Origin of the sequence: Frigoribacterium sp. CFBP 8766 (assembly GCF_014841435.1) — a bacterium.
Taxonomy (GTDB): domain Bacteria; phylum Actinomycetota; class Actinomycetes; order Actinomycetales; family Microbacteriaceae; genus Frigoribacterium.
In genome coordinates, this window is sequence record NZ_JACYTX010000002.1 from 825987 (window position 1) to 1218901 (window position 392915).

General features: G+C 72.8%; 359 protein-coding genes, 9 tRNA genes, 1 other RNA gene, 7 pseudogenes and 1 riboswitch (1 of these 377 only partly in view). Of the genes and pseudogenes, 132 read left to right on the top strand and 244 right to left on the bottom strand.

The window, feature by feature from the left end:
• Positions 1-237: the end of an AI-2E family transporter gene (locus tag IFT90_RS09600; protein WP_192041975.1), read on the top strand. 822 nt of this gene lie to the left of the window's left edge; the window shows 237 of its 1059 coding nt (coding positions 823-1059); the start codon falls outside the window, past its left edge; it ends in the stop codon at positions 235-237.
• Between the two features lie 40 nt (positions 238-277).
• On the opposite strand, the gene IFT90_RS09605 is transcribed toward IFT90_RS09600, so the two are convergent.
• The 11 genes and pseudogenes from IFT90_RS09605 to IFT90_RS09655 all read right to left on the bottom strand — a co-directional run bounded on the left by IFT90_RS09605 (position 278) and on the right by IFT90_RS09655 (position 10823).
• A complete protein-coding gene (locus IFT90_RS09605) occupies positions 278-1042 on the bottom strand; it encodes an alpha/beta hydrolase (RefSeq protein WP_192041976.1) in 765 nt (254 codons plus the stop codon).
• Positions 1039-1356 (bottom strand): hypothetical protein, encoded by a 318-nt coding sequence (locus IFT90_RS09610; RefSeq protein ID WP_192041977.1) that lies wholly within the window; start codon positions 1354-1356, stop codon positions 1039-1041. Before IFT90_RS09610 ends, IFT90_RS09605 begins: the two co-directional genes overlap by 4 nt.
• A gap of 36 nt (positions 1357-1392) precedes the next feature.
• A complete protein-coding gene (locus IFT90_RS16920; RefSeq protein WP_244644842.1) occupies positions 1393-2193 on the bottom strand; it encodes a lytic transglycosylase domain-containing protein in 801 nt (266 codons plus the stop codon).
• A 95-nt stretch (positions 2194-2288) separates the two neighbouring features.
• On the bottom strand, positions 2289-2852 hold the full coding sequence (locus IFT90_RS09620; RefSeq protein ID WP_371812210.1) for a DivIVA domain-containing protein: 564 nt from the start codon (positions 2850-2852) through the stop codon (positions 2289-2291).
• Positions 2853-2895: 43 nt separating this feature from the next.
• Positions 2896-3894, bottom strand: a complete 999-nt coding sequence (locus IFT90_RS09625) for a phosphatidate cytidylyltransferase (protein ID WP_192041978.1) — start codon at positions 3892-3894, stop codon at positions 2896-2898.
• A complete protein-coding gene (gene frr, locus IFT90_RS09630) occupies positions 3895-4413 on the bottom strand; it encodes a ribosome recycling factor (RefSeq protein ID WP_197980542.1) in 519 nt (172 codons plus the stop codon).
• Between the two features lie 72 nt (positions 4414-4485).
• Positions 4486-5205, bottom strand: coding sequence for a UMP kinase (gene pyrH, locus IFT90_RS09635; protein WP_192042350.1), 720 nt, complete (start codon positions 5203-5205; stop codon positions 4486-4488).
• Between the two features lie 124 nt (positions 5206-5329).
• Positions 5330-6138 (bottom strand): annotated as a pseudogene (gene tsf, locus IFT90_RS09640) (translation elongation factor Ts); the annotation flags it as partial.
• Between the two features lie 45 nt (positions 6139-6183).
• Entirely contained in the window at positions 6184-7149 is a 966-nt protein-coding gene (gene rpsB / locus IFT90_RS09645; RefSeq protein WP_192041979.1) for a 30S ribosomal protein S2, read from the bottom strand.
• Positions 7150-7510: 361 nt separating this feature from the next.
• Positions 7511-9232, bottom strand: coding sequence for a BCCT family transporter (locus tag IFT90_RS09650; protein ID WP_192041980.1), 1722 nt, complete (start codon positions 9230-9232; stop codon positions 7511-7513).
• 70 nt (positions 9233-9302) lie between these two features.
• Complete coding sequence (locus IFT90_RS09655) at positions 9303-10823, bottom strand: sugar porter family MFS transporter (protein ID WP_192041981.1); 1521 nt, start codon at positions 10821-10823, stop codon at positions 9303-9305.
• Positions 10824-10901: 78 nt separating this feature from the next.
• Between IFT90_RS09655 and IFT90_RS09660 the strand changes: the two genes are divergently transcribed.
• On the top strand, positions 10902-11498 hold the full coding sequence (locus tag IFT90_RS09660) for a M23 family metallopeptidase (protein WP_192041982.1): 597 nt from the start codon (positions 10902-10904) through the stop codon (positions 11496-11498).
• Between the two features lie 109 nt (positions 11499-11607).
• Here IFT90_RS09660 and IFT90_RS09665 read toward each other — a convergent pair whose 3' ends face one another.
• From IFT90_RS09665 to rpsP, 13 genes are all read right to left on the bottom strand, one after another.
• Positions 11608-12549, bottom strand: a complete 942-nt coding sequence (locus IFT90_RS09665; RefSeq protein ID WP_371812212.1) for a tyrosine recombinase XerC — start codon at positions 12547-12549, stop codon at positions 11608-11610.
• A gap of 83 nt (positions 12550-12632) precedes the next feature.
• Positions 12633-13883, bottom strand: coding sequence for a DNA-processing protein DprA (gene dprA / locus IFT90_RS09670; protein ID WP_371740911.1), 1251 nt, complete (start codon positions 13881-13883; stop codon positions 12633-12635).
• Complete coding sequence (locus tag IFT90_RS09675; RefSeq protein WP_192041984.1) at positions 13880-15409, bottom strand: YifB family Mg chelatase-like AAA ATPase; 1530 nt, start codon at positions 15407-15409, stop codon at positions 13880-13882. The genes dprA and IFT90_RS09675 overlap by 4 nt, the downstream gene beginning before the upstream one ends.
• Positions 15406-15768 carry a YraN family protein gene (locus IFT90_RS09680; RefSeq protein ID WP_192041985.1) on the bottom strand — a complete coding sequence of 121 codons (363 nt, stop codon included), beginning with the start codon at positions 15766-15768 and terminating at the stop codon, positions 15406-15408. Before IFT90_RS09680 ends, IFT90_RS09675 begins: the two co-directional genes overlap by 4 nt.
• A 105-nt stretch (positions 15769-15873) precedes the next feature.
• Positions 15874-16197 (bottom strand): DUF2469 domain-containing protein, encoded by a 324-nt coding sequence (locus tag IFT90_RS09685; RefSeq protein ID WP_123546435.1) that lies wholly within the window; start codon positions 16195-16197, stop codon positions 15874-15876.
• Positions 16198-16266: 69 nt separating this feature from the next.
• Positions 16267-16902, bottom strand: a complete 636-nt coding sequence (locus tag IFT90_RS09690; protein ID WP_192041986.1) for a ribonuclease HII — start codon at positions 16900-16902, stop codon at positions 16267-16269.
• Positions 16902-17654 (bottom strand): signal peptidase I, encoded by a 753-nt coding sequence (lepB, locus tag IFT90_RS09695; RefSeq protein WP_371740912.1) that lies wholly within the window; start codon positions 17652-17654, stop codon positions 16902-16904. Before lepB ends, IFT90_RS09690 begins: the two co-directional genes overlap by 1 nt.
• 65 nt (positions 17655-17719) lie before the next feature.
• Positions 17720-18067 carry a 50S ribosomal protein L19 gene (rplS, locus tag IFT90_RS09700; protein ID WP_043596315.1) on the bottom strand — a complete coding sequence of 116 codons (348 nt, stop codon included), beginning with the start codon at positions 18065-18067 and terminating at the stop codon, positions 17720-17722.
• A 190-nt stretch (positions 18068-18257) separates the two neighbouring features.
• On the bottom strand, positions 18258-18827 hold the full coding sequence (locus tag IFT90_RS09705; protein WP_192041987.1) for a hypothetical protein: 570 nt from the start codon (positions 18825-18827) through the stop codon (positions 18258-18260).
• Positions 18828-18901: 74 nt separating this feature from the next.
• Positions 18902-19594 (bottom strand): tRNA (guanosine(37)-N1)-methyltransferase TrmD, encoded by a 693-nt coding sequence (trmD, locus tag IFT90_RS09710; protein WP_192041988.1) that lies wholly within the window; start codon positions 19592-19594, stop codon positions 18902-18904.
• A gap of 10 nt (positions 19595-19604) precedes the next feature.
• Positions 19605-20279, bottom strand: a complete 675-nt coding sequence (rimM, locus tag IFT90_RS09715; RefSeq protein WP_371812213.1) for a ribosome maturation factor RimM — start codon at positions 20277-20279, stop codon at positions 19605-19607.
• Between the two features lie 3 nt (positions 20280-20282).
• Positions 20283-20519, bottom strand: a complete 237-nt coding sequence (locus IFT90_RS09720) for an RNA-binding protein (RefSeq protein ID WP_123546439.1) — start codon at positions 20517-20519, stop codon at positions 20283-20285.
• 3 nt (positions 20520-20522) lie between these two features.
• Complete coding sequence (rpsP, locus tag IFT90_RS09725) at positions 20523-20945, bottom strand: 30S ribosomal protein S16 (protein ID WP_192041989.1); 423 nt, start codon at positions 20943-20945, stop codon at positions 20523-20525.
• 252 nt (positions 20946-21197) lie between these two features.
• Between rpsP and IFT90_RS09730 the strand changes: the two genes are divergently transcribed.
• The gene (locus tag IFT90_RS09730) at positions 21198-22343 is read left to right on the top strand and encodes a glutamate--cysteine ligase (RefSeq protein WP_192041990.1); all 1146 of its coding nucleotides are present in this window, start codon (positions 21198-21200) and stop codon (positions 22341-22343) included.
• 70 nt (positions 22344-22413) lie between these two features.
• Here the strand turns inward: IFT90_RS09730 and ffh are convergent, their stop codons facing one another.
• Positions 22414-23970: a signal recognition particle protein gene (gene ffh, locus IFT90_RS09735; RefSeq protein ID WP_192041991.1), complete on the bottom strand. Its 1557-nt coding sequence runs from the start codon at positions 23968-23970 to the stop codon at positions 22414-22416.
• A gap of 43 nt (positions 23971-24013) precedes the next feature.
• On the bottom strand, positions 24014-24883 hold the full coding sequence (gene ftsY / locus IFT90_RS09740) for a signal recognition particle-docking protein FtsY (protein WP_123546443.1): 870 nt from the start codon (positions 24881-24883) through the stop codon (positions 24014-24016).
• 250 nt (positions 24884-25133) lie between these two features.
• On the opposite strand from ftsY, the gene IFT90_RS09745 reads away from it, so the two are divergent.
• Both IFT90_RS09745 and IFT90_RS09750 read left to right on the top strand, forming a co-directional pair.
• Positions 25134-26147 (top strand): TerC family protein, encoded by a 1014-nt coding sequence (locus tag IFT90_RS09745; protein WP_192041992.1) that lies wholly within the window; start codon positions 25134-25136, stop codon positions 26145-26147.
• A gap of 140 nt (positions 26148-26287) precedes the next feature.
• Complete coding sequence (locus IFT90_RS09750) at positions 26288-26854, top strand: histidine phosphatase family protein (protein ID WP_123546445.1); 567 nt, start codon at positions 26288-26290, stop codon at positions 26852-26854.
• Between the two features lie 33 nt (positions 26855-26887).
• Here IFT90_RS09750 and IFT90_RS09755 read toward each other — a convergent pair whose 3' ends face one another.
• From IFT90_RS09755 to IFT90_RS09805, 11 genes are all read right to left on the bottom strand, one after another.
• The gene (locus IFT90_RS09755) at positions 26888-30622 is read right to left on the bottom strand and encodes an AAA family ATPase (RefSeq protein WP_192041993.1); all 3735 of its coding nucleotides are present in this window, start codon (positions 30620-30622) and stop codon (positions 26888-26890) included.
• Between the two features lie 151 nt (positions 30623-30773).
• Positions 30774-31790: an Fpg/Nei family DNA glycosylase gene (locus IFT90_RS09760; RefSeq protein WP_192041994.1), complete on the bottom strand. Its 1017-nt coding sequence runs from the start codon at positions 31788-31790 to the stop codon at positions 30774-30776.
• Positions 31791-31793: 3 nt separating this feature from the next.
• Positions 31794-32525 (bottom strand): ribonuclease III, encoded by a 732-nt coding sequence (rnc, locus tag IFT90_RS09765; RefSeq protein ID WP_192041995.1) that lies wholly within the window; start codon positions 32523-32525, stop codon positions 31794-31796.
• Between the two features lie 26 nt (positions 32526-32551).
• Positions 32552-32755: a 50S ribosomal protein L32 gene (gene rpmF, locus IFT90_RS09770; protein ID WP_043593937.1), complete on the bottom strand. Its 204-nt coding sequence runs from the start codon at positions 32753-32755 to the stop codon at positions 32552-32554.
• 69 nt (positions 32756-32824) lie between these two features.
• Positions 32825-33415 (bottom strand): DUF177 domain-containing protein, encoded by a 591-nt coding sequence (locus IFT90_RS09775; protein WP_371812214.1) that lies wholly within the window; start codon positions 33413-33415, stop codon positions 32825-32827.
• An 11-nt stretch (positions 33416-33426) separates the two neighbouring features.
• Positions 33427-35766, bottom strand: a complete 2340-nt coding sequence (locus tag IFT90_RS09780) for a DUF3488 and transglutaminase-like domain-containing protein (RefSeq protein WP_192041996.1) — start codon at positions 35764-35766, stop codon at positions 33427-33429.
• The gene (locus IFT90_RS16925; RefSeq protein WP_207106318.1) at positions 35759-36979 is read right to left on the bottom strand and encodes a DUF58 domain-containing protein; all 1221 of its coding nucleotides are present in this window, start codon (positions 36977-36979) and stop codon (positions 35759-35761) included. The genes IFT90_RS09780 and IFT90_RS16925 overlap by 8 nt, the downstream gene beginning before the upstream one ends.
• A gap of 47 nt (positions 36980-37026) precedes the next feature.
• Complete coding sequence (locus IFT90_RS09790) at positions 37027-37992, bottom strand: MoxR family ATPase (RefSeq protein WP_123547275.1); 966 nt, start codon at positions 37990-37992, stop codon at positions 37027-37029.
• A gap of 222 nt (positions 37993-38214) precedes the next feature.
• On the bottom strand, positions 38215-38697 hold the full coding sequence (gene coaD / locus IFT90_RS09795; RefSeq protein ID WP_192041998.1) for a pantetheine-phosphate adenylyltransferase: 483 nt from the start codon (positions 38695-38697) through the stop codon (positions 38215-38217).
• A gap of 34 nt (positions 38698-38731) precedes the next feature.
• Positions 38732-40903, bottom strand: a complete 2172-nt coding sequence (locus IFT90_RS09800) for an ATP-dependent DNA helicase RecG (RefSeq protein WP_192042356.1) — start codon at positions 40901-40903, stop codon at positions 38732-38734.
• A 139-nt stretch (positions 40904-41042) separates the two neighbouring features.
• Positions 41043-42749: an acyl-CoA dehydrogenase family protein gene (locus IFT90_RS09805; RefSeq protein ID WP_192041999.1), complete on the bottom strand. Its 1707-nt coding sequence runs from the start codon at positions 42747-42749 to the stop codon at positions 41043-41045.
• Positions 42750-42879: 130 nt separating this feature from the next.
• Here IFT90_RS09805 and rsmD point away from each other — a divergent pair, with 130 nt between their 5' ends.
• Positions 42880-43449 carry a 16S rRNA (guanine(966)-N(2))-methyltransferase RsmD gene (gene rsmD / locus IFT90_RS09810; protein ID WP_192042000.1) on the top strand — a complete coding sequence of 190 codons (570 nt, stop codon included), beginning with the start codon at positions 42880-42882 and terminating at the stop codon, positions 43447-43449.
• 31 nt (positions 43450-43480) lie between these two features.
• Here rsmD and thiL read toward each other — a convergent pair whose 3' ends face one another.
• Positions 43481-44602 (bottom strand): thiamine-phosphate kinase, encoded by a 1122-nt coding sequence (gene thiL, locus IFT90_RS09815; protein WP_192042001.1) that lies wholly within the window; start codon positions 44600-44602, stop codon positions 43481-43483.
• A gap of 24 nt (positions 44603-44626) precedes the next feature.
• Here thiL and IFT90_RS09820 point away from each other — a divergent pair, with 24 nt between their 5' ends.
• The gene (locus IFT90_RS09820) at positions 44627-45184 is read left to right on the top strand and encodes a DUF3515 domain-containing protein (RefSeq protein ID WP_192042002.1); all 558 of its coding nucleotides are present in this window, start codon (positions 44627-44629) and stop codon (positions 45182-45184) included.
• 60 nt (positions 45185-45244) lie between these two features.
• Here the strand turns inward: IFT90_RS09820 and IFT90_RS09825 are convergent, their stop codons facing one another.
• From IFT90_RS09825 to leuC, 6 genes are all read right to left on the bottom strand, one after another.
• Positions 45245-46393: a D-alanine--D-alanine ligase family protein gene (locus tag IFT90_RS09825; protein WP_371812215.1), complete on the bottom strand. Its 1149-nt coding sequence runs from the start codon at positions 46391-46393 to the stop codon at positions 45245-45247.
• Positions 46394-46486: 93 nt separating this feature from the next.
• Positions 46487-47500 (bottom strand): NAD(P)H-dependent glycerol-3-phosphate dehydrogenase, encoded by a 1014-nt coding sequence (locus IFT90_RS09830; protein WP_192042358.1) that lies wholly within the window; start codon positions 47498-47500, stop codon positions 46487-46489.
• Between the two features lie 127 nt (positions 47501-47627).
• Positions 47628-48452, bottom strand: coding sequence for a lysophospholipid acyltransferase family protein (locus IFT90_RS09835; protein WP_371812216.1), 825 nt, complete (start codon positions 48450-48452; stop codon positions 47628-47630).
• A gap of 7 nt (positions 48453-48459) precedes the next feature.
• Positions 48460-49827, bottom strand: a complete 1368-nt coding sequence (murA, locus tag IFT90_RS09840) for a UDP-N-acetylglucosamine 1-carboxyvinyltransferase (protein WP_123546459.1) — start codon at positions 49825-49827, stop codon at positions 48460-48462.
• A complete protein-coding gene (gene leuD / locus IFT90_RS09845) occupies positions 49828-50424 on the bottom strand; it encodes a 3-isopropylmalate dehydratase small subunit (RefSeq protein WP_123546460.1) in 597 nt (198 codons plus the stop codon).
• Entirely contained in the window at positions 50424-51932 is a 1509-nt protein-coding gene (gene leuC / locus IFT90_RS09850) for a 3-isopropylmalate dehydratase large subunit (protein ID WP_192042360.1), read from the bottom strand. Before leuC ends, leuD begins: the two co-directional genes overlap by 1 nt.
• 246 nt (positions 51933-52178) lie before the next feature.
• On the opposite strand from leuC, the gene IFT90_RS09855 reads away from it, so the two are divergent.
• The 7 genes from IFT90_RS09855 (at position 52179) to IFT90_RS09885 (ending at position 61024) form a co-directional block, all read left to right on the top strand.
• Positions 52179-53771, top strand: a complete 1593-nt coding sequence (locus IFT90_RS09855) for a PQQ-binding-like beta-propeller repeat protein (RefSeq protein WP_192042003.1) — start codon at positions 52179-52181, stop codon at positions 53769-53771.
• Between the two features lie 44 nt (positions 53772-53815).
• Positions 53816-55393 (top strand): PQQ-binding-like beta-propeller repeat protein, encoded by a 1578-nt coding sequence (locus IFT90_RS09860; RefSeq protein WP_192042004.1) that lies wholly within the window; start codon positions 53816-53818, stop codon positions 55391-55393.
• Positions 55394-55443: 50 nt separating this feature from the next.
• A complete protein-coding gene (locus tag IFT90_RS09865; RefSeq protein WP_192042005.1) occupies positions 55444-56124 on the top strand; it encodes an alpha-ketoglutarate-dependent dioxygenase AlkB in 681 nt (226 codons plus the stop codon).
• 84 nt (positions 56125-56208) lie between these two features.
• Positions 56209-57282 carry a LacI family DNA-binding transcriptional regulator gene (locus tag IFT90_RS09870; protein ID WP_192042006.1) on the top strand — a complete coding sequence of 358 codons (1074 nt, stop codon included), beginning with the start codon at positions 56209-56211 and terminating at the stop codon, positions 57280-57282.
• A 134-nt stretch (positions 57283-57416) separates the two neighbouring features.
• Positions 57417-58778 (top strand): ABC transporter substrate-binding protein, encoded by a 1362-nt coding sequence (locus IFT90_RS09875; RefSeq protein WP_192042007.1) that lies wholly within the window; start codon positions 57417-57419, stop codon positions 58776-58778.
• 126 nt (positions 58779-58904) lie between these two features.
• Positions 58905-60044, top strand: a complete 1140-nt coding sequence (locus tag IFT90_RS09880) for a carbohydrate ABC transporter permease (protein WP_192042008.1) — start codon at positions 58905-58907, stop codon at positions 60042-60044.
• Entirely contained in the window at positions 60041-61024 is a 984-nt protein-coding gene (locus IFT90_RS09885; protein ID WP_133737753.1) for a carbohydrate ABC transporter permease, read from the top strand. The genes IFT90_RS09880 and IFT90_RS09885 overlap by 4 nt, the downstream gene beginning before the upstream one ends.
• 167 nt (positions 61025-61191) lie before the next feature.
• Here IFT90_RS09885 and IFT90_RS09890 read toward each other — a convergent pair.
• Positions 61192-61267, bottom strand: a tRNA-Glu gene (locus IFT90_RS09890).
• Between the two features lie 155 nt (positions 61268-61422).
• Between IFT90_RS09890 and IFT90_RS09895 the strand changes: the two genes are divergently transcribed.
• Positions 61423-62058, top strand: a complete 636-nt coding sequence (locus IFT90_RS09895) for an MBL fold metallo-hydrolase (protein WP_192042009.1) — start codon at positions 61423-61425, stop codon at positions 62056-62058.
• Between the two features lie 124 nt (positions 62059-62182).
• Here IFT90_RS09895 and IFT90_RS09900 read toward each other — a convergent pair whose 3' ends face one another.
• From IFT90_RS09900 to IFT90_RS09985, 18 genes are all read right to left on the bottom strand, one after another.
• The gene (locus IFT90_RS09900; protein ID WP_192042010.1) at positions 62183-62494 is read right to left on the bottom strand and encodes a hypothetical protein; all 312 of its coding nucleotides are present in this window, start codon (positions 62492-62494) and stop codon (positions 62183-62185) included.
• 184 nt (positions 62495-62678) lie between these two features.
• The gene (gene serA, locus IFT90_RS09905) at positions 62679-64268 is read right to left on the bottom strand and encodes a phosphoglycerate dehydrogenase (RefSeq protein WP_192042011.1); all 1590 of its coding nucleotides are present in this window, start codon (positions 64266-64268) and stop codon (positions 62679-62681) included.
• A gap of 165 nt (positions 64269-64433) precedes the next feature.
• Complete coding sequence (locus IFT90_RS09910; protein ID WP_192042012.1) at positions 64434-64832, bottom strand: hypothetical protein; 399 nt, start codon at positions 64830-64832, stop codon at positions 64434-64436.
• On the bottom strand, positions 64829-65302 hold the full coding sequence (locus IFT90_RS09915; protein WP_192042013.1) for a hypothetical protein: 474 nt from the start codon (positions 65300-65302) through the stop codon (positions 64829-64831). Before IFT90_RS09915 ends, IFT90_RS09910 begins: the two co-directional genes overlap by 4 nt.
• Complete coding sequence (locus IFT90_RS09920) at positions 65299-66438, bottom strand: mannitol-1-phosphate 5-dehydrogenase (protein WP_192042014.1); 1140 nt, start codon at positions 66436-66438, stop codon at positions 65299-65301. Before IFT90_RS09920 ends, IFT90_RS09915 begins: the two co-directional genes overlap by 4 nt.
• A 104-nt stretch (positions 66439-66542) precedes the next feature.
• Complete coding sequence (gene ilvC / locus IFT90_RS09925; protein WP_192042015.1) at positions 66543-67568, bottom strand: ketol-acid reductoisomerase; 1026 nt, start codon at positions 67566-67568, stop codon at positions 66543-66545.
• 68 nt (positions 67569-67636) lie between these two features.
• Complete coding sequence (gene ilvN / locus IFT90_RS09930) at positions 67637-68146, bottom strand: acetolactate synthase small subunit (RefSeq protein WP_123546473.1); 510 nt, start codon at positions 68144-68146, stop codon at positions 67637-67639.
• Positions 68143-70047 carry an acetolactate synthase large subunit gene (locus tag IFT90_RS09935; RefSeq protein ID WP_192042016.1) on the bottom strand — a complete coding sequence of 635 codons (1905 nt, stop codon included), beginning with the start codon at positions 70045-70047 and terminating at the stop codon, positions 68143-68145. Before IFT90_RS09935 ends, ilvN begins: the two co-directional genes overlap by 4 nt.
• Positions 70048-70193: 146 nt before the next feature.
• Entirely contained in the window at positions 70194-71957 is a 1764-nt protein-coding gene (ilvD, locus tag IFT90_RS09940) for a dihydroxy-acid dehydratase (RefSeq protein ID WP_192042017.1), read from the bottom strand.
• A gap of 31 nt (positions 71958-71988) precedes the next feature.
• Complete coding sequence (mnhG, locus tag IFT90_RS09945) at positions 71989-72558, bottom strand: monovalent cation/H(+) antiporter subunit G (RefSeq protein ID WP_192042018.1); 570 nt, start codon at positions 72556-72558, stop codon at positions 71989-71991.
• Positions 72555-72818 carry a monovalent cation/H+ antiporter complex subunit F gene (locus tag IFT90_RS16930; protein ID WP_123546477.1) on the bottom strand — a complete coding sequence of 88 codons (264 nt, stop codon included), beginning with the start codon at positions 72816-72818 and terminating at the stop codon, positions 72555-72557. The genes mnhG and IFT90_RS16930 overlap by 4 nt, the downstream gene beginning before the upstream one ends.
• Positions 72815-73450, bottom strand: coding sequence for a Na+/H+ antiporter subunit E (locus tag IFT90_RS09955; RefSeq protein WP_192042019.1), 636 nt, complete (start codon positions 73448-73450; stop codon positions 72815-72817). Before IFT90_RS09955 ends, IFT90_RS16930 begins: the two co-directional genes overlap by 4 nt.
• Positions 73447-75042 (bottom strand): Na+/H+ antiporter subunit D, encoded by a 1596-nt coding sequence (locus tag IFT90_RS09960; protein WP_371740917.1) that lies wholly within the window; start codon positions 75040-75042, stop codon positions 73447-73449. The genes IFT90_RS09955 and IFT90_RS09960 overlap by 4 nt, the downstream gene beginning before the upstream one ends.
• Positions 75039-75647 carry a Na(+)/H(+) antiporter subunit C gene (locus IFT90_RS09965; RefSeq protein ID WP_192042020.1) on the bottom strand — a complete coding sequence of 203 codons (609 nt, stop codon included), beginning with the start codon at positions 75645-75647 and terminating at the stop codon, positions 75039-75041. The genes IFT90_RS09960 and IFT90_RS09965 overlap by 4 nt, the downstream gene beginning before the upstream one ends.
• Positions 75644-78640 (bottom strand): Na+/H+ antiporter subunit A, encoded by a 2997-nt coding sequence (locus IFT90_RS09970; RefSeq protein ID WP_192042362.1) that lies wholly within the window; start codon positions 78638-78640, stop codon positions 75644-75646. Before IFT90_RS09970 ends, IFT90_RS09965 begins: the two co-directional genes overlap by 4 nt.
• A gap of 142 nt (positions 78641-78782) precedes the next feature.
• Positions 78783-79580 (bottom strand): trehalose-phosphatase, encoded by a 798-nt coding sequence (gene otsB / locus IFT90_RS09975; RefSeq protein WP_192042021.1) that lies wholly within the window; start codon positions 79578-79580, stop codon positions 78783-78785.
• Positions 79577-81073, bottom strand: coding sequence for a trehalose-6-phosphate synthase (locus IFT90_RS09980; protein WP_192042022.1), 1497 nt, complete (start codon positions 81071-81073; stop codon positions 79577-79579). The genes otsB and IFT90_RS09980 overlap by 4 nt, the downstream gene beginning before the upstream one ends.
• Before the next feature lie 117 nt (positions 81074-81190).
• Positions 81191-81961 carry a fructosamine kinase family protein gene (locus tag IFT90_RS09985; RefSeq protein WP_192042023.1) on the bottom strand — a complete coding sequence of 257 codons (771 nt, stop codon included), beginning with the start codon at positions 81959-81961 and terminating at the stop codon, positions 81191-81193.
• A 17-nt stretch (positions 81962-81978) separates the two neighbouring features.
• Here IFT90_RS09985 and IFT90_RS09990 point away from each other — a divergent pair, with 17 nt between their 5' ends.
• Together IFT90_RS09990 and IFT90_RS16935 are read left to right on the top strand one after the other, a co-directional pair.
• A complete protein-coding gene (locus IFT90_RS09990) occupies positions 81979-82977 on the top strand; it encodes a magnesium transporter CorA family protein (RefSeq protein ID WP_192042024.1) in 999 nt (332 codons plus the stop codon).
• 98 nt (positions 82978-83075) lie between these two features.
• A pseudogene (locus IFT90_RS16935) lies at positions 83076-83795 on the top strand (sugar phosphate isomerase/epimerase family protein); the annotation flags it as partial.
• 134 nt (positions 83796-83929) lie between these two features.
• On the opposite strand, the gene IFT90_RS10000 reads toward IFT90_RS16935, so the two are convergent.
• Complete coding sequence (locus tag IFT90_RS10000) at positions 83930-85087, bottom strand: SLC13 family permease (RefSeq protein ID WP_192042025.1); 1158 nt, start codon at positions 85085-85087, stop codon at positions 83930-83932.
• A gap of 148 nt (positions 85088-85235) precedes the next feature.
• On the opposite strand from IFT90_RS10000, the gene IFT90_RS10005 reads away from it, so the two are divergent.
• Positions 85236-85415, top strand: a complete 180-nt coding sequence (locus tag IFT90_RS10005; RefSeq protein ID WP_123546487.1) for a hypothetical protein — start codon at positions 85236-85238, stop codon at positions 85413-85415.
• 95 nt (positions 85416-85510) lie between these two features.
• Here IFT90_RS10005 and IFT90_RS10010 read toward each other — a convergent pair whose 3' ends face one another.
• The gene (locus IFT90_RS10010; RefSeq protein WP_192042026.1) at positions 85511-86782 is read right to left on the bottom strand and encodes a mechanosensitive ion channel family protein; all 1272 of its coding nucleotides are present in this window, start codon (positions 86780-86782) and stop codon (positions 85511-85513) included.
• A gap of 61 nt (positions 86783-86843) precedes the next feature.
• On the opposite strand from IFT90_RS10010, the gene IFT90_RS10015 reads away from it, so the two are divergent.
• The gene (locus IFT90_RS10015) at positions 86844-87677 is read left to right on the top strand and encodes an alpha/beta hydrolase (protein WP_371812217.1); all 834 of its coding nucleotides are present in this window, start codon (positions 86844-86846) and stop codon (positions 87675-87677) included.
• A gap of 52 nt (positions 87678-87729) precedes the next feature.
• On the opposite strand, the gene IFT90_RS10020 is transcribed toward IFT90_RS10015, so the two are convergent.
• The 4 genes from IFT90_RS10020 to IFT90_RS10035 all read right to left on the bottom strand — a co-directional run bounded on the left by IFT90_RS10020 (position 87730) and on the right by IFT90_RS10035 (position 91389).
• Positions 87730-87966: a hypothetical protein gene (locus IFT90_RS10020; protein ID WP_192042028.1), complete on the bottom strand. Its 237-nt coding sequence runs from the start codon at positions 87964-87966 to the stop codon at positions 87730-87732.
• 194 nt (positions 87967-88160) lie between these two features.
• Positions 88161-89066, bottom strand: a complete 906-nt coding sequence (locus IFT90_RS10025; RefSeq protein WP_192042029.1) for a glycine betaine ABC transporter substrate-binding protein — start codon at positions 89064-89066, stop codon at positions 88161-88163.
• A 68-nt stretch (positions 89067-89134) separates the two neighbouring features.
• Positions 89135-90088: a proline/glycine betaine ABC transporter permease gene (locus tag IFT90_RS10030; RefSeq protein WP_192042030.1), complete on the bottom strand. Its 954-nt coding sequence runs from the start codon at positions 90086-90088 to the stop codon at positions 89135-89137.
• On the bottom strand, positions 90085-91389 hold the full coding sequence (locus tag IFT90_RS10035) for a betaine/proline/choline family ABC transporter ATP-binding protein (RefSeq protein WP_192042031.1): 1305 nt from the start codon (positions 91387-91389) through the stop codon (positions 90085-90087). The genes IFT90_RS10030 and IFT90_RS10035 overlap by 4 nt, the downstream gene beginning before the upstream one ends.
• Positions 91390-91888: 499 nt before the next feature.
• On the opposite strand from IFT90_RS10035, the gene IFT90_RS10040 reads away from it, so the two are divergent.
• On the top strand, positions 91889-93436 hold the full coding sequence (locus IFT90_RS10040) for an amino acid permease (protein WP_192042032.1): 1548 nt from the start codon (positions 91889-91891) through the stop codon (positions 93434-93436).
• A gap of 24 nt (positions 93437-93460) precedes the next feature.
• On the opposite strand, the gene IFT90_RS10045 is transcribed toward IFT90_RS10040, so the two are convergent.
• From IFT90_RS10045 to IFT90_RS10060, 4 genes are all read right to left on the bottom strand, one after another.
• Positions 93461-94231 (bottom strand): SCO1664 family protein, encoded by a 771-nt coding sequence (locus IFT90_RS10045; protein ID WP_192042033.1) that lies wholly within the window; start codon positions 94229-94231, stop codon positions 93461-93463.
• Entirely contained in the window at positions 94228-94791 is a 564-nt protein-coding gene (locus tag IFT90_RS10050; protein WP_192042034.1) for a DUF3090 domain-containing protein, read from the bottom strand. Before IFT90_RS10050 ends, IFT90_RS10045 begins: the two co-directional genes overlap by 4 nt.
• A gap of 44 nt (positions 94792-94835) precedes the next feature.
• Positions 94836-95528: an MSMEG_4193 family putative phosphomutase gene (locus IFT90_RS10055; protein ID WP_192042035.1), complete on the bottom strand. Its 693-nt coding sequence runs from the start codon at positions 95526-95528 to the stop codon at positions 94836-94838.
• A gap of 331 nt (positions 95529-95859) precedes the next feature.
• Positions 95860-95935: transfer RNA gene (locus IFT90_RS10060), tRNA-Lys, on the bottom strand.
• Positions 95936-96032: 97 nt separating this feature from the next.
• Between IFT90_RS10060 and bcp the strand changes: the two genes are divergently transcribed.
• Entirely contained in the window at positions 96033-96503 is a 471-nt protein-coding gene (gene bcp / locus IFT90_RS10065) for a thioredoxin-dependent thiol peroxidase (protein ID WP_192042036.1), read from the top strand.
• A gap of 39 nt (positions 96504-96542) precedes the next feature.
• Here bcp and IFT90_RS10070 read toward each other — a convergent pair whose 3' ends face one another.
• Complete coding sequence (locus tag IFT90_RS10070) at positions 96543-97001, bottom strand: hypothetical protein (protein WP_371812218.1); 459 nt, start codon at positions 96999-97001, stop codon at positions 96543-96545.
• A 182-nt stretch (positions 97002-97183) separates the two neighbouring features.
• Between IFT90_RS10070 and IFT90_RS10075 the strand changes: the two genes are divergently transcribed.
• Positions 97184-97432 carry a WhiB family transcriptional regulator gene (locus IFT90_RS10075; protein WP_055796236.1) on the top strand — a complete coding sequence of 83 codons (249 nt, stop codon included), beginning with the start codon at positions 97184-97186 and terminating at the stop codon, positions 97430-97432.
• Between the two features lie 100 nt (positions 97433-97532).
• Here the strand turns inward: IFT90_RS10075 and IFT90_RS10080 are convergent, their stop codons facing one another.
• A complete protein-coding gene (locus tag IFT90_RS10080; RefSeq protein ID WP_123546497.1) occupies positions 97533-99026 on the bottom strand; it encodes a sensor histidine kinase in 1494 nt (497 codons plus the stop codon).
• Positions 99027-99180: 154 nt separating this feature from the next.
• Here IFT90_RS10080 and IFT90_RS10085 point away from each other — a divergent pair, with 154 nt between their 5' ends.
• The gene (locus IFT90_RS10085) at positions 99181-99684 is read left to right on the top strand and encodes an Rv3235 family protein (RefSeq protein WP_192042037.1); all 504 of its coding nucleotides are present in this window, start codon (positions 99181-99183) and stop codon (positions 99682-99684) included.
• A gap of 110 nt (positions 99685-99794) precedes the next feature.
• Here the strand turns inward: IFT90_RS10085 and secA are convergent, their stop codons facing one another.
• From secA to mtrA, 6 genes are all read right to left on the bottom strand, one after another.
• The gene (secA, locus tag IFT90_RS10090; protein ID WP_192042038.1) at positions 99795-102629 is read right to left on the bottom strand and encodes a preprotein translocase subunit SecA; all 2835 of its coding nucleotides are present in this window, start codon (positions 102627-102629) and stop codon (positions 99795-99797) included.
• A gap of 170 nt (positions 102630-102799) precedes the next feature.
• The gene (gene hpf / locus IFT90_RS10095; RefSeq protein ID WP_123546500.1) at positions 102800-103501 is read right to left on the bottom strand and encodes a ribosome hibernation-promoting factor, HPF/YfiA family; all 702 of its coding nucleotides are present in this window, start codon (positions 103499-103501) and stop codon (positions 102800-102802) included.
• A 152-nt stretch (positions 103502-103653) separates the two neighbouring features.
• Complete coding sequence (locus IFT90_RS17545) at positions 103654-104322, bottom strand: phosphoribosyltransferase family protein (protein WP_192042039.1); 669 nt, start codon at positions 104320-104322, stop codon at positions 103654-103656.
• Positions 104323-104431: 109 nt separating this feature from the next.
• The gene (locus tag IFT90_RS10105) at positions 104432-106114 is read right to left on the bottom strand and encodes an LpqB family beta-propeller domain-containing protein (RefSeq protein ID WP_192042040.1); all 1683 of its coding nucleotides are present in this window, start codon (positions 106112-106114) and stop codon (positions 104432-104434) included.
• Entirely contained in the window at positions 106101-107873 is a 1773-nt protein-coding gene (gene mtrB, locus IFT90_RS10110) for an MtrAB system histidine kinase MtrB (protein ID WP_192042041.1), read from the bottom strand. Before mtrB ends, IFT90_RS10105 begins: the two co-directional genes overlap by 14 nt.
• A gap of 9 nt (positions 107874-107882) precedes the next feature.
• Positions 107883-108563 carry an MtrAB system response regulator MtrA gene (mtrA, locus tag IFT90_RS10115; RefSeq protein ID WP_123546504.1) on the bottom strand — a complete coding sequence of 227 codons (681 nt, stop codon included), beginning with the start codon at positions 108561-108563 and terminating at the stop codon, positions 107883-107885.
• Positions 108564-108735: 172 nt separating this feature from the next.
• On the opposite strand from mtrA, the gene IFT90_RS10120 reads away from it, so the two are divergent.
• From IFT90_RS10120 to IFT90_RS10140, 5 genes are all read left to right on the top strand, one after another.
• Complete coding sequence (locus tag IFT90_RS10120) at positions 108736-110064, top strand: hypothetical protein (RefSeq protein ID WP_192042042.1); 1329 nt, start codon at positions 108736-108738, stop codon at positions 110062-110064.
• Positions 110061-110705 (top strand): DUF4129 domain-containing protein, encoded by a 645-nt coding sequence (locus IFT90_RS10125; protein WP_192042043.1) that lies wholly within the window; start codon positions 110061-110063, stop codon positions 110703-110705. Before IFT90_RS10120 ends, IFT90_RS10125 begins: the two co-directional genes overlap by 4 nt.
• Positions 110702-111889 carry a DUF4350 domain-containing protein gene (locus IFT90_RS10130; RefSeq protein ID WP_192042044.1) on the top strand — a complete coding sequence of 396 codons (1188 nt, stop codon included), beginning with the start codon at positions 110702-110704 and terminating at the stop codon, positions 111887-111889. Before IFT90_RS10125 ends, IFT90_RS10130 begins: the two co-directional genes overlap by 4 nt.
• 118 nt (positions 111890-112007) lie before the next feature.
• Entirely contained in the window at positions 112008-112961 is a 954-nt protein-coding gene (locus tag IFT90_RS10135; protein ID WP_123546508.1) for a MoxR family ATPase, read from the top strand.
• Between the two features lie 2 nt (positions 112962-112963).
• Positions 112964-114256 carry a DUF58 domain-containing protein gene (locus tag IFT90_RS10140; RefSeq protein ID WP_192042045.1) on the top strand — a complete coding sequence of 431 codons (1293 nt, stop codon included), beginning with the start codon at positions 112964-112966 and terminating at the stop codon, positions 114254-114256.
• 247 nt (positions 114257-114503) lie between these two features.
• Here IFT90_RS10140 and IFT90_RS10145 read toward each other — a convergent pair whose 3' ends face one another.
• Positions 114504-115499, bottom strand: a complete 996-nt coding sequence (locus tag IFT90_RS10145) for a stage II sporulation protein M (RefSeq protein WP_192042046.1) — start codon at positions 115497-115499, stop codon at positions 114504-114506.
• Between the two features lie 18 nt (positions 115500-115517).
• Here IFT90_RS10145 and IFT90_RS10150 point away from each other — a divergent pair, with 18 nt between their 5' ends.
• Positions 115518-116453 (top strand): RDD family protein, encoded by a 936-nt coding sequence (locus IFT90_RS10150; RefSeq protein ID WP_192042047.1) that lies wholly within the window; start codon positions 115518-115520, stop codon positions 116451-116453.
• Between the two features lie 113 nt (positions 116454-116566).
• Here the strand turns inward: IFT90_RS10150 and ahcY are convergent, their stop codons facing one another.
• The 4 genes from ahcY to IFT90_RS10170 all read right to left on the bottom strand — a co-directional run bounded on the left by ahcY (position 116567) and on the right by IFT90_RS10170 (position 120051).
• Positions 116567-118042 (bottom strand): adenosylhomocysteinase, encoded by a 1476-nt coding sequence (gene ahcY / locus IFT90_RS10155; protein WP_123546512.1) that lies wholly within the window; start codon positions 118040-118042, stop codon positions 116567-116569.
• Between the two features lie 71 nt (positions 118043-118113).
• Complete coding sequence (locus tag IFT90_RS10160) at positions 118114-118365, bottom strand: metal-sensitive transcriptional regulator (RefSeq protein ID WP_233569053.1); 252 nt, start codon at positions 118363-118365, stop codon at positions 118114-118116.
• Between the two features lie 59 nt (positions 118366-118424).
• Complete coding sequence (locus IFT90_RS10165) at positions 118425-119849, bottom strand: phosphomannomutase/phosphoglucomutase (RefSeq protein ID WP_192042049.1); 1425 nt, start codon at positions 119847-119849, stop codon at positions 118425-118427.
• The gene (locus tag IFT90_RS10170; RefSeq protein ID WP_133737779.1) at positions 119839-120051 is read right to left on the bottom strand and encodes a DUF3499 family protein; all 213 of its coding nucleotides are present in this window, start codon (positions 120049-120051) and stop codon (positions 119839-119841) included. The genes IFT90_RS10165 and IFT90_RS10170 overlap by 11 nt, the downstream gene beginning before the upstream one ends.
• 35 nt (positions 120052-120086) lie before the next feature.
• Here IFT90_RS10170 and IFT90_RS10175 point away from each other — a divergent pair, with 35 nt between their 5' ends.
• The gene (locus IFT90_RS10175; protein WP_123546515.1) at positions 120087-120536 is read left to right on the top strand and encodes a hypothetical protein; all 450 of its coding nucleotides are present in this window, start codon (positions 120087-120089) and stop codon (positions 120534-120536) included.
• 1 nt (position 120537) lies between these two features.
• Here the strand turns inward: IFT90_RS10175 and IFT90_RS10180 are convergent, their stop codons facing one another.
• The 5 genes from IFT90_RS10180 to manA form a co-directional block, all read right to left on the bottom strand.
• Positions 120538-121947, bottom strand: a complete 1410-nt coding sequence (locus IFT90_RS10180; protein WP_192042050.1) for a DUF5719 family protein — start codon at positions 121945-121947, stop codon at positions 120538-120540.
• Complete coding sequence (locus tag IFT90_RS10185; protein WP_192042051.1) at positions 121940-124792, bottom strand: glycosyltransferase; 2853 nt, start codon at positions 124790-124792, stop codon at positions 121940-121942. The genes IFT90_RS10180 and IFT90_RS10185 overlap by 8 nt, the downstream gene beginning before the upstream one ends.
• Positions 124793-124977: 185 nt before the next feature.
• The gene (locus tag IFT90_RS10190) at positions 124978-125328 is read right to left on the bottom strand and encodes a WhiB family transcriptional regulator (RefSeq protein WP_133737781.1); all 351 of its coding nucleotides are present in this window, start codon (positions 125326-125328) and stop codon (positions 124978-124980) included.
• A 188-nt stretch (positions 125329-125516) separates the two neighbouring features.
• The gene (galE, locus tag IFT90_RS10195) at positions 125517-126476 is read right to left on the bottom strand and encodes a UDP-glucose 4-epimerase GalE (RefSeq protein ID WP_192042052.1); all 960 of its coding nucleotides are present in this window, start codon (positions 126474-126476) and stop codon (positions 125517-125519) included.
• Positions 126477-126541: 65 nt separating this feature from the next.
• Positions 126542-127708 carry a mannose-6-phosphate isomerase, class I gene (manA, locus tag IFT90_RS10200; RefSeq protein WP_192042053.1) on the bottom strand — a complete coding sequence of 389 codons (1167 nt, stop codon included), beginning with the start codon at positions 127706-127708 and terminating at the stop codon, positions 126542-126544.
• A 235-nt stretch (positions 127709-127943) separates the two neighbouring features.
• On the opposite strand from manA, the gene IFT90_RS10205 reads away from it, so the two are divergent.
• From IFT90_RS10205 to IFT90_RS10215, 3 genes are read left to right on the top strand one after another with little or no spacing between them, the layout of a single operon-like run.
• The gene (locus IFT90_RS10205; RefSeq protein WP_192042054.1) at positions 127944-129140 is read left to right on the top strand and encodes an acyl-CoA dehydrogenase family protein; all 1197 of its coding nucleotides are present in this window, start codon (positions 127944-127946) and stop codon (positions 129138-129140) included.
• Between the two features lie 43 nt (positions 129141-129183).
• Positions 129184-130509, top strand: coding sequence for an O-antigen ligase (locus IFT90_RS10210; RefSeq protein WP_192042055.1), 1326 nt, complete (start codon positions 129184-129186; stop codon positions 130507-130509).
• The gene (locus IFT90_RS10215) at positions 130506-131834 is read left to right on the top strand and encodes an O-antigen ligase family protein (RefSeq protein WP_192042056.1); all 1329 of its coding nucleotides are present in this window, start codon (positions 130506-130508) and stop codon (positions 131832-131834) included. The genes IFT90_RS10210 and IFT90_RS10215 overlap by 4 nt, the downstream gene beginning before the upstream one ends.
• A gap of 15 nt (positions 131835-131849) precedes the next feature.
• Here the strand turns inward: IFT90_RS10215 and IFT90_RS10220 are convergent, their stop codons facing one another.
• Together IFT90_RS10220 and IFT90_RS10225 are read right to left on the bottom strand one after the other, a co-directional pair.
• Positions 131850-132635 carry a polyprenol monophosphomannose synthase gene (locus tag IFT90_RS10220; protein WP_192042057.1) on the bottom strand — a complete coding sequence of 262 codons (786 nt, stop codon included), beginning with the start codon at positions 132633-132635 and terminating at the stop codon, positions 131850-131852.
• A 29-nt stretch (positions 132636-132664) separates the two neighbouring features.
• On the bottom strand, positions 132665-134374 hold the full coding sequence (locus IFT90_RS10225; protein ID WP_192042058.1) for a DUF2142 domain-containing protein: 1710 nt from the start codon (positions 134372-134374) through the stop codon (positions 132665-132667).
• A 210-nt stretch (positions 134375-134584) separates the two neighbouring features.
• On the opposite strand from IFT90_RS10225, the gene IFT90_RS10230 reads away from it, so the two are divergent.
• A complete protein-coding gene (locus IFT90_RS10230) occupies positions 134585-135322 on the top strand; it encodes a glycosyltransferase family 2 protein (RefSeq protein WP_123547283.1) in 738 nt (245 codons plus the stop codon).
• Positions 135319-135714 (top strand): DUF2304 domain-containing protein, encoded by a 396-nt coding sequence (locus IFT90_RS10235; protein WP_123546526.1) that lies wholly within the window; start codon positions 135319-135321, stop codon positions 135712-135714. The genes IFT90_RS10230 and IFT90_RS10235 overlap by 4 nt, the downstream gene beginning before the upstream one ends.
• Before the next feature lie 37 nt (positions 135715-135751).
• Here IFT90_RS10235 and IFT90_RS10240 read toward each other — a convergent pair whose 3' ends face one another.
• From IFT90_RS10240 to IFT90_RS10255, 4 genes are all read right to left on the bottom strand, one after another.
• A complete protein-coding gene (locus IFT90_RS10240; protein WP_192042059.1) occupies positions 135752-136231 on the bottom strand; it encodes a GtrA family protein in 480 nt (159 codons plus the stop codon).
• A complete protein-coding gene (locus IFT90_RS10245; protein ID WP_192042060.1) occupies positions 136228-137916 on the bottom strand; it encodes a DUF2142 domain-containing protein in 1689 nt (562 codons plus the stop codon). The genes IFT90_RS10240 and IFT90_RS10245 overlap by 4 nt, the downstream gene beginning before the upstream one ends.
• Positions 137917-138126: 210 nt before the next feature.
• Positions 138127-140196 carry a hypothetical protein gene (locus tag IFT90_RS10250; protein WP_192042061.1) on the bottom strand — a complete coding sequence of 690 codons (2070 nt, stop codon included), beginning with the start codon at positions 140194-140196 and terminating at the stop codon, positions 138127-138129.
• A gap of 139 nt (positions 140197-140335) precedes the next feature.
• Positions 140336-141373, bottom strand: coding sequence for a glycosyltransferase family 2 protein (locus IFT90_RS10255; protein WP_192042062.1), 1038 nt, complete (start codon positions 141371-141373; stop codon positions 140336-140338).
• A gap of 98 nt (positions 141374-141471) precedes the next feature.
• Between IFT90_RS10255 and IFT90_RS10260 the strand changes: the two genes are divergently transcribed.
• The 6 genes from IFT90_RS10260 to IFT90_RS10285 all read left to right on the top strand — a co-directional run bounded on the left by IFT90_RS10260 (position 141472) and on the right by IFT90_RS10285 (position 149482).
• The gene (locus IFT90_RS10260) at positions 141472-144030 is read left to right on the top strand and encodes a glycosyltransferase (protein ID WP_192042063.1); all 2559 of its coding nucleotides are present in this window, start codon (positions 141472-141474) and stop codon (positions 144028-144030) included.
• Positions 144031-144103: 73 nt separating this feature from the next.
• Entirely contained in the window at positions 144104-145009 is a 906-nt protein-coding gene (locus IFT90_RS10265) for an ABC transporter permease (RefSeq protein ID WP_123547284.1), read from the top strand.
• 26 nt (positions 145010-145035) lie between these two features.
• The gene (locus IFT90_RS10270) at positions 145036-146274 is read left to right on the top strand and encodes an ABC transporter ATP-binding protein (protein ID WP_192042064.1); all 1239 of its coding nucleotides are present in this window, start codon (positions 145036-145038) and stop codon (positions 146272-146274) included.
• An 8-nt stretch (positions 146275-146282) separates the two neighbouring features.
• Positions 146283-147398 (top strand): glycosyltransferase family 1 protein, encoded by a 1116-nt coding sequence (locus IFT90_RS10275; protein ID WP_213016756.1) that lies wholly within the window; start codon positions 146283-146285, stop codon positions 147396-147398.
• Complete coding sequence (locus tag IFT90_RS10280) at positions 147395-148270, top strand: glycosyltransferase (protein ID WP_192042066.1); 876 nt, start codon at positions 147395-147397, stop codon at positions 148268-148270. Before IFT90_RS10275 ends, IFT90_RS10280 begins: the two co-directional genes overlap by 4 nt.
• A 63-nt stretch (positions 148271-148333) precedes the next feature.
• The gene (locus tag IFT90_RS10285; protein ID WP_192042067.1) at positions 148334-149482 is read left to right on the top strand and encodes a glycosyltransferase family 2 protein; all 1149 of its coding nucleotides are present in this window, start codon (positions 148334-148336) and stop codon (positions 149480-149482) included.
• A 41-nt stretch (positions 149483-149523) separates the two neighbouring features.
• On the opposite strand, the gene IFT90_RS10290 is transcribed toward IFT90_RS10285, so the two are convergent.
• Genes IFT90_RS10290 through IFT90_RS10310 form a run of 5 tightly spaced genes read right to left on the bottom strand, consistent with a single transcriptional unit; the run spans position 149524 to position 154138 of the window.
• Entirely contained in the window at positions 149524-151461 is a 1938-nt protein-coding gene (locus IFT90_RS10290; protein ID WP_192042068.1) for a glycosyltransferase, read from the bottom strand.
• 6 nt (positions 151462-151467) lie between these two features.
• Positions 151468-152331: a glucose-1-phosphate thymidylyltransferase RfbA gene (rfbA, locus tag IFT90_RS10295; RefSeq protein WP_123546537.1), complete on the bottom strand. Its 864-nt coding sequence runs from the start codon at positions 152329-152331 to the stop codon at positions 151468-151470.
• A 2-nt stretch (positions 152332-152333) separates the two neighbouring features.
• Positions 152334-152945, bottom strand: a complete 612-nt coding sequence (locus IFT90_RS10300; RefSeq protein ID WP_123546538.1) for a dTDP-4-dehydrorhamnose 3,5-epimerase family protein — start codon at positions 152943-152945, stop codon at positions 152334-152336.
• Positions 152946-152985: 40 nt separating this feature from the next.
• Positions 152986-153216, bottom strand: coding sequence for a hypothetical protein (locus IFT90_RS10305; RefSeq protein WP_123546539.1), 231 nt, complete (start codon positions 153214-153216; stop codon positions 152986-152988).
• Positions 153217-153253: 37 nt separating this feature from the next.
• Complete coding sequence (locus IFT90_RS10310; RefSeq protein ID WP_192042069.1) at positions 153254-154138, bottom strand: D-alanyl-D-alanine carboxypeptidase family protein; 885 nt, start codon at positions 154136-154138, stop codon at positions 153254-153256.
• 136 nt (positions 154139-154274) lie between these two features.
• Between IFT90_RS10310 and rfbB the strand changes: the two genes are divergently transcribed.
• From rfbB to IFT90_RS10330, 4 genes are all read left to right on the top strand, one after another.
• The gene (gene rfbB, locus IFT90_RS10315) at positions 154275-155261 is read left to right on the top strand and encodes a dTDP-glucose 4,6-dehydratase (protein ID WP_192042070.1); all 987 of its coding nucleotides are present in this window, start codon (positions 154275-154277) and stop codon (positions 155259-155261) included.
• On the top strand, positions 155258-156142 hold the full coding sequence (rfbD, locus tag IFT90_RS10320) for a dTDP-4-dehydrorhamnose reductase (protein WP_192042071.1): 885 nt from the start codon (positions 155258-155260) through the stop codon (positions 156140-156142). Before rfbB ends, rfbD begins: the two co-directional genes overlap by 4 nt.
• Positions 156139-157278: a glycosyltransferase family 1 protein gene (locus IFT90_RS10325; RefSeq protein ID WP_192042072.1), complete on the top strand. Its 1140-nt coding sequence runs from the start codon at positions 156139-156141 to the stop codon at positions 157276-157278. Before rfbD ends, IFT90_RS10325 begins: the two co-directional genes overlap by 4 nt.
• A 124-nt stretch (positions 157279-157402) precedes the next feature.
• Positions 157403-159874, top strand: coding sequence for a hypothetical protein (locus IFT90_RS10330; RefSeq protein ID WP_192042073.1), 2472 nt, complete (start codon positions 157403-157405; stop codon positions 159872-159874).
• 104 nt (positions 159875-159978) lie between these two features.
• Here the strand turns inward: IFT90_RS10330 and IFT90_RS10335 are convergent, their stop codons facing one another.
• The 7 genes from IFT90_RS10335 to IFT90_RS10365 all read right to left on the bottom strand — a co-directional run bounded on the left by IFT90_RS10335 (position 159979) and on the right by IFT90_RS10365 (position 166267).
• Positions 159979-161331 (bottom strand): LCP family protein, encoded by a 1353-nt coding sequence (locus IFT90_RS10335; protein WP_371740920.1) that lies wholly within the window; start codon positions 161329-161331, stop codon positions 159979-159981.
• Positions 161328-161795: a 5-(carboxyamino)imidazole ribonucleotide mutase gene (gene purE / locus IFT90_RS10340; protein ID WP_123547286.1), complete on the bottom strand. Its 468-nt coding sequence runs from the start codon at positions 161793-161795 to the stop codon at positions 161328-161330. The genes IFT90_RS10335 and purE overlap by 4 nt, the downstream gene beginning before the upstream one ends.
• An 86-nt stretch (positions 161796-161881) precedes the next feature.
• Positions 161882-163018: a 5-(carboxyamino)imidazole ribonucleotide synthase gene (locus tag IFT90_RS10345; protein WP_192042074.1), complete on the bottom strand. Its 1137-nt coding sequence runs from the start codon at positions 163016-163018 to the stop codon at positions 161882-161884.
• Positions 163019-163043: 25 nt separating this feature from the next.
• Positions 163044-163505 (bottom strand): hypothetical protein, encoded by a 462-nt coding sequence (locus tag IFT90_RS10350; protein WP_192042075.1) that lies wholly within the window; start codon positions 163503-163505, stop codon positions 163044-163046.
• 107 nt (positions 163506-163612) lie between these two features.
• Positions 163613-164920 carry a UDP-glucose/GDP-mannose dehydrogenase family protein gene (locus tag IFT90_RS10355; RefSeq protein WP_192042076.1) on the bottom strand — a complete coding sequence of 436 codons (1308 nt, stop codon included), beginning with the start codon at positions 164918-164920 and terminating at the stop codon, positions 163613-163615.
• The gene (locus IFT90_RS10360; protein WP_371740921.1) at positions 164917-165468 is read right to left on the bottom strand and encodes a PH domain-containing protein; all 552 of its coding nucleotides are present in this window, start codon (positions 165466-165468) and stop codon (positions 164917-164919) included. Before IFT90_RS10360 ends, IFT90_RS10355 begins: the two co-directional genes overlap by 4 nt.
• 4 nt (positions 165469-165472) lie before the next feature.
• Complete coding sequence (locus tag IFT90_RS10365; RefSeq protein ID WP_192042078.1) at positions 165473-166267, bottom strand: biotin--[acetyl-CoA-carboxylase] ligase; 795 nt, start codon at positions 166265-166267, stop codon at positions 165473-165475.
• A gap of 100 nt (positions 166268-166367) precedes the next feature.
• Here IFT90_RS10365 and IFT90_RS10370 point away from each other — a divergent pair, with 100 nt between their 5' ends.
• Positions 166368-167984: an acyl-CoA carboxylase subunit beta gene (locus IFT90_RS10370; RefSeq protein ID WP_192042079.1), complete on the top strand. Its 1617-nt coding sequence runs from the start codon at positions 166368-166370 to the stop codon at positions 167982-167984.
• Positions 167981-168247, top strand: coding sequence for an acyl-CoA carboxylase subunit epsilon (locus IFT90_RS10375; protein WP_192042080.1), 267 nt, complete (start codon positions 167981-167983; stop codon positions 168245-168247). The genes IFT90_RS10370 and IFT90_RS10375 overlap by 4 nt, the downstream gene beginning before the upstream one ends.
• 417 nt (positions 168248-168664) lie before the next feature.
• Here the strand turns inward: IFT90_RS10375 and IFT90_RS10380 are convergent, their stop codons facing one another.
• The 4 genes from IFT90_RS10380 to IFT90_RS10395 all read right to left on the bottom strand — a co-directional run bounded on the left by IFT90_RS10380 (position 168665) and on the right by IFT90_RS10395 (position 173039).
• On the bottom strand, positions 168665-169783 hold the full coding sequence (locus tag IFT90_RS10380; RefSeq protein WP_371740922.1) for a hypothetical protein: 1119 nt from the start codon (positions 169781-169783) through the stop codon (positions 168665-168667).
• Complete coding sequence (locus tag IFT90_RS10385; protein ID WP_192042081.1) at positions 169780-171033, bottom strand: sensor histidine kinase; 1254 nt, start codon at positions 171031-171033, stop codon at positions 169780-169782. Before IFT90_RS10385 ends, IFT90_RS10380 begins: the two co-directional genes overlap by 4 nt.
• The gene (locus IFT90_RS10390) at positions 171023-171721 is read right to left on the bottom strand and encodes a response regulator transcription factor (RefSeq protein WP_223269329.1); all 699 of its coding nucleotides are present in this window, start codon (positions 171719-171721) and stop codon (positions 171023-171025) included. Before IFT90_RS10390 ends, IFT90_RS10385 begins: the two co-directional genes overlap by 11 nt.
• A gap of 76 nt (positions 171722-171797) precedes the next feature.
• Complete coding sequence (locus tag IFT90_RS10395; RefSeq protein ID WP_192042082.1) at positions 171798-173039, bottom strand: class I SAM-dependent RNA methyltransferase; 1242 nt, start codon at positions 173037-173039, stop codon at positions 171798-171800.
• Positions 173040-173065: 26 nt separating this feature from the next.
• Here IFT90_RS10395 and IFT90_RS10400 point away from each other — a divergent pair, with 26 nt between their 5' ends.
• Together IFT90_RS10400 and IFT90_RS10405 are read left to right on the top strand one after the other, a co-directional pair.
• Positions 173066-173755, top strand: coding sequence for a nucleoside triphosphate pyrophosphatase (locus IFT90_RS10400; protein ID WP_192042083.1), 690 nt, complete (start codon positions 173066-173068; stop codon positions 173753-173755).
• Positions 173756-173834: 79 nt separating this feature from the next.
• Complete coding sequence (locus IFT90_RS10405) at positions 173835-175592, top strand: biotin carboxylase N-terminal domain-containing protein (protein ID WP_123546555.1); 1758 nt, start codon at positions 173835-173837, stop codon at positions 175590-175592.
• A 59-nt stretch (positions 175593-175651) separates the two neighbouring features.
• Here IFT90_RS10405 and IFT90_RS16705 read toward each other — a convergent pair whose 3' ends face one another.
• A complete protein-coding gene (locus IFT90_RS16705; protein ID WP_207106319.1) occupies positions 175652-176149 on the bottom strand; it encodes a DUF559 domain-containing protein in 498 nt (165 codons plus the stop codon).
• A gap of 714 nt (positions 176150-176863) precedes the next feature.
• On the opposite strand from IFT90_RS16705, the gene IFT90_RS10415 reads away from it, so the two are divergent.
• On the top strand, positions 176864-177694 hold the full coding sequence (locus IFT90_RS10415) for a purine-nucleoside phosphorylase (protein WP_123546556.1): 831 nt from the start codon (positions 176864-176866) through the stop codon (positions 177692-177694).
• Positions 177691-179379 (top strand): phospho-sugar mutase, encoded by a 1689-nt coding sequence (locus tag IFT90_RS10420; RefSeq protein WP_192042085.1) that lies wholly within the window; start codon positions 177691-177693, stop codon positions 179377-179379. The genes IFT90_RS10415 and IFT90_RS10420 overlap by 4 nt, the downstream gene beginning before the upstream one ends.
• Positions 179380-179481: 102 nt before the next feature.
• On the opposite strand, the gene IFT90_RS10425 is transcribed toward IFT90_RS10420, so the two are convergent.
• The 10 genes from IFT90_RS10425 to IFT90_RS10470 all read right to left on the bottom strand — a co-directional run bounded on the left by IFT90_RS10425 (position 179482) and on the right by IFT90_RS10470 (position 189672).
• Positions 179482-179754, bottom strand: coding sequence for a PTS sugar transporter subunit IIB (locus tag IFT90_RS10425; protein WP_123546558.1), 273 nt, complete (start codon positions 179752-179754; stop codon positions 179482-179484).
• Positions 179751-180197, bottom strand: coding sequence for a PTS sugar transporter subunit IIA (locus IFT90_RS10430; RefSeq protein ID WP_192042086.1), 447 nt, complete (start codon positions 180195-180197; stop codon positions 179751-179753). The genes IFT90_RS10425 and IFT90_RS10430 overlap by 4 nt, the downstream gene beginning before the upstream one ends.
• A gap of 2 nt (positions 180198-180199) precedes the next feature.
• The gene (locus IFT90_RS10435; protein ID WP_192042087.1) at positions 180200-181324 is read right to left on the bottom strand and encodes an adenosine deaminase; all 1125 of its coding nucleotides are present in this window, start codon (positions 181322-181324) and stop codon (positions 180200-180202) included.
• Between the two features lie 54 nt (positions 181325-181378).
• Positions 181379-182683, bottom strand: coding sequence for a thymidine phosphorylase (locus IFT90_RS10440; RefSeq protein ID WP_192042088.1), 1305 nt, complete (start codon positions 182681-182683; stop codon positions 181379-181381).
• 14 nt (positions 182684-182697) lie between these two features.
• On the bottom strand, positions 182698-183117 hold the full coding sequence (locus IFT90_RS10445; RefSeq protein ID WP_371740923.1) for a cytidine deaminase: 420 nt from the start codon (positions 183115-183117) through the stop codon (positions 182698-182700).
• Positions 183114-184403 carry an ABC transporter permease gene (locus tag IFT90_RS10450; protein ID WP_192042089.1) on the bottom strand — a complete coding sequence of 430 codons (1290 nt, stop codon included), beginning with the start codon at positions 184401-184403 and terminating at the stop codon, positions 183114-183116. The genes IFT90_RS10445 and IFT90_RS10450 overlap by 4 nt, the downstream gene beginning before the upstream one ends.
• The gene (locus IFT90_RS16945) at positions 184400-185677 is read right to left on the bottom strand and encodes an ABC transporter permease (RefSeq protein WP_192042090.1); all 1278 of its coding nucleotides are present in this window, start codon (positions 185675-185677) and stop codon (positions 184400-184402) included. The genes IFT90_RS10450 and IFT90_RS16945 overlap by 4 nt, the downstream gene beginning before the upstream one ends.
• Positions 185674-187194 (bottom strand): ABC transporter ATP-binding protein, encoded by a 1521-nt coding sequence (locus IFT90_RS10460; RefSeq protein ID WP_192042091.1) that lies wholly within the window; start codon positions 187192-187194, stop codon positions 185674-185676. The genes IFT90_RS16945 and IFT90_RS10460 overlap by 4 nt, the downstream gene beginning before the upstream one ends.
• A 118-nt stretch (positions 187195-187312) precedes the next feature.
• Positions 187313-188398: a BMP family protein gene (locus tag IFT90_RS10465; RefSeq protein WP_192042092.1), complete on the bottom strand. Its 1086-nt coding sequence runs from the start codon at positions 188396-188398 to the stop codon at positions 187313-187315.
• A gap of 155 nt (positions 188399-188553) precedes the next feature.
• Positions 188554-189672 carry a mannose-1-phosphate guanylyltransferase gene (locus IFT90_RS10470; RefSeq protein WP_123547289.1) on the bottom strand — a complete coding sequence of 373 codons (1119 nt, stop codon included), beginning with the start codon at positions 189670-189672 and terminating at the stop codon, positions 188554-188556.
• A 137-nt stretch (positions 189673-189809) separates the two neighbouring features.
• Between IFT90_RS10470 and IFT90_RS10475 the strand changes: the two genes are divergently transcribed.
• The 5 genes from IFT90_RS10475 (at position 189810) to IFT90_RS10495 (ending at position 194697) form a co-directional block, all read left to right on the top strand.
• Positions 189810-190985 (top strand): glycosyltransferase family 1 protein, encoded by a 1176-nt coding sequence (locus tag IFT90_RS10475; RefSeq protein WP_192042093.1) that lies wholly within the window; start codon positions 189810-189812, stop codon positions 190983-190985.
• Between the two features lie 142 nt (positions 190986-191127).
• Positions 191128-191586 carry a succinate dehydrogenase, cytochrome b556 subunit gene (gene sdhC, locus IFT90_RS10480; RefSeq protein WP_123546568.1) on the top strand — a complete coding sequence of 153 codons (459 nt, stop codon included), beginning with the start codon at positions 191128-191130 and terminating at the stop codon, positions 191584-191586.
• A gap of 4 nt (positions 191587-191590) precedes the next feature.
• Positions 191591-192037 carry a succinate dehydrogenase, hydrophobic membrane anchor protein gene (gene sdhD / locus IFT90_RS10485; RefSeq protein ID WP_123546569.1) on the top strand — a complete coding sequence of 149 codons (447 nt, stop codon included), beginning with the start codon at positions 191591-191593 and terminating at the stop codon, positions 192035-192037.
• A 72-nt stretch (positions 192038-192109) separates the two neighbouring features.
• On the top strand, positions 192110-193927 hold the full coding sequence (sdhA, locus tag IFT90_RS10490) for a succinate dehydrogenase flavoprotein subunit (RefSeq protein WP_123546570.1): 1818 nt from the start codon (positions 192110-192112) through the stop codon (positions 193925-193927).
• Positions 193928-193929: 2 nt separating this feature from the next.
• Entirely contained in the window at positions 193930-194697 is a 768-nt protein-coding gene (locus IFT90_RS10495; RefSeq protein ID WP_123546571.1) for a succinate dehydrogenase iron-sulfur subunit, read from the top strand.
• 109 nt (positions 194698-194806) lie between these two features.
• Here the strand turns inward: IFT90_RS10495 and IFT90_RS10500 are convergent, their stop codons facing one another.
• Together IFT90_RS10500 and IFT90_RS10505 are read right to left on the bottom strand one after the other, a co-directional pair.
• Positions 194807-195154: a hypothetical protein gene (locus tag IFT90_RS10500; protein ID WP_123546572.1), complete on the bottom strand. Its 348-nt coding sequence runs from the start codon at positions 195152-195154 to the stop codon at positions 194807-194809.
• The gene (locus IFT90_RS10505; RefSeq protein ID WP_192042094.1) at positions 195144-196325 is read right to left on the bottom strand and encodes a DUF6177 family protein; all 1182 of its coding nucleotides are present in this window, start codon (positions 196323-196325) and stop codon (positions 195144-195146) included. Before IFT90_RS10505 ends, IFT90_RS10500 begins: the two co-directional genes overlap by 11 nt.
• A gap of 164 nt (positions 196326-196489) precedes the next feature.
• Here IFT90_RS10505 and IFT90_RS10510 point away from each other — a divergent pair, with 164 nt between their 5' ends.
• Entirely contained in the window at positions 196490-197410 is a 921-nt protein-coding gene (locus IFT90_RS10510; protein ID WP_192042095.1) for a hypothetical protein, read from the top strand.
• 35 nt (positions 197411-197445) lie between these two features.
• Entirely contained in the window at positions 197446-198171 is a 726-nt protein-coding gene (locus IFT90_RS10515; protein ID WP_192042096.1) for a hypothetical protein, read from the top strand.
• 29 nt (positions 198172-198200) lie between these two features.
• Here the strand turns inward: IFT90_RS10515 and IFT90_RS10520 are convergent, their stop codons facing one another.
• A complete protein-coding gene (locus IFT90_RS10520) occupies positions 198201-199169 on the bottom strand; it encodes a hypothetical protein (protein ID WP_192042097.1) in 969 nt (322 codons plus the stop codon).
• A gap of 26 nt (positions 199170-199195) precedes the next feature.
• Entirely contained in the window at positions 199196-200848 is a 1653-nt protein-coding gene (ptsP, locus tag IFT90_RS10525) for a phosphoenolpyruvate--protein phosphotransferase (RefSeq protein ID WP_192042098.1), read from the bottom strand.
• 122 nt (positions 200849-200970) lie between these two features.
• Here ptsP and IFT90_RS10530 point away from each other — a divergent pair, with 122 nt between their 5' ends.
• From IFT90_RS10530 to IFT90_RS10570, 9 genes and pseudogenes are all read left to right on the top strand, one after another.
• Entirely contained in the window at positions 200971-202158 is a 1188-nt protein-coding gene (locus IFT90_RS10530; protein ID WP_192042099.1) for a YihY/virulence factor BrkB family protein, read from the top strand.
• 10 nt (positions 202159-202168) lie between these two features.
• Complete coding sequence (locus IFT90_RS10535) at positions 202169-203014, top strand: exodeoxyribonuclease III (protein ID WP_192042100.1); 846 nt, start codon at positions 202169-202171, stop codon at positions 203012-203014.
• Between the two features lie 53 nt (positions 203015-203067).
• Positions 203068-204096, top strand: coding sequence for a tryptophan--tRNA ligase (trpS, locus tag IFT90_RS10540; protein ID WP_192042101.1), 1029 nt, complete (start codon positions 203068-203070; stop codon positions 204094-204096).
• 2 nt (positions 204097-204098) lie between these two features.
• Positions 204099-204809, top strand: a complete 711-nt coding sequence (locus IFT90_RS10545) for a GNAT family N-acetyltransferase (RefSeq protein ID WP_192042102.1) — start codon at positions 204099-204101, stop codon at positions 204807-204809.
• Positions 204810-204871: 62 nt separating this feature from the next.
• Positions 204872-205873 carry a bifunctional diaminohydroxyphosphoribosylaminopyrimidine deaminase/5-amino-6-(5-phosphoribosylamino)uracil reductase RibD gene (gene ribD, locus IFT90_RS10550; RefSeq protein WP_192042366.1) on the top strand — a complete coding sequence of 334 codons (1002 nt, stop codon included), beginning with the start codon at positions 204872-204874 and terminating at the stop codon, positions 205871-205873.
• A 23-nt stretch (positions 205874-205896) separates the two neighbouring features.
• Positions 205897-206523 (top strand): annotated as a pseudogene (gene ribA / locus IFT90_RS10555) (GTP cyclohydrolase II); the annotation flags it as partial.
• Between the two features lie 246 nt (positions 206524-206769).
• Positions 206770-208116: an MFS transporter gene (locus tag IFT90_RS10560; protein WP_192042104.1), complete on the top strand. Its 1347-nt coding sequence runs from the start codon at positions 206770-206772 to the stop codon at positions 208114-208116.
• Between the two features lie 124 nt (positions 208117-208240).
• The gene (locus IFT90_RS10565; protein ID WP_192042105.1) at positions 208241-210154 is read left to right on the top strand and encodes an ABC transporter ATP-binding protein; all 1914 of its coding nucleotides are present in this window, start codon (positions 208241-208243) and stop codon (positions 210152-210154) included.
• A gap of 111 nt (positions 210155-210265) precedes the next feature.
• Complete coding sequence (locus IFT90_RS10570; protein ID WP_192042106.1) at positions 210266-211315, top strand: enoyl-CoA hydratase/isomerase family protein; 1050 nt, start codon at positions 210266-210268, stop codon at positions 211313-211315.
• 17 nt (positions 211316-211332) lie between these two features.
• Here IFT90_RS10570 and IFT90_RS10575 read toward each other — a convergent pair whose 3' ends face one another.
• The 15 genes from IFT90_RS10575 to IFT90_RS10645 form a co-directional block, all read right to left on the bottom strand.
• Positions 211333-212409 carry a Gfo/Idh/MocA family oxidoreductase gene (locus IFT90_RS10575; RefSeq protein WP_192042107.1) on the bottom strand — a complete coding sequence of 359 codons (1077 nt, stop codon included), beginning with the start codon at positions 212407-212409 and terminating at the stop codon, positions 211333-211335.
• The gene (locus IFT90_RS10580; RefSeq protein WP_192042108.1) at positions 212406-213881 is read right to left on the bottom strand and encodes an aldehyde dehydrogenase family protein; all 1476 of its coding nucleotides are present in this window, start codon (positions 213879-213881) and stop codon (positions 212406-212408) included. The genes IFT90_RS10575 and IFT90_RS10580 overlap by 4 nt, the downstream gene beginning before the upstream one ends.
• Positions 213878-214450 carry an isochorismatase family protein gene (locus IFT90_RS10585; RefSeq protein WP_192042109.1) on the bottom strand — a complete coding sequence of 191 codons (573 nt, stop codon included), beginning with the start codon at positions 214448-214450 and terminating at the stop codon, positions 213878-213880. The genes IFT90_RS10580 and IFT90_RS10585 overlap by 4 nt, the downstream gene beginning before the upstream one ends.
• A 74-nt stretch (positions 214451-214524) precedes the next feature.
• Positions 214525-216114: a D-alanyl-D-alanine carboxypeptidase/D-alanyl-D-alanine-endopeptidase gene (gene dacB, locus IFT90_RS10590; protein ID WP_192042110.1), complete on the bottom strand. Its 1590-nt coding sequence runs from the start codon at positions 216112-216114 to the stop codon at positions 214525-214527.
• 104 nt (positions 216115-216218) lie between these two features.
• Positions 216219-217199 carry a Gfo/Idh/MocA family protein gene (locus IFT90_RS10595; RefSeq protein WP_192042111.1) on the bottom strand — a complete coding sequence of 327 codons (981 nt, stop codon included), beginning with the start codon at positions 217197-217199 and terminating at the stop codon, positions 216219-216221.
• A gap of 107 nt (positions 217200-217306) precedes the next feature.
• A tRNA-Thr gene (locus tag IFT90_RS10600) sits at positions 217307-217379 on the bottom strand.
• Between the two features lie 60 nt (positions 217380-217439).
• Positions 217440-218099 carry a TetR/AcrR family transcriptional regulator gene (locus IFT90_RS10605; RefSeq protein ID WP_192042112.1) on the bottom strand — a complete coding sequence of 220 codons (660 nt, stop codon included), beginning with the start codon at positions 218097-218099 and terminating at the stop codon, positions 217440-217442.
• Positions 218100-218113: 14 nt separating this feature from the next.
• Positions 218114-219259 (bottom strand): DNA polymerase III subunit delta', encoded by a 1146-nt coding sequence (locus IFT90_RS10610; protein ID WP_192042113.1) that lies wholly within the window; start codon positions 219257-219259, stop codon positions 218114-218116.
• Between the two features lie 10 nt (positions 219260-219269).
• A complete protein-coding gene (tmk, locus tag IFT90_RS10615; protein WP_192042114.1) occupies positions 219270-219896 on the bottom strand; it encodes a dTMP kinase in 627 nt (208 codons plus the stop codon).
• Positions 219896-222859, bottom strand: a complete 2964-nt coding sequence (gene topA, locus IFT90_RS10620) for a type I DNA topoisomerase (protein WP_192042115.1) — start codon at positions 222857-222859, stop codon at positions 219896-219898. The genes tmk and topA overlap by 1 nt, the downstream gene beginning before the upstream one ends.
• Before the next feature lie 152 nt (positions 222860-223011).
• Positions 223012-223443 (bottom strand): Rv3654c family TadE-like protein, encoded by a 432-nt coding sequence (locus IFT90_RS10625; protein ID WP_192042116.1) that lies wholly within the window; start codon positions 223441-223443, stop codon positions 223012-223014.
• Positions 223440-223781, bottom strand: coding sequence for a TadE family type IV pilus minor pilin (locus IFT90_RS10630; protein ID WP_192042117.1), 342 nt, complete (start codon positions 223779-223781; stop codon positions 223440-223442). Before IFT90_RS10630 ends, IFT90_RS10625 begins: the two co-directional genes overlap by 4 nt.
• A gap of 6 nt (positions 223782-223787) precedes the next feature.
• Complete coding sequence (locus tag IFT90_RS10635; protein WP_192042118.1) at positions 223788-224054, bottom strand: DUF4244 domain-containing protein; 267 nt, start codon at positions 224052-224054, stop codon at positions 223788-223790.
• A gap of 107 nt (positions 224055-224161) precedes the next feature.
• Positions 224162-225124: a type II secretion system F family protein gene (locus IFT90_RS10640; RefSeq protein ID WP_192042119.1), complete on the bottom strand. Its 963-nt coding sequence runs from the start codon at positions 225122-225124 to the stop codon at positions 224162-224164.
• On the bottom strand, positions 225121-226236 hold the full coding sequence (locus IFT90_RS10645; RefSeq protein ID WP_192042120.1) for a TadA family conjugal transfer-associated ATPase: 1116 nt from the start codon (positions 226234-226236) through the stop codon (positions 225121-225123). Before IFT90_RS10645 ends, IFT90_RS10640 begins: the two co-directional genes overlap by 4 nt.
• A 388-nt stretch (positions 226237-226624) precedes the next feature.
• On the opposite strand from IFT90_RS10645, the gene acs reads away from it, so the two are divergent.
• Complete coding sequence (gene acs, locus IFT90_RS10650; protein WP_192042121.1) at positions 226625-228610, top strand: acetate--CoA ligase; 1986 nt, start codon at positions 226625-226627, stop codon at positions 228608-228610.
• A 65-nt stretch (positions 228611-228675) separates the two neighbouring features.
• Here the strand turns inward: acs and IFT90_RS10655 are convergent, their stop codons facing one another.
• Positions 228676-229155: an Atu1372/SO_1960 family protein gene (locus tag IFT90_RS10655; RefSeq protein ID WP_192042122.1), complete on the bottom strand. Its 480-nt coding sequence runs from the start codon at positions 229153-229155 to the stop codon at positions 228676-228678.
• Positions 229155-229313, bottom strand: a complete 159-nt coding sequence (locus IFT90_RS10660; protein WP_166644750.1) for a hypothetical protein — start codon at positions 229311-229313, stop codon at positions 229155-229157. The genes IFT90_RS10655 and IFT90_RS10660 overlap by 1 nt, the downstream gene beginning before the upstream one ends.
• Positions 229314-229363: 50 nt before the next feature.
• On the opposite strand from IFT90_RS10660, the gene IFT90_RS10665 reads away from it, so the two are divergent.
• The 3 genes from IFT90_RS10665 to IFT90_RS10675 all read left to right on the top strand — a co-directional run bounded on the left by IFT90_RS10665 (position 229364) and on the right by IFT90_RS10675 (position 233030).
• On the top strand, positions 229364-231916 hold the full coding sequence (locus IFT90_RS10665) for a transglycosylase domain-containing protein (RefSeq protein WP_192042123.1): 2553 nt from the start codon (positions 229364-229366) through the stop codon (positions 231914-231916).
• Entirely contained in the window at positions 231913-232863 is a 951-nt protein-coding gene (locus IFT90_RS10670; protein WP_192042124.1) for a metallophosphoesterase, read from the top strand. Before IFT90_RS10665 ends, IFT90_RS10670 begins: the two co-directional genes overlap by 4 nt.
• Before the next feature lie 93 nt (positions 232864-232956).
• Positions 232957-233030, top strand: a tRNA-Pro gene (locus IFT90_RS10675).
• A 183-nt stretch (positions 233031-233213) separates the two neighbouring features.
• On the opposite strand, the gene IFT90_RS10680 is transcribed toward IFT90_RS10675, so the two are convergent.
• The 9 genes from IFT90_RS10680 to IFT90_RS10720 form a co-directional block, all read right to left on the bottom strand.
• Positions 233214-233819 (bottom strand): thymidine kinase, encoded by a 606-nt coding sequence (locus IFT90_RS10680; protein WP_123546649.1) that lies wholly within the window; start codon positions 233817-233819, stop codon positions 233214-233216.
• A complete protein-coding gene (locus IFT90_RS10685; protein ID WP_123546650.1) occupies positions 233819-234568 on the bottom strand; it encodes a response regulator in 750 nt (249 codons plus the stop codon). The genes IFT90_RS10680 and IFT90_RS10685 overlap by 1 nt, the downstream gene beginning before the upstream one ends.
• Positions 234555-235703 (bottom strand): hypothetical protein, encoded by a 1149-nt coding sequence (locus IFT90_RS10690; RefSeq protein WP_192042125.1) that lies wholly within the window; start codon positions 235701-235703, stop codon positions 234555-234557. The genes IFT90_RS10685 and IFT90_RS10690 overlap by 14 nt, the downstream gene beginning before the upstream one ends.
• Entirely contained in the window at positions 235700-237004 is a 1305-nt protein-coding gene (locus IFT90_RS10695) for a sensor histidine kinase (protein WP_192042126.1), read from the bottom strand. Before IFT90_RS10695 ends, IFT90_RS10690 begins: the two co-directional genes overlap by 4 nt.
• A gap of 161 nt (positions 237005-237165) precedes the next feature.
• Positions 237166-238278, bottom strand: a complete 1113-nt coding sequence (locus IFT90_RS10700) for an Rv2578c family radical SAM protein (protein ID WP_192042127.1) — start codon at positions 238276-238278, stop codon at positions 237166-237168.
• A gap of 100 nt (positions 238279-238378) precedes the next feature.
• The gene (locus IFT90_RS10705) at positions 238379-239869 is read right to left on the bottom strand and encodes a malate:quinone oxidoreductase (RefSeq protein WP_192042128.1); all 1491 of its coding nucleotides are present in this window, start codon (positions 239867-239869) and stop codon (positions 238379-238381) included.
• Between the two features lie 89 nt (positions 239870-239958).
• Complete coding sequence (locus tag IFT90_RS10710; RefSeq protein ID WP_192042129.1) at positions 239959-240639, bottom strand: SGNH/GDSL hydrolase family protein; 681 nt, start codon at positions 240637-240639, stop codon at positions 239959-239961.
• A gap of 44 nt (positions 240640-240683) precedes the next feature.
• Positions 240684-241739, bottom strand: coding sequence for an aspartate-semialdehyde dehydrogenase (locus IFT90_RS10715; RefSeq protein WP_123546656.1), 1056 nt, complete (start codon positions 241737-241739; stop codon positions 240684-240686).
• Positions 241740-241803: 64 nt separating this feature from the next.
• On the bottom strand, positions 241804-243069 hold the full coding sequence (locus IFT90_RS10720; RefSeq protein ID WP_123546657.1) for an aspartate kinase: 1266 nt from the start codon (positions 243067-243069) through the stop codon (positions 241804-241806).
• Positions 243070-243254: 185 nt separating this feature from the next.
• Between IFT90_RS10720 and IFT90_RS10725 the strand changes: the two genes are divergently transcribed.
• Entirely contained in the window at positions 243255-244064 is an 810-nt protein-coding gene (locus tag IFT90_RS10725; RefSeq protein ID WP_192042130.1) for a DUF1206 domain-containing protein, read from the top strand.
• 61 nt (positions 244065-244125) lie between these two features.
• Here the strand turns inward: IFT90_RS10725 and recR are convergent, their stop codons facing one another.
• The 3 genes and pseudogenes from recR to IFT90_RS10735 all read right to left on the bottom strand — a co-directional run.
• The gene (recR, locus tag IFT90_RS10730; protein WP_133737854.1) at positions 244126-244725 is read right to left on the bottom strand and encodes a recombination mediator RecR; all 600 of its coding nucleotides are present in this window, start codon (positions 244723-244725) and stop codon (positions 244126-244128) included.
• A gap of 3 nt (positions 244726-244728) precedes the next feature.
• Positions 244729-245334, bottom strand: a pseudogene (locus IFT90_RS16950) (hypothetical protein); the annotation flags it as partial.
• Position 245335: 1 nt separating this feature from the next.
• Positions 245336-247149 (bottom strand): annotated as a pseudogene (locus IFT90_RS10735) (DNA polymerase III subunit gamma and tau); the annotation flags it as partial.
• A gap of 226 nt (positions 247150-247375) precedes the next feature.
• Between IFT90_RS10735 and IFT90_RS10740 the strand changes: the two are divergent.
• Complete coding sequence (locus IFT90_RS10740; protein ID WP_192042132.1) at positions 247376-247996, top strand: TasA family protein; 621 nt, start codon at positions 247376-247378, stop codon at positions 247994-247996.
• A 173-nt stretch (positions 247997-248169) separates the two neighbouring features.
• Complete coding sequence (locus IFT90_RS10745; protein ID WP_192042133.1) at positions 248170-249285, top strand: signal peptidase I; 1116 nt, start codon at positions 248170-248172, stop codon at positions 249283-249285.
• Between the two features lie 149 nt (positions 249286-249434).
• On the opposite strand, the gene ffs is transcribed toward IFT90_RS10745, so the two are convergent.
• Positions 249435-249531, bottom strand: an RNA gene (gene ffs / locus IFT90_RS10750) — signal recognition particle sRNA small type.
• A 54-nt stretch (positions 249532-249585) separates the two neighbouring features.
• Here ffs and IFT90_RS10755 point away from each other — a divergent pair.
• The gene (locus IFT90_RS10755) at positions 249586-250266 is read left to right on the top strand and encodes an SDR family oxidoreductase (protein ID WP_192042134.1); all 681 of its coding nucleotides are present in this window, start codon (positions 249586-249588) and stop codon (positions 250264-250266) included.
• A gap of 22 nt (positions 250267-250288) precedes the next feature.
• On the opposite strand, the gene IFT90_RS10760 is transcribed toward IFT90_RS10755, so the two are convergent.
• The 4 genes from IFT90_RS10760 to IFT90_RS10775 form a co-directional block, all read right to left on the bottom strand.
• Positions 250289-251482, bottom strand: coding sequence for an acetate/propionate family kinase (locus IFT90_RS10760; RefSeq protein WP_192042135.1), 1194 nt, complete (start codon positions 251480-251482; stop codon positions 250289-250291).
• Positions 251479-253626, bottom strand: a complete 2148-nt coding sequence (gene pta, locus IFT90_RS10765) for a phosphate acetyltransferase (RefSeq protein ID WP_192042136.1) — start codon at positions 253624-253626, stop codon at positions 251479-251481. The genes IFT90_RS10760 and pta overlap by 4 nt, the downstream gene beginning before the upstream one ends.
• A gap of 43 nt (positions 253627-253669) precedes the next feature.
• The gene (locus tag IFT90_RS10770) at positions 253670-255109 is read right to left on the bottom strand and encodes an amino acid permease (RefSeq protein ID WP_192042137.1); all 1440 of its coding nucleotides are present in this window, start codon (positions 255107-255109) and stop codon (positions 253670-253672) included.
• Between the two features lie 134 nt (positions 255110-255243).
• Positions 255244-255462: a hypothetical protein gene (locus IFT90_RS10775; RefSeq protein ID WP_192042138.1), complete on the bottom strand. Its 219-nt coding sequence runs from the start codon at positions 255460-255462 to the stop codon at positions 255244-255246.
• 113 nt (positions 255463-255575) lie between these two features.
• Between IFT90_RS10775 and IFT90_RS10780 the strand changes: the two genes are divergently transcribed.
• The gene (locus tag IFT90_RS10780; protein ID WP_192042139.1) at positions 255576-256082 is read left to right on the top strand and encodes a GNAT family N-acetyltransferase; all 507 of its coding nucleotides are present in this window, start codon (positions 255576-255578) and stop codon (positions 256080-256082) included.
• A gap of 81 nt (positions 256083-256163) precedes the next feature.
• On the opposite strand, the gene IFT90_RS10785 is transcribed toward IFT90_RS10780, so the two are convergent.
• Positions 256164-256248, bottom strand: a tRNA-Ser gene (locus IFT90_RS10785).
• A 146-nt stretch (positions 256249-256394) separates the two neighbouring features.
• Here IFT90_RS10785 and IFT90_RS10790 point away from each other — a divergent pair.
• A complete protein-coding gene (locus IFT90_RS10790; protein ID WP_192042140.1) occupies positions 256395-256766 on the top strand; it encodes an RNA-binding S4 domain-containing protein in 372 nt (123 codons plus the stop codon).
• A 181-nt stretch (positions 256767-256947) separates the two neighbouring features.
• Positions 256948-257571, top strand: coding sequence for a hypothetical protein (locus IFT90_RS10795; RefSeq protein ID WP_192042141.1), 624 nt, complete (start codon positions 256948-256950; stop codon positions 257569-257571).
• A 68-nt stretch (positions 257572-257639) separates the two neighbouring features.
• On the opposite strand, the gene IFT90_RS10800 is transcribed toward IFT90_RS10795, so the two are convergent.
• The 3 genes from IFT90_RS10800 to IFT90_RS10810 all read right to left on the bottom strand — a co-directional run bounded on the left by IFT90_RS10800 (position 257640) and on the right by IFT90_RS10810 (position 261682).
• A complete protein-coding gene (locus IFT90_RS10800; RefSeq protein WP_192042142.1) occupies positions 257640-259616 on the bottom strand; it encodes a helicase HerA-like domain-containing protein in 1977 nt (658 codons plus the stop codon).
• Positions 259617-259625: 9 nt separating this feature from the next.
• Entirely contained in the window at positions 259626-260345 is a 720-nt protein-coding gene (locus tag IFT90_RS10805; protein WP_192042143.1) for a phosphatase PAP2 family protein, read from the bottom strand.
• 107 nt (positions 260346-260452) lie between these two features.
• The gene (locus tag IFT90_RS10810; protein WP_370544782.1) at positions 260453-261682 is read right to left on the bottom strand and encodes a multidrug effflux MFS transporter; all 1230 of its coding nucleotides are present in this window, start codon (positions 261680-261682) and stop codon (positions 260453-260455) included.
• Positions 261683-261982: 300 nt separating this feature from the next.
• Between IFT90_RS10810 and IFT90_RS10815 the strand changes: the two genes are divergently transcribed.
• On the top strand, positions 261983-262552 hold the full coding sequence (locus IFT90_RS10815) for a TetR/AcrR family transcriptional regulator (RefSeq protein ID WP_123546674.1): 570 nt from the start codon (positions 261983-261985) through the stop codon (positions 262550-262552).
• A gap of 19 nt (positions 262553-262571) precedes the next feature.
• Here the strand turns inward: IFT90_RS10815 and IFT90_RS10820 are convergent, their stop codons facing one another.
• From IFT90_RS10820 to IFT90_RS10855, 8 genes are all read right to left on the bottom strand, one after another.
• Entirely contained in the window at positions 262572-263144 is a 573-nt protein-coding gene (locus IFT90_RS10820; RefSeq protein WP_371740925.1) for an MOSC domain-containing protein, read from the bottom strand.
• Positions 263145-263236: 92 nt separating this feature from the next.
• The gene (locus IFT90_RS10825) at positions 263237-264334 is read right to left on the bottom strand and encodes a sugar-binding protein (protein ID WP_192042145.1); all 1098 of its coding nucleotides are present in this window, start codon (positions 264332-264334) and stop codon (positions 263237-263239) included.
• 101 nt (positions 264335-264435) lie between these two features.
• Positions 264436-265809, bottom strand: coding sequence for a multiple monosaccharide ABC transporter permease (gene mmsB, locus IFT90_RS10830; RefSeq protein ID WP_371740963.1), 1374 nt, complete (start codon positions 265807-265809; stop codon positions 264436-264438).
• Positions 265810-265814: 5 nt separating this feature from the next.
• On the bottom strand, positions 265815-267335 hold the full coding sequence (mmsA, locus tag IFT90_RS10835) for a multiple monosaccharide ABC transporter ATP-binding protein (RefSeq protein WP_192042368.1): 1521 nt from the start codon (positions 267333-267335) through the stop codon (positions 265815-265817).
• 330 nt (positions 267336-267665) lie between these two features.
• Positions 267666-268685: a LacI family DNA-binding transcriptional regulator gene (locus IFT90_RS10840; protein ID WP_123547297.1), complete on the bottom strand. Its 1020-nt coding sequence runs from the start codon at positions 268683-268685 to the stop codon at positions 267666-267668.
• Between the two features lie 103 nt (positions 268686-268788).
• Positions 268789-270171: an MFS transporter gene (locus IFT90_RS10845; RefSeq protein ID WP_192042147.1), complete on the bottom strand. Its 1383-nt coding sequence runs from the start codon at positions 270169-270171 to the stop codon at positions 268789-268791.
• A gap of 72 nt (positions 270172-270243) precedes the next feature.
• Positions 270244-271407: a cystathionine gamma-synthase gene (locus IFT90_RS10850; protein ID WP_192042148.1), complete on the bottom strand. Its 1164-nt coding sequence runs from the start codon at positions 271405-271407 to the stop codon at positions 270244-270246.
• A gap of 70 nt (positions 271408-271477) precedes the next feature.
• Positions 271478-272842 carry a cystathionine beta-synthase gene (locus tag IFT90_RS10855; RefSeq protein WP_192042149.1) on the bottom strand — a complete coding sequence of 455 codons (1365 nt, stop codon included), beginning with the start codon at positions 272840-272842 and terminating at the stop codon, positions 271478-271480.
• Positions 272843-273161: 319 nt separating this feature from the next.
• On the opposite strand from IFT90_RS10855, the gene IFT90_RS17305 reads away from it, so the two are divergent.
• Both IFT90_RS17305 and IFT90_RS10865 read left to right on the top strand, forming a co-directional pair.
• Entirely contained in the window at positions 273162-273851 is a 690-nt protein-coding gene (locus IFT90_RS17305; protein ID WP_197980398.1) for a DUF3105 domain-containing protein, read from the top strand.
• The gene (locus IFT90_RS10865; RefSeq protein WP_371812259.1) at positions 273848-274603 is read left to right on the top strand and encodes a DUF305 domain-containing protein; all 756 of its coding nucleotides are present in this window, start codon (positions 273848-273850) and stop codon (positions 274601-274603) included. Before IFT90_RS17305 ends, IFT90_RS10865 begins: the two co-directional genes overlap by 4 nt.
• On the opposite strand, the gene IFT90_RS10870 is transcribed toward IFT90_RS10865, so the two are convergent.
• From IFT90_RS10870 to IFT90_RS10880, 3 genes are all read right to left on the bottom strand, one after another.
• Positions 274600-276036 carry a mechanosensitive ion channel domain-containing protein gene (locus IFT90_RS10870; protein ID WP_192042150.1) on the bottom strand — a complete coding sequence of 479 codons (1437 nt, stop codon included), beginning with the start codon at positions 276034-276036 and terminating at the stop codon, positions 274600-274602. The two genes, IFT90_RS10865 and IFT90_RS10870, sit on opposite strands and share 4 nt — an antisense overlap.
• Positions 276036-278216 (bottom strand): adenylate/guanylate cyclase domain-containing protein, encoded by a 2181-nt coding sequence (locus IFT90_RS17550; RefSeq protein ID WP_192042151.1) that lies wholly within the window; start codon positions 278214-278216, stop codon positions 276036-276038. The genes IFT90_RS10870 and IFT90_RS17550 overlap by 1 nt, the downstream gene beginning before the upstream one ends.
• Positions 278217-278389: 173 nt before the next feature.
• Positions 278390-280348 carry an ABC transporter ATP-binding protein gene (locus tag IFT90_RS10880; protein ID WP_371812261.1) on the bottom strand — a complete coding sequence of 653 codons (1959 nt, stop codon included), beginning with the start codon at positions 280346-280348 and terminating at the stop codon, positions 278390-278392.
• Between the two features lie 173 nt (positions 280349-280521).
• Here IFT90_RS10880 and IFT90_RS17555 point away from each other — a divergent pair, with 173 nt between their 5' ends.
• Together IFT90_RS17555 and IFT90_RS10890 are read left to right on the top strand one after the other, a co-directional pair.
• A complete protein-coding gene (locus tag IFT90_RS17555) occupies positions 280522-282120 on the top strand; it encodes a LuxR C-terminal-related transcriptional regulator (RefSeq protein ID WP_192042152.1) in 1599 nt (532 codons plus the stop codon).
• Positions 282121-282142: 22 nt separating this feature from the next.
• The gene (locus tag IFT90_RS10890; RefSeq protein WP_371812264.1) at positions 282143-283600 is read left to right on the top strand and encodes an APC family permease; all 1458 of its coding nucleotides are present in this window, start codon (positions 282143-282145) and stop codon (positions 283598-283600) included.
• A 223-nt stretch (positions 283601-283823) separates the two neighbouring features.
• On the opposite strand, the gene rplL is transcribed toward IFT90_RS10890, so the two are convergent.
• The 4 genes from rplL to IFT90_RS10910 all read right to left on the bottom strand — a co-directional run bounded on the left by rplL (position 283824) and on the right by IFT90_RS10910 (position 287381).
• A complete protein-coding gene (gene rplL, locus IFT90_RS10895) occupies positions 283824-284207 on the bottom strand; it encodes a 50S ribosomal protein L7/L12 (protein ID WP_123546684.1) in 384 nt (127 codons plus the stop codon).
• A 51-nt stretch (positions 284208-284258) separates the two neighbouring features.
• A complete protein-coding gene (rplJ, locus tag IFT90_RS10900) occupies positions 284259-284774 on the bottom strand; it encodes a 50S ribosomal protein L10 (RefSeq protein WP_123546685.1) in 516 nt (171 codons plus the stop codon).
• 301 nt (positions 284775-285075) lie between these two features.
• Positions 285076-286587 (bottom strand): HAMP domain-containing sensor histidine kinase, encoded by a 1512-nt coding sequence (locus tag IFT90_RS16970; RefSeq protein WP_192042153.1) that lies wholly within the window; start codon positions 286585-286587, stop codon positions 285076-285078.
• Positions 286588-286634: 47 nt separating this feature from the next.
• On the bottom strand, positions 286635-287381 hold the full coding sequence (locus tag IFT90_RS10910; protein WP_123546686.1) for a response regulator transcription factor: 747 nt from the start codon (positions 287379-287381) through the stop codon (positions 286635-286637).
• Positions 287382-287552: 171 nt separating this feature from the next.
• On the opposite strand from IFT90_RS10910, the gene IFT90_RS10915 reads away from it, so the two are divergent.
• Together IFT90_RS10915 and IFT90_RS10920 are read left to right on the top strand one after the other, a co-directional pair.
• Entirely contained in the window at positions 287553-289103 is a 1551-nt protein-coding gene (locus tag IFT90_RS10915) for an ABC transporter permease (RefSeq protein ID WP_192042154.1), read from the top strand.
• A gap of 104 nt (positions 289104-289207) precedes the next feature.
• A complete protein-coding gene (locus IFT90_RS10920) occupies positions 289208-289888 on the top strand; it encodes an ABC transporter ATP-binding protein (RefSeq protein WP_192042372.1) in 681 nt (226 codons plus the stop codon).
• 72 nt (positions 289889-289960) lie between these two features.
• Here the strand turns inward: IFT90_RS10920 and IFT90_RS10925 are convergent, their stop codons facing one another.
• The 8 genes from IFT90_RS10925 to IFT90_RS10960 all read right to left on the bottom strand — a co-directional run bounded on the left by IFT90_RS10925 (position 289961) and on the right by IFT90_RS10960 (position 298546).
• Positions 289961-290926 carry a PD40 domain-containing protein gene (locus IFT90_RS10925; RefSeq protein WP_192042155.1) on the bottom strand — a complete coding sequence of 322 codons (966 nt, stop codon included), beginning with the start codon at positions 290924-290926 and terminating at the stop codon, positions 289961-289963.
• Positions 290927-290955: 29 nt separating this feature from the next.
• Positions 290956-291969: a sugar phosphate isomerase/epimerase gene (locus tag IFT90_RS10930; protein WP_192042156.1), complete on the bottom strand. Its 1014-nt coding sequence runs from the start codon at positions 291967-291969 to the stop codon at positions 290956-290958.
• Between the two features lie 68 nt (positions 291970-292037).
• The gene (locus tag IFT90_RS10935) at positions 292038-293186 is read right to left on the bottom strand and encodes a Gfo/Idh/MocA family protein (protein WP_371812266.1); all 1149 of its coding nucleotides are present in this window, start codon (positions 293184-293186) and stop codon (positions 292038-292040) included.
• A gap of 33 nt (positions 293187-293219) precedes the next feature.
• Complete coding sequence (locus IFT90_RS10940; protein ID WP_146899186.1) at positions 293220-294059, bottom strand: carbohydrate ABC transporter permease; 840 nt, start codon at positions 294057-294059, stop codon at positions 293220-293222.
• Complete coding sequence (locus tag IFT90_RS10945; protein WP_192042157.1) at positions 294052-295050, bottom strand: carbohydrate ABC transporter permease; 999 nt, start codon at positions 295048-295050, stop codon at positions 294052-294054. The genes IFT90_RS10940 and IFT90_RS10945 overlap by 8 nt, the downstream gene beginning before the upstream one ends.
• 89 nt (positions 295051-295139) lie before the next feature.
• Positions 295140-296468: a sugar ABC transporter substrate-binding protein gene (locus IFT90_RS10950; protein WP_192042158.1), complete on the bottom strand. Its 1329-nt coding sequence runs from the start codon at positions 296466-296468 to the stop codon at positions 295140-295142.
• A 195-nt stretch (positions 296469-296663) separates the two neighbouring features.
• A complete protein-coding gene (locus tag IFT90_RS10955; RefSeq protein WP_192042159.1) occupies positions 296664-297812 on the bottom strand; it encodes a Gfo/Idh/MocA family protein in 1149 nt (382 codons plus the stop codon).
• Positions 297809-298546, bottom strand: a complete 738-nt coding sequence (locus tag IFT90_RS10960; protein ID WP_192042160.1) for a TIM barrel protein — start codon at positions 298544-298546, stop codon at positions 297809-297811. Before IFT90_RS10960 ends, IFT90_RS10955 begins: the two co-directional genes overlap by 4 nt.
• Before the next feature lie 175 nt (positions 298547-298721).
• Here IFT90_RS10960 and IFT90_RS10965 point away from each other — a divergent pair, with 175 nt between their 5' ends.
• Complete coding sequence (locus IFT90_RS10965; RefSeq protein WP_192042161.1) at positions 298722-299912, top strand: ROK family transcriptional regulator; 1191 nt, start codon at positions 298722-298724, stop codon at positions 299910-299912.
• Positions 299913-300024: 112 nt separating this feature from the next.
• Positions 300025-300738, top strand: coding sequence for a YqaJ viral recombinase family protein (locus tag IFT90_RS10970; RefSeq protein ID WP_223269320.1), 714 nt, complete (start codon positions 300025-300027; stop codon positions 300736-300738).
• Here the strand turns inward: IFT90_RS10970 and IFT90_RS10975 are convergent.
• Positions 300720-301430: a Pr6Pr family membrane protein gene (locus tag IFT90_RS10975; protein WP_192042162.1), complete on the bottom strand. Its 711-nt coding sequence runs from the start codon at positions 301428-301430 to the stop codon at positions 300720-300722. The genes IFT90_RS10970 and IFT90_RS10975 overlap by 19 nt on opposite strands.
• Positions 301431-301552: 122 nt before the next feature.
• On the opposite strand from IFT90_RS10975, the gene IFT90_RS10980 reads away from it, so the two are divergent.
• On the top strand, positions 301553-302518 hold the full coding sequence (locus IFT90_RS10980) for an NADP-dependent oxidoreductase (protein ID WP_244638388.1): 966 nt from the start codon (positions 301553-301555) through the stop codon (positions 302516-302518).
• Positions 302519-302552: 34 nt separating this feature from the next.
• Here the strand turns inward: IFT90_RS10980 and IFT90_RS10985 are convergent, their stop codons facing one another.
• The 6 genes from IFT90_RS10985 to IFT90_RS11010 all read right to left on the bottom strand — a co-directional run bounded on the left by IFT90_RS10985 (position 302553) and on the right by IFT90_RS11010 (position 306386).
• Positions 302553-303113, bottom strand: a complete 561-nt coding sequence (locus IFT90_RS10985) for an N-acetyltransferase family protein (RefSeq protein WP_371740930.1) — start codon at positions 303111-303113, stop codon at positions 302553-302555.
• Between the two features lie 243 nt (positions 303114-303356).
• Positions 303357-304046 carry a 50S ribosomal protein L1 gene (gene rplA, locus IFT90_RS10990; protein WP_123546697.1) on the bottom strand — a complete coding sequence of 230 codons (690 nt, stop codon included), beginning with the start codon at positions 304044-304046 and terminating at the stop codon, positions 303357-303359.
• A gap of 99 nt (positions 304047-304145) precedes the next feature.
• Entirely contained in the window at positions 304146-304577 is a 432-nt protein-coding gene (gene rplK, locus IFT90_RS10995; RefSeq protein WP_123546698.1) for a 50S ribosomal protein L11, read from the bottom strand.
• A gap of 114 nt (positions 304578-304691) precedes the next feature.
• Entirely contained in the window at positions 304692-305801 is a 1110-nt protein-coding gene (gene nusG / locus IFT90_RS11000) for a transcription termination/antitermination protein NusG (protein WP_192042163.1), read from the bottom strand.
• A gap of 130 nt (positions 305802-305931) precedes the next feature.
• Positions 305932-306213: a preprotein translocase subunit SecE gene (gene secE / locus IFT90_RS11005; RefSeq protein WP_123546700.1), complete on the bottom strand. Its 282-nt coding sequence runs from the start codon at positions 306211-306213 to the stop codon at positions 305932-305934.
• 100 nt (positions 306214-306313) lie between these two features.
• Positions 306314-306386 (bottom strand) — tRNA-Trp (locus IFT90_RS11010).
• A gap of 183 nt (positions 306387-306569) precedes the next feature.
• On the opposite strand from IFT90_RS11010, the gene IFT90_RS11015 reads away from it, so the two are divergent.
• From IFT90_RS11015 to IFT90_RS11035, 5 genes are all read left to right on the top strand, one after another.
• The gene (locus tag IFT90_RS11015) at positions 306570-307772 is read left to right on the top strand and encodes a pyridoxal phosphate-dependent aminotransferase (RefSeq protein ID WP_192042164.1); all 1203 of its coding nucleotides are present in this window, start codon (positions 306570-306572) and stop codon (positions 307770-307772) included.
• A gap of 151 nt (positions 307773-307923) precedes the next feature.
• A complete protein-coding gene (locus IFT90_RS11020; protein WP_192042165.1) occupies positions 307924-308775 on the top strand; it encodes an ABC transporter ATP-binding protein in 852 nt (283 codons plus the stop codon).
• Between the two features lie 89 nt (positions 308776-308864).
• Positions 308865-309668, top strand: a complete 804-nt coding sequence (locus tag IFT90_RS11025; protein WP_371740964.1) for an ABC transporter permease — start codon at positions 308865-308867, stop codon at positions 309666-309668.
• A gap of 32 nt (positions 309669-309700) precedes the next feature.
• Complete coding sequence (locus tag IFT90_RS11030) at positions 309701-310993, top strand: sensor histidine kinase (RefSeq protein ID WP_192042167.1); 1293 nt, start codon at positions 309701-309703, stop codon at positions 310991-310993.
• A gap of 35 nt (positions 310994-311028) precedes the next feature.
• Positions 311029-311715, top strand: coding sequence for a response regulator transcription factor (locus IFT90_RS11035; protein ID WP_244638531.1), 687 nt, complete (start codon positions 311029-311031; stop codon positions 311713-311715).
• 7 nt (positions 311716-311722) lie between these two features.
• Here the strand turns inward: IFT90_RS11035 and IFT90_RS11040 are convergent, their stop codons facing one another.
• From IFT90_RS11040 to IFT90_RS11050, 3 genes are read right to left on the bottom strand one after another with little or no spacing between them, the layout of a single operon-like run.
• Entirely contained in the window at positions 311723-312814 is a 1092-nt protein-coding gene (locus tag IFT90_RS11040; protein WP_371740931.1) for a UDP-N-acetylmuramate dehydrogenase, read from the bottom strand.
• Positions 312811-313242 carry a MaoC/PaaZ C-terminal domain-containing protein gene (locus tag IFT90_RS11045; RefSeq protein ID WP_192042169.1) on the bottom strand — a complete coding sequence of 144 codons (432 nt, stop codon included), beginning with the start codon at positions 313240-313242 and terminating at the stop codon, positions 312811-312813. Before IFT90_RS11045 ends, IFT90_RS11040 begins: the two co-directional genes overlap by 4 nt.
• The gene (locus IFT90_RS11050) at positions 313239-313688 is read right to left on the bottom strand and encodes a MaoC family dehydratase N-terminal domain-containing protein (RefSeq protein WP_133737874.1); all 450 of its coding nucleotides are present in this window, start codon (positions 313686-313688) and stop codon (positions 313239-313241) included. The genes IFT90_RS11045 and IFT90_RS11050 overlap by 4 nt, the downstream gene beginning before the upstream one ends.
• Before the next feature lie 52 nt (positions 313689-313740).
• Here IFT90_RS11050 and IFT90_RS11055 point away from each other — a divergent pair, with 52 nt between their 5' ends.
• Together IFT90_RS11055 and IFT90_RS11060 are read left to right on the top strand one after the other, a co-directional pair.
• Complete coding sequence (locus IFT90_RS11055) at positions 313741-314055, top strand: DUF3072 domain-containing protein (protein WP_192042170.1); 315 nt, start codon at positions 313741-313743, stop codon at positions 314053-314055.
• A gap of 204 nt (positions 314056-314259) precedes the next feature.
• Positions 314260-315213, top strand: coding sequence for a UbiA family prenyltransferase (locus IFT90_RS11060; protein ID WP_192042171.1), 954 nt, complete (start codon positions 314260-314262; stop codon positions 315211-315213).
• Positions 315214-315258: 45 nt separating this feature from the next.
• Here the strand turns inward: IFT90_RS11060 and IFT90_RS11065 are convergent, their stop codons facing one another.
• From IFT90_RS11065 to IFT90_RS11085, 5 genes are all read right to left on the bottom strand, one after another.
• Positions 315259-316443 (bottom strand): NAD(P)/FAD-dependent oxidoreductase, encoded by a 1185-nt coding sequence (locus tag IFT90_RS11065; protein WP_192042172.1) that lies wholly within the window; start codon positions 316441-316443, stop codon positions 315259-315261.
• On the bottom strand, positions 316440-317264 hold the full coding sequence (locus tag IFT90_RS11070) for a class I SAM-dependent methyltransferase (protein ID WP_371812271.1): 825 nt from the start codon (positions 317262-317264) through the stop codon (positions 316440-316442). The genes IFT90_RS11065 and IFT90_RS11070 overlap by 4 nt, the downstream gene beginning before the upstream one ends.
• Positions 317265-317266: 2 nt before the next feature.
• Entirely contained in the window at positions 317267-318457 is a 1191-nt protein-coding gene (locus IFT90_RS11075) for a type III polyketide synthase (RefSeq protein ID WP_192042173.1), read from the bottom strand.
• Positions 318458-318571: 114 nt separating this feature from the next.
• A tRNA-Met gene (locus tag IFT90_RS11080) sits at positions 318572-318645 on the bottom strand.
• A gap of 36 nt (positions 318646-318681) precedes the next feature.
• Positions 318682-318753: transfer RNA gene (locus IFT90_RS11085), tRNA-Thr, on the bottom strand.
• Between the two features lie 121 nt (positions 318754-318874).
• Here IFT90_RS11085 and IFT90_RS11090 point away from each other — a divergent pair.
• A complete protein-coding gene (locus IFT90_RS11090; protein WP_192042174.1) occupies positions 318875-319441 on the top strand; it encodes a 2'-5' RNA ligase family protein in 567 nt (188 codons plus the stop codon).
• Between the two features lie 44 nt (positions 319442-319485).
• Here IFT90_RS11090 and IFT90_RS11095 read toward each other — a convergent pair whose 3' ends face one another.
• Complete coding sequence (locus IFT90_RS11095; protein WP_371812292.1) at positions 319486-320466, bottom strand: aldo/keto reductase; 981 nt, start codon at positions 320464-320466, stop codon at positions 319486-319488.
• A 63-nt stretch (positions 320467-320529) separates the two neighbouring features.
• Here IFT90_RS11095 and IFT90_RS11100 point away from each other — a divergent pair, with 63 nt between their 5' ends.
• Complete coding sequence (locus IFT90_RS11100; protein WP_192042175.1) at positions 320530-322287, top strand: glycoside hydrolase family 13 protein; 1758 nt, start codon at positions 320530-320532, stop codon at positions 322285-322287.
• A gap of 161 nt (positions 322288-322448) precedes the next feature.
• Here IFT90_RS11100 and IFT90_RS17560 read toward each other — a convergent pair whose 3' ends face one another.
• The 3 genes from IFT90_RS17560 to IFT90_RS11115 form a co-directional block, all read right to left on the bottom strand.
• A complete protein-coding gene (locus IFT90_RS17560) occupies positions 322449-323660 on the bottom strand; it encodes a M23 family metallopeptidase (protein ID WP_192042176.1) in 1212 nt (403 codons plus the stop codon).
• A 216-nt stretch (positions 323661-323876) separates the two neighbouring features.
• The gene (locus IFT90_RS11110) at positions 323877-324701 is read right to left on the bottom strand and encodes an inositol monophosphatase family protein (protein WP_192042177.1); all 825 of its coding nucleotides are present in this window, start codon (positions 324699-324701) and stop codon (positions 323877-323879) included.
• A 104-nt stretch (positions 324702-324805) separates the two neighbouring features.
• A tRNA-Tyr gene (locus IFT90_RS11115) sits at positions 324806-324887 on the bottom strand.
• Positions 324888-325208: 321 nt separating this feature from the next.
• Here IFT90_RS11115 and IFT90_RS17565 point away from each other — a divergent pair.
• Together IFT90_RS17565 and IFT90_RS16980 are read left to right on the top strand one after the other, a co-directional pair.
• A pseudogene (locus IFT90_RS17565) lies at positions 325209-325355 on the top strand (type IV toxin-antitoxin system AbiEi family antitoxin domain-containing protein); the annotation flags it as partial.
• A 142-nt stretch (positions 325356-325497) separates the two neighbouring features.
• Complete coding sequence (locus IFT90_RS16980; protein ID WP_192042178.1) at positions 325498-326127, top strand: hypothetical protein; 630 nt, start codon at positions 325498-325500, stop codon at positions 326125-326127.
• 76 nt (positions 326128-326203) lie between these two features.
• On the opposite strand, the gene IFT90_RS11130 is transcribed toward IFT90_RS16980, so the two are convergent.
• The 4 genes from IFT90_RS11130 to IFT90_RS11145 all read right to left on the bottom strand — a co-directional run bounded on the left by IFT90_RS11130 (position 326204) and on the right by IFT90_RS11145 (position 330246).
• Positions 326204-326692 carry a YajQ family cyclic di-GMP-binding protein gene (locus tag IFT90_RS11130; RefSeq protein ID WP_123546714.1) on the bottom strand — a complete coding sequence of 163 codons (489 nt, stop codon included), beginning with the start codon at positions 326690-326692 and terminating at the stop codon, positions 326204-326206.
• A 145-nt stretch (positions 326693-326837) separates the two neighbouring features.
• Positions 326838-328253, bottom strand: coding sequence for an FAD-dependent oxidoreductase (locus IFT90_RS11135; protein ID WP_192042179.1), 1416 nt, complete (start codon positions 328251-328253; stop codon positions 326838-326840).
• A 124-nt stretch (positions 328254-328377) separates the two neighbouring features.
• Complete coding sequence (locus IFT90_RS11140) at positions 328378-329469, bottom strand: polyprenyl synthetase family protein (protein ID WP_192042180.1); 1092 nt, start codon at positions 329467-329469, stop codon at positions 328378-328380.
• Positions 329470-329514: 45 nt separating this feature from the next.
• A complete protein-coding gene (locus tag IFT90_RS11145) occupies positions 329515-330246 on the bottom strand; it encodes a demethylmenaquinone methyltransferase (RefSeq protein ID WP_199732328.1) in 732 nt (243 codons plus the stop codon).
• Between the two features lie 52 nt (positions 330247-330298).
• Here IFT90_RS11145 and IFT90_RS11150 point away from each other — a divergent pair, with 52 nt between their 5' ends.
• The gene (locus IFT90_RS11150; RefSeq protein WP_192042181.1) at positions 330299-331531 is read left to right on the top strand and encodes an isochorismate synthase; all 1233 of its coding nucleotides are present in this window, start codon (positions 330299-330301) and stop codon (positions 331529-331531) included.
• Complete coding sequence (locus tag IFT90_RS11155; protein WP_371740934.1) at positions 331528-332964, top strand: MFS transporter; 1437 nt, start codon at positions 331528-331530, stop codon at positions 332962-332964. The genes IFT90_RS11150 and IFT90_RS11155 overlap by 4 nt, the downstream gene beginning before the upstream one ends.
• On the opposite strand, the gene IFT90_RS11160 is transcribed toward IFT90_RS11155, so the two are convergent.
• From IFT90_RS11160 to IFT90_RS11170, 3 genes are all read right to left on the bottom strand, one after another.
• The gene (locus tag IFT90_RS11160) at positions 332961-333812 is read right to left on the bottom strand and encodes a PPK2 family polyphosphate kinase (protein ID WP_192042182.1); all 852 of its coding nucleotides are present in this window, start codon (positions 333810-333812) and stop codon (positions 332961-332963) included. The genes IFT90_RS11155 and IFT90_RS11160 overlap by 4 nt on opposite strands.
• Before the next feature lie 47 nt (positions 333813-333859).
• Complete coding sequence (gene menD / locus IFT90_RS11165) at positions 333860-335644, bottom strand: 2-succinyl-5-enolpyruvyl-6-hydroxy-3-cyclohexene-1-carboxylic-acid synthase (RefSeq protein ID WP_192042380.1); 1785 nt, start codon at positions 335642-335644, stop codon at positions 333860-333862.
• Positions 335645-335720: 76 nt separating this feature from the next.
• A complete protein-coding gene (locus IFT90_RS11170) occupies positions 335721-336095 on the bottom strand; it encodes a PLD nuclease N-terminal domain-containing protein (protein ID WP_192042183.1) in 375 nt (124 codons plus the stop codon).
• Positions 336096-336194: 99 nt separating this feature from the next.
• Here IFT90_RS11170 and IFT90_RS11175 point away from each other — a divergent pair, with 99 nt between their 5' ends.
• Positions 336195-336530 (top strand): DUF4229 domain-containing protein, encoded by a 336-nt coding sequence (locus IFT90_RS11175; protein WP_192042184.1) that lies wholly within the window; start codon positions 336195-336197, stop codon positions 336528-336530.
• 119 nt (positions 336531-336649) lie between these two features.
• Here the strand turns inward: IFT90_RS11175 and IFT90_RS11180 are convergent, their stop codons facing one another.
• Genes IFT90_RS11180 through IFT90_RS11195 form a run of 4 tightly spaced genes read right to left on the bottom strand, consistent with a single transcriptional unit; the run spans position 336650 to position 340261 of the window.
• Complete coding sequence (locus IFT90_RS11180; protein ID WP_371812274.1) at positions 336650-337597, bottom strand: 1,4-dihydroxy-2-naphthoate polyprenyltransferase; 948 nt, start codon at positions 337595-337597, stop codon at positions 336650-336652.
• Positions 337598-337607: 10 nt separating this feature from the next.
• On the bottom strand, positions 337608-338795 hold the full coding sequence (locus IFT90_RS11185; RefSeq protein WP_192042185.1) for an AMP-binding protein: 1188 nt from the start codon (positions 338793-338795) through the stop codon (positions 337608-337610).
• 52 nt (positions 338796-338847) lie between these two features.
• A complete protein-coding gene (locus tag IFT90_RS11190) occupies positions 338848-339756 on the bottom strand; it encodes a 1,4-dihydroxy-2-naphthoyl-CoA synthase (RefSeq protein WP_192042186.1) in 909 nt (302 codons plus the stop codon).
• Positions 339757-339793: 37 nt separating this feature from the next.
• Complete coding sequence (locus tag IFT90_RS11195) at positions 339794-340261, bottom strand: hypothetical protein (RefSeq protein ID WP_192042187.1); 468 nt, start codon at positions 340259-340261, stop codon at positions 339794-339796.
• Between the two features lie 39 nt (positions 340262-340300).
• Between IFT90_RS11195 and IFT90_RS11200 the strand changes: the two genes are divergently transcribed.
• Positions 340301-341317, top strand: coding sequence for an o-succinylbenzoate synthase (locus IFT90_RS11200; RefSeq protein ID WP_371812277.1), 1017 nt, complete (start codon positions 340301-340303; stop codon positions 341315-341317).
• Positions 341318-341363: 46 nt separating this feature from the next.
• Here IFT90_RS11200 and ccsB read toward each other — a convergent pair whose 3' ends face one another.
• From ccsB to IFT90_RS11225, 5 genes are read right to left on the bottom strand one after another with little or no spacing between them, the layout of a single operon-like run.
• Positions 341364-342443 (bottom strand): c-type cytochrome biogenesis protein CcsB, encoded by a 1080-nt coding sequence (gene ccsB / locus IFT90_RS11205; RefSeq protein ID WP_371812279.1) that lies wholly within the window; start codon positions 342441-342443, stop codon positions 341364-341366.
• Positions 342440-344323 (bottom strand): cytochrome c biogenesis protein ResB, encoded by a 1884-nt coding sequence (locus IFT90_RS11210; protein ID WP_192042188.1) that lies wholly within the window; start codon positions 344321-344323, stop codon positions 342440-342442. Before IFT90_RS11210 ends, ccsB begins: the two co-directional genes overlap by 4 nt.
• Positions 344307-345098, bottom strand: a complete 792-nt coding sequence (locus IFT90_RS11215) for a cytochrome c biogenesis protein CcdA (RefSeq protein ID WP_192042189.1) — start codon at positions 345096-345098, stop codon at positions 344307-344309. The genes IFT90_RS11210 and IFT90_RS11215 overlap by 17 nt, the downstream gene beginning before the upstream one ends.
• 2 nt (positions 345099-345100) lie before the next feature.
• Positions 345101-345709: a TlpA disulfide reductase family protein gene (locus IFT90_RS11220; protein WP_192042190.1), complete on the bottom strand. Its 609-nt coding sequence runs from the start codon at positions 345707-345709 to the stop codon at positions 345101-345103.
• Positions 345709-346356, bottom strand: a complete 648-nt coding sequence (locus tag IFT90_RS11225) for a histidine phosphatase family protein (RefSeq protein WP_133737894.1) — start codon at positions 346354-346356, stop codon at positions 345709-345711. Before IFT90_RS11225 ends, IFT90_RS11220 begins: the two co-directional genes overlap by 1 nt.
• Before the next feature lie 82 nt (positions 346357-346438).
• On the opposite strand from IFT90_RS11225, the gene aspS reads away from it, so the two are divergent.
• Positions 346439-347773, top strand: coding sequence for an aspartate--tRNA(Asn) ligase (gene aspS / locus IFT90_RS11230; RefSeq protein WP_192042191.1), 1335 nt, complete (start codon positions 346439-346441; stop codon positions 347771-347773).
• An 81-nt stretch (positions 347774-347854) separates the two neighbouring features.
• On the opposite strand, the gene IFT90_RS11235 is transcribed toward aspS, so the two are convergent.
• The 5 genes from IFT90_RS11235 to IFT90_RS11255 all read right to left on the bottom strand — a co-directional run bounded on the left by IFT90_RS11235 (position 347855) and on the right by IFT90_RS11255 (position 349613).
• Positions 347855-348157, bottom strand: coding sequence for a Dabb family protein (locus IFT90_RS11235; RefSeq protein WP_192042192.1), 303 nt, complete (start codon positions 348155-348157; stop codon positions 347855-347857).
• The gene (locus IFT90_RS11240; protein ID WP_371812282.1) at positions 348154-348420 is read right to left on the bottom strand and encodes a glutaredoxin family protein; all 267 of its coding nucleotides are present in this window, start codon (positions 348418-348420) and stop codon (positions 348154-348156) included. The genes IFT90_RS11235 and IFT90_RS11240 overlap by 4 nt, the downstream gene beginning before the upstream one ends.
• 90 nt (positions 348421-348510) lie before the next feature.
• On the bottom strand, positions 348511-348609 hold the full coding sequence (locus IFT90_RS11245) for a 30S ribosomal protein bS22 (protein WP_003792170.1): 99 nt from the start codon (positions 348607-348609) through the stop codon (positions 348511-348513).
• Positions 348610-348715: 106 nt separating this feature from the next.
• Positions 348716-348910 (bottom strand): excisionase family DNA-binding protein, encoded by a 195-nt coding sequence (locus IFT90_RS11250; protein WP_192042194.1) that lies wholly within the window; start codon positions 348908-348910, stop codon positions 348716-348718.
• Between the two features lie 184 nt (positions 348911-349094).
• Positions 349095-349613: a helix-turn-helix transcriptional regulator gene (locus tag IFT90_RS11255; protein WP_192042195.1), complete on the bottom strand. Its 519-nt coding sequence runs from the start codon at positions 349611-349613 to the stop codon at positions 349095-349097.
• Between the two features lie 34 nt (positions 349614-349647).
• Here IFT90_RS11255 and IFT90_RS11260 point away from each other — a divergent pair, with 34 nt between their 5' ends.
• Together IFT90_RS11260 and IFT90_RS11265 are read left to right on the top strand one after the other, a co-directional pair.
• Positions 349648-351105 (top strand): TrkH family potassium uptake protein, encoded by a 1458-nt coding sequence (locus IFT90_RS11260; RefSeq protein ID WP_192042196.1) that lies wholly within the window; start codon positions 349648-349650, stop codon positions 351103-351105.
• Positions 351098-351769, top strand: coding sequence for a TrkA family potassium uptake protein (locus tag IFT90_RS11265; protein ID WP_123546732.1), 672 nt, complete (start codon positions 351098-351100; stop codon positions 351767-351769). The genes IFT90_RS11260 and IFT90_RS11265 overlap by 8 nt, the downstream gene beginning before the upstream one ends.
• Before the next feature lie 31 nt (positions 351770-351800).
• On the opposite strand, the gene proC is transcribed toward IFT90_RS11265, so the two are convergent.
• Positions 351801-352652 (bottom strand): pyrroline-5-carboxylate reductase, encoded by an 852-nt coding sequence (gene proC, locus IFT90_RS11270; protein ID WP_192042197.1) that lies wholly within the window; start codon positions 352650-352652, stop codon positions 351801-351803.
• 42 nt (positions 352653-352694) lie between these two features.
• Between proC and IFT90_RS11275 the strand changes: the two genes are divergently transcribed.
• A complete protein-coding gene (locus IFT90_RS11275) occupies positions 352695-353657 on the top strand; it encodes a cation diffusion facilitator family transporter (RefSeq protein ID WP_192042198.1) in 963 nt (320 codons plus the stop codon).
• A gap of 47 nt (positions 353658-353704) precedes the next feature.
• Here the strand turns inward: IFT90_RS11275 and IFT90_RS11280 are convergent, their stop codons facing one another.
• Positions 353705-354169 (bottom strand): nucleoside deaminase, encoded by a 465-nt coding sequence (locus tag IFT90_RS11280; RefSeq protein WP_255416175.1) that lies wholly within the window; start codon positions 354167-354169, stop codon positions 353705-353707.
• Between the two features lie 56 nt (positions 354170-354225).
• Here IFT90_RS11280 and upp point away from each other — a divergent pair, with 56 nt between their 5' ends.
• The 8 genes from upp (at position 354226) to IFT90_RS11320 (ending at position 361968) form a co-directional block, all read left to right on the top strand.
• Complete coding sequence (upp, locus tag IFT90_RS11285) at positions 354226-354858, top strand: uracil phosphoribosyltransferase (protein ID WP_192042199.1); 633 nt, start codon at positions 354226-354228, stop codon at positions 354856-354858.
• 492 nt (positions 354859-355350) lie between these two features.
• Positions 355351-356121, top strand: coding sequence for a winged helix-turn-helix domain-containing protein (locus IFT90_RS11290; protein WP_192042200.1), 771 nt, complete (start codon positions 355351-355353; stop codon positions 356119-356121).
• 328 nt (positions 356122-356449) lie between these two features.
• Positions 356450-356950, top strand: a complete 501-nt coding sequence (locus IFT90_RS11295) for a MarR family winged helix-turn-helix transcriptional regulator (protein ID WP_192042201.1) — start codon at positions 356450-356452, stop codon at positions 356948-356950.
• Positions 356947-358341, top strand: coding sequence for an FAD-binding domain-containing protein (locus IFT90_RS11300; RefSeq protein ID WP_192042202.1), 1395 nt, complete (start codon positions 356947-356949; stop codon positions 358339-358341). The genes IFT90_RS11295 and IFT90_RS11300 overlap by 4 nt, the downstream gene beginning before the upstream one ends.
• Before the next feature lie 60 nt (positions 358342-358401).
• Complete coding sequence (locus IFT90_RS11305; RefSeq protein WP_192042203.1) at positions 358402-359871, top strand: serine hydrolase; 1470 nt, start codon at positions 358402-358404, stop codon at positions 359869-359871.
• A 56-nt stretch (positions 359872-359927) separates the two neighbouring features.
• Positions 359928-360419, top strand: a complete 492-nt coding sequence (locus IFT90_RS11310; protein ID WP_192042204.1) for a GNAT family N-acetyltransferase — start codon at positions 359928-359930, stop codon at positions 360417-360419.
• A 96-nt stretch (positions 360420-360515) separates the two neighbouring features.
• Complete coding sequence (locus IFT90_RS11315) at positions 360516-361073, top strand: TetR family transcriptional regulator (RefSeq protein WP_123546741.1); 558 nt, start codon at positions 360516-360518, stop codon at positions 361071-361073.
• Between the two features lie 91 nt (positions 361074-361164).
• Entirely contained in the window at positions 361165-361968 is an 804-nt protein-coding gene (locus IFT90_RS11320; RefSeq protein WP_192042205.1) for a dienelactone hydrolase family protein, read from the top strand.
• Between the two features lie 372 nt (positions 361969-362340).
• Here the strand turns inward: IFT90_RS11320 and ribH are convergent, their stop codons facing one another.
• The 6 genes and pseudogenes from ribH to IFT90_RS11350 all read right to left on the bottom strand — a co-directional run bounded on the left by ribH (position 362341) and on the right by IFT90_RS11350 (position 367529).
• Complete coding sequence (gene ribH / locus IFT90_RS11325) at positions 362341-362835, bottom strand: 6,7-dimethyl-8-ribityllumazine synthase (RefSeq protein ID WP_192042206.1); 495 nt, start codon at positions 362833-362835, stop codon at positions 362341-362343.
• A 165-nt stretch (positions 362836-363000) separates the two neighbouring features.
• A pseudogene (ribB, locus tag IFT90_RS11330) lies at positions 363001-363657 on the bottom strand (3,4-dihydroxy-2-butanone-4-phosphate synthase); the annotation flags it as partial.
• An 86-nt stretch (positions 363658-363743) separates the two neighbouring features.
• Entirely contained in the window at positions 363744-364364 is a 621-nt protein-coding gene (locus IFT90_RS11335) for a riboflavin synthase (RefSeq protein WP_192042207.1), read from the bottom strand.
• A gap of 194 nt (positions 364365-364558) precedes the next feature.
• Positions 364559-364695, bottom strand: a riboswitch (FMN riboswitch).
• A 50-nt stretch (positions 364696-364745) separates the two neighbouring features.
• Complete coding sequence (locus tag IFT90_RS11340; RefSeq protein WP_192042208.1) at positions 364746-365441, bottom strand: pentapeptide repeat-containing protein; 696 nt, start codon at positions 365439-365441, stop codon at positions 364746-364748.
• A 79-nt stretch (positions 365442-365520) separates the two neighbouring features.
• Positions 365521-366945 (bottom strand): L-serine ammonia-lyase, encoded by a 1425-nt coding sequence (locus IFT90_RS11345; protein WP_192042209.1) that lies wholly within the window; start codon positions 366943-366945, stop codon positions 365521-365523.
• Complete coding sequence (locus IFT90_RS11350) at positions 366942-367529, bottom strand: MarR family winged helix-turn-helix transcriptional regulator (RefSeq protein ID WP_192042210.1); 588 nt, start codon at positions 367527-367529, stop codon at positions 366942-366944. The genes IFT90_RS11345 and IFT90_RS11350 overlap by 4 nt, the downstream gene beginning before the upstream one ends.
• Positions 367530-367647: 118 nt before the next feature.
• On the opposite strand from IFT90_RS11350, the gene IFT90_RS11355 reads away from it, so the two are divergent.
• A complete protein-coding gene (locus tag IFT90_RS11355; protein ID WP_371812285.1) occupies positions 367648-369789 on the top strand; it encodes an MMPL family transporter in 2142 nt (713 codons plus the stop codon).
• A gap of 142 nt (positions 369790-369931) precedes the next feature.
• Here the strand turns inward: IFT90_RS11355 and IFT90_RS17570 are convergent, their stop codons facing one another.
• Genes IFT90_RS17570 through IFT90_RS11370 form a run of 3 tightly spaced genes read right to left on the bottom strand, consistent with a single transcriptional unit; the run spans position 369932 to position 373193 of the window.
• Positions 369932-370582 carry a thermonuclease family protein gene (locus tag IFT90_RS17570; RefSeq protein ID WP_192042212.1) on the bottom strand — a complete coding sequence of 217 codons (651 nt, stop codon included), beginning with the start codon at positions 370580-370582 and terminating at the stop codon, positions 369932-369934.
• Positions 370579-372003, bottom strand: coding sequence for an MFS transporter (locus IFT90_RS11365; protein WP_192042213.1), 1425 nt, complete (start codon positions 372001-372003; stop codon positions 370579-370581). The genes IFT90_RS17570 and IFT90_RS11365 overlap by 4 nt, the downstream gene beginning before the upstream one ends.
• 35 nt (positions 372004-372038) lie before the next feature.
• Positions 372039-373193 (bottom strand): winged helix DNA-binding domain-containing protein, encoded by a 1155-nt coding sequence (locus IFT90_RS11370; protein WP_192042214.1) that lies wholly within the window; start codon positions 373191-373193, stop codon positions 372039-372041.
• Positions 373194-373300: 107 nt separating this feature from the next.
• Between IFT90_RS11370 and IFT90_RS11375 the strand changes: the two genes are divergently transcribed.
• From IFT90_RS11375 to IFT90_RS11435, 13 genes are all read left to right on the top strand, one after another.
• Positions 373301-373438 (top strand): hypothetical protein, encoded by a 138-nt coding sequence (locus IFT90_RS11375; RefSeq protein ID WP_166644753.1) that lies wholly within the window; start codon positions 373301-373303, stop codon positions 373436-373438.
• A gap of 145 nt (positions 373439-373583) precedes the next feature.
• Positions 373584-375713 carry a carboxypeptidase-like regulatory domain-containing protein gene (locus IFT90_RS11380; RefSeq protein WP_192042215.1) on the top strand — a complete coding sequence of 710 codons (2130 nt, stop codon included), beginning with the start codon at positions 373584-373586 and terminating at the stop codon, positions 375711-375713.
• A 243-nt stretch (positions 375714-375956) separates the two neighbouring features.
• Positions 375957-376319: a hypothetical protein gene (locus IFT90_RS11385; RefSeq protein ID WP_192042216.1), complete on the top strand. Its 363-nt coding sequence runs from the start codon at positions 375957-375959 to the stop codon at positions 376317-376319.
• A gap of 211 nt (positions 376320-376530) precedes the next feature.
• Positions 376531-377739: an alcohol dehydrogenase catalytic domain-containing protein gene (locus tag IFT90_RS11390; protein WP_192042217.1), complete on the top strand. Its 1209-nt coding sequence runs from the start codon at positions 376531-376533 to the stop codon at positions 377737-377739.
• Positions 377740-377849: 110 nt separating this feature from the next.
• The gene (locus IFT90_RS11395; protein WP_192042218.1) at positions 377850-378836 is read left to right on the top strand and encodes an aldo/keto reductase; all 987 of its coding nucleotides are present in this window, start codon (positions 377850-377852) and stop codon (positions 378834-378836) included.
• Positions 378837-378955: 119 nt separating this feature from the next.
• The gene (locus tag IFT90_RS11400; protein WP_192042219.1) at positions 378956-379234 is read left to right on the top strand and encodes an acylphosphatase; all 279 of its coding nucleotides are present in this window, start codon (positions 378956-378958) and stop codon (positions 379232-379234) included.
• 255 nt (positions 379235-379489) lie between these two features.
• Positions 379490-380014, top strand: coding sequence for a methylated-DNA--[protein]-cysteine S-methyltransferase (locus IFT90_RS11405; protein ID WP_192042220.1), 525 nt, complete (start codon positions 379490-379492; stop codon positions 380012-380014).
• A 1-nt stretch (position 380015) separates the two neighbouring features.
• A complete protein-coding gene (locus IFT90_RS11410; protein ID WP_192042221.1) occupies positions 380016-380624 on the top strand; it encodes an RNA polymerase sigma factor in 609 nt (202 codons plus the stop codon).
• The gene (locus tag IFT90_RS11415; RefSeq protein ID WP_371812286.1) at positions 380621-381283 is read left to right on the top strand and encodes a methylated-DNA--[protein]-cysteine S-methyltransferase; all 663 of its coding nucleotides are present in this window, start codon (positions 380621-380623) and stop codon (positions 381281-381283) included. Before IFT90_RS11410 ends, IFT90_RS11415 begins: the two co-directional genes overlap by 4 nt.
• Complete coding sequence (locus IFT90_RS11420) at positions 381280-381879, top strand: DNA-3-methyladenine glycosylase I (RefSeq protein WP_371812287.1); 600 nt, start codon at positions 381280-381282, stop codon at positions 381877-381879. Before IFT90_RS11415 ends, IFT90_RS11420 begins: the two co-directional genes overlap by 4 nt.
• Positions 381876-382790: a DNA-3-methyladenine glycosylase 2 gene (locus IFT90_RS11425; RefSeq protein WP_371812288.1), complete on the top strand. Its 915-nt coding sequence runs from the start codon at positions 381876-381878 to the stop codon at positions 382788-382790. Before IFT90_RS11420 ends, IFT90_RS11425 begins: the two co-directional genes overlap by 4 nt.
• A 58-nt stretch (positions 382791-382848) precedes the next feature.
• Complete coding sequence (locus IFT90_RS11430) at positions 382849-383226, top strand: hypothetical protein (protein ID WP_192042222.1); 378 nt, start codon at positions 382849-382851, stop codon at positions 383224-383226.
• Positions 383227-383266: 40 nt separating this feature from the next.
• Positions 383267-384547 (top strand): M18 family aminopeptidase, encoded by a 1281-nt coding sequence (locus IFT90_RS11435; protein WP_192042223.1) that lies wholly within the window; start codon positions 383267-383269, stop codon positions 384545-384547.
• 160 nt (positions 384548-384707) lie between these two features.
• On the opposite strand, the gene IFT90_RS11440 is transcribed toward IFT90_RS11435, so the two are convergent.
• Positions 384708-385373, bottom strand: a complete 666-nt coding sequence (locus IFT90_RS11440; protein WP_192042224.1) for an alpha/beta hydrolase — start codon at positions 385371-385373, stop codon at positions 384708-384710.
• A 48-nt stretch (positions 385374-385421) separates the two neighbouring features.
• Between IFT90_RS11440 and IFT90_RS11445 the strand changes: the two genes are divergently transcribed.
• The gene (locus IFT90_RS11445) at positions 385422-386030 is read left to right on the top strand and encodes a DUF1990 family protein (RefSeq protein ID WP_192042225.1); all 609 of its coding nucleotides are present in this window, start codon (positions 385422-385424) and stop codon (positions 386028-386030) included.
• Between the two features lie 94 nt (positions 386031-386124).
• Entirely contained in the window at positions 386125-387258 is a 1134-nt protein-coding gene (locus IFT90_RS11450; protein WP_192042226.1) for an alpha/beta fold hydrolase, read from the top strand.
• A 26-nt stretch (positions 387259-387284) separates the two neighbouring features.
• Here IFT90_RS11450 and IFT90_RS11455 read toward each other — a convergent pair whose 3' ends face one another.
• From IFT90_RS11455 to IFT90_RS11465, 3 genes are all read right to left on the bottom strand, one after another.
• A complete protein-coding gene (locus IFT90_RS11455) occupies positions 387285-388565 on the bottom strand; it encodes an Nramp family divalent metal transporter (protein ID WP_192042227.1) in 1281 nt (426 codons plus the stop codon).
• 316 nt (positions 388566-388881) lie between these two features.
• Entirely contained in the window at positions 388882-389598 is a 717-nt protein-coding gene (locus tag IFT90_RS11460) for a hypothetical protein (protein WP_192042228.1), read from the bottom strand.
• Positions 389599-389790: 192 nt separating this feature from the next.
• Positions 389791-391470: a hypothetical protein gene (locus IFT90_RS11465; protein WP_192042229.1), complete on the bottom strand. Its 1680-nt coding sequence runs from the start codon at positions 391468-391470 to the stop codon at positions 389791-389793.
• Positions 391471-391740: 270 nt separating this feature from the next.
• Between IFT90_RS11465 and IFT90_RS11470 the strand changes: the two genes are divergently transcribed.
• Entirely contained in the window at positions 391741-392664 is a 924-nt protein-coding gene (locus tag IFT90_RS11470) for a CoA ester lyase (protein WP_192042230.1), read from the top strand.
• The last annotated feature ends 251 nt before the right edge of the window (positions 392665-392915 follow it).

The following is a 392915-nucleotide window of genomic DNA, read 5'->3' on the forward strand; positions in this document are numbered from 1 at the left end:
GCGACCTGGGTCACCGCCGCCATCTGGTACCTCGTCTACATGCAGGTCGAGGCCTACGTCCTCAGCCCTCGCATCATGCGCCGTGCGGTCAAGGTCCCGGGGGTCGTCGTCGTCATCGCCGCGCTCACCGGCGGCACCCTGCTGGGCGTGCTCGGGGCGCTGATCGCCATCCCGGTCGCCGCCTCGATACTCCTGATCATCCGGCAGGTCGTGGTGCCCCGGCAGGACGCGCGCTGAGGGCAGGACCCGCCGCGGACGAGCCGTCGGCGGGGCTCCCCTAGGAGGCGCCCTGCTCGCCCTCCGAGGGAGGCCACGTGGTCGGCAGCGGGAGCGCACCGGGCGCCACGCGCCGCACGATCTCGTCGAGCACCCTCGACGTCTGCTTCTCGCCCACCCAGAGGTGCTTGCCGCCCTCGACCGCGACGACCTCGGCGCGGGGCACGGCGGCGAACCGTGCCCGCGCCTCCTCGGGCTGCAGGTAGTCGTCGTGCTCGGGGACGACGGCGACGATCGGCACCTCGGAGTCGTTCCAGGCGGCGAGCTCGGCGTCCGTCGTGCGGTGCAGGGGCGGGGAGAGCAGGAGGAGCCCCGCGACGTCGACCCCGCGGCCGTGCTTGAGCGCGACCTCGGTGCCGAACGACCAGCCGAGCAGCCACGGCGTGGGCAGGCCGGCGCCCTGGACGAGGGCGACGGCCGCCCTCAGGTCGGCAGCCTCGGCCTCGCCCTCTCCGAACGCCCCCTCGGAACGCCCCCGGGGCGACGAGACGCCGCGGAAGTTGAAGCGGAGGACGGCGACGTCGGCCAGCGCCGGCAGCCGGGCCGCGGCCTTCCTGATCACGTGCGAGTCCATGAATCCGCCGGCGGTGGGCAGGGGGTGCAGCGTGACGAGGGCGGCGACCGGGTCGCGGTCGAGCGGCAGCGCGAGCTCGCCCACCAGGGTGAGCCCGTCCGCTGTGCGGAGCTCGACGTCGGAGCGGCGGGCCGGGAGCTCGACGCCGCCGCGGACGTCCACGGGAGAGGCCGAGGCAGAGGGCAGGGTCATGAGATCCTCCAGCAGTGGGTGTGCCAGTGTCGGCGCGAGGCGAGGTCGTCCTGCTCGCCGAACAGCCCGTCGGCACGCCAGACGACGAGGTGGGGCGTGCCCGGGGAGACCGTCAGGGCACAGCCAGGGCAGGTGTACTCCTTGACCGCCGAGGAGGCGGACACCGACTGCACGACGAACTCACGCCCGCGTCGCGTCTCGGTCCGTGGACCGCCGAAGAGGGAGCGCGCGAGATCACGCTCGTCGCGGACTTCTTCTGCACGGTTCCGCTCCGCTCGGTCGCGCGGACGACGCGGGCGGTTGCTGCGGGGCATGACGTCCAGCGTAGCCGGACGGCCAGCGGCCTGGGCTCAGTACCAGCCGACGGACTGCGAGTGGCCCCACGCACCGCACGGCGTCGCGTAGCGACCCTGGATGTAGCCGAGGCCCCAGGTGATCTGCGTGGCAGGGTTCGTCTGCCAGTCAGCACCGGCCGAGGCCATCTTGCTGCCCGGCAGGGCCTGCGGGATGCCGTGCGCCCCGCTGGACTTGTTGTGGGCGTTGATGTTCCAGCCCGATTCCTTCTGCCACAACGAGACCAGGCAGTCGTACTCGCCGGTGCCCCAGCCGCGAGCGGCCACCATCTCGGCGGCGATGGCCTTGGCTGTGCCCGGGTCAGGAACGCCCGCCACGGGCGCGGCACCCGACGACGACGACTTCTTCGCGCTGCCCAACCACGAGGCGGAGGCAACGGGCTCGTCCGTGGAGGCCTCCTCGACGACCGGCGCGGGGGGCGGCGGCGGAGGCGGCGGGAGGGTGACGCCGTACTGGTCGCGGTCAGCAGCCAGGACGACGCCGGCACCCACGACGAACGACTGGCCCGGTGCCACCAACGCGGCGGCGCCTCCTACGCTCGTCGTCGCCGCCTCGGCACCTGACAGCGGGTTCACGAGAGACGCGGACAGGAAGGCGAAGGTCGCGGCGAAGCCGACCAGCGGCAACGCGTAGCGGCGTCCGACCGAGGCACGAGGCGCAGGGGCCGGCGGTGACGCAGGAGGCGCGACGAGCGAGGCGGGGACGCGTCGCCTCTCGATCGTGCGGGGTCGACTGACGACCAGCCGCTGCTCCGAGAGAGAGTGGCCCGTGGTCGCGTTCGCTGAGTGCCTGCCCATGAGTCCGTCCAGGGTAACGGATCCGTCACGGATCGGCCAGGGCCCTCCCGGGCGCGTCGTGGACGGGCAGGTCGCCGAGCCGCGCGGGACCTCCGTCAGCGGACGGCGAGCATGACGTCGACCACGGCGTCGAGGAGCACGTCCACCTGGGCCTCACGGTACCCCCCGCGCCGGGCGCGGAAGACCGCTCCCCGGACGTCGTCGATGCTGAGGGCCTTGCCGTCGCTGAAGTAGCCCTGCAGTCGCCGTGCCAGACGGTCCACGTCCTTCGGGTGGTAGCCGACGGTCAGCACGCTCACACGGTCGAACCGGTGGCCCACCGGGCGGTCGAGCCTTGCCACGATCTCCTCGGCCGCGCTGCGCGCCTCGCCGTACCAGCCCTCGTCGCCCGCGGCGGTCACCGCCCGGTCACGCTCGCGGCTCGCGAAGGCGTCCTCCAGGCGCTCGAGCGCCTGGTCGACGTGCGCCGGGGAGTAGCCGCCCTTCCGCATCGCGAACGCGGTCCGGCGGATGCGAGCCGAGTCGACCGGCGACGCCGCCTCGGCACCGCCCGTGTAGGCGGCTCGAGCCTCGGCGAGGAACGCCTCGACCTCGGACACGTCGTAGCCGCGCTGGCCCTTGGGCACCGTGGGGAAAGTTGAGCTCACGCCGTCCATCATGCCGCATCGTCCTCGCGGGCCCACGGTGGGACCCTCCGCCGGGTCAGGCGACCAGCAGGTAGAGCGCGTAGGCAGCCGCCGCGGACGGCAACGTGCTGTCGAGGCGGTCGAGGAACCCGCCGTGGCCGGGCAGCCAGGTGCTGATGTCCTTGATGCCGAGGTCGCGCTTGATCAGCGACTCGGAGAGGTCGCCGATCGTCGCCGTGACGATGATCACCCCGCCGAGCACGAAGCCGAACCACCAGGGCTCGTCGAGCATCAGCCACGAGGTGAGCACGGCCGCGATCAGGCTCGCGGCGACGGACCCGGCGAAGCCCTCCCAGGTCTTCTTGGGGCTGATGCGGGGCGCCATCGGGTGCTTGCCGAAGTTGAGACCGGTCGCGTACGCGCCGGTGTCGACGGCGATCACGATGATGAGGGTCGCCAGGGTCCAGTTCGCCCCGTTCGGCTCGGCCGCGAGGACGAGCATGAAGCTGCCGAGGAACGAGCAGTAGATCTGCACGAACGCGCCGGCGCCGATGTCACGCCAGACGACGGAGGCGGGCTTGCGGTGCGAGGGACGCACCAGCTCGGCCACGCGCCAGAGCGACACGACGAGGACCCCGCCGACGAGGCCGAGCCACTGGCCCTGCACCCCGAAGACGAAGGAGAGCGGGACCATGGCCAGGCCCACCAGCACGCTCGGCAGGCGCGGCACGTCGCGCCCGGCGAAGCGGAGCGCACTCGTCAGCTCGAAGCACAGCGACCCGATCAGGGCGCCGGCGACGATCATGAAGAACGCCGGCTCGAAGATCAGGCTCAGCAGGACGGCCGCGCCGAGCCCGACGCCGACAGCGATGGCCGCAGGGAGGTTGCGACCCGTGCGGGCCGTCAGCTTCTCGTTGCGGGCACCGAGCTGGGCACGGCGACTGCGGATCTGGTTCTCGAGGTCGTGCCGTGCGGCCTGCGCCCTGGCGTCGAAGTCGGCGCGACGGCTGCCGAGGGTGGTCTTGGGTGTCGGCACCGACTCGTCGGGACGTGCGCCGTCGGGAGCGTCGCTCATCTAGACCTCGAGCAGCTCGGCTTCCTTCTTCTTCAGGGCGTCGTCGATCTGGTCGATGTAGCCCTTCGTGACCGCCTCGAGCTCCTTCTCGCCGCGCGCGACCTCGTCGTCGCCGACCTCGGTCTTGAGCGCGTCGAGCGACTCCTTCGACTTGCGTCGGACGTTGCGGATCTGGACCTTGGCGTCCTCGCCCTTGCCGCGGACGATCTTGACGAATTCCTTGCGACGGTCCTGCGTCAGCTCGGGGATCGTCACGCGGACGAGCGTGCCGTCGTTGGTCGGGCTGGCACCGAGGTTCGGGAAGGTCGCGATGGCCCTCTCGATCTCCTTCAGGGCCGACTTGTCGTACGGCGTCACGATCATGGTGCGCGCCTCGGGCACCTGCAGCGACGCGAGCTGCGCCAGCGGCGTCGGCGTCCCGTAGTAGTCGACCGGGATCTTCTGGAACAGGCTGGGGTTGATCCGCCCGGTCCGCACCTGCCCGAAGTCCGTCTTGGCCGACTCGAGGGCCCGGTCCATCTTCTCGCGTGTCTCGGTCAGTACGTCAGTGATCGTCACGATGCTCCCTTGGTTCGTCGTCGAGCTTAGTCGTCAGTTGCTGACGAGGGTCCCGATGCGCTCGCCCCGGATGGCGCGGGCGATGTTGCCGTCGCCCTCCATCCCGAAGACGTGCATCGGCATGCCGTTGTCCATGCAGAGGCTGAACGCGGTCGAGTCGACCACCTTCAGGCCCTGGACCAGCGCCTCCTGGTAGGTGAGGCGGTCGAGCTTGACCGCGGACGGGTCGTGGCGGGGGTCCGCCGAGTAGACGCCGTCGACGCCGTTCTTCGCGACCAGCACCTCGGCGGCCCCGATCTCGAGCGCGCGCTGCGCCGAGACGGTGTCGGTCGAGAAGTAGGGCAGGCCCGCGCCCGCGCCGAAGATGACGACGCGGCCCTTCTCGAGGTGGCGCTCCGCGCGGCGCGGGATGTACGGCTCGGCGACCTGGGTCATCTCGATGGCGCTCTGCACGCGCGTGGCGGCGCCGGCCTGCTCGAGGAAGTCCTGCAGGGCGAGGGCGTTCATGACGGTGCCCAGCATGCCCATGTAGTCGGCCCGTGCCCGGTCCATGCCGCGCTGGCTCAGCTCGGCGCCGCGGAAGAAGTTGCCGCCGCCGACGACGATGGCGATCTCGACGTCCTTCGCGGCCTCGGCGATCTCGCGGGCGATGGCTCCGACGACGTCGGGGTTGACGCCGAGCTGCCCGCCCCCGAAGGCCTCGCCCGAGAGCTTGAGGAGGACGCGTCGTCGTGTGGTGGTGTCTGTCGTCATGTGGGGTCTCCCTCGTGTCGTGGCCGTAGCCAGGGTAGCGAGTCGCGGCGCAGGTGCCCGATCGTCTGGTGCCCGGCGCGCACCTCCTCGGCCTCGACGGGCCGGGACGGCGGCGGGCGCACGNCGGGCGAAGCCCTGGATCTCGATGCCGGCCTGCTCGACGACCTTCGCGACCGACAGCTTGCTGTCCTTCGCGTAGGCCTGGTCGAGCAGGGCGATCTCCTTGAAGAAGCCGGTCAGGCGACCCTCGATGATCTTCGGCAGGGCGGCCTCGGGCTTGCCCTCGTTCTTCGCGGTCTCCTCGACGATGGCGCGCTCCTTGGCGACGTCCTCGGCGGGGACCTCGTCGCGCGACAGGTACGTCGGCGCGGCGAAGGCCACGTGCTGGGCGACCGAGCGAGCGGTCTCGGCGTCGGAGCCGGTGTAGCCCACGACCACGCCGACCTGCGGGGGCAGGTCCTTCGAGGTCTTGTGCAGGTAGATCGCGAACTCGGTGCCCTCGACACGGGCGACCGTGCGGAGCTCGACCTTCTCGCCCATGAGCGCGGCCTCGTCGTTGACGAAGGCCTCGACGGTCTGGCCGCCGATCGCGGCGGCGTTGCCCTCGGCGGCGTCCTTCGCGCCGGAGGCCGCGACGGCCTCGAGCACGGAGTCGGCCAGCGCGATGAACTTCTCGTTCTTCGCGACGAAGTCGGTCTCGCTGGCGAGCTCGATCAGGGTGGCGTAGCCGCCCGACGCCTTGGCGGCGACGAGGCCCGCGGTGGTCTGACGGCCCTCGCGCTTGGCGACGCCCTTCAGTCCCTTGACGCGCAGGATCTCGACGGCCTTCTCGATGTCGCCATCGGCCTCGACGAGCGCGTTCTTGCTGTCCATCATGCCCGCGCCGAGGCGGTCACGGAGGGTCTTCACGTCAGCGGCGGAGAAATTCGCCATTGTCTGACTTCCTTTCGTGGAGTCGGAAGGGGGAGGTGGGGGGTTCTACTTCGCGTCCGCAGCGGCGTCGGCGTCGGCCGGCTCCGCAGCGGTCTCGTCGCGGGGCTCGGCGACGGGCTCGACGACCGGCTCGCCCAGGGGCTTCTCGGCGACCTGAGCGTCGGCGTCGTTCTCCTCGACGGGAACTTCCTCGACGGGCGTCTCGGCGGCGGGCGCGGACTCGGCGGGAGCCGACTCGGCGGCCTTCGCCTCGCCCTGGGCGAGCAGCTCGGCCTCCCACTCGGCGAGGGGCTCGACGGGAGCGTCAGCGTCTTCCGGCTTCTGGTGACGCTGCACCAGGCCCTCGGCGGCGGCGTCGGCGACGATGCGGGTCAGCAGGCCGACGGAGCGGATGGCGTCGTCGTTGCCGGGGATCGGGAAGGTGATCTCGTCGGGGTCGCAGTTCGTGTCGAGGATGCCGATGACCGGGATGCCCAGCTTCTTGGCCTCGTCGATCGCGAGGTGCTCCTTCTTGGTGTCGACGACCCAGAGGGCGGACGGCGTCTTGGTGAGGTTGCGGATGCCGCCGAGCGTCTTGTGCAGCTTGTCGAGCTCGCGCTTCTTGATCAGGAGCTCTTTCTTGGTGAAGCCCTGCGTCGTGTCGTCGAAGTCGATGTCCTCGAGCTCCTTCATGCGGGCGAGGCGCTTCGAGACCGTCTGGAAGTTGGTCAGGAGACCACCGAGCCAGCGCTGGTTCACGAAGGGCTGGCCGACGCGGTTCGCCTGCTCGGCGATGGAGCCCTGGGCCTGCTTCTTGGTGCCGACGAAGAGGACGGTGCCGCCGTGGGCGACCGTCTCCTTGACGAAGTCGTACGCCTGGTCGATGTAGCCGAGCGACTGCTGCAGGTCGATGATGTGGATGCCGGAGCGCTCGGCGAGGATGAATCGCTTCACCTTCGGGTTCCAGCGGCGGGTCTGGTGTCCGAAGTGGACGCCGCTGTCGAGCAGCTGGCGGATGGTGACGACGGCCATGGTCGTTCTCCTATTTCGTGCGGCACGCGCGGACGCGAGCCTGTTGTCGGTTGTCTGGGCGGCCGGACGGCCGCCGCTGCCTGGTGCCCGGGCACGCATCCGCCGCCCGTGCCGGAGCACGATCGGACCGAGTGGATGCGGAGGCCGGTGTCACACCACGGGCGGCCGAGCTGCGGGGCAACTGAGCTGCGAGGGCGAGGTGCGTCGAGACGCACGGGCACGCGAAGTCAGCCTGCTGAGCAGGCTGCACGCTCATGGTAGCACCGACTAGGGGCGCCCCGACGATGCGGGACGCCCCTGCGGGTCGTGTTCCGGGACGCCCCTGCGGGTGCCCGACGGCGGGGACGCGAGCCCCGGCGGCTCAGCGGGCTCGGCGCCTCGGGAAGCCGAGCGGACGACGCCTCGGGTGGGCCGCCTCCTCGAGTCCGAAGTGGTCGCCGATGCTGTCGCGGAACTGTCGGCGCTGGGCCCGCAGGAACTTGCGGTGCTCGTCGTCGAAGGCCCGGAAGGTCGCGACGCAGATGCCGATCATGACGACGCTGAAGGGCAGCGCCGTGATGATCGCCGCGGTCTTCAGGGCGTCGAGGCCACCGGTCAGCAGCAGGGCGATGGCGACGAGCGCGGTGACGACGGCCCAGAAGATGCGGACCCAGGTCTTGGGCTCGGTGTCGCCGCCGGTCGAGATCATCCCGAGCACGAGCGAGCCCGAGTCGGACGACGTGATGAAGAACAGGCCGATCAGCAGGATGGCGCCGAAGACCGCGATCGAGCCGCCCGGGAGGCCCTGCAGCATCTCGAACAGGGCGCCCTCGGTGTCGACCGAGCCGTCGGCCGAGACCAGGCCTCCCCCGCCGAACACCTCGCGGTAGAGCGCCGCGCCGCCCATGACGCTGAACCAGAGGAACGTGAGGATCGTGGGGACGACGAGGACGCCGGTGACGAACTCGCGGACGGTGCGCCCCTTCGAGATCCGGGCGATGAAGATGCCGACGAAGGGCGCCCACGACATCCACCAGCCCCAGTAGAAGGTCGTCCAGCTGCCCTGCCAGGCCTCGCCCTCGGCGCCGGAGAACGCGCTCACGGTGAAGGTCAGCCCGACGACGTTCTGCAGGTAGGCGCCGAGCGACTGAACGAAGTCGCGCAGGAGGAAGAGGGTGGGTCCGCTGACGAGCACGAAGACGAGCAGGAGCGCGGCGAGCACGATGTTGATGTTCGAGAGCCACTTCATGCCCTTGGTGACGCCGCTGACGAGCGAGAAGATCGTGACGCCCGTGATGGCGGCGATCAGGACCACCTGGACGACGATGGTCGGCTCGGCGATGCCGGCGGCGGAGAGGCCCGCCGAGATCTGCAGGACGCCGAGGCCGAGCGACGTGGCGACGCCGAAGAGGGTGCCGACGACCGAGACCACGTCGATCAGGTTTCCCCAGCCGCCCTTGACGCGGTCGCCGAGCAGGGGCTCGAGTGCCCAGCGGATCGAGACCGGGCGGCCCCGACGGTGGATCGCGTAGGCCATGCCGAGGCCGACGACGATGTAGATCGACCACGCGTGCACGCCCCAGTGCAGGTACGTCTGGCTGAGGGCCTGACCGGCGAGCTCGTTGTCGTTGCCCGTGACGCCCGGCCGGGGGCTGGCGTAGTGGCTGAGCGGCTCGGCGACGCCGTAGAAGACCAGGCCGATGCCCATCCCCGCGGCGAAGAGCATCGACAGCCAGGAGCCGCGCGAGAACTCGGGCTCGTCGTCGTCCTTGCCGAGCTTGATGTCGCCGTAGCGGCTGAGCCCCATCCAGAGCGCGAAGACCACGAAGACCGCGGCCAGCAGCACGTAGTACCACCCGAAGGCGCCGACGATGCCGGACTGGACGGCACCGAACAGCCCCTCGGCGATCTGGGGGAACAGCATGGCGAACACCACGAACGCGAGGATGATCGCGGCCGCGGGCCAGAAGACCCACGGGGCGAACGCACGCTTCCTCGAGGCGCCGGAGGGCGCCTCCCGGTCCCGGGACGCGACCGCGGTCGCGCCCTCCGTCGAGGGTCCGTCGGCAGGCTCGACCGGGGTCGAGTCGTCGGCGTGGCTCATGAGAACGTCCTTCCACAGCGAGAACGCCCCGCCCGGAGCCGGACAGGGCGTTCGTCGATGATGCCAGAGATCAGGCGCGGGCGCCCCTGGCGGGCTTGCCGGAGCCCGACTCGACCGCGGACACGCCCATCTCCTCGAGGCTGCGGCCCTTCGTCTCGGGGATCTTCGCGAGCACGAAGAAGAACGAGATGAGGGCGAAGGCCGCGAAGATGCCGTACGACAGCGTGAGGCTGACGGCGGCGAGCGACGGGAACGACACCGTGACGATGAAGTTGGCGATCCAGTTGGCCATGCTGCCGACGCCGAGCGCCGTCGCACGGATGCTGTTCGGGAACATCTCGCCGAGCAGGACCCACATGAGCGGGCCCCAGGTGGCGCCGAACGACACGACGAAGAGGTTGGCCGCGACGAGCGCGACCGGGCCCCAGGCACCGGGCAGCTGCGGGTCGCCGCTGGAGTCGACGACCGACTGGCTGAACGAGATCGCCGTGACGGCGAGGCTGACGAACATCCCGATCGAGCCGGCCAGCAGCAGCGGGCGGCGGCCGACCTTGTCGACGAGGCCGATCGCCACGAACGTGACGACGACGTTCACGACGGCCGTGATGGTCGAGATCGTGAAGGAGTCGCTCTCCTGGAAGCCGACGGCCTGCCAGAGGGTCGTCGAGTAGTAGAAGATCACGTTGATGCCGACGAACTGCTGCAGCACGGCGAGGATGATGCCGACCCAGACGATCGGCTGCAGGCCGAACCTCGTGCCGCGGATGCTCGACTTCTTGTCGAGGGCGGCCTCGGTGGCGATGGAGTCCGTGATCTCCTTCAGGCTCGTGTCCACGGTCTCGGCGGGCACGATGCTCTTCAGCACGTCCTTCGCCTCGTCCTCCCGCCCCTCGCCGGCCAGGTAGCGCGGCGACTCGGGCAGTCGCCAGGCGAGGAAGCCGTAGACGACGGAGGGGACGATGCCGACGAGGAACATCCAGCGCCACGCGGCGAGGCCGAAGAGCGACGGCTCGGAGGCGCCTCCCGCGGTGACCGCGAAGAGCTGGTCCGAGAGCAGGGCGACGAAGATGCCGAGGGTGATGGCGAGTTGCTGGAACGACGCGAGCCGACCCCGGATCGCCTTCGGCGAGACCTCGGAGATGTACGCCGGAGCGATCACGGAGGCGATGCCGATGCCGAGGCCGCCGATGACGCGCCACAGGACGAGGTCCCAGACCGCGAAGGCGAACGCGGCGCCGATCGAGCTGATGAGGAACAGGGCCGCGCCGATGAGCATGACCTTGATGCGGCCCATCTTGTCGGCGAGACGGCCGGCGACGTACGCGCCGATCGCACAGCCGATCAGGGCCGAGGCCACAGCGAAGCCCGAGGCGAACTCGGTGAGCCCGAACTCGTCGGTGATGCTCTGGACCGCTCCGTTGATGACTGACGAGTCGAAGCCGAAGAGGAAGCCGCCGACGGCCGCGGCGACCGCGAGAGCCGTCACCCGTCTGTTCAGGCTCTTCGTCGTCTCTGGTGATCGCGCCGCGTTCGACACTGGGTCTCCGTTCCACTGCTCGGGGAGCGGGCTCGTGTCCTCGCTCCCCCACATCCGTCGTGCACAGGTGTTCGTGCACGCGTGAACAGTACGCCCGGTGCGGGATCGGTGCACGCTCGGCAGAGTCCCACGATGGACACCGCCTGTCGCCGCGGTCGCACCCGGCCGCGCCGCCCCCTCCCCCGCCTCCGCCGCCTCCTCGGCCTGCTGGTCGCGCTGCCGGCGCTGCTGCTCGTGCCCGTCCCGGGCACCGACGTCACGGCGAGCGCCACGTCGGCCGGGGCGGCGCCCGACGCCTGGTCGTCGCCCGCCGTGCCGTGGTCGTGGCCGGCGGCCGCGCCGCACCCTGTCGTCCGGGCCTTCACGGCGCCCGAGCACCGCTGGTCGCCCGGGCACCGGGGCATCGACGTCGGCACGCCGACCGGCTCGGCCGTGACGGCGCCGGACGACGGCGTCGTGCACTTCGCGGGCGTGGTGGTCGATCGTCCCGTGCTGTCGCTGCGCCACGCCGACGGCGTGCTCAGCAGCCTGGAGCCCGTGGTCAGCGAGCTGGCCGCGGGCGAGACCGTCGTGCGCGGGCAGGTCGTCGGGACGGTCCAGGCGGGGCACTGCCCGGACGTCGAGTGCGTCCACCTCGGAGCGCGGATCGACGGTGAGTACGTGTCGCCGCTCCTGATGCTCGGGCTCGGACGGCCGTCGGTGCTGCTGCCGACACGTCGACCCGGGTGACCGCGCCGACCGTGCGGGCGGTCGGCCGTGCGGGCGAGCGGCCGTGCGGGCGATCGGCCGTGTGGACGGGGGCGGGTCGACGGGGCGGGGTGGACGACGAGTCGGCGGGTCAGGCCCGCGGGTGGGCCGTCCGGTAGCTCTCGCGGAGCCGCTCGGTCGACACGTGGGTGTAGATCTGCGTGGTCCCGAGACTGGCGTGTCCGAGCAGCTCCTGCACGGCGCGGAGGTCGGCACCGCCGTCGAGCAGGTGGGTCGCCGCGGTGTGCCGCAGCGCGTGCGGGCCTGCCGGGCCGCCGCCCGGCAGGTCGGCGAGCAGCCCCGCGACGAGCCGGTGCACGGCGCGGGTGCCGAGCCGCGCTCCGCTCGCCCCGAGGAACGCCGCTCGGCGCGCGTCGTCGCCTCCGGCCGGGTCGGCGGGGGCCGCCGCAGCGAGCGTCGGCCTCCCGAGCGTGAGCCAGCGGTCGATCGCCTCGGCCGCGGGCACCCCGAAGGGCACGACCCGTTGCTTGGCTCCCTTGCCCGTCACGAGCACGGTGCGACGCTCGAGGTCGAGGTCGCCGACGTCGGTGCCCACCAGCTCGGACACGCGCAGGCCTGACCCGTAGAGCAGTTCGACGACGGCGAGGTCGCGTCGGGCCCCGGGGTCGGCCGTGTCGGCGCGGACGGCCAGCGACCGCAGCACGCCGTCGATCTGAGGCGACGTGAGGACGCGCGGCAGGTGGCTCTCGGGCTTCGGGGCGCGGAGCCGCACGCCCACGTCGGCGGCGGTGCGGTCCGTCTCGTCCAGCCAGCGCGTGAACGCCCGTGCGCTCGAGGCCCGTCGTGCGAGGGTCGTCCGGGCGAGCCCCGACTCGGTCGAGCGCCACAGCCAGTCGCGCAGCAGCTCGAGGTCGAGGTCGGCGGTGACCGGCGGCCGGCCTGCCTGCTCGGCGGCGTGGGCGTCGAGGGCGTCGAGGTCGGACGCGTAGGCGCGGACCGTGTGTTCGCTCAGGCCCCGCCCGTCACGGAGGTGCGCGAGGAACCGCTCGACGTCGCCGAGGAGGCGCGTCACGGCCTGACCCGCCCGTCGCAGGAGGCCCCGGTCGACCCGTGCGCCCCGAGCCCGCTGTCCGTCGTCGCTCGCACGGGGCCAGGCTACCCACGTCGCGGGGCGGGACGACGGCGCCACCCGGCAGGCCGTCGCTCCACCAGCTCGTCGGCCTCCATCTCGGCCAGGAGGGTCCGTACCGTCGCGACCGAGAGGCCGGAGGCGGCGGCGACCTCGTCCGTGCTGCGCTCGACCCGCGTGCTCAGGGCGTCCTGCACGCGGCCGACGTCGACGGGCTGCTCGGCCTGCCAGGCCTGCTCGACGAGGTCGTCCTCGCCGCCCACGAGCTCGACGACGTCGGACAGCCCCGTGACGCACGTCGCGAGGCCGGAGCGGAGCAGCGCGTGGCAGCCGGCCGAGAGCGGCGACGTGACCGGCCCCGGCACGGCCCCGACGGGACGCCCCAGCGCGGTCGCGTGGCCGGCCGTGTTGAGCGATCCCGAGCGCTGACCGGCCTCGACGACGACGACCGCGGCGCTGAGGGCGGCGATCAGCCTGTTGCGGCTGAGGAACCGGAACCGGTGGGGCATGGTGCCGCACGGCGACTCGGAGACCATGAGGCCGTCGCGCAGGACGGCACGGAGCAGGTCGTCGTGCCCGGTCGGGTAGAAGCGGTCCACCCCGCCCGCCATCACGGCGACCGTGCCGGCACCCGACGCGACGGCGGCTCGGTGCGCCATGCCGTCCACGCCGTACGCGCCGCCCGAGACCACGACGAGCCCGCGGTCGGAGAGCCCGCTCGACAGGTCGGCGGCGACCTGCTCGCCGTAGGACGTCGCCGCCCTCGCCCCGACGAGGGCCACGCCGGTCCGCGTCTCGGGCAGCTGCCCGCCGCCTCGCAGCCAGAGGGCTGCGGGCGCGTGGTCGCCGAGGTCGTCGAGGGCCGACGGCCACGAGGCGTCGCCCGGCACCACGACGCGGACGCCCAGGGCCGTCGCGGACCGGAACCAGCCACGGACCGTCGCGGCCTCGACCCGTGGTGCCCACCGGCTCAGCGCCCGGTGCAGCTCGAGGCGGTCGACGTCGGGGACCCCGGCCGCGACCATCCGTGCCCCGAGGACCCCGGGGTCGAGCTCCGAGCGCCGCGCTGCGAGCGACTCCAGCACCAGCCGGAGCGACACGGCCGGGCCCAGGGCCCGACGGCAGGCACCCGCCGCGGCGTCGCCGTCGGACGCGACGCCGCTCCAGGCCGCCAGCCCGAACGCGTCGACGGGGTCGCACCGGGACGGCTCGTCGGCCCGCACCCCGGCGGCGAGGTCGACGAGGTCGGCCGTGCTGGCCGAGAGCAGCGCGTTCACAGCGACCGCCGGAGGCCGAGCGCCCGGGCGACGTGCCCGTGGCCCGGCACGTCGGCGGCGTCGAGGTCGGCGAGCGTCCACGCGACCTTCAGCACGCGGTCGTAGCCCCGCATGGTCAGGGCGCCCGACTCGAGGGCGCGGTCGATGGGACGGGTCGCGGAGAGCGGGAGCCGGCGGCCCGGGGACCGCAGCCAGGTGCCCGAGACCTCGGCGGTGAGCCGCCACGGGGTGTCGGCGAGCCGGGCGGCAGACCGACGCCGCGCCTCCTCGACCCGTGCCCGCGCCGCCGCCGTCGTGACGACCTCGGCCGTCTCGGCGAGGCGGAACTGCGCCGAGCTGATGCGGGCGACCTGCAGCTGGATGTCGATCCTGTCGACGAGCGGACCCGAGAGCTTCGCGTGGTAGCGCCGCCGCTGGATCGGCGTGCAGACGCAGTCGCCGTCCCGGGTGCCGTGCTGTCCGCACGGGCACGGGTTCGCGGCGGCCACCAGCTGGAACCGGGCCGGGAACCGAGCGACGGCACGCGACCGGTGGATCACCACCTGCCCGGACTCGAGGGGCTGGCGGAGGCAGTCGAGGACGGACTGCGAGAACTCGGGGGCCTCGTCGAGGAAGAGCACGCCGCGGCTCGCCCGGGTCACGGCGCCCGGGCGGATCACGCTGCTGCCGCCGCCGACCATGGCCGCGGCGCTCGACGTGTGGTGGGGATCCTCGAAGGGCGGGCGTCGCTCGAGCTCGCCGTCGACCGGCCTGCCGGACAACGAGCGGACGGAGCTGACCTCGAGCGCCTCGTCGACGTCGAGGTCGGGCAGAAGGCCCGGCAGACGTGCAGCGAGCATGCTCTTGCCTGCCCCCGGCGGGCCCACCATGAGCAGATGGTGACCGCCGGCCGCGGCGACGACCAACGCCTCCACGGCGTCGGAGTTGCCGATGACGTCGCCGAGGTCGATGTCCTGCCGCCGAGGGTCGTCGACCCGTGGCCTGCGGATCGCGTCGACCAGCTCGGGGACGAGGTCGGCACCGTGCCGGATGGCCGCCTCGCGCAGGCTCGCGACCCCGACCACGGTGATGCCCGGCACCAACGACGCCTCGTCGACCGCGTCCGCGGGCACGACGACGGTGCGGATGCCCGCCCGGCGAGCAGCGAGGACGGCGGGGAGCACGCCGTCGACCGGCCGGACACGACCGTCGAGCCCGAGCTCGCCGAGGTGGACCGCCTCCTCCACCGACTGCGCCGACACGAGACCCGACGCCGCGAGTGCCGCCATCGCGATGGCCAGGTCGAACGACGAGCCGTGCTTCGGCAGCGACGCCGGCGACAGGTTGACCGTCAGCTTGCGCGCCGGGAGGGCGCACCCGGCGTTGGTGGCCGCCGCCCGCACACGGTCACGAGCCTCGCCGAGGGAGGCGTCGGGGAGCCCGATGATGACGAAGGCCGGCAGGCCGGGGCCGATGTCCGCCTCGACCTCGACGAGCGCACCCTCGAGCCCGAGCAGGGACACGGCCCTCGTGCGGCCGACGCTCACGCGCCGGCTCCCCGCACGTGCGAGATCTCGTCGTCGCCCGGGGCGCGGCCGAGGACGACGCCGACGACGTCGATGCGCACCCGCCTGCCCGCGCCGGGGTGCGCCTCGAGCCACGCGCCTGCAAGCCGTCGCAGCCGGGCCAGCTTCACCGCGGTGACCGCCTCGAGGGGGTGGCCCCAGCCGATGCCGCGCCGCGTCTTCACCTCCACGACCACGACCTCGTCGCCGTCGAGCGCGACGACGTCGATCTCGCCCTCGCGGCACCGCCAGTTCAGCTCGACCACGGTCAGCCCGTGGTCCTCGAGCCACCGGGCCGCGAGCACCTCGCCGTGCCGACCCGTCTCGTCCTTCTTCGCCATCTCGACCTCCTGCACGGACTGTGCCGCGGGTGGGGTCGAGGTCGCTGGTCGGGGACAGGGCCCTGGGGGCGGGTGCCCGGCACCGATCAGCTGGGGAGGGACGAGCTACTCGTCGAGTGCGAGCTCCTTGGGCAGCTCGAGGTCGCGCGCCGTCAGCTCCTCGACGTTCACGTCCTTGAACGTGAGCACGCGGACCGACTTCACGAAGCGGTCGGAGCGGTAGACGTCCCACACCCAGACGTCGGTCATCGTCAGCTCGAAGTAGAAGTCGTGCTCGGTGTCGCGGCGCACGAGATCGACCTCGTTGGCCAGGTAGAAGCGCCGCTCCGTCTCGACGACGTAGCGGAACTGCGACACCACGTCCCGGTACTCGCGGTACAACGCGAGCTCGACCTCACGGTCGTAGTCTTCGAACTCGTCCTCGTCCATCGAGAAGTCATCCTACGCGGCTGCGGGCGGGCAGCACGCCGTGGACTCGTCACCGCAGCCGGTCGAGTCTCAGTGCAGCCAGGTGAGGCGGTGCAGGGGCGACGGCCCGAGCTCGCCGAGGGCCGCGTAGTGAGCCCCCGAGCCGTAGCCCTTGTTGCCTGCCCAGCCGTAGCCGGGGTGCACCTCGTCGGCCTCGATCATCATGCGGTCGCGGTGGACCTTGGCGATGACGGAGGCGGCGGCGACGGAGGCGCAGTCACGGTCGGCCTTGACCCGGGTCGTGATGCGGGGCACCGTCGTCAGCGCCGGTGACAGGTAGTCGTGGTTCCCGTCGAGGACGACGACCGAGCTCATGATGCCCACCCCCGCCTCGTGGAGGGCGGTCAGGGCACGCCGACCGGCGAGGCCGAGGGCGGCCACGATGCCGATCCGGTCGACCTCGTGCGCCTCGGCCAGCCCTACCGCGTGCGCCTGCACCCAGCTGGTGGCGACGGGGTAGAGCGCCTCGCGACGCTTCTCGCTGAGCAGCTTGCTGTCGCGCAGGCCGAGCGGCATCTCGCCGCACTCGGCGTGGACGGCGCTGAGGCCGACCGCGACGGGGCCCGCGATGGCGCCGCGGCCGACCTCGTCGCAGCCGATCACCCAGGTGGCACCACGGGCGTGCAGCTCGCGCTCGACGTCGAGGGTGGGATCGGCGACGGCCATCACTCGCCGTCGCGCTCGGTGCCGCGGAAGACGTCGGGGTAGTCGCCGAGCCACGTCCACCGCGTCGACGGCCAGCTGATCACGAAGGCCCGACCCACGACGTCGGACATCGGCACGAAGCCCTGGCTCGGCGTCTCGCGGTTGTACCGGGAGTCTTTCGAGTTGTAGCGGTTGTCGCCCATCACCCAGAGGGACCCCTCGGGCACCGTGACGGAGAAGTCGTCGCCGGACACCCGCGTCTCGCCCAGGGGCAACGTGACGTAGGGCTCCTTGATCGGCACTCCGTTGACCGACATCTGCCCGTAGTCGTTGCAGCACTCGACGGTGTCGCCCGGCAGCCCGATGACCCGCTTGATCAGGTGGTCGTTGCTGTCCTGTGCGCCGAGGCCCACCTGGGTGAGGAACCACGAGAGACCGTCGGAGACGGGACCGCCCGACGCGGGCGCGACGGGGGCCGTGCCCTCGAGCCAGCCGCCGGGATCAGTGAAGACGACGACGTCGCCGCGCTTCACGTCGACGAGGTCGGGGACGAGCTCGTTGACGATGATGCGGTCGTTGATCTGCAGCGTGTCCTCCATCGACCCGCTGGGGATGTAGAACGACCGGATCAGGAACGTCTTGATCAGGAACGAGATGAGGAGAGCGGCGAGGAAGATGACCACCACGTCGCGCAGGAACGTGCCGACGCCGCGCTTGCGGTCGTCGTCACGACGGGGGCGGCGCAGACGGCGCCGCAGGGATGCATTCGTCAATTTAACCGCCCGAGCTCCCCGCCATCATACAGGGCGGGGAGCTCGGTGAAGATCGTGCGACGGGGTCAGTTGTCGCGCTTCTCCTTGATCTTGGCCTTCTTGCCGCGGAGCTCGCGGAGGTAGTACAGCTTGGCGCGACGGACCGCGCCGCGGCTGACGACCTCGATGTGGTCGATGACCGGCGAGTGGACCGGGAAGGTGCGCTCGACGCCGACCTGGAAGCTGACCTTACGGACCGTGAAGGTCTCGCGGATGCCCTCGTTCTGCTTGCCGATGACGACGCCCTGGAAGACCTGGACGCGCGAGCGCGTGCCCTCGATGATGTTCACGTGCACCTTGACGGTGTCGCCGGCACGGAAGTCGGGGACGTCCGAGCGGAGGTTGGCGGAGTCAACCGCGTCGAGGATGTGCATAGTCGTTCGCTCTCTGCAGCCGCCACAGGTCGACTGCCGTTCGTGGTGGGTTGCCCACCATCTGGTGATGAAGAAGACGTGCTCTGGAGAGGCAGACTCCCCTGAGGCAGAGTCGTGCCCAGGCACAAGCGTCAATCATGCCACAGCCGCGCACCCCGTCGCCACCGCCGCGAGCGGCGCGGCGTGGGCGCTACTCCCGCGGCGTGATGCGGATGACCCGGGCAGGGTCGCCGGTGGCGAGCCCCGCAGCACGGGCGTCGACCCTGGCTGCCGTGGCGACCCGGTCGAGGTCGGCCAGCGAGGCCGCGACCCGGCGCCGCGCCTCCGCCAGGAACTGCCACACGGCGGCCGCGAGGAGGCCGAGGCCCCCGGCCACGGTCACGACGGCCGACAGCCCGAAGAGCGCGCTCGACAGGTCCAGGTCGCCGCCGGGCACGACACGGGTGAACGCCGACGACGCCGAGGAGGCGGCGGACCCGTCGACGAGGAAGAAGCCGAGGGCGAGCTGAGCCGCCCACGTGAGGGCCAGCAGACCGGCGTCGACCCAGGACACGGCTCGGTCGTCACGGACGCTGCGGCGAGCCGTGACGACGCCCGCGGCGACCGCCTGGCCGACGAAGAGCAGCGGCACCAGCACGAGCTGCCCGAGGACCTGCAGCCCCAGCGGGACGCCGAAGAAGGCCCGTCCGAACAGCACCCACAAGGGCAACACGAAGACGGCAGGCCGGAGGAGGCGGTACAGGACTCGACGGATCGCCATGCGACGAGGCTACGGGCGCCCGGCGGAGAACTGGCTGCGAAGCCGGACGAGTCCCGGCCGACGAGGCGCGGTGCTCAGCCGAGCAGGTCGGGGCGTACCCGTCCGGTCCGCTCGACCTGCTGCTCGTGACGCCACGAGGCGATCGCGCCGTGGTTGCCGCCCATGAGGACCGGCGGCACGTCGAGCCCGCGCCACGAGGCGGGCTTCGTGTAGCTGGGGTACTCGAGCAGGCCGCCCTCGTGGCTCTCCTCCGTGAGGCTCTCCGGGTTGCCGACGACCCCGGGGACCAGACGGCCGACCGCCTCGATCATCGCGGTCACGGCCACTTCTCCCCCGTTGAGGACGTAGTCGCCGAGGCTGATCTCGCGCACCGTCACGCGGGTCGCCGCGTGCTCGACCACCCTCTGGTCGATGCCCTCGTAGCGCCCGCAGGTGAAGACGAGGTGCGGCACGGCGGCGAGCTCGCGCGCCAGCGCCTGGGTGAACGGCGTGCCCGCCGGCGACGGGACGATGACCGTCGTCGTCGCCGGGTCGGCGTCGTCGCCGAGCACGTGGTCGAGCGCCTCGCCCCACGGCTCGGGCTTCATCACCATGCCGGCCCCGCCGCCGTACGGGGTGTCGTCGACGGTGCGGTGCCGGTCGTGGGTGAAGTCGCGCAGGTCGTGCACGGCGACGTCGAGGAGGCCCTGCTGACGGGCCTTGCCGAGGAGCGAGATGTCGAGCACGGAGAAGAACTCCGGGAAGATCGACACGATGTCGATGCGCACCGCGCCGCCGTCAGTTCTCGTCGGCGGGACGTGCTGCGTCGTCGGCCTCGCTCGACGCAGGCTCCACACCGGCATCGGCATCGACATCGGCATCGGCATCTGCATCTGCATCTGCATCGGCCGAGTCAGCGTCGGCCGTGTCGTCCGCGAGCTCCTCGAAGAGCCCGGGAGGCGGCGTCACGGTGACGACGCCCGCCTCGATGTCGACCGAGGGCACGAGAGCGCTGACGAAGGGCACGAGGACCTCGCCCTGCTCCGTCTCGACGGCCAGCAGGTCTTGTGCGGGCAGGTGGTCGACGCGCGCCACGGTCCCGACGACGACTCCGTCGCGCTCGACCCGGAGGCCGACGAGCTGGTGGTGGTACCAGGCGTCGTCTTCGTCGGGGAGCTCGTCGAGGTCTTGGTCGACCCAGAGGATCGCCTTGACGAGGGACTCGGCCGCGGTGCGGTCGTCGACCCCCTCGAAGAAGCCGACGGGGTGGCCGTTGTACCACCGGAGCTCGCCGAGGGTCAGGGTCTTGCCGCTCCACTCGCTGGTCTCGGGGACCTGCAGCGTGAACGAGGCACCCGGGGTGAAACGCTGCTCAGGAGTGTCGGTGAACAGCTCGAGCTTGAGCGCGCCCTTCAGGCCGTGGGCCTTGGTGAGCCGCCCCACGCGGAGCTGGGTCTTGTCGGTGGGCGCCACGGCTCAGGAATCGCTGTCGACGACGTCGACCCGCACGCGCTTGCCGTCGGCGATCGCCGTCACGAGGGTGCGGAGGGCCTTGGCGGTGCGGCCGGAACGGCCGATCACACGCCCGAGGTCGTCGGGGTGGACGTGCACCTCGAGCACGTCGCCGCGGGGCGACGACGACTCGACGACCTGCACCTCGTCCGGGTGATCGACGATCCCCCGGACGAGGTGTTCGAGTGCAGGTGCGAGCACTGACTACGCCTCGGTGGTCTCGGCGTCGTCAGCAGCCTCGGCCGGGGCCTCGGCGGGCTCGGCCTTGGCCGGCTTCTCCGACTTGGGGACGAGCACGGGCTTCTTCTTCTCGTCGGCGACGAAGGACTCCTTCGGAGCCTTGGTCTTGACGGTGCTGACGGCGTCGGCGTCGCCCTTGAAGCGGCCCCAGTCGCCCGTGAGCTTGAGGATGGCGGCGACCTGCTCGGAGGGCTGGGCGCCCACGCCGAGCCAGTACTGCGCACGCTCGGAGTCGACCTCGATGAACGAGGGCTCCTCGGTGGGGTGGTACTTGCCGATCTCCTCGATGACACGACCGTCGCGCTTGGTGCGCGAGTCGGCGATGACGATGCGGTAGTACGGAGCACGGATCTTGCCCATGCGCTTGAGACGGATCTTGACAGCCACAATTCTCCTGTGTGATGTGATGTGGGCGAGTTGCTAGCCGTGAGCGTGGGGGCACACTCGGCTCGAAAGCTCTATGAGGTCTGGCGGCCACCTGATTAGAGGGTCGGACGACCGAAGACTCGACCCACCATTGTTGCAGACCCGACGGCCGATCTGCCAATCCCTCGAGATCGTGTCGGCGGACCCCGACCGCGTGCGGCTGCCAGGATGGTGCAGCCGAGGACCCGCACCCCCGGCGAGAGAGCAGGCAGCATGCGCATCGACTTCACGAGCTCCGAGCCGTCGACCCTCGGCGTCGAGTGGGAGCTGGCCCTCGTCGACCAGGGCAGCGGCGAGCTCGCGCCGCACGCCCCGGCCGTCCTCGCCGACCTCGCGCACCTCAACGACGACGGTCCCGAGCGCCTCACCGGCGAGCTGCTCACGAACACCGTCGAGGTCGTGACGGGCGTGCACCGCCGAGTCTCCGACGCCGTCGACGACCTCCGATCGACCATCGACCACGTCCAGGCGAGCGCAGACCTGCTGGGCGCCGACCTGATGTGCGCGGGCACGCACCCGTTCAGCCGGTACGCCGACCAGGACGTCACCCCCGACAAGGAGCGGTACGCGACGCTCATCGACCGGACCCGGTGGTGGGGCCGCCAGATGATGATCTGGGGCGTGCACGTGCACGTCGGCATCGACTCCCGCGACAAGGTGCTGCCGATCCTCAACGGCCTGCTCACCTGGCTGCCCCACTTCCAGGCGCTCACGGCGTCGAGCCCGTTCTGGGTGGGCGAGGAGACGGGCTACGCCTCGAACCGCGCCCTCATGTTCCAGCAGCTGCCGACCGCCGGCCTCCCCCCGCAGTTCGGCGCATGGGCGAACTACGAGGAGATGGTGGCCGACATGACCCACACCGGCGTCATCGACGACCACAGCGAGCTGCGCTGGGACATCCGTCCGTCGCCGAAGTGGGGCACCCTCGAGACCCGCGTCTTCGACGGCATCTCGACCTTCGAGGAGGTCGGCGCCATGGCCGCGCTGGTGCAGTGCCTCGTCGACGACATGTCCACGAAGCTCGACGAGGGGCACGAACCCGCCCAGATGCAGCCGTGGTTCGTCCGCGAGAACAAGTGGCGCGCTGCCCGCTACGGCATGGACGCCATCGTCATCCTCGACGCGGCGGGCGACGAGCGCCTCGTGACGGACGACCTGCGTGACCTGCTGGTCGACCTCGAGCCGGTCGCCGAGCGCCTCGGCTGCCTCGAGCAGCTCCGTGGGGTGGACACGATCGTGGAGCGCGGCGCGAGCTACCAGCGCCAGCTCACCGTCTCCGCACAGCACGGGGGCGACCTGCGACCGGTCGTCGCGTCGCTCGTGCGCGAGCTCCGCGAGGGCATCGCGCCCGCCTCGTGAACGGGAGGAGGCGCGGGTCGGCCGACCCGCGCCTCCTGCGCTCTCGGGGGCGTACGCCCCGCACCTGCCGCTAGCCGCGACCGATCATCTTCTGCAGCGAGGCCAGCTCTTCTTCGGTGGGCGCCTTGCTGCCGCCGCCGAGGCCGAAGCCCGAGCCGCCGGGGGCCGAGCCGCCCGCCGACCCGCCGGAGGCGAGGGCCGCGTTCTGAGCGGCGCGCTTGGCCGGGTTGCCGGCCTTGGAGCCCTTCTTCTTCGGTGGCTGCTTCTTGCCGCCGTACGACGCACCGGGGATCGGGCCCATGCCGGGGACCTGCGGCACGCCGCCCTTCGCCACGGTCTTCATCATCTTCGAGGCCTGCTCGAAGCGCTGCACGAGCTGGTTCACGTCGGTGACGGTCATGCCGGAGCCCCGCGCGATGCGCAGCCTGCGGGAGCCGTTCAGGAGCTTCGGCAGCGCCCTCTCCTGAGGGGTCATCGACTGGATGATGGCCTCGGTGCGCACGATCTCGCGCTCGTCGAAGTTCTCGAGCTGCTCGCGCATGCCCTTCGCCCCGGGGAGCATGCCGAGCATGCCCTTGATCGACCCCATCTTGCGCAGCTGCTGCATCTGCTTCAGGAAGTCGTCGAGGGTGAAGTTGTCGGTCGCGATCTTCTCCGCGACGGCCCGGGCCTCTTCTTCGTCGAAGGCGCCCTGCGCCTGCTCGATCAGCGAGAGGATGTCGCCGAGGTCGAGGATGCGGCTCGCCATGCGGTCCGGGTGGAACGGCTCGAACGCGTCGAGCGTCTCGCCCGTCGAGGCGAACATGATCGGTCGACCCGTGACCGAGGCGACGCTCAGCGCCGCACCGCCCCGCGCGTCGCCGTCGAGCTTCGAGAGCACGACGCCCGTGAAGTCGACGCCCGCCTGGAATGCCTTGGCCGTCGCGACCGCGTCCTGTCCGATCATGGCGTCGATGACGAAGAGCACCTCGTCGGGATCGATCGCCTTGCGGATGTTCGCGGCCTGCTTCATCAGCTCGGCGTCGACGCCGAGACGGCCGGCGGTGTCGACGATGACCGTGTCGTAGACCTTGTCGCGGGCGAACTTGATGGCCTGCTTGGCGACCTTGACCGGGTCGCCGACGCCGTTGCCCGGCTCGGGGGCGAACACGGCGGCCCCCGCCTGCTCGCCCACGACCTGGAGCTGCTGCACGGCGTTGGGGCGCTGCAGGTCACAGGCGACGAGGAGCGGCGTGTGGCCGTCCTTCGCGAGCCACTTGGCGAGCTTGCCGGCGAGGGTCGTCTTGCCCGCGCCCTGGAGGCCGGCGAGCATGATGACGGTCGGCGGGTTCTTCGCGAACTCGAGGCGGCGCTGCTGGCCGCCGAGGATCTCGATGAGCTCCTCGTTGACGATCTGGACGACCTGCTGGGCCGGGTTGAGGGCCTTGTTCACCTCGTCGCCCAGGGCGCGGTCGCGGATCTTGGTGGTGAACGCCTTGACGACCTCGAACGCGACGTCGGCGTCGAGCAGGGCGCGCCGGATCTCCCGGACGGTGCCGTCGACGTCGGCGGGCGTGAGCTTGCCCTTGTTGCGGAGGTTCTTGAACGTGTCCGCGAGGCGGTCAGAGAGGGTTCCGAATGTGGCCATGGTGGCCTCAGCTTAACGGACCGCGAGACCGGTGCCCTGCGGACTAGCCGATCAGGTTCTGGACGAAGACGTGCGGCGTGAAGCCCGTGAGGTCGGCGATGCCCTCGCCCTGGCCGACGAGCTTGATCGGGATGCCGGTCTGCTCCTGCACGGCGAGGACGAACCCGCCGCGGGCCGAGCCGTCGAGCTTCGTGAGGACGAGCCCCGTGACGCCGGCGTGCTCGATGAAGGCCTGAGCCTGGGCCAGGCCGTTCTGGCCGGTCGTCGCGTCGAGCACGAGCAGCACCTCGGCGATCTCGGTCTGCTTCTCGACGACGCGCTTGATCTTGCCGAGCTCGTCCATCAGGCCGGACTTGGTCTGCAGGCGGCCGGCGGTGTCGATCAGGACGATCTCGATGCCCTCGCGCATCGCGTACTCGACCGTCTGGAAGGCCACGGAGGCCGGGTCCTGGCCCGGCTGCTGCGGCCGGACGATCTGCGCGCCCGCGCGCTCGGCCCAGGTCGCCACCTGCTCGACCGCGGCGGCCCGGAAGGTGTCGGCCGCGCCCACGACCACGGACCGGTCGAAGTTGCGCAGGAACTTGGCGAACTTGCCGATCGTGGTCGTCTTTCCGACGCCGTTGACCCCGACCATGAGCACGACGGCGGGACGCGCGCTGAGCTTGAGCGTCGAGTCGAGCACCGACAGCCGCTCCTCCAGGGTCTCGCGCAGCATGCGCTTGAGGTCGGCCGGGTCGGTCGTCGCGTAGCGCTGCACCTTCTCGCGGAGGTCGTCGACGACCTGCTCGGTGACGTCGGGACCGAAGTCGGCGCCGATCAGCGCCTCCTCGAGCTCGTCCCAGGTGGTGTCGTCGATCGTCTTCTTCGCGAACATGCCGCGGAGGGCACCGGAGAGGGACCAGGGGGAAGCCATGGGCCACAGCCTAACGAGCCGCGCGGGCCGCACCGGCCTCGCGGACTCGTTCTCGGGCCGACGACCACCCGGACCGTTGCAGTGGATGTAAGCTCAGCGGGTTGAAGGGGAGTACTCCCTCGCGGTGCCATCGTCAATACGGAAGAGACCGATCTCGACCCGGTGCGCCGGTCCTCGACCGACCAGCAGCGCTGGACGGTCGCCTGGGCGGAAGAGACCTTCAGTACCCGTCGCGTACTGGAGGTACACCATGGACGTCCACTTCCTCACCTGGGCGATCACCATCGCCGGCATCCTCGGGCTGTTGATCTTCGACTTCTACAGCCACGTCAGGACCCCGCACGAGCCCACCATCCGCGAGTCGGCCTTCTGGTCGATCGTCTACATCGGCATCGCGATCCTGTTCGGCGTCGGGGTCGGCGTCTTCTCGAACTGGACCTACGGCGGCGAGTACTTCGCCGGCTGGATCACCGAGAAGGCCCTCTCGGTCGACAACCTCTTCGTCTTCCTGATCATCATGACGAGCTTCGCCGTGCCGCGGATCTACCAGCAGAAGGTGCTGCTCGTCGGCATCGCGATCGCCCTGATCTCGCGCGGCCTCTTCATCGCCGCGGGCGTCGCGATCATCGACAACTTCTCGTGGGTCTTCTACCTCTTCGGCGCCCTGCTCTTCTGGCTCGCCTACAGCCAGGTCCGCGGCGGCCACGACGAGGGCGACCAGGCGGACAGCAAGCTCATCCGCACGCTGCGCCGCATCGTCCCCACGTCGGACGACTACGACGAGGACCGCCTCACGACCAAGGTGAACGGCAAGCGCCTCTTCACGCCGCTGTTCCTGGTGATGCTCGCCATCGGCCTGACCGACGTGCTCTTCGCGCTCGACTCGATCCCCGCGATCTTCGGCCTGACGCAGGAGGCGTACATCGTCTTCACCGCCAACGCCTTCTCGCTGCTCGGCCTCCGCCAGCTGTACTTCCTGATCTCGGGCCTGCTCGAGCGCCTCGTCTACCTGGCCCAGGGCCTCGCGGTCATCCTCGCCTTCATCGGCGTGAAGCTCGTGTTCCACGCCCTGCACGTCAACGAGGTGCCGTTCATCAACGGCGGCCAGCCGATCGAGTGGATCCCCGAGATCCCGATCTGGTTCTCGCTCGGCTTCATCCTGTTGACCATCGCCGTCGCGACGGTCCTCAGCCTCCGCAAGACGAAGCGGGACGGGATCCCGGACAAGCTGCCGGCCACGACCGCCGAGGCCGAGGAGCGCTAGGGCGCAGGAGGCGGTGCGTGCGTCCCCCGGGACGCGCGCACCGCCTCCTCGGCTGCGCTGCAGCACAGCAGCACCGCACGACCGCACGACGGCGACACCGCACCACCACGACCGCGACACCAGGACGGAACCACAGGCACATGCGACTCGAGCTCATCCGACACGGACAGACCGACTGGAACAGCCAGGACAAGCTGCAGGGGTCGTCGGACGTCCCGCTGAACGACACCGGCCGCGGGCAGGCCCTCGAGGCCGCGCGCGTGCTGGCCGGCGCCGAGTGGTCGGCGATCGTGTCGTCGCCGCTGATGCGCGCGCGCGAGACGGCTCAGATCATCGCGAGCGAGCTCGGCATCGAGCTCGGCGACGCCTACGACGAGCTGATCGAGCGCGACTACGCGTCGCGCGAGGGCTGGGTGCCCGACTCCCCCATCCCGGACGAGCCGAACGAGTCGTTCCCCGACATCGAGCCGCGTGAGTCGGTCGCCGCGCGCGGCCTCGGCGCCCTCGAGATGATCCGCGACACCCGCCTGCCCCTCGACGGCCCCGACGCGCACATCGTCGTCGTCTGCCACGGCACGATCATCCGCTTCACCCTGGCGGCGATCATGGGCGCCGAGGTACCGCACATCGAGAACGCCGCCGCCAACACGGTCGAGTGGGACGGGTCGGCCTGGAAGGTCGTCTCGATCAACGACCGCACCGTCTAGGCCGCAGAGCCCGTCGAGGCTGGTGCACGCCGTCTAGGCCACGGAGCCCGTCGGGGCCGCTGCCCGCTCCCCCGGCGCGCGGTCGGTGACGACCCGCTGGCCGACCACGGCGCTGACGCCGTCCTGGCGCATCGAGACGCCGTAGAGCGCGTCGGCGATCTCCATCGTGCGCTTCTGGTGCGTGATGACGATGAGCTGGCTGGTCTCGCGGAGGTCCTCGAAGATCGCGAGGAGGCGGCCGAGGTTCGCGTCGTCGAGCGCCGCCTCCACCTCGTCCATGATGTAGAACGGGCTCGGCCGGGCCTTGAAGATGGCGATCAGCAGCGCGACCGCGGCCAGCGAGCGCTCCCCGCCCGACAGCAGCGACAGGCGCTCGATCTTCTTGCCGGCCGGTCGCACCGTGACCTCGATGCCGGTCGTGAGGAGGTCGTCGGGGTCGGTGAGCAGCAGAGAGCCGCTGCCGCCGGGGAACAGCACCGGGAAAACCCGGTCGAACGCGGCCTGGGTGTCCGCGAACGCGCTCGCGAAGACGGTCTGCATCTTCTCGTCGATCTCGTCGATGATCGCGAGCAGGTCGCGCCGCGTCCGCGTGAGGTCGGCGAGCTGCTCGGTGAGGAACGCGTGGCGCTGCTCAAGCGCCGAGAACTCCTCGAGCGCGAGCGGGTTGACCCGGCCGAGCTGGGCGAGCTTGCGGCTGGCGGCCTCGAGCCGGGCGGTCTGCTCGGCGCGGTCGTACGGCGTGCCCGCCGCCGTGCCCTGTGCCGTGCCCTGGTCGACCGCCCCGGAGTCGTCCCGCGTGCTGATGTCGTCGGGCACGAGCACGTCCGGGCCGTACTCGGCGACGAGGACCTCGTCGTCGAGCCCGAGCTCGGACGCCGCGCGCTCGAGCAGCTGCCCGAGGTGCAGCTTCTTCTCGTAGATCTCCATCTCGAGGCCGTGCACGTCCTCGGTCACGCCGTGCAGCCGCTCCCGCAGGGCGCGCTCGTCGCGCCGGAGCGCCGCGAGCTCGTCGTTCTGCTGCGTGCGCGCCGCCTCCCGCACGGCGAGCTCGTGCCGGGCCTCGGCCAGGGACCGGCCGACGGCGTCGAGCACCGCGGGCAGCCCCGCCAGGACAGCCGAGGTGCGCCGCATCTCGAGCTGCCGGACGACGGTGCGCCGGGCGTGCTCGTCGGCGGCGGCCCGCTGCTCGTCGAGCTGACGCTGCAGGTCGACGGCGCGGGCTGCCTCGGCACGGACCCGCTCGCGCACGGTCTCGAGCTGCACCCGGCGCTCGATCTCGGCCGCCCTCGCCTGCTCGACCTCGGCGAGGACCCCGTCCCGGGCCGAGGCGTCGAGGATCGGACGTGGACGCGAGGCGTGCTCGTCGTGCTCGGTCCGTGCCGAGTCGACCGCGGCCTGGGCCGTGACGGCTCCCTGCTCCGCGGCCGCGAGGGACTCGGCGAGGCGTGCCTCCTCGGCCTCGGCCGCGTCGACCTGGGCCCGCAGGCGTGCCAGCCGCTGCTCGACGGCCGCGGCCGCCGCCTGCTGCTCGCGGGCCGACCGGGCCGCTTCCGCCGCCGCCCGAGCCTCCTCCGCGGCCTGCTCGCGGGCCAGGCGGGCGGCCTCCGCAGCCTGCTCTCGGGACGAGGCCAGCGCCTCCTCGGCGGTCGTGTGCAGGGCGGAGAGCCGGCTCGCCTCGGCCTCGACCTCGCCGAGGCGCTCGGCGGCGGCGTCGCGCTCGGCGACCAGCTCGAGGCGCGAGCGCTCGGCGCCCGAGCCGCCGCGGAGGACGAAGTCGGTGAGCACCTCGCCCGAGCGCGTGATGACGGTGACCGGCAGCGGGTGCGCCGACAGCGCGGCCCAGGCGGCCCGGGCCGTCGTCAGGTCATCGGCGACGACGGTGCTCGCGAGCAGGCCCAGGACGCCCGGAGGCGCGTCGACGACGGAGGAGGCGGCCACGGCTCCCGCGGGCAGGTCGACGGCGAGCGCGGGCAGGACCCGCTCGGGCGCCGCCACGACGACCTCGACGCGCCCCAGCTCGGCGTCGGTCGCGTGCGCGACGGCGGCGAAGGCCGCGTCGAGGTCGTCGACGAGGACGGAGTCGACCACGCTGCCGAGCGCCGCGGCGACGGCGGCCTCGTAGCCGGGCCGCACCTGCACGTGCTCGGCGACGGCGCCGCGCACCCCCGGGCGGCCGGCGGCGACGAGGGCCGTCGTGCCGTCCGCGCGCTCGAGCGCCATCGTCAGCGCGGAGCGTCGGGCGGCCAGCGCGTCACGCTCGCGCTCGGCCGCGTGCAGGCGGCCGCGCACGTCATCGGCCTCGGCCTGCAGCGCGGCGGAGGCGCGCTCGGCCTCGGCGCGGACGGCCTCGTGGTCGACCGGGTCGCCACCTGCCCCGTCGGCCCCGTCGCCGGCCCCGACGGCCGTGTCGTCTGCGTCGCTCGTGTCGTCGTCCGTGTCGTCGGGACCCGTCGACGCGCCCGCCAGTTCCTGCTCGAGCTCGGCGAGCTCGGCCCTGCCCGCGTCCCGGCGCGCGACCGCCGCCTCCCGCGCCGCGCCCTGGCGGAGGACCTCGCCGCGGACGGCCGCCAGCCGCGACTGCGCGACCTCGAGGGCGCCGCGGAGCTGGCCGAGGACGAGGTCGTGGCGGGAGATCAGCGCGCTCTGGGCGGCGATCTCGTCGTCGAGCGCCTCGAGCACGGTCCGGGCGGCGACCGTGGCGGCCCGCGCCTCGGCGAGGGCCTGCTCCCCCTCGGCCACGCCTCCCTGGAGCCTCTCGGCCTCGTCACGCGCGTCGGCGACCATGCCGGCGCTCACGGTGCTGGGCAGCTCGGGCTGGTCGGACTGCTCGGCGAGCAGCCGGAGGCGCTGCCGCGCGAGGCTCGACGTGCCGCGGAGCCGCTCCTCGACCGACTCGAGGCCGAAGGCGACCCGGCGCGCCTCGTCGACGGCGTCGCCGACCATCTGCTGCTCGAGCCGCTGCTCACGCGCCTTCGCCTGGTCGAGCTGCTCCTGCAGCACGTTCCGCTCGCTGCGGCGCTCGGCCTCGCTGCTCGACTGCCGGGTGACCACGGCACGCAGCGCCACGACCTCGTCGGCGAGGAGGCGCGCCTTCGCGTCGCGGACGACCGCGGCGATCGTCTGGGCCTCGCGCGCGACCTCGGCCTGGCGGCCCAGGGGCTTGAGCTGGCGACGGATCTCGCCGGCGAGGTCGCTCAGCCGGGTCAGGTTCGCCTGCATCGCCTCGAGCTTGCGGAGCGTCTTCTCCTTGCGGCGCCGGTGCTTGAGGATGCCCGCCGCCTCCTCCACGAAGCCGCGCCGCTCCTCCGGCGTGGCCCGCAGCACGGCGTCGAGCTGCCCCTGGCCGACGATCACGTGCATCTCGCGGCCGAGGCCGGAGTCGCTCAGCAGTTCTTGCACGTCGAGCAGCCGGCAGCCCTCGCCGTTGATCGCGTACTCGCTGCCCCCGTTGCGGAACAGGGTGCGGCTGATCGTGACCTCGGCGTAGTCGATCGGCAGAGCACCGTCGGCGTTGTCGATGGTCAGCACGACCTGTGCCCGGCCGAGCGGGCCCCGGGTCGACGTGCCGGCGAAGATGACGTCGGCCATGGTGCCGCCGCGGAGCGACTTGACGCCCTGCTCGCCCATCACCCAGGCGAGCGCGTCGACGACGTTGCTCTTGCCCGAGCCGTTGGGGCCGACGACGCAGGTGACGCCGGGCTCGAACGCGAACGTCGTGGGCGAGGCGAACGACTTGAAGCCCTTGAGGGTGAGGCTCTTCAGGTGCACGCGCCCCTCCTCCCCTGCTCCAGGTGACGTGTCGACACGGTCTGCGGCGTCCCTCCGAGGATAGGCGAGAGCGGGCCCCGGCCCCGGGAGGCGCGGGCAGGGCGGCGCAGGCCGGCGCGGCTGCGGCGCGACGTGCGCGAGCGCGCGAGGGTCAGGGCGTGCGGACCCGCTGGCAGCGCGGACAGAGGTGGCTCGACCGGTTCATGAACGCCTCGCGCACGATCGCGGTGCCGCAGCGCGGGCACGGCCGACCCTGCTGCCCGTAGGCGGCGAGGCTGTGGCTGAAGTAGCCGGACTGCCCGTTCACGTTCACGTACTGGGCGTCGAAGCTCGTGCCGCCCTCGCCGAGCGCCTTGAGCAGCACGGCCCGGACCTCGGACAGCAGGAGGCGCGCCCTGGCCCGCGAGAGCGCCTCCGTCGGCTGCTCGGGGTGCACGCGTGCCGCCCAGAGGCTCTCGTCGGCGTAGATGTTGCCGACGCCGCTGAGCAGGCCCTGGTCGAGCAGCGCGCGCTTCACCCCCGTGCGGCGGGCCAGGAGGCGCGTGACGACGGCGGACTCGTCGAAGGCCGGGTCGAGGGGGTCGCGGGCGATGTGCGCGACCTGCTGCGGGACCCGCAATGCCCACGCGGGAGCGGCGGGGACCGCGGACGAGGCCGCACGGGCCGCGGCGGCGGCGGCGCGTGCCGCGTCGTCGGCTGCCGCCTCCGGCGACCCGAGCAGGTGCGCCCCCGCGTAGCCGGCCGCACGGCCGTCGGGCGTGGTGACGGTCTCGTCGAGGGCCATCGACCCGAAGATCCGCTGGTCGACGAACGCGAGCCGCACGGGACCGAGGCTCGGGCTGTCGACGTCGAGCCGGATGCGCATCAACCGGTCGGCCGGGTGGTCGGAGCTGCGGAGCAGCACCTGGCCGCTCATGCCGAGGTGGGCGACGAGGGCGAGGGGGTGGTCGTGCCGCTCGGCCGGCTCGAACGGGAACCAGAGGAACTTGCCGCGGCGCACGGCCGAGTCGAGGGTGCCGCCGACGAGGCGGTCGACGAAGTCGACGGACGGGCCCCGGTGCCGCTTGAGCGAGCGCTCGTCGAGCACGGTGACGCCCGTGACGACGGAGCCGGCCACGACGGGCGCGAGGCCCGCACGGACGACCTCGACCTCGGGGAGCTCGGGCACGGGCTAGCGGTCGGTGCTCGAGAGCCGCGTCCAGGCCTCGAGCGCCGCGGCCATCTCGGCCTGCTTCTTGCTGCTGCCGGTGCCGTGGGCGACGTCGTCCGGCGAGTCGCCGAGCCGCACGGCGGCGTGGAACCGCTTGTCGTGGTCGGGCCCGCTGTCGGTGACGTGGTACGACGGCATCCCGCGGCCGCGGGCGGCGCTGAGTTCTTGCAGGCTCGTCTTCGGGTCCATCGCGGCGCCGAAGCGCGCGGGGTCGACGAGGAGCGGTGCCACCAGGCGCAGCACGAAGGCGGTCGCGGCTTCTCCGCCGGCGTCGAGGTAGGTCGCGCCGATGATCGCCTCGACCGTGTCGGCGAGGATGGACGGCTTGTCGCGCCCGCCGGTCAGCTCTTCGCCGCGGCCGAGGCGCAGGTGCGCGCCGAGCCCGATGTTGCGGGCGACCTCGGCGAGGGCGACCGTGCTCACGAGGCTCGCGCGGCGCTTGGCCAGCTCGCCCTCGTCGAGGTCGGGGTTCTCGGTGAAGAGCATGACCGTGACGGCCTGCCCGAGGATCGAGTCGCCGAGGAACTCGAGCCGCTCGTTGTTGGCGATGCCGCCGTGCTCGTAGGCGTACGACCGGTGGGTGAGGGCGAGCTCGATCAGATCGGGGCGCACCTCGATGCCCAGCTGCACCAACAGATCAGCCCGGTCGGCACGGAGGCTCGACGCGGGCTGATCGGGGTGTGACGGTGTCACGGGTGACGTGGTCACGGGAGACGGGTTCAGACGTCGGCGACCTTGCGGCCCTTGTACTCCATGTACAGGGCGGTGCCGGCGCTGTCCTCGACGACCTTGGCACGGTGCGGGAGGCTGTAGGTGACCTTGCCGTTCTCGATGGTCTTCACCAGCTGGACGGGAGTGGCCTTCCACTGCGACCGACGTGCGTGGGTGTTCGAGCGTGACTGCTTCCTCTTGGGAACGGCCATGAGGTTCTCTTCTCTGTTGCGGCCCCCGCGGGGGCCTGGGTCTGACGTGGGTGGGTGACGCGGGTGGTCTCAGGCAGACGTGTCGGGCTTCGACTCGTTGTCGGTGACTGCCCTGCCAACTGGTTCTTGGAGGACCGGTGCCTGTTCAGCCTGGAACCCTGCGAGGGCCGACCACCGGGGATCGACGCCTTCACGGGGGTGGTAGTCCGGGATGTCCTCGACTCGTTCGCCCGTCACCGGGTCGAGTCCAGGGCAGTCCGGACGACAGACCGGCTGGAAGGGCAGTGACAGGACCACTGCGTCTCTGACGACAGGTTCAAGATCGACGTGGTCTTCGTGAACCTGGTAGTCAAAAGCTTCGTCGACATCGTACGCGAAAAGCTCGGCGATATCGACTTCGACAGGCTCGGCGATGGGCTTGAGGCAGCGGCTGCACTCGCCGGTCGCGGTGCCGGCGACGGTCGCGGACACGAGGATGCCGTCGTGCAGGCCCTCGAGCCGCACGTCGAGGTCGAGCACGGCGCCCGCCTGCACGGCGACCTGGCCCTCGCCGAGGCGCTCGGGCACGACGACCTCGATCGAGTGCTCGCGCATCTCGCCCGCTCGGTGCAGGAGGTCGTAGACCGACAGCGTCCAGGGGGTCTTGGTGTAGTGAGGCACGAGGGAAGACTCTACGCGCCCACGCCCGATCTCGCCTCCGACGGCCTCACCAGCGAGCGCGGGGCCAGCGTCGCCGCCACGCGGCGGCCGGGGGGCGAGGAGGCGCGGAGGGCCCGCAGCACCCGTCGAGCGTCGTCCGCGACAGCGGCCCCCGCGGGGTCGCCGCCGAACCGCTCCGCCTCGAGCGCCGCCGCCAACGAGGCCAGGGCGCGCCGCGCCTCCTCGTCGGGACGGGTCGCCGAGCGGAGGACGACGTCGAGCGCGGCCGCAGCCGTGGCGGGCGTCGCGCCGGCCGGCGGCGCCACGCCGAGGTCGAGGGCGGTGTCGAGCACCTCCCGCCACGCGCCGAGCGCCCGGTCGGGCGGACTCGCCGTGAGCCGGCGCCGACGGCGGGCGAGGCGCATGCCGGAGGGCACGACGAGCAGGGCGGCGAGGACGGCGAGGCCCAGGGCGCCGCCGGCCACGGCGACGGGGCTCGAGGCGCCCGACTGAGCGGACGCGCCCTGCGTCTCCTCCGCGCCGGGCGTCGGGCCGGCCGCGCTCGGCACGGCGGAGGGCTCGTCGGCCGAGGGCTCGGGGGTCGCCTCGTCGGGCGCGCTGGGCGCGGCCGTCGGCTCGACGCCCGTCTCCTGCAGGTACGACTGCGGCGTGCCGAGCCCGACGGTCGGCTCGAAGGGCACCCAGCCCAGGCCCTCGAAGTACAGCTCGGGCCAGGTGTGCAGGTCGTCGCTGCTGACGGCCCGGGCGGTCTCGTCGCCGAAGCCCGTGGGTGTGCCGGGGAGGAACCCGACCGCCATCCGCGACGGGATGCCCAGCGTGCGCGCCATGACGGCCATGGCGGAGGCGAAGTGCACGCAGTACCCGCTCTTCACCTCGAGGAACCGCTCGACGGCGTCGAGGCCGTTGCCGTCGTAGCCCTCGTCGACCGGGGTGTCCTCCGAGTAGGTGAAGTCCCCGTCGCGGAAGTAGTCCTGCAGCGCGACGGCGGCGTCGAAGGGGTTCGCGGAGTCGGCGGTGACCTCGGCCGCGAGGTCGGTGACGCTCTGCGGCACGCCGTCGACCGTCAGGTAGGCGGACATGTCCGAGGACTGGTCGCCGAGGGCCGCGACGACCTGCTCGGGGCTGGGGTCGACCGGCCTGCTCTCGACCGTGTAGTCGAGGCCCTGGGTGCTCTCGCTAGTGCTGCGCACGGTCACGCCCGACTGGTCGACGAACGACCAGCCGTCGTCGAGCCCCGAGATGGTCTGCGGGGGCACGGGCACCGGCAGGTACGGGCTGCGGAGGGCACCGATCTGCACCTCCGTGCTGACGACGCGGCGCGAGGTCCCCTCGGCGATGCCCGGGGCGTCGGGGATCGCGTCGAGGCCGTCGTCCGGATCGATCTCGGCGTCGGCGGGGCTCCACGTGCGGCCGCTGAAGTCGACGAGGTCGACCAGCTTCAGGTAGGTGCCGTCCGCGTCGGACGACCGGTAGGTCAGGACCGTCAACGGTGCTCCGCGCCGGAGGTCGTCGCCGAGGTCGACCACGGGGTTGACGCCGGTCGCGAGGCCCGTGCCGGTGCCGACCCCGGTCAGCGGGGAGACGCCGCCGAAGGGGACCACGGCCGTGAGCAGGGCCGCGACGCCGACCGCCGCGACTCCCCCGACGGCGGTCGCCCGGGTGGGGCGCCGCCCCGTCGAGACGGCCAGCAGAGCGATCCAGCAGAGGACCGCGAGGACGACCCAGGGCCACCGGACGGCCGTGCCGGGGACGAACGAGGGGACGGCCAGGACGACGGCGGGGAACGCCCCGGTGAGGCCGGGCAGGCGGCCGACGGTCGCGACGAGGTCGCTGACCACGGCCACGCCTAGCACGGCGGCGACCAGGACGGCGAGCAGGCCGTCCTGCACCTCGACGGGCGCGGTGCCCTCGACGATCGTCGTCGTCGCCTGGTCGCCCAGGTCGCGGAGGCGCTGAAGGGTCGCGGCCGTGGGGACGACGCCGAGGACGGCGGTGCCGCCCGAGACCAGGGCCGACGTGACGAGCAGCCCCGAGACGAGGCCGGCGACCCAGCCGAGCACCGGGCCGGCACCCAACGCCCTGGCCCCGAGGGAGGCTCCCAGCACGACCGCGGCGACCCCGGCGCCCGCGAACCACCAGCCTGCCCCCTGGAACAGCGAGGACAGGCTCGCCAGCGACGCCGCGAGGGTGAGCCAGACGAGCAGGCTGGTGGGCCAGCCCGTGGGCGGGGAGGCCGGGCGTCCGTGGGCCGACGAGACCCGGTCGGGCGGGCGCGGACTCGACGTCCGGGGTGACGGGGAGGCGGCACCGCCGCGGGTCGGGGTGCGTCCGTCCTTCGTGATGTCAGCCATCGAGCAGCCCCGCCCCTCGGACGACGTCCGCGACGGCGTCGCCCGCGCCTGCCTCGACGACCCGCCACCGCGAGCTCCGCAGCGCGGCCGCGACCTCGTCGGGGCCGAGCGGCGCGTCGCGGGCGTCGTCCGTGGCCGACCGCCCCGTGTGGGTGAAGCCGAGGGTCGGGGAGACCACGACGGCGACGGCGGACGCGCCGACCGCGCGCGACCGCAGCAGGACGTCGAGGTCGCGGCGCCGGAGGCTGGACACGACGGCGACGACCGGCTCCCGAGCCGCGGCGGGCGGTGCGGGCGGCCCGGCCGGGTCGTCGAGGACGACGTCGGCGAGCGCGTCGAGGAAGGCGGTCGTGGTCTCGGGGTCGTGCCGGGCGACGAGGTCGCCGTCCGGTGTCGTCAGGAGGGCGACGGAGCCCGCGTGGCCCCACTCGACCGCGAGCGTGGCGACGACCGACAGCGCCCACTCGAACGAGTCGCTGTGCCGGCCCGCACCCCCCGGACCCGTCGTCGCGTCGTCCCACGACCCGAGCGAGGTCGGCAGGACGAGGCGCACGTGCGGCAGGCCGTGTTGTTCCTCCTGGCGGACCATGAGGTCGTCGTGCCGTGCGGAGGCCTTCCAGTGCACGCGGCGCATCGGGTCGCCGCGACGGTACTCGCGGGTGACGGGGTCGTCCTCGGCGCCCGTGAGGCTCTGCCCGCGCTGACGGCGGGCCCCGTCGCCGAGGGCCCGCGACTCGCGCGCGAGCCCGAGGTCGAGCACCTCGGGCACGACGACGAGCTCGTGCGTGCCGGCGACGGTCGTCCGGCGCCGTGCGACGCCGAACGACTCGACGAGGTCCACGGTCAGCGGGCCCACCCGGTGTCGGCCGCGGACGAGGTCGACGTGGCGGAACACGGCGGTGGAGGCGCGACCCGGCTCGAGCGCGACGGTCGCGGACTCGGCGGACGGGCCGCCCCTCCACGGCAGGCCCTCGCGAAGCACCACGACCTGGCTCCTCCCCCGGGGCGTGAGGGAGAGCGTCTCGACGACACCCCACCCGGCGACGCCGCGGCCGGGGCTGAAGCGGCGGGTCACGTCGAGGTCGGGCCGGCGGACGACGAGGGAGACGAGCACCACGACGACCAGGAGCACGAGCACGAGCCCCGCGAAGACGAGGGGCGTCGAGTCGAGCAGCACGCCGGACGCCACGACGACGACGCCGGCGGCGATCACGCCTGCTCCCCGCGCCGTGGGGCGCGGCGCCTGCCCGAGCGCCACGGTCAGCGCGCGTCGGCGGGGTCGCCGAGCGGCACGTCGGTCGCCTCGACCACGTCGGCGACGAGGTCGTACGCCGCCGTGACCGCACCTGCCCCGGCGCGGCCCGCGAGGATGATCCGGTGCCCGAGGACGGGCCCGCTGAGGGCGTCGACGTCGTCGGGGACCACGAACGAGCGGCCGTTCAGCGCCGCCCACGACTTCGCGGCGCGCATCAGCTGGAGCGTGGCGCGGGGGCTCGCCCCGAGCCGGACGTCGGGGTGCACCCGGGTCGCCTGCACGATGCGGACCGCGTACCGCTCGACCGCCTCGGCGGCGTAGACGCCGCGGACGGCGGCGATCATGCGGGTCAGGTCGTCGAGCGAGACGAGGGGCTGCAGCACGTCGAGGGGGCTCGTCCGCTCACGCTGGCGGAGCATGCGCAACTCGCTCTCGGCGTCGGGGTAGCCGAGCGAGATCCGGGCCATGAACCGGTCGCGCTGCGCCTCGGGCAGCGCGTAGGTGCCCTCCATCTCGACCGGGTTCTGCGTCGCCACGACGAGGAACGGCTGCGGCAGGGGGTGCGTGATGCCGTCGACGGTGACCTGCCGCTCCTCCAGGCTCTCGAGCAGGGCGGACTGGGTCTTGGGCGACGCCCGGTTGATCTCGTCGCCGATGACGACGTTCGCGAAGACGGGGCCGGGGACGAACTGGAAGCCGCCCCGCTCCCGGTCGTAGACCGAGACGCCCGTGATGTCGCTCGGCAGCAGGTCGGGCGTGAACTGGATGCGCGTCACGGTCGCGTCGACCGCCTTCGCGAGCGCCCGGGCGAGCTGCGTCTTGCCGACGCCGGGGACGTCCTCGATCAGGAGGTGCCCCTCGGCCAGCAGGACGGTGAGGGCCGTGCTGATGGCCCCGTCCTTGCCGTCGATCACCGTGGCCACGGCCTCGAGGATGCCGCGCGCCTTCTGCTGGACCTCGTCGAGCGACATCGGCGGGCCCGCGACCGCGGCCTCGGGCCTACGCCGGTCGCGTCGAGCGTCGCTGCCGGGGGTGCTGGTCGTGGTCGTCGTCATCGTCGTCGTCTCTCGGGTGCCGGGCGTGATCTGGATCGGTCCGTGGTGCGTCGTGTCGTGTTCGGAGCGCGGTGCGGCGGAGGTGGGTCGGTGGGGAAGGAAGGCCAGCGGGCCGGGTGGGTCGGCCGGCCGGGTGGGTCAGGCCGTCGCGAGGTAGTCGGCGACGGCCGTCGGGACGTAGGGCCGCACGTCGCCGCCGAGCGACGCGACCTGGCGCACCAGCGAGCTCGAGACGTGGGCGTGGGCCGGGTCGGGCAGCAGGAAGACCGTCTCGACGCCGGCCAGGCTGCGGTTCATGATGGCCATCGGCGTCTCGTAGGCCACGTCGACCTGGGAGCGGATGCCCTTGACGAGGACGGACGCGCCGACCTCGGTGCAGTAGTCGACCAGCAGCCCGACGCTCCAGCTGTGCACCGACACGGTGCTCGGCAGGCCCGCGTCACGGAGGGACCGCTGGAGCAGAGACACCCGCTTCGGCAGGGGCAGGAGGGCCGTCTTGTCGGGGTTGTGCACGACCAGGACGTGCACCTCGTCGAAGATGCCCGCAGCCCTGGCGATGACGTCGACGTGTCCGAGGGTGACCGGGTCGAACGACCCCGGGACGACGGCGATCCTGCTCATGCCGTCACCCTAGCCGGTGGCTCCCGGGAGACCGTCAGCCCGCCGCCATGAAGTCGCGGCTCGAGTCGTCGAGCCGGCGCGCGATGGCCGCGGCGAGCGCGAGGTGCTCCCCCAGCGACGGGTCGGCCTCGAGCAGCTCGGCAGCGTGCTCGCGGGCGGTGCCGATCAGGTCTCCGTCGGTCGTCACCCGCAGCAGGCGCAGCGACGACCGGCCGCCCGACTGGAGGCTGCTGAGGACGTCGCCCTCGCGCCGCAGCTCGAGGTCGACCTGGGCGAGCTCGAACCCGTCGAGCGTCGCGGCGACGGCGTCGACGCGCTCGCGTGCCGTGGAGTCGACGGGCGCGTGCGTCACCAGGAGGAAGAGGCCGGGGTGACCGCCCCGGCCGACCCGGCCGCGCAGCTGGTGCAGCTGCGAGATGCCGAACCGGTCGGCGTCGAGCACCACCATCGTCGAGGCGTTGGGGACGTCGACGCCGACCTCGATCACGGTGGTCGCCACCAGCAGGTCGATCTCGCCGCGGGCGAAGCGCTGCATGACGTCGTCCTTCTCGTCGGCCGACATGCGGCCGTGCAGCGGCTCGACCCGGGCGCCCGCGAGCACCGGCAGCGAGCGGGCGAGGGCCGTGACGGCCTCGACGCTGGCGCGCTCGGGGGCAGGAGGCGCGCCTCCTGCGGTCCCGTCGGTCGCGGCGGAGCCTGCGCTGCCTGCCTCCGGCCCCCCGGCCTCGGCCCCGGCGGCCGGCTCGCCCTGCTCGACCGTCGCGGCGTCGATGGCCGGGCAGACGACGAAGACCTGACGCCCCTTCGCGATCTCTTCTGCAGAGCGCTGCCAGATGCGGTCGGCCCAGCCGGGCCGGTCGGCGAGGGGCACGACGAACGACTCGATCGGCTGTCGGCCGGCCGGCAGCTCGGTGATCGTCGACACGTCGAGGTCGCCGAAGACGGTCATCGCGACAGTGCGCGGGATCGGCGTCGCGGTGAGCACGAGCACGTGCGGCGGGGCGGCGCCCTTGCGGCGGAGGGCCTCACGCTGCTCGACGCCGAAGCGGTGCTGCTCGTCGACGACGACGAGGCCGAGGTCCCAGAACTCGACGGCGTCGCTGATCAGCGCGTGGGTGCCGACGACGATCCGGGACTGCCCGCTCACCACCGCGAGGGTGGCCTTGCGGCGCTCGGCGGTGCTCATCTGCCCCGTCACCAGCACGGGGCGCAGCTCCGCGGCGAGGTCGGGGCCGAGCGACCGCACGATCGAGCGGAGGTGCTGCCCCGCGAGCACCTCGGTCGGGGCGAGCAGCGCCGACTGGCCGCCGCTCTCGGCGACCGCCAGCATCGCGCGCAGGGCCACGAGGGTCTTGCCGGAGCCGACCTCGCCCTGCACCAGGCGGTTCATCGGGACGTCGGCCGCGAGGTCGCGATCGATCTCGGAGCCGACGAGCACCTGGTCGGAGGTGCGCTCGAACGGCAGCGCTGCGTCGAGGCGCTCGAGCAGTCCGCCCGGCCGTGCCGAGCGCGCCGTCGCCTTCGTCGTGCGGAGCAGGGCCCGCTGCTGGAGGAGCGCGCTCTGCAGCACGAACGCCTCCTGGAACCGCAGGGCGTCGCGGCCCCTCAGGTGGTCCCTGTCCTTCTCGGGCCGGTGCACCAGCTCGAGCGCCTCGCGGAGCGGCACGAGCTCGAGCTCGGCCCGGACCGACGCGGGCACCGGGTCGTCGAGCGGAGGCAGCGTGTCGAGCACCACCTCGACCGACTTCTGCACCTGCCAGGACGCCACGGAGGCGCTGGCCGGGTAGATCGGGATCGGCTGCCGGGCGAAGGCCTGCGCCTCGGCGTCGCCGATGCCTGCGACCGCCTCGTGCGACGCGTCGAACAGCTCGTAGTCGGGGTGCGCCAGCTGGCGCAGGCCGCGGTAGTCGCCCACCTTGCCCGCGAAGATGCCTCGCGCCCCGGGCACGAGGTCACGCGAGCGCCAGGCCTGGTTGAAGAAGGTCAGGGTGAGGATGCCCTCGCCGTCGCCGATGCGCACCTCGAGGATCGACCCCCGCCGGGCCCGCATGGTGCGCTCGCGCACGTCGAGCACCTCGGCGACGATCGTCACGGACTCGCCGAGCGGCAGCGAGTCGAGCGCCGTCAGCTCGCCGCGACGGGCGTAGCGCCGCGGGTAGTGCGACAGCAAGTCGCCGACCGTGCGCAGCCCGAACGCCTTCTGCATCGCCTGGGCCGTGCGGCCGCCGAGGGCGCTCGAGAGCGCCGCGTCGAGCGGCGACGGGTCGGGCAGGGGCGCGGGCACGTCTCCACGCTACTGCGCGCCCCCGACAGGGCCGGGTCGTCCGCGGAGCCGACCCCGCGCCTCAGAGCCGGAACGAGTACCCGCCGGAGGCGCGGGTCGACGCCGCGAGCGGGGTCACGTGCCGGTCGTCGTTCACCTCGAGGGCCCGCAGCTGCCGCGCGACCTGCCGTGCGGACTGCTTGCAGAACCCGATCGCCAGGTGACGCTCGGCGTCGGAGTCGGCCCGCGCCTCCTCGAGGGCGACCGAGGCCCGCGACAGCACGGCCGTCTGCGCGTAGATGCCGGACGCCGCCTCGGCGAGGCGCTTCTGCACGAGCTGGGCCTCCTGCACCCGCTTGCCGTGCTTGCGGAGGGCGCCCTCGGCCCGCTCGCGCAGCTGGGAGACCTGCTCCCCCACCTGGGCCGCGGCGCGCGCGAGCTGGGGGTGCACGCCCACCGGCCGCTCGGGCCGGATCCGACGCTGCACCCGACCTGCCACGTACGGCGCCAGCACGCCCATCGCCCGGCCGGGGTCGCCGATGCTGAGGGACGCCACGTCGGGCAGCTCCTCGCTGAGGGCCTTGAGTCCGTTGAGGGCGACGAAGGCGCGGAGGACGTCGTTCGCGCCCTCGAAGATCGGGAAGATGCGGAAGTCGCGCAGGGCCTTCGACAGCGGGTGCCCCTCCATGTACGCCTCGCCGCCGTGCAGCTGCACCGCGCGGTTGAGGGCGTACCAGCCGGTGTCGCTGGCGGTCACCTTGGTCATGGCCGACTCGAGCGCGAAGTCGGTGTCGCCGCGGTCGACGAGACCGGTGGTCAGGTACGACATCGACTCGACGCCGTAGATCTGCTGCGTCATCCACGCGAGCTTGTCGCCGACCATCTCGAAGTCGGCGAGCGGCCTGCCGAACTGGTGACGCGCCTCCGTGTGCTCGAGGCTCAGCTCGAGGAACCGCTTCATGCCGCCCGCGATGGCCGTGCCCATCGACATGCGGCCGTTGTTCAGCGTGTTCACCGCGATGCGGAAGCCGTCGCCCGGCTCGCCGAGCAGGTTCTCGGCGGGCACCCGCACGTCCTTGAAGTGCACGCGCTGGAGGTGGTTGGCCTTCAGGCCGTGGGTCTCGAAGCGGGGGCCGGTGCTGAGCCCCTCCATGCCCTTCTCGACGATCAGGGCCACGTGCCCGAGGTCGCTCTGGGCGAAGACCGTGAGGACGTCCTTGTCGCCGTTGCCGATCCAGCGCTTCGCGCCGTTCAGCAGCCAGCTCCCGTCGGCCTGCCGCTCGGCCCGGGTCTCGAGGGCGTAGGCGTCGCTGCCCACGTTCGGCTCGGTGAGGACGAAGGCCGCGAGCTTCCGTCCGCTCGCCAGGTCGGGCAGCCAGCGGGCCTTCTGGTCGTCCGTGCCGAAGAGGTGCAGCGGCTTCGTGCCGATCGACTGGTGCACGCCCATCACGGTGGCGAGGGTGCCGTCGACCCGGCCGAACTCCTCGTAGACGCGGCAGTAGGCGCTCTGGCTCAGCCCCAGCCCGCCGTACTCCTCGGAGACGAACAGGCCCATCAGCCCTCGCTCGCCGAGGGCCCGCACCGTGTCGTCGCCGATCCAGCCCTCGCGCTCGGCCCGCAGCGGGTCGTAGTCGGCCAGCACCTCCCGGGCCGACGCCGAGACCGTCTCGACCCTGGCGGCCTCGGCCCCGGACATGTGCGGGTACGGGAACGCCAGCTCGGACGCGATCCGCCCCGCGAAGAGCGACTTGGTGAACGAGGGCCTGACAGTACGATCGACGCTGCTCATGGGGCGATCGTGCCCGCAGGGGTGCCGGCCGACAACTCGCTTGTGCGGGTCCCACGACCGGTCGCGCGCCTCCTCGGGGCCGCGTTGTCGACTTGCTCGAACGGCTGCGGCGATGCACCAGGATGGGGTCGTGTCCCGCATCATCTCCGGCTTCGCCGACAACTTGACCCTGGCCGTGCCGAAGACGGGCACCCGGCCCACGAGCGACCGGGTGCGCGAGGCGCTGTTCTCGTCGCTCGACGCGCGCGACGAGATCGCCGGACGCCGGGTGCTCGACCTCTACGCCGGCACCGGCGGGCTCGGGCTCGAGGCCGCGTCGCGGGGGGCCGCCTCGGTCGTGCTCGTCGAGAAGGCGCCGGCCGCGGCGAAGGCGCTGCGGAAGAACGTCGACGCCGTCGTGAGCCGGGCACCCGCCGGGAAGGCACCCCGGGTCGACGTCGTCGCCCAGCCGGTCCGGTCGTACCTCGGCGGCGGCGCCGGACTCGTCGACCTGGTCTTCTTCGACCCGCCCTACGAGCTGTCGGCGGCCGAGCTCGCCGCAGACCTCGCGGCGTTGCTCCCGTCGCTGGCCGAGGAGGCGCTGGTCGTCGTCGAGCGCGCCTCCCGCGACGGGGAGCCCGGCTGGCCCGACGGGCTCACGCTCGACGCCCGCAAGTCGTACGGCGACACGACGGTCTGGTTCGCGACGCGCGACGCCTGACGTCCGACGCCCGAGCAGCGACCGGGGCAGGTCAGCCCTGCTGGCCGCTCCAGAGGCGGTAGGGGTCCCAGCCGCCGGGCTCGCCGAGGTCGCGGCCGTCGACGGCGACGCGAGGGGCGCCTCCCCCGACCTCGCGGACCGTGCCGAGCCGGCGGAAGCCGCCGGGGAGGTCCGCGTCAGCCGGGAACGTCGCGAGCAGGGAGTGGTCCTCTCCCCCGGCGAGGGCGGCGTGGGGGTCGGCTCCGAGGGCCGCGGACTCGAGGTCGAGCACGACGCCGGAGGCGCGGGCCAGCCGGGACGCGTCGAGCGCGAGGCCGTCGGACAGGTCGAGCATGGCCCTGGCCCCGGCGAGAGCCGCGGCAGGCCCGTCGGCGATCGGCGGCGTGGGCGCCAGCTGCCAGCCGACGTCGGCGTCGCGGTCGCGCACCTCACGGGCGAGGGCGGCGTCGGGGACGCCGTCGTGGTCGACCCCGAGGCGGAAGAGCAGGTCGAGTCCCCGGGCGGCCCGGCCGAGCGGACCGGACACGGCGACGACGTCGCCGACGCGGGCACCGTCGCGGCGGACCGGGTCGTGACCGTCGAGGTCGCCGAACGCCGTGACCGCCACGGTGAAGACCGCGGAGACGGACAGGTCGCCGCCGACGACGCCGCAGCCGGGCGCCATGGCCGCGCACGCGTCGCGGAGCCCGTCGGCGAGCCCCTCCAGGTCGACCACGGGAGTGTCGCCCGGGACGGCCAGCGCGACCACGAGGGCGGTGGGCCGAGCGCCCATGGCCGCCACGTCGGAGAGGTTCGAGGCCGCGGCCTTCCAGCCGAGGTCGTGGGGGGTCGACCAGGCGCGCCGGAAGTCGGGACCGTGCACCATGAGGTCGGTCGTGACGACGAAGCGGCCGTCGGGCGCGGCGACGACGGCGGCGTCGTCGCCCGGGCCGAGCTGCGTGTCGAGACCGCGGGGCAGGCGGGGCAGGATGCGCGCGAGGGTGGCCAGCTCGCCGACTGCCTCGACGGTGTCGGCGGTGTCGGCAGCAGCAGCGGTGTCGGCAGCGGCGGCGGTGTCGGCAGCGCCGGCGGTGTCGGCGGTGTCGGCAGCAGCAGCGGTGTCGGCAGCGGCGGCGGTGTCGGCAGCGTCGAGAGACCTGGAGGATCGTTCCATGGGGTCGACGGTAGCCTGGCCGGGATGTCCGCTCCGTCCCGCCGCCTCCTGCGCCCCTCCCTCGTCGTCGCGCTGGGCGTCGTCGCCGCGTCGATCCTCTCGGGGTGCACGGCCGCCGTGCCGATGCAGTCCGCCGACGGCGCGAACGACCCCGACTGCGCCCAGGTCGTCGTGCACCTGCCCGACACGGTCGGGCCGGACTCCGACCCTCAGCAGCGGCGAGAGACCGACGCGCAGGGGACGGGTGCCTGGGGCACGCCCTCGACGGTGCTGCTGCGCTGCGGAGTCGAGTCCCCCGCGATCTCCGACCTGCCCTGCAACGACGTCCAGGGCGTCGACTGGCTGTCGGACGACGGCCCCGAGGACGGGGACACCTTCACGTTCACGACCTACGGCCGCACCCCCGCCGTGCAGGTCGTGGTCAGTGCCGAGGTCGGCAGCACGGCGCTCTTCGACCTCGCCGACGCCGTCGGCTACCTGCCGGAGGACGGTCGCGGCTGCGTCGGCGTGGACGACCTGCCGAGCGTCGGCGACCCCGCCGACACCTCGACCGACGCGCCGTCGGAGTCACCCGCGCCCTGAGCCGCGCGCGGATCGACCGCCGCACCCCCGCCGACGACGCCCCCGACCGGGGCCGCCCGCTCAGCGGTCGGTCGCGAGCCCCAGCTCGACGAGCTCGGTGATGAGCTCGGGGTAGCTCAGGCCGCTCGCGAGCCAGCAGGCCGGGAACATCGAGATCGGCGTGAAGCCGGGCATCGTGTTGACCTCGTTGACGACCCAGCCCCCGTCGGTGAGGAAGAAGTCGACCCGGGCGAGCCCGGTGCCGTCGATCGACTCGAAGGCGAGGGCGGCGAGCCGCTGCATCTCGGCCAGCTCGTCGTCCGCCAGGGGCGCCGGGCACAGCAGGTCCGCGCCCGCTCCGCCCAGGTACTTCGACTCGAAGTCGTAGAAGGTCTCGTCGCTGAGCACGATCTCGCCCGCGACCGAGGTGCGCGGGGCCCCGCCGTCGCGTCCGCCGAGCACCGCGCACTCGATCTCACGGCCGACGACGCCCGCCTCGACGAGCACCTTGTGGTCCTCGGCGAGGCCGACCTGCATGGCGGCGGCCAGCTGGTCCGGGCGGTCGACACGCGAGACGCCGACGCTCGAGCCGGCGCGCGCGGGCTTGACGAAGAGCGGGAAGCCGAGCGAGGCGACCTCGGCGGCCACCGCCTCCGGGGCGCTCGTCCACTCGGCCCGACGCACCGTGCGCCACGGCGCGACGGCGATCCCGGCCTGCTGCAGCACGGTCTTGGTGAAGTGCTTGTCCATGCCGACGGCGGACGCGAGCAGGCCCGCGCCGACGTAGGGCAGCCCGACCAGCTCGAGCAGGCCCTGAACGGTGCCGTCCTCGCCGAACCGGCCGTGCAGGATGGGGAACACGACGTCGACGTCGCCGAGCAGGCGGACCCCGCCGTCGGGCTCGACGACGCTCAGCCCGCGGCTCGCGGAGGTCTCGGGCCAGCGCACGCGGGTGCCGTTGTCGCGCACCTCCGGGAGCGACTCGGCGTCGAGGGCGAAGAGGGCCGCGTCGTCGGGCTGCAGCGTGAACGCGCCCTCCCGGGTGATGCCGACGGGCACCACCTCGAAGCGGTCGCGGTCGATCGCGGCGAGCACGCCCCCGGCGGTGGCGCAGCTGATCGAGTGCTCGCTCGAGCGACCGCCGAACAGGACGACGACGGTCTGCTTCTCGACGCTCATCGGGATTCCGGTCGCAGGGGCCGCGGTCGTGGCGGGGGTGGTGGTGGTCATCGAGGGGCCCTTCAGGTGGTTCGGCGCCGCCGGCCCGCGTGAGCAGGCAGGAGGCGCGGGTCGCGTCCGTGACGGACGCCGCGCCTCCTGCCGCTACTCGCCCTGGGGCTCGTCGGTCTCGGTCAGGTGCGGCGCGATGTTCCGCGGGTCGAGCGTACCGGCGAGCACCTCGGCGACCTGCTGCACGATGGGCATGTCGACCCCTCGCGAGCGGGCCAGCTCGAGGATCGGCGCGACGGAGCTCAGCCCCTCGGCCGTCTGGTTCATCTGCCGGACGACGTCGCCGAAGGCGTAGCCCTGGCCGAGGAGGCGGCCGGCCGTGTTGTTCCGCGAGAGCGGCGACTCGCACGTCGCGATGAGGTCGCCGAGGCCCGCGAGCCCCGCGAGCGTCTCGGCCTTCGCCCCGAACGAGACCGCGAACGAGGTCATCTCGGCCAGGCCGCGGGTGATGATCGACGCCTTCGTGTTCTCGCCGTAGCCGACCCCGTCGACGATGCCGATGGCCACCGCGATGAGGTTCTTGAGGACCCCGCCGAACTCGGTGCCGATCACGTCGGTGTTCACGAACGAACGGAAGTACGGGTTGGTCGCGGTGGCGGCGACGAGCGTCGCGGTCTCGAGGCTCTGCGACGAGACCACGGCGGCGGTCGGCTGGCGCTTCGCGATCTCGAGGGCGAGGTTCGGGCCCGAGGCGACGGCGATCAGGTCGGGGTCGATGCCGAGTTCCTGCTCGATGACCTGGCTCATGCGCAGGCCGGTCGCCTTCTCGACGCCCTTCATGAGGCTGACCACCGGGACGCCGCGCGGGACGAGCTCACGCACCGCGGCGAGGTTCTCGCGGAGGGTCTGGCTGGGCACCGAGAGGTACACCTGCTCGGCGCCACGGAGCGCCGCGGCCACGTCGGGCGTCGCCACGAGGGTGCGGGGCAGGTTGATGCCCGGCAGGTAGTCGCTGTTGCGCTTGCTCTCGGTGATCTCGCGCGCGACCTCGGGACGCCGGGCCCAGAGGGTGACGTCCGCCCCGCCCTCGGCGAGGACCTTCGCGAACGTGGTGCCCCAGCTGCCGGAGCCCAGAACGGCCACCGTGCGGGGCACGGCGCTGCGCATCACGACCGAGATCGCCTCCGTGGTGACGGCCCCCTCGCCGAGGGCCCCGATGGCGTCCTCCCTCGTCCCGGCGCCTCGACCGGCGTCGCCGGCCACGTCGCGGCTGCCGTCGTCACGGCTGCTCTCGTCACGGCTGCTCAAAGCGTCCGGTCTCCTTCTGGTGCTTCGTGTGCGGGTCCCACTGCTCGGCGGGCGCCTCCTCGTCGCGGAGGCCGGCCAGCAGCTCGGTGATGCGCTGCATGACGAGGGCCGTGGCCTCGGTGTAGGCGGCCTGGTCGAGGTGGCGGCCTCGCCACGGCGACAGGTCGACGGGGTCGCCGATCGCGGCGACGATGCGCCTCCGCGGGAACAGGCTGATCTTCGCCGAGTAGCGGCCCATCACGTGCTGGCTGCCCCAGTGCGCCATCGGGATGAGCGGCACCCCCGCCTGGAGGGCGAGCCGGACGGCACCGCTCTTGCCCTTCATCGGCCACAGGTCGGGGTCGCGCGTGAGCGTGCCCTCGGGGTAGATGATCACTCCCCCGCCGCTGGTCGCGAGGGCGCGCCCCGCCTGCAGCGGGTCGCTGTCGTGCGTGCGGCCGCCGCGTTCCACGGGCACGTGCCCCATGGCGCGCATCAGCGAGCCGAAGACGGGCACGCGGAAGAGCGACGCCTTGGCGAGGAACCTCGGCACGCGTCCGAGGGTCCACATGAGCCGCGCGACGACGACGGGGTCGATGTTCGTGTAGTGGTTCGGCGCGAGCACGAAGGCACCCTCGGGCGGGAGCTTCTCGGCGCCGCGCACCTCGATGCGGGCGAGCCGGTCGAAGAGCGGCGCGCCGACGGCGGCGACGCCCCGGAACACGGCGCTCTTCTCCTTGCCGCGACCGAAGCGGCCGACCCGGCGAGGCGTCTGGACCAGGGGCGCGTCGACCCCGCCGGCCGGCGGGGTCGGCGAGGAGGCGTCGCTCACGTCGCGATCAGCCCTGGAAGTCGAAGTCGGCGCCCAGCTTGCGCAGCTTCGCGATGAAGTGCTCGTAGCCGCGGCTGATGATGCCGACGTTGCTGATCTTCGACTCGCCCTCGGCCGTCAGCGCGGCGATGAGGTGGCTGAAGCCGCCGCGCAGGTCGGGGACGCGGATGTCGGCGCCGTGCAGGGCGGTCGGGCCGTTGATGACAGCCGCCTGCTCGAACTCGCGACGGGCGACGCGGCGGTCGTGGCCGGGCAGGCCCTCCTTGTGGACGGTGATGTCGGCGCCCATGTCGTTCAGCGCCTCGGTGAACTGGAAGCGGTTCTCGTAGACCGTCTCGTGCACGATCGAGGTGCCCTGCGCCTGGGTGAGCGCCACGATGAGCGGCTGCTGCCAGTCGGTCATGAAGCCGGGGTGCACGTCGGTCTCGACGACGACGGGCTTGAGCTCGCCGCCGGGGTGGAAGAAGCGGATGCCGTCCTCGTGGACGTCGAAGTCGCCGCCGACCTTGCGGAAGACGTTGAGGAACGTCATCAGGTCCTTCTGGTCGGCGCCCTCGACGAAGATGTCGCCCTTGGTCGCCAGCGCGGCGCTCGCCCAGCTGGCGGCCTCGTTGCGGTCGTTGATGGCCCGGTGCGTGTAGCCACGGAGCGTCTTCACGCCCTCGATGAAGATGACGCGGTTCGGCTCGACGGAGACGATGGCGCCCATCTTCTGCAGGATGGCGATGAGGTCCATGATCTCGGGCTCGATCGCCGCGTTGCGGAGCTCGGTGACGCCGTCGGCGAGCACGGCCGTGAGGAGGACCTGCTCGGTCGCGCCGACGCTCGGGTAGGGAAGCTCGATGTTCGCGCCCTTGAGCCCGTCGGGCGCGGTCAGGTGGATGCCGTTGTACGACTTGTCGACGACCGCACCGAAGGCGCGGAGCGCGTCGAGGTGGAAGTCGATGGGACGGTCGCCGATGCGGCAGCCGCCGAGGTCGGGGATGAACGCCTCGCCCAGCCGGTGCAGCAGCGGGCCGCAGAAGAGGATCGGGATGCGGCTCGAGCCGGCGTGTGCGTCGATCTCGGCGAAGTGCGCCGACTCGACGTTGGCCGGGTCGAGGATCATCTCGCCGCGGGCCGGGTCGGTGATGCGGACGCCGTGCACCGACAGCAGGCCGCGGACGACGTTGACGTCGCTGATGTCCGGCACGTCGCGCAGGATGCTCGGGGTGTCGCCGAGCAACGCGGCGACCATCGCCTTCGTGGCGAGGTTCTTCGCCCCGCGCACCTCGATGCGACCGATCAGCGGCTTGCCGCCGCGGATGACGATCTCATCGGACTTCAGGCCGACACGGGCCCCTGCAGCTGCTGCGTCTTGGACGAGAGAGTTCACTTACTTCACCGGCAATGTCTTCGGGCGCCAGGCGGCGCGGCGGGTTTCGAATTCTGTGATCGCGGCTTCGTCGCGGAGGGTCAGTCCGATGTCGTCGAGACCCTCGAGGAGGCGCCACTTAGTGTAGGCATCGACCTCGAACGAGACCGTGAGGTCACCGACCGTGGCGGTCTGCGCGGCGAGGTCGACCGTGATCTCGATGCCGGGGCTCGCCTCGACGACCGCCCAGATCCGCTCGATGTCGTCCTCGGCCACGACGGCGCTCAGCAGGCCCTGCTTGCCCGAGTTGCCCCGGAAGATGTCGCCGAAGCGCGAGCTCAGCACGACGTCGAAGCCGAAGTCGCGGAGCGCCCAGACGGCGTGCTCCCGGCTCGAGCCGGTGCCGAAGTCGGGGCCGGCCACGAGCACTCGCGCGCCCTGGTACTCCGGGCGGTTGAGCACGAAGTCCGGGTCCTGGCGCGCCGAGAAGAAGAGCGCGTCCTCGAAGCCGGTCTTGGTGACCCGCTTGAGGAACTCGGCCGGGATGATCTGGTCGGTGTCGACGTTCGAGCGCTTCAGGGGCGCGGCCACGCCGGTGACGACGGTGAACTTCTGCACTAGGACGCGCCTCCTGCGGTCTGGCCGGTCAGCTCGGCGGCGACCTGGTCGTGGATCGGGGTCGCCGAGGCCGCGCCGGCCGCGCCGACGGCGCCCGCCTCGTCGGCCGACAGGTCCCACGGGGACGAGAGCGTGCCGCGGACGGCGGTCGCGGCGGCGACCAGCGGCGACACGAGGTGCGTGCGTCCGCCCTTGCCCTGGCGGCCCTCGAAGTTGCGGTTCGAGGTCGACGCGCAGCGCTCGCCCGGGGCGAGCTGGTCGGGGTTCATGCCGAGGCACATCGAGCAGCCGGCGAAGCGCCACTCGGCGCCGAAGTCGGTGAAGACCTTGTCGAGGCCCTCGGCCTCGGCCTCGAGCCGCACGCGGGCCGAGCCCGGCACGACCATCACGCGGACGCCCTCGGCCTTGGTCTTGCCCTGCACGATCGACGCGAACGCCCGCAGGTCCTCGATGCGGCTGTTCGTGCACGAGCCCATGAACACGGCGTCGACGGGGATCTGCTTCATCGGCGTGCCGGCCTCGAGGGCCATGTACTCGAGGGCGCGCTCGGCGGCGGCGCGCTCGTTGGGGTCGACGACGGTCGAGGGGTCGGGCACGGAGTCGCTCAGCGAGACGCCCTGGCCCGGGTTCGTGCCCCAGGTGACGAACGGCTCGAGCGAGTCGGCGTCGAGGAACACCTCGGCGTCGAACACGGCGTCGTCGTCGGTCGGGAGGGTCTTCCAGTAGGCGACCGCCTCGTCCCAGTCGGCTCCGGTCGGGGCGTGGTCGCGGCCCTCGAGGTAGTCGAACGTGGTCTGGTCGGGGGCGACCATGCCTGCCCGGGCGCCGGCCTCGATCGACATGTTGCAGATCGTCATGCGCCCCTCCATCGAGAGGGCGCGGATCGCGCTGCCGCGGTACTCGAGCACGTAGCCCTGGCCGCCGCCGGTGCCGATCTGGGCGATCACGGCCAGGATGATGTCCTTCGCCGTCACGCCGGGCCGCAGCGTGCCCTCGACGGTGACCGCCATGGTCTTGAACGGCTTGAGCGGCAGGGTCTGCGTCGCCATGACGTGCTCGACCTCGCTCGTGCCGATGCCGAAGGCCATCGCGCCGAACGCGCCGTGCGTCGAGGTGTGCGAGTCGCCGCAGACGACGGTGATGCCCGGCATGGTGAGGCCGAGCTGCGGCCCCACGACGTGGACGATGCCCTGCTCGGCGTCGCCGAGCGGGTGCAGCCGGACGCCGAACTCGGCCGTGTTGCGGCGGAGCGTCTCGATCTGCGTCCGGCTGGTGAGGTCGGCGATCGGCTTGTCGATCGCGAGGGTCGGGGTGTTGTGGTCCTCGGTGGCGATCGTCAGGTCGGTGCGCCGCATCGGCCGCCCTGCCTGCCGGAGCCCGTCGAAGGCCTGCGGGCTCGTGACCTCGTGGAGGAGGTGGAGGTCGATGTAGAGAAGGTCGGGGGCGCCGTCCTCGCCCTTGACGACGACGTGGTCGTCCCACACTTTCTCGGCAAGCGTCCTGCCCACGGGCACGCCCCTCTCCTCGGGTGTCTCGGTCGGAATGATCGTCGAAGTCTACGCCAGCGCCTCCTGGCCCCTGCCCGACGCGCTGCCGGGTGCAACGCGGCCTCGGGCGCCCGGCATTCCCCCGGCGAGCGCCGCGGCCGAGGTCTCCGAACACGAGGTGGGCGCGCGGCACCTCGCGGGTCCTGACTGGTACCAGGTCCTCCGTCGTGCGGCGGCGGGCCCGCCCGACGAGGAGGTCGACCGAGCATGGTGCGAGACGACGCTCCCTGGCTGCCGGCCCGTCCCGGCGCGGGCCGCCGTGCCGACGCGCCGGAGGCCGGCGCGGCGCAGCCCGCCTCCCTGCCGTCCAGCTCGCGCCTCTCCCCTGCCGTGCCGCACGAGGAGGCGCCCCGACGTCGGCGCCGGACGACCGCCTCCTCGTCGTCCCGCCTGCGCTCCGCCTACCTCGCCCTCGCCCTCGCGACCACGGCCGTGCTCGTCGTCGGGGTCGCGGTCGTCCCCCGCTACGGCAGCGGTCCGGCGTCCGGCACGCCCGTCGCGGACGAGCTGCGACGCCTGCCGACGGATGCTGCGTGGACCCTCGACCTCGCCGGCCTCCTCGCGCCCGACGTGCCCCCGAGCTGCGTGCACGTCTGGCCTTCCGCCGCCGTCGACGGCCTCGTCGCCGTGGGCACCTCGGTCGACCTCGAGACCGACGACGCCGCGTCCTCGACCGGCTGTCGCCGCGCCGCCGTGTCGGGGAACACGAGCCGCGTGGCGCTCGTCGAGGCCGGGACGGGCCGCGTCCGCTGGGTGCACGACCTCGCGGCGGACGTCCCCGACGCGGACGCCCTGGCCATCCCGGCGACGCAGGTCGTCCCGGCCGCCGGCCGCGTGCTGGTCCAGGTCCAGACCTCGGGCGGCGCCGCGCAGGTCGCGCTCGACCTCGACGGAGGCGACTCGCAGGAGGTGGCGCGCGGGCGCCGCGACCTGCCCGCCGTGAGCGTCGCCGCCGTCGGACGCCTGCAGCTGCGGGCCGTCGGCGGCACCGACGACGCGTCGAGGCGCTTCTCCCTCGTCGACGCGGGCGACCTCACCGAGCCCGTCTGGCAGGGCCGGGCCGACGTGGGCACCACTCCCCTGCTGCTGGAGTCGGGCGTCGTCGTCGAGGCGGACGGCCGCAGCTCGTTCGTCGACGGCCGGACCGGCGCGGCGCGTCCGCTCGAACGGGGCAGGGGCCGGGGCACCACCCTCGAGACGGCCGCCGTCGGCCCGGCCGGCGACGGCTCCCTCTACGTGGTCGAGCGAGCGGGACGGTCCCGTCCGACCGTGTCGGCCGTCGACCCGCTCGGCGACCGGCGGTGGACGACCCCCGTCGAGGCAGGCGCCCTCGACGTGACGGACCGGTGCGTCCTCGCCCTGTCGCCCGACGCCTCCTCCGTCACCTGCCTCGACCGGGGAGACGGGCGGGTGCTCTGGAGCCGCGACCTGGGCGGCCCTGCCCGGGTCGTGCCCGTGCCGGGGCAGTCGCGGGACGACGTCTGGGTCGTGGCGCAGCGCGACGACGGCCCCGAGCTGGCCGCCCTCGACGTGTCTGACGGCTCGCGCCGTGTCGCCCTGCCGCTCGGCCCGTCCGACGAGGTGGTCGCCGCGTCGCGCACCGTCGTCTACGTCGAGACCGACGACTCGGGAACCAGCCCCGACGCGGTCAGCGCGTACGACGCGTCGAGCGGACGCCGGCTCTGGACGTCGACGTCGACCGGCCGCGTCGCGTTCTGGGGCGGCGCCCTCGTCGTCGTGGACGACTCCGCCTCCGCCTCCCGTCTCGTCGACCGCACCCGCGTCGGGAGCACCTCGTGACGGCGCCGGGCGCCCCGTGGCAGCCCTCGCGGCCGAGGGCCGCGGTGGTCTGGGAGAAGCCGACGACTCGGGAACGGACGACGGCCGCCGAGGAGGCGGACGGGCACCAGGTCCCACCGCCCGCGGGCAGCACGACCGGCAGCCCGTCGGGCCGTCCGGCCGCGCCGGGCCCGCGCTGGTGGCGTCGTCTCGCACCCGGCCGTCGCCTCGCTCTCGGCTACCTCGCCCTCGTCCTCGCCGCCGTGGCGGTCACCGCCGCGCTCGTCCCCGGCCAGCCGGTGTACGGCGGGCTGTCGCCCTGGCAGGGCACGTCGACCGTCGACCTGAGGGAGGCGCCGACCGCCTCCGGCTGGACCGTCGACCTCGCCGGGGCGCTCGCCCCCGGCGCGCCGGCCCTCTGCCTGCGGTTCCCCTCGGTGCCCGTCGGCGACGACGGCCTCGTGCTCGTCCGCGCTGCACCGGCCTGGACCTACGGCTTCGCGAACGACGCGGGTTGTGGCAGCGACACCCGGCAGGTCGGGTCGCGGGTCGGGCTGCTCGACACGACGGACGGCCGCATGGCCTGGGTGCACGACGCCCGGGACGACTTCGCCGACCTGGGCGACCTCGACGGGGCCGAGGTGCTCTCCGCCTCGGCGATCGGCCCGGCGGGCGACCCCGACCGCCTCCTGCTGCGCACCTCGGGCGGCGCCCTCTCGAAGCTCGTGGCGCTGGATCCCGCGACGGGTCGGGTCGTCGACGGCTCCGCGCCGTGGACGACGACGGACAGCGACCAGTTCCAGTCGGAGGGGCGTGTCGTCCTCACGGGACGCCAGCCGTCCGCGGGGGGCGCCTACCGGTACGAGGTCCGGGACGCGGACGACCTCGGGCACGTGACGTGGCGGGGTGCCGGCACGACGACGGGCGTCGTCCTCGCGCTGCCGGACCGGGCGCTGGTGTCGACCCCGGACGGCACGGTGGCCGTCGACCCGCGGACGGGCCGCGAGCACGACTGGGGCACACGGCTGGACGCCCTGGTCGGCCCGCTCGTGCACGACGACCTGATCGTGTCGTCCACCGGTCGATCGGGGGGCTTCACGGCCGTCGACCTCGACGGGCGGACCCGGTGGACGACCTCGCCCGACGTGCAGGGGGCACCGAGCGCGGCTCGCACGTGCCTCGTCGTCACCGACGTCGCGGACGACCGCGTCAGCTGCGTCGACTGGGACACGGGCGAGACCCGCTGGAGCCACGACCGCCGGGGAGCGGTGAGCGTGGACGGCCTCGCCGGCCAGACCGACGACGACCTCTTCGCGGCGGCGACCGCCGGGGACGACGGGTCGCTCGCGCTCCGCGTGCTCGACGGGGCGGACGGGGCCACGACCTCGGTCGTCGAGCTGCCGGGAGGCGCGGTGCCGGCGGCGACCGGACGCACCGTCGGCTACGCGTTCGCCTACGGCAGCTCGGGCGGCCGCTCGACGGTCGTCGCCTTCGACCGGTCGTCGGGCGAGCGGCTCTGGGTCTACCAGGGCAGACTGCAGGTGTCGTTCTGGGGCGGAGTGCTGGTCGACGTCGACGTCGACGGCGTGGCGCACGAGCTCACCGGACCGGCGGCGACCGAGGTCGTCGCGCCCCGGTGGTGACCACGAGCGTGCTCGAACGCGTGTTCGAACGGTCGGCTAGGCTGAGGGGCATGAGCACGACCTTCACCTCTTCCCTGCTGGACGGCCTCGACGACGACGCCGACACGGGCGCGGGCCCCGTCACGAGGCAGGGCACCGGCCTCCGCGACCTCGACGGGGCCGTGCAGCACCTGCCCCTCGACGACGGCGCGTGGCTCGACCTCGTGCCCGGCTGGGCGACGGGCAGCGACGCGATGTTCGAGCGCCTCGTGGCCGAGGTCCCCTGGCAGGCCGACACGCGGACGATGTACGACCGGGTGGTCGAGGTGCCGCGGCTGGTGTCGTCCTACGGCGAGCGCGACGTGCTGCCCGACCCCGTGCTCGGCACCGCGCGAGACGAGCTGAACCGGTGGTACTCCACCCGGCGCGGGGCGCCCGACGAGCAGCTGTTCCGCCGCGCCGGGCTCTGCTTCTACCGCACGGGCGACGACAGCATCGCCTGGCACGGCGACCGAGTCGGCCGCACGATCGACCGCGACACGATGGTGGGCATCCTGTCCCTCGGCGCCCCGCGCACCCTCGCGATCCGGTCACGCCGCACGGGCAGGGTGCAGCGCTTCCCCCTCGGCCACGGCGACCTGCTCGTGATGGGCGGCAGCAGCCAGCGCACGCACGAGCACGCGATCGCGAAGACCCGCAAGGCGGTCGGGCCGCGCATCTCGGTGCAGTTCCGTCCGGTGTGGCCCGCGTAGCAGCTCCCTCCCACCCGACGCTCGTCGCTCATCGGGGTCGGCGCTCGTATGCTGTGCGCACGACCGACGACGAGGTGGACGAGCATGGCACCAGCGACCCGTGACGACGTGGCGCGCCTGGCCGGCGTCTCGTCGAGCACCGTCTCGTACGCCCTCAGCGGCCGTCGGACGATCTCGGACGCCACCCGCCGTCGAGTCGAGGCGGCCATGGCCGAGCTCAACTACACGCCGAACGCCTTCGCCCGCGGCCTGGCGGGCTCGCGGGGCGGCATCCTGGCCCTGCACTACCCGTACGGCAGGCGCGGCGTGACGTCGTCCGAGTTCGAGTACGTCGCGGCGGCCACGGACCGGGCGCGGGAACGCGGCTACCACCTCCTGCTCTGGTCGACCCCGATCGACGACGTCGAGGGCCTGGAGAGCCTCGTGAGCGAGGGCCTGGTCGACGGCGTCGTCCTGATGGAGCTGACGCCGGAGGACGACCGCGTGCCGGTCCTGACGGAGGCGCGGGTCCCCTTCACGAACATCGGCCGCCCCGACGACGTGGCCGGCCTCTGGTTCGTGGACGCCGACTACGACGCGCTGGGGCGCCTGGCCGTGCAGCACCTCGTCGACCTCGGCCACGAGCGGGCGTTCTTCCTCAGCCAGTCGGTCGGCTCGCACGAGCGCGGCTCGGGCCCGCTCACGAGAGCCTCGAGGGCCCTCGGCGACGCGGCGCGCGCGGCGGGCCTCTCCCTCGAGGTGCACCACGCCCCCGTCTCGGTCACGGGCGGCCGCACGGCCTTCGACGCGTTCGTCGCCTCGCCGGCACGTCCCACCGCGGTGGTCGCGTTCAACGAGACGGCGTTGGCCGGCTTCGTGCAGGCGGCCGCGTTCGCCGGCTGCTCGATCCCCCGAGACGTCTCGGTGGTGGCCCTCAGCATCGGCGACCTCGCCGCGGACATGACCTCGCCGCCGCTCACGACCGTCTCGCCGCCCGGGGTCGAGCTCGCTGCGGCCGCCGTCGACCACCTCGTCGACCGGCTGGAGGGATGCCGGCTCGACGCGCCGCACCTCCTCGTGGCCCCGCAGCTCGTCGTCCGGGGCAGTTCCGCGCCCCCGCCCCTCGACTCCCGCGGCGCCGTCCGTCCTGCCGCTCGTGCCGGTGCGACGCGCCGCTAGCACGGGTTGTTGCGCGCCTCCTGCGCGTGTGTGACACTCATCGTCGACGCGCGTCGACGACGACGCGCGCGGCAGTGTCCCGGCTCGGCAGCACGAGCGGGACACGTGCATCGCAACTCGACGAGGAGATCACCATGCGAGCATCCCTGCACCGCAGGTTCACCGGGCCCCTGGCCATCCTGGCGGCATCCAGCTTCCTGCTGGTCGGCTGCTCCGGAAGCGCCGACCCCAACGACCCCAACGCGGGCGGCGACGCCGGCGGATCGGTCGGCACGGCCGACGGCGTCGTCAACGTCTACGGCACCATCAACGGCGACGAGGCGACCCTGCTCGAGGAGTCGTGGGCCGACTGGGAGAAGCAGAACGACATCGACATCAAGTACACGGGCGACAAGGAGTTCGAGAAGCAGATCGGCATCAAGGTCCAGGGCGGCGACACCCCCGACCTCGCGATCTTCCCGCAGCCCGGTCTCCTCGCCGACACCGTGACGTCGTCGGGCAAGGTGCAGGAGCTCCCGGCCGACGCGCTCGCCAACGTCAAGGAAGGCTGGTCCGAGGACTGGCAGAAGTACGGCCAGGTCGACGGCACGCAGTACGGCGCTCCGCTGATGGCCAGCGTCAAGGGCTACGTCTGGTACTCCCCCGCGAAGTTCGCGGAGTGGGGCGTCGAGATCCCCAAGACCTACGACGAGCTCGTCGAGGTCTCGAAGACCATCCAGGAGAAGACCGGCACCGCTCCCTGGTGCGCGGGCTTCAACTCGGGCGAGGCCTCGGGCTGGCCCGGCACCGACTGGGTCGAGGACCTCGTGCTCCGCGAGGCCGGCCCCGACGCCTACGACTCGTGGGTCTCCGGCGACACGAAGTTCACTGACCCCGAGATCAAGGACGCGTTCGACTCCGTCGGCACGATCCTGCAGGACCCGGCCATGGTCAACGCCGGCTACGGCGACGTGAAGTCGATCAACTCGACCGCTTTCGGCGACGTCGCGACCAACGTGGCGAACGGCAGCTGCGCGCTGACGCACCAGGCCTCGTTCTTCGAGGGCTTCCTCACCGCGGCGAACAACGCCGAGGGCACCCCCGCCACGGTCGCCGAGGACGGCGACGTCTGGGCCTTCCTCACCCCGCCGATGAAGGAGGACGACCCGGCAGCCGTCACCGGCGGCGGTGAGTTCGTCGCCGCGTTCTCGAACGACGACGACACCGCCAAGGTGCAGGCGTACCTCGCCAGCGCCGACTGGGCCAACAGCCGCGTCTCGCTCGGAGGCGTCATCTCGGCCAACAAGGGACTCGACCCCGAGAACGCCGGCAGCGACCTGCTGAAGGGCGCCGTCGAGATCCTGCAGGGCACGGACACGACGTTCCGCTTCGACGGCTCCGACCTGATGCCGAAGTCGGTCGGCTCCGACAGCTTCTGGAAGGGCATGGTCGACTGGATCGACGGCACGGACACCGACTCGGTGCTCGAGGAGATCCAGGCCGGCTACACCAGCTAGCCAGCAACCCCACCGTGAGGGGCCGTCGCCGTGCGGCGGCGGCCCCTCACGCGTCCCCGACGCGCGCAGCCGCCTCCTCTCGCCTGTGCCCGAGCGCCCCCGTACCCGAACGTGAAAGGGACAGCGATGTCCAGTTTCTTCCAGTGGTTGGCGGGCATCCCGCCCCTGGCCCAGATCCCCCTGATCCTGCTCGCCTTCGCCGCGCTGGTCGGCGTGGTGCTCGTCTTCGTCGAGTTCGCGCCCCGCCGCGGCCGGCAGTACACGATCCTCCGCCTCGCCGTCTGCGTCGTCGTCCCCGTGGTGGTGCTGCTCGCCTTCGGCCTCTACCAGTCGGTCATCTGGGTCGCGGCGATCGCGGCCGTCCTCGGCGGCGGGCTGTTCCTGCTCGACTACCGCTCGAAGCGCGGGGCCGGCTACTCGCTGCAGCTCATCGCCTTCATGACGCCGGCCGTGTTCTTCCTGCTGATCGGCCTGATCTACCCGACCATCACTACGGCGGGCCAGGCCTTCATGAAGAACGACGGCTCGGGCTTCGCGGGCCTCGACAACTTCGTCTGGGTCTTCACGAGCCCCGACGGCCTCACCGCCTTCGGCAACACGCTGATCTGGGTGCTGCTCGCGCCGATCACCGCGACCGCCATCGGCCTCGCCTACGCGGTCTTCATCGACAAGAGCCGCGGCGAGAAGTTCCTCAAGCTGCTCGTCTTCATGCCGATGGCCATCTCGTTCGTGGGCGCGTCGATCATCTTCAAGTTCTTCTACGACATCCGCCAGGGCGACCAGATCGGCCTGCTGAACGGCATCCTCGTCGGCTTCGGCGGCCAGCCCGTCGACTGGCTCGGGCTCGAGCCGTGGAACACCCTGCTGCTCGTGATCGTGCTGATCTGGACCCAGGCCGGCTTCGCGATGACGGTGCTGTCCGCCGCCATCAAGGGCGTGCCCGCCGAGCAGCTCGAGGCGGCCTCGCTCGACGGGACCAACGGGTTCCAGGCGTTCCGCCACATCACCGTGCCCGGCATCCGCACGACCATCATCGTCGTGCTCACGACCATCTCGATCGCGTCACTGAAGGTCTACGACATCGTCTCGGCGATGACCGGCGGCCGGAACGACACGACCATCCTCGCCTTCGAGATGGTGCGCCAGTTCCAGCTCGGCAGCCGCACCGGCTACAGCTCGGCGCTGGCCGTGATCCTGTTCGTGCTCGTCCTGCCGATCGTCGTCTACAACGCCCGCCAGATCCAGAAGCAGAGGGAGATCCGATGACCGCCACCCCCACCCCCGTCGGGGTCGCCGTCGGCTCGGGCACCGAGCGGCAGCTCAAGCGCGGCCTCGCCGCCGTCGAGAGCTCGAGCGGCAAGCTCAAGAAGGGCACGACGAGCCGCGGCGCCACGATCGCCGCGCTCATCATCGCGGCGATCTGGACGCTGCCGACGGCCGGTCTCTTCATCTCGTCGTTCCGCCCGGCGAACGACATCAAGACCACCGGCTGGTGGACCGTCTTCGCCAACCCCGGGTTCACGCTCGACAACTACGTCAACGCGTTCAACTCGGGCGACAGCCTCACCCTCGGCAAGGCCTTCTTCAACTCCCTGGTCATCACGCTGCCCGCGGCGCTCATCCCGATCACGATCGCCAGCCTCGCGGCCTACGCGTTCGCCTGGATCGACTTCAAGGGCCGCAACACGATGTTCGTGCTCGTCTTCGCCCTGCAGATCGTGCCGATCCAGATGGCCCTCGTGCCGCTGCTCCGGCTCTTCTCGGACGGTCTCCGGGTCGGGGGCCTGTACATCCTCCCCGGGCTCGGGGTGAACGGGCTCGACGGCTCGTTCGCCAAGGTGTGGATCGCGCACACCATCTTCGCGCTCCCCCTGGCGATCTTCATGCTGCACAACTTCATCTCCGAGATCCCGGCGGAGGTGATCGAGGCGGCCCGCATGGACGGCGCCGGACACGGCCAGGTCTTCTTCCGCATCGTGCTGCCGCTGTCGATGCCGGCCATCGCCTCCTTCGGCATCTTCCAGTTCTTGTGGGTGTGGAACGACCTGCTCGTGGCGACGGTGTTCACCTCGGGGCAGGGGCTGCCCATCACCAAGGCGCTGCAGGACCTGTCCGGCTCGTACGGCCAGTCGTGGGAGCTGCTCACAGCCGGGGCGTTCATCTCGATCATCGTGCCGCTGATCGTGTTCTTCGCCCTGCAGCGGTTCTTCGTCCGCGGCCTGCTGGCCGGCGCCACGAAGGGCTAGACCGCCCAGGCGGTGCTCGACCTGCCTCACGGCGGGACGGCCCCGGCGACGTCACCCCGACGTCGCCGGGGCCGTTCCCGTCGGGGCTGGGCTGGGGCGGGCCCAGAGGGGCCGATCCTTTCCAGGAACGACGAAACCGCCCGGCTGAGAGCCGGGCGGTTTCGTGGTGGTGACCCCAACGGGATTCGAACCCGTGTTACCGCCGTGAGAGGGCGACGTACTAGGCCGCTATACGATGGGGCCGTATTTGCAACTCGTCGAGTATGCCACAGCTGTCGAGCCGGTCACAAATCGAGGCCGCCCCGCGTGTCGCGGGCGGTCCACGGACGCGCGGGAGGCGGGGCACCCGTCCTCGACGAGGGGTCGCCGCGGCCTGCGGCGGGCGTACAGTCGCCCTCATGCGCCTCACGAAACTCGAACACGCCTGCCTCGTCGTCGAGAAGGACGGGCGCAAGCTCGTCATCGACCCCGGCTCGTTCACCGCTCCCCTGGTCGACCTGCACGACGTCGACGCCGTCGTGGTGACCCACGAGCACGCCGACCACTGGACGCCCGACCAGCTCGCCCACCTGCGGGAGACGAACCCGGACGCGGTCCTGTACGGACCGCAGGGCGTCGCGGACGCGGCCGACGGGTTCGAGGTCCACGTCGTCACCGACGGCGACACGGTCGAGGCCGGGCCCTTCACCCTGTCGTTCCACGGGACGCGGCACGCGGTGATCCACGAGAGCATCCCCGTGATCGACAACGTCGGCGTCCTGGTCGACGGCTCGCTGTTCTACCCGGGCGACCAGTTCACCGTGCCGGACGTGCCCGTCGAGACCCTGGCGACGCCGGTCGGCGCCCCGTGGCTCAAGGTGTCCGAGGTCATCGACTACGTGGCGGCCGTGAAGCCGAAGCTGGCCTTCCCGACGCACGAGCAGACCCTCTCCGGCCCCGGCCTGGCGATGCACTTCGACCGGATGAAGGCGAGCGCGCAGTCGGTCGGCGGCGACGCCGTGCAGCTCGCCGTCCACGAGTCGATCGAGCTCTAGGCGCGAGCCGCTGCCCCCGGCACGCACAGCCGCTCCCCCGCACACACCACGACGCCCCGGCGCAGGTCAGAGGACCGGCGCCGGGGCGTCGTGCTGTGCCGAGGTGTCGCGACGCGGGACGCGGTCAGATCGCGGCCACCTGGCGGCGTCGTGACACGCTGAACCAGAGCGGGAGCGGCACCGCGAGAGCCAGGATCGACACGCCGGCGCCGACCCACGATCCCGTGACGGTGACGCCAGGCGATCCCGGTTCCGCCCGCGCCCCGTCGAAGGTCGCCATCAGGGGGATGTCGATGGTGATGCCCTGCGAGAACGCTGTCGCTGCCGTGACCATCGTGACGACAGCCACGATCAGAGCAGCCATGGCCACCGAGCAGATCGAGACGAACGACGCGGCGATGCCCGGGAGCTTCATCTGGTCTCCGATGCGGATCATGATCCCCTCTTTCCTGGTGCACAGGATGTCACATCCGAAGACGCGGGTAAAACTGATGCTGATGTGCCGAACGGGAACTACTCCGGGTGGGGACGCCCCGCTCCCCTGCACGAGCACAGCACGACGCCCCGGCGCCGGTCGCGAGACCGGCGCCGGGGCGTCGTGGTGTGGTGCAGGCTGTCGGCTACAGCGTGACGTCGATCTCGCGGAGCAGCTCGGCGTCGATCGCCGTGCGCACCTTCTCGAGCAGGTCGTCGGGCGCGGGGCTGTCGATCGTGAGCACGCTGAGGGCCTGGCCCCCGGCGCTGCGGCGGGCGATCTGCATGCCGGCGATGTTGATGCCGGCGTCGCCGAACTCCTTGCCGTAGACGGCGACGATGCCCGGGCGGTCGCCGTAGACCATGACGAGGTGGTGGGCCGCGATCGGGACCTCGACGTCGTAGCCGTTGATCTCGACGATCTTCTCGACCTGCTTCGTGCCCGTCAGGGTGCCCGAGACCGAGATCTGGCCGCCGTCGGCGAGCGAGCCGCGGACGGTGAGGACGTTGCGGTACTCCTCGCTCGTGGGGTCGGTGAGCAGCCGCACGGTGATGCCGCGCTGCTCCGCGAGCAGCGGCGCGTTCACGTAGCTGACCGACTCGCTGACGATGTTCGTGAAGATGCCCTTGAGCGCCGCGAGCTTGAGGACGCTGACGTCGTGGTCGACGAGGTCGCCGCGGACCTCGACGTCGACGCTCGTGAGGGGCGAGTCGGCGAGTGCCGCGAAGACCTGGCCGATCTTCTCGAGCAGCGGGATGCCGGGACGCACGTAGGGGTCGATGACCCCGCCGGCGACGTTCACGGCGTCGGGCACCAGCTCGCCCCCGAGGGCCAGGCGCACCGAACGCGCGACCGAGACGCCCGCCTTCTCCTGAGCCTCGTCGGTCGAGGCGCCGAGGTGCGGGGTGACGACGACGTTCTCGAGGCCGAGGAGCTTCTGGTCGACCGGGGGCTCGGACACGAACACGTCGAGGCCCGCACCGGCGATCTCGCCCGTGGTGAGCGCCGTGTAGAGGTCGTCCTCGTCGATCAGGCCGCCACGGGCGACGTTGACGACGAACGCCGTCGGCTTCATCGCCTTCATCTGGTCGAGGCCGATCATGCCGGTCGTCTCCGCCGTCTTGGGCATGTGGATGGTGACGAAGTCGGCGGTGGCGAGCAGCTCGTCGAGGGAGAGCAGCGTGACGCCGAGCTGCTGGGCTCGGGCCGGGGTGACGTAGGGGTCGTAGGCGACCACGTTCACGCCGAAGGCCTGCAGGCGGGCCGTGATCAGCGCGCCGATGCGCCCGAGCCCGACGATGCCCACCGTCTTCTCGAACAGCTCGACGCCCGTGTACTTCGAGCGCTTCCACTGACCCTGTGCGAGGGCGGAGTGCGCCGCCGGGATGTGCCGCGCGAGGCTGAGGATGTGCCCGATGGTGAGCTCGGCCGCGGAGATGATGTTCGAGGTCGGCGCGTTGACCACCATGACGCCGGCCGTCGTGGCCGCCTTGATGTCGACGTTGTCGAGCCCGACGCCCGCGCGGGCGATCACCTTGAGGCCGGGAGCCGCCGCGATGGCCTCGGCGTCGAGCTGCGTCGCCGACCGGACGAGGACGGCATCGGCCCCCGCGAGGGCGGAGAGCAGGGCGGCCCGGTCGGTGCCGTCCACCGACCGGACGTCGAAGTCGGGGCCGAGGGCCTCGACGGTGGCGGGTGAGAGTTCTTCTGCGATCAGCACGACGGGCTTGGCCACGGAGACGATGTCCTAACGAGAGGGGTCTGGGGTGAACGCCGCGACGCGCCGTGGGCGCGGCTGCTGTGCACTCTATCGACTCGGGCGGCGCATGACGCGCACATGACGCCCCGCCCGCGTCCGCCACCCGGGCCTGCGGCCGGGCGTGCCGCCGAGCAGCTCGGATCAGATGCTGAGCACGTACGCCGTGATCGTGAGCGACACCGAGCCGACGAGCGCGAGCGCCGCGACGAAGGCGAGCACGACCTGCCAGAGCGGCCGTCGGCGCGCCACGACGAGCGCACCGACCCACGCGACGACCGGCAGCAGCACGTTGGCGACGAGCGCGACCCAGGGCGGGGAGGCGGCGAGGCCGTCGACCCCGACCTCGTCGAAGAACTCGTTGTTCTGGTAGCGGACGTCCTGCGGAACGAGCACGAGGTTGGTGATCGCCTCGTACAGGTCGTAGGCGAAGAACAAGGCGGCCAGGGCGGCGACCACGACGACGCCGACGCGCGGGCCACGACGGCGTGAGGCGGCGGGGCCGACCGGCTGCGTGACCGGGCCGGTCTCGCGGGCGGTCACGCGCCTCCTCCGATCACCAGGGGCCACGGCGCCAGGGCGACCGCCCCGACGGCGAACACGAGGAGGCGGCGCGACGACCGCGACTGCGGCACGAGCAGGATCGTTGTCACGAACCACACCGCGGGCGCGACGATCGCCAGCGCGACGCCGAGCAGCCACAGCGCCGTCTGCACGCGGTCGACGGCGGTGCCGCCGAACGAGAGCAGGAACTGGTCCCTCGAGACGAGCCAGCCGACGCAGGACAACAGCGCGACGCCGCCGAAGACCCCGTGGCCCACCAGGGAGGCGCTGCTCATCCCCCCGGGGAGCTCGTCGTCGGCCTCGGGGCCGGCCTGCGAGACGGGCGCGGGGCCCTCGACGTGGCTGGCGTCGCGCTCGTCGCCCCAGCTGAGGGCGTCGTCCTGGTCGTCGATCTCGTCGTGCTCGTCGATCTCGTCTGGTTCGGGGCGCGCCGGGGACGGGTCGGTCATGCCGCCGTCTTCGACGAGACCGCCTCCAGCAGCGCCGGGAACAGCGGGTGGCCCTGCTCGACGCCGGTCAACGTGACCGTCAGCTCCTCGTCGGGGAGGCCCGACGTGAGCAGCGCCTGCAGCTCGACGCTCTCGGAGTCGTCCGGCACGTCGAAGTCGAGCGCCGCACGGACCGCACGGACCAGCGCGTCGTGGCCGAGCCCGCGCTCGGCGAGCTGCGTGGCCGGGCCGACGAACCGCTCGTGGCGGCTGAGCTTGCGCAGCGGGCCACGGCCGACCCGCTCGGTCGTGTCGGGCAGGTGCGGGTTCGAGATGCGCACCAGGTTCTTCTCGACGTAGGCCTGCTGCTCGTCGAGGTCGAGGTCGTGCTTGGCGACGAGCAGCTCGGTGGTCTCGCGCAGCGCGCCGCGGACCTCGGCCAGCACTGCCTCGTCGGCCAGCGCCTCGCGGATGCTCTCGAGGCCGCGCGAGAAGCCGTGGTAGGCGGCGGCCGCGTGGGCGGTGTTGACCGTGAACAGCTTTCGCTCGATGAACGGCTCGAGGTCGTCGACCCAGGTGACGCCCGCGATGTCGGGCCGGTCGGCGCCGAAGGGCGTGCTCTCGACGACCCACTCGAAGAACGACTCGATGGTCACGTCGAGCGAGCCGGCGGCCTGCTCGGGGACGATGCGGTCGATCGCGCAGTTGGCGAAGACGGCGTTCTCGGCCGGGTCGGCCTGGCGCACGGCCTCGGCCAGGGAGTCGGTGGCGTTGATCGCGTTCTCGCACGCGATCACGGCGAGGGGCGCCAGGGAGGCGTCACGGGCGACGAGCCCGCGGGCGATCACGGGGGCGACGAACGGGAGGATGCGGGCACCCACGGCCGTCGTGACGACGTCGGCGGTCGCGATCTCGGCGACCAGCGCCTCCTCGTCGGTGCGGCTGTTGATCGCCCGGTAGCCGTCGACCACGGTGGTGCGGCTCTGCTCGCCGACCTCGTGCACCTCGAACGACGGCTGCTGCTGCAGCAGACCGATCAGCTCGTCGTTGACGTCCGCGAACACGACCTCGTAGCCGCTCGCGTGCAGGAACTGCGCCACGAAGCCCCGACCGATGTTCCCCGCACCGAAGTGCACTGCCTTCTTGCTCGCTGCCATGCCCTAGATCATGCCACGACAGCCCGTGAGCCCCGGACGGCCGAAGGGCCCCGCTCCGGGTGGAGAGGGGCCCTGCGGGTGGTGCTCAGGTGGAGAGGGGGTGGCTAGCGCGCAGCGCTGCCGTCGACGTAGTCGGTGTCGGTCTGCTTCCAGGCGAAGAGGGCCCGGAGCTCCTGGCCCGTGGCCTCGATGGGGTGCTCCTCGCCCTTCCTGCGCAGCTCGGCGAACTCGGGCGCGCCGGCGTCCTGGTCGTCGATGAACCGCTTCGCGAAGGCGCCCGACTGGATGTCGGCCAGGACGGCCTTCATGTTCTCCTTCACGTCGGGCGTGATGACGCGGGGGCCCGAGACGTAGTCGCCGTACTCGGCGGTGTCGGAGACGCTCCAGCGCTGCTTGGCGAGGCCGCCCTCCCAGATGAGGTCGACGATCAGCTTGAGCTCGTGCAGCACCTCGAAGTAGGCGATCTGCGGCTGGTAGCCGGCCTCGGTGAGGGTCTCGAAGCCGTACTGGATCAGCTGCGAGGTGCCGCCGCAGAGCACGGCCTGCTCGCCGAAGAGGTCGGTCTCGGTCTCTTCGGTGAAGGTCGTCTTGATGCCGCCGGCACGGAGGCCGCCGATGCCCTTCGAGTACGACCAGGCGAGGTCCCAGGCCGAGCCCGAGGCGTCGTTCTCGACCGCCACGATGACGGGGACGCCACGGCCGGCCTCGAACTCGCGGCGGACGGTGTGGCCGGGGCCCTTGGGGGCGACGAGCAGCACGTCCACGTTGTCGGGGGCCTCGATGTAGCCGAAGCGGATGTTGAAGCCGTGGCCGAAGACGAGCGCCTTGCCCTCGGTGAGGTTCGGGGCGATGTCGTCCGCGTAGACGTGGCGCTGCACCTGGTCGGGCGCGAGGACGACGATCACGTCGCCCCAGGCCGAGGCCTCGGCGGGGGTGTGGACCGTGAAGCCGGCCTCCTCGGCCTTGGCGCGGCTCTTCGAGCCCTCCTTCAGGCCGATGACGACCTCGACGCCCGAGTCGCGCAGGTTGAGCGCGTGCGCGTGGCCCTGCGAGCCGTAGCCGATGACGGCGACCTTCTTGCCCTGGATGATCGACAGGTCTGCGTCGGTGTCGTACACGATCTCAGTCACGGTGGTGGTTCTCCTTGTGTGGGGCGGTGGGGTGGAGCAGGGAGGCGGCGGGGACGAGCCCGCGCCGGTCACTGGGCCTTGGGGACCCGGTCGGTGATCGCCTTCGAGCCGCGGCCGATGGCCAGCAGGCCGGACTGCGAGATCTCGCGGATGCCGTAGGGCTCGAGCACGCGCAGCAGCGCCGTGGTCTTGCCGGTGTCGCCGGTGACCTCGATCACGAGCGAGTCGGTCGAGACGTCGACCACGGACGCGCGGAAGAGCGTGACGGCCTCGAGCACCTGCGACCGGGTGGTGGCGTCGACCCGCACCTTGATCAGCATGTGCTCGCGCTGCACCGACTGCGAGTAGTCGAGCTCGACGATCTTGATGACGTTGATCAGCTTGTTGAGCTGCTTCGTCACCTGCTCCAGCGGCAGCTCCTCGACGTCGACGACGACGGTGATGCGGCTGAGGCCCTCGACCTCGCTCTTGCCGACCGCGAGGCTCTCGATGTTGAAGCCGCGGCGGGCGAAGAGCCCCGCGACGCGGGTCAGCAGACCGGGCTTGTCCTCGACGAGGAGGCTCAGGACGTGGCTCATGCGTGCTCTCCTGTCATGTCGCCGTCACGGGTCGTGTCGGAGGCGCTGGTGCCGGGGGCCTCGTCGTCCCACTCGGGGGCGAGGGCCCGGGCGTGCTGGATCTCGGAGTTGGAGACGCCCTGGGGCACCATCGGCCAGACCATGGCGTCGCGGCTGACGACGAAGTCGATCACGACCGGGCGGTCGTTCGTCTCGAGCGCGAGCTGGATGGCGGCGTCGATCTCGTCCTCCCGCGTGACGCGGATGCCGAGGGCTCCGTACGCGTCGGCGAGCTTGACGAAGTCGGGCACCATCCGGGTCTCGTGACCCGTGTTCAGGTCGGTGAACGAGTGGCGCCCCTCGTAGAACAGGGTCTGCCACTGGCGGACCATGCCGAGCGACGAGTTGTTGATGATCGCGACCTTGATCGGGATGTCGTTGATGACGCAGGTGGCGAGCTCCTGGTTCGTCATCTGGAAGCACCCGTCGCCGTCGATGGCCCACACGACACGGTCCGGCTGGGCGACCTTGGCGCCCATCGCGGCCGGCACCGAGTAGCCCATCGTGCCTGCGCCTCCCGAGTTCAACCAGGCGTGGGGACGCTCGTACTCGATGAACTGCGCGGCCCACATCTGGTGCTGGCCCACGCCGGAGGCGTAGATCGCCTCGGGACCGGACAGCTGCCCGATCCGCTGGATCACGGCCTGCGGCGAGAGGAGGCCGTCGTCGGGCTGGGTGTAGCCGAGCGGGAACTGCTCGCGCAGCCCCTCGAGCTTCTGCCACCAGGCGGAGGTGTCGGCGCGGTCGGCGGCGGGGATCTCGGCGAACGCCGCGGCGAGGTCGGGGATGACGACCTTCGCGTCGCCCACGATGGGCACGTCCGCGAGGCGGATCTTGGAGATCTCGGCCGGGTCGATGTCGACGTGGACCACCTTGGCGCCGGGGGCGAAGAGGTCGGCCTTGCCGGTGACGCGGTCGTCGAAGCGGGCGCCGAGCGCGATGATGAGGTCGCTCTCCTGCAGGCCGAGCACGGCCGGCACGGTGCCGTGCATGCCCGGCATGCCCAGGTGCTGGGCGTGGGTGTCGGGGAACGAGCCGCGAGCCATCAGCGTCGTCACCACGGGGGCGCCGGTCAGCTCGACCAGCGTCTTGAGCTCGGCTGACGCCCCGGCGCGGATCACCCCGCCGCCGACGTAGAACACGGGCCGCTCCGCCGCGGCGATCATCTGGGCCGCCGCGGCGATCTGCTTGCCGTGCGCCTTCGTGACCGGCCGGTAGCCGGGCAGGTCGACGACGGGCGGCCAGACGAAGGGCGCCGAGTTCTGCTGGGCGTCCTTGGTGATGTCGACGAGCACGGGGCCCGGCCGGCCGGTGCTCGCGATCTGGTACGCGGCGGCGAGCGTCGCGGGGATGTCCTCGGGCTTCGTCACGAGGAACGAGTGCTTGGTGATCGGCATCGTGATGCCGACGATGTCGGCCTCCTGGAACGCGTCCGTGCCCATCAGGGTCGAGAAGACCTGTCCCGTGATCGCGAGCAGCGGCATGCTGTCCATGTAGGCGTCCGCGATGGCGGTGACGAGGTTGGTGGCCCCCGGACCGGAGGTGGCGATCGCCACGCCGACCCGTCCCGAGGCCGCGGCGTAGCCCTCGGCCGCGTGGCCGGCGCCCTGCTCGTGGCGCACGAGGATGTGGCGGATGGCGGTCGACGCCATGAGCTCGTCGTAGAAGGGGATGATCGCGCCGCCGGGGAGGCCGAAGACGTCGGTGACCCCGAGGTGCTCGAGCGACTTGAGGATCGCGCCGGAGCCCGTGAGGACGACCGGCTGCGTGGTCGTCGCGGTGCTCGTGGGGCCGGCAGCGGGGGCCGGCCGGGCGCCGGGGCGCACGGGGGCGCCGGGCTGAGGTGTCGTGTCGTTGGGCATCAGTGCCGATTCCCTCTTCGTGGTGGTGGTGGAGCGGTGACGACGGTGCCGGTCGACGGCGGTGCGCTGTGCGGAGCGGCGAGCCGGACGCCCCGTCCGGATGCCGGCTCGGGCGGCGGTGCCGCGCCGAGCCGGTCGGGACGAGGTCAGTACGTGACTGCGCCCTCGGCCGCGGAGCGGACCTGGCGTGCGTACTTGGCGAGGACACCGCGGGTGTAGCGCGGAGGGAGGGGAGCCCAGCCTTCTCGGCGGGCCTCGAGCTCAGCGGCGTCGACGAGTAGGTCGATCGAGCGAGCGGCGATGTCGACACGGATGAGGTCGCCATCACGCACGAAGGCGATGGGACCGGAGTCCACCGCTTCGGGTGCTATGTGGCCGATGCAGAGGCCGGTTGTGCCGCCCGAGAATCGTCCGTCCGTCAAGAGTAGTACATCCTTGCCGAGCCCAGCGCCCTTGATGGCCGCGGTGATGGCGAGCATCTCGCGCATCCCCGGGCCGCCTTTCGGGCCCTCGTAGCGGATGACGACGACGTCGCCGGCCTCGATCCGCCCGGCGGTCAGGGCGTCCATCGCGCCGCGCTCGCGCTCGAAGACCTTGGCCGGGCCCTCGAAGACGGAGGCGTCGAAGCCCGCGGTCTTGACGACGGCGCCCTCGGGGGCGAACGACCCGCTGAGCACGGTGAGCCCGCCGGTCGCGTGGATCGGGTTCTCGAGGGTGCGCAGCACCTCGCCGTCGAGCGGCTTCGGCTTGATCGCCTCGAGGTTCTCCCGCACGGTCTTGCCGGTGACGGTGAGGCAGTCGCCGTGCAGCAGGCCCGCGTCGAGCAGCGCCTTCATGACGACGGGCACGCCGCCCATGCGGTCGACGTCGTTCATCACGTACTTGCCGAAGGGCTTGAGGTCGCCGATGTGCGGGATGGTGTCGCCGATGCGGTTGAAGTCGTCGATGGTGAGGTCGACCTCGGCCTCGTAGGCGATCGCCAGCAGGTGCAGCACGACGTTGGTCGACCCGCCGAACGCCATGGCGACGGCGATGGCGTTCTCGAACGCCTCCTTCGTCAGGATGTCGCGGGTGGTGATGCCGAGGCGCAGCAGGTTCACCACGGCCTCGCCCGAGCGGTGGGCGAAGTAGTCGCGACGACGGTCGGCCGAGGGCGGCGACGCCGAGCCGGGCAGGCTCATGCCCAGCGCCTCGGCGACGCTCGCCATCGTGTTGGCGGTGTACATGCCGCCGCAGGCGCCCTCGCCGGGCACGATGGCGCACTCGATGGCCTTGAGGTCGTCGTCGCTGATGGTGCCGGCCTTGTGCGCGCCGACGGCCTCGAACGAGTCGATGATCGTGACGTTCTTCTCGGTGCCGTCGCTGAGCTTGACCCAGCCGGGGGCGACGCTGCCCGCGTAGAGGAACACGCTGGCGAGGTCGAGGCGCGCGGCGGCCATGAGCATGCCGGGAAGCGACTTGTCGCAGCCGGCGAGCAGCACCGAGCCGTCGAGGCGCTCGGCGTTCATGACGACCTCGACGCTGTCGGCGATGACCTCGCGAGAGACGAGCGAGAAGTGCATGCCCTCGTGGCCCATCGAGATGCCGTCGGAGACGGAGACGGTGCCGAACTGCAGCGGGTAGCCGCCGCCGCCGTGCACTCCCTCTTTCGCGCCCTGGGCGAGCCGGTCGAGGGACAGGTTGCAGGGGGTGATCTCGTTCCAGCTGCTGGCGATGCCGATCTGCGGCTTCTCCCAGTCCTCGTCGCCCATGCCGACGGCGCGGAGCATGCCGCGCGAGGTGGTGGCCTCGACCCCGTCGGTGACGACGCGGCTGCGGGGCTTGATGTCGATGGGTGCTGCGTCGATGGGCGCTGCGTCGATGGGGCCTCGGGCTTCTGCGTCCGACGGCTGGCTGTCATTCACGGGCATGGGTCGAGTTTAGGGCCAGCCGGCGCCACCCTCAGCCGAGGCCGGGATCGGGGGCGTGGTGGTGCCCGCCCTCGACGTGCAGCGGGGCGTCGTGCTCGCGCTCCCTGGCCTCGTCGTCGTGGGCGTCGTCGTCGCCCTCGGAGTCGTCGAGCCCGTCCGCCCGGTCGAGCTCGACCGCCAACGCGTCGGCCGACCCCACCGGCAGGGTCGACGGGTCGACGTCGGAGAGCGACTGGCCGTCGGCCACGAGCTCTTCTCCCGCGCGGGCGACCGCCTCGTCGAGCTCGTCGACGACGAGCATGTCGCGGCGGAGGTCGCCGTTGCGGTAGCCGGCCCGGCCGATCATGTGCGCCGAGATCGGCGCCGTGAGCATCTGGAAGACCAGGACGACCACCAGGGAGGCGATGGTCCCGAGGTTGTGCTGGTCGAGGGCGATCGCCGACAGCATCAGGATCAGCCCGAAGATCTGCGGCTTCGTGGCGGCGTGCATGCGGGTGAGGGCGTCGGGGAACCTGAGGAGCCCGACGCCGGCGGCGGCGGAGAGCGTCGCACCGGCGACCAGCAGGACGGCGCTCGAGATCGTGTAGAACTGGTCGCTCATGACGGGTCCTGCCTCGACACGTAGCGTGCCACCGTGATCGAGCCGAAGACGGCCGTCAGGGCGAGCACGATGATGACGGGCAGGGTGCGGGTGTGGTTCCCGAGCACCATGTCCGCGGCGAGCACGCAGATGAGGGTCGTGAGCAGCATGTCGCTCGCGATCATGCGGTCGAGGATGGACGGCCCCCGCACGATGCGGAGCACCGACGCGAGCGCGGCGAACGCGAAGAGCACGCCGACGACCCAGGAGACGATCGTCACGAGGCGACCCCCTTGTTCTTCTCGTTCACGGGCAGCTCGGCGCCGGACCGGTCGGTCGGGGCGTCCTCGGTGGCGGGCGTGCCGTCGGCGATGCGGCGGAGGTCGTCGGCGCTGCCGAGGGCGCGGGCGATGCGCTTCTCGAAGCCGAGGACCCTGTGCCGCACCTCCTCGACGCCGTCCGCGTCCTCGACCGCGAGGGCGTGCATGTACAGGATCGACCGCTCGCGGTCGGCCTCGACGACGAGCGAACCGGGCACCAGCGAGACGGCCTCGGCGACGAGGGTCATGATGAAGTCCGACCGGGTGTGCAGCTGGACGGCGACGATCGCGTTGCTCGTCACGCCTCGGGGCCGGACGGCCTTCCAGGCCACTTCGACCGACGCGACGACGAGGTCGAAGAGGAAGCGGCCGAGGAAGACGAACGCCCAGCCGAGGTTGAACCGCCCGCTCAGCTCGACCGGCGGCAGGAAGAAGACCCGCGTCACCAGCAGCGCCACGAGCACGCCCGTGACGAACGAGAGCACGGTCAACTGGTTCCAGAGGAACATCCAGAGGACGACGAGGCCGACGAGGAGGGGCAGCTGACGGAGCAGGCTGCGTCCGACCTCGTGGGCCGAGGGCCGGGCGGTCACGGTGCGCTCCCCTCGTTCTCGGCGGTGTCGCCCTCACCCGAGGGGAACACGAGCTGCACGTACGAGTTCGAGCCGTAGACCTTGCCCGCCGCGCGCTCGGCGACCCCGTAGAGCGGGCCGGCGAACACGGTCAGCACGAGCGAGACGCCGACCATGCCGACGGTCGCGCCGATCATCGTGCGCGGGTTGGCGCGCTTCGCCTGGACGGCGGTGCGGCCGGGCGCCTCCTCGAGACGCTCGGTGAGGGGCGACTCGTGGTCCTCGACGTCGCTGCCGGGGCGCCAGAAGGCCAGGTTCCAGGCCCGCATCAGGGCGTAGAGCGTGAGCAGCGACGTGACCGCGCCGGCACCGATCAGCACGTAGACGAGCGGGTCGTCGAGGCGCGCGCCGGCGTCGAAGAGCGCCACCTTGCCGATGAACCCGGAGAACGGGGGGATGCCGCCGAGGTTGAGGGCCGGGATGAAGAAGAGCACCGCCACCACAGGCGCCGCCTTGAGCAGCCCGCCGAGGCGCAGCACCGAGGCCGTCCCACCCCGCCGCTCGATCAGCCCCGCCGCCAGGAACAGCGTGGTCTGCACGGTGATGTGGTGCACCACGTAGTAGATCGTCGCGGCGAGCCCCTCGACGGTGCCGAGGGCGATGCCGAAGATCATGTAGCCGATGTGGCTGACCAGGGTGAACGACAGGAGGCGCTTGATGTCCGCCTGCGCCACCGCCCCCAAGATCCCGATCACCATCGTCAGCAACGAGATGATCAGCAGGTAGACGTTGACGTTGCTCTCGACGAAGAGCACCGTCTCGGTCCGGATGATGGCGTACACGCCGACCTTCGTCAGCAGGCCCGCGAACACCGCCGTGACCGGGGCCGGCGCGGTCGGGTACGAGTCGGGCAGCCAGAACGACAGCGGGAAGATCGCCGCCTTGATGCCGAAGGCCGTCAGCAGCATCACGTGGATGATCGTCTGGACGTCCGGCGGGATGGTGTCCATCTTCTGCGCGATGTCGGCGATGTTGACCGTTCCGAGGGCGCCGTAGATCATCGCGATCGAGGCGAGGAACAGCACGCTCGACAGCAGGCTCACCACGATGTAGGTAACGCCCGCCCGGATGCGCTGCTCGGTGCCGCCGAGGGTGATGAGCACGTAGCTCGCGATGAGCAGCATCTCGAAGCCGACGTAGAGGTTGAAGAGGTCGCCCGCCGCGAACGCGTCGAAGACGCCGGCGGCGAGGATGAGGTACGTGGGGTTGTAGATCGAGACGGGGGCGTCGCCGTCGCCGTCCGCCGAGCCCTGCCCGACGGAGAACACGAAGACCGCCAGCAGCACGACCGACGAGATGGTGAGCATCAGCGCCGCGAGGCGGTCGACCACGAGGAGGATGCCGAAGGGCGCCTCCCACCCGCCGACCTGCACCGCGATCGCGCCGTCGCGGTCGACGACGACGAGGAGGACGGCGCTGATGGCCACGACGACCGCCAGCGCGGCGATCGTGAGCACGGCCTGGAGCCGGGGCCGCCGGGTCGCGACGAGCGCGGCGCCCGCACCGATCAGGGGCACGAGCACGACGAGCGGGACGAGGAAGTCGAGGTTCACGATCGGCCTCCTCTCGGGTCGTCACGGTAGGTGCCGCGGTCGCGGGCTCGTTCGGGGTGGGCCGGGTCGTGATCGGGAGCGTGCTCCGGGTCGGCCACCGGGATGGTCTCGCTCGGGGCGTGGTCCCAGGGGTCGTCGTCGTCGTCGAAGGACGACTTCGGCACGGCGGCCTCGGCGTCCGGGCCGAACTCCGTGTCGCCGTCGCTCTCGTCGTCGCCGTCGCCCTGCGTCTCGTCCTCGGCGGGCACCCCGCGGATGCCGATCTCCAGGTCTTCGAGGTCGTCGGCCACGTCGTCCTCCTGCGCGAGCCGCCAGGAGCGGTAGATGAGGGCCAGCAGGAAGGCCGAGACGCCGAAGGTGATGACGATGGCCGTGAGGATGAGCGCCTGCGGCAGCGGGTCGGCGAAGCTCGACTCGGGCACCTGCCCGTCGGCGATCGGCGCCTCGCCGCTGCGGCCGGACATCGTGAGGATGAGGATGTTCGTCGCGTTGCCCACGAGCAGGAAGCCGAGCAGCACACGGGTCATGCTGCGCTCGAGCATGAGGTAGATGCCGCACGCGTAGAGCGCCGCCATCACGACGATCAGGATCAGCGACGCGCTCATGCGGGGCCCTCCGCCTTGGTGGTGGCCGTGACCGAGGCGTCGCCGCGGTCGTCCTCTTCCTCTTGCCGGTCGACCTCGGCCCCCAGGCTGCGGAGCACGTCGAGCACGAGGCCCACCACGACGAGGTAGACGCCGATGTCGAAGAACGTCGACGTGACGAACTCGACGTGGCCGAGCAGCGGCACCTCGCCCTCGAACCAGGTCGAGGTCAGGGCGTCGACGCCGAAGAAGAGGGGCACGACGGCGGTGGCGACGACGATCAGCAGACCGCTGCCCAGAACCTTGCCGGCGTCGAGGGGCGCCGCGGCGCCGAGCTCGAAGCGCCCGCCCGCGAGGTAGCGCGCCACGAAGGCCATGCCCGCGACCAGGCCGCCGGCGAAGCCGCCGCCCGGCAGGTTGTGACCGGCGAAGAGCAGGTAGATCGAGACGACGACGATGGCGTGGAAGAGCAGCCGGACGACGACCTCGAGCAGGATCGACCGGTTCTGCGGCGCCAGCTTCCGGCCGGCGAGCAGCCAGGCACGCCGGTCGCCCTCGACCTCGGAGCCGACCGCCGTGCTCGACGAGGCGTCGGCCCGGTCGGCCTGGCTGCCGCCGGCCTCGGAGCCGGGGACGACGGGCGCGGGCTCGAGGGCCGGGCGCACCCGGGCGAGGAAGCGCTGGGCCCGGGTGCGGCGCGCGGGTCGCGGCAGCATGTCGGTGCGCGAGGTGAGGAACACGAGGCTCGCCACGCCGGTCGCGGCCGCGATCAGCACGCTGATCTCGCCCATCGTGTCCCAGCCGCGGATGTCGACGAGGGTGACGTTGACGACGTTCTTGCCGTGGCCGCCGACGACGGCGAGCTCGGGGAACGCGCTCGAGATCGTGCCGCCGCTGCGGGCGCCCAGGGCGACGACGGCGATGGTCGCCATGACGCAGCCGACCGCGACGCCGATGACGGCGCGGAGCGCCCGGTGCGACCGGCCGTTGCGGTCGCCGAGGCGGGCCGGCAGGCGCCGGAGCACGAGCACGAAGGCGATGAGGGTGATCGTCTCGATCAGGGCCTGGGTGAGCGCGAGGTCCGGGGCGCCGTGCAGGGCGAACAGCGCGGCCATGCCGTAGCCGGTCACGCCGACGAGCACGACGGCCTGGAAGCGCTTGTTCGACCGCGCCGCGGCCACGGCGCCGACGATCATGAGTCCGCCGACGGCCAGCTGGGCCGGGTAGTCCCAGATGACGGCCGCGTCGGGCCAGCTGCGGTTCGACGACAGGGTGACGATGCTCGACACGACGAACACGACGAGGATCGTGCCGAGGTAGAACGGCAGCGAGCCGCGCTGGGTCGCCGCCGTCGTGCGCGACGCCGTCTTGTCGATGCCGGTCATGATCCGGACGTAGCCGTCGGAGGCGCGGGGCAGGAACGAGACCGCTTTCTGCACCGAGGAGACCCGCTCGCGCTGCCAGAACATCACGGCGCCGAGCACGAGCGAGAGGACGGTGAGAGCGAGGGCCGGCTCGAAGCCGTGCCAGAGGGCGAGGTGGTACGGGCCGTGCTCGCCCTCGACGTGCGGCAGCGTGTCCGCGTAGCGCGCCATGACGCGGTCGACCGGGGCCGCGACGAAGCCGAGCGCGAGGCTGAGCGCGGCGAGCACGGCCGGCGCGGCGAGGAAGTCGATGTGCTCGCGGACGAAGTCGACCGGGGCGACGTCGCGCTTGCGGGCGAACGCCCCCCAGAGGAACCGCAGGCTGTAGGCCGTGGTGAGGACGGAGCCCACGACGACCCCGACGAGCGCGATCACGCCCCAGGCGCTGCCGTGCTCGGCGTCGGCGAGCAGGGCGGAGAGCACCGCCTCCTTCGCGACGAAGCCGAACGTCGGGGGCACGCCCGCCATCGACGCGAGCGCGATGACGGTGATGACGGTGAGGACGGGAGCCTGCCGGCCCAGGCCGCTCAGCTTGCGGAGGTCGCGCGTGCCGGTGCGGTGGTCGACGATGCCGACGACGAGGAACAGCGTCGCCTTGAACAGGGCGTGCGCGACGAGCAGCGCGAGCGCCGCGAGCCCCGCGTCCCGGGTGCCGTAGCCCGCGATGATCGTGAGGAAGCCGAGCTGGCTGACCGTGCCGTAGGCGAGGACGAGCTTGAGGTCGTGCTGACGGAGGGCACGGTAGCCGCCGAGCAGCATCGTCACGACGCCGGCGGTGACGACGACCTCCTGCCAGCCGGGCGAGTCGTGGTAGCCCGGCGCGAAGCGGGCGACGAGGTAGATGCCCGCCTTGACCATGGCCGCGGCGTGCAGGTACGCGCTCACCGGGGTGGGGGCGGCCATGGCCGCGGGCAGCCAGAAGTGGAACGGCACGAGGGCCGACTTCGACAGCGCGCCGATGAGCACCAGGATCACCGCGACGGTGACCGCCGTGCCGCTCGGCGGCGACGCGACGAGGGCCTCGATGGAGGAGGTGCCCCCCTGCACGCTGAGGATCACGAGCCCGACCAGCATGGCCAGCCCGCCCGCCGTGGTGACGATGAGCGCCTGGAGCGCGGCCCCGCGGCTCGCCTGCTTGTTCGTGTAGTGACCGATCAGCAGGTACGAGAAGACGCTCGTGGCCTCCCAGAAGACGAAGAGCACGAAGACGTCGTCGCTGGTGACGAGCCCGTACATCGCCCCGGCGAAGGCGACGAGCACGGCGGCGAAGCGCGCGAGGCTCTTCTCCCCCGGCTTGAAGTAGCGGGAGCAGTACACGAGGACGAGCCCGCCGACGCCGGTGACGACCAGGGCCAGCACCCACGACAGCACGTCGAGGCGGAGCGTCAGCGTGATGCCGAGCTGCGGGATCCACGGCACCGACTCGACGACCTGCCCCTGGGACAGGACCTGTGGCCCCTGCAGGGCGGTCATCACCATGGCGGCGAACGGCACGGCCGAGGCCCACAGGAAGAGCGACGGCCCGAGCCGGCGACCCAGTGCGGCGACGACGATCGAGGCGGCCGCGAAGGCCGCGAGAGCAGCGATCATCATGGTGCACCTCCGTCGGCTGGCGAGTTCGTCGGTCGTTCGGGCTGATCGGCGACGAGGAGTCGGGCGGAGAGGTCAGCTTACCTTGCGGTCACCTGGGAGGACCGCCCGAGGGCGACGCCGCCGGCGGACACATGCGCGGTCACGCATGTCCCAGGTGCTCACGCAGGTCGGCGAGCTCGCCCAGCAGCCGTCCGATCGCCGCCGGGTCGGCGACGCGGTGGCTCGCGGCGGTCTCGCCCGGCCCCACCCGGATGCCGAGGTCGCCCTCGCCGAGCGACCGCAGGGCGTCCTCGTCGGTGACGTCGTCGCCGGCGAAGAGGACGGCGGTGGCGCCCACCGCCTCGCGCAGCCGCGCGACCCCGTCGTCCTTGCCGGTCGGGCGGACGGCGTACTCGCGCACGTTCTTGCCCTCGCGGCCGTGCACGCCGGGCTCGTCGGCGAGGCGCTGCCGGACGGCCTCGCGCACCTCCGTCGTCGTGGCCTCGTCGGCGAGACGCGTGTGCAGGGCGAGGCCAGCCGGCTTCTCCTCGACGAAGACGCCCTCGCGACCGTCGGCCGCCGTGTGCAGCGCCTCGGAGATGACCGCGCGACGGGCGAGCTCGTCGTCGGTCAAGGAGGTCACCTCTCCCCCGATCCGCACCTCGATCCCGTGCGACCCGACGAGCAGCACCTGCTCGGGCATCTCGCTGATGCGGTCGAGCGACGCGAGGTCGCGGCCGGAGACGAGGGCGACGGAGGTGCCCTCCATCTCGAGGAGGCGACGGATCGCCTCCTTCGACTCGGGCAGCGGGCGGGCCGCCATCGGCTGGTCGACCTCGGGCGCGAGGGTGCCGTCGAAGTCGAGGGCGACGAGGAGGCGCGGGGTCGTCGCGAGACGGCCGAGCGCGTCCGAGAGGGCTCGCGACTCGTCGTCCGTGGTCAGGGGGGTCGTGGTCACGAGGCGTCCTCCTCGGCGGGTGCCGTGATCTGCTGGCCGGGGCGCACGTTCTCGAGCGCCTGCAGGAACGACGCGGACCAGCTGGCCACGTCGTGCTCGAGCACCCGCCGACGGAGGGCGCGCATCCGCGTCGTCCGGTCGCGACGCGGCATCTCGATCGCCCGCATGATGGTGTTCTTCAGGCCGCCGATGTCGTGCGGGTTGATCAGCAGCGCGGACTTGAGCTCGTCGGCGGCGCCGGCGAACTCGCTGAGCACGAGCACGCCGTCGTTGTCGCGGCGGACCGCCACGTACTCCTTCGCGACGAGGTTCATCCCGTCGCGGAGGGCGGTGACGAGCATGATGTCGGCGGCGAGGTAGAGCGCCACCATCTCCTCACGCGGGTAGCCGTGGTGGTGGTAGCTGATGGCCGTGTGGCTCATCGTCGCGTAGTCGCCGTTGATGCGGCCGACGGTCAGCTCGATCTCGTCGCGGAGGGTCTTGTACGTCTCGACCCGCTCGCGGCTGGGGCTCGCGACCTGCACCAGCGTCGCGTCCTCGACGCTCAGGCGGCCGTCGGCGAGCAGCTCGCCGAACGCCTTCATCCGGTGGCGGATGCCCTTCGTGTAGTCGAGCCGGTCGACGCCGAGCATGACCGTCTTCGGGTTGCCGAGGCCGGCGCGGATCTCGGCCGCCCTGGCCTGGATGTCGGGTCGCGCGGCGAGCTCCTCGTAGCTGGCGGCGTCGATCGAGATCGGGAAGTGCTTGGCCAGCACCCGGCGCACCTTCGTGCCGCGGCGGGTCACGTGCGAGGACCCCGTCGTCGCGTCGTCGTCGACCGGCACCTCGACGTAGGGGCGGGTCGTCCCGTAGCCGAGCAGGTGGCGCACCGCGCGGGAGAAGTTCGAGGCGTCGTCGCCGCGCTGGAACCCGATGACGTCGGCGCCGAGCAGCCCCTCGAGGATCTGGCGGCGCCAGGGCAGCTGCGAGAAGATGCCGAGCGGCGGGAACGGGATGTGGTTGAAGAAGCCGATCGTCACGTCGGGACGCGCCTCGCGGAGCATCTTCGGGACGAGCTGCAGCTGGTAGTCCTGCACCCAGATCGTGCCGCCCTCCTCGGTGATCTCGGCGGCGCGGTCGGCGAACCGCTGGTTCACCTGCACGTACGCCTCCCACCAGAGCCGGTGGTAGGTGGGGGCGGCGATGACGTCGTGGTAGAGCGGCCAGAGCGTGTCGTTGCTGAAGCCCTCGTAGTAGCGCTGCACCTCCTCGGCGCTCAGGGGCACGGGCACGATGTGGATGCCCTCGTCGACGAACGGCTCGAACTCGAGCTCGGGCTGGCCGGCCCAGCCGACCCAGGCCCCGTCGTTCGCCTTCATGACGGGCTCGAGGGCGGTCACGAGGCCCCCCGGCGAGTGCTGCCAGGACGCGGAGCCGTCCTCGGCGATGACGCGGTCGACGGGGAGGCGGTTGGAGACGACGACGAAGCCGTAGCGCTCAGCGGTGTCAGACATGGGGGTGATCAGCTCCGTTCGACCCCCGGGAGACGGGGGACGGCCAGATTATCAGCGCGCCCGTCCGGGCCCCCGGCGAGGCCTGTCCCCCGGGCGTCCCTCCCCCGCACACCCGGCTCAGACGAGCCGGAGCACCTGTCCCGCCGCCTCGGCGAGCGCCCGGCCGTAGCTGCGACCGTGGCCAGCCGCGTGCACCGCGAGCGGGTGCAGCTGGTGGAGCGGCACGCGGTCGCGCCAGCCGTCCCGGAGGGGCGAGGCGTCCTGGTAGCCGGCCAGCGCCTCCTCGAGGAAGGGGAGGCCGAACAGCTGCAGCATCGCCAGGTCGGTCTCGGGATGGCCGCCGTGCGCGGCCGGGTCGATCAGGACCACGCCGCCCGCGTCGACCAGGACGTTGCCGCTCCAGAGGTCGCCGTGCAGACGCGCCGGCTCGGCGTCGTCGTCGAGGGCGCCCGACGCGACGGCCCCGCAGGCACGCTCGACGAGGTCGAGCTCGTCGCGCGTCAGCGACCCTGCCTCGACGGCCGTCCGGGCGAAGGGCAGCACGCGCTGGGCGGCGTAGAAGGCGCCCCAGCTGTCGCGGGGCGTGCACTCCTGCTGCCGTCGACCGATGAAGACGGGGCCGTGCCAGCCCGCAGGAGGCGCCCCGAAGGCGTCCGCGCCGGCCGCGTGGGTGGCGGCGAGCGCCGCGCCGAACCGCCGTGCCGCCTCCGGCGTCGGGCGGGTCTCGTGCACGGCCTCGAGCGCGATGCGGCCTGCCGAGACCGACTCGACGGCCACGATCCTCGCGCCCCCGCGGGGCGTGGCCTCGGCGAGCCAGGCGAGGCCGGCCGCCTCCGCCTCGAAGAAGTCGTCGGGGGCGTCGGCGCGCTGCTTCACGTGCGGGGTCACGTGGATAGCATGCCCCCATGACCGAGGCCCCGACCGCGACCCGCACCCCGACGCAGACCCGCGCGTACCGGGGCGGGCGGCTCGTGGCGCAGGGGTTCCCCCTCGCCGACGTCAGCGACCACCTCGAGACCGAGGGCTGCACGGTGTGGGTCGACCTCACCGACCCGACCGAGGCGGACTTCGACGACCTCGAGGACGAGCTGGGGCTGCACGAGCTCGCCGTCGAGGACGCCCTGCAGGACGGCCAGCGGCCGAAGGTCGACCGCTACGAGAACCACCTCTTCACCGCGCTGTACGACGTCTCGTTCGACGCGGCGTCGGGCGAGCTGACGACGAGCGAGGTCAAGGCGTTCCTGACCGCGAAGGCGCTCGTGACCATCCACCACGCCGACTTCGACGCCTCCCGGCTCGAGAAGGCGTTCGACCAGAGCCCCGACCTCGCGGCGCACGGGGTCTCGTTCCTGCTCTGGGGCGTCCTCGACGTCGTCGTCGACCGCCACTTCGAGGCCGTCGACGCGCTGGACGACGAGATCGAGGGCATCGCCGACGACCTCTTCGACCCTGCGCCCCGCGCCCTCGACGTGCAGAAGCGCTCGTTCGCGCTGCGCAAGAGCCTCGTGCGGCTGCGGCGCGTCGCCTCGCCCATGCGCGAGGTGCTCAACACCCTGCTGCGCCGCGACCTGCACGACCTCGACCCGGTGATGCAGCCCTACTACCAGGACGTCTACGACCACGTCATCCGGGTCGCCGAGCAGAACGACTCGCTCCGCGACCTCGTCTCGACCATCCTCGACACGAACCTCAACCTGCAGTCGAACCGGATGAACGGGATCATGAAGAAGGTGACGAGCTGGGCCGCGATCATCGCGGTGCCCACCGCCATCACCGGCTTCTACGGCCAGAACGTGCCGTACCCCGGCTTCAGCACGTTCGGTGGCTTCGTCACCTCGTGCGTGCTCATCGTCGGCGTGGGCGGCGTGCTCTGGTGGCAGTTCCGCAAGCGCGACTGGCTGTAGGAGGCGGCCGCCGGGCCCCGGGGGCGTTCCCCGGCCGTTCGCCCGACGTTCACCCCTGCTCGGCTCCCCCGCCGCGGGCCCGGTCGTAGCCTGGCCGCGTGATCACGGTCGGAACGAGCACGTCCTGCGTCTCCCCGCTCCCCGTCGACGAGGCCTTCCGCCTCGCGAGCACCACCGGCTTCGACGGGGTGGAGGTGATGGTGACCGCCGACCGGGCGAGCCGGGACGCCCGGCTGCTCCGCGCCTCCTCGGCTCGCTGGGGGCTGCCCGTGTTGTCGGTGCACGCACCGGTGCTGCCGCTCGCGCACTTCGCCCTCGGCCGCGACCAGGGCGAGAAGCTGCGACGCTCGGCCGAGCTGGCCGCCGAGCTCGGCGCGGCCACCGTGGTCGTCCACCCGCCGTTCCGCTGGCAACGACGGCACGCCGCGCGGTTCCTCGACCTGGTCCGGGAGCTGGCTGCCGCGACGGGCGTCGAGCTGGCGGTCGAGAACATGTTCCCGTGGCGGCTGGGGCCCGTCGTCGCCGACGTCTACTCCCCCGGGCACGACCCCTCGGCCCTCGACGTCGACGCGGCCGTGCTCGACTTCTCGCACGCCGCCGTCGCCGGGCGGGACGCGCTCGACCTCGCGCTGGCCCTCGGCCCGCGCCTCCGTCACGTGCACCTCTGCGACGGGGTCGTCTCGACGCGGCCGGGCGGCCTCGTCGACCAGCACCTGGTGCCGAGCACGGGCGACCAGCCGGTCGCCGAGGTGCTCGGGCACCTGGCACGGTCGGGCTGGTCAGGGGCGGTGGTCGCCGAGGTGCACGCCCGCGGCCGGGCGACGGACGAGGCGGTGCTCACGGACATGCTGCGGCGCACGCTGAGGCACGCGCGAGCAGCACTGGCCGCCGGCGCCGCGTCCGCGGACACTGCGTCAGCGGGCACCGCGTCCGCGGGCGGAGCCTCGGCGGCCTACGCCCCGACCAGCACCGTGGCGACGACGGCGAGCGGCACGGCGACGACCGCGACCCCGAGCCCGCCGAGCACGACGCCGCGCCACCTCACCTCGACGCCCATCGAGGTCAGCCGCCCGTGCCAGAGCAGCGTCGCGAGCGAGGCCCAGGGCGCCACGAGGCAGCCGACGTTGACGCCGACGAGCACGGCGACGAGCCGCAGCGGCGAGCCGGCGACGGGCTCGAGGGCGAGGTAGGCAGGCAGGTTGTTCGCGACGTTGGCGGCGGCCGCGCTGCCGGCGGCGAGACGTAGCAGGTCGGGCAGCCCGTCGCCCGAGCCGACGAGCACGGCGAGCGCGTCGGCGAGCCCGAGCGAGTGAGCCGCCTCGACGACGACGAAGAGGCCGCTGGCGAAGACGATCGTGCCCCAGGGGACGAGGCCGAGCCGCAGCGTCGACGGGCGACGCACGGCGGTGACGACGACGAGGACGAGCGCGGCCGCCGCCGCCGGGATCCACACCTCGATCCCGCTGACGAGCGCCGGCACGAGCAGCGCCACGGCGACGGCGGCCACGACGAAGAGCACGCGGTCGCCCGCCTCCTCCCGCCCGGGAGCCTCGAACCGCCCGCTCAGCTCGCGGCGGTAGCGGATGCCGACGGCGGCGACCGGCACGACGGCGGCGACCACGGCCGCCGGCGCCACGAGCGCGGCGAAGGAGGCGGGCGACGGCGACCCGAGGGCGTCGAGGGCCAGCAGGTTGGTCAGGTTCGACACCGGCAGCAGCATCGAGCCGCAGTTCGCGAGCCACACCGTCGTGAGGGCGAACGGCATCGGCGGCAGCCCGACGCGTCGAGCGACGAGCACGACCACGGGGGTGAGCAGCACGGCCGTCGTGTCGAGCGAGAGGAAGATCGTGCAGCCGAGCGCGAGGACGACGACGAACGCCCACAGCACCACGACGCGGCTGCGCGCCGCCCGGGCGGCGAATCCGGCGAGCCAGGAGAAGAGCCCCGCCTCGGCCGCGAGCTCCGACACGATCGTCAGGGCGACGACGAAGCCGAGCACCGGCGCCACGCGCTCGACGAGCGTGCCCAGCTCCTCGAGGGTGAGGACCCCGGCGAGCAGGGCGACGAGCCCGACGACGAGCAACGCTGCTCCGAGCACGGCAGTGCGCACCAGGTCTCCTCCGGCTGACGAGCCCGGACCGGGCGAGCCGGGCAGCTCACCCTACGGCCCCGCGACCTGCAGGGACTGCACGGATCCGCGCCGGTGCGCGGAGCGGCCTGACGAGTACGGTGGAGCCACCGATCACCAGGAGAGAACCGTGCGCAAATTCCTTTTCAACGGAGCGATCATCAGCTCGCTCTTCTCGGGCGTCAGCCTGCTCAAGAGCCTCAGCTCCGGCCCCCGCGACTGGCGGCTGCTGCTCACCGCCGTGGCCTGGGCGGCCACGACGGCCATCGCGGTCGGCAACGTCGTCGAGGCCGCGAACGAGAACGACTGACCGCTCGGCCCTCGGCCGGCTGACGAGCCGGCACAGGCACGGAGGAGGCGCGTCCCCGGTCGGGGGCGCGCCTCCTTCGTGCCTGCGGACCGGGCTCAGCGGTCGGGGCGACCGGTCGGGCGGCCGTCGAACGAGCGGTCGACGCGCGGGTCGCGCTCGTCCTCAGCGCCCATCGTCGCGGCGTAGGGCCGCGGCTCGGGGTCGGCGTCGCGCTGGATCGGGATCGCCTGGGTGAAGAGCTGGGTGCGCTCCGAGCCCGCGTTGTCGCCCGAGAAGAGCCCGCCTGCGTCCGAGGTGGACCGTGCGGGACGACGGGTCGCCGGCTCGGGCTCGGCCTCGACCGTCTGCACGCGGGTGCGCGGCACGGCCTGGGGCGAGACGCGGTGCAGCCACGAGACGAGGTCCTCGCGCACGAGGCAGCGCAGGTCGAAGAGGGTGCCGGCGTCCTTGGCGGTGACGAGCACCCGGACGCGCACCCAGCCGCCGGTCGCGTCGGTCACCTGGAGCACCTTCGTCCGGCGGTCCCAGAGGTCGGTGCGCTCGAGGATGCGGTCGAGCTCGTCGCGCATCGCCCCGGGGTCGACGCGCCAGTCGAGGTCGAGCTCGACGGCGCCGAGCAGCTCGCTGTTGCGGCGGGTCCAGTTCTCGAACGGCGTGGTGGTGAAGTAGGTCGACGGCAGCACGAGGCGGCGGTCGTCCCAGATGTGCACGACCACGTACGAGAGCGTGATCTCCTCGATCAGGCCCCACTGGCCCTCGACCACCACGACGTCGTCGATGCGGATCGCGTCGCTGAAGGCGAGCTGGATCCCCGCGAACACGTTCGCGAGGGTCGACTGCGCGGCGAGGCCCGCGACGACCGAGACCAGCCCGGCGCTCGCGAGGACGCTCGCGCCGACCGCCTCGACCCCGGGGAAGCCCAGCAGGATCGCACCGGCCGCGATGACGACCACGACGACCATGGTCAGGCGACGGAGGATCAGCACCTGGGTGCGCACCCGTCGCGCGATCCGGTTGTCGGCGGTGTCGATCCGGTAGCGCGCGAGCCCCAGGTCCTCGAAGAACAGAGCCAGCGCGCCGACGAACCAGGCCACGACGACGATCACGGCGACGCGGAAGAGCTGCGCCACGACGTCGTCCCCGGCGTACGGGGAGCCGAGCAGGGCAGGCAGGGAGGTGCGGAGGGCGATCGTGAGGAGGACGACGAGCAGCGTCCAGCGGAACGGACGGCGCATGCGCTCGACGAGCGCCTTCGCCCACTCCTTCTTCTTCGCGACGAGCCCCACGACGAGGCCGACCGCGGCCGAGACGACGAAGGTGAGCACGACGGCAGCGGCCACCGAGATGAGCAGTTGGATCCAGGGCATCCGTCCACCCTGTCGCACCGGGAGGACGCCCGGCCGACCTCGGTGCCGTCAGACTGGGACCGTGAGTCGATCCACAGGTTCCCGTCACGACGACGCCACGTCCTCGTCACCTCCCGGACGCCGACGCCGCGGCTCGCCGCGCAGCCGGACGCGTCGCGTGCTGAAGGCCGTGGCTCTCGTGCTGTTCGCCGTGGTCGTCCTGGTGGCGACCGGCTTCTTCGTCTGGGCCAAGACGCCGATGTCGGCCACCGCCTCCCCGCTGGCCGCCGTCGCGGACGACCCCCGGGTCGACGTCGTCGACCAGCCCGACGTCGTCGTCATGCGCCCGGCCCGGACGACGGCGCTCGACCAGGGCCTCGTCTTCGTCGCCGGCGCCCGCGTCGACCCGCAGGCCTACGAGCAGGTGCTCGCCGGGCTCGTCGCCACCGGCGTCACGGTGGTCGTCGAGCGCCCGGTGCTCGGCTTCGGCGTCCTCGATCCTCGTCCGCTCAGCCACTTCACCGACCTCGCGCCCGAGATCACGAACTGGGCGGTGGGCGGGCACTCCCTCGGCGGGGTGCGCGCCTGCCAGTACGCCGCCGACGACCCGGCCGTCGACGGCCTCGTCCTCTTCGGCTCGTACTGCGCGACGACCGACCTCTCGGGCCGCGACGATCTGCCGGTGCTCAGCCTCGGCGGCGGCGAGGACGGCCTGAGCACGCCCGACGACATCGAGCGGTACCGCGACATGCTCCCGGCCGACGCGACCGTCGTCGAGGTCCCGGGCCTCGCCCATGCCCAGTTCGGCAGCTACGGCGAGCAGCCGGGCGACGGAGAGCCGTCGATCAGCGACGAGGAGGCGCGGAGCCGGATCGACCGCGAGCTCACGTCGTTCTTCGCGGGCGTGGGCGGCTGACGGACCCGTCACCGACCTCGGGCCTGCCGACGACGATGCCCCCGACGGAGGGTCAGACGGAGCGCTTGCGGAGGCGCAGCGCCTCGAGGGCCATGCCGAGCGTCGTGTAGCGGCCGACTTCCTCGGCCCAGGCCGGGTTCGGCCCCTTGAGGGCCACGTGCACGCCGCCCTCGTCGCGGACGTGGCCGAGGACACGGTCGGGAGTCGACACCTGGACGAGCCCGCCGGAGACGATCCGGGTACTGAGCTGCGCGCTGCGGCGGAGGGGCTCGACGGCGATCGTGGTCACGGGGTGGTGCCTTTCGTGGGGGACGTGCGAGATCGACGGTACCCGCGCCTCCCCTGTTCTCCCCTGGGGCTCTGCCGTGCGTCCCCGGTGGTCCGCCTGTGCGGACGCCCGGCACAGGGGTACGACGACGCCCCGCCCGGCAGGGCCGGACGGGGACGATCGTGCCCGCAGATCGCGGGACGAGGAGGTGCGGGTCAGCTGGTGAGGCCGTCCACGTAGTCCTGGTTCTCGGTGATCCACTGGTCGACGACCTCGGTGTAGTCGCTGCCGTCGACGCCGCTGTTGAACATGGCGTTCTCCAGCGACGAGAGGGTCTCGGTCTCCATCTCGAAGCCCTCGAGCCACTCGGTCAGCTGCGGGAAGTTCGCCGTGAAGCTCTTGCCGCCGAACGAGTGGATGCCCTCGGCGTCGCCGAGCGTGCCCTTCGGGTCGGCGAGGTCCTTGATCGGGAACGCGTCGTAGGCCCAGTGCGGGCTCCACAGGGTCACGGCGATGTTCTCGCCGGCCTCGGTGGCGCTCTTCAGCTCGGTGAGCATGGCCGCCGTGGACGACGTCTGCAGCTCGAGGGCGTCGATGCCGTAGTCGGGGATGGTCGCGTCCTGCACGGCCGTCGTCAGGCCGGCGCCGGGCTCGATGCCGACGATGGAGCCGCCGAAGAGGTCCGCGTTCGCGTTCAGCTCCTCGATCGAGTCGATCGGGGCGTCGGCGTTGACCGCGACCGCGAGCTTCGCGTCCTCGTTCCACGCGCCGAGGTCGGTGAGGTCGTCGCCGTACTGCTCGACGTAGTCCGCGTGGGTGGTCGGCAGCCAGGTGTCGAGCACGACGTCGTAGTCGTCGGTGGTGAGGCCCGAGTAGACGGGGGCGACGTCGGCCATCTGGAGGTTGACGGTGTAGCCCTCGTCCTCGAGCACCGACTTCCAGAGCCAGGAGGCGGCGATGCCCTCGTCCCAGCCGTTGAAGACGGCCAGCTCGACGACGCTCTTGTCACCGTTGTCGAGGGTCTCGGCCGAGGACGAGCTCCCGGGGGGCGAGCAGGCGGCGAGGCCGAGGACGGCGGTCGTGCCGAGGGCGACGGAGGCGGCGATGGTGCGCTTCTTCATGGGTGTCCTTCCGGGGACGATCGGTGTGTTCGAGGTGCTGGTGCTGGTGCTGGTGCTGGGACGCGGCATCACGCGCCGGCCCCCACGGGGACGGGCTGCTCGCTGTCGGCGGTGCGCGCCTCCTGGGTGCTCGGCGACGGGGCGGGAGCGTCGTCCCGGCCTGCACCGCTGCGGAGGGGGCGTCGCCGTGCCCGACGGTCCGCGCCGAGGGCGGCCGTCATCCGGTCGAGGATGATCGCGAGCACGACGACCGAGATGCCGGCCTCCGCCCCGAGCGCGATGTCGATCCGGTTGAGGCTCGCGACGATGTCGCCGCCGAGCCCGCCCGCACCGACCATGCCGGCGATGACGACCATCGAGAGCGAGAGCATGATGACCTGGTTGACGCCGGCCATGATGCTCGGCTTCGCGAGGGGCAGCTGGATCTGGCGGAGGATGCGCCACGGCGACGAGCCGAAGGCGTGGCCGGCCTCGACGACCTCCTCGTCGACCCCGCGGATGCCGAGCTCGGTGAGCCGGACGCCGGGAGCCATCGCGAACACGACGGTCGCGACGATGCCGGGGACGACGCCGATCCGGAACAGCAGCAGGGCGGGGATCAGGTAGACGAACGCCGGCGTCGTCTGCATGAAGTCGAGGACGGGCCGGATGATCTGCGACGCCAGGTTCGACTTGGCCGCGAGCACGCCGAGCGGGATGCTGAGGGCGATCGCGACGGCTCCCGCGACGAGGACCAGCGCGAGCGTCGACATGGCGTTCTCCCACTGGCCGAGCGTGCCGATGAAGAGGAGGCCTGCCGCGGTGCCGAGGCCGAACTTCCAGCCCTTGGCGAGGAACGCGAGGGCCGCGACCACGACGACGACCGCCCAGAACGGAGGTGCGCTCAGGGCGTACTCGACCCACTCGTAGAAGAACGTGACGATGGCGCGGATGACGGAGAAGAAGCCGCCGAGGTAGGTGGTGACCCACTCGACGACGACGGCGACGGCGTCGCCGAAGGGGATGCGCAGGTACTCGTTCATCGGAGGGCTCCCTCGGTGGTCGCGGTCGGGACGCCGGCAGGTGCGGCGAGGGTCTCGTCGAGCTCGCTCTCGGAGTAGCGGGTCACGGGCTCGAGCACCGGGATCGGGGACGTCGAGGTGTCGACCCCGCCGAGCGCGGCGAGCAGCGTGACGCGCGGGATGACGCCGATCAGGCGGTCGCGGTCGTCGACCACGGCGATGGGCAGGGGGCTCTCGACGGCCAGCTCGAAGAGGTCGACGAGGGCGGCGTCGGGGCCGACCTTCGCGAACTCGGCGTTGACGATCGAGGCGAGGTCGGTGTCGGCGGCCTTGACCTGGCGCATCACGTGGCCGTCGCGCACCCAGCCGAGCAGCTTGCGGTCGCGGCCGAGCACGAACAGCGCCGCGGTCTGCAGGTCACGCAGCGTGCGGAGCGCGCCCCGCGGGCCGGCCGTCAGCTGGACCACGGCGCGGGCCGGCTCCATCACGCTCGACGCGGTGAGCACCCGCGCACGGTCGACGTCCTGCACGAACTGGGCGACGTAGTCGTTCGCCGGGTCGGTGAGGATGTCCTCCGGCGTGCCGATCTGCACGATGCGGCCGTCGCGCATGACGGCGATCCGGTCGCCGAGGAACATCGCCTCGTTGAGGTCGTGGGTGATGAAGACGATCGTCTTGCCGAGGGTCGCCTGCAGCTCGAGGAGCTGCTCCTGCATCTCGCGGCGGATGAGCGGGTCCAGGGCGCTGAACGCCTCGTCCATCAACAGGATGTCGGTCTCGGCGGCGAGCGCCCTGGCCAGGCCGACGCGCTGCTGCATGCCGCCCGACAGCTCGGAGGGCAGCTTGTCCTCCCAGCCGCCGAGGCCGACGACCTCGGTCATCTCCCTCGCCTTGGCGAGACGGTCGGCCTTGGGGACGCCCTGGACCTCGAGGCCGTAGGCGACGTTGTCGAGCACGGTGCGGTGCGGCAGCAGCGCGAAGTGCTGGAACACCATCGACACGTTCTGACGCCGCACCTCGCGGAGGCGCGCGGCGGGCACGTCGGAGATGGCGGACCCCGACACCTCGACCGAGCCGGAGGTGGGCTCGAGCAGGCCGTTCAGCATCCGGATGAGCGTCGACTTGCCGGAGCCGGACAGGCCCATCACGACGAAGATCTCGCCGGGCTGCACGTCGAAGGAGGCGTCGATGACGGCAGCCGTGCCGAGGGACGCGGCCTCGGCTCGGGTGGCGCCCGCCTCCAGGCGGGTCACGGCGTCCTTGGGGCGGCGGCCGAACACCTTGTACAGGTTCCGGGCTCGCACTGCGGGGGTGGTGGTCACGGGCTCTCCATGCGCACGCCGAGAGGGGCGTCCGGCCGCTCGGGCCGGAGCCGTCGGCGGCGTCCAGGTCGGGCGGACGGGTCGACGGCACGTGCGGGACGGACCGGCTCAAGCGGCGCGTGACCGGCGTCGTGCCTGGTCTGCCTCGCGAACCCGTACCCCGCTGGGCCGGTCACGGGACCGGCGCCGGCGCCACCAGACCGTACGTCGCCTCGGCCCGGTGGTCGTGGGGGCCGACGGCAGCGCGTCCTGATGATGACGGACCCGGGTGACCGGGTCGACACGACGGTAGCGTGGACGACACGTGACGACCAAGTCGCCGACCCCCGCGCGGGGGACCGTGCGCGTCCCCCGCGACGGCGTGTCGCCCGTGCCTGCGGGGATCTCGATCGAGACCCCATCGTTACAGAGCCTGCACGCACCGGGCCGCGCCTCCTGGCCCCGCGCGCTGCGGCCAGGGAAGGTGCACATCGTGCACCGAGGGGTCTACGGTCGTCCCATGACGAGTCCCTCGAACGAGGGAGGCCCCGCCGCCTCCCCCGACCACGTCCCCCAGGATTTCTCGCACGAGCAGGAGGGATTCCACCAGGGCCTCAAGCCGCGCCAGCTCCAGATGATCGCCATCGGCGGCGCGATCGGCACGGGGCTGTTCCTCGGCGCCGGCGGCCGTCTCGCCTCGGCGGGGCCCGCGCTCGCGATCGTCTTCGCGATCTGCGGCGTCTTCGCCTTCTTCATCCTGCGCGCCCTCGGCGAGCTCGTGCTGCACCGCCCCTCCTCGGGCTCGTTCGTCTCGTACGCCCGTGAGTTCTTCGGCGAGAAGGCCGCCTACGCCGCCGGCTGGATGTACTTCCTCAACTGGGCGATGACCGCCATCGTCGACGTGACCGCCGTGGCGCTCTACCTGCACTACTGGAGCGCCTTCACCTCTGCTCCGGACTGGCTGCTCGCCCTCGTGGCCCTCGCCGTCGTGCTGTCCGTCAACCTGCTGGCGGTCAAGGTCTTCGGCGAGATGGAGTTCTGGTTCGCGATCATCAAGGTCGCCGCCCTCGTGGTGTTCCTCGTCGTCGGGGTCGTCTGGCTCGCCGCGTCGTTCCCCGTGACGAGCGGCGGCGAGTCGATCGACACGGGCTGGTCGGTGATCGCGGCGAGCGGGATCCTGCCGAACGGCATCCTGCCCGCGGTCATCGTCGTCCAGGGCGTCGTGTTCGCCTACGCGGCGATCGAGCTCGTCGGCACGGCGTCCGGCGAGACGCAGCACCCCGAGAAGGTCGTGCCCCGCGCGATCAACACCGTCATCATCCGCATCGCGGTCTTCTACGTCGGCAGCCTCGTGCTGCTGTCGCTGCTGCTTCCCTACACGTCGTACGAGGCGGGGCAGAGCCCGTTCGTCACGTTCTTCGGCAGCATCGGCAGCCCCGAGGTGGGCGAGGTGGCCGGCTCGATCATGAACTTCGTGGTGGTCACCGCCGCTCTCTCGAGCCTCAACGCGGGCCTGTACTCGACCGGGCGCGTGCTGCACTCGATGGGCATGAACGGCTCGGCGCCCAAGTTCACGACCAAGATGTCGAAGGGCGGCGTGCCCTTCGGCGGCATCCTGCTCACCGCGAGCATCACCCTGCTCGGCGTCGTGCTCAACGCGGTCGTCGGCGCGAACACGACGTTCGAGATCGTCCTCAACATCGCCTCGCTCGGCATCCTCACCGCGTGGGGCACGATCATCCTCTGCCAGATGAGGCTGCGGCAGTGGGCCAAGGAGGGCAAGGCCGAGGAGCCGTCGTTCCGCCTCCCCGGCGCCCCCGTGACGAGCTATCTCACGCTGGCGTTCCTGCTCGCGGTCATCGTGCTGATGGCGATCGACTGGCCGATCGGCTCGTTCACCGTCATGTCGCTCGTCGTGATCATCCCCCTGCTGGTGCTCGGCTGGCACCTCCAGCGCGACCGCATCCTCGCGGCAGCACGGCTGCGTGAGGGCATGACGGGCCCCTACCCGGTCACCGGTCGCGACGCGTCGTCGCAGCTGCCCCGTGACGACCGCGGACAGGACTAGTCCGCGGCGCTCAGGTAGCCGGGGTCAGAACAGCGGCCACGGGACGGCGGGCGCCTGGCCCTCGGGCTCGGGGAAGGCGCCCGTCGACCGCAGACGGCTGCACCGGGCGCGGAGAGCCGCGAGCTCGGCCTCGGTGACCAGCCCGCCGAGGACGGCGCCCAGTTCACCGTCGAGCTGCTGCTCGACCCGGGCGACGCCGTCGAGCTCGTCGCCGGTCAGGGGCTCGCCTGCCCAGCCCCAGAGGACGGTGCGGAGCTTGTGCTCGGCGTGCAGGGTCAGACCGTGGTCGACTCCGTGTCGTCGGCCGTCCGGCATCGCCAGGACGTGGGCGCCTTTGCGGTCTGCGTTGTTCACGACGACGTCGAAGACGGCCATCCGGCGGAGGGCGGCCGAGTCCTCGTGGACGAGCGCCACCGGCTCGTCGTCCTCGTCGAGGCCCTCGAGCACCGTGCGCCAGCCGTCCTCGGGCACGTCGACCGAGGGCAGCAGGTCGACGGCGTCCTGCTCGGGGTCGACGTCGCACCAGAGCTGCACCATGCCGGGGCCGAGGGGGCCGTCACGGAGCCAGGTGCGCGGCACGACGTCCCAGCCGAGGGCCTCGGACACGTGCCAGGAGGCGACCTCGCGGGAGGCGAGGTCGCCGTCCGGGAAGTCCCACAGGGGGCGTTCGCCCGCGATCGGCTTGTAGACGACGACCACGCCCTCGATCTCGCCGACGAACGTCGCGTTGGAGGCGGTGGTCACCCGGCCCGTGAGCGTCAGCTCCCCCGTCACCAGGTCGGGCCCGGTCGTCACCAGGAGTCGCCGGGGACGGCGCAGACGTGGCCCTCGGGGTCCATGGGCGCGCCGCAGAGGGGGCAGAGCGGGCGGCCGGCGCCCACGACCTCGAGGGTGCGGGCGGCGAAGGCCCTGGCGGTGCCGACGGGGAGCCTCAGGGTCATCATCTCGACGGGCTCGACGGCGTCGTCCGCATCGAGGTCGACGTCGAGGTCGTCGCCGGGATCGGCGAGGGGGTAGGCCTCGACGACGACCTGGGCGGTGGACGGGTCCCAGCCGAGGCTCAGGGCGCCGACACGGAACTCGGCCTCGACCGGCTGGTCCAGGGGCGCGTGGTCGACGAGCTCCTCGGGCGTCGTCTCGGGCACGCTGGCGGGGTTCCCCTCGACGCGGCGCACCTCGTCGAGGATCTCGTCGATCTTGTGCGCGAGGACGGCGGACTGCTCCTTCTCGAGGGCGACGCTGACGACGCGTCGGCCGTCGCGGGCCTGGAGGTAGAAGGTGCGGGCTCCGGGCAGCCCGACGGTGCCGACGACGACGCGGTCGGGCCAGTCGAACCCGTGGACGATGGTGGGCATGGGGCCATCCTACGAGCGGTGCGGACGGGTGTCCGGGCCGGCTCTCAGACGGTGCCCGCGCCTCCCCCGACCGCGGCGTCGGCGCTCGGCGCCGAGCCCCGCAGCCAGCTGAGGTCGCCTCCGTCGGTGTTGGTGGCGAGGACGTCGGTGCGGTGCGCGCCGTACCGCAGGATCGACACGGAGGCTGGTCCGACCGAGATGCGCTGGAACAGGTCGAGGTGCACGCCGAGCGCGTCGGCGAGGACGGACTTGACGACGTCGCCGTGGCTGACCGCGAGCCAGACGGCTCCCGGCCCGTGCTCCTGCTCGACCGCGGCGTCGTGGGCGCGGATCGCGCTGACGGCGCGGTGCTGCATGCCCGACATCGTCTCGCCGCCCGGGAAGGTCACGGCCGAGGGCTGACGCTGGACCGTCTGCCAGAGGTCCTCGCCCGCGAGCTCCGAGAGGGGCCGGCCCTGCCAGTCCCCGTAGTCGCACTCGGTGATCGCGTCGTCGACCAGCACGTCGAAGGCGGCGTCGGCGGACTGCTGCGCCACGATGGCCTCGGTCGTCTCCCGGCACCGCTCGAGCGGTGAGGTCACGACCCGGGCGAAGGGCACCACGGCCAGCCGTGCTCCGGTCGCCGCCGCTTGCTGCCGTCCGACGTCGTCGAGCAGCACCCCGGGAGTCCGCCCCGCGAGCACCCCCGTCGCGTTCGCCGTCGTCCGCCCGTGCCGCACCACCACAACAGTCGCCATCCGGCCACCCTAGGCCCGCCCCGCCCCTCCCCCACCCCACCTCCGCCGAAGGGGCAAGCGAAGCGCCGCCCCCACCCCACCGTCGCCGAAGGGGCCAGCGAAGCGCCGCCCGACCCATCTCTCGCCGAAGGGGGCCAGCGAAGCGCCGCCCGACCCGCCTGTCGCCGAAGGGGGCCAGCGAAGCGCCGCCCCGAGCCCCGACACACCAGCACCTGGCGGCACGAGTCTCGGCACCGCCCGGCCCGAGCCGCACGTCGCCGGAGGCGACGAAAGGCGTCGAACAAAATCCCCCGCGAAGAAGCGAAGCTTCGAACACGGGGGACCGATTTTGTGGTGCACCCCCTCGGACTTGAACCGAGAACCCACTGATTAAGAGTCAGTTGCTCTGCCAATTGAGCTAGAGGTGCGTGCTGCGCGGCGTGGCGCAACGAGGAATGACTCTAGCATGAGAATCGACCCCCTGAGAACCACCGGTGCCCCTGCGCGCCGCGAGATCGGAGCACCATGTCCACGAAGCTCGAGAAGGGCGCCGCGGCGCCCCCGTTCACCCTCGACGACGAGTCGGGCGCGCCCGTCTCGCTGTCGGACTTCGCGGGCCGCAAGGTGATCGTGTACTTCTACCCGGCGGCGTCGACGCCGGGCTGCACGACGCAGGCGTGCGACTTCCGCGACAACATCAACTCGTTGGCGGGCTCGGGCTACCAGGTGCTGGGCGTGTCGAAGGACGCCCCGGAGGCGCTCCGCCGGTTCAAGGACGAGCAGGGCCTGAACTTCCCCCTGCTGTCCGACCCGGAGCTGACGGTGCACCAGGAGTACGGGGCCTGGGGCGAGAAGAACAACTACGGCCGCGTCGTCACCGGCACGATCCGGTCGACCTTCGTGCTCGACGAGCAGGGCGTGGTGCAGCTCCCGTTGTACAACGTGAAGGCGACGGGCCACGTGGCGTCGCTGCGGAAGAAGCTCGGCCTCGACTGAGCCCTCCCGACGACGCCCCGCTCCGCCCTGCCGCGCCGTTCAGTAGGTGCGAGGCGGGGCGTCGTCGCGTGCAGAGGTCACGGCGACGACGCTGGGGACGAGCAGCAGCACCACGACGAGCACGGCGGGCACGATGAGCCAGAGCCCCACGGAGGGGTTGGCGAAGGTGCCCTGCAGGCTGCCGACGCCGACGGCGATCTGCAGCACCTGCCACACGATCGCGGCTCCCCTGATCCAGCCTCGGCCCCGGAGCGCGCCGACGACGATGGCGCCGAGCCAGACCGTGGCGAGGAGGGTGAGCAGCAGGATCGCCGCGGCGGCCGCGTAGGAGTCCGGCTGCACCGTGAGGATCTCGATCAGCAGGTACGCCGTCGCCACGGCGAGCAGCGCGGCCTCGGCCGCGAGCAGCAGGACGAGCAGCCAGAAGAGGGCGGGTCGCGACGGTGTCGCAGAACGACCTGTCCTCTCGGGAGGGGTGTCTCCGGACTGCTCGGTCACGCTCGATCCCTCCTGAGAATCCTTGATCTGGCGGTTCCAGTATGCGACCATATTCGAGGTCGAAGTGACGCGTACGTCGTGGTGCGCGCCTCCCAATGAATCGAAGTCTCTCGGCTTTCTTCCCCCCACCGGAACCCGGCGCTTCGACGTGCCCGGTCCAGCACCCAAAGGAGTACCCATCGATGGATTGGCGTGACAAAGCCGCCTGCCTGACCGCTGACCCGGAGCTGTTCTTCCCGGTCGGGAACACGGGCCCCGCTGTGGACCAGATCGACAAGGCCAAGACCGTCTGCGGTCGCTGCACGGTCACCGAGACCTGCCTGCAGTACGCCCTGGAGACCAGTCAGGACTCCGGCGTCTGGGGCGGGCTCAGCGAGGACGAGCGCCGAGCGCTGAAGCGCCGCGCCGCCCGCGCCCGTCGCGCCAGCTAGACGACGGCAGGACGACCACGAGGCCGGCTCCCCCACGGGGGGCCGGCCTCGTCGCGTCCAGCCCGCAGAGCCGTGACGCCTGGCGCGTCAGGCCCGGCCGTCAGGACCGGGTCAGCCACCGGAACGGGATCTCGATGGTGACCTCGGTGCCGTTCCCGACGAGCGTGTGCCAGTCGATGGTTCCGCCGAGCTCGCCCTGGATGAGCGTCCTGACGATCTGCGTGCCCAGACCGGAGCCGACCTTGCCCTCGGGCAGGCCGACGCCGTCGTCGCGCACCTTCACCGTCAGCTGCTCGTCGTCCCGTTCGGCCGAGATCTCGACGACTCCGTCGCGGCCGTCGAGGCCGTGCTCGACGGCGTTGGTCACGAGCTCGGTGAGCGCCAGCGCCAACGGGGTCGCGTACTCGCTCGGGAGGGCGCCGAAGCTGCCGGTCCTGGTGGGGCGCACGGTGGTGGCGTGGCTCGACGCCACCTCGGTGATCAACATGAGGACCCGGTCGAAGACCGTGTCGAAGTCGACGTTCTGGCTGAGCCCCTCGGACAGCGTGTCGTGGACGACGGCGATCGACGCCACGCGGCGCATGGCCTGGGTCAGGGCCTCGCGGGCCACGTCCGTGTGCGTCCGTCGGGCCTGGATCCGCAGCAGCGACGCGACGGTCTGCAGGTTGTTCTTGACGCGGTGGTGGATCTCGCGGATCGTCGCGTCCTTCGTGATGAGCTCGCGCTCCTGGTGACGGAGCTCGGTGACGTCGCGGCAGAGCACGACGGCGCCCACGCGCTCGCCCTTGTCGCGCAGCGGGATGGCTCGCAACGAGACCGTCACGCCTCGCGCCTCGATGTCCGTGCGCCACGGCGCCCGCCCCGTGACGACGAGCGGGAGCGACTCGTCGATGACGAGCTTGCCCTGCAGCAGCCCGGTCGTCACCTCGGCGAGCGACTCGCCCTCGAGCTCGCCGGCGAAGCCCATCCGGTTGAACGCCGACAGGCCGTTCGGGCTCGCGAAGGTGACCATGCCGTCGACGTCGAGGCGCAGCAGGCCGTCGGAGGCGCGGGGCGCGCCTCGGCGAGGGCCGGTCGGTGCGCCGAGATCGGGGAAGTCCCCCGCGGCGATCATCGCGAACAGGTCGTTGCTGCACTGGTTGAACGTGAGCTCCTGACGGCTCGGCGTGCGCGCCTCGCTCAGGTTCGTGTGTCGCGTGATCACCGCGATGGGCGCCTCCGTCACGTCGGGCCGGCTCGCGCCGAGCCTGCGGAGGACGGGCACGGCCCGGACGCGGGTGGGTGTCTCCTCGTACCAGTCGGGCGCCGCCGAGTCGACGATGCGCGTCGTCTCGAAGGCCTGCTGGATCTGGGAGCGCCACTCGGGGCGCACCTCCTGGCCGACGAAGTCGCGGTAGAAGAGCGTGGCCGAGCTCGAGGGCCGCGCGTGGGCGACGGCCACGTAGCTGTCGGTGTCCGTGGGGACCCACAGCACCATGTCGGCGAAGGCGAGGTCGGCGAGGAGCTGCCAGTCGCCGACCAGGAGGTGCAGCCACTCGACGTCGGCCTCGCTGGAGCGGCCCTGGGCGAGAACGAGATCACTGAGCGTCGACACCCGTCCAGTCTAAGTCGACCTCCGTCGACCGTCGGCCGTGGGCCGCGCACCCGTCGCGCACCCACGACTTGTCCACAGCGACGGCAGGTCGGGACAGACCCGTCTGCACATGTCATATGTTGAACGCCACACCACCGACGAAAGTCCGAGCCCCATGACTCTCCCTCTCGCCCTCCTGTCGTCCGAGCCCGACGAGCCACGTGGGCTGGACGAGCCCGAACGACGGACGGACGGGCCTCACCGTCCTGCCGAGCTGTTCCTCGTCGAGCCGCTCCCCCCGGAGCCGCTCCCCCCTGAGCAGACAGCTCCGCGTGAGCCGGAGCTCGACCCGGGCCTCGCCGCCGAGGGCCTCGCGCGGTCGGTGCTCGAGGTGCTCGCCGGCGCTCGTGACCTCCAGCAGCTGACCCGGTGGGTCACGGCCGAGGTCCACGCCGTGCTGCGCGCTCGGGTCCAGCTGTCGACCCGGGCGCGCTCCGTGCTCGCCGACCGACCCGTCCGGCCCGTCCTCCGGATCGGCACGGTGAAGGTCGCCCGTCCCGTGCCGGGCGTCGCCGAGACGGTCGTGGTCGTGCACGGTCGGGGTCGCGCGCGGGCCGTCGCGATCCGGCTCGAGATCGTCGGCGGGCGCTGGCAGGCGAGCGCGCTGCACATCCTCTGACGAGCAGAGCCTCCGACCGGCACCACGACACCCCGCCGACGGCGACGGGGCCGCCCACCGGAGGTGAGCGGCCCCGTCAGGGTCGTGCGGGCAGCGTCCTCCCGGCGGCGTCAGCCGTTCTTCTTGCCGGCTGCGCGACGCTCCGCGCGGTTGACCGGCGAGCCAGCCGCCCCGCCGCCCTGCGTCTGGCCGAAGGCCCCGCGGGCAGCCGACTTGGACGTGGTGGTCGCCTGCGCAGCCGCGACCTCGGGATCGTCGCCGCGCTCGGCGTCGTCCTGGGCTTTCTGCGCCTTGGCCGTCGCGGCCTGCTCGAGGCGCCCGCGCTGGTCGCGGACCTCGACCTCGCCCGCGATGTTCGGGGCGGAGTACTCGAGCTTCGGCTGCTGCTTCTCGCCGTCGAGGCCCTTGGCGGCGATGACGGGGGTCTCCGCGGCGCCGACCTGGGACTGGACCTCGACCTCGAGGTTGAACAGGAACCCGACCGACTCCTCGCGGATCTGGCCCATCATGCTCTGGAAGAGCGCGTAGCCCTCGCGCTGGTACTCGACCAGCGGGTCGCGCTGGGCCATGGCCCGCAGGCCGATGCCGTCCTTGAGGTAGTCCATCTCGTACAGGTGGTCGCGCCAGCGCCGGTCGATGACCGACAGCACGACGCGGCGCTCGAGCTCGCGCATCGCGGGCTCGCCCAGGGTCTCCTCGCGGGCACCGTAGGCGACCTTGGCGTCGGAGAGGATCTCCTGGCCGAGGAAGTCGCGCGTCGCCTTGCCCTTGGATCCTGCCTCGGTGATGACCTCGTCGATGGTGATCGAGATGGGCCACAGGGTCCGCAGCTCGGTCCAGAGGGCGTCGAGGTCCCAGTCGTCGGGGCTGCCCTCCCCCGTGTGCTGGTCGATGACCTCGTTGACGACGTCCTCGAGGAACCGCTGCGAGCGGTCCTGCAGGTCGTCGCCCTCCAGGATGTGTCGACGGTCGCCGTAGATGGCCTCGCGCTGACGGTTCAGGACGTCGTCGTACTTGAGGACGTTCTTGCGGATCTCGGCGTTGCGCGACTCGACCTGCGACTGGGCCGAGCGGATGGCACGACCGACGATCTTGTTCTCGATCGCGAGGTCGTCCGGCACGTTGCCGCGGCCCATCAGCGACTCGGCGGCGCCCGAGTTGAACAGGCGCATCAGGTCGTCCGTGAGGGACAGGTAGAACCGGCTCTCGCCCGGGTCGCCCTGTCGGCCGCTGCGTCCGCGCAGCTGGTTGTCGATGCGACGCGACTCGTGGCGCTCCGTGCCGAGCACGTAGAGACCACCGGCCTCGATCACCTTCTCGGCCTCGGTGGCGACCTCGGCCTTCTTGGCCGCGAAGACGTCGTCCCAGGCGGCCTCGTACTCGTCCGGCGTGTCGGAAGGGCTGAGGCCCTTCGTGTTCATCTCCGCGACGGCGAGGAACTCGGCGTTGCCGCCCAGCATGATGTCGGTGCCTCGACCGGCCATGTTCGTCGCGACCGTGACCGAGCCGAAGCGACCGGCCTGGGCGACGATCGCCGCCTCCCTGGCGTGGTTCTTGGCGTTCAGCACCTCGTGCTTGACGCCGCGCTTCGCGAGGAGGCGGGACAGGTACTCGCTCTTCTCGACGCTCGTGGTGCCGACCAGCACGGGCTGGCCCTTCTCGTGGCGCTCGACGATGTCCTCGGCGACCTGCTCGAACTTGGCGGTCTCGTTCTTGTAGACGAGGTCGGTCTGGTCGATGCGCTGCATCGACTTGTTCGTGGGGATGGGGACGACGCCGAGCTTGTAGGTGCTCATGAACTCGGCGGCCTCGGTCTCGGCCGTTCCCGTCATGCCCGACAGCTTCTTGTAGAGGCGGAAGTAGTTCTGCAGGGTGACGGTCGCGAGCGTCTGGTTCTCCGCCTTGACCTCCACCCCTTCCTTGGCCTCGATGGCCTGGTGGATGCCCTCGTTGTAGCGGCGGCCGCTGAGGATGCGGCCGGTGTGCTCGTCGACGATGAGCACCTCGCCGTTGATCACGACGTAGTCCTTGTCGCGCTTGAAGAGGGCGCTCGCCTTGATGGAGTTGTTGAGGAACGAGATGAGGGGGGTGTTGGCCGACTCGTAGAGGTTGTCGATGCCGAGGTAGTCCTCGACCTTCTCGATGCCGGGCTCGAGCACGCCGACGGTGCGCTTCTTCTCGTCGACCTCGTAGTCGGTGCCGGCGACGAGGCGCTTCGAGATCGTCGCGAACTCGGCGAACCAGCGGTTGGCCTCGCCCGAGGCGGGACCCGAGATGATGAGGGGCGTCCTCGCCTCGTCGATGAGGATCGAGTCGACCTCGTCGACCACGGCGAAGAAGTGGCCGCGCTGGACCATGTCCTGTGACTGCCACGCCATGTTGTCGCGCAGGTAGTCGAAGCCGAACTCGTTGTTCGTGCCGTAGGTGATGTCGGCCGCGTACTGCTCGCGGCGCTCGGCCGGCGTCTGTCCGGCGAGGATGCAGCCGGTCGTCATGCCGAGGGCACGGAAGACACGGCCCATCAGCTCGGACTGGTAGCTCGCGAGGAAGTCGTTGACGGTGATGACGTGGACGCCGCGCGAGGCGATCGCGTTGAGGTAGGCGGCGGTCGTGGCGACCAGCGTCTTGCCCTCACCGGTCTTCATCTCGGCGATGTTGCCGAGGTGGAGCGCCGCGCCGCCCATCAGCTGGACGTCGAAGTGGCGCATGCCGAGGGTCCGCTTCGCGGCCTCCCGGACGGCGGCGAAGGCCTCGGGCAGGAGGTCGTCGAGCGACTCGCCGCCCGCGTAGCGCTCGCGCAGCTCGACGGTCTCGTTCTTGAGCTCGTCGTCCGTGAGCGTCGTGAAGTCGTCCTCGAGCTCGTTGACGGCCGAGGCGTACGCCTTGAGCCTGCGGAGTGTGCGCCCTTCACCGACGCGGAGGACCTTCTCTAGGACGTTGGCCAACGGATGCTCCCTGGTTCTGGACGTGTCCGTCCCCTCGCGGGACGGTCACGGAATGGTGACAAGACTAGCGGCCACCGCCCTGGGAGGAGGAGGGAGGACCGGCGTGGTCCTCCCGTCCTCCCCCGAGGCGTGGCCGCCTGGGTCGACGCCGCGGTGGGGCGTCGGCCGCGTCAGCCGGCGAAGCCCGCCTTCAGGGCCGTCGCCGCCTCCTGCAGCTCAGGAGCGCTCTGGTCGAGGCCGATGACGCCGTAGTCCCACCCCTTGCGGCGGTAGACGACGCTCGGGCGATCGGTCTCGGAGTCGATGAAGAGGTAGAAGTCGTGGCCCACGAGCTCCATGTAGTACAGGGCGTCGTCGACGGTCATCGGCGTCGACGCGAAGACCTTCTTGCGGATGACGACGGGCGTGTAGACCTCGTCCTCCTCCTCGGCCACCTCGCCCTGCACGGTTGGGACGCTGCCCGTGCGGACCGCGTCGAGGGTCTCGGCGGCGGCCGGGACCACCCCGAGGGTGCTGAAGTCGGCGCTCGAGGCCTCCTGCAGCGACGTGGGCCTGTGCTGGCCCCGGTGCACCTTCTTGCGGTCCTTCGCCCGGCGTATCCGCTCGAGCAGCCGCGCGACCGCGAGGTCGAAGGCGACGTACTTGTCGCCTCCCGTCGACTCGGCCCGCACGAGGGGGCCCGGGCCGATGAGGGTGAGCTCGACGCGGTCGTCGCCGGCCTGGCCGCTCGCCTTCTCGTTGTGGCGCGAGACCTTGATCTCGAGCGCCAGCGCCTTGGTGGCGAGCTGCGCCACCTTGTCGGCCTTGTCAGTGGCGTAGTCGCGGAAACGATCGGTGATGCCGACGTTTCGACCCGTGACGGAAATTTCCATGACGACCTCCTATGGCTATCGACGTGCCGCCTGTCAGCCAGGCGGATGTCCTTTCACGCCTTTGCCCCACCGTAGCCAGGTCGACGCCTCCCTGTCACCTCCCGTCCACCCGCGCGTCGCCCTGCGGCGGCCGTGAGCCCGGCCTGGAGGCGTCACGACGCGGCGGGCGCGGCGAGCGGCGTCGACGCCAGGCAGACCGCGGCGACCACCTCGGCGCCCGCGTCCTCGAGGGCCCTCCGCGCCTCCTGCACGGTGCTCCCCGTCGTGAGGACGTCGTCGAGGACGACCACCCGGCGCCCCGTCAGGTCGACCCGGCAGCGCAGGCTGCCCCGACGGGCCCGGGCACGCTGTTCGCGGTCGAGGCGCTTCTGGGACGACGAACGGCCGGGCCGGACGACGAGGACGCCCGAGGACGCGGAGACCCCCGCGGCCCGCGCGAGGGTCGTCACCGGGTCCCATCCCCGGCGCCGTCGCCCCGACGGGGACGGCGGCACGGCGACCAGCGCCGTCGGCGGGGCCCCCGGGGGCAGGGTGACGTCCACCGCGGCGCGCAGGGCCGGGCCGAGCTCGGCCGCGAGCCTCAGCCGGCCGCGTTGCTTGTACGCCAGGACGGCTTCGCGGACCTCGAACTCGTACCGGAGCGCCGTGACGACGCGGAGGCCGGCGTGCACCGCCTCGACGGGCAGGGGACGCAGGAGGCGTCGGCAGCTGCCGCAGACCTCGAGGTCGGGGGCGCCGCAGCCGGCGCAGCTGACGGGCGACACGGCGGCCAGGGCGCCCCGGAGGGCCGCAGCGAGGGCAGGACGGAGGACGAGCGGCACCTGTCCAGCCTGGCGGCGTCGCCAGGCCGTCCCGTGCCGGACGGGCCACGGTCGTGGACGGCGTCACGCCGACCCCGCCCGGGGAGGGACGACGCCCCCGGCCGACCGCTCAGCGCTGGGTCGCGAGCAGGTCCGCCACGACGCCCGTGTCCTGCCAGCTGCTCCCCCGGGGCTCGAGCACCGAGCCCTCCGCCGTCAGCACGCGCAGGCTGGACGACCCGTTCCCGCCGACGATGGTCGTAGCGCTCCCCGAGGGCTGCCCCGACCCCGCCGACGCCCCGCCCACCTCGGCGAGCGAGACGAGCGAGCCCTCTCCCGTGTCGGTCAGGGAGGCGACCGTCAGCTGGTCGGCCCACGTCGCGTCGACGGGGCGGCCCGTCGGCGCCGCCAGCTCGACCGGGGGGCCGAGCGCCGTCGGCACGCCGCGGGAGTCACGCAGCAGGGCGACGACGAGGAGGCGGGACTCGCCCTGGTCGTCGAGCAGCACGAGGGCCCTGGCGCCGTCCCGCGACACCCGGAACGCCACGACGGCCGACCCGGCGGGCAGCGTGGACGTGACGGCGTGGGGCACCCCGTCCGCGCCGGTGGCCGTGACGGCCCGGGCGTCGTCGACCGGCACCGACCAGACCCAGCCGGCGTCGTCGAGGGTCGGCGGGGCGAGCCCTGCGCGTCCGTCGACGAGCAGGCTCGAGCCGTCCGCCCCCACGCGCAGGGCGCCGCGGTCCGTCCCGACGACGACGACGGACAGGTCCGCCGACGCCTCGGCCGAGGTCGGCGCCAGGGCGCCGACGACGGGGCCGAGCCCGGGCAGGGGGCTGACCGACGACCGGGAGGCGAACCCGAGCACCCCGTCGGCGACCACCAGGGGCCGGGCGTCGACCGTAGGGTCGCGCAGGGGCGCCGACCCGCCCAGGTCGGGCACGTCGAGGACGGTCGACTCGACGCTGAGGTCGACCGCCGTGATGGTCGAGAGCGTCGAGAAGCTCGCCAGCAGCTGGGCCTGCATGCGCGCGCGGGCGGTGTCCGAGGCCGAGAGGGCGTCGCTCGTGAGGTCGACCTTGGCGGTGCCGTCGTCGACGGTGATCGCGGTGAGCGAGAGCTGAGTGCCCTCGGGGAACGCGGAGACCACCGCGCCCTGCAGCCAGGTCGACGGCCCGTCGAGGAGCGCTGAGGCGATGCGCGTGCTCGTCGACGACCGGGCGAGGAACCACCGCTGGTCGGGCACGAGGTACCGGAACGAGGGGTCGTAGAAGTAGACCGCGTGCGCCCGGAAGATCGACTGGAACGTGGCGGGGTTCAGCACCGTGCCGTCCGGGGCGTCGCTGATCCGCCACTGGCCGTCCTCCTGCACGAACGAGTAGCCGAGGCTGGTGGGCACGGAGGTGGTGGCGGGGACGTAGTGGCCGCCGCCGTCGAGGGTGGCCGTCGCCGTGAACGCGTACTCGAGCTCGTCCTCCCCGACGCGCGTCGTGGCGCCGCCGCCCGGCCGGACGGTGACGCTCGCGCGCGCGTCCCAGGCGTCGGCGAAGCCGGCCGAGAGGTACTCGCGCGCGACCGCGTAGTTGTCCTGCGGGCCCGTGCCCGCCGAGATGAAGTCCCGGAGGATGCGCTCCTGCGAGCTGTCGGCCACCGGGCCCTTCGGCGTGTACACGACGTCGCTCGGCACGTCGGCGGTGATGGGGTCGCCCTCCTGCACCGGGCCGCTGTCGGGGATGGAGGCGCAGCCCGCGAGCACCGTCGCCACGAGGACGACGCCGGCCGCGAGGGCGCGCAGGCGGTCACGGCCTCGCACGGCGCACCTCCTCGTGGCCGTCCGGGGCCGGTCGGGTCGCCGTCGCCTCGGGGAGCGCGCCCGCCCAGGGCTCCGAGTCGTGGCCGGCCAGGTCGTCCGCGTCGCGCGGCACCACGGCCAGGGGCGAGGAGGTGGTGGCCGCGCCCGCCACGCGCGGCAGCGTCACGACGAACCGGCTGCCCTCGCCCAGCCTCGACCACACCTCGAGGCGCCCGCCGTGCAGGACGGCGTCCTCCAGGCTGATGGCGAGCCCGAGGCCGGTGCCGCCGATCGTCCGGCGACGAGACGGGTCGGCCCGCCAGAACCGGTCGAACACCCGCTCGACGTCGCCCTGGCGCATCCCGACCCCGTGGTCGCGCACGGCGACGGCGACGGACTCGGCGTCGCTGTCGACCTCGACCTCGATCGGCCGGCCCTCGCCGTGCTCGATCGCGTTGCCGAGCAGGTTGCGCAGGATGCGGCGCAGCCGTCGCGGATCGACCTCGGCCTCGAGGTACCCGCCCCGCGCGTCGATGCTGACCACGCTGCCGGCCTCGGCGGCGAGCGGCTCGAACTCGGCCACGCCGTCCTCGACGAGCGTGGCGACGGTGGTGCTCTCGACGTCGAGCTCGACCGCGCCCGCGTCGAAGCGCGAGATCTCGAGCAGGTCGGCCAACAGCAGCTCGAAGCGGTCGACCTGCGCGTGCAGCAGCTCGGCCGTGCGCGCCGTGGACGGGGTGAACGAGCCGCGCTGGTCGTAGAGCACGTCGCCGGCGAGGCGGATCGTCGTGAGCGGGGTGCGCAGCTCGTGCGACACGTCGCTGACGAACCGCTGCTGCACCCGCGACAGCTCGGCCAGCTGCGAGATCTGCCGCTGCATCCCGTCGGCCATCCCGTTGAACGAGCGCCCCAGGGTGGCGACGACGTCCTGGCCCTTCTCGGGGATGCGCTGGTCGAGGTCGCCTGCCGCGATGGCCTGGCTCGTCTCGGCCGCGACGCGGACGGGGCGGACGACCGTCCGGGCGACGACGTACGTGATGACGCCGATGAGGACGACGAGCGCGAGCGAGCCGAGCGCGAGGGTGCGCTGCATCAGCGCCAGCGTCGTCGCGGCGTCGCTGAGGTCGTAGACGAGGTAGAGCTCGTACTGGCCGGCCGTCGGGACCTGGAGGGTGCTGCCGACGACGATGCCGGGCACGGATCCTCCGTCGGCCCGGGGCAGGGCCACGGGCTGCATCGAGAGTGCGCCGGTGTCGGAGGCCACGCGCTCACGGAGCTCCGGCGTCAGCTCGGCCCCGGGGAAGTCGGGGCTCGCGATGTCCTGCACGGTCTGCGCGGTCGACTGCCCCGGCGTCCTCAGGATCGCGATGCTCGTGCCGCCCGGGCTCGACGTCGAGCCGAGGATGGTGCTCTGGGCCTCGTTCTGCAGGGAGTCGAGCTCGACCTGGTCAGCGTCCTCCGTGGCCGTCGCCGAGTCGAAGATCGACTGGGCGAGGATCGTCGCACGCTGGGACTCGGACTGGACCTGGTCCCGGCGCTGGTCGTACAGGTTCGCGCTGATGCTGACCGAGATGGACGTGGCGATGATCGACGCGCCGACCCCGGCGAGCACGACGGTGAGGGCGACCGTGCGGAACTCGAGCGACCGGCGCCACGCCGTGACCAGGTGGGGGCCGACGTCCCGCCAGGCGCCCCGGCGTCGCCACCAGGCACCGGGGCCGAGCGCACCGACGACGGCGCCGCGCCAGCCCGCGCCCGTGCCCGCGCCCTGCCCGGCCACGACGGGCTGCTAGGCCCCGCCGCCGGCGCGGTAGCCGACGCCGCGGACGGTCGTGACGATGCGCGGCGCGTCCGGGTCGTGCTCGACCTTCGCCCGCAGCCGCTGCACGTGGACGTTGACCAGTCGCGTGTCGGCCTTGTAGTGGTAGCCCCAGACCTGCTCCAGGAGCATCTCGCGGGTGAAGACCTGCTGCGGCTTGGACGCGAGGGCCAGCAACAGCTCGAACTCGAGGGGAGTCAGGGCGATGACGGCGTCGCCGCGACGCACCTCGTGCGCCGCCACGTCCAGTCGCAGGTCGCCGACCGTGAGCACGTCGTTGGTGGGCTCGGTCGGGGGACGCAGGCGCGTCCTGATCCGCGCCACGAGTTCCTTCGGGTTGAAGGGCTTGACGACGTAGTCGTCGGCCCCGCTCTCGAGCCCGCGGACCACGTCGACCGTGTCGCCCTTGGCCGTCAGCATGATGATCGGCACGCCGCTCTCGGCGCGGATCGCCCGGCACACCTCGAGGCCGTCCTTGCCCGGCAGCATCAGGTCGAGCAGCACCAGGTCGGGCGAGGCGTCGCGGAACGCCGCGAGCGCCCCGTCGCCGTCGGCGCAGAAGTGCGGCTCGAACTCGTCGGCCCGGAGCACGATGCCGATCATCTCGGCGAGCGCGGGGTCGTCGTCCACCACCAGGATGCGTGGGGTCATGGTCTCCGTCTTCGGCTGGGCCGCTCGGGTCGCGGCACGTCGACCCAGATTAGTGCAGGAGGCGCGGATCGGCGGCGAAGGAGGCGCAGGTCGGCTGGCACGCCCGCCGCGGCTGTGGAAACATGGGCCCACGAGCGAGGACGACCTCGAGCGCGGACCACCGGGGGAAGCCATGACCGATCCGAACGACTGGGCGGCCCCCGGGGCGCAGGACGCACCGCGCTGGGGCGAGCGGGTCGCGTCCGCGCCTCCCGCTCCTCCGTCGGCTCCGGCCGCCGGCCCGGGACAGCAGTCGCCCGCCTACGGACAGCAGCCGCCCGCCTCCGGACAGCAGCCGCCCGCGTACGGACAGCAGGCCGCGCCGCAGCCGCAGGGTGGTCCCGGTGCCTGGACACCGCCTCCTCGCCCGGGTCTGCTGCCGCTCCGTCCGTTCACGTTCGGCGAGATCCTCTCCGCGTCGTTCCAGGTGTTCCGGCGCAACCCGCGCACCACCTTCGGCACCGCCCTGCTCGCGCAGGTCGTGCTGCTGGTCGTGACCGTGGGCGCCGCCGGGGGCAGCGCCTTCTTCGCGTTCTCCCGCGTCGAGTCGGCCCTGCCCGAGGACCGCGACGCGGTGGCGGCGGGGGCCGTCGCCACGGTCGTGCTCGCGACGCTCGTCCCCGTGCTGCTCACGGTGGTCGTCAGCGCCCTGCTGCAGGGGCTCTTCGTGCTCGAGACCTCTCGTCAGCTGCTCGGCGAGCGCCTCCGGCTGGGCGGCCTCTGGACCCTGGCCCGCGGGCGGATCGGCGCGCTGACGGGCTGGTCGGCCCTGCTCACGCTCGCCTACCTCGTCGCCGCCGGCCTCGTGGTCGGCGTCGTGGCGATCGGCGTCGTCGTCGGCACGGGTCCGAGCATCGGCGTCGGCATCGGGGTGGGCGTGCTCCTCGGCCTCGGCCTGCTGGTGCTCGGCGTCTGGCTCACCATCAAGCTGAGCCTCGTGCCGAGCGCCCTCATGCTCGAGCGCATGCCCCTGCGTGCGGCCGTCGCCCGGTCGTGGTCGCTCGTCCGCAGCTCGTTCTGGCGCACCTTCGGCGTCGTCGCGCTCGTCTTCGTGATGATCCAGATCGCGACGCAGGTCGTCACGGCGCCGTTCTCGCTGCTGTTCGGCGTGTTCGGCAGCCTCATCTCGCCCACCGGCGACGTGGACGGCAGCGCGATCGCGGTCGCGGCCGTCGCGTACGTCCTCACCATCGCCGTCAGCGCCGTCGTGACGGCCATCGGCTCCGTCGTCCAGGCCGCCTCCGTCGGCCTCGTCTACGTCGACCGCCGGATGCGGACCGAGGGGCTCGACCTCGAACTGGTGCGCCACGTCGAGGCCCGCGGCCGCGGCCAGGTCGACCTGCCCGACCCGTGGCGCTCCCCTGCGCAGCAGCAGCCCGGGCAGCAGTTCCCCGGGCACCACCCGCAGCAGCAGGGCCAGCAGCACGGCCCCGACGGCCAGGGCGGGGCACCTCTGCAGTGACGCCGACGACGACCGTGCTGGCCGCCGCCCCTCTCGACCCCGACCCCGACGAGGCGCGCCGGCTGCTGCTGCGCGAGCTCACGGGTCGCGACTACGTCGCGGCCCAGCCCACCTGGCTCGACCGTGCCGCCGACGCCTTCTGGAACTGGCTGAACGGCATCCGCTTCGGCGGGGTCGAGGGCGCGCCCGCCGTGGCCCTCGTGGTGCTCCTCGTCGTCGTGGTCGTCGTCCTCGTGGTGGTGCTCGCGGTCTACGGGGTCCCCCGGCTGAACCGGCGCTCGACGCGTGGACCCGAGCTCTTCGGCGAGGGCGACGACCGGGACGCCGACCGCCTCCGCCGGGCCGCGGCCGAGGCGGCGGCCGCAGGCGACCTCGTGCTCGCCGTCACCGAGTCGTTCCGTGCGCTGGCGCGCGGCCTCGTCGAGCGCGACGTCCTCTCGACGACGCCCGGCACGACCGCCCGCGCGGTCGGCGCCCGGGCGGGGCAGGTGTTCCCCGGCCTCGCCGACCGCCTGGCCTCGGCCGCCGACAGCTTCGACGGCGTGCGCTACCTCGACCGGCCCGGCTCCGAGGCCGCCTGGCGCGAGATCAGCGCGCTCGACCTCGAGCTCGAGCGACTCGCCCCCGTGGCCGCCTCGTGACGGCGACGACGCCGACGGTGCGTGCCTCCGCGCGTCGGGCGCGGCCCTGGGTCGTGCTGGCCGTCCTCGCGCTGATCGGCGCCGTCGCGGCGGTGCTCCTCAGCGGCTCGGGCGCGACGGGCGGCCGGGCGCTCGGACCCGAGAACCCCGCGCCGGCCGGGGCGAAGGCGCTCGTCGAGGTCCTCCGCGACGAGGGCGTGTCCGTCCGCGTCGTGTCGTCGCTCGACCAGGCACGAGGGGCCGCCGCGCGTCCGGACACCACCGTGGTCGTCGACGACGCGGGCTCGTACCTCGTCGCCGACCAGTGGAGCGAGCTCGGCGACGCCGCGAGCTCGCTCGTCCTCCTCGCCCCGGGTGCCACGGCGCTGGACGCGGTCGCCCCCGGCGTCTCCGCGGTCGCCGAGGTCGCCGACGGGGTCCGTGACCTGGGCTGCGACGTGCCCGAGCTGTCGCAGGTCGAGCGGGTCCACGCCGCCGGCCTCGCGTACTCCGCCGCGGGCGTCGACCCCGGTGCGGGCATCGACGTGACGACCTGCGTCCGCGATCCCGACACGGACGGCTCCGGGCTCGTCGTGCTCGACGACGGCGACCGCCGGGTCACGGTCGTCGGCACGACGACCGCCCTCACGAACGGCACGATCGCCACGGCGGGCGCGGACGACGCCGCGTACGCCCTCGCCCTGCTCGGGCAGTCCGACCAGCTCGTCTGGTACCTCCCCGGCGTCGACGACGTGCCCGAGGGGGCCGGCACCCTCGCGACGCTCACGCCGAGCTGGGTCACGCCCGTGCTGCTCCTGCTCACCGCGACCGCGATCGCCGCGATGGTCTGGCGGGGTCGACGGCTCGGGCCCCTCGTGGTCGAGCGCATGCCCGTCGTCGTCCGCGCGTCCGAGACGACGGAGGGGCGGGCGAGGCTGTACGAGCGCTCCGGCCAGCGACGGCACGCCCTCGACCAGCTGCGCATCGGGTCGCTCGGCCGCCTCGCCCGCCTGACGGGCCTCTCGTCCACGTCGTCGGTGGACGAGGTCATCGACCGGGTCGCCGGCCTGGTCGGGGCCGATCCCCGTGGGCTCCGGCACGTGCTCGTCGACGCCGACCCTGCCGACGACGCCGAGCTCGTGCGCCTCAGCGACAGCCTGCTCGACCTCGAGCGGGCGACGACACGGGCGGGGGCGCCCTCGTGACCGGCGCCGCGCCTCCTCGTCCGCCGGCCGGCCCCTGGCCGGACTGCCCCGGGCCGACCTCGCTCCTGACCGCCTCCACCGCCCCTCGCCCTGCGACCACCACCGGGAGAACCGCCGCATGACCACCGAACTCCAGCAGACCTTCGCCCGCGTGCGCACCGAGGTCGGCAAGGCCGTCGTCGCCCAGGACGGCGCCGTGACCGGGCTGATCGTCACCCTGCTCGCCCAGGGCCACGCCCTGCTCGAGGGCGTCCCCGGCGTCGCCAAGACGCTGCTCGTCCGCGCCCTCAGCCACGCCACCTCGCTCGAGACGAACCGCGTGCAGTTCACCCCCGACCTGATGCCCGGCGACATCACCGGCTCGCTCGTCTACGACGCGAAGGCCGGCGAGTTCGAGTTCCGCCCCGGTCCCGTCTTCACCAACATCCTGCTGGCCGACGAGATCAACCGGACTCCCCCCAAGACGCAGTCGGCGCTGCTCGAGGCCATGGAGGAGCGGCAGGTGTCGGTCGACGGCGTCTCGCGTCCGCTCCCCCAGCCGTTCCTCGTCGCCGCGACGATGAACCCGGTCGAGTACGAGGGCACCTACACGCTGCCCGAGGCGCAGCTCGACCGGTTCCTCATGAAGCTGACCCTCGACCTGCCGCCCCGCGATGCCGAGGTCGAGGTGCTCACGCGCCACGCCGCCGGCTTCTCGCCGCGCGACCTGCGCGCCGCGGGCGTGACGCCCGTGCTCGGGCCGGCCGAGCTCGCGCAGGCGCAGGCCGAGGTCGGCCTGGTCGGCGCCTCGCCCGACGTGCTCGCGTACGTCGTCGACCTGGCCCGTGCCACCCGCGAGAGCGCGTCCGTCAAGATCGGCGTCAGCCCCCGCGGCTCCACCGCCCTGCTGTCGGCGAGCAAGGCCTGGGCCTGGCTGACCGGCTTCGACCGCATCACGCCCGACCACGTCCAGGCGATGGCCCTGCCCGTGCTGCGCCACCGCCTGCAGCTGCGACCGGAGGCCGAGCTCGAGGGCGTCGACGCCGACGCCGTGCTGCGCTCGGTGCTGCAGCAGGTGCGGGTCCCGATCTGATCATGGCCGTCACCGGATGGTTCGTCGCGCTCGTCGCGCTCGGCGTCGTGCCGATCGTGGCGACGGGGAGCGCCTGGGCGCTCGTGGGCTGGCTCGTGCTCGTGCTCGCCCTCGGGGCGCTGGACGTCGCGCTGGCCGCCTCGCCGCGCCTCCTGCGGATCCGTCGTGAGCTGCCCGGCCCCGTCCGCCTCGGCGAGACGACCTCGGCCGAGCTCGTCGTGGTCAACGAGGGCCGCCGCACGCTGCGCGGCGTCGTCCGGGACGCCTGGCAGCCCTCGGCCGGCGCCTCCGTCACGCGTCGTGCCCTCGTCGTCCGGCCCGGCCGTGCCTGGCGCGCCACCACCACGCTCACCCCGTTCCGCCGGGGCGAACGCCGAGCCGAGGAGGTGACCGTCCGGTCGATCGGACCGCTCCGCCTCGCGGGTCGCCAGGCCGGGCACGCCGTCCCCGGCGTCGTCCGCGTGCTCCCCCGCTTCTCGTCCCGCCGCCACCTGCCCTCCCGTCTCGCCCGCCTCCGCGAGCTCGACGGGCGCACCAGCGTCATGATCCGCGGCCAGGGCACCGAGTTCGACAGCCTGCGCGAGTACGTCCGCGGCGACGACGTCCGCTCGATCGACTGGCGGGCGACGGCGCGCCGCAGCGACCTGGTCGTCCGCACGTGGCGCCCCGAGCGCGACCGACGCGTCGTGATCGTCGTCGACAGCGGCCGCACCTCGGCTGCGCGCATCGACGACGAGCCGCGGCTCGACACCGCGTTCGAGTCCGCCCTGCTGCTCGGCGCGCTCGCGTCCCGCGCCGGCGACCACGTCGACCTCGTCGTCGTCGACCGCCGCGTTCGGGGACGCGTGCAGGGCGCGACCGGAGCCGCCCTGCTGTCGACCATGGTCGAGACGATGGCCCCGATCGAGCCCGAGCTCGTCGAGACCGACTGGTCGACCGTGCCTGCCCTCGTGCGCTCCGTGACCACCCAGCGCTCGCTCGTCGTGCTCGTCACGCCCGTCGACTCCCCCGGCTCGGCCCGCAGCCTGCTCGCCGCCGTGCCGCAGCTGAGCCGACGGCACCTGGTCGTCGTGGCGTCGGTCACCGACCCCGACCTCGCCGTGGCCGCAGTGACCCGGACGAACCGCGACGAGGTCTACCGCGCCGCGTCCGCCGAGCGGGCCCGGCTCGACATCGCGCGCGTCGCCGCCGCACTCGGCCAGGTGGGGGCCGACGTCGTGTCGGGCTCGCCCGCCGACCTGCCGCCGGCGCTCGCCGACCGGTACCTCGCCTACAAGGCCGCCGGCCGCCTCTGACCTCGGCCGGGGGCCTCAGCCGGCACAGCGGCCTCCGCTCGCCGTCAGCCGGCACAGCGGCCCCCGCTCGCCCTCAGCCGGCACAGCGGCCCCCGCTCGCCCTCAGCCGGCACAGCGGCCCCCGCTCGCCCTCAGCCGGCACAGCGGCCTCCGCTCGCCGTCAGCCGGCACAGCGGCCTCCGCTCGCCGTCAGCCGGCACAGCGGCCTCTGCTCGCCGTCAGCCGGCACAGCGGCCTCTGCTCGCCGTCAGCCGGCGACGAGCTCCGTCGCCCCGGCCTCGAACTCGTCGAGGTCGCCGGTCTGGCCGGCGCGGTGCGCGCGCCCGCCGAGCACCCACTGGTACGCGAGGAACCCGGCCAGCGCGACCGTGCCGATGCCGATCTTGATCGGCCACGGCCAGTCCTGGCGCGTGACGAACCCCTCGATCACGCCCGACACGAGCAGGGCCAGCATGAGCCCCACGGCGACGGTGACGAGCGCGCGGCCGTCCTGGGCGAGCGCCTGCCCCCGGGTGCGGGCGCCGGGGGCGACCCACGACCAGAAGATCATCAGCCCCGCACCGCCGGCGACGAAGATGCTGTAGAGCTCGAGCTGGCCGTGCGGGAGGATGTACAGGAAGAAGTACTCGAGGCGCCCCTGCTCGGCCATCAGGCCCGCCGAGATGCCCACGTTCATGGCGTTGCTCAGCACGACGTAGGGCACCCAGACCCCGGTGATGCCGAACGCCACGCACTGGGCGGCGATGAACGCGTTGTTGGTCCAGACCTGGCCCGTGAACGACGAGGGCGCGCTCTCCGAGTAGTAGTCCACGAAGTCCTCGGTCGCGAACTGGCGACGGAACTCCTCCGAGCCGAACGACGCGAGCACCGCGGGAGACCCGGCCGCCCAGACCGCGAACGACGTCGCCACGACGACCGTGACGAGCAGCACCGCGATCGACAGCCAGCGCACCCGCCAGAGGGCGGCAGGCAGCTGGGCCACGAAGAAGGTCGGCACCTGCGAGGCGAGGTTCCGCCCCGCCCCGGTGAACCGGAGCCGCGCGCGCGACAGGGTCAGCGACAGCCTGTCGGCGACGACGGACGGGCCCGCTGCCGTCTGCAGCGCCGACAGCTCGGCGGCTCCCGACTGGTACAGCCGGATCAGCTCGTCGGCCTCCGGGCCGGTGAGGCGCCGACGGCGCGCCAGGGCCTCGAGTTCGGTCCACTCGTGACCGTGGGCGGCGGCGTAGGCGTCGAGATCCATTCTGCTTAGATACTAGGCATGTCCGACCCGACGACGCACCAGCCGCCGACGCCCCGGCCGAGGCCGCGACGCACGCGCGCGGGGCGTGCCCCGCGGTCGGCGCCGACCCTGCGTGCCGACCAGGTCGACTTCTTCGACGGTGCCGACGACCAGCTCGTCACGGGCGAGGCGGTCGGTCTCGACCGCCGCCCCACCGGCTTCGTCCTCCGCGTCGCCGGTGCGCTGATCGACTACCTCACGTACGTCGCCGTGCTCGTGGGCCTCGTGCTGCTGGTCGTCTCGCTCAACGACCGCGGCGCCGTGGACGACGCGACGGCGCAGGCCCTCATGGTCGCGTCGATCGTCGTCTGCCTGATCGGCCTGCCGACCGTGGTCGAGACGGCGTCGCACGGACGGTCGCTCGGCAAGCTGGCGACCGGCGCGCGGATCGTCCGGACCGACGGAGGCGCCATCGGCCTCCGGCACGCCCTCACCAGGTCGCTGGTCGGGATGCTCGAGATCGTGATGACGACGGGGGGACTGGCCGTGGTGGTCGCCCTCCTCAACCGGTCGTCGCGCCGCCTCGGCGACCTGATGGCCGGCACCTACAGCCGCAACGAGCGGGCGCCCCGCATGGGGCGGGTCGTGGTCCAGGTGCCGCCGCACCTCGTCGGCTGGGCCGGCGTGGCCGACGTGGCGCGCCTCCCCGATCCCCTGGCCCGTCGTGTGTCGTCGTTCCTGCAGCAGGCCCCGGCCCTCCGTCCCGACAGCCGTCGACGCATCGCCGAGTCCCTTGCCGACGAGCTCTCGCTGTTCGTCTCGCCCCTGCCCGCGACGGACCCGGAGTCGCTGCTGGCGGCCGTGTCCGCCCTCCGTCGAGAGCGGGAGGGCGTCGCCCTGGGGCGCGAGGCAGCCCTGCTCGACCGGCTCGAGCCGGCCCTCACGGGGACGGTGCGGGGTTTCCCGCGGCGTTGAACAGCCCACGTCGCCCGCGGCCCTGACCCGGCTCCGATCCGCCGCTCCGGCCCGCACGCGAGAACGCCCCCGCCCCGTCTCGACGACGGCTCGGGGGCGTTCGTGCACCTGCCTCAGTAGCGGTAGTGGTCGACCTTGTAGGGCCCGTCGACGCTGACGCCGATGTACTTCGCCTGCGCGTCGGTGAGGGTGGTCAGCTCGACGCCGAGCGCGTCGAGGTGCAGCCGTGCCACCTTCTCGTCGAGGTGCTTGGGCAGCACGTAGACCTCGGTCTCGTAGTTCTCGCGGTGAGCCCAGAGCTCGATCTGCGCGAGGACCTGGTTCGTGAAGGAGTTGCTCATCACGAACGAGGGGTGGCCGGTGGCGTTGCCGAGGTTCATCAGACGGCCCTCGCTGAGCACGAGCACGCTGCGCCCCGTGGGGAGGCGCCACTCGTGCACCTGGGGCTTGATCTCGACGCGCTCGGCGCCGGCGAGCGACTCGAGCCCGGCCATGTCGATCTCGTTGTCGAAGTGGCCGACGTTCGCCACGATCGCGAGGTGCTTGAGCGCGAGGAGGTGGTCGACGGTCACGACGTCGAGGTTGCCCGTGCCCGTGACGAGGATGTCGACGGTCTCGACGACGGACTCCAGACGGGCGACCTGGTAGCCGTCCATCGCGGCCTGGAGGGCGTTGATCGGGTCCACCTCGCTGACGATGACGCGGGCACCCTGGCCGCGCAGCGCCTCCGCGGCGCCCTTGCCCACGTCGCCGTAGCCGGCGACGAAGGCGACCTTGCCGCCGATGAGCACGTCGGTCGCCCGCATCAGCCCGTCGGGCAGCGAGTGGCGGATGCCGTACTTGTTGTCGAACTTCGACTTCGTGACGGAGTCGTTCACGTTGATGGCGGGGAAGAGCAGCTCGCCGGCACGCGCGAGCTCGTACAGGCGGTGCACGCCCGTCGTGGTCTCTTCCGTGACGCCCTGCAGCTCGGCGCCGATGGTCGTCCAGCGGTCGGTCGACTCGGCCAGCGAGCCGCGCAGCACCTCGAGGATCACCCGCCACTCGTGGCTGTCGCCGGGGGCGTCGTCGGGCACGGCACCGGCGAGCTCGTACTCGCGGCCCTTGTGCACGAGCATCGTGGCGTCGCCGCCGTCGTCGAGGATCATGTTCGGGCCGGCGAACGAGGCGCCTGCCTCGGCGGCCTCGGCCGACCAGTCGAAGATCTGGGAGGTGCACCACCAGTACTCGTCGAGCGTCTCGCCCTTCCAGGCGAAGACGGGCACGCCCGCCGGCTGCTCGGGGGTGCCGGTCGGGCCGACGACGATCGCGGCCGCCGCCTCGTCCTGAGTGGAGAAGATGTTGCAGCTGGCCCAGCGGACCTGCGCGCCGAGGGCGGTGAGGGTCTCGATCAGCACGGCGGTCTGCACGGTCATGTGCAGCGAGCCGGCGATGCGGGCACCGGCGAGCGGCTGCGTCGGTCCGAACTCTTCGCGGAGGGCCATGAGGCCGGGCATCTCGTTCTCGGCGAGCCGGAGCTGGTGTCGACCGGCCTCGGCGAGGGACAGGTCGGCGACCTTGTAGGGCAGCGTGGTCGTGTCAGTGGGCATGGGACCATTCTCGCCCACCCTGCCCCGTGTGTCGCCCAGGAACGGGACGACGCGTCGGGACGTCCCCCGGCTCAGGAACGCACGAGACGGGCGATCGCGGCCGACGCCTCCGCGATCTTCGCGTCGGCCACCGCCCCGCCCTCTCGAGCCGCCTCGGCGACGCAGTGCGCGAGGTGGTCCTCGAGCAGCTGGAGGGCCACCGTCTCGAGCGCCTTCGTGGCCGCGCTCACCTGCGTGAGGACGTCGATGCAGTAGACGTCGTCCTCGACCATCCGCTGGATGCCGCGGACCTGGCCCTCGGCTCGGCGGAGGCGCGTGACGATCTGCTGCTTGGAGCCGCTGTAGCCGGGAGATCCCGGCGACGTGGTGCTCGGGTCGGTCGTCACGATGCCCGGATCAGCGCCAGGACCTCGTCGCGCACCGCCTCCATGCCCGAGCGCGTCGCCGCCTCGGCGTTCAGGCGGAGCAGAGGCTCGGTGTTCGAGGGGCGGACGTTGAACCACCAGAAGCCGCCGTCCGCCGACGACCCCGACACGGTGAGGCCGTCGAGCTCGTCGAAGTCGCCCCGGCCGGTGAACGCCTCGACGACGCGGGTGTAGGCGGCGGGCACGTCGGTGACGGTCGAGTTGATCTCGCCGCTGGCCGAGTACGGCGTGTAGCGGTCGGTCAGGGTCGACAACGGCTCGTCCTGGCGACCCAGCTCGGCCAGCACGTGCATGGCGGCGAGCATGCCGTTGTCGGCGCCCCAGAAGTCGCGGAAGTAGTAGTGCGCGGAGTGCTCGCCGCCGAAGATCGCGCCGGTCGTGCGCATCTCGTCCTTGATGAGCGAGTGCCCGACCCGGGTGCGGACGGGCACCGCACCGGAGGCGACGATCGCCTCGGGCACCGCGCGCGAGGTGATCAGGTTGTGGATGACCGAGATGGAGGCGTCCGGCTCGGCCGCCCGGACCCGGGCGATCTCGCGCACCGCGACGATCGCCGCGACGGCGGACGGGGTGACCGCGTCGCCCTTCTCGTCGACGACGAAGCAGCGGTCGGCGTCGCCGTCGAAGGCGAGGCCCAGGTCTGCGCCGTGGGCGACGACGGCGGCCTGGAGGTCGACGAGGTTGGCCGGCTCGAGCGGGTTCGCCTCGTGGTTCGGGAACGTGCCGTCGAGCTCGAAGTACAGCGGGACGATCTCGAGGGGCAGGGCCGGGAGCCCGGCGGCGGCGCCGAGGACCGCGGGGACGGTCAGGCCGCCCATCCCGTTGCCGGCGTCGACGACCACCTTCAGGGGCCGGACGCCGGCCAGGTCGACGAGCCCGCGCAGGTGGGCCGCGTAGCCCGGCAGCGCGTCGTGCTCGCGGAGCGACCCGGTCGCCTCGACGGGCGAGATGCCGTCGGCGAGGTAGACGGCGGCCCGGTCGCGGATCGAGGACAGGCCCGTGTCGAGGCTGATCCCCTGGGCGCCTGCCCGGCTCATCTTGATGCCGTTGTAGGTCGCGGGGTTGTGGCTCGCGGTGAACATCGCCGCCGGCGCGTCGAGCGAGCCCGAGGCGAAGTAGGACTCGTCGGTCGAGCAGAGCCCGAGGGCGACGACGTCCGCGCCGCGGGCCAGGGCGCCGCGGGCGAAGGCCGCCGCGAACGAGGGCGAGGAGTCGCGCATGTCGTGGCCGACCACGAGCTCGCTCCCCGCCGCGCCCACCTCGTCCGCGAAGGCGGCCCCGAACGCCTCGACGACGTCGTCGGTGAGCTGGCTCCCTACCAGCCCGCGCACGTCGTAGGTCTTGACGAAGGCGGAGAGGTCGACGGTGTCTTCAGTGGTCATGGCCCAAAACTACCCGGCGCAGCACCTGCCAGCCCTGGGGGACGGACAGGGACGACGCGTGTCGGGCGCACAGGTCGTACCCGTGCGGCTCCACCCGGTCGCTCAGGGGGCCGACGACGACCATGGAGTCCGCGTACACGTAGGTGAGGGTCGACACCGCCTCGTCGTGGCAGGTGACCTTGCTGCAGGGTCGTGGCTCCATGGACCGCCACGATACCGCCGGACTACGATGGCGAGATGCCGAGGCCACGTCGAGTCCGCGTCACCGACCGCTCGCGTCGTCGGGACCGACACGGCCGTGGCCTCCGTTCCTCCGCCGCGGGCCCGCACCTGCCGTTCCTGCGCACGAGGGTCGAGCTCTTCGACGACCTCGTCGCCGAGACGGCGGACCACCTCCGTGAGCTGTGGCCCGACGACCTCGCCGACGTGACCTTCGAGGTCGCCGGCCTGCCTGCTGCCCCCGACCCGTCGCGCGTCGAGCGCTGGCGCGTCGACCGGGCCGCCCGCAGCGTGGTCGTCTACCGGCTGCCCATCGAGCGCCTGTCGCACGTGCCCGAGTCGCACCGGCAGGTGGACGACGAGTGGCAGCACCGCGTCCTCGTCGAGGGCTGGGTGCTGCAGGCCGTGGGCGACCTCCTCGGCAAGGACCCGTGGGACCTCTCCCCCGACCGCTGGCGCGACCGCTGACCTACGGGTAGACGACCACCGGGGTGGACGCCGGGAAGGCCGAGGTGACGGGCCACGACGCGACGGCTCCGGCCGCCGACCAGCTCACCGCGGCCCGCAGCCCGTCGGCGTCGCGCAGGGTCAGGACGTCGCCGCCGGACACCGCCACGCCGACGGTGCTGCCCGCCGGGACCGTCACCTGCTGCTCCGCGTCGCCGATCTCGACGACCGCCGTGGCCGCCTCCGTGCCGGGGTTCGCGATCGACAGCGTCGGGCCCTCGCCCTGTGGCACCTGCACGAGCGTGTCGCCGCGCAGCGCCGGGGCCGCGGCGGCCCAGGCGAGGTCGACCGCGCCCTCGGGCGAGATCGTGGAGGTGCGGGCACCGGCCACGACGGGCACCTGCGACACCAGGGTGGCGGTCCAGGTGCCGTCCGCGAGGCCGTCGACCGGCACGTCGGTGACGCGCCCGGCCTCGACCCGCGTCTGGAACGTCGCGCCCGTGCCGTCGGCCGTGGAGAGCGTGATCGAGACCTGCGCCGCCTCGTCGCCGGGGACGTAGACCCGGACGACGCTCTGCAGGTCGGCCGAGGAGGGCTCGGTGAGCGCGCCCTCGAGCGCCGCGGAGTCGCGGACGACGATCCCGGGGACGACCACCTGGCGGGCGGGCGAGGCCGCACCGCTGACGATGTCGACGCCGCCGGGGTCGAGGGTGCGCACGACGCTCTGCTGCATCGAGGCGACGATGCGGCCGCCCCGGCTCTGGACGTGGACGACGGGCGAGACGAGGCCCGTCGCGAAGCCGGAGAGCGGGACGACCTTCTGGCTGCGGGGGGCGACGACGATGCCGTCGATCCCGGGGCCCTGCACGCGGCCGTTCTCCGCGGCGATGCCGAGGTCGACGGTCGCGTTGACGTCCGTGGGGTTGACGAGCACGACGAGCGACACGCGGCCGGTCTCGGTCGAGCCCCCGACGAGCCAGGTCGAGCTCGTCGGCTCGGTGCACGGGGCGGCTGCGAAGCCCACGAGCTCGCCCTCCGAGACGGACTGGCTCTGGGCGGCCGCGACGAGCGGGACGTCGTCGCCCTCCACGGGCGTCGTCCACAGCACCGGGTCGGAGTCGCTCCCGTCCGCCCCGGCGAGGGCGGTGCTGTCGTCGTCGCCCGAGCTGGAGGCGGACACGACCTGCGCCCGACCGACCGAGCTGGCGGTCGTGGCCTGCTGGCCCTCGTCGTCCGAGAGCTGGAGCAGCCCTCCCGCGCAGACGCGCTGCTGGTCGACCGCCACCGGGGCGACGAGCTGCCCGGCGGGCACGGTCTGCAGCGTCGGCAGGGGCAGGACGCCCGCGGCGCCGACGACGACGGCCGCGACGGCGAGGCCGGCCGCGCCGAGTCCGACGCGTCGGGTGCGCGCGATGATCGGTCGCTCAGTCATCTCTCTCCTCGTCGAAGGTGGTGGCAGGCTGCTCCGACTCGGGCACGCCGGCCCGGGAGCGTCGGCGGCGCGGCGTCGTCGGCACGGCCAGCAGCAGCGCGGAGCCGAACACGAGGGCCCAGCTGATCAGGACGACGGGGCGGAGCGGCCCGGCGTCGTCGCGGTCCGGAACGGCGCCCGAGGCGTCGACCCAGCGCCAGAGCAGGCCGTTCGTGGTCTCGCCGACCGGCTGGAACGCCGCGGTCCCGTCGAGCGCCTCGCTCGCCCGGCGCTCGAGGGCCTGCGCCTCGTCGTCGCCGTCCGCGGCCTCGCCGAGGAGGACGAAGCCGACCCCGAGCTGGTCGAGGTCGTCGGCCGGGTCGAAGCCGCTGATGCTCACGAGGTTGCCCGCGAGGACCGTGAGGTCCTCGTTGGTCGACGTCAGTCGCTGCGCCGTCGCGTCGAGGGTCGACTGGTCGTCGAGGGTCGCGCCCTGGCCGTGCTCGAGCGACACGGCGAGCGAGCCGTCCGGCTGCGGGGTGAGCACCAGGGTGCCCACCTCGGGCGACGCCTCGGCCTCGGCCGTGACGTACGCCGACAGGATGCGGCCCGAGCTGGGGCGCACGTCGCCGGTGCCGAGGTAGGCGGCGACGACGAGCGGGAACACGGACGCCACGGTCACCGCGGCGACGACGACGCCCGCCGTGGGCGCCACGCGCGGCAGCCGGTCGAGGGTGACCGCGGCGGCGCCGACGAGGCCCAGCAGGTACAGGCTCAGGCCGCTCCCCGCCCAGACCGAGGTCGTCTCGCTGCCGACGCCCGAGATCGAGACGTGGGTCGCGGCGACCGCCGTGACGAACCCGAGCAGGGCGAGCGACAGGGCAGGCACGGCACGCCGCGCCTGGCCGACGAAGGGCGCGGCGACGGCGAGGAGGGCCAGCGGGACGAAGGCCGCCGCGACGACGACGGCCGCCGTCGAGCCGCTCACGCCGAGCCCGGCGAGCAGGGTCGTCCAGCCGTTCAGGCCGGTCTCGGGCGAGGCGACGAGCAGCTGCCACGGCGACGCCGGATCGATCCGTGCGGGCACGCCCGGGTCGGCGACGAGCCCCCACCAGGTGCCTCGCGAGATCTGCGCGACGGCGAGCGGCACGAAGAGCACCACGGCGGGCAGCGGGACGGCGAGCATCCGGTGGATGCCCCGGGGCCGGGTGGCGAGCGAGCCGAGCCAGATGACGACGAGGGCGGGCCACAACGACGGGGCGGACGCCGCGACGACCGCGAAGAGCAGGGAGGCGGTCGCCCCGGCGGCCCAGGACCGGGCCGACCCGATGAGCGCCCAGATCAGGAACGGCAGCGCGACGTGCGCCACGACCGCGCCGATGTGGCCCGACTGCAGGCCGGACAGCAGCGGGGACGAGAGCGCGTAGACCGCGGCGACGACGGCGGGCGTCCACGCCCGGCTCGTGACCCGACGGGCGGCGAACCACGCGCCGAGGGCCGAGGCCGGCAGCGCGACGAGCCAGAGCACGAGCACGGCGGTGGAGGGCGACCAGAACGTGATCGAGCCGAGCACGGCGAGCACCGCGGTGAACGGGTCGCTCGGCCCGACGAACCCGGTGCCGATCTCGTGGCGCCCCCACCCGACGTTGTCCCAGAGCTCGGCGACCGAGGTGCTGAGCGGCAGCAGGCCCCCGCCGGTCAGGGCCGGCTGCGGCAGGAACTCGAGGAACGCCACGACGCCCACGACGGCGGCGACCAGCACGACCCAGAGGCCGCCCGACCCGATGAAGCTCGCCCGGGGGTCCGACGCGTCCTCGCCGTGCGCCACGAGGGCGTCACGGTCGCTCACGCGCCTCTCGCGGATCAGGTTGAAGGAGGCGCGCAGCGGCTCCACGGACGACCAGCTGGTCGTCCGGGTGCGCGCGAGCGCCCTCCGCGCGGGCAGCACCCGAGAACCGCCGAACGCGGCCGTCAGGGCGGTGGCGAACTCCCCCGGGACCGCCCCGGGGTTCTTGGTGAGCAGGTGCCAGACGGACCGGACGAAGGCGAGGGGCACGAGCGAGAGCCAGTGCAGCGGCAGCGCGGCCGGGGGCGAGTAGACCAGCCGGCGGTGCAGCTGGGCGGCGCGGTGGAGGCGGGCGGCGCGGGCGTGCCCCCCGGGGGCCTGCCCGAAGTCCTCCGGCTGCCCGGCGCTGGACACCCGCGCGTCGGGCACGAGCACGACGCGGTGCCCCGCGAGGCGGGCGCGGACGGAGAGGTCGAGGGCGGCGTCGACGTGCGGGAGGCCGGGGTCGAAGCCGCCGAGGGCCGTCCACACGCTGCGGCGGACGAGCATGCCTGCGGCCGCCACGCCCAGGACGTCCTCGTGGTGGTCGTGCTGCCCCTGATCGAGCTGGCTCTCGACGAGGGGCATGGACGCGCCGTAGCGGGTCATCGTCTCGCCGAACTCGGCGATGACGGTCGGGTCGTCGAGCCGCATCAGCTTCGGCCCGGCGACCGCGACCGAGGGCGACACCTCGACCTGGGACAGGAGGCGGTCCAGCGCCTCGGGTCCGGGCACGTTGTCGTGCCCCAGGAACCACAGCCACTCGTCCGGGTCGACGGCGCCGTCGCGGGGAGAGTCGCCCGGCCCCGAGACGCGCACGCCCTGCGCGAGCGCCTGGACGAAGGTCGTGGCGGCGGGCACGCTGGTCAGCTGTGCCGCCCCGCTGAGCGAGAGGCGCCCGGCCTCGCTGTCCTTGCCGCCCGCGTCGACCACGACCAGGGACTCCGGCGGGCGGGTCTGCCGCGACAGCGCGTCGAGGGTTCGGTCGAGGTAGGTCGCTCCACCAGGGGCGACGAGGATCGCTGTGACTCTCGGCTGCATGACCTGAGCAGCCTAGGTCGGGTGCCCCGAGCCTCCGCCGCGCCGCGCCGGTCCCTCCCTACCTGTGAGGAGCCGATGACGACGTCCGTCGGACCGCGGTGGGCGCTGGCCGCCCGGGCCCTGGACCGACGACGGCGCCCGCCCCCCGAGGGGGACGGGCGCCGTGGATGCGTCGGGGCTCCGGGTCAGGCCCGCTTGCGGAGCTTGCGGCGCTCACGCTCGGACAGGCCGCCCCAGATGCCGAAGCGCTCGTCGTTCTGCAGGGCGTACTCGAGGCACTGGGCGCGCACGTCGCACGAGGCGCAGATCTTCTTCGCGTCGCGGGTCGAGCCGCCCTTCTCGGGGAAGAACGCCTCGGGGTCGGTCTGGGCGCAGAGCGAGTCCACCTGCCAGGACAGCTGGGCCTCGTCCTCGTCGCCGGACCGACGGACGCCGGGGACCCCCAGCAGCACCGGGTCGACGTGCCAGTCGTCGGGCACACCCGCTCGGACCGGTGCGACGAGGTCTCGGTCGTCACGGCTCTCGTCGATCGCCATGGCACATCTCCCCTCGTGTCGCTCGCTCCCTGGACGGCTGCGATGTGCCAATTACACCGGTGTAGTTCGGCCACGTCAAGTCGGACCCCATAAACCCTGCACCCCTCATCGAGGGTCAAGCGGGCCCCGGCGTGTCGGGCCGGGACCCGGCGAGCGCCGACACGGCTGCCGAGGAGGCGGTCGTCCGGTCAGGGACGCGGTGCCGCGTCCCAGGCGCTGGTCACCATCTCGAGCAGCGTGTGGCGCATCTCCCAGTCGAGGTCGCGGGCCGCCAGCGCTCCGTCGGCGACGATGCGGTCGGGGTCGCCGGGGCGACGCGGGCCGACCTCCGGGGTGAAGTCGACGCCGGTGCCCTCGCGCATGGCGTCCATGATCTCGGCGACCGACACCCCTCCTCCGGAGCCCAGGTTGTAGGCGGCCTCGACGGGCTCGCCCGCGTCGAGACGACGCGCCGCGGCGACGTGCGAGACGGCGAGGTCGGCTACGTGCACGTAGTCGCGGACGCAGGTGCCGTCGGGCGTGTCGTAGTCGTCGCCGTTGATCCGAGGCGCGCGCCCCGCGGCGAGCGCGTCGAAGACGAGCGGGAACAGGTTGTGCGGGCTGGCGTCCCACAGCTCCGGCGAGCCCGAGCCGACGACGTTGAAGTAGCGGAGGCTCGTGTGCCGGAGGCCGACGGCCGTCGCCTGGTCGCGGAGCAGCCACTCGCCGATGAGCTTGCTCTCGCCGTAGGGCGAGGCGGGGGCCTTGGGGGTGTCCTCCGTGACGACGTCCGTCGGCGGGGTGCCGTAGACGGCGGCGCTGGACGAGAAGACGACCCGGTGGACCCCGGCGTCGGCCATGGCGCCGAGGAGCACCTGCGTGCCGGTCACGTTCTGCTCGTAGGTGTGCAGCGGGCGCTGCACCGAGACGCCGGCGTACTTGTAGCCCGCCACGTGGACGACCCCGGTGACGCCGTGCTGCTCGATCGCGGCGGCGACGGCGGCGCGGTCGAGGATGCTCGCCCGGACGAACGGCACGTCGCTCGGCACGAACGCCTCGAGGCCGGACGAGAGGTCGTCGAGGACGACGGCGTCCATGCCCGCCCCCGTGAGCTCGCGGACGACGTGGGACCCGATGTACCCGGCACCGCCGGTGACCAACCATGACATGGCGTCAGCCTAGCGAGGCGAGGAGGCGCCCCCGGTCCGCAGCACAGCCGCCCCTGCGGCGCGGGTCAGGCGGGAGTCGCCACCCACAGCAGGCCGCCGCCGCTGACCGCGAGGCGGACCTCGTCGGGGGTCACGAAGGCGGACTCGCCCCGGGCGAGGTGGATGGTGCCGTCCTGTCCCTTGACGTCGACCTGGCCGTCGGTGACGAGCAGGATGCTCGGCCCGCCGATCTCGACGACCGCGCCCGCGCCTCCTGCCGCGACCCGCAGCAGCGCGAAGCCGGTGCCCTCGGGGGCGAAGCGCTCGACCCCGCGGGCCACCTCGACGGGGCGGAGCCACGGGACGGGCAACGGGGAGAACTCGAGCACCCGAAGCAGCTCGGGCACGTCGACGTGCTTGGGGGTGAGGCCGCCGCGCAGCACGTTGTCCGACGGCGCCATCAGCTCGATGCCGAGCCCGCCGAGGTAGGCGTGGACGTTGCCCGCCGGCAGGAACAGCGCCTCGCCGGCCCGGAGCGAGACCCGGTTGAGCAGCAGCGACACGACGACGCCGGGATCGCCCGGGTAGAGGCGGTCGAGCTCGACGACGGTCGCGGTGCTCGGGCTCGGGTCGGCGACCGCCCTCGCCAGCTCGGCCACCGCCCCGACGACCCGTCGCGACTCGTCCGAGCCGTCGAAGAGCCAGGCCAGCGTCGACTCGAGCGACGCCGCGACGCTGCCGCGGAGCGCCGAGAGACGACCGGTGCCCGCGTCGATCACGTCGATGTCGGCGAGGGTCTCGGCCGGGTCGCGGAAGCCGCAGAGCGCGTCGAAGCGCTCGCTGAGGGCGACGATGATCTCGGGCTTCGGGAACCGGTCCTTGTAGTTGCGGTGCGGTGCGTCCAGGGGGACGCCCGCCGCCTCCTCGCGGGCGAAGCCCTCCTCGGCCTGCTCGGGCGTCGGGTGCGCCTGGATCGACAGCGGCTGGTCGGCGGCGAGCACCTTGAGCAGGAACGGCAGCTCGGTGCGGTCCCGGCCGAGCGCCCGGGCCGGCTCGGCAGCGAACCAGTCGGCCAGGGTGTCCGCGCCGTCCACGACGGCCGGGTTCACCACGATGCTCGGCGAGCCCGGGTGCGCCCCCAGCCACAGCTCCGCCTCCGGCCTGCCGGACGGGCGGCGCCCGAGCAGCTCGGAGATCGCGGTGCGGGAGCCCCATGCGTAGTCGCGCGGGGTGTTCGTGATGGCGAGGAACATGGTTCTCCGAGCGTGTCGTGGGTCGTGCCCGTCGGGCGGCGTGCGCGGCGACCGTGCGGCCGCGCTTGGGTCCCCTCTACAAAGGGCCGAGCACGCCGGCCGGGAGGCCTTGGCCAAAACTACCAAGCTCTTTGCCGCTGCCGAGCTGCCTGCCTAGGCTCGCCGCGTCTCACCCGGGACGGCGGCGCGCGGGCGTCGTCGTCGCCACCACGACACGGAGCAACGGAGCCACCTGATGTCCACATCGACCCTCACCTCGTTCACCTCGCTCGCCAGCGACTTCTACGGGTACGAAGACCTGCTCACCGACCGCGAGAAGTCGGTGCTGGCCGACCTGCGGCGCTACCTCGAGACGGAGGTGAAGCCGATCGTCAACGACCACTGGGCCCGGGCGGAGTTCCCGACGAGGATCGTCAAGGGGCTCGCCGACCTCGGCATCTTCGCCCTCCCCTGGGAGGAGACCCGTCCGTTCGAGAACTCGGCCGTGTTCCGCGGCTGGGTCGCGCTCGAGCTGGCCAGGGTCGACGCGTCGGTCGCGACCTTCGTCGGCGTCCAGAACGGCCTGGCGATGGGGTCGATCAGCGTCGGGGGCTCGCCCGAGCAGCGGGCCGAGTGGCTGCCGAGGATGGCGAGCGGCGAGCTCGTGGGGGCCTTCGGCCTCACCGAGCCGCTCTCGGGCTCCGACTCGGCGCAGGGGCTCCGCACGGTCGCGACCCGGGACGGCGACGGCTGGGTGCTGAACGGCTCGAAGCGCTGGATCGGCAACGCGACCTTCAGCGACCTCACGATCATCTGGGCCAAGAGCGCCGAGGACGGTCAGGTCAAGGGCTTCATCGTGCCGACCTCGACCCCCGGCTACACGGCGACCAAGATCGAGGACAAGCAGAGCCTCCGCATCGTGCAGAACGCCGACATCGTGCTCGACGGGGTCCGTGTGCCCGAGAGCCTGCGCCTCCAGCAGGCGAACTCCTTCCGCGACACCGCCTCGGTGCTGCGGCTCACGCGGGCCGAGGTCGCCTGGGCCGCGGTCGGCAACTCGATCGGCGCCTACGAGGCGGCCCTCGCCTACGCCGGCGAGCGCGTCCAGTTCGGCAAGCCGATCGCGGCGCACCAGCTCGTGCAGGACCTGCTGGTCAAGTGCATCGGCAACATCACCGCCTCCCTCGGGATGGTCGTCCGCGTGTCGCAGATGCTCGACGACGGCAAGCAGCGCGACGAGCACGCCTCGCTCGCCAAGGCCTACACGACCGCCAGGATGCGCGAGACGGTGGCACACGCCCGGGAGGTGCTGGGCGGCAACGGGATCGTGCTCGACTACGACGTCGCGCGCCACTTCGCCGACGCCGAGGCCCTCTACAGCTACGAGGGCACCCGCGAGATGAACACGCTCATCGTCGGCCGGAGCATCACCGGCCAGGCCGCGTTCGTCTGAGCACCGGCCCGGCACGGGGGCGCCGTCGTCTAGCCTGGTCCGCATGACGACGACGCTCCCCGCTCGCCGTGCCGCGCCGGCGCCTCCCGAGCGTGCCCGCACGCTCTTCGCCACGCTCGTCTTCCTCGTCCTCCTGGGCGGCGACGTGCTGCGCAACGCGACCAGCTTCTGGGGCTGGGGCGTGGTCTGCGGCGTCATGGTGATCGCCGCGGCGGTCGTCGTCGTGCGGCACCCGCCGCGGGTGCGGACGCTGCCGCGCCTCCTCGTGCTCTGGCTGGCCTTCGCCGTCGTCTCGCTGGCGTGGTCGCAGTACCCGGCCGCCTCGGCCATCGGCATCGTCGCGACGCTGGCGACGACCCTCGGGGCCGTCGCCGTCACCTCGACGCTGCCCTGGCCGTCGATCGTGGTCGCCCTCGGCCGGGCGCTGCGGCTGCACGTCGGGGCCTCGCTGCTGTTCGAGCTCGTCGTCGGCGTGTTCGTGCGCCGGCCCGTGTGCCCGGTCTACCTCGACTGCTCGGGCGGCGTCCCCGACGCGTTCTTCTGGTCGCGGGCCGAGCTGTTCACGGGCGGCCGCATCCAGGGGCTGCAGGGCAACAGCAACATCCTCGCCGTGTTCGCCCTCCTCGCCCTGGTGGTGACGGCCGTGCAGCTCTCCGCCGGCCAGGTGACGAAGAACGCCGGCCGGGTCGGCATCGCCGCGGCCGTCGTCGCGCTCCTGCTCACGCGGTCGGCCACCACGGTCGTCTGCGCCGTCGCGGTCGCCCTGGTGCTGCTCCTCGTGACGAGGCTGCGGGCGACGCCCGCCGAGAGGCGCGGGCGGGTCTACGGCGCCGCCGCGGTCCTGGCCGTGCTCGCGGCGGGGCTCCTCGTGCTGGCGCGCCAGCCCCTGCTCGCCCTCGCGGGCAGGAGCGGCGACCTCACCGGCCGCACGGACATCTGGTCCGCCGTGCTCGACCTCGGCGTGCAGCACCCCGTCGTCGGCTGGGGCTGGGTCAGCTACTGGATCCCCATCTCGGAGCCGTTCATCGACCTCGCCGAGCGCAACGGCGTCGTGTACCTGCAAGCGCACGACGCGTACCTCGACGTCTGGTTCCAGCTCGGCTGGGTCGGCCTCGTGCTCTTCCTGCTCGTCGTCGTCGGCGTGCTGCTGCGGGCGTGGTCGTGGGCGACGGACCGCCGCGTCCTCGGCGTGGGACGCGAGGCGGCGTGGTCCGCGCTCGACCTGCTGCCGGTGCTGCTCCTCACCCTCCTCCTCGTGCACGGCCTCACGGAGTCGCGGCTGATCGTCGAGTGGGGCTGGGCGATCTTCGTGGTCGTCGTCGTGGTCACGCGACGGGACGCCTACGGCTGGACGGACCGCGACCGGTGATCGACGGGCTCGGCCCGCGACGTCGCGACCCCCTGCGGCGGTACCTCTCGGCCTGGGTCGGCTTCTCCGCCGGCGGCCACTTCTCCCAGGCGCTCTCGGTGGCGATCGTGCTCTTCGCGTTCTCGACGCAGGCCATCCGCTCGGTGATGGGCTGGCCGGGCGCGGTCGCCGTGCTCGCGACGCTGCTCGTGCTCGCGGCGCTGTCGCTGTTCGGCGGCCGGCACCACGTCGAGTGGCACGGCATCCTGCCGGTGTCGCTCATCGCGCTGTTCAGCTTCATGGCGATCAGCGTGCTCTGGAGCGAGTACACCTGGGTCACGGTGGGAGGCGTCGCCTACGCCGCGGGGTTCGGGGCGCTCGGCCTCTACCTGGCGCTGGGACGGGACCTGGTCCAGGTCGTGCGAGCCGTCGGCGACGCGCTGCGCATCGTCCTCGTCGCCTCCATGTCGCTCGAGGTGTTCGCCGGGTTGTTGATCGACCAGCCGATCCGGTTCCTCGGGATCCGCGGCGACCTGGCGCTCGGCGGGCCGATCCAGGGCCTCGCGGGCACGCGCAACTACCTCGGCTTCCTGGCGGCGCTCGCCCTCGTCACCTTCGTGGTCGAGTTCCTGACCCGGTCGGTCCCCCGCTCGCACGCCGCCGCGTCCGCCGTGCTCGCCGCCGTGACCCTGCTGTTCGCGCGCTCGCCCGTGGCTGCGCTGGCGGTCGTGGTCCTCGTCGTGGCCGGCCTCGCCCTCCGCGCCCTGCGCAAGGCTCCCGAGCACCGGCGTCCCCTGCTGCAGAGCGTGCTGGTCGTCGTGGTCGTCGTCGGCGGCGCCATCTCCTGGGCCCTCCGCGACTCGCTGCTCGCGAGCGTCGACGGCGCCTCCGACCTGAGCGCTCGGTCGTTGCTCTGGGCGCGCGTCCGGAGCCTCGCCAGCGTGCACGACATCACCGGGTGGGGCTTCGTGGGCCAGTGGCCGGCCGAGATCTTCCCCTTCTCGACGGTCCTGGCGCCGGACGGCCGCCCCTACGCGACGGCCCTCAACGCGTTCTTCGACATCTGGCTGCAGCTCGGCCTCGTGGGCGTGCTGCTGCTCGTCGTCTCGGGAGCCCTCGCGCTCGTGCGGAGCTGGGCGACCGCCTCCGGCCACCCGATCGTCGCGTACGTCTGGCCCGCCCTCGTGCTGGTGCTGATCGGGGTCACCGCCGTCGCCGAGAGCTTCGTGCTCTTCGAGGGGACGCTCATGCTGTTCGTCGCGATCGCGACGATCGCCGCCCGCAAGCGGTCGTGGCGCTCCCGCCTGCCGCAGCTGACAGCTCCCCCGGTCGGGTCGGACCGCTAGTCGGCCCGGCCGCCCTCAGCGCTCGACGACCCAGTCGGGGCCCGGTCGGCGACCCAGAACGGCTGCGAGGCGCCGCCGGAGGCCCCAGACGGTGACCCGCGCCATGGCCTCGACGACGATCGCCTGGCTCATCTTCGACTCGCCCAGCTCGCGTTCGCGGAACTCGATCGGCACCTCGACGACGCGACCGCCGCCGTCGAGCGTGCGGAGCGTCATGTCGACCTGGAAGCAGTAGCCCTTGGAGTCGATCCCCGCGAGGTCCATGGCTGCGAGGGCGTCTCGGGTGTAGACGCGGAAGCCCGCCGTCACGTCCTTGAGACGGAGGCCGAGGGCGAGCCGCGCGTACAGGTTGCCCCCGCGGCTCAGCAGCTGGCGGGAGACGGGCCAGTTCACGACGGAGCCGCCCGGGACCCACCGGCTGCCGATCGCCAGGCTCGGGGTCCACGGGGCGTCGCCCGTGACCCTCGAGATCATCTCGGGCAGCGCCTCCGGCGGGTGCGAGCCGTCGGCGTCCATCTCGATGACGAAGTCGTAGCCGCGCTCCAGGCCCCAGCGGAACCCCTTGACGTACGCCGAGCCGAGGCCGAGCTTGCCTGTCCGGTGCGCGACGTGGATCCGCGCGTCGGCGGCGGCCATCTGCTCGGCCAGCTCGCCCGTGCCGTCGGGGCTGCCGTCGTCGACGACGAGGACGTCGATCTCAGGGACGGCCGCGAAGAGGCGCCCGAGGATGATCGGGAGGTTCTCGACCTCGTCGTAGGTGGGGAGGACGACGAGGGCGCCTGCGCCGGTGTGGGTGTTCATGGGTGCCTTCCTGTGGACCGTCGTCAAGACTAGGGCCGGTCCGCTGCGACGGGGCCGGAGGCGGCTGCGGCACCGGCGGGCACGGGTGCCTCCGCGACCGTGACCGTGCTCCTGCTCTTGCTCCTGCTCGGACCGTCGGCGTCCGTGGTGTCGGACACGGAGCCGTCGCCCCGAGGGCTGTCGGCCCCCGCGGCGAGGACCAGCCACCGCGCGGCGACGGTCGCCACGGCGACGCACGCGAGGAGGAGCACGGCCCAGCCGACCGTGCCGAGCAGAGGCGGGTGCCACGCCGGCTCGGAGAAGACACGGGGCCAGGGAGCCGAGAGCCCGGCGCTGTAGCGACGGAGCGACGTCAGCAAGCACGCCAGCTGCGCGACCCCGGTCACGACGAGGACGCAGGTCGCGAAGCGGCGGACGTCCTCCGCGCGCCTGCGGACCGGCAGGGCGTCGCCCACGGCCCACGCGGCGACGACCACGAGCACGACGACGGCGGGCATCGTGTAGCGCCCCTGCCAGATGTAGCCCGACTCGGCGACGCTCGACGCCTGGACGGCGGCAGGCAGGACGAGGACGGCGAGCGCCGCCGTCCCGACAGCGACGCGTCGTCGGACCGAGTCGCGGAGGAACAGCGCGGCCGCGACGACGAGCCCGAGCAGCACCGAGTACAGGAACACCACGTACCCGGGGGCAGGCGTGTCCAGCCACCCGAAGTTGCCGATCGCCTGCGCCGAGTAGTCGGTCGTCGTCTCGAGCACGTGCACGAAGCCGTCCGCGGGCGTCGTCCCGGCGCCGCCGTACACTCCCACGGCGTCCAGGGAGCCCGACCGCAGCGTCCAGAGGACGGCCGGGACCGTCGAGGCCGTGACGACGAGGACGCTCAGCAGGACGGGAGGGCGCACGACCCGCGAGACGAAGCGCGGGACCCCGACCCCGATCGCCACGACGAGGACCGCGACGCCGAGCCAGAGCGGGGAGAGCCCCCGGGTGTGGACGAGCAGCCCGCCGGACGCCGCGAGCGAGGCCGCGAGCCACCACGACGCCCGTCGACCGGGAGCCGTGCTGGTCACGACCAAGAGGGAGGAGGCGAAGGAGGCGGTGGTCGCGATCTCGAGCGCGTTGGGGTTCACGGACCCCATCAGGAAGTAGGTCATCGGGGTGGAGACGGCGAACACGGCCAGGACGGGGAGCACAGGGCGGGGAAGGCGCGCGAGGGCGGTCACCGCGGCGGCGAGGAAGAACGCGCAGGCGGCCGCGCTCGCGAGCCTCATGAGGAACATCTGCCCCTTGCCCAGCTCGAGCAGCGAAGGCCACCCCACGAGCACGTAGTAGACCGGGTTGTAGAGCCCCGCCGTCGTCGTCGCCGCGACGAGCTTCGTGTCCGACCCGAACGGGAGGAGGCAGTCGGCGGTGACCTCCGAGGCGTGCGACATGCAGATGGTGTTGGCGCTGCCCGCCACCGTCTCCGGGACCTGGACGATCTTGTCCTGGGGGCGTGCGCCCGGAGCGCCGATGAGCTGCCCCCGGACCGTCGACGCCGCCTTGATGATGTGGGACGGCTCGTCCGGACTGGCGCCGATCGGCGTGCTCAGGGCCCAGAGCGCCGCCGTGCCGAAGAAGACGAGGAACGCGACGACGAACAGGGCCACCGGACCGGCCCGGCCGACACGACCGAGGACCTCGGCGTCCGTCCGGGTGCGGGCTCGTCGTCCGGGTCGTCTCGGCTCGGCTGGGGCGTGCACTCGTTCTCCTCGTCGCGGGTGGCCGTGTGGCCCGGGCCTGGGCCTCGGCTCGGGCGAGCGGCGAGGGGCGAGCGCGGCACGCGCGACCAGGACCCGCAGATCATACCTACCTGCACCCTCCCTCCCCGGCCCGCCGCGCTGCGGCTCCCGCTCCCCGGACTCGCGCGCCGCCGTCCGCTCGCCGCGGACCTGCCCGGCTACGATTGAGCAATGCCCACCGCCCTCGAGCAGACCCTCATCGTCATGCCCGCCTACAACGAAGAAGAGGCCGTCGGCGACGTCGTCCGTGAGGTGCTCGCCGCCCTCCCGGGCGTGGCGTGCCTGGTCGTCAGCGACGGGTCCAAGGACCGCACGGTCGAGATGGCCGACCGTGCGGGAGCACGCGTCCTCGAGCTGCCCTTCAACCTCGGCGTCGGCGGCGCGATGCGAGCCGGGTTCCGGTACGCCCTGCGACACGGTTTCCACAACGTCGTGCAGATCGACTCGGACGGGCAGCACAACCCGACCAGCGTGCCCCGCCTGCTCGACGAGCTGGCGGAGCACGACGTCGTCATCGGCGCGCGCTTCGCCGGGGAGGGCGACTACGAGGTGCGGGGGCCGCGGAGGTGGGCCATGCAGTTCCTCAGCGTCAGCCTCAGCCGCATCGCCCGGACGCCGTTGACGGACACCACGTCGGGCTACCGGGGCGCGGGGCCCCGAGCCGTCGAGCTCTTCGCTGAGAACTACCCGGCCGAGTACCTCGGCGACACGGTGGAGTCCCTGGTCATCGCGGCCCGACACGGGCTGTCGATCAAGCAGGTGCCCGTGTCGATGCGGCCACGAGCGGGCGGCGTGGCGTCGCACAACCCGGCGAAGGCAGCCCTGTACCTCGCGAGGGCCGGGCTCGCCCTCGTCGTGGCCCTGATCCGCCCGATCAACGCGACCGCCCGAGAGGTGGCCGCCGCGTGAACGTCACGAGCTACGTCTTCAGCATCGCGGCCAGCCTGCTCGCCGTCGGCGTCGTCGTCGAGAGGCTGCGTCGTCGACGGCTCCGGGAACGGCACGCCGTCTGGTGGCTGGTCGCCGGTGTCGGCGCGCTCGTCATCAGCGTCTTCCCACAGCTGACCGCGTGGGCGGCCGACCTGGTCGGCGTCGAACAGCCGGCGAACCTCGCCTTCTTCGCCAGCATCGTGATCATCTTCCTGGTCTGCGTCCAGTTCAGCGCGGAGCTCACCGACCTCGAGGACAAGGTGCGGAGCCTCGCCGAGGAATCGGCCATGAACGACCTGCGGCTGCACGACCTCGAGAAGGCCCAGGACGCCGGGTCCCGGACTCACGACGGTCGCCCCGACCTCCCCTGACAGGCGTCGAGGTCGACGCCTGTCGGTCGGGGACGTGTCAACGGGCGGGTGGCGCGTCCTCGTCCTCGTCCACCGTGGTCGACTCGTCGGCCCCACGCGAGCGGGAGCGGTCCGCGAAGACCCAGAACTTGTACGCCGCGTAGTTCCACGTCGTCGTCATCGCCGTCGACACGAACTTGCCCACGACGTATCCCGGGCCCAGCCGGTCGAAGAGCTCGATGACGGCGATCGTGGCCAGGGAGTTCACGAGGACGAGGACCCCGTACTTCCAGAGCGAGTGCCAGGAGGAGCGGCTCGACCGGAAGGTCAGGAACCGCTGGAGGGCGTAGCTGACCAGCAGCCCGGCCCAGAAGGCGACCGCCCCGGCCACCCCGAGGGGCCACCCGAGGACGTCCCGGCCGACGATCAGCAGGCCGAGGTCGACGACGAACGCGAGGCCGCCGACGACGAGGTACACGAACGGCCCGTACAGCCGCCCGCTCCGGAAGTCCGCGAACCGGGCCGCGAGGCCCGTCACGGACGGGTCCCGACGGGGTCCTGTCCGGACGGACTGTCCGGTGTGGTCCGTCGACGGCCCCCGGCCTCCCCCACGGGCTCATGGCGCTCACCCTGCTCGTTCACCAGCTCGGGAGCCTCGACGTCGCCCGCGTCGCCGGACCCGTCCCCACCCGACGACAGGACGGCCTGGCGCCGACTCAGCGCGAGGACGACGAGGAACGCGACGCCGAGCACGAGGCAGCCCGCCGCGATGAGCCCCGTCCACACGGAGGTGGACAGCACCGGGGGGCGCCACGCCGGCGTCTCGAGGAGGGCGACCCAGGAGGCGGAGAGACCGACCGCGTTCCTGCGCAGGAAGGTCATCAACGCGACGAAGGCCGCCGCGGAGTGCACGACGACGACGAGCAGGACGACGCGTCGACGCAGGGTCGAGGAGAGACGGTCGAACGACGGGGCGAGCGCCACCGCGGCCACCAGGACGAGGAGGACGTAGACCGGCAGGTTGTAACGGCCCTGCCAGACGTAGCCGGACCGCGTCACGGACGCCGCCTGCACCAGCGCGGGGATGAGGACGTAGCTCGCGAGCGAGAGCAGCACGGCAGCCTTGACCCGGCCGGAGGTCGGGACCAGCACGGCGGCGAGCACGAGACCCCCCACCCCGACGAAGTAGGCGAAGACCACGTACGACGGCACCGGGGTGTCGAGCCAGCCGAACTTGCCGATGAGCTCCTGCCCGAAGTCGAACGTCCTCTCGAGCATGCGGACCAGTCCGCCCTGGAAGCTCGTGCCCGCACCCGGGTAGAGGCCCACCGCGCCCAGGGACCCGGACTTGAGGGTCCAGATGACGGCGAGGACGGACGAGACGGCCACGGCGAGGACCGCGGCGAGGACCTGAGGTCGTCGGACGTGCTCCCAGAAGGCACGCCAGCCGACGAGCACGGCGGCGACGACGACGATCACGGCCAGCCAGAGCGGGGAGAGCCCTCGTGCGTGCACGAGCAGTCCGCCGGAGAGGGCGAGCAGGAGGCCCTGTCCCCAGCCCACCGGGCGTCCGCTGAGGAGGCCCGAGACGAGCGTCGCGGCGAAGGCGGCCGCGGTCGCCGCCTCGAAGGCGTTCGGGTTGACGACGCCGCTCAGGAAGTACGTCGTCGGCGTCAACGCCCCGAAGGCCGCGAGCACCGGGAGCACCGGACGCGGCAGCCGTGACAGCGAGGCGACGGCCGCGGCGAAGAACACGGAGCACACGAGGGCGCTGACCAGGCGCATCGCGTAGAGCGAGGCCTTGCTGCCGTCCAGGACGAGGGTCGGCCATCCCACGAGCACGTAGTAGACGGGGTTGTAGAGACCCGCGCTGGTGGGCTCCTCGACGATGGCGTCCGCATCGCTCGGGAACCCGGGAGCACAGTCCGCGGTGACCTCGGGCTGGAACCTGGCGCAGTCGGCCTCCGCCGAGTAGGCGACGCCGGCGGGCACGTCGACGTCGCGGATCTGCGGCAGCCCGTCCGTCACGTCGCCCAGGAGCTCCCCGCGGACGACCGACGCGGCCTTGATCAGGTGCGCCGGCTCGTCGGGGCTCGCGCTCAGCGGGGTGGTGACCGCCCAGAGGGCGCTCACGCAGCCGAACCCGACCAGGGCGGCCAGGAAGACGGCGAGCCAGCGGCGGGTGGAGCCCGCCACGGCGAGGCGGTTGGTCGTGGGTCTCATGGGTGGTCCTCTTCGGGGTCGTGCTCGTCCCGGGCGCGGTCCGTGGCCTGCACGCAGGCGATCGACGACGGGCACCCCGGGAGAGGACGAGAAGAGCTCCGCGTCCCCGTAGAGCCTAGGCGAGGGGCGCAGGCAGGGAGCGGAGGCCGCCGTGGCGCGCCCTCGCGGATCGGAGCCGAGGCTGCCCGCCGCGAGGGCGCCACGCTGCGATCAGGGGACGGTGACGGTCCGGCAGGTGAGCTGCGGGTTGACGCCGCCCCGGGTGTCGATGGCGTAGACGCAGACGTCCTGGACTCCGGAGGGGGCCGCGATGACGGCCTCGAAGCCGTGGGCTGCCCCGGCACCGGGGAAGATCCGGGCGATGTCCGAGCGCGACGTGTTCGCGGTCAGGGCCGTGCCGCGAGCGCCGACGTAGACGTGGACGGCCATCGAGGTGGCGGGCTCGTCGGGGTCGAGCGCCCAGCCCGAGACCGCGACGCCGGACGAGGTCGCTCGCACGACGTCGACCGCGCCGACCGGCGGCCTGTTCTCCACGACCACGGTCTTGCACCCGAGCACGGTGGTGGCCCCGGCTCCGACGTTGATGGCATAGGCGCACACCTCGTGCCGTCCCGGGGTCGCGGCCACCTGGGAGGACCACCCGTGGGCGGCACCGTAGCCCGGGTGGATGCGTCCGATGTCGCTGCGGGGCACGTCGGCCTTGACCGCGCGGCCCACACCGTCCACGTAGACGTGGACGTCCACGGCGTCGCGCGTGTCAGGGTCGAGGGCCCATCCCGAGGCGGCGATGCGCCCGTCGCTCGCCTGCGCGGCGTCGAAGGCGCCGACGGGCGAGCCCGCCATCACCGTGACGGTCCGGCACTCGAACAACCGGTTCTGACCCGCACCGGTGTTGATGCCGTAGATGCAGACCTGGTGGTCGCCGGGCCCGGCCACGAACGAGGCCGAGTAGCCGTGAGCCGCTCCCTGACCGGGGTAGGCGCGTGCCACGTCGGCACGGGACCGGTCGGCGACGAGCGCGCGGCCGACCCCGTCGACGTACACGTGCACCGGGATGCTCGCGGTCGTGTTCCAGTCGAAGGCCCAGCCGCTGACCTCGAGGCCGCCGGGCGCCGCCCTGACCGCCTCGACGGTCCCGACCGGAGACGGGTCACGGACGTCGACCGTCCGACAGCCGAGCTGAGGCGTGTTGCCCACGCCGTTGCCGATGGCGTAGACGCAGACCTGCTGGGGTCCCGGCGAGGCCGGGAGCGTGACCGAGAACCCGTGACGGCTCCCCGACCCGGGGAACGTGGCCGCGACGTCAGGGCGGTCGAAGGCCGCAGTCACGGGGGTGCCGACGGCTCCGACGTACACGTGCACCGGGATGGAGGCGCTCGTCGTCCGGTCGAGGGCCCACCCGGACACGCTCACCGTGCCCACGCCGGCGGTGACCGCCTCGACGTTGCCGGTGGCGGTGACGACCGTGCCCGTGGGCGAGCCGAACCACGAGTTGAAGTACACCCAGAAGTTCCGGTTGCCGTAGGCGGAGCAGGCGTCGCCGGTGCCGCTCAGGTTCGCCAGCGCCGCCGCGTTGGGCGTGTACGGCGTGTAGTAGTAGAGGTTCGCGGTCGCCTGGTTCCGGACGAACACCGTCTTGGAGCCGCAGGCGGCCGACGGGTTGTACTGGATGGTCCGGTTGGCGCCCGGAGCGTACTGCTGGAAGTAGTTGCTCGTGCCCGCCGGGTTCGCGTAGCGCTTGAACTGCCACGCGGCACGGTAGATCTGGTTGTACACGCCGGCGTAGGTGGGGTCGCAGCCGCCGTTCGCCGAGTCGGGGCAGGCGTAGCCCATCGCCCTCTCGACGCGCGCGTCCGAGGGACCCCGGGCACCGGAGCCGGAGATGAGGCCCTGCTCCTTCTGCAGCGTGACGAGGAGGACCTGGGGGTTGATGCCGCACGCAGCGCCGACCTTGGCGATGATGCGCGCGACGGACTCGGAGCCGGCGCCCTGGTACGTGCCGCACATGGCGTCCGCACCCCGCGTGGCCGTGTCCGTCCGCTTGACGTTCATGCAGTTCGTGTTCGTGCAGGAACCGATCTGGGCGTCGAGGAACTGCTGGATCTGCCCCTCGTTCATGGCGCCGCCGTTGAAGAAGACCTGGTCGGACACGATGTAGCCGGGATCGAAGTCCGCCCCTGACAGAGCCTGCGCGGGTTCTGGAGCAGCGGCCAGGCCGACCCCGACGAGGACGGAAGCGGCCAGGGCCGCCGATGTGACGAGTGCGGTGAGTCTTCTCACGAGGCGCCTCCCTGTGGCGTCGACGGGTCTGGCCGCACGGTCGTGCGTCGCCGATGGCGCCGGAGGTGACCCGGAGCGTCGGCAGACCCTCGAGGAGCCTAGGCGACGACGCTCCCGGGGTGCATCCCCTTCTCGGGGGTCACCGGGCGAGGCAGCACCGCTCGACCCGGAGGCGGTCGGCCCGCGTCGCTCCGTCCCGTCGACGGTGGGCGAGGGCCGTCGAGACGAGCCGAGGCAGCTGGCCCGCCAGGCGGGCCCACTGCCCCCGCGTCAGGTGCGAGGGGCCGAGCGGCGCCAGGTCCAGGGCGGCCCGGGCGGCCGCCCGGACCAGCACACGGACGACCATGCTCGCTGACCCGTTGCGCAGCACCACGGCGACGCGGTTCCGCATGCTCTGGTACTTGATGAGCGCGCTGCCGCTGCTCGAGCTCCCCGCGTGCCGGTGGACGGCGACGGCGAGCGGCTCGGCGACGACGTCCCATCCCGCGAGCCTGAGCCGCCAGGACACGTCGAGGTCCTCGTAGTACATGAAGAGCGAGGCGTCGAAGCCGCCCACCTGGTCGAGGGCGTCCCGCCGCACGAAGCAGGCGCCGCCGGAGAAGCCGAAGAGCGGTTCCGGCCAGCCCGGATCGGACGCGACGGGCTCGAGCCAGCCCCTGTCGAAGCCGTTGCCCCACACGTCGACCGCGACGCCCTCTCCGTTGAGGAGGCGGACCGCTCCCCGGGTGTCGCTCCGGGCCCAGCGACGGCCGTCCCTCGCCGTCAGGACGTCGGCCTCGGCACCCGCACCCGCACCCGCCGGGACGAACGCCCCCTCGAGCTCGACGCGTGCGGCCACCGCCGCCGTGCCCCGCCCCGCCTCCGTCAGCGTCCGCAGGCCTCGCGCGAGGAAGTCGGGCCCGGCCACGGCGTCGTTGTTGAGCAGGACGACGACGTCGCCCGTCGACGCCTCGACGCCGGCCTGGACCCCGCCGGCGAATCCCGTGTTCGTGGCCAGGGGCACGACGACCACCGCGGGGAACTCCCGGCGGTACGCGGCGACCTCCGCATCGTCGGCCTCGTTGACGACCAGGACGAGGTCGACGGACTCGGTGTCGCTCTGCTCCGCCAGGGAGGAGAGGCACCGGCGCGTCAGCTCCGGGCGCCTCCAGTCGATGATGACAACGCTCGCTCGCACGCGACCATCCTGTCAGCCCCGGGTGCCGGGATCGACATGGTTATAGTTGGGGCTGCCCTCGGGCACCCCGACCGGCCGATCACTTGGGAGCACACGTCTTGACCGTCACCACCACCGGCACCGTCTCAGTCGTCATCATCAACTACCGAGGCACCGACGACACGCTCGAGTGCGTCGCTCAGCTCAACGAGGTCGACTGGCCCGCGAAGCAGCTCGAGATCGTCGTGGTCGAGAACGGCTCGGGCGACGACAGCGAGGCTCGCCTCCGGGCCGCCCTGGGCGACCAGGCGAACGTCAAGCTGGTCGTGTCGGACGAGAACCTCGGCTTCACCGGCGGCAGCAACCTCGGTGCCCGGACCGCGACCGGCGACTTCGTCGCGTTCCTCAACAACGACGCGAAGCCCCACCGCGACTGGATCCGGGAGGGCATCGCCGCGTTCTCCGCCAGCCCCCGCATCGGCGCGGTGGCGAGCAAGGTGCTCGACTGGGACGGCAAGGCGATCGACTTCGTCGAGTCGGGCCTGTCGTGGTTCGGCATGGGCTACAAGAACCACACCAACGAGCAGGACGACGGACGCTTCGACGAGCAGCGCGACCTGCTGTTCGGCACGGGGTCCGCCCTGTTCGTGCGACGCGCGCTCTTCCTCGACATCGGCGGCTTCGACGAGGACATGTTCATGTTCTACGACGACGTCGACCTCGGGTGGCGCCTGAACCTCTACGGGTACCGCGTGCGCTTCGCTCCCGACTCGATCGTGTACCACAAGCACCACGGCTCGATGAAGAGCTTCGGTGAGCACCGCGAGATGTACCTCCTCGAGCGCAACGCGCTCCACATGCTCTACAAGAACCTCTCCGAGGACAGCCTCGGCACCCTCCTCCCGGCCGCGTTCGCCCTGCTCGCCCGGCGTGCCGTCGCGAAGGGGAAGCTCGACTCGGAGTCCTACGACCTCCGTCGCTTCACCGGCGCCGCCGACGAGCACGACGAGACGACGCCCGTGCACAAGGACACCGTCGCGGGACTGTTCGCCCTCGACCAGTTCGTCGCTGACCTCCCCAAGCTGAAGAAGCGCCGGGACGAGATCCAGTCCCGCCGGGTCAAGACCGACAAGGAGGTGTTCCGCCTCTTCGGCAACATCTTCCACCCCCTCTTCGGCGACGACTACTTCCTCGAGGGCTTCACGAAGATCCAGGACGCGTTCGGGGTCAACCGCCCGATGATGCGCAAGCGGGTCCTCGTCATCACCGGCGACGCGCTCGGCGAGAAGATGGCCGGGCCGGGCATGCGCGCCTGGAAGATCTCGGAGGCGCTGGCCGAGCACAACGACGTCCGGCTCGTGACCTGGAACGTCGCGAACCGTGCGTCCGAGACCTTCGAGGTCGAGCGGGTCCGACTGCAGGACGAACGAGCCATGAAGGTCCACGAGGAGTGGGCCGACGTCATCTTCTTCCAGGGCTTCGCCCTCCGGCACTTCCTCACCCTGCAGAAGTCCAACAAGGTGATGGTCGTCGACCTGTACGACCCCATGCACCTCGAGCAGCTCGAACAGGGCCGGGAGATGGGCGACGCCGCGTGGCGCAACCAGGTCCTGGTCACGACCGAGGTCGTTAACGAGCAGCTCCAGCGGGGCGACTACTTCCTCTGCGCCTCGGAGCGGCAGCGCCTGTTCTGGATGGGTCAGCTCGCCGCGGTCGGACGCATCAACCCGGACACCTACGCCGCCGACGAGAACCTGCGCGACCTCATCTCCATCGCTCCCTTCGGCATGGACAGCACGCCGCCGCAGCACACCCGCAAGGCGATCCGCGGTGTGGTCCCCGGCATCGGCGACGACGACAAGGTCGTCATCTGGGGCGGCGGCATCTACAACTGGTTCGACACCCCGACCCTGGTGAGGGCCATCGGCGTGCTCGCCGAGCGGCGCCCCAACGTGCGCCTGTTCTTCCTGGGCGTGGCCCACCCGAACCCGGACGTGCCCGAGATGGCCATCGTCTCGAAGACCCGTGAGATCTCCGAGCAGCTCGGCCTCACCGGCAAGAACGTCTTCTTCAACGAGAACTGGGTCGCGCTGGACGACCGGCAGAACTACCTGCTCGAGGCCGACGCGGGCGTGAGCACGCACTTCGACCACGTCGAGACCACGTTCTCGTTCCGCACCCGGATCCTCGACTACATGTGGGCGAACCTTCCCATCGTCACGACCCGGGGCGACAGCTTCGGCGACCTCGTGGCTGCTGAGGGGCTGGGGGTGGCCGTGACCGAGCGCGACGTCGACGGCCTCGCCGATGCCCTCGAGTCCATGCTCTTCGACGAGGTGGCCATCGCCGCAGCCAAGGAGAACGTCGCCCGGGTCGCCGCCGACTTCACCTGGGAGAAGGCCCTCGCTCCGCTCATCCAGTTCTGCCACGACCCGCACGTCGCCCCGGACCGGGCCCACGTCGCCGCCGATGCAGGCCGTCACTCCGGCGGCGTCGTCGTGCCCTCGATCGAGAAGTCCCCGGAGCAGCGGTTCCACGAGATCGCCAACAGCCGTCACGGTGTCCGGCGGGACGTCCTCCTGGCCCGTCACTACCTCACCTCCGGGGGTGTCGGAGAGCTCCGCGGCAAGGTCGTCACCCGCCTGAACACCATCCGGGACAGCAAGAACGGCCGATGACCGTTCGCTCCTCGCCGATCCCCGAAGATCAGCGAGGTATAGTTCCCTGTTCTCCGACAAGCGAGGTATGACCATGAGCAGCACCGTCAGCGAGAGGTTCGCGCGACTCCGCGACGAGCCGATGATCCCGGCCGGACGCCCCGCCGGCGGGACCTGGGGCTCGGTCCGAGAGGTGTTCCAGCAGCGACAGCTGCTCGACCTCCTGATCCGACGCGACCTCAAGTCGCGCTACAAGGACAGTGCACTCGGCTTCGCGTGGACCCTCATCAGGCCCCTCGTCCAGCTCGGCATCTACTGGCTCATCCTCGGCCAGATCCTGGGATCGGCGCGAGCCATCCCCGAGTTCGCGATCTACATCTTCGCCGGGCTCACCCTCTACGGGCTCTTCAGCGAGATCGTCTCCGGCGCCACGGGCTCCGTGGTAGCCAACGCCGGTCTCCTGAAGAAGGTCTACGTCCCCCGCGAGATCTACCCTCTGTCGGCCGTCGGCGGGGCGTTGTTCAACTTCGGGATCCAGCTGGTCATCCTGCTGATCGCGACGCTGGCTTTCCGGTCGTTCCCCACGTTCGAGAACCTCATGTTCTTCCTCCCCGCGACGCTGGTCATCCTCGTCTGGGGAACGGCCCTGGGCATCCTCCTCTCGGCCCTCAACGTGTACCTGCGTGACATGGCCTACCTCGTCGAGGTGCTGATGATGCTCCTCATGTGGGCCTCCCCCATCGTCTACTCGTGGCAGATGGTGTTCTCGCGTGCCACGGACGGCCCCTGGGAGTGGGTCCTCCCGATCTACACCAACAACCCCATCACCCTGGGGATCCTCGGCTTCCACCGCGCCTTCTGGACTGCTGGCGGGCCCGAGCAGTACCCCGACCACCTCATGCTGCGCATGGGCATCGCGATCCTCGTCGGCCTCGTCGCCCTGTTCTTCTGCCAGCGAGTGTTCGCTCGCCTGCAGGGCAACTTCGCGCAGGAGATCTAAGTCGTGCACCGAGAAAGGCCCCAGTCATGAGCACCGACAACATCCTCGCGGTCGACGACGTCGACTTCGCCGACGCCCCCACCGTCGTCAGCGTCAAGAACGTGTCCAAGCGCTTCGTCATCCGCCGCGACAACTCCCTCAAGGAGCGCATCGTGACGCTCGGCCGAGCTGGTCGGCGCCACAGCGAGGACTTCTGGGCGCTGAAGGACGTCACCCTCGACATCCCGGCCGGCACCACCATCGGGCTGCTCGGACCCAACGGATCGGGCAAGTCGACCCTGCTCAAGGTGATCGGCGGGATCCTCGAGCCCACGACGGGCGAGGTGAGCCGACGCGGTCGTCTCGCGGCGCTGATCGAGCTCGGCGCGGGTTTCCACCCCGACCTGACGGGGCGGGAGAACGTCTACCTCAACGCGGCGATCCTGGGCATCACGCAGGAGGAAGCCGAGGCGAAGTTCGACGACATCCTGCTGTTCAGCGGCATCGGCGACTTCATCGACACCCAGGTGAAGTTCTACTCGTCCGGCATGTACGTGCGCCTCGCCTTCGCGGTGGCCATCCACACGGATCCCGACGTCCTGCTCGTCGACGAGGTCCTCGCCGTGGGAGACGAGCAGTTCCAGAAGAAGTGCCTCGACAAGATCCGCGAGTTCCAGCAGCAGGGTCGGACGATCGTGCTCGTCAGCCACTCCCTGGGCCAGGTGCAGGAACTCTGCGACAGCGCCGTGGTCCTCCACCACGGCGAGGTCAAGTTCCAGGGGTCGGCTCGCCACGCGGTCAAGAACTTCCGCGAGATCCTCGAGGGGCGCCGCGTCGCCGAGGCCGAGGCCGCGAACCCCGACGAGGACGCCACCCCCGGCTCCGTCGACAAGGTGGAGATCGCCTCCCCCGGGCGTGCCCCCGGCGAGGAGCTCCGACCGGGTGACGACCTCGTCATCCGCATGACGGTCTCGCACACGACACCGCTCGAGGAGTGGAACTCCGGCTTCAAGATCGAGAACCAGCACGGACACCTCGTCTACGGCACCGACAGCCGCAAGATCGGGCTCGTGCACAGCCCCCTCCACGGCACGACGACGGTGGAGTACCGCCTCGACGACCTCCAGTTCGGCGGCGGTCCCTACTTCATCCACTGCTTCCTCGCCAAGAAGACCGGTGAGCACATCGCGATCCTGCGCGAGGCAGCACGCTTCGTCATGGCGGACGACGACCGCCACGGCGGCATGACGCGCGTCGCCACCGCGGGTCGCGAACTCCGCGCCTGATCTTGTCCGTGCCCGTCCTCGTCGACGCGACGTCCATCCCCGAGAACCGAGGAGGCGTGGCGCGGTACATCACCGGCCTGCTCCAGGGGCTGGACCAGTCGGGCTCGCCCGTCACCGTGGTGGTGAAGTCCGCCGACCGGGAATGGCTGCGGACGACGGCTCCCAGCCACCGCTACCTCGACGCGCCGTCGACCACGGTCTCTCGCCCTGGGCGCCTCGTGTGGGAGCAGCTCGGACTCCCCCTCCTGGCCCGGCGGCTCGGGGTGGCTCTCGTCCACAGCCCGCACTACACGTTCCCGCTCCTGTGGGCGCGCCGGAGCGTGGTCACCCTGCACGACGCGACCTTCTTCAGCGATCCGGCAGCGCACGGTCGTGTCAAGCGCTCCTTCTTCCGCACCTGGACCCGCCTGGCACGGCTCCTCGCCTTCCGCACCGTCGCCCCCAGCGCCGCCACGGCGGACGAGATCGAGCGCTTCGTGCGCCGCGGCCACCGGACCGCCGTGGCCCACCTGGGCGTGGACCGCGGCGTGTTCCACGTGCCTTCCGAGGGAGACGTCGAACGCTTCCGGAGCGCCCACGGCATCCCCGAGGGCGAGCGGTGGATCGCCTTCCTCGGGACGGTGGAGCCTCGCAAGTCCGTGCCTGCGCTCGTCGAGGCCCATGCGCGGCTGTCATCAGCCCGTGGGGACGTCGCGCCTCTCCTCGTCACCGGCGGTCTCGGCTGGGACGACAAGGCGACGGCACTGCTCCGTGCCGCCGGCGACGTGCCCGGCTCGAGCCTCCGCCATCTCGGCTACCTCCCCCTCGAGGAGCTCGCCGCGTTCCTCGGCGGGTCCGACGTCGTGGTCTACCCGAGCACCGGAGAGGGCTTCGGACTCCCCGTCCTCGAGGCGATGGCGTGCGGGGGAACCGTGCTGACCACCAGGCGCCTGGCTCTCCCCGAGGTCGCCGGCGACGCCGCGGCCTACGCCGAGCCGGATGCCGACTCGCTCGAGCGCGCGCTGGGCGACCTCCTCGACGACCCGCGTGAGCGGAGCCGTCTGGCGTCCGCCGGCACCCGCCGCGCTGCGGAGTTCACCTGGCGTGCCTGCGCGGACGCGCACCGGGCGGTGTGGGCCTCGTGACCCGGGACGAGGACGCCGTCACGGCGGACACCGCGATCGTCACCGTCAGCTACAACTCGGGGCGCTACCTCGAGGACTTCCTCGCGTCGACGGCCGCCGCGACACGGACGGACGTCCCCCTGCGGGTCGTCGTCGCGGACAACGACTCCGACGACGTCGTGCGTCTCGCGGCGACGACGCGGAGCCACGGCGCCGAGTTCCTCGAGCTCGGGCGCAACCTCGGCTACGGAGGCGCGGTGAACGAGGCCGTCCGACAGCTGGGGCCCGAGATCCGCTGGGTGCTCGTCTCCAATCCCGACGTCGTCATGGAGCCGGGCAGCCTCGACGTCCTGCTGTCCGTCGCGGGGTCGGACGACTCGATCGGAGCCGTCGGCCCCGCGATCGTCGAGCCCGACGGCTCGGTCTACCCGTCCGCGCGCCGAGTCCCCTCCCTGCGCACCGGCCTCGGGCACGCCCTCTTCGCCAACGTCTGGCCGGGCAACCCGTGGACCCGCGGGTACCACCGAGACGGCGAGCACGACGTCCGACGTGTCACGGGATGGCTCTCCGGCGCGTGCCTCCTGGTCCGACGCTCTGCCTTCGACTCGCTGGGCGGGTTCGACGACCGTTTCTTCATGTACTTCGAGGACGTCGACCTCGGCCATCGCCTGGGACGCGCGGGCTGGACGAGCGTCTACGAGCCGGAGGCACGCGTCATGCACGTCGGTGCGCACTCGACGCAGAACTCTTCACGGGAGATGCGGCTGGTGCACCACCGGAGCGCCTACCGCTTCCTCGCCGGCAAGTACGACAGGTGGTACCTCTGGCCGCTCCGAGCGGTCCTCCGGGTCGCCCTGGCCGTCCGGGCACGAGCGAGGTCACCTCGACCGTGAGGTGACCGCCCGACGCGGCCGCCTCCCCTGCCTCCCACCCCCGACCCGAAAGCACCCCTCCCGATGACCCTGGCCCTCACCCTGATGATCCGCGACGAGGTCGACATCCTGCCGGAGTGGCTGGCCTACCACGTCGCCCAAGGCGTCGACGTCCTCGTCGTGACCGACAACGGGTCCACGGACGGGACCCGTGAGCTCCTCGAGGAGTTCGCGCGCACCTCCTCGGTCACCGTCGACCTCCGTCACGACCCGGTCCACCGGAAGCAGCAGAGCGCGACGGTGACGGCCATGGCCCGGGACGCCCACGCCGTCCACGGTGCGGACTGGGTCGTCAACGCCGACGCCGACGAGTTCCTCATCCCGCGGGACCGCGACCTCACGCTGGCCGACGTCTTCAGCCGCCTCGACCCCGCCGTGCGCGCGTTCGTCGTCCCCGTGGTCAACATGGTCGGCCCGCTGGCGGAGTCGGGCGGCGGTCTGGACCGCCTCGTGTGGCGCGACCAGCGCGACGCCGCCGAGCTGCACGCCATCGGGCTCATCTCCCACCCCAGCGGCAACGCGATCCACGTGGGCGACCCCGACGTCTCGGTCGTGCAGGGCAACCACCTCGTGACGATCGCCCAGGGCGCCGTGCCCCCGGAGGAGCTCGGCCTCGAGGTCCTCCACTACCCGTGGCGCTCCTGGGAGCAGTACGCCCACCGCGTGGAGATCGCGGGGGTCGCGTACGAGTCGAACCCCGACGTGTCGCCGAGCCCGAACCACCACGGGATGCGCGACTTCCGCCGTCTCCGGGCGGGGACGCTCAAGGCCTACTGGTCGCTGCGCAGCACGGCTCCCGGGCAGACGGAGACGGACTCGTTCGCCCGGGACGACAGCCTCCCCCGGTTCCTCGCCTCCATCGGGCGCGACCTGTCGACGACGGACCGGCTCCTCACGCCCACAGAGGTCGACGCCCTGCAGGGAGCGGGACGCGGACTCGTCGAGCGGGACGACGCCGTCGATCGTCTGGAGGCCGTCGAGGCGGCCCAGACCGAGAACGTCCGTCTCCTGGAGGCGACGGTCGGACGGATGTCGGATCGCATCGCCGCCCTCGAGGGCCTCGCCAACGACCGCGAGCGTCAGGTGGCCGAGCTGAGCGCCCGGAAGGTCGTCCGCTGGGCCGACGCCCTGGGCGACCGTGCCCGCGCCGTGAAGGGCACCCTCCGCCCCTAGGACGGAGCGCAGGCCCGTCGGCGGAGGCCGGGGCGACGTCGTCAGGCGGTCCGGAACCGGACGAGCACCCGGTCGAGCAGCAGCCGAGCGCGCGCGTCGAATGAGTGGTGCTCGGCGACCGACCGGGCGCGCTCCGCGCGGGCTTCCTCGGGCTCCCGTTCGATGTCCAGGACGATCCGCCGCAGGTCGTCCGGGGTCTCGTACGTCCGGACGAGTCCGCCGAGCGAGTCCGACAGCCCGGGCACGGAGTCGGACACCACAGGGGCCCCGGTGGCGAGCGCGTCGAAGATGCGGTTCGAGACGAACCCCTCACGCGCCATGTCGGCCCAGTGGTCGTTGAGCACGACGCGTGCGCTTCGGTACGCGGCGGGGAGCCGCTCGTTCGGCAGGGACTCGCCGCGGACGACGCCCGGCGGGACGAGGCCGCTCCAGCCGTCGCCCCACACGGACACGTCGAGACCGGCCGCGACGGCGTCCCGGACGACGGGCCGGAAGACCCCGCGCGTGCGTCCCACGAAGAGGACGTCGGACACCAGCTCCGCGTCCACCGGGCCCGGCGCGAAGCGTCCCGGGTCGGTCGCCTGGAGCAGCGGCTCGACGACATGGCCGGTCTCGTCCGAGACACGGCCGGCCCAGGTCTCGCTGGCGGCGAAGCGGAGGTCGAACGAACCCAGCTCGCCCGGGCTGACGAGGTCGGGATGGCTGATGACCCAGAGGACGTTGAGCGCGGACGGGCTGAGCGGCGTCCGGTCGAGGCCGCGCAGCACCAGCGAGACGTCGTCGAGGTCGTCGCTCCCGGGCCTGGCGTGCGAGAGACGGCGGTCGACGACGACGTCCTGGCCCAGGCCGGTCAGCGCTCGCGCGAGGTCGCGGGCGAAGTGGGTGTCGCCCCAGTCGTCGCCCCGTTCTCCCGGCCACGCGGCCGTCTTGAGCGACCAGCGCAGACGGGGCGTCGGCTCGAGCACGAGAGCGGCTGTGCCGACGGAGCGGCGCAGGAGGGGGCGCGACACCCGGATGCCCGTGCGCTCCCCCGGGGGGACCGGCGAGACCGGCACGTCCGCGGCGACCTCGAATCCCAGACGGGCCAGGGCTCGAGGTCCGTCGACGTCCGAGAGCGCCCGCCAGGCGACCAGGAGGTCCTGCGCACCGGCGTCGAGGCTGCGGACCGGCGGCCTGGTCTCGAGGGAGCGCCCGCAGGGCACGGAGACCACGCGAGCACGCGGACCCGCCCGACGCGCGACCTCGCGGGAGAGCCCGGCGACGGCGAGTCGCATGTCGGTCGTCGGCGGAGGCGCCGTCAGGCCAGAGGAGCGGACGGCGAGCACCGGAGCGTCCGCGGCGAAGACGTCGACCAGGCCGAGCCGCTCGGAGTCCTCGGCGGGGTGCCCCTCCAGGAGCGACGCCGGCGCGACCAGGGGCGAGAGCCTGAGGGCACCTGCGGTCGCCACCGTGCCGTCGACCCGACGCAGGACGCCCTGCACGACCACGGGCCCCTCGTCGCCGTCGCCGAGCTCGTCGACGAGACGCCGGAGGTGCAGGGCCGACACGACGACCGTGGAGTCGAGCAGGACGGCACGGGTGCCCTGCAGGTGCGGGATCGCCCAGCCCACGGCGGTCGACCATCCACGAGCCACCCGCCCCTCGAGGAGCGGCAGGGTGGGAGGGACGACCGGCGGCGCGTGGACCTTGCCGACTGCCTCCTCCGCCTCGTAGACGACCACGATGAGGTGCCAGCCCGTCTCCTGCGCGACCTCGCCCAGCCGTGCGATCACGTCGGGCCGGTCCGAGACGTCGTCGACGTCCAGCGTCACCACGAGGTCGACGACGTCGGCGACGAGCCCGGGAGGAGCCGTGACCGGAACGGTGCGGTCGAGCGGGAGCGCGACGAAGCGCTCGACCTCAGCCGGGGACGCCCCGCCCTCGGAGGCTCGCGACGCACCGAGGAGAGCGACGAGGCCGCTCCTCAGGCGACGCAGCACGACCGCCTACGCGCTGAGCAGCCGACGGAGGTACACCCCGTAGCCGCTCTTGGCGAGGGGAGCGGCGAGCTCGGCGAGAGCCGCGTCGTCGATCCAGCCGTTGCGCCAGGCGATCTCCTCGATGCAGCCGATCTTGTGGCCCTGACGGTCCTCGATGACGCGGACGTACTCGGACGCCTGCATCATCGACTCGAAGGTGCCGGTGTCGAGCCAGGCCGTGCCGCGGTCGAGGACCTGCACCTGCAGCTCGCCCGCCTCCAGGTAGCGCTCGTTGACGGTCGAGATCTCGAGCTCGCCACGGGGACTCGGCTCGATCGTCTTGGCGATCTCGACGACCTTGTTGTCGTAGAAGTACAGGCCGGGCACGGCGTAGTTGCTCTTGGGCGCCGCCGGCTTCTCCTCGATCGACACGGCTCGGAAGTCGTCGTCGAACTCGACCACGCCGTAGGCCTTCGGGTCCGCCACGTGGTACGCGAAGATGGTCGCGCCGTCGACCTCGGCGTTCTTCTTCAGGTTCGACCCGAGGCCGACCCCGTGGAAGATGTTGTCGCCGAGCACGAGGGCGACGCTGTCGTCCCCGATGAACTCCTCGCCGATCACGAAGGCCTGGGCCAGGCCGTCGGGCGAGGGCTGCACGGCGTACTCGATGCGCATCCCGAGGTGGGATCCGTCGCCGAGGAGGGCACGGAACTGGTCGTTGTACTCGGGCGTCGTGATGACGAGGACCTCGTTGATGCCCGCCATCATGAGCGTCGACAAGGGGTAGTAGACCATCGGCTTGTCGTAGATCGGCATGAGCTGCTTGGAGATGCCCTTGGTGATCGGCCAGAGGCGCGTGCCGGAGCCCCCGGCGAGGATGATGCCCTTCACGGTCAGCTCTCCTTCGTGTCGAGGGTGGCGTAGAACGCTCGCATGTCGTCCCAGGTGGGGAGGAGGCCGGCGGCGGCCGCCTCGGAGAGGCCGGGCGCGTCCGTGTCCTTCGGCGAGAGCAGCGCCTCGCCTGCCTCGGGCGGGAAGACGAGTCCGATCTCCGGGTCGAGGGGGTCGATGCCGTGCTCTCGCTCGGCGTTGAACGTGTCCGTCACGAGGTAGCTCACCGTCGCGTCGTCGCTGAGCGCCACGAAGGCGTGCCCGAGGCCCTCCGCGAGGTAGATGGCCCGACGGTCGACGTCGTCGAGGAGGACGGAGTCCCACTGTCCGAAGGTCGGCGAGCCGACGCGGATGTCGATGACGTAGTCGAGCACGGCGCCGTGCGTCGCGGTCACGTACTTCGCCTGGCCACGAGGGACGTCGGCGAAGTGGATGCCGCGGACGACTCCCCTCTTGGAGACCGACGTGTTCGCCTGCCTCAGGTCGATGGGGTGGCCCACCGCCTCGGCGAGCCGGTCGAAGCGGTACCACTCGAGGAACACGCCGCGGTCGTCGCCGAACTGCTTCGGCGTGACCTCGTAGCTGTCAGGGATCTTCAGTTCGCGGATCTGCACCTCTCGACCCTATCGGGAAGGCGGCAGGACCCGCATGTCGTCAGCGACCGGACCAGTCGGCCAGGCCCACGGCCGCGGACTCGGGGATCGAGAGCGAGCTCAGCACGTTGAGGAACGCCGTCCGGTTGAGGTCGCGGTAGGGCACCCCGAGGGACTGCATGGCGCTGACCATGCCCGAGGTCGTGAGGTGCTTGAGCGTGCGGACGCCCACGAGGCAGGTGAACCCCGGGCCGGTGCCCGACAGCGCTTCCGAGCATCTGATGATCAGCATTGTGGGTCCTTCGTTCGGGTCGTGGAGCGGGAGGAGGTCATCGTCGCCAGTAGTCGGCGCCGCCCGTCACCGCGGAACGCGGCACGGACAGGGCGTCGAGGGCGTTGAGGAACGTCGACGAGCTGACTTCGTAGTAGGGGACCCCGACGACGCGGGAGGCGTTGACCATGTCGAGCGACGTCAGGTGGCGGAGGTAGCGCACGCCGGCTACGGCGATGTACCCGGCGCCCACCGCCGGCAGCGTCTGCGAGCACCGCATGACGACGACGCCGAGTCCACGCTGCTCGGCCACGGCGCCGTCCCAGGGCCGGACGTAGTCGAAGTGCCAGGGCTCGGGTCGGGAGAAGCCGTTGCCCGTCGGGCTCCACCCGAAGGAAGGGCCGTTCGCGTCGAGCCACCGCTTCGCCGGCGTCCCCGCCGTCTGCACGCCCGAGCCGAAGTCGCAGGAGATGCCCCAGCCGTGGTTGGACGTGCCCGGGAAGGCCGCCAGGTTGCCGGTCCCCGCCTGGTAGCGATCCCAGTACTCCTGCTGCCGCGCGTAGTCGCGGTAGCCCTCGGTGATGTCGAGGGGACGGCCGATCGCGGACGAGAAGGCCAAGGACATGGAGAAGTAGTCCCGCGCGGCGTCCGACCGGAGGTACCCGGAGCCCTGCACGGACGAGAGGACCGCGGTGAGGGCGGAGGCGGGGATCCGCCCGTTCTGGTGCCCGCCCCACGCGCTCTGCTGCGCCTCGGCGAGCGCCTGTTCGATCGTGTACACGTCGCCGGCGGTCTCGCCGAGGGTCACTGCCGCCGACGCGGACCCTGCAGGCGCCAGGACACCGGCCGAGAGGCCTGCGGCCCCGACCAGCGCCAGGACGCTCCGACGATCCACGCCACGCTCGGGAGAGGGCACAGAGGTCACCTCGAGGCTGTCGTTCATCGGCCCAACGGTCGCACGCGTCGCCGCGGGGGTCTAGTCCCCCGGCCGGGGGACACGCACGAGGTCCCGGGGGACAACCCGGACCTCCGCTAAGCTCGACCGACATCTCCAGCGACCGACCACACAAGGAACCACCGTGAAAATCCTCGTCACCGGCGGAGCCGGCTTCATCGGCTCCAACTTCGTCCGCCGCACCCTCGAAGACGCCTACCCGGGCCTGGAGGGGGCCGAGGTCGTGGTGCTGGACGCCCTGACCTACTCCGGCAACCTCGAGAACCTCATCTCGGTGGCCGAGTCGCCGCGCTTCCGCTTCGTCCAGGGAGACATCCGCGACGGCGCCCTGCTCGACACGCTCTTCCCCGAGGTCGACGCCGTCGTCCACTTCGCGGCCGAGTCGCACGTCGACCGCTCCGTCCGAGACGCGTCCATCTTCGTCGAGACGAACGTGCTCGGCACGCAGCAGCTGCTCGACGCCGCGCTGCGCAACGACCTGAAGCGGTTCGTGCACGTCTCGACCGACGAGGTCTACGGCTCCATCGCCGAGGGGTCCTGGGCCGAGGACCGCCCGCTCGAGCCCAACTCCCCCTACTCCGCGTCGAAGGCCGGCAGCGACCTGCTCGCCCGCAGCTACCACCGCACGCACGGGATGAACATCTCGATCACGCGCTGCAGCAACAACTACGGCCCGTACCACTTCCCGGAGAAGGTCATCCCCCTCTTCGTCACGAACCTGATCGACGACGTCCACGTGCCCCTCTACGGCGAGGGGAACAACATCCGCGACTGGCTGCACGTCGACGACCACACCCGGGGCATCGCCATGGTCCTCGTCGGCGGCCGTGCGGGCGAGATCTACAACATCGGCGGCGGCACCGAGCTCACCAACAAAGAACTCACCGAGATGCTCCTCGAGGCCACCGGCAAGGACTGGTCGTACGTCGACCGCGTGCAGGACCGCCTCGGCCACGACCTCCGCTACTCCGTCGACATCTCCAAGATCCGTGCCGAGCTCGGCTACGAGCCGCAGGTCCCGTTCGCACAGGGCCTGGCGGACGTCGTGCAGTGGTACCGCGACAACCGCCAGTGGTGGGAGCCCCTCAAGGAGCGCGCGGCCCTCGCATGAGCCCCGCCTCCCCTGCCAAGTACCTCGTCACCGGCGCGCGCGGCATGCTCGGGTCGGACCTCGTCGAGGCCCTCTTCGGCCGTGACGTGACCCTGCTCGGCCGTGCGGACCTCGACGTGACCGACCGCGACGCCGTGTTCGCGGCCGTCCAGGGCCACGACGTGGTGATCAACGCCGCCGCCTACACGGCAGTCGACGCCGCCGAGACCGACGAGGAGGCGGCCCTGGCGGTCAACGGGACCGCCGTCGGCCTGCTCGCCGAGGCCGCCGCCTCCGTCGGGGCGACCTTCGTCACGGTCTCGACCGACTACGTGTTCGCGGGCGACGCCACGGAGCCCTACGCCGAGGACGAGCCCCGCGATCCGCTGAACGCCTACGGCCGCACCAAGGCCGTCGGCGAGGAGGCGGCCCTCGCGGCCCACCCGGAGGGCACGTACGTCGTGCGGACGGCCTGGCTCTACGGCCGCCACGGGGCGAACTTCCCGAAGACCATGCTCGGCTTCGCGGCGACCCGGGACACCCTCTCGGTGGTCTCGGACCAGGTCGGGCAGCCCACCTGGACGATGGACCTCGCCCGCCAGATCGTCGCCCTCGTCGACTCCGACGCCCCCGCCGGGATCTACCACGGCACGAACTCGGGCTCGACGAGCTGGCAGGGGTTCGCACAGGAGACCTTCCGGCTCGCCGGACTCGACCCGGAGCGCGTCCTGCCGACGGACAGCTCGGCCTTCGTCCGGCCGGCAGCTCGACCCGCGTTCAGCGTGCTCGGCCACGACGCGTGGGCAGCGGCCGGGCTCAGCCCGATGCGCCCGTGGCAGGAGGCGCTGGCCGAGGCCTCCGCCCAGGGCGTGCTCTCCGACGTCGCCACCACCGGACGATGACGACCCTCCGGGTCGTCATGGACCAGATCCTGGCGCCGGTCCCCGGTGGCATCGGCCGCTACACGAGCGAGCTGTCGCGGGCGCTGGTCGTCACCGCCCCTCGGGGCTGCGACGTCCAGGGGGTCGTCGCGGCGCACCCCCAGGCCGAGTACGACCGCCTGACCGACCTCGTCCCCGGCCTGAGCGGCCTGGCGAAGTCCCCGCTGGGACGTCGTGAGCTCTCGCTGGCGTGGCAGGCCGGCGTCGCCGGGCTCCCCGGCCGGGGAATGGTCCACGCCACGAGCCTGCTGGCTCCGCTGGGGCGGCACGACCGCGGCCTCGCCCCCGGCAACCAGACGGTCGTGACCATCCACGACACGGTCCCGTGGACCCACCCGGAGACCCTCACCCCCCGCGGGGTGCGCTGGCACAAGGCCATGACGAAGCGGGCGTTCCGGCACGCCGACGCCGTGGTGGTGCCCACGCACGCCGTCGCGAGCGAGCTGCTCGACCTCTTCCCCTTCGGCGATCGCGTACGCGTCGTGGGCGGGGCCGTCAGCGACGACCTCCGCGTGCCGGCCGACGCCGACGCCGTGGCGGACGGGCTCGACCTCCCCGACTCCTACGTGCTCAGCGTGGGGACGATCGAGCCCCGGAAGGGCCTGGCACCCCTCATCCGCGCCATGGCTCATCCCGACGCCCCCGACGTGCCCCTGCTCGTGGTGGGCCCTGAGGGCTGGGGCGACGTCCGCGTCGCGGACGTGGTCGCCGAGGCAGGCCTCTCGCCCGACCGTGTCCGCACCCTCGGCTTCGTCTCGGACGCCCAGCTCGCCGTCCTCCTGCAGCGTGCCTCCGCCTTCGTCTTCCCGAGCCTCGCCGAGGGCTTCGGCCTCCCCGTGGTCGAGGCGATGAGCCTCGGCACCCCCACCATCGTGTCCGACGCGCCCGCGCTCGTCGAGGTCGCGGCCGACGGCGCGGTCGTCGTCCCGCGGGAGGACCCCGACGGCTACGCCGAGCGGCTCGCCCAGGCCATGTTCCAGGTCGTCACCGACCTCGAGCTGGCGTCCCGCCTGGGCATCGCCGGCCTCGACCGGGCCCGCGCGTTCAGCTGGCGCGACTCGGCCGACAAGGTGTGGCAGCTGCACGCCGACCTCTGACCCGACCGGTCACGGCTCGCCCCGCACGGGGGGTGCGTCGAGCGCGCCCGGGTCTGGCCCCTGTCGGCCTCCCGAGTTAGGGTCGGTCGCAGGCGGGCTCGATCACCCCGCCGAGGGGGAAACCATGCACCAGGCTCCTGCGTTCCGCACACGCCGCTCCCGTCTCGTCCGGGCGGTCCCGGTCGGCGTCGTGGCCAGCCTCGTCGTCGCGTTCTTCGTGCCTGCTGCCTCCCCCGCAGCGGATGCGGCCCGTGCCGCCGTGCCCGTCGAGGTCGAGTCTCCCGACTTCGCCTCCGAGGCGTACGCCGACCCGTGGGACTTCTCGAACGCCGAGGACCAGAACACCGACGAGGCACGGACGCAGGGGATCTCGATCTCCGGCGGACGTCTCCAGCTCGACCTCAAGCCGGGCGACTTCTACCACCCGGTGATCAGCACCGCCGGTTCGCTCCCCTACGGGCGGGACGCCGCCAGCATCAAGGTCGACACCAGGCGCTACACCAAGCTCTCCTTCAAGATGGACCAGCCGACCCGGGGCACGGGTGCCTTCTACTGGTTCACCTGCCGGGAGCAGCTCAACAGCTGCGCCACAGGAGTGAGCTTCCCCCTCGTCCCCGGCGACCAGACCTACGACGTGGCCCTCGAGGGCGTGCCCCTCATGAGCGCGAAGATCCCGTGGCGCGGGTCGAACATCTTCGGCCTGCGCATGCTCCCCCTCGTGTCTCCCTCGTCCCAGGCGACGACGCACGTGAGCGTGGACTGGATGCGCCTCTACGCGCCCGGCGCCGCGCACGCGTCCCTGCCCCCGGGCGACTACTCCGGCTACCGCATCGAGGCCCTCCCCCGTCCCGTCGTCGAGAGCCCGGGGCCGGACGACGGCCTCGACCTGGCGACGGCCCAGCGGGGTCGCCCGTGGGACCTCACGAACGAGGCGAACGCCGGGGGGATCGGCTCCCGCAACGTCCTCGTCCGGGGCTACGGTCCGCAGGGCCTGACCGCGACGAACACAGGACCCGGACGCAACGACCCCGAGGTCCTCTTCCCGGTCGCGCCGTTCGACGCGAACCGGTTCCACAACTTGTCGTTCGAGCTCACCTACGACGGCGGCTACTCGCTCGAGGACAGGGACGGCGGCGGCAAGATGGCCCGGCTCATCTGGCTCGTCAACGGCACGGACACCTGGCAGGAGAGCGACGACCTCCTGACCTACTCGGGCCCGAACGCCCGGAAGATCGCCGTGGACCTCACCGCCGGCTCGCCCCTCGACGCCGACTCCGGAGCTCCCCGTCTCGGCTGGGCCGGGCAGACCGTCCGGTTCCTGCGCTTCGACCCGAACGAGGACCGGGGCGCCAACACGTGGCACCTGAAGAACCTGCACCTGCGCGCCGACCCGACCGCCGTCGAGTCGACCACCGTGACGTTCCGCGACACCGCCTGGATGCCCGGCACGACCGCCGACGTCAAGATCGGTCGTGGGGCCCCCGGGACGCCCTACGAGACCATCGCGTCCGGGGTGTCCGTCTCTCAGGGGCTCAACTCGGTGCCCTTCGACCTCGCAGGTCGCGACGCAGGTGCCTACCGGGTCGAGGTCGTCCTGCACCACCCCGCCGGGGGCAGCGCCCTGGCGTTCTCGCGCTCGGCCGTCACGATGACCACGGACAGCGCACGCAGCCCCCGTGGCGCCCTGGACGTGGCCGCCCGCGCTCCGGGCGGAGCGGTCGTCGACGGCTGGGTCACCGACCCCGACACGTCAGCGCCGACGGAGGTGCGCTTCTACGACAACCGTTCCGGTCGCTACCTCGGCAACACGCCCGGAGACCGCTCTCGACCCGACGTGCAGCGGAACGTCCCGGGAGCACCGGCGGCGACCGGGTTCCGGACGACGCTGGCGCTCGGCGCCGGCCAGTACGACGTGTGCGCCTACGGCATCAACACGGGACGGGGCGTCAACGCCCTCCTGGGGTGCCGGTCCGTGACCGTCGACGGCACGCCGGTCGGGGCGTTCGACACGGCCGACCGCGTCCCCGGGGGCGTCCGGGCGACCGGGTGGGCCCTCGACCCCGACACCGCGTCGTCGATCCCGGTGCACGTCTACGCCGGCGCCACGGGGCGCGCCACGACGGCCTCCGTCGACCGCAGCGACATCGCCCGGACACGCCCCGAGTACGGCGGGCAGCACGGCTTCAGCGTGGACGTCCCGGCGACGGGTTCCGGTCCTGTCTCGGTCTGCGCCTACGCGCTCGACGACGCGGGGAAGGTCAACCCGCAGCTCGGCTGCCGCTCCGTCGACGTCAGCGGACGACCGATCGGCGCGTTCGACGCAGCTGTCCGCTCCGGCGACCGCGTCACCGCCAGCGGCTGGGCGATCGACCCGGACGTCGCGGCGCCCGTCGAGGTCCATCTCTACGTCGGCCAGCGCGGCACGGCCGTGTCGGCCAGCGTCCCGCGATCGGACATCGCGCGGCTCCGTCCTGCGTACGGAGGGGCGCACGGCTTCAGCTCGTCCGTCGTCGCTCCCCCGGGCTCGACGGTGTGCGCCTACGCCATCGACAGCGCCGGCGGAGAGAACGCTCTGCTCGGCTGCAAGGCCGTCTGAGGCCCGTCGACCGTCCCGGGGCACCACGACCGGGACGGTCGTCCGTGACTCGAGCGGGCCGGCAGGCCCGCCGGTGCCAGCTGCAGGAGGCCGGGCCGTCGCGACTAGCCCGCCGGGGCCGCCGGGGCCGTCGCCGTCGCCACGTCGGCGCGGATGACGTCGTAGTCGGGGTAGACGTTCGAGTAGGTCGGCGGGACGATCTCGAGGTCGCTGATCTGCTGTTCCTTGGCCTTCAGGGCCAGCTGGCCGAATGCACCGAGAGCGGCCTGGGGGATGTCCGTGTCGACGGTCTGCACCCCCGCCGACGCGACCGACTGGAACTTGGACAGCACGGTGGCCGGCTGGAACTGCGACAGCAGCGCCTGCTGCACCTCGCGCTGTCGCGCCATCCGGTGGTAGTCGTCCGAGCCGTGGCGGGCACGCGCGTACCAGAGGGCGTGGTAGCCGTCGAGGACCTGCTCCCCCGGCTCGATCCACCCGTCGACGTTGATCGGGTTGCCGGCGGCGTCGACGCCGCCGTTGATGGGCAGGCGCCCCTCGGTGTTGTTCACCGAGATCCCGCCGAGGGCGTCGATCAGGTCGACGAAGCCCTGCATGTCGATCAGCACGTAGTACTGGAGCGTCAGGCCCGTGACGCCCTGGACGGCGTCGCGCATGGCCTCGATGCCGGGGTTGCTGCCCTTCGACTCGGCGTCGGGGTAGAGCTCCGGGTGCTCCTCGCCGTAGGTGTAGAGGTAGCTGATCAGGCAGTCGTCCCCGCAGCTGTAGCCGTCGGGGAACTCGCCCCAGAGCGGCGACCCCTCGGAGAACGGAGCGTTGTAGAGGTTCCGGGGGATGCCCACGATCGTCGTCGCCCCCGTCTCGGCGTCGATGCTCGCCACGGAGATGCTGTCGGGCCGGAGCCCGGTGCGGTCGGCTCCGGCGTCGCCGCCGAGCAGCAGGATGTTGTACCGCCCGTTCACGGGATCGGCCGCGGCGGCCTGCGAGGTGAAGAGCGAGTTCAGGAGGCCGTGCTGGACGCTCGTCAGGTAGGCGCCCCAGGCGACCGGCCCCACCGTCGCGACGAGCAGCAGCGCCATCACGCCGGCGATGAACCCGCGCGCCGTGGGCGCCGTCCGGATGATCCTCACGAGCCTGAGCGTGTCGAGCGTCAGGACGACCCAGAGCACCGCGTAGTACACGAGGAACACCTGGACGACGGTCAGGGCGACGACGTTCGTCGCGACCTCGAGGAGAGGGGTGCTCCAGAACAGGGCGAGGGCCACGGTGACGAGGACCACAGCCCACGACACGAGGGTGGACGCCAGGCCCCAGCGACCGAGCCTCCGGCTGCCCGCGAGCACCTGGGCCGAGCCGGGGATCAGGACGTTGAGGAGCACCAGCGTCCACGCCCTCCGCGTCATGAACGAGGACGACGAGACGTCGGGGTGCCGGACCGGCAGGGAGGCGGCGCTCACAGCGATCGCTGCAGGGCGGCGTTCTTCTCCTCGACGAGCTCGCCCAGGCTCGTCGCGTAGTCGGCGAGCCGCGCCGACAGGTCGGGATCGCCGGAGCCGAGGATGCGGGCGGCGAGCAGGCCGGCGTTGGCGGCACCGCCGATCGACACGGTGGCCACCGGGATGCCCGCCGGCATCTGGACGATCGAGAGGAGGGAGTCGAGGCCGTCGAGCTTCGCGAGGGCCACCGGCACGCCGATGACCGGGAGGGTCGTGACCGACGCGAGCATCCCCGGGAGGTGGGCCGCGCCTCCTGCGCCCGCGATCACCACGCGGATGCCGCGACCGGCGGCCTGCTGGCCGAAGCGGATCATCTTCTCCGGCGTCCGGTGGGCGGAGACGACCTCGACCTCGTGGGCGATGCCGAACTCGGTGAGGATCGCGGCGGCGCTCTGCATCGTCGGCCAGTCGCTGTCCGAGCCCATGACGATGGCCACCGTGGGCGCTCGCTCGGGCGTCGGGGCGGTCTCGGGCTCGGTCGTCTGGTCAGGCACGAAGGAGAGGATAGCCGTCAGTCCTCGAAGAAACGGACAGCGGCGCGCGCCCTCCCCCGGGCGTCCTCGAGGTCCGGCCCGGTCGTCGTGACGTGCCCGACCTTGCGACCGGGGCGAGGGTCCTTGCCGTAGTCGTGCACCTTCGCACCCGGCTGGTCGGCCATCAGGGCCGGGAGCCGGTCGGCCATCGTGCCCCGGGCGGGGCCGCCGAGCACGTTGACCATGACGCTCCAGGCACGGTGCGGGCTCGTGTCGCCGAGGGGCAGGTCGAGCACGGCCCGGAGGTGCTGCTCGAACTGGCTCGTGACGGCGCCGTCGATGCTCCAGTGCCCGGTGTTGTGGGGCCGCATAGCGAGCTCGTTGATCAGGAGGCGGCCGTCGGTCGTCTCGAAGAGCTCCACCGCCAGCACGCCCGTGACGCCGACGTGCTCGGCGACGACGGTCGCGATCCGCCGGGCCTCGTCGGACAGGGCGTCGTCGGCGTCGGGGGCCGGCGCCGTGACCTCGGCACACACTCCGTCCCGCTGCACCGTCTCGACGAGGGGCCACGCGGCGATCTCGCCGGAGGGCCGACGAGCGACCAGCTGCGCGAGCTCCCGCCGGAACTCGACGAGCTCCTCCACGAGCAGGGCGTCGGAGGCGCCGGTCGCGCCGAGCGCCGCGAACCAGTCGTCCGCCCCGTCCGCCGAGCGCACGACCCGGACGCCCTTGCCGTCGTAGCCGCCGCGCGGCGTCTTCACCACCGCGCGCCCGCCGTGCTCGGCGAGGAAGGCGGCCAGGTCGTCGCGACCACGGACGGTCGCCCACGCGGGGACCGGCAGCCCGAGCGCCGTGAGGCGCTCGCGCATGACGATCTTGTCCTGGGCCACGAAGAGCGCCTCGGGGCTCGGGTGGACCTCGACGCCGGCGTCGACCAGAGCCCGCAGCACGTCCTGGGGGACGTGCTCGTGGTCGAAGGTCACGGCGTGGACGTCCTTCGCGAACCGCAGCACCGTCTCCGCGTCGTGGTAGTCGCCGACCTGCGTCGCGGCGAGTCGGGCGGAACTGCCCTCGGCCTCGGCCAGCACCGAGATCTCGATGCCGAGGTGGACGGCGGGCGGGACCATCATGCGGGCGAGCTGGCCGCCTCCGATGACTCCGATGCGGTAGGTCATGTCGTCTCCTGGTGGTGGCGTCGGGTCAGCTGACGATCTCGCCGGTCACCTGCGGCGACGACCGGTCGCCGGTCAGCAGGCAGCGGAACGTGACGTTGGCCACGCCCACGTCGCCGCCCGTGAAGATGCCGGTGATGTCGATCGAGACCCCGCCGTCGGCCGCCACGAGCGTCTGCGTCGAGCGGTCCGCCCACGTGTAGCCGGCCTCGAGCTCGGCACCGGCGGCCTCGACGCAGGCGTCGTAGGCGGTCTGGTCGGTCCACGCGTCCGCACCGGCCGTGGGCACGGGGGCCGCGCTCGACGGCTCGTCGGCCGGCTCCGTCTCGCCGGGGGACAGCGAGGACGACGGCGACGGGCTGCCCGTGACGCTCGCGGAGCTGGTCGGCGTCGGGCTCGCGGTCGGCCCGCCCGACCCCGTGCAGCCGCTCAGGACGAGGACGAGACCCGCCGCCACGGCGAGGACGGCGGTCTGCTTCGTGGATGCCATGGGGACGATGCTATCGGCGTCCGCCACCCGGTCGTGGCCCCCGCCACGCCGCCCCCGGGCGTCCGGACGGGACCGGTCCGGGCCCAGGGCCGGGGTCGGGGACCGGCTCAGGGGCGACCGAGCCCGCGCGCCTCGAACCCCTCGGCGCGCCACGCCGCGAGGTCGAGGACGTTGCGAGCGTCGACGATGCGCCGAGCGGCCACGAGGCCGCCCACGTGGGACGGGTCGAGCTGGCGGAACTCGGCCCACTCCGTGAGCACGAGGACGACGTCGGCACCGCGGAGGGCAGCGTCCGCGCCCGCCGCGTACTCGAGCTCGGGCGCCAGGCGCGCGGCCGTCCCGGCGGCCTCGGGGTCGTACACGCGGACGGACGCTCCCCTGGCGTGCAGCGCTCTCGCGACGTCGAGCGCGGGCGAGTCGCGCACGTCGTCGCTGTCGGGCTTGAACGCGACGCCGAGCACCGCGACGCGAGCGCCGCTGACGTTCCCGACGAGCTCTGCCGCGAGGTCGACGACCTTCGCGCGCCTCCGCAGGTTGACCGCGTCGACGTCCGCGAGGAACGCCAGCGACTCGAGGCCGAGCTCGTCGGCCCGTGCCTGGAACGCCCGGATGTCCTTCGGCAGGCAGCCCCCGCCGAAGCCCAGGCCGGCGTTCAGGAACTTGCGGCCGATGCGGGCGTCGTGGCCGATCGCGTCGGCGAGCTGCGTGACGTCCGCACCCGTCGCCTCCGCGATCTCGGCCATGGCGTTGATGAACGAGATCTTGGTCGCGAGGAACGCGTTCGCCGACACCTTGACGAGCTCCGCGGTCGCGTAGTCCATGACGAGGCGCGGCGTGCCCGTCGCGAGCGCCGTCGCGTAGACCTCGTCGAGCAGCGCCGTGGCGCGCTCTCCTCCGGCGCCGGCCGGGACACCGTAGACGAAACGGTCGGGCGAGACCGTGTCCTTCACGGCGAAGCCCTCCCTGAGGAACTCCGGGTTCCAGGCGAGGTCGGCGCCGGACGAGGAGGCGCGCACCCGCTCCGCGAGACGAGCCGCGGTGCCGACCGGGACCGTCGACTTCCCCACGACGAGGTCGCCCTCCGCGAGGTGCGGCAGCAGTGCCGTCACCGCCGCGTCCACGTAGGTCATGTCCGCCGCGTGGCTCCCTGCGGTCTGGGGCGTGCCCACGGCGACGAAGTGCACCTGGGCACCCGCCGCCTCCGACATGTCGGTGGTGAAGCGGAGCCGTCCGCTGGCGGTGGCGCGCGCCAGCACCTCAGGCAGGCCGGGCTCGAAGAACGGTGCTCGCCCTGCGGAGAGCTCGGCCACCTTGCGCGCGTCGACGTCGACGCCGACGACGTCGTGGCCGAGTTCGGCCATGCACGCGGCATGGACCGCTCCGAGGTAACCACAGCCGATGACGGAGATCTTCACTGGAATATCGTATCCTGTTCTCCCGCACGCGGCCACGCGCCCGGGGTCGACTGGTCGAGTCGGCGGCGCTGCGCGACGAGGGTCGCGTCCGCCTCCATCAGGTCGTGCAGGGTCGCCTGCACCAGGTCGGCCCCCGGCACGTCCCAGAGCACGACCGGGCGGTCGAGCCCCGTGTTCACGAGCACGTCCCCGCTGCGGAAGAGGCTCTGCACGGCGTTCTTGCGCACGGTGAGGTCGTAGCCGCGGCTGTGCAGGAGCTCCTGACGCGACCGGACGAAGAACCCCCGCCGCAGGACGATGCGCCTCGTCGTGATGACGTAGCGGCGACCGAGCCAGACGAGGACGGGGACGAGCCACAGCAGCACCGCCAGGAGCACGGCAGCCGCCCGCACGATCCAGTTCTGCCACTCGAGCTCGAACCAGCTGCCGAAGTAGCCGCCTGCCGCGCACACCGCGACGAGGGCCACCGACGGCCAGAACAGCACCCGGGAGTGCGGGTGCAGGCGCGCGACGACCTCTTCTCGGGGCTGCTGCTCGGCCGTGCTCACGGGGTCATTCATACCGCAGGTGGGTGACGTCGCCGGAGGACACGGCGACGGCGCCCCCGGTCGGCGGCTCGACGACCAGACGACCCTCGTGGTCGATCGACGACGCCGTGCCGGTCAGGACCTCGCCCGAGGGCAGCTCGACGCGCACCCGGCGGCCGAGCGTCGTGCAGTCGGCGAGCACGCGGGCACGCAGCCCGCTCGCCTCGGCGTCGCCCCCCGCGGACGCGAGCGCGTCGACGAGCGCGACGACGTCGGCGAGCCACGCCGACAGGACCTGGTCGGCCAGCGCCTCCGTCGCCCCCTCGGCGCCGTGCAGCGACAGCGAGGTGGACACCGTCGTCGGCAGCTCGTCCCGGGTCAGCGAGAGGTTGACGCCTGCGCCGACCACCACGGCCGACGCGTCGTCGCGCGCCTGGGCGAGGATCCCGCACACCTTGAGGCCGTCCACCTGGACGTCGTTCGGCCACTTCAGGCCGACCTCGCCCGTCCGGACGACGTCCGCGAGGGAGGCGCGCATCGCGACGCCCGCGGCGAGGGGCACCCAGCCCAGGGACTCGACGGGCAGCCCGCGGCGCTCGACGAGGACGCTCACGGCGAGCGTGCGACCCGGAGGCGCGGTCCAGGTGCGGCCGAGACGCCCGCGCCCGGCCGTCTGGGACGTCGTGGCGAGGACCGCCAGGTGCGGGGCCGACGCGTCGGCCAGCAGGTCCGCGTTCGTCGACCCGGTCTCGGCCACGTGCACGAGTCGCGGGCTGTGGGCCGAGCTCAGGGGGAAGGAGGCGCTCGTGGGGTCGGTCACGCCGCCAGCCTAGGCGTTGACGACTTCCACCATCCGAGGCAGGTCGCACGCGAGGGAACCTCCAACGGCGGCCGCGGACGCCCTCGGTAGAGTGACCGGTGTGACTTCCGACTCCGCGCCCCGCGACGACGCCTCGCAGCCCGATCTCCGCACGACGGCGGGCAAGCTCGCCGACCTCAAGGCCCGCTACCACGAGGCCGTGACGGCCAGCGGCGAGGCCGCGATCGCGAAGCAGCACGCCAAGGGCAAGATGACCGCCCGCGAGCGCATCGACGGCCTCCTCGACCCGGGCTCGTTCGTCGAGCTCGACGAGTTCGTGCGCCACCGCACCCACGCCTTCGGCATGGAGTCGAAGCGCCCCTACGGCGACGCGGTCGTCACGGGGACGGGCACGGTGCACGGCCGCCAGGTCGCCGTCTACTCGCAGGACTTCACCATCTTCGGCGGCTCGCTCGGCGAGGTCGCCGGCGAGAAGATCATCAAGGTCATGGAGCTCGCCCTCAAGACGGGCGTGCCGATCATCGGCATCCTCGACTCCGGCGGGGCCCGGATCCAGGAGGGGGTGGTCGCGCTCGGCAAGTACGGCGAGATCTTCCGGCTGAACACCCGCGCCTCCGGGGTCATCCCGCAGATCTCGCTCATCATGGGCCCGGCGGCGGGAGGCGCGGTGTACTCCCCGGCGCTCACCGACTTCGTCATCATGGTCGACAAGACCAGCCACATGTTCGTGACGGGCCCGGACGTCATCAAGACCGTCACCGGCGAGGACGTCGGCTTCGAGGAGCTCGGCGGCGCCCTCACGCACAACAAGGTCAGCGGCGTCTCGCACTACCTCGCGAGCGACGAGGACGACGCGCTCGACTACGCGCGGTCGCTGCTCTCGTACCTCCCCGACAACAACCTGTCGGAGCCGCACGTCTTCGACACGGCCGTCGAGCTCGAGACGACGGACGACGACCGCCAGCTGAACACGCTGATCCCGGACAGCCCCAACCAGCCCTACGACGTGATGACCGTCATCGAGCACGTCGTCGACGACGGGGAGTTCCTCGAGGTGCAGCCGCTCTTCGCGCCGAACATCGTCATCGGGTTCGGCCGGGTCGAGGGCCGCTCCGTGGGCGTCATCGCCAACCAGCCGTCCGCCATGGCCGGCACCCTGAACATCGAGGCGGGCGAGAAGGCGAGTCGGTTCGTCCGCTTCTGCGACGCGTTCGGCATCCCCATCCTGACCCTGGTCGACGTGCCGGGGTACCTGCCGGGCACCGACCAGGAGTGGACGGGCGTCATCCGTCGCGGCGCGAAGCTGCTCTACGCCTACGCCGAGGCGACCGTGCCGCTCGTGACCGTCATCACCCGCAAGGCCTACGGCGGCGCCTACATCGTGATGGGGTCCAAGCAGCTGGGCGCCGACATCAACCTGGCCTGGCCGACCGCCGAGATCGCCGTCATGGGCGGCCAGGGCGCCGTCAACATCCTGTACCGCAACGAGATCAAGGCCGCGGAGGCCGCGGGCGAGGACGTCGCCGCGGTCCGGGCGAGGCTCGCCAGCGAGTACACCTACAACGTCGCCAGCCCCTTCCTGGCCGCCGAGCGCGGCGAGCTCGACGGGGTGATCGAGCCGGCGGCGACCCGCGTCGCCGTCGTCAAGGCGCTCCGGGCCCTCCGCACGAAGCGTGCCGACCTGCCGCCCAAGAAGCACGGGAACATCCCCCTGTGAGCGGCCGCCACGCCGCCGACGACACGACCGCCGCGCAGGAGGCCGAGGGGCCGCTCCTGCGCGTCGTCGGAGGCTCGCCGTCACCGGAGGAGCTCGCCGCCGTCACGGCCGTCCTGACGGCCCTCGAGGCGGAGGCGGCCGAGGCGGCGAGGGCGGCCCCTCGGGACGTCTCCACGTCGCCCTCCGGCTGGTCCTCCCGGGCGGCTCGTCTCCGCCGCCCCGTCGACCGCGGCCCCGGTCGCTGGCGCAGCTTCTCGGCCTGAGCCCGGCCGCACCCGCGCGCGTACCCCGACCTCGTACCCCGCCATCGGGACCGGCGCGCCCCGATGCCCACGGATACGGCACCCGAACGGGGGTAGACGGGTCGCTCACCCCCGAGTTGTCCCCCTAAATGACGACTTTGCGCTCGTGGCGGGGGGCGACATACTCGTTCTTGCTAGGTGCCTCTCCTTGAGTCGCACCACCGATCGGGAGCTGACTAGGGTAAGCGAGTTCTCGGTCGGGGGCGGATCAGGGCGACATTCGGGTTGTCGCTCTGGACCGGGATATCTCCCATGAGGGCCAGACGGGTGTCTGGCCCTCTTTCCCGTCGTCGGGGCCGTTCCCCGTTCAGGCCCGGTCCCCCCGCCACCGGCCTCCGTCGTCGCGGCGACCCACGTCCCCGCGGCCGGCCCACGGCCCTAGCGGACGACGCGGCTGTCCTCGTCGCGGTCCTCGAGTTCGTCGAGGTCGTCGACCGGTCCCTGGTCGCCCGAGACCCCGGCCCGGCGCGGTATCTGAAGCCAGAGGAGGACCTCGTCGTCGTCGTCGTCCTCGTCGGCCTCGGCGGCGACCCCCCGCCCGAGGGCGCTCGAGCTGAGGTCCGGCGATCCGAGGCCGACGACGCTGACGGCGTGGTCGCCGCCCGCGACCGTCCGGATGATCAGCTTGTCCGCGCGCGAGCCGTGCAGCGCCGCGGCGAGGGCCTCGTGGATGCGCCGCAGCTCGTCGTCGGGGACGTCGTCGATGCCGCCCTCGTCGAGCAGGCTGACCTCGGCCCCCCGGCGTCGCGCCGCCATGACCTCGCGACGGACCTCGTCGTCGAGGAGGCGCCTCCCGCGGATCTCGTCCCGGATGGCGCCCTCGAGGTGGAGGCTCTCCTGTCGCTGCTCGGGCGACAGGTCGCCCGACTGCGACACGATGGCCTGCAGCATGGGCCGGGCGGTGCGGCCCGTCTGCAGGAGGCGGTACTGACGCTCGTTGACGTGCGCCTCCTGGGCTGCCTGCCAGTCCGCGGCCTCGTGCTCGGCCAGGATGAACTCCCGCGTCTCGCGACCGGCCCGGGTCAGCGTGGACGAGATGGCGTGCGAGAAGGCGACCCAGCTGACGCTGCCGACGATGCCGAGGTCGGCGATCTGGGACACCCCGGCCCACGCGACCCCCTGCACGGCCATGAAGCCCACGCCGAGCCACGCGAAGCCCTGGCGACGACGCGTGGAGACGATCACCATGAGCGTGCCCACGGCGGCGACGTACCAGGTCGCGTAGCCGTTCTCGGCCTCGGGGTCGAGGACGCTCGTCACGACGAGCGGCACCACGATGCTCACGGCGAGGGCGAAGGCCGCCGCCCACACGGGCAGCACCGGCTGGCGGCTGGGCCAGAGCACGACGGCCGTGACGACCGCGTACGCGAGCATGCAGGCGACGACGGGGACGGGATCGGCGACCTGGCCGAGCGAGACCGCCCCGAGCACCAGGTGGTACCCGGAGAAGACCGCCGCCAGCGAGACGATGAGCCAGCGGGGGACGGTGATCCTCACGACGCGTCTCCCCTCGCCGGGCCGACGACGAGGCCCGCGGGCCACATCACGCGGACGATCGTGCCCGCTCCCGGCCGGGAGTCGATGCAGGCCCGGCCACCCGCGTTGGCGACGCGTTCGATGATCGACACGCGGACCCCGAGGCGCTCCACGGGCACGGCACCCGGGTCGAAGCCCGCCCCGTCGTCGCCGACCTCGACGAGCACGCCGGCGTCGCCGGTGCGCTCGAGGGCGACCCATCGCCGGACCGGGCCGGGACCCGCGTGCTGGGAGCTGTTGACGAGCGCCTGGGCCGCGGCGCTGACGATGGCCTCCACGGCGGTGGTCGGCAGCACCCGGTCGTCCGTCTCGTCGACGCGCAGCTCGACGGCGACGCCGGTCGCGTCCACCGCGTCCGACAGGCGCCGGCGGAGGACGCCGAGGGTCGTCGTCGACTCGTCGAAGGGCGTCGTCGCGGCGGCCGAGGTGAGGTGGGCCATCGCGTTGCGGGCCATGGTCGTGGCGAGGACCTGCTCCGCCGGCGTGTAGGCCCGTGCGGCCTGGATGAAGGTGGTCAGCACGCTGTCGTGCACGATGGCGTCGACCTGCACGCGCTCGAGCTCGGTCGCGTGCTCGCGGATCGCCCCCGAGTACCGGGCGACCGCCGTGGCCTGGGCGGCGTCGACGGCCGCGCTCGCCTGGCGCAGGATGAGCACGAGCACGAGCACGGCCCCGCCGAGCAGGATCGCGTAGGTCGAGTCGAGGGCGGCGCGCGTCAGCGACTCGCCGCCTCCCGACGGGGTCAGCCGGATGGCGCCGTAGACGAGCGGGACCACGACCGAGTAGCCGATCGCGATCCAGGCGGAGAAGGCGTAGGCCGCCGCCGCGGTGGCGACGGTGCAGAGGTACCAGAGCCACGGCACGCCGGAGAGGACCTGGTCCGGGTCGACGACGGCCAGGGGCCACGTGACGATCGCCACGAGGTAGGACACCGCGAGGATCGCGCAGGTCGTCTCGACCCCGCGCACGACGACGCTCGCGACGCCGACGGCCACGACGGCGCCGAGCATCCCCAGCCCGATGAGCCAGGCCCACGCCACCTGCATGACCTCGATCTGGGCCATCGTCGTCGGCAGCGCCTGCAGCCCGAAGATGAGCCCGGCCAGGGCGATGACCCGGCCGAGCACCTTGTCGAACAGGGCACGGCTGATCGGGTTCCGCGCCGAGCGCGTCGTCGGCGGCGTCAGCGCCGGGAGGGACTCAGCGGCCATCGCCGTCCGCGTCGAGTCCCGGCAGGATGCCGTCCTCGACGGCGCGGCGGAGCAGGTCGACCTTCGTGGGCGCCGGACGCCCCACCTCGACGTACTTCACGCGGATGCGGTCGAGGTACTCCCGAGCGGTCGAGTAGCCGATGCCGAGCTGCTGGGCGGCGAGCTTGAGGGGCAGGCCCGAGGCGTAGAGGTGCAGGATCTCGCGCTCACGCCGGCCGAGCTGGGCCTTGGCGAAGTCGCGGTCGGCGTCGATCGCGCTGGCCCACTCGAGGTTGTTGAGCACGTCCCCCCGGGCGACGGTCGCGACGGCGGCCATGACGGTCTTCGTGGCGGAGGACTTGGGGATGACGCCGGCGGCGCCCGCCGCGAGCGCCTCGCGGACGCTCGCGACCCGGTCGGCGATGCTGTGCACGAGCACGGCGGAGCCGGTCGCCTGGACCCGCTTCACGTTCTCGGTGACCGTCGAGCCGTCGCCGAGCGAGAGGTCGAGGACGACGACGTCGACCTCGCGGCCCGCCAGCGACTCCACCAGTTCCTGCACGCCGGCCGCGGTCAGCACGACGTCGAAGCCCTCGGCCTGGCATGCCGCCTGGATGCCGAGACGCACCGACTCGTGGTCGTCCACGATGGCGACGCGGACGGGGGCGGGGGTCGTCGACGCCGGAGCGTCCGTCGAGGTGTCGGTCACGATGGTCCTTCGTTCGCGTGCGACCCGGTCCCTGAATCCCGGGTCGTCAACGTCGTCATCGTAACGTGACGGGGAGTCACCGACGGAGCAGCCGGACCACCGTCTCGACGTGGTGCGTGCTGGGGAACAGGTCGAAGGCCCTGATCGCGTCGACGTCGTACCCGTGGTCGCGGAACAGCGCGAGGTCACGGGCGAGGGCGACCGGGTCGCAGGCGACGTAGACGACCTGCGCCGGGGTGAGTTGCGCGATGCCGTCGACCACGGGTCGACCGGCCCCCGAGCGCGGCGGGTCGAGGACGACGGTGGCTGAGCGGAAGCGGTCGCGCTCGGCCGAGGTCGCCTGGGCGGCGGCCTGGCGCACCCACCGGTCGACCCGGCCGGTGACGGCCGAGGCGCCGAGCCAGTCGGCCAGGTTCTCGGACGCGTGCTCGGTCGCGCGCTCGTCGCTCTCGACGCTGGTGATGCGCACGCGACTGCCGAACGCGTCGCCCACGGCGGCCGCGAGGAGCCCCACGCCGCCGTAGAGGTCGAGGTTGGCCGCGCCGGGCTCGAAGCGCTCGGCGTCGACCATCTGCTGGACGGCGGCGGTCAGCGTCGCGGCGGCGTGGCGGTGCACCTGCCAGAAGCCGCCGTCGTCGAGCTGGAACGTGCGGTCGCCGACCACCTCGGTGACCGTGCTGGGCGCCTGGCCGCCGATGATCAGGCGGGCTCCTCCCGTGCTCGGCGCCAGCACGTCGACGTGCTCCTCGCCGGGGAACGCGTCGGCGAGCGGAGCGGCCTCGGCGACCTCGGGGGTCGCGAGGGGCAGGTCGGCGACCCGCACGACGCGGTGCGACCGGGCGGCGTACTGCCCGGGGCGCCCCTCGGCGTCGAGGTGCAGGCGCACCCGGGTGCGCCAGCCGGTCCCTCCGCGCTCGTCGTCGCCGGGCAGGGCCTCGACACTGACGGTCGCCTGCTCGTCGGGCAGCCCGCCCGTCCTCGTGAGGGCGTCGCGGACCACCTGCGACTTGAGCTCGCGCTGGTGGCCCAGCTCGATGTGCCCGAACTCGGCGCCGCCCGCGCGGTCCTCGGGAGCGCGGTCGACGGACGCCGCCGACCAGACGTGCTCCCGTCGGTGCGGGCTGGCCTCGACGACCGAGACGGTCTCGGCCCGCCAGAACGACTTCTTGCGGTCGTCGGTCACGCGCGCGAGCACCTTCTCGCCCGGCAGCGTGTCCGACACGAACACGACCCGCCCGTCGAGGCGCGCCACCGAGATGCCCCCGTGTGCGATCCCGGTCACGTCCAGTTCGACCTCGCGGCCCAGCATGTCTCCCATGCTCCGAGTCTGCCAGGCTGGCGGACATGACCGTTCCCCTCTACCTGGCCAGCACCTCCCCCGCACGCCTCGCGCTGCTGCGGGCCGCGGGCGTCGAGCCGGTGCTGATCAGCCCGGGCGTCGACGAGGAGGCGGCGGTCGCCCGGGCCGAGGAGGCGGCGGGCCGAGCCCTCACCGCCTCCGAGACCGTCTCGCTCCTGGCCAGGGCGAAGGCGGAGGCCGTCCTCGACGTGACCGTCGACGGGCGACCGCTCGACGGCCTCGTCCTCGGCGGCGACAGCGCGTTCGAGTTCGACGGCGAGGTGCACGGCAAGCCGCACGAGCCGGCCCTCGCCCTCGATCGCTGGCGACGCATGGCCGAGGTCGGCCGGGGCACCCTCTGGTCGGGGCACTGGCTGATCGACCACCGCGGCGGCTCGCCCCGCGCCGACGCCTCGTTCCCGTCGGGCGGAACGGGCGCCGTCGCCAGCGCCGACCTTGTCTTCGCCGACGACCTCGAGCCGGCCGAGCTCGCCGCCTACGTCGAGACCGGCGAGCCGCTCGAGGTCGCGGGCGCCTTCACCATCGACGGCCGCGCCTCCGCGTTCATCACCCACATCGAGGGCACGCCGAGCGCCGTCGTCGGCCTGTCGGTGCCGGTGCTGCGCTCGCTGGTGCGCGGCTTCGGGGTGTCGTGGCACGAGCTGTGGACGACGCCGACCTCCGGCGCTTTGTAGCAATCCTCACGCGCCTCCTGCGTGTTTTCGTGCACGTCAGCCAAAGGAGGCTGCGGGCGGCGCAATAGGGTGGGGAACTATGCCGTCCATCAGCAAGGTCCTCATCGCCAACCGTGGAGAGATCGCGGTCCGGGTCGTCCGCGCAGCGCGCGACAGCGGGATCGGCAGCGTCGCCGTCTACGCCGACCAGGACAGGGACGCGCAGCACGCCCGCCTCGCCGACGAGGCCTACGCGCTGGGCGGCACCACGAGCGCCGAGACCTACCTCGTCATCGACAAGATCCTCTCGGTCGCCCGCCGCTCGGGGGCCGACGCCGTGCACCCCGGCTACGGGTTCCTCGCCGAGAACGCCGACTTCGCCCGCGCCGTGACCGCTGCGGGGCTCGTCTGGATCGGCCCCTCCCCCGAGGCGATCGAGCAGCTCGGCGACAAGGTCAGCGCCCGGCACATCGCCGAGCGGGTCGGCGCACCGCTCGCACCCGGCACCCTCAACCCCGTCTCGGGCGCCGACGAGGTGCTCGACTTCGTCGACCAGCACGGCCTGCCCGTCGCCATCAAGGCGGCCTTCGGCGGCGGCGGACGCGGCCTCAAGGTCGCCCGCACCCGCGACGAGGTGCCCGAGATGTTCGACTCGGCCGTCCGCGAGGCCGTCGCCGCCTTCGGCCGCGGCGAGTGCTTCGTCGAGAAGTACCTCGACCAGCCCCGCCACGTCGAGACCCAGTGCCTCGCCGATGCGCACGGCAACGTCGTCGTCGTGTCGACGCGCGACTGCTCGCTGCAGCGCCGTCACCAGAAGCTCGTCGAGGAGGCGCCCGCCCCGTTCCTGACGGAGGCGCAGACCACCGCGCTCTACGAGTCGTCCAAGGCGATCCTCCGCGAGGTCGGCTACGTCGGCGCGGGCACCTGCGAGTTCCTGATCGGCAAGGACGGGACGGTGTCGTTCCTCGAGGTCAACACCCGCCTCCAGGTCGAGCACCCCGTCTCGGAGGAGGTCACCGGCATCGACCTCGTCCGCGAGCAGTTCCGCCTGGCCGAGGGCGGCGTGCTCGAGTACGGCGACCCCGAGCCCCGCGGCCACTCGTTCGAGTTCCGCATCAACGGCGAGGACGCGGGCCGCGGCTTCATGCCCGCCCCCGGCCCCGTGCACGTCTTCAAGGCGCCGGGCGGCCCCGGCGTCCGCGTCGACAGCGGCGTCCAGGCCGGCGACGAGATCAGCGGCTCGTTCGACTCGCTGCTCGCCAAGCTGATCGTCACCGGCTCCTCCCGCGAGGACGCGCTCGAGCGCTCCCGCCGCGCCCTCGACGAGTTCGAGGTGGCGGGCCTGCCGACCGTGCTGCCGTTCCACCGCGCGATCGTGCGCGACCCTGCCTTCGCGCCCGCCGGCGACGAGCCGTTCTCGATCTACACCCGCTGGATCGAGACCGACTTCGTCAACGACATCCCCGCGTGGAGCGGCGAGGCCGAGGCTCCTCGCCCCGACGACCAGCGCACCACCGTCGTGGTCGAGGTCGGCGGCAAGCGCGTCGAGGTCTCGTTGCCCGCCGGTCTCGGTGCGCGCACCGCGCCTCCTGCGGCTGCCCCCCGCCGCCGCGGCTCCGGTCGCGGCGCCGTGGTCACCGCCACGGGTGCCGAGGTGAAGTCGCCCATGCAGGCGACCGTCGTCAAGCTCGCGGTCGAGGAGGGCCAGCAGGTCGTCAAGGGCGACCTCGTGCTCGTGCTCGAGGCCATGAAGATGGAGCAGCCGGTCGCAGCCCACCGCGACGGGGTCGTGTCGGGCATCTCGGCCGCCGTGGGCGAGACGGTCTCGTCGGGCCACGTCCTCCTCAGCATCGACTAGCCCGCGCCCCTTCCCCCTCCTCATTCAGGAAGATCTGTCCTGATCCTCGCAAGAAGGGGTCAGATCGTCCTGAACCGTGCACGGCTCAGGGATTTCGGCTCGTCCTTTCCGGCATCATGCGCGTCGCGAACGCGGACGATCGTGTCGATGACCTCCCCGAGGTCACGTTCGATCTGGTCGGCGCTGAACCGCAGGGTCGTGTAGCCGGCCGATGCGGCTTCCGCGTCCTTCCTCCGGTCCCGGTCGAACGCGTCCCGCCGCGAGTGGAAAGCGAAACCGTCCAGTTCCACCAGCGCGCGGAGCGCCTGCCCGCGACGACCTCGCAGGCGCATGTCGCTCGGGCCGACCGACGTCACCACGACCTGTTGCTCGACCTCGACACCCCTCGCGGCGAGGGCCTGTCGCACGATCGACTCGACTCCCGAGTCCGACCCCGGACGGCACCTCCGGAGCACGGCCCGCGCCCGTGGACCGTGGCCCTCCAGACCTGCCGTGAGCTCGTCGAGACCGACGAGCGAGGCCTGCAGGGCCGTGTCGACGCAGGCGACCGCCGTCATCTCGTCGCACCACGCGACCATCTGGCGGAGGCAGACGACGACCGGCGACAGCCAGCACGGCTCGCTCAGGTCGAGGGGCTCGGTGTCGGTCCAGTGGACCACCACCGAGTCGTCGGCGGACCTTGGCGCTGCTCCTCCCCCCGGTGTGGCCCGGCGCGCGTCCCTGAGGCGCGACGCGTTGCGGGGAACGGAGACGTGCAGACGACGGTCGTACCCCGCCCAGAGCCCGTGCACGGAAGCGGCGGACGGACCCGCTAGGCGCCCGCCGAGACGGACGGCGGCGACTGCGTCCGTGGCTGCGTCGAGTCTCGCGTAGTGACCGTGACGGGCCCGGCGAACCTCGCCCCGCTGCACCGCCGTCGTCAGGTCCCCTCCGCTGTGCCCGCTCGCGAGGAGCTGGCGGCGGGTCGCGATGCCGCCGAACGCGGCCAGTGTCTGCGAGAGGTCCATCGCGGCATCGTCACCGGTGTCCGGGTCCCGGCCCGCACCTCCTCGACTTCCTTGTGGAAGCCCGTGAGACGCCCGGTGCCGGTGCAGGGACGACCACGACGCCCCTTGGACGCGCAGTATTCAGGACCTGACGGTCCGGGCTTCCTGAACAGTGCACGAGTCAGGAACACGGTTCCCCCCACCGCACGGATCAGGCAGGAAGTTCCTGAATGAGGAGGGGGAGGCGAAGAGGCGAGCCGGGGCGCGGGACCTAGAGTGGACGGCATGTCCGAGACACCCACGCACCCCCTCGACGGTGCCGCCGACCCCTTCGAGGTCGCCCGCACCGCCGCCGCCCAGATCGCCGAGGCGACCGGCGTAGCCCACCACGACGTCGCCCTCACCCTGGGCAGCGGCTGGGCGAAGGCCGCCGACCTGATCGGCGAGACCACCGCCGAGATCCCGGCGACCGAGATCACGGGCTTCAGCGCCTCGGCGGTCGTCGGCCACACGGGCTCGATCCGCAGCATCGCGCTGCCGAGCGGGAAGAACGCCCTCGTCATCGGTGCCCGCACGCACTACTACGAGGGCCACGGCGTCCGCCGCGTCGTGCACAGCGTCCGCACCGCCGCCGCCACGGGCGCCCGCACGATGATCCTCACGAACGGCGCCGGCGGCATCAAGGAGACGTGGACGCCCGGCAGCCCCGTCCTGATCAGCGACCACATCAACCTCACGGCGGACAGCCCCCTCGAGGGCGCCACCTTCATCGACCTCACCGACCTCTACTCGGCGCGTCTGCGCGAGCTCGCCAAGGGCATCGACCCGACCCTCGACGAGGGCGTCTACACGCAGTTCCGCGGGCCGCACTACGAGACGCCCGCCGAGGTCCAGATGGCCAAGGCCATGGGCGGCCACATCGTGGGCATGTCGACCGCTCTCGAGGCCATCGCCGCCCGCGAGGCCGGCATGGAGGTGCTCGGCATGTCGCTCATCACGAACCTCGCCGCCGGCATCCAGAAGACGCCGCTGAGCCACCAGGAGGTGCTGCAGGCAGGCAAGGACGCCGAGGCCGCCATCAGCCAGCTGCTGGCTCGCATCGTGGCGGCCCTGTGACCGACCACGCGGCACGGGTCGACGAGACGGCGCTGGTCGCCGCCGCCCGCTCGTGGCGTGACCAGGACCCGGACGCCGAGACGCGCGACGAGCTCGACGCCGTCCTCGCGGCGGTCGAGTCCGGCGACGCCGCCGCCCTGGCCGACCTGCACGACCGCTTCGACTCGCGCCTCGCCTTCGGCACCGCCGGGCTCCGCGGTGCCCTCGGAGCCGGCTCGGCACGGATGAACCGCGTGCTCGTCGCCCAGGCCGCGGCCGGGTTCGCGGCGTTCCTCACGGGGCGCGAGAGCGCTCCCTCGATCGTGATCGGCTACGACGGGCGCAAGAACAGCGCCGTCTTCGCCCGGGACACGGCCGAGATCATGGCCGCGGCCGGCGTCCGCACGACGATCCTCCCCCGCGCCCTGCCCACGCCCGTGCTGGCCTTCGCCGTCCGCCACCTCGACGTCAGCGCCGGGGTCATGGTGACCGCGAGCCACAACCCCGCACGGGACAACGGCTACAAGGTGTACCTCGGCGGGGTCGACGCGGGGTCGCAGATCGTCGCGCCGGTCGACGCCGAGATCGCGGCCCACATCGACGACGCGGCCACCCGCCCCGTCAGCGAGCTGCCCCGGTCGGACGACTGGTCCGAGGCCGGCGACGACCTCGTCGGCGAGTACGTCCGCCGCACGGCCGCGCTCGCCGGCACCGCCGCCTCCGGCACGCAGCCCCGCGTCGTCTACACGGCGATGCACGGCGTCGGGTGGGAGGTCGCCCGTCGGGTCTTCGCCCAGGCCGGCTTCGTCGAGCCGATCCCCGTCGCCGAGCAGTCCGCGCCGGACCCCGACTTCCCGACCGTGGCGTTCCCCAACCCCGAGGAGCCGGGCGCGCTCGACCTCGCCTTCGCCACCGCCGACCGCGTCTCGGCCGACCTGGTGATCGCCAACGACCCCGACGCCGACCGGCTCGCCGTCGCCGTGCCGACGGTCAACGGCTGGCGCCGCCTCTCGGGCAACGAGGTCGGCGCGCTGCTCGGCTGGCGCGCCGCAGAGCGCGCCCGGCGGGACGACGTCGACGGCACCCTCGCCGCGAGCATCGTCTCGTCGCCGGCCCTCCGCGAGGTCGCCCGCCGCTACGACCTGGACTACGTCGACACCCTCACCGGCTTCAAGTGGGTCTCCCGCGTGGGCGGGCTGCTGTACGGCTACGAGGAGGCCCTCGGCTACCTCGTCGACCCCGAGAAGGTCCGCGACAAGGACGGCATCTCCGCGGCCGTCGACTTCCTCGCGCTGGCGACCGAGCTCACCGCCGCCGGCTCGACCGTCGCCGAGCACCTCGTCGCCTTCGACGAGCGCTTCGGGGCGTACGCGTCGTCGCAGATCTCGCTTCGGGTGGACGACCTCGCCGAGATCGGCCGGCTGACGAGCCGCCTGCGGGAGGCGCCTCCCGCGACCGTGGGCTCGCATCGCGTCGACCGTGTCGACGACTTCCGCGACGGCTTCGGCGGGTTCCCCGCCGGCGACGTGCTGCGGTACTGGTTCACCGACGGATCGCGGGTCATCGTGCGCCCCAGCGGCACCGAGCCCAAGCTCAAGGTCTACATCGACGCCTCCAGCACCGAGGGCGACGCTCGCGACCGCCGCGTCGCCGCCGAGGCGGCCGTCGCCGACCTCGACGCGGGGATGCGCGAGCTGCTGAGCTGACCGAGACCGCGGGCCGGCAGGCCCGCGGACCACAGGAGGGGCCAGGTCGCACGTCGTGCGTCCTGGCCCCTCCTCGTGGTGTGCCCAGGTGGGCGCCCCTGCTCAGCCGAGCGAGCGCTGCAGCTTCTCGGTGAGCTCGGCCTGGTCGAAGTGGTTCTGGATGACGATGACGTCCGCGAAGGTCGCCCCGATCGCCTCGACGAACTCCTGCGACGTGAGGATCACCTGGGCGTCGTCCGCGACCGTGCCGATGGAGGCGACGTCGGCGGCGACCACGTCGGCCTCGATGTCGAGCCGCGCCAGGACGCGCTCGGCGTTGACCTTGAGGATCCCGCTGCTGCCGATGCCGGCGCCGCAGATGGTCACGATCTTCATGCGGTCATCCCCATCAGCCGACGGACCTCGTCGGCGCTCGTGGCGGCCGCCAGCGCCGGGATCACCGTGGAGTCGTTGAAGACGTTCGCCAGGTCGGCGATGGACTCGAGGTGGCCGCCCACGGACTCCACCGCGAGGCCGAGGACGACGTTCACGGGGTCGTTGTGCGGGTGGCCGAAGGGCACCGGCTCGGCGAGGGTCACCACCGCGAGGCCGTCCTGCAGGACGCTCTCGTCGGGGCGGGCGTGCGCCAGCACGAGACCGGGCGCGATGACGACGTACGGGCCGTGCTCCTCGATCATGCGGACCATCTCGTCGCCGTAGCCGTCGCGCGTCGAGCCCGAGGCGACGAGCGCGTCGCCGGCCCGCAGGACGGCGGCACGCCAGTCGGGGGCGTCGGCGGCGATGACGACCGCCGAGTCCGGCAGGGACGGGAGCGCCACGGTCAGACCTCCCCGAAGCCTGCCGTGATGCGGTCGGCCAGCGCCTCGCGGTCCTCGAGGGGCAGGAAGCTCGACGCCGCGGCGTTGAGCTGGAACGTCTCGAGGTCGGACACGCCGTAGTCGAACGCCTGGGCGAGCAGCGCCAGCTCTTTCGTGAGGCTGGTGTCGCTCATCAAGCGGTTGTCGGTGTTGACCGTGACGCAGTAGCCGAGCTGGTAGAGCAGGTCGAACGGGTGGTCGTCGAGGTCGCGGCCCCACGCGGCGATCGCGCCGGTCTGGAGGTTCGACTGCGGCGAGAGCTCGAGGGCGATCTCGCGGTCGCGGACCCACGCGGCGATCGGGCCGAGCTCGACCGTCGTCTGGTCGCCCGCGGACGCGACGACCCGGATGTCCTCGGCGAGGCGGACGCCGTGCCCGAGGCGGAGGGCCCGGCCGTCGAGGAGCGCGCTGCGGATGCTCTCGAGGCCGTCGGCCTCGCCAGCGTGCACGGTGACCGGCATGAACTCACGGGCCAGCAGGTCGAAGGCCGGCCGCTGGTTCGACGCGGGGAACCCCGCCTCGGCCCCGGCGATGTCGAACCCGATCACGCCTGCCTCGCGGTGCTTGATCGCCAGCTGCGCGATCTCGAGGCCGCGGTCGGCGTGCCGCATCGCGGTGACCAGCTGGCCGACGGAGATGACGTGGCCCTCGCCGTCGAGCTGGTCGATCGCCTGCTCGATGCCGCGCTGGACCGCCTCGACGGTCTGGTCGAGGCTCAGTCCGCCCTGCAGGTGCTGCTCGGGAGCCCAGCGGACCTCGCCGTGGACGACGCCGTCGGCGGCCAGGTCGAGCACGAACTCGCGGGCCACCCGCTCGAGGCCGGCCTCGGTCTGCATGACCGCGGTCGTGACGTCGAACGTCTTCAGGTAGTCGGGCAGGTTGCCGGAGTCGGCGCTGTCGACGAACCAGCGCCCCAGCTCGTCAGCCCCGCCCGTGACGGGCAGCTCGTAGCCGATCTCGTCGGCCAGCTCGACGATGGTCTGGGGCCGCAGCCCGCCGTCGAGGTGGTCGTGCAACGACACCTTCGGCAGGGGGGCGATGCGGGGTCCGCCGTCAGGCAGGCGGTAGTCCTTGTCCGGTGCGCTCATGGGACAAGGCTACCGCCGCCGACCGTCACGCCGCTGGGGGTCGCCGCCTGGGGGTCAGGACACGCGGCCGGCGACCAGGGGACCGCGCTCGACGCGTTCGTCGCCGATGGTCCAGGCGCCCTCGACGGCCTCGAGCGCACGCTCGAAGCGGGCAGGCTCGTCGGCGTGCAGGGTGAAGAGCGGCTGCCCCTCGACGACGGCGTCGCCGAGCTTGGCGTGCAGCTCGATGCCGGCGGCGGCCTGCACCGGGTCCTGCTTGCGCGCCCGGCCGGCGCCGAGGCGCCAGGCACCGATGCCGAAGGGCAGCGCCTGCTGGTCGGTGACGAAGCCGGTGCGCGCCGCGGTGACGACGTGCGTCTCGCGGGCGGTGGGCAGGGCCGCGTCGGGGTCGCCGCCCTGGGCCCTGATCATGGTCTTCCAGGCGTCCATCGCCCGGCCGTCGTCGAGGGCGGCCTCGACGTCGGCGTCGGGCTGACCCGCCAGCGTGAGCATCTCGCGGGCGAGCGCGACCGTGAGCTCCCGGATGTCGGACGGACCGCCTCCGGCGAGGGTCTCGACCGACTCGCGCACCTCGAGCGCGTTGCCGATCGTGAGGCCGAGGGGGACGTTCATGTCGGTGAGCAGGGCGGTCGTCGCGACGCCCGCGTCCTTGCCGAGGTCGACCATGGTCTGCGCCAGCAGGCGCGACTGCTCGATGTCCTGGATGAAGGCGCCCGAGCCGAACTTGACGTCGAGCACGAGCGCGGCCGTGCCCTCCGCGATCTTCTTGCTCATGATCGACGACGCGATCAGCGGGATCGCCTCCACCGTCCCGGTGATGTCGCGGAGCGCGTAGAGCTTGCCGTCGGCGGGGGCGAGGCCCGAGCCGGCGGCGCAGACGACCGCGCCCGAGTCGGCCATGATCTCGCGCATGCGCTCGTTCGAGATCGACGCCTGCCAGCCGGGGATCGACTCGAGCTTGTCGAGCGTGCCGCCCGTGTGCCCGAGGCCGCGGCCCGAGAGCTGGGGGACGGCGACCCCGAAGGAGGCGACCAAGGGCGCGAGGGGAAGGGTGATCTTGTCGCCCACTCCCCCGGTCGAGTGCTTGTCGACCGTCGTCTTGCCGAGGCCCGTGAAGTCCATGGTCTCGCCGCTGCGGATCATCGCCAGCGTCATGTCGCGGATCTCGCGGCGCTCCATGCCGTTGAGGAAGATCGCCATCGTGAGCGCGGCCATCTGCTCGTCGGCGACGTACCCGCGCGTGTACGCGTCGATCAGCCAGTCGATCTGGGGGGTCTCGAGGGCGTCGCCGCGACGCTTCACCCGGATGAGGTCGACGGTGTCGAAGGGCTCGACGGCTGCTGTGGTGGTGGTGGTCATGGTGGTGCTCCTAGCTACGACTGCGAGTCGCGGTACTGCTCGAGTTGACGGGGCCCGAACGCGTCCGGGATCACCTCGTCGATGGTCTTGAGGCCGGAGACGGTGTCGAGCACCATCGTCTCGTGCGAGTGCTCGTAGAGCAGCTGGCGGCAGCGGCCGCAGGGCATCAGGACGCCGCCGTTGCCGTCGACGCAGGCGAACGCGACGAGCTGGCCGCCGCCTCCCATGACGAGGTCGGTGACGAGCGAGCACTCGGCGCAGAGGGTGATGCCGTACGACGCGTTCTCGATGTTGCAGCCGGTGACGAGACGGCCGTCGGCGGTGAGCGCGGCGGCCCCCACCGGGAACCCCGAGTACGGCACGTACGCCTTGGTCATCGCGTCCCGGGCGGCCTGACGGAGCGCCTCCCAGTCCGTCGTCTCGGCGGCGCTCACGACTTGACGTAGGGCTTGCCGGACGCGGCCGGGCCCCGGGACTGGCCGACGAGGCCGGCGACGGCGAAGATCGTGACGACGTAGGGCAGCATGAGCATGAACTCGCTCGGGACGGGCGACCCGATGGCGCCGAGCACGTTCTGCAGGTTCGAGGCGAAGCCGAACAGCAGCGCGGCGAGCGTCGCCCTGATCGGGTCCCACCGGCCGAAGATGACCGCCGCGAGGGCGATGAAGCCGGCGCCGGCCGTCATCTCCTTCTGGAAGTTGCCGAGCGAGCCGAGCGTGAAGTAGGCCCCGCCGAGACCGGCGATGGCGCCCGCGAGCGAGACGTTCCAGAAGCGGGTCGCGTTGACCTTGATGCCCACGGTGTCCGCAGCCTGCGGGTGCTCGCCGACCGCACGGAGGCGGAGGCCCCAGCGGGTGCGGAACAACCCGTAGAACACCACGGCGATCGCGATGTACATCAGGTACACGATGATCGTCTGCCGGAAGAACACCGGCCCGACGATCGGGATCTGGCTGAGCCCCGGGATCGGCAGCTGCGGGAACCGGACGCCCTGGTTGAGGGCGTCCGACTTCGTGAGGACCTGCGAGTACAGGAAGCTCGTCAGGCCCGTGACGAGCACGTTGAGCACGACGCCCACGATCACCTGGTCGACGATGTAGCGGATGCTGAAGACGGCCAGGACCATCGAGACGAGCACGCCGGCCACCATGGCGGAGGCGAGGCCCACGTACGCGGACCCGGTCGCCGACGCGACGACGGCCGAGACGAAGGCGCCGGCGAGCAGCTGCCCCTCGATGGCGACGTTGACGACGCCGACCCGCTCGCTGATGACGCCGCCGAGGGCGCCGAAGATCAGCGGCGTGCTGAGCGCGAGGGCCCCGAGGAGGAGGCCGGGGACGGGGATCGTGGCGTCGGCACTCGTCCAGGTCAGGAAGGCGACGAGGAAGAGCACGCCGAAGACGGCGACGAGCCAGATGGGCACGCGCTGCGCACGCCGTGCGAGCAGGAACGCCAGCACGGTCACGACCGCGAGCACGACCGTGAGCGCGACGCCCGTGGCCGCCGAGGGCAGCACGGCGTCGGGCAGCGCGAAGAAGTCGGTCGCGGTGGCGAGGCGGAACGTGCTCGACCCCTCCCGCGGGTTCACGACGAACAGGACGACCGCGACGACGGTGAAGACCGCGAAGGCGATCGGCGCCTTGTAGCTGCGCGTGGCGGTGCGGCTGAGGCCGGGGGTCGGCGCGGCGGGGACCGCCGTGTCGGGGGTGAGGGTGCTCACTTGGTGACCACCGCCTCCTTCTTCGAGCCGCGGGGAGCCCGGGGGGCTCCCGGCGCGGGCAGACGGAAGATGCTGCGGACGAGCGGCGGGGCCGCCACGAACAGCACGATCAGGGACTGGACGACGAGGACGATGTCGATGGGGACGCCGTTCGCCGCCTGCATGGAGTAGCCGCCGGCCTTGAGGGCGCCGAAGAGGATCCCCGCGCCGAAGACGCCCCAGGGGCGTGACCTGCCGAGGAGCGCGACGGTGATGGCGTCGAAGCCGATGCCCGCGTCGATGCCCGACGTGAAGCCGGTGGTGAGCGTGCCGAGCACCTGGGTCGACCCGGCCACGCCGGCGAGGGCGCCGGAGATGAGCATCGCGTAGAGGTAGATGTTCTTGACGTTCATGCCGGCGGTGCGCGCCGCGTGGGGGTTCTCGCCGACCGCTCGGAAGCGGAAGCCCAGCGTCGACCGGTTGATGAGCCACCAGACGACCGCGGTGATCACGATGACCAGCAGGAAGCCCCAGTTGAGGTTGTACCGCGCGCCGAACAGGTCGGGGAGGATCGCGCTCGGGAGAGTCGCCGGCGACTTGGGGTTCGGGCTGCCCGGCGCCTGGAGCAGGCCGGGGGTGCGCAGCGCGTACGCGATCAGGTAGAAGGCGACGTAGTTGAGCATGATCGTGAGGATCACCTCGTGCGCGCCGGTGCGGGCCTTGAGGAGACCGACGATGCCGCCCCAGACGGCGCCGCCCGCGATCCCCGCGAGCAGGGCGAGCGGGAGGTGCACGGCGAGGGGCAGGTCGAACGAGAAGCCGACCCAGCCGGCCGCGCCCGCCGCGATCAGCATCTGGCCGCGCGCACCGATGTTGAAGAGGCCGACGCGGAACGCGAGCGCCACGCCGAGACCGGCCGCGATCAGCGGCACCGCGTAGTTGAGCGTCTCGGTCAGGGGCCTGATGCCCGCCGCGAAGCCGTCGACCCGGAAGTTGTAGACGGCTCCCTGGAACAGGGACGAGTAGGAGCCGCCGACCGACGCCCAGAAGGCCTGGAAGAAGTCGGAGGGGCGGGAGAAGAAGTAGCCGGTCGTCGACTGGACGTCGGGATCGGTGAAGCCGATCAGGAGGCCCGAGACGACGAGGGCCAGCACGACGGCGAGCACGGAGATCGCCGCGTTGCCGGTGGTGATCTCGCGCAGCAGGCGCGAGCCGCGCGAGTCGCCTGCCTCCAGGCCGCCGCCCGTCGGTGCGCCCTGGGGCGCCGGGGTGGTCGTGGTGGTCGCGTCGCTCACGCCGCGGTCTCCTTCGCCTGGGGGGCCTCGCCGGCCATCATGAGCCCGAGCACGTCGCGCGGGGTGTCGGCCGGGACGATGCCGATGATCGTGCCGCGGTACATGACCGCGATGCGGTCGGCCAGCGCGACGACCTCGTCGAGCTCGGTGGAGACGACGATGACGGGCACTCCCGAGTCGCGGGTCGCGACGATGCGCTTGTGGACGAACTCGATCGACCCCACGTCGATGCCGCGCGTCGGCTGAGCCGCGACGAAGAGCCGCAGGTCACGGCTCAGCTCGCGGGCGAGGACGACCTTCTGCTGGTTGCCGCCGGAGAGGCGGCCGGCCGGCGTGGAGATGCCCTGGGTGCGGATGTCGAACTCGCGGACCTTCTCGACGGCGAACGCGGCGAGCTCGGCGAGCCGCAGCGACCCGCGCCGCACGAAGGGGCCGGACTGCGACCGGTCGAGCATGAGGTTCTCGGCGACCGTGAACTCGCCGACGAGGCCGTCCTCGTTGCGGTCCTCCGGGACGAACCCGACGCCCGCGTCGAGCACGCGACGGACGCTGTGGCCGGTGATGTCGTGGCCGTCGAGGGAGACGCGACCCTGGACCCGGGGCTGCAGCCCGAGGATCGCCTCCGTCAGCTCGGTCTGGCCGTTGCCCTGGACGCCCGCGATCGCGAGCACCTCGCCGCGACGCACCTCGAACGAGACGTCGTCGACGACGACCTGGCCGATCGGGTCGACCACCCGGAGCGACTCGACGACGAGGGCGGCCTCGCCGGGATCGGCGGGGCCCTTCTGGACCGTGAGCTCGACGGCACGGCCGACCATGAGGGAGGCGAGCTCGGCGTTGCTGGCGGTGGGCTCGGCCTCGCCGACGACCTTGCCCAGGCGGATGACCGTGATCCGGGACGCGACCTCGCGCACCTCGCGCAGCTTGTGGGTGATGAACACGATGCCGGTGCCCGCGTCGCGGAGCTGGCGCATGATGCCCATCAGCTCGTCCGTCTCCTGCGGGGTCAGCACGGCGGTGGGCTCGTCGAAGACGAGCACCTTCGCGTCGCGCGACAGCGCCTTGACGATCTCGACGCGCTGCTGGACGCCGACCGGGAGCTCCTCGACGACGGCGTCGGGGTCGATGTCGAAGCCGAAGCGACGGGAGATGTCCCGCACCTTGGCGCGCGCGGCCGCCAGGTCGAGGCGACCGCCGCCCTTGGTCTCCTCGTGGCCGAGCATGACGTTCTCGGCGACGGTGAAGACGGGCACGAGCATGAAGTGCTGGTGCACCATGCCGATGCCGGCAGCCATGGCGTCGCCGGGTCCTGCGAACTGCTGGACGACGTCGTCCAGCAGGATCGCGCCCTCGTCGGCCTGGTACAGGCCGTAGAGGACGTTCATCAGGGTCGACTTGCCGGCACCGTTCTCGCCCAGGAGAGCGTGGATCTCTCCTGGCTCGACGGTGAGGCTGATGTGGTCGTTGGCGGTCAGTGCGCCGAATCGCTTGGTGATGCCCTTGAGCTCGAGCTTCATCTCGTCAATCTACCTCGGTGTAGGCGTGGGAAGGGCCCGGGACGAACGGTGGAGACCGTCCTGCCCGGGCCCTCAATCAGGCCATGCTAATCGATGCCTGACGTGCTGCGGACTGGTGTCAGTTCGTCAGCGACGAGGGCGACTCGACGGTGATGGAGCCGTCGATGATGCCCGCCTTGATGGTGTCCAGCTCGTCCGAGAGGCCGGCGTCGACCTTGTCCTCGTAGTCGTGGAACGGCGCGATGCCGACGCCGTCGTTCTCGAGCGTGCCGACGTAGGGCTCGTTCGTGAAGTCGCCGGACGCGGCCTGCGTCACGACGTCGTCCGTCGCCTGCTTGATGCCCTTGAGCACCGAGGTGAGGAACAGGTCGCTGTTGGCGCTGTCCGTCTCGTAGGTGTCGGAGTCGGCACCGACCAGCACGATCTCGGAGCCGGAGTCGCGGATCGCCTCGGCGGCGCTCTGGTAGATCGGTCCGCCGACCGGCAGGATCACGTCGGCGCCCTGGTCGATCAGGGTCTGCGCGCTCTGCTTCGCGGTGGTGCCGGCCTCGAAGCCGCCGGTGAAGGTGCCGGTCTGCGACGCGACGTCCCAGCCCACGACCTTGACGTCGGCGCTCTTCTGCTCGTTGAAGTACTCGACGCCGTCCGCGAAGCCGTCCATGAAGATGGTGACGGTCGGGAACTGCATGCCGCCGAAGGTGCCGACCGTGCCGGTCTTCGAGTAGCTCGCCGCCGCGTAGCCGGCCAGGAACGCCGCCTCCGAGGTGTTGAAGGTGATCGGGCGGATGTTGTCGGCGTCCTGTGCGGAGTCGTCGATGGTCGCGTAGTCGATCTCCGGGTTGGCCGCGGCGGCGGTCCCCGTGGCGTCGGACAGCGCGAAGCCGACCGTCACGATGAGGTTGCAGCCCTGGTCGGCGAGGTTCGAAAGGTTGGCGTCGTAGACCGTCTCGTCGGCGGACTCGACCGTCTTGGGCGTCGCACCGAGGGCGTCGGCCGCCTCGTTGAGGCCCTCGAAGCCGAGCTGGTTGAACGACTTGTCATCGAAGCCGCCGGCGTCGGAGACCATGCAGGGCACGAAGTCGCTGGACGCGGACCCACCCGAGGCGCCGTCGCTCTCGGGGGCCGAGGCACAGCCGGCCAGGATGGCGACGGTGCTCGCCAGGGCGAGGCCGCTGAAAGCGGCCCTACGCGCAGTTGTAGTCAAGATGTCCTCCAAGGTGCTGCCCGACACGAGACGTCGGGCACGTCTGGCTGTGATGTTACCTACTGTGTCGAGCGACGACGGACGAGGCCGTGTAGTGATGCGGAGGCGTTACACAAGCGCGACCGGGACGTAACGGCGCCGAAACACCGCGCGGCTCAGAGGACGTCGCTGCGACCGCTGAGCTTGAGGGCGTCGACGACGCTCTTGACCCGCTGCGCGTTGGCCGTCGTCGTGACGAGCAGCGCGTCCGGGGTGTCGACCACGATGATGTCGTTCACGCCGATCAGCGAGATGAGCCGGCCGCTGTGCCCCACGACGATGCCGCTCGAGGCGTCGGACAGGACGCGGGCGTTCTCGCCGAGGATGGCGAGGTCGCTCTTGCGGCCGCCCGAGTGCAGCTTGGCGATCGACGCGAAGTCGCCGACGTCGTCCCAGTCGAAGTCGCCGGGCACGACGGCGAGGCGCCCGGCGGCCGCGGCGGGCTCGGCCACCGTGTAGTCGATCGCGATCTTCTCGAGGCCCGGCCAGACGGCGTCGACGACGGCGCCGCGCCTCGACGTGTCCCACGCCTCGGCGAGCTCCTCGAGGCCCGCGAGCAGCTCGGGCCGCGTCTCGCCGAGCTGCTCGAGGAGGCGGTCGGCACGCGAGATGAACATGCCCCCGTTCCAGAGGTGGTCGCCCCCGGCGACGTAGCCCTCGGCGGTGGGGAGGTCGGGCTTCTCGACGAAGGACTCGACCCTGCGGGCGCTCGGGGCGCCCTCGACGTCGAGGCCCTCCCCCACGTGGATGTAGCCGAAGCCGATCGCGGGCTCGGTCGGGGTGATGCCGATGGTGGCGATCCAGCCCGCGTCGGCGAGCGCGATGGCCTCGCGCACGGCACGTCCGAAGCCCCGGACGTCGGCGATCACGTGGTCGGCCGCGAACGAGCCGATGATCACGTCCGGCTCGCGCCGACGCAGGATGGCCGCGGCGAGGCCGATGGCGGCCGTCGAGTCCTTCGGCTCGCTCTCGAGGACGACGTTGTGGTCCGCGAGGGCAGGGAGCTGCGCCTCGACGGCGGCTCGGTGGGCGCGACCGGTCACGACCATGATCCGCTGCTCGCCGGCGAGTGGCGCGAGGCGGTCCCAGGTCCCGCGGAGCAGGGTCGACCCGCTGCCGGTCAGGTCGTGCAGGAACTTCGGCGCGTCCGCACGGCTGAGCGGCCACAGGCGGGAGCCGATGCCCCCGGCGGGGATGATGCTGTAGAAGCGGTCGGCGGCGTCCTGGGGGGTCATGTCGGCCACCTTAGCGATGCCGCGCTGCGAGCCACGGGGCACCCGTTCACCACCCCGACACCCGCCCGTCACGGCGCCGGCTCCGACCGGCCACGACCGGGCGGCAGCCTGGCAGCACGCCGAGTCGAGGAGTGCCCATGCGGGTCGCCATCGTGACCGAGAGTTTCCTGCCCACCGTGAACGGCGTGACCACCAGCGTGCTGCGGGTGCTCGACCACCTGGAGCGGCGTGGCCACGAGGCTCTCGTCGTCGCCCCGGCGGGCCGCGGGCACGACTCCTACGCGGGCGCCCGCGTCCATCGCGTCCCGTCGGTCGCGTACCGCCAGTTCCCCGTCGGGCTGCCCGGGCCCCAGGTCGCCGGGGCGATCGCGGCGTTCGCCCCGGACGTCGTGCACGTCGCCTCGCCGTTCCTGCTCGGCGCCCAGGCGATCTCGGCGGCGGCCAGGCTCGGCCTGCCGAGCGTCGCGGTCTTCCAGACGGACGTCGCCCGCTACGCGGCGGCGAGCGGGCTCGGCACGGTCACCGAGGCCGTGGCGTGGCGGCTCGTGCGCCGCATCCACGACCAGGCGACCGTCACGCTCGTGCCGTCCACCGCCTCCCTGCGGGATCTCGAGCGGGCCGGGGTGCAGCGCCTGGCGACGTGGGGCCGCGGCGTCGACGCCCGCCGGTACCACCCGAACCGCCGTGGGGGCGCGGGCGCGTCGCTGCTCCGTTCCCGGGCCGGCGCGGGCCCGGACGACGTGCTCGTCGGCTACGTGGGCAGGCTCGCGGCCGAGAAGCAGGTCGAGCGCCTCGCGGCCCTGCGCCGCCAGGACGGCGTCCGCCTCGTCGTCGTCGGGGGCGGGCCCTCGCTTCCCACCCTCCGCCGTCGGCTGCGACACCTCGACCCGCTCTTCACGGGCCCGCTGCACGGCGACGAGCTCGCCGACGCCTACGCCGCCCTCGACGTCTTCGTCCACACCGGCACGACGGAGACGTTCGGACAGACGGTGCAGGAGGCGCACGCCGCGGGCGTCCCGGTGGTCGCGCCCGCGGCCGGCGGCCCCCTCGACCTCGTGCGCCACGGCGTCGACGGGTACCTGTTCGATCCCCGCCACGACCACTCGCTCAGGCGGTCGGTCGGCAGCCTCGTGGCGGACGGGGCGCTCAGGGCCCGGTTCGGCGAGGCCGGCCGACGAGCCGTCGTGGGCCGCACGTGGGAGAGCGTGGGCGACGACCTGCTGGACCACTACGAGGCCGCACGTGACGGCGTCCGGCGTGCCGCAGTGGCCCACGGGGCCACGGGGGCCGGCCTTCTCTCGACATCGAAGTAGATCGATCGTTCTTAGGCCCGCCTAAGCGGCGGGATCACGTGCCCCGCTCGTATGCTGGGACAGTTCTATGAACGCACACGGCGGACGCGGCTGTCCTCCCCCGGATCGCAGCCGACCGCCTCGTCCGCGAGGAGGGCCGCTCATGGCTGAGCAGTCGACGGGAACACTGGCGTCACCGGCAGGCAGGTCGGGCGGCTCGTCGTCGCGCGTGCCCGAGCCTCGCAAGGGCGGCCGCTTCGCCGGCACGCTGTACCGAGGCCGTGAGGGCATGTGGTCGTGGGTGCTGCACCGCATCACCGGCGTGAGCATCTACTTCTTCCTCCTCGTGCACATCCTCGACACGGCCCTCGTGCGGATCAGCCCGGAGGCGTACGACGCGGTCATCGGCACGTACAAGAACCCGATCATGGGGCTCGGCGAGACCGGCCTCGTGGCCGCCATCCTGTTCCACGCCCTCAACGGCCTGCGCATCATCCTCATCGACTTCTGGGCCCCGGCCACCAAGCACCAGCGACTCCTCTTCTGGATCGTGATCGGCGTCGCCGTGGTGCTGTTCGCCGGCTTCGCCCCCCGCCACCTGATGAACGTCTTCTCGGAGTAACGCGATGACCACTGAGACCGTCGAGGCCCCGCGCAGCGCGCGCACCGCCCGCCGCAGCACCAACTGGGAGAAGTGGGGCTGGATCTACATGCGCGTCAGCGGCGCCGTGCTGGTCGTGCTGATCTTCGGCCATCTCTTCGTCAACCTGCTCGCAGGCGAGGGCGGGGTCAAGGCGATCGACTGGGGCTTCGTCGCAGGCAAGTGGGCGAACCCCTTCTGGCAGGTCTACGACACGCTGCTCCTCTGGCTCGCGCTGATCCACGGCTCCAACGGCATGCGCACGATCGTCAACGACTACGTCGGCCGCCCCGCCGTGCGCCGCGTGCTGCTGGGGACGCTCGTCGTCTCGGCGGCCGTCCTGCTCCTCCTCGGCACCCTCGTGGTCTGGACGTTCGACCCGTGCCCGGCCAACGCGCCGGCCGACATGCTCCCGTCCATCTGCTCGGCCTGACCTCCTCGGCGTGACGACCACCGCCTCCTCGACCTGTCCCGCCGCCGGCACCACCGTCCCCCGGAAAGAACTGTGACCACTCCCTCCGCTCCCGCCTCGTCCGACCAGGACTCCGTCGTCGACGGCATCCACTACCACCAGCACGACGTCGTCATCGTCGGCGCCGGGGGCGCGGGGATGCGTGCCGCGATCGAGGCCGGGCCGAACGCCCGCACGGCCGTCATCTCGAAGCTCTACCCCACCCGCTCGCACACCGGCGCGGCCCAGGGCGGCATGGCCGCCGCGCTGGCCAACGTCGAGGACGACAACTGGGAGTGGCACACCTTCGACACGGTCAAGGGCGGCGACTACCTCGTCGACCAGGACGCCGCCGAGATCCTGGCGAAGGAAGCGATCGACGCCGTCCTGGACCTCGAGAACATGGGGCTGCCCTTCAACCGCACCCCCGAGGGCAAGATCGACCAGCGCCGCTTCGGCGGCCACACGGCCGAGCACGGCAAGGCCCCGGTCCGTCGGGCCTGCTACGCCGCCGACCGCACCGGGCACATGATCCTCCAGACGCTGTACCAGAACTGCGTCAAGCTCGGCATCGACTTCTACAACGAGTTCTACGTGCTCGACCTGATCATGGGCGAGGTCGACGGCGTGGCCCGTCCGGCCGGCGTCGTGGCGCTCGAGCTCGCGACCGGCGAGCTGCACGTGTTCCAGGGCAAGTCCGTGGTCTTCGCCACGGGGGGATTCGGCAAGATCTACAAGACGACGTCGAACGCGCACACCCTCACGGGCGACGGGGTCGGCATCATCTGGCGCAAGGGCCTGCCCCTCGAGGACATGGAGTTCTTCCAGTTCCACCCGACCGGCCTCGCGGGGCTCGGCATCCTCCTCTCGGAGGCCGCGCGAGGCGAGGGAGCGATCCTCCGGAACAGCGAGGGCGAGCGCTTCATGGAGCGGTACGCCCCCACCATCAAGGACCTGGCGCCCCGCGACATCGTGGCCCGCTGCATGGCGACCGAGATCCGCGAGGGGCGCGGCGGCGGACCCCACAAGGAGTACGTCTACCTCGACATCACGCACCTCGACCCTGCCGTCATCGACGCCAAGCTGCCCGACATCACCGAGTTCGCCCGCACCTACCTCGGCGTCGAGCCGTACACGGAGCCGGTGCCGGTGCTGCCGACCGCCCACTACGCCATGGGCGGCATCCCCACGAACGTCCACGCCGAGGTGCTGAGCGACAACACCACGGTGGTGCCCGGGCTCTACGCCGCCGGCGAGTGCGCCTGCGTGAGCGTGCACGGCTCGAACCGCCTCGGCACCAACTCGCTGCTCGACATCAACGTCTTCGGCAAGCGCGCCGGCAACAACGCCGTCGAGTTCGCCAGGACCGCCGAGTTCGTGCCGCTGCCCGAGGACCCCGCCGGCTTCGTGCGCGGGCTCGTCGCCGACGTCCGCAACGCCACCGGCACGGAGCGCATCGCGACGCTCCGCAAGGAGCTGCAGGACAGCATGGACCGCAACGCCCAGGTGTTCCGCACCGAGGAGACCCTCGACGAGGTGACCCACGTGATCGCCGACCTGCGCGACCGGTTCAAGAACATCTCGGTGCAGGACAAGGGCAAGCGCTTCAACACGGACCTGCTCGAGGCCATCGAGCTCGGGTTCCTGCTCGACCTGGCCGAGGTCGTCGTCTACTCGGCGCGCTCGCGCCAGGAGAGCCGTGGCGGCCACTTCCGCGAGGACTACCCGACGCGCGACGACGAGAACTGGCTGGTCCACACGATGGCCTACCTGACGGGCGACCCGCACTCGTCGCTCGCCGGCGACCACATCCGACTCGACACGAAGCCCGTCGTGATCACGAACTACCAGCCGATGGAACGGAAGTACTGAGCATGAGCTCCGCAGTCCTCGAGAACGCCCCCACCGCCTCCGACGCCGTCCCCACCTTCACGGCGACGCTGATCATCCGCCGGTTCGACCCCGAGGTCGACGACGAGCCGCGCTGGCAGGACTTCGACGTCCAGGTGCTGCCCACCGACCGTGTGCTCGACGCCCTGCACCAGATCAAGTGGGAACAGGACGGCTCGCTGACGTTCCGCCGCTCGTGCGCCCACGGAGTCTGCGGCTCGGACGCGATGCGCATCAACGGCCGAAACCGGCTCGCCTGCAAGACCCTGATCAAGGACCTCGACCTCTCGCAGCCGATCTACGTCGAGGCCATCAAGGGGCTGCCCCTCGAGAAGGACCTCGTCGTCGACATGGAGCCGTTCTTCCAGTCGTACCGTGAGATCCAGCCGTTCCTGATGGCCTCCTCGAAGCCCGAGAAGGAGCGCATCCAGAGCGCCACGCAGCGCGAGCGCTTCGACGACACGACCAAGTGCATCCTGTGCGCCGCGTGCACGTCGAGCTGCCCCGTGTTCTGGACCGACGGCCAGTACTTCGGCCCGGCCGCCATCGTGAACGCCCACCGCTTCATCTTCGACTCGCGCGACGAGGGCGCCCAGGTCCGCCTCGACATCCTCAACGACAAGGAAGGCGTGTGGCGCTGCCGCACGACCTTCAACTGCACCGAGGCCTGCCCCCGCGGCATCCAGGTGACCAAGGCAATCGCAGAGGTCAAGAACGCGGTGCTGCGCGGCAGCGTCGCCCCCGTGAGCTGACTCGGCGAGCTGACCCGGCGAGACGCAGGAGGGCCCGGCACCACCTCGGTGGAGCCGGGCCCTCCGCCGTCCCGTCGGCCGTCAGTCGTCGGCCGTCAGTCGTCAGTCGTCAGTCGTCCTCGACGATGCAGGTCGCCTCGAGGCCGAGCGCGAGGCGGAGGGCCACCGAGACTCCCCGCTCGCCCTCGGGGCCGTGGGGCGCGACGGCGTCGACCCAGTGCACGGGGAGGCGGACGGCCGGCGGATCCGGCAGGAGCCGCTCGATCTCGCCCGCGACCGTGACCTCGTCGGAGCTGAACACGGTGAGCACGGCGTCGCCCCCGCCCCCGAAGACCTGGAGGGCTGCTCCGCCGTCGATCTCTCGGACGCCGAGGGAGTCGTCGACCGCCCTGGCGGCGGTCGCGAGGTCGAGGGCGTCGACGACGTGCGGACTCAGGATCGTGATGTCACGGGGCACCGGGAGGCGCCTCCTCGTCGGTGTCGGGATCGGATGCGTCGGTGTCGGCGTCGGGACGCCGGTGCTCGTGCAGGAGGTCGTGCTCGTCGAGGTCGTCCTCCCAGGCCTCGAGCAGCGGAGGAGAGACCATCTCGGCCAGGCGTTCCGGCCCGACGGCGTCGAGGGTGTCGTGCAGGGCGTCCCAGCCGGAGGTGGCCGCGTCGCCGAGGGGCACGACGTAGGCCGGGAGGCGCGGGCGGCCCACGACCGTCACCGGCCTGGGCACGGGGATCGTCGAGACCGTCAGGCCCAGCCGCTGGACCGACGGCGCGCCGATCAGCAGCACGACGGGGTTGGGCGGCGGGTACGTGACCGCCCGGACGCTGCGGTCGGGCTCGCCCTCCCGGGCGACCACGAGGGCGAAGGTCGGGACGGAGGTGCGGGCGATCTCGGACAGCGCCTCCGTGAGGCGGCCGACCGCCGCGTCGACGGGGTCGGTCTCGCCCCCGCCTGCGGGAGTGACGGCGGGCACCGTGATCGTGAGGGCGGTCGTCTCCTCGATGCCGTTCTCGGTCACGCGGGCCGTGAGGGTGCCGGACAGGCCGGGGCCCTCGACGACCACGCGGACCAGCTCGGGCGCGGCGTGCCGTGCGCTCTGCGTCAGCACCCAGCGGTCCCAGGGCCGCCGCAGCGGCTCGGTCTCGCCCCACCTGTCGGGCCCCGCACCGGCCACGGCCTCGGAGAGCACCTCGACGGCCCCGCCCAGGGTCGTGTCGTGGTCGGGGCGGTGCAGCACCGTGAGGTCGACGGAGAGCTGAGCGATGGTGTCGACCGCCTCCTGGACGACGATCGGCTCGGGGGCGACCTCCTGCTGGCTCAGGTCGTCCGGGGCGCTCGGCGGCCAGCCCGCGGAGTCGAGGTCGGCGTACGGGGAGCCCGTCAGCCCGTCGCGGAGGACGCCGTGCTCGTCACGCACGGCCCAGGCGGCGCCCGCGTGCACGAGAGCGGCCCGCGTGCCCACGGTCAGTCGGGAGGACTCCCCCGTCACGAGCACGATCCGGCGACGACCCCGGCGGCGGGCCAGGAGGTCGGCGAGCGGCGCGCTCAGCCGCACGACGCGGGACCGGCTGTCGACCCGGACGACGCGCGCGCTCACGGCGTCGATCAACGGGTGTCGGATAGAGGTGCCCACGTCGACAAGTCTGCTCCCGCCCCCTGGACGGTGACCGGTCCGCGACCTCGCTCGCCCGGAAGAGGGCAGGAGGCGGGCCGTGCGCATAGTCTGTCGGTGCCGTCCGCGACGCCCGCGACGTCAGCACCGCTCCCGATCCCCGATCACGACCGAGAGGCTCCGACATGGACGTCGCCCGACAGCAGGAACTGCAGAACCAGATCGCCGCCCGCGTCGCCGAGTCGCTGGTGGACGTCGACTGGGCGGAGGCGACGCTGTTCCTCCTCCAGGTCGGCGAGGTCAGCCGGACCTGGCTCGACGCCCTCGACGCGGCCGGCAGCTCGAAGCAGGACCTCCCGACGCCCGACGTCGAGGCACTGGGCACGCAGCTCCGCGAGGCCATGGCCGACCCGGAGCGCGGCACCTGGTTCTCGCTGGTGCTGACCCTGTCGTCCGACGGCTCGTTCACCGCGCGCTTCAACGGAGAACGCCGCGTGTTCGACGACGCCGCGTCGCCGTTCGAGGCCACCGGCGACGAGGTCGTCCCGACCGACGCGGACTACGCCGCCGACCTCGCACGCTTCCCTCGCGCGGAGAAGTACCGGCCCGAGTGGCTGCCGGGCGACGCCGCGACTGCGAGCTCCGCTGCGGAGGGGGCGACGACGGCGCCGTCATCCACCCCGCCCGCCGCGCCCCTGCCCGCCTCGCTCTCCTCGCTCGACGGCCGCTGGGGCTGGCCCGGGGTGCTCGCGAGCGTCGCCCAGCAGACCGCGGCCTCCCCCGTGGCGTCGTCGCCGGACGCCGCGCCGACCGACGACCCCGACGCGCCCGAGCTCTCGCTCGGCCAGCTCGCGCTGCGCGTGCGGGACGCCGTCGTGCTCGACGTCATCGCTCCGCACCGGGTCGCGACGCTCCTCCGGCTGCACGCCGAGGCGGTCACCGCCGGCGTGCTCCCCGCGGTGGACGCGGTCGAGTCCGTCGACCCCGAGCTGGGACTCGAGGAGGCGCGCGTCGCCTCCCCCGAGGTCGTTCCGGCCGTCGAGGCGGCCGTCGCGAGCGTCGTCGACGCCATCGTCGCGGAGCACCTGCGGGCCGTCGTCGCCTGACCTGCCCGAGCTCGGAGCGTCCTAGGATCGGGCACATGGGGACGACGGGCTCGAGGGAGGCAGCCGAGCGGCAGCGGGCCGTGTCCCGCCTCCTGCGCCGCCGTCTGGTGCTGCCGCCCGACCTGGACCGCCCGACGACCCGCCGGCTGGCGTCCCTCGACGAGGCCGTGGCGGCGGCCCTCTCCACGGGTGACCACGACCGGCTCCTCGACGACCAGGCGGTCAGCGGGTGGCCTGCCGCCCTCACCGCCGTGGTCGGCGACGTGCTCCGGCGCCTCCCGTCCGCAGCCGTCGCGGGGACGCCGGATCCGGTGCGCGGGATCGTCGAGCAGGCCCTGAGCGCTCGTCTCGGCTTCGGGCCGGGTTCAGGGCCCGACTCGCCCGTCCTGCTCGCCCACGCCCGCGTCGCCGAGGCGCGGCGGGCGCTCGAGGCACGAGGATGGACGCGCGTCGTGCCGGCGGCCCGAGACGATGCCTTGGCCCAGCTGGTGTCGGACACGCTCGGGGCTCGTGCCGTCGTGACGCGACACCTGCGACGCGTCCACCTCGAGGTGCTGCCCCGGTACGGCGCGACCGCCACGCCCGGCTCCTCGCTCGCCGTGCTCTCGAGCACGGGAACACTCGTCGTCGTCGAGCTCGGACGGCCCCGCCCGGCCCACGACGACCTCGCCGCCTTCCGACCGTTCCTCGTCGCCGTCGCGGACCTCGCGACGGTGCAGGACAGGAACGACGCGGACGCCCGGATGCACGAACAGCGCTGAGGGCGCGCGACGCCGAGGCGTGCCCTCGACTAGGCCCCGCTCGGCCTCCGAGGCGCGTCGGCGTCGAGCACCCGCTCGACGAGTCTGGCGTCGAGGGCCGCCTGCGCCAGCGTGTCGACGACGTCGCCCAGGTCCTGGAGCACGAGGTCCAGCGGCGACCCCGGAGCGAGGTGGGCGTGGACGTCGGACCGGGGGTCGACCGACGCGCCGAGGGCCAGGTCGCGTCCCGTCGCCCGCGCCCACGGCTCCCAGAGGCCGACGACGCCCGCCGCGTCGAGGGACGTGACCTGATCAGCCCAGACGGCCTCCCAGACGCCATCGACGACGTCGTCGGTCTCCGGGACGCGCTCGCCCGCCGACGTCGCCGCCAGCTGTCGCGAGACGTGGGGTGGCAGGACGCGGTCGAGGTGCCCGACGACGCTCTCCCACACGTCCGCCCACCCCGGCATCGCGACGAGGTCGGCCACGGACGACGGCGGAGCCAGCGGCGTCGTGGGACGCTCGGGCTCGCCGTCCGTCGGCGTCTCGTCGCCCGCCGGCGGCCGGACCGGATACCACGCGGGCAGCGCCTCGGGGCGTCGTGGGTGCCGGGCGAGGTCGGCGAGGAGGGACTCGTCCGAGGGAGCGCTGCCAGGACCGCCCGAGAGCGGATCCCGGGAGTTCGTCCACGAGGGACGCTGGTCGTAGTTGAACTCGAAGGAGTACCGGCCCTCGGTCGTGACCGTCACGAAGGCGCTGAGCCACGCGCCCGCGCCCGGACGTTCCGTCTCGCGCCGGAGGAGGGCCAGCGGCCCGTCGACCTCGTCCGGCACCGGCACCGGCACGCCCGACTTGGTCTCCTCGACGTCCCAGACGGCCAGGTGCGAGCCGATGCTCCCGCCGACCTCGGACCAGAAGAGACGTGCCCGCACCCACTCGACACGAGACGACCGCGAGACCGCCCGGAAGACGACGAGTGCCGCCTCCTTCTGCTTCTCCTCGACGACGCCGACGTCCACGGCCCTCCCCTCGGCCTGCAGGCGGGTCAGCCGGCGGCGACGGCCTCGGCGGCCTGTCGGGCGCCGGAGGCGGTGGTCGCCGCGATCGCCGCGGTCGCCAGGGCGCGCGCCTGCTCGAGCGTGTGGTTGCCCAGCTCGAGGCGGACGTCGGCGAGCGCCGCGGGCGTCATCGACAGCGTGGTCGCGCCGAGGCCGACGAGCACGACGGCCAGCAACGGGTCGGCCGCGGCCTCGCCGCAGATGCCGACGGGCTTGCCCGCGGCCGCACCGGCGTCGCCGAGGGCCTTCACGAGGCGCAGGACGGCAGGGTGCCAGGGGTCCTGGTAGCTGGCGACCGAGCCGAGCATGCGGTCGGCGGCGAGGGTGTACTGCGTCAGGTCGTTGGTGCCGACGCTGACGAAGTCGGCCGAGGAGAAGATCTGGTCGGCCAGCACGGCGAGCGAGGGCACCTCGGCCATCACGCCGACGGTCCTCAGCCCGAGCTCACGCCCGAGGGTCACGAAGTACTCCGTCTCCTCCGCGTCGCTGACCATGGGCGCCATGACCCAGAGGTCGGCCGTGGTGGCGGCCTGCGCCGCGGCGAGGGCGCTCAGCTGGTCGCGGAGGATCTGCTCCTTGACGCGGAGCGCACGGAGGCCGCGGAGGCCGAGTGCGGGGTTCTCCTCGTGGGCGTCGTTGAGGAAGCTGAGGGGCTTGTCGGCGCCGGCGTCGAGGGCGCGCACGACGACCTTGCGGCCGGGGAACGCCTCGAGCAGCGCCGTGTAGCTCGCGGTCTGGCTCTCGACGGTCGGGGCGGAGCTGGTGCCGAGGAACAGGAACTCGGTGCGGAACAGGCCGACGCCCTCGGCGCCGAGCGCGACGGCGCCGGCGGCCTCGTCGGGCGAGCCGAGGTTCGCGAGCAACGGCACGGCGTGGCCGTCGGCGAGCGCGCCGTCGGTCAGGGGCGCGGCGGCCGCGGCGGCGCGGTCGGCGATGCGCTTCTCGGCGACGGCGACCTCGTCGGCCGACGGGTCGACGGTGACGACCCCCGTCGCGGCGTCGGCGACGACGACGGTGCCGTCGGCGAGGTCGAGCGCGCCGGTGACGCCGACGATCGCGGGGATCGACTTCGAGCGGGCCAGGATCGCGGTGTGCGAGGTCGGGCCGCCGTCGCGCGTGATCAGGGCGAGGACCTTCTCGAGGTCGAGCAGGGCAGTGTCGGCCGGTGCCAGGTCGGGAGCGACCAGCACGAAGGGGGTGTCGCTCTCGGGCACCCCGGGGGCGGCGACGCCGCGCAGGGAGGCGATGACGCGCTGGGCGACGTCGCCCAGGTCGGTGGCGCGCTCGGCCATGTAGCCGCCCATGCCGACGAGCATCTCCTGGAAGGCGGCGAAGGCCTCGAAGACCGCGCGCTCGCCCGTGGAGCCGTCGGCGATGCGCTGGTCGACGTCCTCGACGAGGGTCGGGTCCTGGGCCATGAGGGCCTGGGCGTCCAGGACGTCCTTCGCCTCGCCTCCTGCCTTCTCGCCCCGTGCGGTCAGGTCGGAGGCGACGGCGGCGAGCGCCGTCCCCACGGCGGCCGACTCGGCGGCGGCGTCCGCGGTGCGCCCCTCGGTGCCGGGCTCGGGAAGCGGCTCGGGCATCCTCAGGACGGGGCCGACGGCCACTCCACGTCCGACGCCAACGCCCTGTAGTGCCACTGTGTACCTCTTCGTGCTCGCGGTGTCTGCGGCGGGCACGCTGATCGGCGGCGCCGCGGGGTCAGCGACATCGTACGCGAGCGGTGGCGGGCGACCCGTGCACGCGCCCGTACCCTGGGTGCATGCGCCGCCGCCCCGACGACACCGAGCAGGCCGACGCCTCCCGGGACGTCGCCGCCGACAGGCCCGCCGCGACCCGCCGGGCCGCCTCGGGCGCCGTCGCCGCCGGGTCGCGCCTCGCGTCGTCGAGGGCCGTGCGGGTCGTCGGCCGGCACGTCGTGCAGAAGGGCCCGCTGCTCGCGGCGGGCCTCACGTACCAGGCGCTCTTCGCCCTCTTCTCCGCTCTCTGGGTCGGCTTCAGCGTCGCGGGGTTCGTCGTCGCCGGGAACGACGTCGTGCGCGACGAGCTGATCGCCTTCATCCAGTCCGCCGTGCCGGGCGTCATCAAGGACGACACGGGCGCCGGCGTCGTCGAGCCGGGCGCCCTCATGAACGCGTCCGTCTTCGGCTGGACGGGGACCGTGGCCCTCGTCGGGCTGCTCTTCTCGTCGATCCGGCTCTTCGGCAGCATGCGCGACTCCGTGCGCACCGTGTTCCGGGCGCCGCAGCCCGCGACGCCGCTCCTCCGGCTGATCGCCCGTGACCTCGTGCTCGCGCTGGTCTTCGGCGCGACGGTGCTGGTGTCGGCGTCGATCTCGCTGCTGAGCACCACGGCCGTGACCTGGGGGCTGCGCCTCGTCGGGCTCTCCCCCGACTCCGACGCGTCGGCCGCGCTGCTCCGGCTCGTCGGCCTGGTGCTCGTCTTCGTCTTCGACACGGCCGTGCTCGCCGTGCTGTTCCGGGTGCTGGCCGGTCTGCACATCCCGGCCCGCCGCCTCCTCGCGGGCTCGGCGATCGGCGGCGCCGGGTTCGTGTTCATCACCTTCGTCGGCGGCACGCTGCTGCGCGCCGCCGGCTCGAACCCGCTGCTCGCGTCGTTCGCCGCGATCGTCGGGCTGCTGCTCGTCATCAACCTGCTCTGCCAGGTGCTGCTGCTCGCGGCGGGCTGGATCGCGGTCGGCATGGACGACATCGGCGTGCTCGCGGACCCGCACGCCGAGGCGGAGCGGCTGCGGCTGCTCGAGGAGGCGCGGCTGGCCGAGGAGGCGCAGCTCGGCTCGCGCAGGGCGCGCGCGGGCGAGCGGCTCCGCGCCCTCGCCTCGCGGCTGCCGCGGGGCCTCCGGAGCCCGGGCCGCGGCCCGGCCGGCCGCGACCCCGGGGGCGACGACGGCGAGGCCGGGGGCGGCTCGGGCGTCGGCGGCCGCCGCTAGTCTCTCTGGCATGGGTTCTCGTCTGCGTCTCGCCTCGGTCAACGTCAACGGCATCCGTGCCGCGTACCGCAAGGGCATGGGCGAGTGGCTGGCCGACCGTGACGTCGACGTCCTCACCCTGCAAGAGGTGCGGGCCTCGACCGACGACCTCGAGGGCCTGCTCGGCCCCGAGTGGAACGTGCTGCACCACCCCGCCACGGCCAAGGGCCGCGCGGGCGTGGCGATCGCCTCCCGGGGCGCCGCCCGCATCCACCGCGTCGAGCTCGGCCCCGACGACTTCGACAGCGCCGGCCGGTGGATCGAGGCCGACTACGACGTCGACGGCACGATCGTCACGGTCGTGAGCACCTACGTGCACTCGGGCGAGGTCGGCACCGACAAGCAGGACGAGAAGTGGAAGTTCCTCGACGCGATGAGCCAGCGGCTGCCCCAGCTCGCCGCGCACTCCGAGCTCGCCGTCGTCACGGGCGACCTCAACGTCGGGCACCGCGAGCTCGACATCAAGAACTGGAAGGGCAACGTCAAGCGCGCCGGCTTCCTGCCGCGCGAGCGCGCCTACTTCGACCGGTTCTTCGGGCCCGAGGGCGAGCCCGTCGAGACCGCCGACGGCGAGGGCGGCACGGGCCTCGGCTGGGTCGACGTCGGCCGCCGCCTGGCCGGCGAGGTCGAGGGGCCCTACTCGTGGTGGTCGTGGCGCGGCCAGGCCTTCGACAACGACACCGGCTGGCGCATCGACTACCACGTGGCGACGCCCGCCCTCGCTGAGCGCGCCTCCGGCCTCGTCGTCGACCGGGCCGCCTCCTACGACAAGCGCTGGTCCGACCACGCGCCCGTCGTCGTCGACTACGACATCTGACCCCGCACCGCCGACGCCGGGCCTCCTCCCCGGCTCTCTCCCCCTAGGACGCCATGACCAGCACCTCCGCCCCGGCCGCCGCCCGGCCCCGCCTCTTCTCCGGCATGCAGCCGACCTCCGACTCCCTGCACGTCGGCAACTACGTCGGCGCGCTGCTGCAGTGGCGTGAGCTGCAGTCCAGCCACGACGCCCTGTTCTGCGTGGTCGACATGCACGCCATCACCGTCCCGCAAGATCCTGCGACGCTCCGCGAGCAGACCCGCCGCACCGCCGCCCAGTACATCGCCGCGGGCATCGACCCCGAGAAGTCGACGCTCTTCATCCAGTCGCACGTGCCCGCGCACGCGCAGCTGGCCTGGGTGCTGAACACGCTGACGGGCTTCGGCGAGGCCAGTCGGATGACCCAGTTCAAGGACAAGTCGGCCAAGCAGGGCGCCGACGCGGCCACCCTCGGCCTCTTCGCCTACCCGACGCTCATGGCGGCCGACATCCTGCTCTACCAGGCCGAGTCCGTGCCGGTCGGGGACGACCAGCGCCAGCACGTCGAGCTCACCCGCGACCTGGCGGGGCGCTTCAACTCCCGGTACGGCCAGACCTTCGTCGTGCCCGAGGCGGCCATCCTCAAGGAGACCGCCCGCATCTACGACCTGCAGACGCCCGAGTCGAAGATGAGCAAGTCGGCCGCGACCGACTCCGGCATCGTCTGGATGCTGGACGAGCCGTCGCGCACGGCGAAGAAGATCAAGTCGGCCGTCACCGACACGGAGCGCGAGATCCGTTTCGACCGCGGGGCCAAGGCCGGCGTGTCCAACCTGTTGACCATCCTCTCCGCCTTCTCCGGCACGACCGTCGGCGCGCTCGAGCAGCAGTACGAGGGGCGCGGCTACGGCGACCTCAAGAAGGACGTGGCCGAGGTCGTCGTCGAGACCTTCACCCCGATCCGTGCCCGGACGCTCGAGCTGCTCGACGACCCGGCCGAGCTCGACCGCGTGCTCGCCGGCAACGCCGAGCGCGCCGACGCCATCGCCCAGGCGACGCTCGACACCGTGTACGACCGCATCGGGTTCGTCCGCAGGGCCTGACCGTGCAGCCGTTCGTGCTCGAGTCGCCGGCCGTCCGTCTGGAGGTGCCGGGCCCGGCCGACGTCGAGGCCATCGTCGACGCCTGCCAGGACCCGGTGCTGCAGCGCTTCACGACCGTCCCTGCGCCCTACGCGCGGTCGGACGCGGCGTTCTTCCTCGAGCGCATCGTCGACCACGGCTGGGCGACGGGACGCGAGGCCACCTGGGGCCTGCGCGGCCCGGGCTCGTCGCTGCTGCTCGGAGTCGTGAGCGTCCGGCTCGGCACCCGCGACATCGGGTTCTGGACGGCGCCGGAGGCCCGCGGCCGCGGCCTGATGACCGCGGCGGTGCGTCTCGTCGCCGACTGGGCTCTGGGCGAGGCCGGCCTCGACCAGCTGCACTGGGAGGGCTACGTCGGGAACGACGCCTCCGCCGCCGTCGCGCGCCGCTGCGGCTTCACCTACACGGGCGCCGGGCCGGGCATGCACCCCGGCCGCGACGGCGCACGGCCCCTCTGCTGGAAGGCGCGGCTGCGCCCCGGCGACGACCGCCTCCCGAAGCAGGGCTGGCCCGACCTCTCCGGCGGGGCCGCCCGGGACCACACCGCCGATGCCGCCGACGCCGAGGCCGGTCGACACGACCGCGACCGCTCCCGGGAATGGCCGCGGGTCGACGACGTTGACCACAGAGGCCCGCAGACGCCGGGCACGCCCCGTCTCCCGGAGGACTCGTGACCGACCCGAACACCGCGCCCGCGCCGTCGGACGGCCCGGACGACCTCGTCGTCGAGGCCGCCATGCGGCGTGCGCTCGAGCTGGCGGCTCGCGGCCCTGCCCGGGGCGCCAACCCCCAGGTGGGCTGCGTGCTCCTCCGACCGGACGGCAGCACCGCGGCGGAGGGCTGGCACCGCGGCGCGGGAACGCCGCACGCCGAGATCGACGCCCTGGCGGAGCTCGGGGACGCCGGAGCCGCCGGTCTCACCGCCGTCGTCACCCTCGAGCCGTGCGACCACACCGGCCGGACCGGGCCGTGCAGCACCGCCCTGATCGCCGCGGGCGTGGCGCGCGTCGTGTACGCCGTCGACGACCCGGGCGAGCAGTCCTCGGGAGGCGGCGCCCGCCTCCTCGAGGCAGGCGTCGCGGTCGAGCGAGGCCTCCTCGTCGACGAGGCGACGGAGCTCGTGCGCCGGTGGCTGGTCCCGGCTCGGCACCACCGGCCGTTCGTGACCGTGAAGTGGGCCTCGAGCCTCGACGGTCGCGCCGCGGCCGCGGACGGCACGAGCCGCTGGATCACCGGCGCCGCCGCGCGGCAGCACGTGCACGAGGTGCGCGCCGACCACGACGCGATCCTCGTGGGCACCGGCACCGTGTTCGCCGACGACCCGAGCCTCACGGCGCGGGGCGACGGCGGCGAGCTGCTCGCCGACCAGCCCGTGCCGGTGGTCGTGGGTGACCGTCCCGTCCCTGCCGGGGCCCGCCTCCGGAGCCACCCTCGAGAGCTCGTGCAGCTCGGGGGCCACGACCCCGAGGCAGCGCTCGGCGCCCTCTGGCGGCTCGGCGTCCGCAGCGTGCTCGTCGAGGGCGGCCCGACCGTGGCCAGCGCCTTCGTCCGCGCCGGCCTCGTCGACGACTACCTCGTCTACCTCGCCCCGACGCTGATCGGCGGCGCGCTCACCGCGCTCGACGACCTCGGCGTCGCCACGATCGACGACCAGCGACGCCTCCGCGTCGCCGACGTCACCCTGCTCGGCACCGACCTGCTGGTCGTGGCCCGCGACGACACCCGGAGCACCCCATGACCGACGCCCACTCCCCCGACTCCCCCCGCGTCTCGCACGTGACCTTCGAGGTCGAGACCACCGTCCCCACCTCGCACGGCACGTTCCGGATGCGCGCCTACACCGACGTCGAGACCGGTGCCGACCACATCGCGATCGTCGCCTCCGGGCCCGACGGCGCCGCCCCCTCCGACGGGGCGCTCGTGCGGGTCCACTCCGAGTGCCTGACCGGCGAGGCCTTCGGCTCGCTCAAGTGCGAGTGCGGCCCCCAGCTCGACGCCGCCCTCGACACGATCCGCGACCACGGCGGGGTCGTCGTCTACCTGCGCGGCCACGAGGGCCGAGGCATCGGGCTCATCAACAAGCTGCGCGCCTACCGGCTGCAGGAGGACGGCCTCGACACCCTCGACGCCAACCTGGCGCTCGGCCTGCCCGCCGACTCCCGTCAGTACGGCGCCGCCGCCGACATGCTGCGCGACCTCGGCGTCACGTCGGTCCGGCTGCTCAGCAACAACCCCGAGAAGCGCCGCCAGCTCGTGGAGCACGGGATCGAGGTGCTCGAGTCCGTGCCCCTCGTCGTCGGCGTGGGGGCCTTCAACGAGGGCTACCTCGACACGAAGCGCGACCGCATGGGCCACGAGCTGCCCGGGCAGCTGCACGGCGACGCCTGACCCGCCGTGGCAGCACCTCGGTCGGCGTCGGCGCGACCGGCGGCACCGGCGGCACGGGCGGCACCGGCGGCACGTAAGATGGACGACGGCTGTCACGAGCGGCCCCTGCACCTCCGCACCACGGCACCGCGCGCCCCGTCCACCACCCGGGGCCACTTCTCCGCCTCCGACCCCGTCGAGCCCATCTGGCACCGGACGTCGTCGAGGCCGCCTCCCCTCGTCCCCTCCTGCTGCCCCGGAGTCCCCATGTCCCGCAACGCCGTCGCGCCGTCGACGTCCGCCTCCCCGCCCGTCAACAAGCGCTCGCGCGTAGTCCTCGCGAGCCTCGTGGGCACCTCCATCGAGTTCTACGACTTCTACGTCTACGCGACCGCCGCCGTGCTCGTGTTCCCCACGATCTTCTTCGCGAACGACGACCCGGCCGTCGCGAGGCTCGCCTCGTTCGCGGTCTTCGGGGTCGCGTTCATCGCGCGCCCCGTCGGCTCGATCGTGTTCGGCCACTTCGGCGACCGCATCGGCCGCAAGGGCACCCTCGTCGCCTCGCTGCTGACCATGGGCGTCGCGACCGTGCTGATCGGCTGCATCCCCGCCGGCACGACGCCGGGCTGGGCAGTCGCCGGGCCCGCCTGCCTGGTCGTGCTGCGCTTCTGCCAGGGCCTGGGGCTCGGCGGGGAGTGGAGCGGCGCCGCGTTGCTCGCGACCGAGAACGCCCCCGCCGGCCGACGGGCGATCTGGGGGACGTTCCCGCAGCTGGGCGCCCCGATCGGCTTCATCATCGCCAACCTCGTGTTCATCGTCCTCAACGCGAACCTGACCGACGAGCAGTTCCTCAGCTGGGGCTGGCGCGTGCCGTTCCTCGCGAGCGCGCTGCTCGTGATCATCGGTCTGTACGTGCGCTTCAAGCTCATCGAGACCCCGGCGTTCCAGGCCGTGGTCGACTCGGGCAACGTCGCGAAGCTGCCGCTCGCCCGCGTCTTCACGACGAGCTGGCGCCCGCTGATCCTCGGCACGTTCATCATGCTGGCGACGTACACGCTCTTCTACCTGATGACGACGTTCACGCTGACGTACGGCACCGCGGAGGCGTCGGGCGAGGCCCCGGGGCTGGGGATCGACCGCACGCAGTTCCTGCTGATGCTCATCTTCGGCTGTGTCTTCTTCGGCATCTTCACCCTGGTGTCGGGCCCGCTGGCCGAGCGGTTCGGCCGACGTGCCCTGCTCATCGTCGTGACGAGCGCGATCCTCGTGTTCGGGTTCCTGTTCGCCCCGTTCTTCTCCGCCGGCGCGGTCGGGGCCCAGGGCCTGCTGATCGTCGGGTTCACGCTGATGGGGCTCACCTTCGGCCCGATGGGCGCGGTGCTGCCCGAGCTGTTCCCGACGAGCGTGCGCTACACCGGCTCGGCCATCAGCTACAACGTCGCCAGCATCCTCGGCGCGGCCGTCGCCCCGTTCATCGCGGTCGCCCTCTGGCAGGCAGCCGGCGGCAGCACCTGGCTCGTGGGCCTGTACCTCTCGTCGATGGCCGTGCTCACGCTCGTCGCGCTGCTGCTCAGCCGCGAGACGAAGCACGTGGAGTACGACGCCGCGGGCTGAGCGGCAGCGGTCCCGGCGCAGGCCGCCGGGACCGCGCGCCGTCCCAGCGGAGGCGCAGGTGGCTCGGGACGGGACGAAGTACCGTGGTCCCGGCGATCCGCCGCGACCTTCCCCGAGAGGCACCATGAGCTCCGACACGAGCCGCTCCGACCCGAGCACTCGATCCGCGTCGTCCCCCGCACCTGCCCCCGCGCCCGCTCGACGAGGACGGGCAGGTCGGACGGGCCGCCGAGAGGCGGACGGGCCCCGCGCGACGTTCCGCCAGCTGCTGCCGTACCTCTTCGAGCACAAGAAGGTGATGGTCGTCATCATCGTGCTCAGCGTGCTGGGCGCCGCCGCCTCGCTCGGCCAGCCCCTCCTCGTCAGCCAGGTCATCACGCTCGTGCAGCAGGGCGAGACGCTCGGCCGGCTCGTCTGGGCGCTCGTCGCCCTGGTCGTCGTCGCCGGCCTGCTGAGCGGGTTCCAGCACTACCTGCTGCAGCGCACCGGCGAGGGCGTCGTGCTCTCGAGCCGCCGCCGGCTCGTGGCGAGCCTGCTGCACCTGCCGGTCAGCGAGTTCGACCGTCGACGCACGGGCGACCTCGTGTCGCGCGTCGGCAGCGACACGACCCTGCTGCGGGCCGTGCTGACCCAGGGCCTCGTCGAGGCGATCGGCGGCTCCCTGACCTTCGTCGGCGCCCTGGTCGGCATGTTCCTGATCGACCCCGTCCTGCTCGGCCTCACCGTGCTCGTGGTCGCCGTCTCGGTGACGGTCGTCGTGCTGCTCTCGGGCCGCATCCGCGTCGCCAGCCGGCGCGCACAGGAGAAGGTCGGCGACCTGACCGCCGCCGTCGAGCGGTCGATCAGCTCGGTGCGGACGATCCGCGCGAGCGGCGCGACGGAACGGGAGATCACCGGCGTCCAGGCCGACGCCGAGGGCGCCTACCGGCGGGGCCTCGAGGTCGCGCGCATCTCGGCGCTCGTCGTGCCCATCGCCTCCGTCGCGCTGCAGGCGTCGTTCCTCGTCGTGCTGGGCGTCGGCGGCTTCCGCGTCGCGAACGGCACGATCGACATCGCCTCGCTCGTGTCGTTCATCCTGTTCCTCTTCCTGATGATCATGCCGCTCGGCCAGGCCATGGGCGCCGTCCTCAGCGTCAACCAGGCGCTCGGGGCGCTCGGCCGCATCCAGGAGATCCTCGACCTGCCGCGCGAGACGGAGGGCGACGACGTCGTCGCCGCGGGCCTCGGCGGCGACGCCAGGGTCGAGACCGACGCCGCGATCCGCTTCGACGACGTGCACTTCCGCTACCCCGACTCGCCCCCGGCCGTCGACGGCACGGCAGCCGCGAAGGAGGCGCGCGCGGCCTCGGACGACGACCTCACCGTGCTCCGCGGCGTCTCGTTCTCGGCTCCCGTGGGCAAGCGCACCGCCCTGGTCGGCCCGTCCGGAGCCGGCAAGAGCACCATCCTCGCCCTCATCGAGCGCTTCTACGACCCCACCTCCGGCGTCGTCCGTCTCGGCGGGGTGGACGTCCGCGCGCTCGACCGCGTCGACCTGCGCGCGCAGATCGGCTACGTCGAACAGGACGCCGCGGTCCTGGCGGGCACCCTGCGCGACAACCTCACCCTCGGCTCGCCCGAGGCCACCGACGACGACTGCCGCCGGGTGCTCGAGGCGGTCAACCTCACCGCCGTGCTCGAGCGCGGCGAGCTCGGCCTCGACGCCCAGGTCGGCGAGGACGGCGTGCTGCTCTCGGGCGGCGAACGCCAGCGCCTCGCGATCGCGCGCACGCTGCTCTCGGCTCCCCCGCTGCTGCTGCTCGACGAGTCGACGTCGAGCCTCGACGGGCTCAACGAGCAGCGCCTCCGGGAGGCCATCGACGCCGTCGCCGAGGGTCGCACCCTGATCGTGATCGCGCACCGGCTCTCGACGGTCGTGGACAGCGACCAGATCGTCGTCGTCGACGACGGACGGGTCGTCGGCGTCGGCACGCACTCCGAGCTGGTCGAGAGCACGCCGCTCTACAAGGACCTCGCGAAGCACCAGCTGCTCGTCTGATCCCCGCCTGCAGGGTCGTGGGGCGCGGGGTCGTGGGTTCGTGGGGTCACGGGGTCATGGGGCCGTGGCCCCGTAGGCCCGCCGGGAGGCCGGGTCGCCTAGCCTGGCCCGATGAGCGACGACGCCCGCGAGCCCGAGGTCCTGTTCCACGTCGACCGGGGCGTGGGGGTCGTCACGCTGAACCGGCCCGGCAAGATCAACGCGGTGACCGAGGGCATGCTCGGCCTGGTGGAGCGCGCCCTCGACGCCTGGCAGGACGACGACGCGGTCGAGGCCCTGCTGCTGCGCGGAGCCGGCCCCCGGGGCTTCTGCGCCGGCGGCGACATCACCGTGATCCACCGCGACGCGACGGCGGACCCTGCCCGCAGCGTGGCGATGTGGCGTAGGGAGTACCGGGGCGCGCTGCGGCTGGCCCGGTGGGACCGTCCGGTCGTCTCGTACCTCGACGGCATCGCCATGGGCGCCGGCGTCGGGCTCGGCGGCCACGTGTCCCTGAGGGTCGTGACGCCGCGCAGCCGCGTCGGCATGCCGGAGACGCTGATCGGCCTGACGCCCGACGCGGGCGGCAGCTACCTGCTCTCGAGGGCGCCCGGCGAGCTGGGCACCCACCTGGCGCTGACCGGTGTCGCGATGACCGCCTCCGACGCGCTGCTCACGGGGTTCGCCGACGTCCTCGTCGCCGAGGAGGGCGAGGCCGGCAGCGACCTCGTGCTGGACGCGCTCGCGACCGGCGGCCCCGACGCCGTCCGGGCCCTCGCCGTCGAGCCTCCCCCGGCGCCCCTAGCCGCCGAGCGCAGCTGGATCGACGACGCGTACCGGGGCGACGACGCACGGCAGGTGCTCGCCCGGCTGCGCGAGCTCGAGCGCGACGGGGTCGTCGCGGCCGGCCGGGCGGCCGACGACCTCGAGGCCGCCTCGCCCACCTCCGTCGTGCTCACCCTGGCCGCCCAGCGCCGGGCACGCGGCCTGCCCGACCTCGAGGCCGTGCTCGGCCAGGAGCTGGGGCTCGTCACCGCCCTGGCCGACTCCCCCGACCTCGTCGAGGGGATCCGCGCCCGGGTGGTCGACAAGGACAGGTCGCCGCGCTGGTCGCCCGGCAGCCTGGCCGACGTCGACGCCGCCGCGGTGCTCGCCCGCGTCGACTGGGACACGCGCCTCTGACCCGCCCCGGGCCGGTGTCAGGCCCCGCCGGCCGACTCCCGTGCCGCCTCGATGACCTCGAGAGCCGCCAGGGCATCGCGCGGGTCGACCGGCAGCGGGCCCGCCCCGCGGAGGGCACGGGCGAGCTGCTCGTAGAACAGCGGGTAACGGCCCCGGTCGGTCGGCTCGGGCCGGGCCTCCGCTCCGATGCCGAGGAGGCCGTGTCGCTCGTCGGGGACGCGACCGTACCCGGGGTCACGGGGCGACGTGCCCGACGCGAGCTGCGCCTCCTGCGGGTCGAGCCCGTCGACGACGTAGGCCCTGGCCGTGCCGAGCACGCGGAGGCGCGGGCCGGGCTGCGCCGCGACGTGGCTCATCCAGAGCCGCGACCGGACACCGCCCTCGTGACGGAGGGACACGAACACGTCGTCGTCGGCGGCTCCCGACGGGCGTCGCCGCGCGATCTCCGCGTGCACGTCGACGACCGGGCCGAACAGGTGCAGGGCCTGGTCGACGAGGTGCGGTCCGAGGTCGAGCAGGATCCCGCCGCCCTCGGCAGCCGTCGCCTCCGACTTCCAGCCCGCGCGGTTCGCGGTCTTCCACGGCTCGAAGCGCGACTCGAAGGTGTGGACGTCGCCGAGCGCGCCGTCCCGCACCAGGCGCGAGGCCGTGAGGTAGTCGCCGTCCCAGCGACGGTTCTGGTACACCGTCAGCGACCGACCGAGCGACTCGGCGAGCTCGATCAGCTGACGAGCCGAGGAGGCGGTGGTCGCGACGGGCTTGTCGACGACGACCGCGGACCCGGCCCGCAGGGCGTCCGCGGCCACGTCGGCGTGCGTCGCGTTCGGCGTCGCGACGACCACCAGGTCGAGGCCGAGCTCGTCGAGGTCGCCCGCGCGCGGGACGATCTCGACTCCGGGGTGGGACGTCCTGGCCTGGTCGGCGCGGTCCGAGTCGCGCGTGACCACGGCGACGAGGTCGTACGAGTCGTCGGCGGCCACGAGCGGCGCGTGGAACACCCGGCCGGCGAGGCCGTAGCCGACGATGCCGACCCGGAGGCGGGACTGCTGCGGCTCCGGGACTCGCTCGGACTGCTGCGGGACCGGGGCGCTCATGCGGCGAAGGGGTCGGGGGTCATCAGGTACACGGTCTCCAGGTACTCCTGGATGCCCTCCAGGCCGCCCTCGCGGCCGAGGCCGGACGCCTTGACGCCGCCGAACGGGGCGGAGGCGTTCGAGACGACGCCGACGTTGAGGCCGAGCATCCCGGTCTCGAGCGTCTCGGCCAGTCGCTGCCCGCGGGCGAGGTCGCGGGTGAACGCGTAGGCCACGAGGCCGAACTCGGTGTCGTTCGCCAGCCGCACCGCCTCCTCCTCGTCGGCGAAGGTCGAGACGGCCAGCACGGGGCCGAAGATCTCCGTCGTGAGCAGCTCGCTGCCCGGCCGCACCCCGTCGAGGACGGTCGCCTCGTAGAACGTGCCCGTGCCGTCGACGCGCGCGCCGCCCGTCCGCACGACGGCGCCGCGGGCGACGGCGTCCCCGACGAGGCGCTCCGCCTTCTCGACCGCGCGGTCGTCGATCAGGGGGCCGACGTCGACGCCGTCGTCGGTGCCGCGGCCGAGCGTCATCGCCGCGACGCGCTCGGTCACGCGGCGGACGAACTCGTCCGCGACCGCCTCGTGCACGAGGAACCGGTTGGCCGCGGTGCAGGCCTGCCCGACGTTGCGGAACTTGGCCAGCAGGGCGCCCTCGACGGCCGCGTCGAGGTCCGCGTCGTCGAAGACGAGGAACGGCGCGTTGCCGCCGAGCTCCATCGACGTGCGGAGCACGCGCTCGGACGCCTGGGCGAGCAGGGTCGAGCCGACCGGCGTCGACCCCGTGAAGCTGAGCTTGCGGAGGCGCGGGTCGCGGATGAGGGGCTCGCAGACGTCGCCGGCCGAGGTCGTCGTCACCACGTTCACCACGCCGTGCGGCACCCCGGCCTCGGCGAGGATCCCGACGAGGGCGAGCGTCGTGAGCGGCGTGAGGTCGGCGGGCTTCACGACCACGGTGCAGCCGGCCGCGAGGGCGGGCGCGATCTTGCGCGTCGCCATCGCGAGGGGGAAGTTCCAGGGGGTGATGAGCAGGCACGGGCCCACGGGGCGCTTCAGCACCACGGTCCGGCCGGTCCCCTCCGGGTTCGTGCCGTAGCGGCCCGAGACGCGCACCGCCTCCTCGCTGGCCCAGCGGACGAACTCCGAGCCGTAGGCCACCTCGCCGCGCGACTCGGCGAGCGGCTTGCCCATCTCGAGCGTCATGAGCAGCGCGAGGTCGTCGGCGCGCTCGCGCAGCAGGTCGAAGGCCCGCCGCAGGATGTCGGAGCGGGTGCGGGGAGGCGTCGCCGCCCAGGCCGCCTGCGCGGCGACGGCGGCGTCGAGGGCGCGGAGCCCGTCGGACGCGTCGCCGTCGGCGACCGTCGCGATCACGTCGCCGGTCGACGGGTCGCGCACGTCGAAGGTGCGGCCCGCGGTCGCCGGCGCCCAGGCCCCGTCGACGTGGAGGCCGGCGGGCACGGCGGCGAGGACGCGAGCCTCGTCGGCGGCGCTCACGAGCGCACCGTCTCGACGCCGGCCGCGCGCAGCTCGTCGAGGGCGGCCGCACTCGGCCCCTCGGCGACGCCGGCGACGAGGTCGGTGAGGACCCTCACGCGGAGCCCGGCCCGCGCCGCGTCGAGCGCGGAGGCGCGGACGCAGTGGTCGGTGGCCAGGCCCACGACGTCGACGTCGGTGACGCCGTGCCGGGCCACGAGCTCGACCAGCGACTCGCCCTGCTCGGTGGCGGCCTCGAAGATCGAGTAGGCCGGGCTGCCCGTGCCCTTGCGCACGTGCTCGTCGACGAGCGAGGCGTCGAGGTCGGGGTGGTACTCGGCGCCCGCCGTGCCGCGGACGCAGTGCGGCGGCCAGGTGTCCACGTAGTCCGGCTCGGCCGAGAAGTGGCCGCCGTTGTCGCCCCGGTCGTCGTGCCAGTCCCGGCTGGCGACGACGACGTCCCAGCGGGCCCGGTCGCCCCGGAGGCGCTCCGTCACCCGGGCGGCGACGCCTGCGCCCCCGGTGACGGCGAGGGCGCCTCCCTCGGTGAAGTCGTTCTGGACGTCGATGACGAAGAGCGCGGTGGTCATGCTCCCATCCTCCCTCTGTGGCCTGGTGCTGTGCTGGTGCCGATGCGGTGCGGTGCGGTGCCGGGCCGTCCCGGTCAGCTGTTCGCGAGCGAGTTCCCGCAGCGCCACACCGACGCCGTGAGGGTGTCGAGGGCGCTGCGGGCGTTGTCCTTCACCGGGCCGATGGCGTAGAACGCGAAGGTCAGCGGCGTCCCGTCGGCCGAGTCGATCGAGCCGGCGAGCGTGTACGCCGTGTCGATCCAGCCGGTCTTGGCGTGGACGGCACCGCGCGCGGCGGCGTTCGAGCCGGTGAAGCGCGACGCGAGCGTCCCGGTCCGGCCCGAGATCGGCAGGGCGTCGTAGACGGCCCCGAGACCGTGGGCGCGGTCACGCACCTGGATCATCAGGCGGGCCACGAAGGTCGACGGCACCGCGTTGTCCTCACTGAGCCCCGAGCCGTCGACGATCGTCACGACGGACGCGTCCAGCCCGTAGGTGCCGCTCAGCGCCGACCGGTACAGGGCCGTCAAGGAGGCGGCGGACCCGTCCGCACCCGACTCCCGCGACGAGGCCCGCGCGAGCATCTCGGCCAGCGTGTTGTCCGAGTTCGGCAGCATCTGGCCGATGAGGGTCGAGACCGGCTGCGACTGCACCGAGCCCAGCACCGTCCCGCTGCTCGCGGTGCCCTGCGAGATCGACGCCGATGCCGCCCCCGAGACGCCCGCGGCGACGAGCGCGGACCGGAAGGCGTCGCCGGCCCGGCCGACCGGGTCGGTGCTGCGGGGGCTCGTGACCGCGGAGGGGTCGGCCCGGTCGCCGTCGACCATCAACGCGGTGACCTCGCTGTGGTACCCGATGGTCTGCTCGGTGCGCTTCCACGACGGGTCCCACTTGTCGGCCTGGCTCCACCAGGTGGCGTCGAGCGTGATCTGCGAGACCGGCTGACCGCCGAGGGATGCGGCGACCTGCCCCGCGAGGTCGCTGAGCGTCGGCGCGCCGGAGTACACGCTGCGGCCCGTCGCGCTGAGGGTCGCGTCGCCGCCGCCCACGAGGGCGATCGTCCCGCTGCCCGGGTCGCCCGTGACCGTGGTCGTCAGACGGTGGTCGCCGCCCAGGACCGCGAGCGCGACGGCGCTCGTCAGGGTCTTGAGCACGCTGCCGGTCCGGGCCGGGGTCGACCCGTTCCGGTCGAAGAGGACCTCGCCCGTCGCGGCGTTGACGACCGATCCCTCGAACTGGGCGAGACGTGTGTCGGAGGCGGCGGCGGCGACCGAGCAGGTGCGCAGCTTGGTCGCGGGGGGCACGACCGAAGGCGTGACCCGCTGGGGGTCGGGCGCCTCGGTGGGGTCGGGCGTGACCGTGACGACGTCGGCAGGTTCGCTGCTGCCGTCGCGGTCCGCTCCGGACAGGGCACCCGACGCGACGGGAGCATCGGGGGCGGTCGCGGCGCCGGCGGCGACCGCACCGCCGCCGAGCAGGGCGAACGCGAGGACGCCGGCGGTGACCAGCGAGGTGCGGGGGTGCTCCCGCAGGAGGCGCGCGGCCGACGCGCGCACGTCTCGCGTCCGGCCTCCCCCTGCGGTCACGTCCGTGTCCTCGGCCCGCGTCTCGGCCGCCTCCGCACGTACCTCAGGGGTGACGTCGTCGGAGGGGCGGTCGTCGGGGGTCGCGTCCTGCTCGCTCATCGAGGACATCCTACGAAACGCGTGCCTCCTCCGGGGGCCGCGTCCGCGCCTCCTCGGCTCCGGACCTCGCGGGCCGGCTCAGCGAGCCCGCCAGGCCGGCCGGCTCAGCGCTCGGGGTACTGCACGCCGACCTGGCGGCGGACCTCGTCCATGGTGGCCATCACGGCGACGATCCCGTCGGAGGTGAGCGCCGGGCTCTCGAGCTCGCCGGCCTCGGCCAGGCGGGCCAGCTCGAGCGCCTGGTGCTGCATCCCGCGGAGGTCGCCCTCGTCCGAGTCGAACCGCTCGACGACCTCGCCGTCGGCGTCGAGGACGGTGAACCCGCCGGGCGCGTAGAAGGTGTGGTCGATCTCGATGCGGCCCGCGCTGCCGTGCAGGACGGCGTCGTTGCGGCCCGCGGTGTCGAGCGCGCAGAACAGGTTCGACGTCGCTCCGTTCGCGTGGCGCAGCGTGATCCCGGTGCGTCTGTCGACGCCCTGGTCGCTGAGCACGGCCGTGGCCGCGACGGCCTCGACCGGCCCGAGCAGGTCGTGGGCGAACGAGACCGGGTAGACCCCGAGGTCGAGCAGGGCGCCGCCGCCGAGGGCCGGGTCGTTGAGGCGGTGCTGCGGGTCGGTCGGCAGCGACTGCATGTGGGATGCCGTGAGGAGGCGCGGCTCGCCGATCACGCCGCTGCGGACGACCTCACGGAGGCGCGCCTGCTGCGGCAGGTACCGGGTCCACATCGCCTCGAGGGCCACGACGCCGGCCTCACGAGCGGCGGCCAGCACGCGCCCCGCCTCGTCGGCGCTGACGGTGAAGGGCTTCTCGACGAGGACGTGCTTGCCCGCCCGGATGGCGAGGAGGGCGTTCTGTTCGTGGAACACGTGCGGCGTCGCGACGTACACCGCGTCGACCTCAGGATCGGCCACGAGGTCGTCGTAGCTGCCGTGCGCGGTCGTGATGCCGTGGTCTTCCGCGAAGCGCTTGGCCTTGTCGGCGTCACGCGACCCGACGGCCGCGACGGCGATGCCTGCGGCGGCCAGGTCGTTCACGAAGGTGTCGGCGATGCCGCCGGCGCCGAGGATTCCCCATCGGATGCTCATGCGACCTGTCTACCAGTCAGGCTGGTCGGCGGGGCTGCGGAGGAGGGGCCTCCGGGGACGCTGAGGACGGCAGAAGGCCCGATCCTGACGGACCGGGCCTTCGTGGGAGCCGCTTTGGGGAATCGAACCCCAGACCTTCTCATTACGAGTGAGACGCTCTGCCGACTGAGCTAAAGCGGCGGATCTCGATCAGATCGAGAACCCGTGCCTCGCGGCACGATCACCAACTGTAGCGGATTCTCAGACCTGTCGCGTCACGACGCGGCCGAGCTCGGCGAACGACCCCTCCATGCGTGCCCGCAGGCCGTAGCGGTGGTCGGTCGCGTGGTCGGCGTCGTCGTCGTCGATCCACTCGCCCCAGGCGTGCCGGAGCGCGGCGATCGCCACGAGCGTGAGCAGGTGGGCGCTGCTCAGGTCGGACTCCTCCGTGGCGTCGTCCGCACGGCCGGGAGCCGTGGCCAGCCGGCGCGCGACGATGCCGGTGAGGCGCTCCTCGAGCACGCGGGTGGAGGCGATCCGGCGGGCGAGCAGGTCGGGGTGGCTGCGCAGCACCATCCGCCGGCGCTGCACCAGGTCGCGGTCGAAGGTCGCGGTCACGACGGCCTCGTCGAGGAGGCGGATGAGGCCGTCGATGATCGGCTCGTCGTGCGCCCCCAGGAACCGGTCGAGGGACTCCCCCTCGGGCAGGTCGGGCAGGTCGCCGACGACCGCCTCCTCCTTCGACGTGAAGTAGTTGAAGAACGTGCGGGGCGACACGTCGGCGCGGCGGCTGATCATGTCGACGGTGACGGCCTCGAGTCCCTCCTCGCCGATCAGGTCGAGGACGGAGAGCTGGATGGCCCGTCGGGTGGCCAGGCGCTTGCGCTCACGCAGGCCCGGGGCGGCAGTCGGGTCGGTCATGCCGCCATCTTGCCTCACCTGACCGCGTGTCGGCTGACGGCCACCAGCATGGCCTCGAGCGCCAGCGCCGGGGCCACGTTCGACTCGATCCGTCGACGTGCGACGGCGATCGCGTCCATGACCGCGAGCGTGCTCGCCGGCGTCGAGGCCGCGGTCGCCTCGTCGAGCCGGCCACCGACCGCCTGGTTGATGGGCTCCTCCGCGACTCCGAGGTGCAGCAGGAGGACGTCGCGGTACAGCGAGAGCAGGTCGACGAGGATGCGGTCGATGCCGTCGCGGAGGCTCCGGGTCGCCCGGCGCTTCTGGTCGTCCTCCAGCGCGCGGAGCTGGCTGCGGAGTGCAGGGGGCACGGTCCCGCCCGGCTCGACGCCGAGCGACCGGAGGGCGCTCGCGCGCTCCTGGGCGTCACGCTGCTCGGTGATGGCCTTGGCGTCGTCCCCGGCGACGGCGAGCATCGTGGTCGCCGCGTTCACCGCGTCGGACACGCTGCGGATGGCCAGAGCGGTCTCGAGCGTCCGTCGCCGGCGCTCGCGCGCCTCCTCGTCCGTCGCGAGACGGAGCGCCATGCCGATGTGGCTCTGCGCCTCACGGGCCGCCGTGACGGCCGTCTCGTGGTCGATGCCGTCGCGACGCTCGAGCAGGGCGGCCACGTCGGCCACGCTCGGCGTCCGGAGGCGGATGCTGCGGACGCGGGACCGGATCGTGGGGATGAGGTCGGCCTCGCTCGGGGCGCAGAGGATCCACACCGTGCGGGGCGGCGGCTCCTCGAGGGCCTTCAGCAGCAGGTTGCTGGTGCGCTCGGTCATCCGGTCGGCGTCCTCGATGACGACGACGCGGTAGCGGCCGACCGAGGGAGAGAACTGGGACGACGCGACCAGCGACCGCACCTCGTCGATGGTGATGATGATCCGCTCCGTGCTGAGCACGGCCAGGTCGGGGTGCGACCGGGCGTCGACCTGGCGGCTCGTCGCCTCGTCGTCGTGGCCCCGGGACAGCAACGCGGTCGCGAAGGCGTAGGCGAGGTTGGAACGGCCGGAACCGGGCGGGCCGGTGATCAGCCACGAGTGCGTCATCGCCGAGCGGGACGGGTCGGCCGACGCCGCCGCCTTCAGCAGCTCGACGGCGTCGGCCTGACCGGTGAGGCCGTCCCAGCTGCTCATCGCTCGCCGCTCACGGCGCGGTCAGGAGGTCGGCGACCCTGGCCCGCACCGTCGCCGCGACGTCGGCGACGGGCAGCGTGGCGTCGACCACGACGAACCTCGCGGGCTCGGCGCGGGCGATCTCGAGGTAGGCGTCCCGGACACGGCCGTGGAACGCCTCGGCCTCGGACTCGAGCCGGTCGTACGACTTCTCGGCTGCGTCGAGTCGCGAACGGCCGACCCGGGGGTCGAGGTCGAGCAGCACGGTCAGGTCGGGCGTCAGCCCGCCGGTCGCCCAGGTCGACAGCTCGCGGACCTCGTCGCCGCCGAGGACCCGGCCGGCGCCCTGGTAGGCGACGGACGAGTCGACGTACCTGTCCTGCAGGACGACCTCGCCGCGGTCGAGGGCCGGACGCACGAGCGTCTCCACGTGGTGTGCGCGGTCCGCGGCGTAGAGCAGCGCCTCGGCGCGCGGAGCGATGTGCCCCCTGCGGTGCAGCACGATCTGCCGCAGCTCGAGGCCCAGGTCGGTGCCGCCCGGCTCCCGGGTGCGCACGACGCTGCGCCCCTGCTCGCCGAGCCACTCCTCGAGCAGGGCCGCCTGCGTGGTCTTGCCCGATCCGTCGCCGCCCTCGAGGGTGATGAACAGACCGGCCACTACGAGGCCTCCGGCGCGTCGCCGTCCGTGGCCGCCGCCGTGGCAGTGGCCTTCGCGGCGGCGGGCTTCCTCGCGGCAGCCGGCTTCTTGACGGCAGCCGGCTTCGCGGCAGCGGCCCCGGCAGCAGCCGGCTTCGCGGCAGCGGGCTTCTTCGCGACCGCAGGCTTCTTGGCAGCCGGCTTCGCGGCAGCCGGCTTCTTGGCAGCCGGCTTCTTGGCAGCGGGCTTCTTCGCGGCCGGCTTCTTGGCCGGGCCCTTGGCGCGCTTGTCGGCGAGCAGCTGGATCGCGCGCTCGAAGTCGACCTCCTCGACGGTCTCCCCTCGGGGGATGGTGGCGTTCGTCTCGCCGTCCGTCACGTAGGCCCCGAAACGGCCGTCCTTGATCTTGATCGGCTTGCCGCTGACCGGGTCGGCCTCGAACTCGGCGAGGGCGCTGCTGGCGCGCTTCGCCCCGTACTTGGGCTGGGCGTAGAGCTCGAGGGCGCCGGGCAGGTCGATCTCGAAGATCTGGTCCTCGCTGGTGAGCGACCGGGTGTCCGTGCCCTTCTTGAGGTACGGGCCGTAGCGGCCGTTCTGCGCCTGGATCTCGTCGCCCGTCTCGGGGTCGACGCCGACCGTCCGCGGCAGGTCGAGCAGCGCGAGAGCGGTCTCGAGGTCGATGGTGTCGACGCTCATGCTCTTGAACAGCGACGCCGTCCGCTCCTTGGGCGCGGCCTTCTTCGCCGGCGCCTTCTTGGTCGCGGCGCCGTCCGTGGCGGTAGGCGTTGCGGTGGCGGCGGCGGTCCCCGCCTCGACGACCTCGCCGGTGGCGGGGTCCGCAGCGATCTCCTCCGGGGTGCGCTCCGTCACGTACGGACCGAAACGGCCGTCCTTGGCGAGCACCTCCTTGCCGGACTCGGGGTTGACCCCGACGACGCGGTCGCCGATGACGGGAGCGTCGATGAGCTCGCGGGCGCGGGCCGGCGTCAGCTCGTCCGGCGCCATGTCCTCGGGGACGTTGACCCGGCGGGGGGTCTCGGGGTCGTCGCCCGGAGCCTCGAGGTAGGGGCCGTAGCGGCCGATGCGCAGGGTGAGCCCCTCGCCGAGCGGGATGGAGTTGATGTCCCTCGCGTCGATCTCGCCCAGGTTGTCGATCACCTTGCGGAGCCCGCGGTGCGTGTCGTTGCCGAAGTAGAAGCCGTTGAGCCAGTCGACCCGGTCGGCGTCGCCGCCGGCGATGAGGTCGAGGTCGTCCTCCATGCTGGCCGTGAAGTCGTACTGGACCAGGTCGCCGAAGTACTCCTCGAGCAGCCGGACGACGGAGAACGCGATCCAGTTCGGCACGAGGGCCGTGCCCCGGGGCGTCACGTAGCCGCGGTCGACGATGGTCGACATGATGGCGGCGTACGTCGACGGGCGCCCGATCCCCAGCTCTTCCAGGGTCTTGACGAGGCTCGCCTCGGTGTAGCGCGGCGGCGCGCTCGTGTCGTGCCCCTTCGCCTCGATCTCGTCGAGGGTGAGCTGCTGGCCCTCCGTCAGCGGCGGGAGCTTGGCCTCGGCGCTGTCGGCCGCGCCGTGCCGGTCTTCGTCACGACCCTCCTCGTACGCGTTCAGGAAGCCGCGGAAGGTGATGACGGTGCCGGTGGCGACGAACTCGGCCGCCGTGCGGGCGGCGCCCTCGGCGGACACGCCCGCGACGGCGGTCTGCGTCGTCGCCGTCACGACGACGGAGGCCGTCGAGCCCTTGGCGTCGGCCATCTGCGAGGCGACGGTGCGCTTCCAGATGAGGTCGTAGAGCTTCCAGTCGTTGCCCCTCAGGGTCGACTGCATGTCGCTCGGCGTGCGGAACGTGTCGCCGGAGGGGCGGATCGCCTCGTGCGCCTCCTGGGCGTTCTTGCTCTTGCCCGTGTAGACGCGGGGCTTCTCGGGCACCGTGTCGGCACCGTACAGGGAGGCGGCCTGGGTCCGGGCGGCGTTCGTCGCCTGCTGCGAGAGCGAGGGCGAGTCGGTGCGCATGTAGGTGATGTGCCCGTTCTCGTACAACGACTGGGCGACGCTCATCGTCTGGCGGGCGGAGAAGCGCAGCTTGCGGGCGGCCTCCTGCTGCAGGGTCGACGTCGTGAACGGGGCGGCGGGACGGCGCGTGTAGGGCTTCGACTCGACCGACGAGACGACGATGTCGACGCCCGACGCCTGCAGCGCACGGGAGAGAGCCCCGGCCGAGGCCTCGTCGAGCGCGACGGCCTGCCCCTTGGGCTGGCCGCGGTCGTCGAAGTCCCGACCGCTCGCGACCCTCGTGCCGTCGACCCGCACGAGGCGGGAGGAGAAGGGCACCGCGTCGGCGGCAGGCTCGAAGGTGGCGGTGAGGTCCCAGTAGGAGGCGGAGACGAACGCGAGCCGCTCGCGCTCGCGGTCGACGACGAGGCGGGTGGCCGCCGACTGCACGCGACCGGCCGAGAGGCCCGGACCCACCTTGCGCCAGAGGACCGGCGAGACCTCGTAGCCGTAGAGGCGGTCGAGGATGCGTCGGGTCTCCTGGGCGTCCACGAGAGCCGTGTCGAGCTCGCGGGTGTTCTCCTGGGCCTTCTGGATCGCGTCCTTCGTGATCTCGTGGAAGACCATCCTCTTGACGGGGACCTTGGGCTTCAGCTCCTGCAGCAGGTGCCACGCGATGGCCTCGCCCTCGCGGTCCTCATCAGTCGCGAGGTAGAGCTCGTCCGCGCCCTTGAGCGCACGCTTGAGCTCGGAGACCGTCTTCTTCTTCGCGTCGGAGACGACGTAGTAGGGCTCGAAGCCGTTGTCGACGTCGACGCTGAACTTGCCGAGCGACCCCTTCTTGAGCTCCGGGGGCAGGTTCTTGGGCTCGACGAGGTCACGGATGTGCCCGACGGAGGCGAGCACCTCGTAGCCGCTGCCGAGGTACTGCCCGATCGTCTTGGCCTTCGCGGGCGACTCGACGATGACCAGTTTCTTCGTGCCTGGCACGGGACTCCTTGCTTCGGGGAACGTCTGGACCCGGTCTCGAGGACCGGTCAGGTGGTCGGAGGCGGGCGGTCCTCCCGCCGTCCCTGACACGGGACCGACGGATCGTGCGCTGCCGACAGGCACACCATACACACACCCTCCGGCGCACCGGCTCACGGCCCGGGGCCCGTCCGGCGCGCTGCGGAGGGCGGCGGTCCTGCCGTCGCCGAGGCGCGCACGGCGACCCCGAGCAGGGGCGCCGACCCCGTCACGACGACCGTCACGACGAGCCCGTCGACGTCGCAGGAGGAGAGCTCGACCGTGTTCGCCCGAGCCAGCGACGCTGCCAGGGAGCACGGCCCGCCGCCACCCGTGACCAGCCCGGCGGCGGCGTCCGCGGCGGCCAGGGCGGAGGCGTCCGCGGCGCCCGCCACCCTGCTGCGCTCGGCGAGCGCCTGCGTCCCCGCGAGGGCCGCCGCGGCCAGGACCGCGACCCCGACGACGGCCGAGACCGAGAAGACGGAGGCGCTGCCCGCGTCGCCGTGATCGGTCCGGCCCGCTACGGCCGTCCCCTCTCTCCCCCTCGTCTCTTCTCTCCCGCTCATCCGCCGGCCGCCGGCGCGCAGCTGCGGGCCCGCAGGGTGACGACGCCGGAGAGGGGCCCGAGGGAGACTGCCCTCGCCACCGTGAGGCAGACGATCGTGCCCTCGGTCGACGCGCTGCTCTCGGCACCCGGCGCCAGCGCCGCCAGCGTCGCCGGGACGGAGTCGACGTCTCCCCTCGCCGTCTGCCGGGCGGCCACCGCGGCGGCGTCGGCCAGCCGGACGGACTGCGCTGAGGCCCCGACCGCCCCGACGGCCAGCGCGACGACCGCGAGGACGGCGGGCAGGACGACCGCGAACTCGGCCGTGACGCTCCCGGTGTCGCGGAGGAGCCTGCTCATCGTGTCTCAGCCGACCGACAAGGCCGAGCGCACGAGGTCGCTCAGGACCCCGCGCACCTCGTCCGACCTCATGATCACGACCAGGAGCCCCGCGAAGCCCACGGCGGCCATGATCACGATCGCGTACTCCGCCGTGGCGGCCCCGTCCTCCGACAGCCACCGCCTCCTGGTCCGGGAGGCGCGGTCGGCCCGCCCGGCAGCGGTGACGGGGACGGGGACGGGCGGGAAAGTACGGTCGGCGGCTGCGGTCGTGGTCGTGGGGCTCGTGCTCATGTGCTGCTCTCTCTCGTCGGTGGCGACCACGTGTCGTGGTCGGGAGCGAGTCTCCGACGACGGGGCGCACTGCCGCCGACCACGTCGCGCCTCCTGGGCACGGACGGTCAGAGGACCTCGGCTGTGGAGGAGAGGAGCGCGACGACGAGCGGGACGACCCCCACCACGAGGAACGCCGGCAGCACGCAGACACCCAGGGGCAGCATCAGGGTCGATCCCAGCCTGGACGCCGCTGAGCGCGCCGCCGTCGTCGCGTCGAGACGGCGCTCCGCGGCCGCCGCGCGCAGCAGCGCGCCCGCCGGGGCTCCCGCCCGCCGCGAGAGCTCCAGGACCGTCTCTCCGCCCCCGTCGTCCTCGATGCCGGCTGCCGGGCTGTCCCGACAGGCCTCGTCGACGAGGTCGAGGCCGCCCTGCCAGGACCCGCCCCCGGAGACGGCCACGGCGAGGAGCTCGAGGCGGAGGCCCGGCACGGAGGCGCTCGGGACGGCCGAGCGGACCAGCCGACCGTTCCAGGTACGGGCGGCGAGCACGAGCGCTCCTCCCGTCACGAGACACCCCCACCCCACCGGGCTGCCGAAGAGCACCGAGGCGGTGTCGAAGCCGAGCCCCAGGGAGAAGAGGAGACCCACCGGGGGGAGGGCGAGCACGATCCGCCCGGTCGAGCGCGGGCCGCTCAGCGCCACCTCCACCTCGCGTCGAGCGGCGTCGGCCTGGCGGAGGGCGGCCACGAAGCTGCCCAGGCACTCGGCGAGCGGAGCCCCGCTCCGCTCCGCCACATGCCAGGCGCAGGCGACCTGGGCCCACTCGACCGCGTGCCGGTCCCCGTCCCGGGCCGTGCCGAACGGCAGGTGCTCGAGGGCCTGCCGCAGGGACGCCGACACGGGGATGCCCTCGTCCGCGCAACGGCCGACGTGGGACGCGACGGCACGGACGGGCCCGTCAGGCTCGGCCTCGCCCACGTGCCTCCAGGCGGACGCAGGCGTGACGCCGGCCGAGAGGAGGACGGCGAGTCGATCGACGACGGTCGCCGCGGGGGTGGGCGGAGGTCGCCGACGGCCCCGCCCGGTCACCGGCCCCGTCGGCCGCCGGGGTCGGCGCCGACGAGGCCCTCCCGGGCCGTGAGCTCGCCGGACGCCGACGTGCCGAGGCTGCCGATGACGGCCAGCCGCCTCCGTCCGCCTGCCCGGTCGAGGTGGAAGACGGCGTCGAGAGCGCTGACGGCCTGGCGGGCCAGGGCCGCCGGCGCGAGGCCGGCGACCGCCCCGAGCGCCTCGAGACGGGCAGGGACGTCCGCGAGGCCGTTCGCGTGCAGGGTCCCTGCCCCGCCGTCGTGTCCGGTGTTCAGCGCCGACAGGAGGTCGCGGACCTCGACTCCACGGACCTCCCCCACGACGAGGCGGTCTGGACGCATGCGGAGCGCTTCCCGCAGCAGCCGTGCGAGGTCGACGCCGCCCACCCCCTCGAGGTTCGGCTGGCGGGCCTCGAGCGAGACCACGTGGGGATGGACGACCCGGAGCTCGGCCACGTCCTCGACGGTGACGATGCGGTCGCCCGGCGACGCCGCCGCCAGCATGGCCGCCAGGAACGTGGTCTTGCCGGTGCCTCCCGCGCCCGTGACGAGCACGTTGGCTCGTCGGTCCACGCACGACCGGACGACGCCCTCGTCGGCGTCGGCGAAGAAGCCGGCCCGGCTCAGGTCGTCGAGCGTCGGGGGCACGACCCGGGGGAAGCGGATGGACAGCGCCGTGCCCGACGTCGAGATCGGCGGCAGGACGACGTGCACGCGCACGCCGCCCGGGAGCCGTACGTCGACGCACGGGCTCGCTTCGTCCACGTGACGTCCGCCCCGTGCGACGAGCCTCACGGCGAGGTCGCGCACGGCCGCCTCGGAGAGGTGGACCCGCGGCTCGGGGCGTGCGCCTCCTCCTCGGTCCACCCACGTCCCCGCCCCGCCCGTGACGAAGACGTCGGTCACGTCGGGGTCGTCCAGGAGGGGAGCGAGCGCTCCCAGCCACGACCTGTCGACCCGAGGGCCGTGTACCCCGTTCACGACCTGTGTACCCCATCTCGCGGCGGCACCCGGCGGGGCCGCCGCGACGAAGCGCCCGGGCTCCGAGGCGAGGGCGACGAACGGGTGGTCGGGGGTGAGGCCCGGGGTGGGGGCGGGAGGCGCTCCGGTCATGTCCGGACGCTAGCTGCCCCGGCACGACCGAGACAGACAGGGCTGTGCATCCTGGGGAGGAAGGTCAGGCGGGACGCTCTGGGGAGGAATCACCCGGGTGATCGTCGGACGATCCACGGGGAAAAAAGAGGGGCGGCACCAGTTGGGGGGAACTGGTGCCGCCACGGCAGCGCTGGATCGGGGGGAATCGCTCGCGCTGCACACCGGGGTTGAATCCGGACGAGCTCACTGTACCCCACGAAGGCGGACGGGTGCCAGCGTCGCGACCGTGTCCGGTCCGCGCGCTTCGCTCTCCGGCCAGGCCCCTCGCCCGAGCGGCGACGCGGCCCGGAGTAGTCTCGCTCGGGGCGCGAGGCGCCCGCATCCGCAACGACGCGAGAGGACGACGATGGTCGACCGCCAGGACACCCCCACCAGCTCCGCCACGGACGAGGAGGCGGTGCAGTCCCCCTCCGACGCTGCCTTCCCCCCGTCGCCCGAGTTCGCCGCGCGGGCCGTGGCCGGACCCGAGCTCGTCGAGTCGGCCGCCGCCGACCGGCTCCTCTTCTGGGGCGACCAGGCGCGTCGGCGGCTGTCCTGGGACGTCGAGCCGACGGAGACCCTCGACTGGTCGGCAGCGCCCGTGGCCCGCTGGTTCGCCGACGGTCGCCTCAACGTCGCGTACAACTGCCTCGACCGGCACGTCGAGGCCGGGCACGGCGACCGCGTCGCGCTCCACTGGGAGGGCGAGCCGGGCGACAGCAGGTCGGTCACCTACGCCGAGCTCACCTCCGAGGTGAGCAGGGCCGCGAACGTCCTCGCCTCGATGGGCGTCGTGGCCGGCGACCGCGTCGTCATCTACCTGCCCCAGGTCCCGGAGGCGGTGGTCGCCATGCTCGCCGTGGCCCGGCTCGGCGCCGTCCACAGCGTGGTCTTCGGCGGCTTCAGCGCCGAGAGCCTCCGCGCCCGCATCGACGACGCGCAGGCAGTGCTCGTCATCACCGCAGACGGCGGGTGGCGGAAGGGCTCCGTGGCCCCCCTCAAGCCCGCCGTCGACGCCGCGCTCGCCGTCGGGGGCGAGTCCAGCGTCCGCGACGTGCTCGTCGTCCGCCGCGGCGGGAACGACGTCGGGTGGGTCGACGGTCGCGACCGGTGGTGGCACGAGGCGCTGGAGGGCGTCTCCGACCAGCACGAGCCCGAGTCGTTCGAGGCGGAGCACCCCCTGTTCATCCTGTACACGAGCGGGACCACCGGCAAGCCCAAGGGCATCCTCCACACCTCCGGCGGCTACCTGACGCAGGTCGCGACCACCCACGCGACGGTCTTCGACCTCCGTCCTGAGACCGACGTGTGGTGGTGCACCGCGGACGTGGGCTGGATCACGGGCCACAGCTACGTCGTCTACGGGCCGCTCGCGAACGGCGCCACCCAGGTGCTCTACGAGGGCACTCCCGACTCCCCCGCGCCGGGCCGGTGGTGGGACGTCGTCGAGAAGTACGGCGTCTCGCTCTTCTACACGGCCCCCACCGCGATCCGCGGCTTCATGAAGGCCGGCCGCGAGATCCCCCAGGCACGCGACCTGTCGTCCCTGCGCCTGCTCGGGTCGGTGGGCGAGCCGATCAACCCGGAGGCGTGGCTCTGGTACCGGGAGGTCATCGGCGCGGGCAGGACGCCGATCGTCGACACCTGGTGGCAGACGGAGACGGGGGCGATCATGATCTCCCCTCTGCCCGGGCTCACGTCGACCAAGCCGGGTGCGGCGCAGACCCCGCTGCCGGGGATCACGGTGGACGTCGTCGACGACCACGGCACCTCGGTGGCCGACGGGGAGAGCGGTCTGCTCGTCGTCGACGAGCCCTGGCCGTCGATGCTCCGGGGCATCTGGGGCGACCCTGAGCGCTACGCGGAGACGTACTGGAGCCGCTTCGGCGACCGCTACTTCGCCGGCGACGGCGCACGCCGCGACGAGGACGGCGACATCTGGCTGCTCGGCCGCGTGGACGACGTCATGAACGTGTCCGGCCACAGGCTCTCGACGGCGGAGATCGAGTCTGCGCTCGTCTCGCACCCCATCGTCGCCGAGTCGGCCGTCGTGGGCGCGGCGGACGAGACCACCGGCCAGGCCGTCGTGGCCTTCGTCGTGCTGCGCAACAAGAAGAAGAAGAGCCTCACCCCCGAGGAGGCGGCGGTCGCCCTGAAGGCGCACGTCGCGCAGCAGATCGGCGCGATCGCCCGGCCCCGCTCGATCGTGCTCGTGGACGAGCTGCCCAAGACGCGCTCCGGCAAGATCATGCGCCGCCTCCTCCGCGACGTCGCCGAGGGACGTGAGATCGGCGACACGACCACCCTGGCCGACTCGGCCGTCATGACGGTGATCTCGGCGGAGATGCGCTGACGGACGAGGCCCCGAGACGCGACGCCGACCCGGCGCTCGTCCCGGGGCCTCGGGTCCACCGTCGATCAGGCGGTCGGCACGACCTCGAGCAGGAGCTCCACCTCGACCGGGGAGTCGAGGGGCAGGACGGCGACGCCGACGGCGCTCCGCGCGTGGACGCCGACCTCGCCGAAGATCTCGCCCAGCAGCTCGGACGCCCCGTTGAGCACGCCCGGCTGCCCGGTGAACGCCGGGTCGGACGAGACGAACCCGGTGACCTTCACGACCCGCACCACGTCGTCCAGCGAGCCGAGCACGGAGGCGGCGGCGGCGAGTGCGTTGAGGACGCAGGTCGCGGCGAGCTCACGGGCGAGCGCGGGGGCGACGAGCCCCGGACCGTCGCCCACCTTGCCGACCACGGGCAGCGCGCCGTCGACGAAGGGCAGCTGCCCCGCCGTGTACACCGACGTCCCGACCCTGACGGCCGGCACGTAGACGCCCGCGGGGGCCGCCACCGTGGGGAGGACCAGGCCCAGCTCCGCGAGGCGGTCGTCGACGCGGGCCACTACGCCTCCTGCTTCTGGCGCTTCAGCCAGGCGACGGGGCCGCCCTCGGGGCCCTGGGTCACCTGGACCAGTTCCCAGCCGTCGCTCCCCCAGTTGTTCAGGATCGCGGTGCTGTTGTGCACCATGAGCGGCGTGGTCATGTACTCCCAAAGGACCATTTGTGGTTCCTGTCAGCTCGGATGTCAGCGGTGTCACTTACCCTGATCTTATGTCTGCCCAAAAATCGAAGCCCACGTCCGTCATCGGGGCGCTCTTCGGGTTCGTCGGCTTCAGCGTCCTGGCCGGCCTCCTCGTGACCATCGGGGTGACCCCTGCCATCGCGGTCGCCGGCATGACGGCCTCGAGCACGATCGGGGTCTTCGAGTCGATCCCCGAGTACATCGAGATCGGCAAGCTGCAGCAGCGCAACACGCTGTACGCCAACCAGGGCGGGCAGGCCGTCCCCTTCGCGACGCTCTACAGCGAGAACCGCGTCGAGCTCAAGTGGGACCAGGTCTCGCAGTCCCTCAAGGACGCGGTCGTCGCCGGCGAGGACCGTCGCTTCTACGAGCACGGCGGCGTCGACGTCACCTCTCTCGTCCGCGCCGGCGTCGGCTCGCTGGGCGGCGGAGAGCTCGGGGCGAGCGGCGGCGGCTCGACGCTGACGATGCAGCTGGTCCGCAACATCCGGATCGCGCAGTCCCAGCTCATCGCCGACCCGGACGAGAAAGAGGCGGCCTACAAGGACGCGATCAAGACCACCATCGACCGCAAGCTCGAGGAGATGAAGTTCGCGATCGGGCTCGAGAAGAAGTACACGAAAGACGAGATCCTCCTCGCGTACCTCAACATCGCCTACTTCGGCGACCAGACCTACGGCGTCCAGGCCGCCTCCCAGCACTACTTCAACAAGAACGCGAGCGACCTGAACACGCAAGAGGCGGCGAGCCTCATCGCGATCGTCCAGTACCCGGACACGCGCAACCTGTCGAGCCCGGAGAAGTACGAGGGCAACAAGGCGCGTCGTGACGTCATCCTCAAGTCGATGTACGCCGAGGGCTTCATCGACAAGCCCACGGAGGAGGCGTCGCTCGCGTCGGACATCGCGAGCTACGTCGTGCTCACGGCTCCGACGCAGGGATGCGCCGCGGTCACGGCACCCGGCGCCCAGTACTTCTGCGACTACGTCAAGAAGAACATCAAGAACCTCGCCGTCCTCGGCTCCACCGAGGAGGAGCGGCTCGCGAACTGGAACACGGGCGGGCTGAACGTCTACACGACGCTCGACCTCGACCTGACGGCGAACGCCAAGGGCCAGCTCGACCAGTGGGCCCCCGCCAGCGAGACCAGGGTCCGGCTGGGCAGCGTGGTCAACTCGGTCGAGGCCGGGACGGGCCGCATCATCGTGATGACGCAGAACACGACCTTCTCCGAGCTCGACACCGGCGACCGCACGCAGACCTCGGTCAACTTCAGCACGGATCGGGACTACGGCGGGTCGACCGGCTTCCAGCCCGGCTCGACCTTCAAGCCCTTCACCCTGATCGACTGGATCGAGCAGGGCCACGGCATCACCGAGTCCGTCGACGCAACGCCACGCACCTTCTACCTGAAGGCGGGCGGCGAGCGACAGGGCGGCTGGGCCCCCAAGAACGACGATGGATCGAGGCCCGGCCAGATGGCGGTCACGACCGCGACGGCACAGTCCGTCAACACCGCCTACGCGGCGATGGCGTCCAAGCTCGACCTCAACGACATCCGCGACGTGGCACAGCGACTGGGCGTCCACCGCGCCGACGGCGGCGAGATCAGCAACTTCTCGTCCTCCATCCTCGGCACGGCCGACGAGATCGCCCCGCTGACGATGGCCACGGCCTACGCGGCCATCGCGGCTGGCGGCAAGTACTGCGCGCCGATCGTGGTCGACAACATCGTCAACGACGACGGCGTGGCCCTCGGCGGGCAGGCCCAGGAATGCTCGCAGGCTGTCGAGCCCGCGGTGGCCGCGGCCGCCGCGAAGGCCATGTCCGGCCTGTGGTCGAACGGCACCGGTCGCGGAGCGCTCCCCGGCGACGGCTTCGAGGAGATCGGCAAGACGGGGACGACCGACAAGAAGGAGTCCATCTGGATCATCGGCGCGACGACGAAGCTCGCGACCGCGATCTGGCAGGGCAACTGGACCGGCCCCAAGGTCAACCTGCGGTCCATCGGCTCGCCGATCAAGGGAGGCAACTACGCCGCCACCCGAGCGCAGCTCTTCAAGGCCGTGCAGACGGTGAACAACACGAAGTACCCGGGCACCGACTTCCCCGAGGCCAATTCGCGGCTCGTGCGCGGCTCCGGCGTCTCGGTCCCCGAGCTGTCCGGCAGCAGCGTGAGCGCGGCACAGACCATGCTGAAGGGACTCAACCTCGTCTACGCCGACGGCGGCACGCAGCCGTCCGCGTTGCCTGCCGGCCAGGTGGTGGCGAGCGACCCGGTCCCCGGGACGGTGCTGTCCAAGGGAGCCACGGTGACGGTCTTCACGAGCGACGGGTCCGGCGCCGCCGCGATCCCCGACGTGCGGGGGCAGAGCATCGCCAACTCCAAGACGGCGATCGCCGCGGCTGGCTTCTCGGCCGACAAGGTCGCCGTGACCGGGTTCGCCGCAGGCGACGGGAAGAACCAGTGTCGCGTGGCGGCGACGGACCCCGCCGCGGGGACCTCCGTCGCGAAGGACTCCGGCATCGGGCTGACCCTGTACGGCAACCCGCAGGGCGCCGATCCGGGTGGCTGCAAGTGACGCCCCTCCCCCTCGGCAGGGCGACGGCCGCGACCGCACTGGCGGGCGCGGCCGTCGGCCTGGGTGCCCTCGCCTGGGGCAGCCTCGTCGAGCGCAACCGCTTCACCGTCCGACACGAGGTGCTGAACGTCCTCGAGGCCGGCTCCCGTCCGCTGACGATCCTGCACCTGAGCGATCTGCACCTGGCCCCGTGGCAGACCGAGAAGCAGGAATGGGTGCGTGGGCTGGCCGTCTACGAACCGGACCTGGTCGTCAACACGGGTGACAACATCGGGCACGTCGACGCCCACGCAGCCCTGGAGCACACCCTCGAGCCGTTCCGCGGGGTGGCCGGTGTCTTCGTCAACGGCTCGAACGACTACTACGGGCCGGTCCCCAAGAACCCGTTCGCCTACTTCGGCGGCCCCAGCGGCGTCACCCGGACCCCCACGCCCCTCGACATCGGCCGGATGGAGTCGTTCTTCGCCGACCTCGGGTGGCTCGACCTCAACAACGCCGCCCGAGCGATCGAGATCAGGGGATCCCGCCTCGAGCTGTTCGGCGTCAACGACGCACACCGTGGCTGGGATCGTCTCGACCGCCTCCCCGGGGCGCTCGACGACCTGCGCGAGAACGTGCGCTGGCACGACGACCGACGAGGACCTGACCCCATCAGCATCGGAGTCACCCACGCGCCCTACCAGCGCGTCCTCAACTCGTTCGTCAACAACGGGGCCGACGTCATCTTCGGAGGGCACACGCACGGCGGCCAGGTCCGGGTGCCCGGCTACGGCGCGCTCGTCACCAACTGTGACGTGCCTCGTGGCAAGGTCAGCGGGCTCAGCACCTGGAGCCACGCGCGCAAGACCGCCCACCTCGAGATCTCCGCCGGTCTCGGGACGTCGATCTACGCACCGGTCCGCTTCGACTGCCGTCCCGAGGCCGTCGTCCTGACGCTCACGGCCTGACGAGGGCTCACGGGGCCTGGTGGTGCGAGCGGGTCCAAAGATCCGCTATCCTTGTCAGGTTGCTCCACTCGGCCCCTGGGCCGAGCGACACCTCGGGGTGTGGCGCAGCTTGGTAGCGCGCCTCGTTCGGGACGAGGAGGTCGTGGGTTCGAATCCCGCTACCCCGACGAGATGTGAAAAGGCCAGACCCTTCGGGTCTGGCCTTTTCTCATGTGCCTGCTGGTGGGGCGGTCCCCGCCCGCCCCACACCGAACGAGGAGGCCAGACCCTTCGGGGTCTGGCCTCCTCTCGTGTGCCTGCTGCTCGGGGCGGTCCCCGCCCGCCGCAGGACGGAGCCTGCGCCCCCGGGGTCAGGCGAGGCGGCCGTCGCTCTCGGCCAGGTAGCAGGCACCGCAGAGCGACTCGTACGTGACCTCCCGGCCGTCGATGGCGACCTGGTCACCGTCGAAGACGAAGCGGTCGCCGACCTTGCGCGCGTTGAAGACCGCCTTGCGGCCGCACCGACAGATGGTCTTGAGCTCCTCGAGCGAGTGCGCCACCTCCAGGAGTCGGCGACTGCCCGGGAAGGCGATCGTCCGGAAGTCCGTCCTGATCCCGTACGCGAGGACGGGGACGCCCTCGAGCACCGCGATGCGCAGCAGGTCGTCCACCTGGACCGGAGTGAGGAACTGCACCTCGTCGACGAGCAGGCACGACAGGTCGGTCCCCGTCTCCGCCCGCACGCGCTCCCGCGAACGGCAGAACACCTCCCGCACGTCGTCGTCGGGAGCGAACGTCACGTCCACGGGCCGGGTGACGCCCAGCCGGGAGACGATCGCGTCGTCGCCCTTGGTGTCGACCCGCGGCTTGGCCAGCAGGACGCGCTGGCCGCGTTCCTCGTAGTTGTAGGCGGCCTGGAGCAACGCCGTGCTCTTGCCGCTGTTCATCGCGCCGTAGCGGAAGTACAGCTTCGCCACTACTGCAGGTAGCCGTCCTCCGCCGCACGACGGATCAACTCGGACTTCTTGCTCGCGGGCCTGTTGGCCTTCGCGTACTTCTCGCGGACGCGACGGAGGTAGGTCTTCGCCGTCTCGTACTGCACGTTCATCTGGGCTGCGACCTCGTTGGTGCTGAAGCCGGACACGTAGAGGCGGAACGCCTCCGACTCGCCTGCGCTGAGCTTCGGGCGGCTCTGGTTCGCGGCCCCCACGGGCAGCGGGCGCCAGTCGCGCTGAGGCGACGCGTCACGAGCCACGCCCATGACCTGGCGGGCCGCGTCCATCACCTCGCGCATCGGCAGCGCCTTCGAGAGGAACGCCGACGCACCGGCGTCGAGCGCGCGCTCACGCGACTCACGCGTGTCGAGGCTCGACAGCACGATCACCTTGGCGCCGGCGGCGCGGCACGTGCGGACCCGGGCCTCGATGGAGACCGGCTCCTTCAGCTGGAAGTCGAGGAAGACGAGGTCGGTCGGGAAGTTGTCGCTGTGCACGAGCTGCAGCCAGGTGTGCGCCGTGAGGACCAGGTCGAAGTCGTAGGCGTTGACGTTGATCCAGCTCGACAGGCTGTCGAGCAGGACCTCGTGGTCGTCGAGGATGGCGAGGCGGACGCGACGGGTCGCGGGCCCCTCGGAACCAGGCCCGACCGTACTCCACGACGGGGCAGCGGCTGGCCGGCCGAAGCCCGGACGGAGGGACGAGCGGCCGCTCGGCTCAGTGCTGGTCATAAGAAAACCTTAGTGTCAGGAGGGGCGGGGCGGGATCGACCTGCAGGTCGTCGAAGACGATCCGCACGACGGCGAGGTAGGGCGCGAAGCGGTGGCGGACGGCGGACTCGGACGAGGCGGTGGCGACGCTGATGCGGGCCTCGACCCGCTCCTCCTCGGCGTCCAGCCCCTGCTCGAGCTCGATGCGGACGGTGTCGGGACGCACGGCGTCGCTCTCGCCGAAGGCGACGAGCAGGGCCCGCAGCGACGTGCGGTGCGCGGCCGTCATCCGGCCGGCTGCCCGGCCGACGTCGACGACGACCCCGGACACGCGGGTGGAGGGGTCGGCCAGCACCTGCTCGAGCCAGCTGCGGTCCGCCTCGGCGACCATGGTGCTGCGGAGGTCGGCGCTGATGCGGCGGGCCCGCTCGACGTCCGCCTCGGTGACGACGCCCGCGGCGACGACCTCGCCGAAGAACGGCGCGACGTCGCGGTTCAGGATGGTCACCCTGTCCTGCTGCACGCTCCGGGCGACGCTCGAGCGGAACTCGTCGGCGCTGGCCTGACGAGCCGAGGAAGCGCCCGCGATCCATCGCTCCACCAGCGTCGTGAAGGCGGCCGAGAACGACGCCCCGGCGAGCGAGAGCGCCAGCACCGGGGTCACGGCGACCACGACGAACACCAGGACGGGGACATCGGTGAGGAACGCCTCCCTCTCGACGAGCACGACCGCCGTGAGCACCACGGCGGACGCCAACCCCGCGACCACGAGGTCGAGTGCGGGCCGGTACGGCGCGAGGCCCACGAGGAGCAGCCCGACGGCGAGGGAGGCCCAGTCGTCTCTGACCATGGAGTTGTGGCCGGCCGAGGCGACGGCGGCGAGGACTCCGGCGAGGGCACCGAGCCCGACGACGCCCGCGACCGACCACCGGGTGAGCGGTGCCCGGAGCGGACTCGACGCGAGCACCAGGACGACCCCGGCCGCCCCGAGCGCCGCGAGGGCCCCGACGGCAGCGGCGGGCGTCACGATCTCGTCGCGCGTGACGACGGTCGACACCGCCGCGTAGACGACCGCCGCGACCGCGGCGAGCGCCGTGACGGGGCGGGAGCTGAGGGCGCCGAGCGGATCGACCTGCTGCGGGCTGCGGCGGCTCACGGTGCTCCCCCGCCGGCTGTGCGGGACGCCAGGTCGACGGGGCCGGGATCGGCGGTGACCGGGCTGGCCTCCGTCGCCGCACCAGGCGCGACGACCGACTCGGCCGGTGCGACCGGGACGCGGAGCATGACCGACGTGCCACTGCCGGGCGAGGACCAGATCTGCGCCGAGCCCCCCACCCGCCTCGTCCTGGCCTCGACCGAGTTCTTGAGGCCGAGCCTGTCGGGCGCCGTGGCCGCGGCGTCGAAGCCGACCCCGTCGTCGATGACCATCACCGTCAGGTCGACGCCGTCGCCGTACACGACGACCTCGGCACGATCGGTGCCGCTGTGCACGGCGACGTTGGTGAGGCACTGGGCCACGGCGAGGCCCAGGGCGCGGCAGACCGCGGGCGCGAGCCGCGTCACGGCGCCGAGGTCTCCCGTGACGCCGACCTCGAGCCCGCCCTCGCGCGCCCGTGCGACGGCGTGTCCCAGCTCGGACGTCGTCCAGTCGCCCGGCCCGGTCGTCGGGGAGGCCGGCGCCGGGGCCCTGGTCTCGTCGACGAGCCACTCCTGGCCGACGAGCACCTCGAGGTCGGTCGCCATCGACGCCGCGGTCGCCGGGTCGAGCGGGCCGGGCCCGCCGGCCGTGATGGAGGCGAGGTGGTTCAGCACCGTGTCGTGCAGCAGCGCAGACGCCTGCTGTTCCACGTCGTGGCGGATGGCCTGCTTCTGCTGGTCGAAGGCCGCCCGGTGCAGGCTCGGCTGGGCACGGTCGACCCGTCCCCGTGCGAGCAGGGACGACGTCGCCGTCACGGAGACGAGGAGCCACGCGAAGAGGACCGCGACGTCGAGACGCGGCGTCCCGCCGGTCTGCCACGTCGCCAGCTGGGTGACGAGCTCCCCCAGGGCGAAGCCCGCGGTGGCCCAGAGCAGGCTGCCTCGGGAACGCAGCCCGCTGCCTCCGACCATGACGAGGGCGATCTTCGGCAGGGAGAGCGAGAAGGCGTCCGACGCCTGGACCGCCGGGATCTGCGCGAACAGGGTCACGGCGTACCAGTAGAGGCACGCCGAGCCGATGGCGAGGTACGCGAGCACGGCGGTCGTGCTGCGGAACCGCTCGACGACGAAGAGCATGCCGAGCATCGGCAACAGCGCCACGAGGGCAGGCCAGAGCAGGTACGACGGCTCGGCGACCTGGTTCACGATCAGCAACAGGCCGGCACTCGCGAGGACGACGCTCGCGATGACGTGGCAGGCACGGGACAGCGCCCGGCCCACGGTCTGCGGCACGAGGTGTGCGGGGAGGCCGAGCAGCATGGCGGCCCCCTCCTGGTCGACGTGTCGGGCAGGACGATCATGCCAGAACGAGGACTCGTCCTGTACCCCGTTATCTAGGGTCACCTCGCGGGACGGGGCCGAGCCGCCGGGGCGGCTGTGCCCCGACCTCGGGGACGGAGGGACGACGAACGCTGCCGCGGTCAGAAGAGACGTGGCTGAGACGACCGTGCACCGCCCGGCAGCTCGTGGGCGATGAGCGACCGGGGCCGTCCGTCCGCGCCGAAGCCCAGCGTGCCCTTGGCCGCCGCAGCGTCGTCGAGGGCGCTCGAGCGGGTGGAGCCCGTCGCCGGGTCGGCCGTGCCGTGCTCGAGCCCGTGCTCGGCCAGGAGGGGCCGCATGCGGGCCGCGAGCCACTTGCGGTAGCCGAGGGGCGCGTAGGTGCTCGTCGCGTACATGTCGCGGTACCGCGTGACGAGCTCCGGGTGCTCGCGCTCGAGCCAGGCGGACCACCACTCCTTGACGCCGGGCTTGAGGTGCAGGGCCGAGTACAGCAGGCTCGTCGCCCCGGAGGCGCGCACGGCCGCCAGGGCCCGGTGCAGGTGGTCGAGGTCGTCGGTCAGCCACGGCAGGACGGGCATCATGAAGACGGAGCAGCGGAGCCCCGCGTCGGTCGCCGCGCGGACGGTCGCGAGACGCGCGGCGGTGGTCGGCGTGCCCGGCTCGACGGACTGCTGCAGGTCGTCGTCGTGGATCGCGATCGACATCGCGATGTCGACCGGCACGTGCTGGGCCGCCTCGACGAGGAGCGGCAGGTCGCGCCTCAGCAGGGTCCCCTTGGTCAGGATGCTGAACGGGGTGCCCGAGTCGGCCAGGGCCGCGATGATGCCCGGCATGAGCCGGTACTTGCCCTCGGCGCGCTGGTACGGGTCGGTGTTCGTGCCGAGCGCGACGGGGTGGTGCTGCCACGACGGGCGACGCAGCTCACGGGACAGCACCTCGGCGACGTTCACCTTGACGACGATCTGCCGGTCGAAGTCGTCGCCGCCGTCGAGGTCGAGGTACTCGTGCGTCGGCCGCGCGAAGCAGTAGACGCAGGCGTGGCTGCACCCTCGGTAGGGGTTGATCGTCCAGCCGAAGGGCAGGGCGGAGTCGCTGCCGGGCACTCGGTTGAGGGCGCTCTTCGCGAGGATCTCGTGGAACGTCACCCCCGCGAACTCGGGCGTCGTCACCGACGCGACCAGGTTCGACAGCTTCGCCAGCCCGGGCAGGGCCGACGAGTCGGTCGCCGTCGTCGCCTGTTCGCTCCACCTCATGGTCAGAGTCGAACACATGTTCGATCGGACGTCAAGCCGAGACCGGCTCGCGCCTCCTCGGCTCGGCCCAGCTGGCCGAGCCGCGACCGGCAGCGTGCCGCTACGCGTGGATGCGCAGGGCCTCGGCGGTCGCCCCGAGCGTCGCGGCGGCTCGCGCCTCGTCGTCGGCGAGCTGGCCGCCGTAGGTGGGCACCATGCGGCGGAGCGTCGGGGTCCACCCGGCGATCCGGTCGGGGAAGCAGCGCTCGAGCACCGACAACATGATCGGCACGGCGGTGGAGGCGCCCGGCGAGGCGCCGAGGAGGCCCGCGATCGTGCCGTCCGCCGCCGAGACCACCTCGGTGCCGAACTGCAGCACGCCGCCCTTCTTCGCGTCCTTCTTGATGACCTGCACGCGCTGGCCCGCGGTGATGCGGTACCAGTCGGCCGGGTCGGCGTCGGGCATGAACTCCCGCAGCGACTCGAACTTGCTGTCGCTGCTCGCCATCAGCTGGCCGACCAGGTACTTGACGAGCGACAGGTTCGCCAGCCCCGCGCGGATCATCGGGTACAGGTTGTGCGGCCGGATCGAGGCGAAGAGGTCGAACCACGAGCCGTTCTTGAGGAACTTCGGGCTGAAGCCGGCGTACGGTCCGAACATCAGGCTCGCCTGGCCGTCCACGACACGGGTGTCGAGGTGCGGGACCGACATCGGGGGCGAGCCGACGGCGGCCTTGCCGTAGACCTTGGCGGCGTGCTTGGCCACGACGGCCGGGTCGTCGGTCCGGAGGAACTCGCCGCTGACCGGGAACCCGCCGAAGCCCTTGATCTCGTCGATGCCCGACTTCTGCAGCAGGTGCAGCGCGCCTCCCCCGGCGCCGACGAAGACGAACCGGGCGTCGACGCTCGTGGGCGTGCCGCCGACCTGACGGCGCATCGCGACCCGCCACGTGCCGTCGGCGAGCTTCGTCAGACCGGTCACGCGGTGGTCCAGCTCGATGCGCGCCTCGTTCTCCTCGAGGTAGGTCAGCAGGAGGCGCGTGAGGCTGCCGAAGTCGACGTCGGTGCCGGCCTCGATGCGCGTCGCGGCGATCGGCTGGTCCTTCGCGCGGCCCAGGATGAGGGACGGGGCCCACGAGCGGATGACGGAGGCGTCGGTGCTGAACTCCATGCCGGCGAACAGCGGGTGGCCCCGCAGCGCCTCGTGCCGCTTGCGCAGGTACTCGACGTTGGCCTCGCCCCAGACGAAGCTCATGTGGGGCGTCGAGTTGATGAAGGCGGACGGCTCGGGCAGGGCTCCCTCGGCGACGAGGAACGACCAGAACTGGCGTGAGACCTGGAACTGCTCGTTGACCTTGACGGCGCTGCTCGTGTCGATCGTGCCGTCGGCGCGCTCGGGCGTGTAGTTGAGCTCGCAGAGGGCGGAGTGACCGGTGCCCGCGTTGTTCCAGGGGTTGCTCGACTCCTGGGCGACGTCGCCGAGCGCCTCGTAGACCTGGATCGTCCAGGTGGGCTCGAGCTGCTTGATCATGGCGCCCAACGTGGCGCTCATGACGCCGGCCCCGATGAGGGCGACGTCGACGGGCTTCGTTGCCTTCGATGCTTCGGTCACGAGATGCAGTCTAGGCGCGGCGTCTGGGTACGGACCGGCCCCCGGCTCGACGACGAGCCCAGCGAGACGGCGACGGCCAGTCCGACCGCTCAGAGCCCGAGGGTCGTCAGCTCGGCGTCCATCCGCCGGGCCATCTCCGCGTAGCCCTCGTCGTTCGGGTGCAGCCCGTCCGCGGCCATCCACTCGGGGTGCCCCTCGAGCCAGCGGGAGGCGCCCGGCACCCAGTCCGCGCCGACCTCGTCGGCCGCGTCGTGGACCCAGCCGCTGATGACGTCGACGCTCGCCGGTCGATCGTCGGTGTACCAGAACGGCTCGACGACGACGAGGCGCGCATCGGGCAGTGCCGACGCGATGCGGTCGAGGTCGTCGCCGATCTGGGCGTGGATCTCGTCGGCGCGGGCGTCGTACGAGAAGGCGTCGTTCAGCCCCATCGTGACGAACAGGATGTCCGGCTCGGCGTCGATGACGAGGCCGGGCAGGTCGCCGCCCTCGAACGACGTGCGGTGGTTGACGAAGCCGAGCCCGTTGACGCTCGGGTTGTACTCGCGCCAGCCGCGCTCCTCGCTGACGATCGTCGACCAGCGGTGCGACGCATCGGACGCCCCCGTGCCGAGGGTGTACGAGTCGCCGTAGAAGGCCACGACCGGGCCGTCTCCCCCCGGGACCGTCGACGAGGCGGCCTGGCCGTCCGTGACGGGCCCGGCGCAGCCCGTCAGGACGGCGGCTGCAGCAGCGAGCAGGGCGACGAGGCCGGGCACGAGACGGGTCATGCCCGGTCTTCGGAGCGACGGAGGCGCGGGTTCGGTGGCGGGACCTACGCCGTCGCGAGACGGCGCGCCGCGACGATCTCGGCGATCTGCACGGCGTTCAGGGCCGCGCCCTTGCGGAGGTTGTCGTTGCTGATGAAGAGGGCGATGCCGCGGTTGCCGGGCACGCCCTCGTCCTGACGGACGCGACCGACGAACGACGGGTCCTTGCCCGCGGCCTCGAGGGGCGTCGGCACGTCGGTGAGGACGACCCCCGGCGCGTCCGCGAGGAGCTCGCGGGCGCGAGCGGCGGTGAGCTCGGTCGCGAACTCGGCGTTGATCGACAGGGAGTGCCCGGTGAAGACCGGCACGCGTACGCAGGTGCCGCTGACGAGCAGGTCGGGACGCTCGAGGATCTTGCGGCTCTCGTTGCGGAGCTTCTTCTCCTCGTCGGTCTCGTCGAGGCCGTCGTCGACGATCGACCCGGCGAGCGGGATGACGTCGAAGGCGATGGGGCGCACGTAGACCGCCGGCTGAGGCATCTGCACCGCGCCTCCGTCGTGGACGAGGCCCGCGGCGTCGCCCTCGAGGGCCGCACGTGCCTGGCCGAGCAGCTCGTCGGCACCCGCGAGGCCGCTGCCGCTGACGGCCTGGTACGTGCTGACGATCAAGCGCTCGAGCGTCGCCTCGGCGTCGAGGACCTTGAGCACCGGCATCGCCGCCATGGTGGTGCAGTTCGGGTTGGCGACGATGCCCTTGACGGCCTGGTCGATGGCGTGCGGGTTGACCTCGCTGACGACCAGCGGCACCTCGGGGTCCATCCGCCAGGCGCTCGAGTTGTCGATGACGAGCACGCCGGCCTCGGCGAAGCGGGGGGCGTGCGCCCGGCTGCCGGTGGCGCCGGCCGAGAAGAGCGCGATGTCGAGCCCTCTCGGGTCGGCCGTCTCGACGTCCTCGACGACGACGTCGACGCCGCGGAACGGCAGGGTCGTGCCCGCCGAGCGTGCCGTGGCGAAGAAGCGGATCTCGGCGATCGGGAACTCGCGCTCGGCGAGCAGCTTCCGCATGACCTTGCCGACCTGTCCGGTGGCGCCGACCACGCCGACGCGCAGACCTTCTGACATCTCGTGCTCCTGGTGGTGTGGGTGGTTCGATGAGGGGGCGGGATCGTCGTCGCGGGCGGTCCGGTCAGCGACCGGTGCCGCCCCAGACGACGGCCTCGACGTCGGCGTCGAGCTCGAAGGCCGTGTGCACGACGCGCAGGGCCTCGGCGAGCGTGTCGGCACGCGTCACGACCGAGATGCGGATCTCGCTCGTCGAGATCATCTCGATGTTGATGCCGGCCTCGAACAGGGCCGTGAAGAGGCGCGCCGAGACGCCGGCGTTGGTGCGCATCCCGGCGCCGACGAGGGCGAGCTTGCCGATCTGGTCGTCGTACTGCAGCGACTCGAAGCCGATCTCGGCCCGGTCGGATTCGAGCGCGTTCAGCACGACCGAGCCCTCGGACTTCGGCAGCGTGAACGAGATGTCGGTGCGGCTGGTCGACGCGGCCGAGACGTTCTGCACGATCATGTCGATGTTCGCGCTCGTCTTGGCGACCGTGCGGAAGATCTGCGCGGCCTTGCCGGGGACGTCGGGGACGCCGACGACGGTGACCTTCGCCTCGCTCAGGTCGCCCGCGACACCGCTGATGATGGGCTCTTCCACGTTCTCTCCCTCTTTCGGGTTGACGACCAAGGTGCCCTCGCCGTTGTGGAACGACGAGCGGACGTGCAGGGTGACGCCGTGGCGTCGGGCGTACTCGACGGCACGGATGTAGAGCACCTTCGAGCCGGCGGCGGCGAGCTCGAGCATCTCCTCGCTCGTGATGCGGTCGAGCTTGCGGGCGCGGGGCACGACGCGGGGGTCGGCCGTGAAGATGCCGTCGACGTCGGTGTAGATCTCGCAGACGTCGGCGTCGAGCGCGGCGGCGAGCGCCACGGCCGTCGTGTCGGACCCGCCCCGCCCGAGCGTCGTGATGTCGCCCGTGCTGCGGTTGAAGCCCTGGAACCCCGCGACGATGGCGACCGACCCGGCGTCGAGCGCCTCCCGGATGCGCCCCGGCGTGACGTCGACGATGCGCGCCTTGCCGTGCTGGGCGTCCGTGATCATGCCCGCCTGGCTTCCCGTGTACGACCGGGCCTCGACGCCCTGGCTGCGGATCGCCATGGCGAGCAGGGCCATGCTGATGCGCTCGCCCGCGGTGAGGAGCATGTCGAGCTCACGACCGCCGGGCATCGGCGTCACCTCGGCGGCGAGGTCGAGCAGCTCGTCGGTCGTGTCGCCCATGGCGCTGACCGCGACGACGACGTCGTTCCCGGCCTTGCGCGTCTCGACGATGCGCTTCGCGACGCGCTTGATGCTCTCGGCGTCGGCGACGGAGGACCCGCCGAATTTCTGCACGATCAAGCTCACGGTGGCGGCTCCAGGAGGTGGGTGGCAGGAGGAGGCGGGCGCGGTCGGGCTGGCGGCGCCTGCGTCCGATGATTCTAGGAGGTGCCCGGCCCGTGTGACGACCGGTCGCGACCGCCCTGTGGACGGCCGCCTCCTCGCCCCTGGCCGGCCGGGCCGACTGCTCTCGCGACCTCTAGCGTGGGGGCATGACCGACGCCGTCGCGGACGCCCGCGGATCCGCCAGCCGCCTCCAGGACAGCCGCGCCCTCCGCACGCTCGCGCGGGTGGGCTTCGCGATGAACGGGCTGATCCACGTGCTGATCGGCGGCATCGCCCTCGGCGTCGCGGCGGGCGGCGGCGGCGAGGCCGACCAGGGCGGTGCCCTCGGCCAGCTCGCCTCTCGCCCGGGCGGAGCCGTCGTGCTCTGGGTGGTCGTCGTCGGGCTGTGGGCCCTCGGCCTGTTCCAGCTGCTCGAGGCCGCCCTCGTGCGGGGCACCGACAAGGAGGCGTGGGCCGACCGGGCGAAGGAGGGCGGCAAGGGCGTCGCCTACCTCGCCGTCGGCGTCACCGCGTTCACCTTCGCCCGGGGCGGGTCGTCGGACAGCTCGGACCAGACGCAGAGCCTCAGCTCGCGCCTCATCGCGACGCCCGGCGGGGTCGTCCTGCTCGTCGTCCTCGCCCTGGCCGTCGTCGCGATCGGCGTCTACTTCGTCGTCAAGGGCCTTCGGCAGAAGTTCCGTGAGGACCTCGTCGTGCCGCCCGGAACGGCCGGCCGCGTGTCCGTGGCCCTCGGCGTCGTCGGGTACGTCGCGAAGGGCGTCGCGATCGCGGTCGTCGGCGTGCTGTTCGCCGTCGCGGCGATCACCGCGGACCCCGAGGAGGCGAGCGGGCTGGACGGGGCCCTGAAGGCGCTCGCGGGCCTGCCGGCCGGTGTGGTGGTGCTGTCGGTCGTGGCGATCGGGCTGATCGCGTTCGGCCTCTACAGCTTCGTCCGCGCCCGCCGCGCACGGCTCTGAGCCGCCCGGCCCTGAGCCGGCGGCCCTGGGCCGCTCGCCCCTGAGCCCCTGGGCCCCTCGACTACTCAGAGACGAGCCGGCGCCCCTCGAAGGCGCGCCCGAGGGTGACCTCGTCGGCGTACTCGAGGTCGCCGCCGACCGGCAGCCCGGAGGCGAGACGCGTCACGCGCAGCCCGAACGGCGCGAGCATCCGCGACAGGTAGGTCGCCGTGGCCTCGCCCTCGAGGTTGGGGTCGGTCGCGATGATGACCTCCTGCACCGTGTCGTCGGCGAGGCGCTGGACGAGCTGCCGGATGCGCAGGTCGTCCGGCCCGACGCCGTCGATCGGGCTGATGGCCCCGCCGAGCACGTGGTAGAGGCCGCGGAACTCGCGGGTCCGCTCGATGGCCTGGACGTCCTTCGCCTCCTCGACCACGCAGATGGTGGCCGGCGAGCGACGCGGGTCGCGGCAGATGGAGCAGCGCTCCTGCTCGGTGACGTTGCCGCAGACCTCGCAGAACCGGACCTTGGTGCGGACGTCGACGAGCAGCTCGGACAGCCGCGTCGTGTCGTACGTCTCGGTCTGCAGGATGTGGAACGCGATCCGCTGCGCCGACTTCGGCCCGATGCCCGGGAGGCGGCCGAACTCGTCGATCAGCTCTTGGACGATGCCCTCGTACACGGACTACTCGCTTCTCTGAGGCGTGACGCGGGGAGCGATCGTCTCTTCTTCGATGAACTGGGCGCCGAGGATCTCGCGGACGACGGCCTCGCCGTAGCGGGACCCGGCCGGGATGCCCCGTCGGGGGTCACCCGCCGCGGCGCGGCGCTGGCTCGCGCTCGGGCCCTGCGCCGGCGCGGGTGCCGAGGCAGATGCCGAGGCAGCAGCGGCTGACGGCGCCGACGGTGCGGCCGGCGCCGCGTCGGAGGGCGGTGGCGTCGCGTCGACCGTGGGGGCGCCGCCGGGCGGCTCCTCCGTGATGAACTCGGGTTCGTCGGGCTCGGGCGGGGGCGTCTGCGGGATCGTCGCGACGTCCCAGCCGGTGACGGGGCTGGCCGTCGGCCGCTTCTCTGCCGGTGCGGGCGGGGACGCCGCAGCGGTGGCAGAGGTCGACGCCGGGCGCGACTCCCGAGGGGCCGGCGCAGCCGCGGTGGAGGCCGAGACAGGTGCCGGCGCCGAGGCGGGTGCCGGCGCTGCCTGCGACTCGGGAGCAGGAGAGGACGGGGCCGCCCTCTCGCCCGGGACGACCGGCGCCGGCTCGTCGCGCGGAGGGGCCGGCTCGGTCGGGGCNTTGACCCGGACGCCGAGCACCTGCTGGATGGCCCGGCGGAGGTACTCGCTGACGCCCTCGCCGGCGCCCTGGGGCTTCTTGAACTCGTCGACGTCGTGGGCGCTGGGGAACGCCAGGGTCAGCACCTCGTCGGCATAGCCCTGCACGCTCGCGGTCACGACGACCATCCACGCGGTGCGACGCGCCTTCTCGACGGCCTCGACGATCTCGGGCCAGGCGTCACGCATCTGCTGCAGCGAGACCGGGCCGACGGGAGAGGCGGAGCCGTCGGAGCCCGCACCCGCACCGGGCGGGACGGCCCCCTCGACCGCAGGCGTCTGAGCCCAGGCGGCGGAGTGCGCAGCCGTGGGCGTCGCCGGCTCGGTCGCGGTCGGCTCGCCGACAGCCGGACCATCGGGGGCGGCCGCAGACGCGTCGGGGTCAGGAGCGGCGGGCGTGCTCAGCACGTCGGGCGCGACGGCGCCCCAGGCCGCCGAGGCCGCAGCCGGGTCCGACGACGTCGCCGTCGGACCGGCAGCCGCTGTCTGCGAGGCGGACGACGCGACGCCGGCCTGCTGACCCGCGGCACCTGCCCCCCGGGCCGGAGCGGCGGACGGGACCACGGCCGTCTGCACGGGACGTGCAGGGTGGGCGGCGTCGCCCGCGGCGCCGTCGACGCCGACGCGGCGCTCGAGCCGCTCGACGCGGGCCAGCGCGCCCCGCGTCGTCTCGTCGGCCTCGGGCACGAGCACCCGGGCGATCATCAGCTCGAGGTGGAGGCGCGGCGACGTGGCGCCCGTCATGTCGGTGAGGGCCCGGTTCACCACGTCGGCCGAGCGCGACAGCTCGGCGGCGCCGAACGCGTGCGACTGCTGCACGAGCCGGTCGAGCTCCTCCGGCGTGACGCCGCGCAGGACGGCGGAGGCGCCCTCGACGGTCGCGCCGACCACGATGAGGTCCCGGAGCCGCTCGAGCAGGTCCTCGACGAAGCGCCTCGGGTCCTGGCCCGTCTGGACGACCCGGTCGACGGCCGCGAAGGCGGCCGCGCCGTCGCGCTGCCCGAGGGCGACCACGACGTCGTCGAGGAGGGCTGCGTGCGTGTAGCCGAGCAGGGCGACGGCGCGCTCGTACTCGATGCCGCCGCTCTCGCTGCCGGCCATGAGCTGGTCGAGCAGCGACAGGGTGTCGCGCACCGACCCGCCGCCGGCCCTGACCACGAGGGGCAGGACGCCGGGGGCGGCTGCGACGCCCTCGCTCTCGGCGAGCTGCTGCACGTACTCGAGCATCTGCGCGGGCGGGACCAGCCGGAACGGGTAGTGGTGGGTACGCGACCGGATCGTGCCGATCACCTTGTCGGGCTCGGTCGTGGCGAAGATGAACTTGACGTGCTCCGGCGGCTCTTCGACGACCTTCAGCAGCGCGTTGAAGCCCTGCGGCGTGACCATGTGGGCCTCGTCGAGGATGAAGATCTTGAACCGGTCGCGCGCCGGGGCGAACACGGCGCGGTCGCGGATGTCGCGCGCGTCGTCGACGCCGTTGTGGCTGGCGGCGTCGATCTCGATGACGTCGAGCGAGCCGCCCCCGTCGCGAGCGAGCTCGACGCACGAGTCGCAGACGCCGCACGGCGTGTCGGTGGGGCCCTGGGCGCAGTTGAGGCAGCGCGCCAGGATGCGGGCCGACGTCGTCTTGCCGCAGCCCCGGGGGCCGCTGAACAGATAGGCGTGGTTGACGCGGTCGGCGCGCAGCGCCGTGCGGAGCGGATCGGTCACCTGCGACTGTCCGATCAGCTCGGCGAAGTTCTCTGGCCGGTAACGGCGATACAGGGCTGTGACCACGGGACAAGAGTAGTCGGGGCCACCGACGTCCGCGCCGGGCAGGGGGCGACGCGACCCCTCATCGGGGGTGGGTGCGACCTCTGGCGCAACCCGCGCCTCCTTGGTATCTTCGACCCACCGGACGAGCCTCACCAGCTCGTGCCGAACCGTCTCACCAGCGGCGACGCACCGGCCGCGACCCACCCTCGCGGCAGACCGGTCAGGATCAGGATCAGGAGACACCCGCATGTCTGCAGCCACGGCGTCCTCACGCGCCCACCGCCTCTCCGTCTCGGGCAAGGTCAGGGCGGTCCTCGCGCTCGGCACCGTGCTCGGGCTCGGCACCGTCGCGACCCTCGCGGCGTTCACCGACACCGTGACCGCGACCGGCAGCTTCAGCACGGGCACGCTCGACCTCAAGCTGAACGACCAGGACGTCACGACGGCCCTCACCGGCCTGACGATGACCGCGGCGAAGCCCGGCGACTCGACGTACGCGCTCCTCACGGTGCGCAACGGCGGCAGCCTGCCCTTCAACTACACGTACACGACGGTCGCCGGCGGCGCCGACGCGGCTGTCCTCGGCCCTGTGCTGAACTTCGGCGTCGCGAGCCTCGGCACGGGCACCTACAACGTCGGCACGCCCCCGACCTGCAGCTCGGCCACGTTCGGCACGACCCCCGCCACGGTGGTCACGCCCAGCACGACGAAGCTCAGCGCAGGCCCGGCCACGGCTGCCGCCCGGCCCCTGGCGGTCACCCAGGTCGAGTACCTCTGCGTCCGCGCCGAGGTCCCTGCCGACGCGACCAACACGGTGCAGGGCAAGACCGTGACGGCGACCATGACGGTGACCGCCACCCAGCAGTAGCTGCCCCCGCAGCTCCTCCCAGCCCCCGCCTCCCAGGGCGGGCGTCCCGAGGCCCCCGCCACCCGTGGCGGACGCGGCCCGGACACGGGAACGGCGGAGTCCGGCGTCGGGTGCCCGACTCCGCCGTTCCCCTCACGATCCACCTGCCCGACGCGCGACGAGGGGAGCCACGCATGGCGTCCTCCCCCGGACGCGCGCGGCACGACCGGCCGCCGGTCGACCACGCCCGCCGCAACGCTCGGGCGCGGTTCTTCGCGCGCGAGGTCGTCCTCTGGGCCGGGGCCCTCACCGGCGTGGTCTGCCTGACGGCTGCTGCCCTCGCCGTCTTCGCGGGCGTCACCCCGCTGATCTTCCGCTCGGGCTCGATGTCGCCGGGCATCCCCACCGGCGCCCTGGCTCTGGCGAAGACGGTGCCCGCGGCCGACGTGGCGGTCGGCGACGTCGTGAGCGTCCCCCGCGCGGACGGCGTCCGCGTCACCCACCGCGTGGTCGAGACGGACGACGCGGGCGGCGCCTCCCGGTCCCTCGTCCTCAAGGGCGACGCGAACCCGGTGACCGACCCGGACCCGATCGTCGTCGCGGAGGCCGACCGTGTCTTCTGGTCGACGCCCCGCCTCGGCGAGTGGGTCGACCAGGCGCTCGCCCCCGGCTGGGTGTTCGTGATCGGCACGCTCTTCGGCATGCTCGCCATGATCGGCTTCCGCCGCCCGCGCGCCGAGGACCTCGCCGCGACCGCCCACGAGCCGGCACCTGCCGACGGAGGCCGAGCCGAGGAGGTGCGTGCCCGCCACGATGACGGGCCGCGCCACGCGGCCGGCCGGCACCGCACCTCCGGCACTGCCGGCACCGCCGCCGTGTCGACCGTCGTCGCGCTCGCCCTCGCGGCCAGCCTGGCTGCGGTGCCCCCCGAGTCCACCCTCGCCGCCTTCGCCGACACGACCCGCGCGACCGGGACGGCGACCACGGGGACCCTCGTGGGCGCCTCGACGATCGGGTGCACCGGCGGCGGTCTCCTCGGGGCCCCTGTGCTGTCGTGGGACGTCCCGACGCCGCTCCCCGCGGGCGGAGTCGAGCCGCCGTCGTGGAACGTGTACCGGAACGGCGTGACGCTGCCGGTCGCCACCGTGACGGTGAAGAGCTACCAGGTGCCAGCGGAGATCCTCGGCGTCAGCGCCGCGACCTACCGCGTGCAGGGCACGGCCGGTACCGCGCCGTGGTCGTCGCCCGTCTCGGGGACTCGAACGGTCAATTTCGGCCTGCTGGGAGTCACCTGCAGCACAGCGACCTGACCGGCTGGTCCCGTCCGCACCAGGCAGGACGCCGCGCCGAAGCGCCGCAGGGGCGGCGGCGCACCGTCTCGAGGACGCGACCGGCTGGTCCCGTCCGCACCAGGCAGGACGCCGCGCCGAAGCGCCGCAGGGGCGGCGGTGCGTAAAAAAGTAGAGACCCCTCACGCACCCGCCAGAGCCCGGTTGCCCTTGCTGCGTTTCCGCCCTGGGGGAGTTGGCCTGGATGGCGCCACGTGAGGAGCCTCGAGAAGTTTAGCGGCTCCTGGGTGGTCTGCGCGACACGGGGTGTTCCCTGGGTGCATGAGAATCGTCATCGCCGGAGGACACGGCAAGATCGCCCAGCTCCTCGAACGCCGACTCGCCGACGCCGGGCACGACCCCGTGGGCATCGTTCGCAACCCCGACCACACGTCCGACCTCGAGGCGGCGGGTGCCCGTGCGCTCGTCCTCGATCTGGAGCAGACCGACGTCGAGACCCTGGCGGGCCACCTCGACGGTGCCGACGCCGTGGTCTTCGCGGCCGGCGGCGGTGGCGGCAGCGGCGCCGAGCGCAAGCTCACGATCGACCGCGACGGCGCCGTCCTGCTCGCCGACGCGGCGGAGAAGGCGGGCGTCGCCCGCTACGTGATGGTCTCGGCCATCGGGACGGACGACTTCGACGCCGAGAAGGCCCAGCTGCCCGCCGAGGACGACGACGCCGTCTACCAGGTGTACATGCGCGCGAAGAGCGAGGCCGACGCCGACCTGCGCGCCCGTGACGGCCTCGACTGGACCGTCGTGCGTCCCGGCGGCCTCACCGACGACCCCGGCACCGGCCAGGTCACGGTGGGCCAGACCGTCGAGCGGGGCACGGTCTCCCGTGCCGACGTGGCCGAGGTGATCGCCACCGCGATCATCGAGGGCACGGCGGTGAAGACGCAGTTCGAGCTCGTCTCGGGTGAGACCCCCGTCTCGGACGCACTCGCCACGATCAAGTACTGACGACGACGCAGGGGCTGNCGTCCTAGCGGAGCGCCGCGGCCTGCCGGGCGATCTCGAGCTCCTCGTTCGTGGGGACGACGAGGACGTCGACGGACGCTCCCTCGGGCGAGATGCGGCGGGCGTCCCGCGAGGCGAGCTCGTTCCGGTCGTCGTCGACCCGGATGCCGAAGAAGTCGAGCCCGGCCAGCGTGCGGCGGCGCAGCAGGGCGTTGTTCTCGCCGACCCCCGCGGTGAAGACGACCGCGTCGAGTCCGCCGAGCTGCGCGACGTAGGCGCCGACGTAGTGGCGGATGCGGTGGCGGTACACGGCCAGCGCCGACTCGGACACGGCGTCGCCGCGCGAGGCGCTGTCCTGCACGTCGCGCATGTCGCCGCTGCCCGTGAGGCCCAGCAGGCCGCTGCCCTTGTTGAGCAGCGTCTCGAGCTCGTCGAAGTCGAGGCCCGCCTCGCGGTGCAGGTGGAAGACGGCTGCCGGGTCGATGTCGCCGGACCGCGTGCCCATGACGAGCCCCTCGAGGGGCGTCATGCCCATGCTCGTCTCGATCGAGCGGCCGCCGTCGATCGCCGCGGCGGAGGCGCCGTTGCCGAGGTGCAGGACGATGATCTTGAGCTCGGCCAGCGGACGGCCGAGGAACTCGGCGGTCTTCTCGGACACGTACTTGTGCGAGGTGCCGTGGAACCCGAACCGGCGCACGTGGTGCTTCTCGGCCAGCTCCGCGTCGATCGCGTAGGTGTACGCGGCAGGGGCCAGCGTCTGGTGGAACGCCGTGTCGAACACCGCCACGTGGGGCACGTCGGCGAACGCCTCCTTGGCGGCCCTGATGCCCTGCAGGTTCGCGGGGTTGTGGAGCGGCGCCAGCGCGGAGAGGCGGTCGATGGCCTTCTCCACCTCGTCGGTGACGAGGGTGGCCCGGTCGAAGTCCACTCCCCCGTGCACGACCCGGTGGCCGACGGCCGTGGGCGGGTGCTCGTCGAAGGAGGGGCCCTGCGCGGCGAAGGCGGCCATCATCGCCTCGAAGCCGGCCGCGTGGTCGGCGATCGGCTGCGAGTCGTTGCTGCTCTCGGCACCCGTCAGGTGGTTGCGGTGCCGGGTCTGGCCCACCGCCTCCCCGATCCGCTCGACCAGCCCCGACGCGAGCGTCGTCTCGTCGTCCAGCTCGATCAGCTGGTACTTGAACGACGACGAGCCGGAGTTGACGACGAGCACTGCGCTCACGGGGTGTTCCCTTCGGTGGTGGTGGAGGTCTCGGCGGCGGCCGCCTCGGTGCCGGCCTGGATGGCGGTGATGGCCACCGTGTTGACGATGTCGCCCACGAGCGCGCCGCGCGAGAGGTCGTTGATGGGCTTGCGGAGGCCCTGCAGGATGGGCCCGATCGCGACCGCCCCCGCGCTCCGCTGCACGGCCTTGTACGTGTTGTTTCCGGTGTTCAGGTCGGGGAAGATGAACACGGTCGCCCGGCCCGCGACCTCGGAGTCGGGCATCTTCGCGGCGGCGACGACCGGGTCGGCCGCGGCGTCGTACTGGATCGGTCCCTCGACGAGCAGGTCGGGGCGGCGCTCGCGCACCAGCGCCGTCGCGGCGCGGACCTTCTCGACGTCGGCGCCCGAGCCGCTGTCGCCGGTGCTGTAGCTGAGCATGGCCACGCGGGGCTCGATGCCGAACTGCACCGCGGTCTCGGCCGACGAGATCGCGATGTCCGCGAGCTGCTCGGCGGTCGGGTCGGGGATGACGGCGCAGTCGCCGTAGACCAGCACCCGGTCGGCGAGCGCCATGAGGAACACGCTCGAGACGACGCCGACGCCCGGCACCGTCTTGATCACCTCGAACGCGGGACGGATGGTGTGGGCCGTCGTGTGCGCGGCGCCCGAGACCATGCCGTCGGCGAGGCCGAGCTTGACCATCATCGTGCCGAAGTACGAGACGTCGGTGACCGTGTCCATCGCCATGCTCGCGGAGATGCCCTTGTGCGCCCGCAGCTTCGCGTACTCGGCGGCGAACTGCACCTGCAGGCTGGCGTCGAAGGGGTCGAGCACGCGGGCGTCGGCCAGGTCGAGGCCGAGCTCGGCGCCGCGTGCCCGGATGACGGTCTCGTCGCCGAGGAGCGTGAGGTCGGCCACACCGCGCTGCAGCAGGGTCGACGCCGCACGGAGGATGCGGTCGTCTCCGCCCTCGGGCAGCACGATGTGCTTCTTGACGCTGCGCGCCCGCTCGAGCAGCTGGTGCTCGAACATCAGCGGCGTCACGACCCCCGACGGGCTGACCTCGAGCAGCCGCAGCAGCTCGGCCCCGTCGACGTGCGTCTCGAACAGCGAGAGGGCGAGGTCGTACTTGCGGGGCGAGTCGGCGGCGAGACGCCCGCGGGTCTGGGTGATGGCGAGCGCCGTGTCGTAGGTGCCGAGCTCGTTGTGGGCGATCGGCAGCGTGCTGCCGAGTCCCTCGACGAGGCGGTCGACCTGGGGCGCCAGGGCGAAGCCGCCGTTCAGCACGACGGCCGCGAGCGAGGGGAACGTCTCGGACGCGTGAGCGAGCACCGTCGCCACCAGCACGTCCGACCTGTCCCCCGGCACGACGACGACGGCGCCCTCGATCAGGCGGGGCAGCACGTTCTCCATCGACATGGCGGCGACGACGACGCCCTCGACCTCGCGGTCGAGCAGGGCCTCGTCGCCGCGCACGAAGGTCGAGCCGGTCGCCTCGAGCACGGCGCGCACGGTGGGGGCCACGAGGAGGCGGTCCTCCGGCAGGGCCCAGACGGGCACGGCACCCGAGGGGCTCGCGGCGAGCGCCTGGCCGATGCCCCGGACGACGTCGTCGAGGTGGTCGGGCTCGACCCGGTTCGCGACGACGGCGAGCAGGCTGGCGTGCTCGTTGCGCAGCTCGGCCGTCGTGACCTCGGCCACCTGGCGCATGTCCGCGCCGGTGCGCGGGGTCGTGCCGTCGGCGGCGCTGCGGCCGCCGAGGACGAGCAGCACGGGGGCGCCGAGGTTGGCGGCCACCCGGGCGTTGAACGACAGCTCGGTGGGGCTGCCGACGTCGGTGTAGTCGGAGCCGATCACGACGACCGCGTCGCACTGCCGCTCGACGGCGGAGAACCGGCTGACGATGGCGGCGAGCGCCGCGTCGGGGTCGCGGTGCACGTCGTCGTAGGTGACGCCGACGCACTCCTCGTAGTCGAGGTCGACGCTGTCGTGGGCGAGCAGCAGCTCGAGGACGTAGTCGCGCTCGCGCGTCGACCGCGCCACGGGACGGAACACCCCCACCCGGCCTACCTCGTGGCTCAGGGTGTCGAGGACGCCGAGGGCGATCGTCGACTTGCCGGTGTGGCCTTCTGCGGACGTGATGTAGATGCGGGTGGACACGTCGCCCAGCCTACGTCCGGCGGGCTCGGAGGCACCGGGGAGGTCAGCGCGGCACGCGCGGGCTGTCCGGGTTCAGCAGCGAGTGCTTCCGGCCGTAGCCGAAGTAGAGCGCGAGGCCGACGACCAGCCAGATGCCGAAGCGCAGCCAGGTCTCCCAGTGCAGCTGCGAGATGAGGAAGCCGCTCGCCAGCACCCCGAAGGCCGGGACGAAGGGCATGAACGGGAGGCGGAACGTGCGCGGCTCGTCGGGCTTGCGGTAGCGGAACACGATGACCGCGACGCAGACCACCACGAACGCGGCGAGGATGCCGATGTTCGTCAGGTCGGCGACGGCGCGGATGGGGAACACCCCGGCGAGCAGCGCGGAGGCGACGCCCGCGATCCACGTGACGCGCTGCGGGACGCCCTTGCGGTCGGTCCGCGCGAACCAGCCGGGCAGCAGTCCGTCGCGGCTCATCGAGAACCAGACCCGCGTGACGCCGAGCAGGAACGTGAGCATGACGGTGAGGATCGAGATGACGGCGAACACCGAGATGATCGTCGCCACGACCGGCAGGCCGACGCTGCTGAAGGCCGAGGCGAAGCCGGCGGCCGGGTCGATCTCGCGGTAGTCCTGCATGCCGGTGAGCACCAGGGTGGCGGCGACGTAGAGGATCATCGCGATGATCAGCGACAGGATGATCGCCTTCGGCATGTGCTTCTTGCCGTCGACGCTCTCCTCCGCCGCGGTGCTCATCGCGTCGTAGCCGAAGACGGCGAAGAAGACGGTGGCGGCCCCGGTGAAGACCGGCCCGAAGCCGTTGGGCACGAAGGGCGAGAAGTTCTCGGCGCTCAGGTGGAACAGGCCGATGCCGATGATGAACAGCACCAGCAGCACCTTGATGCCGACGGCGACGATCTCGAAGCGGCCGAACGCCTTCGAGCCCCGGCTCAGGATGAAGGTGACGACCAGGCAGACGACGATCGCGGGCAGGTTGACCACGCCGCCCTGCCCCGCGTCGGGCGTCGAGGCGATCGCGTCGGGGAGGTGCAGCCCGAGCCCCGAGAGGAACGCGTCGAAGTAGCCCGAGATGCCGATCGCGACGACGGCCACGATGGCCACGTACTCGAGCAGCAGGTCCCAGCCGATGAACCAGCCGATGATCTCGCCGAGGGCGACGTAGCCGTAGGTGTAGGCGGAGCCGGCCCGCGGGATCATGCCCGCGAACTCGGCGTACGAGAGCGCCGCCGCAGCACTCGCGAGACCGGCGATCAAGAAGGAGAAGAGGACGGCCGGCCCGACGCCCGGGTTCGCGTCGTCGCCGTGGGCGACGAGCCCCGCCAGCGAGAAGATGCCGACGCCGATGATGCCGCCGACGCCGATGGCCGTCAGCTGCCACAGGCCGAGGCTCTTGAAGAGTCCGGTGCCCCCGGTCTCGTCCTCGATCTGCTGCACGGGCTTCTTGCGGAGCACCGAGCGGGATCCGTCACGTCGTGTGGTCACGAGCGCCTCCTGTGCGCACGCCGTCGTGCGCGGTCTGGCCGAGGGGCGCAGGTGCGCCGTGGCGATATGTTACCCCCGCGACGGCTCCCGGTGGGTCCCGGGTCCCGATGATCCGGTCCCCTCAGCTCGACGGCTCAGGAGTAGTCGTGCTGCGCGACTCCGAGGGAGCGGTACACCGCGTGCCCCTCGGTCGAGGTGTCGGGGTCCAGCTCCCAGTTGACGTCGTCGCCGCCGTCGGCGGCGGGACGGACGAGGCTCTTCTGCGGCTGGCCGCCGATCGACTCGAGCTGCTCGGTGCGGGCCTCCTGGCCGTCGTCGCCGAGGAAGGACGCGGTGTAGGTGTCGTCAGTCATGACCAGAACCTACGCGGGCGTCATCGGGTCGGACCGGCGCCTCCTGCGGTTCACAGGGTCGGGGTCCTGGCGGCGTGACCTGTCAAGGGCTCGGCCCCTCCTATGATCGTGCCGTGATCATCCGCCCTGCCGCCGAGTCCGACCTGCCGGGGGTCCTCGAGATCCACGCCGACGCCGTCGCCCGCTCGACCGCCATCTGGACCGACGTGGAGCCCGACCTGCAGGGCCGCCGCGACTGGCTCGCCGCCCACAGCCGCCCGGGCACGGCCGCGATCGTCGCCGTCGAGGGCGACCTCGTCGTCGGGTACGCGAGCTTCGGCCCGTTCCACGCCAAGGACGGCTACCGCCACACGGTCGAGAACAGCGTCTACGTGCGCGAGGGGCACCAGGGGGCCGGCATCGGCCGCAGCCTGCTGGAGGCGCTGGTCGCCGGGGCCGCGGAGGCCGGCCACCACGTCATGGTCGCCCTCGTCGAGGCCGGCAACGAGGGCTCGGTGCGGCTGCACCGGTCGCTCGGCTTCGAGGACGCGGGGCTGCTGCGCGAGGTCGGCGTGAAGTTCGGCCGCTGGCTCGACCTGCGGTACATGACCCTGATGCTCGACGGCACCGCCGCCTCCTAGGCCCGCCGCACGGCATCGCCCTGAGGGCGAACCGAGGGAGGACGAGCGATGGCCCTCCCGAAGGGGAGGGCCATCGCGACGCGGAGGATAGGGGATTCGAACCCCTGAGGGCTTGCACCCAACACGCTTTCCAAGCGTGCGCCATAGGCCACTAGGCGAATCCTCCAGGGCGAGCGACAGCATCACTGGCGCACGACCTCGTCCATGGTAGCGGACCGCACGGGGTCCTGCGGACGCACCGACGACGGGCGGCGGACCGAAGAGGCGGCGGCGGGCACGCGGCGCGCGGCCGGCCCGACGTAGCATCGTCGGATGGACTCCCCCGCCTCCGCCCGCGTCGACAGCTGGCTGTGGGCGGTCCGCGTCTACAAGACGCGCTCGGCGGCGACGGCGGGCTGCCGCGCCGGGCACGTCCGGGTGAACGGCGAGCGGGTCAAGGCGTCGCAGTCGGTCCGGCCCGGCGACGAGGTCCGGGTGCGCGTGGCCGGGTTCGACCGGATCCTCGTGGTCCGCACCTGCCTCGTGAAGCGGGTCGGCGCCTCCGTCGCCGCCGAGGCGATGACCGACCTGACGCCCCCTCCTCCCCCGCGCGAGGAGACCGCGGTGGTGGCGGTCCGGGACAGGGGTGCCGGTCGGCCGACGAAGCGCGAACGCCGCGACCTCGAGAAGCTGCGCGACCGCTGACGCGGCAGTCGGGCACACACCGGCCACCGACGTCGGGAGGACGCCGCGCCGCGCTTTCGCGGACCGGACAGAGCGGTCCGGCCCGTGGGGCGCCTCCCTTATGATCGGTGCCACGGCAGGCCGTCGGGATGACGGCCGTCCTCTCTGAGGGGGGAGGCAGCCGAGGGCCGAGGGGGCTGAGATGGTGACTGGCGTCGCGCGCGACGACTTCGAGGTGATCGCCGTGCCCCGGCGCACGATCGCCCGGACCGCCCTGCTCACCGCGGTCTTCAGCCTCGTGCCCGTGCTCGGGGCCCTGCTCTGGCTGACCTGGCCGACCGGCCGCTGGCCGGCCGTGCTGTGGGTCGCCGACGTCGCCGTCGTCGTGGGGCTCCTCATGTACTGGCGGTTCCGGGTCTCGTACGCCGGCGTCAGCTCGACCGAGTTCTTCAAGCGCGGCTGGCTCCCGGGCATCGTGCGGCTCCCCCGCGACGCCGTCGCGACCGTCCTCGTCGCGCGCACCTACCGCGGCGCCTCGACCGAGACCCTGCCGCAGCTGATCGCCCTCGGCCACGACGGCGAGGTGCTCTTCCGCATGCGGGGCGGCTACTGGCCCGACGAGGCGATCACCGCCGTCACCGATGCGCTCGGCAGCGCCGTGACGACCGTCTCGCGGCCGATGTCGGGCGCCGAGTTCTACCGCACCTGGCCCGAGAGCCGGTCGTGGTACGAGGGCCGAAGGTGGCTCAGCACCACGCTGGTCGTGCTGGCCTTCGCCGTCGCGACGGGCCTGCTGGCCCTCGTCTGGCAGGCCTTCACGGGCTGAGGCCGCCCTCGCCGTCACGCCGGCGCCCGCCGCCCTGCCTCTCCGTCGCGGGCCACGCCCCGCCGGGCTCAGCGCCGGCGCAGCGTCCCGAAGATCCCCTTGACGACCTCGCGCACGATCGTCTTGCCGGCGCTCGAGCCGAGCACGTCGCCGAGCACGCCGCCCGCACCGCTGCGGCCCGCACGCCCGCGCCCCGACGACGAACCAGAGGAGGAGCGGGTCGAGCCGCCAGCCCGCCGCGCCCTCGTCGACGCGGCGGCCCGCTCGGCCTTCTCGAACTCGCGCTGCTGTCGTTCGTACTCGGCCTGGGCGGCCTTCCGCTCCTTCTCGGCCGCCTTGAGGGCCGCGGCGTCGTGCTTCTCCCGGGCCGCCGCCTCCTTCGCCTGGAGCACCAGGGCCTCGTCGCGAGCGGTCGCCTCGTCGAGCTCGCGACGGCGCAGCGCGGCGGCCTCGAGCTTGCGGGCCAGCATCTCGCGCGCGGAGTCGCGGTCGACGGGCGTGCCGTAGACCGGCCAGAGCGGCGAGGCAGCGACCTGGGCGGTCATCTCGTCGGCCGGCAGCGGCGACATCGAGCCCTGGGGCGCCCGGACCCGCGTCCACGCGACCGGGCTGGGCGCGCCCTTCTCGTTCATGACGGTGACGACCGCCTCCCCCGTGCCCAGGCTGGTCAGCACGGCCCCGAGGTCGTAGTCGCTCGTGGGGTAGGTCGAGACGGTGGCCCGCAGCGCCTTGGCGTCGTCGGGCGTGAAGGCCCGCAGCTGGTGCTGGATCCGTGAGCCGAGCTGCGCGAGGACGTCGCCGGGCACGTCCTTCGGGGTCTGCGTGACGAAGACGATGCCGACGCCCTTCGACCGGATCAGCCGCACGGTGCGTGTCACCTGGTCGAGGAACGCGTCCGAGGCGCCCGCGAAGAGCAGGTGGGCCTCGTCGAAGAAGAAGACGAGCTTCGGCCGGTCGAGGTCGCCCACCTCGGGCAGGTCGTTGTACAGGTCGGCGAGCAGCCACATCAGGAACGTCGAGAACAACGCCGGCCGGTCGTGGACGCCGGGCAGCTCGAGCAGGCTGACGATGCCGCGACCGTCGGCCGCCGTGCGGAGGAACACGGCCGTGTCGATCTCGGGCTCGCCGAAGAACGCGTCGGCGCCCTGGTCGGCGAAGGTGATCAGCTCGCGCAGCACCACCCCGACGGTCGCCTTGCTGAGGCCGCCGAGCTCGGCGAGCTCGGCCTTGCCGTCGTCGCTCGTCAGGTAGGTGAGCACGCTGCGCAGGTCGGCGAGGTCGAGCAGCGGCAGCCCCGCCTGCTCGGCGTAGTGGAAGACGAGGCCGAGGCTCGACTCCTGCGTGTCGTTCAGGCCGAGCACCTTGCTGAGGAGGATCGGCCCGAAGCCGCTCACCGTCGCCCGCACCGGGACGCCGGGGCCGCCGTCGCCGAGCGAGAAGAACTCGGCCGGCGCCGCCAGGGGCGTCCAGGCCTGGCCGATGCCGCGGGTGCGCGCGAGCAGCTTCTCGCTCGACTCGCCGGGGGCGGCGAGGCCCGAGAGGTCGCCCTTCACGTCGGCCGCGAAGACGGGCACGCCCGCCGCGGACAGCTGCTCGGCGAGCACCTGCAGCGTCTTCGTCTTGCCCGTGCCCGTCGCGCCCGCGATCAGGCCGTGCCGGTTCAGCATGCCGAGCGGGATCCGCACGGGGACGTCGGCGAGCGCGTCGCCGTTGACCAGCGAGCCGATCTCGAGGGCCGGGCCCTCGGTGGCGTAGCCGGCCCGCACCGCGTCGACGGCACCGGACGAGAGCGGACCCGAGGAGGCGCCGCCCCCGTCGCCAGGGCCGGCCGCGACGACCGGGTCGGCCGCGCCTGCGTCGGGCGCTGCGGTCGCTGCCGCCCGTGCGTCCTGCTCGGCCTCGACCGCCTCCTGCGCCGCCGCCTCGGCCTCGGCCGCGAGCTGCTCGGCCCGGGCCAGCGCCGCCTCCGCGTCGCGCTTCGCCTGCTCGGCGGCGGCGACCGCCGCGGCGGCCTCCGCCCTGGCCTGGTCGAGGGGGTCGGTCATGGGGTCAGCCTAGGCACCCGCACCGACGCGCGTCTGCCACGCCCAGCCGCGGCCCCTGACCCGCTCCTGCTCGTCGAGCAGCCGGTGAGCGACCGGGGCCCAGAGGACGACCGCGACGCCCGCGCCGATCAGCAGCCCGCCGATCGTGTCGGTCAGCCAGTGCGCCCCGAGGTAGGTGCGGCTGAGCAGCATCAGCACGGTCCAGACGACGCCGGCCGCCCAGACCCAGACCCGGCGGAGCACGACGCCGAGCACGACGGCGAGGGTCGCCGCGTTGGCGGTGTGGCCGGACGGGAACGAGCCGTAGTCGCTCACCACGAGGATCTCGGTCGGCCGCGCCCGCCCGAAGGTGTGCTTGATCACCTGGACGACGCCCGCGCTCAGGGCGCAGGCGCAGATCCAGTACAGCGCCGCCCACGGGCGCCGCCGGAGCAGGAAGACCACGGCGACGCCGATCGGCACGACGAAGACGCCGATCAGGCCCGCTCCGACCGTGTCGAAGACGAGGGCCGGGGCGATCCAGAAGTCGCTGCGGTGCTCGACGAGCTCGTTCATGAAGCGTTCGTCGATGCCGAGCCGCCCCGCCCTCGCCGTGACGACCACCCCGATCAGCAGCACGACCCCGATCGCGCCGAGCGCGCTGAAGACCCACCACCGGCGCTGCACGCGACGCGCGACGGTCGCCTCCCGCGGGGTGGCCGGCTTCGGGGCGAGGGGCGAGGTGTCCATCCACCGACAGTACCGACGGAGGTGCGGCGCGGCCCGCCCGGGTCGGCCGGCGCCTCCTGGGGCTGCTCCGCGCCTCCTGGGGCTGCTCCGCGCCTCCTCGGCCCGGCCTAGTGCGCGAGCGCCGGGACGCTGCGCGGCCGGACCAGCAGCCACAGGCTGAGGATCGCCACCGCCGAGGTGACCATCATCACGCTGCCCATCGGCACGGCGGTGTCGATCCCGAGGAACCCGACGACCGGCGAGATGATGCCGGCGAGGCCGAAGTTGAGGGCCCCGAGCAGGGACGCCGCCGTGCCGGCCTCCGCACCGTGGTTCGCGAGGCCCAGCACCTGCACCTGCGGGAACGTGAAGCCGCACGCCGCGATGAAGAACCAGAGCGGCACGAGGATGCCGAGCAGCCCCACGTGCAGCGAGTCGAGCAGCACGATCAGCCCGGCGCTGACGATCAGCACGGTCGTCGACCCCGCGAGGATGTACGCCGGGGGCACCCGACGGGCGAGGCGCGAGCTGACCTGGACGCCGACGACGATGCCGAGCGAGTTGACCGCGAAGAGGTAGCCGTACTGCTGGGCGTCGAGGCCGTAGACGTCCTGGAAGAGGAACGACGAGGCGGACAGGTACGTGAAGAGGCCGGAGAAGACCATGGCGCCGATCAGCGCGACGCCGACGAAGACGCGGTCGCTGAAGAGCGCTTTGTAGCGCTGCCGGAGGGTCGTGTGGCCGGCGCCGTGGCGGGCCGACTCGGGCAGGGTCTCGACGATCAGGAAGATCGCCGCGAGCAGGATGAGCACGCCGTAGGCGACGAGGAACCAGAAGATGCCGCGCCAGTCGGTGAACCGGAGCAGCTGCGAGCCGACGACCGGGGCGAGCACGGGCGCGAGGCCGGTGACGAGCGCGAGGCGGGACAGCATGCGCACGAGCGGCAGCCCGCCGAAGAGGTCGCGCACGGTGGCCATGGCGACGACGCCGCCGGCCGCGGCGCCCATGCCCTGCAGGACGCGGAAGACCGCGAGCCATGTGATGTCGGGCGCGGCGGCGGCGCCGATGCTGGCGCCGATGTGGACGGCGGTGGCCACGATGAGGGGCAGGCGGCGGCCGACCTTGTCGCTCCAGGGCCCGACGAGCAGCTGCCCGACCCCGAAGCCGATCGTCGTCGCCGTGAGGGTGAGCTGCACGAGGCCCGCGGTGACGCCCAGGTCGTCCTCGAGCGAGGGGAACGCCGGCAGGTAGAGGTCGATCGTGAGCGGGCCGAGCGCGGTCAGGGCGCCCAGGACGATCACGTAGACGAGCCTCTGGCGGCGGGTCAGGGCGTCACCGGGGTGGACGACGATGCTCACGGGGGTGTCCTCACGACAGGGCCGGCCAGGCGCGCTCGAATCGGTTCGATCCGACACCGTGCGACCTGGACGTGGTGGTGGGTGGGAGGGGTGACGCTGCGCACGGACGACGGGCGTGGTCGACATCGATCGTAGCCCCGCCTCGGCCTCGCCGACAGGGCCTCCGTCTCGGCCTCCGCCGCACGACGGAGTCCGACTTCGCGACACGGCGTCGCCGAGGCCGACGGCTGTCGAGCACCACTAGGATCGGCTCAGCCGGGGCCCCCGCCGCGGCCACGGCACGACATCCAGGAGGCCTCCATGGTCGACGCCCGCATCGTCCAGACGACCAAGGCGCTGCACGGCGCCATCGTCGAGCTCGCGTCGAAGCAGCCCGTGTCGACCATCACGGTGGCCGACGTCACGCGCGCCGCGGGGATCAACCGGGCGACGTTCTACAGCCACGCGACGTCGCCGGGCGGCCTGCTGACCGACGTCATCACGCCGGAGCTCGACCAGATCCGCCTCGACGACCAGGCCGCCCGCGCGGCCTCGACCGGTGCCGACGGCGCGGAGTTCACCAGCCGGGCCATCGAGCGCGTCGTCGACCACGTCGTCCGCTACCGCGACATGTACCGGCTCGCGCTGCCGGACGCGCTGGACGCGTCGATCCACCAGGCGCTCGCCGGCCACTTCGAGACCTCGTCCCTGCAGCACATCGAGCGGCTCCCCGAGGGCTCCCTGCCCGAGGGGCTGTCGGTCCACATCGCCGCCGGCTGGTTCGCCCACGCCCTCGTCGGGGCCATCGAGGCCTGGCTGCGGGGCAAGCGCACCAGCCGCAAGGCGCTGCTCGACACGATGGCCGCCATGACGCCGTCCTGGTGGCAGTGACCGCCTCCTCCTCGCGCCGCTAGGCCGGGTGCGCGTCGCCCGGTTCGACCGGGTCGAGCTCGACCCTCGCGGAGCCGAGCCGCAGCACGCCGTCCGACAGCGGCTCGCAGCGCATGCCGCCGAGCCCCCGCATGGCCCGGAAGGCGCCCGGCGCGAGCACGTGGTCCATCCAGGCGCACGGGTTCGCCGGCCTGTTCACGCGCAGCAGGACCGGGCCGTCGCCCGTGTCGAGGCTGATCGTGCGTCCGCGCAGCGCGTCGACGTCGAGGCCGCGCGTGACGACGTTGCGACGGGTCGCGACCACGTCGAGCGGCTCGTCCAGGCCGAGGAGGCGCGCGACCGTCTCGAGGGACTCCGCCGCGAACAGCGTCACCGACGCGCCCCGGTGCGCGGGCTTCGCGAAGTAGCGGTCGCCGACGATCCCGAGGCCGGCGCGGAGCTCGACGCTCTCGTGCAGCTCGGGCCCGACCGGAGGCGGCTCCGGCCCGTCGGCGGGGCGGCCGACGTAGCGGGAGCGGGACGACGCGAGCAGCAGCTCGATGATGACCGGGTGCGCGGTCGCGACCGTCGCCTCCTCGTCCCCTGCCGTCACGGCACCACCGTACTGCGCGCGAACAGCGAGAGCCGACCGCCCCGGTGCAGGGCGATCGGCTCTCGTGGTGGTGCTGGTGGTGCGGGGTGGTGCTACTTCGTCAGCGGGCCCAGGGTGGGGTCGTTGGCGTACGCCTCAGCGGCGTTCTCCTTGGTGACGATCTGCGGGGGCAGCAGGAACGCGGGCACGATCTTCGAGCCGTTGTCGTACGACTCGTCGTCGTTCGTCTCGGCCTTGTCGCCCTCGGACAGCGAGGTCACCATGTCGATGGCCTGTGCGACCAGGTTGCGGGTGTCCTTGTTGATCGTGGAGTACTGCACGCCCTCCATGATCGACTTGACCGACTCGACCTCGGAGTCCTGGCCGGTGACGACCGGGACGTCCTTGCCGGCCGACTGCACCGACGTGATGATGGCGCGGGCCAGCGTGTCGTTGGGGCTCAGGACGCCGTCGAGCTCGGCCGAGCTGTAGGTGCTGGTGAGCAGCGAGTCCATGCGGCGCTGGGCGTTCTCGGCCTTCCAGCCGTCGGTCGCCGTCTGCTTGATGTCGGTCTGGCCGGACGCGACGACGACGGTGCCGTCGTCGATGGCCGGCTGCAGGACGCTCATCGCGCCGTCGAAGAAGACCTTCGAGTTGGCGTCGTCGGACGAGCCGGAGAAGAGCTCGATGTTGTACGGGCCCTCGGCCTTCTTGGCCTTCATGCCGTCGAGCAGGGCCTGGCCCTGGAGCTCGCCGACCTTGAAGTTGTCGTACGCGACGTAGTAGTCGACGTCCTCGGTGTTGAGGATGAGGCGGTCGTAGGCGATGACGACGGCGCCGGCGTCGTGCGCCGCCTTGACCTGGGTGCCGAGCTGAGCACCGTCGGCCGCGCCGATGATGATCACCTTCGCGCCTTTGGTCACCATCGACTGGATCTCTTCCTGCTGGTTCGCGACGGTGCCGGAGGCGGCCGCGTACTGCACGTCGGGCTTGAAGCCCGCCTCGGTGAGGCCGTCGGTGAACAGGTCGCCGGCGAGGACCCAGTTCTCGCTGGTCTTCGCGGGCAGGGCCACGCCGATGGTCGAGCCCTGCTCGAAGCCGGAGGCCGCGTCGCCCGAGCCGGCGTCGGTGCGAGCCGAGTTCGAGCAGCCGCTCAGGATCAGCGTCGTTGCTGCGGCGACCGCCATGGTCGCCAGCGCGATTTTGCGCATGCTGTGTCTACTTTCTTGTAGGGGGGTTGCAGGTGTGGGAACTGGTGCTCCCGGGGAATGCGAGCCCGGCCGTCGGTGGACGGGCACGCGGCGGTGCGGGTCTAGTTGGGCGTGGTCGACTTGGGTCGCTGCACGTCGGTGAGGTCGCCGTTCGGCTGGACCGCGCCGGCGGGGGCATCGGTCGTCGAGCCGACACCGGACTGGCGGCCGGCGGTCGAGGTCTCGACCGACGCGGCAGGTGCGGCGATGCCGTCCTTGTCGCGACGGAGGCCGCGGGTCAGGAAGCCCGTGATGGACGGTCGGCCCTGGCTCTTGTTGTAGACGTCGACGGCGACGGCGATCAGGAGCACGAGGCCCTTGATCATCTGCACCTTGTCCGAGCCGACACCCATGAGCTGCAGGCCGTTGTTCAGCACGGCGATGACGAAACCACCGACGATCGAGCCGGTCACGGTGCCGATGCCGCCGGCGACGGCCGCGCCGCCGATGAAGACCGACGCGATGGCGTCGAGCTCCCAGTTCAGGCCGTCCTGGGGACCGGAGGCCCCGGCCCGGGCGACGTAGATCATGCCGGCGAGGGCGGCGAGCACGGACATGTTCATCATCACGAAGAAGTTGATGCGCTTCGCGTTGACGCCCGAGAGCTCGGCGGCGTGCGAGTTGCCGCCGACCGCGTAGATGTGCCGGCCGAAGATCGTGTTCTGCGTGATGAATCCGTAGACCAGCACGAGCACGCCGAGGATGATGCCCGACACGGGGAACGAGGTGCCGACCCGGCCGCCGCCGAAGAGCGTGGCGGCGTACAGGATGATCGCGACGAGCACGGCGAGCTTGACGAAGCTGACCCACAGCGGGGCCATCTCGCTGCCCATGGTGCGCTGCACCCGACGGAGGCGGAACTCGCGCCAGACGACGACGGCGGCGAGGACCAGGCCGAGCAGCAGGGTCGCGTTGTTGTAGCCGGTGTTCGGCCCGAACTCGGGCAGGTAGCCGGCGCCGATGACCGTGTAGGCCTCGGGAACGGGCAGCGTGGTCGCGTTGCCGACGAACTGGTTGGCGCCGCGGAAGAGCAGCATGCCCGCCAGCGTGACGATGAAGGCGGGGACGCCGACGTAGGCGACCCAGAAGCCCTGCCAGGCACCGATTGCCGCGCCGACCACGAGGCCGAAGACGATGGCGACGGGCCACGGGAAGTTCCAGGTGGTCATGGACGTCGCCACCATGATGCCGACGAACGCCGCGACCGAGCCGACCGAGAGGTCGATGTGGCCGGCGACGATGACCATGACCATGCCGATGGCGAGGATCAGGATGTACGAGTACTGGCTGACCAGGGCGATGAGGTTCGTCGGCTCGAGGGTGAGCCCGCCCGTCAGGAACTGGAAGATGACGATGGCCACCACGAGGGTCGCGATCATGCCGAACTGACGGGCGTTCGACGTGTTGCCGCCGAAGACCTTCTTCAGGTCCTTGATTCCGCTCATGCGGCCTGCTCCTTCTTCTTCGACGTCATGGTGCGCATGAGCGTCTCGGCGTCGGCGTCCGCCGCGTCGATCTCGTTGGTGACGGTGCCCTCGAAGATCGTGTAGATCCGGTCGGAGAGCCCCAGCAGCTCAGGGAGCTCCGACGAGATGACGATCACGCCTTTCCCCTGGGCTGCGAGCTGGTTGATGATGTTGTAGATCTCGAACTTCGCGCCCACGTCGATGCCGCGGGTCGGCTCGTCCAGGATGAGCAGGTCGGGGTCGGTGAACATCCACTTCGCCAGCACGACCTTCTGCTGGTTGCCGCCGGAGAGCTTCGCGACCCCCTCGTCGACGGTGGGCGTCTTGACCCGGAGGCTCTTGCGGTACTCCTCCGCGATCGAGTGCTCCTCGTAGGTGTTCACGACGGAGGCGCGTGAGATCTTTGCGAGCTTGGCCGCCACGGTCGAGCGCTTGATGTCGTCGAGCAGGTTGAGGCCGAGCACCTTCCGGTCTTCAGAGACGTAGGCGAGCCCGTGGTCGATGGCGTCGCGGACGTTCTTGATCTCGATCCGCTCGCCGTCCTTGACGATCTCGCCGGAGACGAACTGCCCGTACGACCGGCCGAAGATGCTCATGGCCAGCTCGGTGCGGCCCGCGCCCATGAGGCCGGCCAGGCCGACGATCTCGCCCTTGCGGACGGTGATCGACGAGCCCTTGCAGACGAAGCGCTCGGCGGTCTGCGGGTGGCGGACCCACCAGTCCTTGACCTCGAAGAACACCTCGCCGATCGAGGGGGTGCGGTCCGGGAAGCGGCTCGCGAGGTTGCGACCCACCATGCCGCGGATGATGCGGTCCTCGTTGACGCCGTCGGCCTGGACGTCGAGCGTCTCGATCGTCTTGCCGTCGCGGATGATCGTGATCGAGTCGGCGATGGCCTCGATCTCGTTGAGCTTGTGGCTGATCATGATCGACGCGATGCCGCGGCCCTTCAGGCCGCGGATGAGGTCGAGCAGGTGCTGCGAGTCGGCCTCGTTGAGGGCCGCGGTGGGCTCGTCGAGGATGAGCAGCTTGACGTTCTTGTTCAGCGCCTTGGCGATCTCGACGAGCTGCTGCTTGCCGACGCCGAGGTTCTTGATCGCCGTGTCGGGGTCGTCCTTCAGGCCGACGCGGGCGAGCAGGTCGACGGCGCGGGTCTTGGCGGCGGGCCAGTCGATGGCGCCGAAGCGGGTCGGCTCGTTGCCGAGGAAGATGTTCTCGGTGATCGACAGCTCGGGGATCAGCGCGAGCTCCTGGTGGATGATGACGATGCCGGACGACTCGCTGGACTTGATGTCGCGGAACTTCATCACGTCGCCCTGGTAGACGATGTCGCCGGCGTAGGTGCCGAAGGGGTAGACCCCCGAGAGGACCTTCATCAGCGTCGACTTGCCGGCGCCGTTCTCGCCGCAGATCGCGTGGACCTCGCCGGCGCGCACCTGCATCGACACGTCGTCGAGCGCCTTGACGCCCGGGAACTCCTTCGTGATGGAGCGCATCTCGAGGATGACGGGAGAGTCAACGGCCACGGCCGGCACCCCCGCGGCTCCCGCTCATCGTGATCTGTGCTGCGCGCACGCTGACCTCCATGTATCGACTTCGTCGTCGTCACCGTCGGCCAGGGCCGGCGGGAACCATCGTCTTCTCTCGTCGCCCGGGTCCAGGCCCTTCGGGAGAGCCTGTGAGACTCGGGATGTGACCGTTCACACCGCGACTGGAGCAAAGCTAATCCCGGCGGGGGTCCCTGTCAAATGCCTCCGTCCACCGCGTGTCGCCGGGCCCTCGGGAGGATGCCCCGCCGCAGCCCGGCTGGAGTGCGAGGCCTTCTCCTAGAGGAACCAGGGACGATCGGTCGAGCCCCGGATCACGAGCTCCGGCGCGATCAGGGTGCGCCCCTCGACGGGCTTGCCGTCGAGCTCGGCGACGACGAGCTCGACGGCGCGGCGACCGATCAGCGCGAAGTCCTGGCGGACCGTCGTGAGCGGCGGCCAGAGGTGGGGAGCGGTCGGCGAGTCGTCGAACCCGACGACGCTGACCTCGCGCGGGACGTCGACTCCGGCCTCGCGGAACGCGTGCAGCAGCCCGACCGCCATGAGGTCGTTCGCCGAGAAGACGGCGGTGAAGTCTCGTCGCCTCAGCAGCTCGCGCCCGGCGAGGTAGCCGAAGTCGGCCGTCAGGTCGCCGAGGATCGGCGGCTCGACCGAGAGGTCGGCCTCGGCCATCTCGTAGAGGAAGCCCTGCATCCGCTCGTCGGCCTCGATCCAGTCCTGCGGGCCGGCGACGTGGACGATGTGCTTGTGGCCGAGGTCGATCAGGTGCCGCGTCGCCAGGCGTGCCCCGGCGTGCTGGTCGACGGCGAGGCTGTGGGCGTTGGTGCGCGGCGACGAGTCGAGCGCGACGATCGGCACCCTCAGCTCGAGCTCGTCGAGGACGGCGAAGAACTTGCGCTGGGGCGCGATGACGATGATCGCCTCCACCGCCTGGTTGCTCAGCAGGTCGACGCTCGCCCGCACGTCGTCGTCGGCGCGCGACGTGCTGGCGATGCTCAGCCGGTACCCGGCCGCCCGCGCCTCGACCTCGATGGCGTTGACCATGGTCTGCGGCCCGAAGTGGACGTTCTGCAGGGTGAGGACGCCGATCGCCTTGGACCGGCTGGTCGACAGCGCCCGGGCCGCCTGGTTCGGGCGGTAGCCGATCTGGTCGATGACGTCGAGCACGCGCTGCCGAGTCGCGGGGCGGATGCTCGGGCTGTCGTTGAGGACGCGCGACACGGTCTGGTAAGAGACGCCGGCCAGGGCCGCGACGTCGCGGATGTTCGGAGCGCGCACCTTCTCGACCTCGTGCTTCACGTCGCTCCATCGCTGATCGGCGATGTGACCGTACACATCGCGCGCTGCAGACCATTATGCAGACTTCGGCGGCCCCCCTCGACCGAGGGACGAGGAGCCGCGCTCAGCGACCGCGCGGCGCCCCACGACCGCTCACCAGCAGCGCGGTGAGCGCGACGACCGCGGCGACGGCGAAGCACGCGACGAAGGCGGCGGGCTCGTCGGCGCCGCCGAGCTGGAGGAACGCGGCCCCGGTCACGGCGAGCGCGATCGCCGAGCCCGACGAGTCGGCGATGGTCAGGGCCGAGCTGTTGAAGCCCTTCTCGTCGTCGCGCGACCAGCGCAGCACGAGGACGGAGAAGCGCGGGTACATGAAGCCCATCCCCGCGCCGGCGAGGGCCCAGCCGGTGATGACGACGGCCGGGTGAAGGTGCCCCAGGGCCGACGCACCGGCGGAGAGCACGCCGACGAGCACCAGCACGATGCCGACGCGGATGCCGGTCCGCTGGGCGACCCGGTCGCCGAGCCGCCCCTGGGCCCAGCTCGCGGCGGCCCAGGCGACGGCGCCCAGAGTCAGCGTGATGCCGGAGGCGGCAGGCGCGAAGCCGTACTGCGCCGACAGCATGTAGGGCAGGTACACGTCGCTGCCGAGGAAGGCGGCGCCCACGAGACCGCGTAGCAGCACCAGGGCCGGCACCCCGGCGGCGGCCACGAGGGCCCCCGTCGGCAGCAAGGGGCGGAGGGCGACGACGAGCACGACCACGGCCGCGGCGAGGACGGCGGCCGCCGCCGCGAGGGGCAGCTCGGAGAGCAGGGTGAGCGCCATCACGGCGAGCGCGGCGGCGACCGACCACGCGATGCGCCCCACGCTCCAGGGCACGCGGGGCTCGCCCGGCGCGGGGACGGTGGGCGGGATGCGCCGCAGGCTCGGCAGGATCATCGCGAAGGCGGGCAGGGCGACGACGACCGCGCCGAGGAACACCCAGTGCCAGCTGGCCAGCTCGGCGACCGTGCCGGCGACCACGGGGCCGACGAGGCCGGGCACGACCCAGGCCGCCGCGAACCCGGCGAAGATCGACGGGTGCAGCGCCGGCGGGTACAGCTTCGACACCATGACGTAGAGGCCGACGATGACGGCGCCGCTGCCGAGCCCCTGCACGAGTCGGCCGAGCAGCAGCACGACCATGTCGGGCGCGGTCCCGACGATGGCGAGGCCGACCGCGAAGAGGACCATGGAGGCGGTGACCACGACCCGGGGACCGCTGCGGTCGGCCCAGTTGCCGGCCACCACCATGCCGACGACCCCCGAGGCCAGCGGGGCGGCGAACGCGACCGAGTAGAGCGCCTCGCCGTCGAGGTCGCGCGCGATGATCGGCATCACCGTGGTGATCGCCAGCGACTCGAACGCCGCGATGCCGATCAGGGCCACCATGCCGAGCGTGGCCAGCCGGTACGCCGGCGAGAGCACGCCGCCCGCGGGCAGGGTGCTCTCGGGGGCGGTCGTCATGCTCTCACCCTAGGTGCCGCCTCCGACGCCCGGTCTTCCCGGAGGCACCCCACCAGGAGGCGCCCCCGGGGATCAGGCCTGCGCGCGGTCGAGCGCCTGGCGCACGTCGGCGAGCAGGTCGGCGACGTCCTCGATGCCGACCGACAGGCGGACGACGGTGTCGGGCACCTCGAGCTCGGTGCCGCGGACGGACGCGTGCGTCATCTCGGTCGGGTAGCCGATCAGCGACTCGACGCCGCCGAGCGACTCCGCCAGCTGGAAGATCTCGGTCGACTCGGCGAAGCGGCGGGCCGCGGCGGCCCCCGCCGTCAACGAGACGGAGAGCATCCCGCCGAAGGCGCTCATCTGGCGGGCGGCCAGCCCGTGCCCCGGGTGCGACTCGAGGCCCGGGTAGAAGACGCGCTCGACCGCGGGGTGCCCCTCGAGCTCGCGAGCGATCGCCAGGGCGTTCGACGAGTGCCGCTCGACGCGCACCGCGAGCGTCTTGATGCCGCGCACCGTGAGCCACGCCTCCATCGGGGCCGAGACGGCGCCGGCGCCGAACTGCACGAAGCCGATCTTCTCTGCGAGCTCGTCGTCGCGCACGACGACGGCGCCGCCGACGACGTCGGAGTGCCCGCCGATGTACTTCGTCGTCGAGTGCACGACGACGTCGGCGCCGAGGCCGAGCGGCCGCTGCAGGGCCGGCGACGCGAAGGTGTTGTCGACCACGACGAGCGCGCCCGCGGCGTGCCCGATCTCGGCGAGCGCCGTGACGTCGCTGACCTTCATCAGCGGGTTGCTCGGGGTCTCGACCCAGAGCACGTCGGTCTCGCCGGGACGCACCGCCGCGCGGACGGCGTCGAGGTCGGTCATCTCGACGGTCTCGAGGGTGACGCCCCACGGCGTCCAGACCCGGTTCACCAGCCGGTGCGTGCCGCCGTAGACGTCGTTGCCCATCACCACCCGCGAGCCGGGGCGGAGGACCGAGCGCAGCAGCGCGTCCTCGGCAGCGAGGCCCGACGCGAAGCTGAAGGCCGCGGTGCCGCCCTCGAGCGAGGCCAGCAGCTCCTGCAGCGAGTCGCGGGTGGGGTTCGCCGAGCGGGCGTACTCGTAGCCGTCGCGGAAGCCGCCGATGCCGTCCTGCACGAAGGTGGACGACTGGTAGATCGGCGGCACGACCGCGCCCGTGCGCGGGTCGGGCTCCTGGCCGGCGTGGATGGCCCTGGTCGAGAAGCCGTGGTCGGAGGTGCTCATGGGGTGTCCTTCGGTGACGCGGGGAAGCAGGTGCGGGGAGTCTGACGCGTGGTGCTGTGCGGAGCGATCGTCAGGCGGAGAGGAAGGCCAGGACGTCGTGGCGCGTGACGACCCCGGCGGGCTTGCCGTCGTCGGTGACGAGCAGCGCGTCGGTGGTCTCGAGCGCGGCCCGCGCGCTCTCGACCGACTCGTTGATGCCGATCAGGGGCAGCGGGGCGCCGACCACGGTCGACAGCGCGTCGCCCATGCTCGCTCCCCCGGCGAAGACCGCCTCGAGCAGCGCCTTCTCCTCGACCGCGCCGACGACCTCGCCGATCACGACGGGGGGCTCGGCCGAGAGGACCGGCATCTGCGAGACGCCGTACGTCGTCATGATGCCGATCACGTCGTGCAGGGTGTCGGACGGGTGCGCGTGCACCAGGGCCGGCAGCGAGCCGGTCTTGGAGGCGAGCAGGTCGCGCACCGTGCGCCCGTCGACGCTGTCGGCGAAGCCGTAGGAGCGCATCCAGGCGTCGTTGAAGATCTTGCCGAGGTAGCCGCGTCCGCCGTCGGGCAGCAGCACGACGACGACGTCGTCGGGACCGAGGTCGCGAGCCACCTCGAGCGCGGCGGCGACGGCGAGGCCGGACGACCCGCCGACCAGCAGGCCCTCCTCGCGGGCGAGACGGCGGGTCAGCTCGAACGACCGGGCGTCGGACGCCGCGATGATGCGGTCGACGACGGTGGGGTCGTAGGCCGAGGGCCAGAAGTCCTCGCCGACGCCCTCGACGAGGTAGGGGCGGCCGGTGCCGCCGCTGTAGACGCTGCCCTCGGGGTCGGCGCCGATGATCTGCACCGATCCACCGGACACCTCCTTCAGGTAGCGACCCGTGCCGCTGATCGTGCCGCCGGTGCCGACGCCGGCCACGAAGTGGGTCACCTGGCCCTCGGTGTCGCGCCAGATCTCCGGACCGGTCGTCTCGTAGTGGCTCTGCGGGCCGGCGGGGTTCGCGTACTGGTTCGGCTTGAAGGCGCCGGGGATCTCGCGGACGAGCCGGTCGCTCACGCTGTAGTACGACTCGGGGCTCGACGGCTCGACGGCGGTCGGGGTGACGACGATCTCGGCGCCGTAGGCCTTCAGCACGTTCCGCTTGTCGTCGCCGACCTTGTCGGGCAGCACGAAGACGCAGCGGTAGCCGCGCTGCTGGGCGACGAGCGCGAGGCCCACGCCGGTGTTGCCGCTCGTCGGCTCGACGATGGTGCCGCCGGGCATGAGGAGGCCGTCGCGCTCCGCCGCGTCGACGATCCGAGTCGCGATCCGGTCCTTCGACGAGCCGCCGGGGTTGAGGTACTCGACCTTGACGAGCACCGTGGCCGTGATGCCCTCGGTGACCTTGTTGAGCTTCACCAGGGGGGTGTCGCCCACCAGGTCGAGGACGGTCTCGGCGTACTTCACGGGTGCTCCTTCACGGTCGGGATCGCTCCCTCGCGGTTGCTCCGCACCTCGTGGGCCGTCGTGCGGCACCAGGAGGCGGTGGCGGGTGGGGCAGGGACGTGTCGCCCCGGCCCCACGACTCTACCGGCGGCCCCCGGCAGATGACGGGGCGAGTCGGGTCGGCTGTGACGGTCTTCCCAGACAGGTGTGGGACAAATCGGTGACACATCCCCGACGTCCTGCCGCCGCACGGCGCGCGCTGTCGCCGGGGACGACCCGCCGGGGCAGACTGGGCGGGCACCGACAGACCCCGAGATCCCCGACACCAGAGGACCCATCCGTGGCCAGCAGCGACAAGAAGAACCCGGGCGCGACGCCCGACCCGAGCTCGATGAGCGTGAAGCAGCAGCGGGACGCGCGCCGGCAGGAGAAGGTCGCCGCGCTGAAGCGCGAGCAGGCCAGGTCGAAGCGCAACCGGACGATCGGCATCGTGACCGCCTCCGTCGCGGGCGCCGCCGCGGTGGCCCTGATCGTCACCGTCGTCGTGACGAGCGGCACGCCCCGGGCCGACCGCAGCGAGATCGACGTCGCCGGCGTGCAGACCTGGGACGACCTGACCGCGAACCACGTCACGGGGGCCGTGGACTACGAGATGACGCCCCCGGCCGGCGGCGACCACGCCGCCGTGTGGATGAACTGCGGCGTCTACACCGAGCAGGTGCCGAACGAGAACGCCGTGCACGACCTCGAGCACGGCGCGATCTGGTTCACCTACGACCCGGCCCAGGTCACCGACGAGCAGATCGAGCAGATCACCGACCTCGCGCCCTCGACCTACTCGGTCGTCTCTCCCTACGAGGGCATGGACAGCCCCATGGCCGTCAGCGCCTGGGGCGCCCAGCTCGCCTTCGACGACCCCGAGGCCGACGCCGTCTCCGACTTCGTCACGAAGTACTGGAAGTCGGCGGACGCCCCCGAGCCCGGCGCGCCCTGCACCGGCGGGGTCGACGGCCCCGGCAAGGTGTCGTGACCCGCGACCACCGCAGGGCCCCTGACCGCGACGAGCCGCGCGACGGCCTCGACGGCGTGACGACCGAGGCGGGCGCGGCCGGCGCCTCCTCGGGTCGCCGCCTGCGCCTCGTGATCGCCGCCGCGGTCGCGCTGCTGCTCGTGCTCGGGACGGGAGTCGCCGTGGGGCGGCTCACCTCGTCGGCCCCCGTCGTGCCCGGCACGAACAGCGTCGAGGCCGGGTTCGCGCGCGACATGCAGGTGCACCACGAGCAGGCCGTCGAGATGTCGTTCGCGATCCGCGACCGCTCGACCTCGGACGACGTGCGCACCATCGCCTACGACATCGCCGCGACCCAGTCGCAGCAGGCCGGCCAGATGTACGCCTGGCTCGAGGTGTGGGGCGTGCCCCAGGCTCCCTCCCAGCCCGTGATGACCTGGATGACGCAGCCGACGCTCGACGGGCAGCTGTCCGGGCACGAGCACGGCGGCGCCGCGTCCGGCTCCCCCGCGCCGAGCCACGTCCCCGGCGAGCCGATGCCCGGCCTGGCGACGCCCGAGCAGATGGCCGAGCTGCGGGCCGCCGACGGCGTCGACGCCGAGCGGCTGTTCCTCACCCTGATGATCGACCACCACCTGGGCGGCATCGAGATGGCCCAGGCCGTCCTCGCCCGCAGCGACGACCCCCAGGTCGACGCCTTCGCGAGCGGCATGATCATGACGCAGCAGAGCGACGTCGACGCCATGCGGGCGATGCTCGCCCTCAGGTCTTAGCTCGCCAGCTGTCCCCGGGTCCCCCCGGCCTCGCCCGACGCCTCCGCGACCTCGCGCGCGGCGGCACCCCGCCGGTCGATGACCTCGCCCAGCTCCCGCGCGAGGCGAGGCCTCACCCGCACGAGGGCGTCGAGCGTGTCGCCCGGGACGACGAGCACCGCGACCTCGGAGACCGCGACGGCGCGGGTCGTGGTCGGCTGGCGCGTGAGCACCGTCTGCCCCACGAAGTCGCCCCGTTCGACGCGCGACACGGGCAGGACCGCGTCGCCCGGCGTCGGGACCCCGAGGGCCACCGCTCCGCTGAGCACGAAGCGCAGGGCCTCCGGCACGACGCCGAGCGGCAGCACGACCTCGCCCGCGGCGTACCGCTCGAGGTGCACCGAGGGCACGAGGGCAGGCACGTCGTCCGCCGTCACCTGCAGGGTCGGGGCGACGGACGCGACGGCCTGCTCGATCCGCTCGGGAGTCACGAACGCGTCGGTGGTGTCGCCGTCGAGGCCGAGCCCTGCACGGCGCGAGGCGTACCAGAGCCAGCTGCGCAGCGTCGCGAGCGACGAGCCCTCGTGGGCGGGCCCGCGCACCTCGTACGAGACCTCGTAGGCGGCGCCGCCGAGCGGGACGGCGACCGGCGTCGTGCCGGGCCACAGCTCGGGCAGGCTGCCCGCGACCCTCTGCAGCAGCGCGACGACCTCGGCGGGCGGGTCGTCGGTGGTGAAGGCCACGGGCGCGGTGACGGTGTAGCTGCCGTCGCCGCGGCTGAGGTTGGTGAACGACGAGCCGGCGAGCGACGCGTTCGGGGTGATCTGGATGCCGTTGCCCGTGTCGATGTGCACCGCGCGCCAGTTGACCTGCACCACGCGGCCGCGCATGCCGCCGGCGTCGAGCCAGTCGCCCAGGCGGAACGGCTGCTCGAAGAGCAGCAGCCCGGAGACGACGCTGCCGATCGCGCCCTGCAGCGCGAGGCCGAGGACGATGGAGGTGACGCCCAGGGCCGTGAACAGCCCCGCCACGTCCGTGCCCCAGACCGTGCTGAACAGCACGGCGAGCCCGATGGCGATGAGCACGATGCGGCCGATGTCGACGAAGATCGACGGGAGGCGGTCGCGCCAGCTGCCCTTCTCGGCGTTCGTGAAGAGCGCGAGGTTCACCGCGTTCAGCACGGCGACGATCACGAGGAACCCGAAGGCGGTCGCGGCGACGCGCGTCCAGGTGAAGTCCTCCGAGTCGACGGCGATCGTCACCTGGGCGACCAGGATCGACACCGCTGCCGTCGGCACCACGTAGGTGCGGAGCAGCCGCACGACCCGTGCGCCGGGGTTGCCTCGACGCTGCAGGGTGCTCGCGATCTCGGTGAGCACGATGAGCAGCACCGGCAGCCCGACCACCACGGCGAGGACCGGCCAGAACCACGGCTGCTGCCAGAGCGACGTCATCAGGCGACCGGCCGCTCGAGGCGGAAGACGCGCTGCTCGCCCGACTGGGTCGTGACCGTGCCCGAGTCGACCGCCGGCACCCCGTCGCCGATCTTCTGCACGACCCTCTCGGTCGCGTAGATGCCCGCCTGGGACGAGACGTCCTGCACGCGGTGCGCCAGCGTGACGGCGTCGCCCCACATGTCGTAGACCATGCTCGTCCGGCCGACGAGGCCGCTGGTCACCTGGCCGGTGTCGATGCCCGCACGCAGCGCGACGCGGGACGAGTTGGTCGCGTTGAAGCGCTCGATGATCCCCTGCAGCTCGAGGGTGAAGTCGACCACCCGGCAGGCGTTGTCGATGCGGGGCACCGTGAGCCCGCAGCTGGCGAGGTAGCCCTGCTGGCTGCTCCGCACCTTCTCGACGCCGAGCCGCTCCGCCGCCTCGTCGAACGACCGCCACAGCCCGTTGAGCAGGGCGAGCCGCTCGCCCGAGCGCATGCCCCGGCTGAAGTCGTCGAACCCGGCGACGTCGGCGTAGACGACGGCGACGTCGGTGTGGTCCTCGGCGATCGTCTCCTCGCCCTCCTTGTAGCGCTTGGCCATCGCCTCCGGCATGAGGGTCAGCAGCAGGCGGTCGTTCTCGCGCCGCTGCTCGTCGATCAGGTCCTGCTTGACCCGGAGGCTGCGGCTCATGTCGTTGAACGCGCCGCCCAGCTCGCTGAACTCGTCGTGGCCCTTCACGGGCACCTCGACGCCGATCTCGCCGCCGCTGACGCGGTTGACCGCGTGCTGGAGGCGCCGCACCGGCCGGACGAACACCTGCGCCAGCAGCAGCGAGAGCAGCGACACCACGACGATGATCGCCGCCGTCGAGAGCAGCAGGTTGCGGGTGAAGACGTCGACGGGCGCGAACGCCTCGGACGTGTCGACCTTGGCGACGATCACCCAGTTCAGGCCGTCGACGTCGATGGGCGCGTAGGCCGCCAGGACCTCGTGGCCGAGGTAGTCGGTGTTGACCGTCGTCGCGGTGCGGCCCTGCAGGGCGGCCTCCACCGCGGTGGTCGTCACCGGCTGCAGCAGCACCGAGCTGCCGGTCGCCACCTGGCGCTCGGCGACGCCGGTCGGGGTGCCGTGGTCGACGACGTCGTCGACGAACGTGTCGGGCTGCTCGATCAGCTCGCGCGAGGTCGAGCGCCTCGTCTCGTCCGGCCCGGCGAGGTAGGCCTCGCCCGTCCGGCCGAGGCCCTGGTCGGCCCAGCCCTGATCGCCCGTCATGACCGAGTCGATCGTCTCGGTCGGCACCTGCACGGCGAGCACGCCGGTGACGTCCGCGCCCGAGCCGACGGGCGAGGCGATCCACGCGGTCGGCACGCCGAGCGAGGGGGCGTACGGCTGGAAGTCGGTCGTGAACGACGAGTCGACCGTGTTCGACTCCAGCGCCGTCGCCCAGACGTCGGCGAGCGCCGTCCGCGAGTACGGGCCGTCCTCGACGTTCGTGCCGAGGTCGGTGCCGGAGAAGGCCGAGTAGACGACGTCGCCGTCGAGGTCGAGCAGCAGGACGTCCTCATAGCCGAGCTGGTCGACCATCTCGCGGAAGTAGTCGTGGTGGTCGGCCCGGGCCTGCGACCACGCGCTGCCGTCGTCGGCGGCGTCGAACGCGAGCGAGGCGTCGAAGTCGTCGTCGAAGGGCACCGTGTAGAGCGACTGCAGGTACGCCTGGGCCGGCGAGGTCGGCTCGATCAGCGACGGGTCGGTCGTCGAACCGGTGGCCTCGTCCAGCCGGGGCACGAACGTGTCCTCGTAGTACGCGGTCAACGCCTCCTGGCGCGCGGGGTCGACGGGCTGGTCGTCGAGCGCGGCGAAGCCGGCGTTGAAGTCGAGCGACGCCTGTCGCGCGCTGTCGTTGCGGCTGTCGAGCACGACGGCCTGCTGGACGCCCGCGAGGGTGCGCTCGACGTCGCGGGCCCGTGACTCGCGGATGCTCGTCACCTGGTCGAACGCCGCCGCACGGAGCGAGTCCCGCCCGTTGACGTAGCCGACGCTGCCGATGACGATCGCCGCCAGGAAGCTGACGGCGAGCAGCATGACGAGCAGGGTCGACTGGATGTCGAGCGAGCCGCGCCCGAACAGGGCCCGCAGCGGCGAGCGCCGCCGTGTCGTGGTGGTCTCGTCGTCACGGGTGGTGGTGGTGCTCGACACGCGTGCCCTCGTTCCCCCGGCGCCGGCCCCGTGAGGAACCTGACGCAGCCTCAACTCGTCCCCCAACAGATACCACGACGAGAGCGACCGGTGCACGATCCGTCACGAGTTCGTCACATGCGCTGTCCCCCGAGCGAGTCCCCGGCGTTCGTCGGCCGTCGAGGAGGCGCCGGTCACGTCGTCGACGCCACCTGCTGCCCGTAGAGGTCGGCGTACACGCCGCCGAGGGCGACGAGCTCGTCGTGCGTGCCGCGCTCGACGATCCGGCCGCCGTCGACGACGAAGACGACGTCCGCGTGGCGGACGGTGGAGAGGCGGTGGGCGATGGCGATCGTCGTGCGCCCTCTCGTGGCCGTGTCGAGCGCCTCCTGCACGACCCGCTCGGACACGGTGTCGAGCGCGCTCGTCGCCTCGTCGAGCACGAGCACGGCCGGGTCCTTGAGCAGCACGCGGGCGATGGCGATGCGCTGCTTCTCGCCGCCGGAGAGGCGGTAGCCGCGCTCGCCCACCACGGTGTCGTAGCCGTCGGGGAACGACGCGATCGTCTCGTGGATGTTCGCCTGCCGGGCGGCGTCGACGAGCTGCTCGTCGGTGGCGCCCGGACGCGCGTAGCGCAGGTTGTCGCCGATCGTCGCGTGGAACAGGTACGTCTCCTGGCTGACGATGCCGATGTTCTCGACCAGCGACTCCTGCCGCAGGTCGCGGACGTCGGTGCCGGCGAAGCGCACGCTGCCGCCCGTCGCCTCGTAGAACCGCGGGATCAGGTACGACACCGTGGTCTTGCCGGCGCCGCTCGGGCCGACGAACGCCGCGAACTGGCCCGGCTCGATGTCGAACGAGACGCCGCGGAGGGTCCGCTGCCCCGGCTCGGCGTCGGGGTAGGCGAACTCGACGTCGTCGAACTCCACGCGGCCGAGCTGCGCCTCGTCGACCGTCGCCGAGGCACCGCCGTCGGTGATGGCGGGCCGCAGGTCGAGGTACTCGAAGATGCGGGCGAACAGCGCACCGGAGGTCTGCAGGTCGAGCGCCACCCGGAGGAGCCCCATCAGCGGGAAGGTCAGCCGCGCCTGGACCGTGGTGAAGGCGACGATCGTGCCGGCCGTGACGGGGACGTCGCGGAGGATCAGCCAGGCGGCCACCAGGTAGATCAGCGCCGGGATCACGGACAGGAAGATCTGGACGACGGCGAAGAACCACTGGCCGCTCATCTGCTGGCGCACCTGCAGGCCGATCTGCGTGCGGTTCTCGGCCGAGTAGCGCTCGACCTCGCTGCGCTGCTGGTTGAAGCTCTTCGCGAGCAGGATGCCGCTGACGCTCAGCGCCTCCTGCGTGATCGCCGTCATGTCCGACAGCGACTCCTGCGTCTTGGTCGCGATGCGCGCGCGCACCTGGCCGACGCGGCGCTGCGCCACGACGAGCAGCGGCAGCAGGATGACGGTGACGACGGTCATCTGCCAGCTGAGCACGAGCATCGAGATGAACGCGGCGATGACCGTGACGGTGTTGCCGAGCACGCTCGAGATCGTGTTGCTCAGCACGTTCGCGACGCCGCCGACGTCGTTCTGCAGCCGCGACTGGATGACGCCCGTCTTCGTCCGGGTGAAGAACGCGAGCTCCATGCGCTGGAGGTGCCCGAACAGCCGGATGCGCAGGGCGCCCATCACGCTGTTCCCGACCGTGGCGGTGAGGTAGGTCTGCCAGACGCCGATGCCGGCCGACAGCACCCACAGCCCGATCATCAGGCCGACGAGCTCCATCAGCACCGGGACGTCGGGGCCGCCCGCGGGGAAGAGCCCGCGGTCGAAGGCCTGCTTCGTCAGCAGCGGAGGCGCGACGCTGATCGCCGCGCCGACGAGCACCAGCACCACGGTGACCACGAGGGCCTTGCGGTGGGGAGAGAAGAGGCCGCGGATCCGTCGGAACAGGTCGGGGATCTTGGGCGCGGCGGCGTTGGCCGCCTTCTGCGCCGCCGCGTCGCCGCTCGAGACCCGGCCGCCACGGCCGCCGCCGCCCCCGCCGCCCAGCCTGCCGCCGCCGCCCGCCCCGCCGGCTGCGCCACCGCCTCCGCCGCCTCCTGTGCCGCCCGCGCCGCGCATGCCGCCGCCCGCGGCGACGGAGTCCATCCTGCTCATGGAGCGAGGCTACGCCCGCGGCGCGTCCCCCCACTCCTGGGGCAATCTGGCCGTCAGACGAGCAGACGGGAACATCGCTCATTTATGCTAGGAGCTCAGGGTGCCTGACCACACCCTGACGCCGCATTCCCCTACCCGACGGGGAACTACCCGATGCGGCAGAGGTAGGACCCGTGCGCACCCTTGACGATGCATCACCCGACCCGACCGGGGTCGAGCTCCAGCCCGCCGACGCGCGGGCCTCGCTCGACGCCATCGAGCAGGCCTGGACGCAGATAGCCCCCCTGCAGGGAGCCCGTCTGCGCGAGGCCGTCCGCTCGGCTCCCGAGGCGGAGTGGAGCGGCAGGCCGCTCATCCTGCTCGCGCTCGCCGCCAGCTACCGCTCGGTCGGCTCCCGCTCGCGCAGCGCGGCGCTCCCGTGGTTCCGCGGCGTGGCCAAGGCCATCGACGCCGACCCCGGGCTGCCCCTCGAGGTGCGGGCCGGCTACCACGTGCACCTCGGCGCCGCCCTGAGGACGCTCGGCAACCTCGTCGTCGCCCACGAGCATCTCGAGGTCGCGCGCACGATGATCGAGAGCGACCTCTCGGAGTCGATCACGGCGCGCATCAGCCTCAGCGCCTCCTTCTCGCTGCAGCTCGGCCTCATCCGGCTGCACTACGGCGAGTACGACCAGGCCCAGTTCGCCCTGGGGCTCGCCTCGGGCCTCGGCGAGGAGCACCTCAGCATCGCCGAGCGCGTCGAGTGCCTGTCCGCGCTCGCCTACGTCGCGGTGCTGCTCGGCGAGTTCGCGCTCGCCGACGAGCACCTCGACAGCGCGGCCGAGCTCGCCGAGGGCACCGACCTGCTCGCCAGCTCGTTCGGCGCCCTCGCCCAGATCGCGCGGCTGCACCTCGCCCTCGAGCGCGACGAGTCCCCCGGCGGGCACGACGACCTCGTCGCGCGCGTGCACCTGGCGGCGCGCGGCAGCGACTGGGAGGCGCTCGGCTGGTTCGCCGAGGCCAGCGTGCTGCTCGCCCAGGGCCGGTCGATCGAGGTGCTCGACCACCTCGGCCGCATCTCGCGCCTCGTGCAGGGATTCACGGGCGACGTCGTGCTCGGCCGGTCGGCCACGGCCCTCCGCGCCGAGACGATGCTCCAGCTCGGACAGGCACAGGAGGCGCGACGCCTGGCCCAGCCCCTCTCGCCCGGCGACCGCCACATCGAGTGCCCCGCCCGCGTGCTCGCCCTCATCCACCTCTCGACCGGCGAGCCGCAGGCCGCGCTCGACGACCTCGAGGCGTGCCTCGCGCTCGGCGACCTGCACTCGGAGCGGACCATCGGGCACGTGCACGCCGTGGCCGCGGCCGCCCACCTGGCCCAGGGCGACACCGCCCAGGCCGACATCGCCTTCGACCGTGCCCTGCTCGAGGCCGGCCGCTCGGGCGCCGGCTGGGTCTTCGGCACCCTGCCGGAGCCCCTCCTCGACCACCTCGTCGCCCGCGCCGTGCAGCGCGACCAGCCGCAGGCCACCCTCGGGGTGCTCGCCCGCCTGCACTCGGCCGAGGGACCCGACGTGGCGCCCCTCGCGGAGCCGCTGAGCGACCGCGAACTCGTCATCGTGCGCCACCTGGCCACCGGCCAGACCCTCGGCCAGATCGGCAGCCAGCTGTTCATCTCGGTCAACACGGTCAAGAGCCACGTCCGGAGCATCTACCGGAAGCTGCAGGCGACGTCCCGCCGCGAGGCCATCGCCCGGGTGCGACAGCTCGGGCTGCACGTCGACGAGGACTGACCCGAGGCGGTAGCCTCTCGCGGTGCCCGACGACCTGACCCCCGCCTCCTCTGCCCCTGCCCCTGCTCCTGCTCGCCCGCGGCTCGGCGAGCAACTGCTGCGTCGCAAGCCCCTCGAGGCCTTCGCGCGCGAGGCCGAGGCGTCCGACGCCCGGGGCCTCCGGCGCACCCTCGGCGTCTGGCACCTGACCGCCATCAGCATCGGGGCCACGCTCGGCACGGGCATCCTGGTGGTGCTGGGCACCGCCGTGCCCCTCGCCGGGCCCGCGGTGTTCCTCGCGTTCGTCCTCGCCGGCGTCGCCGCCCTGCTCTCGGCCCTGTCGTACGCCGAGATGGCGGGCAGCGTGCCCGTCTCCGGCTCGAGCTACAGCTACGCCTACGCGACGCTCGGCGAGGGAATCGCGTGGGTCTGCGGCTGGTGCCTCGTGCTCGAGTACGCCGTGTCGGTCGCGGCCGTCGCGGTGGGCGCCGGCCAGTACGTCAACGAGGCCCTGCGCGTCTTCGGCCTCTCGCTGCCCGACGTCGTCGCGGGCCCGCCCGCCGAGGGAGGCCTGCTGAACCTCCCCGCCGCCGCGCTCGTCCTGCTGGCCACCCTCGTGCTCGTGCCCGGGGCCCGCGAGAGCGCCTGGGTCAACACCGTCCTGGTCGTGGTCAAGGTCGGCCTGCTCGTCTTCTTCGTCGCCGTCGCGTTCACGGCCTTCAGCGCAGGCAACTTCGAGCCCCTCGCGCCTATGGGGGCGGCCGGGGTCTCGGCCGCCGCCTCCCGCCTGTTCTTCTCGTACATCGGCTTCGACGCGGCGTCCACGGCCGGCGAGGAGGCGCGGGACGCCAAGCGGGACCTGCCGCGGGCGATCGTCGCCTCCATCGTCATCATCACGGTGCTGTACATCCTCGTCGCCGTGGCCGCGGTCGGAGCCCGCCCTTGGCAGGACTTCACCGACGGCGAGGCGACCCTCGTGACGATCGTCGCCGACATCACGGGCCAGCCCTGGGTGGCCTTCCTCTTCGCGGTGACCGCGGTCGCGGCCATCGCCTCCGTCGTCCTGACCGTGCTCTACGGGCAGACGCGCATCTTCCTGTCGATGGCCCGGGACGGGCTCGTGCCGTCCATCCTGGGCCGGGTCTCGCCGCGGACGCGCACGCCCGTCGCCGGCACCCTGATCGTCGGCGGCGCGGTCGCCCTCACGGCGGCGTTCATCCCCCTCGGGGCCCTCGCCGACGCGACGAGCATCGGCACGCTCTTCGCGTTCGCGCTCGTGAACCTGTCGGTCATCTGGCTGCGCCGCAACCGGCCCGAGCTCGAGCGGACGTTCCGCGTGCCGTTGTACCCGGTCGTCCCGCTGCTCGGCTTCGCGACGTGCGTGCTGCTCATGGTGACCCTCGGCGGGATCACGTGGGCCGCGTTCGCCGTGTGGATGGGCGTCGGGGTCGCGGTGTACGCGATCTACGGCCGCCGCCACTCGGTCGTCGCTCGCGGCTGAGGCTGCGCGCGGCGGGTCGGAGCGGCATGCGGCGGGTCCGCGTCGCCCACGGCGGGTCCGCGCTGACCCGCCGGAGGTGACGAGGACCCGCCGAACCCGCTGCCGTGGACCGCACCCGGGAACGACGAAGGCGCCGCTCCCCGTGGGGAGCAGCGCCTCCTGTGCTCGTGAGAGCAGGCAGTGCTGTGCGACCGAGGTCGCGAGGGGCCGTGGGCCCCGCAGACTACTTGAGGGTGACGGTGGCGCCGGCAGCCTCGAGCTGAGCCTTGGCCTTCTCGGCCGTCTCCTTGTTCGCACCCTCGATGACGGTGTTGGGGGCACCGTCGACGACGGCCTTCGCCTCGCCGAGGCCGAGGCTCGTGAGCGCGCGGACCTCCTTGATGACCTGGATCTTCTTGTCGCCGGCAGCCTCGAGGACGACGTCGAAGCTGTCCTTCTCCTCGACCTCCTCAGCGGGGGCGGCGGGGCCGGCGGCACCGGCAGCGGCCACGGGGGCAGCAGCGGTGACCTCGAAGACCTCTTCGAACTTCTTCACGAAGTCGCTGAGCTCGATGAGCGTGAGCTCCTTGAAGGCCTCGATCAGTTCGTCCTGCGTGAGCTTCGCCATGGTGTTCTCCTTGTTGTGTTCTGTAAGTGGTGGTGGTTGCTGCGACAGCTGTTAGCTGTCGGCTTCCTGCTTCGCGCGCAGCGCCTCGACCGTACGGACGGCCTGCGACAGCGGAGCGTTGAACAGGTAAGCAGCGCCGAACAGCGAGGCCTTGAAGGCGCCGGCCAGCTTGCCCAGCAGCACCTCCCGCGACTCGAGGTCGGCGAGCTTGGTGACCTCGGCTGCGGTCAGCGCGTTACCGTCGAAGTAACCGCCCTTCACGATCAGCGCGGGGTGTGCCTTGGCGAAGTCACGCATGCTCTTGGCGACGGCGACAGGGTCTCCGTGCACGAAGGCGATCGCAGACGGGCCGACGAGCTCGTCGTCGAACGAGCTGATGCCGGCGTTGTTCGCCGCGATCTTGCTGAGCGTGTTCTTCACCACGGCGTACGTCGCGTCTGCACTGATGGCGGTGCGGAGCTCCTTGAGCTCTGCCACAGTGAGACCGCGGTACTCGGTGAGCAGAACGGCGGTCGAGCTACGGAAGTTCTCCGTGAGCTCGGCGACCGATGCTTCCTTGTTCGCCATGGCTCTCCTAAAACGTGGGTGTGCCGGCAGCCCCCGGGCACTCGCTCACGTCTCGTCCGAGGACGGGGCATGGAAAAAGCTCCGGCGCTGGCGCACGGAGCTGGATCTCGCAGAAGCGAGGAACGACTTCACACACCTGCGCTGGTCGCTCTCTCTCGAGAACCTTCGGTCTCCGTCTGCGAGCAGACAGGGACAACCGGCGGTCTTGGGCTGGGTACACAGTAGACGCAGGAGGCGCGTCGACGCAAGTCGCGCCTCCTGCGGTCGGGCGGCGGTCGCCCCGCACCCGACGCTGCGAGTGTCAGGCGGCAGCGGCGGGCGGCGCGGCGAGCGGCAGCCGCACCGTGAAGACGGCGCCGTCGGCGCTGCTGGCGACCGAGACGTCGCCGCCGTGGGCGTGCGCGACGGCCTCGACGATGGCGAGCCCGAGGCCGGTCGAGCCGGCCTTGCGCGAGCGGGAGCTGTCGGCCCGGGCGAAGCGCTCGAACAGCACGGGCAGCACCGCCGGGTCGATGCCCGGGCCCTCGTCGGACACCGTGACGACGGCACGGCGCGCCGACTCGTCGACGCCCAGGGCGACGTGCACGGGCGTGCCCTCCGGCGTGTGGGTCCGCGAGTTGGTGAGCAGGTTCGCGACGATCTGGTGCAGGCGCATCGCGTCCCCGGGCACGACGACCGGCTCGTCGGGCAGCACGACGTCGACGTCGTGGGCCGGGTCGGCCACCCCTGCGTCGTTGACGGCGTCGAGCACCACGCGGGTGAGGTCGACGTCGGCCACGACGATGTCGCGACCCTCGTCGAGGCGGGCGAGGAGCAGCAGGTCCTCGACGAGCGAGGTCATGCGCAGCGACTCGGACTCGATGCGGCCCATCGCGTACACGACGTCGTCGGGCAGGCCCGCGCCCATCCGCCGGGTCAGCTCGGCGTAGCCGCGGACGGACGCCAGGGGGGTACGCAGCTCGTGCGAGGCGTCGGCGACGAACTGCCGCACCTTGTTCTCGCTCTGCTGCCGCGCCTCCAGCGCCGCCGCTACGTGGCCGAGCATGTGGTTCAGCGAGGCTCCCACCCGGCCGACCTCGGTGCGCGTGTCGGTGTCCTGCTCGTCGACCCGCTCGGCGAGGGCCACCTCGCCGCGGTCGAGGGGCAGCTCGGCCACGCGCAGCGCGGTGTCCGAGAGCCTCTCGAGGGGGCGGAGCGCCCGCCGCACCACGGCGTACGCGATGAGGATCGCGACGACGAGGCCGAGCAGGGTGACGAAGGCGATGGAGGCGATCATCCCGGCGACGGTCTGGGTCACGCTGTCGGTGGGCAGGCCCACGACGAGGTAGCCCGACGACACGGTGCCGCCGCTCCGCGACGTGAGGGTCACGGGGACGGCCTCGACCCGGTAGCCGCCGAGGTCCGAGCCGAGCGACACGGTGACCGGTCCGCCCGCGTCGGGCACGGTCGCGAGCGCAGAGGTGATCTCGTCGGTGAGGGGATCCTCGAGCTCGCCCGCCTCGGTGACGGTGAAGGCCTGCTGCACGACGTCGCCGACGAGCACGGCGGTGAAGGTGCCCGGCGCCTGGCGCGGCGCGCCGAGCGCGTCGCTGTCCGGGCTCAGGCTCGGGCGGCCGGACGATCCCCCGACGGAGGCGGCGGCCACGGCCCGGCCGGTCGCGCTCGTGAGGTCGTCGTCGAGCTGGCGCATCAGCGAGCCGCGCAGCGCGACCACGCTCACGGTGCCGATGACCACGGTCAGGAGCACCACGATCGCGACGATGCTGAGGATCAGGCGGTTGCGGAGCGTGAGGGGGGCGGAGGCGCGGGGCACGCGCCCGAGGAGCCCGCCGAGACGGGACCCTCCGGGTGCGGCCGCGCTCACGACGTGGGCTTGATGACGTAGCCCACGCCGCGCACGGTGTGGATCATCGCCTCTTCGCCCGCGTCGATCTTCTTGCGGAGGTACGAGATGTAGATCTCGACGACGCTCGACTTGCCGCCGAAGTCGTAGCTCCAGACGCGGTCGAGGATCTGCGCCTTGCTGAGCACCCGGCGCGGGTTGCGCATCAGGAAGCGCAGCAGCTCGAACTCGGTGGCGGTCAGCTCGACCTCGCGGTCGCCGCGGTGCACCTCGTAGCTCTCCTCGTCGAGCACCAGGTCGCCGACGACGATGCGGCTGTCGCCGGCCTCGCTCACGGCCGACGCGGACCGACGGATGAGGCCGCGGAGCCGGGCCACCACCTCCTCGAGGGAGAACGGCTTGGTGACGTAGTCGTCGCCGCCCGCCGTCAGGCCGGAGACGCGGTCCTCGACGGAGTCCTTCGCGGTGAGGAACAGGATCGGGGTGTCGTCGCCCCCGGCGCGCAGACGGCCGAGCACCTGGATGCCGTCGATGTCGGGCAGCATCCAGTCGAGCACGATCGCGTCGGGCTGGAACTCGCGGGCCAGAGCGAGGGCGCCCTGCCCGTCGGCGGCGGCCTTGACGTCCCATCCCTCGTAGCGGAGGGCCATCGAGAGGAGGTCGGTGAGGCTGTTCTCGTCGTCGACGACGAGGACTCGGAGGGGCGAGCCGTCAGCCCGGGTGAGTCGGGGGGCCTGCGCGGGGGTGGGGGTCGTCGTGGTCACGCACTCAGCTTCGAGCCGGTTCCTATGAACGGACTGTGCTGCTCCGATGCGTTGCCTGCGCGTCTCTCATAGGAACCTCATGGACGGCCCATCGGGTGCTGCGAGACCGCCTCCCTAGCGTCGCCTCCGACCTGATCCCCCGCGGATCCCCCTGCACCGAGGAGACCCCCGATGTTCCTGACCTACCTGCTCAGAGAGCTGAGCAACAGACGCAAGCAGACCGTGGTGATCGCGGCCGGCATGGCGCTCGCGATCGCGCTCGTCATCGTCGTCAGCGGCGTGGCGGCCGGCGTGCGGAACGCGCAGTCGTCCGTGCTCGAGTCCGTCTACGGCGTCGGCACCGACGTCACGATCACGCAGACCGCGGAGCCGGGCGCCGACGGCGGCGGGCCCGGCCAGCAGTTCGCCTTCGGCTCGGGCGACGGCACGACCACCGACGACGGCAGCACCGAGGTCGCGCAGAGCACCCTCTCGGCCGCCCGCGGCACGGCGACCTTCGCCTCGTCGGCCCTGACGACGGTCGAGGGCGTCGACGGCGTGTCCGCCGCGACGGCCACGTTGAGCCTCGAGAACTCCAGCTTCTCGGGCACGCTGCCCGACTTCTCCCAGGGCGCAGGAGGCGCCGGCACCGACGGCACGACCGGCGGCGGCACCGGGACCGGCACGGACGGGACCGACTCGGGCAGCCAGCCCGCACCTCCCACGGGCGGGGCGGACGGCGCCGGCGGCAGCGCGTTCGACGTCGACCAGTTCTCGGTCACGGGCCTCGACCCCAGCGCGGCCGCGGTCGGTCCCCTGACCAGCGCCTCGCTCGTCGACGGCCGCACCCTCGCCGCCGACGACGCGGGCACCGACGTCGTCGTGCTCGACCAGACCTACGCGACCAGCGCCGAGCTCGCGGTCGGCGACACGCTGGCGATCGGCGGCACCGACTTCACCGTGGTCGGGATCGTCGCGTCCACGTCGTCCGACGCGGCCACCGCCTCCGACGCCTACGTCCCCCTCGACACCGCGCAGGCGCTCAGCGGGCTGACCGACCAGATCAGCGACGTGTACGTGACCGCGGCGAGCGCCAGCGGCGTCGACGCGCTGAAGACCGACCTGCAGGCCGCCCTGCCCGACGCGACCGTGAGCACGCAGTCGGACCTCGCGTCGAGCGTCTCCGGCTCGCTGACGACCGCCTCCGACCTGATCGGCAAGCTCGGCACCTGGCTCTCGGTCATCGTGCTGGCCGCGGCGTTCCTCATCGCGATCCTCTTCACCGTCTCGGGCGTCAGCCGCCGCACCCGCGAGTTCGGCACCCTCAAGGCGATCGGCTGGAGCAACGCGCGGATCACCCGCCAGGTGGCGGGCGAGTCGCTCGTGCAGGGCCTCGTCGGCGGCGTCGTCGGCGTCGCGGCGGGCCTCGTCGGGCTGCTCGTGGTGGACCTCGTCGCCCCGACCCTGTCGGCTGCGGCCACGACCGCCGCGGCAGGTCCCGGCGGGGGTGCCGGCGGGCCCGGAGCGGCAGCCGATGCAGGAGGTGCGGCCGCAGCAGGCGGCGGCTTCGGCCAGCAGCTGGCCACGGCGACGACCGACGTCGTCCTGCACGCCCCGGTGACGATCTCGGTCGTGCTGCTCGCCGTCGGCCTGGCCGTCGTCGGCGGGCTGCTCGCCGGCGCCGTGGGCGGCTGGCGCGCGTCGCGGCTGCGCCCGGCCGAGGCGCTGAGGAGCGTCGCGTGACCGGGGCGACCCCGGAGCCGACCGGCACCGACGTCCGCGCCACCGCCCTGCCGGCACCCGCCGGACTCACCGACCCGACCAGCGCCTCCGGAGGCACCACGCCCATGTACACGCTCACCGCCGTCACCAAGACCTACTCGCAGGGGAAGAAGACCGTCACCGCCCTCGACGGGATCGACCTCGAGATCCCCGCCGGCCAGATGGTCGCGATCCAGGGCCCGACCGGAGGCGGCAAGTCGACCCTGCTGCAGATGCTCGGGGCGCTCGACCGGCCGACGAGCGGCACGGTGCGGCTCGGCGACTCCGACCTCTCGGCGGCGGGCGACCGGGCGCTGGCCGCGGTGCGGGCCCGCGACGTCGGCTTCGTGTTCCAGGGCTTCAACCTGATCCCGACGCTGACGGCGGCGGAGAACGTCCAGACGGCGTTCGCGGACGACTCGGTACCGCGCCCCGAGCGGCGGACGAGGGCGAAGGAGGCGCTGGCCTCGGTCGGGCTCGCGGAGCGGGCCGACCACCTGCCGGGCGAGCTCAGCGGCGGTCAGCAGCAGAGGGTCGCCATCGCGCGCGCCCTGGTCACGGAGCCGACCGTGCTGCTGGCGGACGAGCCGACGGGATCGCTCGACGAGGCCACCCGGGACGAGATCATGGACCTGCTCGAGGGCGTCTGGCGCGACCGCGGGCTGACCCTCGTGATCGTCACGCACGACTCGGCCGTGGCCCGGCGCGCCGAGCGGCGCCTGCGCATCGCGGGCGGGAAGGTCGCCGAGCTGCTGCCGACGGCCTGACGTCCGAGCGCGAGGGCGGGACCCAGCTCGGCGCCGGGTCCCGCCCTCGGCGGCTCCCGTCGTGGGTGCTGCTCAGCTGCGCGGGTAGTCCACGCAGGCGAAGCGAGTCGAGTCGGGTGCCCAGCACGGCACGTTGATCGTGCCCTGGCCGCCGAGCAGCCGCAGCACCTCGTGCGGCTGCTCCCCCGGCGTCGGCAGCCCGTCGGTGCCGAGCGGCAGGGTGCGGAGCACGACGTCGCGGTCCTCGGGGTGGCCGAGGGTGCCCGTCGGGTAGCCGAGCCAGAGCAGGGCCGACCCGTCGGGCGAGACGTGCGGGAACCAGTTCACGAGCTCGTCGTCGGTCACCTGCACGAGCTCGCCGCCGTCCGGCCGGGCGCGGAACAGCTGCGCGTGTCCCGCCACGCCGCCCGACGCCCGCTCCGAGTTGAACCAGACGTGCCGACCGTCCGGCGAGAACTCCGCACCGTCGTCGGGGTGGCCGTCCGCGGTGACGGAGGTCGGGGCGCCGTCGGCCACCGAGACCAGCACGACGTTCGTCTGCCAGCCGGCCCGCGCCTCCTCGTCGTCGGGATCGGCCACTGCCTCGGGCAGGGCGCCGACGATCACGCTGAGCGTCGCGCCGTCGGGCGAGACGCCGTGCAGGTAGTTCTTGTGGTTTCGGCCGGCAGGGTGCTCGCGCGTGACGCGGCGTGCCTCGCCGCCGGGCGCGACACCGTCCCACGGGACCTCGTACAGGTGGCCGTCGCGCGAGCTGACGAACACGCTGCCCTGGTCGGGGGCGATCACGTGGTCGTTGTTGATCTCGGGCACGTCGCCCAGCGGGACCGGCTCGAGCGCCGTCTCGTCGACGCCGCGTGCGTCGGCGGGCACGCGCCAGAGCAGCCCGTCGGCGTTGACGACCAGCCAGCGGCCGTCGGGGCTCCAGTTGGGCGCCTCGACGAGCACGGTCGTGCTCTCGAGGGCGACCTCGACGTCGCCGGTCGCGGGGTCGACGACGAGCACGCGGCTCGACTGTCCGGGCTGGAGGGTGCGGGGCACGGGGTTCTCCCTGTTCGTGGGCGGAGCGGCTACTGGTTCGAGAAGGCCGCGTCGAAGGAGGCGGTCGACCGGGGCCAGAGCAGCGAGCGCACGTGGGCCAGCGCCTCGGGCGCCCCGTGCAGCCGGTCCATGCCGGCGTCCTCCCACTCGATCGAGATCGGCCCGGCGTAGCCGACGGCGTCGAGGGTGCGGAACGCCGACTCCCAGTCGACGTCGCCGTGCCCGGTCGAGACGAAGTCCCAGCCGCGACGGGGGTCGCCCCAGGGCAGGTGCGAGCCGAGCACGCCGGCGCGGCCGCTGCTCGGCCGGACGCGCGTGTCCTTGCAGTCGACGTGGTAGATCCGGTCGGCGAAGTCGACGATGAACCCGATCGTGTCGACGCCCTGCCAGAGCATGTGCGACGGGTCCCAGTTGAAGCCGAAGGCCTCGCGGTGCTCGATCGCGTCGAGGGCGCGGACGCTCGTCCAGTGGTCGTAGGCGATCTCGGAGGGGTGCACCTCGTGGGCGAACCGCACGCCCTCGCCGTCGAAGACGTCGAGGATGGGGTTCCAGCGGGCGGCGAAGTCCTCGTAGCCGGCGTCGATGACGCTCTCGGGCACGGGCGGGAACATCGCGACGTACGGCCAGATCGACGAGCCGGTGAACCCGACGACCGTGTCGACGCCCATCCGCCGGGCGACCCTGGCCGCCCGCTTCATGTCCTCGGCCGCACGCTGTCGGACGCCCTCGGGCTCGCCGTCGCCCCACGTGCTCGGCCGCACGATCGCCTGGTGCCGGAAGTCGATCGGGTCGTCGCAGACGGCCTGCCCCGTGAGGTGGTTCGAGATGGCCCAGACGCCGAGGCCGTGCCGCTCGAGCACGTCGAGCCGGCCGCGGAGGTAGGCGTCGTCCTCGTCCGCGCGCTCGAGGTCGAGGTGGTCGCCCGACGCGGCGATCTCGAGGCCGTCGTAGCCCCAGCCCGCGGCGAGCGCCGCCACCTCCTCGAACGGCAGGTCGGCCCACTGGCCGGTGAACAGCGTGACGGGGTGCGAGCTCTCGCCCATGTCGGCCTCTCTCGTCGTCGGTGCGTCGGCACCCGGCGCAGCTCCATCCTGGTCCACGGGGCGGTGGTTCACGAGGGCACGTCCACCCAGCGCCGCTCGGCGGCGGCGAGCAGGACGCTCTCGGTGACGACGACGGCGCGGCGGCCGTCCTCGAAGGTCGGCAGCCCCTCCGGCCGTCCGCCGCGCACGGCGTCGTGCACGTCGCGGACGAACGAGGCGAAGGCGTCGTGGTAGCCCATCGGGTGCCCGGCCGGGAGCGTGGAGAGGCGGGCCGCGTCCGGCACCAGCCGGGCCGCGTCGCGCGACACGACCTCGGACGCGGCGCGGCGCCCGATCCAGAGCCGGTCGGGCTCCTCCTGCGAGAACTCCAGGCTCTCCGCCGTGCCGGCGACGTCGACGAGGAGGCGGTTCTTCCGCCCCGGCGCCACCTGCGACACGAAGAGGGTGCCGATCACCCCGCGCGCCGTCTCGAAGACGACCGCCGCCTCGTCCTCGGTGTCGACGGGGCGGCCGCCGCGCTCGGCGTGGGCCCGGTCGAGGACGGCCGAGAGGGCGGCGACGCGGTCGCCGAGGACGAACTCGACCAGGTCGACGAGGTGGCTGCCGATGTCGGCGAAGGCGCGCGAGGGGCCTCCCGCGGCCGAGTCGACGCGCCAGTCGACGTCGTCGCGGTCGAGCAACCAGTCCTGCAGGTAGCTGCCCCGGACGCTGAGCACGCGTCCCGTGACGCCCGAGGCCACCCGGGCCCGCGCCTCCCGCACCATCGGGTGGTACCGGTAGACGAACGGGACGGCGGCGGTCCTGCCTGCCACCAGGGCTGCTCGCACGAGCTCGTCGGCCTCGGCCGTCGAGGTGGCCAGCGGCTTCTCGCAGACCACGTGCTTGCCGGCCGCCAGGGCGGCGAGGGCGAGCCCCGCGTGCAGGGCGTTCGGTGTGCAGAGGTGGACGACGTCGACGCCGGGGTCGTCGAGCAGGTCCTGCACGCTGTCGTGGGCGGTCGGGACACCCAGGGCGGCGGCCGCGAAGGAGGCGCTGGCCGGGCTCGAGGACGCGACGGCGACCACCTGCGCGCCGGCCGCCCGGGCCGCCGCCGTGTGCACCCGCCCCATGAACCCGCCGCCCACCACGCCGACCCGGAGGGGCGCGACCGAGGCCTCGGCCCTCCGGGTCGGGGCGACGTCCGCGAGGCGAGGCGCCGCCTCCCCCACGTCGGTCACCGCTCCGCCCCCGTCAGGCCAGGCCGGTCGGCGTCACTTGACGGCACCGGAGGACAGACCGGTGATGAGGTGCTTCTGCACGAGCATGAAGCCGATCAGCACGGGCAGCGAGACGACGACCGAGGCCGCCATCAGCTGGTTCCAGTAGACGTCCTGCTGCGAGGCGTACGCCCGCAGGCCGATCGACAGGGTCCGGGTGTCCTTGCTCGTGAGCACGGAGGCGAAGAGCACCTCGCCCCAGGCGGTGATGAAGGCGTAGACCGCGACGGCGATGATGCCGGGCTTCGCGACGGGGATGATCACGCGGAACAGGGCGCCGAGGCGACCCGTGCCGTCGATCATCGACGCCTCCTCGAGCTCCTTCGGGATGGAGGCGAAGTAGCCCGTCAGCATCCAGATCGAGAACGGCAGGCTGAACGTCATGTAGGTGATGATCAGGCCCAGGTAGCTGCCGGTCAGCTGCACCCCGACCGTGCGCTGGATCTGCACGAAGATCAGGAACAGCGGCAGGAGGAACAGGATGCCGGGGAACATCTGCGTCGACAGCACCACGAGGCTGAAGCTGCGCTGGCCCTTGAAGCGCAGGCGAGCCAGCGCGTAGGCGGCCAGCACGGCCATCGCCACCGACAGGATCGTCGCCGAGATGGTGACGATCAGGCTGTTCTTGAAGTACGACGCCAGGGGCACCGTCTGCCAGATCTGTACGTAGGGCTCGAGGGTGACGCGCGAGGGGATCCAGGTGAAGAGGCCCTGCACGTCGGCCAGCGGCTTGATCGAGGTCGTGAGCACCACGTAGAGCGGGACGATCACGACCAGCGACAGGAACGCCAGCCCGAAGAAGCGGAAGATCTTGAAGCCGCGGGTCTCAATCATTGTCGTTCTGCCCCTTCGGGAGGACCATCCGGATGTAGAACGCCGACGCGATCAGCAGCACGACCAGGAGCATGACGCTCATGGCACCGCCGAGGCCGAAGTTCCAGTTGTTGAAGCTCTGTTGGTAGATCAGCGGCGAGATGAGCGTCGCCTGCTCGGGCGAGGCCGGACCGAAGAGCACGTAGGGCACGTTGAACTGGTTGAAGATCCAGAGGCTCATGATGAGCAGCAGCACGGCATTGGCTGGCTTGACCATCGGCAGCGTGATGTTCGTGAACTGCTTCCAGAGGCTGGCGCCGTCGAGGCTGGCGGCCTCGTAGACGTCGCCCGGGATGTTCTGCAGTGCCGCGAGCAGCATCAGGAACGCGAAGGGCCAGAACTGCCACGCGGTCACGATGACGATCGCCCAGAACGAGTTCCCGCCGAGGAGCCAGAAGGGCCGGTCCTGCAGGATCCCGAGGTCGTCGACCAGGAACCGGTTGATGGCCCCGTCGCGCTGGTTGAACATGAAGGCCCAGGCGATGGTGCCGACGTACGAGGGCAGCGCGTAGGGCACGAGGAACAGCGTGCGGAGCAGGCCGCGCCCCTTGAACGAGCTGGTCAGCAGCACGGCGCCGAGCATGCCCATGCTCCACGCGATCGCGACGACGATCACGGTGAAGAGCAGGGTGCGGCCGAGGGCCCCGTAGAGCTGGCCGGCGATCGGCGAGCTGGGGTCGAGGGCCGTGACGAAGTTCTGCAGGCCGACGAAGGGCGCGTTGACCCAGTTGGCGATGCTGAGCTGGTTCAGGGTGATGAACGCGATCCAGATGCCGAGCACCATGGGGACGATGTGGACGAGGAGCTCGGCCAGGGCCGCGGGGGCGACCAAGAAGTAGGCGAGCGGCGAACGGTGCTTCTTGCGCTTCGCGGGCTCGATCGGAGCCAGCTGGTGCGGATCGGGAGCCGATTCTTTCTCGGCGGTGGCGGGGGGCAGAACGTTGACGGTCATGACGGTCCTCTCGGGCGGGGCAGGGGGGCCCGTCCGGCCGGCAGCGCTGACGCTGCCGACCGGACGGGTCCCCGCACGGTGGGACGGGGCTACTGACCCGTGGTCATCTGGCTGTTCGCGTCCTCGAGGGCCGACTTGACGTCGGCCTCGCTGACGGAGCCGCCCTGGGCCGCGGTGGCGAGGAGGTCCTTGATCGCGGTGCCGACCAGGGTCTCCATCTGCCCCTCGGAGGGGTAGAGGGGCATGGGCTGGGCGTGGTCCGCGAGGATCGTCTGCTTCAGCTTGATGACGTCCGTCTGGAACGCCGGGTCGTCGTACGCGGTGGTGACCACGGGCAGCGAGCCGAACGACTCGTTGAGGTACTTCTGCTCGTCGTCGCTCGTGAGGTGCTTGACGAAGTCGATCGCCGCCTCCTTGTTGCCCGAGTTCTCGAAGACGCTGACGTTGATGCCGGCGACGTGGCTCTGGGTGCCCTCGAGGCCGGTGGCGTCGGCGGTCTCCATCGGCACGGGGGCCGCGGCGTAGTCCGTGAAGTTCCGCGACTTCAGGTTGTCGCCGGGAGCCTGGTCGAAGAACATCGCGGCCTGGCCCTCGGCGAAGGTGGCGGCCATGTCGGAGCCGTTGACGCTCTCGGCGTCGGACGGCGAGACGACCTTGTCGACGGCCATCAGGTCGACCCATTCCTTGACGCCGGTCACGACGCCGTCGTTGCCGAAGTCGGGGTTGCCGTCGTCGTCGTAGAGCGAGCCGCCGTTCTGCAGGCCGCGGACGAACGCCTGGTGGGCGTTGTTCGTGATGCTCGAGCCGGCCATCGTGACGCCCCACTGGTCGATCTGGCCGTCCCCGTCGGTGTCGATTGTCAGCTTCTTGGCGTCCTCGACGAACTCGTCCCACGTGGCGGGAGGCGTGGTGATGCCCGCCGCCTCGAACATGGCGGTGTTGTAGTACAGCGAGTACGACAGGCCGTAGATCGGCACGGAGGTCGGGGCCTGGCCCTCGGCGCCGCCGGTGGCGAAGCTCGACTGGACGAAGCGGTCCTGGCCGCCGATCTCGTCGAGGGCCTCGCCTTCCCAGGGCACGAACGCGCCGCTCGACTGGAGCGACACCGCCCAGGTGTTGCCGATGTTGAGCACGTCGGGGCCCTCGCCGCTCGAGACGGCGGTGAGGATGCGGTTGTAGAGGTCGGACCACGGGATGACCTCGAGGTCGACCTTCACCCCGGTCTCCTCGGTGTACCGGTCGATCGACTCCTGCAGGATCTCGGCGTCGCGCTCGACCGTGGGGGCCTGGTTGCTGGCCCAGTAGGTGATCGTGTCGCTGTCGCCGCTGCCGCCGGAGGCGGAGCAGGCGGTCATCGACCCTGCCGCGACGACGCCGACGGCGAGGGCGGCGACCCAGCGGAACTTCTTCGTGTTCATGTCTTCTCCTGGTTTCTCATCTTCGAGAGGTCTCTTCATCGAGCGGGGGAAGTGCTGTGTGGCGGTGGTGCGGTGGTGCTGAGCTGCTTCGGTGCAGTGCTGCGGTGGTGCTGTGGTGCTGTGGGAGGGAAAGTGGAGGGGGACGGTGTCCCGGTGGCGGGCCGGCCTCGTCGTCGAGGCCGGCCCGCCGACGGATCAGCCCAGGGTCGGGACCGACGGGTCCCAGTCCTCGGGCAGCTCGGGCGTGGGCTCGAGCGACGACTCGACGACGACGCCCTCGCCGCGCTCGGCCGACTCGGCCAGCGAGACCATGACGTCGAGCACGTGGAACGCCAGCTCGCCGGGGACGCGCTCGCGACGGCCCTCGCGGATCGCCTGGGCGAGCTCGGCCACGCCGGTGCCGCGGGTGAACGTCGAGCCGGAGGCGGGCACGACGGTCGGCTCCTCGCCGCCGGTGTGCACGACGGTGTCGCCCTCGAACTCGTTCGGGTCGGGGAACACGGCCGTGCCCTCGGTGCCCGCGATCTCGACGAACCCGGCACGGGCCAGCTTCGAGTCGAAGCTGAAGACGGCCTGCGCGCTCGCGCCGTCCTCGAACTGCAGCAGGGCGCTGATGTGCGTGGGCACCTCGACGGGGAACTCGGTGCCCGCCTTCGGGCCGGAACCGATGACGCGCGTCTCGCGGGCCTTCGAGGAGGTGGCGGTCACCTTCGCGACCGGGCCGAAGACCTGCACGAGGGTCGTGAGGTAGTACGGGCCGACGTCGAACATGGGGCCGGCACCGTAGGCGAACAGGAACTCGGGGCTCGGGTGCCATGACTCGGGGCCGGGCACCTGGAACAGCGCCAGGCCGGTGAGGGGCGTGCCGATGTCGCCGCGGCGGACGACGCGGAGCCCGGTCTGGATGCCCGACCCGAGGAACGTGTCGGGAGCGACGGCGACCCGCACCCCCGCCTCCTTCGCGGCCTGCAGCAGACGGGCGCCGCTCTCGCGGTCGAGGGCGTAGGGCTTCTCGCCCCAGACGTGCTTGCCGGCCGCGACGGCCTTGAGCGCGACCTCGACGTGGGCGGCGGGGATCGTGAGGTTGACGACGATCTCGACGCCGTCGTGGGCGAGCAGCTCGTCGACCGAGCCGCTGCCGGGCACGCCCCACTTCTCGGCCTGGGCCGCGGCGCGGGGCTCGTCGATGTCGGCGACGAAGAGCACCTCGAGGTCGGGGAACTTCGTCAGGTTGCCGAGGTACTGGTCGCTGATCACGCCGGCGCCGATCACGCCGACACCGACGGGACCGGTGCGGGCGTCGCGGGCGGCGACGGTGTCGGCGGTCGTGGCGGTGTCGGTCATGCGCGGACTCCCTGCAGGAACTCGTAGCTGTCGGTCAGGGCGGTGAACACGTCGCCGCGGGTGTCGTCGAGCTCGACGACGGCGAGGGCCTGCGGGGCGGCCCGGAGGATGTCGCGGACGGGCATGACGCCCTTGCCGACAGCGACCTGCTCGGAGTCGTCCTTGCTCTTCGGGCCGTCCTTGACGTGCAGGAACTGCACCTGGTCGCCGAGACGGGCCAGCAGCTCGGCCGCGTCGACGCCGCCGACCTCGACCCAGTAGGTGTCGACCTCGAGCACGACGCCGGCCGGCAGGGCCGCGGCGAAGATCTCGAGGGCGGGGGTGCCGTCGATGACGGACTCGAGCTCGAACTCGTGGTTGTGGTAGCCGACCGAGAGGCCGTGGGCCGCTGCGGCGTCGGAGATCGCGACGAACTCGGCGGCGATCGCCTCGACGTCCTCGCGGGTGACCCAGCGCGTCTCGTCGATGTGCGGGTCGATGACGGTGCCGACGCCGAGCCGGACGGCCGCGGCGAAGATCGGCTCGAGGTCCTGGCCGACGAGCTTGGCGTGGGCGCTCGGCGCGGTGAGGCCGGCGGCGGGCAGCGCCTCGGCGTACTCCTCGACGCGCTCGACGAAGCCCCACGGCTCGACCTGCGTGTAGCCGATGTCGGCGAGGCGCTGGAGGGTGCCGGGCAGGTCGGCCGCGATGGCGTCCCTGACCGTGTAGAGCTGGACCGAGATCGGTGATGTCACCAGGGGGACTCCTCTTCGAGTGGGGCGAGTACGGCGTCGCTGCCCCTCGTGGGGAGTCGATCACCGCTGATCGAGACCGACCATAGGACCACTTCTGTCGGAGCGCAAGCAAAAGTCGTCATCGATCGGCGCCCTTGTCTCGGCAGTCGCCTCGCCCTGTGCTTTACTGCTCACCATGTCCGACACGACGCGGTCGTCCGCGCTCGGCAGCACCGGCGCCAGCGAGCTCTTCCAGCTGCTGCGCGACGGTCGCCCGCGCACCCGTGCCGAGCTCGCCGCGATGACCGGCCTCGCCCGGTCGACCGTCGGGCTGCGGCTCGACGCCCTCGTCGAGCTCGGGCTCGTCGGGCCCTTCGCCGACGCCGTCTCGACGGGCGGTCGCCCGCCCTCCCGCGTCGCCCTCGTGCCGTCGGCCCGGGTCGTGCTCGGGGCCGACTTCGGCGCCGGCCACCTCAACCTCGTGCTCACCGACCTCGTCGGCGAGACCCTCATCGGGCGCCGCTCGCTGCTCGACATCGCCGACGGGCCCGAGCGCGTGCTCACGACGATGGTCGCCGAGGCCGACGCCCTGCTCGCCGAGCTGGGGCGCACCCGCCGCGACCTGATCGGGGTCGGCATCGGGCTCCCCGGCCCCGTGCAGTTCAGCACCGGTCGGCCCGTGAACCCGCCGATCATGCCCGGCTGGGACGGCTTCGACGTGCCCGGCTGGGTGCGCGGGCACCTCGACGTGCCGGTCCTCGTCGACAACGACGTCAACATCATGGCCCTCGGCGAGCGGAGCTTCGCCTGGCCCGGCGTCGACCACTTCCTGTTCGTCAAGGTGGCCACCGGCATCGGCTCCGGCATCATCTCGGGCGGTCGGCTGCAGCGCGGCGCCCAGGGCATCGCGGGCGACATCGGCCACGTGCAGGTGCCGCGCGGCGCCGGCATCGCCTGCCACTGCGGCAACGTCGGCTGCCTCGAGGCCGTCGCCTCCGGCCCGGCGATCGCGGCCGCCCTGCGCCGCGAGGGCCACGACGTCGCCGGCGGCGCCGAGGTGATCGACCTGGTGCGCGCCGGCGACATCGACGCCATCCAGGCCGTCCGCCAGGCCGGACGCGACATCGGCGAGGTGCTCACGGCCTGTGTGAACATGATCAACCCGTCGACGATCGCGATCGGCGGCTCGATGGCCCAGGCCGGCGAGCACCTCATCGCCGGGGTGCGAGAGGTCGTCTACTCGCGCTCGATGCCGCTGGCCACCGAGCACCTCAGCATCGTCCAGTCGCGGTCGGGCGAGAAGGCGGCCGTGATCGGCGCGAGCATGCTCGCGATCCACCACGCCCTCTCCCCCGCGGCCATCGACGAGCTCGCCGCCGCCGTCTGACGCCCGATCGGCGCCGTCCGCGGCTCCGCCTCGCCTCCGTCTCGCCTCCGTGCGGCCGACACGAGGAGGCGCCCTGTCGCGACCTGCCCCGGTCACGAGCGACAATGGAGACATGTCCGTCGTCCAGCCCATGCTCTCGCTCTGGGACGACGACGAGACCCTCGCCGCGCCTCCCCCGGCTCCGCGCCGTCCGGCGCACGAGCTCCGGGTGCTCGCCGACTCGACCGACCGCATCGCGTGGCTGCGGGCCCGCAGCCGGGGCATCACGGCCACCGACGTCGCCCGCCTCTCGAGCCCGCGGGCCGTGCAGGCCGTCGTGCTCGACAAGCTGTACGGCAACGGCTTCGGCGGCAACGCCTACACCGACCACGGTCGCGCCCGCGAGCCGGAGATCGCCCGCTGGGTGCTGTCCGAGCACCGCATCGCGCCGAGCTCGAAGCTGTTCCACGCCCACGAGCAGCAGCGCCACCTCGCCACGCCGGACGGCGTGGCCGTGCGCGACGACGGCACCGTCGAGCTCTGCGAGATCAAGACGACGAAGAAGGCCTGGACGAGCATCCCGCGCTCGTACCTGCGGCAGGTGTTCTGGCAGCAGTACGTGCTCGGGGCCGAGCGCACCCTGGTCGTGTGGGAGCAGCACCTGGACTTCGTCCCCGTCGACTCCGTGCCGCAGTGCCGGTGGGTCGACCGCGACGACGACGAGATCCACCGCCTCGTGGGCCTCGCCGACACCGTGCTCGACACGCTGGCCCGCCAGGCTCCCGTCGACCCGTTCGCCCCCGGCGTCCGGGCCTACGAGCCGCCGCCCTACGACCCGCTGCGCTGAGCCTCGCCGCGGTCTGACCTGCCGCGCACTGCCCCATCGTGGTCAGTGCTGCCGTGGTCGACCCCGAGGACCCGCACCCGGCTCAGCCCGATCACGACCGCGCTCAGCCCGGCGATGACCACGGCGATGACGAGGCACCAGACCGCGACCCCGCCCGCGCCGAGGCGCTCCACGTCGAGGAACGGGTAAGGCACGAACGACTGCCCGCGCAGCAGCACCACGACGAGCCAGACCAGCGGGTAGACCAGGAACACCGGGAGCCGCCGGCAGGCGATGCGCCCCCGGTCGCCCACCAGCACCCAGTCCAGCAGCGCGAACAGCGGGATCCACTTGTGCAGGACGTCGTTCGACCACTGCACGTTGAACGAGTTGTCGAGGGCGACGTTCGTCAGCAGCACGTTGTAGACGATGCCGGTCGTGACCATGTAGGTCGCCGCAGCGCCGCGCAGCACGACGCTCCACTCGGGCGCGGCCTGGCGGCGCAGCAGCAACACTGCCCCGACGACGAACGCCACCGCCGCGATCAGGTTCGACTGGATCGTGAAGTAGCCGAAGAAGTTGGCGAACTGGTACACGGGGCTCTCGACGCTGCGCACCCACTGGCCGACGACCGCCGCGACCACGGCCAGGGCCGCGAGCAGGCGGAGCGCGGCGGGCACGAGGGCGGGCACGGTGGTGGTCGAGGGTCTCATCCCGTCACCGTAGCGAGGTTTCGCCAGACGGTGACACCCGCGAAACACGACCGACTCATCTGCTGTCGACACTGGGGAGACGGACGCCCCTGTCGGGCGCCGCGGACGGACAGGGGAGCCCGATGACGCACACGACGATGCGTGCCATGGTGATCGAGAAGACCGGCGGGCCCGAGGAGCTGATCGCCGCGGACGTGCCGTGGCCGTGCCGCGTCGGCTCGGACGTGCTGGTCAAGGTGCACGCCGCGGGCGTGAACCGGGTCGACGCCGAGGCCCGCGCCGGACGTGCCGACAGCGGCGGCGTCCGCGCCTGGCCCGCGGTGCTCGGCCACGACTTCAGCGGCGTCGTTGTCGAGGCCCCCTACGCCGCCCACCCGCTCCGCCCGGGCGACGAGGTCTTCGGCATGGCCGCGTTCCCGCACACGAGCGGGACGTACGCCGAGTACATCAGCGTGCCCGCCACCTCCCTCGCCCGGAAGCCCGCGACTCTCTCGCACGTCGAGGCCGCCGGCGTCCCGCTCGCCGCCCTCACCGCCTGGGGCATGGTCGTCGAGGTCGCCAAGGCGCACGAGGGCCAGCGCGTGCTCGTCCAGGCCGGCGCAGGAGGCGTCGGGCACTTCGCCGTCCAGCTCGCGTCGTACTTCGGCGCGCACGTCGTCGCCACCGGGTCGCAGCGCAACAGCGGCTGGCTGCGCGACCTGGGCGCGGACGAGGTCGTCGACTACGGCTCGGCGGAGCTGGCCCGCAGCGTGCGCGACGTCGACGTCGTCATCGGGCTGGTCGACGACGACGACGTCGCCGAGCAGTCGCTGGCCGTGCTGCGGCCGGGCGGCCTCGCGGTCCACGCCCCGCTCCGCTCGTGGCGCGCCTTCGCCGAGAAGGCCGAGGCGAGGGGCATCCGCTCGACGGGGTTCGCCGTCTGCCCCGACGCGTCGACGCTCGCGGTCCTCTCGCGCCTGATCGACTCGGGCGACCTCCGCGTGCACGTCGACGACATCTACGACCTCGCCGACGCCGCCGACGCGCACAGCAGGCTCGAGCAGAGCCACACGCGCGGCAAGCTCGTGCTGAGGGTGGCCGACGAGTGACGTCGCGGCGTGGGTGTCTGGTCCGGCTCGCGGGCTAGAGCGCGCGCACGAGGACGAAGTCGTCGTGCGTCTCCGTGCCCACGGTGAACTGCTTCGTGCCGGCCCGCTCGAAGCCGTGCTTGGCGTAGAAGGCCTGGGCGCGGGCGTTCTGCTGGTTGACGCCCAGCCAGATCGAGGAGGCGCCGGTCGCCGTGGCCGTCGCCAGCGCGGCCTCCATGAGCACCCGCGCCGCGCCCTGCCCGTGGGCGTCGGGCGCCACGTACAACTTGCTCAGCTCGACGGCCGGTCGCGCCTCGACCACGGCGGCCACGTCGGCGTCGGCGGGATCGCCGGTGACGAGCATCGCGTAGCCGAGCAACGGGGCACCGAGCAGCGGGGTGCCCGGGGCGGCCGCGTCGTCCTCCAGGGCGAGCACGTGCCGTGTCGGGTCGGCGAGGTACTCGTCGAAGCGCTGCTCGCTCAGCACCGTCGTGACGAAGCGGGCCATGTCGGCCAGGGCCGTTCCGGGCGGGCACGCCAGGGGGAACGTGAGGGCCGCCACGGAGGCGAGGGCCGGGGCGTCGGAGGCGGTGGCGGGGCGGGCGGTGACGGTCACGCCTCCATGGTGCCGCACCCGCCCCTCCTCGTGCTCGTCGTGCGCGCCGGGCGCGGCTGACCCCCAGCGACACCCGCGGAACCCGCGCGGACCCTCGCGCGCGCCGGCGGGTGCACGCGGGAACGACGGGTGCGGGCGCCGGGGACGACGAAGGCCGCCCCGCTCGAGAGCGGGACGGCCTGTCGTGACGATCAGGTGATCGAGGTGCGCTGCCTGGGCAGATGCTGCCGGTGCAGCGGCGGCCTAGAAGACGTTGATGTCGAGGGGGATGCCGGGACCGAAGGTCGTCGACAGCGTGCCCTTGGTGATGTAGCGGCCCTTGGAGGAGGACGGCTTCAGACGGACGACCTCGTCGAGGGCGGCGTCGAGGTTGGTGTTCAGCTGCTCTTCCGAGAAGCCGGCCTTGCCGATGACGAAGTGCACGTTGGCGTGCTTGTCGACACGGAACTCGATCTTTCCGCCCTTGATGTCGTTGACGGCCTGCGCGACGTTGGGGGTCACGGTGCCCGTCTTGGGGTTGGGCATGAGGCCGCGGGGTCCGAGGACCTTTCCGAGGCGGCCGACCTTGCCCATGAGCTCGGGCGTCGAGACGGCCGAGTCGAACGACGTGTAGCCGCCCGCGACCTTCTCGATGAGCTCGTCGCCGCCGACCTCGTCCGCACCGGCGGCGATGGCGGCCTCGGCCGCGGCGCCCGTGGCGAAGACGATGACGCGGGCGGTCTTGCCCGTGCCGTGCGGGAGGATGACGGTGCCGCGCACCATCTGGTCCGCCTTGCGGGGGTCGACGCCGAGCTTCAGCGCGACCTCGACGGTGGAGTCGAACTTCTTGGAGCCGGTCTCACGAGCGACGGCGACGGCCTCGCTGGTGCTGTAGAACTTGCCGGCCTCGATCTTCTCGGCGGCGGCGCGGTACGCCTTGGACTTCTGAGCCATGTTGGACCTCTTCGTACTGGGGACGTGGTAGCGAGCCTGGCCGGCTCTCCCACTGGTGTCTGGTGCGTGCAGGCGGGTCGCCTGCACGAGGGGGTGTGGCTAGGCGTCGACCGTGATGCCCATGGAGCGGGCGGTGCCGGCGATGATCTTCGCCGCGGCGTCGATGTCGTTGGCGTTCAGGTCGGCCTGCTTGGTGGTGGCGATCTCACGGACCTGGTCCATGGTGAGCTTGCCGACCTTGTCGGTGTGCGGGGTCGACGAGCCCTTGGCGACGCCGGCGGCCTTCTTGATGAGCTCCGCGGCGGGCGGGGTCTTGAGCACGAACGTGAACGAGCGGTCCTCGTAGACGGTGATCTCGACGGGGACGACGTTGCCGCGCTGCGACTCGGTCGCGGCGTTGTACGCCTTGCAGAACTCCATGATGTTCACGCCGTGCTGACCCAGGGCCGGGCCGATGGGCGGGGCCGGGTTCGCGGCGCCGGCGTTGATCTGAAGCTTGATCAGACCCGTGACCTTCTTTTTCGGTGCCATGTTCTTTTCCTTCTCGTGGGGTTCGAGCTGGCCGCGGTCGCGGGCCGCTCTCCCGGTGGTCCGCGGTGCGGACTCCGGTGATCTAGGGGAGCTGTGGGGCTGAAGTCCTGGGGACTAGAGCTTGGTGACCTGGTCGAAGCTGAGCTCGACGGGAGTCTCGCGCTCGAACAGGGAGACCAGCACCGTGAGCTTGCCGCTCTCGGGCTTGATCTCGTTGATCGTACCGGGAAGACCGGCGAACGAGCCCTCCTTGATGGTGATCGTCTCGCCGATCTCGAAGTCGACCTCGGCGGGGATGACCCGCTGGGCCTGCTTGCCGCCCTTGGCCGAGCCCTTGGCGGCGGGTGCCGCCTCCTGCACCTGGACGAGGCTCTTCAGCATCTGGAAGGCCTCCTCGAAGCGGAGGGGCGTCGGGTTGTGGGCGTTGCCCACGAAGCCGGTGACGCCGGGGGTGTGGCGGACGACCGACCAGGAGTCTTCGTTGAGGTCCATGCGGACGAGCACGTAGCCGGGGATCCGCACGCGGGTGACCAGCTTGCGCTGCCCGTTCTTGATCTCGACGACGTCCTCCATGGGGACCTCGACCTGGTAGATGTAGTCCTCCATGGTCAGGGAGACCATGCGGTTCTCGATGTTCTGCTTCACGCGACGCTCGAAGCCGGCGTAGCTGTGGATGACGTACCACTTGCCCGGCTTGCCGCGGAGGTCGTAGCGGAACGCCTCGTAGGGGTCGACCTCGGCCTCGTCGTCGTCGGTCGCGACCTCGTCGGCCTGCTCGCTGACGACGTCGAGGTCGACGTCGTCCTGGGCGACCTGCGCGTCGGCGTCCTGCACGGACTGCTCGGCCTCGGCGATGACGGCGTTCGCGCCCACGGCGTCGCCCTCGTTCGCCAGTTCTTCCGCCTCGGAGTCGGCCTCGTCGTCGGTCGCCTCGACGGCGGCCTCCGCTTCGGCGGCGTCGTCGATGTCGAGCGCGTCGTCGACGACGGCGTCGGCCTCCGGGTCGCTGGCCTCGGCGAGCGTGTCGAGCAGGCCGTCGAGGTCGTCCGTGTCGGTGGTGCCCTCGTCGCCCTCGTCGACGACGGTGATCGCGGACTCCTCGGCCGAGCCCTGGTCGCCGTCGGAGTCGATGTCGGTGACGTCGCCCTCCTGCGTCTCGGCGACCTCGGAGGACTGCTCGGCGGCGGGGGCGAGATCGATGTCGTCGCGCTCGTTGTCAGGCACTGGATTTCAACTTCCGTTTGAAGAGTGGGGCCGTGTGGAGAGGGAACCGGCGGACCGGGTCGCCCTCGCCGATCCCACGGGGTCGAGGGGCACGGCGCGGACCGGGTGGTCCGTCAGCCGGCGGGCAGCGTCAGCTGCCGGTGGGGCCGTTGCCGAAGACGTAGCCGACGACGAGGCCGAAGAGGGAGTCGAGGCCGGTGACCAGCGCCATCATGATGACGACGAAGACCAGCACGACGCCGGTGTAGCTCAGCAGCTCTTTGCGGGTCGGGGTGACGACCTTCTTGAGCTCGGCGATCACCTGGCGGATGAACAGGGCGATGCGGGCGAACGGGCTGCGACGCGCTGCGCTGTCCGACTTCGCCTTGTCGACGACGTCCTCACTGGGGACGTCGAGGTCTTTTCTCGCCACTGTCGTACTACCTTCCGAGGGTCGACCCGAGGGCCTGGTCCGTGATCCGGGCCGCCCCGCTGGTCTCTGGTGGACCAGTCGGGGCGACCCGGCCGGGCTGCAGGGCGGACAGGACTCGAACCTGCAACCTGCGGTTTTGGAGACCGCTGCTCTACCAATTGAGCCACCGCCCTATGGGGCCGGAGCCCCCGGGCCGGACTGCGACTCGTGCTCGCCCTGAGGCGCGCGCCGACTCCGCGGTGTCCGACCGCCTCGCCAAGTGTAGGCGAGGGCCTGCGGTGTTGCAAAGCCGGGGCGCGCCGGGCAGGGCCGTGCCGCCCTGTCGGGGCCGCAGGCCGCCGGATAGGCTGGCCGTCGTGACCCAGCCGACACGCCGCCTCTCGTCCCGCATCGCCTCCATCGCCGAGTCGGCCACCCTCAAGGTGGACGCCAAGGCCAAGTCGCTCCTGGCCGAGGGCCGGCCGATCATCAGCTACGGCCCGGGCGAGCCCGACTTCCCCACGCCCGGCCACATCGTCGAGGCGGCGGTCGCGGCGGCCCGCGACCCGCGCAACCACCGCTACTCCGCCGGCGCGGGCCTGCCCGAGCTGCGCGAGGCGATCGCCGAGAAGACCCTGCGCGACAGCGGCACCACGGTGCGGCCGACGCAGGTCGTCGTGACCAACGGCGGCAAGCAGGCGGTCTACCAGGCGTTCCAGGCGCTGCTCGACGAGGGCGACGAGGTCCTCCTGCCCGCGCCGTACTGGACGACGTACCCCGAGGCGATCTCGCTGGCGGGCGGCGTCTCGGTCGAGGTCTTCGCCGGCGCCGATCAGGGCTACAAGGTCACCGTCGAGCAGCTCGAGGCCGCTCGCACCCCCCGCACGAAGGTGCTGCTGTTCTGCTCGCCCTCCAACCCGACGGGCGCCGTCTACTCCCCCGCCGAGGTCGAGGCCATCGGCCGCTGGGCGCTCGAGACCGGCACCTGGGTGATCAGCGACGAGATCTACCAGAGCCTCGTCTACGACGGCGTGCGCGCCGTCTCGATCACCGAGGCCGTGCCCGAGCTCGCCGAGCAGACGATCCTCGTCAACGGCGTCGCCAAGACCTACGCGATGACCGGCTGGCGCGTGGGCTGGATGGTGGGCCCGGCCGACGTGATCGCCGGCGCCTCCAACCTGCAGTCGCACCTCACGTCGAACGTGTCGAACGTCTCGCAGCGCGCCGCCCTGGCCGCCCTCACCGGCCCGCAGGACGAGGTCGAGTCGATGCGCCGCGCCTTCGACGTCCGCCGCCGCCGCATCGTGGCCGAGCTGAACGCCATCGACGGCGTCGTCGCCCCGACCCCCGAGGGCGCGTTCTACGTCTACCCCGACGTGAGCGGCCTGCTGGGTCGCGACTGGGGCGGGGTCACGCCCACCACCTCCCTCGAGCTCGCCGACCTGGTCCTCGACCAGGCCGACGTCGCGACGGTGCCCGGCGAGGCCTTCGGGCCGAGCGGCTACCTGCGCCTGTCGTACGCCCTCGGCGACGACCAGCTGCTCGAGGGCGTGCAGCGCCTCCAGCGCCTCTTCTCGTAGGAGGCGCGGGTCCGGTCGGCCGGACCGGCTCGCCGAGCGGGCCCCCGGCACCGTCCGCCGAGGCGGCCCACCGGCTGCATCCACCGGTCGGGGGATGCGGGTAGCCCGGTCCGGGGTGCCGTGCCCGCGCCTCCTGCCCGAGGCTCGGAGCATGACCTCACAGCCCGTCGTGCGCGTGCGCGACCTCACCAAGACCTACGGGCGCGCCACCGCTCTGCACGGCGTCTCGTTCGACCTCCGGGCCGGCGAGACGCTCGGCCTGCTCGGGCCGAACGGCGCCGGCAAGTCGACGACGATCGAGATCCTCGAGGGGCACCGCGACCGCACCGGCGGCGAGGCCCTCGTGCTCGGCACCGACCCCCGCGACGGCGGGCTCGACTGGAAGGCGCGCATCGGCATCGTCCTGCAGACCTCCGCCGAGCAGGGCACCTCGACCGTGCGGGAGCAGGTCGCCCACATGGCCGCCCTGTACCCACGGTCGCGCGACGTCGACGAGGTGGTCGCGGCGGTGGGGCTCGAGGCGCAGGCGGGCACCCGCGTGCGGGCGCTCTCGGGCGGTCAGCGCCGCCGGGTCGACGTCGCCCTCGGCATCGTCGGCGACCCCGAGCTGCTGTTCCTCGACGAGCCGACGACGGGCTTCGACCCGGAGGCGCGGCGTCGGTTCTGGGAGCTGATCCGGTCGCTCTCCGACGACGGCACGAGCATCCTGCTCACCACCCACTACCTCGACGAAGCCGCCCAGCTGAGCGACCGGGTCGCGGTCATCACGGAGGGTCGCGTCGTCGCCGAGGGACGCCCCGACGAGATCGGCAGCGTCGCGGCCCGGACCCCGCTGGTGCGGTGGTCGGACGCGGGAGGCCGACACGAGGAGAGGACGGCCGACCCGGGCGGACTCGTCGCGCGCCTGCACGGCGCGGGAGCAGATCTGCGCGACCTCGAGGTCGTGCGCCCGTCGCTCGAGGACGTCTACCTCGAGCTCGTCGCCGAGGCGGCGGCGTCGTGACCGGGGCTCCGCGGACCGTGACCACGACGCGCTCGTCCCGTGGTCCCTCGGACCGGACCGGCGCCTCCTCGACGGCCGGCCTCCGCCGCGTGCTCGCCCTCGCCGGCGTCCAGGTGCGCCACGAGGTGCGGACCTACTTCCGCGCCGGCGACACGGTGTTCTTCACGTTCCTCTTCCCCGTCGTGATGCTCGCGATCTTCTCGACGGCCTTCAGCGCGTCCGGCTCGTACGGGGTGCGGCCGGACGGGTCGGCCGTCGACGCCGCCGCCTACTACCTGCCCGGGATGATCGCCGCGGGCGTCCTGCTCTCGGGGGTCCAGGCCCTCGGCATCGACATCGCCGTCGAGCGCTCGGACGGCACCCTGAAGCGGCTCGCGGGCACGCCCCTGCCCGTCGCCTCGTGGTTCGTCGGGAAGCTGGGGCAGGTGGTCGTGACGAACCTGCTGCAGGTGGCGCTCCTCCTCGTCGTCGCCCGGGTGCTGTTCCGGGTGCCGCTGCCGACCGAGGCGTCGTCGTGGGCGACGTTCGCGTGGGTGTGGCTGCTCGGCCTCGCCGGGTCGGCGCTGATCGGGATCGCCCTGTCGCGGGTCCCCCGCACCGGACGCAGCGCGTCCGCCGTCATCGTGCCGATCACGCTCGTGCTGCAGTTCGTGTCGGGCGTCTACCTGCCGTTCGCCCAGCTGCCGACGTGGCTGCAGCAGGTCGCGTCGGCGTTCCCGCTGAAGTGGCTCGCCCAGGGCATGCGGAGCGTGTTCCTGCCCGAGTCGTCGGCGGTCGCCGAGGTCAGCGGCACCTGGGACCTGCCGGGCATCGCCCTCTGGCTGGCCGTCTGGCTCGTCGCCGGTGCGGTCGCTGCCCGGCTGACGTTCCGCTGGGGCCGGAAGGACGCCTGACCGCGACTGCGCGGGACGGTACGGTGACGGACATGACCGCCACGGCAGCCGAGGGCGCCCGCACCGCGAGCCGCGGCGCGGGCGCACGCCCGGGCACGAGCCGCGTCGCGGTGCGCTGGTGGGACGTCGGGGCCGGGGCGACGGCCGTCGTGCTCGTCGTGCTCGCGCTCGCCTCCGAGACCGGCGGCGACGGCGGCAGCGCCGTGGGGAGCGCCGTCGGCAGCCGCCCGCTCGCCCTCGCCGCGACCGGGCTGTTCGTCCTCACCTGGCTGCTGCTCGCCCGGCCGGTCGTGCGGAGGGACGACGACCAGGTCGGCCGGGCGGAGGTCGCGGTCGTCGCGGCGGTCGTGGTCGTCGGCGGGCTCGCCGTCGCGGGCGCCCCGCAGCTGGCCGTGCTGCAGGCGTTCCTCATGCCCCTGCTGTGGACCGCGCTCCCGACGCCCCGCTCGGCGATCGTCGCCAACGTCCTGCTCTGCCTCTCGATCTCGGCGGGCTTCGTCGTGAGCCTCGGCTGGTCGCCCGACACGCTCGCGACCGCCGCCACGAGCGAGGGGCTCTCGCTGCTGTTCAGCATCGCCCTCGGCCTGTGGATCACGTCGATCGCGCACACCGGCGCCGAGCGGGGCCGGCTGCTCGACGAGCTGCGCGCCGCCCAGGACGAGCTGGCCACCCGGCACCGCGAGGCCGGCACCGTGGCCGAGCGCGAGCGCCTCGCCCGCGAGATCCACGACACGGTCGCGCAGAGCCTCACCGGGCTCGTCATGCTCAGCCAGCAGGCACGGTCGTCGGTCGCCGCCGGCGACGCGGCCGCCGGCCTCGCCCAGCTCGACCTGATCGAGTCGTCGGCCCGGGACGCGCTGACCGACGCCCGCACCCTCGTCGCGGCCACCGCCTCCTCGGGACTCGACAGCGGCGACCTCGCCGACGCCCTGCGCCGACTCGCCGGGCGGTTCTCGCGCGAGAGCGGCGTCGCCGTGACCGTCGACGTCGAGCCCGGGCTCACGCTGCCGCGCGACCACCAGGTCGTGGTGATCCGGGCGGCGCAGGAGGCGCTGGCCAACGTCCGCAAGCACAGCGGGTCGCGCTCGGCGCACGTCGCGCTCGTCCGCGGGGTCGGCGTCGCCGAGGGCTCGGGCGCCGTCGGCGACGTCGTCCTCTCGGTGCGGGACGAAGGGCGCGGGTTCGACCCGGCCGCCGCCCGCCACGGCTTCGGTCTCGACGGGCTCGACGAGCGGCTGCGGCTGGCCGGCGGGCGGCTCGAGGTCGTCAGCGGTGCGGCCGGGACGACCGTGACCGCGCACCTGCCCGGCGGGGAGCCGTCGTGAGCGTCCGCACCCTGGTCGTCGACGACCACCCGATCATGCGGCAGGGGCTCACCGCGATGCTCACGGCCACGCCCGACTTCGAGGTCGTCGGGCAGGCCTGCGACGGCGTCGAGGCCGTGGAGCTCGCCGCCGAGCTGCGGCCGGACCTCGTGCTGATGGACCTGCGCATGCCGCGGCTCGACGGCGTCGCCGCGACGGAGGCGGTGCTCCGCGACGTGCCGACCGCCCGCGTCGTCGTGCTGACCACCTACGAGTCGGACGACGCCATCCTCGGCGCCGTCGAGGCGGGCGCCAGCGGGTACCTGCTCAAGGCGGCGCCCGAGGAGGAGCTGCTCGCGGGGCTCCGCTCGGTCGTCGCCGGGCAGGTCGCGCTCGCGCCGTCGATGGCCGCGCTGCTCGTGGGGCGCGCTCGTCGGGCGGCGACGCAGGCCGACGGGGCCGGGACTGCGGGCACGGGTGGCACGGCTGGTGCAGCTGGTGCTTCCGGCGCGGACGGCTCCGAGGGCTCGTCACCGACGCCGCTGAGCCCCCGCGAGACCCAGGTGCTCGTCCTGGTCGCCGAGGGCTGCTCGAACCGCGAGGTCGGCCTGCGCCTCTTCGTCGGCGAGGCCACCGTGAAGACCCACCTGCAGCACGTCTTCGAGAAGCTCGGCGTGGGCGACCGCACCCGCGCGGTCACCCTCGCGATGGAACGCGGCTGGCTGCCCTCCGCACGGGCCTGACGTCAGGTCAGAGGTCGAGGCCGAGCAGCACCGGCTCGGGGCGGAGCAGGACGCCGAACTCGGCCAGCACCCGCTGCTGCACGAAGCGGGCGAGCTCGACCACGTCGCCGGCGGAGGCGCTGCCCCGGTTGGTCAGGGCCAGCGTGTGCTTCGTCGAGATCGCGGCTCCCGAGCCCGGCAGGCGGAAGCCGCGCGCGACGCCCGCGTGCTCGATCAGCCAGGCGGCGCTGAGCTTGACGGCCCCGCTCGTCGGCGGAGGCGGCGGTGCCGGAGCCTCGCCGAGCGGCACGACCTGGTCTTCGGGCTCGGGGTCGATCGGCCAGCGCGGGGCGTCCGAGGGCAGCTCCGAGGCCGTCTGGCGAGACACCACGGGGTTGGTGAAGAACGAGCCGCTCGACCACGTGTCGCGGTCGTCGGCGTCGAGCACCATGCCCTTGGAGGCGCGGAGGGCGAGCACGCTCGACCGCACGTCGGCGACCGAGACCCGGGCCCCGAGGTCGACGCCGAGGGCCCCGGCGAGCTGCGGGTAAGCGACCTGCTCGCTCGCGCCTCCCCCGTCGCGGAGCGCGAACTCGACCGCCGTCACGACGCCCGCCCGGCCCTGCTTGAACACGCTCGTGCGGTAGCCGAGGCCGAGGTTGGCCGCGGGCACGCGGACGAACTCGCCCGTGTCGGCGTCGAGGAAGTCGACCGAGACGACCGTCGACGACACCTCTTGCCCGTAGGCGCCGATGTTCTGGATCGGGGAGGCGCCCGTCGACCCCGGGATGCCGCTCAGCGCCTCGAGGCCGGACCAGCCCTCGTCGACCGTGCGGGCCACGAGGTCATCCCAGGGCTCGCCCGCGGCGACCCGGAGGCGGACCCAGCCGTCGACGTCGTCCAGCCGCTCGACGCCGCGCGTGCGCACGTGGACGACGGTGCCGTCGAACGGCTCGTCGGAGGCGACCGTGTTCGAGCCGCCGCCGAGGACGAACCAGGGCTCGTCGTCGGCCCAGACCGCACGGACGGCGTCGATCAGCTCGTCCGTGCCGTCGGCCGTGACGAACCTCGTGGGCTCGCCTCCGACGCGCATCGTCGTCAGCTCGGAGAAGGAGCTCACGCCAGGGTCACCACGACCTGGGCCTTGCCCAGCACGGTCTTCTCGTCGACCGTCACGGTGAGGTCGACCCGTGCCGTCCCGGCCTCGTCGTCGACCGCGGCGACCTTCGCGATGACGGACAGCTCGGCGCCGTCGGCCGGGTGCACGACCACCGGACGCGTGAAGCGCACCTGGTAGTCGGAGACCCAGCCGATCACGCCGGCGTCGTCGCCCGACCCGTCGAGCCACTCGACGACGGGCTGCACCGCGGTGCCCATGGTCAGCATGCCGTGGGCGAGCACGCCCGGCAGGCCGACGGACTCGGCGACGTCGTCGCGGTAGTGGATCGGGTTGAAGTCGCCGGAGGCGCCCGCGTAGCGGACGAGCGAGTCCCGCGTCAGCGGGTAGGACTTGTGGGCCACGACCTGGCCGACCTCGAGGGCGCTCACGCGTCGTCCCCCCGCACCACGAGGGTGGACACCGCGGTGACGACGTGCGCCCCGGCCTGGTCGACCATGTCGGAGGAGGCGGTCACCATGGAGTTGCCGCCGAGGGACTTCACGCTGGTCACCGTGAGCGTGGCCGTGAGCTCGTCGCCCGCCACCACGGGGCGGCTGTAGCGGAAGCGCTGCTCGCCGTGCACCACCCGGGAGAAGTCGATGCCCGCGTCGGGCTCGGCGAGGAGCTGCGCGAGGGTCGCCTCCTGCACCACGACGGGGAAGGTCGGCGGGGCGACGACGTCGGCGTGGCCGGCGGCGCGCGCGGCCTCGGGGTCGAGCGACAGGGCGCTGGTCGAGCCGGTGGCACGGGCGAACTCGCGCACCTTCTCCCGGCCGACGAGGTAGGCGGGGGCCGGCGGGAGGACCCGCCCTTGCAGATCGGGGTTCACAGGCACGGCGTCGAGTCTAACCGGGGCCGATGTCGGGGGCGCGGCGTACGTTCTCCCCATGAGCGACTCGAACATCGACCCTGACATCACGCCCGTCGACCCCGCAGCACCCGAGGGCGGCGGAGCACCTGCCTCCGGCGCCGACGCGGGCTCCGGAGAGACCCTGGGCGGCGAACGTCCCGACCCCTCCACCACCGCCTCCAAGGACCCTGAGGACTGGGTGACCGGCGACGAGCCGATGACCGGCCCGCAGAAGAGCTACCTCGACACGCTCGCCCGCGAGGCAGGCGAAGAGCTGCCCGCCGACCTCAGCAAGGCCAAGGCGAGCGAGCACATCGACCGCCTCCAGGAGAAGACCGGTCGCGGCCAGTAGCCGAGTCTGCTCGATGGCTCTACCGCTGCGAGGGCTCGCGTCGTACACTTCCCCCACGTCTGGGATGGTAACTCGACGCGAGCCCTCGATCGACAGCCAGGGACAGGTCCTGATCCACGTGTCCCACCGAAGGTTGCGAGCGGCTGACGAGCACGTCCGGGTCTCCCCCGACCCGGGCGTGCTCACTCGACCTCACCTCCGTGGATGGTCCCGCCTCGACTTGTCCCCCATCTGCTCCCGGACGTCGCCTCGGACGTGCCCCTGGGGTCGTCCACGTCGAGCCAGGTCGCGACCGTGACGGGCTCGGCCGGCTCGACCGTCGCCGCCCTGGCGCGATCCACGCACCCCGGTCCGACCGTCGCGGTGACCGTGCTCTCGGTCGTCCTCGCGGCGGCGGTCGGCCTCGGCGTCGGCCGCACCCTGCTGCTCGGTGCCGCCGTGCTGGCCGGCCAGCTCTCCATCGGGCTCTCGAACGACCTCGTCGACGCCGCGCGCGACCGCCAGGTCGGTCGGCGCGACAAGCCCCTCGCGCTCGGACTCGTCTCGACGAGCACCGCGGTGGCCGCCGTCGCCGTCGTGACCGTCCTCGCCGTCGGCCTCACGTTCGTCCTCGGCTGGGCCGCCGGCGTCGCCCACCTGGTCTTCCTGGCCTCCGGCTGGGCCTACAACCTGGGGCTCAAGCGCACGGCGTGGTCGGCCGTTCCCTTCGTCGTCGGCTTCGGGGCCCTGCCTGCCGTGGTCACCCTCGCTGCTGTGCCTCCGGCCGCACCGGCGGCCTGGGCCCTGGCCGTGGGCGCTGCCTTCGGCGTCGCGATCCACTTCACCAACGTCCTGCCCGACCTCGACGACGACGCCCGGACCGGCGTCGTCGGGCTGCCCCACCGGCTCGGACGCCTGCGCGCCGGGCTCGTGGCGTTCGCCGCCCTGGGGACGGCGGCGGTCGTGACGGCTGGGGGGCTCCTCCTCGACGGCTCCCCGACGCCCGTCCGCACCGGGGCGGGCCTCGTCGGGGCCGCCGCCGCCCTCGTGCTGTCGGTGGTCGGGGCGAGGCTGGTCCGTCGGGGCGGGGCGACGCGGGGGCTGTTCCGGCTCGTGATCGCCGCTGCGCTGGTGCTCGTCGTGTCGCTCGCCCTCGCGGGCACGGCGCTCGTCGCCTGACAGGCCCGATCGGTCCCCCGGCCTGGCCCGGCGAGCATCTCCAGGTCAGACGAAGCGCATCGAGTAGAGCGACGCGAGCAGCCGGCGGGTCGGCAGGTGCAGCGCCGCCGACAGGCCGACCTGCCGAGCCGCGCCGACCACGGGCCCGACGGGCCGGCCGAGGGCCATGTTGATCTCCGCCTGCCGGGCCGAGCGGGCGACCGACCGGCGACGCGCCTCCTCGTACGCCCGGAACACGGTCGGGTCGAGGCGTCGCCCTCCTGCCGAGCGCAGGGCCCGCGCGAGGACGGGGGCGACGGCGTCCGCGTCGAGCCAGCCGAGGTTCATCCCCTGGCCGCCGATCGGGCTGATCTCGTGGGCGGCGTCGCCGATCAGGACGACCCGCCCGGCGACGGTGCGCCGGGCCAGCCGGCGCTGCACCCCGAAGGCGCTCGTCATGGTCGCCGTGCCGGGGTCGATGTCGAGGCCGGTGCGCTCGGCGACGAGGCCCGCGACGAGCTCGGCGTCGGGCGCGGCTCCGGCCTCAGCCGCTGTCCCGGTGCCGGCGGCGTGAGGATCGAGCAGCACCACGAAACGCCGCACCCCGCCCGGCAACGGGAACGACTCGACGACGCCGCGTCGCTCGAGGTGCACGACCGCGTCGGCGCCGAGACCGGTGTCGTCGGCCACGTCGCACATCACGTAGTGGTCGGGGTAGCGACGCAGGGGCGCGTCGATCCCGAGGGCGTCGCGCAGCGGGCTGCGGGCACCGTCGGCCGCGAGGACGAAGCGGGCGGCCGCCTCCACCGGTCCGTCGTCGGACGTGCCGCGGAGCAGCACCCGGTCCGGCTCCTGCTCGAGCCCGTCGAGCGAGAGACCGCGCCGGAGCGAGCCCGGCGCTAGCGACTCCAGCCTGTCGCGCAGCAGCTGCTCGGTGCGGTGCTGCGGCAGGGCGGCGACGAACGGCCACCGAGGGTGCGCCCGGTCGAAGCTGACCGTGCCGAGCGTGCGCCCGCCGCTGCGGGCGACCCCGCGACGGACGGGCACCGCGTCCGCGACGAGGGGCTCGGCTGCGCCCACCCGGTCGAGCACGTCGAGGGACGGCGGGTGGACGCCGATGGCACGCGAGAGGCTCGGCGCCTCGGCTCGGCGCTCCCAGACCGCGACGTCGAGGCCGCGCGCCGCCAGCAGGGCGGCGGCCAGCACGCCGACCGGTCCCCCGCCGACGACGACGACGTCGTGCGTGATCACGAGCGTAGCCCGAGCTCGACGTCGCCTGCGCCTGCGCCTGCGCCCTCGTTCTCGACCGAGCCCGAGGTCGTGGCGGCGTCGGCGTCGGCGGCGAGGTCGAGCACGGCCCAGACGCGGAAGGGCGGTCGGCGGACGGCCGTCCAGCCGGCAGGCAGCTCGCGGGCCAGCTCCGCGTCGGTCCAGCTGCGACGGATCGAGCGCAGCCCGTCCACGCGGACGAAGGAGGTGCGCGCGAGCGGCAGGGTCCCCACCCAGTACCCGGCGTAGGCAGCGCGCGACCGCCGGATGTCGCTGTGCAGCACGAGCCGGCGGGCGAGCGCCCGACTGTCGGCCAGGACGTCGGCCCGGGACGGATCGTCGAGGTGGTGCAGCACGTGGTTCGAGACGACGACGTCGAACTGCTCGCCCGCCTCGACGAGGTCTCCGCTCGACGCGCACCGGTAGGTGACCCCGTCGGCCGGACGGACCCTCGCGAAGTCGTGGGCGCGCCGATCGGGATCGACGGCCGTCACCGCGAGGCGCAGCCCGTCGCGGCGAGCCCACCGGGCGAGCGAGCGAGCGAGGTCGCCGCCGCCCGATCCGAGGTCGAGCAGGGTCGTCGCCCGGTCGGCCGACAGGAGCGGCCGGATCCGCTCCCGGTACGCACGCCGCCAGCCCGCGACCAGCCCGTTCACGACCGGGAAGACGGCGTAGGTGCGCCGGAGCTGGCCGAGGTCGCAGTCCGGGTCGTCCATCAGCTCCCGCAACCCGGTGTCGCGCTGCCGGACGTCGATGAAGGGCCCTCGCGGGTCCGTCGACGCGCCCGTCGCCGAGAGAACCACGCTCAGCCGCCGACCCGGCGGGTGAGCAACGCGCTCTCGACGGTGAGGCCGGGCCCGAAGGCCATGGCGCACACCCTGCGGGCCTCGGGAGGTGCAGGTGCGTGGCCCGCGCCTCCTCGGCCCTCGACGTCCTGGCCCTCGCCCCCTCGGCCCTCGAGGTGCTCGCGGAGGATGAACAGGACCGTCGCGCTCGACATGTTGCCGTACTCGCGCAGCACTCGACGCGACGGCGCCATCTGCGCCTCGCTGAGGCCGACCTGCGACTCGACACGGTCCAGGATGCTGCGGCCGCCGGGGTGCACGGCCCAGCCGTCGATCTCGTCGACGGCCACGCCGCCGGCCTCGAGCAGCGGGGCGAGCGCGGAGTCGACGTGCTCCTCGACGATGTGCGGCACGTAGCTGCTCAGCACCATGTCGAAGCCCTGGTCGCCGATGCTCCACGCCATGTCGTCCTCGCCGACGGGCGTGAGCACGGTCTCGAGCACGTCGAGGTCGAGCACCGGAGCCCCCACGGCGGCCGGCCGGGACGACACGACGGCCGCCGCGGCGCCGTCCGCGAAGACCGAGGAGGCGATGATCGCGTCAGGGTCGTCCGAACTCCGAAGGTGCAGGGTGCAGAGCTCGGCGCACACCACGAGCACGACGGCGTCCGGCTCGGCGAGGCACGTGTCGCGCGCGGCCCGCAGGGCCGGGAAGGCTCCGTAGCAGCCCATGAACCCGATGTGCAGCCGACGGGTCGAGGGCGCGAGCCCGAGCCGGCGCACCAGGAGGTAGTCGGGGCCCGGCGCGAAGAAGCCGGTGCACGAGACGGTGACGACGTGGGTGACGTCGGCGGCGGTGATCCCCGGCGCGCCGGCCAGCGCCTCCTCTGCGGCGCGGACGAAGAGGTCGGGGCTCCGCTCGACGTAGACGTCGTTGCGGGCTCCCGTGCCGGGGCGCAGGATGCGGCCGTCGGCACGGTCGTAGAAGACGGGGGCGGCGTCGGGCTGGCCGGGCTGGCCGGGCTGCTCGGCGCCGAGCTCGTCGATCACCGTGTGGCGGGTGTCGATGTGGGCACCGTCGAAGACGGCGCCGATCAGCCGCGGTGCGAGGCGGCCGAGCCCCGGCTGGCTGCGGAACACGTCACGGATGTGGTCCTGCCCGATGATCGTCGAGGGAACGGCCGTGCCGATGCTGTGGATGCTCGGGGACATCCCCCGAGCGTAGGCGACCGGTGGCGCACGGCGATCAGGAAAGCAGCGAAGGCCGCACATCCCGAGGAAGGAGGAAGGCCCCGCTCGTGCGCATGCACGTTCAGGGCCCTGCGGTAGCGAGGGCGGGACTCGAACCCGCGACACCACGATTATGAGCCGTGTGCTCTAACCAACTGAGCTACCCCGCCGCAAGCTGTCTGCACGGTGTGACCGTGACCAGCCGGAGCCCCGAGTCAGGTTTGAACTGACGACCCCTTCCTTACCATGGAAGTGCTCTACCACTGAGCTATCGGGGCGTGACCTCGCTCAGCCAGCCCAGGAGGGCGACTGCCGATCGGCACCAGACAAGGGTAGCAGAGCCGCGAGCCCTCCGAGGACACCGGGCGCGCGCCTCCTCCTCGAGGCCATCATCGACGGGTGCACAGCATCGAACTCCTGCTCGACGGGCCCGCCGATGCCCGGGTCCGTGCCCAGTGGGCTGCGCTCTCCGACGCCGGCCTGCCCTCGCAGGCCGACCACGCGAGCAGCTCGAACTCCCCGCACGTGACGCTGCTGGCGCGGCGGGGCATCGACGGCACGGCAGACCCGGCGCTGACCGAGCTGCTCGACCGCCTGCTCCCGCTGCCGGTCGTGCTCGGTGCCCCCCTCGTCTTCGGGCACGGCCGGGGGCACGTGCTCGTGCGGTCGGTCGTCGCGACGCGTGCCCTGCTCGAGCTCCAGGCCGAGGTGCACGCGATCGTGGGCGGCGAGGACGACGTGACCCACTCCTCCCCCGGCCTCTGGGTCCCGCACGTCACGCTGGCGAGCCGGCTCGACGCCGAGGCGGTCGGCCGGGCCCTCGCCGCGGTCGAGGCGTTCGAGGACGAGGAGGCGCGCGAGGCCCCCGAGGACGCCCGCGGCCCGGTCGTGACCCCGGCCGGCAACCTCGTCTCGGGTCGGCGTTGGGACCCGAGCGTCCGCACGATCGTCGTCCTCGGTCGCTGACGCCCGCCTCCTCGGAGCCGGTCCCGCCCGCCCGGGCGGTGCGCCTACGAGGCCTGGGGTGCGGACGCCGCGTCGAGGGCCGCCAGGTCGCGGTCGTCGAGCTCGACCGACGCCGAGCCCAGCAGGTCGTCCAGCTGCTCGACGGTGCGGGCGCTGGCCAGTGCGCCCACGACGCCGGGCCTCGACGCGAGCCAGGCGACGGCGACGGCGGCAGGCGCGACCCCGTGCCGTTCCGCGACCTCGGCCACGACCTCGACGACCCCGAGGGCCTGCGGGGTCGCGTAGCTCGCCGCACGGCCCTCGCGCGGCGACGACCGGGGAGCATCGCCGCCCCGGTACTTGCCGGTCAGGAGGCCGCTGGCGAGCGACGAGTGCGGGAGGACGGCGAGGCCGAAGTGGTCGACGACCGGGGCGGTCTCGGTCTCGTACTCGCCTCTCCTCACCAGGTTGTAGGGGTGCTGCACGGCGACGAACGGGTGCAGGCCGTCGCTGTCGGCGATGGCCAGGGCCTGGCGCAGCCGCGCGGCGGAGTAGTTGGAGGCACCGGCGAAGCGGATCTTCCCCTCGTCGACGAGCTCGCTCAACGCGGTCACCGTCTCGCGGAGCGGCGTCTCGTCGTCGTCGAAGTGCGCCGAGTACAGGTCGATGCGGTCGGTCCGGAGCCGGGTCAGCGAGGCCTCGACGGCGCTGCGGATGCTCGCCCGCGACAGGCCGGGCGCGGCCGGGTGCTGGCCGCACTTCGTGCTCACGAGCACGCGGTCGCGGTTGCCCGGGCGGGCCAGCCAGCGGCCGATGATCGCCTCGGACTCGCCGCCCGAGTTGCCGGGCAGCCAGGCCGAGTAGACGTCGGCCGTGTCGACGACGCGGCCCCCGTCGCCGACGAACAGGTCGAGCAGCTCGAGCGCCGTCGGGGCACCGACCGTCCAGCCGAAGACGTTCGTGCCGAGGGCCAGGGGGAACGGGCGGGGGTCGTCGGACCAGTCGCCGTTCGCGAGGTCGATGAAGGAGTCCAGGGGTCCGCCGATCCGTGTCGTGGGAGCCCCACGCTACCGGGCGGAGCGGCCCCGCCGCTGCCGTATCGTGGCGGGATGTCCTCACACGAGACCACGGGCGACACGCTCGACTCCCCCTCCGAGACCGACACCACGACCGTCCCCGACATCGAGTCGACCCCGTCGTCCGGCGCCGAGCGCGGCGGCGAGTGGTGGCGCACTGCCGTCATCTACCAGGTGTACCCGCGCTCGTTCGCCGACGCGGACGGCGACGGCGTCGGCGACCTGCCCGGCATCACCTCGCGGCTCCACGCCCTCGCCGACCTCGGCGTCGACGCGGTCTGGCTCTCGCCGTTCTACACGTCGCCCCAGCACGACGCCGGCTACGACGTCGCCGACTACGTCGACGTCGACCCGCTCTTCGGCACGCTCGACGACTTCGACGCCCTGCGCGCCCGCGCGACCGAGCTCGGCCTCCGGCTGATCGTCGACCTCGTGCCCAACCACACGTCCTCCGAGCACGCGTGGTTCCGCGCCGCCGTGGCCGCGGCCCCCGGCTCGGCCGAGCGTGCGCGCTACATGTTCCGCGACGGGACGGGGCCCAGCGGCGACCTGCCCCCGAACAACTGGCAGTCCGTCTTCGGCGGACCGGCCTGGACGCGCCTCGTCGAGCCCGACGGCCGACCCGGTCAGTGGTACCTGCACCTCTTCGACACCTCCCAGCCCGACCTCGACTGGACGAACCCGCTCGTGCGGTCCGACTTCGTCGACGTGCTGCGGTTCTGGCTCGACCGGGGCGTCGACGGGTTCCGCGTCGACGTCGCCCACGGCATGATCAAGGCCGACGGCCTGCCCGACTACACGCCGCCCGCCGACGCCGGCAGCATGGGCGGCGGCGAGACCGCCGACGCCACCCCGCCCTACTGGGCGCAGGACGGCGTGCACGAGATCTACCGCGAGTGGCACCAGGTGCTGGCCGAGTACCCCGGCGACCGGGTCATGGTCGCGGAGGCGTGGGTCGAGCCCTTGTCGAAGCTCGCGAAGTGGGTGCGTCCCGACGAGATGCAGCAGGCCTTCAACTTCGCCTACCTCGAGACGGGCTGGTCCGCCACGGCGATCCGCCGGGTCGTCGACCAGTCGATCGAGACGTTCTCGAGCGTCGGTGCCCCGAGCACCTGGGTCCTGAGCAACCACGACGTCGTGCGCCACGCCAGCCGCCTGGCCCTCACGGCCGAGAACCCGCAGGGCCACGGCATCGGCCCGAAGAGCGCCGGCCTGCCGATCCCCGAGCTCGGCCTGGCCCGTGCCCGGGCGGCCTCCGCCGTCATGCTCGCGCTGCCCGGCAGCGCCTACCTGTACCAGGGCGAGGAGCTCGGACTGCCGGAGGCGGTCGACCTGCCCGACGAGAGCCGCCAGGACCCGACGTGGTTCCGCACCGACGGCGAGCGCTACGGGCGCGACGGCTGCCGCGTGCCCATCCCGTGGGAGTCGGGTGCGCCGGCCTTCGGCTTCAGCGCGACCGGCGCCTCCTGGCTGCCGCAGCCCGAGGACTGGTCGACCTACGCCCGTGACGAGCAGCAGGGCGTCGCCGGCTCGACGCTGGAGCTCTACCGCTCGGCCCTCGCCCTGCGCGCGGAGCACGAGCTCGGCGCCGCCCACCTCACCTGGGTCGACGGCTACGACGAGAGCGTCGTGGCCTTCCGCACCGGCGGCGTCACCGTGGTGGCCAACACGGGCGAGGTGGCGGTCGAGCTGCCGGTCGGCGACGTGCTGCTGTCGACGATGGCGCTCGACGGGCCGGCGCTGCCGCCCAACGCCGCCGTGTGGCTCGCTGCGGTCGACGACGTGGGCTGAGCCCCGCGCTCCTGCCGTCCCGCACGACGAAGCCCCCGACCGAGGTCGGGGGCTTCGTCGTGTCGGTGGGACGCTCTGCACCGCGGCTCGTGCGCGGGCTGCCCACCGGCCTGTCCGGGTCGATCACCGGCCTGCTCAGGTCGACGGGCGCCTCCGACGGGTCAGTTCGTGTTGGCGGTGAGCCAGGGGTACGGGTCGACGGGGACGCCGCCGAGGTGGATCTCGAAGTGCAGGTGGGCACCGGTGCTGTTGCCGGTGCTGCCGACCTTGCCGACGAGCTGCCCCACGGTGACCTTCTCGCCGACGGACACCTGGACGGAGCCGGTCTGCATGTGGGAGTAGGTGGACGTGACCTTCTCGCCGTCGATGACGTGCTCGATCTCGACGTGGTTGCCGAAGGCGCCTCCCGGGCCCGTGACCGCGCTGACCGTGCCGTCGGCGATGGCCTGGATGGGCGAGCCTGCACCCGGGACGAAGTCCAGCCCGTTGTGGAACGTGCTGCAGAAGCCGCAGTTCGTGACGTGACGACCGCCGAAGCCACTGCTGATCGGCACCCCGGTGGCGAAGGGCCACTGGACGGTGCCGGCGACGTCGTTCGAGAAGGTGCTGGAGCTCGTCGAGGCGTACTCGCTGACCGGCGCGACCTTCATCTCGGTGACGGAGTAGCCGTCGCGGGAGGCGGCGTCCTCGGCGGCGGCGCCGGCCACGAAGGTCTGGCTCGCGGCGGCCTTCTTGGCGACCGTCCGCTCGTCGGTGTCGACGAAGAAGGCGTTCGCGGGGACGGAGGTGGAGACGAGCATCGCACCGGCGAAGACCATGGCGCCGACGACCGTGACCCGCTTGCCCGCGCTGCGGAACGAGCTGCGCTGGCGGGGGGCCGCGGCCGGAGCCGTCGTGGCTGCAGCGGCTCGCGGGGCGGCTGCAGCTCGCGGGGCGACGGGGCGCTGCGCGGCACGCGCGGTCGCGCGGCTCGCCTCAGGGGCGGAGACCGCCTCAGGGGCGGCGACCGCGGGGGCGACGGCGGGACGGCGGCCTCGACGGCGAGCAGCCTCGGCCTCGGCGGCGCGTCGCTCGGCCCTCGTGGCGTGGGCTGGGGCGGTCTCGGCGGCGATCGACGCGACAGGAGCAGGCACGATGCGAGCAGGCTCGGGGGAAGCGGTCACGGGCTCGGCGGGAGCGGACACGTCAAGAGCAGGAGATGCGACGGGGGCAGACACGGAGGCCGCGGCGCGACGCTCGGCCTCGCGGGCCTCGCGACGGGTCGTGAAGACCTGCTGCGCCGGGGCTCCGGACGCGCCGTCCCGCTGATCGACGGGTGCACGACGCGACTGCTGGTCGCCTTCATGCTCGGCGATGGGGTGGGACTTCGACACGGGTGATGGATCCTCGGGGTTCGGGCGGAAGAGGGCTCATCGGCTCTCGAGGTCGACATCGAGACGACTCCGGACGAATGTCACGGAGAAGTAACGAACTCGTCAAGGGTAGCCGCTCGTTCACCAGATGGCTACCCGCCTTCGGGTGTCACGGTGGTGCAGACGCCGGACTTCTCGCAGGAATGCCTGATCAGAGACCTTCTCGCGAGACGCAGGTCAGAACCGTGCATCCTCGAGGAGACCATCGACCGCCCGGGCGACGCTCCGTGCTGACGCGACCACGAGCCTGCCGCTCGGCGCCTGGCCCTCCTCGCCGCGCACCACCGCGCCGGCCTCCTGCGCGACGAGCACGCCGGCGGCGTGGTCCCACGGCTTGAGGCCGCGTTCGGCGTACACGTCGAGCCGCCCCGCCGCGACGGCGCAGAGATCGAGGGAGGCGGCTCCCAGGCGACGCAGGTCGCGCACCTGCCCGATCAGGCGGCCGACCACGGCGGCCTGCTCGACCCGCCGGTCGGCCTCGTACGAGAACCCCGTCGCGAAGAGCGACTCCGCGAGCGAGGCGGGGGCGGACGGGACGAGACGTTCCTCGCCCAGCCAGGCGCCGCCTCCTCGGCTCGCGGTGAACACCTCGCCCGAGAGCGGGTTCACGACGCAGGCGGCGAGGGCCGACCAGGTGAGCGGATCGGGGCCGCCCTCGACGACGGCCACGCTCACCGCCCACTGCGGGATCCCGTAGAGGAAGTTGACGGTGCCGTCGATCGGGTCGACGACCCAGGTGAGTCCCGTGGAGGAGTCGTCGGGGTCGCCCTCCTCACCGAGGAAGCCGTCGCCGGGACGCAGCTCGGCGAGACGGGCACGGAGGAACGACTCGACCTCGCGGTCGGTGTGCGTGACCACGTCCACGAGGCTGCTCTTCGTGTCGGCGACCTCGACCCCCTCGGCACGCCGTGCAGCCGCGAGCCGGGCTGCGGCCGTGGTGACGTCGACGGCGACGGCGAGGAGCGCGGCCGCGTCCTGGGGGCTCGTGCTGGTGTCGTCCATGGGGCCTCCTGGCGGTGATGCCCGATCGACCGGGGAAACGACGAACGGACCCGATCTCTCGAGTCCGTCGTGGTGTCGCCTGCTCCCGGAGGAGCGGTGAACTGTGGCAAGTGAGGGATTCGAACCCCCGAAGGCTACGCCAGCTGATTTACAGTCAGATCCCTTTGGCCGCTTGGGTAACTTGCCATGCACGCCCGGCCCATGTAATCACCGACCGGAGGCGCCAGACAAATATACAGCCTCCGGCGGCTCCCGCTGACCACCCCGCCCCTCCCCCTCCTGCGTCGCCGCAAATGCCGACCGCGGGGCCTCCAAGAAGGGGATGTCCCGTCATGGGCGGAGCGAACGGGCGTCAGCGGTCGGCATTTGCGGACTCCCGGCCGCGGTGTGCTTGTGCATGGGCGAGTAGCCGCGGTTCCTCCACACCCCGGGCCGGGACGACGAGCCGTCCCCAGGTCGCGCGCTGGTGCAGACACGCACGTGGGCTCCACGACAGGGTCAGGCGCCATGGAGCCTCCGCGAGTCGTCGACGTCATCCGTTCACACCACCAGGGGCTGGCGCACCGCCGCGAGCTGCTCCGGGCCGGGTGCACACGCGATCAACTCGACCAGGCCTGGCGCCGCGGGGACGTCGAGCGCGTGCGACACGGCCTCTACGCTCTGCCCGGGCTGCCGGTGAGCGTCGTCCGGGCCGCCCGGGTGGGAGGCGTTCTCGCCGGAGTCAGCGCACTGACGCTCCGAGGCGCATGGGCGCCGCCCGGTGAACGCCTCGTCGTGTCCGTGCCGCACAACGCCCGTGATCTCCGCGATCCCGACGACGCAGGGAGACGACTCGGCACCGCCCACCCTCACGTCCTCGTCCTCCGCGACGGACCTCACTGCGGGCGAGCGACTGGTTGTCTCGCCGAGCCGTGCGGCAGCTCAGGCCCTGCTGCACGAGCCCGCCGACCAGGCCGTCGCGGTGATCGACTCCGCCCCGCGGCTCCGCGGAGCGGAGCGCCCTTCCCTTGCAGCTGTCGATCGTCACCTTCGTGGACGGCCGGCCGCTGGCCTGCTCATGCTGATGGACGCGCGTGCCGAGTCGGGCACCGAGTCCGTCGCCCGGGTCCGCCTCGTCGAGCGCGGTCTGCGTCCGGAGATCCAGGTCTGGCTCACGTCGGAGATCCGGGTCGACCTGCTCCTCGACGGCTGGCTCGTCGTGGAGTGCACGAGCTACGAGTTCCATTCGTCGCCGAAGCAGTACAACGAGGATCGCGTGAGGATCGCCACGCTGATCGCGCTCCGCTACGTGGTGATCGAGGTCTCGTACCACCAGGTCTTCGACGACTGGGAGTCGGTCTGGGCAGCCATCTCGCGCCTCCTCGCGCGAGGACGCCCGCAGAACCCGACCGGAGGGGCCACAAAAGTGGGAGATCCGGTCACATGAGTCCACTCGGGTACGCCTGCGGTCGGCATTTGCGGGCCGGCGCGCGCAGAGACGGCGGGCTGGGCCGGGCCTGCCGCTAGCGGAAGTTGACGAACTGGAGGTCGACGTCGAGGTCGGCCTTCTTGAGCAGGGCCATGGTGGCCTGCAGGTCGTCACGGCTCTTCGACTGCACGCGCAGCTCGTCGCCCTGGATCTGGCTCTTGACGCTCTTGGGGCCCTCGTCGCGGATGATCTTGCCGATCTTCTTCGCGGCGTCCTGCTCGATGCCCTCCTTGAGGGCAGCCTCGATGCGGTACTCCTTGCCGCTGGCGAAGGGCTCTCCCGCGTCGAGGTGCTTCAGGCTGATGCTGCGCTTGATGAACTTCGACTCCAGGACGTCGAGGACGGCCTTGACCCGCTCCTCCGTCGACGCCTTGAGGAGCAGCTTCTCGCCGCTCCAGTCGACCGACGCGCCCACGCCCTTGAAGTCGTAGCGCTGCTCGATCTCCTTCTGCGCCTGGTGGAGGGCGTTGTCCGCCTCCATCTTGTCGACCTTGCTGACCACGTCGAAAGAGCTGTCTGCCATGTCGACCAGCTTAGCCACGCGCGCCGGGGCCGGTGACGCGAGCGCCGGGAGCGCGCCCCGGAGAGGACGACGCGCCTCCTGCGGTCCGCCCGAGGGCAGGAGGCGCAGGAGGCGCGGGCCGCCTCCGAGAAGAGGCGACGGCAGGTCAGACGGAGACGACAGCCGCGTCGGAGTCGGAGCCCGTGTCCGGGCCCGCACCGGAGCCGGACCGCGACACGCGGACCATCTCGTCGCGGGGCACGACCTTGACGCGCACGCGCTCGTGCTCGTGCTGCGCCCCGAGCGACTGCTCGTGCTCGTCGAGCCGGTGCCAGCCCTCGAGGTCGGTGTACTCGACGCCGCGCTGCTCGAGCAGGGCGGGGATCGCCTCGTCGGACGTGTCGGCGGGCTGCCACCAGCTCGCCTGGTCGTTGATGACGTGCTTGACGGTCTCCATGGCGTCGGACTTCGTGTGGCCGATGAGGCCGACGGGCCCGCGCTTGATCCAGCCGGTCGCGTAGACACCGGGCATGATCTGGTTGTCGTCGTCCATGACCTGGCCCTCGTGGTTCGGGATCACGCCGCGACGCTCGTCGAAGGGGATGCCGTCGAGGGGCGAGCCGAAGTAGCCGACGGCGCGGTAGATCGCCTGCACCGGGACCTCGCGGACCTCGCCGGTGCCCTCGACGCCGCCCTGGCCGTCGGGCCGGGTGCGCTCGTACCGGAACGCCGCGACACGGCCCTCGTCGTCGCCGACGACCTCGAGCGGCTTCGCGTAGAAGTGCAGGTGCAGCCGACGCGACGCCGTGCCGACCTCGCGCTGACGCCACTGGTTCAGCACCTTGTCGATGACGAAGACCTGCTTGTTCGTCGCGATCGCCGTCTTCGAGGCCTCGTCGTGGTCGAAGTCCTCGTCGTGCACGACCATGTCGACGTCGCGCACCTCGCCGAGCTCGCGCAGCTCGAGCGGCGTGAACTTGACCTGGGCAGGTCCGCGACGGCCGAAGACGTGCACGTCGGTGATCGACGACTGCTTGAGCCCGGCGTAGACGTTGTCGGGGATCTCGGTCGGCAGCAGGTCGTCGGCGTGCTTCGCGAGGATGCGCGAGACGTCGAGGGCGACGTTGCCGACGCCGACCACGGCCACGGACTGCGCGTCGAGCGGCCAGGTGCGCGGGAAGTCGGGGTGCCCGTCGAACCAGCTGACGAAGTCGGCGGCGCCGTAGCTGCCCTCGAGCTCGATGCCGGGGACGTCGAGGTCGGCGTCCTTGATGGCGCCGGTCGAGAAGACGACCGCGTTGTAGTGCTGCTTGAGGTCGTCGAGGGTGATGTCCTCGCCGTAGCGGACGTTGCCGAAGACCCGGATGTCGCCGCTGTCGAGCACGTCGCGCAGGGCGTTGACGATGCCCTTGATGCGCGGGTGGTCGGGTGCGACGCCGTAGCGGACCAAGCCGTAGGGGGCAGGCAGCTGCTCGAACAGGTCGATCGACACGTCGAAGGCCTTCTCGGCCTTGAGCAGGATGTCGGCGGCGTAGATGCCGGCGGGGCCGGCTCCGACGATGGCCAGTCGAAGGGTGGTCACGAGTTGTCTCTCTCTGCTGGTGTACGGCGCGGAGGTGCCGGCCGTGCGGACGGTGCGGTGTCTGTGGTGATCAGGTGCGGCTGCGGTGCAGCGGTGCGACGGTGCCGAGGAGGCGCGTCGCCGGTCAGGCGGAGCGCTCGACCACCCGGTCGGCGAACCGGGTGAGGGCCTTCTTGACGGGGCCCGCCGGCAGTGCCTCGAGGGCGGCCAGCGCCTCCGACGCCCACCGGTGCGCCTCGCGGCGCGTGCGGTCGGTGACCTCGTGCTGGCGGAGCTGACGGACGATCTCGGCGAACTCGGCCTCGTCGACCGGGTCCGCGCCGTCTTCCGCCGCACGGGTGGCGTCGACGACCTGGTCGATGACGCCCAGCAGGGCCGCCGCCTCCATGTCGGTCTGCGCCTCCTGACGGAGGTACAGCAGCGGGAGGGTGACGACGCCCGCACGCAGGTCGGTCCCGGCGCGCTTGCCGGTCTCCTCGGCCTGGTCGGAGAGGTCGATCACGTCGTCGATCAGCTGGAACGCGATGCCGATCTTCTCGCCGAACTCGGCGACGGGGGCGAGGTACTCGCGGGGCGCCCCCGAGAACATGACGCCGGCACGGGCCGCGGTCGAGATCAGCGAGCCCGTCTTGTCGCCGAGCACGTCGATGTAGTGCGCGATGGGGTCGTCGCCCTCGCGCGGCCCGACGGTCTCGTGCAGCTGGCCGAGGCAGAGCCGCTCGAAGGTCTCGGCCTGCAGCAGGATCGCCTCCTGTCCGAGGCCGGACACGATGGTGCTGGCCCGGGCGAAGAGGAGGTCGCCGGCGAGGATCGCGACGTTGTTGCCCCACACCGTCTGGGCGCTGGGCACCCCGCGGCGCATCTGCGCCTCGTCCATGACGTCGTCGTGGTAGAGCGACGCGAGGTGCGTGATCTCGGTCGCCTGGGCGGACGCGACGATGCCCGGGGTGGCCCCGTCGCCGAGCTGCGCGATGAGGAGGGTCAGGGTCGGGCGCACGCGCTTGCCGCCGGCGGCGAGCAGGTAGCGCGTCGTCGCGTCGGCGATCTCGTCGGCGAACGCGATCTCGCGGAGCAGGCCCTGCTCGACGAGCTCGAGGCCGTCGTCGACCGACTGCACGAAGCGCCGGTCGGAGGGCGAGGCGAAGAGCTTCTCGCCGAGGCCGAGCGACGAGCTCAGGGAGCTGCTGCGGCGGGTGAGCGGCACACTCGGGTTCACAGGGGTCACCTTCGTCTGGTCTGGTCGACCGCCCGGGGGCGGCGGCTACTTCTTCTTCGCCGCGGAGGCGCGGGTCGACGGGTCGGCCGGCTTGCGGCCCCGGTGCAGGGCGACGATGCCCAGCGTCAGGTTGCGGTGCGCCACCCGGGTGAACCCCGCGCCGCGCAGCCACTGGCTCAGCACCTGCTGCTCGGGCCACGCGTCGATCGAGTCGGCGAGGTACGAGTAGGCGGGCGTGTTGCTGCTCACGGCCCGGGCCACGACCGGCATGACGTGCCGCAGGTAGGTGCCGTAGGCGGCGCGGAGGGGGCCGAACGGCGGCGTCGAGAACTCGCAGACGACGAGACGGCCGCCGGGCTTGAGCACCCGGTACATCTCGGCGAGCGCCTGCTTCGGCCGGTTGACGTTGCGCAGGCCGAACGAGATGGTGACGGCGTCGAACGTCGCGTCGTCGAACGGGAGCTGCTCGGCGTCGCCCTCGACGAACTCGATCTCGGGGTGGCGCTCGCGGCCGACCTCGACCATGCCGTGCGAGAAGTCGAGTGCGACGACCTCGGCGCCCCGCGCGGCGATGGCCGCCGAGCTGGTGCCGGTGCCCGCGGCGATGTCGAGGACCCGGTCTGCCGGGCCCGCGCCGATCGCCTTGACGGTCGCGACGCGCCACAGGACGGCGTTGCCCGCGGAGAGCACGTCGTTCGTGCGGTCGTAGTGGCGGGCGACGCCGTCGAACATGGACGCGACCTCGTCGGGTTGCTTGTTCATATCGGCCTTGGTCACGATGGTCGATCCTACCGGCATGCCCCGTGCGTGGCCCGAGTAGGGTCGAGACGTGGTCCCTTCGTCGCTGCACGTCCCCTCCTTGTCCGTCCGCACCACGCAGATCGACCACATCAGCCCCCTCCTCGACGTCGTCGACCCGCGCAGCCCGCTCGTCTTCGTGCGCGGCGGCGCCGGCATGGCCGGCATCGGCGAGGCGCTGCGGCTCGAGTTCACCGGGCCCGACCGGATGCGCGACGCCGCCGACGCCTGGCGCGCGGTCGCGAGCCGCGCCTCCGTCGTCGACGAGGTCGGCGTGCCGGGGACGGGCCTGATGGCGTTCGGCTCGTTCGCGTTCGACGACGAGTCGGCCGACACGAGCGTCCTGATCGTGCCGCGCATCGTCCTCGGGCGTCGTGACGGCGTGGCCTGGATCACGAGGGTCGACGGGGCCGAGCTGCCCCCGGCGTCGCCCGTGGGCGCGGCCGCGAAGCTCCGGCTGGTCGACGGCGAGCTGTCCGGGCCCGGCTACGGCGCGGCCGTCGCGCAGGCCGTGCAGGCGATCCGGCACGGCGAGGTGAGCAAGGTCGTGCTCGCGCGCGACCTCGTGGGCAGGCTGCCCGCCGAGGCCGACCTGCGGCTCGTCGCCGCGACCCTGCTCACGGCCTACCCCGACTGCTACGCGTTCGCCGTGGACGGCCTGATCGGGGCCAGTCCCGAGACGCTCGTCCGCACCGAGCGCGGCGAGGTCAGCGCGCGCGTCCTCGCCGGCAGCAGCGCGCGAGGGGTCGACGCCGTCACCGACGAGCAGGCCGCCCACGCCCTCGCCACCTCGACCAAGGACCTCGACGAGCACGCGTTCGCGCTGCGCAGCCTGCTCCTCTCGCTCGGCCCGCACGCGGACGACGTCGTGACCGGCGAGCAGCCGTTCACGCTGAAGCTGCCGAACCTGTGGCACCTCGCCAGCGACGTGCGCGGGCGGCTCACCGACGGGTCGTCGTCGCTCGACCTGATCGCCGCCCTGCACCCGACCGCCGCCGTGGCAGGCACCCCGACCCGGCGTGCGCTCGAGCTGATCCGCCGCCTCGAGCCGTTCGACCGCGGCCGTTACGCCGGACCGGTCGGCTGGGTGGGCGCCGACGGCGACGGCGAGTGGGCGATCGCGCTCCGCTGCGCCCAGGTGCACCCCGACGGCACGGTCCGAGCCTTCGCCGGCGCCGGGGTCGTCGCCGAGTCCGTCCCCGAGCGGGAGGTCGCCGAGACGACCATGAAGTTCCAGCCCGTCGTCGGGGCGTTCTCGCTGTGACGTCGACCCCCGCGCCGGGGCCCGGAGCCGAGGAGGCGACGGCCGCGCCGCGCTGGTCGCGACCGGTGGCGCTGGTGGTCGCCGCGGCCTTCTTCATGGAGAACCTCGACGCCACGATCCTGTCGACGGCCACCGCCTCCGTGGCTCGCGACTTCGGGGTGCAGCCCGCTCAGCTGGGGATCGCGGTCACCGGCTACCTGGTCGCCGTGGCCGCGTTCATCCCGTTGGGCGCCTGGCTCGCCGAGAGGTGGGGCGCACGGCGGGTGTTCCTCGCCGCCGTGGTGCTGTTCACGCTGGCGTCGCTCGCGTGCGCGCTCAGCCCCGACCTCGTCGCGCTGACGACGGCTCGGGTCGTGCAGGGCGCCGCGGGCGCGATGATGGTGCCGATCGGGCGTCTCATCGTCCTGCGCAGCACCGAGAAGTCCGAGCTGATCAAGGCGATCGCCTACCTGACCTGGCCGGCCCTCGCGGCCCCCGTCGTGGCGCCGCTGATCGGCGGCCTCCTCACCGAGCACCTCGGCTGGGAGTGGGTGTTCCTCGTCAACGTGCCGATCGGCGCCCTGCTGCTCGTCGCGGCGTGGCGGGTCGTGCCGTCGCCCGAGGTCGGCGACCGGCACCTGCTCGACTGGCCGGGGCTGCTGCTCGTCGTCGGCGCGATCGTGGCCCTGGTGGTCGCGTTCGAGCTGCTCGGCGACGAGGCGACCGTGCTGCTCGGGGCGCTCCTCGTCGTCGTGGCGGTGGCCCTCGGGCTCGCGGCCGGCCGGTGGTTCCGTCGAGCCAGGCACCCCCTCCTCGATCTCGAGCCCTTCCGCGTCGCGACCTTCCGGGTCACGAACCTCAGCGGCTCGCTCTACCGGGCCGTCGTCAACGGCGTGCCCTTCGTCGTGCCGCTGCTGCTGCAGGACGGCTTCGGCTGGTCGCCCGTCGAGGCCGGCCTGATGCTCATGTGGGTCTTCGTCGGCAACCTCGGCGTCAAGCCCTTCACGACTCCCCTGATGCACCGGTTCCGCATCGTGCCGATCATCGTCGTCGCCACCGTCGGGCTCGCCGCGACCTTCGTCGCCGCGGCGGTCGTCGGGCCGGACACGTCGCCCGTGCTCGTGGCCGCGATCCTGCTCGTCAGCGGCGTGTTCCGCTCGGTGGGGTTCACGGCGTACAACACCCTGCAGTTCGCCGACGTGCCGGCCGCCCAGATCGCCCCGGCGAACGCCATCGCGTCGATCACGGGGCAGCTCGCCGTCGGGCTCGGCGTCGCGCTGACCGCCCTCACGGTCCGGGTGGCCGACGCGGTCGCCACGGCCGAGGGCGTCGGAGGCGCCGCCACCGGCTACCAGGTCGCGCTCGTCGTGCTCGCAGCGCTGGCCCTGCTGAGCCTGCCCGAGGGGCTGCGGCTGCCCCGGGGCGCGGGCGACTCGCTGCGGAGCCGGGCCTAGGTCGAGGCGAGCCGGGTGCGCTCGAGCTCGACGTCGAAGCCGGCGGGCGGCCAGCCGAGCCCCCGGGCCTCGAGGGCGTCGACGAGGAGGCGCTGGACGGCCACGCGGGCGTACCACTTGCGGTCGGCGGGCACGACGTACCACGGCGCCACGTCCGTCGACGTCCGACGCAGGGCGGTCTCGTACGCGTCCTGGTAGTCGTCCCACACCAGGCGCTCCTCGATGTCGCCGGGGTTGAACTTCCAGTGCTTGTCCGGGCGGTCGAGCCGCTCGGTGAGGCGCTCCTTCTGCTCGTCGCGCGACAGGTGCAGCATCACCTTCACGATCGTCGTGCCGGCGTCGACGAGCTCACGCTCGAACTCGACGATCTCATGGTAGCGTCGCTCGATCTCCTCCGGCGGGGCCAGCCGCCGGACCTTGCCGATCAGGACGTCCTCGTAGTGCGACCGGTCGAAGACCCCGATCATGCCGGGTCCGGGCAGCTCGCGACGGACGCGCCAGAGGAAGTCGTGGGCGAGCTCCTCCTCGGTGGGGGCCTTGAAGGCGTGGTGCGCGACGCCCTGCGGGTCGACGGCGCCGACGACGTGGCGCACGATCCCGCCCTTGCCCGCGGTGTCCGTGCCCTGGAGCACCAGCAGGACGTTCCCCTGCGACCCCCCGGTGCGGCTGCCGGCGAAGAGCTTCTCCTGCAGCTCGCCGAGCGTGTCACGGCCCGACTCGAGCACCTGCGCGGCGTAGCGCTTGTCGCCGGAGAAGCCGGGGGTCGAGGCAGGGTCGATCTCGGCGAGGCTCAGCTCGGGGCCGGCACGGAGGATCTCGGTGGGCTGGGTCGTCCAGGTCTTGGCCATGCGCCCGAGCCTACGGCCGGGTCCTGATCGCCGCTCGGTCAGCGCGCTCAGCGCGCGAGCGGGACCTCGATCAGCACGGGGCCGTCCCAGGCCCTCGCGAGCGCCTGGTCGAGCTCGGCCCGCGTCGAGGCGAGCACGTGGTGCCAGCCGTACGCGGCGGCCAGCCCCGCGAGCTGGACACCGTGCGGCGTGAACTGCACGCGACGCATCGCGTCGACCGGGGCCGTGGCCGCGACCTCGAGGCCGTCGAAGATCGTCCCGCCTCCGTCGTTGCCGACCACGACCTGCAGCCGGGGCCGCACCTCGCCGTCGCCGAACAGGAGCGAGCCGACGTCGTGCAGCAGGGTCAGGTCGCCCAGGAGCACGCGGGTGACGCCGGGCGCCCCGTCGTCGACCTGACTCGCGAGGGCGATGCCGGTGGCCGTCGCCACCGTGCCGTCGATGCCGGCGAGACCGCGGTTGGCGTGGACGCGGATCTTCTTGCCGGGCACGACCTCGTCGACCTCGCGGATGAGGCGGGAGGCGCCGAGGACCAGCCGGTCGTGCGGCCACGTCACGCGCCAGAGGGTCTCGGCCAGGGCGCGCCGGGTCACGGGACGCCGCAGCAGGGCCACCTCGCCCCGGAGGAACTCGGCCCGGGCCGAGCCGTCGTCGCTCGTCGCGGCCTCGAGGTCGGGCGCGGCCTCGTCGTCGCCGACGACGCGGCGTCCGGAGTGCACCCAGCGGCCCACCCAGGCGCGGTGGGCGCGGTCGTCGGGCGCGCCTCCTGCGGTCTCGACCACGTCGACGGCGTCGACCACCGTGGCCGACCGGCCCGGGTCGTAGGCGTCGGCGGTCGCCCCGCGCACGACGACGACCTCGACGCCCGCGCGCGTGAGGAGGGCAGGGACCTGGCGGGTCAGGGTCGGGTGCCCGAGCACGACGACCCGACGCACGACGCCGCCGAGCTCGGCGTCGCCGAGCAGCGTGCGGAAGCCGAGGGCGAGGTTCGGACCGAAGTGGGCCCCGCTCGAGACCTCGGCCACGAGCGGTGCGCCGAGGGCGCGGGCGAGCGACTCCGCCTCCGGACCGGCCCCGTGGCCGGCGACGACCACCGTGGCCGGCTCGACGTCGACCTCGACGCGCACGGCGGCGACACGGGCGGCGTCGGACCAGGAGGCGGCGTCGACCGGCTCGGGACGGGCCGCGGGGAGCGAGTCAATCGCCGCCGACAGGGGCTCGCGGAACGCGACGTTCAGGTGGACGGGACCAGGGACGGCCGGTGCACCCTCGGCCCGGTCGGCGTCCGGGGCGCCGAGGGCCGTCGCGACGGCGGCACGCGCGACCGAGCGGACGGCAGTCGGGTCGACCGGACCTGACCGGGGAGCCTCGAGATCGTGGCCGGCCCGGGTGGCGACGCCGAACATGCCCGGCTGCTGCGTGGTCTGGTTGGCGCCGATGCCGCGGAGCTCGACCGGACGGTCGGCCGTCAGCACGATCATCGGGACCCCGGAGTGGTGGGCCTCGAGCACCGCCGGGTGCAGGTTGGCGACCGCCGTGCCGGAGGTGGTGACCACGACGGCCGGGAAGCCGGACTCGACGGCGAGGCCCAGCGCGAGGAACCCCGCCGAGCGTTCGTCGATCCGCACCCGGAGCCGCAGTCGGCCGGCACGCTCGAACTCGGCGGCGGCGAGGGCGATCGCCTGCGATCGGGAACCCGGGCTGAGGACCAGCTCGCGGACCCCGGCGTCGACGAGGCCGGCGAGCAGGGCCACGGCGTAGTCGGTGGCGACGCTGCCCGAGGTCGACGGCGAGGAGTCGGCTCGGTCGGCGCCTACCTGGTCGGCACCGATCTGACCGGCGCTCTCGGGCAGCTCCGACTCGGCGACGTCGGGCCGGTCGTCCTCGGGACGTGTCACGGGGCGGGTCTCAGGCGTTGTTCTTGTCGTTCGTGTCGTTCTTGTCGTCGCCGTCGAGCTCGGCCAGCTCTTCTTCGAGGCGGCGGATGCGTTCGTCGGTCGTCTCGCGGTCGAGGTCGCTGACCGTCGAGCTCGAGCGACCCGAGAACTCGGGGTCGTCGTCGGGGGCGACGAAGCGCCGTGTCTCGGACTGGCCGGACTTGCGAGCACGGCCGATCAAGAACCACAGGACGGCGCCGATGACCGGCAGCAGCACGATCACGAGGGCCCAGAGGGGCTTGTTGAGGGCCCGGAACTTCGACGACTCGGCGAAGAGGCAGTCGATCAGGGCGTAGATGATGAACGCTGACGCTGCGACGATCGCCACGACCAAGAACTTCACCATGGACCGAGCATAGGCGGGCCGGCAGGGCATCGCCTGATGGTCGGCAGGGAGGTGCGCGCAGGGACGAGGAGGCGCAGGGTGCGCGCGTAGACTCGGCGCGTGAAACCCTGGGTCAAGTACACGATCGTGCGCCTCGGCGTGTTCCTCGTCGCGCTGGTCGTGCTCGTGCTCCTGCTGCCGAACCCGTACCTCGCGACGCTCGTCGCCGCGGTCGTGGCGTTCTGCGTCTCGTACCTCTTCTTCGCGCCGCTGCGCCGGCAGGTCGCGCTGGAGCTCGCCGAGCGCAGGTCGAAGCCGGAGCCGCTCGACGGCGACAGCCTGGCCGAGGACGCCGAGCTGGCCGAGCGCGATGCCCGCGAGGCAGGCACCCGCACGGCCTCCGACGACGACGACGCCGTCGCTCGCGACCAGCGCGACGCGGGACGCGCCTCCTAGGGCCGACGCGGCGCGCCCACTAGGGCCGACGCGGCGCCTCCTACGGCCGACGCACGGCGCGCCTCCTGGGGCCGACGCGGAACGAGCCTCCTGGACCCGACGCCGTCGGGCCTCAGCGCCTAGAAGAAGAGCGCGGCCCCGAGGCCGAGGCCGAACAGCAGCGCCGTCAGCGACGACAGCTGCAGGGCGAGGATCAGCTCGCGCGGCGTCTTGCCGGTCACGCCGATGACCGCTGCCGGCACGGCCGTGATGAGCACGAAGTAGACGTACGGCGCGTTGAAGTACAGGAAGCCGAAGTAGACGAGCAGCAGGAACGGCAGCAGCAGGAAGAGGGCGTAGAGCGCCCGTGCCACGGTGTCGCCGACGACGACCGCGAGGGTGCGCTTGCCCGCCGCCGCGTCCTGCGGGATGTCGCGGATGTTGTTGACCATCAGCACGGCGCAGGCGAACAGCCCGGCCGCGATGCCGGCGACCCACGCGTCGGCGGGGAACCGGTGCACCTGCACGAAAGCCGTGCCGACGGTCGCGACCAGCCCGAAGAACACGAAGACGAAGACCTCGCCGAGGGCGTTGTAGCCGTAGGGGCGCTTGCCGCCCGTGTAGTACCAGGCGGCGACGACGGCGGCGGCCCCGACCGCGAGCATCCACCAGTAGCCGGTCGTCACGACGACGACGACGCCCGCGAGCGCCGCGAGGCCGAAGAAGACGAGGGCGACGCGCAGCACGGTCTTCGGCCGCACGCTGCCCGAGCCCGTCAGACGTGCCGGGCCGACCCGGTGCGCGTCGGTCCCGCGGATGCCGTCGGAGTAGTCGTTCGCGTAGTTGACACCGATCTGGAGGAACACGGCGATCGCGAGGCAGAGCAGGGCCAGCGGGAGGTCCCAGCTGCCGTTCGCCCGCGCGACTCCCGTGCCGAGTGCGACGGGCGCGACGCCGAGCGGCAGGGTGCGGAGGCGGGCGCCGCCGATCCAGTCGCCGGGCGTGACGCGGCGGGCGCGCTGGGCGCCCGGCCGGCCTCCCGGTCGGCCGCCGCGCTTCTTCTTCTGGGATGTCGTCGCTCGTGCCACGGGACCGATCCTAGTTCCGGGCGGGGTCCTCGCCCGCGACGAGGGCCGCCAGGGCGCGGCGGTCGGGCTTGCCGCTCGCGAGGAGGGGCAGCTCGGGGAGCAGGACGAGCCGGTCGGGCGCCGCGGCGCGGCCGAGGGCTGCGCTGACGACCGCACGCAGCTCGGGCAGCTCCGGGAGGCGGGGCGTCGCGTGCAGCAGGTGCGGCGCAGGGCTGCCCGGCTCCCCCACGACCACGACCGGCACCTCGCCCCACCGCTCGTGCCTCGCCCGCACGACCACGGCGCCGGCGAGGCCGGGCTGCTCGCGGACCAGCCGTTCGACCAGCCCGAGCGACACCTTCTCGCCGCCCGAGACCACGACGTCGTCGAGACGGCCGCTCACGGCGAGCACGCCGTCGTCGGACACGCTGCCGGCGTCGCCGGTGCGGTACCAGCGCTCCCCGTCGCGGACGACGAAGGCCGCCTCGGTGCGGGCGTCGTCGCCCAGGTAGCCGAGCGCGAGGGACGGACCGGCGAGCTCCACCTGCCCGTCGACGACGGCGACCCGGGTGCGGCCGACGGGCACCCCGTCGTAGACGCAGCCCCCGCTCGTCTCGCTCGAGCCGTAGGTGCGGACGACCGCCACGCCGGAGGCGCGGGCCCGGTCGACGAGGGACGCGGGCGTCGCCTGCCCGCCCACCAGCACCGCGGCGAAGCTCCGGGCCGCGTCGGCCACGTCGGCGTCGTGCTCGGCGGCGTCGAGCACCGCGGCGAGCTGGGCCGGCACGAGCGAGGTGTAGCGCACGGGGTGCTCGAGACGCCTCGTTGCCCCGGCGAACGCGACCGGGTCGAAGTGCCCCGGCGCGAGGACCTCGGGCTCGGTGCCGGCGGCGATGCTCCGGACGAGGACGTTGGTGCCCGCGACGTAGTGCGCCGGCAGCGCCAGCACCCACTGCCCGGGGCCGCCCAGCGCGCCGTCGGCGGCGGCCGCGCCGGCGAGCACGGCGTCGGCGGGCAGCATCACGCGCTTGGGCACGCCGCTCGACCCGCTCGTCTCGACGACGAGGGCCACGGGCTGCGGCACGGTGGCGGCAAGGTCGGCGGGGACGTGGTCGTCGGTTCGTGGGGCGACGGCGGGACCGCCTGCGAGGGCCTCGCGGAGGGCCTCGAGCACGTCGAGCGGGCGTCGCGCGTCGACGGGGAGGAGGGGGCGGGTCACGCGCCGCGCCTCCTCGTGTCGCGTCCTGCCGCCTGCGCCGTCGGCGTCCGCGTCAGTACTGCCACGGGAACGGCGACCAGTCGGGCTCGCGCTTCTCGAGGAACGAGTCGCGCCCCTCGACGGCCTCGTCCGTGCCGTAGGCGAGGCGGGTCGCCTCGCCCGCGAAGACCTGCTGGCCCACGATGCCGTCGTCGGTGGCGTTGAACGCGAACTTGAGCATGCGGATCGCGGTGGGCGACTTGGTGAGGACGACGCGGGCCATGGCCAGCGCCTCCTTCTCGAGCTCGGCGTGGGGGACGACGCGGTTGACGGCGCCCATCTCGTGGGCGCGGTCGGCGCTGTACTCCTCGGCGAGGAAGAACACCTCGCGGGCGAGCTTCTGGCCGATCTGCTTCGCGAAGTAGGCGCTGCCGTAGCCGGCGTCGAACGAGCCCACGTCGGCGTCCGTCTGCTTGAACCTGCCGTGCTCACGGCTGGCGATGGTGAGGTCGCAGACGACGTGCAGCGAGTGGCCGCCGCCCGCCGCCCAGCCCGGCACGACCGCGATGACGACCTTGGGCATGAACCGGATCAGCCGCTGCACCTCGAGGATGTGGAGGCGCCCCGCCGAGGCAGGGTCGGCCACGTTCGCCTCGGCGCCCTCGGCCTTGTAGCCGTCACGGCCGCGGATGCGCTGGTCGCCGCCGCTGCAGAAGGCCCAGCCGCCGTCCTTGGGGCTGGGGCCGTTGCCGGTCAGCAGGACGACGCCCACGCGGCTCTGCTGTCGCGCGTGGTCGAGCACGCGGTACAGCTCGTCGACGGTGCGCGGCCGGAACGCGTTGCGCACCTCGGGCCGGTCGATGGCGACGCGAGCCACCCGGCCCTCGACGTCGAGGTGGTACGTGACGTCGGTCAGGCCGTCGAAGCCCGGCACCTCCCGCCACTCAGCGGGATCGAACAGGTCGGAGACGGCTGCGGACATGCCCACCAGCCTACGACCGGGGCCAGGTCGCCGACGGTCAGAGCGACGGGACGAGCTTGCCCAGCAGCCAGACGAACACGAACGGGTTGGCGAGGACGCTCAGCAGCACCGCTGCGACGGCGGGCCAGCGGCCCCGTCGCGTGGCGACGGCGACGAGCGCGACGACGCCCACGCCGATCGAGGCGAGCATCGTGACGAGGGCGATCGACGCCGCGGCCGTGACGCCGTCGGCCGCGAGCAGGGCGATCGCGACGCCGTCGAGCGCGAGCAGGACCACGGCGAGCACGAGGACGACGACGCCCAGCCGCGAGCTGCGGGCCGGCTCGACCGAGTCGTCGTGGGTCTGGTCGTCGAAGATGGCCAGCCCCTCGGCGTCGCGCGACCCGCCGTCCGTGGACTGGGCGTCGTCCGTGGACTCGACGGGCTGGGCGGGCTGGGCGTGCTCGGCGTGCTCGCCGGCAGGGGACTCGGCGTCGTCGGACGGGGTCGGATCGGGCGCTGCCATGGAGACCGACCCTAGCGGGCGCGGTGCGAGACTGGCGAGGTGACCACGCCCGCCGACCCCCTCCTCCCCCGCACCGAGCTGCCGCCGCTCGACGACCTGCTGTCCGGTGCGCACGTCGTGCAGCTGCCCCTCCGCACGAGGTTCCGTGGCATCGACGTCCGCGAGGCACTCCTCGTCGAGGGCCCTCGCGGCTGGACCGAGTTCAGCCCCTTCGTCGAGTACGGGCCCGAGGAGGCGGCGGCCTGGTTGGCCGCGGCCGTCGAGTTCGGCTGGGGTCCTGCCCTCTCGCCCCGCACCTCCCGCGTGGCCGTCAACGCGACCCTGCCCGCCGTCGGGCCCGGCGAGGTCGCGGGGGTGCTCGCCCGGTTCCCCGGCTGCCGCACCGTCAAGGTCAAGGTCGCCGAGCGCGGGCAGTCGCTCGCCGACGACGTCGCCCGCGTCGCCGCGGCCCGCGAGCACGTCGGCCCCGAGGGCCGCGTCCGGGTCGACGCCAACGGCGGCTGGACCGTCGACCGAGCCGAGGAGGCGCTGCGGACCCTGGCCCCGCTGGGCCTCGAGTACGCGGAACAGCCCTGCGCCACCGTGCCCGAGCTCGCCGAGCTGCGACGCCGCACGGCCGACCTCGGCGTGCCGATCGCCGCCGACGAGAGCGTCCGGAAGGCGGCCGACCCGCTCGCCGTCGCGCGTGCCGGCGCGGCCGACCTGCTCGTCGTCAAGGCGCAGCCGCTCGGCGGGATCCGGACGGCGCTCCGCATCGTGTCCGAGGCCGGGCTGCCCGTCGTCGTCTCGAGCGCACTCGACACGTCGGTGGGGCTGAGCATGGGCGCGTACCTGGCAGCCGTGCTGCCCGACCTGCCGCACGACTGCGGTCTCGGGACGGCCGCCCTGCTGGCCGCCGACGTGACGCGCGAGCCGCTCGTGCCGGCGGAGGGGGCCATCGACGTTCGGCGGGTCGACGTCGACGTCGACCTGCTGCGGGCGCACGCCGCACCCGACGACCGACGCGAGTGGTGGCTGGGTCGGGTGCGCGCCTCCTACGGGCTGCTCACCCGCTGAGGCGCGACCGCCGGCGAGACCCAGGTAGCCCGGCGGCGAGGAGGGGTCAGAGGCCCGAGTAGGCGTGCAGGCCCTTGAAGAAGACGTTGACGACGCCGAAGTTGAACAGCACCGCGGCGAAGCCGATGATCGACAGCCAGGACGACCGGGCTCCGCGCCAGCCGCGGGTCGCACGGGCGTGGATGTAGCCGGCGTAGAGGACCCAGATGATGAACGTCCAGACCTCCTTGGTGTCCCAGCCCCAGTAGCGGCCCCAGGCGCGCTCGGCCCAGACGGCGCCCGCGATGAGCGTGAAGGTCCAGAGCACGAAGCCGACGAGGGCGACGCGGTAGGCGAGGTCCTCGAGCCGGTCCGCGGCGGGCAGGGTGTCCATGAAGCGGAGGCCGGAGAGCCGGGCCTGTTCGCGCTTCGTCTGGATCAGCTGGGCGATCGAGAGGCCGGCCGCGATCGCGAAGAAGCCGGTGCCGAGGATCGCCACGAGCACGTGGATCACGAGCCAGGCCGACTGGAGCGCCGGCTGCAGCGGGACGACCTCGACGTAGTAGTTGACGCTGCCGATCGCGAGCAGCACGAGGTTCAGGCCCATGACGTAGGCGCCGAGGAACGACAGGTCGACGAAGCGACCGGCGACCAGGTAGACCGCGACGATGATCGCGGTGCCCGTGAGCGAGAACTCGAACATGTTGGCCCAGGGCACGCGGTCCGCGGCCAGGCCTCGGGTCACGACGCTCGAGACGTGCACGAGCAGGCCGAGCACCATCATCGCGGTGGCGACGCGCTCGAAGCTCGAGCCGCGACGGCGTTGGGTGGAGCCGGGACCGGAGGTGCCGTCGGGGCCGCCGGTGCCGTCGCCTCGGACCTGGCCCGCCGACACGGTCGTCCCGGCCTCACGGTCGAGCACGATGGTGCTGCCGCCCGAGACCGCGGCGCGGGCGGAGCCGCGACCTGCCCCGCGGGCCGAGCCTGCGTCGGGCCCTGCGGTCGCGGCGGCGCTCGACGCAGGCGCCTGCTGGGCGTCGCCCGAGCGCTTGGCGAGGTCGAGGGCGAAGGCCACGAACGAGATCGTGTAGATCGCCATCGCCGAGTACACGGCGACGAGCGAGAAGTTGGCGAGGTCTTCGGTCACGGTCGCATCCTACGTCCGGCGCGGCTGGGCGCCTCGGTCGAGCGGGCAGGGTCGTTCGAGGTCGAGCCGGGCGCAGACGGGGCGGCGGCGCTCGGGCGGTCGCTCGGGTCGTCGCTGCGGTCGTCGTCGCTCGTCGCGGCACGTGCCGCGTCGGCGGGCACGCCGAGCCCGGCGAGGTGCGTCCGGGCGATGTCGCGGACGGCGCGGGCCAGCGTCGGGTCCTCGCCGCGGGCGAGGCCGGCGTACTCGAGCAGGACTCCCCCGTCGGTCGTGCTGGCCTTGACCCAGACACGGCGGCGCGGCACGAACAGCGCCGTGAGCAGACCGGCGAAGACCAGCACGGCGAACAGCAGCACCCAGAGCTGCGACGGGTCGTGGTGCACGTCGAGGGAGGCGAAGCGCTTGACGTCGGAGAGCGTCACCGTGCCGAGGCCGTCGGGCAGGTCGGCCGTGGTGCCGGGAGAGAGCTGCAGCGCCGACTGGTCGGCGGCGGCGCCCGCGATCTCGGTCATGCCGTCGGTGTCCAGGGAGTAGACCGACTGCGGCACACCTGCGTCGAGGCCGAGGTCGCCCTGGTAGACGTTCAGACTCAGCACCGGGTTCAGCAGGTCGGGGTAGCTCGAGGCGAGGATGCCCGACCCGTCGCCGGTCTCGACGGCCGACGGGTAGAAGAAGCCGATCATGCCGATCTGGTCCGACAATCCGTCCGGCACCTTGACGACGCCCTGCGAGGTGAGGTTCGCGTCCTGCGGCAGGAAGGGGATGGTGTCGCGGAAGGCGACCGAGCCGTCCGGCGCCTTCACCGTGACGTCGACCGCGTAGCCGTTGCCGAGCAGATAGACGTTCGAGCCGCCGATCGACAGCGGGCTGTTGACCTTGATCTCGTGCTCGCTCGTGTCGCCCGACTGGGTCGTCGTCGTGACGTCGGCCGTGTAGTCGAGCGGCTGTCCGAGCGCGTCGGCGTTCGACTCTTCGTACGTCGTCGTGAACTTGTCGAGCGTGATGTTGTAGGGCGAGAGCTGGGAGTCGCTGAACCAGCGGCCCGGGTTGAACGAGTCGTACGAGACGAGGGCGTTCGTGAAGGTCTGGCCCTCGACGACCACGCGCTGACCGGTGTAGCCGAAGCCGCCGCCGATCCCGACCGTGAGCAGCACGCCGACCAGCGCCGTGTGGAAGACGAGGTTGCCGGTCTCTCGCAGGTAGCCGCGCTCGGCGCTGACCGAGTCGCCGAAGACCTGCGTGCGGTACCCGGCGCGACTCAGCTGCGCGCGGGCCTGCTCGACGACGGAGGCGGGGGCGAGGGCGGCGTCCGCCGCGCCTCCTGCGGTCTGCAGCGTCACGGAGCGGTAGCCCGCCAGCCGCGAGAGCCTCGCAGGCGTCTTCGGCGGCTTCGAGCGCAGGGCCTCGAAGTGGTGCTTCGTGCGCGGCACGATGCAGCCGATCAGCGAGATGAAGAGCAGCAGGTAGACGGCGGAGAACCACGGCGACGAGTAGGTGTCGAAGACGCCGATCTTGTCGAGCACCGGGAACAGGTCGGGGTGCTCGGCGCGGTACTGGACGACGCCGTTGGGGTCGGAGGTGCGCTGCGGCACGAGCGAGCCGGGGATCGCCGCGACGGCGAGCAGCATGAGGAGGAACAGCGCCGTCTTCATGCTCGTCAGCTGGCGCCAGAAGAAGCGGAGGTAGCCGACGAGCCCCAGGCGCGGCTGGACGACGTCGGCGGAGCCCGCGCCCTGGTCGCCCGGCGTGCGGGCGGGAGCGGAGTCGTAGTGGTCGCTCGGGCGGAGCGGGTCGGACGAGACGTCGGTCAGGTCGGCCTGGTCGGGCCCGTCCCCCTGGTCGACCGACGTGCGGCGCTCGGGGTCAGACGATCGTGCCATAGCTCGCGATCACCGCCCCGAGGTGCGACATGAGGGAGGACCAGAGCCCGGTGACCATGAGCAGACCGATGGCGATCAGGATCGAGCCTCCGACGATGTTGACGGCGCGCATGTGGCGCTTGACGAACGAGATGGAGCGTGTCGCCCAGCCGAAGCCGAGGGCGACGAGCAGGAAGGGAACGCCCAGGCCGACGCAGTACGCGAGCCCGAGCAGCACGCTCGACGTGGCCGAGCCGCTCGTGAACGACAGGGCGTAGATGGCGGTGAGGGTGGGGCCGATGCACGGCGTCCACCCGATGCCGAACACGATGCCGAGCAAGGGGGCGCCGGCCAAGCCGGTCGCCGGGGCGAAGCCGGGCTTGATCGTGCGCTGCAGGAACGTGAACTGGCCGACGAAGACGAGGCCGAGCGCGATCACGACGAGGCCCATCAGGCGGACGATCAGGTCGCGCCACTGGATCAGCCAGAAGCCGGCGGCCGAGAAGGCGAGACTGCCGCCGACGAAGACGAGCGAGAAGCCGGCGATGAAGAGGAGGACGCCGATCACCATCCGTCGACGGTCGCGAGAGGCGGTGGAGGAGGCGGGGGTCGTGGGCGTCCCGGCGGCGCGACGACCGCCTCCGGCGAGTCCGCCGACGTAGCCGAGGTAGCCCGGCACGAGCGGCAGGACGCAGGGCGAGAGGAACGAGATCAGGCCGGCGAGCAACGCCACCGGCAGGGCGACCGCGAGCTGGCCGCCCGCGACCGCCTCGAAGAAGGGGTTGCCCTGGTACACCTCTAGGCCTGCTCGGCGACGGCGTCGCTGATCAGGGTCTTCAGCGTGCTGGGGCCGTCGAGGCCGCCGAGCACGCGTGCCGCGATGCGGCCCTGCTTGTCGAGGACGATCGTCGTCGGCACCGCGTTGGGGGCGATGGTGCCGGCGAGGGCGAGCTGGACCGCGCCGTCGTTCGTGTCGACGATCGACGGGTAGGTGATGTCGAACTTCTCGGCGAAGGCGCGGGCGGTGTCGGCCTGGTCGCGCACGTTGACGCCGACGAACTGCACCCCGTCGTCGGCGAAGTCGGTGCTGAGCTGCTGCAGGTCGGGCGCCTCCTTGCGACAGGGCGGGCAGCTGGCGTACCAGAAGTTCAGGACGACGACCTCGCCGTCGTGGTCGGCCCTCGAGAACTCGTCGCCCTCGTCGGTCGTGCCGGTGAACTCGACCGGGTCGTCACGGTCGGCCTCGGGCACCTCGGTGACCGTGCCGGCACCGCTGATGTAGTTCTCGGTGCCGCCCGCGCGGTACTGCTCGGCGAGGGGGTCGGACTGCGAGGTGCAGCCGGTGAGCACGAGGGCGAGGGCCGAGGCAGCCGCGACGGCACCGACGATGAAGGAGGCGCGGCGCATCAGACCGCCCCGAGGTCGACGGCGCGCTCGAGCAGGTCGGCCGCGGGGTCCTGGTAGCCGACCTCGACGAAGCGCCCGCCGTGCCGCTCCAGAGTCGTGATGCTCGAGAGGGAACAGCGACGGCGACGGGGATCGTGGAAGAGGCGGGCGCCCGTCACGCTGCGGTGCACCATCCAGATCGGCAGCTGGTGGCTGACCAGCACGACGTCGCCCGAGTCGACGCTCGACCAGGCCTCGTCGACGGCCGCGAGCATGCGCGCCGCGATGCTGACGTATGCCTCGCCCCAGCTGGGCTTGAGCGGGTTGACGATCCACGGCCACTCGGCCGGCACGGCGAGCTGCTTCGCGACGGTGAAGTCGGAGCGGCGGCCCTCGTACTTGTTCGTCGGCTCGATCAGGCGCTCGTCGACCTGCACGTCGAGGTCGAACGCGGCGGCCCAGGGCGCGGCGCTCTCGCGGGTGCGCTGCAGCGGGCTCGCGACGACGGCGGCGACGGGGGCGCCCTGCGCCTGCAGCATCGCGGCCGAGGAGGCGGCCATCCGGTGGCCGAGCTCGCTGAGCCCGAAGCCCTCGAGTCGGCCGTAGAGCACGTGGTCGGGGTTGTGCACCTCGCCGTGGCGCACGAGGTGGATCTGCTGGGCGGGCATGGCAACCAGTCTAGATCGGGCCTGCACTCCCACCTCCCTCACGGGGGGCCGAAAGCTCGACGTCGCGGTAAACTCTGGCCCCGTGATCGAACGCACCCTCATCAGCGACCTCTCGCCCCTCCCCGACGGCCCCGTGACGGTGTCCGGTTGGGTCGACACGGTCCGTGACCAGAAGAAGGTGCAGTTCGTCGTCCTCCGCGACGAGTCCGGCGCCGTCCAGCTCGTCCGTCCCCGCACGGCCGCCGACGTGCTCGCCGAGGCAGGTGAGACCGACGAGATCGCCGACGCGATCTCGGGCCTCTCGCAGGGCAGCTTCGTGACGGTCACGGGCCAGCTCAAGCACGACGAGCGCGTCAAGCTCGGCGGCATCGAGGTGAAGATCGACGGCCTCGTCGTCGACAGCCTCGCCGACCCCGAGACGCCGATCGCCGCCGACAGCGGCATCGACAAGCGGATGGACTGGCGGTTCCTCGACCTGCGCGTTCCGCGCAACGCCCTCATCTTCCGTGTCCAGACCACCTTCGAGCACGCGATGCGCACCTACTGGGTCGAGCGCGGCTACGTCGAGGTGCACACCCCCAAGATCATGGCGTCGGCGAGCGAGTCGAACGCCGAGCTGTTCAAGGTCGAGTACTTCGAGGGCAGCGCGTTCCTCGCGCAGAGCCCGCAGTTCTTCAAGCAGATGGCCCAGGCGGCCGGCTTCGGCAAGATCTTCGAGATCGCCCCGGTCTTCCGTGCCGACCCCTCGTTCACCTCGCGCCACGCGACGGAGTACACGAGCGTCGACGCCGAGATCAGCTACGTGGACAGCCACGAGGACGTCATGCAGATGCAGGAGGAGCTGCTCGTCGCCGCGTTCACCGCCGTCGTCGAGAAGCACGGCGCGGCGATCAAGGAGCTCTTCGACGTCGACCTGACGGTGCCGACGACGCCGTTCCCCCGCATCCCCCTCGCCGAGGCCAAGCAGATCGTCGCCGACCGCGGCTACGTGGTGCCCCGTGCGGACGCCGACATGGACCCCGAGGGCGAGCGCCAGATCGCGGCGTACGTCAAGGAGACGTTCGACCACGACTTCGTGTTCCTCACCGACTACGACGCGTCGATCCGGCCGTTCTACCACATGCGCCACGACGACGACCCGCAGCTCACCAAGAGCTACGACCTCATCTACAACGGCACCGAGATCACCACCGGCGCCCAGCGCGAGCACCGTGTCGACGTGCTCGAGGCCCAGATCCGCGAGAAGGGCATGAAGCCCGAGGAGCTCGGCGGCTACCTCGACTTCTTCCGCTACGGGGCCCCCTCGCACGGCGGCTTCGGCATGGGCCTGGCCCGCGTGCTGATGCTCATGCTGCACCAGCCGAACCTCCGCGAGGTGACGTTCCTGTTCCGCGGACCGACCCGACTCACGCCGTAGGGGACGAGGGCCCGAGGGCCCGACGTCGAAGGAGGCGCGGTGCAGGCATCACCTGCACCGCGCCTCCTTCGCTCTGTCTGGTCAGGCCTCGTAGTCGATGGCGCCGCGTCCGGTGACGAGCGTGCGGATCTCGGCCGCCGCCTCCTGGTGGGCCGGGTGGACGACGTACGCGTCGAGCCCGGCGGCGTCGTCGAACTCGGCGACGACCGCGACGTCGCCGTTCGTGTCGGGGTAGGCGACGTTGCGGACGACCTCGAGCGATCGGATCGACTCGACCGTGCCGACCAGGCCGGTCAGCAGCTCGTCGATGCGCGCGGCGGCGTGCTCACGTGACGCGTCGTCGGTGGCGACGAGGTTCCAGATGACGATGTGCTTGACGGTCACGCGAGGGCCTTCCGGAGGGCGGTGCGGAGGCGCTCGGGTTCGACGCGCCAGATGGTGTGCACGCGGTCGTCGAGCAGGACGACCGGGATCTCTTCTGCGTACTCGGCCTGCAGGGCCTCGTCGCCGAGGATGTCGGTCTCGGCGTAGCCGAGCTCGGCCGCCGTGAACTCGGGCTCGGCCAGCACGGCGTCGAGGGCGGCGCGCGCCTCGTCGCAGAGGTGGCAGCCGGGCTTCGTCAGCAGGGAGATGCGGGGAACGGGCACGCCCTCGACCCTAGCGGCTGGCCTCGACGATCTGCCCTCAACGAGAAGTGGCCCCCGACCGAACGGTCGAGGGCACACTTCGCGCATCGTCTACTTCTTGTTGCGACGCTGGTGACGAGTCTTGCGAAGCAGCTTGCGGTGCTTCTTCTTCGCCATGCGCTTGCGACGCTTCTTGATGACAGAACCCATAGAGGACCTCACTGATTCATGGATCGGACGACCGGGTCCGAAACAGAACCGCGGAAAAATGCCTCGGGTCAGTGTACTAGGGCGACCCGTGATTGTCGAAAGCGCGTCAGCCGACGTCGGCGACGCCGTTCTGCACGACCGCCGCGACGGCCGACTCGGGCACGCGGAACGACCGGCCGAAGCGGATCGCGGGGAGCTCGCCCGAGTGAACCATCCGGTAGACGGTCATCTTCGAGACGCGCATCATGCCGGCCACCTCGGCGACGGTGAGGAACCTCACGTCCGAGAGATCGTGGGTCACGTCGCCTCCTGGGGCTGCTGGTCGGGAGAGCCCGACGACGACGCCGGTGCAGGAGCGACAGGAGGTGTTCCTGTGACTCGTGGTCACTCTAGGGGCGCGTGTGCCGCGGGTGCAACGGTCGCGGGCACCGCCTGGGGACGACGCGGCGGCAGGCCTCCCGTCGCGACGGGCCGGGGCGCGGGGCTCAGCGGCCGAGGCGCTTGCGGACCGGGTCGATCACGCGCTCGTCCAGGGCGCTCTGGGCGTCGTGCAGGGCCGAGGAGGCGCGGTGCTGCGCATCGGCCACGGCCCGTCCCAGCCCGCTCGCGACGTCGGTCGCGTCGGGGAGCGACTCGGCGGCCCGCCGGATGGGCGCGGGCACGCTCGCGCCCGCCCAGGCGGCGAAGGCCCCCGACGCGGCGTCGAGGCCACCGGCGAGGTCCGCCCCGAGGAACGGGACGAGCCAGTCGTCCACCGCCTCGAGCGGCCCGGTCTCGATGCCGTAGTAGCGGTGCTGCCCGTCCTCGCGCACGTGCACGAGCCCCGCGTCGCGGAGGACGCGGAGGTGCTTCGAGACGGTCGGCTGGCTCAGCCCGAGCGACGTCACCATCTCGCCGACGCTGACGTCGCCGGTGCGCGAGTCGGCGGAGACGTGGGCGTCGAGCAGGACCGTGAGGATGTCCCGGCGCGTGCCGTCGGCGATCACGGCGAAGATGTCGGGCATGCAGCCACAGTAACGACGACCGGCCGGATGTACCATGACGGCTGTGACGCGCGCCTCCGTCGCGCCGCGGCGCGGACCCTCCCCCGGCCCCCGCAGCGTGTTCCACCGCCTGTCCGACTGGGTCGACGACATCGGCCGCAAGTCGCCCGCACGGTTCGCGATCCTCATCTTCACCGGGCTGATCCTCGTCTTCACGGTCGTCTTCTCGCTGCCCGTCTCGTCCGCGGACCGCACGGTGACCCCGCTCGCCGACTCGCTCTTCACCGCGGTGTCCGTGATCTGCGTGACGGGCCTGGCGACCGTCGACATGGCGACCCACTGGTCGCTCTTCGGCCACGTCGTGATCTTCGTCGGCGTGCAGATCGGCGCCATCGGGGTGCTGACCCTCGCCTCGATCATGGGCCTCGTCGTGTCGCGGAAGCTCGGCCTCCGGGCCCGGCTGATGGCCGCCGGGGACAGCAACCCGCTCCGCGCCCACGCGGGCCCCGTGCCGGAGGGCCAGGCGGTGCGCCTCGGCGAGATCGGCGGCCTGCTGACGACCGTCGCCCTCAGCTCGTTCGTGATCCAGCTCGTGATCGCCCTGCTGATGATCCCCCGGATGGTCATCGACGGGATCGCCCTCGGCGACGCCGTGCTCGACAGCTTCTACTACTCGGCGATGGCCTTCACCAACACCGGGTTCACGCCCAACGCCGACGGCCTGGCCGCCTTCGAGAACGACTACTGGTTCCTCAGCTTGATCATGGTCGGGGTGTTCCTCGGCAGCATCGGGTTCCCCGTGATCTACGCCCTGGCCCGCAACCCGCGGAACCCCCGCCGCTGGTCGGTGCACGTCAAGTTGACCCTGCTGACGACGGCGATCCTGATCGTCTTCGGCATGCTGCTCTACATCGTGCTCGAGTTCGACAACCCGAAGACGTTCGGCGCGATCGAGGCCGGGCCGACCGTGTTCCAGTCGCTGTTCCTCAGCATGATGACGAGGTCGGGCGGATTCTCGACGATCCAGATCTCGGACCTCAACGGCTCGTCGCTGCTCGTCACCGACATGCTCATGTTCATCGGCGGCGGCTCGGCCTCGACGGCGGGCGGCATCAAGGTCACGACCCTGGCCGTGCTGTTCCTCGCCGCCTTCGCCGAGGCCCGCGGCCAGCGCTCGATGGAGGCGTTCGGCCGTCGCATCCCCAGCGACGTGCTGCGCCTCGCGGTCAGCGTCGTGCTCTGGGGCGCGACGATCGTGGCCGTCTCGAGCATCCTCATCATGCACATCACGAAGGAGCCGCTCGACCACGTGCTCTTCGAGTGCATCTCGGCCTTCGCGACCTCCGGCCTCAGCACGGGGCTCACCGACCGGCTGCCGGACTCGGCGAAGTACATCCTCGCGGTCACCATGTGGATGGGCCGCGTTGGTACAGTGACGCTCTCCGTCGCCCTGGCCGCCAGCCAGCGACGCCAGCTGTTCACGAGAGCCGAGGAGCGACCGATCGTTGGTTGACAGGATCAAGCACGACGCGCCGGTGCTCGTCATCGGCCTCGGCCGCTTCGGCGCCGCGACCGCAGGCCAGCTCGAGCGGCAGGACCGCGACGTGCTCGCCGTCGACACCGACGCCGGGCTCGTGCAGAAGTGGGCCGACCGGGTCACGCACGCCGTCCAGGCCGACGCCCGCAGCATCGACGCGCTCAAGCAGATCGGCGCCCAGGACTTCTCGATCGCGGTCGTCGCGGTGGGCTCGTCCATCGAGGCCAGCGTGCTCATCACGGCCAACCTCGTCGACCTCAAGGTGCCTCAGATCTGGGCGAAGGCGATCAGCCAGTCGCACGGCAAGATCCTCGCCCGCATCGGCGCGAACCACGTCATCTACCCGGAGCGCGAGGCCGGCGAGCGCGTCGCGCACCTCGTCTCGGGACGCATGCTCGACTACATCGAGTTCGACGACGCCTTCGCGATCGTGAAGATGTACCCGCCCAAGCCGGTGCGGGGCGCCTCCCTGGCCGCCTCCAACATCCGCACGAAGTACGGCGTCACGGTCGTCGGGGTGAAGAGCCCGGGAGGCGCCTTCAAGGAGGCGACGCCCGAGACGGTCATCAGCAACCACGACCTCATCATCGTGTCGGGCGACAGCCGCACCATCGAGAAGTTCGCGGCGCTCGAGGGCTGACGCCCTCCGGGGGCGGCGCAGTCGGGGAGCCTCAGCGGCCCTCGGCGATCTCGCGGTTGCGGGCGAGGGCGGCCTGGGCAGCCCGGCCGAAGAGGTCGGCGAGGCCGCCCTGCTCGAGCACGGCGACGGCCCGCTCGGTCGTGCCGCCGGGACTGGTGACGCGCCTGCGGAGCTCGGCGGGCGCCTCCTCGGCCGGGGCCAGGTCGCTCGCGGCGAGCAGCTCGCTCGCTCCCCGGAAGGTGCCCTGGACCATCGTGGCGGCCTGGGCGGGCGTGAAGCCCAGGCTGACCGCCGCCTCCTGCAGGGCCTCGACCAGCAGGTAGACGTAGGCGGGGCCCGAGCCCGAGATCGTGCTGAGCGCGTCGATCTGCGACTCGGGCACGACGACGACGTCGCCGACCACCTCGAACAGCCGCCTCGCGAGCGCGAGGTCGTCGTCGGACGAGCGCGAGCCGGCGCTGAGGCCGGTGACGCCGAGGCCGACGTGCGACGGGGTGTTGGGCATCGACCGGACGACGGTGACGGACGCGGGCAGCGCCGCCTCCATCGTGGCCGTGGTGACGCCCGCCGCGAGGCTCACGACGACGGCGTCGGGCTCGAGGGCCGGGGCGATCTCGGCCAGCAGGTCGACCACCATGTGCGGCTTCACGCCGATCAGCACCAGGCGAGCGCCCTCGACCGCAGCCGTGTTGGCGCCGGGGTCGGTCTCGGTGGCCAGGGAGGTGACGCCCTGCTGCCGGAGCGGGGCCGCCTTGGCCTCGGTGCGGTTCGTGACGCGGATGCCCCCCTCGACGACGACGTCGGGGCCGAGCAGGCCCGCGAGGACGGCGCCGCCCATCGAGCCTGCTCCGAGAACTGCGGTGGCGGGGAGAGTCGTGACCATCGGGCCATCCTAAGATCGACCCAGACACGAGGGGACCTCCACATGAGCACGTCCGGCGGCAACAAGGCGATCTTCGCGGCGCTCGGCGCCAACCTCGGGATCGCGGTGACGAAGTTCGTCGCCTGGTTCTTCTCGGGGTCGTCGTCGATGCTCGCCGAGGGCGTGCACTCCCTGGCCGACTCGGGCAACCAGCTGCTGCTGCTGCTCGGCGGCAAGCAGGCCCGCAAGGCCGCCGACGCCGAGCACCCCTTCGGCTACGGCCGCGAGCGCTACGTCTACGCCTTCGTCGTCTCGATCATCCTGTTCAGCGTCGGCGGCGTCTTCTCGCTCTACGAGGGCGTCGAGAAGCTCCGCGAGCCGCACCCCCTCGACGTGCCCTGGCTGCCCGTCCTCGTGCTCGCGATCTCGCTGGGCCTCGAGAGCTTCTCGCTGCGCACCGCGATCAAGGAGGCGCGCCCCGCGAAGGGCGCACAGAGCTGGCCCGCCTTCATCCGCCGTGCCAAGGCGCCCGAGCTCCCGGTCGTGCTGCTCGAGGACGCCGCCGCGCTGCTCGGCCTCAGCTTCGCCATGATCGGCGTCGTCCTCACCTGGATCACCGGGAACGGCGTCTTCGACGCGATCGGGACGCTCGCGATCGGCCTGCTGCTCGTCGCCGTCGCCGTCGTGCTGGGCATCGAGACGAAGAGCCTGCTCGTCGGCGAGGGCGCCTCCGCCGGCGACGTCGACGCCATCCGCGCCGCGATCACCGCCGGCCCGGAGGTCGAGCAGATCGTGCACATGAAGACCCTCTACCTCGGCCCCGACGAGCTGCTCGTCGCCGTGAAGGTCGCCATGGACGGTCGCACCGCGCTGCGCGACGTGTCGTCGACCATCGACGCGATCGAGGCACGCGTCCGCGAGGCCGTGCCGATCGCGCGGGTCATCTACGTCGAGCCCGACGTCTGGCACGAGCCGGACCGGGTCGACCCGCCCACCGACGCCATCGTGATCAAGGCCGCCGACTAGCGGCCGCACCCGAACCCGCGGGGGCGGGCGAGGGTCGGCACCGCGGACTATCGGCGCTCGGCGAAGAACGCGTCGAGCTGGGCCCGGCACTCGGCCTCGCGCACGCCGGCGAACACCTCGGCGCGGTGCGGCAGCCTGCGGTCGCGGAGGATGTCGTAGACGCTGCCCGCGCCTCCTGCCTTCTCGTCCCACGCGCCGTAGACGACCCGCGGCACACGCGCCGCGAGGATCGCGCCGGCGCACATCGGGCACGGCTCGAGCGTGACGACGAGCGTCGTGCCGGTGAGGTGCCAGTCGCCCGTGTGCCGGGCCGCGGCGCGCAGGGCGAGGACCTCGGCGTGCGCCGTCGGGTCCTGCAGCAGCTCCCGCTCGTTGCGGCCGGTGCCGATCACCTCGCCGGAGGCGTCCAGCACGACCGCGCCCACGGGCACGTCGTCGGACGCCCGGCAGCCCTCGGCCTGGGCGAGCGCGTCGCCCATCCACGCCTCGAGCTGCGACGGGACGAGGGGCACGGCGACGCTCCAGGGACGGGACTCGCGGGCCGGTCGACTCCGCTACCGTGGAGCCTATGCGAGTGCACGTAGCGGACCACCCCCTCATCACCCACAAGCTGACCGTGCTCCGCGACAAGAACACGCCGTCGCCGACCTTCCGGGCCCTGACCGAGGAGCTCGTCACGCTGCTCGCCTACGAGGCGACCCGTGACGTGCGGACGTCCCCCGTCGACATCGAGACGCCGGTCGGCCCTGCCACCGGCCTCGAGATCAGCCAGCCGCGCCCGCTGGTCGTGCCGATCCTGCGCGCCGGCCTCGGCATGCTCGAGGGCATGACGAAGCTCGTCCCGACCGCCGAGGTCGGGTTCCTCGGCATGGTCCGCGACGAGGAGACGCTGCAGCCGACGACGTACGCCGAGCGCCTGCCCGACGACCTCTCGAACCGCCAGTGCTTCGTGCTCGACCCGATGCTCGCGACGGGCGGCTCGCTCATCGCCGCGATCGACTACCTGCTCGACCGGGGGGCCGTCGACGTCACGGCCGTCTGCATCCTCGCCGCCCCCGAGGGCCTCGCCGCCGTCGAGGCCGCGATGGAGGGACGCGACGTGCACGTCGTCCTCGGCGCCGTCGACGAGAAGCTCGACGAGAACGGGTACATCGTGCCCGGGCTGGGCGACGCGGGCGACCGCCTCTACGGCCTCGCCTGAGCGACCCTGCTCGGCCCTGCTCGACCCGAGCGGCCGATCCGGCCACGCCCTCGCGGCGTGCGCACGGATCGGGCGCTCCGTCGTGTCGCCTTGACACGCGTCCGGCCCCTGGCCGAGAATCGCTCCATGACTTCCCCCGTGCACGCTCCGACCTCCCTCGAGGCCTTCGGGAGCGCCGGCATCATGATGCCGATGCACGCGGTCATGTGTCGAATGTGTGCCTGACCCGGCCACACACCTCGCCGAGTCGCAGCTGCTGACACCGCCAGCTGAGCTCACGTCCCCACCCGGACGTCGAGTCATCGACTCCCGGACGATCCGCGTCGTCACCCGACGCGCGTCCGGACGGTGCACCGCACCGACTGCTCGTGACGCACGGCACCATCGCCGGCGGGATCGAGCACCGACACACATCGAGCACGACGCTCCTGCCCCTGGCTGCCGCCGGGCACGGAGTCGTCCTGCCGCCCTCCCGCAAGGACCCCGCCTGTCATGTCCCTCATCCTCGACCGCCCCGTCACCGCAGCCCGCACCGTCTCGCCGGCCCGCACCTCCTCGACCGCTGCTCCGCTGAGCCGGACCGCAGCTGCTGCCGCCGCCGCTGCGACCGCACCCGCACCCGCTGAGCCGGCTGCGCCCCGGACCCGCTCGCTGCCCGAGGGCACCGAGGCCCGCGGCTTCGCCCTCTACGTCGGCATCGACGAGGTCACCGCCGCCCAGACCGGCACCGAGCTCGGCGACATCGTGGCGCAGATCAAGGCGCTCGTCGCCCAGATCGCCCCGGCCGCCGAGACGCACGCCGCGGTCGCCATCGCGCCCACCGGCGCCGGCGGTCGCGACGTCGACGTCGTCCGTCTCGCCCTGCAGGACCCGTCGGCCGTCGCCGCCCGTCGCCAGGCCGCCGAGGTGGCCGAGGAGCCCGGGGCCCGCGGCGGCGTGGTCGTCGACATCTCGCGCAAGCGCGTGCTGCTCGACGGCGAGGCCGCCAACCTCACGTACAAGGAGTTCGAGCTGCTGCAGTACCTCGTGCTCCGCGAGGGCCGCACGATCGAGCGCTCCGAGCTGATCGGGGGGCTCTGGGCCGACGGCGACGACGAGGTGCCGAACGAGCGCACCATCGACGTCCACGTGCGTCGCCTCCGCGCGAAGCTCGGCGCGTTCGAGGACGTCGTCCGCACCGTGCGCGGCGCCGGCTACCGGTTCGACCGGCACGCCGACGTGTCGATCCGCCACGCGTCGACCCCCTCGCCCGACCTCTTCTAGGGAGCTCCGACCGGTCGTCCGTTCGGGGTACGCGCCGGGGGACGATCGTGTCGTGGGCGCTCGCGGAGAGTTCCCAGGAAAATAACGTTTCGATAACTAGACGACCGTTACCTGGCCGTTATATCGTGAGCGGGTCGAGGTCGTTTGCTGTGGCGGCCGAGGCAGGATGTGATTGCAGGACAACTCTGGTGCAAGGGAATGAGGGCCGGTCGCTCAGCGACCGGCCCTCTGTCGTTCCCGGATGCTCGACGGGCTCCCTGCCCCTCGTCGGCCCCCTGTCGGCCGTCTTCCCTAGACTCTCGAGAGGACCGAGAGCACGAGGAGCAGCATGAGCGACACAGCGGTGGCCGTCGGGGCCTGGGAGTCGCTCTTCCGGGCACAGGTCACGGTGATGCGCGAGCTGAACGCGCGCTTCCCCACCGACGAGATCTCGTTCAACGAGTACGACGTGCTCTTCAACCTGTCGAACCAGCCCGGCCGCAGCGCACGCATCCGCGACCTCACGCGTCACCTGCTCCTCACGCAGCCGAGCATCAGCCGGCTCGTCGACCGTCTCGCCTCGCGCGGGATCGTCGCGAAGCACAGCGACCCGGGCGACGGCCGCGGCATCATCGTGTCGATGACCGACGACGGGTCGGCGCTCTACCGTCGCACCGCGGTCAGCCACGCCGCCGCGATCGCCGAGCGGGTCGGCGGCAGCCTCGACCACGACGAGCTCGTCGCCCTCACCGACCTCTGCACCCGGCTGCGAGCCGGGTCGTCCGACGACGAACCGGACCCCGACGACGAGGGCGCCGTGCCGGCGCCCGGGACGGACGGCACCGCGTGAGCACCGCCTCCTCGACCACCAGCCCGACGATCGTCTGGCTGCGCGACGACCTCCGGATCGCGGACAACCCCGCGCTCGACGCCGCGGTCACGCGCGGCGGCCCCGTGGTCGTGCTCTACCTGCTCGACGAGCAGTCGCCGGGCATCAGGGCGCTCGGCGGCGCCGCTCGCTGGTGGCTGCACCACAGCCTCGCGTCGCTCGACCACGACCTCCGCGAGCTCGGCGCCTCGCTGACGCTGCGCCGGGGCGCGGCGGCCACGGAGGTGCCCGCGCTCGTCGCCGAGACCGGCGCCGGTGCCGTGTCCTGGAACCGCCGCTACGGCCTCGCCGCCCGCGAGGTCGACGCGGCCCTCAAGTCGGCGCTGCACGACGACGGCGTCGACGCCCACAGCTTCCAGGGCTCGCTGATGTTCGAGCCGTGGACGGTGCAGACCGGCTCGGGCGAGCCGTTCAAGGTCTTCACCCCGTTCTGGCGCGCGTGCCTCAGCCGGCCCGAGCCGCGGGAGCCGCTCCCCGCGCCCGAGCGGCTCACGGCGCCCGACGCTCTCCCCGCCAGCGACGACCTCGACTCCTGGCAGCTGCTGCCCACGCAGCCCGACTGGGCCGCCGGCCTCCGTGAGACGTGGACGCCGGGCGAGTCCGCCGCCCTCGACGTCCTCGAGGAGTTCGCGACCGGGCACCTCGCCGACTACGACCAACGGGACTTCCCCTCGCAGGAGGCGACGAGCCGGCTGTCGCCCCGCCTCCGCTGGGGCGAGGTCAGCCCGTTCCAGGTCTGGCACCGCATGCAGGCCGACCTGCCCGCCGCCTCCCGCGAGCAGGCGCAGGGGTTCCTCCGCGAGCTGGTCTGGCGCGAGTTCAACCACACCGTGCTGTTCGCGAACCCGCACCTCGCGACGAAGAACTACCGGCCCGAGTTCGACGCGTTCCCGTGGGAGGACCTCCCCGAGGCCGACCTCGACCGGTGGCGGCGGGGCACGACCGGCGTCCCGCTCGTCGACGCGGGCATGCGCCAGCTCTGGACGACGGGCTGGATGCACAACCGCGTGCGCATGGTGACCGCGAGCTTCCTCGTCAAGAACCTGCTCGTCGACTGGCGCGTGGGCGAGCAGTGGTTCTGGGACACCCTCGTCGACGCCGACGAGGCGAACAACCCCGCCAACTGGCAGTGGACGGCCGGCTCGGGCGCCGACGCGGCACCGTACTTCCGGGTGTTCAACCCCGAGCTGCAGGCCAGCAAGTTCGACGGGCACCGCGGCTACGTTCGCGAGTGGGTGCCCGAGGTCGACGACGACGACTACCCCGAGCCGATGGTCGACCTGAAGCAGTCCCGACGCGAGGCGCTCGACGCCTACGAGAAGATGCGGCGCACCCCGCCTGCCGACTCGTGACGAGCCCCGGCTCGTGACGCGCCTCCTCCTGACGCGACCCGCCTCCCGACGAGAGACACGATGACCAGCTCGCCCCGCACCTCCGGCGTGGACGCCGTGTTCGACGCCCGCCAGTCCGACGAGAAGGCGCCGAGCTCGGTCTTCGCGACCTTCGACCACGACGGCGTCACGCACCACGGCAGCCGCGGCACGCTCGACGGCTCCCCGGGCAGTGCCGTGCCCGGGCCCCACACGGCGTACCGCATCGCCTCGTGCACGAAGAGCTTCACCGCCGTGGTGCTGCTGGCGCTGCGTGACGAGGGGCGGCTCGTGCTCGACGCGCCGGTCACGGACTTCGTGCCCGCCTTCGCGGACGTCGTGCTGCCGACCGTCGACTCCCCCGTGCCGACTGTGCGCATGCTGATGACCATGTCGGGCGGCCTGCCCACCGACGACCCGTGGGGCGACCGGCAGGAGTCGATCACCGACGACGAGCTCGACGACCTGCTGCGCGGCGGCCTCCGCTTCGACAGCGTGCCGGGCACGGCCTTCGCCTACTCCAACCTCGGCTGGGCCCTGCTCGGCCGCGTCGTGTCCTCGGTCACGGGTCGCCCGTACCGCGAGGTCGTCGAGCAGACGGTCCTCGAGCCGCTCGGCCTCGGGTCGACGGGCTTCTCGAGCGACGTCGACGCCTCGGGCGGCCTCGCCGTGGGCCACCGCCGCGGCGACGACGGCTGGGAGCCCCTCCCCTTCTCCGGCCCCGGCGCCTTCTCGCCGATCGGCGGCCTCTTCAGCACCACCACCGACCTCGCCCGCTGGGCGCGCTGGCTCTCCTCGGCCTTCGACGACGAGGGCCGCGGCGACGTCGACGGCGTGCTGAGCCGCGCCTCCCGGCGCGAGATGCAGCAGCTGCAGCGCTTCGTGCCCGGCCTCGGGGCGCATCCCGCCGGCTACGGCTTCGGCCTCGTCGTCGAGCACTACCCCGACCTCGGCACGGTCGTCTCGCACAGCGGCGGCTACCCCGGGTTCTCGGCCCACATGCGCTGGCAGACCGCCACCGGGCTCGGCGTCGTCGGGTTCGAGAACGCGACGTACGCCCAGGTGTCCGTGCCCGTGGGGCTCGCGCTCGACGGCATGATGGCCGACACCGAGGAGGCGCGGGTCGTCGTCGAGCCCTGGCCCGAGACGCTCGCGGCGGCGGCCGCCGTCGAGGCCGTCGTGCACGGCGGCGAGGTGCCTGCGGGCCTGCTCAGCGAGAACGTCGAGCTCGACGTGCCGCTCGAGCGGCGACGACGGCTGTGGGCCGAGGCGGTCGACTCGCTGGGCGGTCTCGTCGACGCGGAGGAGGCCTCGACCGGCGCTTCCTCGACCGGCGCCTCCTCGATCGTGCGCGACGAGCCCGACGTGCCCGTCGCCTCCTCGTCCGTGCCCTCGCACCGGGTCTGGCACCTGCCCGCCCGACGCGGCTCGCTGCGCCTCGAGATCCGGCTGACGCCGGAGGGCCGGCCCCGAGTGCAGACGATCGGCGTGCGGGCGGTCCCGGCGCGCTGACGGCGCCCGCCGGTCGCGGGACCTGGCTGCGGGCCCCGGGGCCCTAGCCTGGTGAGGTGACCGTCCAGTTCCGCATCTCCTCCGTCGCCCTGATCGACCCCCTGCGCCTCTACGACCTGCTGCGGCTGCGCGTCGACGTCTTCGTCGTCGAGCAGGAGTGCGCCTACCCCGAGCTCGACGGTCGCGACGTCGAGCCCGACGCGGTGATGCTCTGGGCCGAGGAGGACGAGCAGGTGCTCGCCACCGTGCGGCTGCTCGCGGACCACTCCGACGACGGCGCCGACGCCGACGCCCTGCGGATCGGGCGGGTCGCGACGGCGACCGCTGCCCGCGGACGCGGTCTCGCCGCCGACCTGATGCGCCTCGCGCTCGACCGCGCCGACGGGCGTCTCGTGCGGCTCGACGCCCAGGCGCACCTCGAGGGCTGGTACGCGCGCTTCGGGTTCGTCGTCGACGGCCCCGGGTTCCTCGAGGACGGCATCCCTCACGTGCCGATGTCGCGGGCGGCGACGCCGTCCGGCGACGCTGCGGGCACGACGGACGCGTAGGTCGGCTGCTGCGGCTGCGGCCGCTGCTGCTGCCGGTCCTGGCCGATCGAGGACCGGACCGTCGCGTCCGGTCGCGGGCGGCCCTACACTCGGGCCATGGAACGCCGTGCGACCCCGCCCCGTGAGCGCATCCTCGCCGCCGCGAGGGGCGAGTTCGCCGCCACCGGCCTCGCCGGTGCCCGCATCGACGCCATCGCGCGCGAGGCCGAGGCGAGCAAGGAGCGGCTCTACGCCCACTTCTCGACGAAGCGCGACCTCTTCGACGCCGTCCTCGGCGAGAGCATCGACCGCTGGGTGCAGGCCATCCCGTTCGACGCCCACGACCTGCCCGGCTGGGCACGTCGCCTCTACGACCACCTCGCCCTGCACCCCGACGACGCCCGCATGCTGCTCTGGGGCCAGATCGAGGGCGCCTCGTTGCCGAGCCCGGGCGTGGTCGACCACGCCCAGCTCGAGGCGCGTCGCGCCGCGGTGCAGGAGGCGCAGGAGACCGGCCACATCGCGCCCGGCTGGAACGCCGACGAGCTGTTGACCATGGTGTTCGGGGTCGTCCTCGGCTGGTTCGTCACGCCGTCGGCGACGAACCTGCACGGCGGCCCGCACGAGCGGCGCTGCGACGTCGTGGAGGAGGCCGTGAGGCGCCTGGTCGGCTGACCCGCGCCTCCTCGGGTCGTCGCCTCCTCACGTCCTCGCTTCCGTGCCTCCGCATGTCCTCGCCTCACGGGCCGGGAGTAGCGTCGCGCTCGTGACCACGACAGAGCTGCTGCCCGACCTCTCCCCCGAACTCCGCACCGTGCTCGACACGGTGCCCGACACCGGCACCGTCCGGGGCGGCGACGTCGTCTGGGACGACGACGGCACGCCCCTCGAGGGCTGGCTCGCGACCCCGGACGCCGCCGCCTCGGCCGACCCCGACGAGCTGCGTCCCGCGGTGCTCGTGCTGCACGACTGGTTCGGCGTCGTCGACCACGTCAAGGTGCGAGCCGTGATGCTCGCCCGCCTCGGCTACGTCGCCCTCGCCGGGGACGTCTACGGCCAGGGCGTCCGCCCGGGGCCCGAGGAGGCGGGCGCCCAGGCCGGTGCCTGGTACGGCGACGTCCCCGCGTTCCGCGCACGCCTCGCGGCCAACCTCGAGCGGCTGCGGTCCGAGCCCGGCGTCGACCCCGCGCGGATCGCCGTGATGGGGTACTGCTTCGGCGGCTCGGGCGCCCTCGAGCTCGCCCGCTCGGGCGCTGACGTGGCAGCGGTCGCGTCGTTCCACGGCGGCCTCGGCACGCAGCTGCCCGCCGAGGAGGGCGCCGTGACGGCGCCGCTGCTCGTCATGACGGGCACGGCAGACCCGGTCGTCCCCGACGACGCCGTCGTCGCCTTCGAGGACGAGCTCCGCGCCGTCGGCGCCACGGACTGGCAGGTCGTCAGCTACAGCGACGCGATGCACGCCTTCGCGGTGCCCGGCACCGACTCCCCCGAGCACGGCGCCCAGTACCAGGCCGTCGCCGACCGCCGCTCGTGGGCCCAGATGCGCGCCTTCTTCGACGAGGTGCTCTAGGCGCGACCGGCCGAGCCGGGCCGGCCGGACCGGCCGGGCTTGCCGGGCCGGCCGGGCTTACCGGGCCGGGCTTGCCGGACCGGGCTTGCCGGACCGGGCTTGCCGGACCGGGCTTGCCGGACCGGGCTTGCCGGACTTGCCCGGCCCGGCCGGGCTTGCCCGGCCCGGCCGGGCTTGCCCGGCCCGGCCGGGCCGGGCCTGCCGAGCCGGCACGGCCCGGCTCGCCGGGCCGAGCGCCGCCTCGGTCCCGGCAAAGCCCGTCCACGTGCTCCCCGGAGGGGAGAAGGGACAGCGACGGCGTGGGCCCACGCCGCCCCTGTCCCTCGACGCCCCCCTCGCGGCACTCGCCGACCGTGGTGCCAGGCAGGCCCCCTAAGCCACGTGGCCCGAGCCGCCCGCGGCGATCGCCCGGAGCTGGACGGCCGTCGCGACGGCGGCGTGGGCGGCCTCGGCGCCCTTGTCCTCCTTCGAGCCGGGCAGGCCGGCGCGGTCGAGGCCCTGCTGTTCGTCGTCGAGGGTGAGCACGCCGAACCCGACGGGCTTGCCCGTGTCGAGCGAGACGCGCAGCAGGCCCGACGTGGCCGCGTCCGAGACGTACTCGAAGTGCGGCGTGCCGCCCCGGATGATCACTCCGAGCGCCACGACCGCGTCGGCACCGGCCTCGAGCGCGGCCTTCGCGACCACGGGCAGCTCGAAGCTGCCGGGCACGCGCAGCACCTCTGCTGTGGCGCCGAGGCGCTCGACGGTGGCCAGCGCCCCAGCGAGCAGGCCGTCGGTGATGGTCTCGTGCCAGGTCCCGGCGACGATCGCGACGCGTACGCCGGTCCCGTCGACGTCGATCTCGGTGGGGGCGCCCTCGACGCTCATGTGTGTCTCCTCGGGTGTGGTGGTGCGGGTGGGGTGGGTGGCCGGTGGATCGGCGGTGGCCGGTCCGCGTCGCCGTCGCCGCCGGCCGTGGTCGGGCCGTCAGGCCGTCAGGCCGTCAGGCCGTCAGGCCGTCAGGCCGTCAGGCCTTCGGGCTCAGCCCTGGCGGTCGTGCTCGTCCAGCCAGACCACGAGCTGGGCGATCGACACGACAGGCACGCCGTCGCGGGCACCGAGGGCGACGAGTCCCGGCCAGCGCATCATCTCGCCGTCGTCGGCGACGATCTCGCTGATGGCGGCGACGGGACGGAGCCCGGCCGCACGCATCAGGTCGACCGCCGCCTCCGTATGCCCGTTGCGCTCGCGCACGCCGCCGGGGCGGGCGCGCAGGGGCAGCACGTGCCCCGGGCGACGCAGGTCGTCGCGGACGGACGCAGGGTCGGCGAGGACCCGCAGCGTCGTCGCCCGGTCGGAGGCGCTGATGCCCGTCGTCACGCCCGCCGACGCGTCGACGCTGACCGTGTAGGCGGTGCCGCGCGCGTCCTCGTTGTGGGCCACCATCGGCGGCAGGTCGAGGGCGTCCGCGATCTCCGCCGCCATCGGCGCGCAGACGAAGCCCGACGACACTCGGACCGTCCAGGCCAGCCACTCGGGCGTCGCGAGCTCGGCCGAGAGCACGACGTCGCCCTCGTCCTCGCGCGACGCGTCGTCGGCCACGATGACGGGACGCCCCTGGCGCAGGTGGTCGAGCGCGGCCTCGATCGAGGAGGCGCCCGTCGCCTCGGCCGTGTCGGCCGCGGCACCCGGGTCGGTGACGGGAGGCACGCCGACCACGTCGTCGGCTCGAGCTGCGTCGCCCGCGCCTGCTGCGCCTGCCACGCCTGCCGCGCCGGCCACGCCTGCCGTGCCGGTCACGACGTCGCCCCCGCCCCGAGGGCGAGCATGCGGCGCACGTGCCGCGCGACCACGTCGGTCTCGACGTTGACCCGGCTGCCGGCGACCGCGCCGCCGAGGGTCGTCGCGGCGAGCGTCTCGGGGATGAGGCTGACCTCGAACCAGCCGGGCTGCTCGTGCGGCTCGCTGATCGCGCTCACCGTGAGGCTGACCCCGTCGAGGGTGACCGAGCCCTTGTCGACCAGCAGCGGCGACAGCTCGTCGTCGAGCGTCAGCCGGACACGGCGCCAGGCCTCGCCCGGCTCGATCTCGACGACGGACACCGTGCCGTCGACGTGGCCCTGGACGATGTGCCCGCCGAGGCGGTCGCCCACGCGTGCGGCGCGCTCCAGGTTGACCGGCGACCCGGCGCCCAGCCCGGCGAGGGTGCTGACGGTGAGCGTCTGCTTCATCACGTCTGCGGTGAACGCGCCCTCGCTGCGGTCGACGACGGTGAGGCACACGCCGCTGACCGAGATCGAATCGCCGTGCCCGGCGTCGTCGACGACGAGCGGTCCCCGGACGGTGAGCCGGACGCTGTCGCCGACGTCGTCGATCCGGACGACCTCGCCGACCTCCTCCACGAGCCCGGTGAACATCAGCGGCCCGCCGTCACGGTCAGGGCAGCAGCCGCGCGAGCCGTCGCGCAGGCGACCGCCGGTGGGGTGACGCCAGGGGCAGGCGAGGAGGTGCGGTGCAGCGAGGTCATGTCGGTCTCCGTCCGGAAGGGGCGGCTCCGGGGGACGACGCAGGGTCGCTCAGCGGGGCGCGCTCTCACGAGACGACGCCCGGCCCGCGCTTCCTCTCATCCGGACTGTGACCGTCGGCACCGGAGTTCCACCGGTTCAACCGGACGACCCCCCGAAGGACGTCGTGCCGGGTCGCGGGCTGTGACCGCCGGTTCAGATTTGCACTGACCCCGGAGCGCGTTGCTCACGGCGACCCTAGCACCGCCGCCGCGGAGGCCACCGGGCATCCGCTCAGTCGACGACGACGCCGAGGTGCGCGGCGAACACGCCCGCCATCGACGCGAGCTGGAGGTGGTCGATCGTCGCGCCGCGGAGGCCGTCGAGCCCGTCGACCCGGTCGAGGTCGGTGGTGCGCAGGTCGGTGTGGGCGAGCGAGGCGCCGGTGAGGTCGAGCGTGCCGACGCGGCAGTCGACGAACGCGACGCGCAGCGCCTCGGCCCCCCGCAGGTCGAGCTCGCCGACCACGCAGCCCTCGAGCACGACGTCGGTGAGCCGGGCGCCTCGGAGGTTGAGGTAGTCGATCTTGCCGCCGACGATCCGCACCGACTGCCACGAGGCGTCGAACAACTCGGCCGAGCCCCAGCGCGGCCGCTCGACGCGGACGTCGCGCCAGGTCGCCCGGGCCGACGAGAGCTCGGGGGCGAACGAGTCGGAGACCACCGACTCGACGATGCGGGTGCCGCGCAGCCGGGCGCCGTCGAGCCGGGGGGACTCGAACACGCACTCGGAGAAGGACGAGCCCTCGAGGTCGCGGTCGGCCAGGTCGGCGTCCACGAACCGCTCGAGCTCGCGGTGGTCGCGCGGCCCCAGCAGGTCGGCGCCCATGTCGACGAGGCCCTGTGGGTCGAGCGGGTCGAGCCGCGGGGCGTCGGTGCCGCCGCCCACGCTGGCGACGGAACGGGACGAGGGGCGGCGCGGCGGGGTCATGCGACCACGGTAGCGGCCGGGTCCGACAGAGCCCGCGCCTCCTCGGCCATCGGGCTCGCCGCGCAGGGACGCGCCTCCGTCAGCACTCGACGACGTTGACCGCGAGGCCCGCCCGGCTCGTCTCCTTGTAGCTGTCGGCCATGTCGCGCCCGGTCTGGCGCATCGTCTCGATCACGGTGTCGAGGCTGACGACGTGGCTGCCGTCGCCCAGCAGGGCCATGCGCGCGGCGGCCACGGCGGTGCCGGCGGCGATGGCGTTCCGCTCGATGCAGGGCACCTGGACGAAGCCGCCGACCGGGTCGCAGGTGAGGCCGAGGTGGTGCTCCATGGCGATCTCGGCGGCGTTCTCGACCTGGCGCGGCGTGCCGCCCAGCAGGCCGGTGAGCGCCCCCGCGGCCATCGACGAGGCCGAGCCGACCTCGCCCTGGCAGCCGGCCTCGGCGCCCGAGATCGAGGCGTTGCGCTTGTAGAGGGAGCCGATCGCGGCGGCGGTCAGCAGGTAGTCGCGAGCCAGGGAGGCGCGGGTCGCCCCGTGGAACCGCATCGCGTAGTAGCCCACGGCCGGCACGATGCCCGCGGCGCCGTTCGTCGGCGCGGTGACGACGCGTCCGCCGCCCGCGTTCTCCTCGTTGACGGCCATCGCGTAGGCCTGCAGCCACTGGGCGGGCAGGTCGGAGGTGAGCAGCGACGAGGCCTGGCCCTGCTCGATCGCGGTGCCGGAGAGGGCGTACCGCTCGGCCCGCTCCTCCTGCAGGCGCAGCCGCTCGGCGACCTGGCGGGCGCGGCGGGGCACCTTCATCCAGCCGGGCAGGACGCCGGAGGCGGCGAGGCCGGTGTCGATGCACGCCTCCATCGCGGCCCAGCGAGCGTCGAGGCCGGTCTGCGCCGCCTCCTCGCCGTGCAGGGCGACCTCGTTGCGCCAGGCCAGCTCGGCGATGCCGATGCCCTCGGCGTCGCAGAGCCGGAGCAGGTCGTCGGCGTCGCGGAAGGCGAGCGGCGCCTCGCGGGCGGGCACCGCGTGCTCGTCGTCGCCGTCGCGCACGACGAAGCCGCCGCCGATCGAGAAGAACGTGTCGCGCGCGATGCTCTGCCCGGCGGCGTCGAGCGCCTCGAGGCCCATCGCGTTCGGGTGACGCGGGATGCGCGTCAGCGGGGCCATCCGGAGGTCGCCGCGGGCGAAGGCGATCTGGTGCGTGCCCAGCAGGCGGATGCCGCCGCCCGCCTCCACCGCCTCCTGCATGCGCGAGATCGTGGCCGGGTCGCCGGTCTCGGGCGCGAGGCCCGCGAGACCGGCGAGCACGGCCGACGGGGTGCCGTGCCCGAGCCCGGTGGCGGCGAGCGAGCCGTAGAGCACGACCTCGACCCGGGCGACGTCGCCCAGGCGGCCGGCGTCGCGCACCGTCTCGAGGAACAGGCGGGCGGCGCGCATCGGGCCCACGGTGTGCGAGCTCGACGGGCCGATGCCGATCGAGAAGAGGTCGAGGCCGGAGACGTAGTCGGTCATCGTGCTGCTCCTGGTGCTGTCGGGGAGTCGGGTGTCGGCGCAGAGGCGCCCGCGGCGGAGGCGGCCGGGCGGTCGCCGGTGCTGCGGGCGTGCTCGGCCATCGCGACGGACATGTCGGCGAGGAACCGCTGGACGGTGCGCAGCTCGGCGGCGTCGAACTGGTCCATCACCGTCGCGCTGAGCCGGCCGAGCGGTCCGAAGAACTGACCGGCGACCGCGCGGGCGGCCTCCGAGTAGTGCACGAGCACGCGGCGCCGGTCGGCGTCGTCGCGGCTGCGGTGCACGTGGCCGGCGCGCTCGAGACGGTCGATGACCCCGGTCGCGGCGCCCGAGGTGACCCCGAGCAGGTCGCCGAGCCGGCCCGACGTCACGGGGTCGCCGCGCTGCTCGGCCTGCATCACGTGCAGCAGCGCCTCGAGGTCGATGTGGCCGAGGCCCTGCTGCCCGGCGAACGCCTGGGCGACGCGCTGCGACTCGGTCGTCAGGCGCTGCATCGAGGCGACCACGTCGCGGCGGAGGGGGTCGTCGTGCGCGCCGCCGGCCGCGGCGCCGTCGCCTCGCGGGCCGGTCGTGGTGTCTGTCATCGCGCCTCCTCGTCTGATTCTCTCCGACGCACGGTGTCCCTGCATGCCATACTCTTACTTGCTAAGACTCTTTGTCGGCGAATTGCTTCATCCTGCTCGACCACCCTCGGAGGACCCCGTGCGCGTACTAGCCCGACTCGTCAGCGGACACCGCACCGCCTGGGCGGTGCTCGGCGGCACCCTCGTCGTCGTCGCCCTGCTGCTCGCCCTGCTGCCCTCGGGCGACGACGAGGCGTTCCCGCCGTCGGGCCTGCCCGACTCGAGCGAGGCCGCGCAGGTGACCGCGCTGCTCGACGAGTTCCCCTCCGCCGACGCCACCGTGGGGATCCTGGTCTGGAGCAGAGGAGGCGCGGAGCTGTCGAGCGCCGACCTCGCGGCCGTCGACACGGCCGCGTCCGCCCTCGCGGAGCAGTCGACCACGCCGCAGGCCGTCCGCCCGCAGGTGAGCGACGACGGCTCCGCCGCCCTCGTGGCCGTGCCGCTCTCGGCCGCCGACGTCGAGGCCGACGTCAGCGGCACGGCGACGAGCCTCCGCGACGCCGCCTCCGCCGGGCTGCCCGACGGGCTCCGTGCGTACCTGACCGGGCCTGTGGGGTTCCAGGACGACGTCTCGAACGCGTTCGCGGGGGCCGACTTCCGCCTCCTGCTCGTCACCGTGCTCGTGGTGGCCGTGCTGCTGATCGTGACCTACCGCAGTCCCGTCCTCTGGATCGTGCCCCTGGTCGTCGTCGGCGTCGCCGACTTCCTCGCCGGCCGGGTGGTCGCCGCCCTCGCCGAGCCCCTCGGCGTCACCGTCGACGCGTCGATCTCGGGCATCCTCTCGGTGCTCGTCTTCGGCGCGGGCACGAACTACGCCCTGCTGCTGGTGGCCCGCTACCGGGAGGAGCTGCTCGTCCGGCCCGACCGGCACGAGGCGATGCGGACGGCAGTGCGGAGCGCCGGCCCGGCGATCGCCGCGAGCGGCGGCACCGTCGCGCTCAGCCTCGCGACCCTGCTGCTCGCCGAGCTCTCGGGCAACCGCGCACTCGGGGCCGCCTGCGCGATCGGCGTCGTCGTGGCGATCGCGTTCGCCCTCGTGGTGCTGCCGGCGGCGCTCGTGGTCTGCGGACGCGGGCTGTTCTGGCCGTTCGTGCCGCGCGCCTCCTCGGCCTCGGTCGACGGGCCGGCGGCGGCCTCGACGGACGGGACGGGCGCCGGCCACGCCCGCCCCCGCCAGGGCTTCTGGGAGCGCCTCGGCCGCGGCGTCCAGCGCCGGCCCGGCCGCGTCGCCGTCGCCGCGGTCGCCGGCCTCGGCGTGCTCTGCCTCGGCCTCGGCGGCTACGCCGTCGGCCTCTCGCAGACCGACCAGCTGCTCGGCGACCCCGACTCCGTGACGGCCCAGCGGATCGTCGACGACTCGTTCTCGGCGGGGCTCACGAGCCAGACGATCGTGCTCGCCCCGACCGCGGCGACCGACGACGTCGTGCGGGTCGTCGAGGGCGTCGACGGCGTCGCCAGCGCCACGGCCGGCGAGCAGGCCGACGGGCTGACCCGCGTCGACGTCCGGCTCGACGCCGAGCCCGAGAGCGACGAGGCGTCCGCGACGGTGCAGGACCTGCGCGACGCCCTGCACGACGACGGAGGCGCGGTGGCCGACGCCCTCGTCGGCGGCACGGACGCGACCGCCTACGACGAGCGCACCGCCGCCTCCCACGACCTCGGGCTGATCGCCCCGGTCATCCTCGCGATCGTCTTCGCGATCCTCGCCGTGCTGCTGCGCTCGCTCGTCGCGCCGGTGCTGCTCATCGCGTCGGTGCTCGCGACCTTCGCCGCCAGCCTCGGGGCGGCGACGTGGCTGTTCACGCACCTCCTCGGGTTCCCGGCCCTCGACACGAGCGTCACGCTCTACGCGTTCCTCTTCCTCGTGGCGCTCGGGGTCGACTACAACATCTTCCTCACGACGCGGGCGAAGGAGGAGCGGCTGCGGCACGGCACGCGCGAGGGCATGGTGCGCGCCCTGTCGTCGACAGGAGGGGTCATCACGAGCGCCGGCGTGCTGCTCGCCGCCGTGTTCGCGGTGCTCGGGGTGCTGCCGGTCGTCGCGCTGACGCAGGTCGGCGTCATCGTCTGCATCGGCGTGCTGCTCGACACGCTCGTCGTCCGGACCGTGCTCGTGCCGGCGCTGGTGTTCCTCACGGGCGAGGCGTTCTGGTGGCCGAGCCGGCGAGGTCCGTCGAGAGTACCTGGATCGACCCCCGAGCCCCTCGAGACGTCGATCTGAGGCCTCTCGCCTCTCCCGGACGGGACGAACCGGCGGGAAGCGCTCCCCCGGCGGCCCGCGAGAGCACGTCGTGACGGCTCGGCGACCAGGGCGCCGGGCCGTCAGGGCGCCGGGGCGCGGGGGTGGAGTCCGAAAGGTCAGCTCAGCGGCAGGCGCCCCAGAGGCCGGCGCCCGAGTCGCGGGCGGCGGCCTCGGCCGCGACGAACGCGTCGCGGTAGCGGTACGGCTGGTCGTAGGTGTCCTCCTCGCCGAGGCCGGACGCGACCAGCTGCTGGTTCAGCAGGCCGCCTCCCTCGGTCCAGACGTAGCGGAGCAGCCGGTCGTAGCGGTCGGCGTCGCCCTGCGACGCGTCGTCCTCGAGCCAGACGGTCGACCCGACGGGCAGGGCGTCGGTCGTGAACGCGCTCGCTTCCGGGCCGAAGCAGTCGACGGGCGCATCGGGCTTGACGGTCTCGGGGGTGTCGACGCCGATCAGGCGGAGACGCTCGCGAGCACCGTCGGCGGCGACCACCACGACCGTGTCGCCGTCGACGACGCGCTCGACGGTCGCCGGGACGGCCGCGGCAGGGACGCTCGACGGGACGGAGGCGTCGGCCGAGGGGGGCCGGACGGTCCCGTCGGACGAGCCGCCGGACGAGCCTCCGGTCGCCCCGCCGTCGAGCAGCTGGGGGAACGCGATGACGACGACGGCCCCGACCACCACCACGGCGAGCCCGAGGAGGGCACGGCGACCGGCACCCCGGGTCCGGGCGCGAGAGCGGCTGCGGCGACGCGCCGCCGTCGAGCGGCTCACTCGGCGAGCCTCGTGCCGCGGAGCTCGGGCAGGGCCAGCGCCGCCACGGCCGCGACGACGAACACACCGCCGAACACGGCGAACAGCACCGGCGTCCCGCCGAGGACGAGGAGGGGCGGCACCGTCAGCGGGGCCGCGATCGACGCGATGCGGCCCACGCCCGCGGCCCAGCCCGCCCCCGTGCCGCGCAGCCGGGTCGGGTAGAGCTCGGGGGTGACGGCGTACAGCGCGCCCCACGCGCCGAGGTTGAAGAACGACAGGAACATGCCCGACACGACGATCTGCGTCGCGCTGCCGCTGACCGCGCCGAAGCCGAACGCGGTCGCGGCGACGGCCGACCCGAGCAGGAACACGGCGAGCGTGCCACGACGTCCCCACCGCTCGATCAGCCAGGCCGACGCGGCGTAGCCGGGCAGCTGCGCGAGCGTGATCAGCAGCGTGTACTCGAACGACTTCACGAGCGGGAAGCCCGCCTCGACCAGCAGGGTCGGCAGCCAGACGAAGGCCCCGTAGTACGAGAAGTTGGTCATGAACCAGACGACCCAGATCGCGACGGTGCGACGCCGGAGGCCGTCACGGAGCAGCGCAGCCGCCGAGGAGGCGCGGGGCGCGTCGGCAGGGCGTGCGTCGGCCTGGCTCGGGTCGACCGGGCGCGGGTCGACCGGGCGCGGGTCGACCGCCGCTCGCGGTGCTGCGGCGGGCTGGGCCGTGCCCGCCGCCTCCTCGAACGCGCGCACCGTCCGCTCGGCCTCGTCGTGCCGGCCCCTCGATTCGAGGAACCGCACCGACTCGGGCATCCGCAGCCGCACGAACACGGCGTAGAGGGCCGGCAGCGCGCCGATCAGGAGCGCCCAGCGCCAGCCGTCGTCGCTCAGGGGGATCACCAGCCAGCCGACCAGCGCGGCGGCGATCGAGCCGAGGGCCCAGAACGCCTCGAGCAGCACGACGACACGGCCGCGGATGCGGCGGGGCGAGAACTCCGACACGAGGGTCGAGGCCACCGGCAGCTCGGCGCCGAGGCCGAGCCCGACCACGAAGCGGAGCACCAGCAGCGCCCCGACCGACCAGCTGAGGGCGCTGAGGCCCGTCGCGAGGCCGTAGACGAGCAGGGTCAGGACGAACACCGTCTTGCGGCCGAGCCGGTCGGAGAGCGACCCGCCGACGGCGGCGCCGATCGCCATGCCCGCGAAGCCGGCCGAGGCGACGAAGGCGAGGGCCCCCTTGTCGCTGCTCCACACGACCGCGAGCTGGGCGATCACGAACGACAGCAGCCCGACGTCCAGCGCGTCGAGGGCCCAGCCGAGGCCCGACCCGACGAGCAGGCGCCCGTGCTTGCGGGTGAACGGCAGCTCGTCGAGCCGCTCGGTGCGGGTGGGAGGCCCGGGCGTGCCGGGCGTGGGGGTCGCGACGTCGTCGGTCATCGAGGTTCCTGTGCTGAGGACGGCACGACGCAGGGTCAGGGCGACGTGGGCGACGACGCGGGGCCCTCGGCGAGCGCGAGGCCGAGGTGCTGCGCGTACTGCTCGGCCCGGCGTCGCACCTGGGCGCGTCGACGTTCGGTCCACGCTACCCAGGGATCCACCTCGATCGCGACCGTGCCGCGCGCGATCGTGCGTCGCCAGGTGCCGACCACCCGCCCGTCGACCGTGACGGCCGGCAGGAACAGCCCGTTCGAGGACGGCACGAGGCGGGAGGCGTCGGCCGGGTCGAGCGACGCCTCCCGGCCCCCGTAGCCGAGCAGCAGCTCGTCGAACGACGGCAGGAGGCATAGGTCGCCTCGTGCGGGACGCCCCGGCTCCGCCTCCCCCTCCGTCCGCTCGATCCAGGTCTCGCCGTCGACGACGGTGGCCTCGACGTCGGCGACGAGGGAGACCGCGTGCCGCGCCTCGGTGAGCGTGAGCCCGCCCCACCAGGCCAGGTCGCGCACCGTCGCAGGGCCGCGCCGGGCCAGCCACCGGCGGACGTACTCGGCGAGCGCCTCCTCCCGGTCGTCGATGCGGCGGGAGCCGGGGATCCACTGCTCGAACAGGGCGAAGCGCTGCTGCGTGCCCCGGGGCGCCGCGAACACGATCACGCACCGGGCGCTCAGCCAGCGCAGCAGGTGCGAGCCGCGCTCGCCGGCGGTGTCGACGCCGTGACGGGCGACGGCCCCGAGGAGGTCGGGCCTCGAGAGCTCGCCGTGCTCGGCGAGGGCCGCGACCACCGCCTCCTCGGCCCGGGAGAAGTGCAGCGGCTCGAGGCCGGCACGTCGCCAGAGGCCCGTGCTCGCGGCGAGCGAGCGCGGCGCGAGCAGCTGGGTGAGCCAGCGCAGGTCGTCGGCCGCGACGAGGAACAGCGTGCCGCGGGCGGGCCAGCCGCGCACGACGCTGCGGTCGGCGAGGGCGGCCTGCACGGCAGCGGCGTCGGCGCCGGGGGTGCGCAGCGCGAGTGCCCAGGTCGCCGCGGCGAGGTCCTGCGCCTGCGTGCCGAGCATCGCTCGCGTCGTCGCCGCGACCGTCGGCTCGCCCGCGACGGAGATGCGCTGGGCGGCGGTCCGGGCGACGGCGACCTCGCGCAGGTGCGCTGCGGAGACCGGTCCGGTCTGACGGCCGGTCGAAGAGGCGCGGACCATGCCCGCAGTGTACGAGCCGTGAGAGTGCCCGGCGGGGACGGGGCGGGGACGATGTGCCCGTAGGCTCCGCGCACCGGACCAGCTCGGTCCGAGACGGAGGCACCACCATGGCAGAGAAATCAGCGAAGAAGACCACCGCGAAGGTCGCAGTCCGCAGCCTCAAGGAGAAGCGCGCGGACAAGAAGGCCAAGAGCGGCACCGCGTCGCACTCCGAGGACGCGGTCTCGAACGTCAAGAAGCGCTAGACCGCCGGTCGGGGGACGTCACGGCGACGTGATCCCCCTGACCGCAGGGGCCTCTCGTGCTCGCGATCCGGCCAGCGGGTGACAAGCGCCCCTTCGTGAAATAACCTCAGCCGGGGGCACCACGGCCCCCGTCCGGGAGGCCCGCATGCTCGACCGTTCCACCGCCCGTTCCGCCCAGCCCTCGCGGCTGCCGCGTCGAGCCTCGCTCCGCGGCCTCGCCGCCGCGACCACCACCGGCGTCGTCGCCCTGGCCCTCGCCCTCGGGGGCGCGACCGGCGCCTCCGCCGCCCAGGGCTCGTCCTGGGGCGAGTTCCAGGTCTCCGGCTCGGCACGCGCCTACACCGGGACGATGACGCTCGCGGGCGGGTTCCCCGCCACGACCTTCACCTCGACCTCACGACAGGCGACGGTCCCGAGCGGCTCGAGCACCTGGCAGGCGGCCTCGACGCCGCCCGGCGCCCAGTACGGCACGAGCAAGGGGCTGCCGTACCTGAACCAGCGGCCCTCGCAGGACTCGCCGACCGCGGCCGGCGCGGCCGTGACCACCTACACGTTCGAGTCGGCCACGCCGTCGTCCGGCTGGTCGTTCGTGCTCGGCGACATCGACGCCGACCAGGCGACGATCGCCGCCACCGGCGTCGGAGGCGCGCCCGTCACGGCTGCCCAGCTCGGCTTCCAGGGCACCTACAACTACTGCGCCGGCGCGGGCACGACGTCGTGCGACAGCGCCGGCACCGGCGACCAGCCACGCTGGGACTCCGCCACGAGCACGCTGATCGGCAACCCCGCCGGTGCCGACACCGAGGGCGCGGCCGGCTGGTTCAGCCCGAGCGTGCCGCTCGAGACGCTGACGATCACGTACCAGCAGCGGACCGGCTTCCCCGTCTACCAGACCTGGTTCGCGACCAAGACGTTCAGCGCGTCGGGGACGGCGACCGTGGGCACGGGCGAGACGGCGACGCCGTACGCGGGCGCCCGCGTCACCGTGACGAACGCCGCAGGTGACGTCGTCGGCACGACGGAGACGGGCCCGGACGGGACGTACTCGTTCGCCGCGCTGGTCGCCGCTCCCGGCTACTCGGTGTCGATCGCGGCACCGGACGGCTCCGCTCCCGCCGCGGCCCTGCCGTTCTCCCTCGCCACCGCCGACCAGGGCGGGCTGGACTTCGCCTTCCCGACCGTCGTGGCGCCTCCGGCGACGGCGTCCCTGACGGGCGTCGTGACGGTGGGAGGCGAGCCTGCACCCGACCGCGTGCTCCAGCTCTTCGCCGACGGCGACACGGACCCGCTCGGGACGACGACCACCGGTGCGGACGGCACGTTCGAGTTCTCCGGTCTCGACCCCGACGGCACCTACTCGGTGGTCGACGTCGAGTCCGGCACGGAGTTCGAGCTGACGGCCCCGGACGACCCGGACGCTCCGGTCGTCACGACGTACGCGATCCCCGCCGCCCCCGAGACGGTCGACGTCACCGGCACGGTCACGAACGCCGACGGCACGCCCGCGGCGAACGAGACGCTGGACTTCGTCCCGGTGCCCGACGAGGGCACCGCGCAGCCGACGGGCCCCGACGTGTCCGTCGTGACCGGTCCCGACGGCAGCTTCGCGGCCGGGGGGCTCACGCCGGGGGCCGACTACGTGGTCGTCGTCGGCGACGACGCCGAGCACCCGATCCCGTTCACGGCGCCCGAGCTGGGCGAGACGCCCGCGCCCTTCGCCCTAGTCGTGCCCACGGCCGCGGCCGTCGCCGTGGACGGCACGGTCGTCGACTCGGCCGGTGCGCTCGCCCCCGGCGTCGTGGTGAGCGTCCTCCCGGTCGGCAGCGACGTGCCCGTCGCGACCGACACCACCGACGCGGCCGGCCGCTTCGTGTTCGCCGACCTGACGCCCGGGACCACCTACCGCCTCGCGGTGACGGGTGCCGGAGACCCGACCGAGTTCGTCGCGTACGTCGACCGGACCCTGGGCACGTTCGCCCTGCTCGCCGCCGAGGTGCCCCCGGTCCAGCCGCCGGTCACCGACCCCGGTGCAGGCACGCCGAGCACGCCTCCCGCAGGCGGGGCAGGCACCGGCGGGAACGGCTCCGGCACGAGCACCGGCGCGGCCGGGGGTCGCGGGCCCCTCGCCTTCACGGGCAGCGACATCGACCAGCCGCTCCTGCTCGCGGGCGGGCTGCTCGCCGCAGGGCTGGGCCTCGTGGCCGGTGGGGCCGCGCTGCGGCGTCGTCGCACAGCGCTGGCCACGGTGGCGGAGGCACGCTCCTCGCGGGGCTGACCCGCACCTCCTCGGCTCGGACCTGGGAAGAACCTCCGAACAGAACGGTCTGCGCGCAGGTCCGGACGCCCCTGATGCGTCCGGACTTCCGCGTCGCCGTGCGGATCGGGACGACTCTGGACCACCGCTCACCGAACGAGTCGGATGTCAAGGGGCCTTTCGCCGGCCGCGGCGGGATCGGTAGCGTCCTGGACGCACGATCGGCGACGCCGCCCGGCGCCGCCTCGACCTGAGGAGGTCCCTGTGAAGAAGCGTCACTCCATCGGCACCACCGTCCTGGCCGTCGCCCTGTTCACCGGCGCCGGCACCGCAGCCCAGGCGCAGGCCGCCACGGCCGCTCCCGCCGACTACTGCGCGCCCTCCGTCGGCTGCGCCGTCGACCCGGTCACCGGCGACCGCATCTTCGTCAACACCCCGAACCTGACCCAGAAGGAGAAGACGCTCATGCTGGAGTGCAACCACGGCATGGGCGGCGCGCTGCTGACCGCGGCCGGAGGCGTCTTCAAGAAGAACTGGGGCAGCGTCCTCAAGGGCGCGGGCAAGGCGGCCGAGACGGCGACTGGTCCGTGCAAGGACCTGTGGGACTCGACGACCCGCCTGCGCTGACCGGCTCGGGAACGAGCACGAGACGCCCTCGACCTCCTCTGGGTCGAGGGCGTCGTCGCGTCTCGGCCTCGGCGCGTGCGCGCCAGCGAGCCACGTGTGTACCCCGGACGCGGAGGCGACTCGGCGGGTGCCGCCGGTCGCCCGGGCCTACCGTGCACGCCGTGCCCGGGGGACTCCCGTGGGCGCAGCCGCACCGATCGAGGAGGCACACATGAAGGCAGTCGTCTGGCACGGCATCGGGGACATCCGTCTCGACGAGGTCGAGAAGCCCACCATCCAGGACGCGAACGACGCGATCGTCCGCATCACCCGCAGCGCGATCTGCGGCACGGACCTCCACTTCGTGCGCGGCACGATGGCGCCGATGGAGGAAGGCACCGTCCTCGGGCACGAGGCCGTCGGCGTCGTGGAGCAGGTCGGCGACGCGGTGCGCGGCTTCAGCCCCGGCGACCGCGTCGTGATCAACAGCACCGTGTCGTGCGGCGCCTGCCGGTACTGCCGCGAGGGCCACACCGCGCAGTGCGACGTCGCGAACGCGAACGGACCGGACGCGGGCACCGCCTTCTTCGGCGGGCCGGCCTCGACCGGGCCGATCGACGGCCTCCAGGCCGAGTACGTGCGCGTCCCGTGGGCGCGCAACACGCTGCACCCGCTGCCCGACACGGTCAGCGACGAGCAGGCGATCCTGCTCAGCGACATCTACCCCACCGGCTGGTTCGGGGCGGAGCTCGCCGGCGTCCGTCGCGGCGACGTCGTCGCCGTGCTCGGGGCGGGCATCGTGGGGCAGTTCGCGATCGCGTCCGCGTTCCAGCAGGGCGCCTCCCGCGTCATCGCGATCGACGGCCTCGAGGACCGCCTCGCCCAGGCGCTGGCCCAGAACGCCGAGGTGGTCGACTTCAACCGCGAGGACCCGGTCCAGGCCGTGAAGGACCTCACGGGAGGCGTCGGCGTCGACGCCGTCATCGACGCCGTCGGGGTCGACGCGCAGCACCCCGTCTCGGGCCCTGCCGCTCCCTCCGACGAGGAGAAGAGCAGCTTCGAGCAGGAGGTCGCGCAGGTCGCGCCCGACGCCTCTCCGCAGGGCGACCTGTGGGTGCCCGGCAGCGCGCCGTCGCAGGCGGCGCGCTGGGCCGTCGAGATCGTCGCGAAGTACGGCCGGATCGGCATCATCGGCGTCTACTCGCCCACCGTCGAGTCGTACCCGATCGGGGCGGCCATGCTCAAGAACCTCACGATCCGGATGGGCAACTGCGACCACCACTCGGTCACTCCCCCGCTGATCGAGCGCGTCGCCGCCGGGCTGTTCGACCCGACCGCGCTCATCACCGAGCGCGAGCCCGTCGGCGACGCGATCGCCGCGTACGAGGCGTTCGACCGGCGCGAGCCGGGCTGGCTCAAGGTCGAGCTGACGACGGCGTAGGCCCCGGCCCCTCGGGGCGCGAGGCGGACGAGGAGGCGCGGTGCAGGGACGACCTGCACCGCGCCTCCTGCATCCGGTCGCCGCACAGCCCACGGGTGTTGCCTGACGCCATGAAGAACACCACACTCGGCAGCGTCGACGGCGGACTCGACGTGGGCCGCATCGGCCTCGGCCTCATGGGCATGTCCGCCTTCTACACCGGCAGCGGGACCGACGACGACGAGTCGGTGCGCGTGATCCACGCCGCTCTCGGCCACGGCGTCACCCTGCTCGACACGGCCGACATGTACGGCCCTCACACGAACGAGCAGCTGCTCGGCCGGGCGCTCAAGGGCCGTCGCGACGACGCCGTCGTCGCGACCAAGTTCGGCAACGTCACCGACCCGGAGGCGCGGGCCGAGCGCACGATCGACGGTCGCCCCGAGTACGTGCGCAAGTCGATCGACGGCTCGCTCAAGCGGCTCGGGATCGACCACGTCGACCTCTACTACCAGCACCGGGTCGACCCCCTGGTGCCGATCGAGGACACGGTCGGGGCCATGGGCGAGCTGGTCGAGGCCGGCAAGGTGCGGTTCCTCGGTCTCTCCGAGGCGTCGCCCGAGACGATCCGCCGCGCGCACGCCACCCACCCGATCACGGCGCTGCAGACGGAGTGGTCGCTGTGGAGCCGCGAGGCCGAGGCCGAGGTGCTGCCGACCGTGCGCGAGCTCGGCATCGGCTTCGTGCCGTACTCGCCGCTCGGCCGCGGGTTCCTCACGGGCACCCTGCGCTCGGTCGACGAGCTCGCCGACGACGACTTCCGCCGTTTCAACCCGCGGTTCGAGGGCGACAACCTGAAGGCCAACGTGCGGATCGTCGAGCAGGTCGACGAGGTCGCCCGCCAGGTCGGCGCGAAGCCCGGCCAGGTCGCGCTCGCCTGGCTGCTCGCCAAGGGCGAGGGCATCGTGCCGATCCCGGGCACGAAGCGCCGCACGTACCTCGACGAGAACGTCGCCGCCGACGCGATCGAGCTCACCGAGGAGCAGGTGCACCAGCTCGACGACGTCGCCGCGCCGAAGGGCGACCGCTACTCGGACATGTCGACCATCGACCGCTGAGCACGGCCCTCGAGGGCGGGTCTCCCGGCTCGGGGGCAGGTCGGTCGCGACCCGTCCTCGGCCCGGGAGGCCCGCCCTCGACGCGTCCGGGGACGGGGAGGCGCGGGTACGGTCGACCGATGGACGACGTGATAAGACGACGCGCCCTCGTGCACGGCACCGTGCAGGGCGTCGGGTACCGCTTCTCGACCGAGGGCGAGGCGGACCGCCTCGGCGTCGACGGCTTCGTGCGCAACCGCTCCGACGGCACCGTCGAGGTGGAGGTCGAGGGCACGCCGGAGGCCGTCGGCCAGCTGCTGGCCTGGCTCGAGGACGGACCGACCGGGGCCGACGTGTCGCGGGTCGACGTGGAGGAGCTCGCGCCGACCGGCGAGGGCGGCTTCGAGACGCGTCGCTGAGCTGCGCGGCCCGGACGAGAGGGACCCGGCCCGGGTGCTCGCACGCACCCGACAGCGTGGAGTCCCCGGACCGGGCCGGTGGCGCCCGCGAAGGGCGCGCCCTCAGTAGTACCAGGCCGCGCCGGGGCGTCTGCTGAGACTCGCGGCTCATGTTCTGATCCGTGCACCCTCCGCAGGTTCTCCCACCTGACCTCACACAGGAGGCGCGGCGTGCGTCTCCATGATGAGTACGATCAGCCGAGACAGGAGCCCCCGATGAGCACGATCTCCGTCGTCCACACGACGATCGACAGCCCCGTGGGCGAGTTGACGCTCGTCGGCGGCGAGGACGGCGTCACGGGCTTGTTCTTCTCCGACCACCGTCGTCTGCCCGACCCTGCCAGCTTCGGCGCCCGATCGTCGGTCGGCACCGGCCTGTCCGACTTCGTCGAGGTCGAGAGCCAGCTCGCGGCGTGGTTCGCCGGCGAGCGTCGCGCCTTCGACCTGCCCCTCGCGCCGGTCGGCACGGAGTTCCGGCAGCGCGTGTGGCGGCAGCTCGCGACCATCCCCTGGGGCGAGACCCGCACCTACGGGCAGCTCGCGGCCGCCCTCGGCGACGTCAGGCTCGCCCGAGCCGTCGGCACCGCCAACGGGGCCAACCCGCTGAGCATCCTCCTGCCGTGCCATCGAGTCGTCGGCTCCGCCGGTTCGCTCACCGGGTACGCCGGCGGGCTGGTCCGCAAGCGGTTCCTGCTCGACCACGAGGCACCGGCGTCGGCCGGCTCCGGTCGGCTCTTCTGAGATGCCGCCCTTCGATCGCGTCGTCGAGCTGCACGGCACCACCGTCCTCCGGGTCTGTCGTGCCCTGCTCGACCCGACCGACGCCGACGATGCCTGGTCCGAGACGTTCCTGGCCGCCCTGGTCGCCTGGCCGGACCTCCCGCCCGACGTCAACGTCGAGGCGTGGCTCGCGACCGTCGCCCGGCGCAAGGCCCTCGACGTCATCCGAGCCAGGGGCCGTCGGCCCCAGCCCGTCGAGCACCTGCCGGAGCCCGGGGCGGACGGCGAGTCGTCGGCGGCGGCCTTCGACGAGGTCCTCGCCCGCGACGACGCCCTGCTCCGCGCGGTCCGGTCCCTGCCCGAGGGGCAACGCGACGCGGTCGTGCTGCACCACCTCGCCGGGCTGAGCCACCTCGAGGTCGCCGAGCTGACCGGCCGCAGCCACGCAGCGTGCCGACGCTCGGCGGCCGACGGCGTCGCCGCCCTGCGCCGTGTGCTCGGCGAGCGCGACGAGAGAGGCTCCACCCCCGCCCTCCCGACCCGCCCGACCGGCCCGACGGCGGTCCACCCCGAAGCGCCCCGACCTGCAGCACCCCGACGCACGAGACCCCGAGAAGGAGCACGCCCGTGAACGACACCGCACCCGACGTCGACACGGCGGTGCAGCACCGCCTCGTCGAGGCGACCGACACCGAGCCTGGCCCCGGCCTCGACGCACACCTCGACCTCCTCCGCGGCCGACTCGCGGACCAGGCTGCGGTCGTCGGCACCGTCGACGTCTTCTGGCGTACCGTCCCCTCCCCTGTGGGGCTGCTGCTGCTCTGCTCCACGGACGTCGGTCTCGTGCGCGTGGCGTTCGAGGTCGAGGACCACGACGCCGTGCTCGACCGCGTCGCCGAGCAGGTCGGCTCCCGGGTGCTGCGTTCCGGCCGGCAGCTCGACGAGGTGGCGGTCGAGATCGACCAGTACTTCGCCGGGCGGCGCCGGGACTTCGACCTCGTGCTCGACCGCAGGCTGTCCCGGGGCTTCCAGCGGACCGTGCTCGAGCACCTGCCCGAGATCCCCTACGGCGAGACGGCGAGCTACGCCCGCGTCGCCACCGCGAGCGGCAGCCCGAGGGCCGTCCGAGCCGTCGGCACGGCCTGCGCGACGAACCCCCTGCCGGTCGTGGTGCCCTGCCACCGCGTGGTCCGCAGCGACGGCACCCCGGGTCGTTACCGCGGCGGCGAGGCCGCGAAGACGGTCCTGCTCGGGCTCGAGTCGCAGCTCTCGGCCGGAGCGCGCTCGTGAGCGGCGTGGTGGTCGGCGACGACGGCCTGGCCCGACCACCGTGGGCTGCCGTCGACCCGCTGATGCGCGAGTACTACGACACCGAGTGGGGCATGCCCGTCCGCGACGAGCGCGGGCTCTTCGAGCGACTGAGCCTCGAGGCCTTCCAGTCGGGGCTGGCGTGGGCCACCATCCTCCGCAAGCGCGAGGCGTTCCGCTCCGCGTTCCGCGACTTCGACCCCGACGTGGTGGCCGGCTTCGACGACGCCGACCGCGAGCGCCTGCTCGTCGACGAGGGCATCGTGCGGAACCGGCTCAAGATCGACGCGACGATCACGAACGCCCGCGCGACGGTGGCCCTCCGCGAGCGCGGCGGGCTCGTCGACCTCGTGTGGTCGCACCGGCCCGCCGAGACCCCTCGTCCCGTCGAGCTCGCCGACGTCCCCACGACCTCGCCCGAGTCGGTCGCGCTCTCGAAGTCGCTCAAGGCCGTCGGCTTCGCCTTCGTCGGCCCGACGACGATGCACGCGCTGATGGAGGCCACCGGGATCGTCGACACCCACCTGGTCGACAGCCACCGACGAGGGTCGTCGGGCGTGTGGGAGGCGGCACGGTGACCGACCTCGTCCTCCGCCCGCTCGAGCTGCGCCTCGAGACCGACGGCCCGTACGACGCCGCGCACGCGATCGGCCTCCTCGCGGCGCACAGCGTGCCGGGAGCGGAGCTGACCGACGTCACGGCCGGCACGCACTCCCGCCTCGTCGACGTGGCAGCGGCCGATGAGCCGTCGCGCGTGCTGCGGCTCGACCTGCGCCTCGAGCCGAGCGGCGTCGACGTCGTGGCCAACGCCTCCGAGGGGCTCGCTCCCTCGCCGGACGACCGCGACCGGGTCGAGCGTCTCGTCCGTCGGTGGCTCGACCTCGACGCCGACACCTCCGGGGTGCTCGACGCACTCGGCGACGACCCCGTGCTCGGCCCGCTCGTCCGCGAACGGCCCGGCATCCGCATCACCGGCAGCCCCGACGGCTGGGAGGCGGCGGTCACCACCGTGCTGGGCCAGCAGGTCTCGCTCGCCGCGGCCCGCACCTTCGCGGGACGGCTCGTCGCCGCGCTCGGCACCGACGTGGCCGGGACGGGACTCCGCAGGTTCCCCCGCGCCGACGTCGTCGCAGCCCTGCCGGTCGACGAGCTCCGGGCCGCCGTCGGGGTCACCGGCGCCCGGGGCCGGACGCTGCACGCCGTCGCCGAGGCCGTGGCCGGCGGTCTCGTGATCGCGCCCGACCGCGACGTCGCAGCCGTCCGTGCGTCGCTGCGGGCCCTGCCCGGCATCGGTCCGTGGACGGTCGACTACCTGTCGGTCCGGGCCCTGGGCGACCGGGACGCGTACCCGGCGGGCGACCTCGTGCTCAGGCGGGCGCTCGGCGGCGTGACCACGAAGCAGGCCGAGGTCGCGTCCGCGCCCTGGGCCCCGTGGCGCGCCTACGCCCTCTTCCACCTGTGGTCGCACGCCCTGCCGACCGTCCCCTGACCTGCCGCCCGCACGACGCCTACTGTCGGAGCGGCACCGCCCACGAGAGGACGACCCCATGAGCACCAGCCACGACCACGAGCCCCACGACGACGTGACCGAGAGCCACGCCACCGAGGGAAGCGCCCTCGACGAGCGCCTCGAGGAGGCCGCGCTCGCCTCCCACGACGACGCCGTCACGACCTCCGCCGGGCACCCGGCCGACGGGGCCACCGACACCCAGGGCCGCCCCGCCGGGAGCGGGGACGCGACTCCCGAGGGCGACGTCACCGAGCGCCTCGGCGGCCCGCTGTCGGGCGAGGACGGCTACGTCGCCGTGGACCCCGCGGGTGTCTCCGGGAACCGGACGGACGGGCTGACCGCCGACGACGAGGACGGCCGTGGCGAGAGCGGGGCCGAGCCCGGCGCCCAGGTCACGGGCAGCGGCGGGCGCTGACGACGCCGCCCCGTCGCCGGCATGGTGCAAGCTGGTGGGGATGACTTCCTCGCGCGCGCACCTCGACGACTTCGCCTCCTTCATCCAGGCGTCCCCCTCCTCCTTCCACGCCGCGGCCGAGGCCGCTCGTCGGCTCGACGCGGCCGGCTTCACGGCCCTGGACGAGACGGCCGAGTGGCCGACCGGCCCCGGACGGCGCTACGTCGTCCGTGACGGCGCCGTGATCGCGTGGGTCGAGCCGGGCGGCGCCTCGTCGACCACTCCGTTCCGGGTCGTGGGCGCGCACACCGACTCCCCCGGCTTCAAGCTCAAGCCGAAGCCCACGACGGGCACGCGGGGCTGGGTGCAGGCGGGCGTCGAGGTCTACGGCGGCCCGCTGTTCAACTCCTGGCTCGACCGCGACCTCGAGTTCGCCGGGCGGCTCGTGACCCGCTCGGGCGAGACCCCCCTCGTGCGGACCGGGCCGCTCCTCCGCATCCCCCAGCTCGCGGTGCACCTCGACCGGGGCGTCAACGCCGAGGGGCTCAAGCTCGACCCCCAGCGTCACCTCGCCCCGGTGGTCGGCGCCGGTCCGCTCGACCAGGCCGACGTGCTCGGCCACCTCGCGGGCCTCGCCGGCCTCTCGGGCTCGGACGTGGTCGGCTACGACGTGGTCGTCGCCGACACCGCCGCCCCCGCCGTGCTCGGCCTCTCGGGCGAGCTCTTCGCGGCCGGGCGGATGGACAACCTCTCGTCGACCCACGCGGGGCTGGCGGCCCTGATCGCGACGGCCGACGCCGAGCTCGACCACGTCGCCGTGTTCGCCGCGTTCGACCACGAGGAAGTCGGGTCGGCCACTCCCTCCGGGGCCGCCGGGCCGTTCCTCGAGGACGTCCTCGCCCGCGTCTCGGCGGGCCTCGGCGCCGACGCGACCGACCACCGGCGCGCGCTCGCGGCCTCGTGGTGCCTCAGCGCCGACGCCGGGCACGCCGTCCACCCGAACTACCCCGAGCGGCATGACCCCGCGAACCTGCCCGTCGTCAACGGCGGGCCGCTGCTCAAGATCAACGCGAACCAGCGCTACGCCACCGACGGTCTCGGCGCGGCCGAGTGGGTGCGGGCGTGCGAGCAGGCCGGCGTGCCGTTCCAGGAGTTCGTCTCGAGCAACAGCGTGCCGTGCGGCTCGACCATCGGGCCGATCACGGCGACCCGCCTCGGCATCCGCACGATCGACGTCGGCGTCCCCCTGCTCGGCATGCACTCGGCGCGCGAGCTCTGCGGCGTCGACGACCCGGCCTCCCTGTCGGCTGCCGCCGCCGCGTTCCTGGCCCCCGCCTCCTAGGGGCTCGTGCCCGCGGGGCGGGCGGGTCCGTCGTCAGCGGTCCGTCACGTGCGCCCGTGCAGGACGAACCCGCCTGCCCCGCCCACGCGGCCGCCTGCCCCGGCACCCGGCCGAGCGCGGCCGCCCGCACTGCCCACGCGGCCGGCGGCCGCCCTGCACCTCAGCCGAGCGCGACCTCGCCTCGCTGGCCGAGGGCCCAGGCGGTCATCGCCGGCCACGCACCGAAGCCGGAGTCGGGGGTGAGGTGCCCGCCGCCGCGCACCACGACTTGGCGGGCGTCGAGGCGGCCGCGCCACGTGTCGCCGAGGCCGAGCGGGAGCCACGGGTCGTCGTCGCCGGCCACGACGACCGAGTCGCCGATGCCCCCCGCGCCCAGGAGACGGCCGTCGAACAGCAGCGTGTCCCGCGACTCTGCCCCGGTGGCCTCACCACCGGCCTCACCGCTGGCCTCACCGCCGGCCGCGCCGCCGTCGACGAACGCGTGCACGGCGTCCTGCCCGGCGATGAGCTCGGGCGACGGCGGCGACACGAGCGCGACCCGGTCGGCCGCGAGCGGGCGGGCGCCGGCCTGGATCCGCAGCCAGAGCAGGGTCGAGAGGCTGTGGCAGACGACCGTCACCGGGCCGGGGCCGAGAGCGGCGTGCTCCGACCGGACCGCCCCCTCCCACTCTGCGAGGTCGGGCTCGTCCGGCGAGGGCAGCTGCGGGTAGCGCACGGCGAGTCCACGCCCCCGCAGCTCGTCGGCGAGGAGGTGCTGCCAGTGGTCGGCCGGGCGCCTGTTCTGCCAGCCGTGCAGCAACAGGAACCCGGGCGCGCTCGTCGTCATCCGCCGATCCTGCCCGAGCGGCGCCGGCGGACGTGCCAGGCTCGACCCATGTCGTCACAGAGCGTCCCGCCCGGGTTCGTCGACGCGTGGGCCTTCGAGGGCGAGCCCACGCTGTCGGGCCCCGTCCCGGAGGGCTTCCACGTGACGGCCGTCTCGCGACTCGTCGGCCACGGGGCGGACGACGCGCGGATCGCCGGGGACGCCGTCCTCGGCTGGCAGGTGCACCGGGGCTCCGGCTTCATGGCTCTGCAGGTGCCCGACCGGGTGCAGGTCGGCGCGGTCAGCTCGTGGGCGATCCCGTTCGGGCCGCTTCGACCGCGGGTCGCCTGCAAGGTCGTCCGGGTGCTCGACGACGAGCGCGTCGGCGAGACCGCGGAAGGACCCGCCGACGCACCAGGACCAGCGCGGCTCGGCGGCGCGCCGGTGCTCCCCCGCTCGACGGGGTTCCTCCACGCGGCCCTGGTCGGCCACCCGCAGCGCGGCTGGGAGAGCTACCTCGTCACGCACCACCCCGACGGCCGCGTCACCCTCGACATCCGCGTCGTCTGGCGGCCGGGAGCCTGGTGGATGCGCCTGGCCGGCCCGGCGTCCGGGCTCGCGCTGCGTCTCCTGCTGCGCCGCAACCTCCGCGCGCTCGACCCGGTCCTGCGCCGCTGAGCCCCCGCCCCCGCCGGGGTGCGAGACTGGTCGCCCACCGTCCCGCACCTCCTGCCCCGGCAGCACTGCGGGGCGGACACCGACGAGGAGGCGCATGGCCGTCACACGCACCGGCTCGCGCAGGCGAGGCCGCGACGAGTCCAGCACCCGCGTGCGCGTCAGCCGGGTCGAGCGCGGCGACCTCTGGGTGCGCGTGAGCACCATCGGCACGACCGGCGAGCGCCCGTTCGTGCTCGTCCCCGGCATCGGGGTCTCGTCCGACTACTTCGAGCGACTGGCCCCGAACCTGAACTCGTTCGGTCCCGTGCACGCCCTCGACCTGCCGGGCTTCGCGGGCGTGACGCATCCCCGCAAGGCTCTGACGATCCGCCAGTTCGCCGACCTCGTGGGCGCCGCCATCGACGACCTCGGGCTCAAGGAGCCCATCGTCGTCGGCCACTCGATGGGCACCCAGATCGTCACCGACCTCGCGGCCCGGCGCCCCGAGCTGTCGACGCTCGTGCTGATCGGCCCCGTCGTGAACCCCGCCGAGCGACGCGTGACCGTCGCGGCACGGCGCTTCCTGCAGGCCGCCTGGCACGAGCCCGGCCGGGTCAAGGTGCTCGCGCTGCGGGCCTACCTCGTCTGCGGCGTGCACTGGTTCTCACAGGTCCTGCCGAAGATGATGACCTACCCGATCGAGCAGCAGCTGCCGAAGGTACGCGCCCACACGCTCGTCATCCGTGGCGAGCACGACGCGGTCGCACCGCGCAGCTGGGTCGAGCAGGTCGGGCGGCTCGTGCCGTCGTCGCGGCTCTGGGAGATGCCCGGCGCGGCCCACTCCGTCATGCACGCCCATGCGGAGGAGGTGGCGCGGCTCTGCGTCGAGCACGCCGAGCAGCCCCCACGGCCAGGCGAGGGCGGCGAGCTGCAGCACTACGCGGACGCCGGCGACGGCACCGAGCGGGGCGAGTTCGACTTCACCCCGCAGGAGGCAGCGCAGGCGGTGCTGGCCACCGTCCGCGAAGGCGTCGCCATCGCCCGCGGCGACGACGCCGCCATCGGCGAGGCCAAGTCCGAGCACGCCGAGGCGATGCTCGCCGCCCACGACCGCGCCGAGCGACGCCGAGCCGACGAGCAGTCAGAGGAGGCGCAGTCGGACCAGGAGGCGCGGGCCGACGACGAGGACGCCGACGACGGCAGCCGCACTGGCCGCACCGAGCGGGACGGCCGGACGACCGCCTCCTAGGCTCGCTGCTCCCAGGCTCGCGGCCCCTAGCCCCCGCCCGTCGCCGTCAGGACGATCAGCGCGACGTTCAGCGCGATGACCACCGCGATCGCCGCCCACGCGGCGACGCGCGTGCCGGTCGCGTTCCGCCCCGTGCCCATCAGGCGCGCGTCGCTCGTCACCACGACGAGCGGGACGAGGGCGAACGCGATCCCGAAGCTCAGCACCACCTGGCTCAGCACCAGCAGCCAGGTCGGGCTGACGCCCGTCGCGAGCAGCACCAGGGCAGGAACGAGCGTGACGACGCGGCGCACGAACAGGGGCACCCGCACCTTCAGCAGCCCGTGCATGATCTCCGCGCCGGCCATGGAGCCGATCGAGGTCGAGGCGAGTCCCGACGCGAGCAGCCCCACCGCGAAGAGCACGCCCACGACCGGCCCGAGGGCGTCGCGGATGGCGTCGTGGGCGCCCGGGATGGTGTCGGTGCCGGTCCGGCCGGGCAGCGTCGAGGCGGCCAGCACGAGCATCGAGATGTTGACCCCGCCGGCGACGACGAGCGCCAGCACGACGTCCCACCGCGTGGCCCGCAGCACCCGACGACGGTCGTCGCCCTCGGTGACGGTGCCGTGGTGGTCACGGACGAGGGCGGAGTGCAGGTAGACGGCGTGCGGCATCACGGTCGCCCCCAGCATGGAGGCGGCCAGCAGCACCGACTGCGCCCCCTCGAAGCGCGGCACGAGCCCCTCGAGCATGCCGGGGCCCGACGGAGGCGAGAAGAACAGGCCGGCGCAGAACCCGACGGTGAGGATCGCCAGCATCCCGATGATGACCGACTGGAACACGTGGCCCCCGCGGTACTGCGTCAGCATCAGCAGCCCCAGCGACACGACGCCCGTGATCAGGCCGCCGACGACGAGGGGGACGCCGAAGAGCAGCTGCAGCGCCAGTGCACCGCCGATGATCTCGGCGACGTCGGTGGCCGCCGCGACGACCTCGGCCTGTCCCCAGTACGCCAGCCGGGCGGGGCGAGGGAGCCGGCGGCCCATCACCTCGGGCAGCGACTGCCCCGTGACCACGCCGAGCTTGGCCGACAGGTACTGGACGAGCACCGCGATCGCGTTCGCGGCGACGAGCACCCACAGCAGGAGGTACTGGAACTGCGCGCCGGCGGTCAGGTTCGCCGCGACGTTGCCCGGGTCGACGTACGCGATCGCGGCGACGAACGCCGGGCCGAGCAGGGTGCCGCGCGGCCTGGGGTGCGGGCGCCGTGCCGGTCGACGGTCGGACGCCTCCTGCACGGCGGGGCCGGGGGGTCGTGTCGTCGCCATGCCTCGACCTTACACAGGTTTCGGGGACCCGAACTTTCACTTGCTGCACCGCGAAAGACACCTGCCCGCCCCCGCGCGTCTCGTCTCCCTCATTCAGGAAGATCGGTCCTGATCCGCGCAACGGCGGTGCCATGATTCCTGATCCGTGCACGATCCAGGAAGGTCGATCGACGATCTCCTGAACGCCGCGAGCCGCAGCGCGCCGAAGGGGCGCGAAGGAGGTGCGCGCCGGGGAACGCCGGAGCCCCGTCCCGCAGATGCGAGACGGGGCTCCTGGGGCGACGCTGACGAGCGCCGACGCGCTGCACCCGGCGGGCTACTGGGTGGCGACGGTGATCTTCGCGACGCCGACGAGCATCTGGTCCTGGACCGCGTCGGTGTCGAACGTGGCGTTCAGCAGGGCGGCGGCGTCGGGGCTGACGTGCACGGTCGTGCCCTCGAGCACGGCGTTCGTCCCCTCGGTCTTCAGGGGCTCGAGCGTGCCGCCCCAGAGGGTGAAGAGGTAGGCGTCCTGCGCCGCGATCGTCCCGTTCGCGGTGACGGTGCCGTAGAGCTTGCTCTTGCCCGGGTCGATGCGGAAGTCGCTCAGCTCGACGACCGTGCCGTCGGCGGCGGTCAGCGACAGGCCCGAGTCGTCGTGGTCGATGTTGCCCTGCACGTAGGGACGCACGTCGCCCTCGGGGTCGTAGTAGGTCACGTTGCCGCCCGTGATGGGGAACGAGAACGTGCCGTCGGTGAACGTCGCGTCGCCGACGACCCCGGGGGTGAGGCCGAGGGTGCCGAGCGCGTCGACGAAGGAGGCGTCGACGGCGACCTGGGTGTCCACGCCGCCCGTGAGCGCGGGGATCGTCGCCAGGGGCTCCTCCGTCGACTCCTCGGCGGGCTCGGTCGCGTTGACGGGGTGCGTCGGCGCGGTGTTGTTGCTCTCCGAGTCGGAGGTGGACGAGCAGGCCGCGAGGCCGAGCACGAGGGTGCCCGCGGCGACGACGGCGAGGGTGCTGCGGACGAGGGAGGAACGGTCGAGGAGGTGCATGAGGGTCCTTTGCGTGTCGCTGCCCGTGTCGTCGCTGCTGCGCGGCGTCGCGGGCCGGTGTCGGTGGTTCGGTGCGTCGGTGGTTCGGTGCGTCGGTGCGTCGGTGGTTCGGCCCGGGGGCCCTGTCGGATTGCCGGACCCGCTCACGGCGGGGCCCCGACGGCGACCTGCCGCCGTCGGGGCCCGAGGGGATCAGACCTGGTGGTCGGGCACGAAGCGGTCGACCTTGCGGTGCCAGCGCTGTCCGAGGAGGCCGCCGAGGACGGCCCCGGCGAAGCTCAGCACCACGAGGAGGCCCAGGAACACGAAGGACTCGACCGAGGTCGACGACATGTCGTCCAGGGAGGGGATCATCGGGTTCGGCGCGGACTGGTCGCCGGCCTGGACGCCGACGACGGCGCCGACCACCCCGACGACGATCGTGATCACGAGTCCCCACAGCCAGGTGGCCAGGCCCTGCTTGAAGCCGGAGAACCGGGCGACCCGCGAGGCCGTGAACCCGCCGACGAAGTACCCGGCGAAGACGATCACCAGGACGACGATCCCGGTCGTGATCGAGAGGACCTCGGCGTTCTCGCCCAGGTAGCCGCGGAAGCCCCCCGAGCTCGAGCCGGACGACGCGGCGACGACGGCGGAGGCGATCGCGGCGAAGACGACGAACACGGAGACGCCGAAGCCCGTCGCGGCCAACCAGCCGAGGAGGCCGGCGCCGAAGCGGATGCCGGAGAACTCCTGCTTCTGCTCCGTGAGCAGCTCACGGCGCAGGGCGACGGGGTCCGCGGTCTCGGCCACGAGCGGGTACGCCTGCGACCCGGTGGCCGGACCGGCGCCTCCCGGACGACCGGCCACACGGCCGTCGTCCGTGCGCCAGGAGGAGGTGGGGGCGTCGTCGCCGCGGCCGGGTGCCGCCACCGGGGCGACCACGGTCGGCGAGTCGTCGCGTCGGTCGCCGTCGTTCTCGGCGTCGCCGTCGACCCGCGAGCCGTCGTCGCCGGGGGCACGGTGGGCCTCGGCGGCGCGGAGGGCGTCGTCGTCGTGCAGGGGACGGCCGGAGTCGTCCTGGGGCGAGGCGGACCAGGCGCGCGACGCCGGGGGCGTCGGGGCGACGACGGGCGGGACGACCCGGGCCTCGTCGTCACGACGGTCGGCGTCGTCCGCCCGGTGGGCGTCGTCCGCACGGTCGGGGTCGTTCGCGCGGTCGGCGTCCCTCTGACGGTCGACGTCGTCACGACGGTCGGCGCGGTCGTCGTCTCGCAGGTCGGCGTCGTCGCGGGGCGCGGGCTCGACGCGGTCGTGGAGGACCTCGGTGTCGGCGTGGTCGGACGACGCACGCTCGTCGGAGCCCGGCAGGCGCTCGTCGCCGGTCGAGGACTCAGGCGTCGTCGTCGCGGCCGGTGCGGCGGACGCGCCGGTGCCGCCACGCACGTCGTCGTCGCCTGAACGGTCGACGTCGGCGGAGCCCGTGTCGCTCGTCCGGTCGGCGGGGGCGTCGCCGAACGCGACGGCGGGCGGCGCGGCCGGGCCCGTCGACGAGTCAGGAGACGTGGTCGACGTGTCGTCGACACGACGGTCGGCGGCGTCGTAGCGGTCGCCTGCACCTGAGTCCTCGACGCGGTCCTCGGGTGCGACGGCGGGCTCGGCGGGCCCGTCGGACGGTGCGCCGAAGTCGACGGCGGGCCGGTCGGCGGCAGGGGCGACGAAGTCGACCGCGGGGCCGTCGGCGGCACGGCGATCGCCGGCGTCGGCGTCCGGGTCGTGGTCGTCGCGGGTCAGCGGTGCGTCGTCGAGCGGGTCGCGGGCGGGCTCGCGCGGGGCGCGGTCGCGGGCGTCGCCCTCGTCGGCGCGGTCTCTCGGGGTGTTCGCGTCGGTCATGGCAGCTCCTCGTGATCGTGGCCTCACGACGCCCCGGGGGCACGTCGCCGGTGCTCCGTGACCCCGGGTGTCGCCTGTGGTCTTCCTGAACGGTACGCCCGACAGCCGCGTCAGGGCTGGACCCCTCGCCTGCCGAGCGGAGACCCGTGGCCGCGCGTCGCTGCGCGCCGTCGCCCGCGGGCTCCGGGCGGCCCGGTAGCGTGGTGGGGCACGCCGCCCGCGACGAGCGGACCCGGCGAGACGCGACGACGAGACAGACGAGGACGTCCCATGACCGACACAGCCACCACCGCCGGCGCCCCCGACGCCGCCCCGTCCGGCTCCGCCGCCACGGGGTCGACCACGACGGGCTCGACCGCGACCGGCCGCTCGAAGCCGCCGGCCGACATCGCCCGCTCGTGGCTGCTCGTGCCCGGCACGGCCCCCGAGCGCTTCGACCAGGCCGCGCGCTCCCGCGCCGACCAGATCGTGCTCGACATCGAGGACGCCGTCGACCCGGCCCGCAAGCCCGCCGCCCGCGACGACGTGGTCGCCTGGCTCACGGCCGGCGGAAGCGCCTGGGTCAGGATCAACGACCGCTCGACCGACTTCTGGTCGGACGACGTCGACGCCCTCCTCGGCCTGCCGGGCCTCCAGGGCGTCATGCTCGCCAAGACCGAGGCGCCCGAGCACGTCACCGAGACGTTCGACCGACTGGGAGGCGCAGTGCGGGTCCTCGCGCTGGTCGAGTCCGCGCTGGGCATCGAGGAGAGCCCCTCGATCGCCAAGGCGCGCGGCGCGTTCCGCCTGGCCTTCGGCAGCGGCGACTACCGCCGCGACACGGGCACCAGCGCCGACGACCTCGCCATGGCCTACCCCCGCTCCCGCCTGGTCGTCGCGAGCCGCATCGGAGGCCTGCCCGGCCCGATCGACGGCCCCACCGTCGGCAGCAGCCACCCCGTGCTCCGTGAGCAGGCGGGCGTCGCCGTCGCACTCGGCCTGACGGGCAAGCTCTGCCTCGACGTCGAGCAGCTGCCCGTCATCAACGAGGTCATCAGCCCCACGCCGTCCGACGTCGCCTGGGCCCAGGACTTCCTGGCCGACTTCGAGGGCCGCGGCCGCGTCATCCGCGACGGCAGCGACCTGCCGCGCCTCGGCCGCGCACAGAAGATCGAGAAGCTCGCCACGGCCTTCGGCGTCGCACCGGCCAGCTAGCCGGGACCGGCCGACTGGCCGAGAGCAGTGCCGAGGAGGCGCACCCCCACCGGGGTGCGCCTCCTTCTTCTTTGTCGACCCTTGACAAGCGATATTCGGCGACATATCTTTGACACATCGCGACCAGCACCGCGACACAGACTTGAGATCGAGAGGACGTTCCCCATGGGCAACGCACACCACCACATGAACCCCGACCACCCCGACCACTCCGACCGTCGCGACCAGCACGACCGCTTCGCCGGCGGCGG

Coding starts and splice junctions, on each gene's coding strand:
- IFT90_RS09605 (WP_192041976.1), bottom strand. CDS start 1,042: ATGACCCTGCCCTCTGCCTCGGCCTCTCCCGTGGACGTCCGCGGCGGC.
- IFT90_RS09610 (WP_192041977.1), bottom strand. CDS start 1,356: ATGCCCCGCAGCAACCGCCCGCGTCGTCCGCGCGACCGAGCGGAGCGG.
- IFT90_RS16920 (WP_244644842.1), bottom strand. CDS start 2,193: ATGGGCAGGCACTCAGCGAACGCGACCACGGGCCACTCTCTCTCGGAG.
- IFT90_RS09620 (WP_371812210.1), bottom strand. CDS start 2,852: ATGATGGACGGCGTGAGCTCAACTTTCCCCACGGTGCCCAAGGGCCAG.
- IFT90_RS09625 (WP_192041978.1), bottom strand. CDS start 3,894: ATGAGCGACGCTCCCGACGGCGCACGTCCCGACGAGTCGGTGCCGACA.
- frr (WP_197980542.1), bottom strand. CDS start 4,413: ATGGACCGGGCCCTCGAGTCGGCCAAGACGGACTTCGGGCAGGTGCGG.
- pyrH (WP_192042350.1), bottom strand. CDS start 5,205: ATGACGACAGACACCACCACACGACGACGCGTCCTCCTCAAGCTCTCG.
- rpsB (WP_192041979.1), bottom strand. CDS start 7,149: ATGGCCGTCGTCACCATCCGCCAGCTGCTCGACAGCGGCGTCCACTTC.
- IFT90_RS09650 (WP_192041980.1), bottom strand. CDS start 9,232: ATGAGCCACGCCGACGACTCGACCCCGGTCGAGCCTGCCGACGGACCC.
- IFT90_RS09655 (WP_192041981.1), bottom strand. CDS start 10,823: ATGTGGGGGAGCGAGGACACGAGCCCGCTCCCCGAGCAGTGGAACGGA.
- IFT90_RS09660 (WP_192041982.1), top strand. CDS start 10,902: ATGGACACCGCCTGTCGCCGCGGTCGCACCCGGCCGCGCCGCCCCCTC.
- IFT90_RS09680 (WP_192041985.1), bottom strand. CDS start 15,768: ATGGCGAAGAAGGACGAGACGGGTCGGCACGGCGAGGTGCTCGCGGCC.
- IFT90_RS09685 (WP_123546435.1), bottom strand. CDS start 16,197: ATGGACGAGGACGAGTTCGAAGACTACGACCGTGAGGTCGAGCTCGCG.
- IFT90_RS09690 (WP_192041986.1), bottom strand. CDS start 16,902: ATGGCCGTCGCCGATCCCACCCTCGACGTCGAGCGCGAGCTGCACGCC.
- rplS (WP_043596315.1), bottom strand. CDS start 18,067: ATGCACATCCTCGACGCGGTTGACTCCGCCAACCTCCGCTCGGACGTC.
- IFT90_RS09705 (WP_192041987.1), bottom strand. CDS start 18,827: ATGGCGATCCGTCGAGTCCTGTACCGCCTCCTCCGGCCTGCCGTCTTC.
- IFT90_RS09730 (WP_192041990.1), top strand. CDS start 21,198: ATGCGCATCGACTTCACGAGCTCCGAGCCGTCGACCCTCGGCGTCGAG.
- ffh (WP_192041991.1), bottom strand. CDS start 23,970: ATGGCCACATTCGGAACCCTCTCTGACCGCCTCGCGGACACGTTCAAG.
- ftsY (WP_123546443.1), bottom strand. CDS start 24,883: ATGGCTTCCCCCTGGTCCCTCTCCGGTGCCCTCCGCGGCATGTTCGCG.
- IFT90_RS09745 (WP_192041992.1), top strand. CDS start 25,134: ATGGACGTCCACTTCCTCACCTGGGCGATCACCATCGCCGGCATCCTC.
- IFT90_RS09750 (WP_123546445.1), top strand. CDS start 26,288: ATGCGACTCGAGCTCATCCGACACGGACAGACCGACTGGAACAGCCAG.
- rpmF (WP_043593937.1), bottom strand. CDS start 32,755: ATGGCCGTTCCCAAGAGGAAGCAGTCACGCTCGAACACCCACGCACGT.
- IFT90_RS09780 (WP_192041996.1), bottom strand. CDS start 35,766: ATGGCTGACATCACGAAGGACGGACGCACCCCGACCCGCGGCGGTGCC.
- IFT90_RS09790 (WP_123547275.1), bottom strand. CDS start 37,992: ATGTCGCTCGACGAGGTCCAGCAGAAGGCGCGCGGCATCCTCGAGGCC.
- coaD (WP_192041998.1), bottom strand. CDS start 38,697: ATGAGCAGGATCGCCGTCGTCCCGGGGTCGTTCGACCCGGTCACCCTC.
- IFT90_RS09800 (WP_192042356.1), bottom strand. CDS start 40,903: ATGCAGAAGGCGTTCGGGCTGCGCACGGTCGGCGACTTGCTGTCGCAC.
- IFT90_RS09805 (WP_192041999.1), bottom strand. CDS start 42,749: ATGAGCAGCGTCGATCGTACTGTCAGGCCCTCGTTCACCAAGTCGCTC.
- thiL (WP_192042001.1), bottom strand. CDS start 44,602: ATGGAACGATCCTCCAGGTCTCTCGACGCTGCCGACACCGCCGCCGCT.
- IFT90_RS09820 (WP_192042002.1), top strand. CDS start 44,627: ATGTCCGCTCCGTCCCGCCGCCTCCTGCGCCCCTCCCTCGTCGTCGCG.
- IFT90_RS09825 (WP_371812215.1), bottom strand. CDS start 46,393: ATGACCACCACCACCCCCGCCACGACCGCGGCCCCTGCGACCGGAATC.
- IFT90_RS09830 (WP_192042358.1), bottom strand. CDS start 47,500: ATGCGCAGCGCCGTGCCCCGCACGGTGGCCGTTCTGGGCTCCGGCAGC.
- IFT90_RS09855 (WP_192042003.1), top strand. CDS start 52,179: ATGGTGCGAGACGACGCTCCCTGGCTGCCGGCCCGTCCCGGCGCGGGC.
- IFT90_RS09865 (WP_192042005.1), top strand. CDS start 55,444: ATGAGCACGACCTTCACCTCTTCCCTGCTGGACGGCCTCGACGACGAC.
- IFT90_RS09870 (WP_192042006.1), top strand. CDS start 56,209: ATGGCACCAGCGACCCGTGACGACGTGGCGCGCCTGGCCGGCGTCTCG.
- IFT90_RS09875 (WP_192042007.1), top strand. CDS start 57,417: ATGCGAGCATCCCTGCACCGCAGGTTCACCGGGCCCCTGGCCATCCTG.
- IFT90_RS09880 (WP_192042008.1), top strand. CDS start 58,905: ATGTCCAGTTTCTTCCAGTGGTTGGCGGGCATCCCGCCCCTGGCCCAG.
- IFT90_RS09885 (WP_133737753.1), top strand. CDS start 60,041: ATGACCGCCACCCCCACCCCCGTCGGGGTCGCCGTCGGCTCGGGCACC.
- IFT90_RS09895 (WP_192042009.1), top strand. CDS start 61,423: ATGCGCCTCACGAAACTCGAACACGCCTGCCTCGTCGTCGAGAAGGAC.
- IFT90_RS09900 (WP_192042010.1), bottom strand. CDS start 62,494: ATGATCCGCATCGGAGACCAGATGAAGCTCCCGGGCATCGCCGCGTCG.
- IFT90_RS09915 (WP_192042013.1), bottom strand. CDS start 65,302: ATGACCGACCCGTCCCCGGCGCGCCCCGAACCAGACGAGATCGACGAG.
- IFT90_RS09920 (WP_192042014.1), bottom strand. CDS start 66,438: ATGGCAGCGAGCAAGAAGGCAGTGCACTTCGGTGCGGGGAACATCGGT.
- ilvN (WP_123546473.1), bottom strand. CDS start 68,146: ATGAGCCACGTCCTGAGCCTCCTCGTCGAGGACAAGCCCGGTCTGCTG.
- IFT90_RS09935 (WP_192042016.1), bottom strand. CDS start 70,047: ATGCCCAACGACACGACACCTCAGCCCGGCGCCCCCGTGCGCCCCGGC.
- ilvD (WP_192042017.1), bottom strand. CDS start 71,957: ATGCCCGTGAATGACAGCCAGCCGTCGGACGCAGAAGCCCGAGGCCCC.
- mnhG (WP_192042018.1), bottom strand. CDS start 72,558: ATGAGCGACCAGTTCTACACGATCTCGAGCGCCGTCCTGCTGGTCGCC.
- IFT90_RS09965 (WP_192042020.1), bottom strand. CDS start 75,647: ATGAGCGCGTCGCTGATCCTGATCGTCGTGATGGCGGCGCTCTACGCG.
- IFT90_RS09970 (WP_192042362.1), bottom strand. CDS start 78,640: ATGATCGCTGCTCTCGCGGCCTTCGCGGCCGCCTCGATCGTCGTCGCC.
- IFT90_RS09980 (WP_192042022.1), bottom strand. CDS start 81,073: ATGTCTGACACCGCTGAGCGCTACGGCTTCGTCGTCGTCTCCAACCGC.
- IFT90_RS09990 (WP_192042024.1), top strand. CDS start 81,979: ATGACCGAGGCCCCGACCGCGACCCGCACCCCGACGCAGACCCGCGCG.
- IFT90_RS10010 (WP_192042026.1), bottom strand. CDS start 86,782: ATGCCCTGGATCCAACTGCTCATCTCGGTGGCCGCTGCCGTCGTGCTC.
- IFT90_RS10025 (WP_192042029.1), bottom strand. CDS start 89,066: ATGAAGAAGCGCACCATCGCCGCCTCCGTCGCCCTCGGCACGACCGCC.
- IFT90_RS10030 (WP_192042030.1), bottom strand. CDS start 90,088: ATGAACGAGTACCTGCGCATCCCCTTCGGCGACGCCGTCGCCGTCGTC.
- IFT90_RS10040 (WP_192042032.1), top strand. CDS start 91,889: ATGACGAGTCCCTCGAACGAGGGAGGCCCCGCCGCCTCCCCCGACCAC.
- IFT90_RS10050 (WP_192042034.1), bottom strand. CDS start 94,791: ATGCCCACCATCGTCCACGGGTTCGACTGGCCCGACCGCGTCGTCGTC.
- IFT90_RS10055 (WP_192042035.1), bottom strand. CDS start 95,528: ATGGCGACTGTTGTGGTGGTGCGGCACGGGCGGACGACGGCGAACGCG.
- bcp (WP_192042036.1), top strand. CDS start 96,033: ATGTCCACGAAGCTCGAGAAGGGCGCCGCGGCGCCCCCGTTCACCCTC.
- IFT90_RS10075 (WP_055796236.1), top strand. CDS start 97,184: ATGGATTGGCGTGACAAAGCCGCCTGCCTGACCGCTGACCCGGAGCTG.
- IFT90_RS10085 (WP_192042037.1), top strand. CDS start 99,181: ATGACTCTCCCTCTCGCCCTCCTGTCGTCCGAGCCCGACGAGCCACGT.
- hpf (WP_123546500.1), bottom strand. CDS start 103,501: ATGGAAATTTCCGTCACGGGTCGAAACGTCGGCATCACCGATCGTTTC.
- mtrA (WP_123546504.1), bottom strand. CDS start 108,563: ATGACCCCACGCATCCTGGTGGTGGACGACGACCCCGCGCTCGCCGAG.
- IFT90_RS10120 (WP_192042042.1), top strand. CDS start 108,736: ATGACCGATCCGAACGACTGGGCGGCCCCCGGGGCGCAGGACGCACCG.
- IFT90_RS10135 (WP_123546508.1), top strand. CDS start 112,008: ATGACCACCGAACTCCAGCAGACCTTCGCCCGCGTGCGCACCGAGGTC.
- IFT90_RS10140 (WP_192042045.1), top strand. CDS start 112,964: ATGGCCGTCACCGGATGGTTCGTCGCGCTCGTCGCGCTCGGCGTCGTG.
- IFT90_RS10145 (WP_192042046.1), bottom strand. CDS start 115,499: ATGGATCTCGACGCCTACGCCGCCGCCCACGGTCACGAGTGGACCGAA.
- IFT90_RS10150 (WP_192042047.1), top strand. CDS start 115,518: ATGTCCGACCCGACGACGCACCAGCCGCCGACGCCCCGGCCGAGGCCG.
- ahcY (WP_123546512.1), bottom strand. CDS start 118,042: ATGCCCACTGACACGACCACGCTGCCCTACAAGGTCGCCGACCTGTCC.
- IFT90_RS10165 (WP_192042049.1), bottom strand. CDS start 119,849: ATGACCACTGAAGACACCGTCGACCTCTCCGCCTTCGTCAAGACCTAC.
- IFT90_RS10170 (WP_133737779.1), bottom strand. CDS start 120,051: ATGGAGCCACGACCCTGCAGCAAGGTCACCTGCCACGACGAGGCGGTG.
- IFT90_RS10175 (WP_123546515.1), top strand. CDS start 120,087: ATGCCGAGGCCACGTCGAGTCCGCGTCACCGACCGCTCGCGTCGTCGG.
- IFT90_RS10180 (WP_192042050.1), bottom strand. CDS start 121,947: ATGACTGAGCGACCGATCATCGCGCGCACCCGACGCGTCGGACTCGGC.
- IFT90_RS10185 (WP_192042051.1), bottom strand. CDS start 124,792: ATGCAGCCGAGAGTCACAGCGATCCTCGTCGCCCCTGGTGGAGCGACC.
- IFT90_RS10190 (WP_133737781.1), bottom strand. CDS start 125,328: ATGGCGATCGACGAGAGCCGTGACGACCGAGACCTCGTCGCACCGGTC.
- galE (WP_192042052.1), bottom strand. CDS start 126,476: ATGTCATGGTTGGTCACCGGCGGTGCCGGGTACATCGGGTCCCACGTC.
- manA (WP_192042053.1), bottom strand. CDS start 127,708: ATGTTCCTCGCCATCACGAACACCCCGCGCGACTACGCATGGGGCTCC.
- IFT90_RS10205 (WP_192042054.1), top strand. CDS start 127,944: ATGTCCACATCGACCCTCACCTCGTTCACCTCGCTCGCCAGCGACTTC.
- IFT90_RS10210 (WP_192042055.1), top strand. CDS start 129,184: ATGACGACGACGCTCCCCGCTCGCCGTGCCGCGCCGGCGCCTCCCGAG.
- IFT90_RS10220 (WP_192042057.1), bottom strand. CDS start 132,635: ATGAACACCCACACCGGCGCAGGCGCCCTCGTCGTCCTCCCCACCTAC.
- IFT90_RS10230 (WP_123547283.1), top strand. CDS start 134,585: ATGCCCACCGCCCTCGAGCAGACCCTCATCGTCATGCCCGCCTACAAC.
- IFT90_RS10245 (WP_192042060.1), bottom strand. CDS start 137,916: ATGAGACCCACGACCAACCGCCTCGCCGTGGCGGGCTCCACCCGCCGC.
- IFT90_RS10265 (WP_123547284.1), top strand. CDS start 144,104: ATGAGCAGCACCGTCAGCGAGAGGTTCGCGCGACTCCGCGACGAGCCG.
- IFT90_RS10270 (WP_192042064.1), top strand. CDS start 145,036: ATGAGCACCGACAACATCCTCGCGGTCGACGACGTCGACTTCGCCGAC.
- IFT90_RS10285 (WP_192042067.1), top strand. CDS start 148,334: ATGACCCTGGCCCTCACCCTGATGATCCGCGACGAGGTCGACATCCTG.
- IFT90_RS10305 (WP_123546539.1), bottom strand. CDS start 153,216: ATGCTGATCATCAGATGCTCGGAAGCGCTGTCGGGCACCGGCCCGGGG.
- IFT90_RS10310 (WP_192042069.1), bottom strand. CDS start 154,138: ATGAACGACAGCCTCGAGGTGACCTCTGTGCCCTCTCCCGAGCGTGGC.
- rfbD (WP_192042071.1), top strand. CDS start 155,258: ATGAGCCCCGCCTCCCCTGCCAAGTACCTCGTCACCGGCGCGCGCGGC.
- IFT90_RS10325 (WP_192042072.1), top strand. CDS start 156,139: ATGACGACCCTCCGGGTCGTCATGGACCAGATCCTGGCGCCGGTCCCC.
- IFT90_RS10330 (WP_192042073.1), top strand. CDS start 157,403: ATGCACCAGGCTCCTGCGTTCCGCACACGCCGCTCCCGTCTCGTCCGG.
- purE (WP_123547286.1), bottom strand. CDS start 161,795: ATGGGCTCGGACAGCGACTGGCCGACGATGCAGAGCGCCGCCGCGATC.
- IFT90_RS10345 (WP_192042074.1), bottom strand. CDS start 163,018: ATGACCTACCGCATCGGAGTCATCGGAGGCGGCCAGCTCGCCCGCATG.
- IFT90_RS10350 (WP_192042075.1), bottom strand. CDS start 163,505: ATGGCATCCACGAAGCAGACCGCCGTCCTCGCCGTGGCGGCGGGTCTC.
- IFT90_RS10385 (WP_192042081.1), bottom strand. CDS start 171,033: ATGGCCGCTGAGTCCCTCCCGGCGCTGACGCCGCCGACGACGCGCTCG.
- IFT90_RS10395 (WP_192042082.1), bottom strand. CDS start 173,039: ATGGGAGACATGCTGGGCCGCGAGGTCGAACTGGACGTGACCGGGATC.
- IFT90_RS10400 (WP_192042083.1), top strand. CDS start 173,066: ATGACCGTTCCCCTCTACCTGGCCAGCACCTCCCCCGCACGCCTCGCG.
- IFT90_RS10405 (WP_123546555.1), top strand. CDS start 173,835: ATGCCGTCCATCAGCAAGGTCCTCATCGCCAACCGTGGAGAGATCGCG.
- IFT90_RS16705 (WP_207106319.1), bottom strand. CDS start 176,149: ATGACGGCGGTCGCCTGCGTCGACACGGCCCTGCAGGCCTCGCTCGTC.
- IFT90_RS10415 (WP_123546556.1), top strand. CDS start 176,864: ATGTCCGAGACACCCACGCACCCCCTCGACGGTGCCGCCGACCCCTTC.
- IFT90_RS10425 (WP_123546558.1), bottom strand. CDS start 179,754: ATGAAGATCGTGACCATCTGCGGCGCCGGCATCGGCAGCAGCGGGATC.
- IFT90_RS10435 (WP_192042087.1), bottom strand. CDS start 181,324: ATGAGCGCACCGGACAAGGACTACCGCCTGCCTGACGGCGGACCCCGC.
- IFT90_RS10440 (WP_192042088.1), bottom strand. CDS start 182,683: ATGACCACCACCACCACAGCAGCCGTCGAGCCCTTCGACACCGTCGAC.
- IFT90_RS10460 (WP_192042091.1), bottom strand. CDS start 187,194: ATGAAGCTCGAGCTCAAGGGCATCACCAAGCGATTCGGCGCACTGACC.
- IFT90_RS10470 (WP_123547289.1), bottom strand. CDS start 189,672: ATGACCCCCCAGGACGCCGCCGACCGCTTCTACAGCATCATCCCCGCC.
- IFT90_RS10475 (WP_192042093.1), top strand. CDS start 189,810: ATGCGGGTCGCCATCGTGACCGAGAGTTTCCTGCCCACCGTGAACGGC.
- sdhC (WP_123546568.1), top strand. CDS start 191,128: ATGGCTGAGCAGTCGACGGGAACACTGGCGTCACCGGCAGGCAGGTCG.
- sdhD (WP_123546569.1), top strand. CDS start 191,591: ATGACCACTGAGACCGTCGAGGCCCCGCGCAGCGCGCGCACCGCCCGC.
- IFT90_RS10495 (WP_123546571.1), top strand. CDS start 193,930: ATGAGCTCCGCAGTCCTCGAGAACGCCCCCACCGCCTCCGACGCCGTC.
- IFT90_RS10510 (WP_192042095.1), top strand. CDS start 196,490: ATGGACGTCGCCCGACAGCAGGAACTGCAGAACCAGATCGCCGCCCGC.
- IFT90_RS10515 (WP_192042096.1), top strand. CDS start 197,446: ATGGGGACGACGGGCTCGAGGGAGGCAGCCGAGCGGCAGCGGGCCGTG.
- IFT90_RS10530 (WP_192042099.1), top strand. CDS start 200,971: ATGCGCCGCCGCCCCGACGACACCGAGCAGGCCGACGCCTCCCGGGAC.
- IFT90_RS10535 (WP_192042100.1), top strand. CDS start 202,169: ATGGGTTCTCGTCTGCGTCTCGCCTCGGTCAACGTCAACGGCATCCGT.
- trpS (WP_192042101.1), top strand. CDS start 203,068: ATGACCAGCACCTCCGCCCCGGCCGCCGCCCGGCCCCGCCTCTTCTCC.
- ribD (WP_192042366.1), top strand. CDS start 204,872: ATGCGGCGTGCGCTCGAGCTGGCGGCTCGCGGCCCTGCCCGGGGCGCC.
- IFT90_RS10560 (WP_192042104.1), top strand. CDS start 206,770: ATGTCCCGCAACGCCGTCGCGCCGTCGACGTCCGCCTCCCCGCCCGTC.
- IFT90_RS10565 (WP_192042105.1), top strand. CDS start 208,241: ATGAGCTCCGACACGAGCCGCTCCGACCCGAGCACTCGATCCGCGTCG.
- IFT90_RS10570 (WP_192042106.1), top strand. CDS start 210,266: ATGAGCGACGACGCCCGCGAGCCCGAGGTCCTGTTCCACGTCGACCGG.
- IFT90_RS10575 (WP_192042107.1), bottom strand. CDS start 212,409: ATGAGCGCCCCGGTCCCGCAGCAGTCCGAGCGAGTCCCGGAGCCGCAG.
- IFT90_RS10585 (WP_192042109.1), bottom strand. CDS start 214,450: ATGACCACCGCGCTCTTCGTCATCGACGTCCAGAACGACTTCACCGAG.
- dacB (WP_192042110.1), bottom strand. CDS start 216,114: ATGAGCGAGCAGGACGCGACCCCCGACGACCGCCCCTCCGACGACGTC.
- IFT90_RS10595 (WP_192042111.1), bottom strand. CDS start 217,199: ATGAGCATCCGATGGGGAATCCTCGGCGCCGGCGGCATCGCCGACACC.
- IFT90_RS10605 (WP_192042112.1), bottom strand. CDS start 218,099: ATGACCGACCCGACTGCCGCCCCGGGCCTGCGTGAGCGCAAGCGCCTG.
- IFT90_RS10610 (WP_192042113.1), bottom strand. CDS start 219,259: ATGAGCAGCTGGGACGGCCTCACCGGTCAGGCCGACGCCGTCGAGCTG.
- IFT90_RS10625 (WP_192042116.1), bottom strand. CDS start 223,443: ATGAGCGGGAGAGAAGAGACGAGGGGGAGAGAGGGGACGGCCGTAGCG.
- IFT90_RS10630 (WP_192042117.1), bottom strand. CDS start 223,781: ATGAGCAGGCTCCTCCGCGACACCGGGAGCGTCACGGCCGAGTTCGCG.
- IFT90_RS10635 (WP_192042118.1), bottom strand. CDS start 224,054: ATGAGCACGAGCCCCACGACCACGACCGCAGCCGCCGACCGTACTTTC.
- IFT90_RS10645 (WP_192042120.1), bottom strand. CDS start 226,236: ATGACCGGAGCGCCTCCCGCCCCCACCCCGGGCCTCACCCCCGACCAC.
- acs (WP_192042121.1), top strand. CDS start 226,625: ATGGTCGACCGCCAGGACACCCCCACCAGCTCCGCCACGGACGAGGAG.
- IFT90_RS10660 (WP_166644750.1), bottom strand. CDS start 229,313: ATGGTCCTTTGGGAGTACATGACCACGCCGCTCATGGTGCACAACAGC.
- IFT90_RS10665 (WP_192042123.1), top strand. CDS start 229,364: ATGTCTGCCCAAAAATCGAAGCCCACGTCCGTCATCGGGGCGCTCTTC.
- IFT90_RS10685 (WP_123546650.1), bottom strand. CDS start 234,568: ATGACCAGCACTGAGCCGAGCGGCCGCTCGTCCCTCCGTCCGGGCTTC.
- IFT90_RS10695 (WP_192042126.1), bottom strand. CDS start 237,004: ATGCTGCTCGGCCTCCCCGCACACCTCGTGCCGCAGACCGTGGGCCGG.
- IFT90_RS10700 (WP_192042127.1), bottom strand. CDS start 238,278: ATGAGGTGGAGCGAACAGGCGACGACGGCGACCGACTCGTCGGCCCTG.
- IFT90_RS10710 (WP_192042129.1), bottom strand. CDS start 240,639: ATGACCCGTCTCGTGCCCGGCCTCGTCGCCCTGCTCGCTGCTGCAGCC.
- IFT90_RS10715 (WP_123546656.1), bottom strand. CDS start 241,739: ATGTCAGAAGGTCTGCGCGTCGGCGTGGTCGGCGCCACCGGACAGGTC.
- IFT90_RS10725 (WP_192042130.1), top strand. CDS start 243,255: ATGACCGACGCCGTCGCGGACGCCCGCGGATCCGCCAGCCGCCTCCAG.
- IFT90_RS10740 (WP_192042132.1), top strand. CDS start 247,376: ATGTCTGCAGCCACGGCGTCCTCACGCGCCCACCGCCTCTCCGTCTCG.
- IFT90_RS10745 (WP_192042133.1), top strand. CDS start 248,170: ATGGCGTCCTCCCCCGGACGCGCGCGGCACGACCGGCCGCCGGTCGAC.
- IFT90_RS10755 (WP_192042134.1), top strand. CDS start 249,586: ATGAGAATCGTCATCGCCGGAGGACACGGCAAGATCGCCCAGCTCCTC.
- IFT90_RS10775 (WP_192042138.1), bottom strand. CDS start 255,462: ATGACTGACGACACCTACACCGCGTCCTTCCTCGGCGACGACGGCCAG.
- IFT90_RS10790 (WP_192042140.1), top strand. CDS start 256,395: ATGGACTCCCCCGCCTCCGCCCGCGTCGACAGCTGGCTGTGGGCGGTC.
- IFT90_RS10795 (WP_192042141.1), top strand. CDS start 256,948: ATGGTGACTGGCGTCGCGCGCGACGACTTCGAGGTGATCGCCGTGCCC.
- IFT90_RS10800 (WP_192042142.1), bottom strand. CDS start 259,616: ATGACCGACCCCCTCGACCAGGCCAGGGCGGAGGCCGCCGCGGCGGTC.
- IFT90_RS10805 (WP_192042143.1), bottom strand. CDS start 260,345: ATGGACACCTCGCCCCTCGCCCCGAAGCCGGCCACCCCGCGGGAGGCG.
- IFT90_RS10815 (WP_123546674.1), top strand. CDS start 261,983: ATGGTCGACGCCCGCATCGTCCAGACGACCAAGGCGCTGCACGGCGCC.
- IFT90_RS10825 (WP_192042145.1), bottom strand. CDS start 264,334: ATGCGCAAAATCGCGCTGGCGACCATGGCGGTCGCCGCAGCAACGACG.
- mmsA (WP_192042368.1), bottom strand. CDS start 267,335: ATGCGCTCCATCACGAAGGAGTTCCCGGGCGTCAAGGCGCTCGACGAC.
- IFT90_RS10845 (WP_192042147.1), bottom strand. CDS start 270,171: ATGACGACCGCCCCCGAGAGCACCCTGCCCGCGGGCGGCGTGCTCTCG.
- IFT90_RS10850 (WP_192042148.1), bottom strand. CDS start 271,407: ATGAGCACCTCCGACCACGGCTTCTCGACCAGGGCCATCCACGCCGGC.
- IFT90_RS10870 (WP_192042150.1), bottom strand. CDS start 276,036: ATGACGTCGCTCTGGCAGCAGCCGTGGTTCTGGCCGGTCCTCGCCGTG.
- IFT90_RS10880 (WP_371812261.1), bottom strand. CDS start 280,348: ATGAGCAGGATGGACTCCGTCGCCGCGGGCGGCGGCATGCGCGGCGCG.
- rplL (WP_123546684.1), bottom strand. CDS start 284,207: ATGGCGAAGCTCACGCAGGACGAACTGATCGAGGCCTTCAAGGAGCTC.
- rplJ (WP_123546685.1), bottom strand. CDS start 284,774: ATGGCGAACAAGGAAGCATCGGTCGCCGAGCTCACGGAGAACTTCCGT.
- IFT90_RS10915 (WP_192042154.1), top strand. CDS start 287,553: ATGTTCCTGACCTACCTGCTCAGAGAGCTGAGCAACAGACGCAAGCAG.
- IFT90_RS10920 (WP_192042372.1), top strand. CDS start 289,208: ATGTACACGCTCACCGCCGTCACCAAGACCTACTCGCAGGGGAAGAAG.
- IFT90_RS10930 (WP_192042156.1), bottom strand. CDS start 291,969: ATGGGCGAGAGCTCGCACCCCGTCACGCTGTTCACCGGCCAGTGGGCC.
- IFT90_RS10940 (WP_146899186.1), bottom strand. CDS start 294,059: ATGATTGAGACCCGCGGCTTCAAGATCTTCCGCTTCTTCGGGCTGGCG.
- IFT90_RS10945 (WP_192042157.1), bottom strand. CDS start 295,050: ATGACCGTCAACGTTCTGCCCCCCGCCACCGCCGAGAAAGAATCGGCT.
- IFT90_RS10950 (WP_192042158.1), bottom strand. CDS start 296,468: ATGAACACGAAGAAGTTCCGCTGGGTCGCCGCCCTCGCCGTCGGCGTC.
- IFT90_RS10955 (WP_192042159.1), bottom strand. CDS start 297,812: ATGACCGACACCGCCACGACCGCCGACACCGTCGCCGCCCGCGACGCC.
- IFT90_RS10965 (WP_192042161.1), top strand. CDS start 298,722: ATGTCCGACACGACGCGGTCGTCCGCGCTCGGCAGCACCGGCGCCAGC.
- IFT90_RS10970 (WP_223269320.1), top strand. CDS start 300,025: ATGTCCGTCGTCCAGCCCATGCTCTCGCTCTGGGACGACGACGAGACC.
- IFT90_RS10975 (WP_192042162.1), bottom strand. CDS start 301,430: ATGAGACCCTCGACCACCACCGTGCCCGCCCTCGTGCCCGCCGCGCTC.
- IFT90_RS10980 (WP_244638388.1), top strand. CDS start 301,553: ATGACGCACACGACGATGCGTGCCATGGTGATCGAGAAGACCGGCGGG.
- rplA (WP_123546697.1), bottom strand. CDS start 304,046: ATGGCTCAGAAGTCCAAGGCGTACCGCGCCGCCGCCGAGAAGATCGAG.
- rplK (WP_123546698.1), bottom strand. CDS start 304,577: ATGGCACCGAAAAAGAAGGTCACGGGTCTGATCAAGCTTCAGATCAAC.
- IFT90_RS11020 (WP_192042165.1), top strand. CDS start 307,924: ATGACCTCACAGCCCGTCGTGCGCGTGCGCGACCTCACCAAGACCTAC.
- IFT90_RS11030 (WP_192042167.1), top strand. CDS start 309,701: ATGACCGCCACGGCAGCCGAGGGCGCCCGCACCGCGAGCCGCGGCGCG.
- IFT90_RS11035 (WP_244638531.1), top strand. CDS start 311,029: ATGCGGCAGGGGCTCACCGCGATGCTCACGGCCACGCCCGACTTCGAG.
- IFT90_RS11055 (WP_192042170.1), top strand. CDS start 313,741: ATGAGCGACTCGAACATCGACCCTGACATCACGCCCGTCGACCCCGCA.
- IFT90_RS11060 (WP_192042171.1), top strand. CDS start 314,260: ATGGTCCCGCCTCGACTTGTCCCCCATCTGCTCCCGGACGTCGCCTCG.
- IFT90_RS11075 (WP_192042173.1), bottom strand. CDS start 318,457: ATGTCCCCGAGCATCCACAGCATCGGCACGGCCGTTCCCTCGACGATC.
- IFT90_RS11100 (WP_192042175.1), top strand. CDS start 320,530: ATGTCCTCACACGAGACCACGGGCGACACGCTCGACTCCCCCTCCGAG.
- IFT90_RS11110 (WP_192042177.1), bottom strand. CDS start 324,701: ATGGACGACACCAGCACGAGCCCCCAGGACGCGGCCGCGCTCCTCGCC.
- IFT90_RS11130 (WP_123546714.1), bottom strand. CDS start 326,692: ATGGCAGACAGCTCTTTCGACGTGGTCAGCAAGGTCGACAAGATGGAG.
- IFT90_RS11160 (WP_192042182.1), bottom strand. CDS start 333,812: ATGGCCAAGACCTGGACGACCCAGCCCACCGAGATCCTCCGTGCCGGC.
- IFT90_RS11170 (WP_192042183.1), bottom strand. CDS start 336,095: ATGGTGAAGTTCTTGGTCGTGGCGATCGTCGCAGCGTCAGCGTTCATC.
- IFT90_RS11190 (WP_192042186.1), bottom strand. CDS start 339,756: ATGTCCGCAGCCGTCTCCGACCTGTTCGATCCCGCTGAGTGGCGGGAG.
- IFT90_RS11195 (WP_192042187.1), bottom strand. CDS start 340,261: ATGGCAGCGCCCGATCCGACCCCGTCCGACGACGCCGAGTCCCCTGCC.
- IFT90_RS11210 (WP_192042188.1), bottom strand. CDS start 344,323: ATGGCACGATCGTCTGACCCCGAGCGCCGCACGTCGGTCGACCAGGGG.
- IFT90_RS11220 (WP_192042190.1), bottom strand. CDS start 345,709: ATGCGCCGCGCCTCCTTCATCGTCGGTGCCGTCGCGGCTGCCTCGGCC.
- IFT90_RS11225 (WP_133737894.1), bottom strand. CDS start 346,356: ATGCCCGCCCAGCAGATCCACCTCGTGCGCCACGGCGAGGTGCACAAC.
- IFT90_RS11245 (WP_003792170.1), bottom strand. CDS start 348,609: ATGGGTTCTGTCATCAAGAAGCGTCGCAAGCGCATGGCGAAGAAGAAG.
- IFT90_RS11255 (WP_192042195.1), bottom strand. CDS start 349,613: ATGCCCGACATCTTCGCCGTGATCGCCGACGGCACGCGCCGGGACATC.
- IFT90_RS11260 (WP_192042196.1), top strand. CDS start 349,648: ATGACGGCTGTGACGCGCGCCTCCGTCGCGCCGCGGCGCGGACCCTCC.
- proC (WP_192042197.1), bottom strand. CDS start 352,652: ATGGTCACGACTCTCCCCGCCACCGCAGTTCTCGGAGCAGGCTCGATG.
- IFT90_RS11275 (WP_192042198.1), top strand. CDS start 352,695: ATGAGCACGTCCGGCGGCAACAAGGCGATCTTCGCGGCGCTCGGCGCC.
- upp (WP_192042199.1), top strand. CDS start 354,226: ATGCGAGTGCACGTAGCGGACCACCCCCTCATCACCCACAAGCTGACC.
- IFT90_RS11290 (WP_192042200.1), top strand. CDS start 355,351: ATGTCCCTCATCCTCGACCGCCCCGTCACCGCAGCCCGCACCGTCTCG.
- IFT90_RS11295 (WP_192042201.1), top strand. CDS start 356,450: ATGAGCGACACAGCGGTGGCCGTCGGGGCCTGGGAGTCGCTCTTCCGG.
- IFT90_RS11305 (WP_192042203.1), top strand. CDS start 358,402: ATGACCAGCTCGCCCCGCACCTCCGGCGTGGACGCCGTGTTCGACGCC.
- IFT90_RS11315 (WP_123546741.1), top strand. CDS start 360,516: ATGGAACGCCGTGCGACCCCGCCCCGTGAGCGCATCCTCGCCGCCGCG.
- ribH (WP_192042206.1), bottom strand. CDS start 362,835: ATGAGCGTCGAGGGCGCCCCCACCGAGATCGACGTCGACGGGACCGGC.
- IFT90_RS11335 (WP_192042207.1), bottom strand. CDS start 364,364: ATGTTCACCGGGCTCGTGGAGGAGGTCGGCGAGGTCGTCCGGATCGAC.
- IFT90_RS11340 (WP_192042208.1), bottom strand. CDS start 365,441: ATGACCCCGCCGCGCCGCCCCTCGTCCCGTTCCGTCGCCAGCGTGGGC.
- IFT90_RS11345 (WP_192042209.1), bottom strand. CDS start 366,945: ATGACCGACTACGTCTCCGGCCTCGACCTCTTCTCGATCGGCATCGGC.
- IFT90_RS11350 (WP_192042210.1), bottom strand. CDS start 367,529: ATGACAGACACCACGACCGGCCCGCGAGGCGACGGCGCCGCGGCCGGC.
- IFT90_RS11365 (WP_192042213.1), bottom strand. CDS start 372,003: ATGACCGACGACGTCGCGACCCCCACGCCCGGCACGCCCGGGCCTCCC.
- IFT90_RS11370 (WP_192042214.1), bottom strand. CDS start 373,193: ATGGTCCGCGCCTCTTCGACCGGCCGTCAGACCGGACCGGTCTCCGCA.
- IFT90_RS11375 (WP_166644753.1), top strand. CDS start 373,301: ATGGCAGAGAAATCAGCGAAGAAGACCACCGCGAAGGTCGCAGTCCGC.
- IFT90_RS11380 (WP_192042215.1), top strand. CDS start 373,584: ATGCTCGACCGTTCCACCGCCCGTTCCGCCCAGCCCTCGCGGCTGCCG.
- IFT90_RS11390 (WP_192042217.1), top strand. CDS start 376,531: ATGAAGGCAGTCGTCTGGCACGGCATCGGGGACATCCGTCTCGACGAG.
- IFT90_RS11395 (WP_192042218.1), top strand. CDS start 377,850: ATGAAGAACACCACACTCGGCAGCGTCGACGGCGGACTCGACGTGGGC.
- IFT90_RS11400 (WP_192042219.1), top strand. CDS start 378,956: ATGGACGACGTGATAAGACGACGCGCCCTCGTGCACGGCACCGTGCAG.
- IFT90_RS11405 (WP_192042220.1), top strand. CDS start 379,490: ATGAGCACGATCTCCGTCGTCCACACGACGATCGACAGCCCCGTGGGC.
- IFT90_RS11410 (WP_192042221.1), top strand. CDS start 380,016: ATGCCGCCCTTCGATCGCGTCGTCGAGCTGCACGGCACCACCGTCCTC.
- IFT90_RS11430 (WP_192042222.1), top strand. CDS start 382,849: ATGAGCACCAGCCACGACCACGAGCCCCACGACGACGTGACCGAGAGC.
- IFT90_RS11435 (WP_192042223.1), top strand. CDS start 383,267: ATGACTTCCTCGCGCGCGCACCTCGACGACTTCGCCTCCTTCATCCAG.
- IFT90_RS11440 (WP_192042224.1), bottom strand. CDS start 385,373: ATGACGACGAGCGCGCCCGGGTTCCTGTTGCTGCACGGCTGGCAGAAC.
- IFT90_RS11445 (WP_192042225.1), top strand. CDS start 385,422: ATGTCGTCACAGAGCGTCCCGCCCGGGTTCGTCGACGCGTGGGCCTTC.
- IFT90_RS11450 (WP_192042226.1), top strand. CDS start 386,125: ATGGCCGTCACACGCACCGGCTCGCGCAGGCGAGGCCGCGACGAGTCC.
- IFT90_RS11455 (WP_192042227.1), bottom strand. CDS start 388,565: ATGGCGACGACACGACCCCCCGGCCCCGCCGTGCAGGAGGCGTCCGAC.
- IFT90_RS11460 (WP_192042228.1), bottom strand. CDS start 389,598: ATGCACCTCCTCGACCGTTCCTCCCTCGTCCGCAGCACCCTCGCCGTC.
- IFT90_RS11465 (WP_192042229.1), bottom strand. CDS start 391,470: ATGACCGACGCGAACACCCCGAGAGACCGCGCCGACGAGGGCGACGCC.
- IFT90_RS11470 (WP_192042230.1), top strand. CDS start 391,741: ATGACCGACACAGCCACCACCGCCGGCGCCCCCGACGCCGCCCCGTCC.